This is a genomic window from Pseudomonas sp. GNP014, assembly GCF_054344005.1.
Genome location: NZ_JBTGUS010000001.1, coordinates 2,027,501 through 2,488,873, shown reverse-complemented (window position 1 = coordinate 2,488,873; position 461,373 = coordinate 2,027,501). Strand labels below are relative to the sequence as shown.

380 protein-coding genes, 3 tRNA genes, 2 rRNA genes, 1 other RNA gene and 13 pseudogenes (2 of these 399 only partly in view) are annotated in these 461,373 nt (G+C 59.5%); 171 read left to right on the top strand and 228 right to left on the bottom strand.

All coding sequences use genetic code 11. The annotated features are described in order from the left end of the window. From ACXX9E_RS11050 to ACXX9E_RS10990, 13 genes are all read right to left on the bottom strand, one after another. Positions 1–685 carry the 5' portion of a TetR/AcrR family transcriptional regulator gene (locus ACXX9E_RS11050; RefSeq protein ID WP_123465016.1) on the bottom strand. Its footprint begins 29 nt before the window's first position, so the window shows 685 of its 714 coding nt (coding positions 1–685); it begins with the start codon at positions 683–685; its stop codon lies off the left edge, out of view. Positions 686–790: 105 nt separating this feature from the next. Next, entirely contained in the window at positions 791–2,293 is a 1,503-nt protein-coding gene (lysS, locus tag ACXX9E_RS11045; RefSeq protein WP_003222049.1) for a lysine--tRNA ligase, read from the bottom strand. A gap of 114 nt (positions 2,294–2,407) precedes the next feature. Beyond that, positions 2,408–3,503 (bottom strand): peptide chain release factor 2 gene (prfB, locus tag ACXX9E_RS11040; RefSeq protein ID WP_099758102.1). Its coding sequence is split into 2 segments (ribosomal slippage): positions 2,408–3,430 and positions 3,432–3,503, totalling 1,095 coding nucleotides; the frame shifts between segments, so codons are not numbered across the junction. Between the two features lie 643 nt (positions 3,504–4,146). Beyond that, positions 4,147–5,148, bottom strand: a complete 1,002-nt coding sequence (locus tag ACXX9E_RS11035) for a response regulator (RefSeq protein ID WP_123465014.1) — start codon at positions 5,146–5,148, stop codon at positions 4,147–4,149. A gap of 48 nt (positions 5,149–5,196) precedes the next feature. Then, positions 5,197–6,207, bottom strand: coding sequence for a chemotaxis response regulator protein-glutamate methylesterase (locus ACXX9E_RS11030; RefSeq protein WP_123465012.1), 1,011 nt, complete (start codon positions 6,205–6,207; stop codon positions 5,197–5,199). Next, a complete protein-coding gene (locus ACXX9E_RS11025; RefSeq protein ID WP_458555426.1) occupies positions 6,204–8,480 on the bottom strand; it encodes a hybrid sensor histidine kinase/response regulator in 2,277 nt (758 codons plus the stop codon). Before ACXX9E_RS11025 ends, ACXX9E_RS11030 begins: the two co-directional genes overlap by 4 nt. Beyond that, complete coding sequence (locus ACXX9E_RS11020) at positions 8,477–9,160, bottom strand: chemotaxis protein CheW (RefSeq protein WP_123465008.1); 684 nt, start codon at positions 9,158–9,160, stop codon at positions 8,477–8,479. The genes ACXX9E_RS11025 and ACXX9E_RS11020 overlap by 4 nt, the downstream gene beginning before the upstream one ends. Next, on the bottom strand, positions 9,157–10,428 hold the full coding sequence (locus tag ACXX9E_RS11015; protein WP_429541385.1) for a CheR family methyltransferase: 1,272 nt from the start codon (positions 10,426–10,428) through the stop codon (positions 9,157–9,159). Before ACXX9E_RS11015 ends, ACXX9E_RS11020 begins: the two co-directional genes overlap by 4 nt. After that, a complete protein-coding gene (locus tag ACXX9E_RS11010) occupies positions 10,425–10,943 on the bottom strand; it encodes a chemotaxis protein CheW (protein WP_222833577.1) in 519 nt (172 codons plus the stop codon). The genes ACXX9E_RS11015 and ACXX9E_RS11010 overlap by 4 nt, the downstream gene beginning before the upstream one ends. Then, entirely contained in the window at positions 10,943–12,565 is a 1,623-nt protein-coding gene (locus ACXX9E_RS11005) for a methyl-accepting chemotaxis protein (RefSeq protein WP_128615349.1), read from the bottom strand. The genes ACXX9E_RS11010 and ACXX9E_RS11005 overlap by 1 nt, the downstream gene beginning before the upstream one ends. A 278-nt stretch (positions 12,566–12,843) precedes the next feature. Further along, positions 12,844–13,932, bottom strand: a complete 1,089-nt coding sequence (locus tag ACXX9E_RS11000; protein WP_458555425.1) for an acyltransferase family protein — start codon at positions 13,930–13,932, stop codon at positions 12,844–12,846. Beyond that, the gene (locus ACXX9E_RS10995; RefSeq protein WP_458555424.1) at positions 13,929–15,026 is read right to left on the bottom strand and encodes an acyltransferase family protein; all 1,098 of its coding nucleotides are present in this window, start codon (positions 15,024–15,026) and stop codon (positions 13,929–13,931) included. Before ACXX9E_RS10995 ends, ACXX9E_RS11000 begins: the two co-directional genes overlap by 4 nt. A 272-nt stretch (positions 15,027–15,298) precedes the next feature. Next, a complete protein-coding gene (locus tag ACXX9E_RS10990; protein WP_458555423.1) occupies positions 15,299–16,021 on the bottom strand; it encodes a tellurite resistance TerB family protein in 723 nt (240 codons plus the stop codon). A 219-nt stretch (positions 16,022–16,240) separates the two neighbouring features. Here ACXX9E_RS10990 and ACXX9E_RS10985 point away from each other — a divergent pair, with 219 nt between their 5' ends. The 8 genes from ACXX9E_RS10985 to ACXX9E_RS10950 all read left to right on the top strand — a co-directional run bounded on the left by ACXX9E_RS10985 (position 16,241) and on the right by ACXX9E_RS10950 (position 26,484). Beyond that, on the top strand, positions 16,241–17,155 hold the full coding sequence (locus ACXX9E_RS10985) for a LysR family transcriptional regulator (protein WP_123464995.1): 915 nt from the start codon (positions 16,241–16,243) through the stop codon (positions 17,153–17,155). A gap of 100 nt (positions 17,156–17,255) precedes the next feature. After that, complete coding sequence (locus tag ACXX9E_RS10980; RefSeq protein ID WP_447808720.1) at positions 17,256–18,743, top strand: gamma-aminobutyraldehyde dehydrogenase; 1,488 nt, start codon at positions 17,256–17,258, stop codon at positions 18,741–18,743. A 112-nt stretch (positions 18,744–18,855) separates the two neighbouring features. Further along, positions 18,856–20,007, top strand: a complete 1,152-nt coding sequence (gene ydcS / locus ACXX9E_RS10975) for a putative ABC transporter substrate-binding protein YdcS (RefSeq protein WP_186745068.1) — start codon at positions 18,856–18,858, stop codon at positions 20,005–20,007. A 395-nt stretch (positions 20,008–20,402) separates the two neighbouring features. After that, positions 20,403–21,440 carry an ABC transporter ATP-binding protein gene (locus ACXX9E_RS10970; RefSeq protein WP_123464989.1) on the top strand — a complete coding sequence of 346 codons (1,038 nt, stop codon included), beginning with the start codon at positions 20,403–20,405 and terminating at the stop codon, positions 21,438–21,440. Between the two features lies 1 nt (position 21,441). Continuing rightward, positions 21,442–22,377, top strand: a complete 936-nt coding sequence (locus ACXX9E_RS10965; protein WP_458555422.1) for an ABC transporter permease — start codon at positions 21,442–21,444, stop codon at positions 22,375–22,377. Beyond that, positions 22,367–23,194 (top strand): ABC transporter permease, encoded by an 828-nt coding sequence (locus ACXX9E_RS10960; RefSeq protein ID WP_186745063.1) that lies wholly within the window; start codon positions 22,367–22,369, stop codon positions 23,192–23,194. The genes ACXX9E_RS10965 and ACXX9E_RS10960 overlap by 11 nt, the downstream gene beginning before the upstream one ends. A 166-nt stretch (positions 23,195–23,360) precedes the next feature. After that, positions 23,361–24,785: a gamma-aminobutyraldehyde dehydrogenase gene (locus tag ACXX9E_RS10955; protein ID WP_447808718.1), complete on the top strand. Its 1,425-nt coding sequence runs from the start codon at positions 23,361–23,363 to the stop codon at positions 24,783–24,785. 217 nt (positions 24,786–25,002) lie between these two features. Further along, the gene (locus tag ACXX9E_RS10950; protein WP_458555421.1) at positions 25,003–26,484 is read left to right on the top strand and encodes an APC family permease; all 1,482 of its coding nucleotides are present in this window, start codon (positions 25,003–25,005) and stop codon (positions 26,482–26,484) included. A 44-nt stretch (positions 26,485–26,528) separates the two neighbouring features. Here ACXX9E_RS10950 and ACXX9E_RS10945 read toward each other — a convergent pair whose 3' ends face one another. Together ACXX9E_RS10945 and ACXX9E_RS10940 are read right to left on the bottom strand one after the other, a co-directional pair. Then, positions 26,529–27,161, bottom strand: a complete 633-nt coding sequence (locus ACXX9E_RS10945; protein WP_458555420.1) for an RloB family protein — start codon at positions 27,159–27,161, stop codon at positions 26,529–26,531. Continuing rightward, positions 27,158–28,411: an AAA family ATPase gene (locus tag ACXX9E_RS10940; RefSeq protein ID WP_123465986.1), complete on the bottom strand. Its 1,254-nt coding sequence runs from the start codon at positions 28,409–28,411 to the stop codon at positions 27,158–27,160. Before ACXX9E_RS10940 ends, ACXX9E_RS10945 begins: the two co-directional genes overlap by 4 nt. Before the next feature lie 300 nt (positions 28,412–28,711). Between ACXX9E_RS10940 and ACXX9E_RS10935 the strand changes: the two genes are divergently transcribed. Next, positions 28,712–29,224 (top strand): BRO-N domain-containing protein, encoded by a 513-nt coding sequence (locus ACXX9E_RS10935; RefSeq protein ID WP_458555419.1) that lies wholly within the window; start codon positions 28,712–28,714, stop codon positions 29,222–29,224. Between the two features lie 50 nt (positions 29,225–29,274). Here ACXX9E_RS10935 and ACXX9E_RS10930 read toward each other — a convergent pair whose 3' ends face one another. Further along, a complete protein-coding gene (locus tag ACXX9E_RS10930; RefSeq protein ID WP_123464975.1) occupies positions 29,275–29,460 on the bottom strand; it encodes a hypothetical protein in 186 nt (61 codons plus the stop codon). A gap of 403 nt (positions 29,461–29,863) precedes the next feature. On the opposite strand from ACXX9E_RS10930, the gene ACXX9E_RS10925 reads away from it, so the two are divergent. Further along, a complete protein-coding gene (locus tag ACXX9E_RS10925) occupies positions 29,864–31,492 on the top strand; it encodes a glucan biosynthesis protein D (protein WP_458555418.1) in 1,629 nt (542 codons plus the stop codon). A 202-nt stretch (positions 31,493–31,694) separates the two neighbouring features. Here the strand turns inward: ACXX9E_RS10925 and ACXX9E_RS10920 are convergent, their stop codons facing one another. The 3 genes from ACXX9E_RS10920 to ACXX9E_RS10910 form a co-directional block, all read right to left on the bottom strand. After that, positions 31,695–32,801, bottom strand: a complete 1,107-nt coding sequence (locus tag ACXX9E_RS10920; RefSeq protein ID WP_458555417.1) for an NADH:flavin oxidoreductase/NADH oxidase — start codon at positions 32,799–32,801, stop codon at positions 31,695–31,697. Between the two features lie 267 nt (positions 32,802–33,068). Beyond that, positions 33,069–34,778 carry a single-stranded-DNA-specific exonuclease RecJ gene (gene recJ / locus ACXX9E_RS10915; protein WP_123464969.1) on the bottom strand — a complete coding sequence of 570 codons (1,710 nt, stop codon included), beginning with the start codon at positions 34,776–34,778 and terminating at the stop codon, positions 33,069–33,071. 55 nt (positions 34,779–34,833) lie between these two features. Then, a complete protein-coding gene (locus tag ACXX9E_RS10910; RefSeq protein ID WP_047601370.1) occupies positions 34,834–35,376 on the bottom strand; it encodes a YaeQ family protein in 543 nt (180 codons plus the stop codon). 146 nt (positions 35,377–35,522) lie between these two features. Between ACXX9E_RS10910 and ACXX9E_RS10905 the strand changes: the two genes are divergently transcribed. Both ACXX9E_RS10905 and ACXX9E_RS10900 read left to right on the top strand, forming a co-directional pair. After that, positions 35,523–36,722, top strand: a complete 1,200-nt coding sequence (locus tag ACXX9E_RS10905; RefSeq protein ID WP_128615252.1) for a CaiB/BaiF CoA transferase family protein — start codon at positions 35,523–35,525, stop codon at positions 36,720–36,722. Next, complete coding sequence (locus ACXX9E_RS10900) at positions 36,670–37,629, top strand: TIGR02285 family protein (RefSeq protein WP_458555416.1); 960 nt, start codon at positions 36,670–36,672, stop codon at positions 37,627–37,629. The genes ACXX9E_RS10905 and ACXX9E_RS10900 overlap by 53 nt, the downstream gene beginning before the upstream one ends. A gap of 175 nt (positions 37,630–37,804) precedes the next feature. Here ACXX9E_RS10900 and ACXX9E_RS10895 read toward each other — a convergent pair whose 3' ends face one another. The 7 genes from ACXX9E_RS10895 to xerD all read right to left on the bottom strand — a co-directional run bounded on the left by ACXX9E_RS10895 (position 37,805) and on the right by xerD (position 45,072). Continuing rightward, positions 37,805–38,086 carry a DUF3509 domain-containing protein gene (locus tag ACXX9E_RS10895; RefSeq protein WP_123464963.1) on the bottom strand — a complete coding sequence of 94 codons (282 nt, stop codon included), beginning with the start codon at positions 38,084–38,086 and terminating at the stop codon, positions 37,805–37,807. Between the two features lie 167 nt (positions 38,087–38,253). Beyond that, positions 38,254–38,658: a response regulator gene (locus tag ACXX9E_RS10890; RefSeq protein ID WP_123464961.1), complete on the bottom strand. Its 405-nt coding sequence runs from the start codon at positions 38,656–38,658 to the stop codon at positions 38,254–38,256. A 118-nt stretch (positions 38,659–38,776) separates the two neighbouring features. Beyond that, the gene (locus ACXX9E_RS10885; RefSeq protein ID WP_186745045.1) at positions 38,777–40,150 is read right to left on the bottom strand and encodes a transporter substrate-binding domain-containing protein; all 1,374 of its coding nucleotides are present in this window, start codon (positions 40,148–40,150) and stop codon (positions 38,777–38,779) included. Positions 40,151–40,270: 120 nt separating this feature from the next. Next, positions 40,271–41,680 (bottom strand): threonine synthase, encoded by a 1,410-nt coding sequence (thrC, locus tag ACXX9E_RS10880; RefSeq protein WP_123464957.1) that lies wholly within the window; start codon positions 41,678–41,680, stop codon positions 40,271–40,273. Positions 41,681–41,789: 109 nt separating this feature from the next. After that, positions 41,790–43,094, bottom strand: coding sequence for a homoserine dehydrogenase (locus ACXX9E_RS10875; protein ID WP_123464955.1), 1,305 nt, complete (start codon positions 43,092–43,094; stop codon positions 41,790–41,792). Between the two features lie 131 nt (positions 43,095–43,225). After that, positions 43,226–43,957: a bifunctional protein-disulfide isomerase/oxidoreductase DsbC gene (gene dsbC, locus ACXX9E_RS10870; protein WP_064120585.1), complete on the bottom strand. Its 732-nt coding sequence runs from the start codon at positions 43,955–43,957 to the stop codon at positions 43,226–43,228. A 218-nt stretch (positions 43,958–44,175) separates the two neighbouring features. After that, a complete protein-coding gene (gene xerD, locus ACXX9E_RS10865) occupies positions 44,176–45,072 on the bottom strand; it encodes a site-specific tyrosine recombinase XerD (protein WP_458555415.1) in 897 nt (298 codons plus the stop codon). Positions 45,073–45,180: 108 nt separating this feature from the next. Between xerD and ACXX9E_RS10860 the strand changes: the two genes are divergently transcribed. Beyond that, a complete protein-coding gene (locus ACXX9E_RS10860) occupies positions 45,181–46,989 on the top strand; it encodes a cation:proton antiporter (RefSeq protein WP_458555414.1) in 1,809 nt (602 codons plus the stop codon). A 118-nt stretch (positions 46,990–47,107) separates the two neighbouring features. Here ACXX9E_RS10860 and ACXX9E_RS10855 read toward each other — a convergent pair whose 3' ends face one another. The 6 genes from ACXX9E_RS10855 to ffh all read right to left on the bottom strand — a co-directional run bounded on the left by ACXX9E_RS10855 (position 47,108) and on the right by ffh (position 51,245). Then, positions 47,108–47,521 (bottom strand): acyl-CoA thioesterase, encoded by a 414-nt coding sequence (locus tag ACXX9E_RS10855; protein ID WP_041063151.1) that lies wholly within the window; start codon positions 47,519–47,521, stop codon positions 47,108–47,110. 91 nt (positions 47,522–47,612) lie between these two features. Then, on the bottom strand, positions 47,613–47,963 hold the full coding sequence (rplS, locus tag ACXX9E_RS10850) for a 50S ribosomal protein L19 (RefSeq protein ID WP_003175895.1): 351 nt from the start codon (positions 47,961–47,963) through the stop codon (positions 47,613–47,615). A 45-nt stretch (positions 47,964–48,008) separates the two neighbouring features. Then, the gene (gene trmD, locus ACXX9E_RS10845; RefSeq protein WP_090281920.1) at positions 48,009–48,761 is read right to left on the bottom strand and encodes a tRNA (guanosine(37)-N1)-methyltransferase TrmD; all 753 of its coding nucleotides are present in this window, start codon (positions 48,759–48,761) and stop codon (positions 48,009–48,011) included. Between the two features lie 2 nt (positions 48,762–48,763). Further along, positions 48,764–49,300, bottom strand: a complete 537-nt coding sequence (rimM, locus tag ACXX9E_RS10840) for a ribosome maturation factor RimM (protein ID WP_085688896.1) — start codon at positions 49,298–49,300, stop codon at positions 48,764–48,766. 5 nt (positions 49,301–49,305) lie between these two features. Continuing rightward, positions 49,306–49,557 (bottom strand): 30S ribosomal protein S16, encoded by a 252-nt coding sequence (gene rpsP / locus ACXX9E_RS10835; RefSeq protein ID WP_003198088.1) that lies wholly within the window; start codon positions 49,555–49,557, stop codon positions 49,306–49,308. 311 nt (positions 49,558–49,868) lie between these two features. Next, positions 49,869–51,245, bottom strand: a complete 1,377-nt coding sequence (gene ffh / locus ACXX9E_RS10830) for a signal recognition particle protein (protein ID WP_123464947.1) — start codon at positions 51,243–51,245, stop codon at positions 49,869–49,871. 210 nt (positions 51,246–51,455) lie between these two features. Between ffh and ACXX9E_RS10825 the strand changes: the two genes are divergently transcribed. The 3 genes from ACXX9E_RS10825 (at position 51,456) to ACXX9E_RS10815 (ending at position 55,121) form a co-directional block, all read left to right on the top strand. After that, entirely contained in the window at positions 51,456–52,268 is an 813-nt protein-coding gene (locus tag ACXX9E_RS10825) for a cytochrome C assembly family protein (protein WP_123464945.1), read from the top strand. Positions 52,269–52,280: 12 nt separating this feature from the next. Next, positions 52,281–53,513 carry a transporter associated domain-containing protein gene (locus ACXX9E_RS10820; RefSeq protein ID WP_458555413.1) on the top strand — a complete coding sequence of 411 codons (1,233 nt, stop codon included), beginning with the start codon at positions 52,281–52,283 and terminating at the stop codon, positions 53,511–53,513. 291 nt (positions 53,514–53,804) lie between these two features. Beyond that, on the top strand, positions 53,805–55,121 hold the full coding sequence (locus tag ACXX9E_RS10815; protein ID WP_458555412.1) for an MFS transporter: 1,317 nt from the start codon (positions 53,805–53,807) through the stop codon (positions 55,119–55,121). A 114-nt stretch (positions 55,122–55,235) separates the two neighbouring features. Here ACXX9E_RS10815 and purT read toward each other — a convergent pair whose 3' ends face one another. From purT to ACXX9E_RS10790, 5 genes are all read right to left on the bottom strand, one after another. Beyond that, positions 55,236–56,417, bottom strand: a complete 1,182-nt coding sequence (gene purT, locus ACXX9E_RS10810; protein ID WP_458555411.1) for a formate-dependent phosphoribosylglycinamide formyltransferase — start codon at positions 56,415–56,417, stop codon at positions 55,236–55,238. A 100-nt stretch (positions 56,418–56,517) separates the two neighbouring features. After that, a complete protein-coding gene (locus tag ACXX9E_RS10805; protein WP_128615564.1) occupies positions 56,518–56,985 on the bottom strand; it encodes a VUT family protein in 468 nt (155 codons plus the stop codon). Between the two features lie 225 nt (positions 56,986–57,210). Next, positions 57,211–57,420: a DUF1289 domain-containing protein gene (locus tag ACXX9E_RS10800; protein WP_186745031.1), complete on the bottom strand. Its 210-nt coding sequence runs from the start codon at positions 57,418–57,420 to the stop codon at positions 57,211–57,213. Then, the gene (locus ACXX9E_RS10795) at positions 57,417–57,941 is read right to left on the bottom strand and encodes a gamma carbonic anhydrase family protein (protein ID WP_186745029.1); all 525 of its coding nucleotides are present in this window, start codon (positions 57,939–57,941) and stop codon (positions 57,417–57,419) included. Before ACXX9E_RS10795 ends, ACXX9E_RS10800 begins: the two co-directional genes overlap by 4 nt. Positions 57,942–57,991: 50 nt before the next feature. Beyond that, a complete protein-coding gene (locus ACXX9E_RS10790; protein WP_123464930.1) occupies positions 57,992–58,591 on the bottom strand; it encodes a CoA pyrophosphatase in 600 nt (199 codons plus the stop codon). A gap of 147 nt (positions 58,592–58,738) precedes the next feature. Between ACXX9E_RS10790 and ACXX9E_RS10785 the strand changes: the two genes are divergently transcribed. From ACXX9E_RS10785 to nagE, 7 genes are all read left to right on the top strand, one after another. Then, positions 58,739–59,290 (top strand): NUDIX hydrolase, encoded by a 552-nt coding sequence (locus ACXX9E_RS10785; RefSeq protein WP_123464928.1) that lies wholly within the window; start codon positions 58,739–58,741, stop codon positions 59,288–59,290. A 47-nt stretch (positions 59,291–59,337) separates the two neighbouring features. Next, on the top strand, positions 59,338–59,853 hold the full coding sequence (locus ACXX9E_RS10780; protein ID WP_123464926.1) for a L,D-transpeptidase family protein: 516 nt from the start codon (positions 59,338–59,340) through the stop codon (positions 59,851–59,853). A gap of 283 nt (positions 59,854–60,136) precedes the next feature. Further along, positions 60,137–60,868: a GntR family transcriptional regulator gene (locus ACXX9E_RS10775; RefSeq protein ID WP_128615566.1), complete on the top strand. Its 732-nt coding sequence runs from the start codon at positions 60,137–60,139 to the stop codon at positions 60,866–60,868. Positions 60,869–60,924: 56 nt separating this feature from the next. Continuing rightward, positions 60,925–62,031 (top strand): N-acetylglucosamine-6-phosphate deacetylase, encoded by a 1,107-nt coding sequence (gene nagA / locus ACXX9E_RS10770; RefSeq protein WP_123464922.1) that lies wholly within the window; start codon positions 60,925–60,927, stop codon positions 62,029–62,031. Then, entirely contained in the window at positions 62,024–63,034 is a 1,011-nt protein-coding gene (locus ACXX9E_RS10765; RefSeq protein ID WP_222834430.1) for an SIS domain-containing protein, read from the top strand. The genes nagA and ACXX9E_RS10765 overlap by 8 nt, the downstream gene beginning before the upstream one ends. A 34-nt stretch (positions 63,035–63,068) precedes the next feature. Continuing rightward, a complete protein-coding gene (ptsP, locus tag ACXX9E_RS10760; protein ID WP_458555410.1) occupies positions 63,069–65,582 on the top strand; it encodes a phosphoenolpyruvate--protein phosphotransferase in 2,514 nt (837 codons plus the stop codon). Positions 65,583–65,617: 35 nt separating this feature from the next. Next, on the top strand, positions 65,618–67,333 hold the full coding sequence (gene nagE, locus ACXX9E_RS10755) for an N-acetylglucosamine-specific PTS transporter subunit IIBC (protein ID WP_123464916.1): 1,716 nt from the start codon (positions 65,618–65,620) through the stop codon (positions 67,331–67,333). Positions 67,334–67,411: 78 nt separating this feature from the next. Here the strand turns inward: nagE and ACXX9E_RS10750 are convergent, their stop codons facing one another. From ACXX9E_RS10750 to purL, 6 genes and pseudogenes are all read right to left on the bottom strand, one after another. Further along, on the bottom strand, positions 67,412–67,864 hold the full coding sequence (locus tag ACXX9E_RS10750; RefSeq protein ID WP_267799193.1) for a hypothetical protein: 453 nt from the start codon (positions 67,862–67,864) through the stop codon (positions 67,412–67,414). Further along, entirely contained in the window at positions 67,848–68,486 is a 639-nt protein-coding gene (locus ACXX9E_RS10745) for a DUF6036 family nucleotidyltransferase (RefSeq protein ID WP_177413067.1), read from the bottom strand. The genes ACXX9E_RS10750 and ACXX9E_RS10745 overlap by 17 nt, the downstream gene beginning before the upstream one ends. Before the next feature lie 260 nt (positions 68,487–68,746). Further along, positions 68,747–69,106 (bottom strand): DUF6124 family protein, encoded by a 360-nt coding sequence (locus tag ACXX9E_RS10740; protein WP_322376407.1) that lies wholly within the window; start codon positions 69,104–69,106, stop codon positions 68,747–68,749. A 1,002-nt stretch (positions 69,107–70,108) separates the two neighbouring features. Next, positions 70,109–71,197: pseudogene (locus ACXX9E_RS10735) on the bottom strand (autotransporter outer membrane beta-barrel domain-containing protein); the annotation flags it as partial. A 389-nt stretch (positions 71,198–71,586) separates the two neighbouring features. After that, positions 71,587–71,898, bottom strand: coding sequence for a YqfO family protein (locus ACXX9E_RS10730; protein ID WP_095050948.1), 312 nt, complete (start codon positions 71,896–71,898; stop codon positions 71,587–71,589). 5 nt (positions 71,899–71,903) lie between these two features. Continuing rightward, positions 71,904–75,800 (bottom strand): phosphoribosylformylglycinamidine synthase, encoded by a 3,897-nt coding sequence (gene purL / locus ACXX9E_RS10725; protein WP_458555409.1) that lies wholly within the window; start codon positions 75,798–75,800, stop codon positions 71,904–71,906. 285 nt (positions 75,801–76,085) lie between these two features. Between purL and mltF the strand changes: the two genes are divergently transcribed. Beyond that, positions 76,086–77,546 carry a membrane-bound lytic murein transglycosylase MltF gene (gene mltF, locus ACXX9E_RS10720; RefSeq protein WP_123464908.1) on the top strand — a complete coding sequence of 487 codons (1,461 nt, stop codon included), beginning with the start codon at positions 76,086–76,088 and terminating at the stop codon, positions 77,544–77,546. A gap of 64 nt (positions 77,547–77,610) precedes the next feature. Here the strand turns inward: mltF and pdxJ are convergent, their stop codons facing one another. The 8 genes from pdxJ to lptF all read right to left on the bottom strand — a co-directional run bounded on the left by pdxJ (position 77,611) and on the right by lptF (position 86,036). Further along, the gene (gene pdxJ, locus ACXX9E_RS10715) at positions 77,611–78,354 is read right to left on the bottom strand and encodes a pyridoxine 5'-phosphate synthase (protein WP_128613873.1); all 744 of its coding nucleotides are present in this window, start codon (positions 78,352–78,354) and stop codon (positions 77,611–77,613) included. A 47-nt stretch (positions 78,355–78,401) separates the two neighbouring features. Further along, the gene (gene recO / locus ACXX9E_RS10710) at positions 78,402–79,091 is read right to left on the bottom strand and encodes a DNA repair protein RecO (RefSeq protein WP_123464903.1); all 690 of its coding nucleotides are present in this window, start codon (positions 79,089–79,091) and stop codon (positions 78,402–78,404) included. Between the two features lie 168 nt (positions 79,092–79,259). Beyond that, entirely contained in the window at positions 79,260–80,162 is a 903-nt protein-coding gene (gene era / locus ACXX9E_RS10705) for a GTPase Era (RefSeq protein WP_064586098.1), read from the bottom strand. Then, positions 80,155–80,844 (bottom strand): ribonuclease III, encoded by a 690-nt coding sequence (rnc, locus tag ACXX9E_RS10700; protein WP_123464899.1) that lies wholly within the window; start codon positions 80,842–80,844, stop codon positions 80,155–80,157. The genes era and rnc overlap by 8 nt, the downstream gene beginning before the upstream one ends. Before the next feature lie 183 nt (positions 80,845–81,027). Next, positions 81,028–81,882, bottom strand: a complete 855-nt coding sequence (lepB, locus tag ACXX9E_RS10695) for a signal peptidase I (protein WP_123464897.1) — start codon at positions 81,880–81,882, stop codon at positions 81,028–81,030. 9 nt (positions 81,883–81,891) lie between these two features. Continuing rightward, positions 81,892–83,688: a translation elongation factor 4 gene (lepA, locus tag ACXX9E_RS10690; RefSeq protein ID WP_085608162.1), complete on the bottom strand. Its 1,797-nt coding sequence runs from the start codon at positions 83,686–83,688 to the stop codon at positions 81,892–81,894. Between the two features lie 172 nt (positions 83,689–83,860). Further along, positions 83,861–84,922, bottom strand: coding sequence for an LPS export ABC transporter permease LptG (lptG, locus tag ACXX9E_RS10685; RefSeq protein WP_128613869.1), 1,062 nt, complete (start codon positions 84,920–84,922; stop codon positions 83,861–83,863). After that, a complete protein-coding gene (lptF, locus tag ACXX9E_RS10680; protein WP_186745467.1) occupies positions 84,915–86,036 on the bottom strand; it encodes an LPS export ABC transporter permease LptF in 1,122 nt (373 codons plus the stop codon). The genes lptG and lptF overlap by 8 nt, the downstream gene beginning before the upstream one ends. Positions 86,037–86,344: 308 nt before the next feature. Here lptF and ACXX9E_RS10675 point away from each other — a divergent pair, with 308 nt between their 5' ends. The 5 genes from ACXX9E_RS10675 to rlmF all read left to right on the top strand — a co-directional run bounded on the left by ACXX9E_RS10675 (position 86,345) and on the right by rlmF (position 93,016). Beyond that, positions 86,345–87,835, top strand: coding sequence for a leucyl aminopeptidase (locus tag ACXX9E_RS10675; RefSeq protein WP_123464891.1), 1,491 nt, complete (start codon positions 86,345–86,347; stop codon positions 87,833–87,835). Between the two features lie 60 nt (positions 87,836–87,895). Then, positions 87,896–88,324 (top strand): DNA polymerase III subunit chi, encoded by a 429-nt coding sequence (locus ACXX9E_RS10670; protein ID WP_123464889.1) that lies wholly within the window; start codon positions 87,896–87,898, stop codon positions 88,322–88,324. A gap of 8 nt (positions 88,325–88,332) precedes the next feature. Further along, positions 88,333–88,737 carry a DNA polymerase III subunit chi gene (locus ACXX9E_RS10665; protein ID WP_128614613.1) on the top strand — a complete coding sequence of 135 codons (405 nt, stop codon included), beginning with the start codon at positions 88,333–88,335 and terminating at the stop codon, positions 88,735–88,737. 144 nt (positions 88,738–88,881) lie between these two features. Further along, positions 88,882–91,728: a valine--tRNA ligase gene (locus tag ACXX9E_RS10660; RefSeq protein WP_458555408.1), complete on the top strand. Its 2,847-nt coding sequence runs from the start codon at positions 88,882–88,884 to the stop codon at positions 91,726–91,728. 268 nt (positions 91,729–91,996) lie between these two features. Then, a complete protein-coding gene (rlmF, locus tag ACXX9E_RS10655; protein WP_123464883.1) occupies positions 91,997–93,016 on the top strand; it encodes a 23S rRNA (adenine(1618)-N(6))-methyltransferase RlmF in 1,020 nt (339 codons plus the stop codon). Between the two features lie 211 nt (positions 93,017–93,227). On the opposite strand, the gene ACXX9E_RS10650 is transcribed toward rlmF, so the two are convergent. Continuing rightward, positions 93,228–93,509, bottom strand: coding sequence for an HU family DNA-binding protein (locus ACXX9E_RS10650; protein ID WP_003221909.1), 282 nt, complete (start codon positions 93,507–93,509; stop codon positions 93,228–93,230). 396 nt (positions 93,510–93,905) lie between these two features. On the opposite strand from ACXX9E_RS10650, the gene yejK reads away from it, so the two are divergent. Further along, positions 93,906–94,910, top strand: coding sequence for a nucleoid-associated protein YejK (yejK, locus tag ACXX9E_RS10645; protein WP_123464881.1), 1,005 nt, complete (start codon positions 93,906–93,908; stop codon positions 94,908–94,910). Next, complete coding sequence (locus ACXX9E_RS10640; protein ID WP_222833603.1) at positions 94,910–95,260, top strand: glutaredoxin family protein; 351 nt, start codon at positions 94,910–94,912, stop codon at positions 95,258–95,260. Before yejK ends, ACXX9E_RS10640 begins: the two co-directional genes overlap by 1 nt. Positions 95,261–95,313: 53 nt before the next feature. Here the strand turns inward: ACXX9E_RS10640 and ACXX9E_RS10635 are convergent, their stop codons facing one another. From ACXX9E_RS10635 to ACXX9E_RS10615, 5 genes are all read right to left on the bottom strand, one after another. Next, positions 95,314–96,249 (bottom strand): glutathione S-transferase family protein, encoded by a 936-nt coding sequence (locus ACXX9E_RS10635; RefSeq protein ID WP_458555407.1) that lies wholly within the window; start codon positions 96,247–96,249, stop codon positions 95,314–95,316. Positions 96,250–96,333: 84 nt separating this feature from the next. Beyond that, positions 96,334–96,636 carry a GIY-YIG nuclease family protein gene (locus ACXX9E_RS10630; RefSeq protein ID WP_123464875.1) on the bottom strand — a complete coding sequence of 101 codons (303 nt, stop codon included), beginning with the start codon at positions 96,634–96,636 and terminating at the stop codon, positions 96,334–96,336. A gap of 39 nt (positions 96,637–96,675) precedes the next feature. Further along, complete coding sequence (locus ACXX9E_RS10625; RefSeq protein WP_458555406.1) at positions 96,676–97,146, bottom strand: nuclear transport factor 2 family protein; 471 nt, start codon at positions 97,144–97,146, stop codon at positions 96,676–96,678. A gap of 238 nt (positions 97,147–97,384) precedes the next feature. After that, positions 97,385–98,689: a CynX/NimT family MFS transporter gene (locus ACXX9E_RS10620; protein WP_458555405.1), complete on the bottom strand. Its 1,305-nt coding sequence runs from the start codon at positions 98,687–98,689 to the stop codon at positions 97,385–97,387. Continuing rightward, the gene (locus ACXX9E_RS10615; protein ID WP_458555404.1) at positions 98,679–99,338 is read right to left on the bottom strand and encodes a FadR/GntR family transcriptional regulator; all 660 of its coding nucleotides are present in this window, start codon (positions 99,336–99,338) and stop codon (positions 98,679–98,681) included. The genes ACXX9E_RS10620 and ACXX9E_RS10615 overlap by 11 nt, the downstream gene beginning before the upstream one ends. Before the next feature lie 166 nt (positions 99,339–99,504). On the opposite strand from ACXX9E_RS10615, the gene ACXX9E_RS10610 reads away from it, so the two are divergent. Beyond that, a complete protein-coding gene (locus tag ACXX9E_RS10610; RefSeq protein ID WP_222833605.1) occupies positions 99,505–99,816 on the top strand; it encodes a type II toxin-antitoxin system MqsR family toxin in 312 nt (103 codons plus the stop codon). Continuing rightward, positions 99,813–100,301, top strand: a complete 489-nt coding sequence (locus ACXX9E_RS10605; RefSeq protein ID WP_222833606.1) for a type II toxin-antitoxin system MqsA family antitoxin — start codon at positions 99,813–99,815, stop codon at positions 100,299–100,301. Before ACXX9E_RS10610 ends, ACXX9E_RS10605 begins: the two co-directional genes overlap by 4 nt. Before the next feature lie 61 nt (positions 100,302–100,362). Here the strand turns inward: ACXX9E_RS10605 and ACXX9E_RS10600 are convergent, their stop codons facing one another. The 4 genes from ACXX9E_RS10600 to ACXX9E_RS10585 form a co-directional block, all read right to left on the bottom strand. Next, positions 100,363–101,127 carry an amino acid ABC transporter ATP-binding protein gene (locus ACXX9E_RS10600; protein ID WP_003221897.1) on the bottom strand — a complete coding sequence of 255 codons (765 nt, stop codon included), beginning with the start codon at positions 101,125–101,127 and terminating at the stop codon, positions 100,363–100,365. Between the two features lie 11 nt (positions 101,128–101,138). Then, positions 101,139–102,233, bottom strand: coding sequence for an amino acid ABC transporter permease (locus ACXX9E_RS10595; RefSeq protein ID WP_322376404.1), 1,095 nt, complete (start codon positions 102,231–102,233; stop codon positions 101,139–101,141). A 10-nt stretch (positions 102,234–102,243) separates the two neighbouring features. Further along, entirely contained in the window at positions 102,244–103,425 is a 1,182-nt protein-coding gene (locus ACXX9E_RS10590; RefSeq protein ID WP_123464863.1) for an amino acid ABC transporter permease, read from the bottom strand. A gap of 66 nt (positions 103,426–103,491) precedes the next feature. Further along, positions 103,492–104,523, bottom strand: coding sequence for an amino acid ABC transporter substrate-binding protein (locus tag ACXX9E_RS10585; protein WP_095050968.1), 1,032 nt, complete (start codon positions 104,521–104,523; stop codon positions 103,492–103,494). A gap of 468 nt (positions 104,524–104,991) precedes the next feature. Between ACXX9E_RS10585 and ACXX9E_RS10580 the strand changes: the two genes are divergently transcribed. From ACXX9E_RS10580 to ACXX9E_RS10560, 5 genes are all read left to right on the top strand, one after another. Further along, entirely contained in the window at positions 104,992–105,648 is a 657-nt protein-coding gene (locus ACXX9E_RS10580; protein WP_123464861.1) for an alpha/beta hydrolase, read from the top strand. Between the two features lie 96 nt (positions 105,649–105,744). Next, positions 105,745–107,211 (top strand): ATP-dependent RNA helicase RhlB, encoded by a 1,467-nt coding sequence (rhlB, locus tag ACXX9E_RS10575; protein ID WP_123464859.1) that lies wholly within the window; start codon positions 105,745–105,747, stop codon positions 107,209–107,211. Positions 107,212–107,347: 136 nt separating this feature from the next. Further along, positions 107,348–108,292 carry an ornithine cyclodeaminase family protein gene (locus ACXX9E_RS10570; protein WP_458555403.1) on the top strand — a complete coding sequence of 315 codons (945 nt, stop codon included), beginning with the start codon at positions 107,348–107,350 and terminating at the stop codon, positions 108,290–108,292. A gap of 149 nt (positions 108,293–108,441) precedes the next feature. Next, positions 108,442–109,569 carry an NAD(P)/FAD-dependent oxidoreductase gene (locus tag ACXX9E_RS10565; RefSeq protein WP_458555402.1) on the top strand — a complete coding sequence of 376 codons (1,128 nt, stop codon included), beginning with the start codon at positions 108,442–108,444 and terminating at the stop codon, positions 109,567–109,569. Between the two features lie 92 nt (positions 109,570–109,661). Further along, entirely contained in the window at positions 109,662–110,288 is a 627-nt protein-coding gene (locus tag ACXX9E_RS10560) for a helix-turn-helix transcriptional regulator (RefSeq protein ID WP_123464853.1), read from the top strand. 124 nt (positions 110,289–110,412) lie between these two features. Here the strand turns inward: ACXX9E_RS10560 and aotJ are convergent, their stop codons facing one another. From aotJ to ACXX9E_RS10520, 8 genes and pseudogenes are all read right to left on the bottom strand, one after another. After that, on the bottom strand, positions 110,413–111,189 hold the full coding sequence (aotJ, locus tag ACXX9E_RS10555; protein ID WP_340134897.1) for an L-arginine-binding protein AotJ: 777 nt from the start codon (positions 111,187–111,189) through the stop codon (positions 110,413–110,415). 303 nt (positions 111,190–111,492) lie between these two features. Next, a pseudogene (locus ACXX9E_RS10550) lies at positions 111,493–111,762 on the bottom strand (molybdenum cofactor biosynthesis protein MoaE); the annotation flags it as partial. Positions 111,763–111,774: 12 nt separating this feature from the next. Further along, a pseudogene (locus ACXX9E_RS10545) lies at positions 111,775–112,044 on the bottom strand (molybdenum cofactor biosynthesis protein MoaE); the annotation flags it as partial. A gap of 12 nt (positions 112,045–112,056) precedes the next feature. Beyond that, positions 112,057–112,509 (bottom strand): molybdopterin synthase catalytic subunit MoaE, encoded by a 453-nt coding sequence (moaE, locus tag ACXX9E_RS10540; protein WP_016771590.1) that lies wholly within the window; start codon positions 112,507–112,509, stop codon positions 112,057–112,059. Positions 112,510–112,512: 3 nt separating this feature from the next. Further along, positions 112,513–112,755: a MoaD/ThiS family protein gene (locus ACXX9E_RS10535; protein WP_016985014.1), complete on the bottom strand. Its 243-nt coding sequence runs from the start codon at positions 112,753–112,755 to the stop codon at positions 112,513–112,515. Continuing rightward, complete coding sequence (gene moaC / locus ACXX9E_RS10530; protein ID WP_008080206.1) at positions 112,752–113,225, bottom strand: cyclic pyranopterin monophosphate synthase MoaC; 474 nt, start codon at positions 113,223–113,225, stop codon at positions 112,752–112,754. Before moaC ends, ACXX9E_RS10535 begins: the two co-directional genes overlap by 4 nt. A gap of 169 nt (positions 113,226–113,394) precedes the next feature. After that, positions 113,395–114,789, bottom strand: a complete 1,395-nt coding sequence (locus ACXX9E_RS10525; RefSeq protein WP_128614819.1) for a PhoH family protein — start codon at positions 114,787–114,789, stop codon at positions 113,395–113,397. A gap of 349 nt (positions 114,790–115,138) precedes the next feature. Continuing rightward, positions 115,139–116,263, bottom strand: a complete 1,125-nt coding sequence (locus ACXX9E_RS10520) for a polysaccharide deacetylase family protein (RefSeq protein WP_458555401.1) — start codon at positions 116,261–116,263, stop codon at positions 115,139–115,141. A gap of 327 nt (positions 116,264–116,590) precedes the next feature. Here ACXX9E_RS10520 and yaaA point away from each other — a divergent pair, with 327 nt between their 5' ends. The 13 genes from yaaA to ACXX9E_RS10455 all read left to right on the top strand — a co-directional run bounded on the left by yaaA (position 116,591) and on the right by ACXX9E_RS10455 (position 135,041). After that, a complete protein-coding gene (yaaA, locus tag ACXX9E_RS10515; protein WP_222833612.1) occupies positions 116,591–117,370 on the top strand; it encodes a peroxide stress protein YaaA in 780 nt (259 codons plus the stop codon). A gap of 812 nt (positions 117,371–118,182) precedes the next feature. After that, entirely contained in the window at positions 118,183–119,499 is a 1,317-nt protein-coding gene (locus ACXX9E_RS10510; protein ID WP_123464844.1) for a nucleotide sugar dehydrogenase, read from the top strand. A gap of 98 nt (positions 119,500–119,597) precedes the next feature. Continuing rightward, complete coding sequence (gene alg8 / locus ACXX9E_RS10505) at positions 119,598–121,079, top strand: mannuronan synthase (RefSeq protein WP_177490524.1); 1,482 nt, start codon at positions 119,598–119,600, stop codon at positions 121,077–121,079. A gap of 35 nt (positions 121,080–121,114) precedes the next feature. After that, positions 121,115–122,284 (top strand): alginate biosynthesis protein Alg44, encoded by a 1,170-nt coding sequence (locus tag ACXX9E_RS10500; RefSeq protein ID WP_123464840.1) that lies wholly within the window; start codon positions 121,115–121,117, stop codon positions 122,282–122,284. Positions 122,285–122,293: 9 nt separating this feature from the next. Further along, a complete protein-coding gene (gene algK, locus ACXX9E_RS10495) occupies positions 122,294–123,796 on the top strand; it encodes an alginate biosynthesis TPR repeat lipoprotein AlgK (RefSeq protein WP_458555400.1) in 1,503 nt (500 codons plus the stop codon). Further along, positions 123,793–125,274 carry an alginate export family protein gene (locus ACXX9E_RS10490; protein WP_458555399.1) on the top strand — a complete coding sequence of 494 codons (1,482 nt, stop codon included), beginning with the start codon at positions 123,793–123,795 and terminating at the stop codon, positions 125,272–125,274. Before algK ends, ACXX9E_RS10490 begins: the two co-directional genes overlap by 4 nt. A 26-nt stretch (positions 125,275–125,300) precedes the next feature. Continuing rightward, positions 125,301–126,872: a mannuronan 5-epimerase AlgG gene (gene algG / locus ACXX9E_RS10485; RefSeq protein ID WP_458555398.1), complete on the top strand. Its 1,572-nt coding sequence runs from the start codon at positions 125,301–125,303 to the stop codon at positions 126,870–126,872. A gap of 10 nt (positions 126,873–126,882) precedes the next feature. Continuing rightward, positions 126,883–128,334 carry an alginate O-acetyltransferase gene (locus tag ACXX9E_RS10480; RefSeq protein ID WP_429541401.1) on the top strand — a complete coding sequence of 484 codons (1,452 nt, stop codon included), beginning with the start codon at positions 126,883–126,885 and terminating at the stop codon, positions 128,332–128,334. Between the two features lie 8 nt (positions 128,335–128,342). Next, on the top strand, positions 128,343–129,467 hold the full coding sequence (locus tag ACXX9E_RS10475) for a mannuronate-specific alginate lyase (RefSeq protein ID WP_447808514.1): 1,125 nt from the start codon (positions 128,343–128,345) through the stop codon (positions 129,465–129,467). A gap of 491 nt (positions 129,468–129,958) precedes the next feature. Next, entirely contained in the window at positions 129,959–131,524 is a 1,566-nt protein-coding gene (locus tag ACXX9E_RS10470; RefSeq protein WP_458555397.1) for an MBOAT family O-acyltransferase, read from the top strand. 10 nt (positions 131,525–131,534) lie between these two features. Then, on the top strand, positions 131,535–132,707 hold the full coding sequence (locus ACXX9E_RS10465; RefSeq protein ID WP_458555396.1) for an alginate O-acetyltransferase: 1,173 nt from the start codon (positions 131,535–131,537) through the stop codon (positions 132,705–132,707). Positions 132,708–132,721: 14 nt separating this feature from the next. Continuing rightward, complete coding sequence (locus ACXX9E_RS10460; RefSeq protein ID WP_123464827.1) at positions 132,722–133,378, top strand: alginate O-acetyltransferase AlgF; 657 nt, start codon at positions 132,722–132,724, stop codon at positions 133,376–133,378. Positions 133,379–133,589: 211 nt separating this feature from the next. After that, positions 133,590–135,041, top strand: coding sequence for a mannose-1-phosphate guanylyltransferase/mannose-6-phosphate isomerase (locus tag ACXX9E_RS10455; RefSeq protein ID WP_123464825.1), 1,452 nt, complete (start codon positions 133,590–133,592; stop codon positions 135,039–135,041). A gap of 81 nt (positions 135,042–135,122) precedes the next feature. On the opposite strand, the pseudogene ACXX9E_RS10450 reads toward ACXX9E_RS10455, so the two are convergent. Beyond that, positions 135,123–137,876, bottom strand: a pseudogene (locus ACXX9E_RS10450) (RHS repeat domain-containing protein). A 177-nt stretch (positions 137,877–138,053) separates the two neighbouring features. On the opposite strand from ACXX9E_RS10450, the gene ACXX9E_RS10445 reads away from it, so the two are divergent. After that, entirely contained in the window at positions 138,054–138,518 is a 465-nt protein-coding gene (locus tag ACXX9E_RS10445; RefSeq protein ID WP_123464821.1) for a multidrug transporter, read from the top strand. Between the two features lie 34 nt (positions 138,519–138,552). Beyond that, positions 138,553–139,377, top strand: coding sequence for an SDR family oxidoreductase (locus ACXX9E_RS10440; RefSeq protein ID WP_128613649.1), 825 nt, complete (start codon positions 138,553–138,555; stop codon positions 139,375–139,377). A 47-nt stretch (positions 139,378–139,424) separates the two neighbouring features. On the opposite strand, the gene ACXX9E_RS10435 is transcribed toward ACXX9E_RS10440, so the two are convergent. From ACXX9E_RS10435 to ACXX9E_RS10415, 5 genes are all read right to left on the bottom strand, one after another. Then, on the bottom strand, positions 139,425–140,153 hold the full coding sequence (locus tag ACXX9E_RS10435; protein WP_322376390.1) for a hypothetical protein: 729 nt from the start codon (positions 140,151–140,153) through the stop codon (positions 139,425–139,427). A 248-nt stretch (positions 140,154–140,401) separates the two neighbouring features. Continuing rightward, on the bottom strand, positions 140,402–141,241 hold the full coding sequence (locus ACXX9E_RS10430; protein ID WP_458556576.1) for an efflux RND transporter periplasmic adaptor subunit: 840 nt from the start codon (positions 141,239–141,241) through the stop codon (positions 140,402–140,404). A 44-nt stretch (positions 141,242–141,285) separates the two neighbouring features. Then, positions 141,286–141,486: a DUF1656 domain-containing protein gene (locus ACXX9E_RS10425; protein ID WP_003221811.1), complete on the bottom strand. Its 201-nt coding sequence runs from the start codon at positions 141,484–141,486 to the stop codon at positions 141,286–141,288. Further along, on the bottom strand, positions 141,476–143,668 hold the full coding sequence (locus tag ACXX9E_RS10420; RefSeq protein ID WP_123464813.1) for an FUSC family protein: 2,193 nt from the start codon (positions 143,666–143,668) through the stop codon (positions 141,476–141,478). The genes ACXX9E_RS10425 and ACXX9E_RS10420 overlap by 11 nt, the downstream gene beginning before the upstream one ends. A 137-nt stretch (positions 143,669–143,805) precedes the next feature. Then, positions 143,806–145,305 carry an efflux transporter outer membrane subunit gene (locus ACXX9E_RS10415; RefSeq protein WP_458555395.1) on the bottom strand — a complete coding sequence of 500 codons (1,500 nt, stop codon included), beginning with the start codon at positions 145,303–145,305 and terminating at the stop codon, positions 143,806–143,808. 261 nt (positions 145,306–145,566) lie between these two features. Here ACXX9E_RS10415 and ACXX9E_RS10410 point away from each other — a divergent pair, with 261 nt between their 5' ends. The 4 genes from ACXX9E_RS10410 (at position 145,567) to ACXX9E_RS10395 (ending at position 149,416) form a co-directional block, all read left to right on the top strand. Further along, positions 145,567–146,535, top strand: a complete 969-nt coding sequence (locus tag ACXX9E_RS10410) for a LysR family transcriptional regulator (protein ID WP_458555394.1) — start codon at positions 145,567–145,569, stop codon at positions 146,533–146,535. Positions 146,536–146,936: 401 nt separating this feature from the next. Beyond that, entirely contained in the window at positions 146,937–147,311 is a 375-nt protein-coding gene (locus tag ACXX9E_RS10405) for a DUF6124 family protein (protein WP_128616143.1), read from the top strand. Positions 147,312–147,371: 60 nt separating this feature from the next. Then, entirely contained in the window at positions 147,372–147,788 is a 417-nt protein-coding gene (locus ACXX9E_RS10400; protein ID WP_458555393.1) for a hypothetical protein, read from the top strand. A 653-nt stretch (positions 147,789–148,441) separates the two neighbouring features. After that, positions 148,442–149,416, top strand: a complete 975-nt coding sequence (locus ACXX9E_RS10395) for a 2-hydroxyacid dehydrogenase (RefSeq protein WP_458555392.1) — start codon at positions 148,442–148,444, stop codon at positions 149,414–149,416. A 61-nt stretch (positions 149,417–149,477) separates the two neighbouring features. On the opposite strand, the gene ACXX9E_RS10390 is transcribed toward ACXX9E_RS10395, so the two are convergent. Continuing rightward, entirely contained in the window at positions 149,478–150,380 is a 903-nt protein-coding gene (locus ACXX9E_RS10390; RefSeq protein ID WP_336347083.1) for a DMT family transporter, read from the bottom strand. A 201-nt stretch (positions 150,381–150,581) separates the two neighbouring features. Between ACXX9E_RS10390 and ACXX9E_RS10385 the strand changes: the two genes are divergently transcribed. Then, a complete protein-coding gene (locus tag ACXX9E_RS10385) occupies positions 150,582–151,457 on the top strand; it encodes an AraC family transcriptional regulator (protein WP_123464801.1) in 876 nt (291 codons plus the stop codon). A 327-nt stretch (positions 151,458–151,784) separates the two neighbouring features. Here ACXX9E_RS10385 and ACXX9E_RS10380 read toward each other — a convergent pair whose 3' ends face one another. The 4 genes from ACXX9E_RS10380 to ACXX9E_RS10365 form a co-directional block, all read right to left on the bottom strand. Next, on the bottom strand, positions 151,785–154,214 hold the full coding sequence (locus ACXX9E_RS10380) for a TonB-dependent siderophore receptor (protein ID WP_458555391.1): 2,430 nt from the start codon (positions 154,212–154,214) through the stop codon (positions 151,785–151,787). Positions 154,215–154,369: 155 nt separating this feature from the next. After that, the gene (locus tag ACXX9E_RS10375; RefSeq protein ID WP_458555390.1) at positions 154,370–155,359 is read right to left on the bottom strand and encodes a FecR family protein; all 990 of its coding nucleotides are present in this window, start codon (positions 155,357–155,359) and stop codon (positions 154,370–154,372) included. Then, positions 155,356–155,922: an RNA polymerase sigma factor gene (locus ACXX9E_RS10370; protein WP_128616494.1), complete on the bottom strand. Its 567-nt coding sequence runs from the start codon at positions 155,920–155,922 to the stop codon at positions 155,356–155,358. The genes ACXX9E_RS10375 and ACXX9E_RS10370 overlap by 4 nt, the downstream gene beginning before the upstream one ends. 93 nt (positions 155,923–156,015) lie before the next feature. Further along, positions 156,016–156,321 carry a DUF3649 domain-containing protein gene (locus ACXX9E_RS10365; RefSeq protein ID WP_128616495.1) on the bottom strand — a complete coding sequence of 102 codons (306 nt, stop codon included), beginning with the start codon at positions 156,319–156,321 and terminating at the stop codon, positions 156,016–156,018. 191 nt (positions 156,322–156,512) lie between these two features. On the opposite strand from ACXX9E_RS10365, the gene ACXX9E_RS10360 reads away from it, so the two are divergent. From ACXX9E_RS10360 to fecA, 3 genes are all read left to right on the top strand, one after another. After that, a complete protein-coding gene (locus ACXX9E_RS10360; RefSeq protein ID WP_458555389.1) occupies positions 156,513–157,001 on the top strand; it encodes a sigma-70 family RNA polymerase sigma factor in 489 nt (162 codons plus the stop codon). Next, entirely contained in the window at positions 156,998–157,930 is a 933-nt protein-coding gene (locus ACXX9E_RS10355) for a DUF4880 domain-containing protein (RefSeq protein ID WP_458555388.1), read from the top strand. The genes ACXX9E_RS10360 and ACXX9E_RS10355 overlap by 4 nt, the downstream gene beginning before the upstream one ends. A gap of 118 nt (positions 157,931–158,048) precedes the next feature. Then, a complete protein-coding gene (gene fecA / locus ACXX9E_RS10350; RefSeq protein WP_186745542.1) occupies positions 158,049–160,379 on the top strand; it encodes a TonB-dependent Fe(3+) dicitrate receptor FecA in 2,331 nt (776 codons plus the stop codon). 71 nt (positions 160,380–160,450) lie between these two features. Here the strand turns inward: fecA and ACXX9E_RS10345 are convergent, their stop codons facing one another. Beyond that, positions 160,451–160,858 carry an HPF/RaiA family ribosome-associated protein gene (locus tag ACXX9E_RS10345; protein WP_123464785.1) on the bottom strand — a complete coding sequence of 136 codons (408 nt, stop codon included), beginning with the start codon at positions 160,856–160,858 and terminating at the stop codon, positions 160,451–160,453. 200 nt (positions 160,859–161,058) lie between these two features. Further along, positions 161,059–162,006: a LysR substrate-binding domain-containing protein gene (locus tag ACXX9E_RS10340; RefSeq protein ID WP_007914183.1), complete on the bottom strand. Its 948-nt coding sequence runs from the start codon at positions 162,004–162,006 to the stop codon at positions 161,059–161,061. Between the two features lie 135 nt (positions 162,007–162,141). Here ACXX9E_RS10340 and ACXX9E_RS10335 point away from each other — a divergent pair, with 135 nt between their 5' ends. The 3 genes from ACXX9E_RS10335 to ACXX9E_RS10325 all read left to right on the top strand — a co-directional run bounded on the left by ACXX9E_RS10335 (position 162,142) and on the right by ACXX9E_RS10325 (position 165,518). Continuing rightward, positions 162,142–163,518 (top strand): L-serine ammonia-lyase, encoded by a 1,377-nt coding sequence (locus ACXX9E_RS10335; protein WP_222833633.1) that lies wholly within the window; start codon positions 162,142–162,144, stop codon positions 163,516–163,518. 86 nt (positions 163,519–163,604) lie between these two features. Beyond that, positions 163,605–164,906 carry an HAAAP family serine/threonine permease gene (locus tag ACXX9E_RS10330; protein ID WP_128616498.1) on the top strand — a complete coding sequence of 434 codons (1,302 nt, stop codon included), beginning with the start codon at positions 163,605–163,607 and terminating at the stop codon, positions 164,904–164,906. Between the two features lie 294 nt (positions 164,907–165,200). Then, a complete protein-coding gene (locus tag ACXX9E_RS10325; RefSeq protein ID WP_457236429.1) occupies positions 165,201–165,518 on the top strand; it encodes a DUF3509 domain-containing protein in 318 nt (105 codons plus the stop codon). Here ACXX9E_RS10325 and ACXX9E_RS10320 read toward each other — a convergent pair. After that, complete coding sequence (locus ACXX9E_RS10320) at positions 165,515–166,015, bottom strand: phosphate-starvation-inducible protein PsiE (RefSeq protein WP_003221775.1); 501 nt, start codon at positions 166,013–166,015, stop codon at positions 165,515–165,517. The genes ACXX9E_RS10325 and ACXX9E_RS10320 overlap by 4 nt on opposite strands. Before the next feature lie 339 nt (positions 166,016–166,354). Here ACXX9E_RS10320 and ACXX9E_RS10315 point away from each other — a divergent pair. After that, a pseudogene (locus ACXX9E_RS10315) lies at positions 166,355–166,609 on the top strand (YebG family protein); the annotation flags it as partial. 188 nt (positions 166,610–166,797) lie between these two features. Here ACXX9E_RS10315 and ACXX9E_RS10310 read toward each other — a convergent pair. Continuing rightward, complete coding sequence (locus ACXX9E_RS10310) at positions 166,798–167,817, bottom strand: Glu/Leu/Phe/Val dehydrogenase family protein (protein ID WP_123464767.1); 1,020 nt, start codon at positions 167,815–167,817, stop codon at positions 166,798–166,800. A 185-nt stretch (positions 167,818–168,002) separates the two neighbouring features. Between ACXX9E_RS10310 and ACXX9E_RS10305 the strand changes: the two genes are divergently transcribed. Then, positions 168,003–168,806: a SirB1 family protein gene (locus ACXX9E_RS10305; protein ID WP_123464765.1), complete on the top strand. Its 804-nt coding sequence runs from the start codon at positions 168,003–168,005 to the stop codon at positions 168,804–168,806. A 54-nt stretch (positions 168,807–168,860) separates the two neighbouring features. On the opposite strand, the gene ACXX9E_RS10300 is transcribed toward ACXX9E_RS10305, so the two are convergent. The 4 genes from ACXX9E_RS10300 to hmgA form a co-directional block, all read right to left on the bottom strand. Further along, the gene (locus ACXX9E_RS10300) at positions 168,861–170,231 is read right to left on the bottom strand and encodes an MFS transporter (protein ID WP_123464763.1); all 1,371 of its coding nucleotides are present in this window, start codon (positions 170,229–170,231) and stop codon (positions 168,861–168,863) included. 71 nt (positions 170,232–170,302) lie between these two features. After that, positions 170,303–170,938 carry a maleylacetoacetate isomerase gene (gene maiA / locus ACXX9E_RS10295; RefSeq protein ID WP_128616500.1) on the bottom strand — a complete coding sequence of 212 codons (636 nt, stop codon included), beginning with the start codon at positions 170,936–170,938 and terminating at the stop codon, positions 170,303–170,305. Positions 170,939–170,950: 12 nt separating this feature from the next. After that, a complete protein-coding gene (fahA, locus tag ACXX9E_RS10290; protein ID WP_458555387.1) occupies positions 170,951–172,255 on the bottom strand; it encodes a fumarylacetoacetase in 1,305 nt (434 codons plus the stop codon). Positions 172,256–172,258: 3 nt separating this feature from the next. After that, a complete protein-coding gene (hmgA, locus tag ACXX9E_RS10285) occupies positions 172,259–173,563 on the bottom strand; it encodes a homogentisate 1,2-dioxygenase (RefSeq protein ID WP_123464757.1) in 1,305 nt (434 codons plus the stop codon). 164 nt (positions 173,564–173,727) lie between these two features. On the opposite strand from hmgA, the gene ACXX9E_RS10280 reads away from it, so the two are divergent. Beyond that, entirely contained in the window at positions 173,728–174,516 is a 789-nt protein-coding gene (locus ACXX9E_RS10280; RefSeq protein ID WP_123464755.1) for an IclR family transcriptional regulator, read from the top strand. Between the two features lie 53 nt (positions 174,517–174,569). Here ACXX9E_RS10280 and ACXX9E_RS10275 read toward each other — a convergent pair whose 3' ends face one another. The 4 genes from ACXX9E_RS10275 to ACXX9E_RS10260 all read right to left on the bottom strand — a co-directional run bounded on the left by ACXX9E_RS10275 (position 174,570) and on the right by ACXX9E_RS10260 (position 184,171). Next, positions 174,570–178,082 (bottom strand): dermonecrotic toxin domain-containing protein, encoded by a 3,513-nt coding sequence (locus tag ACXX9E_RS10275; protein WP_458555386.1) that lies wholly within the window; start codon positions 178,080–178,082, stop codon positions 174,570–174,572. A gap of 171 nt (positions 178,083–178,253) precedes the next feature. Beyond that, positions 178,254–180,806 (bottom strand): LuxR C-terminal-related transcriptional regulator, encoded by a 2,553-nt coding sequence (locus ACXX9E_RS10270; protein ID WP_458555385.1) that lies wholly within the window; start codon positions 180,804–180,806, stop codon positions 178,254–178,256. A 180-nt stretch (positions 180,807–180,986) separates the two neighbouring features. Beyond that, entirely contained in the window at positions 180,987–182,354 is a 1,368-nt protein-coding gene (locus tag ACXX9E_RS10265) for a DUF1329 domain-containing protein (protein ID WP_458555384.1), read from the bottom strand. Positions 182,355–182,377: 23 nt separating this feature from the next. Then, a complete protein-coding gene (locus ACXX9E_RS10260; RefSeq protein WP_458555383.1) occupies positions 182,378–184,171 on the bottom strand; it encodes a DUF1302 domain-containing protein in 1,794 nt (597 codons plus the stop codon). Positions 184,172–184,978: 807 nt separating this feature from the next. On the opposite strand from ACXX9E_RS10260, the gene ACXX9E_RS10255 reads away from it, so the two are divergent. Next, a complete protein-coding gene (locus tag ACXX9E_RS10255) occupies positions 184,979–185,236 on the top strand; it encodes an immunity protein (protein WP_186745563.1) in 258 nt (85 codons plus the stop codon). A gap of 44 nt (positions 185,237–185,280) precedes the next feature. Here ACXX9E_RS10255 and ACXX9E_RS10250 read toward each other — a convergent pair whose 3' ends face one another. From ACXX9E_RS10250 to ACXX9E_RS10230, 5 genes are all read right to left on the bottom strand, one after another. Beyond that, positions 185,281–186,192: an SDR family oxidoreductase gene (locus tag ACXX9E_RS10250; protein ID WP_123464741.1), complete on the bottom strand. Its 912-nt coding sequence runs from the start codon at positions 186,190–186,192 to the stop codon at positions 185,281–185,283. 288 nt (positions 186,193–186,480) lie between these two features. Continuing rightward, positions 186,481–187,383 carry an alpha/beta fold hydrolase gene (locus tag ACXX9E_RS10245; protein ID WP_458555382.1) on the bottom strand — a complete coding sequence of 301 codons (903 nt, stop codon included), beginning with the start codon at positions 187,381–187,383 and terminating at the stop codon, positions 186,481–186,483. Continuing rightward, positions 187,383–188,165, bottom strand: coding sequence for a class II aldolase/adducin family protein (locus tag ACXX9E_RS10240; RefSeq protein ID WP_458555381.1), 783 nt, complete (start codon positions 188,163–188,165; stop codon positions 187,383–187,385). The genes ACXX9E_RS10245 and ACXX9E_RS10240 overlap by 1 nt, the downstream gene beginning before the upstream one ends. A gap of 131 nt (positions 188,166–188,296) precedes the next feature. Then, positions 188,297–188,983, bottom strand: coding sequence for an LrgB family protein (locus ACXX9E_RS10235; RefSeq protein ID WP_128615109.1), 687 nt, complete (start codon positions 188,981–188,983; stop codon positions 188,297–188,299). Next, positions 188,973–189,359 (bottom strand): CidA/LrgA family protein, encoded by a 387-nt coding sequence (locus tag ACXX9E_RS10230; RefSeq protein WP_123464733.1) that lies wholly within the window; start codon positions 189,357–189,359, stop codon positions 188,973–188,975. Before ACXX9E_RS10230 ends, ACXX9E_RS10235 begins: the two co-directional genes overlap by 11 nt. A 96-nt stretch (positions 189,360–189,455) precedes the next feature. On the opposite strand from ACXX9E_RS10230, the gene ACXX9E_RS10225 reads away from it, so the two are divergent. Beyond that, positions 189,456–190,343 carry a LysR family transcriptional regulator gene (locus ACXX9E_RS10225; RefSeq protein WP_128615110.1) on the top strand — a complete coding sequence of 296 codons (888 nt, stop codon included), beginning with the start codon at positions 189,456–189,458 and terminating at the stop codon, positions 190,341–190,343. Here the strand turns inward: ACXX9E_RS10225 and ACXX9E_RS10220 are convergent. Then, positions 190,333–190,788, bottom strand: a complete 456-nt coding sequence (locus tag ACXX9E_RS10220; RefSeq protein ID WP_123464729.1) for a flavodoxin — start codon at positions 190,786–190,788, stop codon at positions 190,333–190,335. The genes ACXX9E_RS10225 and ACXX9E_RS10220 overlap by 11 nt on opposite strands. 153 nt (positions 190,789–190,941) lie before the next feature. Between ACXX9E_RS10220 and ACXX9E_RS10215 the strand changes: the two genes are divergently transcribed. Beyond that, complete coding sequence (locus tag ACXX9E_RS10215) at positions 190,942–191,418, top strand: PAS domain-containing protein (protein WP_123464727.1); 477 nt, start codon at positions 190,942–190,944, stop codon at positions 191,416–191,418. Between the two features lie 54 nt (positions 191,419–191,472). Beyond that, positions 191,473–192,078, top strand: a complete 606-nt coding sequence (locus ACXX9E_RS10210; RefSeq protein WP_123464725.1) for a hypothetical protein — start codon at positions 191,473–191,475, stop codon at positions 192,076–192,078. Positions 192,079–192,080: 2 nt separating this feature from the next. On the opposite strand, the gene ACXX9E_RS10205 is transcribed toward ACXX9E_RS10210, so the two are convergent. Further along, on the bottom strand, positions 192,081–193,040 hold the full coding sequence (locus ACXX9E_RS10205; protein WP_123464723.1) for a MerR family transcriptional regulator: 960 nt from the start codon (positions 193,038–193,040) through the stop codon (positions 192,081–192,083). A gap of 210 nt (positions 193,041–193,250) precedes the next feature. On the opposite strand from ACXX9E_RS10205, the gene ACXX9E_RS10200 reads away from it, so the two are divergent. The 6 genes from ACXX9E_RS10200 (at position 193,251) to ACXX9E_RS10175 (ending at position 196,310) form a co-directional block, all read left to right on the top strand. After that, a complete protein-coding gene (locus tag ACXX9E_RS10200) occupies positions 193,251–193,820 on the top strand; it encodes an antibiotic biosynthesis monooxygenase (RefSeq protein ID WP_128615112.1) in 570 nt (189 codons plus the stop codon). 98 nt (positions 193,821–193,918) lie between these two features. After that, positions 193,919–194,629, top strand: a complete 711-nt coding sequence (folM, locus tag ACXX9E_RS10195; RefSeq protein WP_123464719.1) for a dihydromonapterin reductase — start codon at positions 193,919–193,921, stop codon at positions 194,627–194,629. A gap of 21 nt (positions 194,630–194,650) precedes the next feature. After that, positions 194,651–195,211 (top strand): GTP cyclohydrolase I FolE, encoded by a 561-nt coding sequence (gene folE, locus ACXX9E_RS10190; protein WP_458555380.1) that lies wholly within the window; start codon positions 194,651–194,653, stop codon positions 195,209–195,211. Then, positions 195,212–195,583 carry a dihydroneopterin triphosphate 2'-epimerase gene (gene folX / locus ACXX9E_RS10185; protein ID WP_123464716.1) on the top strand — a complete coding sequence of 124 codons (372 nt, stop codon included), beginning with the start codon at positions 195,212–195,214 and terminating at the stop codon, positions 195,581–195,583. It begins immediately after the preceding gene. A 99-nt stretch (positions 195,584–195,682) separates the two neighbouring features. Continuing rightward, positions 195,683–195,979 carry a DUF1244 domain-containing protein gene (locus ACXX9E_RS10180; RefSeq protein WP_123464714.1) on the top strand — a complete coding sequence of 99 codons (297 nt, stop codon included), beginning with the start codon at positions 195,683–195,685 and terminating at the stop codon, positions 195,977–195,979. Beyond that, positions 195,972–196,310 carry a HopJ type III effector protein gene (locus ACXX9E_RS10175; protein ID WP_128615114.1) on the top strand — a complete coding sequence of 113 codons (339 nt, stop codon included), beginning with the start codon at positions 195,972–195,974 and terminating at the stop codon, positions 196,308–196,310. Before ACXX9E_RS10180 ends, ACXX9E_RS10175 begins: the two co-directional genes overlap by 8 nt. A gap of 80 nt (positions 196,311–196,390) precedes the next feature. Here the strand turns inward: ACXX9E_RS10175 and trxB are convergent, their stop codons facing one another. Then, a complete protein-coding gene (gene trxB / locus ACXX9E_RS10170; protein WP_003221727.1) occupies positions 196,391–197,353 on the bottom strand; it encodes a thioredoxin-disulfide reductase in 963 nt (320 codons plus the stop codon). Between the two features lie 311 nt (positions 197,354–197,664). On the opposite strand from trxB, the gene cysZ reads away from it, so the two are divergent. Together cysZ and ACXX9E_RS10160 are read left to right on the top strand one after the other, a co-directional pair. Then, on the top strand, positions 197,665–198,417 hold the full coding sequence (gene cysZ / locus ACXX9E_RS10165) for a sulfate transporter CysZ (protein WP_011332493.1): 753 nt from the start codon (positions 197,665–197,667) through the stop codon (positions 198,415–198,417). Between the two features lie 42 nt (positions 198,418–198,459). Continuing rightward, positions 198,460–199,659 carry a glycosyltransferase family 4 protein gene (locus tag ACXX9E_RS10160; RefSeq protein WP_458555379.1) on the top strand — a complete coding sequence of 400 codons (1,200 nt, stop codon included), beginning with the start codon at positions 198,460–198,462 and terminating at the stop codon, positions 199,657–199,659. Positions 199,660–199,795: 136 nt separating this feature from the next. Here the strand turns inward: ACXX9E_RS10160 and ACXX9E_RS10155 are convergent, their stop codons facing one another. The 3 genes from ACXX9E_RS10155 to ACXX9E_RS10145 all read right to left on the bottom strand — a co-directional run bounded on the left by ACXX9E_RS10155 (position 199,796) and on the right by ACXX9E_RS10145 (position 202,157). After that, on the bottom strand, positions 199,796–200,899 hold the full coding sequence (locus tag ACXX9E_RS10155) for an NADH:flavin oxidoreductase (protein WP_123464704.1): 1,104 nt from the start codon (positions 200,897–200,899) through the stop codon (positions 199,796–199,798). Positions 200,900–201,065: 166 nt separating this feature from the next. After that, the gene (locus ACXX9E_RS10150; RefSeq protein WP_123464702.1) at positions 201,066–201,548 is read right to left on the bottom strand and encodes a glutathione peroxidase; all 483 of its coding nucleotides are present in this window, start codon (positions 201,546–201,548) and stop codon (positions 201,066–201,068) included. A gap of 123 nt (positions 201,549–201,671) precedes the next feature. Continuing rightward, positions 201,672–202,157, bottom strand: coding sequence for an FKBP-type peptidyl-prolyl cis-trans isomerase (locus tag ACXX9E_RS10145; protein ID WP_003221719.1), 486 nt, complete (start codon positions 202,155–202,157; stop codon positions 201,672–201,674). On the opposite strand from ACXX9E_RS10145, the gene ACXX9E_RS10140 reads away from it, so the two are divergent. The 3 genes from ACXX9E_RS10140 to yihG are packed head-to-tail and all read left to right on the top strand — an operon-like array spanning position 202,126 to position 205,518. Further along, positions 202,126–202,452, top strand: a complete 327-nt coding sequence (locus ACXX9E_RS10140) for a DUF3565 domain-containing protein (RefSeq protein WP_123465978.1) — start codon at positions 202,126–202,128, stop codon at positions 202,450–202,452. The two genes, ACXX9E_RS10145 and ACXX9E_RS10140, sit on opposite strands and share 32 nt — an antisense overlap. A gap of 60 nt (positions 202,453–202,512) precedes the next feature. Next, complete coding sequence (pta, locus tag ACXX9E_RS10135) at positions 202,513–204,612, top strand: phosphate acetyltransferase (RefSeq protein WP_458555378.1); 2,100 nt, start codon at positions 202,513–202,515, stop codon at positions 204,610–204,612. Beyond that, on the top strand, positions 204,613–205,518 hold the full coding sequence (gene yihG, locus ACXX9E_RS10130) for a 1-acylglycerol-3-phosphate O-acyltransferase, YihG family (RefSeq protein WP_123464698.1): 906 nt from the start codon (positions 204,613–204,615) through the stop codon (positions 205,516–205,518). It abuts the gene before it with no gap. Between the two features lie 204 nt (positions 205,519–205,722). On the opposite strand, the gene cysN is transcribed toward yihG, so the two are convergent. From cysN to ACXX9E_RS10110, 4 genes are all read right to left on the bottom strand, one after another. Then, positions 205,723–207,621, bottom strand: coding sequence for a sulfate adenylyltransferase subunit CysN (cysN, locus tag ACXX9E_RS10125; RefSeq protein ID WP_222833646.1), 1,899 nt, complete (start codon positions 207,619–207,621; stop codon positions 205,723–205,725). 53 nt (positions 207,622–207,674) lie between these two features. Then, positions 207,675–208,016 carry a four helix bundle protein gene (locus ACXX9E_RS10120; RefSeq protein WP_128615205.1) on the bottom strand — a complete coding sequence of 114 codons (342 nt, stop codon included), beginning with the start codon at positions 208,014–208,016 and terminating at the stop codon, positions 207,675–207,677. 104 nt (positions 208,017–208,120) lie between these two features. Next, on the bottom strand, positions 208,121–209,038 hold the full coding sequence (gene cysD, locus ACXX9E_RS10115) for a sulfate adenylyltransferase subunit CysD (protein ID WP_098967227.1): 918 nt from the start codon (positions 209,036–209,038) through the stop codon (positions 208,121–208,123). 192 nt (positions 209,039–209,230) lie between these two features. After that, a complete protein-coding gene (locus tag ACXX9E_RS10110) occupies positions 209,231–209,989 on the bottom strand; it encodes a Nif3-like dinuclear metal center hexameric protein (protein ID WP_222833647.1) in 759 nt (252 codons plus the stop codon). 103 nt (positions 209,990–210,092) lie between these two features. On the opposite strand from ACXX9E_RS10110, the gene algW reads away from it, so the two are divergent. The 3 genes from algW to ACXX9E_RS10095 all read left to right on the top strand — a co-directional run bounded on the left by algW (position 210,093) and on the right by ACXX9E_RS10095 (position 214,187). Further along, entirely contained in the window at positions 210,093–211,250 is a 1,158-nt protein-coding gene (gene algW, locus ACXX9E_RS10105) for a Do family serine endopeptidase AlgW (protein WP_458555377.1), read from the top strand. Between the two features lie 87 nt (positions 211,251–211,337). Beyond that, positions 211,338–213,455, top strand: coding sequence for a TonB-dependent siderophore receptor (locus ACXX9E_RS10100; RefSeq protein WP_458555376.1), 2,118 nt, complete (start codon positions 211,338–211,340; stop codon positions 213,453–213,455). A 12-nt stretch (positions 213,456–213,467) separates the two neighbouring features. Further along, complete coding sequence (locus tag ACXX9E_RS10095) at positions 213,468–214,187, top strand: DUF4198 domain-containing protein (RefSeq protein ID WP_128615208.1); 720 nt, start codon at positions 213,468–213,470, stop codon at positions 214,185–214,187. Positions 214,188–214,904: 717 nt separating this feature from the next. Here the strand turns inward: ACXX9E_RS10095 and hisC are convergent. The 10 genes from hisC to ACXX9E_RS10045 form a co-directional block, all read right to left on the bottom strand. Then, complete coding sequence (gene hisC / locus ACXX9E_RS10090; RefSeq protein ID WP_123464686.1) at positions 214,905–215,957, bottom strand: histidinol-phosphate transaminase; 1,053 nt, start codon at positions 215,955–215,957, stop codon at positions 214,905–214,907. Positions 215,958–215,959: 2 nt separating this feature from the next. Continuing rightward, a complete protein-coding gene (hisD, locus tag ACXX9E_RS10085; protein WP_123464684.1) occupies positions 215,960–217,297 on the bottom strand; it encodes a histidinol dehydrogenase in 1,338 nt (445 codons plus the stop codon). A 125-nt stretch (positions 217,298–217,422) separates the two neighbouring features. After that, positions 217,423–218,058, bottom strand: coding sequence for an ATP phosphoribosyltransferase (hisG, locus tag ACXX9E_RS10080; protein ID WP_458555375.1), 636 nt, complete (start codon positions 218,056–218,058; stop codon positions 217,423–217,425). Positions 218,059–218,185: 127 nt separating this feature from the next. Continuing rightward, a complete protein-coding gene (gene murA / locus ACXX9E_RS10075) occupies positions 218,186–219,451 on the bottom strand; it encodes a UDP-N-acetylglucosamine 1-carboxyvinyltransferase (RefSeq protein ID WP_042608749.1) in 1,266 nt (421 codons plus the stop codon). 22 nt (positions 219,452–219,473) lie between these two features. Beyond that, positions 219,474–219,713, bottom strand: coding sequence for a BolA family protein (locus ACXX9E_RS10070; RefSeq protein WP_123464679.1), 240 nt, complete (start codon positions 219,711–219,713; stop codon positions 219,474–219,476). 115 nt (positions 219,714–219,828) lie between these two features. Continuing rightward, positions 219,829–220,134 (bottom strand): STAS domain-containing protein, encoded by a 306-nt coding sequence (locus tag ACXX9E_RS10065; RefSeq protein WP_064387999.1) that lies wholly within the window; start codon positions 220,132–220,134, stop codon positions 219,829–219,831. Further along, positions 220,131–220,775, bottom strand: a complete 645-nt coding sequence (locus tag ACXX9E_RS10060; protein ID WP_123464677.1) for an MlaC/ttg2D family ABC transporter substrate-binding protein — start codon at positions 220,773–220,775, stop codon at positions 220,131–220,133. Before ACXX9E_RS10060 ends, ACXX9E_RS10065 begins: the two co-directional genes overlap by 4 nt. Positions 220,776–220,786: 11 nt before the next feature. Then, complete coding sequence (gene mlaD / locus ACXX9E_RS10055; protein ID WP_007967220.1) at positions 220,787–221,254, bottom strand: outer membrane lipid asymmetry maintenance protein MlaD; 468 nt, start codon at positions 221,252–221,254, stop codon at positions 220,787–220,789. Next, on the bottom strand, positions 221,254–222,051 hold the full coding sequence (gene mlaE / locus ACXX9E_RS10050; RefSeq protein WP_064119368.1) for a lipid asymmetry maintenance ABC transporter permease subunit MlaE: 798 nt from the start codon (positions 222,049–222,051) through the stop codon (positions 221,254–221,256). The genes mlaD and mlaE overlap by 1 nt, the downstream gene beginning before the upstream one ends. Then, entirely contained in the window at positions 222,051–222,860 is an 810-nt protein-coding gene (locus ACXX9E_RS10045; RefSeq protein ID WP_123464675.1) for an ATP-binding cassette domain-containing protein, read from the bottom strand. Before ACXX9E_RS10045 ends, mlaE begins: the two co-directional genes overlap by 1 nt. Before the next feature lie 274 nt (positions 222,861–223,134). On the opposite strand from ACXX9E_RS10045, the gene ACXX9E_RS10040 reads away from it, so the two are divergent. The 10 genes from ACXX9E_RS10040 (at position 223,135) to ACXX9E_RS09995 (ending at position 230,159) form a co-directional block, all read left to right on the top strand. Next, positions 223,135–224,109, top strand: a complete 975-nt coding sequence (locus tag ACXX9E_RS10040) for a KpsF/GutQ family sugar-phosphate isomerase (RefSeq protein ID WP_123464673.1) — start codon at positions 223,135–223,137, stop codon at positions 224,107–224,109. After that, positions 224,109–224,633, top strand: coding sequence for a KdsC family phosphatase (locus ACXX9E_RS10035; RefSeq protein ID WP_123464671.1), 525 nt, complete (start codon positions 224,109–224,111; stop codon positions 224,631–224,633). Before ACXX9E_RS10040 ends, ACXX9E_RS10035 begins: the two co-directional genes overlap by 1 nt. Before the next feature lie 8 nt (positions 224,634–224,641). Further along, positions 224,642–225,214: an LPS export ABC transporter periplasmic protein LptC gene (gene lptC, locus ACXX9E_RS10030; RefSeq protein WP_123464669.1), complete on the top strand. Its 573-nt coding sequence runs from the start codon at positions 224,642–224,644 to the stop codon at positions 225,212–225,214. Beyond that, on the top strand, positions 225,201–225,746 hold the full coding sequence (gene lptA, locus ACXX9E_RS10025; RefSeq protein ID WP_123464667.1) for a lipopolysaccharide transport periplasmic protein LptA: 546 nt from the start codon (positions 225,201–225,203) through the stop codon (positions 225,744–225,746). Before lptC ends, lptA begins: the two co-directional genes overlap by 14 nt. Further along, positions 225,746–226,471 carry an LPS export ABC transporter ATP-binding protein gene (lptB, locus tag ACXX9E_RS10020; RefSeq protein WP_024011621.1) on the top strand — a complete coding sequence of 242 codons (726 nt, stop codon included), beginning with the start codon at positions 225,746–225,748 and terminating at the stop codon, positions 226,469–226,471. Before lptA ends, lptB begins: the two co-directional genes overlap by 1 nt. Positions 226,472–226,655: 184 nt before the next feature. Next, a complete protein-coding gene (locus ACXX9E_RS10015; protein ID WP_128615211.1) occupies positions 226,656–228,149 on the top strand; it encodes an RNA polymerase factor sigma-54 in 1,494 nt (497 codons plus the stop codon). A 73-nt stretch (positions 228,150–228,222) separates the two neighbouring features. After that, complete coding sequence (hpf, locus tag ACXX9E_RS10010; protein ID WP_077571130.1) at positions 228,223–228,531, top strand: ribosome hibernation-promoting factor, HPF/YfiA family; 309 nt, start codon at positions 228,223–228,225, stop codon at positions 228,529–228,531. 12 nt (positions 228,532–228,543) lie between these two features. Further along, entirely contained in the window at positions 228,544–229,008 is a 465-nt protein-coding gene (gene ptsN, locus ACXX9E_RS10005; protein ID WP_123464663.1) for a PTS IIA-like nitrogen regulatory protein PtsN, read from the top strand. A gap of 2 nt (positions 229,009–229,010) precedes the next feature. Then, positions 229,011–229,868, top strand: a complete 858-nt coding sequence (rapZ, locus tag ACXX9E_RS10000; RefSeq protein ID WP_123464661.1) for an RNase adapter RapZ — start codon at positions 229,011–229,013, stop codon at positions 229,866–229,868. Positions 229,869–229,883: 15 nt separating this feature from the next. Continuing rightward, the gene (locus ACXX9E_RS09995) at positions 229,884–230,159 is read left to right on the top strand and encodes an HPr family phosphocarrier protein (protein WP_008085079.1); all 276 of its coding nucleotides are present in this window, start codon (positions 229,884–229,886) and stop codon (positions 230,157–230,159) included. Between the two features lie 80 nt (positions 230,160–230,239). Here ACXX9E_RS09995 and ACXX9E_RS09990 read toward each other — a convergent pair whose 3' ends face one another. The 6 genes from ACXX9E_RS09990 to pmbA all read right to left on the bottom strand — a co-directional run bounded on the left by ACXX9E_RS09990 (position 230,240) and on the right by pmbA (position 235,518). Next, positions 230,240–231,133 (bottom strand): ZIP family metal transporter, encoded by an 894-nt coding sequence (locus ACXX9E_RS09990; RefSeq protein ID WP_458555374.1) that lies wholly within the window; start codon positions 231,131–231,133, stop codon positions 230,240–230,242. A 30-nt stretch (positions 231,134–231,163) separates the two neighbouring features. Further along, positions 231,164–231,775: a superoxide dismutase gene (locus ACXX9E_RS09985; protein ID WP_128615213.1), complete on the bottom strand. Its 612-nt coding sequence runs from the start codon at positions 231,773–231,775 to the stop codon at positions 231,164–231,166. Between the two features lies 1 nt (position 231,776). Further along, positions 231,777–232,217, bottom strand: coding sequence for a DUF2753 family protein (locus tag ACXX9E_RS09980; RefSeq protein WP_458555373.1), 441 nt, complete (start codon positions 232,215–232,217; stop codon positions 231,777–231,779). 27 nt (positions 232,218–232,244) lie between these two features. Further along, positions 232,245–233,621 carry a class II fumarate hydratase gene (locus ACXX9E_RS09975; protein ID WP_458555372.1) on the bottom strand — a complete coding sequence of 459 codons (1,377 nt, stop codon included), beginning with the start codon at positions 233,619–233,621 and terminating at the stop codon, positions 232,245–232,247. Then, positions 233,602–234,009 (bottom strand): FagA protein, encoded by a 408-nt coding sequence (locus tag ACXX9E_RS09970; protein ID WP_123464651.1) that lies wholly within the window; start codon positions 234,007–234,009, stop codon positions 233,602–233,604. The genes ACXX9E_RS09975 and ACXX9E_RS09970 overlap by 20 nt, the downstream gene beginning before the upstream one ends. A gap of 162 nt (positions 234,010–234,171) precedes the next feature. Beyond that, positions 234,172–235,518 carry a metalloprotease PmbA gene (gene pmbA / locus ACXX9E_RS09965; RefSeq protein ID WP_123464649.1) on the bottom strand — a complete coding sequence of 449 codons (1,347 nt, stop codon included), beginning with the start codon at positions 235,516–235,518 and terminating at the stop codon, positions 234,172–234,174. Between the two features lie 108 nt (positions 235,519–235,626). Between pmbA and yjgA the strand changes: the two genes are divergently transcribed. Continuing rightward, positions 235,627–236,151 (top strand): ribosome biogenesis factor YjgA, encoded by a 525-nt coding sequence (yjgA, locus tag ACXX9E_RS09960; protein ID WP_025109468.1) that lies wholly within the window; start codon positions 235,627–235,629, stop codon positions 236,149–236,151. Positions 236,152–236,202: 51 nt separating this feature from the next. Here yjgA and tldD read toward each other — a convergent pair whose 3' ends face one another. From tldD to mreB, 8 genes are all read right to left on the bottom strand, one after another. Continuing rightward, a complete protein-coding gene (gene tldD / locus ACXX9E_RS09955) occupies positions 236,203–237,645 on the bottom strand; it encodes a metalloprotease TldD (protein ID WP_458555371.1) in 1,443 nt (480 codons plus the stop codon). A gap of 4 nt (positions 237,646–237,649) precedes the next feature. Then, on the bottom strand, positions 237,650–238,510 hold the full coding sequence (locus tag ACXX9E_RS09950; protein ID WP_123464645.1) for a carbon-nitrogen hydrolase family protein: 861 nt from the start codon (positions 238,508–238,510) through the stop codon (positions 237,650–237,652). Positions 238,511–238,589: 79 nt separating this feature from the next. Then, the gene (locus ACXX9E_RS09945; RefSeq protein WP_458555370.1) at positions 238,590–242,396 is read right to left on the bottom strand and encodes a YhdP family protein; all 3,807 of its coding nucleotides are present in this window, start codon (positions 242,394–242,396) and stop codon (positions 238,590–238,592) included. Between the two features lie 75 nt (positions 242,397–242,471). After that, a complete protein-coding gene (rng, locus tag ACXX9E_RS09940; RefSeq protein ID WP_064119353.1) occupies positions 242,472–243,929 on the bottom strand; it encodes a ribonuclease G in 1,458 nt (485 codons plus the stop codon). Positions 243,930–243,986: 57 nt separating this feature from the next. Next, positions 243,987–244,583, bottom strand: a complete 597-nt coding sequence (locus ACXX9E_RS09935) for a Maf family protein (protein WP_458555369.1) — start codon at positions 244,581–244,583, stop codon at positions 243,987–243,989. 37 nt (positions 244,584–244,620) lie between these two features. Then, positions 244,621–245,112, bottom strand: coding sequence for a rod shape-determining protein MreD (gene mreD / locus ACXX9E_RS09930; RefSeq protein WP_123464639.1), 492 nt, complete (start codon positions 245,110–245,112; stop codon positions 244,621–244,623). Next, positions 245,112–246,257, bottom strand: a complete 1,146-nt coding sequence (gene mreC, locus ACXX9E_RS09925; RefSeq protein ID WP_336347179.1) for a rod shape-determining protein MreC — start codon at positions 246,255–246,257, stop codon at positions 245,112–245,114. The genes mreD and mreC overlap by 1 nt, the downstream gene beginning before the upstream one ends. Positions 246,258–246,398: 141 nt before the next feature. Further along, complete coding sequence (mreB, locus tag ACXX9E_RS09920) at positions 246,399–247,436, bottom strand: rod shape-determining protein MreB (RefSeq protein WP_002555108.1); 1,038 nt, start codon at positions 247,434–247,436, stop codon at positions 246,399–246,401. A 211-nt stretch (positions 247,437–247,647) separates the two neighbouring features. Here mreB and gatC point away from each other — a divergent pair, with 211 nt between their 5' ends. The 6 genes from gatC (at position 247,648) to ACXX9E_RS09890 (ending at position 253,073) form a co-directional block, all read left to right on the top strand. Next, positions 247,648–247,935: an Asp-tRNA(Asn)/Glu-tRNA(Gln) amidotransferase subunit GatC gene (gene gatC, locus ACXX9E_RS09915; protein ID WP_007901429.1), complete on the top strand. Its 288-nt coding sequence runs from the start codon at positions 247,648–247,650 to the stop codon at positions 247,933–247,935. 16 nt (positions 247,936–247,951) lie between these two features. Beyond that, on the top strand, positions 247,952–249,403 hold the full coding sequence (gatA, locus tag ACXX9E_RS09910; RefSeq protein WP_007961566.1) for an Asp-tRNA(Asn)/Glu-tRNA(Gln) amidotransferase subunit GatA: 1,452 nt from the start codon (positions 247,952–247,954) through the stop codon (positions 249,401–249,403). A gap of 146 nt (positions 249,404–249,549) precedes the next feature. Then, complete coding sequence (gene gatB, locus ACXX9E_RS09905; protein WP_123464635.1) at positions 249,550–250,995, top strand: Asp-tRNA(Asn)/Glu-tRNA(Gln) amidotransferase subunit GatB; 1,446 nt, start codon at positions 249,550–249,552, stop codon at positions 250,993–250,995. Positions 250,996–251,213: 218 nt separating this feature from the next. Next, positions 251,214–251,588 (top strand): septal ring lytic transglycosylase RlpA family protein, encoded by a 375-nt coding sequence (locus ACXX9E_RS09900; RefSeq protein WP_123464633.1) that lies wholly within the window; start codon positions 251,214–251,216, stop codon positions 251,586–251,588. A gap of 46 nt (positions 251,589–251,634) precedes the next feature. Then, on the top strand, positions 251,635–252,696 hold the full coding sequence (locus ACXX9E_RS09895; protein ID WP_447808699.1) for a calcium/sodium antiporter: 1,062 nt from the start codon (positions 251,635–251,637) through the stop codon (positions 252,694–252,696). Then, positions 252,693–253,073: a carboxymuconolactone decarboxylase family protein gene (locus ACXX9E_RS09890; RefSeq protein ID WP_011332452.1), complete on the top strand. Its 381-nt coding sequence runs from the start codon at positions 252,693–252,695 to the stop codon at positions 253,071–253,073. Before ACXX9E_RS09895 ends, ACXX9E_RS09890 begins: the two co-directional genes overlap by 4 nt. Before the next feature lie 63 nt (positions 253,074–253,136). On the opposite strand, the gene ACXX9E_RS09885 is transcribed toward ACXX9E_RS09890, so the two are convergent. The 5 genes and pseudogenes from ACXX9E_RS09885 to kdgD all read right to left on the bottom strand — a co-directional run bounded on the left by ACXX9E_RS09885 (position 253,137) and on the right by kdgD (position 259,968). Continuing rightward, positions 253,137–254,078 carry an AEC family transporter gene (locus ACXX9E_RS09885; protein WP_123464628.1) on the bottom strand — a complete coding sequence of 314 codons (942 nt, stop codon included), beginning with the start codon at positions 254,076–254,078 and terminating at the stop codon, positions 253,137–253,139. A 369-nt stretch (positions 254,079–254,447) separates the two neighbouring features. Then, positions 254,448–256,000, bottom strand: a pseudogene (garD, locus tag ACXX9E_RS09880) (galactarate dehydratase). A gap of 11 nt (positions 256,001–256,011) precedes the next feature. Then, positions 256,012–257,394, bottom strand: a pseudogene (locus ACXX9E_RS09875) (MFS transporter); the annotation flags it as partial. A gap of 141 nt (positions 257,395–257,535) precedes the next feature. Next, a complete protein-coding gene (locus tag ACXX9E_RS09870) occupies positions 257,536–258,981 on the bottom strand; it encodes an aldehyde dehydrogenase family protein (RefSeq protein ID WP_457236408.1) in 1,446 nt (481 codons plus the stop codon). Between the two features lie 75 nt (positions 258,982–259,056). Then, complete coding sequence (gene kdgD, locus ACXX9E_RS09865; protein ID WP_007915340.1) at positions 259,057–259,968, bottom strand: 5-dehydro-4-deoxyglucarate dehydratase; 912 nt, start codon at positions 259,966–259,968, stop codon at positions 259,057–259,059. A 236-nt stretch (positions 259,969–260,204) separates the two neighbouring features. On the opposite strand from kdgD, the gene ACXX9E_RS09860 reads away from it, so the two are divergent. The 3 genes from ACXX9E_RS09860 to ACXX9E_RS09850 all read left to right on the top strand — a co-directional run bounded on the left by ACXX9E_RS09860 (position 260,205) and on the right by ACXX9E_RS09850 (position 262,297). Next, a complete protein-coding gene (locus ACXX9E_RS09860; protein WP_458555368.1) occupies positions 260,205–261,509 on the top strand; it encodes a phospholipase in 1,305 nt (434 codons plus the stop codon). Positions 261,510–261,519: 10 nt separating this feature from the next. After that, on the top strand, positions 261,520–261,711 hold the full coding sequence (locus ACXX9E_RS09855) for a hypothetical protein (protein ID WP_458555367.1): 192 nt from the start codon (positions 261,520–261,522) through the stop codon (positions 261,709–261,711). Positions 261,712–261,922: 211 nt separating this feature from the next. Beyond that, complete coding sequence (locus tag ACXX9E_RS09850) at positions 261,923–262,297, top strand: hypothetical protein (RefSeq protein WP_186748602.1); 375 nt, start codon at positions 261,923–261,925, stop codon at positions 262,295–262,297. A 3-nt stretch (positions 262,298–262,300) separates the two neighbouring features. Here ACXX9E_RS09850 and ACXX9E_RS09845 read toward each other — a convergent pair whose 3' ends face one another. From ACXX9E_RS09845 to ACXX9E_RS09830, 4 genes are all read right to left on the bottom strand, one after another. Beyond that, positions 262,301–263,047: a FadR/GntR family transcriptional regulator gene (locus ACXX9E_RS09845; protein ID WP_177490658.1), complete on the bottom strand. Its 747-nt coding sequence runs from the start codon at positions 263,045–263,047 to the stop codon at positions 262,301–262,303. Positions 263,048–263,238: 191 nt separating this feature from the next. Next, positions 263,239–264,966, bottom strand: a complete 1,728-nt coding sequence (locus ACXX9E_RS09840; RefSeq protein ID WP_447808705.1) for an ABC transporter ATP-binding protein/permease — start codon at positions 264,964–264,966, stop codon at positions 263,239–263,241. Between the two features lie 96 nt (positions 264,967–265,062). Next, the gene (locus ACXX9E_RS09835) at positions 265,063–265,623 is read right to left on the bottom strand and encodes a response regulator transcription factor (protein ID WP_003221630.1); all 561 of its coding nucleotides are present in this window, start codon (positions 265,621–265,623) and stop codon (positions 265,063–265,065) included. Further along, positions 265,616–266,878: an ATP-binding protein gene (locus ACXX9E_RS09830; RefSeq protein WP_123464611.1), complete on the bottom strand. Its 1,263-nt coding sequence runs from the start codon at positions 266,876–266,878 to the stop codon at positions 265,616–265,618. The genes ACXX9E_RS09835 and ACXX9E_RS09830 overlap by 8 nt, the downstream gene beginning before the upstream one ends. 234 nt (positions 266,879–267,112) lie before the next feature. Here ACXX9E_RS09830 and ACXX9E_RS09825 point away from each other — a divergent pair, with 234 nt between their 5' ends. Continuing rightward, positions 267,113–267,829 (top strand): SIMPL domain-containing protein, encoded by a 717-nt coding sequence (locus tag ACXX9E_RS09825; RefSeq protein WP_123464609.1) that lies wholly within the window; start codon positions 267,113–267,115, stop codon positions 267,827–267,829. A gap of 172 nt (positions 267,830–268,001) precedes the next feature. Here the strand turns inward: ACXX9E_RS09825 and ACXX9E_RS09820 are convergent, their stop codons facing one another. Continuing rightward, entirely contained in the window at positions 268,002–268,367 is a 366-nt protein-coding gene (locus ACXX9E_RS09820) for a DUF6124 family protein (RefSeq protein WP_128614580.1), read from the bottom strand. Between the two features lie 1,405 nt (positions 268,368–269,772). On the opposite strand from ACXX9E_RS09820, the gene ACXX9E_RS09815 reads away from it, so the two are divergent. From ACXX9E_RS09815 to ACXX9E_RS09775, 9 genes are all read left to right on the top strand, one after another. Beyond that, positions 269,773–271,374 (top strand): ABC transporter substrate-binding protein, encoded by a 1,602-nt coding sequence (locus ACXX9E_RS09815; protein WP_458555366.1) that lies wholly within the window; start codon positions 269,773–269,775, stop codon positions 271,372–271,374. Positions 271,375–271,633: 259 nt separating this feature from the next. Next, the gene (locus tag ACXX9E_RS09810) at positions 271,634–273,259 is read left to right on the top strand and encodes an ABC transporter substrate-binding protein (protein ID WP_458555365.1); all 1,626 of its coding nucleotides are present in this window, start codon (positions 271,634–271,636) and stop codon (positions 273,257–273,259) included. 302 nt (positions 273,260–273,561) lie between these two features. Further along, positions 273,562–275,160, top strand: a complete 1,599-nt coding sequence (locus tag ACXX9E_RS09805) for an ABC transporter substrate-binding protein (protein WP_458555364.1) — start codon at positions 273,562–273,564, stop codon at positions 275,158–275,160. A gap of 176 nt (positions 275,161–275,336) precedes the next feature. Beyond that, the gene (locus ACXX9E_RS09800) at positions 275,337–276,749 is read left to right on the top strand and encodes an OprD family porin (protein ID WP_128616060.1); all 1,413 of its coding nucleotides are present in this window, start codon (positions 275,337–275,339) and stop codon (positions 276,747–276,749) included. A 77-nt stretch (positions 276,750–276,826) separates the two neighbouring features. Next, the gene (locus tag ACXX9E_RS09795; RefSeq protein ID WP_186748606.1) at positions 276,827–278,422 is read left to right on the top strand and encodes an ABC transporter substrate-binding protein; all 1,596 of its coding nucleotides are present in this window, start codon (positions 276,827–276,829) and stop codon (positions 278,420–278,422) included. A 73-nt stretch (positions 278,423–278,495) separates the two neighbouring features. After that, positions 278,496–279,506: an ABC transporter permease subunit gene (locus ACXX9E_RS09790; protein WP_007953665.1), complete on the top strand. Its 1,011-nt coding sequence runs from the start codon at positions 278,496–278,498 to the stop codon at positions 279,504–279,506. A 10-nt stretch (positions 279,507–279,516) separates the two neighbouring features. Continuing rightward, positions 279,517–280,443, top strand: coding sequence for an ABC transporter permease subunit (locus ACXX9E_RS09785; RefSeq protein WP_322376357.1), 927 nt, complete (start codon positions 279,517–279,519; stop codon positions 280,441–280,443). A 10-nt stretch (positions 280,444–280,453) separates the two neighbouring features. Beyond that, entirely contained in the window at positions 280,454–281,422 is a 969-nt protein-coding gene (locus ACXX9E_RS09780; protein ID WP_123464592.1) for an ABC transporter ATP-binding protein, read from the top strand. Beyond that, entirely contained in the window at positions 281,422–282,402 is a 981-nt protein-coding gene (locus tag ACXX9E_RS09775; protein WP_025109499.1) for a peptide ABC transporter ATP-binding protein, read from the top strand. Before ACXX9E_RS09780 ends, ACXX9E_RS09775 begins: the two co-directional genes overlap by 1 nt. Positions 282,403–282,615: 213 nt before the next feature. Here ACXX9E_RS09775 and ACXX9E_RS09770 read toward each other — a convergent pair whose 3' ends face one another. The 3 genes from ACXX9E_RS09770 to ACXX9E_RS09760 all read right to left on the bottom strand — a co-directional run bounded on the left by ACXX9E_RS09770 (position 282,616) and on the right by ACXX9E_RS09760 (position 286,820). After that, positions 282,616–282,879: a hypothetical protein gene (locus ACXX9E_RS09770; protein ID WP_458555363.1), complete on the bottom strand. Its 264-nt coding sequence runs from the start codon at positions 282,877–282,879 to the stop codon at positions 282,616–282,618. A gap of 156 nt (positions 282,880–283,035) precedes the next feature. After that, a complete protein-coding gene (locus ACXX9E_RS09765) occupies positions 283,036–284,229 on the bottom strand; it encodes an MFS transporter (RefSeq protein WP_458555362.1) in 1,194 nt (397 codons plus the stop codon). 1,007 nt (positions 284,230–285,236) lie between these two features. After that, positions 285,237–286,820: a peptide chain release factor 3 gene (locus tag ACXX9E_RS09760; protein ID WP_027610807.1), complete on the bottom strand. Its 1,584-nt coding sequence runs from the start codon at positions 286,818–286,820 to the stop codon at positions 285,237–285,239. 359 nt (positions 286,821–287,179) lie between these two features. Here ACXX9E_RS09760 and ACXX9E_RS09755 point away from each other — a divergent pair, with 359 nt between their 5' ends. From ACXX9E_RS09755 to ACXX9E_RS09735, 5 genes are all read left to right on the top strand, one after another. Continuing rightward, positions 287,180–287,869, top strand: coding sequence for an ABC transporter permease (locus ACXX9E_RS09755; protein WP_177490688.1), 690 nt, complete (start codon positions 287,180–287,182; stop codon positions 287,867–287,869). 20 nt (positions 287,870–287,889) lie between these two features. Continuing rightward, on the top strand, positions 287,890–288,783 hold the full coding sequence (locus ACXX9E_RS09750) for a glycine betaine ABC transporter substrate-binding protein (RefSeq protein ID WP_123464585.1): 894 nt from the start codon (positions 287,890–287,892) through the stop codon (positions 288,781–288,783). Between the two features lie 12 nt (positions 288,784–288,795). After that, the gene (locus ACXX9E_RS09745) at positions 288,796–289,449 is read left to right on the top strand and encodes an ABC transporter permease (protein WP_007965673.1); all 654 of its coding nucleotides are present in this window, start codon (positions 288,796–288,798) and stop codon (positions 289,447–289,449) included. After that, positions 289,446–290,603, top strand: coding sequence for an osmoprotectant ABC transporter ATP-binding protein OsmV (locus tag ACXX9E_RS09740; RefSeq protein WP_047291222.1), 1,158 nt, complete (start codon positions 289,446–289,448; stop codon positions 290,601–290,603). Before ACXX9E_RS09745 ends, ACXX9E_RS09740 begins: the two co-directional genes overlap by 4 nt. A gap of 634 nt (positions 290,604–291,237) precedes the next feature. Next, positions 291,238–292,401 (top strand): type III PLP-dependent enzyme, encoded by a 1,164-nt coding sequence (locus ACXX9E_RS09735; RefSeq protein WP_007915304.1) that lies wholly within the window; start codon positions 291,238–291,240, stop codon positions 292,399–292,401. A 695-nt stretch (positions 292,402–293,096) separates the two neighbouring features. Here the strand turns inward: ACXX9E_RS09735 and ACXX9E_RS09730 are convergent. Next, the gene (locus ACXX9E_RS09730; RefSeq protein WP_458555361.1) at positions 293,097–293,852 is read right to left on the bottom strand and encodes a tetratricopeptide repeat protein; all 756 of its coding nucleotides are present in this window, start codon (positions 293,850–293,852) and stop codon (positions 293,097–293,099) included. Continuing rightward, a complete protein-coding gene (locus tag ACXX9E_RS09725; RefSeq protein WP_123464579.1) occupies positions 293,849–294,529 on the bottom strand; it encodes a Fe2+-dependent dioxygenase in 681 nt (226 codons plus the stop codon). Before ACXX9E_RS09725 ends, ACXX9E_RS09730 begins: the two co-directional genes overlap by 4 nt. Before the next feature lie 207 nt (positions 294,530–294,736). Here ACXX9E_RS09725 and ACXX9E_RS09720 point away from each other — a divergent pair, with 207 nt between their 5' ends. The 3 genes and pseudogenes from ACXX9E_RS09720 to ACXX9E_RS09710 all read left to right on the top strand — a co-directional run. Next, positions 294,737–297,052, top strand: coding sequence for a TonB-dependent receptor (locus ACXX9E_RS09720; RefSeq protein WP_186746262.1), 2,316 nt, complete (start codon positions 294,737–294,739; stop codon positions 297,050–297,052). A gap of 235 nt (positions 297,053–297,287) precedes the next feature. Then, positions 297,288–299,816, top strand: a complete 2,529-nt coding sequence (locus tag ACXX9E_RS09715) for a PepSY domain-containing protein (RefSeq protein ID WP_458555360.1) — start codon at positions 297,288–297,290, stop codon at positions 299,814–299,816. Between the two features lie 238 nt (positions 299,817–300,054). After that, positions 300,055–300,420, top strand: a pseudogene (locus ACXX9E_RS09710) (endonuclease domain-containing protein); the annotation flags it as partial. An 86-nt stretch (positions 300,421–300,506) separates the two neighbouring features. Here the strand turns inward: ACXX9E_RS09710 and ACXX9E_RS09705 are convergent. The 4 genes from ACXX9E_RS09705 to ptsP (ACXX9E_RS09690) form a co-directional block, all read right to left on the bottom strand. Then, entirely contained in the window at positions 300,507–302,048 is a 1,542-nt protein-coding gene (locus ACXX9E_RS09705) for an alkaline phosphatase D family protein (protein ID WP_458555359.1), read from the bottom strand. Between the two features lie 164 nt (positions 302,049–302,212). Beyond that, positions 302,213–303,946: a PTS fructose-like transporter subunit IIB gene (locus ACXX9E_RS09700; RefSeq protein WP_458555358.1), complete on the bottom strand. Its 1,734-nt coding sequence runs from the start codon at positions 303,944–303,946 to the stop codon at positions 302,213–302,215. Positions 303,947–303,957: 11 nt separating this feature from the next. Then, on the bottom strand, positions 303,958–304,899 hold the full coding sequence (gene pfkB / locus ACXX9E_RS09695; RefSeq protein WP_186746270.1) for a 1-phosphofructokinase: 942 nt from the start codon (positions 304,897–304,899) through the stop codon (positions 303,958–303,960). Then, positions 304,899–307,760 carry a phosphoenolpyruvate--protein phosphotransferase gene (ptsP, locus tag ACXX9E_RS09690; RefSeq protein WP_458555357.1) on the bottom strand — a complete coding sequence of 954 codons (2,862 nt, stop codon included), beginning with the start codon at positions 307,758–307,760 and terminating at the stop codon, positions 304,899–304,901. Before ptsP (ACXX9E_RS09690) ends, pfkB begins: the two co-directional genes overlap by 1 nt. Before the next feature lie 305 nt (positions 307,761–308,065). On the opposite strand from ptsP (ACXX9E_RS09690), the gene cra reads away from it, so the two are divergent. Then, on the top strand, positions 308,066–309,061 hold the full coding sequence (gene cra, locus ACXX9E_RS09685) for a catabolite repressor/activator (RefSeq protein ID WP_128615776.1): 996 nt from the start codon (positions 308,066–308,068) through the stop codon (positions 309,059–309,061). 3 nt (positions 309,062–309,064) lie between these two features. After that, positions 309,065–309,841: a TatD family hydrolase gene (locus ACXX9E_RS09680; protein WP_123464559.1), complete on the top strand. Its 777-nt coding sequence runs from the start codon at positions 309,065–309,067 to the stop codon at positions 309,839–309,841. Here ACXX9E_RS09680 and ACXX9E_RS09675 read toward each other — a convergent pair whose 3' ends face one another. The 6 genes and pseudogenes from ACXX9E_RS09675 to ACXX9E_RS09650 form a co-directional block, all read right to left on the bottom strand. Next, the gene (locus tag ACXX9E_RS09675) at positions 309,842–310,231 is read right to left on the bottom strand and encodes a hypothetical protein (RefSeq protein ID WP_123464557.1); all 390 of its coding nucleotides are present in this window, start codon (positions 310,229–310,231) and stop codon (positions 309,842–309,844) included. Positions 310,232–310,422: 191 nt separating this feature from the next. Beyond that, positions 310,423–310,938 (bottom strand): annotated as a pseudogene (locus ACXX9E_RS09670) (methyl-accepting chemotaxis protein); the annotation flags it as partial. A 342-nt stretch (positions 310,939–311,280) separates the two neighbouring features. Next, positions 311,281–311,484, bottom strand: a pseudogene (locus ACXX9E_RS09665) (HAMP domain-containing protein); the annotation flags it as partial. Positions 311,485–312,751: 1,267 nt separating this feature from the next. Next, a complete protein-coding gene (gene ampE, locus ACXX9E_RS09660; RefSeq protein ID WP_128615779.1) occupies positions 312,752–313,591 on the bottom strand; it encodes a regulatory signaling modulator protein AmpE in 840 nt (279 codons plus the stop codon). After that, positions 313,588–314,148 (bottom strand): 1,6-anhydro-N-acetylmuramyl-L-alanine amidase AmpD, encoded by a 561-nt coding sequence (gene ampD, locus ACXX9E_RS09655; RefSeq protein ID WP_458555356.1) that lies wholly within the window; start codon positions 314,146–314,148, stop codon positions 313,588–313,590. The genes ampE and ampD overlap by 4 nt, the downstream gene beginning before the upstream one ends. 63 nt (positions 314,149–314,211) lie before the next feature. Beyond that, entirely contained in the window at positions 314,212–316,398 is a 2,187-nt protein-coding gene (locus ACXX9E_RS09650; protein WP_458555355.1) for a DUF1631 domain-containing protein, read from the bottom strand. Positions 316,399–316,774: 376 nt separating this feature from the next. On the opposite strand from ACXX9E_RS09650, the gene nadC reads away from it, so the two are divergent. Next, the gene (gene nadC / locus ACXX9E_RS09645) at positions 316,775–317,623 is read left to right on the top strand and encodes a carboxylating nicotinate-nucleotide diphosphorylase (RefSeq protein WP_123464548.1); all 849 of its coding nucleotides are present in this window, start codon (positions 316,775–316,777) and stop codon (positions 317,621–317,623) included. A gap of 95 nt (positions 317,624–317,718) precedes the next feature. Here nadC and ACXX9E_RS09640 read toward each other — a convergent pair whose 3' ends face one another. Further along, positions 317,719–318,018, bottom strand: a complete 300-nt coding sequence (locus ACXX9E_RS09640) for a DUF6388 family protein (protein ID WP_458555354.1) — start codon at positions 318,016–318,018, stop codon at positions 317,719–317,721. Positions 318,019–318,294: 276 nt separating this feature from the next. Here ACXX9E_RS09640 and ACXX9E_RS09635 point away from each other — a divergent pair, with 276 nt between their 5' ends. Next, complete coding sequence (locus ACXX9E_RS09635; protein WP_128615781.1) at positions 318,295–318,789, top strand: hypothetical protein; 495 nt, start codon at positions 318,295–318,297, stop codon at positions 318,787–318,789. A gap of 6 nt (positions 318,790–318,795) precedes the next feature. Here ACXX9E_RS09635 and ACXX9E_RS09630 read toward each other — a convergent pair. From ACXX9E_RS09630 to rlmE, 16 genes are all read right to left on the bottom strand, one after another. Beyond that, a tRNA-Thr gene (locus ACXX9E_RS09630) sits at positions 318,796–318,871 on the bottom strand. A 194-nt stretch (positions 318,872–319,065) separates the two neighbouring features. Beyond that, a complete protein-coding gene (pnp, locus tag ACXX9E_RS09625; RefSeq protein ID WP_123464544.1) occupies positions 319,066–321,171 on the bottom strand; it encodes a polyribonucleotide nucleotidyltransferase in 2,106 nt (701 codons plus the stop codon). Between the two features lie 194 nt (positions 321,172–321,365). After that, a complete protein-coding gene (rpsO, locus tag ACXX9E_RS09620; protein ID WP_011332409.1) occupies positions 321,366–321,635 on the bottom strand; it encodes a 30S ribosomal protein S15 in 270 nt (89 codons plus the stop codon). A gap of 143 nt (positions 321,636–321,778) precedes the next feature. After that, the gene (gene truB / locus ACXX9E_RS09615) at positions 321,779–322,696 is read right to left on the bottom strand and encodes a tRNA pseudouridine(55) synthase TruB (protein ID WP_024011571.1); all 918 of its coding nucleotides are present in this window, start codon (positions 322,694–322,696) and stop codon (positions 321,779–321,781) included. A 4-nt stretch (positions 322,697–322,700) separates the two neighbouring features. Beyond that, positions 322,701–323,102 (bottom strand): 30S ribosome-binding factor RbfA, encoded by a 402-nt coding sequence (gene rbfA, locus ACXX9E_RS09610; RefSeq protein ID WP_128615783.1) that lies wholly within the window; start codon positions 323,100–323,102, stop codon positions 322,701–322,703. A 160-nt stretch (positions 323,103–323,262) separates the two neighbouring features. Beyond that, positions 323,263–325,794 carry a translation initiation factor IF-2 gene (infB, locus tag ACXX9E_RS09605; protein ID WP_458555353.1) on the bottom strand — a complete coding sequence of 844 codons (2,532 nt, stop codon included), beginning with the start codon at positions 325,792–325,794 and terminating at the stop codon, positions 323,263–323,265. 27 nt (positions 325,795–325,821) lie between these two features. Next, complete coding sequence (gene nusA, locus ACXX9E_RS09600) at positions 325,822–327,303, bottom strand: transcription termination factor NusA (RefSeq protein ID WP_003221546.1); 1,482 nt, start codon at positions 327,301–327,303, stop codon at positions 325,822–325,824. Positions 327,304–327,350: 47 nt separating this feature from the next. Continuing rightward, positions 327,351–327,809 (bottom strand): ribosome maturation factor RimP, encoded by a 459-nt coding sequence (gene rimP / locus ACXX9E_RS09595; RefSeq protein WP_007973115.1) that lies wholly within the window; start codon positions 327,807–327,809, stop codon positions 327,351–327,353. Positions 327,810–327,948: 139 nt separating this feature from the next. Continuing rightward, positions 327,949–328,025: transfer RNA gene (locus ACXX9E_RS09590), tRNA-Met, on the bottom strand. A gap of 97 nt (positions 328,026–328,122) precedes the next feature. After that, positions 328,123–328,208, bottom strand: a tRNA-Leu gene (locus ACXX9E_RS09585). 22 nt (positions 328,209–328,230) lie between these two features. Further along, positions 328,231–328,617, bottom strand: coding sequence for a preprotein translocase subunit SecG (gene secG / locus ACXX9E_RS09580; protein WP_027610782.1), 387 nt, complete (start codon positions 328,615–328,617; stop codon positions 328,231–328,233). A gap of 4 nt (positions 328,618–328,621) precedes the next feature. Beyond that, on the bottom strand, positions 328,622–329,377 hold the full coding sequence (tpiA, locus tag ACXX9E_RS09575) for a triose-phosphate isomerase (protein ID WP_016986498.1): 756 nt from the start codon (positions 329,375–329,377) through the stop codon (positions 328,622–328,624). Positions 329,378–329,442: 65 nt separating this feature from the next. Then, positions 329,443–330,780 (bottom strand): phosphoglucosamine mutase, encoded by a 1,338-nt coding sequence (gene glmM / locus ACXX9E_RS09570; RefSeq protein ID WP_458555352.1) that lies wholly within the window; start codon positions 330,778–330,780, stop codon positions 329,443–329,445. Between the two features lie 16 nt (positions 330,781–330,796). Further along, complete coding sequence (gene folP, locus ACXX9E_RS09565; RefSeq protein ID WP_336347135.1) at positions 330,797–331,648, bottom strand: dihydropteroate synthase; 852 nt, start codon at positions 331,646–331,648, stop codon at positions 330,797–330,799. A gap of 8 nt (positions 331,649–331,656) precedes the next feature. Beyond that, a complete protein-coding gene (ftsH, locus tag ACXX9E_RS09560; RefSeq protein ID WP_123464536.1) occupies positions 331,657–333,564 on the bottom strand; it encodes an ATP-dependent zinc metalloprotease FtsH in 1,908 nt (635 codons plus the stop codon). Positions 333,565–333,766: 202 nt separating this feature from the next. Continuing rightward, on the bottom strand, positions 333,767–334,396 hold the full coding sequence (gene rlmE / locus ACXX9E_RS09555) for a 23S rRNA (uridine(2552)-2'-O)-methyltransferase RlmE (protein WP_123464534.1): 630 nt from the start codon (positions 334,394–334,396) through the stop codon (positions 333,767–333,769). Positions 334,397–334,497: 101 nt separating this feature from the next. Here rlmE and ACXX9E_RS09550 point away from each other — a divergent pair, with 101 nt between their 5' ends. Next, positions 334,498–334,806, top strand: a complete 309-nt coding sequence (locus ACXX9E_RS09550) for a YhbY family RNA-binding protein (protein ID WP_003221534.1) — start codon at positions 334,498–334,500, stop codon at positions 334,804–334,806. A 9-nt stretch (positions 334,807–334,815) separates the two neighbouring features. On the opposite strand, the gene ACXX9E_RS09545 is transcribed toward ACXX9E_RS09550, so the two are convergent. The 8 genes from ACXX9E_RS09545 to grpE all read right to left on the bottom strand — a co-directional run bounded on the left by ACXX9E_RS09545 (position 334,816) and on the right by grpE (position 345,289). Next, on the bottom strand, positions 334,816–335,220 hold the full coding sequence (locus ACXX9E_RS09545; protein ID WP_128615784.1) for an MFS transporter: 405 nt from the start codon (positions 335,218–335,220) through the stop codon (positions 334,816–334,818). Positions 335,221–335,248: 28 nt separating this feature from the next. Then, entirely contained in the window at positions 335,249–335,725 is a 477-nt protein-coding gene (greA, locus tag ACXX9E_RS09540; protein WP_123465972.1) for a transcription elongation factor GreA, read from the bottom strand. A gap of 2 nt (positions 335,726–335,727) precedes the next feature. Continuing rightward, positions 335,728–338,949, bottom strand: coding sequence for a carbamoyl-phosphate synthase large subunit (gene carB / locus ACXX9E_RS09535; RefSeq protein WP_123464530.1), 3,222 nt, complete (start codon positions 338,947–338,949; stop codon positions 335,728–335,730). A gap of 126 nt (positions 338,950–339,075) precedes the next feature. Further along, on the bottom strand, positions 339,076–340,212 hold the full coding sequence (gene carA / locus ACXX9E_RS09530; protein WP_123464528.1) for a glutamine-hydrolyzing carbamoyl-phosphate synthase small subunit: 1,137 nt from the start codon (positions 340,210–340,212) through the stop codon (positions 339,076–339,078). Between the two features lie 256 nt (positions 340,213–340,468). Next, positions 340,469–341,272 (bottom strand): 4-hydroxy-tetrahydrodipicolinate reductase, encoded by an 804-nt coding sequence (gene dapB / locus ACXX9E_RS09525; RefSeq protein ID WP_016771766.1) that lies wholly within the window; start codon positions 341,270–341,272, stop codon positions 340,469–340,471. 9 nt (positions 341,273–341,281) lie between these two features. Continuing rightward, positions 341,282–342,406 (bottom strand): molecular chaperone DnaJ, encoded by a 1,125-nt coding sequence (gene dnaJ / locus ACXX9E_RS09520; protein WP_003221522.1) that lies wholly within the window; start codon positions 342,404–342,406, stop codon positions 341,282–341,284. A 297-nt stretch (positions 342,407–342,703) separates the two neighbouring features. Beyond that, entirely contained in the window at positions 342,704–344,620 is a 1,917-nt protein-coding gene (gene dnaK, locus ACXX9E_RS09515) for a molecular chaperone DnaK (RefSeq protein ID WP_064585905.1), read from the bottom strand. Positions 344,621–344,722: 102 nt separating this feature from the next. Further along, positions 344,723–345,289, bottom strand: coding sequence for a nucleotide exchange factor GrpE (gene grpE, locus ACXX9E_RS09510; RefSeq protein ID WP_123464526.1), 567 nt, complete (start codon positions 345,287–345,289; stop codon positions 344,723–344,725). 240 nt (positions 345,290–345,529) lie between these two features. Here grpE and recN point away from each other — a divergent pair, with 240 nt between their 5' ends. Next, complete coding sequence (gene recN / locus ACXX9E_RS09505; RefSeq protein ID WP_458555351.1) at positions 345,530–347,203, top strand: DNA repair protein RecN; 1,674 nt, start codon at positions 345,530–345,532, stop codon at positions 347,201–347,203. A gap of 87 nt (positions 347,204–347,290) precedes the next feature. Here recN and fur read toward each other — a convergent pair whose 3' ends face one another. Then, positions 347,291–347,695 (bottom strand): ferric iron uptake transcriptional regulator, encoded by a 405-nt coding sequence (gene fur / locus ACXX9E_RS09500; protein WP_003221515.1) that lies wholly within the window; start codon positions 347,693–347,695, stop codon positions 347,291–347,293. A gap of 97 nt (positions 347,696–347,792) precedes the next feature. On the opposite strand from fur, the gene ACXX9E_RS09495 reads away from it, so the two are divergent. Further along, complete coding sequence (locus ACXX9E_RS09495) at positions 347,793–348,320, top strand: outer membrane protein assembly factor BamE (RefSeq protein WP_123464522.1); 528 nt, start codon at positions 347,793–347,795, stop codon at positions 348,318–348,320. Between the two features lie 61 nt (positions 348,321–348,381). On the opposite strand, the gene ACXX9E_RS09490 is transcribed toward ACXX9E_RS09495, so the two are convergent. The 3 genes from ACXX9E_RS09490 to ACXX9E_RS09480 are packed head-to-tail and all read right to left on the bottom strand — an operon-like array spanning position 348,382 to position 350,534. Next, positions 348,382–348,696 carry an RnfH family protein gene (locus ACXX9E_RS09490; RefSeq protein WP_186746284.1) on the bottom strand — a complete coding sequence of 105 codons (315 nt, stop codon included), beginning with the start codon at positions 348,694–348,696 and terminating at the stop codon, positions 348,382–348,384. Beyond that, positions 348,689–349,123 carry a type II toxin-antitoxin system RatA family toxin gene (locus ACXX9E_RS09485; RefSeq protein ID WP_123464518.1) on the bottom strand — a complete coding sequence of 145 codons (435 nt, stop codon included), beginning with the start codon at positions 349,121–349,123 and terminating at the stop codon, positions 348,689–348,691. The genes ACXX9E_RS09490 and ACXX9E_RS09485 overlap by 8 nt, the downstream gene beginning before the upstream one ends. A 7-nt stretch (positions 349,124–349,130) precedes the next feature. Beyond that, positions 349,131–350,534 (bottom strand): sodium-dependent transporter, encoded by a 1,404-nt coding sequence (locus ACXX9E_RS09480; protein ID WP_128615788.1) that lies wholly within the window; start codon positions 350,532–350,534, stop codon positions 349,131–349,133. Between the two features lie 119 nt (positions 350,535–350,653). On the opposite strand from ACXX9E_RS09480, the gene smpB reads away from it, so the two are divergent. Beyond that, positions 350,654–351,136 carry an SsrA-binding protein SmpB gene (smpB, locus tag ACXX9E_RS09475; protein WP_007915208.1) on the top strand — a complete coding sequence of 161 codons (483 nt, stop codon included), beginning with the start codon at positions 350,654–350,656 and terminating at the stop codon, positions 351,134–351,136. Positions 351,137–351,269: 133 nt separating this feature from the next. Here the strand turns inward: smpB and ACXX9E_RS09470 are convergent, their stop codons facing one another. Next, positions 351,270–352,037 (bottom strand): FCD domain-containing protein, encoded by a 768-nt coding sequence (locus tag ACXX9E_RS09470; RefSeq protein WP_007915207.1) that lies wholly within the window; start codon positions 352,035–352,037, stop codon positions 351,270–351,272. Positions 352,038–352,299: 262 nt separating this feature from the next. Here ACXX9E_RS09470 and ACXX9E_RS09465 point away from each other — a divergent pair, with 262 nt between their 5' ends. From ACXX9E_RS09465 to ACXX9E_RS09370, 20 genes are all read left to right on the top strand, one after another. Continuing rightward, entirely contained in the window at positions 352,300–353,994 is a 1,695-nt protein-coding gene (locus tag ACXX9E_RS09465) for a lactate permease LctP family transporter (protein ID WP_458555350.1), read from the top strand. Between the two features lie 150 nt (positions 353,995–354,144). Continuing rightward, positions 354,145–354,969: a (Fe-S)-binding protein gene (locus ACXX9E_RS09460; RefSeq protein WP_336347140.1), complete on the top strand. Its 825-nt coding sequence runs from the start codon at positions 354,145–354,147 to the stop codon at positions 354,967–354,969. Then, a complete protein-coding gene (locus ACXX9E_RS09455) occupies positions 354,966–356,420 on the top strand; it encodes a LutB/LldF family L-lactate oxidation iron-sulfur protein (RefSeq protein WP_458555349.1) in 1,455 nt (484 codons plus the stop codon). The genes ACXX9E_RS09460 and ACXX9E_RS09455 overlap by 4 nt, the downstream gene beginning before the upstream one ends. Continuing rightward, on the top strand, positions 356,420–357,091 hold the full coding sequence (locus tag ACXX9E_RS09450) for a LutC/YkgG family protein (protein ID WP_458555348.1): 672 nt from the start codon (positions 356,420–356,422) through the stop codon (positions 357,089–357,091). Before ACXX9E_RS09455 ends, ACXX9E_RS09450 begins: the two co-directional genes overlap by 1 nt. Beyond that, positions 357,088–359,898: an FAD-binding and (Fe-S)-binding domain-containing protein gene (locus ACXX9E_RS09445; protein ID WP_458555347.1), complete on the top strand. Its 2,811-nt coding sequence runs from the start codon at positions 357,088–357,090 to the stop codon at positions 359,896–359,898. The genes ACXX9E_RS09450 and ACXX9E_RS09445 overlap by 4 nt, the downstream gene beginning before the upstream one ends. Before the next feature lie 130 nt (positions 359,899–360,028). Then, positions 360,029–360,307 carry a PA2433 domain-containing protein gene (locus ACXX9E_RS09440; protein WP_122598510.1) on the top strand — a complete coding sequence of 93 codons (279 nt, stop codon included), beginning with the start codon at positions 360,029–360,031 and terminating at the stop codon, positions 360,305–360,307. 96 nt (positions 360,308–360,403) lie between these two features. Beyond that, positions 360,404–360,792, top strand: a transfer-messenger RNA (tmRNA) gene (gene ssrA / locus ACXX9E_RS09435). A 183-nt stretch (positions 360,793–360,975) separates the two neighbouring features. Further along, the gene (locus ACXX9E_RS09430; protein WP_458555346.1) at positions 360,976–362,232 is read left to right on the top strand and encodes an integrase domain-containing protein; all 1,257 of its coding nucleotides are present in this window, start codon (positions 360,976–360,978) and stop codon (positions 362,230–362,232) included. Between the two features lie 490 nt (positions 362,233–362,722). Further along, entirely contained in the window at positions 362,723–363,595 is an 873-nt protein-coding gene (locus ACXX9E_RS09425) for an STY4528 family pathogenicity island replication protein (RefSeq protein WP_458555345.1), read from the top strand. 324 nt (positions 363,596–363,919) lie between these two features. Then, on the top strand, positions 363,920–364,165 hold the full coding sequence (locus ACXX9E_RS09420) for a hypothetical protein (RefSeq protein WP_458555344.1): 246 nt from the start codon (positions 363,920–363,922) through the stop codon (positions 364,163–364,165). Positions 364,166–364,659: 494 nt separating this feature from the next. Next, the gene (locus ACXX9E_RS09415; protein ID WP_458555343.1) at positions 364,660–365,325 is read left to right on the top strand and encodes a hypothetical protein; all 666 of its coding nucleotides are present in this window, start codon (positions 364,660–364,662) and stop codon (positions 365,323–365,325) included. 157 nt (positions 365,326–365,482) lie between these two features. Beyond that, a complete protein-coding gene (locus ACXX9E_RS09410; RefSeq protein ID WP_458555342.1) occupies positions 365,483–367,141 on the top strand; it encodes an AAA family ATPase in 1,659 nt (552 codons plus the stop codon). Next, positions 367,138–368,001 (top strand): hypothetical protein, encoded by an 864-nt coding sequence (locus ACXX9E_RS09405; RefSeq protein WP_458555341.1) that lies wholly within the window; start codon positions 367,138–367,140, stop codon positions 367,999–368,001. Before ACXX9E_RS09410 ends, ACXX9E_RS09405 begins: the two co-directional genes overlap by 4 nt. Positions 368,002–369,337: 1,336 nt before the next feature. After that, positions 369,338–370,201: a phage integrase N-terminal domain-containing protein gene (locus ACXX9E_RS09400; RefSeq protein ID WP_458555340.1), complete on the top strand. Its 864-nt coding sequence runs from the start codon at positions 369,338–369,340 to the stop codon at positions 370,199–370,201. 349 nt (positions 370,202–370,550) lie between these two features. Beyond that, complete coding sequence (locus ACXX9E_RS09395) at positions 370,551–370,844, top strand: hypothetical protein (protein WP_024617742.1); 294 nt, start codon at positions 370,551–370,553, stop codon at positions 370,842–370,844. A 400-nt stretch (positions 370,845–371,244) separates the two neighbouring features. Further along, on the top strand, positions 371,245–373,740 hold the full coding sequence (locus ACXX9E_RS09390; protein WP_458555339.1) for a type I restriction-modification system subunit M: 2,496 nt from the start codon (positions 371,245–371,247) through the stop codon (positions 373,738–373,740). Further along, positions 373,733–375,067: a restriction endonuclease subunit S gene (locus tag ACXX9E_RS09385; protein ID WP_458555338.1), complete on the top strand. Its 1,335-nt coding sequence runs from the start codon at positions 373,733–373,735 to the stop codon at positions 375,065–375,067. Before ACXX9E_RS09390 ends, ACXX9E_RS09385 begins: the two co-directional genes overlap by 8 nt. A gap of 1 nt (position 375,068) precedes the next feature. Then, entirely contained in the window at positions 375,069–376,721 is a 1,653-nt protein-coding gene (locus tag ACXX9E_RS09380; protein WP_458555337.1) for an ATP-binding protein, read from the top strand. 78 nt (positions 376,722–376,799) lie between these two features. Next, on the top strand, positions 376,800–380,126 hold the full coding sequence (locus tag ACXX9E_RS09375) for a type I restriction endonuclease subunit R (protein ID WP_458555336.1): 3,327 nt from the start codon (positions 376,800–376,802) through the stop codon (positions 380,124–380,126). Further along, entirely contained in the window at positions 380,123–380,824 is a 702-nt protein-coding gene (locus ACXX9E_RS09370; protein ID WP_458555335.1) for a M48 family metallopeptidase, read from the top strand. The genes ACXX9E_RS09375 and ACXX9E_RS09370 overlap by 4 nt, the downstream gene beginning before the upstream one ends. A 453-nt stretch (positions 380,825–381,277) precedes the next feature. On the opposite strand, the gene ACXX9E_RS09365 is transcribed toward ACXX9E_RS09370, so the two are convergent. The 4 genes from ACXX9E_RS09365 to ACXX9E_RS09350 all read right to left on the bottom strand — a co-directional run bounded on the left by ACXX9E_RS09365 (position 381,278) and on the right by ACXX9E_RS09350 (position 390,444). Then, on the bottom strand, positions 381,278–383,452 hold the full coding sequence (locus tag ACXX9E_RS09365) for a Z1 domain-containing protein (RefSeq protein ID WP_458555334.1): 2,175 nt from the start codon (positions 383,450–383,452) through the stop codon (positions 381,278–381,280). A 289-nt stretch (positions 383,453–383,741) separates the two neighbouring features. Next, a complete protein-coding gene (locus ACXX9E_RS09360) occupies positions 383,742–386,159 on the bottom strand; it encodes a DEAD/DEAH box helicase (protein WP_458556575.1) in 2,418 nt (805 codons plus the stop codon). A gap of 437 nt (positions 386,160–386,596) precedes the next feature. After that, entirely contained in the window at positions 386,597–388,807 is a 2,211-nt protein-coding gene (locus ACXX9E_RS09355; protein ID WP_458555333.1) for a hypothetical protein, read from the bottom strand. A 596-nt stretch (positions 388,808–389,403) separates the two neighbouring features. Then, complete coding sequence (locus ACXX9E_RS09350; protein ID WP_458556574.1) at positions 389,404–390,444, bottom strand: DMT family transporter; 1,041 nt, start codon at positions 390,442–390,444, stop codon at positions 389,404–389,406. Between the two features lie 205 nt (positions 390,445–390,649). On the opposite strand from ACXX9E_RS09350, the gene ACXX9E_RS09345 reads away from it, so the two are divergent. The 5 genes from ACXX9E_RS09345 (at position 390,650) to ACXX9E_RS09325 (ending at position 395,921) form a co-directional block, all read left to right on the top strand. After that, positions 390,650–391,573: a PliI family lysozyme inhibitor of I-type lysozyme gene (locus tag ACXX9E_RS09345; RefSeq protein ID WP_458555332.1), complete on the top strand. Its 924-nt coding sequence runs from the start codon at positions 390,650–390,652 to the stop codon at positions 391,571–391,573. Between the two features lie 85 nt (positions 391,574–391,658). Next, positions 391,659–393,065: a DUF2252 domain-containing protein gene (locus tag ACXX9E_RS09340; protein ID WP_322375126.1), complete on the top strand. Its 1,407-nt coding sequence runs from the start codon at positions 391,659–391,661 to the stop codon at positions 393,063–393,065. A 144-nt stretch (positions 393,066–393,209) separates the two neighbouring features. Then, positions 393,210–393,575, top strand: coding sequence for a DUF6124 family protein (locus ACXX9E_RS09335; protein WP_123464475.1), 366 nt, complete (start codon positions 393,210–393,212; stop codon positions 393,573–393,575). 250 nt (positions 393,576–393,825) lie between these two features. Next, positions 393,826–394,413 carry a ribosomal protein S5-alanine N-acetyltransferase gene (gene rimJ / locus ACXX9E_RS09330; protein ID WP_123464473.1) on the top strand — a complete coding sequence of 196 codons (588 nt, stop codon included), beginning with the start codon at positions 393,826–393,828 and terminating at the stop codon, positions 394,411–394,413. Positions 394,414–394,481: 68 nt separating this feature from the next. After that, on the top strand, positions 394,482–395,921 hold the full coding sequence (locus ACXX9E_RS09325) for an ArnT family glycosyltransferase (protein WP_336347154.1): 1,440 nt from the start codon (positions 394,482–394,484) through the stop codon (positions 395,919–395,921). A 203-nt stretch (positions 395,922–396,124) separates the two neighbouring features. Here ACXX9E_RS09325 and pmrG read toward each other — a convergent pair whose 3' ends face one another. After that, entirely contained in the window at positions 396,125–396,796 is a 672-nt protein-coding gene (gene pmrG / locus ACXX9E_RS09320; RefSeq protein WP_123465970.1) for a lipopolysaccharide core heptose(II)-phosphate phosphatase PmrG, read from the bottom strand. Positions 396,797–397,047: 251 nt separating this feature from the next. On the opposite strand from pmrG, the pseudogene ACXX9E_RS09315 reads away from it, so the two are divergent. Both ACXX9E_RS09315 and ACXX9E_RS09310 read left to right on the top strand, forming a co-directional pair. Next, positions 397,048–398,109, top strand: a pseudogene (locus ACXX9E_RS09315) (methyl-accepting chemotaxis protein); the annotation flags it as partial. Further along, complete coding sequence (locus ACXX9E_RS09310; RefSeq protein WP_371260362.1) at positions 398,104–398,967, top strand: methyl-accepting chemotaxis protein; 864 nt, start codon at positions 398,104–398,106, stop codon at positions 398,965–398,967. The pseudogene ACXX9E_RS09315 and the gene ACXX9E_RS09310, both read left to right, overlap by 6 nt. Before the next feature lie 206 nt (positions 398,968–399,173). On the opposite strand, the gene ACXX9E_RS09305 is transcribed toward ACXX9E_RS09310, so the two are convergent. The 6 genes from ACXX9E_RS09305 to ACXX9E_RS09280 form a co-directional block, all read right to left on the bottom strand. Beyond that, positions 399,174–400,547, bottom strand: coding sequence for a DUF1329 domain-containing protein (locus ACXX9E_RS09305; RefSeq protein ID WP_458555331.1), 1,374 nt, complete (start codon positions 400,545–400,547; stop codon positions 399,174–399,176). 130 nt (positions 400,548–400,677) lie between these two features. Continuing rightward, on the bottom strand, positions 400,678–402,636 hold the full coding sequence (locus tag ACXX9E_RS09300; RefSeq protein WP_458555330.1) for a DUF1302 domain-containing protein: 1,959 nt from the start codon (positions 402,634–402,636) through the stop codon (positions 400,678–400,680). A gap of 47 nt (positions 402,637–402,683) precedes the next feature. Then, the gene (locus ACXX9E_RS09295; protein WP_458555329.1) at positions 402,684–403,973 is read right to left on the bottom strand and encodes a phospholipase C/P1 nuclease family protein; all 1,290 of its coding nucleotides are present in this window, start codon (positions 403,971–403,973) and stop codon (positions 402,684–402,686) included. A gap of 162 nt (positions 403,974–404,135) precedes the next feature. After that, on the bottom strand, positions 404,136–405,704 hold the full coding sequence (locus tag ACXX9E_RS09290) for an FGGY-family carbohydrate kinase (RefSeq protein ID WP_128616159.1): 1,569 nt from the start codon (positions 405,702–405,704) through the stop codon (positions 404,136–404,138). A 20-nt stretch (positions 405,705–405,724) separates the two neighbouring features. After that, positions 405,725–407,317: a glycerol-3-phosphate dehydrogenase/oxidase gene (locus tag ACXX9E_RS09285; RefSeq protein WP_123464459.1), complete on the bottom strand. Its 1,593-nt coding sequence runs from the start codon at positions 407,315–407,317 to the stop codon at positions 405,725–405,727. Positions 407,318–407,322: 5 nt separating this feature from the next. Next, positions 407,323–408,918 (bottom strand): FAD-binding oxidoreductase, encoded by a 1,596-nt coding sequence (locus ACXX9E_RS09280; RefSeq protein WP_458555328.1) that lies wholly within the window; start codon positions 408,916–408,918, stop codon positions 407,323–407,325. Positions 408,919–409,129: 211 nt separating this feature from the next. Between ACXX9E_RS09280 and gliR the strand changes: the two genes are divergently transcribed. After that, on the top strand, positions 409,130–410,146 hold the full coding sequence (gliR, locus tag ACXX9E_RS09275) for an AraC family transcriptional regulator GliR (RefSeq protein WP_340134965.1): 1,017 nt from the start codon (positions 409,130–409,132) through the stop codon (positions 410,144–410,146). Between the two features lie 514 nt (positions 410,147–410,660). Then, a complete protein-coding gene (locus ACXX9E_RS09270; RefSeq protein ID WP_123464451.1) occupies positions 410,661–411,026 on the top strand; it encodes a DUF6124 family protein in 366 nt (121 codons plus the stop codon). 257 nt (positions 411,027–411,283) lie between these two features. Here the strand turns inward: ACXX9E_RS09270 and ACXX9E_RS09265 are convergent, their stop codons facing one another. The 8 genes from ACXX9E_RS09265 to mdaB all read right to left on the bottom strand — a co-directional run bounded on the left by ACXX9E_RS09265 (position 411,284) and on the right by mdaB (position 419,923). Continuing rightward, positions 411,284–411,652: a glyoxalase superfamily protein gene (locus ACXX9E_RS09265; protein WP_123464449.1), complete on the bottom strand. Its 369-nt coding sequence runs from the start codon at positions 411,650–411,652 to the stop codon at positions 411,284–411,286. A gap of 54 nt (positions 411,653–411,706) precedes the next feature. Next, on the bottom strand, positions 411,707–413,119 hold the full coding sequence (locus ACXX9E_RS09260) for a hypothetical protein (protein ID WP_128614478.1): 1,413 nt from the start codon (positions 413,117–413,119) through the stop codon (positions 411,707–411,709). 130 nt (positions 413,120–413,249) lie between these two features. After that, positions 413,250–414,707 (bottom strand): N-acyl-D-amino-acid deacylase family protein, encoded by a 1,458-nt coding sequence (locus ACXX9E_RS09255; RefSeq protein WP_458555327.1) that lies wholly within the window; start codon positions 414,705–414,707, stop codon positions 413,250–413,252. A gap of 1 nt (position 414,708) precedes the next feature. Beyond that, complete coding sequence (locus tag ACXX9E_RS09250; RefSeq protein WP_123464445.1) at positions 414,709–415,569, bottom strand: MurR/RpiR family transcriptional regulator; 861 nt, start codon at positions 415,567–415,569, stop codon at positions 414,709–414,711. A gap of 15 nt (positions 415,570–415,584) precedes the next feature. Continuing rightward, positions 415,585–416,934 carry a GntP family permease gene (locus ACXX9E_RS09245; RefSeq protein WP_458555326.1) on the bottom strand — a complete coding sequence of 450 codons (1,350 nt, stop codon included), beginning with the start codon at positions 416,932–416,934 and terminating at the stop codon, positions 415,585–415,587. A gap of 377 nt (positions 416,935–417,311) precedes the next feature. Beyond that, on the bottom strand, positions 417,312–418,205 hold the full coding sequence (locus ACXX9E_RS09240) for an NAD-dependent epimerase/dehydratase family protein (RefSeq protein ID WP_267804382.1): 894 nt from the start codon (positions 418,203–418,205) through the stop codon (positions 417,312–417,314). 103 nt (positions 418,206–418,308) lie between these two features. Then, positions 418,309–419,220, bottom strand: a complete 912-nt coding sequence (locus ACXX9E_RS09235; RefSeq protein ID WP_123464441.1) for a LysR family transcriptional regulator — start codon at positions 419,218–419,220, stop codon at positions 418,309–418,311. Between the two features lie 112 nt (positions 419,221–419,332). Continuing rightward, entirely contained in the window at positions 419,333–419,923 is a 591-nt protein-coding gene (mdaB, locus tag ACXX9E_RS09230) for an NADPH:quinone oxidoreductase MdaB (protein WP_128615152.1), read from the bottom strand. Between the two features lie 182 nt (positions 419,924–420,105). On the opposite strand from mdaB, the gene ACXX9E_RS09225 reads away from it, so the two are divergent. Then, a complete protein-coding gene (locus tag ACXX9E_RS09225; RefSeq protein WP_123464437.1) occupies positions 420,106–420,420 on the top strand; it encodes a putative quinol monooxygenase in 315 nt (104 codons plus the stop codon). Here the strand turns inward: ACXX9E_RS09225 and ACXX9E_RS09220 are convergent. Next, positions 420,410–421,174 (bottom strand): sulfite exporter TauE/SafE family protein, encoded by a 765-nt coding sequence (locus ACXX9E_RS09220; protein WP_458555325.1) that lies wholly within the window; start codon positions 421,172–421,174, stop codon positions 420,410–420,412. The two genes, ACXX9E_RS09225 and ACXX9E_RS09220, sit on opposite strands and share 11 nt — an antisense overlap. Positions 421,175–421,408: 234 nt before the next feature. On the opposite strand from ACXX9E_RS09220, the gene ACXX9E_RS09215 reads away from it, so the two are divergent. The 3 genes from ACXX9E_RS09215 (at position 421,409) to ACXX9E_RS09205 (ending at position 423,532) form a co-directional block, all read left to right on the top strand. Then, positions 421,409–422,290, top strand: a complete 882-nt coding sequence (locus ACXX9E_RS09215; RefSeq protein ID WP_458555324.1) for a LysR family transcriptional regulator — start codon at positions 421,409–421,411, stop codon at positions 422,288–422,290. A 55-nt stretch (positions 422,291–422,345) separates the two neighbouring features. Continuing rightward, complete coding sequence (locus ACXX9E_RS09210; RefSeq protein WP_123464432.1) at positions 422,346–422,921, top strand: NAD(P)H-dependent oxidoreductase; 576 nt, start codon at positions 422,346–422,348, stop codon at positions 422,919–422,921. Between the two features lie 200 nt (positions 422,922–423,121). After that, positions 423,122–423,532 (top strand): MerR family transcriptional regulator, encoded by a 411-nt coding sequence (locus tag ACXX9E_RS09205; protein WP_123464430.1) that lies wholly within the window; start codon positions 423,122–423,124, stop codon positions 423,530–423,532. A 69-nt stretch (positions 423,533–423,601) separates the two neighbouring features. Here the strand turns inward: ACXX9E_RS09205 and ACXX9E_RS09200 are convergent, their stop codons facing one another. The 11 genes from ACXX9E_RS09200 to ACXX9E_RS09150 all read right to left on the bottom strand — a co-directional run bounded on the left by ACXX9E_RS09200 (position 423,602) and on the right by ACXX9E_RS09150 (position 438,305). Further along, complete coding sequence (locus ACXX9E_RS09200; protein WP_458555323.1) at positions 423,602–426,223, bottom strand: efflux RND transporter permease subunit; 2,622 nt, start codon at positions 426,221–426,223, stop codon at positions 423,602–423,604. Between the two features lie 33 nt (positions 426,224–426,256). Next, positions 426,257–427,093: an outer membrane lipoprotein-sorting protein gene (locus tag ACXX9E_RS09195; protein WP_123464428.1), complete on the bottom strand. Its 837-nt coding sequence runs from the start codon at positions 427,091–427,093 to the stop codon at positions 426,257–426,259. A gap of 68 nt (positions 427,094–427,161) precedes the next feature. Continuing rightward, positions 427,162–428,460 carry a DUF1302 family protein gene (locus ACXX9E_RS09190; protein ID WP_123464426.1) on the bottom strand — a complete coding sequence of 433 codons (1,299 nt, stop codon included), beginning with the start codon at positions 428,458–428,460 and terminating at the stop codon, positions 427,162–427,164. A 2-nt stretch (positions 428,461–428,462) separates the two neighbouring features. After that, a complete protein-coding gene (locus ACXX9E_RS09185; RefSeq protein ID WP_123464424.1) occupies positions 428,463–429,227 on the bottom strand; it encodes an SDR family NAD(P)-dependent oxidoreductase in 765 nt (254 codons plus the stop codon). Continuing rightward, entirely contained in the window at positions 429,224–429,961 is a 738-nt protein-coding gene (locus ACXX9E_RS09180; protein WP_123464422.1) for a 3-oxoacyl-ACP reductase family protein, read from the bottom strand. Before ACXX9E_RS09180 ends, ACXX9E_RS09185 begins: the two co-directional genes overlap by 4 nt. A gap of 9 nt (positions 429,962–429,970) precedes the next feature. Beyond that, positions 429,971–432,841 carry an aminotransferase class III-fold pyridoxal phosphate-dependent enzyme gene (locus ACXX9E_RS09175; protein WP_123464420.1) on the bottom strand — a complete coding sequence of 957 codons (2,871 nt, stop codon included), beginning with the start codon at positions 432,839–432,841 and terminating at the stop codon, positions 429,971–429,973. Between the two features lie 54 nt (positions 432,842–432,895). Continuing rightward, on the bottom strand, positions 432,896–434,104 hold the full coding sequence (locus tag ACXX9E_RS09170; protein WP_123464418.1) for a beta-ketoacyl synthase N-terminal-like domain-containing protein: 1,209 nt from the start codon (positions 434,102–434,104) through the stop codon (positions 432,896–432,898). After that, the gene (locus tag ACXX9E_RS09165) at positions 434,101–435,396 is read right to left on the bottom strand and encodes a beta-ketoacyl-[acyl-carrier-protein] synthase family protein (RefSeq protein ID WP_336347167.1); all 1,296 of its coding nucleotides are present in this window, start codon (positions 435,394–435,396) and stop codon (positions 434,101–434,103) included. Before ACXX9E_RS09165 ends, ACXX9E_RS09170 begins: the two co-directional genes overlap by 4 nt. Next, the gene (locus ACXX9E_RS09160; protein WP_458555322.1) at positions 435,393–436,451 is read right to left on the bottom strand and encodes a beta-ketoacyl synthase; all 1,059 of its coding nucleotides are present in this window, start codon (positions 436,449–436,451) and stop codon (positions 435,393–435,395) included. The genes ACXX9E_RS09165 and ACXX9E_RS09160 overlap by 4 nt, the downstream gene beginning before the upstream one ends. A 1-nt stretch (position 436,452) precedes the next feature. Next, the gene (locus ACXX9E_RS09155; RefSeq protein WP_322375099.1) at positions 436,453–437,727 is read right to left on the bottom strand and encodes a beta-ketoacyl-[acyl-carrier-protein] synthase family protein; all 1,275 of its coding nucleotides are present in this window, start codon (positions 437,725–437,727) and stop codon (positions 436,453–436,455) included. Positions 437,728–437,735: 8 nt separating this feature from the next. After that, positions 437,736–438,305, bottom strand: coding sequence for an acyl carrier protein (locus ACXX9E_RS09150; RefSeq protein WP_123464410.1), 570 nt, complete (start codon positions 438,303–438,305; stop codon positions 437,736–437,738). A 524-nt stretch (positions 438,306–438,829) separates the two neighbouring features. Between ACXX9E_RS09150 and ACXX9E_RS09145 the strand changes: the two genes are divergently transcribed. Then, a complete protein-coding gene (locus tag ACXX9E_RS09145; protein ID WP_003177747.1) occupies positions 438,830–439,174 on the top strand; it encodes a cupin domain-containing protein in 345 nt (114 codons plus the stop codon). Between the two features lie 243 nt (positions 439,175–439,417). On the opposite strand, the gene mmsB is transcribed toward ACXX9E_RS09145, so the two are convergent. Together mmsB and ACXX9E_RS09135 are read right to left on the bottom strand one after the other, a co-directional pair. Further along, a complete protein-coding gene (gene mmsB, locus ACXX9E_RS09140) occupies positions 439,418–440,305 on the bottom strand; it encodes a 3-hydroxyisobutyrate dehydrogenase (RefSeq protein WP_128614874.1) in 888 nt (295 codons plus the stop codon). Between the two features lie 9 nt (positions 440,306–440,314). Further along, complete coding sequence (locus ACXX9E_RS09135; protein ID WP_123464406.1) at positions 440,315–441,841, bottom strand: CoA-acylating methylmalonate-semialdehyde dehydrogenase; 1,527 nt, start codon at positions 441,839–441,841, stop codon at positions 440,315–440,317. A 149-nt stretch (positions 441,842–441,990) separates the two neighbouring features. Here ACXX9E_RS09135 and ACXX9E_RS09130 point away from each other — a divergent pair, with 149 nt between their 5' ends. Further along, a complete protein-coding gene (locus ACXX9E_RS09130) occupies positions 441,991–442,938 on the top strand; it encodes a LysR family transcriptional regulator (protein ID WP_458555321.1) in 948 nt (315 codons plus the stop codon). Positions 442,939–443,440: 502 nt separating this feature from the next. Beyond that, the gene (locus tag ACXX9E_RS09125) at positions 443,441–444,322 is read left to right on the top strand and encodes a hypothetical protein (protein WP_458555320.1); all 882 of its coding nucleotides are present in this window, start codon (positions 443,441–443,443) and stop codon (positions 444,320–444,322) included. A 141-nt stretch (positions 444,323–444,463) separates the two neighbouring features. On the opposite strand, the gene ACXX9E_RS09120 is transcribed toward ACXX9E_RS09125, so the two are convergent. After that, on the bottom strand, positions 444,464–444,871 hold the full coding sequence (locus ACXX9E_RS09120) for a hypothetical protein (RefSeq protein WP_458555319.1): 408 nt from the start codon (positions 444,869–444,871) through the stop codon (positions 444,464–444,466). A 21-nt stretch (positions 444,872–444,892) separates the two neighbouring features. On the opposite strand from ACXX9E_RS09120, the pseudogene ACXX9E_RS09115 reads away from it, so the two are divergent. The 4 genes and pseudogenes from ACXX9E_RS09115 to ACXX9E_RS09100 all read left to right on the top strand — a co-directional run. Next, a pseudogene (locus tag ACXX9E_RS09115) lies at positions 444,893–445,396 on the top strand (S-type pyocin domain-containing protein); the annotation flags it as partial. Positions 445,397–445,406: 10 nt separating this feature from the next. Next, complete coding sequence (locus ACXX9E_RS09110) at positions 445,407–445,763, top strand: DUF6572 domain-containing protein (RefSeq protein ID WP_123464399.1); 357 nt, start codon at positions 445,407–445,409, stop codon at positions 445,761–445,763. A gap of 129 nt (positions 445,764–445,892) precedes the next feature. Then, the gene (locus tag ACXX9E_RS09105) at positions 445,893–446,324 is read left to right on the top strand and encodes a bacteriocin immunity protein (protein WP_458555318.1); all 432 of its coding nucleotides are present in this window, start codon (positions 445,893–445,895) and stop codon (positions 446,322–446,324) included. A gap of 113 nt (positions 446,325–446,437) precedes the next feature. Continuing rightward, positions 446,438–446,575 (top strand): annotated as a pseudogene (locus ACXX9E_RS09100) (LysR family transcriptional regulator); the annotation flags it as partial. Here the strand turns inward: ACXX9E_RS09100 and yfiB are convergent. The 8 genes from yfiB to ACXX9E_RS09060 form a co-directional block, all read right to left on the bottom strand. Continuing rightward, entirely contained in the window at positions 446,572–447,066 is a 495-nt protein-coding gene (gene yfiB, locus ACXX9E_RS09095; protein WP_476243824.1) for an outer membrane lipoprotein YfiB, read from the bottom strand. The pseudogene ACXX9E_RS09100 and the gene yfiB sit on opposite strands and share 4 nt — an antisense overlap. Positions 447,067–447,070: 4 nt before the next feature. Beyond that, positions 447,071–448,339 carry a diguanylate cyclase DgcN/YfiN gene (gene dgcN / locus ACXX9E_RS09090; protein WP_128614354.1) on the bottom strand — a complete coding sequence of 423 codons (1,269 nt, stop codon included), beginning with the start codon at positions 448,337–448,339 and terminating at the stop codon, positions 447,071–447,073. After that, complete coding sequence (yfiR, locus tag ACXX9E_RS09085; RefSeq protein ID WP_128614355.1) at positions 448,336–448,911, bottom strand: regulatory sequestration protein YfiR; 576 nt, start codon at positions 448,909–448,911, stop codon at positions 448,336–448,338. The genes dgcN and yfiR overlap by 4 nt, the downstream gene beginning before the upstream one ends. 118 nt (positions 448,912–449,029) lie before the next feature. Continuing rightward, complete coding sequence (gene recD / locus ACXX9E_RS09080) at positions 449,030–451,138, bottom strand: exodeoxyribonuclease V subunit alpha (RefSeq protein WP_123464392.1); 2,109 nt, start codon at positions 451,136–451,138, stop codon at positions 449,030–449,032. After that, positions 451,135–454,824, bottom strand: a complete 3,690-nt coding sequence (gene recB, locus ACXX9E_RS09075; RefSeq protein WP_458555317.1) for an exodeoxyribonuclease V subunit beta — start codon at positions 454,822–454,824, stop codon at positions 451,135–451,137. The genes recD and recB overlap by 4 nt, the downstream gene beginning before the upstream one ends. After that, positions 454,821–458,273 (bottom strand): exodeoxyribonuclease V subunit gamma, encoded by a 3,453-nt coding sequence (recC, locus tag ACXX9E_RS09070; RefSeq protein WP_458555316.1) that lies wholly within the window; start codon positions 458,271–458,273, stop codon positions 454,821–454,823. Before recC ends, recB begins: the two co-directional genes overlap by 4 nt. 153 nt (positions 458,274–458,426) lie before the next feature. Beyond that, positions 458,427–458,542: ribosomal RNA gene (gene rrf / locus ACXX9E_RS09065) — 5S ribosomal RNA — on the bottom strand. Positions 458,543–458,692: 150 nt separating this feature from the next. Next, a 23S ribosomal RNA gene (locus ACXX9E_RS09060) occupies positions 458,693–461,373 on the bottom strand; it runs 213 nt beyond the window's last position.

Below are 461,373 nucleotides of genomic sequence, written 5' to 3'. Positions count from 1 at the left end.
AGCGCGTCAGAATGCCGAGCATGTCCTGTTCGGCCAAAGGCTCGGCGTCGTTGAGCAGGCCCTGATATTCCATCCGTCCGATAATCGCCGTCAACACCTTGGCATCCTGCTGCGGTTCGCGCGAGCCCAGCACCTGGAACAACTGGCAGGTGCCCTGCAGCAAAATCTGCTGATGCGAACGCACCAGATCCGCCAGACGCGGGTTGAGCAGCGCCTCTTGGCGGAAGGCCTGCTCGGCCATCAGATGCTCGCGACGGTTGAGCAGTTGCCGGTGCACATAATCGGCCATCAGCCGCGCAATATTATCGGCCAGTTGCGAGCGTGACTCGGGGCTGCCGTCGCCGCTGACCACCATCTCGCGCAGCAGGCCTTCATTGTTTATCCACAGCTTGGCCATGTACGCCGCACTGCGCTCGACATACTGGGCGAAGGTATCGGTGAGCAGGTCGTCGATATCCTTGAAGTAATAAGTGGTGGCCGACAGCGGCACACCCGCCTCGGCCGCCACCGCGCGATGGCGCACAGCCCGCACGCCGTCACGCACGACAATGCGCATCGCCGCGTCGAGAATGTCCTGGCGACGCTGCTCGCTGCCCTGTCGGCTGGCCTTACGGCCCTGGTACTGAACACTTTCAGCGACCGCAGTGGCGATACCCGCTGCACCTTCTTGAGCGATTGCAACCATCACGACTGGACTTCCTCTGTTATTTCAAAAGTAACCAATTGATACATTTGTACCAGACAGGCAATAAAAAGCCGCCTGTTTTAGGCGGCTTTTCAACTGAAACGTTTACGCTTGCGGTCGCATGTGCGGGAACAGGATCACATCGCGGATCGACGGCGAGTTGGTCAGCAACATCACCAGACGGTCGATGCCGATGCCTTCACCGGCCGTTGGCGGCATGCCGTACTCCAGCGCACGCACGAAATCGGCGTCGTAGTGCATGGCTTCGTCGTCGCCGGCGTCCTTGTCGGCCACCTGCGCCATGAAGCGCTCGGCCTGGTCTTCCGCGTCGTTCAACTCGGAGTAGGCGTTGGCGATTTCACGGCCGCCGATGAACAGTTCGAAACGGTCGGTGACGTTCGGGTTCTCGTCGTTACGACGGGCCAGCGGCGACACTTCGAACGGGTACTGAGTGATGAAGTGCGGCTGCTCCAGCTTGTGCTCGACCAGCTCTTCGAAAATCATCACCTGCAGCTTGCCCAGACCTTCGAAGCCCAGCACCTTGGCGCCGGCTTTCTTGGCGATGGCGCGCGCCTTGTCGATGTCGTTCAGATCATCGGCGGTCAGCTCAGGGTTGTACTTGAGGATCGAGTCGAACACCGACAGACGGGCGAACGGCTCGCCGAAGTGGAACACCTTGTCGCCGTACGGCACGTCGGTGCTGCCCAGCACCAGCTGCGCCAGTTCACGGAACAGTTCTTCGGTCAGGTCCATGTTGTCTTCGTAGTCGGCGTAAGCCTGGTAGAACTCCAACATGGTGAATTCAGGGTTGTGACGCGTCGAAACGCCTTCGTTACGGAAGTTGCGGTTGATCTCGAACACTTTTTCAAAACCACCGACCACCAGACGCTTGAGGTACAGCTCAGGCGCGATACGCAGGAACATTTCCATGTCCAGCGCGTTGTGGTGGGTTTCGAACGGCTTGGCCGCAGCGCCGCCCGGAATGGTCTGCAGCATCGGCGTTTCGACTTCGAGGAAGTCGCGCTTCATCAGGAAGCTGCGGATGTGCGCGATCACTTGCGAACGCACGCGGAACGTCTGGCGCACGTCTTCGTTGACGATCAGGTCAACGTAACGCTGACGGTAGCGCTGTTCGGTGTCGGTCAGGCCGTGGTGCTTGTCCGGCAGCGGGCGCAGCGACTTGGTCAGCAGGCGCACGTTGGTCATTTCCACGTACAGGTCGCCCTTGCCGGAACGCGCCAGGGTACCTTCAGCGGCAATGATGTCGCCCATGTCCCAGGTTTTCACGGCGGCCAGGGTGTCTTCGGACAGAGTCTTACGGTTGACGTAGACCTGGATGCGACCGGTCATGTCCTGGATCACCATGAACGAGCCACGGTTGAGCATGATGCGACCGGCAACCTTGACCGGAATTGCAGCCTCGGCCAGCTCTTCCTTGGTCTTGTCCGCGTACTTCTTCTGCAGATCTTCGCAGTAGTTTTCGCGGCGGAAGTCGTTCGGGAAGGCATTGCCCTTGGCGCGCTCGGCAGCCAGCTTTTCCTTGCGCAGGGCGATCAGGGAGTTTTCTTCCTGTTGCAGGGCTTGCGGGTCGAGTTGTTGGTCGCTCATGTCTTTAGATATTCCATCAGGTTCGTTGCCCCCGGGCCTGGCGGCCCGGAGATCGCCAGCTGGGCTGGCTCCTACAGGGATCGGGTTGAATCAGCCGATGCTGTATTGCGTCTTTTACAGCCCTGATTTCAGGCTGGCTTCCAGGTATTCGTCGATGTCGCCGTCGAGCACCTTGTCACAGTCGCTGCGTTCGATGTTGGTGCGCAGGTCCTTGATCCGCGACGCGTCAAGCACGTAGGAGCGGATCTGGTGACCCCAGCCGATGTCGGACTTGGTGTCTTCCAGGGCCTGGGATGCGGCGTTGCGCTTCTGCATTTCCTGCTCGTACAACTTGGCCCGCAGCATTTTCATGGCGGTGTCCTTGTTGGCGTGCTGGGAACGTTCGTTCTGGCAGCTGACCACGGTGTTGGTCGGTACGTGGGTGATACGTACGGCCGAGTCGGTGGTGTTTACGTGCTGACCACCGGCACCGGAGGAACGATAGGTGTCGATCCGCAGGTCTGCCGGGTTGATCTCGATTTCCACCTTGTCGTCGATCTCTGGCGAGACGAACACCGCGGAGAACGAGGTGTGGCGACGGTTGCCGGAGTCGAACGGGCTCTTGCGCACCAGACGGTGGACGCCGATCTCGGTACGCAGCCAGCCAAAGGCGTATTCACCCTTGATGTGCACGGTCGCACCTTTGATACCGGCGACTTCACCGGCCGACAGTTCCATGATGGTCGCGTCGAAACCGCGTTTGTCAGCCCAGCGCAGGTACATGCGCAGCAGGATGTTGGCCCAGTCCTGGGCTTCGGTGCCGCCGGAACCGGCCTGGATGTCCAGGTAGGCGTTGTTCGGGTCCATCTCGTGGCTGAACATGCGGCGGAATTCCAGCTTGGCCAGATTTTCCTCCAGACGGGCCAGTTCGGCGACGACATCGCCCACTGCACCTTCGTCGTTTTCTTCGACAGCCATGTCCAGCAGGTCGCGGCAATCGGCCAGACCGCCGTTCAGTTCGTCGAGGGTGTCGACGATCTGCGCCAGCGCGGCGCGCTCGCGGCCCAGTTCCTGGGCGTATTCAGGTTTGTTCCAGACACTCGGATCTTCAAGCTCGCGATTGACCTCGGTCAGACGCTCATGCTTTTGATCGTAGTCAAAGATACCCCCGAATAGTTTCGGAGCGCTCGGACAGGTCCTTGATGGTGTTCAGGATCGGGTTGATTTCCATGACGGGCAGCACTCGTTGGCGAACTTTTGAAAGCCGGCGAGTATAACGTAATCACGCTGTCACGGCAGCCCGTCTGGCGGGTGTGGGGGGTGAATGGCTTGAGGTTTCTGCCTGAGTGGAGATTGCCAACCCTCACCCTAGCCCTCTCCCAGAGGGAGAGGGAACCGATTGGGGGATGTTCAGGAGTTACGCCGACTTGAAATGGCTTTGCCGAATCCGGAATCGCCAAGCTTGAAGATCCATAATCGACTCGGTCGATCAGGTCGATGAACAGCGCCAGACACCTCGGCCTGCCCCTTCTCACTTAGGGAGAGGTGGCCGATTGGGGGATATTGGGGAGGTACGCCGACCTGAAATGGCGTTACCGATTCCGTAATCGCCAAGCTTGAAGATCCACAATCGACTCGGTCGATCAGGTCGATGAACAGCGCCAGACACCTCGGCCTGCCCCTTCTCACTTAGGGAGAGGGGACCGATTGGGGGATATTGGGGAGTTACGCCGACTTGAAATGGCTTTGCCGAATCCGGAATCGCAAAGCTTGAAGATCCATAATCGACTCGGTCGATCAGGTCGATGAACAGCGCCAGACACCTCGGTCGGCCCCCTCTCCCTCCGGGAGAGGGCTGGGGTGAGGGTCAGCCGTTACTCGATACCAACCTGATTACGCCCACTGTTCTTCGCCAGATACAACCCACGATCCGCCGCCGAAATCAGCAACCGGCAATCGCTCCCCGCCTGCGGCACCATCGTCGCCAAACCAATACTGATCGTCAGGCTCGCCCCTTCCGCCGGAGTGTTGTGCGGAATCTTCAGTGCCGCCACGGTCTGGCGCAGTTTCTCCGCCACCAGCCGCGCGCCGCCCGGCGAGGTGTTCGGCAGCACCAGCGCGAACTCCTCACCGCCATAACGCGCCGGCAGGTCCGACGGCCGGGCGCTGGCGTCGCGGATCGCCGTGGCGACCTTGCGCAAGGCCTCGTCACCCTCGACATGGCCGAAGGTGTCGTTGTAGGACTTGAAGTAATCGACATCAATCATCAGCAACGACAGCTGACTCTGATCACGCAGCGAACGGCGCCATTCCAGCTCCAGGTATTCGTCGAAATGCCGGCGGTTGGACAGCCCGGTCAAGCCATCGGAGTTCATCAGCCGCTGTAGCACCAGGTTGGTGTCGAGCAACTGTTGCTGGCTAACCCGCAACGCACGGTAGGCCGCATCCCGTTGCAACAGGGTCATGTAGGAGCGCGAGTGATATCGGATGCGCGCTACCAGTTCGATGGTGTCCGGCAGCTTCACCAGATAATCGTTGGCGCCGGCGGAAAACGCCGCGCTCTTGATCAGCGGGTCTTCCTTGGTCGACAGGACGATGATCGGAATGTCCTTGGTCGCCGGGTGATTGCGGTATTCGCGCACCAGGCTCAGGCCATCGAGGCCGGGCATCACCAGATCCTGCAGGATCACCGTCGGTTTGATCCGCACGGCCTGGGCAATGGCCTGATGCGGGTCGGAACAGAAGTGGAAGTCGATGTTCTCTTCGTTCGACAGCCCACGGCGCACGGCCTCGCCGATCATCGCCTGATCGTCCACCAACAACACCATGGCGGCGTTTTCGTCGGTTTTAATGTCGTCGATCTGTAAGTCACTCATGGGCGGTCACCTGTGTACTGCGGGAGCCAGGATTGCGGATACATCTGTTCATGTGGGGAAAATCTCCAGCAATCGTGGCGCTATCTTTTCCAGTGGACGGATTTCCACAGCGGCATCAATAGCCGCAGCGGCCTTAGGCATGCCGTACACCGCACTGCTCTGCTGGTCCTGCGCAATGGTCAAATAACCCTGCTGGCGCATGAGCTTAAGCCCTTGCGCCCCGTCGCGTCCCATCCCGGTCAATAAAACCCCGACGGCGTCGCCGTTCCAGTAACTGGCGACGCTCTCGAAAAACACGTCGATCGACGGCCGATAAATCTCGTTGACCGGCTCGGCGGTGTAGGCCAGCGTACCGTTTTTCAATAAGCGAATATGGTGATTGGTGCCGGCCAGCAGGACCGCGCCGGCCTGCGGCGGCTCGCCTTCGCGGGCCAGGCGCACGTCGAGGCCGCTGGCGCTGGCCAGCCATTCGGCCATTCCGGCAGCGAACACTTGGTCCACGTGCTGAACCAGCACGATGGCCGCCGAGAAATCGCGCGGCAGGCCCTTGAGCAGCACCTCGAGCGCCGCCGGCCCGCCCGCCGACGAACCGATCGCCACCAGCCGCTGGCGCGAAGCCGAACTGCGCGGCGGCGTCGGCGCCGGACGCGAGCGCGGGGTTTTCTCGCCGATCAGCCAGCCGATATTGAGGATTTTGCGCAACAGCGGCGCGGCGGCTTCCTGGGCATTGCCGGCACCGAGGGCCGGGGTATCGACCACATCCAGCGCGCCGTAGCCCATGGCTTCGAAAACCCGGTGCACATTCTGCTGGCGGTCGACCGTGACAATCACGATGGCGCACGGGGTTTCCGCCATGATCCGCCGAGTGGCTTCGACGCCATCCATGATCGGCATGATCAGGTCCATCAGGATCAGGTCCGGAGTGTTTTGCGCGCACAGTTGCACCGCCTCGGCACCGTTTCTGGCGACCCAGACCACCTGATGTGCCGGCTCGAAGGCCAGCGCCCGGCGCAGCGCTTCCACCGCCATCGGCATGTCGTTGACGATTGCGATCTTCATGCCCGCGCGCCTCCGATCAGCTCGACCACTGCATCGAGCAGAGCGTCGTCATGAAAACTGGCTTTGGCTAAATAATAGTCCGCCCCGGCGTCCAGTCCACGGCGTCGGTCTTCTTCACGATCCTTGTACGACACCACCATCACCGGCAGCGATTGCAGGCGGTTGTCGCGGCGCAACAGGGTGACCAGTTCAATGCCGTCCATGCGCGGCATGTCGATGTCGGTGATCAGCAAATCGAAGTCCTCCGAACGCAGCGCGTTCCAGCCGTCCATACCGTCCACCGCGACGGCCACGTCGTAGCCGCGATTGAGCAGCAGTTTGCGTTGCAGTTCGCGCACGGTCAGCGAGTCGTCCACCACCAGCACCCGCTTGCGCGCAGCTTCCGCCGCCTGATTGCCGTGGCGGGCAATGCGTTCCAGGCGTCCGGTGTTGAGCAGCTTGTCCACCGAGCGCAGCATGTCCTCGACATCGACGATCAACACCACCGAACCGTCGTCGAGCAAGGCCCCGGCGGAGATGTCCTGGACTTTGCCCAGACGCTCGTCGAGGGGCAACACCACCAGGGTGCGTTCGCCAATGAAGCGTTCGACCGCGACGCCGTAAATCGCATCGCGCTCTCGGATCACCACGACTTTAAGGGTTTCGCCGCTGTTCTGGCTGGCCGGGCGGTTAAGCAATTGACTGGCGGCGACCAGCCCGACGTGCCGGCCTTCGTGCCAGAAATGCTGACGCCCTTCGACCTGCACAATGTCGTCCGGCGCCAGATCGCACATGCGTTCAATGTGCGCCAGTGGAAAGGCGTACGCTTCGTCGCCGACTTCCACCACCAGGCTGCGCACCACCGACAGCGTCAGCGGCACTTCCAGATGAAAGCGACTGCCCTCGCCCGCCGTTTGCTCCAGCACCACCGCTCCGCGTAACTGGCGGACCATGTGCTGCACCGCGTCGAGGCCGACGCCCCGCCCGGAGACTTCGGTGACCGTGTCGCGCAGGCTGAAACCGGGCAGGAACAGGAAGGTCAGCAACTCTTCTTCACTCAACTGCGCCGCAGTTTCTGCTGGCGACAACTGCCGTTCGACGATGCTGCGGCGAACCTTTTCCAGATCGACGCCATTGCCGTCATCGCTCAATTCCAGCACCAGCAGACCGGCCTGATGGGAAGCGCGCAGGCGGATCAGGCCTTCTTCGGGTTTACCCTTGAGCAGGCGCTGCTCCGGGGTTTCGATGCCGTGATCGACCGCGTTGCGCAACAAATGGGTCAGCGGCGCTTCGAGTTTTTCCAACACATCGCGGTCGACCTGGGTTTTCTCGCCCTCGATTTCCAGCCGCACCTGTTTGCCGAGGCTGCGCCCCAGGTCGCGGACCATGCGCACCTGACCGGTGAGCACGTCGGCAAACGGCCGCATGCGGCAGGCCAGCGCGGTGTCGTAGAGCACCTGCGCACGCTGACTGGCTTGCCAGGCGAACTCGTCGAGTTCGGCGTTTTTCTCGCTCAGCAGTTGCTGGGATTCGGCGAGCAGGCGCCGCGCATCTTCCAGGGCTTCCAGCGCTTCAAGACTCAGCGCGTGTTCCTTTAAATGCACGTTGAGGTTTTCCAGCGCGCGCAGACCATTGTTCTGCATGCGCTTGAGGCGTTGCATGATCGCCAGATGCGGTTTGAGGCGCTGGGTTTCCACCAGCGATTTGCTCGACAGATCGAGCAGGCTGTTCAGGCGCTCGGCGGTGACCCGCAGTACCCGCTCGCCGCCTTCGGTGGTGCGCTTGCTCTTGCGCGGCGCGGGTTCAGCGGGCTCGAACGGAACCTCGGGAGCGGGCGCAGGCACCGGCGGCGCTTCAAGTTGCAACTCGGCCATCGGCGCAGCGGCAAACGTTGCCGGTGCAGCGGAGGGGTCGGCGAGGCTCGCCATCAGCGCCACGTAGGTTTCGATATCGTTGAGTTGCGGAGCATTGGCCGGGGTGGCAATACGCATCAACAGATCGGTGCCCTGCAACAGCGCGTCGATGTGCTCCGGGCGCAGCAGCAAGCGCCCTTCTTGCGCGCTGACCAGGCAATCTTCCATCACATGCGCGACGCTGACACCGCTGTCGATGCCGACAATCCGCGCCGCCCCTTTCAGCGAGTGCGCCGCACGCATGCACGATTCGAGTTGATCGGCCTGGGTCGGGTTGCGTTCCAGCGCCAGCAGCCCGGCACTGAGGACCTGGGTCTGGGCTTCGGCTTCGAGGCTGAACAGCTCCAGCAAGGAAGCGTCGCGCATTTGCTCGGGGGTCATGTGAGGCTCCGGGTCACGGCGGACAGCAGCTGTTCTTCATCCAGCCAACGCAGGCTGCGACCCCGAAATTGCAGCACGCCACGGGTGTATCTGGCATTGGCTTGCGCAGCGGATTGCGAGGCGGCGTCGAGGATCCGCTCATCAATGGCATGAATGCCGTCGACCTCGTCCACCGGCACCACCACGGGCCCGCCGTGGGCGGCGATGATCAGCATGCGCGGCATGATCCGCGCGCCATTGGCCGGTGCGGCGTTGCCATCCAGATCGAGCAATTCGACCAGCGACAGGCACGCCACCAGCGCGCCGCGCACGTTGGCCACACCCAGCAAGGCCCGCGAACGCTGATGCGGCAACGAGTGAATCGCCTGCAACGGCGCGACCTCCACCAGACTGCGAGTCGCCAGACCCAACCATTCTTCGCCGATACGGAACATCAGCAACGAACGGGTTTTCAGTTCGGCTTCGACGGTGGTCGCCACCGGGTCGCGTTCGTCCTGCTGCAACGCATAACGGTCGAGCAGGCGCGTGGCGGCGGCGGAATACACCGAACAATTGCGGCAGTGAATGTGTTCGGCCAGCAACGGGCAGGACTTGTCGCCGTGGATACCGATGCGGTTCCAGCAATCGTCGATGGCCCGGGCGTCTTCGTGGGTGACGTTCAAGGTGTCGGACGGGATCATCGTTTACGCTCACTGTCGGCGGTGCGGCCGCTGCGCGCGGCGCGCTCCTGCAATCGTCTGGCGCCGGCGCTGTCGCCCTGGGCCTGGAGTAACGCGGCCAGGTGCATCAACGCTTCAGGGTGTTGCGGTTCGAGGTACAAGGCCTTGCGGTAATAACTCTGGGCTTCGAGTGCAGAGCCGGCAACATCGCTGAGCAGGCCGAGCCAATAGAACACCTGCGCCACCGGTTCGTGACTGCGCAGGAACTGCTCGCATGCCGCACGGGCTTCGGCACTCTTGCCTTCGTTGGCCAGCGCAGCGATGTTGGCGAGCAAGGTCGCCGCGTCCGGGTTGGCGCTTTTGCTGCTGACGGGCAACGGTGCAACGCTGGCAAACGGACGCGGGCGCACTGGCGGTGGTGGCGGACTGCGCAAAGGTTGACGCACGGGTAATGGCGTCGGGGTCGGCAATGACAGCGGTTCCGGTGCCGGATCATTGTGTCGACTGAAGGCAAACGACTGCGGGATGCCGATCGAGCGCATGCCCAGGCGCCCGAGCAGACTGCCTTCGGCCGGACCGATGAACAGCACGCCATCGACGTGAGTCAGACGCTTGAGCACGGCGAAAACCTGCTGCTGGGTCGGCTGATCGAAATAGATCAGCAGGTTGCGGCAGAACACAAAGTCGAACGGCGGTTCGCTGGCCAGCAGTGTCGGATCCAGCACATTGCCCGCCTGCAGGCGCACCTGTTCGCGCACGGCTTCGCTGACCCGATGGCCGTCCTGCTCGGCCGTGAAATGACGCTCGCGAAAGTCCAGATCCTGACCACGAAACGAGTTCTTGCCGTACAGCGCGCGCCGCGCCTTGTCCACCGACAGCGGGCTGACATCCATGCCGTCGACCTTGAACTGATGGGGTTTGAGGCCGGCATCGAGCAAGGCCATGGCAATCGAATAGGGCTCCTCGCCGGTCGAGCACGGCAGGCTGAGGATGCGCAGCGCGCGCATGTTGTTCAATTCGTCCAGACGCTTGCGCGCCAGCTTGCCGAGCGTGGCGAAGGATTCCGGATAACGGAAAAACCAGGTTTCGGGGACGATCACCGCCTCGATCAATGCCTGCTGTTCGTCACGCGAACCTTGCAGCAGTTGCCAGTATTCATCGCTGTGCGCCGCTTGCGAGAGCGTGGTGCGCTGGCGCACCGCGCGCTCGATGATCGCCGGCCCGACCGAGGTGACATCCAGACCGATGCGTTCCTTGAGGAAATCGAAAAACCGCTGGTCGCTGCTCATGACTGCGCCTCAAGCGGCGCCGGAAACAGCAGGCTACGCACCGCGTCATCCAGCAAGTCGTTGACCCGCACCCACTGCACCAGCCCCTGGGCATCTTCGCGCACCGGGCCGAGGTAAGGCGCCTGACGATTGTCCAGGCCATACGGCTGAAAATCTTCAGGGTTGCAGCGCAGCGTGTCGGTCGCCTGCTCAAGGATCAGCCCCAGCCAGCGCGGCGGTTGCAGTGCATCCGGGCGGTAATGCACCAGCACCAGCCGCGTACTGGTGCGCGCCTCGGCGGGATGGCCGAAGGTCAGTGCACTGAGGTCGATCGCCGGCACCACTGCACCCCGATAGGCAAACACCCCGGCAACCCAGTTCGGCGCCTGGGCAATCGGCTTCAACGGCAGGCGCGGCAGCACTTCCGCCACCTCGGTGGCGCGCAAGGCGTAGCGTTCGTTGCCGATCCGAAACAGCAGGAACAAAGCCTGTTTCGCCACCGGCGCAGCGCCGCGTTTGGCGGTGATTTCGCTCATCAGACTTTGAATCGCGAAACGCCGCTGCGCAGCCCGACGGCCACCTGGCTCAGTTCGTCGATGGCGAAACTGGCCTGACGCAGCGATTCAACGGTCTGGCTGCTGGCGTCGCCCAATTGCACCAGCGCGTGGTTGATCTGTTCGGCCCCGGTGGCCTGGGCCTGCATGCCCTCGTTGACCATCAATACGCGCGGTGCCAGCGCCTGCACTTGATGGATGATCTGCGAGAGTTGTTCGCCGACCTGCTGCACTTCGGCCATGCCGCGGCGCACTTCCTCGGAGAACTTGTCCATGCCCATCACCCCGGCGGACACCGCCGACTGGATCTCGCGGACCATTTGCTCGATGTCGTAGGTGGCGACAGCGGTCTGATCCGCCAGACGCCGCACTTCGGTGGCGACCACGGCGAAACCGCGACCGTATTCGCCAGCCTTCTCCGCCTCGATCGCCGCGTTGAGCGACAACAGGTTGGTCTGGTCGGCAACTTTGACGATGGTCACCACCACCTGATTGATGTTGCCGGCCTTCTCATTGAGGATCGCCAGTTTGGCGTTGACCAGATCGGCCGCGCCCATCACCGAGTGCATGGTGTCTTCCATGCGCGCCAGGCCTTGCTGGCCGGAACCGGCAAGCACCGAGGCCTGATCGGCAGCGGTCGACACTTCGGTCATGGTGCGCACCAGGTCCCGCGAGGTGGCGGCGATCTCACGGGAGGTCGCGCCGATTTCGGTGGTGGTGGCCGCGGTTTCGGTAGCGGTGGCCTGCTGTTGCTTGGAGGTGGCGGCAATCTCGGTTACCGAGGTGGTCACCTGCACCGATGAACGCTGGGCCTGAGACACCAGCGCGGTCAGCTCGGTCATCATGTCGTTGAAGCCGGTTTCCACTGCGCCGAATTCGTCCTTGCGCTCAAGGTTGAGGCGGCTGCTCAAGTCGCCGGTGCGCATGATGTCCAGGATCTGCACAATGCGGTTCATCGGGGCCATGATCGCGCGCATCAGCAGCAGGCCACAGGCACCGGCTGCCAGGACGGCTACCAGCAGCGAGACAAACATACTGATCTTGGCCGCGGCCACCGCTTCATCAATGTTGGCCATGGCCTGATCAGCGACTTTCTTGTTCTCACCAATGATGTCATTGAGTTTCATGCGGCCGGTGTACCACGCAGGGGTCAGCTTCTCGCTGAACAGCTTGACCGCCTCGACTTCCAGATTGCGTTTGTGCAAATCGAGCACCTGATCCTGGATCTGCATGTAAGCGTCGTGATCTTTTTCGAATGCCGCGAACTCGATACGGTCCTCGTCGGTGGTGATGGTGCTGCGATAGCTGGCCATCTGCTCTTGCAGGCGATTCTCGAACGCCTTGTAGTCGGCCACGTCTTCGCTACTGATGCCCTGCCCTTCCTTGAGGCCCAGCAGTTCCTGAGTCTGCAGGTAACTGTCGACCCACGCACCGCGAATCATCGAGCTGTAATAGACGCCAGGAATCGCATCGTCACGTACGCTGCTTTCACTGGCCTCGATCTTCAGCAAGCGCGAATACGAGACGACGACCATCAGCAGCATGATGGCGATAATCACCGCAAAGCTCGCCAAAATGCGTTGGCGCAACGTCCAGTTCTTCACAGTGATTCCTCGTGCCTAAGTCGAAATGCGGGGAGTATAGCCGAGGGCGGTGTTTCATTTATAAGACGCTTTTCAACCCTCGGGCCCCACCGACAGGGTTTGGCGGGCGGCTCTGGAATGGGACTGTCCGCCAATCCGGGGTTGGCGTGCCAGTGGGGTAATGGCAAAAAGGGGCGACGGATCGGCCATAGCGGGTGTTGCGCGGCCGAAAACGTAATCGCATGTTGAGGCTGTAAACAAAAACCGAGGCCCACTTTTACCCGGAATTGCAGTTTGTCTCAGGCCTGCGCTCTTTGCCTGAAGCTTCCCTGCAATCTCGCATTGATCGCTCTTGCCATGCCGATACTTGGCCTTTCCAGCAAGGCATAACTGAAACTGGCCAGCACCAGCGTCGCTACCAGGTAGCTCAGAAAAACCCCCACATTGAATTGGGCTCGCATGTCTGTCGCGTACGCCGCCCACTCCAGAAAAAATGGGTGTATCAGGTACACCGAATAACTGATCGTGCCCAGAAACGTCAGGCTCTTGAGGGTTCTTCGCAGGTACAAGGTCACGACAAGCGCAGAGGCCATACCGATCAAGTAGCTGATCAGATAAGTGAACGGATTTTCCTTATGCCCATGGTCGGTGGTGTAAGCCAGCAGGCATATAGGCACAAGCAAAACCACAAACAATGCGAGCCAGACAGCGACCAATCGGCGAACGTGTGAGTCCGCCACGCCAAAGCTGACGTCGCGCCACAGACTGCCAAAAAACATGATCGACAGACACAACGGCAGCGCTACGGGGATCTTTTTGGCCAGATAGAATCTGCAGATGGCAAAGATCAGCGCCACGGTCAGCAGGCCGATTGCCGCGCCGAATCGCACCCAGGCTTTGCCCAGAAGTCCCACGCTGAATAACGCCGCGCAGGCCACGTAGAAAAACATCTCGATGATCAGCGTCCAGTAAACGCCGAACAGATCCGGTGTTTTCAGAACAGCCTGGAACATCGTCATGTTGATCAATACAGTCGAGAGCGATACAGGCGTCGATAAAAACCAGTCCAAACTCGCAACCGCCAGTGCAATGGAAAACCAGTACGCCGGGTACAACCTGAAAAACCGGGAAACGGCAAAAGTCGCCAGCGCGTGCCGCCCCTCCTTCAGGCTATAGGGAATGACCATCCCGCTGAGCAAGAAGAAGATCACCACGCCCACTTGCCCCAGGTTCACCCAGGTGAAAAAAAACGTGTCCTTGAGCGGAGTTCTTTCAATGAAGTGTGCGACCACCACCAACATTGCAGCGATGCCCCTTAAGGCATCCAGATGCGTCAGTCGACACCGTGGGCTTCCTGCCCCGTTATCAGCGAAAGTTAATGTATTCAATCAACTTGAACTCCCGCTTCGAGTGCTGATGCCTTCGCTCTGCTGATCGCACTCCTGCGCGTCAACCGTGCATCGAGCTGCGCATTGATCTGCCGCCCCAATCCGATCGAGCGTTTCTCTATCAGAAAATAACAAAGTGATGAGAGGACAAGGGTGCCCAGGCAATAAAGAGCAAAAACGGGAAGATTGAAACCGTTTTGCAAACTAACTTTTGAGTCAAAAAACTCCAGAAAAAACGGATGAGTCAAGTAGACCGAATAACTGATCGCCCCGAGAAAGGCGAGTATCCGGTTTTCCAACTTCAATACCGTGGTAGTTAACATGAAGAACAGCAGCGCAGCCCAATAACTGCCGATAAAATTCCAGGCACTTTCTCGCAGCCCTTGATCAACATCGTAGGCCAACAGTGCAATGATCGGAAAGGCGATAACGAATACAGCAATCCAGATGAAACTGTAGCGTTTTGCCTTGGGATCCCGATCAATCTGAAAGTTACGCCACAATCCCCCAAACAACATCAACGACAGCGATGACAAGATTCCGACGGGGGCCGGGAGCGCATAATAATAGCGGCCTGCTGCCCCCGCCAGCGAGAGCATCAGCAACGCTATCGCCAACCAGAAGCGGACTTTGAGATGTCCCAGCAACCCGACCAGGCTCAGTGCAATACACAGTCCATAAAAGACCAACTCGACAAATAAAGTCCAATACACGCCAAACAAGTTGGAGTATCCGATCATCGTTTGAAGCATGGTGACATTCGCCAGCACTCTCGCCCGATCAAGTTCGCCCGAAACAAAAAAAGCAATGGCAACACAGGCCAACACTATTGAAAGCCAATAGGCAGGGTACAGCCTGAAAAATCTTGAAAGTATGAAACGCCTGGTTTTTCCCGGACCGTCCTTGAAACTGAACGGGATCACGAAACCACTGACCATGAAAAAAACCACCACGCCGAACTGACCGGGACGGAAGTAATCGAAAATCGCCCAATTGAACAGCGGTGTTCTTTCAATATAGTGAGAAATGACCACCGCCAATGCTGCCAGAGCTCTGACAGAATCGAGGTAAGTCAAACGATGGGTGCTGACCATTTTGCTTGAAGATTCCTTCTTCAGTGGATGTTGCTCCGTTGAGCGAGTTTCCCGAACTTGTATTCGGAAGAACCCCAAAAAAGCGACGGACGTTTATCCGAGGACTCACTTCATGGCCTCGGTTTTCTGCTTTCTGGTTTTTAGTGCAAGACGCCAACGGATGCCTGGGGTCAATCCTGCGATGAGGATCACAAAGGCTGAGCCAACAAGCCCCCGTTCGCGAAGGTCAATGACTGGTCGGCATTGACCTCAACGCGATGAAACCTGAAAGGTTACCGGGTCGCTTGTCGCACCTGCTTTTCAAGCTCGGTTTTCAACCCCGGTTCAAGTTTGAGTTGGCGCGCCAATTCATCGAGATAGGATTTCTCCATGAAGTTTTCCTCGTCCACCAGCATCACGCTGGCGATGTACATTTCAGCGGCCATTTCCGGCGTGCTGGCAGCGCGAGCGACATCCGTCGGGTCGAGGGGTTTGTTGAGCTCGGCGTGCAGCCAGTGCTGCAGTTCCTGGTCGTTGTCGAGCTTGGTGAATTCACCTTCGATCAGTTGGCGTTCACGATCGTCGATGTGGCCGTCGGCCTTGGCGGCGGCAACCAAGGCTTTGAGAATTGCCTGACTGTGTTGCTCGGCTTGCACCGCTGGGAGGCGATCGAGGGTCTGCGGCTCACGTTGCGGGGTCAGGCCTTTCTGCGCGTTCCAGTTGCCGTAGGCTTTGTAGGCGAGCACACCCAACGCAGCGAGACCACCGTAAACCGCGACTTTGCCACCGACCTTGCGGGCCTTTTTGCTACCGATCAACAAGCCCATGGCACCCGCCGCCAAGGCACCACCGCCCGCGCCGGAGAGCAAGCCACCGAGGCCGCCGGAGCCTGAAGTACCGCCAAGCAAACCGCCCAGACCGCTGGCAGCCGATTTGTTCTGCGCCGCGCCGGCCTTGTTCTGCAACAGATCCTGGCCAGACTTGAGCAATTGATCGAGTAATCCACGGGTGTTCATGTTCCGCCTCCAAACAGGGGTTATCCGGATCTACAAGGCCCTCAGCCTAGATCGAAAGTGCCTCCGCCCGGCGTTCGAGTGTGCTTCCAGATGTTGCTCAACGCCTCTGTGGCAAGGGAACTTGTTCCCGCCGGGCTGCGAAGCAGCCCCACTCTGCATCTAAAAAACAGATATACACTCAGGCCAATCTATAAAAACCGCCCACTGGGTACCCTTCTCATGATGACCCTGCGTCAGATCCGTCACTTCATCGCCGTGGCCGAAACCGGCTCGATCTCCGCCGCTGCGCAAACCGCGTTCATTTCCCAATCGACCCTGACGTTAGCGATCCAGCAACTGGAGGAGGAAATCGGCGTCAGCCTGTTCAGCCGGCACGCCAAGGGCATGACCCTTACACATCAAGGTCATCAATTCCTGCGCCAGGCGCACCTGATTCTGGCCACCGTGGATAACGCCAAGCGCAGCCTGCAACAGAGCACCGATCAGGTCGCCGGACAGTTGATCGTCGGTGTGACCAGTCTGGTCGCCGGTTATTACCTGGCGGATTTGCTCACCCGTTTCCAACGTGCCTATCCCAACGTGGAGATTCGGGTGATGGAAGATGAACGCCCCTACATCGAGCATTTGCTGGTCAGCGGCGAGATAGATGTCGGCGTGCTGATCCTGTCCAACCTTGAAGACCGCCATGCCTTGCAGACGGAAGTGCTGACTCATTCACCGCATCGTTTGTGGCTACCGGCCCAGCATCCGCTGCTGGAACACGACAGCATCAACCTCGCCGACGTCGCCGGCGAGCCGCTGATTCAGCTCAACGTCGACGAGATGGATCGCAATGCCCAACGTCTATGGCGTGGCGCCGGGCTGCAACCCAAGATCACCCTGAGAACCGCGTCCACAGAGGCCGTGCGGAGTCTGGTCGCCGCCGGTTTGGGTGTGTCGATTCAGCCGGACATGACCTATCGCCCATGGTCACTGGAGGGCGACATCATCGAAGCGCGACCAATCGCCGACCTTAACCAGACCCTTGACGTGGGGCTGGCCTGGCGTCGCGGCACCGCGCGGCCGGCACTGGTAGACCCCTTCCTCACCGTCGCCCGCGAACAACCCCACGGCGGACGCAAGCCATCTATTTAATCGAATGCCACCTTCAGTATTTAGAATTTGTCGACCTCGGAGCCGCGCACTAGTCTTGCTGCATCTATAAGACGGTCGGCTCCCGGGTACGGGAGCAACAATGGCCACACAAGAAAAGAGATCGCGGAAAATGGCTGGCGCGCAAACCCCGATGTGTACCGCGTTGTTGATCGACGGCGAACTGGTCGCCGGGCAGGGTTTTGTCGAACCGATCCTCAACCCGGCCACCGGAGAAATCCTTACCCACATCGCCGAGGCCAGCACTGAGCAGGTCGAAGCCGCCATCCTCGCCGCCCATCGCGCCTTCGCCGAATGGTCGCGCACCACACCGCAGCAACGCTCGAACCTGTTGCTCGATATCGCCAACGCCGTTGAAAAACACGCCGACCACCTCGCCCGTCTCGAATCGTTGAACTGCGGCAAGCCGTTGCACCTGGCGCGTCAGGACGATCTGACCGCCACTGTCGATGTGTTTCGCTTCTTCGCCGGCGCCGTGCGCTGCCAGACCGGTCAGCTCAGCGGCGAATACCTGCCGGGCTACACCAGCATGGTGCGCCGTGATCCGATTGGTGTGGTCGCCTCGATTGCGCCGTGGAACTACCCGATCATGATGGCCGCGTGGAAGATCGCCCCGGCCCTCGCCGCCGGCAACACGCTGGTGTTCAAACCGTCCGAACACACGCCGTTGTCGATCCTCGCGCTGGCGCCAGCACTGGCCGAAATCCTGCCGCGTGGAGTGATCAACATCATCTGCGGCGGTGGCGAAGGCGTCGGCAGCCATTTGGTCGGCCACGCGAAGGTGCGCATGGTCTCGCTGACCGGCGATATCGTCACCGGCCAGAAGATCCTGCAGGCTGCGGCGAAGACCCTGAAACGCACGCATCTGGAACTCGGCGGCAAAGCGCCGGTGATTGTCTGCAATGACGCCGACATCCAGTCCGTGGTCGAAGGCGTGCGCACTTACGGCTACTACAACGCCGGCCAGGACTGCACCGCAGCGTGCCGGATCTACGCGCAGGCCGGGATTCACGACAAACTGGTCGCCGAACTCGGCGCCGCCGTCGGTAGCCTGCGTTTCGCCGGCAAACGCGATGCCGACAACGAGATCGGCCCGCTGATCAGCACCCGCCAACGCGACCGCGTTGCCAGCTTCGTCGAGCGCGCCCTCGGTCAGCCGCACATCGAGCGCGTGACCGGTGCGGCGGTGCATTCCGGTGCCGGCTTCTACTATCAACCGACCTTGCTCGCCGGTTGCAAACAGACTGACGAAATTGTCCAGCGCGAAGTGTTCGGCCCGGTGGTCACCGTGACCCGTTTCGACGAGCTTTCGCAGGCTGTCGACTGGGCCAACGATTCGGAATACGGCCTCGCTTCGTCGGTGTGGACGCAGAATCTGGACAAGGCGATGCAGGTCGCCGCCCGCTTGCAGTATGGCTGCACGTGGATCAACAGCCATTTCATGCTGGTCAGCGAAATGCCCCACGGCGGACTGAAACGTTCGGGTTACGGCAAAGACTTGTCCAGCGACTCGCTGCAGGACTACAGCGTGGTGCGACACATCATGGCCCGGCATAGCCGGGAGCTTTAAGCGGCGAGCTACAAGCCGCAAGTTAAAAGCAAATCCGCTGTGTCTTGCAGCTTGGAGCTTGGAGCTTGCGACTACTCTTAACAAAAACCTAATAAACAAAGAGGTGTGTCCCATGTTCGTGCACAAGACCGCACTGTTCAGTGCAATCACCACGGCTTTGCTGGCCAGCGCCAGCCTGCAAGCCGCCGAGCCGCTGAAGGCCGTCGGCGCCGGCGAAGGTCAGCTGGATATCGTGGCGTGGCCGGGTTACATCGAACGTGGCGAAAGCGACAAGGCCTACGACTGGGTGACCGGTTTCGAGCAGGAAACCGGCTGCAAGGTCAACGTGAAGACCGCCGCCACTTCTGACGAAATGGTCAGCCTGATGGCCAAGGGCGGTTACGACCTGGTGACTGCGTCGGGCGATGCGTCGCTGCGGTTGATCGTCGGCAAGCGCGTGCAACCGATCAACACTGCGTTGATCCCGAACTGGAACACCCTCGACCCGCGCCTGAAAGATGCGCCGTGGTACGTGGTCAACAAGCAGACCTACGGCACCCCGTACCAGTGGGGCCCGAACGTGTTGATGTACAACAGCAACGTGTTCAAGACACCGCCGACCAGTTGGAACGTGCTGTTCGACGCGCAGAATTTCCCCGACGGCAAGCCAAACAAGGGCCGTGTGCAGGCGTATGACGGGCCGATCTACATTGCCGACGCGGCGCTGTACCTGAAGACCGCCAAGCCTGAACTGGGGATCAAGGACCCGTATCAACTCACCGAAGATCAGTACAAAGCCGTGCTTGAACTGTTGCGCCAGCAGCAGCCGCTGATCCACCGCTACTGGCATGACACCACGGTGCAGATGAGCGACTTCAAGAACGAAGGCGTGGTGGCGTCCAGCGCCTGGCCGTATCAGGTCAACGGCCTGATCAACGAGAAGCAGCCGATCGCCTCGACCATTCCGAAAGAAGGCGCCACCGGCTGGGCCGACACCACCATGCTGCACGCCGAAGCCAAGCACCCGAACTGCGCCTACAAGTGGATGGACTGGTCGTTGAAACCGAAAGTCCAAGGTGATGTGGCGGCGTGGTTTGGTTCGTTGCCAGCGGTGCCAGCGGCGTGCAAGGAGAGCGAATTGCTCGGCGCTGAAGGTTGCAAGACCAATGGTTTCGACCAGTTCGACAAGATCGCCTTCTGGAAAACCCCACAGGCTGAGGGTGGCAAGTTTGTGCCTTATAGCCGCTGGACTCAGGACTACATCGCGATCATGGGCGGGCGCTAAGCCCGGGAGCACCTCGGTCGAGCTTCCTTTCCCCCTTGGGGGAGAGGGCTGGGGTGAGGGGGTAGCTTTTGACTTTGCTCTTGATTGAAGGGCAATGGCCAATAAAGCCACCCTCACCCCCCGCCCTCTCCCGGAGGGAGAGGGAGCTAAGAGCGGATCGCATCTCGCTCGCCGAATGAGGGCGCTAAAAGCGGATCGCATTTCGCCCGCCGAATGAGGGAGCTAAGAGCGGATCGTATCTCGCCCGCCGAATGAGGGCGCTAAGAGCGGATCGCATCTCGCTCGCCGAATGAGGGTGCTAAAAGCGGATCGCATTCACCGTTAGATGTTTCAGATTTTTCAGAAGTCCAGGCAGGGCCGCTGCGACGGCCCGCGCCTTTTTGGAGCACCGCACCATGACGCTTGCAGTCCAGTTCACCAACGTTTCTCGGCAGTTCGGCGAAGTGAAGGCCGTTGACCGGGTTTCCATCGACATCCAGGACGGCGAGTTCTTTTCCATGCTCGGCCCATCCGGCTCGGGCAAAACCACGTGCCTGCGCCTGATTGCCGGTTTCGAACAACCGAGCGCCGGCTCGATCCGCATCCACGGCGCCGAGGCGGCTGGCCTGCCGCCGTACCAACGTGACGTCAACACCGTATTCCAGGATTACGCGCTGTTCCCGCACATGAACGTACTGGACAACGTCGCCTACGGTTTGAAGGTCAAAGGCGTGAGCAGAACCGAGCGCCATAAACGCGCTGAAGAGGCGTTGGACATGGTCGCCCTCGGCGGTTACGGGGCACGCAAGCCAGTGCAGTTGTCCGGCGGTCAGCGCCAACGTGTCGCCCTCGCCCGCGCGCTGGTCAATCGTCCACGCGTGCTGTTGCTGGATGAACCCCTTGGTGCTCTCGACCTCAAGCTGCGCGAGCAAATGCAAAGCGAACTGAAGAAACTGCAGCGCCAACTCGGCATCACCTTCATCTTCGTCACTCACGACCAGACCGAAGCGCTGTCGATGTCCGATCGCGTCGCGGTATTCAACAAGGGCCGCATCGAACAGGTCGACACTCCGCGCAATCTGTACATGAAACCGACCACCACGTTCGTCGCCGAATTCGTCGGCACCTCGAACGTGATTCGTGGCGACCTGGCACGCCAGCTCAGCGGTCATCCGCAGCCGTTTTCGATCCGCCCGGAGCATGTGCGTTTCGCCGAAGGCCCGCTGGCCGCCCACGAGATCGAAGTCAGCGGCCTGCTCCACGACATCCAGTATCAGGGCAGTGCCACGCGCTATGAGCTGAAGCTGGAAAACGGCCAGACCCTGAGCATCAGCCATGCCAACAATCAGTGGCTCGACAGCAGCGCGCAGCATCAGACCGGCCAGCGCCTCAGCGCACGCTGGGCGCGAGAAGCGATGGTTGCGCTGCACGACACCGTTGCCGGCGAGGTGTGAGATGAGCACGCTCGCGATGACTCAATCGCCGCCCTTTCGCCGGTTTTCCAACCTGCTCTATCGCAAGCCGAACCTGTATTTGTCGCTGCTGCTGGTGCCGCCGTTGCTGTGGTTCGGCGCGATCTACCTCGGTTCGCTGCTGGTGCTGTTGTGGCAGGGTTTCTACACCTTCGACGACTTCACCATGGCGGTCACCCCTGACCTGACGCTGGCCAATTTTGCCGCGCTGTTTCAGCCGTCGAACTTCGACATCATCCTGCGCACGCTGGGCATGGCCATCGTTGTGTCAATCGCCAGCGCCATCGTCGCGTTCCCGATTGCCTACTACATGGCGCGCTATACCACCGGCAAGACCAAGGCGTTTTTCTACATCGCGGTGATGATGCCGATGTGGGCCAGTTACATCGTCAAGGCTTACGCCTGGACGTTGCTGTTGGCCAAGGGCGGCGTGGCGCAGTGGTTCGTGCAGCACCTGGGGCTGGAGCCGGTGTTGCAGTTCATCCTCGGCATTCCCGGCGTGGGCGGCAGCACCTTGTCGACCTCGCATCTGGGGCGGTTCATGGTGTTCGTCTACATCTGGCTGCCGTTCATGATTTTGCCGATTCAGGCGTCGCTGGAGCGCTTGCCGCCATCGCTGTTGCAGGCTTCCGCCGACCTCGGCGCCAAGCCGCGCCAGACGTTCATGCAGGTGATTTTGCCGCTGTCCATTCCCGGGATTGCGGCAGGTTCGATCTTCACTTTTTCGCTGACCCTGGGCGACTTCATCGTGCCGCAATTGGTCGGGCCGCCCGGCTACTTCGTCGGCAGCATGGTCTACGCGCAGCAAGGTGCGATCGGCAACATGCCAATGGCGGCGGCGTTCACGCTGGTGCCGATTGTGTTGATCGCGGTTTACCTGTCTATCGTCAAACGTCTGGGGGCCTTCGATGCGCTCTAATTCAGAAAAGCAGGGGGACAAAGCCTCTCCAGGCCTGAAAATCGCGGCCTGGGGCGGGTTGGTGTTTCTGCACTTCCCGATCCTGATCATCTTCCTCTACGCCTTCAACACCGAAGAGGCCGCGTTCAGTTTTCCGCCGAAGGGCTTCACGTTGCACTGGTTCAGCGTGGCGTTTTCGCGGCCGGACGTTTTGGAGGCGATCAAGCTTTCATTGCAGATCGCAGCCATTGCCACGTTGATTGCGATGGTGCTCGGCACCTTGGCTTCGGCAGCGCTGTACCGCCGGGATTTCTTCGGCAAGCAGGGCATTTCGCTGATGCTGATCCTGCCGATTGCGCTGCCCGGGATCATCACCGGGATTGCCTTGCTGGCGACGTTCAAGACGCTGGGGATCGAGCCGGGGATGTTCACCATCATCGTCGGCCACGCGACCTTCTGCGTGGTGATCGTCTACAACAACGTCATCGCCCGTCTGCGCCGGACTTCGCACAGTTTGATCGAGGCCTCGATGGACCTCGGCGCCGATGGCTGGCAGACCTTCCGCTACATCATCCTGCCGAACCTCGGCTCGGCGTTACTGGCGGGCGGCATGCTGGCGTTCGCGCTGTCGTTCGACGAAATCATCGTCACCACGTTTACCGCCGGGCATGAACGCACGTTGCCGTTATGGCTGCTCAATCAGCTGAGCCGGCCACGGGATGTGCCGGTGACCAACGTCGTCGCCATGCTGGTGATGATGGTGACCATGTTGCCGATCCTCGGCGCGTATTACCTGACGCGCGGTGGCGAGAGCGTCGCCGGCAGTGGCGGTAAATAAACATCCAACAGACACCCAAAATCCCCCTGTGGGAGCGAGCCTGCTCGCGAAGAGGCCGTCACACCCGACATTGATGTCGACTGATACACCGCTTTCGCGAGCAAGCTCGCTCCCATAGGGCTCTCGATTCGGCCAGAACAATAAAAGTGTTAGTGAGGACAAAATCATGCAAACCAGACTCTTGATCAACGGCCAACTGGTCAACGGCGAAGGCCCGGCGCAGGCGGTGCTCAACCCTTCCCTCGGTGAAGTATTGGTGGAAATCAATGAAGCCTCCGAGGCTCAGGTCGATGCCGCCGTACGCGCCGCCGACAGCGCTTTTACCGACTGGTCGAAAACCACGCCGAAAGATCGTTCGCTGCTGCTGCTCAGACTCGCCGACGCCATCGAAGCCCACGGCGAAGAACTGGCGAAACTCGAATCTGCCAACTGCGGCAAACCCTACAGCGCTGCGCTGAATGACGAGATCCCGGCAATCGCCGACGTGTTCCGCTTCTTCGCCGGCGCCAGCCGTTGCATGAGCGGTTCGGCGGCTGGCGAATACCTGCCCGGCCACACCTCAATGATCCGCCGCGACCCGGTGGGCGTGATCGCCTCCATCGCACCGTGGAACTACCCGCTGATGATGGTCGCCTGGAAAATCGCCCCGGCCCTCGCTGCCGGTAATACTGTGGTGCTCAAGCCGTCGGAACAAACCCCGCTGACCGCGTTGCGTCTGGCCGAACTGGCGTCGGACATCTTCCCGGCCGGTGTGCTCAATCTGGTGTTCGGTCGTGGTCCTACCGTGGGCAGTCCGCTGGTCACGCATCCGAAAGTGCGCATGGTCTCGCTGACCGGTTCGATCGCCACCGGTTCGAACATCATTTCCAGCACCGCCGACAGCGTCAAACGCATGCACATGGAACTGGGCGGCAAGGCGCCAGTGATCATCTTCGATGACGCCGACATCGACGCTGCGGTTGAAGGCATCCGTACCTTTGGTTTCTACAACGCCGGGCAGGATTGCACCGCTGCGTGCCGGATCTACGCACAGCAAGGCATCTACGAACAGTTCGTCGAGAAGCTCGGCGCAGCGGTCAGCAGCATCAAATACGGCTTACAGGATGATCCCTCCACCGAGCTGGGACCGCTGATCACTGCGCAGCATCGCGACCGCGTCGCCGGGTTTGTCGAACGTGCCGTGGCGCAGCCGCACATCCGTTTGATCACCGGTGGCAAGGCTGTTGAGGGCAACGGTTTCTTCTTCGAACCGACGGTGCTGGCCGACGCGCAACAGGATGACGAAATCGTCCGCCGCGAAGTGTTCGGGCCGGTGGTCTCGGTGACCAAATTCACCGATGAAGCTCAGGCGCTGGAATGGGCCAACGATTCGGACTACGGCCTCGCCTCCTCGGTGTGGACGGCGGATGTTGGACGCGCACATCGCTTGTCCGCCCGTTTGCAGTACGGCTGCACCTGGGTCAACACGCACTTCATGCTGGTCAGCGAAATGCCCCATGGCGGTCAGAAATTGTCCGGCTACGGCAAGGACATGTCCATGTATGGGCTAGAGGACTACACCACGGTTCGGCATGTGATGTTCAAGCACTAAAAGCATCGCCAGCAGGCTGGCTCCTACAGGGATCGCATTCCAAATTGTAGGAGTGAGCCTGCTCGCGATGGCGTCACCCCGGCTTCAAGGCAGAAACCGGCTCTGCGCACCACCAGGATTCAACACCTGACAATAACTACCGACCCGGGCGGCGCCCACCAAGCCCCGCCACGGCCTCGGCCATCCGAAATCTGCCGATTTCACGGAGCAAACACACATGAGTGCCTCACCCGATCTCGCCGCCGTTGCCGACAGCGATGCCGAACAACTGCGCCAGCTGGGCTACACCTCGAACTTCAACCGCAGCATGAGCCTGTGGGAAAACTTCGCTTTGGGCTTCACTTATCTGTCACCGGTTGTAGGGGTTTATACCCTGTTCGGCCTGTGCCTCGCCGCCGGCGGCCCACCGATGTTCTGGGCTTACTTGCTGGTCGGTTGCGGCCAGTTGCTGGTGTGCCTGATCTTCGGCGAAGTGGTTTCGCAGTTCCCGATTTCCGGTGGCGTTTACCCTTGGGCGCGCCGTTTAGTGGGCAAGAAATGGGCGTGGATGGTCGGCTGGATCTACTCCATAGCCCTGTGCGTGACAATCGCTGCAGTCGCCGTCGGTGCCGGCCCATACCTGGCGGCAATGATGGGTTTTGAGCCGAGCAACAACACCAACATCATCATCGCCCTGGTGCTGACCCTGTTCGCCACGCTGGTCAACCTGAGCGGCACCAAAGTACTGGCGCGGATCGCCATGTTCGGCTTCCTCTGCGAACTGGTCGGCGCAGTGATCGTCGGCGTTTACCTGCTGATCTTCGAACGTCACCAACCGTTGAGCGTGCTGTTCAACACCTTCGACATCAGCGTCGACGGCTCGTACCTGCCAGCATTTCTCACCGCCTCGCTGGCGGGGATGTTCCTGTACTACGGCTTCGAGGCCTGTGGCGACGTCGCCGAAGAAACCCCGAACCCCAGCGCAAAAATCCCGGTGGCCATGCGCATGACCATCTACATCGGCGGCATCGCGGCGATGTTCGCCTGCCTCGCGCTGATCCTCGCCGTGCCAGACATGCAAGCGGTGATCAACGGCACCGACAAGGACCCGGTCACCACCATCCTCAACAACGCCTTCGGCCCAATCGGTTCGAAAGTGGTGATGGGCGTGGTGATGATTTCCTTCATCTCCTGCGTCATCAGCCTGCAGGCCGCCGCGAGTCGTCTGCTGTACTCCTACGCTCGCGACGAAATGGTCATCGGCAGCCGCCTGCTGAAGAAGATTTCTCCTACGACTCAAGTGCCGGTTGCCGCACTGTTCGTGTCCGGCGTCTTGCCCGCCCTGATCATCGCCCTCGGCTTCTTCCTGCAAGACGCTGTGGCCACCATCGTCAGCTTCGCCGCCATCGGCATCTACCTCGCGTTCCAGATGATCGTCCTGGCCGCGCTGTACGCCCGCAGCAAAGGCTGGAAACCGAGCGGCAAATTCACCCTCGGCGCCTGGGGCTGGCCGGTGAACATCGGCGCGCTGGTGTACGGCGTCGGCGCAATCATCAACATGGCCTGGCCACGTACGCCGGATGCGGCGTGGTACGTGAACTATGCGATGGTGCTGAGCACCGCGATCGTGATTGGCTTGGGCTTGGTTTACATGTGGATTGGCAAGCCGTATGACCATGGGAAGGCGCCGGCTGGGGATGCTTGGAAGGTGGGTCGCTAGAGAGAAATAACCTGCCCGCAGTAATGCGGGCACGGTTTGTGATGCTAGATCAGTTGAGGCTTTGAAAGGGTTTCGAACTCATCGATCAATAAGTGAATTTCAGTGCTTGGGTTGTGTTCGCCACTGAGGGCGACATCCTCAATAACTTTGGGGGCCAGCGCTCTTGCCTGCTGAAATGGCTTTCCGAGTAGTTGAGCGAAGTAGCTGACGTCTTTGCCTTTCTGATAGTCAGCCATGCTGGGTTTTGCTCTGAGGCTCTTGGTCACCAAATCAGCCGGAGAGTTTTTTCCGACTGTGCTGAACGGTTTGCGACTGTAGCCAAAGTGCAGTAGTAGCCAAAACTCGAAGCACGGATAAGATGCGATGACTTGGATTTTTGGATAAGACTTCGCTGCATTCAACGCTCGCTCGAAGCACACGTGGGTGTCTCGATCCAAAACACAGAACACCTTATCGAAGCTTTTTTGCCTTACGACTGCTCGCTCAACAATGCCGCTTGGATGTGTAACACCGCAGTGGACGATCTCAACCTGAGCCTTGGCCCGAAAGTAAAACGCGGCTTCCTCCAGATAACGTTTCCCTGACTTACTGTCTTCACACAACACCAGCACCTTAGGCTGCGGTTTGAAGCGGGGAGCCTTGCGATCAAACGATTTGAACGAACTCACTACCCTCACCCCCGCCTTATCAGCGGCAGCCCGCGATAACGCCCTTCGAAGTAACGTTTCTCGACATCCTCGCTTTCCCGGCCTCCAAAATCGTGTACGGAAAACAGGCTCGTGGCGCCATGCGCATCACGCTCTGTAATCCAGAACTGGTCACGCCGCAGAATCTTTTCATTCATCAGATGGGTATCGTGTGTCGTGAAAATCAGTTGGGTATCCAAGCCACTGTCCAGATGCTTTGCGATCAAGTCAGCGACGATTTCGGGATGAAGACTGCTATTCAGTTCGTCGACACAGAGGATCCCACTGCCACCGGCCTGATTCATCATGAACCAGGGCAACCAGAAACCAATCAGGTTCTTGGTTCCGCAAGACTCCTCCGAGAAGTCGAACTGCGCATCGCCTGAAATGCTGGAGTGCGTGAGGGTCAGTTTGTCCTTTTGAGCCGCCGCGAAGAACTCCTTCAAGGTCAGTTTTCTGTTGCTCAAGTCTGCAGAGGCGTCATCCGGATCGAGCTGTATCGCAGACACAGGAATATCCAGCGCACTGAGAAAATCGCGCAGGTTGCTCGTATGATTTTTGACCATTTGCAGAAAGCGAATCGAGGCTGTGGATAAGCCAAGCATGTTGTTCTGTTCTATGACTAGCAGTCCGGTTTGAAACCAATTAAATGGAGTGCGCAGTTGACTCAACTCTTCGCTGCTATGAGTAACGGCTTGTGCAATAAACAGCATCGTCGGACTGGTCAATCGGCGCCAGGCGCAATGCACTTCCTTGCCGCCCTCAAGGGTTTTACCAAACAGGTAATGCTCACCTTCAGCATCAAACCGGCGGTCATAAAGCAGTGTTTCCTTACCTTTCGGGTAAGCAGTCAGTTGTTCCTGAACAATCCTCTGTGCGGTCAACCCGAGGACAAACCGATAGCGCAGTCCGCCCTGAATAAAGTCGTACTCAAAGACACTGGGCGCATCGCTCAGAGTGCAATCAAATCGAAAAGGTGAAACGGGCAGTGCTTCGTCATTTGAACCATGAGGTGTCGCTAGCAAGCGTCCGACGATGCCCATTGCGCGGATCAGTGAAGACTTTCCGGAGGCGTTCGGACCGTAAATAGCTGCAACCTTCAACAGCTCCGGAAGCTTTTCTGCGCTCGTGGAGGCTTTGAACGTATTGCGCGTTTTGCTCAGACGAGGGCTAGCCGCCATGGACAGGGTTTGCCTGTCCCGAAATGAGCGGTAATTGGATACCGAGAATTCGATCAACATGGAGAAAACCTGCAGTTCATTGCTTGGGTTTTCATGAATAAACGAAAAAACAGGCTTCAGATGCAGACAGACTGCAGCGAGTGCAAAAACAGGCATTTCCTACAGATATAGCCTTCCTGAAAAAAACCCGTTTCCTACAGTTTTTGTCGATAGAGCAGACTTGGCGCGTAGAACACACTGCAGATAGTCTTCTTTCCGGCTGTGAAATCAGCAGCCCGGTGTCGAAGCCGGAACAAAATCAACATGGCGCAACCGCGCTCATTTGAGTGGCGGCTCTATTCTCAATATTGGAGTCGACAAATGCCTAAACACATCAAAAACACCTCTGAAAACTTTCCTTACTTCACCCCCACCATCTTCACCCGCCACAACCGCTTCCTCCACGCCTTCATGCAAAACCACGAAACCTGGTTCTACGTGCAAGATCTCGGTCGCTTGATGAGTTACCCCCTGAACGAACGCCTCACCCTGAAACTCGATCCCGACCAACGTCGCAATGTGCTCCTGCGCAAGGACGGCGAAATCGTCGATTGCGCGATGGTCAGCGAGTCCGGCCTGTTTGCCCTGCTCGTCCATCACTTCGTCCCGGAAAACTGTCACCTGCGCCAATGGCTGAGCCATGAAGTCATCCCGATGCTGCGCGAAACCCAATCAAGCCCTGTGGAAAACCACCCGAGCCTGAGCTCAATGCATTGGGCAGGCGTCACGGTGCCGTTGCTGCACTGGCAACAGCAAGCGTGGGTCAAATCGCGGGATGTGCCGGAGTTGATGCACGGCCAGCGGCCGTATCCAGTACTGGGAACGTGTAGCTGATCCAAATAAAAAAGGGGCGGACCTTTCAGTCCGCCCCTTTTTATTTCCACTCAAAACCGCGAAACACTCCGCATCGCATCCACCAGATAGCGCATCGCAATCCGGTCCCCTTCTGATAGCTCTCGATAACGCTCCACCAGTTTCAGTTCGTCGGAGCTCAACCGACGTCTTTTGCGGCCGCTGCCGAGGCAGGGAAAGATGCCCAACATTTCGGTGATGCCTTGTATTTTTGCCATGGACGATGTCCTTCTCTAATACGTCAAAGAACTGCTAAACCACCACATCGCCCTGCCCCTTACAGCAGTGTCGTGTGCCTCACCGGTTCTTCTGGTCACACCGGTCATGCCCATAGAATAGAAATTAAATCGGCGCTGAAAAGCAGTTTTTAGAGTAATTAGTCGAAAAAAGCAGATATGCCGTGTAAATCAGAACGCCCTGTCAGACTTTTAACCGACATGTCTTGTTTCATTGACACACTGGCGTAGTGAATCAACGAATTTTGCTCGGCGAGCGAACCGTTTAAGCTAGCCGGCATCTGTTTATAGTCCGTTGCGTTTGGCCGAAGGCTTGTCCGAACCGTTATTTCTGATCCAGCACGTGCCAGGAAAGGCGCGGGATTGCACACGACAGGTTGTATTTATGCACCGCAGGAATTTGCTCAAAGCGTCCATGGCCATTGCGGCTTACACCGGTCTTTCGGCCACCGGCCTGCTGGCCACCCGTGCGTGGGCAGCCAATGGCGGCGCCGCCGATGGCGAGGCGCAGGCGTTCGACTTCGAAGCGCTGAAGCGCCAGGCCAAGCAACTGGCCGGCAACGCTTATCAGGACACCAAACAGGTGCTGCCGCCGACACTGGCGACCATGACCCCGCAAAACTTCAACGCGATCCGCTACGACGGCGACCATTCGTTGTGGAAGGAGAACAAGGGTCAACTGGACGTGCAGTTCTTCCACGTCGGCATGGGTTTCCGTCAGCCGGTGCGCATGTACAGCGTCGATCCCAAGACCCGCACCGCCCGCGAGGTGCATTTCCGCCCGGCGCTGTTCAACTATGAAAACACTTCGGTCGACACGCAGCAGTTGAAAGGCGATCTGGGTTTCGCCGGCTTCAAACTGTTCAAGGCACCGGAGCTGGATCGCCATGACGTGGTGTCGTTCCTCGGCGCCAGCTATTTCCGTGCGGTGGATGCGACTGGCCAATATGGCCTCTCCGCTCGCGGCCTGGCGATCGACACTTACGCCAAGAAGCGCGAAGAATTCCCTGACTTCACCAAATTCTGGTTCGAGACGCCGGATCAGAACGCCACGCGTTTTGTCGTCTACGCGCTGCTCGATTCGCCGAGTGCGACCGGCGCCTACCGCTTCGACATCGACTGCCAGGCCGAACGCGTGGTGATGGAAGTCGACGCCCACATCAATGCGCGCACCGCCATCGAACAACTGGGCATTTCACCGATGACCAGCATGTTCAGTTGCGGCACTCACGAACGCCGCATGTGCGACACCATCCACCCGCAAATCCACGACTCCGATCGCCTGGCGATGTGGCGCGGCAACGGCGAGTGGATCTGCCGCCCGCTGAACAACCCGGCGACCCTGCAGTTCAACGCTTTTGCCGACAAGGATCCGAAAGGCTTCGGTCTGGTGCAGACCGACCATGAGTTCGCCAACTATCAGGACACCGTCGACTGGTACAGCAAGCGCCCAAGCCTGTGGGTCGAACCGACCACAGCCTGGGGCGAAGGCTCTATTGATCTGCTGGAAATTCCTACAACCGGCGAAACCCTGGACAACATCGTCGCGTTCTGGACGCCGAAGAAACCGGTGGCGGCCGGCGACTCGCTGAATTACGGCTACAAGCTCTACTGGAGCGCCCTGCCGCCGGTCGGCACGCCATTGGCGCGGGTGCATGCAACCCGTTCCGGCATGGGCGGCTTCACTGAAGGCTGGGCACCGGGCGAGCACTACCCGCCGGTGTGGGCCCGCCGTTTTGCCGTGGACTTCACTGGCGGCGGTCTCGAGCGCTTGCCGCAGGGCACCGGGATCGAACCGGTAGTCACGTGCTCGAACGGCAAGGTGCAGGACTTCAGCGTGCTGGTGCTCGATGACATCAAGGGTTACCGGATCCTGTTCGACTGGTACCCGACCAATGACAGCGTGGAGCCGGTGGAACTGCGTTTGTTCATTCGCACCAATGACCGCACGCTGAGCGAGACCTGGTTGTACCAGTACTTCCCGCCGGCGCCGGACAAGCGCAAGTACCCTTAATGATTTGAGGCGCCTGCACGGGCCTCATCGCTGGCAAGCCAGCTCCCACAGTGATGGGTGTTGATCACAGATTTTGCGTACGCCACCAAATCTGTGGGAGCTGGCTTGCCAGCGATGGCCGCAGCATCGCAGCGAAAGACCAACAGACAAAACAAAGCCCCGGCCATCACTGACCGGGGCTTTTTGCTTTATTGCGACTCACTCAATCGCGCAAGTCTGACTCGTGAATCGGCTGATCACGATGAGTGGCGCGCTGATATTGCGCCGGCCACACCGCTTTACGCCCGCCCAGATCATCGTCGGCGTGCAGCGGCCAGTACGGATCACGCAGCAGCTCACGGGCGAGGAAGATGATGTCGGCCTGACAGGTGCGCAGAATGTGCTCGGCCTGCGCCGGCTCGGTAATCATGCCCACAGTGCCAGTGGCGATGCCTGACTCCTTACGGACACGTTCGGCGAAGCGCGTCTGATAGCCCGGCCCCACTGGAATCTCGGCATTCGCTGCGGTGCCACCCGAAGACACATCAATGAGATCCACGCCAAGCGTGTGCAGCCGTCGCGCCAGTTCCACGGTTTCATCCGGGTTCCAGCCATCCTCCACCCAATCGGTCGCCGAGACACGGACAAACACTGGCAGTTCTTCCGGCCATACGGCCCTCACCGCCTCGGTGACTTGCAGCACAAGCCGAATGCGGTTTTCAAACGAACCGCCGTACTGATCCCTGCGCTGATTACTTAGTGGCGAAAGAAACTGATGCAATAGATAACCGTGCGCGGCATGCACCTCAACCACACTGAAACCCGCCGTCAACGCTCGTTTGGCAGAATCGACAAAGGCCTGAATGACATCAGCGATTTGCCCTTCATCCAGCTGTTTCGGTTGCGTGTGTTGCGGGTCGAAAGCAATCGGCGAAGGCCCGACCGGGGTCCAGCCGCCATCATCGGGTTTGACGCTGCCATGCTTGCCGATCCACGGCCGATGGGTGCTGGCCTTGCGCCCGGCATGGGCCAGTTGGATGCCGGCGACCGCGCCTTGGGACGTAATAAATCGGGTAATGCGTTGCAACGGTGCAATCTGTTCGTCGTTCCACAGACCGAGGTCTTCAGCGGTAATCCGCCCGTCGGCGGTGACCGCCGTGGCTTCGGTGAAGACCAGGCCGGCGCCGCCGACGGCGCGACTGCCGAGGTGCACCAGATGCCAGTCGTTGGCCAGGCCGTCGACGCTGGAATACTGGCACATCGGCGACACGGCGATGCGATTGGGCAGGGTCAGTTGGCGAAGGGTGAAGGGTTCAAGCAGCAGACTCATGGGGCACCTCTCGAATCAGTGGGCAGGCTCCAGGGTTCTGTTTGAATAGTCGACGAGTGACAGGAAAAAGGTACAACACCCGCCCCCGCGGGCAAAACATTCGACAAGACGTCACAAGGCCAATCAAGCAGTGCTTAGAGCCTAGTCGACAACTGAGGAGGAGGCAGGGTTCAGAGTAATTCTGTGTGTGAAAGTCGGCCTTCGCGAGCAAGCCCGCTCACAAGAACAACTCCGTCCAGCTGGGAGCGGGCTTGCTCGCGAATGGCGTCAGCGCGGTTCGATGTGGGCAATCATCAGTTGCACGGTCTCGTTGCCACGAAACTCGTTGACGTCGAGCTTGTAGGCCAGTTCAACCCATTGAATGGTCGGATTCGGCCAGACATCGCGGTCGATACCAAAGGCAATGCCGTCGAGCTTCACCGAACCGCACTCGCTTTTCAGCACCACTTTCAGATGCCGCTCACCCACCACACGCTGCTCGACCAGCTGAAATACGCCGTGGAACAGCGGCTCCGGGAAGTGCTGGCCCCAAGGCCCGGCATGGCGCAAGGCACGGGCCAGTTCGAGGTGGAATTCCTCAACCGCCAGTGTTCCGTCCGACAGCATGCGCCCGGTCAGGTCTTCTTCGCGAAGTTGCCGACGCACTTCAGCATCGAATGCCTCGGCGAACAGCGCAAAATTCTCCTGTGGCAAGGTCAGGCCGGCCGCCATGGCGTGACCACCGTATTTGGCAATCAGGTTCGGATGCTGCGCCGCCACCACGCTCAGGGCGTCGCGAATATGGAAGCCCTGCACAGAACGCCCGGAGCCCTTGAGCAGACCATCACCGGCATCAGCGAAGGCAATGGTCGGACGGAAATAACGCTCTTTCATCCGCGACGCGAGAATACCGATGACGCCCTGGTGCCACTCGGGATCGAACAGGCACAGACCGAACGGCATCGACTCCACCGGCAAGTCCTTGAGTTGGGCCAGCGCCTCGCGCTGCATGCCCTGCTCGATGGATTTGCGATCCTGATTCATGCCGTCCAGTTGCGCGGCCATTTCCCGAGCGCGGTTGGCGTCGGCGGTCAGCAGGCATTCGATACCCAGACTCATGTCGTCCAGGCGCCCCGCCGCGTTCAGGCGCGGGCCGACGATAAAACCGAGGTCGGTGGACGTAATACGTGCGGCGTCGCGCTTGGCCACCTCAAGGATCGCCTTGATCCCCGGCCGTGCGCGCCCGGCGCGAATCCGCTCCAGGCCCTGATGCACTAGAATCCGGTTGTTGGCATCCAGCGGCACCACGTCGGCAACGCTGCCCAGCGCCACCAGATCGAGCAGTTCGCCGATATTCGGTTGTGGTTGGCTCTCGTACCAGCCGAGGCTGCGCAGGCGCGCACGCAAGGCCATCAATACATAGAAAATCACGCCCACGCCGGCCAGCGCCTTGCTCGGAAATTCGCAGCCCGGCTGGTTCGGGTTGACCAGCGCATCGGCCTGCGGCAGTTCATCGCCGGGCAAGTGGTGGTCAGTGATCAAGACCTTGAGCCCGGCCTTTTTCGCAGCGGCCACGCCTTCGACACTGGAGATGCCGTTGTCGACGGTAATCAGCAACTGCGGCTCGCGGGTCAGGGCGACTTCGACGATTTCCGGGGTCAGGCCATAGCCGTATTCGAAGCGGTTCGGCACCAGATAATCGACATGCGCCGCGCCCAACAGGCGCAACCCGAGCATGCCCACGGTACTGGCGGTCGCACCGTCCGCATCGAAGTCGCCAACGATCAGAATGCGCTGGCGCTGCTCCAGTGCCGTCACCAGCAAGTCGACCGCCGCATCAATGCCCTTGAGTTGCTGGAACGGGATCAAGCGCGCCAGGCTCTTGTCCAGTTCGGCCTCGGACTGCACGCCCCGCGCGGCGTACAGGCGGGTCAACAGCGGTGGAATATCACCGAGAAAAGGCAGAGTGGCGGGCAGCTGACGAGGTTCGATACGCATGGGGTGACAGAAACTTCTCTTGAATACGTGGGTTTAATCCGGTGGCGGCGCAGGATCAGCCGCGCTCACCTTGCAGCCATTGCAACTGGACTTCGTGCTGACCACGGTCGTCGGTGACGAAGATCGTCCCTTCGCTGATCATCACGTCCCACTTGATGACGCGGGGCATGTCCTTGGCCAGGGTCTCCAGCACCTCTTGCGGCACGGCGGCGATGTTGACGTTTTTCAGGTTCTTGATCGCCGGGATCACCTTGGTTTCCCAGACGCGCAGGCTGCCGTACGCCAGCAGGCTGGTGCGCTCGGTGCGACGCGAGCACCAGGTCAGACGATCGGCATCCGGCTGGCCGACTTCGATCCAGTGCAGCACACGGTCGTCCAGGCTCTTTTCCCACAGCGCAGGTTCATCCACGTCCGACAGACCACGACCGAACGACAACTGCTCGTTGTACCAGAGGGCGTAGGCCAGCAGCCGCACAGTCATGCGCTCTTCGGTCTCCGAAGGGTGACGGGCGATCGTCTGCTTGACGCTCTCGTAGATGCTGCGGTCGAGGTCGGTGAGGTTCAGTTCAAATTTGTACGTGGTCGAAGGCTGGGCCATGAACGGGCTTCTTGATACGAGGAAAGTCGGCAAGTCTAACCGATGCGGTAGGCAATCATCGAATTGATGGCGATCAAGCTGCGGCGTCTGACAGCCGGCTATGTTAAAACGCTGTATCTGCTCAGCCTTGTCCTACAGGATTCAGTATGCCGTTCGCCAACAAACCGCTCAGCGGTGTGAAAGTCATTGAATTGGGTACGTTGATTGCCGGGCCGTTTGCCTCGCGCATTTGCGGCGAGTTCGGCGCCGACGTGATCAAGATCGAGTCGCCGGACGGCGGTGATCCCTTGCGCAAATGGCGCAAGTTGTACGAAGGCACGTCGCTGTGGTGGTTCGTGCAGGCGCGCAATAAAAAGTCGCTGACGCTGAACCTCAAGCATCCCGACGGCCTGGCCATCCTGAAGAAATTGCTCGGCGAAGCCGACATTCTCATCGAGAATTTCCGCCCCGGCGTTCTGGAGAAACTGGGGCTGGGTTGGGAAACCCTGCACGCGCTGAACCCGAAACTGGTGATGGTGCGCCTCTCGGGTTTCGGTCAGACCGGACCGATGAAGGATCAGCCGGGGTTCGGCGCAGTCGGTGAGTCCATGGGCGGGTTGCGCTACATCACCGGTTTCGAGGACCGGCCACCGGTGCGCACCGGGATTTCCATCGGCGATTCGATTGCCGCGCTGTGGGGTGTGATCGGCGCACTGATGGCGCTGCGTCATCGCGAGGTCAACGGTGGCCTCGGCCAGGTGGTTGATGTGGCGCTATATGAAGCGATCTTCGCCATGATGGAAAGCATGGTCCCGGAGTTCGATGTGTTCGGTTTCATCCGTGAGCGCACCGGCAACATCATGCCGGGCATTACACCGTCGTCGATTCACACCAGTGCCGACGGCAAGCATGTGCAGATCGGCGCCAACGGCGATGCCATTTTCAAGCGCTTCATGATGATCATTGGCCGGGACGATCTGGCCAATGACCCGGCACTGGCGAGCAACGACGGACGCGACAATCGTCGCGACGAGTTGTATGGGGTGATCGATCGCTGGGTCAATTCGTTACCGCTGCAAACGGTGCTCGACCTGCTCAATCAGGCCGAGGTGCCCGCGAGCCGGATCTTCAGTGCCGAAGACATGTTCAACGATCCGCAGTACCTGGCGCGGGAAATGTTCCTGCACGCCAAGCTGCCGGACGGCAAGGACTTCAAGATGCCGGGCATCGTGCCGAAACTCTCTGAGACACCGGGCTCTTCCGAATGGGTCGGGCCACAGCTCGGTGAACACAACGCGCAGGTACTCCACGACCTTGGCTACGACGAGCAACAGATCGCCCGGTTGCGCGAAGACGGAGCCATTTAAGCTGAAACGCCAGCAGACATCTGAGGCCAACCGCGCCCATTACTGGTGGACGTGGCGCCTGTTCGGCCTGCTGTTTCTGCTGGCCGTGTCGACCGCAGCGCAGGCCAAACCGACGCTGATCTGGTTGTTGCGCGACCTGCCGCCCCTGACGATATTAGAAGGCCCGAAAAAGGACCAGGGCGTGATCGATCAATTGATGCCGCTGCTGATCGCCGGCCTGCCGCAATACGAACACACGCTGATGCGGGTCAATCGCGCCCGTGGCCTGCAGATGCTGCACGAAAACCCTTTTGCCTGTGACCCCGCGCTGTTGTGGAACAAGGACCGCGCACAATGGGTCGTGTATTCGATCCCGGCGATACGCGTGGTGAGCAATGGTCTGGTGGTTCGTCAGCAAGACCGTTCGCTGCTCGAACCCTATCTGGTGGGCGGCGAGGTCGACCTGGCGGCGCTGTTGGCCGCCACCGACAGAAAGGTCGGCGTGGTCGCTGAACGCAGCTACGGCGAGTTCATCGACAACATACTCCATCAAGCCCACAGCGGTGCACTGACCCCCCATTACGGTAACGAGGCGCTGAGCAATCTGCTGTCGATGCAGCGTCTGGGCCGATTGCAGGTGGTGCTGGGTTACTGGCCGGAAATCCGCTATCAGGCGAAACAGGCGAAGATCGCCGAGGACGATCTGGCGTTCTACCCCATCCAGGGCACCGGGAAATATCTCTCGGGTTACGTCGCCTGTTCCGACACAACTCAGGGACGTCAGGCGATCAGTGAAATCAACCAACTGTTGCGCACCCTGCCCCACGCGCATCTGAATCAGCTCTACGCGGCGTGGCTCGATCCCGAGCGACAGGCTGATTATCTGGAGCAGGCCCGTGTCTTTTTCGAGCAGCAGGCGACCCATTAGGCAAACGCCGGACAAAAGAAACCCCGAGAAGTGGGGAGACGACTCGGGGTTAAACGTGGTCTACAAAGGACCCGTAGCAGCAAGCGACAAGCACCGGAGCACAATGCTTGATCCTGCTGTTATGGGGTCTGACTGACAGGGATGCAGGAAGGTTCCCACAAAAAATATTTCATCTTCAGAGCGCCGGACGCTTGTCCAGTGCTGCGTTGCGCAATGCCGCGATGACACAGGGTTCCAGGCGCCCTTCGGCGATCAGAACGTCACGGTGCAGACCATCGACCACATCCGTCAGCAGGCGCTTGTCGCTCAACTGCGCCTGATTGAATTCGCGTTCCACCACAATTGCGCCGTTGCTGTTCTTCAAGGTCACCCGGCATTCGCCACGGGCGCCGCTTGCAGACAACGAAACCTGATACGGGCTCAGAGCCTCACCGAGCAATAGACTGATACTTTCCATCTCGATCTCCACTCAATAGTCCGAAAACATTGTGTCTGGGGCATGTCCACAGTAAATGACCACCGGCCCGAGAAGAAAGTTCTGCCTGCCGGTTGCTCCATCCCTGGAAGCGTTACCGGTCTGTCAGAGCATGCACGGTGAAGATGACAGAAAAATAACCGTACGCTTCAGGCCCGCGCCGCCATGGGCGCGAGCAGATAACGGTCCAGCAAACCTCTCATCAGCACCGCCGAGACCGGTGTTTGCAGGCACCCCAGCATTCGCAGGCGATGCTCGCACAGCAAGCGTTCAAGATCGCCCAACACACTCGATGCGACCGCCCCCAGCAGGATCAAAGCCCGAGCTTGATCCTGTTGCGCCAGATGATGGATCAGGGCCAGGCCATCGCCACCCTTGAGCTGCGGATCGCAGATGGCGATATCGACTGCGCCGCGATGCCCCAGGGAACACAAGGCCGATGCCAGCGACGGCGCGGTCAGAACGTCATAGATGCCGATGGCGTTGAGCATTTGATGCAACGCCATCAGTTGAAACGGATTGGGTTCAAGAATCAGGATTTTAAGCGAGCGCATAGGCGACCTCTAAAGCGACAATCGCGGACTCTCACCGCAGTTGTCGTTCACTCTAGGGCAGTCGTCTTAAGCCTCCCATCGGAAAAGTAGTCGCGTCCTATAGGACATTTCCTAATCCTCAGTGCGGACATCGGCATCCGCTTTCCGTCCTACGCTGGGTGATATCGGTCCAGCCGCCCAACAGGCCGCGCAACTGGCCGTCGGCACTGTAGAACGGCACAGTCCACTGATAGACCTCACGCGGGCCATTTTTGAATTGCAATTGCCGTTTGCTGAAACGTGACTTGCGCGTGCGCAATTGCACCATGAACTCGTCATGCAGCATCGAGGCCGTCGCTTCGGGCAACGCATCGACTTCGAACAGCAAGCGGCCCTGCACTTGATCCTGGCGAACCGAAAGCGCTTCTTCATAGCTGCGGTTGCACATGATCAGACGCCCTTGCAGATCGCGGACGAACATCGGGTCAGGCATGGAGTCGATCAGCGCGTGTTGAAACGCCAGTTGATCGCCCAGATCCTTCTCGGCCTCGCGGCGCAACTTGATCACCGCCGTCAGGCGCCGGTTCCACACCAGCGACAACAGACCGAAAATACTCCACCCGCCCATCACCCAGCAGCCCCATTCGATCATCCGCTGCCAGATCGACTGCTCCGGGACAGGTGCAACGCCCTCCAGCCATTTCAGGCGAATGGCCCGTAACTCGGTCGCGGGAAACGCCTCAAGTGCCTTGTTGAGAATACTCAGTAGCTCCGGCATGCCTTTGCGCACCGCCAGATGATCAGCTTCCCACTTGCCTTCCAGCAGCCCGCCCACCCTGAGCAATCCCAAGGGATAGAGCTGCGCCCCGATTTCATTTTCGATGGTGGCATAGGCTTCGCCGCTCTCGACCAGTGCACGGGCTTCGGCGTACGTCTTGACCGAACGCACCGTAATCAGCGGGAAATCGCGCCGAATCAGGTCTTCCAGAGCATGCCGGGCCGGTAGCACGACGACACGTCCGGCCAACTGCTCGAACGATTCCACCCGCGGCGCGCCGATGTGGCCGACGAACACCCAGCCTGCGCCACCGAAGGCATGGCTGAAATCCAGAAACACCTTGCGCTCGTCGCTCATGGCCAACGTCGTGCTGATGTCCGCCGCCCCGCTCTCCAGTCGCTCAAGCAGGTGGTCGGTGGAGAACGACTCCTGATGCACAAACTGCAGCCCGGTCATCGCACTGACGCGTTTGAGCACGTCGTTGTTCAAACCGCTCCATTGCCCGTGTTCATCCTGAAACAGGTACAACGGATATTGCACCGATGCCACCGTTACCCGAGGGTTTTCGTGAATCCATTGGCGCTCGCGGGCATCCAGTTCCACAGGCTGAACATTGAATGCCGCGACCTCTTCGTGCAGCGCCAGCTGCGCCGCCAGACTGCAACGCATCAACCCCAGTAATCCAAACAACAACATCCAGCCCAGTGCCGGTTTCAAACCTCTATAAAACAGCATTGCCACTTCCTTCGTGATCGACTCACCCGTCCTTCGTGGGTGAAAACCCGAGCAGTGTGGCAGCAGAAACAAAAAAGCCCGTCAGGAGACGGGCTTCAAAATGTGACAGCTTTTACTGGCTTAAAGCGGCTTGCCGCGGTTGCCATGCTGGCTGACAAAGGCCTGTACGGCTTTCAGCTCGTTTGGCAGAACGGTGCAGCGTTCATTTCGCTCAAACAAATCAGAAAGATGTGCAGGCAGTTCGAGTGCTTTTCCTACACCGGCTTTCTCTACCGCATCCGGGAACTTCACCGGGTGAGCGGTGCCCAGAATTACCATCGGAATGTCCAGGCTGCGGCGGCATTCGCGGGCGGCCTTGACGCCGATCGCGGTGTGCGGGTCCAGCACTTCGCCGCACTGCTCGTAGACTTCAGCGATGGTTTCGCAGGTCTGCGCGTCATCCACGGCGAGCGAGTCGAACAGCTTGCGGGCTTCAGTCCAGCGCTCTTGCTCGACGCTGAAACCACCACCCTGCTTGAACGAGTCCATCAGCCCGGCGATCGCTGCACCGTTGCGACCGTGCAGGTCGAACAGCAGGCGCTCGAAGTTCGACGAGACCATGATGTCCATCGACGGCGACAGCGTGGCGTGCAGGGTTTCCTTGACGTACTGATTGCCGCTCATGAAGCGGTGCAGGATGTCGTTGCGGTTGGTGGCGACGATCAACTGGTTGATCGGCAGGCCCATGTTGCGCGCCAGGTAACCGGCGAAGATGTCGCCGAAGTTACCGGTCGGCACCGAGAACGCCACCGAACGCGCCGGGCCGCCCAACTGCAGGGCGGCGTGGAAGTAGTAGACGATCTGGGCCATGATCCGCGCCCAGTTGATCGAGTTCACCGCCACCAGACGCGTGCCTTTGAGGAAGCTCTGGTCAGCGAAGCTGTTCTTGACCATTTCCTGGCAGTCATCGAAGTTGCCTTCGATGGCGATGTTGTGGATGTTCTCACCGAAAATCGTCGTCATCTGCCGACGCTGCACTTCGGACACGCGGTTGTGCGGGTGCAGGATGAAGATGTCGACATTTTCGCAGTGCTTGCAGCCTTCGATGGCGGCCGAACCGGTATCACCGGAGGTGGCGCCGACAATCACCACGCGCTCGCCGCGTTTTTCCAGCACGTAGTCGAGCAGGCGGCCGAGCAGTTGCAGGGCGAAGTCCTTGAACGCCAGAGTCGGGCCGTGGAACAGCTCCAGCACCCATTCGTTGCCGTTCAGTTGACGCAGCGGCGCGACGGCGCTGTGCGAGAACACGCCGTAGGTTTCTTCGAGAATCTTTTTGAAATCGGCGTCAGGAATGCTGCCGGTGACAAACGGGCGCATGACGCGGAAAGCCAGCTCGTGATACGGCAGGCCGGCCCAGGAAGCGATTTCTTCCTGGGTGAAACGTGGCAGGTTTTCCGGGACGTACAGACCGCCATCGGTGGCCAGACCGGCCAGCAGGACGTCTTCGAAATTCAGGGCCGGTGCCTGGCCGCGGGTACTGATATAACGCATGTTTTCAAACCTTCGGTTTGAGCTTCAAGCTACAAGCTACAAGCTGCAAGTAAAAGCCAGACCGCTTTTCTCTTGCCACTTGCAGCTCGAAGCTTGCAGCTGCTTCTGTTTAGTTCAGGTGCTCGACGCGGATCCGTACAACCGGACCATTCACGCCGGCCAGCGCCTCGAGGGCGGCGATCGCATCGTTGATACGCTGCTCGACCACGCGGTGGGTCAGCAGGATCATCGGCACCAGACCGTCTTGCTCTTCGACTTCCTTCTGCATGATCGACTCGATGTTGATGCCGCGCTCCGAGAGGATGCTCGCCACCTGAGCCAGTACGCCCGGATGGTCCTTGGCCTGAATGCGCAGGTAATACGCGCTTTCGCAGGCTTCGATCGGCAGGATCGGATGGGCCGACAGCGAGTCCGGCTGGAAGGCCAGATGCGGCACGCGGTTTTCCGGGTCGGAGGTCATGGCGCGAACCACGTCTACCAGGTCGGCGATCACCGACGACGCGGTTGGCTCCATGCCGGCGCCAGCGCCGTAGAACAGGGTCGAGCCGGCGGCGTCACCGTTGACCATCACCGCGTTCATCACACCGTTGACGTTGGCGATCAGACGATCGGCCGGGATCAGCGTCGGGTGTACGCGCAGCTCGATACCGGCCGCAGTGCTGCGAGCCACACCGAGGTGCTTGATGCGGTAGCCCAGCGCTTCGGCGTAGTTCACGTCAGCGGTGGTCAGTTTGGTGATGCCTTCGGTGTAAGCCTTGTCGAATTGCAGCGGAATACCGAACGCGATCGACGCCAGAATCGTCAGCTTGTGCGCGGCGTCGATGCCTTCGACGTCGAAGGTCGGATCGGCTTCGGCATAACCCAGCGCCTGCGCTTCGACCAGCACGTCTTCGAAGGTACGGCCCTTCTCGCGCATTTCGGTGAGGATGAAGTTGCCGGTGCCGTTGATGATCCCGGCAACCCAGTTGATGCGGTTGGCGGACAGGCCTTCGCGGATCGCCTTGATCACCGGAATGCCACCGGCCACCGCCGCTTCGAACGCGACGATCACGCCTTTCTCGCGTGCCTTGGCGAAAATTTCATTACCGTGAACGGCAATCAGAGCCTTGTTCGCGGTGACCACATGCTTGCCATTCTCGATGGCCTTGAGTACCAGCTCGCGGGCAACGGTGTAGCCGCCCATCAGCTCTATGACGATGTCGATCTCAGGGTTCGTGGCCACTTCGAAGACATCGGTGGTAATCGCAATACCGGTCGTCTGGAACTGAGGCTTTGGCGTGCGCATGGCAATTTGTGCCACTTCGATCCCACGCCCGGCACGACGAGCAATTTCCTCGGCGTTGCGCTGAAGTACGTTGAAGGTACCGCCACCGACGGTCCCTAACCCACAGATGCCTACTTTGACCGGATTCACTGTGAACTCCCCATAAAACGGCCGACGCTGGGTCGGCCGGAAAACAACCGCGTGCTCGCGGCCCTCTATTGATGGCCCGGCGATGCTGCTGCCGGACCATGATCGTCAACGGCTGACCGTGACGATGCGAATTACTTCGCGCCCAAGGCCAGTTTGGCGACTTGTGGCGCCGGCTGGTAGCCCGGAATGACTTGTCCGTCGGCCAAAACGATGGCCGGTGTGCCGTTCACGCCGATCGACTGACCGAGGGCGAACTGCTTCGAAACCGGGTTCTCGCACTTGGCGGCCTTGATTTCCTTGCCATCGACCATTTTGTCCATGGCGGCTTTCTTGTCTTTCGAGCACCACACGGCTTGCAACTGCTCGTCACCCGGTGAGCCGAGGCCCTGACGCGGGAAGGCCACATAACGCACTTCGATGCCGCGCTTGTTCAGCTCGGGCACTTCGGCGTGCAGCTTGTGGCAGTACGGGCAGGTGGTGTCGGTGAACACGGTGATGTGCGATTTGGTCTCGCCCACGGCCGGGTACACCACAGTCTCGGCCACCGGGATGGCGTTGACCAGTTTGGAGATGCCCAGGCGTTCGGTCTTCTCGGTCAGGTTGACCGGTTTGCCATCCTTGAGCTGGAACAGATAGCCCTGAACGATGTACTGGCCATCGGCGCTGGCGTACAGCACGCGGCTGCCCTTGAGCTTGACTTCATACATGCCCGGCAACGGGCTGGCGCTGATGCTTTCTACCGGAACCTCGAGTTCGAGTTTTTCCAGGCTTTGACGAATGGCTTTGTCGGCCGCGTCATCGGCGACGGCAAAGGTGCTGACCAACGCAATGGCTGCGGCGGCGAAAATCTGGGTCAGACGCATGAGAACTCCTGAAGGCGGACAAATGAAGCGGTCAGAACGCCCGTGCCGGAACACCGGGTCATAACCGTCCATCGTGCAAACCGGCAAAGCCTAACACATAAGGTCACGGTGGCCGAATGCGCCTGACACAAGACACTCAAGGCCAACTGACACACATTATTGTGGCGAGGGGATTTATCCCCTCACCACAGGTACACACTCCACCATTGGAGATTTCATCAGCCGCGCGGGTGGTGTTTGGCGTGCAGGTCCTGCAGGCGGGCGCGGGCAACGTGAGTGTAGATCTGCGTAGTGGAAAGATCGCTGTGCCCGAGCAACATCTGCACCACGCGCAAATCCGCGCCGTGATTGAGCAGGTGCGTGGCAAATGCGTGACGCAAGGTGTGCGGCGACAGCGACTTGCCAATCCCGGCGACCTTGGCCCAATGCTTGATGCGATGCCAGAAGGTCTGGCGGGTCATCTGTTCGCCGCGCTGGCTGGGGAACAGCACATCGCTGGGCCGGCCACCGAGCAGCTCGCTACGGCCATCGCGCATGTAACGCTCGACCCAGACGATCGCCTCCTCGCCCATCGGCACCAGCCGTTCCTTGCTGCCCTTGCCCATCACCCGCAACACGCCCTGGCGCAGGTGGACCTGCTCCAGCGTCAGGCTCACCAGCTCGGTCACCCGCAGCCCGCAGGCGTAGAGCACTTCAAGCATGGCGCGGTCACGCTGGCCGATGGCTTCGCTCAGATCCGGCGCCTTCAGCAAGGCTTCCACGTCGGCTTCGGACAGGGATTTGGGCAGCGGTCGGCCAAGTTGTGGCATGTCGACGCGCAATGTCGGATCGACACTGATCAGCTTTTCCCGCAGCAAATAGCGATAAAAGCCACGCACACCGGAGAGAAATCTCGCGGTGGAACGTGGTTTGTAGTTCTGCTCCAGACGCCAGGCCAAGTGGTCGAGGATCAATTCACGACCGGCGTTGATCAGCTCGAGGTTTTTCTCCTGCAGCCAGCCATTGAACAGCGCCAGGTCGCTGCGGTAGGCGCCGCGGGTGTTTTCCGACAGGCCCTTCTCCAGCCATAAAGCGTCGAGGAATTGGTCAATCAGCGGATGGTCAATAGCAGGCATGGGCGCTCAAGACACGCAACCTCGGGGATTGCGCGCAAATGTAGAGTGAACTGTAGGAATGGGCGCTAGTCTTTCATAGCCCGCTATTTCAAGGAACAGGGAGCTTCAATGAACGAGCAGCAAATTCTCTTGGCATTCGGCGGGATTGGCGCTGCTGCGCTGGGCTGTCAGTGGCTGGCGTGGCGCTTGAAGCTGCCGGCGATTTTGTTTCTGTTGCTGACCGGGATTCTCGCGGGACCGGTACTCGGCTGGCTCGATCCGCAGGAAATGTTCGGACCGCTGCTGATGCCTCTGGTGTCACTGGCGGTGGCATTGATCCTGTTCGAGGGCAGCCTGACCCTGCATCTGTCTGAATGGCGCGAGATCGGCAGCGTCGTGCATCGTCTGGTGACTATCGGCGCCCTCGCCACCTGGGCAGTGATCGCCGTCGCCACGCATTTTCTACTCGGTTTCGACTGGCTGCTCGCCATCCTTTTCGGCAGCCTGACACTGGTGACCGGCCCGACGGTGATCGTGCCGATGTTGCGGGTGGTGCGCCCCAAAGCGTCGATCGCCAACATTCTGCGCTGGGAAGGTATCGTCATCGACCCGATCGGCGCCCTGCTCGCCGTGGTGGTCTACAGCTTCATCATTGCCAGCGGCGAGGGCCAGGGACTCAAGCAGAGCCTGCTGACTTTCGGCGGCGTGATTCTCTGCGGCAGCGTGTTCGGGATTGTCGGTGGCTGGGTGCTCGGCACCATCATCCGTCGCCAGTGGCTGCCGGAGTATCTGCATAACCTCGCGTCGCTGGCGGCAGTGCTGGGGATTTTCATTGCAGCCAACCAAGTGATGCACGAGTCCGGCCTGCTGGCGGTGACGCTGATGGGCATGTGGCTGGCCAACATGAAGGGCGTGGATGTGCGGCACATTCTGCACTTCAAGGAAAACCTCAGTGTGCTGTTGATTTCCGGGCTGTTCATCTTGTTGGCGGCCCGTCTGGATCTGAATGCACTGATCGGCCTCGGCCCTTTGGTGCTGATCCTGCTGCTGGTGATTCAACTGATCGCGCGCCCGCTGAACGTACTGCTGAGTACCGCTGGCTCCAGCCTGAGCTGGCGCGAGCGCGCCTTGCTGTGCTGGATCGCTCCGCGCGGGATCGTGGCGGCGGCGGTGTCGGCAATTTTCGCGATTCGCCTGGACGAAGCCGGGCACGAGGGTGCGCTGCTGCTGGTACCACTGACGTTTGCGGTGATCATCGGCACCGTGGTTCTGCAGAGCGCCACCGCTCGGCCACTGGCCCGCCTGCTGAAGGTGGCAGAACCGGCGCCGAGTGGTTTCCTGATCGTCGGCGCCAACAGCCCGGCGCGGGCGCTGGGCAAATCACTGCAGCAACTGGGTAGCCGCGTGCTGCTGACCGATTCGAGCTGGGAAAACATTCGTGCGGCGCGCATGGAAGGTCTGCCGACCTACTTCGGCAATCCGGCCTCGCAGCACGCCGACGCACATCTGGATCTGGTCGGGCTGGGGCATTTGCTGGCGCTGTCGCCCTCCGGTGAACTCAACACCCTGGCGGCGATGCGCTTTCGCCACGACTTCGGCCATCAGCGGCTGTTTGGCCTGGCCAGCGGCCATGAAAGCCGTCGCAGCGACAAACACCGAGCGAGTCTGGAACATCGTGGCAATCAACTGGGCAGCGAGGCGTTGACCTACGCGAAACTGGCCAGCCAGATGGGCCAGGGGGCCGAGCTGTACAGCACGACGTTGACCGATGGTTTTGGCTGGGAGGATTACCGCGCGCTGCATGGGAATCGTGCGACTTTGCTGTTTATGCGCGATGACAGCGGGTGGGTGCATGTGGTGACGCCGGAGACTGTTTTGAAACCAGGATCCGGGTGGACGCTGCTGGCGTTGATTCAGCCTGAGGCCAGCGGCGCCTGACCTGACGCCTTCGCGAGCAAGCTCGCTCCCACAGGGTTCGTGTCGAACATAAAAACTGTGAACGACACACTTCCTGTGGGAGCGAGCTTGTTCGCGAACGGCTCGACTCTAATCTGGGTCAGGCAGCAAACCCGGGCAGCACTGGCACCGGCCGCTTGTCATCATCAATGGCGACAAAGCTGAACTGTCCGTGGATTGCCTTCTCGCGGCCATCACAGCTCATGCTCTCGACAAACACTTCCACCTCGACCTTGAGGCTCGTATTGCCGACTTTGATCACCCGTCCTACCAACTCGACGATGGAACCGGCCGGGATCGCGTGGTTGAAGTCGATGCGGTCGGTGGACACGGTCACCAGCGGCAACCGGCAGAAGCGCGTGGCGGTGATGAACGACACCTCATCCATCCAGGCGAGCGCCGTGCCGCCGAACAGGGTGTTGTGGTGGTTGGTGGTCGGCGGGAAGACAGCCTTGGTCACGCGGGTTACCGAGAGTTCGGTGCGGCGCTGGATTTCCTGGTCACGGGTGGTCATGGTTCTGGCCTGAAACAAAAAAGCTGTGGATAAATTACGGGCAACAAAAAAGCAGCCCGTAGGCTGCTTTTTTCTGCATCGGAAGCTGGACTTAAGCCAGTTTTTCCTTGATGCGAGCTGCTTTACCCGACAGGTCGCGCAGGTAGTACAGCTTGGCTTTACGTACGTCACCGCGACGTTTAACAGCCATGCTGTCGATCTGCGGGGAGTAGGTCTGGAAAGTACGTTCTACGCCAACACCGTTGGAGATTTTACGCACGGTGAACGCACTGTTCACGCCGCGGTTACGCTTGGCGATTACAACGCCTTCGAACGCTTGCAGACGGGAACGATCGCCTTCCTTCACTTTCACCTGAACGACAATGGTGTCGCCCGGGGCAAAGGTAGGGATTTCTTTGGTCATCTGCTCTGCTTCGAGTGCAAGGATGATTTTGTTGGTCATGCTGTGCTCCTAAGGTAAATCGTCGGATCTACCATCGATACGTTGTTAACTATCGTCCCGCTCGCGGATGTATTCCTCGAGCAGCTTCTTCTCTTCTCCAGAAAGCGAGCGGCTTTCCAGAAGATCGGCGCGTCGTTCATAGGTCCTACCAAGGGACTGCTGTAAACGCCAACGCCGGATATGCGCGTGATTGCCACTCAGCAACACGTCGGGAACACGCTGATCCGCATACACCTCAGGTCGGGTGTAGTGCGGGCAATCCAGCAGACCATCCGTAAAGGAATCTTCCTCAGCGGAATCCGCATGCCCTAAAGCTCCAGGCAGCAGTCGTGTAACCGCATCGATCAGGACCATGGCCGGCAGCTCGCCGCCAGACAGTACATAGTCGCCAATCGACCACTCTTCATCGACATGAGCCTCAATAAAGCGCTCGTCAATGCCTTCATAGCGGCCGGCAATCAGGATCAGTGCATCCGATTGTGCCAGCTCGCGTACCGCCGACTGAGTCAGTTGACGGCCTTGGGGGGACAGGTAAATCACCTTCGCCGCCTCCCCGGCTGCTGCCTTGGCCTGAACCAGAGCATCTTCCAGGGGCTTGATCTTCATCACCATGCCCGGACCACCGCCAAACGGGCGATCGTCCACAGTGTGATGCCGATCCGTCGTGTAATCTCGCGGATTCCAACAGGTCAGCTGCAAGAGCCCCTGTTTGACCGCACGACTGGTGATGCCGTAGTCGCCAATGGCGGAAAACATCTCGGGAAACAAACTGATCACTTCTACGCGCAAATTAGCCACGTTTAGAAGTCCGCATCCCAATCCACCTTCATCTCGCCCGCTGCGAGGTCGACAGCCAACACGCATTGCTCCGTATAGGGCAACAGGCGTTCACGATCATCCAGGCTGCCAGCGCAAGGCTTGACTACCATTACATCATTGGCGCCGGTTTCCAGAAGATGATCGATTTTCCCCAGCAATTGCCCGAGGGTGTCGATGACCTTCAGACCTTCCAGCTGGTACCAGTAGTACTCGCCTTCGGTCAATTCAGCGAACAGGTTGCGCGGCACGCAGATCTCATAACCGGCCAGAAGACGAGCTTCTTCACGATCATCGAGACCCTTGAGCTTTGCGACCAGGAACTTATCGCTCCCGCGTCCACTGACCAGCTCGACCTGTTTGACATTGCCTTCGCGCTTGAGCGTCCAGGTTTTGTACTGCAACAGGTTTTCAGTCGGATCAGTAAAGGAATAAACCTTCACTTCGCCGCGAACGCCGTGAACAGAATAAATTTTGCCAATAACGATCAAATCATCGGCAACAGCAGGCGTCGCGTTCATATTGCTCAGGCCGCAGCCTTGGCAGATTCCTTCAACAACTGAGCAACGCGCTCAGAAGGTTGTGCACCAACGCTCAGCCAGTAGGCAACGCGCTCTTGGTTCACGGACAGACGGACTTCCTGACCACGGGCAACAGGGTTGAAGAAACCAACCTGTTCTTTGTGGGAGCCGTCACGCGGGTTACGCGAGTCGGTTACGGTCAGGTGGTAAAACGGGCGCTTTTTGGAGCCGCCAAGGGCAAGACGGATTGTTAGCATGTGAACATCGTTCCTGTAGTCGGTGCTGCAAATCTAAATGCACAGCGGGCATGGGTGCCCGAAAGGCCGCATATTCTAAGGAATATCCGGACTTTTGCAAATGACTTTTTCCGGCGCCTATGGCATGCCGTGCAGATTTGCATAGAGAGCCGTCGATGAAAACGGCCAGTCAGCTCCCGCCGAGTGCGGGTTTGCTGTTGATCCTGCGTCCTTGCAGGGTCTGCGCCGGTGCGACGACCGGCGAAGTCTTAGTGTCCTGTCTCACCCATTTCACTCGCCATAAGCGAGCAGAATGGGTGAAACGGGGCACCTTACATTTTTGGCATGCCGCCGCCGGGCAACATACCGCCCATGCCGCGCATCATTTTTGCCATACCGCCTTTGGCGGTGAATTTCTTCATCATCTTCTGCATCTGCTTGTGCTGCTTGATCAAGCGGCCGATGTCCTGCACCTGGGTGCCGGAACCCATGGCGATCCGGCGTTTGCGCGAACCGCTGATCAGCTCAGGGTCACGGCGCTCGGCCGGGGTCATGGAATTGATGATGGCTTCCATCTGTTTGAACTGCTTCTCTGCAGCATTCTGGGCATTGCCCATCTGCGACAGGTTGACGCCGCCGATGCTCGGCAGTTTGTCCATGAGGCCGCCGAGACCGCCCATGTTCTTCATCTGTTGCAGCTGATCGCGGAAGTCTTCGAGGTCGAAGCCCTTGCCCTTCTTCAGCTTCTTGGCCAGCTTGTCGGCCTTGTCCTTGTCGAGCGTCGCTTCAGCCTGCTCGATCAGGCTGAGCACGTCGCCCATGCCGAGAATCCGCGAAGCGATACGCTCGGGGTGGAACGGATCGAGCGCTTCGCTCTTCTCGCCCATACCGATGAACTTGATCGGCTTGCCGGTGATGGCGCGCACCGACAGGGCGGCACCGCCACGGGCGTCGCCGTCGACCTTGGTCAGGATCACGCCGGTCAGCGGCAGCGCATCACCGAAGGCCTTCGCCGTGTTGGCGGCGTCCTGACCGGTCATGGCGTCGACCACGAACAGGGTTTCGACCGGGTTGATCGCGGCATGCAACGCCTTGATCTCGCCCATCATCTCTTCGTCGATGTGCAGGCGACCGGCGGTGTCGACGATGACCACGTCGATGAATTTCAGTTTGGCTTCTTTAATAGCCGCGCTGGCGATGTCGACCGGCTTCTGGCTCAGATCGGACGGGAAGAACGTCACGCCGATGTCGTTGGCCAGGGTTTCCAGCTGTTTAATAGCCGCAGGACGATAAACGTCCGCCGACACGACCATCACCGACTTCTTCTTGCGCTCTTTGAGGAAACGCGCGAGTTTGCCGGCGGTGGTGGTTTTACCGGCACCCTGCAGACCGGCCATCAGAATAACGGCTGGCGGCACGGCGCTCAGGTTCAAGTCTTCGTTGGCCGCGCCCATCAGGCTTTCGAGTTCGGCCTGGACGATTTTCACGAACGCCTGACCCGGCGTCAGGCTGCGCGACACCTCGGTGCCGACAGCGCGCTCCTTGACCGAATTGACGAAGTCCTTGACCACCGGCAGGGCGACGTCGGCTTCGAGCAACGCCATGCGCACTTCGCGCAGGGTGTCTTTGATGTTGTCCTCGGTCAGCTTCGCCTTGCCGGTGACATGGCGCAGCGTCTGCGAGAGACGGTCGGTTAAGTTTTCAAACATTGCGCGATCCTTTCAGGCCCTGTGTAGACCGGGATAATGGCGGCCCAGACCGGATTCAACTTGTGCTCGGCGAGCCTGCGGCGTGGGCAGGTCGCGGATTATAGCGAAGACTGCGGCCGGCGGACACCTCGCTGTCAGCTTCCTGAGTCTTTCGTGCCATGGCGGTTCTATGCCAAACTCAGCGCCTTTCGGGCTTGCCTAACAGGATTTATGCTCCCCTTGTCACCCAGTTTGCTGACCACCCTCGCCGCCGCCCTTCTATATGCCGCTGCGACCCTTTATCAGAGCACCCGTCTGGCCACCGGCGCCAAGGCGAACAAGCGCCTGCTCGTTAGCCTCGGCGTACTCGCCGTGGTCGCCCATAGCGCCAGCCTGCTCACGCACCTGCTGACCCCGATCGGCCTGGGCCTGGATTTCTTCAGTGCCTCCAGCCTGATTGCCGCGGCGGTGATTGCCCTGACCCTGCTCGCCTGCTCGCGCATACCGGTGGAAAACCTGCTGGTGCTGCTGTTCCCGCTGGGCGCGGTCACCGTGCTGCTGGCACAGTTCGCGCCGGCCGGCACCGTGCAGATCATTGATGAAGAGCCGGGCATCCTCGCGCACATTCTGTTGTCGATCCTCGCCTACGGCATGTTCACCATCGCGGTGTTTCAGGCCTTGTTGCTGCTGGTGCAAGATCACCAGCTCAAGCACAAGCACCCGTCCGGGCTGATCAAGAATTTCCCGCCGCTGCAAACCATGGAAAGCCTGCTGTTCGGCTTCCTCTGGGCTGGCTGGACGCTGCTGTCGCTGTCGCTGATTTCCGGCTGGCTGTTCGTCGAGAACCTGTTCGCCCAGCATCTGGTGCACAAGACCCTGCTGGCGTGCCTGGCCTGGGTGGTGTTCAGCGTGCTGTTGTGGGGCCGCAACCGTCTCGGCTGGCGTGGCCACAAGGCGATTCGCTGGACGCTCGCCGGTTTCTGCCTGCTGATGTTGGCGTACTTCGGCAGCAAACTGGTTCGTGAATACATCCTGCACATCTGACGGGCGGCATAAATGGACGGTTTGCCCATAGGGCCGATGCTTGCGGTATTTGTCCTGCTGGTTTTGTGGTCGGGGCTGTTTACCGCCGTCGAAATCGCGCAGCAACACCTGCTCGCGCAACGCGCCGCCTCGCGTGCCAGCGATAAGCCACTGGCGAAGCTGAGCTTCCCGCTCGACAGCTTGATCCTCTGCAACACCCTGTGCCGCGCCCTCGCGATGGTCATCGCCACATTGCTGGCAATTTTTCTCTGTGAAGAAAACGGCCCTTGGGCGGCGTGCCTCGGTGCCGGTGCCATCCTGCTGGTGTTTGCTGATTATTTCCCGCGTACGGTTGCCCAACGCTACCCCGATGCCGTGCTCGCCTTCGGCAATACCCTGCTGGGCGTTCCGCTGAAGATCGTTTATCCGTTCGCCTGGCTGTTCAGCCGCCTCAGCGGCCTGTTGATGACGCCGTTTGTGCGCAAGGCCCAGGTGGTGCAACAGAGTGAAGATGAAGCGCCTGCCGACCGTTATGACGATCCGGAACACCCGGTTCGGGCACACCCGGTTGCGGGTATTCATGCGCTGGACAACATCACGGTCAACGACATTCTGGTGCCACGCAGTGACGTCGACGGCATCAACCTCGACGACTCGATCGAAGAAATCATCGAACAGCTGCGGCATAACAAGCGCACGCGCCTGCCGGTGTTCCACAGCGACATCAATCAGGTCGAAGCGGTGCTCAATACCCGGCAGATCCGCCATTTGCTCAACGATGGCAGCCTGACCCGCGAAGCGCTGCTGGCCGCCAGTTATGAGCCGTACTTCGTGCCGGAAAGCACGCCACTGCAGCTGCAATTATTGAACTTCCACAAACAGCAGCGGCGCCTGGGCATGGTGGTGGACGAATACGGTGAAGTGCTGGGCATCGTCACCCTGGAAGACATTCTCGAAGAGATCGTCGGCGAATTCGAAAGCGAGCACAGCCTCGACAACCCGCACATTCATCCGCAGGCGGATGGGCGGATGGTGATCGACGGCACCGCGTCGATCCGTGAGCTGAACAAATGCCTGGGCTGGCATTTGCCGAGCGATGGACCGAAGACGCTGAATGGTCTGGTGACCGAGGCGTTGGAGACGATTCCCGAGAGCGCGGTTTGCTTGAAGATCGGACGTTATCGCCTGGAGATTCTCGAGACCGAAGAGAACCGGGTGAGCAAGGTGTTGATCTGGCATACGAGCCTGGTGCCGGCCAAGGTTTAAAGCTTTTTTGGCGAGGGCGCTTGCGACCTCGCCACAGAATCACTGGACTGCAGATTGCGGTGATTTTTTATCCCTCTTGTTTGATCGTTAGCCCGCTTCCTATAATCAAGCCGCTTACCCAAGCACCGCCAAACCTCGTGCTTACCCCGCACCCGAAAGGTTTCGGCCATTTCCTCTGCATTCCGGCGACTGTTCCTACCTGAAACAGCGACCGCGCCTCATCCCACATCCCTGGGTGCTCGACCATAATAATTCGCTCCAATGGAGCTCATGACTGTCAGGGATCACCGCATGACAACCAGCACCGCTTACAGCGCCACCACGCCTGCCCAACCGACCAACTCCGCCACCCGCGTGGCCACGGCGAGTTTTATCGGCACGGCCATCGAGTTCTATGACTTCTACGTTTACGCCACCGCTGCCGCACTGGTGATCGGGCCGGTGTTCTTTCCACAGACCTCCGGCACCGCGCAGATGCTCTCGGCGTTTCTCACGTTCGGCATCGCCTTCCTCGCCCGCCCCCTGGGCTCAGCGCTGTTCGGCCATTTCGGTGACCGTATCGGACGCAAATCGACGCTGGTCGCTTCTTTGCTGCTGATGGGTGTCTGTACGACGCTGATCGGCGTGCTGCCGGGTTACGCCAGCATCGGGGCCTGGGCGCCGATTCTGCTGTGCGTGCTGCGTTTCGGTCAGGGCCTGGGCCTGGGCGGCGAATGGGGTGGGGCGGCGCTGCTGGCGACGGAAAACGCACCGAAAGGCAAACGGGCGTGGTTCGGCATGTTCCCGCAGCTCGGCCCGTCGATTGGTTTCCTCGCCGCCAACGGCTTGTTTCTGACACTGGCCATGACCCTCAGCGATGAGCAATTCCGTAGTTGGGGCTGGCGGATTCCGTTTCTGCTCAGTGCGGCGCTGGTGATGGTCGGCCTGTACGTGCGCCTCAAGCTCCACGAAACCCCGGTGTTCGCCAACGCCATTGCCCGTCAGGAACGGGTGAAAGTGCCGCTGGTCGAGCTGTTCAGCCAGTATTGGGCGCCAACCCTGCTCGGTGCGGCGGCCATGGTGGTGTGCTACGCGCTGTTTTACATCTCGACCGTATTTTCCCTGAGCTACGGCGTGTCCACCCTCGGCTACAGCCGTGAGACGTTCCTAGGATTGCTGTGCTTTGCCGTGCTGTTCATGGCCGCAGCAACGCCGCTGTCCGCCTGGGCCAGCGACCGTTACGGGCGCAAACCGGTGCTGATCATTGGTGGCGTGCTGGCAATTCTTTCTGGCTTCCTGATGGAGCCGCTGCTGACTCAGGGCTCGACCTGGGGCGTGGCGCTGTTCCTGTGCATCGAGTTGTTCTTGATGGGCGTGACGTTTGCGCCAATGGGGGCGCTGTTGCCGGAGCTGTTTCCGACTCACGTGCGTTATACCGGCGCATCGGCCGCTTACAACCTGGGCGGAATCGTAGGCGCCTCGGCGGCACCGTTCTTCGCGCAGAAACTGGTGGCGATGGGCGGTTTGAGTTATGTCGGCGGGTATGTATCGGCGGCGGCAGTGCTTAGCCTGATAGCGGTGCTGTGCCTGAAGGAAACGCGTAGCAACGATCTGAATCAGGTTGCCTGACAGATCGCTATCGCGGGCAAGCCCGCTCCCATAGGGTTCTCAGTTGATCGCACATGTTGTGCACAACCAAAAAACCTGTGGGAGCGGGCTTGCCCGCGATAGACGCGCCTCGGTTTACAGCTCTACCACAACAGCCTGAGCAGCGCGGGTCGCCTTGGCTCGCGCAGCCTCGATCGACTCATCCCGCGCCAAGGCCACGCCCATGCGACGCTGACCATTGACCTCTGGCTTGCCGAACAGACGCAGCGCCGTATCCGGCTCGCTCAGCGCGGCACCGAGGTTGGCGAAGGCAGTCTGGGTCGACTGCCCTTCCACCAGAATCACCGCCGAAGCCGAAGGGCCGAACTGACGGATCAGCGGCACCGGCAGGCCGAGAATGGCGCGTGCGTGCAGCGCAAACTGCAACAGGTCCTGGGAAATCAGGGTCACCAGACCGGTGTCATGCGGGCGCGGCGAAACTTCGCTGAACCACACCTGATCGCCCTTGATGAACAACTCGACGCCGAACAGACCACGACCACCCAGTGCTTCGGTGACCGCTTTGGCAACGCGCTCGGACTCGGCCAGGGCAATCGGGCTCATCGCCTGCGGCTGCCAGGACTCCTGATAGTCGCCCTTCTCCTGACGGTGACCGACAGGTGCACAGAACGTGGTGCCCCCGATGTGGCGCACGGTCAGCAGGGTGATTTCGTAGTCGAAATCGATGAAGCCTTCAATGATCACCCGGCCCTTGCCGGCCCGGCCGCCTTCTTGCGCGTAATCCCAGGCTTTCTGCACATCATCGGCACTGCGCAGCAGGCTCTGGCCTTTGCCCGAAGAACTCATCACTGGCTTGACCACGCACGGGAAGCCCAGGTCCTCAACGGCTTTGCTGTAATCCTCGAAGGTGTCGGCAAAGTGGTACGGCGAGGTCGGCAGGTCCAGCTCTTCAGCGGCCAGACGACGGATACCTTCGCGGTTCATGGTCAGTTGCGCAGCGCGCGCGGTCGGGATCACGGTGAAGCCTTCGGCTTCCAGTTCGACCAAGGTGGCGGTGGCGATGGCTTCGATTTCCGGCACGATGAAGTGCGGCTTCTCGGCCTCGATCACGGCACGCAGAGCTGCGCCGTCGAGCATGTTGATCACGTGGCTGCGGTGGGCAACCTGCATGGCCGGCGCGTTGGCGTAACGGTCGACGGCAATCACTTCAACGCCCAGGCGTTGCAGCTCGATCACCACTTCCTTGCCCAACTCACCACAGCCACACAGCAATACGCGGGTCGCGGTCGGCGACAATGGAGTTCCGATACGGGTCATCTCAGGTCCTCAAAGAAGCGGATCATCGAGGAAAGCAACGCCAGACGCGCTTTCCATGGGGAGAAAGCGCGGCATTTTACATGAACCCGAGGGTTTGGCTTCAGCTGGCGACAGCCTGTTTGCGCTCGCGCCAGGCCATGATCAGCCAAACGGCGGTGACACCGGCGAACTTCGAGGCCAGCGCGGTGATGATCACCGGCGGAGTCATCAGGTCGATCATGCCGAAGAAGATGAAAGTATCGAGGGGAATGCTCAACGCCGAGCTGATCCACAAGCGATCGCGCAGCGGGCGTTTGGTGATGCTGAACACCAGCCAGTCGATGATTTCGGACACCGCGAACGCGGTGGCGCTGGCCAGGGCAATGGATGGATCGGACGTCACGTAAGACAGCACCAGCGCCGCCAGCATCGCCACGAGGGCGCCGTGGCCGAAACGGGCCTGCACCATGTCGCGCAACACGAACACCAGGCCACCCCAGGCCGACCAGATGATGTCCAGGTGCGGCGCGGTGGAGAAGGCGAAATTGATCAGCACGACGCTGCTGATGTAGGCGATGAGGAAAATCATGGGGGCGACCTGTCAGATTGGCGCACAGGTTACTTGACCGGCAAATCAAGAGCTACCCCCTCACCCCAGCCCTCTCCCCGAGGGGGCGAGGGGGAAAGGGAGCAGATCGGGGGCTTTTCAAACCTGAGTTCGACTCAATAGCTCAGGTCGGCGTATAGCGAAAGACACCTCGGTCAGTCCCTCTCCCCCTGGGAGAGGGTTAGGGTTAGGGCAACCACAAGCCGATCACGATTTCGAAGGGATCATCCACACCAACCCACTCGCCTTCGCCCGCTCATGACACAACCCCAGCACCACGCGGCGCTCGTCATTGGTCATGCGCCCCCAGCGAGTGATCTCCGCGACCGTACGTTGGCAGCCAGTACAAATGTCGTCCTCATCCAGCGCACAAATATTCACGCATGGCGAAGCGACGGGTCTTTCGGGTGTGTTCATTCTTCTTGCTCAACCAGATCACGCGCGTAACGCTGTGCATTGTGCACATAGTGTGCGGCGCTGGCTTCGAGCATCTTCTTCTGCGGCTCGGTCAGCTCACGCACCACCTTGCCCGGCGAGCCCATCACCAGCGAACCATCAGGGATTTCCTTGCCTTCGCCAATCAGCGAATTGGCGCCGATGATGCAGTTCTTGCCGATCTTTGCGCCGTTGAGAATCACCGCGTTAATGCCGATCAGGCTGTAATCGCCAACGGTGCAGCCATGCAGCATGGCGTTATGACCGATGGTCACGCCGGTGCCGATGGTCAGCGGAAAGCCCATGTCGGTGTGCATCACCGTGCCGTCCTGAACGTTACTGTTCTTGCCGATCAGGATCAGTTCGTTATCACCGCGCAGCACGGCGTTGAACCAGACATTGGCGCCCTCTTCCAGTCTGACCTTGCCCACCAGCACGGCATTGGGCGCGACCCAGCTCTGTGGATGAGTGTCGACACGGGCGTCGCCCAGGCGGTATTTCATCGTGTTTTTCCTCAGGGCCGGGCCATTCGAGCGATGGCTTCAGGGGTGTTTCACGTATTCAAAAATGTTTTGGGCGGTTGATGCAGGCTGATCCTGGCGTCATAGAGCAGGTTGATCAACTCGACGATCATGATCGCCGTCAGCCCCCAGATCTTGTACTCGCCAAACCGATAGCTCGGCACGTACCAGCTGCGCCCCTGGTAGTCGATGCGATGGGTGTGCTCGCGGGGATCTTTGCGGAAGAACTCGAGGGGGACAGTGAAAACGGCAGCAATCTCGGCGTCGTTGGCCAGGTACTCGACATAGTCGGGAATTACGCCGACATAGGGCGTGACCTTGATGCCATGCAAGGAGATCAGCGGGCTCAGGGGACCAATGACTTCGACCAGTCCGGGGGGCAGGCCGATTTCTTCTTCGGCTTCACGCAGGGCGGTAAAGATCAGGTCCGGGTCCTCCGGATCGCGGCGTCCACCGGGGAAGGCGACTTCGCCGCCATGGGTCGACAGCCCGCTGGCCCGCAGGGTCAGGACCAGTTCCGGCTCGTCACTGCGGGTGATCGGCACCAGCACGGCGGCCTCGGGGAAACGTTTATCGGTCTCCAGCGTGCGCGGTGTGTGGTTACTTACCCTATGCAGTAGCTCATCCAGCATGAGTGTTCTCGATCTGTGCCTTACCCTGCATCATGCACCAATCAATGCGCGTGCCCAAGCCCCCGAATCTCGCCATGTCGCGAAACGACAACTTGCCGACCGGCCTCGCTGCACGCCAAGATAGGCGCAGCATTCAGGAACCCGAGTATGAAATTTTGCAGCCAGTGCGGTAACCCGGTCACCCAGCGCATTCCCGAAGGCGATTCGCGGCTGCGATTTGTCTGTGACAGCTGTCAGACCATTCACTACCAGAACCCCAATATCGTCGCCGGGTGCGTACCGACCTGGGGCACGAAAGTGCTGCTCTGCCGCCGCGCCATCGAGCCGCGCCTCGGCTACTGGACGTTGCCGGCGGGTTTCATGGAAAACGGCGAGACCATCGAGCAGGCCGCCATCCGCGAAACCGCCGAGGAAGCCTGCGCCCGGGTACGCAACTTGAGTATCTACACCCTGATCGACGTGCCACACATCAGCCAGGTGCATGTGTTCTTTCGCGCCGAACTGGTGGATATGGACTTCGCCGCCGGCCCCGAGAGCCTCGAAGTGCAACTATTCGACGAAGCCGACATTCCCTGGGACGAGCTGGCTTTCCGCACGGTGGGGCGTACCTTAGAATGCTTCTTCGCTGATCGGCGCGCCGAAACCTACCCGGTTCGTTCCGAATCGATACCGCCGTTGACTCAGCCTGCGATCACCTGAGCTTCTATCAATAAAATATCTGCGTCACTCCCTGGGGAATTGTTTCAATGCGCTGGTTGTTTGCTCTGTTTTGCCTGTCGTTCGTCTCAGTCTCCCAAGCGTCTTTCGTGACCACCGTGACGCCGTCGAATAGCCCGATGATCGAAAAAATCCTGGTGCTCAAATCGGCGCATCAACTGCAGCTGATTGCCGACGGCAAGCCGATCAAGACCTATCGCATTTCCCTGGGCAAGGGCGCGAAGAAGGGGCCGAAGCTGATTGAAGGCGACAAACGCACCCCGGAAGGTTTCTATTGGATCGACTGGCGCAAGGTCAGCGAAAAATTCAACCTGGCGATGCACATCTCCTACCCCAACATCAGCGATTCGGCGCGCGCCCGGCGTGAAGGTGTCGAGCCTGGCGGGATGATCATGATCCACGGCACCCCGGATTCGGAAGAAACCCCCGAAGACCTGTTCCACACCCTGGACTGGACCGACGGCTGCATCGCCATGCGCAACATGGACATGCGCGAAGTCTGGGGCCTGGTGCCGGACGGTACGATGATCGAGATTCGCCCGTAACCAGCGACCGCTGGTCACCCACAAAAAAATAAATCAAAAGATCGCAGCCAGCGGCAGCGCCTACAGGGTTGATACCACTTCCCACTGTAGGCGCTACCGCAGACTGCGATTTTTTGCTTTTTGCACGCCACCTCTAATACCACTTCAAGACAACCCAGCCATAACCCGCCATTTCATTGGGGCACAGGTCAATTCCGTGCGTTGACATGGTATTCAAGTGGTATTAATTTCCGCCCCACAAGCGAGCCACAACAATCCAATACTCGCACCGGAAATGACCTGCATGAATGACCTCCAGGCCCTACGCCCGAATGACTCCCAGCCGACGCCGCTGTACCTGCAGCTGGCGCGCAATCTGGAAGCAGCGATCCATGCCGGGCAGTGGAAGGCCGAACAGGCGATGCCGTCAGAGCGCAACCTCAGCGAGCAGCTCGGTATCTCCCGGGTCACCGCCCGCAAGGCGCTGGAAGTGCTGCTCGATCAAGGTCTGATCCGCCGCCTGCAAGGTTCCGGCACCTTCATCACGCCGCGACTCGAACAGCCGCTGTCGCGCCTTTCGGGCTTCAGCGAAATGCTCCGCCTCAAGGGGTTTGTGCCCAGCTCGCAGTGGCTGGAGCGCGAAATCACCCTGCCGACCCACGAAGAACTGATCCGCCTGAGCCTGTCGCCGAACGACAAGGTGGCGCGCATGAAACGCCTGCGCAAGGCCGACGACACCGTGATGGCCATCGAAATGAGCACCCTGCCCGCCTCGATCATGCCCAAGCCGCAATTGGTCGGCGATTCGCTCTACGAATACCTCGACGGCATTGGCAAACCGATCGTCCGCGCCCTGCAGCACATTCAGGCGATCAACGCCTCGGACGAGTTCGCCGCCTTGGTCGGCATCGCACCCGGCACCGCCATGTTGTTGATGACCCGGGTCGGCTACCTCGAAGACAACACGCCGATCGAAGTCACCGACACCTATTGCCGCAACGACTACTACGACTTTGTTGCAGAGCTTCGTCGATAAAAAGCTTCGTAGATCAAGAGCTGCGCCGCTGAGAGCGGCCCAAAGCGAGAACCGAAATGTCCGAAGACAACATCCTCACCGCTCACGGCTGGGTTCGCGGCCGGCTGATCCACGAACACGGCAAAGTCGTGTCGATCGAAGGCGTGCCCTGCGATCCGGCCGACAATGACCTGCCCTATCTGTTGCCGGGTTTTATCGACCTGCACGTTCACGGCGGTGGCGGCAAAGACATCATGGAAGGTGCCAGTGCCTTCGAAACCATCACCCGCACCCACGTGCGCTTCGGCACCACTTCGCTGCTGGCCACCACCATGACTGCGCCGAGCGCGGAGATCTCCAGCGTCCTCAAGGATGTCGGAACATTCTGCGAACAACGTCCGAAAGGTGCCGCCCGCGTCCTCGGCGTACACCTCGAAGGCCCGTACATCAATCCGGGAAAACTCGGCGCGCAACCGAACTTCGCCCACACCGCATTGATGGCCGAAGTCGAGGAATACCTGGCGCTGGCGCCAATCCGGGTGATCACCATCGCCCCGGAAATCGCCGGCCACGACGGATTGATTCGTGAACTGAGCAGCCGCGGCATCCGCATGCAGATCGGCCACACCCTCGGCAGCTACGAGGAAGGCGTCGCCGCCCTCGATGCCGGCGCGACCAGTTTCACCCATTTGTATAACGCCATGAGCCCGCTGCATCACCGCGAGCCGGGGATCGTCGGCGCCGCATTGGCCCACGCCAAATTCGCCGAGCTGATCCCGGACTTGCTGCACGTTCACCCCGGCGCGATCCGCGTGGCCTTGCGTTCGATCCCGTGCCTGTACTGCGTCACCGATTCGACCGCTGCTGCCGGCATGCCCGACGGCGAATACAAGCTCGGCAGCCACACCGTGACCAAATGCCTGGGCGGCGTGCGCCTGCCCGACGGCACGCTGGCCGGCAGCACCCTGACCATGGATCAAGCGCTGCGCAACCTGGTGAAGATCGGTTTGCCGATCGCCGAGGCCTCGCAGCGCCTGTCGCAATTTCCCGCCGACTATCTCGGCATCACTGAACGCGGGCGCCTCGAACCAGGCGCCTGGGCCGACTGCGTGCGGCTGGATCGCTCACTCACACTGACCGCCGTCATGGTCGAAGGAGAAGACATTGACTTCAAAAATGCTTGAAGAGGCGCTGTCCTCGTTCGAGGCCGTGCAAGCCCAACTGCAACAGCTCGACCCACAGATGATCGAGATCGCCGGGCGCCTGCGTCGTCAGCCGCCGCAAGTGGCGATGACTGTCGCGCGCGGCAGCTCCGACCATGCGGCGAGCTACTTCGCCTACCTCACGATGCAGCAACTGGGTGTGCCGGTGGCGTCGTTGCCGATGTCGGTGGTGACCATGCAGCAGGCGCCACTGAAGGTCAGCGGTCAGGTCGCCTTCGCGTTTTCGCAATCGGGTCAGAGCCCGGATCTGGTCAACAGCCTGCGTCTGTTGCGCAAGCGTGGCGCACTGAGCGTGTCGATGGTCAACGCCGCCGATTCGCCACTGGAAGCGGCCTGTGAATTCAGCCTGCCGTTGCTCGCCGGTATCGAAAGCAGCGTCGCCGCGACCAAGAGTTTCATCGCCACCCTCAGCGCCAGCGCCCGGCTGATCGCGCACTGGAAAGAAGACCGCGAACTGCTCGAAGCCGGCAACGCTCTGCCCGAAGGCCTGCGCGAAGCGGCGCAACAGGACTGGAGCGTGGCCATCGACGCACTGCGCGACTGCGAACGACTGATGGTGATTGGCCGCGGCGCCGGTTTTGCCATCGCCCAGGAAGCCGCGCTGAAATTCAAGGAAACCTCGGCGATTCAGGCCGAAGCGTTCAGCAGCGCCGAAGTCCGTCACGGTCCGATGGCGCTGATCGACGAACACTACCCGCTGCTGGTCTTCGCTCCGCGCGGTGCCGAGCAGGCCGGTCTGATCAGTCTGGCGGCGGAAATGCGCCAGCGCGGCGCCCGTGTATTGCTCGCCGCGCCGGACGACGTCCTCGATCGCGACCTGACCCTGAGCCGCGCCGAACACCCGGCCCTCGATCCGATTCTGGCGATCCAGAGTTTCTACGTGATGGCCGCCGGCCTCGCCGTGGCCCGCGGCATGGACCCGGATCAGCCGCGCCATCTGAGCAAAGTGACCCGCACGCACTAAGTCCGAATGACTGCACACCTGATGAGACCGAGCCATGCACAACAACAATAAAGAGCTGACCCTCAGCGCCCCGCTCAGCGGCCCGGTGCTCACGCTCGCCAAAGTCCCGGACACGGTATTCGCCAGTGGCGCGATGGGTGACGGCATCGCCATCGACCCGTTGAACGACACTCTGTATTCGCCGTGCGCCGGGCTGATCATCCACGTCGCGCGCACCGGTCACGCGTTGACAGTACGCGCCGACAACGGCGCGGAAATCCTTCTGCACCTGGGCCTCGACACCGTTGAACTGAACGGCGAAGGCTTCTCGATGCTGGTCAAGGACGGCACCCGTGTCAGCAAGGGCCAACCGTTGTTGCGCTACGACCTGGACAAGGTCGGCCAGCAATGCAAAAGCCTGGTCAGCCTGTTGATCCTGACCAACAGTCAAGACTTCGAGGTTCGCCCGATCACCCTCAAAGCGGTGAAGGTCGGCGACCCGTTGCTGCACATCATTGCCCGCAACAGTGCGGCAGCGAATGTTGAAGAACCTGGCGGGACTGAGGTGCATGGGCAGGTGTCGGTGGCGCATCGTGGCGGTTTGCATGCACGCCCGGCCGCGCTGATTCGGCAGACTGCGCAAGGTTTCAAAAGCCACTCGCAGTTGCACTTCGCCGGCAAATCGGCGCCGTGCAACAGCCTGATCGGTTTGATGGGCCTGGCGGTTGGCGAACAGGACGAAGTGCACGTCAGTTGTCAGGGGCCGGATGCCGAAGCGGCGTTGCAAGCGTTGCTCAGCGCCTTGGCCACGGCGCTGCCGGATGATCATCACGCGGCGGCGCCGGTCAGTGTTGCCACTCTTAAGCGCCCGCCCGAGGCTGGCGTGTTGCACGGTGTATGTGCTGCGCCGGGACTGGTTGGCGGGCCGCTGTTTCGCCTGAACACGATCAGTTTGCCGGCGGATGCGGGCAATCATGATCCGCTGCAGCAACAGCAGGTGCTCGACGCGGCGCTGAATCAGGTGCGCAGCGAAATCGACGGCACCCTCGCGCAAGCGAAAAAACACAAGAATGTCGACGAAGAGGCGATCTTCGCCGCGCATCTGGCGCTGCTCGAAGACCCGGCCCTGCTCGACGCTGCGCAGCATTCCATCGTTCAAGGCGCAGCGGCGACTCACGCCTGGAGCCAGTCAATCGATGCCCAGTGCGAGGTGCTGCAACGCACCGGCAGCGCGCTGCTGGCCGAACGGGCCAATGACCTGCGCGACCTCAAGCAACGCGTGCTGCGCGCGCTGCTCGGCGAAGCCTGGCATTACGAGGTACCGGCCGGCGCCATCGTCGCTGCGCATGAACTGACGCCGTCGGATCTGCTGCAACTCAGCGCCCAGGGTGTTGCCGGTTTGTGCATGGCCGCAGGCGGTGCGACGTCGCACGTGGCGATTCTGGCTCGCGGCAAAGGTTTGCCGTGCATGGTGGCTCTGGGTTCGGCACTGCTTGATCAGCCGCAAGGTCAACCGGTCGTGCTTGATGCCGACGGTGGTCGCCTGGAACTGTCCCCCAACGCTGAACGCTTGGCTGCAGTTCAGCAGGCGCAGATCGACCGCCAACAACGTCGCGACGCGCAACAAGCCAAGGCTAACCTGCCTGCCGAAACCCGCAATGGCGTGCACATCGAAGTCGTCGCCAATGTCGCCTCCAGTGGTGAAGCGGCAGATGCCTTTGCTAACGGAGCCGATGGCGTCGGCCTGCTGCGGACTGAGTTTTTGTTCGTCGATCGTCAGACCGCGCCGGATGTCGAAGAACAGCGTGCGGCCTATCAAGGCGTATTGGATGCGATGGGCGAACACTCGGTGATCATCCGCACCATCGACGTCGGCGGCGACAAGCAACTCGACTACCTGCCGTTGCCAATTGAAGCCAACCCGGTGCTCGGCCTGCGTGGCATTCGTCTGGCTCAGGCGCGCCCGGAAATCCTCGATCAGCAATTGCGCGCACTGCTACAAGTCAGCCCGCTGCGCCGCTGCCGGATCCTATTGCCGATGGTCACCGAAGTCGACGAACTGCTGCACATTCGTCAACGCGTCGATGCGTTGTGCCTGGAACTGAACATCAGCCAGCGCCCGGAAATCGGCGTGATGATCGAAGTCCCCGCCGCCGCGCTGCAAGCCGAACAACTCGCCGAACATGCCGACTTCCTCTCGATCGGCACCAACGATCTGTCGCAATACACCCTGGCCATGGACCGCGACCATGCCGGCCTCGCCGCCCGGGTCGATGCCTTGCACCCGGCGCTGCTGCGCCTGATCGCCATGACCTGCGCAGGCGCGGCCGTGCACAAGCGCTGGGTCGGCGTGTGCGGCGCCCTCGCCTCCGACCCGCTCGCGACGCCGGTGCTGATCGGCCTGGGCGTGACGGAACTGTCGGTCAGCCCGGTGCAGATCGGTGAAATCAAGGACCGCGTGCGCCAGTTGCACGAGGCCGAATGCCAACGCCTCAGCCATGACCTGCTCAAACTGAACAGCGCCGCTGCGGTGCGTCACGCCTGCCACCAGCATTGGCCTCTGCACTAACAACAAGCTCTCTATAAAGAGCAGGGAGAAGCACCATGTATCAACTCTTCATCGAAGGCCTGCAGCGCCTCGGCCGCGCGCTGATGCTGCCGATCGCGATCCTGCCGATTGCCGGCCTGCTGCTGCGTCTGGGTGACACCGACCTGCTGAACATCGCGATCATCCACGACGCCGGTCAGGTGATCTTCGCCAACCTGGCGATGATCTTCGCCATCGGCATCGCCGTCGGTTTCGCCAAGGACAACAACGGCACCGCCGGTCTGGCCGGGGTGATCGGTTATCTGGTGATGATCTCCACGCTCAAGGTGCTCGACGCGAGTATCAACATGGGCATGCTCGCCGGGATTGTCAGCGGCCTGATGGCCGGCGCGCTGTACAACCGCTTCAAGGACATCAAGCTGCCGGAATACCTGGCGTTCTTCGGTGGCCGGCGGTTTGTGCCGATTGTCACTGGCTTCGCCGCCGTCGGTTTGGGTGTGGTGTTCGGCTACATCTGGCCGCCGATCCAGCACGGCATCAACGCTTTTGGTGCGCTGATGATGGAAAGCGGCAGCATCGGCGCGTTCGTGTTTGGCGTGTTCAACCGCCTGCTGATCGTTACTGGCCTGCACCACATCCTCAACAACATGGCGTGGTTCGTGTTCGGCAACTTCACCGATCCAACGACCGGTGCTCTGGTGACAGGTGATCTGTCGCGCTACTTCGCCGGCGACCCGAAGGGCGGCCAGTTCATGACCGGCATGTTCCCGATGATGATCTTCGGCCTGCCCGCCGCGTGTCTGGCGATGTACCGCAACGCCCTGCCGGAGCGGCGCAAGGTCATGGGCGGGATCTTCCTGTCGATGGCGCTGACATCATTCCTGACCGGGGTGACCGAGCCGATCGAATTCGCCTTCATGTTTTTGGCGCCGCTGCTGTATCTGCTGCATGCGCTGCTGACCGGGTTGTCGATGGCGATCACCAATGCGCTGAACATCCATTTGGGTTTTACCTTCTCTGGCGGCTTCATCGACATGGTGCTGGGTTGGGGGCGCTCGACCAATGGCTGGTTGGTGATTCCGGTCGGGCTGGCTTACGCCGTGGTGTATTACGCGGTGTTTGATTTCTGCATTCGTCGCTTCAACTTGAAGACGCCGGGGCGTGAGGATGTGGCGACGGCTGAAAAAGCGGTTTTCGCGGAAAACGAACGCGCCGGGGCTTACATCAAGGCACTCGGTGGTGCAGACAACCTTGTGACTGTCGGCGCCTGCACTACGCGGTTGCGACTGGAAATGGTGGATCGCAACAAGGCGTCCGATGCAGACCTGAAAGCATTGGGTGCGATGGCCGTTGTGCGTCCGGGCAAGGGTGGCAGTTTGCAGGTGGTGGTCGGTCCGCTGGCCGACAGCATTGCTGATGAGATTCGCCTGGCGATGCCGGCGTTGGGGCGTGCGGTTCTTGCTGAACCTGTTGCGGTTGTCGAAGAGCCGAAAGCGGTTGTGGTCGCAGGCACCGAAGCTCAGCAATGGCTGAATGCGCTGGGTGGTGGCGACAACGTGCTGCAACTGGATTGCATTGCCATGAGCCGGATTCGCTTGCTGTTGGCGGATGGCAAGGCGTTGTCCGAGGCGCAGCTGAAAGAGCTGGGTTGTCAGGGTGTCAGCCAGTTGGAGGGTGGGGTTTGGCATTTGCTGGTGGGGGATAAGGCGGCGAGTTTGAGTGGGGCGCTGGAGGCGTTGGTCAATCGCAGCGAGGTCAGTGCCAAGGTCTGAGCCTTTACATCAGGCTCTACTCGAAACAACTGATACAAAAAACCCGGCGTTGGCCGGGTTTTTTCATGCTGCTCAAGTTCAGGACATTCTTGCGCGCTGTTCCGCCTCGTAATGCCGAGTCTGGTACGGCATGAGCGCCTGAATCTTCAAACCCAGACTTTCCGTCAACCCCCAAGCAACCGCCAACTCGTCGCGGCGATTGCGTAATAAAACAGCTGGTTGAGAAACGACGTGTTGCTTGGGTGTTTTGGCGTTGAAAAGCTCGAGTGCATGGAGCGTTTCCAACACGCGGCTATCCGATACACATGCGAAACGCGTAAATCGCTCCAGCAGATAAGCCGCTCGCCGCAGCTCGACTTCATCGCTGTGAAACTTGAGAAATGTTGATATCTCACTCTCAAGATCGGATTTTGAATACCAGACCTCTTTGGCTGCATCGACCAGCGCCGTCCCATCCGCTTGATCCAGCGGTCTTCTGACCAACGTATCCAATGCCGAAGAAAGGACATGATCATCAAGAGAGTTCGACATCTGGTTCCTCCAGGTAGTCCTGCAAGATATTGAAGAGCACTGAGGCAGGTTGCTCTTTGTTGCCAACATATACATCAATTGCTTGCAATGCCAGACGCCGGAAATCACTCGTCAGAATGAAACCGGCTCTAAGAAGCGCCTTGATGTCCGCAACGTCGTGATCGGTAGCCCTGCCAAGTTTTGTAATTGCAATATCCACCGGAGCAGCGATGTGAATCTGGAGCGGGGACGTCTCCGGAAACTCAGTCATGGGAATACTTCGCACCCAGTAGTCTTCATGGATCGGGCCAAAACTAGTGTTGTATTGAAGGTCGTAGTTCAGCTCCATCACTCGAGCAGAGCGTTCGTCGATAAAAGGCTCCGGAACTTGAGCAAGAAGCGCTTGAAGGTCGAACCCTGGCGGAAGGCAAGCTTCATAAATCTCCGCATCGACATCCATGGAAATACGATGATTTGTGTAGAGATGTACGGCGCAACCACCAAAGACGATGATTTTGACTGCCCCCGGATCGGCATTTTCCTGCGTCAATTCTGCTTCGACTGATTTGAACATCGAAACCAATGCCTTCCCCAATGCAGTATTCGTGTTGATACGGGGAGTGACTACGGGCAGCAATTCCATTTTTGAACCTCAGAGTCATGTCGATGGCTAAAGCGACGCAACTTGTTGCCCTGCTCGCTGTTTGCCAGAGACAGATCAAGGTATGGATGCGACTTCCGAGGGACAACCTGAAAGAGTGGTAGGAAAATTCCCCGGTTTGATTGCGCTCTGAAACTCGTCTGACGCCTGTTAATGCCTAATCGCTGGCAAGCCAGCTCCCCCAAGGGAATGCATTTCAACTGTGGGAGCCAGCCTGCTGGCGATGAACGATGACGTGGTCGTCAGGTTTGTGGGTCGACTCGATCCAGCGCTCGATTTACCGCCAGTTCGGCGAGCATGACGATTTGCTGGATGCCTAATACCGTGCTGCGCTGCGAACCGCTTAGCTCATTGGCGAAGTTGCTGGCGGCGGTGCTTGCCGAGGCTAACGATTCGCAGGCGTGGGCGAGCAGGCTTTCGGTGTCGACCTCTGGGCGGACCATGAACATGGTGCTCGGTCGGCGGGGCTTTGCGGGTTCGGGGCACAGGTAGAAGTCGAGGGCGCGTTTGATGGCTTCGCGGTTTCGGGCCTGGTCTTCGGCGCGGAGGGCTTCTTCGAGTGGGGTTTTGGTTTCGGGTGGATCGGGTACGGGCTTAGTCATTGCAATGATCTCTAATCAATGATTGAGCCATCACTGGTCGTTTCTCACGCGACGAAGAGGTGGCAGCTATGTGCGGAGTGAGAAACCGGTAAGAGATCAACCCGGCCGAACCGAAGTCCGCCCGCACACAGCCGCCATAGAACATCACCGGCAGCAAATCAGCTGGCGGCGATTATGGTGCTACTGACGTTTGATTAAAACCTCTTACCGGGTTCTCACACCCGTTCACCGATTTGCGGTGACAACCAAAGACTAGAGACCCGACGTCCGACGAACAACCTGAAAACCTTGTGGGAAGGTTCTGGTTATTCGACACATCATTAAACAGACAAAAACAAACCCTCACCCTAGCCCTCTCCCAGAGGTAGAGGGGACTGACCGAGGTGTTTGGTGGATGTACGCCGACGTGAAATACCGAGTCGAATTCAGATCCTGAAAAGCCCAAAAATCGACTCCCTCTCCCTCGAGAGAGGGCTGGGCGGGCGGCGTTCCGATGAGGGGCGAATCCACCACAAAACCAACGCCGAACACCCGCTCCTCACCACTCAATAGGCCGAGTGTCAGCTCGCCTGCTCTTGATCTTGATCCACCGGCCCCGTCGGCAGGCTGAGTGGAGGGATTTATCCGGGGGTGGGAGCGCAGCGACCGTTCGACGAAGTCGAACACATCGAGAGGAGGTGCAGCGAAGCAAACCGGAGGCGATGCGCCCGGATCAATCCCGGAGCGAAGGAACCCCGAGCCTCAGCGAGCGGGCCGAACGTTGGGGCAAGCGTTTTTTGCTTACTTTTTTAGGCGTTTGTAAAAAAGTGAGTCGCCGTAAGGGCGAAACCGCCAGCCGCAGCAACCAAAAGAATGGATATTCACCCAGTCAACAAGAGCATGGTCGCCTATAAGGGCGCCATCGCCGGCAAGCCAACTTCCACAGTTAAATGAGTTAACCCCTCAAATCGTGGCCAACAAAAAACCCGCAGAATTTGCTTTCCGCGGGTTTACATTTTGCCTCTAGAAACTCATCTGCCACTGCCCGGTCAACGCTTGATTACGACTATTGCTACCCACCTCGGCGTTGTAACCAATACTCAGGGTTTGGCGTGCAGAGATCCCGACGTCCACACCTGCCCCGACTATCAGGCTGTCGCGATCCAAAGCACTGCCCTGGACATTGAACCCGGAGCCACCCAAAACAAAGGCCTGACGGGTTTCACTTTCTACGTCGCCGTAAGTGTGGCGCCAGCCAAGGCTACCCCTCGGCGTTACGCTGATACCGTTCTGCAACTGATTAAGCTGCGCCAGTCGCACGCCGAACGTGCTGCTGAAGTTATCCTGGGTCTGGGAGTCCACGGCCAACGCGGCCAAGCCGCCTTTTTCAGTGAACCCTTCGCGGTGATAACGCTGGTACCCCAGATTGGCGAATGGCTCGACGTTGAGCCGGCCACTGCCCAACAAATAGCCCAGTTCCGCAAAGGCTTGTTGGCTGTCGGCATCGTAGTTGCCTTTTGGCCGGTCGCTGAAGCCTTCGAATTCAACCGTACGCTTATTATCTCCGTCATGGCCGCTGTAAGCCGCCCCCAGGCGTAACGCCAGAGGCCCATCCTGGCGCATGGCGTACGCGCCGACATGCCAACTGTGCAGCGTGCCCTCGAAGTTATGGCTGTCGAGGTCAGTCTTCGAATAACCACCGAGTACGCCCATGCGCCATTCGGGCGAAAGCGACCAATCCACGCCCAGCACAGTGCCAGCCGTTCGTTGCTCAAAACTGGAATTGCCCTGTTCGCCGTCGAGCTTGCCGTAGCTGCCAATGCCTTGCAGCCATACGCGGCCCGGTGCGCTTGGATCGTTCAGATTGCGAACAGTGTTCGCAACGTCAGTGGCCGCCAGAACTGGGGTCTGCGATGAATCAAGCCCCACCCGCAAGCCGCTATCGCTGCCCATTTGCTGCATCGCTGTACGCATGCTGGTCATTACCGACGAACTGGCGGCCAGTGTGGCGCTGCTCAAATTGGCATTGCTGCCAGCAGCGAGACTTTCGATGGATGCACTAATGCCTGCAGCACCTTGAGAGATCGTCATGACAGCGTTGTAAAGGACGTTGGACTTATCCCCATTGACCGGAAATCCAGACCCTGGAGGCCCGAAGATCGGGTCGAAATCGAGTGCAGGGCTTATCGTTTGGATACTTTCAGCGGCATGGATACCGTTCGCAGTTCGAGCATAACGACTAAGGTCCAGCTTATGAGGAACGTCCACCCGATTGAAGGCATCGCTGATCGTCTCTGCCGCTCTGACTTGATTGAAAAAACCTCCGGCAACAACCGAGGCCATACATACGGTGAAACGATGACGGGTAAGAAACATGCGAGAAATCCTTTTGTCGTTATGACTCGATCATCCTATATAGCGCTTTGGCATTACCAGCAAAAAGCAGGCAAAAAAAACCGCTGAAATCACTTTCAGCGGTTCTTTTATCAGCGGCCAAAGACTCAGAAATCTTCCAGCCGCCACACCTCATAAGCCGGCGTCTCGTACGGATGACTGAGCTTCAACGCCGCCACAACAGCCACGATCAACTCATCCGCCACCACAAGCTCAACCTTCCATTCCTCAACCCGCTCAACCTGCCCCGCCTCGCCAATGAACGGCTGACTACCGTCCAACGGTCGAAACTGGCCAGACCCAAGCACCTGCCACGCACAGTGGTCATAGTCACCGATCCGCCCACCACCGGCAGCGAACACAGCCCCTTTGACCACCTCGACATGACTGTCAGGAACAAAAAACGCCAGCTTGTACACAGGCCTTAGTTCACCCAGACGCGCGCGTTACGGAACATGCGCATCCAAGGAGCGTCCTCGGTCCAGTCTTCCGAACGCCACGAGTTCTGCACCGCGCGGAACACACGCTCCGGGTGCGGCATCATGATCGTCACGCGACCGTCGCGGCTGGTGAGGCCGGTGATCCCGCGCGGCGAACCGTTCGGGTTGGCCGGGTAGGCTTCGGTGACCTTGCCGTGGTTGTCAACGAAACGCATCGCCACGCAACCGGACAGATCGGCTTCCAGCAGTGCTTCTTCGCTGGAGAACTCGGCATGCCCTTCACCGTGAGCGATGGCGATCGGCATACGCGAGCCGGCCATGCCCTGCAGGAAGATCGAGTTCGATTCCTGGATCTGCACCATCGCCACGCGGGCTTCGAACTGCTCGGAGCGGTTGCGCACAAAGTGCGGCCAGAACTCGCTGCCCGGAATCAGCTCGTGCAGGTTGGACATCATCTGGCAACCGTTGCACACGCCGAGGGTGAAGCTGTCGTTGCGCTCGAAGAAGCCCTGGAACGCATCGCGGGCGCGGCTGTTGAACAGTGCCGATTTGGCCCAGCCTTCGCCCGCGCCGAGCACGTCGCCGTAGGAGAAACCACCGCAGGCCACCAGACCTTTGAACTCGTTCAGGTCGACACGGCCAGCAAGAATGTCGCTCATGTGCACGTCGATCGCGTTGAAACCGGCGCGGTCGAACGCGGCGGCCATTTCCACCTGACCGTTGACGCCCTGCTCACGCAGCACGGCCACCTGTGGGCGGATGCCTTTCTTGATGTAAGGCGCGGCGATGTCCTGGTTGACGTCGTAGCTCAGCTTGACGCTCAGGCCCGGGTTGTCTTCTTCCAGCAGCACGTCGAATTCTTGCTCGGCGCAGTCGGCGTTGTCACGCAGACGCTGGATCTGGTAGCTGGTCTCGGCCCACTGACGTTGCAGCAGACGACGCTGGCCTTCGAACACGGTGTCACCGTTGAAGGTGATATTGATCTGGCCATTGTTCATCGGCTGACCGATCACCGACACGCAGTCGCCCAGACCGGCCGCGCTGAATTGCGCGAGGATGTCTGGCGTTGCGTCCTGACGAACCTGGATCACGGCGCCCAGTTCTTCGTTGAACAGGATCGCGGCGATTTCTGCCGAGGACTCGGCAACGCTGTCGAGGTTCAGGCTCAGACCGCAGTGGCCGGCAAAGGCCATTTCCACCACGGAAGTCAGCAGACCACCGTCGGAACGGTCGTGGTAAGCCAGCAAGTGACCGTCGGCGTTGAGGCCCTGGATCACCGCGAAGAAGGCTTTCAGGTCTTCGGCGTCATCGACGTCCGGCGCGTGTTTGCCAAGCTTGCCGTGAACCTGTGCAAGGATCGAGGCGCCCATACGGTTCTGGCCGCGACCGAGGTCGATCAGGATCAGGTCGGTGGTGCCCTTGTCCATGCGCAGTTCCGGGGTCAGGGTCTGACGGATGTCAGCCACTGGCGCGAAACCGGTCACGATCAGCGACATCGGCGAGGTCACGGTTTTTTCTTCGCCGTTGTCGTTCCAGCGAGTGGCCATGGACATCGAGTCCTTGCCCACCGGGATGGTGATGCCCAGCTCAGGGCACAGTTCCATGCCGACCGCTTTCACGGTGTCGTACAGACGTGCGTCTTCGCCCGGGTGACCGGCAGCGGACATCCAGTTCGCCGACAGTTTGATGTCGGAGATCTTGTTGATGCGCGAAGCGGCAATGTTGGTCAGGGTTTCGCCGATGGCCATGCGGCCCGACGCCGGAGCGTCCAGCAGAGCCAGCGGAGTACGCTCGCCCATCGCCATCGCTTCACCGGTGTAGACGTCGAAGCTGGTGGCGGTGACCGCAACGTCGGCCACCGGAACCTGCCATGGGCCAACCATCTGGTCACGGGCCACGAGGCCGGTGATCGTGCGGTCACCGATGGTGATCAGGAAGCTCTTGCTCGCCACGGCCGGGTGATGCAGAACGCGTTCGATGGACTCGGTGATGTCGAGGTTCGACGGATCGAAGTCATCGCCCAGTTCTGCTTCACGAACCACCGAACGGTGCATGCGCGGGGCTTTGCCCAGCAACACTTCCAGTGGCATGTCCACCGGGTTGTTGCCGAAGTGGCTGTCGGTCACGGTCAGTTGTGGTTCAGCGGTGGCTTCACCGACTACTGCAAACGGGCAGCGCTCGCGTTCGCAGATCGCCTGGAAGCGCTCGAAGTCTTCAGGGCCGACCGCCAGAACGTAACGCTCCTGGGATTCGTTGGACCAGATTTCGTGCGGGGCCATGCCCGGCTCGTCGTTTGGAATGTTGCGCAGTTCGAAACGGCCACCACGGTCGCCGTCGTTGACCAGTTCCGGGAAGGCGTTGGACAGACCGCCCGCACCCACGTCGTGGATGAAGCTGATCGGGTTCTTGTCGCCCAGCTGCCAGCAACGGTCGATGACTTCCTGGCAGCGACGCTCCATTTCAGGGTTTTCACGCTGTACGGAAGCGAAGTCCAGATCTGCCGAGCTGGTGCCAGTGGCCATGGAAGAAGCGGCGCCGCCACCCAGACCGATGAGCATCGCCGGGCCGCCGAGCACGATCAGCTTGGAGCCGACCACGATCTCGCCTTTCTTGACGTGTTCTTCGCGGATGTTGCCCATGCCGCCGGCCAACATGATCGGCTTGTGGTAACCGCGAACCTCGTCACCGTGCGGGGTGGTGATCGACTGTTCGAAGGTACGGAAGTAGCCGGTCAGAGCCGGACGGCCGAATTCGTTGTTGAACGCGGCGCCGCCGAGCGGGCCCTCGATCATGATGTCCAGTGCGGTAACGATGCGCTCCGGCTTGCCGTACGGCACTTCCCACGGCTGTTCGAAGCCCGGGATTTGCAAGTTCGATACGGTGAAACCGGTCAGGCCGGCCTTTGGCTTGGCGCCGCGACCGGTTGCACCTTCGTCGCGGATCTCGCCACCGGAACCGGTGGATGCGCCCGGGAACGGGGCAATCGCAGTCGGGTGGTTGTGGGTTTCAACCTTCATCAGGATGTGCACCGGCTCCTGCACCGCGCCGTACTGGCGGGTTTCCGGATCCGGGAAGAAGCGGCCGGCGACGTTGCCGACGATCACCGAAGCGTTGTCCTTATAAGCAGACAACACGCCTTCGTTGTGCATCTGATAGGTGTTCTTGATCATGCCGAACAGGCTTTTTTCCTGGCTCTCGCCGTCAATATCCCAACTGGCGTTGAAGATCTTGTGGCGGCAGTGCTCGGAGTTGGCCTGAGCGAACATCATCAGTTCGATGTCGTGCGGGTTGCGCTTGAGACCGTTGAAGGCGTTGACCAGATAGTCGATCTCGTCTTCGGCCAGGGCCAGGCCCAGCTCGGTGTTAGCCTTTTCCAGCGCGGCGCGGCCGCCACCAAGGATGTCGATCGCGGTCAGCGGCTTCGGTTCGGCGTGGCTGAACAGACCGGCGGCCTGTTCCAGATTGCCCAGGACAATCTGGGTCATGCGGTCATGCAGCACGTCGGCAATCTGCTGCGCTTCGGTGTCGCTGAACTGGCCGGCCACGTAGAACGCGATGCCGCGCTCCAGGCGCTGGATCTTGCTCAGGCCGCAGTTGCGGGCGATGTCGCTGGCCTTGCTCGACCATGGCGAGATGGTGCCGAAACGCGGCAACACCAGAAACAGACGGCCGGTCGGCTCTTGTACCGGAACGCTTGGACCGTACTTCAGAAGGCGCGCAAGCACCTGCTGTTCGTCGCCGGTCAGGACGCCGGTGACTTCGGCGAAGTGAGCGAATTCAGCATACAGGCCACTGACAGCTGGAACCTTCTGGCTCAGTTGCTCAAGGAGTTTGCTGTGGCGAAAGGCAGAAAGGGCAGGAGCGCCGCGCAGGATCAACATCTTCGGGACAGCCTCGGGAAGGGGTGTGCTTTGAGGCCGTGCATTCTAGCCTAAACCGCCCTCAACATCACCCGAAACGCTACGCACGGTTGCACTCGGGTATCAATCTGTGTTTCTGCCTTTGAAGTCAGATTTATCGGCTGGGCAACGCCGGCTTATTTTTACTGTAACAAAATGCCCTTGAGCCCCATTTCTGCGGGGTTTCGTCCGGTTTTGTGATCTCTAGCAGACAAGCCCTTCACTGTCGAGATATGGCGCCCGCAGCCGTTTGCGTATACTGCGCAGATGTTTTTCCCAACGGCTTTGCGTCCGCGGTACGCCAAATGGCTGATCGCAACCGGACTCTTCCTGATGCTCGGTGGTTGTGTTGATAAACCCAACACACTCGAGCGCGTAAAGGAGGATGGTGTGCTGCGGGTGATTACCCGTAACAGCCCCGCCACCTACTTTCAGGATCGCAGCGGTGAAACCGGCTTCGAATACGAGCTGGTGAAGCGCTTCGCCGACGATTTGGGGGTCGAGCTGAAGATCGAGACCGCCGACAACCTCGACGACTTGTTCGACCAGATCGGTAAACCGAACGGCCCGGTACTGGCAGCGGCCGGCCTGGTCAGCAGTGAAGATCGCAAGAAGCAGGTGCGGTTCTCCCACGCCTACCTCGAAGTCACCCCGCAGATCATTTATCGCAACGGCCAGTCGCGGCCGACCGATCCTGGGGATCTGGTCGGCAAGAAGATCATGGTGCTCAAGGGCAGCACCCACGCCGAACAACTGGCCGAGCTGAAAAAGAAATTTCCCGGCATCGAGTACGAAGAGTCCGACGCGGTGGAAGTGGTCGATCTGTTGCGCATGGTCGATGAAGGTCAGATCGACCTGACCCTGGTCGATTCCAATGAAGTGGCGATGAACCAGGTGTACTTCACCAACATCCGCGTGGCCTTCGACCTCGGCGACGCGCGCAGCCAGAGCTGGGCGGTGGCCGCCGGCGAAGACAACAGCCTGCTCAACGAGATCAACGCCTACCTCGACAAGGTGCAGAAGAACGGCACCTTGCAGCGCCTGAAAGACCGCTATTACGGCCACGTCGATGTCCTCGGCTACATGGGCGCCACCACGTTCGCCCAGCACTTGCAGCAGCGCCTGCCCAAGTACGAGCAACACTTCAAGAACTACGCGAAAAAAGAGAAAGTCGACTGGCGCCTGCTGGCGGCCATTGGTTATCAGGAATCGCTGTGGCAACCGGCCGTCACGTCCAAGACCGGTGTGCGCGGGTTGATGATGCTGACCCAGAACACGGCGCAGGCGATGGGCGTGTCCAACCGCCTCGATCCGAAGCAGAGCATCATGGGCGGCGCCAAGTACCTGGCGTATATGAAGGATCAGCTCGACGATTCGATCAAGGAACCGGACCGCACCTGGTTTGCACTGGCGGCGTACAACGTCGGCAGCGGTCACCTCGATGACGCACGCAAACTGACGGCCAAGGAAGGGTTGAACCCGGACAAATGGCTGGATGTGAAGAAGATCCTGCCGCGCCTGTCGCAGAAGCAGTGGTACAGCAAGACCCGCTACGGTTACGCCCGCGGTGGCGAGCCAGTGCATTTCGTGGCGAACATCCGTCGCTACTACGACATCCTCACCTGGGTGACCCAGCCGCAGCTTGAAGGCGATCAGGTGGCCGAGGGCAATCTGCACGTGCCGGGGATCGACAAATCCAAACCGGCTCAAGAGCCTGCCCCGCTTTAACCAACACCCCAAATCAATTGTAGGCGTGAGCCTGCTCGCGCCTACAGGGGTTTTGTGTGGTTGCTTAGTGCTTGGCGGCAGCCAGAATCAGCGCTTTCATCTCGGACACAGCGGACTTGAAGCCGACGAACAACGCATGTGCCACCAGCGCATGGCCGATGTTCAGTTCGTTGATACCCTTGATCGCTGCCACGGCTTCAACGTTGTGATAGTGCAGGCCATGCCCGGCGTTGACGATCAGGCCCTGCGCCAGACCAAACGCCACACCGTCCGCCACCCGCTTCAATTCTTCAGCGACCTCGGTCGGTGTTTCGGCATCGGCATAACGCCCGGTGTGCAGTTCGATTGCCGGTGCGCCAACGCGCTTCGACGCGGCAATCTGACGCTCGTCGGCATCAATGAACAGCGACACTTCGCTACCCATCTTCGACAGACGCTCAACCGCTGCCTTGATGCGTTCCTCCTGCCCCGCTACATCCAGACCGCCTTCGGTGGTCAGCTCCTGACGGGTTTCCGGCACCAGGCAAATATGCGCCGGGCGGATGCGCTCAGCGAACGCCATCATTTCTTCGGTGACACCCATTTCGAAGTTCATGCGGGTCTGCAGCACGTCCTTGAGCAGCAAGACATCGCGCTCCTGAATGTGCCGGCGGTCTTCGCGCAGGTGCACGGTGATGCCGTCGGCGCCCGCCTCTTCCGCGTCCAGTGCCGCCTTGACCGGGTCCGGGTAGCGCGTGCCACGGGCCTGACGCAGGGTGGCGACGTGGTCGATGTTCACGCCAAGAAGAATGCGATTGCTGGTGGTCACGGGTGCGCTCCTGAAATGAGAGATTCGGCGCACAGCATACGGGGTGATCAGGGCTTGCGAAACAGTTCGCGACTCACGAGCGGACGGCCGCCCAGATGCACCGCCAGTGCCTGACGCATCAAGCGCTTGGCGGCAGACAGTGCGCCGGGGGCGGACCAATCGGCTTCGGCCATGGCCAGCAGCTCGGTGCCGTTGAACAGGCCTGGCTGCAACAGAAAGACTCGCTCAAGACCAGCATCGACTTGCAGACGATAGAGACCGTCTGGCGCGACAGACTCGCCATGGATGTCGGTGTTCAGGGCAAAGCCGTAACCGAGATCGTCGAGCAACCGCCACTCGAAGGAGCGCAGCAACGGCTCCAGCGGTCGGCCCTCGGCCAGAGCCAGCAAGGTCGCCGCGTAATGATCGAACACGCCAGGGTGCGGATCTTCAGCCGGCAGCAGACGGATCAGCAATTCGTTGAGATAGAGGCCGCTGAACAGCGCCTCGCCGACCATCCAGGTCGCATTGCCGGCACTTTCCATGCGCCCGACATTCTTCAGTTCACCCTTGCCACGAAACTCCACTTCCAGCGGCACGAACGGCCGCGCCAACGTCCCGGCCTTGCCCCGTGCACTGCGCAACACCGCCCGCAGCCGCCCTTGCGGCGTGAGGAAATCCACCAAGGCGCTGGTTTCGCGGTAGGCGCGAGAATGCAAGACGTAGGCGGGTTGGGCGGGAGGTGGTGTTGAGGACATGGAGTTCTCATTGATAAAAACGCGGCTTTATATTCACCCCAAAAACCAATGTGGGAGCGAGCTTGCTCGCGAATTCGGTGTGACAGTCAACATCAATGCTGAATGTTACATCCTCTTCGCGAGCAAGCTCGCTCCCACAGTGGGTATCGGTGTTCTCTGGATCGGTGATTACAGGTCGCCGTAACCCAGCGAACGCAGTGCACGCTCGTCGTCGGACCAGCCGCCCTTCACCTTGACCCACAGGTTGAGCATGATCTTGGAGTCGAACAGCAGCTCCATGTCCTTGCGCGCTTCGGTGCCGATGCGTTTGATGCGCTCGCCCTTGTCGCCAATGATGATCTTCTTCTGCCCGTCACGCTCAACGAGGATCAGCGCGTGAATGTGCAGGGTTTTGCCCTGCTGCTTGAACTCTTCGATCTCGACGGTGATCTGGTACGGCAGCTCGGCACCCATCTGGCGCATGATTTTCTCGCGCACCAGTTCGGCGGCAAGGAAACGGCTGCTGCGGTCGGTGATCTGGTCTTCCGGGAAGAAGTGATCGTTCTCCGGCAGATGATCGGCAATGACCTTTTCCAGCGCTTCGAGGTTATGCCCGTGCTGCGCGGAAATCGGGATGATCTGCGCGTTCGGCAGCTGTTCCTGCAACCACGACAGGTGCGGCATCAGCTCGGCCTTGTCTTCGATGCGGTCGGTCTTGTTCAGCGCAACGATCAGCGGGCCGGTCACGTACTGCACGCGCTCCAGGACCATCTGGTCTTCTTCGGTCCACTTGGTGCGGTCGACCACGAAGATCACCACGTCGACGTCTTTCAACGCCGCCGAAGCGGTCTTGTTCATGTAGCGGTTCAGGGCCTTTTCGCCACCCTTGTGCATGCCGGGGGTGTCGACGTAGATCGCCTGCACGTCACCCTCGGTCTTGATTCCGAGCATGTTGTGACGGGTGGTCTGCGGCTTGCGCGAGGTGATCGCCAGCTTCTGGCCAAGGATGTGGTTCAGCAGCGTCGACTTGCCGACGTTGGGACGGCCGACGATGGCAACGTAGCCACAGCGAGTTGCGTTTGTATCAGTCATTGCCATTCTCCACGCCCAGGGCAATCAGTGCTGCGGCGGCCGCTACCTGTTCGGCAATGCGACGGCTTACACCCTGACCCCGGCTTTTTTCATTCAGTAAGACCACTTCGCATTCGACGAAGAAGGTTCGGCAGTGCGGTTCACCCTGGATATCCACCACTTCGTAGCGTGGCAGTTCGCAACCACGCGATTGCAGATGTTCCTGCAGGCGGGTCTTGGGATCCTTGTTGGTGTCGACCAGCGTCAGGCCTTCGAACTCGCCAGCCAGCCAGGCCAGAACGCGTTCGCGCGCCATTTCCATGCCGGCGTCGAGATAGATCGCACCGATCAAGGCTTCGAGGGCATCGGCCAGAATCGACTCGCGACGGAAGCCGCCGCTTTTCAACTCACCGGACCCCAGTCGCAAGTAATCGCCAAGGTCAAAACCGCGCGCCAGTACGGCCAGCGTCTCACCTTTCACCAGGCGTGCGCGCAAACGCGACAACTGGCCTTCGCGGGCCAGCGGGAAGCGATCGAACAGCGCCTCGCCGGCGACGAAATTAAGGATGGCATCGCCGAGGAATTCCAGGCGTTCGTTGTTACGCCCGGCAAAGCTGCGGTGCGTGAGGGCCAGGAGCATCAGCTCCTGATCCTTGAAGGTGTAACCGAGCTGGCGCTCGAGACGGCTTAGAGAAACGCTCACGGTTTACCCACGCTGAGTTCGTGGCTGGATTCCACCGCCATCGCCGGGGTACGGCGCAGGCCTGGGACAATTAACGCTGTGTTCAAAAATGACGTCCTGAATATCGTGGCTTCATGCCCTGGCGCCGATTTGTGTCGACTCCAGAAATGCATTCGGCGCTGTGGTCAACAGCGCCGTGATTGATTACTTGATCAGGCCAACCCGCGAGAAATTCGGCAGGTGGCTGAGTTTCGGTTCCGGCCAGCTCATCCAGACAGCGAAGGCTTTGCCGACGATATTCTGGTCGGGAACCATGCCCAGCAGATCCTTGGGAATGTTCGGATCATCCCAGTAACGACTGTCGTTCGAGTTGTCGCGGTTGTCGCCCATCATGAAGTAGTGCCCGGCCGGCACTGTCCACGAACGGTCCGGGGTCGCGCGGTAGCGGCTCATTTCCTTGCGGATCAAGTGCTCGGCGGCACCGAGTTTTTCCTTGTAGAGCTCTGCGCTGCCCAGCGTGCCCGGCTCGGAGCCGACCAGTTGCTCGGCAATCGACTCGCCGTTGACGAGCAGACGCTTGTCAGCGGTGTAACGTACCGTGTCGCCCGGCAGGCCGACTACACGCTTGATGTAGTTGACGTTCGGGTCGCTTGGATAGCGGAACACCATGACATCGCCACGCTGTGGATCACCGACTTCGATGATTTTCTTGTCGATCACCGGCAGGCGGATCCCGTAAGAAAACTTGTTCACCAGAATGAAGTCGCCAACGTCCAGGGTAGGTTTCATCGAACCGGACGGGATCTGGAACGGTTCCACCAGGAACGAACGCAGCACCAGCACGATGAACAACACCGGGAAGAACGACTTGCCGTATTCAACCAGCAGCGGCTCTTTGTTCAGCTTTTCGACCACCACGGGTTCGGGCTGGCTGACACTGCCTTGATAAGAGGCAATGGCAGCACGCCGACGCGGCGCCAGGAACAGCAGATCGAGCAACGCCAACAGGCCGCAGACGAACACGGCGATGACCAGCAACAGCGGGAAATTTAGTGACATAGGACCTGACTATTCCAACCTGAGCACGGCAAGGAAGGCTTCTTGTGGAATTTCCACGTTGCCGACCTGCTTCATGCGTTTCTTACCGGCCTTTTGCTTCTCAAGCAGTTTCTTCTTACGGCTTACGTCACCGCCGTAGCATTTGGCCAATACGTTCTTTCTGAGCGCCTTGACGGTTGTCCGGGCGACGATCTGACCACCGATAGCGGCCTGGATCGCTACGTCGAACATCTGACGAGGAATCAGTTCTTTCATCTTCTCGGTCAACTGGCGACCTTTGAAGTGCGAGTTGTCACGGTGCACGATCAACGCCAGGGCATCGACCTTGTCACCGTTGATCAGCACGTCCAGTTTCACCAGATTAGCCGATTGGTAACGATCGAAATGGTAATCCAGCGAAGCATAGCCGCGGCTGGTGGATTTGAGACGGTCGAAGAAGTCCAGGACCACTTCGTTCATCGGCAGGTCGTAAGTGACCTGTACCTGATTGCCGAGGAACAGCATGTCGACTTGAACGCCGCGCTTCTCGATGCACAGGGTGATGACGTTGCCCAGGTGCTCCTGCGGCACGAGGATGTTGGCGCGCACGATCGGCTCGCGCATGTCCTCGATCGCCGAGACGTCTGGCAGCTTCGACGGGTTGTCGACGTAAATCGTTTCACCGGTTTTCAGCACCAGCTCGAAAATTACCGTCGGTGCCGTGGTGATCAGATCCAGGTCGTATTCGCGCTCGAGGCGCTCCTGGATGATCTCCATGTGCAGCATGCCGAGGAAGCCGCAACGGAAACCGAAGCCCAGGGCGTCGGAGCTTTCCGGGGTGTATTGCAGCGACGAGTCGTTGAGGGTCAGCTTCTGCAGGGCTTCGCGGAAGTCCTCGAAGTCGTCGGAGCTGACCGGGAACAGACCGGCGTAAACCTGTGGCTGGATGCGTTTGAAGCCGGGCAGTACCGGGACATCCGGGGTCGAACTCAGGGTCAGGGTGTCACCGACCGGTGCACCGTGAATGTCCTTGATGCTGGCGATGATGAAGCCCACTTCGCCGGCCTTCAGGTCAGCGGTGGCGGTGTGTTTCGGGTTGAACACACCGACGCTGTCGACCAGGTGCACCTTACCGGTGGACTTGACGAGGATTTTGTCGCCCTTCTTCACGCGGCCATGCCGCACACGCACCAGGGAGACAACGCCCAGGTAGTTGTCAAACCAGGAGTCGATGATCAGCGCTTGCAGCGGATCTTCGATATTGCCGGTCGGCGCAGGAATGGTGGCGACCAGACGCTCGAGCACTTCGTCGACACCCAGGCCCGTCTTGGCGCTGCAGGTGACGGCGTCGGTGGCGTCAATGCCGATGATCTTTTCGATCTCGTCTTTGACGCGATCAGGCTCGGCCTGTGGCAGGTCGATCTTGTTCAGCACCGGCATGACCTCGAGGCCCTGCTCGATGGCGGTGTAGCAGTTGGCCACGGACTGGGCTTCAACGCCCTGACCCGCGTCGACCACCAGCAAGGCACCTTCACACGCCGCCAGGGAACGGCTGACTTCGTAGGTGAAGTCGACGTGGCCCGGGGTGTCAATGAAGTTCAGCTGGTAGGTAACGCCGTCTTTGGCTTTGTAATAGAGGGTAACGCTGTGGGCCTTGATGGTGATCCCGCGTTCGCGCTCCAGATCCATGGAATCCAGTACCTGGGCTTCCATTTCACGCTCGGCCAGGCCACCGCACATCTGGATGAAACGGTCAGCCAGCGTCGACTTGCCATGGTCAATGTGGGCGATGATGGAGAAATTGCGGATATGACTCAAATCACTCACGGATCAACACTCAAAAAGGCTGCAGGCTTGGCCCGCCGAAAAATAGCCGGGAATTGTACCTGATACACGACGCAAGCGTCACGTTCGCCTGTCACCCGGATTGCATACGAAAACGCCCCGATCTGTCGACCGAGGCGTTTTCAAAGTCAAGGCACTGACAACAACAGGGCCATCAACCGGCCCGTCGCAGCAGCCAGACACCCGCCAGCCCACACACGCCGGCCGGCACCAGCACCGCGAACAGCGGCGAGAAACCGAATACCAGGCTTGAAGGCCCCAGCAGATCCTGAACGATGCGGAAGGTAAACCCGACCAGCACGCCGGTGAAGACCCGCTGGCCCAGGGTCACGGAACGCAACGGGCCAAAGATGAAGGAAATCGCCATCAGCACCAGGGCGGCGGTGACCAGCGGTTGCAACACCTTGACCCAAAATGCCAGCCAGTAACGACCGTTGCTCAGGCCCTGCTCGGCCAGATAGTGGATGTACCCCCACAGACCGCTGATTGACAGCGATTCAGGCGCCATCACTACGGTGCTGAGCAATTGCGGGCTCAGGGCAACATTCCAGCGTTCGGTCGGCGCATTCAGGACTTCAGTGCTGCGCTCATGAAACACAGTGGTCGCGACATCGGAGAGCTCCCAGTAAGTGCCGTCGAACTCGGCCTTTTTGGCAAAACTCGAACTCAGCAGATGACGTTCCTTGTCGAATTGATAACGGGTCACGCCATACAGCAGGCCGTTGGGTTGCACGGCGTTGATGTGGATGAACTCGTCACCCTGACGGTGCCACATACCGTGCTTGGCGCTCTGCGCGTCGCCACTGCCCTGGGCCAGCGAGCGGTTGGCCTGGGCCATGCTCTCGGTGGCCGGCGCAACGTATTCGCCGATCAGCACGCCCGCCAGCATCAGGACGAACATCGGTTTCATCACCGCCCAGACGATGCGCCCGATGGACACACCGGCCGCACGCATGACCGTCAGTTCGCTGCTGCTGGCCAGACTGCCGAGGCCGATCAGACAGCCGATCAACGCCGCCATCGGCAGCATTTCGTAGAGACGGCGTGGCGCGGTCAGCAATACAAAGCTCAGGACATCGACCAGCGTGTAGGTTTCGCTGACATCGCCCATCTCGTCGATGAAGGCGAACAGCGTCGCCAGGCCCAGAATGATAGCCAGCACGGCGATGATCGCCACGAACACACTGCTGCCGATGTAGCGGTCGAGTTTAACCACGAGCCACCTCCAGCGCAGCGGAACGACGGCTGGCCAGCTTCAGGCGCAGAGGTTCCCAGTACAACAGGCCGAGGCCAATGACCAGGAAGATCGCGTGCACCCACCACAAGCCCAAGGCCGGCGGGAACTTGCCCTTTTCAAGGGCGCCGCGAGCGGCAATCAGGATGGTCAGGTAAGCCATATAAAGAAGAATCGCCGGCAGCAGCTTGAGGAAACGCCCTTGACGCGGGTTGACGCGCGACAGCGGCACCGCCATCAGGGTCACGATAAAGACCAGCAGTGGCAGGGACAGGCGCCATTGCAGCTCGGCCCTCGAACGAATGTCATCGCTGCCCAGCAGAGTCGACGTCGCCATCGCATCGCGGTCTGTCACCTCTTCGCTGACTTCCGGTTTGGGCAACTGTACGCCGTAGGTTTCGTAGTGGATCGCCCGATAATCAGCCTGACCCGGGCTGCCGTCATAGCGGTAGCCATTGTCGAGGATCAGGTAACGGGTGCCATCCGGACGTGCTTCCTGACGACCCTTCTCGGCCACCAGCACGGAAATGCCGCGATCCTTCTGATCGGCACCGAGGTTTTTCTGCGAGATGAACACACTGCCGAGGTTGACGCGATCGTCGCTCAGGGTTTCGGTGTAGGTCACCCGGGTACCATCGCGCAAGGCCTGGAAGCGGCCCGGCTCGAGGGTATCGAATTCGGTCAGGGCGTCCTGCTTGTTCAGCAGCAACTGGAACTGGTTGGCGCCTTGCGGGGCCAGGCCCAGGCTCAGCCAGGCCACCACCAGCGCGACCAGCGTGGCCGGGAACAGGGTCATGCGAAACAGCTTCTGCTGGCTCATGCCGGTGGCCGAGAGCACGGTCATTTCGCTTTCCAGGTACAACCGACCGTAAGCCAGCAGGATCCCGAGGAACAGGCCCAGCGGCAGGATCAGCTGCAGGAAGCCCGGCAGGCGATAACCCATGATCAGGAACAGCGAGCCCGGATCGAGCTGGCCGGCAGCGGCCTGGGACAGGTATTTGATGAAGCGACCGCTCATGATGATGACCAGCAGCACGGCACTCACGGCGCTGAGGGTCAACAGGACTTCGCGGGACAGATAACGGAAGACGATCAAACCAGACACTCCAGGGTTGTCAGGCTAAGGCGGCCAAACAAGCAAACACTTCGACCGGCCCGCAACGCAGAGCCGTCGAAAAAAGATGCGGCATTATCCTGTGATTGAGGGCGCCTGTCACTGCGCACACTCATCCGCACGCGTAATACGTTGAAGATCGTACAACCGAGGGTTGTCAGGCGCGGGGAGCGAGGTTCAAACTGCGGCCCTTGTCGCAGGCTTTGGCCTGCGCCTCTTCTATCTATAAGCAGGCGGCTGCGGACACCGTCGAACGCCTGCGTGTTGACCATTCATTCAGGGATCCGGACATGGAACTGGTTGTAAAAAGCGTTAGCCCAGAAACGTTGAAAACCGCCACCCTGGTGGTTGCCGTCGGCGAAGGCCGCAAACTCGGCACCGCCGCCAGACAGGTCGACGAGTTGAGCGGTGGCGCGATCAGCGCCGTACTCAAGCGTGGCGATCTGGCCGGCAAGGTCGGCCAGAGCCTGCTGCTGCACAGCCTGCCGAACCTGAAAGCCGAGCGCGTGCTGCTGGTCGGCGTGGGCAAGGATGAAGAACTCGGCGACCGTCCGTTCCGCAAAATCGTAGCCGGCATCCTCAACACCCTCAAAGGCCTGGGCGGCAGCGATGCCGTGCTGGCGCTGGATGAAGTCATCGTGAAAAACCGCGACAGCTACGGCAAGACCCGTCTGCTGGCGGAAACCCTGGTGGACGGCAAATACACCTTCGACCAGTTCAAGAGCCAGAAAGCCGAACCGCGCGCCCTGAAGAAAATCACCCTGCTGACCATCAAGGCTGCTCAAGCCGAAGTGCAACGCGCCGTGAATCACGCCACCGCGATCGCCAACGGCATGGCCTTCACCCGTGATCTGGGTAACCTGCCGCCGAACATCTGCCACCCGACCTTCCTCGGTGAACAAGCCAAGAACCTCGGCAAGGAATTCAAGGATCTGAAAGTCGAAGTCCTCGACGAGAAGAAGATCAAATCCCTGGGCATGGGCTCGTTCTACGCCGTCGGCCAGGGCAGCGCCCAGCCGCCACGCCTGATCGTCATGCAGTACAACGGTGGCAAGAAGTCCGAGAAGCCATACGCACTGGTCGGTAAAGGCATCACTTTCGACACCGGCGGCATCAGCCTGAAGCCGGGGGCCGGCATGGACGAGATGAAATACGACATGGGCGGCGCCGCCAGCGTGTTCGGCACCCTGCGTGCCGTGCTTGAGCTGAAACTGCCGATCAACCTGGTGTGCATCCTCGCCTGCGCCGAAAACATGCCGAGCGGCAACGCTTCGCGTCCGGGCGACATCGTCACCACCATGAGCGGCCAGACCGTGGAAATCCTCAACACCGACGCCGAAGGCCGTCTGGTGCTGTGCGACGCGCTGACCTATTCCGAGCGCTTCAAGCCGCAAGCGGTGATCGACATTGCGACCCTGACCGGCGCCTGCGTCGTGGCACTGGGTGCACACACTTCCGGCCTGCTGGGCAACAACGACGAACTGATCGAGCAACTGCTCAGCGCCGGTAAAACCGCTGACGACCGCGCCTGGCAACTGCCGCTGTTCGACGAGTACCAAGAGCAACTGGACAGCCCGTTCGCCGACATCGCCAACATCGGCGGGCCGAAGGCCGGCACCATCACCGCCGCGTGCTTCCTGTCGCGCTTCACCAAGAACCTGAACTGGGCGCACCTGGACATCGCCGGCACCGCCTGGACCAGCGGCGGCAAGGACAAGGGCGCCACCGGCCGTCCGGTTCCACTGCTGACCCAGTACCTGCTGGACCGCGCCAAAGCCTGAAACCGATGACGTGCGGCGGCGTCACTGAACGGTGGCGCCGCCCGCACATCAGGAACCGTAATGACCAAAGTCGACTTTTATATCCTGCCCAGCGCCGATCCGTCCGCGCGCCTGGATTTTGCCTGCAAGCTCACCGAGAAAGCCTGGCGCATGGGCCACCGCATCTATCTGCATTGCAGCGATGTTGCCCAGCGTGATGATCTCGATGCGCGCCTGTGGGCGTTCAAGGGCGAAAGCTTCGTGCCGCACGGTCCCGCCGACAGCGAACCGGACGGCTTGATCGTATTGGGCCTGGGTGACGACTGCGGTCAACATCAGGACCTGCTGGTCAATCTCGACCTGAAAGTCCCGGCCTTCGCCAGCAAATTCGCCCGCGTGGCGGAGGTGGTGGTGGAAGATCCGACGATTCGCGCGGCGGCACGGGAGAGTTTCCGTTTCTACCGCGAACAGGGCTATCCTCTGCAAGACCACCGTTTACAGCGACTCTGAGTACGCCGATGGACACTCCAAAACCGCTGCAAAAGTCTGCGCACCTGCTGGACGATCTCGAATCGATCCGCCAGTTGCTCGGCGATGACAACCTGCAACCGCCGCTGCTGACCGATACGGTCGATGAAGGCGAACAGGAACAGATTCCGATGTTGTTCGACCCGGTCGTCAGCGAACCGCCAGCCGTCGAACCACCTCCCGCCCCCGTTGCACCCGCTGCACAACCTGCCGCGCCCGCTGCCAAAGGCCCGGACGCCCTGCTCCACCTGGACAGCGAACTGCGCGCCGCCGCGCAATTGATCATGCAAGACGTGATTGACGACTTCGCGCCGCACATCGAAACCGAAATCAAACGCCGCCTCGACGCGCGGATGGAGCGGCTGCTCGCCGCAGCTACGAGCGGCAAGCTTTAAGCTGCAAGCCAAAGCTAAAGCCCAAACGTACCTGCCACCCTCCTCTTGCAGCTTGCAGCTTGCGGTGGCTTGTAGCTTGCAGCTGTCCCCGCGGCTATACTTCCCGGCTTTTCCTGAATAAATGCCAATAGGGTCCCGCCGCGCATGGATAAGACCTACCAGCCGCACGCCATTGAAACTTCCTGGTACAACACCTGGGAGTCCGAGAACTATTTCGCACCGCAAGGCGCGGGCGATTCCTACACCATCATGATCCCGCCGCCGAACGTCACCGGCAGCCTGCACATGGGTCACGGTTTCAACAACGCGATCATGGACGCCCTGATCCGTTTCCGCCGCATGCAGGGTCGCAACACCCTGTGGCAGCCGGGCACCGACCACGCCGGTATCGCCACGCAGATGCTGGTGGAGCGTCAACTGGAAGCCACCGGCCAGAACCGTCATGACCTGGGCCGCGAAAAATTCCTCGAGAAAGTCTGGGAGTGGAAGGATCAGTCCGGTGGCAACATCAGCCGTCAGATCCGCCGCCTCGGTTCGTCCGTGGACTGGAGCCGCGAGCGCTTCACCATGGACGACGGTCTCTCGGAAGCGGTCAAAGAAGCCTTCGTGCGCCTGCACGAGGACGGCCTGATCTACCGCGGCAAGCGTCTGGTCAACTGGGACACCAAGCTGCACACGGCGATTTCCGACCTCGAAGTGGAAAACCACGACGAGAAAGGTTTCCTGTGGAACCTCAAGTACCCACTGGCCGACGGCGCGAAAACCGCTGAAGGCAACGATTTCCTGATCGTCGCGACCACCCGCCCGGAAACCATGCTCGGCGACTCCGCCGTCGCGGTTAACCCGAACGATGAGCGCTACAAAGCCCTGATCGGCAAGTTTGTCGAGCTGCCACTGCTTGGCCGCCGCATCCCGATCATCGCCGACGATTACTGCGACCCTGAATTCGGCACCGGCTGCGTGAAAATCACCCCGGCTCACGATTTCAACGACTACGAAGTCGGCAAGCGCCACAACCTGCCGTTGCTGAACATCTTCGACAAGAACGCCAACGTGCTGCCAGCGGCCCAGGTGTTCAACCTCGACGGCACGCTGAACGACAGCATCGACGGCAAGATCCCGGCTGAATTCGCCGGTCTCGAGCGTTTCGAAGCACGCAAGCAGATCGTGGCTGCGTTCGACGCCGCCGGCCTGCTGGTCAGCGTCAACGATCACGCGCTGAAAGTGCCGAAAGGCGATCGCTCCGGCACCATCATCGAGCCGTGGCTGACCGACCAGTGGTATGTGTCGACCAAACCGCTGGCCGAGCCAGCGATTGCTGCCGTTGAAGACGGTCGCATCCAGTTCGTGCCGAAACAGTACGAAAACATGTACTTCTCGTGGATGCGCGACATCCAGGACTGGTGCATCAGCCGTCAGCTGTGGTGGGGCCACCGGATTCCGGCCTGGTACGACGAGTCGGGCAAGGTCTACGTCGGTCGCGACGAAGCCGAAGTGCGTGCCAAGCACAACCTCGGCCCGGACGTTACGCTGCAACAGGACAACGACGTACTCGACACCTGGTTCAGTTCGGGCCTGTGGACCTTCTCGACGCTGGGCTGGCCGGAAAAGACCGAGTTCCTGAAGAAATTCCACTCCACCGACGTGCTGGTGACCGGTTTCGACATCATTTTCTTCTGGGTTGCCCGGATGATCATGCTGACCATGCACCTGATCAAGAACGAGGATGGCACCCCGCAGGTGCCGTTCAAGACCGTCTATGTACACGGTCTGGTGCGTGATGGTCAGGGCCAGAAGATGTCCAAGTCCAAGGGTAACGTCCTCGACCCGCTGGACATCATCGACGGTATTGAGCTTGAAGCGCTGGTGCAGAAACGCACCTCGGGCATGATGCAGCCGAAACTGGCGAAGAAGATCGAGAAGCAGACCCGCGACGAGTTCGCCGACGGCATCGCCAGCTACGGCACCGACGCCCTGCGCTTCACTTTCTGCTCGCTGGCTTCCACCGGTCGCGACATCAAGTTCGACATGGGCCGCGTCGAAGGCTATCGCAACTTCTGCAACAAGATCTGGAACGCCGCGCGTTATGTTCTGGACAAGGGCGAAGACTGCGGCCAGAACGGCGAAGCCTACGAGCTGTCGCTGGCGGATCGCTGGATCATCTCGCAACTGCAACGCACCGAAGCCGAAGTGACCCGTCAACTGGATCAGTTCCGTTTCGACCTCGCCGCGCAAGCGCTGTACGAATTCATCTGGAACCAATACTGCGACTGGTACCTGGAACTGTCCAAGCCAGTGCTGTGGGACGAGAACGCGCCGGTTGAACGTCAGCGCGGCACCCGCCGCACGCTGGTGCGCGTCCTGGAAGTAGCGCTGCGTCTGGCGCACCCGTTCATGCCGTTCATCACTGAAGAAATCTGGCAGCGCATCGCGCCGCTGGCCGGCATTCAGGGCAAGACGATCATGCTGCAAGCGTGGCCAATGGCCAACGAAGAGCGCATCGATCCGGCCGCCGAAGACGACATCGAATGGCTGAAAGGCCTGATGCTCGGCACGCGTAACATCCGTGGCGAAATGAACATCGGCCCGGGCAAGCCGCTGCCGATCTACCTGAAGAACGTCAGCGCTGAAGACCAGCGCCGTCTGACCGAGAACGAAGCGCTGCTGAAGAAGCTGGCGCGTCTGGAATCGATCACCGTTCTGAAGGCTGGCGAAGAAGCGCCGCTGTCCGCGACCGCACTGGTTGGCGAGATGGAAGTGCTGGTGCCAATGGCCGGCCTGATCGACAAGGGCGCCGAACTGGCGCGTCTGGACAAGGAAATCCTGCGTCTGCAGGGCGAAGTCCAGCGCGTTGGCGGCAAGCTGTCGAACGCCGGTTTCGTTGACAAGGCCCCAGCCGAAGTCATCGAGAAAGAACGCGCCAAACTGGCCGAGGCTGAACAGGCTTTGGGCAAACTGGCCGAGCAACACGCTCGGATTGCCAGCCTCTAACTGGTAAATCGCATTAAAAAGGCGCGCCACCCGATCGGGTGACGCGCCTTTTTTATTGTCTACTTTCCTTCATCCACTGCCAATCCCTGTGGAAGCGAGCTTGCTCGCGAAGAGGCCGTGTCAGGCGAAAGTGATGTTGACTGAGAGGACGCTTTCGCGAGCAAGCTCGCTCCCACAGAGATCGGTGGTGTTGCTGATATTGAGTTCGCAGCGGCTGGATGTGGGACAATACCCGCCACTTTCAGCCATACCCGAATCGACCACGCCCATGAACGCCCCCCGCACACCCAAACCTGCGCGCAAGAAGCCTGATTCCGCGACCCCGGCCAAGACCGTTGAGCCGCGTGAAAAGGCCAGCCTGCACCCGCGCAATCGCCATCAGGGTCGCTATGACTTCCCGGCGCTGATCAAAACCACGCCGGAACTGGCGAAGTTCGTGATCACCAACCCGTACGGCAAGGAAAGCATCGACTTCGCCAGTCCCGATGCGGTGCGCGTGTTCAACCGGGCGCTGCTCAAGGCGTTCTATGGCATCCAGCATTGGGACATTCCAGCGGACTACCTCTGCCCACCGGTGCCGGGCCGTGCCGATTATGTGCACTTTCTCGCAGATCTGCTGGCGAGCATGAACGACGGCAAGGTACCGCGCGGTGCCATCGTCAATGTGCTGGACATCGGCATGGGCGCCAACTGCGTGTACCCACTGATCGGCAACAGCGAATATCGCTGGCACTTCCTCGGCTCGGAAATCGACCCGACCGCCGTGGCAGCCGCCAGAGCCATCGTTCAGTCCAACGATCTGAGCAAAGTGATCCAGCTGCGCCAACAGGAAAACCGCAAGCACATCCTGATCGGCTTGCTGGAGCCGGGTGAGCGCTTTGACCTGACCATGTGCAATCCGCCGTTCCACGCTTCGATGGAAGAAGCGACCAAGGGCAGCGAGCGCAAGTGGCGCGCACTGGGCAAGGCTGATCCGAAACGCAAGCTGCCGGTGCTGAACTTCGGCGGTCAATCGGCCGAGCTGTGGTGTGAAGGCGGCGAAGCACGGTTCGTGACGCAATTGATCGCCGAGAGCGCGAACTTCCAGCACAAGGTGCTGTGGTTCAGCACGCTGGTGTCGAAAGCCTCGAACCTGCCTGCCATCGAGACCGCGCTGAAAAAGGCCGGCGTGCTGGAAAGCCAGGTGGTGGAAATGTCGCAGGGCCAGAAGCAGAGCCGCTTCGTGGCTTGGACCTTCCAGACCAAGTCCGAACAGCAGATCTGGCGCCGCGAGCGCTGGGTTCGCTAAACACCGCATCGCCGGACACAAATCAATTGTGGGAGCGAGCTTGCTCGCGAATGCGGCGCATCAGTCAATTCAACTCTGACTGACACACTGCCTTCGCGAGCAAGCTCGCTCCCACAATGGCTTATGGTGCTCAGGAGTCGGCCATCAAATCACAGGCACAAAAAAACCGTGCCCGGATCGCTCCGGTGCACGGTTTTTTTATCGCTGCGTCTTACTTGTTCACAGCGTCGGTCAGGCCTTTGGCCACAACCAGCTTGATCACTTTCTTGGCAGGGATTTCGATGGCAGCGCCAGTCGAAGGGTTACGGCCAGTGCGGGCAGGACGCTCGGTCACTTTCAGCTTGCCGATACCTGGCAAGGTGATTTCGCCGCCGTTTTCCAGCTGATCGGCAACGATTTGGCCCAGTTGGTCCAGAGCGTTACGCGCGGTGGTTTTCGGCGCGTCGATAGCTTCAGCGATGTCGGCGATCAGTTGGTCTTTAGTAAGAGCCATGTAGTGTTCCTTCCCTATCAAATTCATATGGATTGCAGAGTGCAGTGTCAGCCATCGAGCCCGATCTTCTGGATCTGGCACCCTCGGCGATAACCACGACGAGTCGGGGTTATAGATGCCGAAATCAGGGTTTGGTTCGACCTGACAAATGCTGAATGCACGCTTAACGCAGTGACTTCGCGTAAGACCGGGCAAAACTAGCACAGAGACGGGGAAATATCCGCCTCTAGCTACCCATTTGGTCAGGTTTATTGCGCTAAATCGGTAAAAAACTGCATAAGGGCCGCCGCCCGCCCCGGATTTGCCCTTCACCCCGCGCCAAAACCAGTGGTTGCGGTACACTGGGCGCTTTTTCGGGGGAGCCTGCCCTCCTCCCTTCCAACAGCCGAGAAGCCCATGCCGATCCGTCATTGCATCGTCCACCTGATCGACAAAAAACCCGACGGCACGCCCGCAGTTCTGCACGCCCGTGACACTGAACTGGCCGAATCCGCAGCCATCGAGAACATGCTCGCCGACCTCAACGAGAGCTATAACGCCAAACAGGGCAAAGCCTGGGGTTTGTTCCATCCGGAATCCGGCGCGTTCCCGTTCAGCGGCTGGCTGAAGGAATACATGGACGGCGGCAAGGACTTCACCGCCTTCAGCAAAGTCGCGGTCGAACACCTGCAAAAGCTGATGGAAGAATCGAACCTGTCGGTCGGTGGCCATGTGCTGTTCGCCCACTATCAGCAAGGCATGACCGATTACCTGGCCATCGCCCTGCTGCACCACAGTGAAGGCGTGGCAGTGACCGACGAGCTGGACGTGACCCCGTCGCGCCACCTCGACCTCGGCCAGTTGCACCTGGCGGCGCGAATCAACGTCTCCGAGTGGCAGAACAACAAGCAGTCCAAGCAGTACATCTCGTTCATCAAGGGCAAGAACGGCAAGAAGGTCTCGGAATACTTCCGCGACTTCATCGGCTGCCAGGAAGGCGTCGACGGCCCAGGCGAGACCCGCACCCTGCTCAAGGCCTTCAGTGACTTCGTCGAAAGCGAAGATCTGCCGGAAGACGCCGCCCGCGAGAAAACCAAAACCCTGGTGGACTACGCCAGCAGCCAGGCCAAACTCGGCGAGCCGATGGGCCTGGAAGAGCTCTCGGAGTTGATCGACGAAGAACGCCCGAAAGCCTTCTACGACCACATCCGCAACAAGGACTACGGCCTGTCGCCGGAGATTCCGGCAGACAAACGCACTCTCAACCAGTTCCGCCGCTTCACCGGTCGCGCCGAAGGCCTGTCGATCAGCTTTGAAGCACACCTGCTGGGCTCGAAGATCGAGTACGACGAAGAGGCTGGCACCCTGGTAATCAAGGGCCTGCCGACGTCGCTCACCGATCAACTGAAGCGCCGCAACTGATGCTCGGCAATGTGCTGAAGAAGGTTGCGCTGGTTCTGCTGGTGGTTGTGATCTATCAGAACTGGGGCAAGATCGAGCGGGTATTCAATCCGTCGCAAATGGTTTCGGAGCAGACCCGGGCGCAGGCCAATGTTGTGCTCTACGCCACCGACTGGTGTGGCTACTGCAAGCAGACCAAACGCTTTCTCGACAGCAAGGGGATTCCATTCAAGGAGTTCGATATCGAGAAGGATGCCGAGGCGCGCAAGGCGTACGAGGCATTGGGTGGACGCGGGATTCCGTTGATCGACGTGAATGGCACATTGATTCGCGGATTCGACCCGGATGAAATTCTGGCGGCTTTGAAGTAACGCACACCCCTGTGGCGAGGGAGCTTGCTCGCTCGCCACAGGGTCGGTCGCTGTTACTTGGCTTCGATGCGGAACCCGAAGCGCGGGAAGTGCACATGCACCACACCGCCACGCGGGTCTTCACGGCGCAGGATCAGCTCTTCACGCCCGGCAAACAGCAACTCGCCCACCACCGGATCCACCCCGTAGTCGATGGCGGCAATCGCCACTTGCTGCCCGGCCTTGAACCCGTTCGGGTCTGCAAACTGCTCATCCGGCAGCGCCGCCGGCGTCGAGCTACGCGCCACTTCCAGCGCCTCCTCGGCAGTCATCGCGCTTGCCGCACCATGACCGAAGCCCAGCACACGCCCGAGCCATGCCGCGACAGCCGGATAGTCATCGACCAACGGTGCGGTGACGTGCGTCGCCTTGAGGAACCACAGAGGATGCGCCAGGGCGAAGTCGGCAATCGACGGCTCGCCGAACAGGAAGTCACCCTGCTCGCGCTGCAACTGCTGCTCCAGGCGCGCCATGATCGTTGGCCACTGGTGCTTGGCCTGCTCGGCCGACAACCGGGTGGCGCTGCCGCCACTGAACAACCCGGCCCGATCAGCGATGAACGCCTTGATCGCTTCCGGCGGCAACTTGCCGAAACGCACCGCCACCGACTCCGGCTGGAACACCAGGCTGACGGCATGCTGGAAGACCACCGAATCAGCCCACGCTGCAAAACTGGCGCTGGTCATTTCCTGACCTTCCGGGAAAAATGCCGGCAGGGCTTTTTCCTGCTCCAGGCGACGCGCGATCAGCGAAGTGTCGCAGTAAATGTCGGCACCGATCTGCAGCACCGGGGTCTTGCGATAGCCACCGGTCAGGGCGGTCAGATCTGGCTTGGGCATTACCGGCGAGATGTGCACCGAACGCCAGGACAAGCCTTTGAACCCCAGCAGAAGGCGGGCCTTCTCGGCAAATGGAGAGGTCGGGTAATGATGGAGAATCAACTCGGACATGCTCGGCTCCGCCGCTCAGATAGTGAGTCGGCAGCTTAGCGCGCATTTGCTTAGCAGCCTACAGATCTGCCTGATGGGAACTGATCAGTCTGATTGATAAGACGCGACCAGGCATTCCTTGGCGCTCTTGCGCAGCTTTTTGATCAGCCGTTCCTGACGCAAGGCGTCACTCTTGTCGCGGCAACGCTCGGTGTAGACCAGTGCCATCGCCGGGCTGGAGAGGAAAAATCGTGCGCCTTTGCCGCTCTGATGTTTGGCAAAACGGCGCACCGGGTCGTCACTGATCCCGCAATACAACGAACCGTTGGCTGCGCGAACGAGATAGACGAACCAGGATTTGCTCACCGGTTCGGCAGTATCGACAGAATTTTCGCCAGGGCTGGTCACTTCGGGATCAAGACGTGTAGGAAACAGGCCGCGATCTTATCAGCGACGGGTCTGAAATGCCTTCAGCCCTTTCAACGCCTGCGCACGCACGGCGTTGCGTACCAAAGGCGTCCAGCCCAGCAGCAGGCCTTTGAAACCCAGGGCCTGGCGCGACCAGCGCCACAGGTCGAAATGATCATGATGCTCGCAGATCTTGCCGTCACGGAAGACGAAACGTGCCTGGATATCGTTGATCACCACGTTGCCGGTCTGACTGAACAGATACGTCGCCACCCAGTGCGCACCACCGCTGCGCTCATCGGCGCGGACATTGTCGAAGGTCAGCGAGAAGTCTTTGGCGCGGGTGGTGAGCATGCGCCACATGTCGCCGGCCTCGCGCCCGCGCAACTCGCCGAACGCCGGGTCGCTGAACACCACGTCATCGGTGTAACAGGCGGCCATGGCTTCGGCGTCGAGGCGCTGGAAGGCCTGGTAGAAACGGGTGATCAGGGCGGCGTGGGCTTCGCTCATGGGCAAACTCCAAAATAGGTACAGAGTGCCAGCACCATAATCTGCAATGCGCAGAAACACTATCGGCATTCGTAAACCGAATACCACGCACGATCTTCAAGGCGCCCCAAAAACTGTGGGAGCGAGCTTGCTCGCGAAGAGGTCGGCACATTCAACATGATCTTTGCCTGAACCACCGTCTTCGCGAGCAAGCTCGCTCCCACATTGGATATCATTGGCCCCAAAAAAGGGTTACGCGTCAGATTTTTTCGCTTTGCACTTGCACGTACAGCGCCCGCCCGGCGCCGAGGCCGGCGATGATCGCGCCTGTACCAATGATGCCAAAGATCCACCCCACCGCGTTCCAGCCACCGGTCCAGTCATGCACCACGCCGACCGCGAACGGGCCCATCGAGGCCAGGGTGTAGCCGAAGCCCTGGGACATGCTCGACAGGTTCGCCGCAACATGGGAATCGCGCGAGCGCAGCACGATCAACGTCAGGGCCAGGCTGAACGTACCGCCCTGCCCCAGTCCCAGCAGAATCGCCCAGCCCCACAGGCCGTCGATCGGCGCATACAGACAACCGAACAAACCACCGAGGGTCAGCGCCATCACGGTCACGATCGCCAGACGCTGATCCTTGCCGCGAGTCGCCAGCCACGGTGCCGCGAGGGAGCTGGCCAGTTGAATGATCACCGAACCGGACAACACCAGACCGGCCTGGGTCGGCGTCAGGCCACGACCGATCAGGATCGACGGCAACCAGCCAAACACGATGTAGGCCAGCGACGATTGCAGGCCCATGTACAAGGTCACCTGCCATGCCAGCGGATCACGCAGCAGACCGCGCACACGATAGGCAACATTGTGCGCACCGTGTTTCTGCCCGACTTGCGGCAACCAGAACACTGCCGCAACCAGCGCCGGAATCATCCAGAAACCCAGGCCCATCGCCCAACTGTGATCGAAATGCTCACTCAACGGCACGCTGGAACCCGCCGCCATCGCCGCGCCCAGACACAGCGCCATGGTGTAGACACCAGTCATGGTCCCGGCGTGCCTGGCAAAGTCGCGTTTGACGATGCCTGGCAGCAATACCCCGACAATACCAATGCTCGCGCCGCCCAATACACTGCCAGCAAACAGGCCGATCTCACCAAAGTTGCTGCGCAAAATGATGCCGCCGGCCAGCGTCAGCAGAATCCCCAACACCACCCGCTCGGCACCGAAGCGGCGCGCCAGAATCGGCGCGAGCGGTGCAAACAAACCGAGGCAGAGCACCGGCAACGTGGTCAGCAAACCGGCCTGAGCTGCCGACAAACCAAGGCTTTTCGACACGTCGCTGAGCAGCGGCGCCATGCTCGACAGCGCCGGACGCAGGTTCAGCGCCACCAGAATCAAGCCCAGCAGCAACAGCCATGGCCGGCGCACCAGCGGGTGGTTCTGCTGCACTTGTTCATCATCGGCCTCGGCGTCGATCAGCAGCTCTTCGAGTTCTGCCGTGCGCTTCGGGGTTGTGGATATCTCACTGCGTGACATGGACTTCTCGGTTTCAAGGTTCATTGATCAACTGCCTCGACAAGGCTTTGGCCCGTTCCGGATCGCGTTGCTCGACCGCATCGAGCAGCTCGATGTGCAAGTCGAACACTTCCTGACGGCGCGGGACGATGTTCAGGGTCTGGCGCAATTGCGCGCCGACGATGCTGGAGAAATAGCGATACAGCTCGCTGAGGGTCGGGTTGTGCGCGGCGTCGACCAGACGGCGGTGGAACACCAGATCGCAAGCGATGTAGGTGTCGAGATCGCCGTGGTAGTGGCTGCCGCTGGTGCCAAGCGCCTCACGTAATGCGACGAGGTCCTCGTCGGTACGGCGCAACGCCGCCAGGCCGATGGCCTCGACTTCGAGGATATGTCGGGTTTCCCGTGCCTGATCGAGCGAGCAGCGCGACAAGGCTTTGAGCGTGTCGAGCGGATCAACCACGACGCGCAAGTAACTGCCATCGCCCTGACGAATCTCGATCAATCCGGAAAACGCCAGCACGCGCATGGCTTCGCGCACGGTGTTGCGGCTGATGCCCAGCTCGGCACACAGCTCCGGCTCGGTCGGCAGACGCTCGCCGACCTTCCAGGCACCGCTGTTGATGCGCTGGCGGAGTTGATCCAGGGCCTGATCGACCAAGGATCGTTTGATAAGTGGAGAAATGTCTGACATAGGATTCGCCCTTTCATCCAATCATAGGATGAATTTTCTGACATGTTAGTCAGACCCGTGTAGGACGGCAACCACCTAGGGTCAATCGGAGACACATGGAGCGGCATTTTCGATTGGTCAAAATTACCCTTTAAGGGTAATTTCAGGGACAGGGTTTTGGTTTCTTATGGAAAAGAACACACCCCATTACGACTTGGCGGTAGTGAAGCAAGAGGTCATCAGACGGGGCGCTAAAGCCTTTACAGGAAGCGCGATGAGCTCGGGCAAGGGAATGGGGTTAAACCTCAAACATATGCAGCAAGCCATCTGCTCGCTGGATCGTCGAATGTTCTACAAGTCCATGACTAGCTACACCAACCACCGACACTGGCAGGACGTTTACCATATTGGATATCACGACTTGGAGTTGTATATCAAAATCACCTACTGCCCCAACGGCGGTCCTCCCGTGATCTCTTTCAAGGAGAAGAATTTATGAATACACGGCAATGCATGAGCTGTGGTACTCAAGAGGCGATGCAACATTTCGAACGTCGCAGTTTGACTGTCAACTACAAGAACGTTTCACGTTGGGTGCACGACATTGCAGGGTGGGAATGCGCAGCCTGCGGCGAGATCATTTTTGATAACGATACTGACAGCGCCGAACGTTATTCCGACGCCGGCGATAAATTGCTCGAAGAGTGCTTCCACGTAATGGGCGCCGAGATGAAACGCATCCGCCGCAAATTGCATCTCACCCAAAAAGAAGCAGTTAAATTGCTATCCGGTGGAGGTCACAACGCTTTTTCCCGCTACGAACGCGGCGAGCTTCCGCCGCCTCAACCGTTGTTCAGCCTTATGCGCGTGCTGGATCGTCACCCTCATCTGCTCGCCGAAATACACGCGATGAACGAAGGCAGTGACTTGCGGCGATTGCTCGCCGCGCGCTTCCCGGAACAGGAGACGGCACCGGTGCCCTGACAAAATCCGGTAAAAATAAACCCGGAGCTCGGTCCGGGTTTATTTCAGAACGTAGGTCAGATCAATGCAAAATCTGACTCAAAAACAACTTCGTCCGATCATTCTGCGGATTATCGAAGAAGTCATTCGGCGCCGCCTGTTCAACGATTTCGCCCTTGTCCATGAAGATCACGCGGTTGGCCACGGTGCGGGCGAAGCCCATTTCGTGGGTCACGCAGAGCATGGTCATGCCGTCTTCAGCCAGACCGATCATGGTGTCGAGCACTTCTTTCACCATTTCCGGGTCGAGCGCCGAGGTCGGTTCGTCGAACAGCATGATTTTCGGCTTCATGCACAGCGCACGGGCAATCGCCACACGCTGTTGCTGACCACCGGACAGTTGCCCCGGAAACTTGTGCGCCTGCTCTGGAATGCGTACGCGCTCCAGGTAATGCATGGCGATTTCCTCGGCCTTGCGCTTGGGCATCTTGCGCACCCACATTGGCGCCAGAGTGCAGTTCTGCAAAATGGTCAGGTGCGGGAACAGGTTGAAGTGCTGGAACACCATGCCGACTTCGCGGCGGATCGCTTCGATCTGCTTGAGGTCGTTGGTCAGTTCCACGCCGTCGACGACGATGCGGCCCTGCTGGTGTTCTTCCAGACGATTGAGGCAGCGGATGGTGGTCGACTTGCCGGAACCCGATGGGCCGCACAGGACGATACGCTCGCCCTGTTTGACGTTGAGGTTGATGTCTTTCAGCACGTGGAACTGGCCGTACCACTTGTTGACGCCCTGCATCTGAATAATGCCTTCAGGACCTACAGGCTTTTTGATTGCTTCACTCATTTACAGAACTCCTAACGCTTGTGGCCAGTGTCGAGCTTGCGTTCCAGATGCATGGAATAGCGCGACATACCAAAACAGAAAATCCAGAACACCAGGGCGGCGAACACGTAGCCTTCGGTGGCCATGCCCAGCCATTTCGGATCGGCAGCGGCTTGCTTGACGCTGTTGAGCAGGTCAAACAGGCCGATGATGATCACCAGACTGGTGTCCTTGAACAGCGCAATGAAGGTGTTGACGATGCCGGGAATCACCAGCTTCAGGGCTTGCGGCAGAATCACCAGGCCCATCGCACGCCAGTAGCCGAGGCCCATCGCCGCAGCCGCTTCGTACTGACCTTTCGGGATCGCTTGCAGACCGCCGCGCACCACCTCGGCCACATAGGCCGACTGGAACAGAATCACGCCGATCAGCGCCCGCAGCAGTTTGTCGAAGTTCATGCCTTCGGGCAGGAACAGCGGCAGCATCACCGAGGACATGAACAGCACCGTGATCAACGGCACGCCGCGCCAGAATTCGATGAAGGTCACGCAGACCACACGAATCGCCGGCATGTTCGAACGACGCCCCAGCGCCAGCACAATCCCCAGTGGCAAGGCCCCGGCGATACCGACCGTGGCGATCACCAGGGTCAGCATCAAACCGCCCCACTGGCTGGTCGCCACATTGCTCAGACCGAAACCGCCGTGCAGCAGGATGTAGGCAATGATCGGGTACAGCACCAGGAAGCTCAGCCCGTACACCGCTTTACGCGGGAAGCGCGAGATGAACAGTGGCGCCACGCCGATCACCGCCAGCCACACGGTCAGGTCCACGCGCCAGCGCAGTTCCGTCGGGTAGTAGCCGTACATGAACTGACCAAAACGCTGCTGAATGAAAACCCAGCAGGCGCCGTCCTTGGTGCAATCGGCGCGAGTGGTGCCGACCCAGTTGGCATCGAGAATCGCCCAACTGAGAATCGGAGGAACCACCAGATAGATCAGGTAGAACGCGAACAGCGTCAGCAGGGTGTTGAGCCAGCTGGAGAACATGTTCGCGCGCATCCATGCCACCACACCAATGCTGCTGCTCGGTGGGGGCATGTCGGGTTTGAAAGTATGAGTACTCATGCGCTTTTCCTTACCGCTCGATCAGCGCAATGCGCTTGTTGTACCAGTTCATCAGCAGGGAAATGCTGATACTGATCGCCAGGTAAACGCTCATGGTGATGGCAATCACCTCGATCGCCTGACCGGTCTGGTTGAGCACGGTGCCGGCGAACAGCGAAACCATTTCCGGGTAACCGATACCGGCCGCCAGGGACGAGTTTTTCGCCAGGTTCAGGTATTGGCTGGTCAGTGGCGGAATGATCACGCGCAGGGCTTGCGGGATGATCACCTTGCGCAGGGTCGGACCGTTGCGCAGGCCGAGGGAGCGTGCCGCTTCGGTCTGGCCGTGGCTGACCGACTTGATCCCGGAACGCACGATCTCGGCGATGAACGCCGCGGTGTACACAGTCAGGGCCAGCGTCAGGGCGAGCAGTTCCGGGATCAACACCCAGCCACCGACGAAGTTGAAGCCTTGCAGCTTCGGCATCTCCCAGTGCAGCGGGGCGCCGAAGATCAGCGCGCACAAGGCCGGGATCACCAGCATGATCGCCAGCCCCGTCCAGAACTTGTGGAACGGCACGCCGGTTTCTTCGAAGCGTTTGTTGGCCCAGCGGCACATCAGGACCGTGGCGATGATGGCCACGACGATGCTGATCACGAACGCCCAGAAACCGTCGGCTGCCAGTGCGGCCGGCATGTTCAGGCCACGGCTGCTGACGAAGAAGGTGTCGCCGAAGTTGTGACTGTTGCGCGGCCCCGGCATGGTCAGGAACACCGCGAAATACCAGAACAGGATTTGCAGCAGCGGCGGAATGTTGCGGAACACTTCCACATACACGGTCGCCAGTTTGCTGATGATCCAGTTCTGCGACAGCCGCGCCACACCGATGATGAACCCGAGGATCGTCGCCAGGATCACGCCGATCACGGTCACCAGCAACGTGTTGAGCAGACCGATGACAAACACCCGGGCATAACTGTCCGCTTCGGTGTAGTCGATCAGGTGTTGAGCGATGCCGAACCCGGCACTGCGCTCCAGAAAGCCGAAACCGGAGGTAATGCCCCGGTGCTGAAGGTTGGTTTGCGTGTTGTCGAACAGGTACCAGCCCAGCGAGACCACCGCCACAACGGTGATGATCTGGAAGAGCCACGCACGCACTCGTGGATCGCTGAGGCTGAGCCTCTGCTTTGGTGCGCCGATTGAATTTTGCATGAAGTGCCCCGGAAGAAATGGAACAAGAACATCACCCGGCGGTTGGCCCGCCGGGCGATAGAACCATTAGCGCACTGGTGGTGCGTACTGAATGCCGCCGTTGTTCCACAGGGCGTTCAGGCCACGGTCGATTTCCAGCGGCGTGCTCTTGCCGAGGTTTTTCTCGAAGATTTCACCGTAGTTGCCGACTTGCTTGACGATCTGCACAACCCAGTCTTTCGGCAGTTTCAGATCTTTACCGTATTCACCGTCAGCGCCGAGCATCCGCGCGACGTCCGGGTTCTTGGTCGACTTGGCTTCGGCTTCGACGTTCTTCGAAGTGATGCCGGCTTCTTCAGCGTTGAGCAGCGCGTAGCCAACCCAGCGCACGATGGCCAGCCACTCGTCGTCGCCGTTACGCACGACCGGGCCCAGCGGTTCTTTGGAAATGGTTTCCGGCAGAACCACGTAGTCCTTCGGCGAGGCCAGCTTGGAGCGCTGGGCGAAGAGTTGGGATTTGTCCGAGGTCAGCACGTCGCAACGACCGGATTCCAGCGACTTGGCGCTTTCATCGGAGGTGTCGAAGGTGATCGGGGTGTATTTCAGACCGTTGCCACGGAAGTAGTCGGAAACGTTCAGTTCGGTGGTGGTACCGGCCTGGATGCAGATGGTTGCACCGTCCAGTTCCTTGGCACTCTTCACGCCCAGCTTGTTGTTTACCAGGAAGCCGATGCCATCGTAGTAGGTGATGAAGCCCGGGAATTTCAGGCCCATGCCTGCGTCACGCGAGCTGGTCATGGTGGTGTTGCGCGACAGGATGTCGATCTCGCCCGATTGCAGCGCGGTGAAGCGCTCCTTGGCGTTCAACTGACTGAACTTGACCTTGGTCGCGTCGCCGAATACCGCAGCGGCCACGGCACGGCAGACGTCAGCGTCGATGCCGAGGATCTTGCCGGTTGCGTCCGGAACCGAGAAGCCCGGCAGACCGTCGCTCACGCCACACTGCACGAAACCCTTCTTCTGCACGGCATCCAGGGTTGCACCCGCCTGAGCGAACCCGCTGACGCCGAGCACTGTTGCTGCAGTCACGATCGCCAGAGTGGATTTCAACATCTTCATTCAAACCTCCAGTTTTGCTCTTGTTGTGTCGGAGCTTGAGTCCAGTCGCACCCTTTTGAGGCGTTGTTGACCCGTGTTGGCTTTTTTTGGGGTCAACCGACGTAAGACCTTCGCTATGAGTCTAGTAGGAGAAAATCCACATCATGGACAACTCACTTCTCACCAATCGGCCGAACGGGCTGTAGCCCTTTCACGTTCGCTAAGCCCGTAGTGGCCATTGGCGAACATCCATCACCGGATTCGTTGCAATCCCGTCGCAAGTCGTACACTGATAGTGTTACCGCCGCGCGCAGGATGCTTCGTACAGAGTCCTCCAAAGCAAAGCCCGTACCACACCGCTTGCTTAAGCGATTGCGCGACAGGTCAATAGCAAAACTTGTAGCCTTGCGACATCTTCTTAACGGATCGACCGGACGCGCACGCAAATCACGCACTCAATGAGCGCGCCCGCACACTATTGGAGCAGCCATGACCGAGCCCCTTATTCTTGAACCCGTCAAGCCCGCAGACGCCTGCGTTATCTGGCTGCACGGCCTCGGCGCTGATCGTTACGACTTCCTGCCAGTGGCCGAAGCCCTGCAGGAAACCTTGCTGAGCACTCGCTTCGTTCTGCCGCAGGCGCCAACCCTGCCCGTCACCATCAATGGCGGTTATGCAATGCCGAGCTGGTACGACATAAAGGCCATGAGCCCGGCGCGGGCGATTGACCGCGAGCAACTGGAAGAATCGTCAGATCGCATCGTCAAACTGATCGACGTGCAGCGAGCTAGCGGAATAGACGCCTCGCGGATTTTCCTTGCCGGTTTTTCCCAGGGTGGCGCCGTAGTGCTGCACACCGCTTTCAGGAAATGGGAAGGCCCGCTGGGTGGCGTCCTTGCCCTCTCCACGTATGCCCCGACCTTTACCGACGAGATGGAGTTTTCAGCCAGTCAGCAGCGCATTCCCGCTCTGTGCCTGCACGGCCAGTTCGATAACGTGGTGCAGAACTCGATGGGGCGCAGTGCCTATGAGCATTTGGTGAAGCATGGTGTCACCGTGACATGGCAGGAATACCCAATGGAGCACGAAGTGTTACCCGAAGAAATTCGCGATATCGGCATCTGGCTGAGCGAGCACCTGCGCTGATTCGGCCGCTTGGCGGACCGCTTTGATCATCCCACTACGCCGCGCCCGTTTCTTGCATTACACTGGCCGGCGTACATTCCTTAATCAATTGATGAGATGACCGTGCTCGAAGCACTCAAGAAAATGTTCGGTAAAAGCGAGGCTGAGCAGCTCGCGCCAGTTCCCAGTGCGCCGTCGCACGCCCCCGGCCCCCGCAGCGATGCGCCCAAGGCTGAACGTCCGGCTCCGGTAGCGACACCCGAGTCCGAGCCGCAACCTGCTATCGCCGCCGCACCTGTGCGCACCGAAGCACCGAAACCGGCCAGGCCGCGCCGCGAACCGAAGCCCAAGGCACCGGTCATTCCCTGGAAACTCGAAGATTTCGCCGTCGAACCCCAGGAAGGCAAAACCCGCTTTCACGACTTCAAACTCGCTCCAGAACTGATGCACGCCATCCAGGACCTGGGGTTTCCGTATTGCACGCCGATCCAGGCGCAGGTGCTGGGTTTCACCCTCGCCGGCAAAGACGCCATCGGTCGGGCGCAGACCGGTACCGGCAAGACCGCCGCGTTCCTGATCTCGATCATCACTCAGTTGTTGCAGACACCGCCGCCGAAAGAACGCTACATGGGCGAACCCCGTGCGCTGATCATCGCGCCGACCCGTGAGCTGGTGGTGCAGATCGCCAAGGACGCCGCCGACCTGACCAAGTACACCGGCCTCAACGTGATGACGTTCGTGGGCGGTATGGATTTCGACAAGCAGCTCAAACACCTCGAAGCGCGGCACTGCGACATCCTCGTCGCTACCCCGGGCCGTCTGCTCGACTTCAACCAGCGTGGCGACGTGCACCTGGACATGGTCGAAGTGATGGTGCTGGACGAAGCCGACCGCATGCTCGACATGGGCTTCATCCCGCAAGTGCGGCAGATCATTCGCCAGACCCCACCGAAAAGCGAACGCCAGACCCTGCTGTTCTCCGCGACCTTCACCGAAGACGTGATGAACCTGGCCAAGCAATGGACCACCGATCCTGCGATCGTCGAAATCGAAGTCACCAACGTGGCCAACGAAAACGTCGAGCAGCACATTTACGCGGTAGCCGGTGCCGACAAATACAAACTGCTCTACAACCTGGTCAACGACAACGGCTGGGAGCGGGTGATCGTGTTTGCCAACCGCAAGGACGAAGTGCGCCGTATCGAAGAACGCCTGGTGCGTGACGGCATCAACGCCGCGCAACTGTCCGGCGACGTGCCGCAACACAAGCGCATCAAGACCCTGGAAGGCTTCCGCGAAGGCAAGATCCGCGTACTGGTGGCCACCGATGTCGCCGGTCGCGGCATCCACATCGACGGCATCAGCCACGTGATCAACTTCACCCTGCCGGAAGTGCCGGACGACTACGTGCACCGCATCGGCCGTACCGGTCGCGCAGGTGCCGACGGGGTGTCGATCAGCTTCGCCGGTGAAGACGACTCCTACCAGTTGCCGTCCATCGAAGAGAAGCTGGGCCGCAAGATCAGCTGTGAAACGCCACCGACGCATCTGCTGCGTGCGGTTGAGCGCAAGCGTCCGCAGTAAGCGACGCCATTAAAAGAAGCGCAGCCGGCAACGGACTGCGCTTTTTTTTCGCCCGGCAGTTCATCAGGCGCTTGCGAGACAAAACTAAAAGTCCATAATAGACAAATTAGTTTACATCTAGACTGCGGAGCCTGACATGTCCAGTAAGCCCTACGTGATTGACCAAGCCGAGGCTCGTGCGCTGCTGGCGCGTATTGATGTGCCGCAGATCCTGCGCAAGCTGTTCCGCGATCTTGCCGCCGGCCATGCCGTGCAACCGGCGCAGCAACTGGTGGAATTCCCGCAGGGTGCCGGCGACTTCATCAATTATCTGGGCGTGCTGGCGGAGGACGGTGTGTACGGCGTGAAAACCTCGCCGTATATCGTTCGCGAGCAAGGTGCACTGGTGACAGCGTGGACACTGTTGATGTCGATGCACACCGGTCAGCCACTGCTGCTGTGCGATGCCGGTGAACTGACCACCGCACGTACCGCCGCGACCACGGCAGTGGCCGTCGATGCCCTCGCCCCGCTGAATGCGTCGCGACTGGCGATCATCGGCAGCGGCAAGGTCGCTCAGGCACATCTTCATTATGTGAAAGGCTTGCGTGACTGGCAGAGCATCAGCGTGTATTCGCCGAGCCTGTCGGAAGATGCGCAAACCCGGGCGCAGCTGAAAGCGATCTTCCCGGGCGTGAAAATTGCCGACAGCCGCGACACCGCCCTCGACGATGCTGACGTGATCATGCTCTGCACCTCGTCCGCCGGGCCGGTCATCGACCCGGCCACCTTGAGCAAACCGGCGCTGATCACCTCGATCAGCACCAACGCGCCACGCGCCCATGAAGTGCCGCCGCAGAACCTGGGCGACATGCAGGTATTCTGTGACTATCGTCTGACCACGCCGGGTTCGGCAGGTGAGATGCTGATCGCGACCGAACAGCATGGCTGGAGCAAGGATTTGATCGTCGGTGACCTCGCCGACCTGCTCAGCGAGAAAGTGCCGCGCCCCGGTTACAACCGTCACGTATTTTTCCGCTCAATTGGTCTGGGCCTGGAAGACATCGCCCTGGCCAATGCGCTTTATCACTTGACCAACTAACACCACAAATCCCCTGTAGGAGTGAGCCTGCTCGCGATAGCGGTATATCAGTCAACGATAATGTTGAATGCAAAAGCGCTATCGCGAGCAGGCTCACTCCTACAGGAGATCGCGAACTTCTTGATATCGCGTCCACCCCGGAGACATTCATGAGCCAGGCAGACTTCATCATCATTGGCGGCGGGATTGCCGGCGCTTCCACCGGTTTCTGGCTGTCGCCGCACGCCAAAGTGATCGTGCTGGAACGTGAGTCGCACCCGGCTTACCACTCCACCGGACGCTCGGCGGCGCTCTACACCGCCGCGTACGGAACGCCGCAGGTGCGCGCGCTGACCCTCGCCAGCCGTGAGTTTTTCGATCAGCCGCCGAGTGGCTTCTGCGAGCATCCATTGCTGACCCCGCGCGGCGAAATGACTGTCGATTTCACCGGCGACGCCGCTGAACTGAACAACCAGTACCTCAGCGCCAAAGCCACGGTGCCGGAGATGCAATTACTCAGCGCCGACGAAGCCTGCGCCCGTCTGCCGATCCTGCGTCGGGAGAAAGTCCATGGCGCGATCTACGACCCGACCGCCAGCGACATCGACACCGACGCCCTGCATCAGGGTTACCTGCGCGGCATCCGCCGCAACAACGGCGAAGTACACACCGATTGCGAGGTGCTGAGCCTGAGTCGCGACGCTGACGGCCAGTGGCAAGTGCAAACCAATAGCCAGACGTTCAGCGCCCCGATCATCATCAACGCCGCCGGCGCCTGGGCCGACAAGATCGGCGCATTGGCCGGCGCCCGCCCGCTGGGCCTGCAACCGAAACGCCGCGCCGCGTTTATCTTCGCCGGGCCCGAAGGCGTCGACATTCATCACTGGCCGATGCTGGTCAGCCTCGACGAATCGTTCTACATGAAGCCCGACGCCGGAATGTTCCTCGGCTCGCCAGCGAATGCCGATCCGGTCGAACCTCACGACGTGCAGCCGGAGGAGCTGGACATCGCCATGGGCATCTACCAGATCGAAGAAGCCACGACGCTGACCATCCGCCGCCCGACCCGGACCTGGGCCGGTTTGCGCAGCTTCGTCGCCGACGGTGACCTGCTCAGTGGTTTCGATCAGCAGGTGCCGGGGCTGTTCTGGGTCGCGGCGCAGGGCGGTTACGGTATCCAGACTTCTCCGGCGATGGGCCAGGCCAGTGCGGCACTGGTGCGCGGTCAGTCGTTGCCGGAGCATCTGCAGCAGTTCGGCCTCAGCAGCGCCATGCTCTCCCCTTCACGGCTGCGCTGATGGCCCCTGCGGATGACGCGCCCAACGGATTGCGGCACACTCGCAGCGCCCCCGTGCACGGGGGCGCTGACGCCGCCTGGAGCTCCACAGTCATGACTGCCCCCGAATTCGATCCGGCACTGGATAACTTCCGTGCCATCGCCGACGCCATCGCCACGCTGTTCTTTCCCCACGCCGAAGTGGTGCTGCACGACCTGCGCACGCAAAAAGTCGACTACATCGCCAACAATCTGTCCAAGCGAGTGATCGGTGATGAGTCGTCGCTGGAAGACATGCTTAGCGAAGATGTCAGCGACCGCAACATCGGCCCGTACGAAAAGCTCAACTGGGACGGTCAGAAAATCCGCAGCCTGAGCACCGTATTGCGCGACAGCGAAGGTCTGCCGCTGGCGGTGCTGTGCATCAACCTGAATATTTCGCTGTTCGAAAATGCGAAGGCGGCGCTGGACCTGTTTCTGTCGCCGAGCAAACTGATCCCGCAACCGGACTCTCTGTTTCGCGATGACTGGCAGGAGCGCATCAACACCTTCCTCCACGCCTGGCTGCGCGAGCGGCAGCTGAGCCTGAATCTGCTGACCCGCGATCACAAACGCGAGCTGGTGCTGGCCCTGCACGCCGAGGGCGCGTTCAAGGGCAAGAGCGCGTCGAACTATGTGGCCAATGTGCTGAACATGGGGCGGGCGACGGTGTACAAGCACCTGAAGGAATTGAAGGGCTAGAGATCTGAATTGACAGTTGCGGCCCCATCGCTGGCAAGCCAGCTCCCACAGTTATTGAATCGAACACAGCGTTTGTGTCCACCCAAAAACCTGTGGGAGCCGGCTTGCCAGCGATAGCGGACGATCAGTCGCCGTAGATGTCGGACTTGAAATACTTCTCGGAAATCTTCTGATACTCGCCACTCGCACGAATCCCGTCGATGGCCGTGTTCAACTGACTGACCAACTCGGCATTGCCCTTGCGCACCGCAATCCCGGCGCCCTCGCCCACGTACTTCGGATCCTTCAGCTCCGGCCCGACAAACGCATAGCCCTTGCCGCGCGGCATCGACAGAAAGTCGTTCAACGGAATGGTGTCGGCAAAAATGGCATCGAGGCGTCCGGCCGCCAGGTCCATGTAGATTTCTTCGTTGTTGCTGTAGCGCTTGACGTTGATGCCCTTGGGTTCGAACACCTCGGTGGCATAACGGTCGGTGGTGGTGGCGCGCTGCACGCCGACGTTCTTGCCCTTGAGGCTGGCGTACTGATCATCGACGGTGGCGCCGTCCTTCATCACCAGCCGCGACGAAGTGAAATAGTACTTGTGGGTGAAATCCACCGACTTCTTGCGATCTTCGTTGATGGTCATGGACGACAGGGCCATGTCGATTTTCTTCACCTTGAGCGAAGGAATCAGACCGTCGAACTCACCCTCGACCCACACACACTTGACCTTCATCTGCGCGCATAGGGCATTGCCGATGTCGTAGTCGAACCCGACGATTTCGCCCTTGTCGGTTTTCGAGGCGAACGGCGGGTAAGCCGCTTCAATACCGATGCGCAGGGGTTGCTCGGCGGCGAACGCGCTGGTGCACGCCAACAGGCTCAGGGCCAGACCGGTGATGAGGGGGAATTTCTTCATGTTCGTTCTCTCGCGGGTTGTTGTTGGTTTGGCAAGATGAAGAAGAGCAGCTAGAAGCGGGGAGCTAAGAGCGGCCAGACTGAAGCTGTTTTTTTGTACTTGGAAATCCATATTGGACTCATAGGTACAAGCCGTCAATCAGCGAGAAGAGAGTGTCTGCGAGGTTTTTTGGTGTTGCAGATGGCCTCATCGCTGGCAAGCCAGCTCCCACAGTTTCAGTGGTGCACAAAAAATATGTGCACGACGCAAAACCCTGTGGGAGCTGGCTTGCCAGCGATGGCGGATTGGAAGGCGCTAGAGAACTTATTTCTTCCAGCGATCGGCGGCGGCGTGATCGCTGTCACGCCCTTCGACCCAACGCGGGCCGTCGCTGGTGGTTTCTTTCTTCCAGAACGGCGCACGGGTTTTGAGGTAGTCCATGACAAAGGCGCAGGCATCGAATGCAGCCTGGCGATGAGCGCTGGCGGCGCCGACAAACACGATCGGCTCCCACAGTTTCAGTGGTGCACAAAAAATATGTGCACGACGCAAAACCCTGTGGGAGCTGGCTTGCCAGCGATGGCGGATTGGAAGGCGCTAGAGAACTTATTTCTTCCAGCGATCGGCGGCGGCGTGATCGCTGTCACGCCCTTCGACCCAACGCGGGCCGTCGCTGGTGTTTTCTTTCTTCCAGAACGGCGCACGGGTTTTGAGGTAGTCCATGACAAAGGCGCAGGCATCGAATGCGGCCTGGCGATGAGCGCTGGCGGCGCCGACAAACACGATCGGCTCCCACAGTTTCAGTGGTGCACAAAAAATATGTGCACGACGCAAAACCCTGTGGGAGCTGGCTTGCCAGCGATGGCGGATTGGAAGGCGCTAGAGAACTTATTTCTTCCAGCGATCGGCGGCGGCGTGATCGCTGTCACGCCCTTCGACCCAACGCGGGCCGTCGCTGGTGTTTTCTTTCTTCCAGAACGGCGCACGGGTTTTCAGGTAGTCCATGACAAAGGCGCAGGCATCGAATGCGGCCTGGCGATGGGCGCTGGCGGCGCCGACAAAGACGATCGGCTCGCCGGGCTCCAGCGCGCCGATGCGGTGCAGCACTTCCAGTTTCAGCAACGGCCAGCGCTGCTCGGCTTCTACAGCGATCTTGCCCAGGGCTTTTTCGGTCATACCGGGATAATGCTCAAGGAACATTCCTGCCACATCCAACCCATCGTTGAAGTCGCGCACATAACCGACAAAACTCACCACCGCCCCGACGCCGACATTGGCCGCATGCATCGCATTGACTTCAGCGCCCGGATCGAACGGCGTGGCCTGCACACGAATCGCCATGCCTCAGCCTCCGGTCACGGTGGGGAAAAACGCCACTTCGTCGCCATCGACCACTGGCTCGTCGAGCTGGCAGAGATCCTCGTTGCGCGCACACATCAGGTTCTGCTCGCTCAATACCTCGGCACCGTCACGTTGCGCGAGCAATGCGCGCACGTCATCGACGGTGGCGAAATCACCTTCGACCTTTACCGAATCAACCCCCAGCGCCTCACGGTAACGGGCGAAAAACTTCACGGTCAGGTTCATGGCTGCTCCGCCTGAAAGTGCCCGCTCTTGCCGCCGACTTTCTCCAGCAGACGTACGCTTTCGATGGTCATGCCGCGATCCACGGCTTTGCACATGTCATAGATGGTCAGCGCGGCGACGCTGGCAGCGGTCAGGGCTTCCATCTCGACGCCGGTCTGCCCGGAGAGCTTGCAACGGGCGACGATGCGCACGCTGTCTTCGCCTTCAGCGCTGAGTTCGACTTTGACGCCGGTCAGCATCAACGGATGGCACAGCGGGATCAGATCGCTGGTCTTCTTCGCGGCCTGAATGCCGGCAATGCGCGCCACGGCGAACACGTCGCCCTTGGGATGGCCGCCGCTGACGATCATCTGCAGGGTTTCGGGGAGCATGCGCACCAGCGCTTGAGCCGTCGCTTCACGGAACGTCACGGCTTTTTCGGTGACGTCGACCATGTTGGCGCGACCTTGGGAATCGAGATGAGTCAGCACGGGGGCCTCCTTGAGGCAGCTGCAAGCGGCAAGCTACAAGCGGCAAGTTAAAAGCGCGGTAGGCAGGCGTCAGGAAAGCTCGCATTTAAACAGCCGAAAGCCGCAAGCTTCAAGCGGCAAGTGAAGTTCACTTGGACCACTTGCAGCTTGCGGCTTGGAGCTGCTCCTCTCAGAGGTGAGATTCGGCGTATTCGGCCAGGATCGAGCGAGGCACCCCTTGCAGGGTGATGTGCACACCGTTGGGGAAGTCCTTGAAGCGTTCGGTCAGGTAGGTCAGTCCGGAGCTGGTCGCGGACAGGTAAGGGGTGTCGATCTGTGCCAGGTTGCCCAGGCACACCACTTTGGAACCGGCGCCGGCCCGGGTGATGATGGTTTTCATCTGGTGCGGCGTGAGGTTCTGGCATTCGTCGATCAGGATCAGGCTCTGCTGGAAGCTGCGACCGCGAATGTAGTTGAGCGATTTGAACTGCAACGGCACTTTGCTGAGGATGTAGTCGACGCTGCCATGGGTGTTTTCGTCATCCATGTGCAAGGCTTCGAGGTTGTCGGTGATGGCGCCCAGCCAAGGCTCCATTTTTTCCGCTTCGGTGCCGGGCAGGAAGCCGATTTCCTGGTCCAGACCCTGCACGCTACGGGTGGCAATGATGCGCCGATAACGCTTGCTGACCATGGTCTGCTCGATGGCTGCGGCCAGCGCCAGAATGGTTTTACCGGAGCCTGCGGCACCCGACAGGTTAACCAGGTGAATGTCCGGATCGAGCAACGCGTACAGCGCCAGACTCTGATAGATGTCGCGTGGCTTGAGCCCCCAGGCTTCCTGGTGCAGCAGCGGTTCCTGATGCAGATCGAGGATCAGCAGCTTGGCCTCGTCGATCTCCTTGATCCAGCCCACGAAGCCCTGTTCATCAATGATGAACTCGTTGATGTGCACCGCCGGCAGGTTGTCGATCAGTTGCACCTGGTGCCAGGTGCGACCGTGGTCCTGACGGGTTTCGACCTTACTGACGCGGTCCCAGAAGGAGCCGGTCATGTTGTGGTAGCCGTTGGGCAGCAAGGACACGTCATCGACCAGTTGGTCGGTGCTGTAATCCTCGGCATCAATCCCGCAGGCGCGCGCCTTGAGGCGCATGTTGATGTCTTTGGTAACCAGCACTACCGGTTTTTTCGGATCGCGAGTGTGCAGGTCGATCAGTTGGTTGATGATTTTGTTGTCGTTCAGGTGCTCGGGCAGAATCAGACTCGATTCGGCCTGCTTGCTCATCAGAATTGACAGCAAGCCCTTCGGACCGCCCTTGCCACGCTGGATCGGTACACCCAGTTCAACGTCTTCCGGGGAAGCATCGCCCAGGGTCTTGTCGATCAGCCGGATGGCCTGGCGGCACTCGGCCGCGACGCTGTGATGCCCGCTCTTGAGCTTGTCCAGCTCTTCGAGCACGGTCATCGGGATCGCGACGTGGTGTTCTTCGAAATTCAGCAGGGCGTTTGGATCGTGAATCAATACGTTGGTATCGAGTACATAAAGGATTGGCTGGTTGGAAGAAGGGCTACGTCCGTGATCATCCATACTCGGTCACCTTTGTGGGAGCCATTCGACGCAATACCTCGGCGGTGCTGCGCCTCGAAGTGACTGCCGAATTCACCTGCGAAGCTCTTGTTCGAGGAGCAGATGAACTGCACACAAAATGGGTCTTGGGAGACGCCACCTGTGTTGCAGGTTTCGGCGGTCTGTCTTCGTAATACTCCAAAACCCATGACATAAAAAAGCACTTTGACGGTTTTTTTAAGTTTATTTTGCAAAGTGACGAAAAGCCCTTGGCGGACTCCCCCGACACCGTTAGAGTCGGAAGTCCGCCCGCATCGTTTTCTTCAAGAAAATCGCCCCAAGCCCAATGTTTCCGGGCTTTTTCCGCTTATCAGCGAAACGCGTCCTGACAATCTTCCCAGCCGATACCGCTTTGTGCGGTCTGCGTGATCAGCCACGGCAACGACGTCTTCACCGCATCCTGTTTCATGTTGAAATTGATCACCCCGTGCCGCCACAACAGCATCAGAGTCAGCACCCGCTGCGCACTCGCACTGCCCTTGAGTTTGCCGGCGCCGTCCTGTGCATCTATGTCCCACAGGGCCACTTGCAGGCCCTGGGTATTGAAGAAACCTTGTGCATCACTGCGGCGCTGCCCCTCCGGCGGCCGGAACAGCGGCACGTAGTTTTCCGGCAACTTGCTCTTCACCAGATCAGCACTGCGACGTACCGAGTCCTGCCAGTCCTGCCAATAGCTGTGGGAGCGGAACTCCCAGCCCTGCACGCCGACACACTGTTTCGAGAACTCTGCTTGCAGGTTGTTCACCGAGCGATCGGCCAGACGTGCCTGAATATCCTTGCCCAAGACAAAGAATGTCCCGCTCAGATTCGCCTTGCGCAGGTAGTCCGCGAGCCAGTCAGTGTTGTCCGGCTGGAGGTTGGCGGCGCTGTCGAAAGTCAGCAGAAACAGCCGGTCATGCATCTGGTCGCCATTGCGCTCGTAGTCTCCGAAACGATCGACTTCGCTGCTGGTCTGCGGCGACAGCGCGGCTTTGCGCATCAGTTCGTCGAGGTACTGCACATGGAAGATCCGGCTCGGTTCGGCCCATTTGGTGTAATAGCTGTCGTCACTGACCACAAACTTGGCAGCCTGCTCGCGCAGGGTCGGCAGGTCTTCGACGAGGAAACAGAACGACGCATCCTGATCGCAGCTTTGCTGGGCATAGTTGTAGTTGCTCAGCAGGCGTTGCCACACGCGTTGGCGCAGGCCGTTGATCGCGTCGATATTGACCGTGCGCAGGCCCAGACGCTGGGCCAGTGCGGTTTCGTCCAGCGACTCGGTGCCGAGCAGGACTCGGGCGAACATCAGGATTTCCGCCCGTGACGCCACGTCGAACAAGGTCGGATTGCCGAGCTGTTCCGGCCAGGTACTGCGATCCAGCGTCGCCACATCGCCCGGTGCCGCTACGGCACCGAAGCTCAACAGCCACGCGGTGAAGAAAAGAACAATGCGCAAAGGGATGTCTCCATAACAAAACCCGCGCGGCACTATAGCTGATGTACAAGGTTGAAGGACGCCGCCCTCACCCCAGCCCTCTCCCGGAGGGAGAGGGGGCCGATCTGTGTGGATTTCAAATTCAGCATTCAACTCAATAGCTCAGTTCGGCGTAAATCGACAGTCCTACGCGTTCAGCTCCCTCGCCCTCCGGGAGAGGGCTGGGGTGAGGGAAAAATCCACCAGCCGTCGCAAATGCCGACCTTGGCACATACCTATAACCCCCATAGCTGGAGTCAACTCGGACAACCCCCTAGAATCGCCCTCACGATTAAAGGAGACGACTTCATGCTGATGGTGATTTCCCCCGCCAAGACCCTCGATTACGAAACACCGCCGGCGACCCAGCGCTTCACCCAGCCGCAATACCTCGATCACTCCCAGGAACTGATCCAGCAACTGCGCGACCTGACCCCGGCGCAGATCAGCGAATTGATGCACGTGTCGGACAAGATCGGCGGGCTCAACGCTGCGCGCTTCGGCAGCTGGACGCCGGCGTTCACCCCCGAGAACGCCAAGCAGGCGCTGCTCGCGTTCAAAGGCGACGTCTATACCGGTCTCGACGCGCAATCCTTCAGCGAAGCCGATTTCGACTATGCCCAAAGACACCTGCGCATGCTCTCCGGCCTCTATGGTCTGCTGCGTCCCCTGGACCTGATGCAAGCGTATCGCCTGGAAATGGGCACCAGACTGGCCAACGCCCGCGGCAAGGATCTGTATGCCTTCTGGGGCACACGCATCAGCGAATGGCTCAACGAAGCACTGGCCGAACAAGGTGATGACGTGCTGCTGAACCTGGCCTCCAACGAGTACTTCTCGGCGGTCAAGCGCAGTGCCCTGAACGCACGGATCATCAACACCGAGTTCAAGGACCTGAAGAATGGCCAGTACAAAATCATCAGCTTCTACGCCAAGAAAGCCCGTGGCCTGATGAGCCGCTTTGTGATTCAGGAACGCATCAACGATCCAGCCGCCCTCAAACAGTTCGATGTACAGGGCTATCGCTACAGTGCCGAGCAATCGAAAGCGGACAATCTGGTGTTTTTGCGCGACCACGCTCCGGAATAAAGCATGCCGGTTGCACGACGCTTTCTATAAAGAGTCGTGCAGCTCGCACGATGTCAAAAATCCCCCGCCGTATTTCGCCACTTTATTGGCGCCATAAAATCGTCCCCTCAAATTCTAATTTTAGTTTCACTCGACAGCCCCGCTTTTTTTCAGTAGTGGCACGTAAATTTTTTTACGGTAGTGGCACAAAACTATCTAGCGCGATTACACACCGATTAATAAAGGCCCAAGTCGAAAGTGCTATCAATTTGCGACCAGTGCCATCTTTATCAATATTTCAAAAAATTTCAGTTTTCGCGATGAGCGGGTAGGAACTATGTCCAAATGCATAGCTCATACCACCGGTAACGATTATCGCCGAGTTTGTACGAGATAACTTACGCAGTGCAGAAAACCATGTAACCAAGTTGTCACGGCAACTTGCCTAGATGGTTCACTCAACTGGACAACAAACGAAGGACAGGAGATACGCACCATTAATATCCCCTACAAGGCCATGGCCGCCCCCCTATAGCCGTGCTCGCCAGAGCACCCAACCGCTTGATTTACGGGATTTTTCTCCTGTCATCAAGCGTGTAAGACGATTGCACGAGACTCTTCTGAAGAGAAGAGCGGCTGCATAACAGGGCAAGTCATAACAACAAGGCCTGTTTACGCACATCTTGAGTGCACTTATTTAGACACTCGAAACTTAGTCTGCCTGCACACGGCATTGTGGCGCCTGTATGCCGCACTTTCGAGTGCACTAGTGTCCGCTGCACACCATTAACTCCGGCCATCTAATGGCTTGATAAAACACAGAGGTAATTGCGATGCGCATCAGCATATTTGGTTTGGGTTACGTTGGCGCTGTCTGTGCCGGTTGCCTGTCTGCACGGGGCCATGACGTGGTTGGCGTCGATGTTGCCAAAGACAAGATCGACATGATCAACGCCGGCAAGTCGCCGATTGTCGAACCTGGCCTGGGCGAACTTCTGGAGCAAGGTATCCAGACCGGTCGTCTGCGCGGTACGACCAACTTCGCCGAAGCGATTCGTGACACCGACCTGTCGATGATCTGCGTCGGTACACCAAGCAAGAAGAACGGCGACCTGGAACTGAACTACATCGAAGCGGTGTGCCGCGAGATCGGTTTCGTGCTGCGTGAAAAATCCACCCGCCACACCATCGTGGTTCGCAGCACCGTGCTACCGGGCACCGTCGCCAACGTGGTGATCCCGATCCTCGAAGACTGCTCGGGCAAGAAGGCGGGCGTCGACTTCGGCGTCGCGGTCAACCCGGAGTTCCTGCGCGAATCCACCGCCATTGCCGACTACGACCTGCCACCGATGACCGTTATCGGCGAATTCGACAAGGCTTCGGGCGACGTTCTGCAATCGCTGTACGAAGAACTCGACGCACCGATCATCCGCAAGGACATCGCCGTTGCCGAGATGATCAAGTACACCTGCAACGTCTGGCACGCGACCAAAGTGACCTTCGCCAACGAGATCGGCAACATCGCCAAAGCCGTCGGCGTCGATGGCCGTGAAGTGATGGAAGTGGTCTGCCAGGACAAGACCCTCAACCTGTCCCAGTACTACATGCGCCCAGGCTTCGCCTTCGGCGGTTCGTGCCTGCCGAAAGACGTGCGTGCCCTGACCTACCGCGCCGGTTCGCTGGACGTCGAAGCGCCGCTGCTCAACTCGCTGATGCGCAGCAACGAATCGCAAGTGCAGAACGCCTTCGACATCGTTGAAAGCCACGACAAACGCAAAGTCGCCCTGCTCGGCCTGAGTTTCAAGGCCGGCACCGATGACCTGCGCGAAAGTCCGCTGGTGGAACTGGCCGAAATGCTGATCGGCAAGGGCTACGACCTGAGCATCTACGACAGCAACGTCGAGTACGCCCGTGTGCACGGCGCGAACAAGGACTACATCGAGTCGAAAATCCCGCACGTGTCGTCCCTGCTCAACTCGGACTTCGATTCGGTGATCGATAACTCCGACGTGATCATCCTCGGCAACCGCGACGAGAAATTCCGCTCGCTGGCCCAGGAAGCGCCGCATGGCAAGCAGGTCATCGACCTGGTGGGCTTCATGTCCAAAGCCACCAGCGCCGGTACACGCACCGAAGGTATCTGCTGGTAAAGCAGCGCCAAGCGACAAGCCTCGGGCTGCAAGCCAAAGCGTTTCACTTGCAGCTTGAGGCTTGCAGCTCGAAGCCTCTCTTACCTTGGATGACGTCGATGACCAAGCTCAAACATTTCTTTCTGCAATCCGCCGGCTGGCTGTTGTTTTTAAGCCTGCTGATGGGCCTGGCCTTGATGCTGCCCGCGTCCACATTCGACTCCGAGTCGAAGGACTTTATTTTCCTGATTGGCGCCGTGGGTATCTGGCGCTACTCGATGGGTGCAACGCACTTTGTGCGCGGCATGATTTTTCTCTACCTCGTTTACCCGCACCTGCGCCGCAAAGTGCGCAAGCTGGGTAAGGCGGCGGACCCGTCGCATGTGTTTCTGATGGTCACCAGTTTCCGTATCGACGCGCTCACCACGGCGCAGGTCTACAGCTCGGTAATCCGCGAAGCCATCGACTGCGAACTGCCGACCACCGTGGTCTGCTCGATCGTGGAAATGTCCGATGAGCTGCTGGTGAAAGCGCTCTGGGCGCGGATGAATCCGCCAGACCGCGTGAAGCTCGACTTCGTGCGCATTCCCGGCACCGGCAAGCGCGATGGCCTGGCCTATGGTTTCCGCGCGATCTCCCGTCACCTGCCGGACGACCGCGCCGTGGTAGCCGTGATCGACGGCGACACCGTGCTCGGCGAAGGCACTGTGCGCAAGACCGTGCCGTGGTTCCAGCTGTTCGGCAACGTCGGCGGCCTGACCACCAACGAGTTCTGCGAAGTGCGCGGCGGCTACATCATGAGCGAATGGCACAAGCTGCGTTTCGCCCAGCGCCACATCAACATGTGTTCGATGGCCCTGTCCAAGCGCGTGCTGACCATGACCGGGCGTATGTCGGTGTTCCGCGCCACCGTGGTGACCAACCCGGAATTCATCGCCGACGTCGAAAGCGACTCGCTGCAACACTGGCGCCTGGGCCGTTTCAAGTTTCTCACCGGCGACGACAAGTCGAGCTGGTTCAGCCTGATGCGCCTGGGTTACGACACCTTTTACGTACCGGATGCGGCGATCAACACCGTTGAACACCCGCCGGAAAAGAGCTTCATCAAGGCCAGCCGCAAACTGATGTTTCGCTGGTACGGCAACAACCTGCGCCAGAACTCGCGAGCGCTGGGCCTGGGGGTCAAACGCCTCGGCGCCTTCACCTCGGTGGTGCTGTTCGACCAGCGCGTGTCGATGTGGACCTCGCTGCTGGGCCTGACCGTGGCAATCATCGCCAGCTTCAAGTACGGCGGCGCGTTCATCCTCGCCTACCTGCTGTGGATCGGGATCACCCGCCTGATTCTGACCCTGCTGCTGTCGTGCTCGGGTCACCGGATCGGCCCGGCCTATCCCGTGATTCTGTATTACAACCAGATCGTCGGTGCGCTGGTGAAGATCTACGTGTTCTTCCGCCTCGACCAGCAATCCTGGACGCGCCAACCCACTTCCCTGACCCGTGATCTCGCCAGCTTTCAACGTTGGTTCAACACCTGGTCGTCTCGGACCATGACCTTCTCCGCCGGCAGCATTTTCGTCGCCGTGCTGCTGATGATGGTCTGACCTGCCCCTATTGAATTAACAAGGAAATCGCCCCCATGAATACCGCCGTCAACGCCAATGTAGTGCATGAATCCGAAGCCCAGCGCCAGCACGCCCGCGTGAAAATCCCGGCCAAGCTGCGGTTCTTCGGCCCCGACCGGACCCCGCTCGAAGCACGGGTCCTCGACCTGTCCGCCGGTGGTCTGGCGTTCAACGCCGGGCAAATGCCCCTGACCATTGGCCAGGTGTACAAGGCACGCCTGCAATTCGTCATCGACAACCTCGGCATCGGCATGGACGTTGAACTGCAAGTGCGCTCCTTCGACCGCCAGACCGGCCGCGCCGGTTGCCAGTTCCAGAACCTCGAGCCGCAGGATATTTCCACCCTGCGCCACCTGATCACTTCGCACCTGGCTGGCGACATCGTCAGCATCGGCGAAGTGCTGGCGACCCTGCAGCGCGACAACTTCACCAAGGCGCGCAAGGTCAAGGACGGCGGCAGCGGCATGACCCCGTTCGGGCGTCTGAAAGCGGTGACCTTCAGCGCCGGCATTTTCGCCATCGGCCTGGTGGCGTTCGGTTTCGTATTCAAGTCGGTGTACGGCATGTACTTCGTCAGCCACGCGCAGGCCGGTCTGGTCAGCGTGCCGGGGATGAACATCACCATGCCGCGTGACGGCACCGTGCAGAGCCTGGTCAAGTCCGACGGCGTAGCGGCCAAAGGCGCACCGCTGGCGACCTTCAGCACCAGCATGCTCGACGTGCTCAAGGGTCATCTGGACGAAGATCAGCTGCAACCGGCCAAGGTTGAAGAGCTGTTCGGCAAGCAAATGACCGGCACCCTGACCTCCCCTTGCGATTGCACCGTGGCCCAGCAACTGGTGGCTGACGGTCAGTACGCGAGCAAGGGCGACGTGATTTTCACCCTGGTTCCGCGCAACACCCAGGCCACCGTCGATGCGCGCTTCTCCTATCGCCAGTTCGGCGACGTGCGTCCGGGTACTTCGGTGAGCTTCCAGATCGCCGGCGAAGACCAGACCCGCACCGGCAAGATCGTCAGCAGCACCAGCCTGAAAAGCGCCGACCTGTCTTCCGACATCCGCGTGCAGATCCAGCCCGACCAGCCGCTGGACAGCAGCTTCGCCGGCCGCCCGGTGGAAGTGAACAGCGACCGTGGCCCGAACCTGAACTGGCTGATCGACAAAGCCATGGCTGCCGGTCTTTAAGTCGAGGACATGCCTGTGACCTTTTTTCTGAGAACACCACAATCCCTGTGGGAGCTGGCTTGCCAGCGATGGGATCAATGCGGTCTAGCTGAAAAACCGAGTCGCCTGAATCGCTGGCAAGCCAGCTCCCACATGGGTTCAGTGTGCGCATTGGCATTGGCAGTCAGTCTGGCCGGTTGCGCCGGTCTGCCCGATCAGCGCCTGGCCAACGAAGCGCTCAAGCGGGGCGACACCGCCACCGCCGCGCAGAACTACCGCGCCCTGGCAGATCTGGGTTACAGCGAGGCGCAAGTCGGCCTCGCTGACATCCAGGTCGACAGCCGCGACCCTGCGCAAATGAAACAGGCCGAAGCGACTTACCGCGCCGCCGCCAGTGTTTCGCCGCGTGCTCAGGCGCGTCTCGGCCGCTTGCTGGTGGCCAAGCCGGGTTCCACTGAAGCCGAGCACCACGAAGCCGAAAGCCTGTTGAAAAAAGCCGCCGCCCATGGCGAAGGCAATACGTTGATCCCGCTGGCGATGCTGTACCTGCAATACCCGCACAGCTTCCCCAACATCAACGCCCAGCAACAGATCGACCAGTGGCGCAAATCCGGTTACCCGGAAGCGGGTCTGGCGCAAGTGCTGCTGTATCGCACCCAGGGCACCTACGACCAGCACCTGGATGACGTGGAAAAGATCTGCAAAGCTGCGCTCAATACCACCGACATCTGCTACGTCGAACTGGCCACGGTCTATCAGAAACGTGCCCAGCCGGAGCAACAGGCCGAGCTGATCAAGCAAATGCAGGCCGGTTACAGCCGTGGCACCGTCACTGCGCAGCGTGTCGATTCGGTGGCCCGTGTACTGGCCGATTCGACCCAGGGCAAAACCGACGAGAAGACCGCGCAATCGCTGCTCGAACCGATCGCCCCGGGCTACCCGGCGTCGTGGGTGACCCTCGCGCAACTGCTCTACGACTTCCCGGAACTGGGCGACGTCGATCAGATGATGCAGTACCTGGACAACGGCCGCGCCGCCGATCAGCCACGCGCCGAGCTGTTGCTGGGCAAGCTCTACTACGAAGGCAAACTGGTGCCGGCCGACGCGAAAGTCGCCGAGGAACATTTCCAGAAAGCCGTTGGCCGCGAGGTTGCCGCCGACTATTACCTCGGCCAGATCTATCGCCGGGGTTACCTGGGCAAGGTCTATCCGCAGAAGGCCCTCGACCATCTGCTGACCGCTGCGCGCAACGGCCAGAACAGCGCCGATTTCGCCATCGCCCAACTGTTTTCCCAAGGCAAGGGCACCCAGCCCGACCCGGTCAACGCCTACGTCTTCAGCCAATTGGCCAAGGCGCAGAACACCCCGCAAGCCGATGAACTGGCGACCACCCTCGCAGCGCAATTGCCGCCCGAGCGTCTGGCCGAAGCCCAGCGCCTGCTGCAACAGGAACAGGCCAGCCGTGGCGCCCTGAATCAGAACACGCTGCAACTGCACGCCCTGCAAGAAGAAGACGGCGAGGAATCCCTATGAAGTTGAATCCCTTTGTGAAGGCCGGCATTGGCCTCACGTTCGCGCTGATCTGGTCTTGCCCGACACTGGCCGCGATCACTGAATCGAAGAACTTCGGCCTGGAAGTGAAAATCACCGGCCAGTCCGAAGACGACCGCGACCTCGGCACCGCCAGTGGCGGCGACGTCAACGGCTTGGGCCTCGACCTGCGTCCGTGGGTCTACGGCGAAAGCGGTGCGTGGAGCGCCTACGCCATGGGCCAGGCCGTGACCTCGACCGACATCATCGAAACCGACACCCTGCAACAATCCGACGGTGAACAAGCCACCGACAACAGTGATCGCAAAACCAGGAAAAACTACCTGGCGATGCGCGAGTTCTGGGTCGGCTACAGCGGTCTCACGCCATACCCGGGCGAGATGCTCAAGTTCGGTCGCCAGCGCCTGCGCAATGACGACGGCCAATGGCGCGACACCAATATCGAAGCGCTGAACTGGACCTTCGACACCACCCTGCTGCGTGCCAACGTCGGCGTCGCCGAGCGTTTCAGCGAATACCGCACCGACCTCAAAGAGCTGGCGCCGAAAGACAAGGATCGCCTGCACGCCTACGCCGACGCCGCTTACCAGTGGACGCCGGGGCAATGGGTCGGCATTCGCGGTCATCACACTCACGATGACGGCAAACTCGATTACGCCGAGCCGGGCGTCCCGCGCGACTCGCTGGATAAAACCCAGAACGGTGACATCAGCTGGCTCGGCCTGACCGCCGACAGCGACGCCTACAACTGGCGCAACACCAACACCGTCAACTATTGGGGCAGCATCACCGGCATGAGCGGCGACCGTGACACGGTCAACGCCCTCAACGCCGATGGCTCGCGCCCGGCGCAAGCCAAGCGCAGCGAAGACGTCAACGGCTGGGCCACCGACATCGGTGTGCGTCTGCGCCTTGATCCGCAATGGCAAGTCGGCGGTGCCTATGCCCGCGCCAGCGCCGATTACGAACAGAACGGTCTGGAGAGCAACCGCTCCAACTACACCGGTACCCGCTCGCGCGTGCACCGTTTCGGCGAAGCCTTCCGTGGCGAAATGAACAACATGCAGACCGCCACCCTGTTCGGTTCCTGGATGGTCAATGACGAATACGACGCCAGCCTGATCTACCACAAGTTCTGGCGTGTCGACGGCAACAAGCCGGTCGGCAGCAACGGCATCAATGCGGTGGAAAACAACACCGACGACGCCACCGGCGCGATTCTTTCCAGCACCTCGCTGCCGCTTGAAGACGGCAACAAGGACCTCGGTCAGGAGATGGACCTGGTCGTCACCAAGTACTTCAAGCAAGGCTTGTTGCCGGCTGCCCTGAGCCAGTCGATCGACGAGCCCTCGGCCCTCGTGCGTTTCCGTGGCGGTGTGTTCAAACCGGGCGATGCCTACGGCAAGCAGGTTGATTCGTACATGCACCGCGCGTTCATCGACGTGATCTGGCGCTTCTGATGCAAACCGCCAAGGGAGTGCCCGACATGATCAGCACCAGGACAGGCTCACTCAGCCTGCTGGCCGGCGCGATGCTGCTGGCCAGCGCCAGCGCCTTCGCGACTGTGGAACCGCTTAAGCCGGTGACCACCGCGAAAGAGCTGCAACAAGCCAAGACCTACACCGTCAGCAGCGCACCGACCGAAGCGCTGAACCTGGCCGCGCCGAAACTGCCGGACATTTCCGGCTACACCGCCGAAGCCGCCGCCGCGAAAATCGTCCGCAGCAAAACAGGCAAAGTCAGCGTGCGCCGGATGATGCAGGAAGACGCGCTGAAGGACTTCATCGGCGGCGACAACAAGATGGCCGAATGGGTGGTGCGTCAGCACGGCATCCCGCAGGCGATCTTCGTCGACGACGGTTACCTGAACCTCAAGGATCTGGCGCAGAAACTGCCCAAGCAGTATTTCAGCGAGACCTCGCCGGGTGTGTATCTGGCAAAGCTGCCGATCGTGGTCGGCCGCAAAGGCATCCTTGAAATCGACGGTCAGACCCAGGAACTGCGCCTGTCGCAAGAGGCCGGTGCATTCATGGTCAACGACGGCCAACTGTTTGTGCGTGACACCAAAGTCACCGGCTGGCGCGAAAAGGACAACGGCCCGGCAACGTTCCGTTCGCCGAAGGAATTCCGTCCGTTCCTGCTCGCCTGGGGCGGCACCGAGACCTACATCGTCAACAGCAAGATGGCCAGCTTCGGCTACGCCAACAGTAAGTCGTACGGGGTGAGTATTTCCCAGTACACGCCGAACATGGCCAAGGTCCTCAAGCGTCCCGAGCCGACTGGCTGGATCGTCGGTTCCGAGTTCTCCGACATGTGGTACGGCTTCTACTGCTACGAGACCCGCGACTTCGTGGTCAAGGGCAACACCTACAAAGACAACATCGTCTACGGCATCGACCCGCACGACCGTTCCCACGGTCTGATCATTGCCGAGAACACCGTCCACGGTACGAAGAAGAAGCACGGGATCATTATTTCCCGTGAGGTCAACGACAGCTTCATCTTCAACAACAAAAGCTTCGACAACCACCTCTCGGGCCTGGTGATCGACCGTAACAGCGTCAACAACATCATTGCCTACAACGAAATCTACAAGAACCACACCGACGGCATCACGCTCTACGAGTCCGCCGACAACCTGCTGTGGGGCAACAAGGTCATCAGCAATAAGCGCCACGGCATCCGCATTCGTAACAGCGTGAACATCCGCCTCTACGAAAACGTCGCCATGGCCAACGGCCTGACCGGCGTCTACGGCCACATCAAGGACCTCACCGACACCGACCGTGACATCAAGCTCGACCCGTTCGATGCCCAGGTGTCGCTGATTGTGGTTGGCGGTGAACTGGCGGCCAACGGCAGCGGCCCGCTGTCGATCGACTCGCCCTTGAGCGTCGAGCTGTATCGCGTGTCGATGCTGGCGCCGACCAAATCCAGTGGCATCAGCTTCAACGGCATCCTCGGCGAGCGCCAGGATGAAATTCTCGACCTGCTGGTGCGCCAGCAGAAAGCCGTGCTGATCGACCCTGTCGAACGCCAGACCGAAATGCAGGACTGAGGATAATTTTATGCACCCACACTTGATCAGATTACTCAGCCTGTCGGCCCTGACCGTGGGCATTCTGGCGGCCAGCAACAGCGCCCGTGCGGACGAAGTGAAAGCGCCCGAGTTCACCGCCGAACCGTGCTGCAACCTGTGCCCGGCCGCGCATGACGCGAAGAACTACACCACGCGTTATCAGCAGAACTTCACCACCCTGGTGCAGGCGCAGGGCGACTGGCTGTTCCGCACGCAAGAAGACTTGCGCACCGAGTTCAACACCACCCCGGCCGGTTACAAACGCCTGCAACAGCTGCACGATGCGTTCAAAGCCAAAGGCGTCGAACTGGTGATCGTTTACCAGCCAACCCGTGGTCTGGTGAACCGCAACAAGCTCAACCCGCAGGAAAAAGCCGCGTTCGATTACGAGAAAGCGCTGGGCAACTACAAGACCATGCTCGGGCGTTTCGCGCAGATGGGATACGTGGTGCCGGATCTGTCGCCGCTGACCAACGAATCGCTGCCGGACACCCTGCCCGCCCACGATTTCTACTTCCGCGGCGACCAGCACTGGACCCCATATGGCGCCCAGCGCACGGCGAAAATCGTCGCCGAGAAGGTCAAGCAGATTCCGGCCTTCGCCGACATTCCCAAGCGTGAATTCGAGACCAAGCGCTCCGGGCGCATGGGCAAGACCGGCACCCTGCACAACATGGCCGGGCAACTGTGCGGCACCAGTTACGCGATCCAGTACATGGATCAGTTCACCACCGAGCCGAAAGGCGAAGCCGGTGACGGCGACCTGTTCGGTGATTCCGGCAACCCGCAAATCACCCTCGTGGGCACCTCGCACAGCGGCAAGAACTACAACTTCGCCGGCTTCCTCGAAGAGGCGATCGGCGCCGACATTCTCAACGTCGCCTTCCCCGGCGGTGGCCTGGAAGGTTCGATGCTGCAGTACCTCGGTAGCGATGAATTCCAGAAGACCCCGCCGAAAATTCTCATCTGGGAATTCTCGCCGCTGTACCGCCTCGACCAGGAAACCATCTATCGCCAGATGATGTCCCTGCTCGACAACGGCTGCGAAGGCAAAGACGCGCAAATGTCCGCCAGCACCACGCTCAAGCCGGGCAGCAAACAGGAACTGCTGGTCAACAGCAAAAACCTGAACCTGCAGAACAGCAGCCATCAGGTCGACATCCGCTTCGCCGACCCTTCGGTGAAAACCCTGCAAGCCACCCTCTGGTACATGAACGGTCGCCACGAGGACATCAAGATCGAGAAACCGGAAACTTCCGACACCGACGGTCGTTTCGCCTTTGAGCTGCGCACGGACGAAGACTGGGCCTCGCAAAACCTGCTGGCAGTCGAAGTCCAGGGCCCGGAAGCGGGCACCGCGCCGCAGAAAGTCGAAGCGAAAATCTGCAAACGCAACGTATTCCCGGGCGCTGGGCAACAAACCGCTCAGGTCGGGCAATGAGGTCTGCTATGCGAAATCGAACGATCAAACACTTGCTTGCACCATCCCTGCTGACCCTGGCGATGTTCGCCGGGGCCACTCAGGCCGCCGCGCCACTGCGTCCGCCGCAGGGCTACTTCGCCCCTGTGGATAAATTCAAGACCGGCGACAAGAGCGAAGGCTGTGACGCGATGCCCGCGCCGTACACCGGACCGCTGCAATTTCGCAGCAAATACGAAGGTTCGGACAAGGCCCGCGCGACACTGAACGTGCAGTCGGAAAAAGCCTTTCGCGACACCACTAAAGACATCACCACGCTGGAACGCGGCACCGCCAAACGGGTGATGCAGTTCATGCGCGACGGTCGCCCGGAGCAGCTCGATTGCACGCTGAACTGGCTGACCGCGTGGGCCAAGGCCGATGCGTTGATGTCGAAAGACTTCAACCACACCGGCAAGTCGATGCGCAAATGGGCGCTGGGCAGCATGGCCTCTTCGTACATTCGCCTGAAGTTCTCTGACTCGCATCCGCTGGCGCAGCATCAGCAGGAAGCGCAGTTGATCGAGGCATGGTTCAGCAAGATGGCCGATCAGGTGGTCAGCGACTGGGACAACCTGCCGCTGGAAAAAACCAACAACCACTCGTACTGGGCCGCGTGGTCGGTGATGGCCACCGCCGTCGCCACCAACCGTCGCGACCTGTTCGACTGGGCGGTGAAGGAATACAAGGTCGGGGTCAATCAAGTCGACGCCGACGGCTTCCTGCCGAACGAACTCAAGCGCCAGCAACGCGCCCTCGCCTATCACAACTACGCCCTGCCGCCGCTGGCAATGATCGCCAGTTTTGCCCAGGTCAACGGTGTCGATCTGCGTCAGGAAAACAACAGCGCGCTGAAACGTCTGGGTGACCGGGTGCTGGCCGGGGTGAAAGACCCGGACGAATTCGAGAAGAAGAACGGCAAAGAGCAGGACATGACCGACCTCAAAGAGGATATGAAATTCGCCTGGCTCGAACCGTTCTGCACGCTCTACACCTGCCCGCCGGATGTGATCGAGAAGAAGCACGGCATGCAACCGTTCAAGACCTTCCGCCTGGGTGGCGACCTGACCAAGGTCTACGACCCGTCGCATGAAAAGGGCAACAAGGGTTCATGAAAGGCGAACAGCAAAAGCCCCTCACCCTAACCCTCTCCCGGAGGGAGAGGGGACTGACCGAGGTGCTTTTGAGAAATCCGCCGACCTGAAATATCGAGTCGATCTCAGGTGTTGAAAAACAATCGAGATCAGGCTGCAAGGAAATACCGAGTCGATCTCAGGCTTTGAAAAAAACCAGATCAGGCTGCACAGAAATACCGAGTCGATCTCAGGTGTTGAAAAACAATCGAGATCAGGCTGCAAGGAAATACCGAGTCGATCTCAGGCTTTGAAAAAAACCAGATCAGGCTGCACAGAAATACCGGGTCGATCTCCATTTTTGAAAACCATGGAGATCAGGCTCCCTCTCCCCCCGGGAGAGGGCGGGGGGTGAGGGAGCTTTCAAGGCCCTGCACAACCCTGACAGCAACACCGTTTCACCCCTCCACTACCACGGGGGGTTTGGGGGGGCTTTGGCCCTTGACTGTTGGTTCAAACATGGAGAGATCGGGATGGTATTTTCATCCAACGTGTTCCTGTTTCTGTTCTTGCCGATCTTTCTCGGCTTGTACTACTTGAGCGGGCAACGCTATCGCAACCTGTTGCTGCTGATTGCCAGCTACGTGTTCTACGCGTGGTGGCGGGTGGACTTCCTGGCGCTGTTCGCCGGCGTCACCCTGTGGAACTACTGGATCGGCCTGAAAGTCGGTGCCGCCGGCGTGCGCACCAAACCGGCACAACGCTGGCTGCTGCTCGGCGTCGCGGTCGACCTGTGCATCCTCGGCTACTTCAAGTACGCCAACTTCGGCGTCGACAGCATCAACGCGATGATGACGTCGGTCGGTCTCGAACCGTTCATCCTCACCCACGTGCTGCTGCCGATCGGGATCTCGTTCTACATCTTCGAGTCGATCAGCTACATCATCGACGTGTATCGCGGCGACACCCCGGCCACGCGCAACCTGATCGACTTCGCCGCATTCGTAGCGATCTTCCCGCACCTGATTGCCGGCCCGGTTCTGCGTTTTCGCGACCTCGCCGATCAGTTCAACAACCGCACGCACACCCTCGACAAGTTCTCCGAGGGCTGCACGCGGTTCATGCAGGGTTTCATCAAAAAGGTCTTTATCGCTGACACCCTCGCGGTGGTCGCCGACCACTGCTTCGCCCTGCAAAACCCGACCACCGGTGATGCCTGGCTCGGCGCGCTGGCCTACACCGCGCAGTTGTATTTCGACTTCTCCGGTTACAGCGACATGGCCATCGGTCTGGGCTTGATGATGGGTTTCCGTTTCATGGAAAACTTCAAACAGCCGTACATCAGCCAGTCGATCACCGAGTTCTGGCGCCGCTGGCACATCAGCCTGTCGACCTGGCTGCGTGACTACCTGTACATCACCCTCGGCGGTAACCGTAAAGGCACGCTGATGACCTATCGCAATCTGTTCCTGACCATGCTCCTCGGCGGTCTGTGGCACGGTGCGAACATCACTTACATCGTCTGGGGCGCCTGGCACGGCATGTGGCTGGCGATTGAAAAAGCGCTGGGCATCAATACCTCGCCGCGCAGCCTCAACCCGATCCGCTGGGCGCTGACCTTCCTGCTCGTGGTCATGGGCTGGGTGATCTTCCGTGCCGAAAACCTGCACGTTGCCGGGCGCATGTACGGCGCGATGTTCAGCTTCAGCGACTGGTCGCTGTCGGAACTCAACCGCGCCAGCCTCACCGGTCTGCAAGTGGCAACCCTGGTCGTCGCTTACGCAACCCTGGCGTTTTTCGGCCTGCGTGACCTGTACACCAACCAGCCGCCGGCCAAGAGCAAACCTGAAGTCAACGTCGAGGCCAACGGCCCTGCCACCGCAACGCCAGGGATGATCAAAGCCGCGCCTGGCGAAAACCCGGCGAGCATCCATGAGCCTGGCTACACCGTCGGCGTCGAAGCCCAGGTGCAACCGGCTTACTGGACAGCGGACTGGTCGCGCTACGTGATGCGCGGGCTGATCCTGCTGCTGTTCATCGCTTCGATTCTCAAACTTTCGGCGCAAAGCTTCTCGCCGTTCCTTTACTTCCAGTTCTGAGGGATCTGACATGACCCGCTCATTACGCATCTTCTACATCGCCCTGTTCCTGGTGACCTTGTTGGTCCTCGGTCTGTGGTCGGTTCGCAGCTTCTTCGGTTTCAGCACCAACGCCGACGCGACGGTGCTCAACGGCCGCTGGACCAAGGCTGTGGAAACCCACTACGACGACCAGTTCCCGATCAAGCGTCTGGGCACCAACCTCTGGGCCGCGCTGGATTTCAAACTGTTCAACGAGGGTCGTCCGGGCGTGGTGCTCGGTCGCGATCAGTGGTTGTACAGCGACGAGGAATTCAACCCGATCGTCAACGAAGAGCTGAACCTGCAAGGCAACTACGCGCTGGTTGAAGGCGTGCGCCAGACCCTGAAAGAGAAAGGCGTGAAACTGGTGATGGCGATCGTGCCGGCCAAGGTTCGTCTGTACCCGGAGCATCTGGGCGAAGTGAAACCGGCGAGCATTCACGAAAACCTTTATGAGGATTTCCACCACCGTGTCGCGGCGGACAAGATCCTCGCCCCTGACCTGCTCAAGCCATTGCAACAGGCCAAGCAGAACGGTCAGCAAGTGTTCCTGCGCACCGACACCCACTGGACCCCGGAAGGTGCCGAGATTGCCGCCAACACTCTGGCGAAAACCATCGCCGACAAGTTCCCGCTCAGCGGCGAGCCACAGCGCTTCGTTACCACGCCGGCGGAGAAGGTCACGCACAAGGGCGATCTGCGTCTGTTCCTGCCGCTCGATCCGCTGTTCGAAAACCTGATGCCGGCGCAAGAGCCGCTGCAAAAGCGCAACACCGTGGCCGCCGAGCAACCTGCCGGTGACGACGCGCTGTTCGCCAGCAATGAGGTGCCGGTGGCACTGGTCGGCACCAGTTACAGCGCCAACCCCAACTGGAACTTCGTCGGTGCGCTGAAACAAGCGCTGCACAGCGACGTGGTGAGCTACGCCGAAGACGGCCACGGCCCGATCCTGCCGATGCTCAGCTACCTGAAAAGCGATGACTTCAAGAACAGCCCGCCACAGGTGCTGATCTGGGAGTTTCCTGAACGTTATCTGCCTGTGAACAACGAAATCGGCGACGCCGACCCGCAGTGGGTCGCAGAGCTCAAACAAGCCGGTGCTCGCCAACAAAACGTAGCTATCAACACTAAATCCGAGACGCCCGATCGGGCGCAAAACTGAAAGAGAGGTACACCATGACTTTCACTACTACTCCTCGTCGTCTCGCTAAAAGCTTCGCACTGGTTGCTGGCCTCAGCGTGCTTTCCGTCCCTGCCTTTGCCGGTGGCGACGCCGCGCTGTACGGCCCGACCGCACCGAAAGGCTCGACCTTCGTGCGGGTCTACAACGCCAGCAACGCTGAAGTCAGCGCCACCGTCGGCAGCACTAATCTGAGCGACGTTGCGCCACTGGCCAGCAGCGATTTCAGCTTCATGCCGGGCGGTGACTACAGCGCCAAAATCGGCAGCCAGACCCTGCCGGTGAAACTCGCCGGTGACCACTACTACACCCTGGTCAACAACGCGTCCGGCGCGCCGCAACTGATCGAAGAACCGCCGTTCAAGAACAAGCAGAAATCCCTGGTGCGCGTGCAGAACCTCAGCGACAAGCCGCTGACCCTGAAGACCGCCGACGGCAAGACCGATGTGGTGCCGAACGTAGCGGCCAAGGGCCGTGGCGAACGTGAAATCAACCCGGTGAAAGTCAGCCTGGCGCTGTATGAAGGCGACAAGAAAGTCGGCGACGTAAAACCGGTCGCGCTGGAACGCGGTGAGGCAGCAGTGCTGTACGTCACAGGTTCCGGTAGCAGCCTGTCGCCAGTCTGGGTGAAACGCCCGGTGTCGACGCGCTAACAAATTTCCCGAACTGACCCGGTTCCCTGTGGGAGCTGGCTTGCCAGCGATGCAGACGCCTCGGTTCTGCAGATACACCGAGGTGATGCCATCGCTGGCAAGCCAGGCTCCCACAGGAACCGGGGTGAGAGTTCGGATACGAGACAAAAACAAGAGTGAAACGACACATCGTTCGTGCCTCTAACCCAATTGATTTTTATGGAGTAACAACATGATTCCGGTGATCTTGTCAGGTGGTAGCGGTTCGCGTCTGTGGCCGCTTTCGCGCAAACAATTCCCTAAACAATTCCTCGCCCTGACCGGCGAACACACGCTGTTCCAGCAAACCCTCGAACGCCTGGTGTTCGAAGGCATGGATACGCCGATCGTGGTCTGCAACAAGGATCACCGCTTTATCGTCAACGAGCAGCTGGCCGCTCGCAATCTGGAAACCCAGCGCATCCTGATGGAGCCATTCGGCCGCAACACCGCGCCAGCGGTGGCGCTGACCGCGATGATGCTGGTCAATGAAGGTCGCGACGAACTGATGCTGGTGCTGCCGGCCGACCACGTTCTCGATGATCAGAAAGCCCTGCAACGCGCCCTGGCGCTGGCCACCGTCGCCGCCGAAAACGGCGAAATGGTGCTGTTCGGCGTGCCGGCGACCAAACCGGAAACCGGTTACGGCTACATCAAGTCCACTGCCGATTCGCTGCTGCCCGAAGGCGTCAGCCGCGTCTCGCACTTCGTCGAAAAACCCGACGTCAAACGCGCCACCGAGTACGTCGAATCCGGTGGCTACTACTGGAACAGCGGCATGTTCCTGTTCCGTGCCAGCCGCTTCCTCGAAGAGCTGAAAAAGCACGATCCGGACATCTACGACACCTGCCTGCTGACCCTGGAGCGCAGCGTTCAGGATCCGGACACCATCACCTTCGACGAAGCCACCTTCGCCTGCTGCCCGGACAACTCCATCGACTACTCGGTGATGGAAAAAACCCAGCGTGCCTGCGTGGTGCCGCTGACCGCCGGCTGGAGCGATGTCGGTTGCTGGTCGTCGCTGTGGGAAGTCAACGAAAAAGACGCCAACGGCAACGTCAGCAAGGGCGACGTGGTGATTCAGGACAGCAAGAACTGCATGATCCACGGCAACGGCAAACTGGTGTCGGTGATCGGCCTGGAAAACATCGTCGTGGTCGAAACCAAGGACGCGATGATGATCGCCCACAAGGACAAGGTTCAGGGCGTCAAACAGATGGTCGCGACCCTCAACGAACAGGGTCGCAGCGAAACCCAGAACCACTGCGAAGTCTATCGTCCGTGGGGCTCGTATGACTCGGTGGACATGGGCGGACGCTTCCAGGTCAAGCACATCTCGGTGAAGCCGGGCGCGTGCCTGTCGCTGCAGATGCACCACCACCGCGCCGAACACTGGATCGTGGTCAGCGGCACCGCCGAAGTGACCTGCGATGACAACGTGTTCCTGCTCTGCGAAAACCAGTCGACCTACATCCCGATCGCCTCGGTGCACCGCCTGCGCAACCCGGGCAAGATCCCGCTGGAGATCATCGAAGTGCAATCGGGCAGCTATCTGGGCGAAGACGATATCGAGCGGTTCGAAGATATCTACGGTCGCTCCACCCCGGTTGAACGCGGCGTGTCGGTGAAAACCATCGCGCAGTAAAACGTCCGGCAACACAAAAAGCCCCCGCCCGCCCCATTGCGTCCCCTATCCGCAACGGGTCGGGCGGGGGCTTTTGTTCACCTAGCCGTAGGTCGACCCTCGACGAGGGCGCCTGGTTTCTCCGTCTCTGCTGTCCAGATAATCGACCGCCTGCACAACGTCCGGTGCAGACGACACAAAGGCTGCATTAAACGCTTGCTGGACGAACGAACTCAGCCCTGCCGTTTGATCCCGGGACCGGTGCTCGCTGCGGTGCAGCAAATGTTTGCTGGAGCGTCTGAAAAGACGCTCGCGGCACATCCACGGTGGCAGACATCAGCACATTGGCAGGCGCACTCATCTGCTTGTACTGAACGCGCGTCTGCGCCTCTGAGGCCACCATGATGTTACTCATCGCGACAGAGGCCGCGCCGACAATTTGCAGCGCAGGATTTGCCGTGTGCATGAGCATTTTTCCGCTGAATTTAATGGTCGTGGCCACAGCCCCCCGCCTGGCGGCAAGTACTTGTGGGTCTTCGACAGGACTGTTGAAAATATCCGACATCGGGCCCATGACCTGACTTGCAGTTTTTTCACCGAACACCGTACTGATGCCGGCCGAAAGCACCTCGCCGCCGTGATACATCACGGGCCCCGACGGCGGTGAAGTCTGGGTTTTCACGGCGGCCCTTACGTGAGCCTGATGGGTGTTGAGCAGCGAATCGCTGGAGGCTCCAAGCCTGGCCAGTTCCACGGGAATTTCCCGTCGGTAATCCTGCACCCTGGGGTCTGGATTGTCGGCAAAATAATTGCGCACCGGTTGCATGCCGGCAGCCTGCACCGGGTTTACCAGTTTCTGCTTGCCCATATCGTGATAGGTCCGATCGTGAGGTTTCTTCTCTAGCGTGTTCGGATTACGCCCGTCACTGTCGCCGTAGACCAGCGGGTTGTTGCGCATCGCTCGATAACGGTTATGCCCATCAATAGCGCCCGCCGGATCCGGATTCAACCAGCGCTGCAACCAGGACAGGTAATAACGGTATCCGTAGTAATAAAGGCCTGTGGCATCGCGTTCCTTGGCGCAATAACGAACCGTTCGATAACTGACCTGCACCTCTTCACTCCACGCTGTCGCGCCGAACGGATAAAAATGCTCGCGGCTGACCACCGCTGCACTGGCGTCCAGTTCCAGCCCCATCGACCCCAAGTGATCGCTGAAACTGTAGCGGCAGTGGTCGTTGACACCCGAAGGTGGCGCCGTGTCCCAGTGCAGGATCCGTACGTGATTAAGACCGGTCTGAACCGTGATGACCTGCAACACCTCACCGGTGCCACTGTCCGTGCGCAACTCCAGTGCTGGCAGATAACGCACCTGCGCAACGACACGGCGGGCATTGGTCTGCAGCCAACGTATCTTGCGCCCCCGCTGTGCGTTGCCGTCATACAGATAGACCTCGCGATCGTCCGCAGCGCTTTCGCGTTGCACTATCGCCACCGAATCCAGCTGATTGCGCCCATTCCAGTGCACCAGACGCCCTTGATCCAGCATGCGTAAATTGCCCCGGGCGTCGAACGCCGCCGCGATCTGCGCCTCGGTCGGGCGGCACGCCATCGCGCCACCGGCAGGCAGCGGTTGCTGTAGCGCGCCGCCTGCAGTTGATGGCCATGATTTTGTGCGCCCACGTGGGTCAATTCGAGCAGGTTGCCGCCGGCGTCATACCGGTAGTTTTGGGTGTAATTGGCGATTGCCGTCGGTCCGGCACAGGCAGCGCCTGCTTCCCACCCGGTGGCCGCACAGATCTGGTAGAGGCTGTCATAGTAAAAGCGACTGACCGGGTCGATGCGCTGATTGGCGAAGTAGCGCACAGGCAGCGCCTTGTCCTCGATGCTCAGCACGTTGCCCGTCAGGTCATAGGTGTAGACCCAATGTTGCACGACTTCACCCGTGGCTCTGCTGGCCTTTCGTTGCTGCAGACGACCGTCCTCGGGCCGATAGCTCAGGGTGGTCAGCACCCCGTTGCCCGCGACTTCCTGCACAACCAGCCCGTCAGCGTTGTAGCGGATATCACTGACCAGCGTTGTCAAACCCGCGTGCGCCTGCAACTGCACGTGAATGGCCCGCAGGCGCCCAGCGATGGTCAACTCGAAACCCTGCCGATTGCCACACGCATCAACCTGTTCGAGGACATGGCCAAGCGCCCCGAAACGCCAGCCAGTCGTCGCGCCTTCGCCGGGTTCCAGCAGTTGCTCGCGTTGATTGATCGGCTCCGGCCAATCCGGGTTCACCGGCTGCAGCGTGAAATGTCGGGTGTTCTGCAGACATTGGCCACCCAACGCATAAGCGTCGAATAGCAGGCTACCCAGCGGATCGTCGTGGCGAATCAACTGACCGCACTGGTTATGCAGCTCACCGACACCAGGCTCGCCGTAGATAAAACGCTCGGCGCAGCGTCGCGGTTCTCCCGCACCGGCTTCGAAAACGGCAACCGGGCGTAACAATAAGTCATGTTCAACTTCGCGCAGGGTGCCGCGACTGTCCCAACTCAACAGCACTTCATCGCCCAGCCCCTGCAAGACGACCTGCGTACCGGCATCGACGCTGTCCGAATGCAATACCTGACCACTCAATGTGTAAACCATCGTCAGGTTGGCAGGCGCCAGCGGATCGCTCATCTGCAGCAACCACAACCGCGGATCCCATTGCTCGACTGCATGCCCGGCCGCATTAAAGCCAGTGCGGTTGATGCGGGTTTGCGCAGACGTGCCCTCCACCTCACGCCAATAATCGACCGCACGCACAGACAGCCCTCGCGGGTCGTTGACCGAAAGTCGCGGTGTTTTGCTGTGCATGCTCATAAGTCCGCTCCGCACGACGACAGCGTCCTGTCAGCGGTCATCTGAACAGCCGAACACATGGGAGGCTACTGTCAGAAATTACAGTGCCGACCAACGGTAGGAAGGTTTGCTCGACGAATGTCTATTCCCGCCCCCCTTAGGTAGGATGGTGCTCACGAATTCAAGGAGTATTCCGACATGTTCATCGGCGTCCTGCTGATCATCACCTGGCTGGTCCTGTTGCTGCGGTACCCGGCCAAGGCTGTGCCGGTGTCCGTGGCCGCTGCTGTCGGTCTGGGCCTGGTGGCGGTGTGGGTGGTGTGGCTGGACAACCGCGAGATCAAGCAACTGGCGCGGCTGGAGATGCGCATCACCTACGCGCCTGAACAATGCCCGGCGGATCGTCCACTGCAACTGAAAATGAACAACGGCAACGATGTCCCGCTGACCGAATTGCGCTGGCGCATCGCTGCCTACGCACCGGGCGACACGGTCAATCTGGCCGACAACCAATACACCGCCCCGCGCTATCGCGGCCCTGGCGAATTGCAGGCGGGCGGCAGTTGGGAAGATTGCCTGCCGATGCCACCGCTGCGCCCCGGATATCGCCCGCAAACCCTGGAGTTTCGCGCCGAGCGATTGCAGGGTAGTTTCTCCGACTGATCCCCTCCTCCACTGTTAGCACAAGGAATGCGCCATGCCCGTTGCGTTGATTACCGGTTGTTCTAGCGGCATCGGCCGCGCACTCGCCGACGCCTTCAAAGCCGCCGGTTTCGAAGTCTGGGCCAGTGCGCGCCGGGCCGAAGACGTAGCGACTCTGGCCTCGGCCGGCTTCACCGCCGTGCAACTCGACGTCAATGACGCGGTGGCACTGGAGCAATTGAGTGAGCGCATCAACCAGCAACACGGCGGCCTCGACGTGCTGATCAACAATGCCGGTTACGGCGCGATGGGGCCGTTGCTCGACGGCGGTGTGCCGGCCATGCAGCGCCAGTTCGAAACCAACGTGTTCTCGATTGTCGGTGTCACCCGCGCACTGTTTCCCGTGTTGCGCCGGGCCAAAGGCCTGGTGGTGAATATTGGCAGCGTGTCGGGGGTGCTGGTCACACCGTTTGCCGGTGCGTACTGCGCTTCAAAAGCGGCGGTGCATGCGTTGAGCGATGCCTTGCGCATGGAACTCGCGCCGTTCGGTATTCGCGTGATGGAAGTGCAGCCAGGGGCGATCCAGTCGAGCTTCGCCAAGAATGCCGGGCATGAGGCGGAGCAGTTGATCAACGAGCAATCGCCGTGGTTTCCCGTGCGCGAAGGTATTCGCGCACGGGCCAAGGCTTCACAGGACAAGCCGACGCCGGCCCGTGAGTTTGCTGCCGAGTTGTTGAAGGCTGTGCAACAGAGCAAACCGCCTCGGTTGGCGCGAATCGGCAATGGCAGCCGGGCGTTGCCGTTACTGGCGACGCTGCTGCCAAAGGGCTTGCTGGAATCAACGCTGATGAAGCGCTTCGGCCTGCACGGCAAGCTCTGATCCCGGGGATAGCCCGTTCACCGCTGCATGGCAATGAAGCGTCCGGGTCAGCGTGGCGCGGCCATGAGGTTGGGCAGGGATTCGAACTCAGGCGCTTGTCCCGCCGCTGCCGGGTAGAGCAGCTGGACCGAAATCGGCAGTTCCTTGCCCGGCTCCAGCAGATACTGGTCACCCGGTGGCGTCACCAATTCGATGATGCCCTCGGTTGCATCATGCACAACATCGAGCCAGGGTTGGGTGTAGATTTTCGTGCCCGCCGGTAACCCTGCACTGGAAAATTTCCACTGACTGAATGGCTGGCTGTTGGACGTGACCTTAACGTCGTAACTGTAAATCCAGCCGCCCGAGGCATCCTGCCACTTTGCGGCGAATGCCTGTCGCGTTGAAATAGCCTGCTCTGCACCCGTCTGAACGAACACCGGCCAATAGCCATCTTCATACTCTGGCTGGTAATAAACCATGCCGATTACTTCGGTAACTTTCGACAGTTCGACATCGCGATCCGTTGTGAAGGTAAGTGTTCGTCTTGGGTTCCAGCCGGTAACTTGCGGCTCAGTAATAGTCAGGTTGCTGTAACCGGATGAGTGGCTCAAGGTTGCGCCCGACTGGGGCATTGACGCATGCAAAAAAGTGGCGCCATGGTAAGTCCTGAATTGCAGGCGCGAGCCCACGGGTGGGGGTGTACCATCGGTTTCAAGGGTAAAGCCGAGCGTCACCGGTTCGCCGGCAACAATACGGCTGACAGAATTATCCATCCTGATTTCAATCACTTCCATTATCTGAAACTTCCATTTTAATAATAATAAACAACACTACATCCGCAAGACATTGAACAATGCCAGACCGAGTGAAAAGTTGACTAATTAACGCCATCGACAGATGACAGGAAGAACACTAACACATCAAAAACGCAGTAAACACAAATTCAACAGATACTTACAATCGACCAAATCAAACAACTATCGTTAGTTACTTAAAACAATAAGCATTACTCGCGAAGACTCCCTTCCTCGCGAGTAACTTCTTATTCCAACGGACTGACCACCACTGTGCACGTAATCCCTGCCGCCAACAAAACGCCCTCCGGCACTTGATCAATGTGAATCCGCACCGGCACTCGCTGCGCCAGACGCACCCAGTTGAACGTCGGGTTCACATCGGCGATCAATTCACGGCTCTCCGGGTTGTCGCGGTCGTAGATGCCGCGCGAGATGCTTTCCACATGGCCCTTCAAGACTTCGCCGCTCATCAGTTGCATGTCGGCCTTGTCACCCACACGCACATGCGGCAGTTTGGTCTCTTCGAAGAAGCCGTAAACCCAGAACGAATTCATGTCGACCACGGCCATCTTCGCCTCGCCGATACGCGCATAGTCACCGCGATGCACATTGAGGTTGGTCACGTAGCCGTCCACCGCCGCGCGCACTTCGGTGCGTTTGAGATTGAGTTCGGCCGCCTCGAGCTGCGCCTGCGCGTGTTGATAGTCAGCCAGTGCCGAATCGGCGATGTTGCTGGCGTCGTCGCGGTTTTCCTTGGAGATCACCAGATTGTCGAGGTCGGCGCGGCGATGGGCGTTGACCTTACGCATTTCCCAGGTGGCCTTGCGCGAGGCGACCAGCGACTGCGCCTGCTTCACCGCGATGCGGTAGTGCTCGGGATCAATCTGCATCAGCAAATCGCCCTTCTTCACCAACTGGTTGTCACGCACCGGCACGTCGATCACTTCACCGGTGACGTCGGCAGCGACGTTGATGATGTCCGCACGCACCCGACCATCGCGGGTCCACGGGGTGTTCATGTAGTGCTCCCACAACGAGCGACCGATCCACAGCGCCAGGGCCAGCACCAACAGGGTCGCGAGCAGGCTGGAAAAACTTTTTCATCAGGGCCTTCTTCAGAGATAGAGAGTCAACGGTAAACAGTCAGCGCCATCGCGCCGAACAAACAGGTAAACAGGCTCAGGCGCAGCAGCGCCGGGTGCCAGAAGAAGCGGTACAGGTCGAACCCCGAGAGGAACCGGTCCAGCGCCCAGGCCAGCGCCGCAGCGACGAAAAACATCAGGGTCATGGTCGGCATGTACACGCCGTGGAAGGCGATTTCACGAGGCATGGGCAAGTCCTTCGGGCTTGGCGACGGCATAGGCCGCGAGTGGGGATTGCGGGTCGAGCAACGAGGTGCGGATAAAGTGCAGGTAGCTCTTCACCCGACGCAGGGCCGAGGTGTCGAAGTGCGGCGCGAACGGCTCGTCGGTGGCGGCAACCCGGCTGATCGCGTGATCGACCGCCACCAGTGCGCGCTCCAGATTGCTCTGGTTCGGTTGCAGGAACAGTCGCACCAGCGCCCGGCCCATCACGCGGATCGCCTGGCGCCACGGCTGCGATTCGGCATAGGCCGGGTGCACCGGCAGAATCGCCTGCTCCTTGCGTAACTCGATGATCGCGTGGCCGACTTCGAGCACCACGAACATCCAGCGCAGCAGGTTCTTTTGCACGGTCGGCTGCCCGGCGGCGAGCCCATACGCCTGATGCAGCAAATCGCGGGTGCGGCTCTCGAAACTCGACGCCAGGCCCTTGAGCTTGCCGCTGATCGCATACACCACCTGACCGCGCAGATCCTGCTCCAGCCGCCGCCATAACCAGCGACTGTTCGGCGGCAGAATAATTGCGCCCGCTGCCGCGCAGACCAGCATGCCCATGACCATCGCGATGTAGTCGTTGATAAAGGTGTAGGGGTTGTAGACGGTCAGGTTGTCCGGCACCGAACCGGTGCTGAAGAAGATCAGCAGACCGAGGCCGACCCCGGCGTATTGCGGCCGCGAAGTGAGGAACGAACCGAGTACGATCACCGGTGCGAGCATCACGCACAGCAGCGCAAAACCGTCGATCCACGGGAAGATGAAAAACATCTCGACGAAGCCGATCAACGCACCAAGGAAGGTGCCGCACGCCATCTGGAACGCCATGCGTTTCGGGTTGGGTGTGGCAGCAGACAAGCCTACGGTGGCGGCGGCAATCAACGTCATGGTCGCGCCGCTCGGCCACGCGGTGGCAACCCAGTAACTACCCAGCACGATCAGGATGAACGAGGCGCGAATCCCCGAAGCCGCAGCGGCCCACCAGTTGGTTTGCGGGGTGAACGGCTCGTCCCAACGCTCGCGTTCGTGGTGGTGATCGGCCAGCGACGCGTGGGTCTGGGCGTAACTGTGCAAGTCGTCGACAAAGCGATAGAGCAGTTCGTACGCGGTGTGGAAATCCAGTTGCTCGGCGTCGCTCGGTTCGCGCTCCTGAAAGATGGCGCGCAAGGTTCGCACCCGCGTCGGCAGGCCTTCCTTGTAGGTCGCCAGCGCCATCGCCAGGCGTGCGGCGTCGGGGCTGGTCAGGGCGCGGCCGCTGAAACCGTCGAGCACTTCGGCCAGGTCCTGCAGGCCCGGTCTGATCGCAGCCACCACGTGCTCTTCGCCGTTGCCGCGCAGGCGTTCGAGCAACTGATGCAGGGCATTGAAGCGTGTGGTGATGCCCATGAACTCGCTGTTCAAACGACTGAGGCGACCGTTGCGCCGACGCATGTGCGGGTCTTCGAACACCGTCACGCTGCGCAACCCTTCCAGGCCCACCGCTTCGGCGATGAAGCGCACGTTGCTGGCTTCGAAGGCCTCGGCCTTGCTGCGCCCGCGCAAGCCATCGGTGACGAACAGGGCAAACACGCCGAAGCGCTGATACAAGGCGTTGCGCATCGCCGCACTGGCGGTTTGCGGCAGAATTGCGGCGCTGATCACGGTCGAGCAGAGAATCCCCAGCGAGATCTCCAGCACGCGCCACACGGCGGCCATAAACGCGCCGTCCGGGTGCGCCAGCGCGGGCAACCCGACCATCGCGGCGGTGTAGCCGGCGAGGACAAAACCGTAGGCGCGGAAGTTACGGCAGCGCGCGGCGCCGGCCGAGCAGATCCCGACCCAGATCGCCAGCGCCCCCAGGAACAGTTCGGTGTTCTGCGCGAACAGCGCGATCAGCGTGACCATCATGGCCGACCCGGCCAGGGTGCCGAGGAAGCGATAGAAACTCTTGGCAAACACCTGCCCGCTCTGCGGCTGCATGACGATGAACACCGTAATCATCGCGGTGCGCGGCTGTGGCAGTTCCAGACGCATCGCCAGCCACAGCGTGAGGAACGCGGCGAGCAATACCTTGAAGATGTAGACCCAGGTCACGCCATCGCTGCGTGCCCAGTCGAAAAAACCACGGCGCCATTCCAGGGCGTAGAGCCAGCGCAAAGGTGCGGGCAAGGGAGTCATGAATTCTGCTCAGAAAAGTCGGGTCGGACCGGGATCCTGTGGGAGCGAGCTTGCTCGCGAATGCGGTGAGTCAGGCAACCAATGTGCTGGCTGACACTCCCTCTTCGCGAGCAAGCTCGCTCCCACAGGTTGTGTGTTCAACGCAGGAGAACCGGGGTTTTCGGGGCCTGGGTTTGCTCGGCAGTCGGTACATCGTTGCCAGCCCCGAGACCGCCACCCAGCGCCGTCACCAGCTCGGCATGCGCCGTTAACCGCGCCGCCTGCACCTGCTGCTGCACTTGTTGCTGCTTGAACAGCAACGTCTGCGCATTGAGCACGTTGAGGTAATCGGTGAGGCCACGCTGATAGGCAATCATCGCGATGTCGTAGGTCTTCTGCGCCGTGGCCACGGACTCAGCGGCAAAGCCTTGCTGCTTGTCCATCGACTCGCGGCGGATCAACTGGTCGGAAATGTTCTTCAGCGCATTCACCAGCGTCTGGTTGTAATGCGCCACGGCGATGTCATACCCGGCAGATGCCTCACCCAGTTCGGCACGCAGCCGCCCACCGTCGAAAATCGGCAAGGAGATCGCCGGGCCGACGTTGTAGTTGAGTTTCTTGCCGGTCAAAAACTCCAGTGCCCCGCCGCCGGTGGCCATGTAGCCGAGGCTGCCGACCAGATCGACGTTGGGATAAAACCCGGCATGCGCGACGTCGATCCCGCGCGCCTGCGCTGCCACCTGCCAGCGACTGGCAACCACGTCCGGGCGCTGCCCCAGCAACTCGGCGGGCAATGCCGACGGCAATTTCAACGCAGCCCCCAGCGACAGCGACGGCCGCTGCAACTGCGCGCCCTCGCCCGGGCCTTTACCCGCCAACGCAGCGATCTGGTTGCGGCTCAGGGCGATTGCTTCGTCCAGTGCATCGAGTTGCCGATGGGTTTCCGGCAACGGCGTTTGCGCCTGGCTGACTTCGAAGTGCGTACCGATGCCGCCATCCAGACGTTTCTGCGCGAGGTCGAGAATCTGTTGCTGCTGCTTGAGCGTCGCGGCGACGATGTCGCGCTGGGCGTAATGCAGCGACAACTCGATGTAGGCGCGCACGATGTTGTTCTGCAATTCCAGTTGCGCCAGCCGCGCTTCGGCCGCGCTCATGTGCGCCAGGTCGACAGCCCGCTCGCTGCTGTTGCTTTCACGGCCCCACAGATCGAGGGCGTAGCTGAAACCCAGCGCCGCGTTGTTGTCCCACGTCGTGGTATTGGCCAGCTCACCCGGCCCATAGAACTGATCGGTTGGCCAGTTGTGCCGTTTGAGGGTCGACTCACCTTTGATCTGTAGCGACTCGGCGGCTTCGGCGACACCGGCCATGGCTTTGGCCTGACGCACCCGCGCGGCGGCCATGGCCATGCTCGGGCTGCCTTGAACGGCAAGGTCGATCCAGCGGTTCAGTTGCGGGTCGCCGTAGGCTTGCCACCATTGTGCGGTGGGCCAGTGGGCGTCACGGGCGGCGTGGGCGATGGCGTCATCGGTGACCAGCGCATTGGCCTCCAGCGCCTTGTCCTGAGGGGCAATTCCTTCGGTTGAAATGCAGCCGCTGAGACCCAGGGAAAAAGCCAGAACACTGAGCGGTAAAAACGCTCTGTTGATGCGACGCGGCACAGCTGCGAATTCCTGAAAGAGGGGGAAAAACCAAAACCTGTGGGAGCGAGCTGGCTCGCAAAAGCGGCACCTCGATTGAACTGACCAACCGGCGTATCCGTCCCGATTCCCACAACGGCGCAATTCTAGGGGGGCGTCCCAACGGCGATAAGCTGGGAATCCTGTGAATCTTTGTTACCGTTAACGAGATAATCCCTTGGTCGGGGGTCTCAGCCCCTGAAACTTCGTGTCACAATTTGCCATCTCCCTTGAGAGCACCCCATGGACACTTTGCAAAACATGCGCGCCTTCAGTTGCGTGGCCGAAGCGGGCAGCTTCACCGCTGCCGCCGTGCAACTCGACACCACCACCGCCAACGTCTCGCGCGCGGTCTCCAACCTGGAAGCCCATCTGCAAACCCGCCTGCTCAACCGCACGACCCGGCGCATCGCCCTGACCGAAGCCGGCAAACGCTACCTGCTGCGCTGCGAACAGATCCTGGCCTATGTCGAAGAAGCCGAAGCGGAAGCCAGCGAAGCCCACGCGCGGCCGGCCGGGCAATTGAAAGTGCACACCATGACCGGTATCGGTCAGCACTTCGTCATCGACGCCATCGCCCGCTACCGCAAGACCCACCCGGACGTGACCTTCGACCTGACCATGGCCAACCGCGTGCCGGACCTGCTCGATGAAGGCTATGACGTGTCCATCGTGCTGGCCCGCGAACTGCCAGACTCAGGCTTCGTCTCGCAACGCCTGGGCATCACCTACAGCATCGTCTGCGCCTCGCCGGCCTACGTGAAAGCCAACGGCTGCGCGCAAAAGCCCAGCGACCTGCTCAACCACGCCTGCCTGCGCCTGGTCAGCCCGGTGATCCCCCTGGAAAAATGGGCCTTCGACGGCCCGGAAGGCCAGGAAATGGTCACCATCAACAGCTCGCCGTTTCTGGTGAACTCGGCCGACGCGATGAAAACCGCGATCACCAGCGGCATGGGCGTTGGCGTGCTGCCGGTGTACGCGGCGATCGAAGGTTTGCGTAACGGCACATTGGTGCGGGTCATGCCGAACTACCGCTCGCAAGAGCTGAACCTGTATGCGATCTACCCGTCACGGCAATATCTGGATGCGAAGATCAAGACGTGGGTTGAATACCTGCGCGGGTCGTTGCCGGAGATTCTGACGGCGCATCAGGCTGAACTGGCGGCCTACGAATTAAGCGGCAGCCTCGCCGGCGCGCGTGTCGCCAACTGATTTTCAACACACCGCTTTCACTGCAGGCGCTGCCGCAGGCTGCGATTTTTTGTCCTTGATGTTTAATCGCAGCCTACGGCAGAGCCTACAGAAACGGCGATTTCGCGGATGTTTCCGACAGGTTTTGCAGGTTGTCCGTCGGAAGTGCGGTGGCTAGGATTTGGGTGTCGCTGACGCATCAGCGACCGGGTCTGGAAAACCCGATTTCAACTACCAAAGCTCATGGCATACTGCGGCGCTTTTTAGCTCGCAATGTTATGGCGGCTGTGCGCGGGAGGCCCTAGGGCCTGCCGGTTTTGGCTAAGTTGACCGGTTTTTCCAGTCCGCGCACAGTTGCCACCCTTTCGCCTGGAAAACGAAAAGTGGCAGCTTCAACTCAACTTGCCACGAGTATGTTTCCTATGTTCAAACCAACGCCTAATCCACCTGAAACCGACGACACCACCCCCTACGAATTCCCCGGCTCAAAGAAATTCCACGAAGCCGCCGAACGCGCCCTCGACCACTACCTCAAACCCAACGCCCTCACCCTGCGCTTCCACAAACCCAGCACCATGTTCCAGGTCGCCCCCGATCAGGACAACGAAAGCCTGCTGGTCCACGCCTGCGAATCACTGGCCCAAGCCAGCCTGATGACCAGCGACATCGCCGCCTACATTGAGCTGCCGCAACGGCGGACGATTCTGGCGATCCAGCAAATCATCATGCTCGCCGAACTGGCCGTGAATCGGGTGCTGGATAACCACGAAATCCCCCAACCTCCGCCACACAGCTAAAAGCCCCTCACCCTAACCCTCTCCCGGAGGGAGAGGGGACTGACCGAGGTGTTTGGGAGAATGACGCCGACGTGCGATACCGAATCGAATTCAGATCTTGAAAAGCCCACAAATCGGCCCCCTCTCCTAGGGGAGAGGGGACTGACCGAGGTGTTTGGGAGAATGACGCCGACGTGCGATACCGAGTCGAATTCAGATCTTGAAAAGCCCACAAATCGGCCCCCTCTCCTCGGGGAGAGGGGACTGACCGAGGTGTTTGGGAGAATGACGCCGACGTGCGATACCGAATCGAATTCAGATCTTGAAAAGCCCACAAATCGGCCCCCTATCCTAGGGGAGAGGGGACTGACCGAGGTGTTTGGGAGAATGACGCCGACGTGCGATACCGAGTCGAATTCAAGTCTTGAAAAGCCCACAAATCGGCCCCCTCTCCTAGGGGAGAGGGCTGGGGTGAGGGGTAGATTCACCGCAAAATAAAAGCCCTCACCCTGTGCTCTCACAAGCCCAGCACGATGTTCCCATCGCCAGCAGGCTGGCTCCTACAGTGGGATCGCATGCAGCCTGCGAAACAATGGTCGGCTGTCAGGCCGCCACCGCTGGCAAGCCAGCCCCAACAGTTGGATTGCGCACATTCAATTAGAAAATGATCGGCTGTCAGGCTGGCTCCTACAGTTTTGATTTGTGTAAAACCCATGCGGCGCAGCCGCCCCACTCAACAGGATGAGCGCAAGCTCGGCTGCAGCTCTTGATCTTGATCCACGGGCGACATCGGAAGGCTGAGTGGAGGGATTCGTCCGGGGGTGGGAGCGCAGCGACCGTTTGGCGCAGCCAAACACATCGAGAGGAGGTGCAGCGAAGCAAACCGGAGGCGATGCGCCCGGATGGATCCCGGAGCGAAGGAACCCCGAGCCCCAGCGAGCGGGCCGCACGTAGGAGCAAGCGTTTTTGGTTACTTTTTAGGCGTTTGTAAAAAGTGACCCGCCGTAAGGGCGGAACCCTAATCAGCAACACCCGCAGCAACGGATCCCCCCCAAAACCCCAAGAACATGGTCGGCCCAGAGGCCGCCAAGACAACCCAAAACAGAAATGTTAGCTTGCTTGGCATCAAGCCCGAACAAGAGCCAAAAACGATGAAAAAGACTGTCCTGGCCTTCAGCCGCATCACCCAGCCCATGATCGAACACCTCCAGCAAGAGTTCGACGTCATCGTCCCCAACCCAAAGAACGGCGACATCAACGCCCAGTTCAACGAAGCCCTCCCCCACGCCCACGGCCTGATCGGCGTCGGCCGCAAACTCGGCAAAGCCCAGCTCGAAAACGCGACAAAACTGGAAGTGGTCTCAAGTGTGTCGGTGGGCTACGACAACTACGACCTCGACTACTTCAACGAACGCGGGATCATGCTCACCAACACCCCGGACGTGCTCACTGAAAGTACCGCCGACCTCGCCTTCACCCTGATCATGAGCAGCGCCCGCCGCGTCGCTGAACTCGATGCCTGGACCAAGGCCGGCCAATGGCAAGCCAGCGTCGGCGCGCCATTGTTCGGCTGCGACGTCCACGGCAAAACCCTCGGTATCGTCGGCATGGGCAACATCGGCGCGGCCGTCGCCCGCCGTGGCCGCTTCGGTTTCAACATGCCGATTCTCTACAGCGGCAACAGCCGCAAGACCGAACTGGAACAAGAACTCGGCGCGCAATTTCGTAGCCTCGACCAGTTACTGGCCGAAGCCGACTTCGTCTGCCTGGTGGTGCCGCTCAGCGACAAGACCCGTCACCTGATCAGCCACCGCGAACTGGCGTTGATGAAGCCGGGCGCGATCCTGGTCAACATCTCTCGCGGCCCGGTGGTCGATGAACCGGCCTTGATCGAAGCCCTGCAAAACAACCGCATCCGTGGCGCCGGCCTCGACGTCTACGAAAAAGAACCGCTGGCCGAATCGCCGCTGTTCCAGCTGAAAAATGCCGTGACCCTGCCGCACATCGGCTCAGCCACCCATGACACCCGCGAAGCCATGGCCAACCGCGCCCTCGCCAACCTGCGCAGCGCCTTGCTCGGCGAACGCCCGCAGGATCTGGTCAACCCGCAAGTCTGGCGCGGCTAAGCGCTGAAACCACAACGGGCAGGCGCTGCGAAACATCTGCCCGTTGTTCCCTTCCGTTGCCTCAGGCCAGTTTGCCAGCAGCGGATACCGGCGCCACCCGGGGTTTGCGAAACACCAACACGTTGCCCAGCATCACCAGCACCAGCCCGACCAGCGCCGGCGCGGTCCACTGGTAACCTTCTGCGAACGCCGAAACGTTCAGTGCCACCACCGGGAACAGCACCGTGCAGTACGCCGCACGCTCCGGGCCCATGCGCCCGACCAGCGTCAGATAGGCCGTGAAGCCGATCACCGACCCCGGAATCACCAGATACAGCAATGCGCCGACGTAGCGTGGCGACCAGTCCATGTCGAACGGAATGCCTTTGACCAGGCACCACACCGAGAGCATCGCCGCGCCATAGGCCATGCCCCAGGCGTTGGTGGTCAGCGGCTTGAGGCCGGCCTTCTGCTGCAGGCTCGAGAGCATGTTGCCCGCCGAGAAACACAAGGTGCCGCACAGCGCCAGACCGAGGCCGAGCAAGGTTTGCGGGCTGGCTTGATGGCCGGCCAGCTCCGGCCAGAACAACATGCCCAGACCGAACAGCCCCAACGCCCCCCCCATCAGCACGTTACGTGCAATGCGCTGGCCGAAGAACACCCGCGCATTCAGGGCGTTCCACAACGTTGCGGTGGAAAACACCACGGCCACCAGACCGCTGGGAATCCACTGACTGGCGGTCAGGAAGCACATGAAGTTGACGCAGAACAGGCACAGCCCCTGCGCCACGCAGATCAGATGCCCACGACGGTTCATCGGTTGCAGACGACGGCTGAGCAGCAACAATACAAACAGCACCAATGCGGCGAGGCCGAAGCGATAAACGATCGACACCGGAATCGCGACCACGCCCAGTTGCCATTTCAGGGCAATCCAGGTGGTCCCCCAGATCAGCACGGTCAGCAGATACAACGACAGATTCATGGCAAATACTCCCTGATGCGGCACAGCAAAACGCTTTTGCGTGGCGAGCGAGCTTGCTCGCCACAGGGTTTGCGCTTAATTGAGCGTCAGGGTGCTGCAACACGGGTCAAGGCACTTGCATAATCTTGCGCTTTTGTCTGACGGCAGGCTGGCAGCGCGAAGGCTACGGAGTAGGATACAAGGCGTTGAAGAGAACCGATCATGGCAGCCATTGATACCCTGCAAGTCTTTCAAGCACTAAACAGTTCGCCGAACGCACGCCTCGTGCACAGCGCCGAGCTCGGTGACGGCTTGTCTGCCGCTTTGTGGACCAACCACCACGATGCGCAGGATTATGAAGCGCCGAGCCACCACACGTTGTCCTGCTACATCGCCGGAGGCACCGGCACCTTTCGTCGTGATCAACCTGGTCAAAAAGGCGGGCCGGACAAATTGTGCATCCTGCCGGCCGACCATGAATCGGGCTGGGTGATCAATGGCGATATCCGCCTCGCGCATCTGTATTTCAGCGCCGAACAATTTGCCCTCGGTTGCGTGACTCTGCTTGATCGCGAGCCTCGGGAAATGCAACTGCGCGAGCAAACCTTTCTCGAAGACCCGCAACAGGCTCAACGCTTCCGGCAGTTGCTGACGCTGAACTGGGACGAGCCCGGCGAACGCTTATTGACCAGCAGCCTGGCCCATGAATTGATCAGCCATACCTTGCTCAGCCAGGTGGGGGCGCGTCAGGGCCTGCGTTTGAAGGGCGGGCTGGCAGCGCATCAGCGTCGGCAACTGGTGGAGCTGATCGACAGTCAGTTGGCCGAGCCGATCAGCCTGGGGCAACTGGCCGGGTTATGTGCGCTGTCGGAATACCACTTTGCGCGGATGTTCCGCACCAGTTTCGGCCTGCCGCCGCATCAGTATGTGTTGGCGCGACGTTTGAGTCGGGCACGGGAATTGTTGCGCGCGACGGCGTTGCCGTTGGGCGAGATTGCGCTGGCGTGCGGGTTTGCTAGCGCGAGTCATTTCACCAATCGGTTCAGGCAGGTTCTGGGCGGGACGCCGGGTGAGTATCGGCAAGCGTTTTTGCGTTGAACCCTCCTCCCCTCACCCCAGCCCTCTCCCGGAGGGAGAGGGGGCCGATTGGGGGACGCTCAAGCATTACGCCGACCTGAAAGTGCTGCTCTGAATCCAGAATCGATTCGATGTTTCAGGTCGACGTATCACGCAACACACCTCGGTCAGTCCCCTCTGAGGGAGAGGGGGCCGATTGGGAGAGGCTCAAGCATTACGCCGACCTGAAAGTGCTTTTCTGAATACAGAATCGATTCGATGTTTCAGGTCGACGTATTGCGCAACACACCTCGGTCAGTCCCCTCTCCCTCCGGGAGAGGGTTAGGGTGAGGGGCTTTTGATCTTGCCTTAAAACTCCAGGGTGCTGGACAGCGAAACCTGCCGCGCATCACCCATCGACACAAAGAACCGGCTCGCCGCCGAGGTGTAATAGGTGCGATCAAACAGGTTCTTCACGTTGAGCTGGAACTTGACCTTCTGCCCTTCGACCTTGGTGTCGTAAGTGGCGAACGCGTCAGCCACGGTATAGCTCGGCAGGTCGAAATCATTCACCGCGTTGCCCGCGCGCTCGCCGACATACCGCGCCCCGGCGCCGACACGCAATTGATCGCCGCCGATCACGCTGCCGAAGTCATACACCGCCGACAACGAGCCGGAATTCTTCGCCACATTTTGCAGGCGCTTGCCTTTGTAGTCCGGGTCTTCGGTGACTTCGGCATCGGTATAGGCATAACTGCCGATCATGCTCCAGCGGTCGCTGAGCTGTCCGGTCAGGTCCAGCTCCAGACCACGGGAACGCACTTCGCCGGCCGCGCTGTAGATCGTGGTCGGGCCTTCCGAGTTGGCCACCAGCACATTGCGTTTTTTGATGTCGAACAGGGCGATGTTGCCGGTCAGGCGCCCCGGTATATCCAGCCGCGCCCCCAGCTCCCACGACTTGGCTTCTTCTGGCGCAATGCTGCCGTCGAGCACGGTGCTGCTGCCGCTCAACGGGGCGATGGTCGAGTTGGGTTTAAACGACTCGGTATAGCTGCCGTAGAACGACAACTCGTCGGTGTAGCGATACACCAGACCGGCGCGCGGTACGAACTTCTGTCCATTGCTGTCAGTGTTGGCCTTGAACGGCACGCCTTTGCCGGCGTACTGGTCGTACTCCTGGAAGCGCCCGCCGGCGACCAGAATCCACTGATCATTAAGATGAATCGAGTCCTGCATGAACACCGAATCACTGCGCAGCAAATCAGTCTGGGCGCTGTCCGCCGGGCTGACCGTGGTGCCTTCCACTTCGCGGCCATACACCGGGTTGGTGTAGCTGAAGGTGCTCAGGCTTTTCTGACGGATCAGGTCAGCACGATAGATCTTGCGGTACTCGTCATCGACACCGAACACCAGATCATGCTGCATGCCCAGCACATTGACCTTGCCTTCGAGGCTGGCGGTGGTGAAGCGGTCGGTGCTGATCGCGCCATGCGTGCCGTCCATGCTGCGGGTCAGCGTGCCTTTCTTGGTGTCGATCGCGGTCACGCGCACCTGACTGGCGTCGTAAGTTTCGCGGTTCCAGCTGTAGCCGAAGTGAGCTTTCCAGTCGTCGGTGAGTTCATGGTCGGCTTCGAAATGATAAAGGTCCGAACGGCCTTCCATGTCGTTGAACGGCTCGTCGAGGCGCTGCTTGCGCGAGATGTCCAGCGGGTGGTTGGTGCGCGGATCGATCAACGTGCCACGGTCGAACGGGGTGAGAAATTCGCGATGCTCGTAGCCGAACGACAGTTGGGTGCGCTCGCCGAACCAGGCCAGCGACGGCGCGATCAGCGTCTCGCGGTGGGTGCCGTAATTGCGCCAGTAATCTTCGTCTTCGTGATCGAGCACCAGCCGGTAGGCCAGGCCGGATTCACCCAGCGCACCGGTGCTGTCGAAGGTGCCGCCACTGCCATTCTTGCCGTCGCCGTAGGTCGAGCCGCGCAGGGTCAGGGCATTGTATTGAGTCAGTTCGGGTTTCTTGCTGACCAGATTGACCACGCCGCCCGGGTCCTGAATCCCATACAACAACGAGGCCGGGCCCTTGAGCACTTCGACCCGATCGACCGTGGCGTTCATGCCCCGCCCCTGAACGATCGGCATGCCGTCGCGCATGATCGAGCCATTGCGGTTATCGCCAAAGCCGCGAGTCATCACCGAATCCTGGGTGCTGCCCAGCGTGTTGCCTTGGGTGATGCCGCTGACATTCGCCAGGGCGTCGTCGAGATTGCGCGGGGTCTGATCGCGGATGACCTGCGCCGGGATGACGTTGACGGTCTGCGGGATTTCCTGCAGCGAGGCCGAGGAACGCATCACCGAACTGGTTTCCGGTGGCTGGTAGCTCAGCGGATCGTCGCGCATCGAGGTAATGGTAGTGGCGCCAAGGTTCAGCGCGCCGGCGGTGGGTGGTGGTTCCAGCGCCAGGGTGTGGCTGTCGGTACGACGGAAGTTCAGCCCGGAACCGGCGAGCAGCCGTTGCAGCGCTTGTTCGGCACTCATTTGGCCATTCACCGCCGGCGCATTGAAGCCATACGGTGCTTCGTCGGTGTACACCACGCTTTGCCCGGTGACACGGGTAAAGTCGCTCAAGGCTTGCGGCAGCGGTTTGGCAGCCAAGGCGAAAGTAAACGGCTGTTGCGCCGGGCTGCTGACGGCTTCAGCCGCCAGCGCCACGCTCATCGGCAGCAACGCCAATGCGGAAAAACTCAACGCCGAAACGCCTAACCACTGTTTGACCGAACCCGATTTTGCCCTGGACTTCATTGCTCAATGACCTGTGTAGAACCGCAACGGATGCGAATGACTCGCAGTTTCAGTCACTACACGGATGGGCCTGTGGTTTACCTCACCCCCATTCTGAAAATATTTTCAAAATTTGTGTTGGCGGATCTGGCTTGCGCGCGACCAGACCGAAAGCCTCAGCGCAAAATAATCAGATGTCCCAGCACCTGATGCTGCTCAAACCCCAACACCCCTTGCAGCGAACTCAACACCGCCTGCGGGTCCTTGCTCGGAAAACTGCCGCTGATCTTGCGTGCCGCCAGCTCATCGTCGAGCAGCACAATCCGCCCCGGGTAATAGCGCCGCATATCCTGCACCACATCGGCCAGCGTGGTTTTGTAATACGTCAGCCAGCCCTGACGCCAGGCCAGTTGCGCTTCGCTGTCCACCGCATGCCATTTTTGCGCAGCGCCCTGGCCATAGGCGACTTGCTGGCCGGCGGTGAGAATCTGTTGCTCGCCCTCACGCTGCGCCGTCACCCCGACTCGCCCGGACAACACCGTGACCTGCGCGCCGTGAGGTTGCAGACGCACTTCGAATTGCGTGCCAAGCACCCGCGCCTCGCCCTGCTCGGCCTCGACCACAAACGGAGCGCCCGTATGGGTAACGCTGAAAAAACCGGCACCACGGCGCAACTGCACATGCCGCTCGCCCTGGCTGAAATCCACGGCGATGGCGCTGTCGGCGTCCAGAGTCACTTGCGACTGATCGGCGAGGGTCACGGTGCGGATTTCGCCGGGCGCCGAGACATAGTCAGCGCCCAGATCAGCAACCCAGCGTTGCGGTTGCCAGCCGGTTCCTAGGCTGACCATCAACAACAGGCTCGCCGCCAGCGCCAGCACGCCGGCCCCGCGAACGAGCGACTTGCGGCGCGGGCGATCCATCGCGTTGAGGTAACCCTGCAGTGCGAAAGCCTCTTCATCGGCCAGAGTGCGTGCCGGGCCTTCACTCAGTTCCCAGATCACCTGAGCCTGAGCATACGCCCGGGCGTGGGCCGGATCGGCGCGCAGCCATTGGCTGAACGTGAGTTGATCGCCAGCGCTCGGCCGGTCGTGCAACAGGCTCAGCCAGGCCAGCGCAGCCTGCTCCTGCGCGGGCGTCGGGGGAACAGAATCGGATCGGTTCACGGTGCTTTCCCTGGCAGGCGTGGCGCGGGTTCGCGCAGGCTGGCCTTGCAGGCCTCAAGGGCGCGCATCATATGTTTTTCAACAGCGCTTTGGGACAGGCCCATGGCTTTGGCGATGTCCGCGTACTTGCGGCCGTGGATGCGATTGAGCAAAAAAATCTGCCGGGTGCGCTCGGGCAAGGCGCGCAACGCCGCTTCAACGTGGCGCAGATCGTTGCCGGCTTCGAGTGCGGCTTGCGGTTCGCTGCCGTGGCTGTGCGGTTCCTCCGGTTGCCAGCCTTCGTTGACCCGCACCCGCGTGCCTTCGCTGCGCAAATGGTCGATGGCGATGTTGCCGGCGCAGCGCAACAGATAGGTGCTGAGTTCTTCGACCTGCACCAGCGGGCGCCGCCAGAAACGCAGAAACAGATCCTGCACCAGGTCCGCCGCCGTCGCCCGGCACCCGACACGGCGGTTCACCAGCGCTTCCATTTGCGAACGCTGGGACAGAAACACCTGAAGGAAATGCGCACGGGCACCCTGCGGCTCGTCGTCGCGCGATTCCGGTGGATGACTGATCAGCATGTCAGACCAACGCCCATGCGGCGGCCGGGCTGGCCAACAGGCTCAGCCAGATCCTGCTGGGCAGCCAGGCCATCAACGGGTGCAAGCCCTCTTTCATGCGTAACCCAAGCCGCGCGCCGCGCCGGAGATGGTCGCGAGCATCACGCTCGGCACCAGCAAGCCGACCCACGCCGACCACGCCGTGCGGCAGGCAAAGCACCAGAGCACGGCAACCAGATAGACCAGGAAGGAAATGGTCATGCCGGTCACCACCGCTTCGGCACGGCTCAACGGCAGCCAGAGGGTCAGCGTGACACTGGCCAGTGCCGCGACCAGATAGCCGCCAAACACCGCGGCCAACACCCGCGAGGTGATAGCCAGACGATAGGACAATGGGAGTGCGGCGAGTTTGCCTTTCATGTTTCGACCCTGAAACGAAAAACGTCCGACCGATCGACCGAACCTACAGGCGAGCAATATTAATGATAAATATTCTCATACGCAAAAGCATCTGATTGCCGGCCGGCAGCTTGAACCCCTACAATGCGAACAGTTCTTGTTCTCTAACGCATGCTCTTTACCGCGTCCCCCAGGCGCCCGGAGTCATACCGTTGTCGTCCGCCCATCCTGTCGAATCGCTTTATCAGGCCCACCACCCCTGGCTGACCGGCTGGCTGCGGCGCAAACTCGGCTGCCCGGACAGCGCGGCGGACCTGGCACAAGATACTTTCATCAAGCTGCTCAGCGCCCGCGAACCGCCGTTGATCATCGAGCCACGGGCCTTTCTCACCACGCTGGCCAAGCGAGTCCTGTTCAATCATTACCGTCGTCAGGACCTCGAGCGTGCCTACCTCGACACGCTGGCGCAGATGCCGCAAATGCTCGCGCCGTCGGAAGAAGACAAAGCGATCATCCTGCAAACCCTGATGGAGCTGGATCAGTTGCTCGACGGTTTGCCGCGCTCGGTCAAACGCGCCTTCCTGCTGGCGCAGGTCGATGGCCTGACGTATCCACAGATCGCTGGCGAATTGGGGATTTCCGTGGCCACGGTCAAACGCCATCTGAACAAAGCGGCAATGCGCTGCTATTTCGCCCTGTGAATCGCGTCCCGGATTTCTCTTCGCAGGTGGCCGAGCAGGCCGTGCACTGGCTGCTGGAAATGCAGCAAGGCACCTTTACCCCGCGCCAGCAGCAGGCGCTGCAACAATGGCTGGACGCACACAGCGAACACCGCCGCGCATGGGAACACATCCAGCGGGTCAACCAGCGCTTGCGCGGGGTGTCTTCGCCGCTGGCCCACGCGGCATTGAATGCGCCGCCATCCGCCGGCCGTCGTCAGGCGCTGAAACTGCTGGTGCTGCTCGGCGCCGGATCGGCACTCACCTGGGGGATGCGCGAGCACACGCCGCTGCCGGCGCTGCTCGCCGACTACCGCAGCCCGGTGGGGCAGCGGCGCAAGATTTCCCTGGGCACGGCGGATCAACTGCAACTCAACACCGCCAGTGCTGCCAATGTCGACGGTTCACAGCGATTGATCCGTCTGCTCGAAGGGGAAATGCTGCTGAACGCCGTGCAGGCATTCGAAGTGCGTACCGCGCAGGGCGTCCTGAAGACCCAGGGCGCTCGACTCAACGTGCGCCAGTTTGCCGATCGCACCCAGGTGGCATTGTTTGAAGGCCGGGTCGAACTGACCACCAACGATCGTGCGCCAATGTTGTTGCCGGTGGCCCGGCAACTGAGTTTCAGCGCGACTGCGGTCAGCGAGGCCACACCACTGGACGCCAACAGCGGCGCCTGGACCGACGGTATGTTGGTCGCGGCGCATATGCGCCTGGGCGACTTCCTCGATGAACTGAGCCGCTACCGTCGCGGGCAGCTGAACTGCGCGGCGACAGTTGCCGACCTGCTGATTTCCGGGACTTATCCCCTGGATGACAGCGAACGGATTCTGGATATGCTGGAAATCAGTTTGCCGGTGAAAGTCAGGCGCTTTACCCGGTATTGGGTAACCGTAGAAGCCAAAGCCTGAAAAGCTCCCTCGCCACAAAAACAGTCGAAAAAATGTTTGTAAACCATGAGCCGTTTTTCAGATCTGACGTGACAGAGAAGGAAAGCCCCTTGATTCAACCTTCTCAGGATCATCCGTCATGCACCCCACCCGCCTCACACCCCTGGCCCGCAGCCTGCGCAACCTTGTCCTCGGCGCCAGCCTGAGCTTCAGCGCCCTGCCCGCCCTGGCAGCCGAAACCAGGGTTTACCACATCGCCCCGGCGTCGCTGGAAAACGCCCTTAACCAGTTTGGCCGTGAAGCCGGCGTGCTGATTTCTTTCGGTTCGCAAGTCACCAGCGGTGTGCCAAGCCGTGGCCTGGAAGGCAGTTACACCGCCGCGCAAGGTCTTGATGCCCTGCTCGAAGGCACCGGCCTGCAAGCCCGCGCCGAGGGCAACAATGCCTTCAGCCTGCAACCAGTGACCACCGGTGCTATTGAGCTGGACACGTCGAAAGTCGTCGGTGACTGGCTGGGCGATGCGGCGCAGGTCAACGTCTTCGAGCATCCGGGCGCCCGCGACGTGATCCGCCGCGAAGACTTCGAACGCCAGGGCGCGACGCAGGCGCGGGACGTGCTCAACCGCATTCCCGGGGTCAACGCCCCGGAAAACAACGGCACCGGCAGCCACGACATGGCGCTGAACTTCGGCATTCGCGGCTTGAACCCACGACTGGCCGCGCGCTCGACCGTGTTGATGGACGGCATTCCCGTGCCCTTCGCACCGTATGGTCAACCGCAGTTGTCCTTCGCGCCGATCAGCATGGGCAACATGGATGCGGTGGACGTGGTACGGGGTGGTGGCGCGGTGCGTTACGGCCCACAGAACGTCGGCGGCGTGGTCAACTTCGTGACTCGCGCCATTCCTGATGAGCCGACGGTCAAGGGCGGTTTCCAGACCGAAACCAGCCCGTCGTCGAGCCATGACGGCTTCAAGACCAGCGCCAATCTGCTGGCCGGCGGCACCAACGCCAATGGTCTGGGTGGCGCTTTGCTGTACTCCGGCACCCGTGGCGGCGACTGGCGTGAACACAGCGACACCGAGATCGACGACCTGATTCTCAAGGGCAAATACCAGCTCGATGAGGCCAACAGTTTCAACGCCATGGCCCAGTATTACGAAGGCAAGGCGGACATGCCGGGTGGTTTGAGCGTCGCCGATTACGACGCCGATCCGTATCAGTCGACGCGGCTGAAAGACCAGTTCTGGGGCCGGCGGACGATGTTCAACTTCGGCTATCGCTATCAGGAAGATCGACGCGAATTCACCGCCAACACCTTCTTCACCAAGACCCTGCGCAGCGGTTATCTCGATCAGGGCAGCTTCCTCTCGCTGTCGCCACGTGAGTATTGGGTGCGCGGTTTCGAAACCCGTTTCGCCCAGGGCTTCGACCTCGGCCCGACCAGCCATGAAGTCGGCGTTGGCTACCGCTACATCAACGAGGCCGGCCATGAGTTGCGCTATCGCACGCCGATCAGCAGCAACCAGTACCCGACCAGCAACAGCCGCAACGACCGCGACACTCGGGGCGGTACCGAGGCCAATGCGTTCTTCGTCGACGACCGCATCGACATCGGCAAATGGACCATCACCCCGGGCGTGCGCTACGAGATGATCGAGTCGCAGCAGACCAACAACCTGACCAACGCCAAATACCAGGGCGATTACAACACCGCGCTGCCGGCGCTGAACGTGCTGTATCACCTGACCGACAGCTGGAACCTGTACGCCAACACCGAAGGTTCGTTCGGCAGCGTGCAGTACAGCCAGATGCCCAACCGCGTGAGCAGCGGCGAAGTGAAGCCGGAAAAGGCCCGCACCTGGGAACTCGGCACCCGTTACGACAACGGCGCATTGCGTGCGGAAATCGGCGCGTTTTTGATCAACTTCGACAACCAGTATGAAAGCAACCAGACCAACGATTCGGTGATTGCCCGTGGCGAGACCCGCCATCAAGGCATCGAGACCAGCGTCAATTACGCGCTGGATGACGTGAGCCCGGCACTGGCCGGTTTCGATGTGTACGCCACTTACGCCTACGTCGACGCGACCATTCGCGAAGACGGGCCGAACAAGGGCAATCGCGTGCCGTTCTCCTCGAAACACAAAGGCACGATCGGCGTCGGTTACACCGAGGGACCGTGGAAACTCAACTTCGATAGCAGCTTCCAGAGCGACCAGTTCGCCGACAATGCCAACACCTCAAAAGAAAGCGCCGATGGCAGCACCGGCAAGATCCCGGGCTACATGCTGTTCAGCAGCCGTGCGGGTTATGACTTCGGCCCGCAACTGTCGGACCTGAATGTGGCGGTGGGAGTGAAGAACATCTTCAACACCCAGTACTTCACGCGTTCGTTCGATGACAACAACAAGGGCAAGTACGTGGGTGAGCCGCGCACGGTGTATGTGCAGACTTCTGTAGCGTTCTGACAGCGATACAAACAAAAACGGGCCTGCATTCGCAGGCCCGTTCTCATTCGGTGGCTTATGAAATCAGCGCATCAACTGTTGATCGCTGCCTGTTCGTTCTCGTCAAACTCTTCTGCCAACAGCTTGTCGTTGGCCTTGGCGGTGAAGGGCACGATGGCGGCGCGGGGTTTGCCTCGCAGTTTGCCAAACAGGTGCTCCAGCGCGTGTTCCAGTTTTTCGGCTGCACCGTCGATCGCCTGTTCCAGCGAATCGGCTTTATGAGTGACGGAGATCGGTTGATGGCCTTTTGGCCGCGCTTCCAGCTGGCAGCGCATGTCATGGGGACCTGGTTTGTCACCGTTCTCGTCGGCCAGATGGACTTCGACGCGGGTCAGGTCTTCTTCATAACGTTCGAGCGTGCTCTCAATGGTTGTACGTACCCACTCCTCCAGTCGTTGACTACTTTGAATATGGTTATCGCTGTTGACTTGGATTTGCATAGTTCATCCCTTATTTCAGCTAGCTCGCAAGAGGCCTTGAACAGGATTTCGTGACCTCTTGATTACAACAATCGGCCCGACTGACGAACATTTCAACCCCTGGAAAAAGATAAATATTCATTCGCAAAAAAAGCCGGACAACCGAGCAAGTCACTGGTAAGGTCGGGAGTTGGGTCGCCTCGCAACCCTGCAAAATCTGCTCACAATTGCCCGTCGTTCAACGGGTGCAAACTGCGGAAAATCCCCGCCTCCTCCACCAGCCAGTCATGCACCGCACGCACGCCCGGATGGCTCAGCGCCCCCGGCGCGTAGAGCAACACGTAGCGTTTGTGATTGGGCACCGACAGCCCGAACGGCACGATCAAGGTGCCGCGTTCCAGCTCATCATTGAGCAGCGTGCGCCGGGCAATCGCCACGCCCATGCCGGCGATCGCGGCTTCGATCGTCAAGTGATTGCGATTGAAGGTATGGCCGCGCCGGACATCGGCGCCCTCGAAGCCGATCGCGTTCAGATAAAACTCCCATTCCGCATATTCGTAACTGCCGCGCCAGGCCGTGATGTCGTGCAGCAGCGGGAAATGCACCAGATCCGCCGGCCCATGCAGCGGCGGGCGTCCACGCAGCAGACTCGGCGCACACACGGGGAAAATCTGCTCATCGAGCAAGGCTGTGGATAACAGCCCGGGATAGCTGCCGTCGTTCAGGTCAATCGCCAGATCAAAATCGCCCTCGTGCAACGGCACGCTGCTGTCCTCGGCCACCAGGCGTAATTGGATGTCGGGATAGCGCTGCTGCAGGCGCGGCAGACGCGGGGTCAGCCATTTGCTGAGGAACGATGGAATCGAACGTACCCGCAGAATCCCGCTGATCATTCCGGCATCCAGTCGGCGCAGTTCGGCATCGATGCTGCCGTAGGCCTCATTGACCGTAATCGCCAGCCGCTGCCCTTCCGCGCTCAGCTCCACACCTCGCGCCCGACGATGGAACAGGCGAAAACCGAGGCGCTCCTCCAGTTGCCGGATCTGCTGGCTGACCGCACCCGGGGTGATGTGCAGCTCTTCTGCACAGCGGGTGAACGACAGGTGCCGCGCGGCACAGGAAAACACCTGCAGCCAGACGTAGGTCTGGGCATGCAATTGACGGCTCATCGTTTAGTCCTGCTAAAGGCTTTCTTAGGAAGTTTCGTTGGTCACGTAGTACCGAGGTAGGCAGTATCGCCGACATTGCGCTTGGCCTACAAAAAATGGCAGCGATTCCTACTCCATTGCTTGTAAGGCTTTAGCATGGCTATCAGTGTTTTCGATCTATTCAAAGTCGGCATCGGCCCGTCCAGCTCCCACACCGTCGGCCCGATGCGCGCCGCTGCGACCTTCGCCGAGGCGCTGATTGATCAGCGTGTGTTGAACGATGTCCGTCGTGTGGAAATCCGTTTGTACGGTTCGTTGTCGGCCACCGGCGTCGGTCACGCCACCGACCGCGCCACGGTCATGGGCCTGATGGGCGAATGGCCGGACCGTATCGATCCGTCGACCATCGACCCACGTATCCAGCAACTGCGCGAAACAGGCCGCCTGTCACTCGCCGGGCAAAGAGAAATTGCCTTCAACTGGCAGACCGATCTCCTGCTGCTCGACGAGAGCCTGCCCTACCACCCCAACGCCATGTCGCTGACAGCCTTCGGCGAAACCGCCGAGCTGTTCGCACAAACCTACTACTCGGTCGGCGGCGGTTTCATCATCGAGGCCGCAGAGGCGGAATCCGGTGTGGCGCCGGCTGGCGATGTGGTGTTGCCGTACGATTTTTCCAGCGCCGCCGAACTGCTGAGCCTGTGCAGGCAGCACAACCTGCGGGTGTCCGAGCTGATGATGGCCAACGAACGCGCCTGGCGTAGCGACGACGAAATCCGCCAGGGCCTGTTGCACATCTGGTCGGTGATGCGCGAGTGCGTCGAACAAGGCCTGCGCCACGAAGGGATTCTGCCTGGTGGCCTGAACGTGCCGCGCCGGGCGGCGAAACTGCACCGCAGCCTACTGGAAATCGGCAAGCCGAATGTGATCAGTTCGACGCTGTCGGCAATGGAATGGGTCAACCTGTTCGCCCTCGCCGTCAACGAAGAAAACGCTGCCGGCGGGCGTATGGTCACCGCGCCGACCAACGGTGCAGCCGGGATCATTCCGGCAGTTCTGCACTACTACATGAAATTCAACCCGGACGCGTCTGACGATGATGTGGTCGCGTTCTTTCTCGGTGCCGCCGCCGTCGGCATTCTGTGTAAGAAAAATGCCTCGATCTCCGGCGCCGAAGTCGGTTGCCAGGGCGAAGTCGGTTCGGCCTGCGCCATGGCCGCAGCGGGCCTGGCCGATGTGCTCGGCGCCACCCCGGAGCAACTGGAAAACGCCGCCGAAATCGGCCTGGAACACAACCTCGGCCTGACCTGCGACCCGGTCGGCGGCCTGGTGCAAGTGCCGTGCATCGAGCGCAACGCCATCGCGGCGGTGAAGGCGATCAACGCCACGCAAATGGCCCTGCGCGGCGACGGTAAACACTTCATCTCCCTCGACCGGGTGATCCGCACCATGCGCGATACCGGCGCCGACATGCATGACAAATACAAAGAGACTTCACGGGGCGGCCTGGCCGTGAGCTGGGTGGAGTGCTGACGCGCATTCCCTGACCGCCCCGGCAGACCGCGCACAACGGTCTGCCAAACGTGAGCCCGAGCAAAAATAATAACGAGGCAAAAACGATGACCGATGTACGCACACCTGCTGCCGAAAATCCCGCTGTAGATCGCACACACAACACCGAAACGGCCCACAAGGACTGGAGCAAATCCGACACCACCTGGATGCTCGGCCTGTACGGCACCGCGATTGGTGCCGGCACCTTGTTCCTGCCGATCAACGCCGGTGTCGGTGGTTTCTGGCCGCTGCTGATTCTGGCCGTGCTGGCCTTCCCGATGACGTTTTTCGCCCACCGTGGTTTGACCCGTTTCGTGTTGTCCGGACGCTCAGGGGACATCACCGAAGTGGTTGAAGAACACTTCGGTATCGGTGCCGGCAAGCTGATCACACTGCTGTATTTCTTCGCGATCTTCCCGATACTGCTGGTGTACAGCGTCGCGCTGACCAACACCCTGAGCAGTTTTCTCGAACACCAGTTGCACATCGCTCCACCACCCCGGGCCATTCTGTCGCTGGTGCTGATCCTCGGCCTGATGGCGATCGTGCGTTGCGGACAGAACGTGATCGTCAAAGCCATGAGCGTGCTGGTCTATCCGTTCGTTGCCGCCCTGTTGCTGCTCGGCCTGAGCCTGATCCCCAACTGGAACGGCGCGTTCTTCGCCAGCGCTCAAGAGGCGATGCCGCTGTCGGTGTTCCTCAAGACCTTGTGGCTGGCGATCCCGGTGATGGTGTTCTCGTTCAACCATTCGCCGATCATCTCGGCGTTCGCGGTCGACCAGAAACAGCGCTACGGCGCACAGGCCGAGCGCAAGAGCAGCGGCATCCTCGCCATGGCCCACGGCATGATGGTGGTGACGGTAATGTTCTTCTGCTTCAGCTGCGTGCTGGCGCTGTCGCCGACAGATCTGGCAGCGGCGAAGGCGCAGAACATTTCGATCCTGTCGTACCTGGCCAACCACTTCCAGACTCCGGTCATCGCTTACGCCGCGCCGCTGATTGCGCTGGTGGCGATCACCAAATCCTTCCTCGGCCACTACATCGGCGCCAGCGAAGGCTTTCAGGGCATGATCGTCAAAAGCCTGCGCAGCCGTGGCAAGGTAATGTCGGCGAGCTGGCTGAACCGGGCGACCGCGCTGTTCATGATCCTCAGCTGCTGGGCCGTCGCCACGTTCAACCCGAGCATTCTGGGGATGATCGAAACCCTCGGCGGCCCGGTGATTGCCTGTCTGCTGTTCCTGATGCCGATGTACGCCATCCGCCGTGTGCCAGCCTTGCGCCAGTATTCGGGACAGGTTTCGAACGTGTTTGTGGTGCTGATCGGCCTGATTGCACTGTCGGCGATCATCTACTCGGTTATGCCCTGAAACGGGCCATAAATGACAAAGGCGAGCCAGGTGCTCGCCTTTTTTATCCCGTATCCATTGTCCAACAATTTTCCCGGCACAGCCCTTGCTACATCCCTGTGGGAGCTGCCGCAGGCTGCGATCTTTTGATCTTCATGACCGACATCAAGACACCGCAGATCAAAAGATCGCAGCCTGCGGCAGCTCCTGCACAAAGCAACACACAGGCCACGGAATGGCCGATGGTCCGGTATGGCGAACCAACCCGATCACGGCCGGTCAACAACTGCACGTTCAATCAGGCGGTGACGCATCATGGACAATCCTTTTCAGATCATTACCGATGCCTTCGCGCCGGACTATCAGATCAACCTGAGCATTCAGGGCCTGGACGGCAGCATCATGCTGACCCTGTCGAACAGCGGCCGCATCGTGGCCAAACGCATGATCAGCAGCGAACAACGCAACGATCCACAACGCTTGCGGCGGCTGGTGCAAAGTATTCAATTCGGCATCGCCATCGAACAGGGTCACAGCGCCATGGCGATCCTCGAAGCGATGACCAGCGGTGACGGGCTGCCGCCGCCACCGCTGCAAATCGACAGCCAGTCTCGACCGTCGGCGGGCCTTTAGAGTTCGCCTTTCTCGATCTCCGGGTGTTCACCGGAACCGGCGCCCAGCTTGCGCTGCGGTTTCTCGATCTTCACCGAAGGAAATTGTGACGAGGCGTAACGCACCACCAGAATCGAGAACGCCAGCAGCAGAATGCCGCCGCACAGGTAGATGATGCCCATGTCCGGCGGATTGTGGTGCGAGACGTTGGAGATCAGCAAACGGGTCAGCGCAGTGATCGCCACGTAGATCAGGAAGCGCACAGGCATGTGGTTGGTCTTGAAATAAATCCCGACCATCGCCCCCAGTTCGAGATAGATGAACAGCAAAAGAATGTCATCAATCTTGATGTGGCCTTCCTCGAGCATCCCGAGAAACTCCATCACTGCCGCCCACGCCGTCACCGCACCGATGGCGAACAGCGCCAGGTAGTGGAAGGTTTCGACGAACAGGTTGCCCAGGGACTCGGCCAGTTGATGCACGTTTTGCCGCAGTTTCTCGGCCCAGTTGATTTTCACGATGATGTTCCTTAGCCCGACTCGGGCGGATGATGCGTGTTGGACGTGACGGTTTTTCTGCACGCGCTCTGTTTCATGCAGAAACGAGGCCACGCCATCATGGCGAGCCCCCGCAAAAGCCGCGCCGTGGCGTTTGGTCGCACATGCCAGCCTGCACCGAAGCCTGTGGGAGCGAGCTTGCTCGCGAATGGCCACCACGCGGTCATCCCCTGACAAACCCCGAATCCGGTCTACATTAAAAAGCCACTACCCAAAGCGCAGGGATTCGCTTATCCTTTCGCTGTATATAAATACAGTAGTCGCTAAGACAACTAAATGTGAAGGCATGTGAGGTGGTGAATGGCCGTCGAAGTGGTATACCGCAGCAGCCGAGATCTGGAGCGCTTGTTCATGGATAAAGCCGAAGCTGACCGTCATGACAAAATGCTCGAACTGGCTGAGATGCTGTCCGAAGTGTTGCAGAAAGCCGTGCCGTCGCTGAACGAGCAACAGGTTGAAGAAGTCGGGATCTACATGGCGAAGAACCGCGATGTGTTCGCCAAAGCCTTCAAGAGCCAGCCTGATGCGTTGTCGGAACTCATCAATGCACCGGCTGAGCCAGTGGCTGAAGTGGCTGAAGTGGCTGATACGGCAGAGTCTGCTGAAGCACCGGCCAAACCGGCAAAAGCGGCGAAAGCTGCCAAGTAATCATCGCCTGATCAAAAGATCGCAGCCTTCGGCAGCGCCTGCAGGGAATACGTATTCCAATGCAGGCGCTGCCGAAGGCTGCGATCTTTTGCGTTTCAGCGATACAGAACCTTCTCCGCCAACTCATCGGCCACCCGCGCCGGCGAGCGCTTCTCGGCCTGGGCATGGGCGAACACTTCGGTCAGTCGCGAGGAAATCTTCGACAGGTGCGCGGTGATCGTCCCCAGCTCTTCGCCGCGATGTTTGAGCGAGACGTAGATCAGGCCACCGGCGTTGATCACATAATCCGGCGCATACAGAATCCCGCGCCGCTCCAGCTGATCGGCGACATCCAGATGCGTCAGTTGATTGTTCGCGGAGCCCGCGACCGCCGAGCAACGCAATTGCGTCACCGTGTGACTGTTGAGCACCCCGCCGAGACCGCACGGCGCAAGAATGTCGCACGGCGTGCTGAGCAATGCATCGTTGGCAATCGGATGCGCATTGAGTTGCTCCATCGCCAGTTGCACCTTGCCATGGTCGATGTCGCTGACCAGCAATTCTGCTCCGGCCGCGTGCAGTTGTTCGGCCAGTGCATAACCGACATTACCCAGGCCCTGAATGGCGATGCGCAGACCTTCGAGGTTGTCGCTGCCCAAGCGCGCCATCGCCGTTGCCCGAATCCCGGTAAACACGCCCATCGCCGCATGCGGCGCCGGGTCACCGGCCGACGTGGTGCTGGTGACATGCTGAGTCTGCTGGGCGATGCAATCCATGTCGGCGACCGAAGTGCCGCTGTCGATCGCCGTGATGTAGCGGCCATCAAGCTGTTCGATGCAACGCCCAAAGGCTTCGAACAGTGCGCCACGGTTTTCCACATGGGCCGGGCGCACGATGACCGCCACCCCGCCACCCTGCGCCAGCCCCGCCAGCGCAGCCTTGTAGCTCATGCCCTGAGCCAGGCGAATGGCATCTTCGACCGCGGATTCATCATTGGGATAGGCAAGATAACGGCATCCACCCAAGGCTGGCCCGAGGCGACTGTTATGGATGGCAATGACCGCCTTCAACCCGGTAACCGGGTCAACGCTAAGGTGCAGCGATTCCAGGCGAGTGCTTTGCATGAGCGCAAACATCGTTGGGCTCCCGAATCACTTCTTGTAGAACGCCAGTATAGGCTCGCGCCCAAAAATTGCTGAAGCGCACCGGAATAAGCACCCGCGCAGACCGCGGCTTTGCGGCATAACCCGAGACTGGCGTGGCCCGGCACTGGACGAATGCCACGGACGGGGCTAAAACGAGGCATGCCCCGGAGATTTCGATGAGTCCGCGCCAACGCTTTTTCGACTGCCTGCACCGTTCACCGCCCGCGCTGTTCGAAGCCGCGCTGTGGATCGCGGCCGAACACGAAAAAGAGCTCGACCCCGAGGCGCTGCTGCAGGATTTCAAGGAGCTGCAACAACGGGTCAGCTACGGGCTACCGATGCTGCCGGTCAATGAACTGGCCCAGCCCCTGTTGCGGCGAATGATTGAACTGGGGTTTGCCCAGGACGATTTCCTGCCGTTGCGCCCCCAGGCGGCGCTGCTGCACAAAGTGCTGCACACCCGACGCGGGCAGCCGCTGACACTGGCGCTGATTGCGCTGGAACTGGCACGCGGGCTGGAGATTCCCTTGGTCGGCGTCAACTTTCCCGGGCATTTCCTGCTGCGCGTGCCCGGCGCCGATCATTTGCTCGATCCCTGCGGTGGTCGACGTCTGTATCCGAATGACTGTCGCGAGCTGCTACAGCGTCAGTACGGGCCGAACATGCAACTCAACGGCGAGCATTTGCTGACGGCGACACCGGTGCAAATGCTCCAGCGCCTGTCACGCAACCTGCGTCAGTTACACCTGGCCCACGATGACTTCATCGCCGCGCTGGTCGATGCCGAGCGCGTACTCGAACTGGGGAATGCGGCAGCCGCCGATTATCTGGCCCGGGCCAGTCTGTATCAGCGACTCGACTGCCCGAATGCCGAGCGTTTCGATCTGGAGCACGCGCTGCTGCTGAGCGACGACCCGATCCAGCGCCTGCGTCTGACGGAGCGGCTCGGACACCTGCCGCCAAATTCCGTGGTGCACTGAACGCCTTTGCGGAGCGCGCGCCTGCTCGCAAAGCAGGCACTTCCGTTTGTCCTGTCAGATCGCGTTATCGTTCTTTGCGAGCAGGCTCGCTCCCACAGGGGGCAGTGCGGCCTCTGCGGGTGATCGCACCTGAATGATCAACAACGCCGCCAGCACCGCCGGTATCGCGCAGAAGAAGAAAATCTGCGCCACTGGAATGTGCATCGCCAACAACAGACTGCCGAACAGCGGCCCGAGAATCGAACCGAAACGCCCCACGCCCAACGCCCAGCCGGTGCCCGTGGCGCGCACCTGTGCCGGGTAGAAATTACTGGCGAAGGCGTTCAGCGTCAGTTGCCCGCCGATGATGCAGAACCCGGCGGCAAACACGCAGGCCACCAGATAGCGCGGATTGTCGTGATTCAAGCCCAGCAGAATGGTGCACAGCGCCGCGCCGGCCAGCACGCCGGACAACAACCGCACCTTGCGTTTCAGGCGGTCGGCGAACCAGGCCATGCAGATGGCGCCCAGCGTACCGGCGAAGAGGAACATCGACGTCACCAGGTTGGCCTCGTTGAGTTTCAGGCCACTTTCGAGCAGCAGCGACGGCAACCAGCTGATCATGAAATACAGCAGAATCAGGCTGACGAAAAACGTCGCCCAGATCAGTAAGGTCGGCCGTGCATAACCGTTGCGGAACAACTCGACCATGGTCAGTTTGCTGCCCTGCTCGCGCTCGTTCTGCGCGGCAGATGCAGGCGGTGGCTGCCAGTCCGGCAGCATCCGTGCGGTGACGTTGCGCAAGCGCGTATAGGGCGGCGCGTCGCGCAACAGCCGTGGCAGGGATTCCGGCAGCATCCACCAGAGAAACGGAAACAGCAGCAATGGCGTGACGCCACCGGCGAGGAACACCGCTTGCCAGCCAAACTGGTCAATGAAACCCGCCGCGACGAAACCACCCGCCGCACCACCGAACGAGAACCCGCACGCGGCCAGCGTCACCATCAACGTACGCAGGCGTGGTGGCGAGTATTCCGACATCAGCGCCATCGCACTCGGCATCGCCCCGCCCATGCCGACACCGCAAATGAAGCGCGCGATCATCAGCGTATTGAGGGAATCGGCGAACACCATCAGCACTGTCAGGCTGGCGTAGATCAGCACGCAGGCGAGCAGAATCCGCCGCACACCGAAACGGTCCGCCAGGGGGGTAACGGCAAGCGAACCGATAGTCAGGCCCAGCAGGTTGGCGCTGAAAACAGGCCCGAACGCGGCTTTCTCCAGGCCCCAGTCCTGAGCCAGTGCGGGCACGACGTAACCGAGCACCTGGGCGTCGTAGCCGTCGGTGACCAGCAACAAGGCGAGCAAGATCAAGAGCAACCACTGATAACGGGACACCGGACGGGCGTCGAGCGCCGCCCGGAAGCTGGCAATCTGGTTGTGCATCGCAAAGTACCTGTGTTGTTTTTATGATTTTCAGGCGTCGCCGAATCCCCACATTGGCATTGCGTGAAGCTTTACGGGGTATCTGGCTGGTTGGCCGGATGCGCCTTGATGAACGCCGGATGTTCAGCAGCCAGTGCGGCAACACGGCGGATTTTTGGATAGTCGTCCAGGCTGACGTTGAACCGCTCGGCCGCATACAACTGCGGAATCAGGTACACATCCGCCACGCACGGCCACTCGCCGAAACAGAAACCGCTGTCGCCAATCAACTGTTCCACTGTCGCCAGCCCCTGGCTGATCCAGTGACTGATCCACTCCACCACTTGTGGTTCGTCGTACCCCGATTGGCGCAGACGGTTGAGCACGCTGACATTGTGCAGTGGATGCACATCGCAACCGATCACCGCCGCAACGCCACGCACATGCGCGCGAGCGGCGAGGTCGGCCGGCAACAGCGGCGGTTGTGGATAACGTTCTTCCAGATACTCGATGATCGCCGGCGACTGGATCAGCAACTCCCCCTCGTCGGTACGCAAGGCCGGCACCCGGCCCTGTGGGTTGATCGCCAGATACGCCGCTTGCCGATGCTCGCCACCCGACGGCGCGATCAGGTTGACCGGCAATGCCTGATAGTCGAGGCCCTTCAGTGCCAGCGCGATGCGCACCCGGTACGACGAGGTCGAACGGTAATAGGTATAGAGATCCATCAATCGCTCCTGTCAGCGCGCCGCCAGCACGGTGCCGCGGCATTCGCCGAAACCGATGGAGGCGAAACCGTCACGGGCGCAACGGGCGCGCAGGATGATTTCGTCGCCGTCCTCAAGGAATTTGCGCACTTCGCCGGAGGCCAGTTCGATCGGCTTTTTGCCGCCCTCGGTGATTTCCAGCAGGCTGCCGAACTGACCGTTTTCAGGACCGGACAAGGTGCCCGAACCGAACAGGTCACCGGCCTGCAACTGGCAACCGTTGACGCTGTGGTGCGCGACCATTTGCGCCACGGTCCAGTACATGTAGCGGGTGTTGCTCAGGGTCAGGCGATGGGCCGGCAGATTCTGTTCGCGCATTTTTTCGGTGAGCAACAGCACTTCCAGTTCGATGTCGAACGCACCGCCGGCCTGATCGCGGTTGTCGAGCAAGTACGGCAGAGGTTGCGGGTCACCTTCCGGACGCGCCGGTTGTGGCGTGCGGAACGGCGCCAGCGCTTCGGCGGTGACGACCCACGGCGAGACGCTGGTGATGAAACTCTTCGACAGGAACGGACCCAGCGGCTGGTATTCCCAGGCCTGGATGTCACGGGCGGACCAATCGTTCAGCAGGCAGAACCCGGCGATGTGCTCGGCCGCGTCGCCAATGGCGATCGGCTCGCCCATCTCGTTGCCCTGGCCGATCCAGATGCCCAGTTCCAGCTCGTAGTCCAGACGCGCACACGGGCCAAAGATCGGCTCGCTGGCGCCGGCGGGCAAGGTCTGGCCTTTCGGACGACGCACGTCGGTACCGGACGCCCGCACAGTGGAGGCGCGACCGTGGTAACCGATCGGCACGTGCTTGTAGTTCGGCAGCAGCGGATTGTCGGGACGGAACAGTTTGCCGACGTTCTGTGCATGCTCGATTCCCACATAGAAGTCGGTGTAATCGCTGATACGGGCCGGCAGATGCAGCTGGCAATCGGCGGCCAGTGGCAGCAGTTTTGCGCCCTGGGCTTCGATGGCACCGCGATGGCTGCTGCCCTCGCTGAACAACTCCAGCAAGCGTTCGCGCAAGGCTACGCGAGCTTCGCGACCGAGTTCGAAGAACGCATTCAACAGCCCGCCATGCATGGCTTCGACGGCACTGCGTGCGACGCCGTCGAACAGACCGGCCTCCAGCGCCACTTGCAGGTCGAAGATGTGCTCGCCGATCGCCACGCCCGCGCGCGGTGCCGAACCGTTGATGCTGAACACCCCCAACGGCAGGTTCTGCAACGGGAAATCAGCGTGGCCATTGGCCGAAGCGACCCAACTGCGATTAATCGAATTCTGAGTCATGGGTTATCTCCGGGTCGGGTCGAACGTGGCGGGCAGCGTGGCCCAGCAGGCGTCGTAATTGGATTGCAGTTGCGGGCAGTCGAGGGCGAAGCGGCTTGGGCGCAGCACCTGACTGGTCTCGAACATGAAGGCCATGGTGTTGTCGATCTTCGCAGGTGCAAGCTCGGCGTTGATCGCTTTGGTGCAGGTCTCACCGTCCGGGCCGTGGGCGCTCATGCAGCTGTGCAGCGACGCACCGCCGGGCACGAAACCTTCGGCCTTGGCGTCGTACTCGCCCTGGATCAGGCCCATGAATTCGTTCATCAGGTTGCGGTGGAACCACGGCGGGCGGAAGGTGTTCTCAGCCACCATCCAGCGTGGCGGGAAAATCACAAAGTCGAGGTTGGCCAGACCGTGGACGCTGGTCGGCGAAGTCAGCACGGTGAAGATCGACGGATCCGGGTGATCGAAACTGACCGTGCCGATGGTATTGAAACGGCGCAAGTCGTATTTGTACGGCACGTTGTTGCCGTGCCAGGCGACCACATTCAGCGGCGAGTGATTAAGCTCGGTGGCCCACAGCTGACCGAGGAATTTCTGCACCAGTGTCGTCGGTTGCTGCAGGTTTTCGTAAGCGGCGACCGGGGTCAGAAAATCGCGTGGATTGGCCAGGCCGTTGCTGCCGATCGGCCCCAGATCCGGCAGGCGCAGCGGCGCGCCGTGGTTCTCGGCGATGTAACCGCGGGCTTGCGCGTCGAGCAGCTCGACACGGAATTTCAGGCCGCGTGGCAACACGGCGATTTCCAGCGGCGCGACTTCCAGCATGCCCAGCTCGGTAGCGATGCGCAGACGGCCGAGTTGCGGCACCAGCAGCCATTCACCATCGGCATTGAAGAACACGCGTTCCATCGAACGGTTGGCGGCGTAGCTGTAGATGCTGATGCCGGCGGGTTTATCCGCACCGGCATTGGCCGCCATGCTCACCAGACCGTCAATGAAATCAGTGGGCTCGGCCGGGATCTCCAGCGGGTTCCAGCGCAGCCGGTTGGGCGTCACTTCACCCAGCGGGCCGCCGGCCAGTTGCCGTTCCAGTTTGACGAAAGCCGGGTGATTGGCCGAAGGCTGAATCCGGTACATCCAGGTCCGCCGCGCTTCACTGCGGGTCATGGTGAATGCGGTGCCGGAAAACAATTCGGTGTAGAGACCGTAGGGGGCTTTTTGCGGAGAGTTCTGGCCGACAGGCAGCGCGCCGGGCAACGCTTCAGTACTGAATTCGTTGCCGAAACCGGACTGGTAAACCAGCGTCGACGCGGTTGAATCGAGGTTCATGGAGCCTCCTGAACAGGGAGTCGGCAGTGGCCCATCGCTCTGGCTCAGAGGTTTCGGCACGCCGGGGTTGTTATTATCGTAATTCGATTACGCATAACGTAATTTGCTCGCTATCCAGCGTCAAGCTATAAAGACGCCCATTCGTATCGGAACCCGACCGCACCATGGAAAAAACCAGCGACAGCAACGGCAAACAGAAAGTCCGCTCCGCCGAAGTCGGCACCGACATCCTCAAGGCCCTCGCCGAGTTGTCGCCGTCCACGTCGCTGTCGCGCCTGGCCGAACATGTGCAGATGCCGGCCAGCAAGGTGCATCGCTATCTGCAAGCCTTGATCGCATCGGGATTTGCCGAGCAGAACACCGCCACCAACCATTACGGCCTGGGTCGTGAAGCACTGCGTGTGGGCCTGGCCGCCCTCAACAGTATGGACGTGCTGAAAGTCGCCGCCCTGCCGCTGGCCGAGTTGCGCGACGAGTTGAACGAAACCTGCTTCCTCGCGGTGTGGGGCAATCAGGGTGCGACCGTGGTGCATATCGAACCGGCGGTGCGCGCGGTGACAGTGGTGACACAATTGGGCTCGGTCTTGCCATTGCTCAGTTCATCGACCGGACTGGTCTTCAGCGCTTATCTGCCACACCGGGAAACCGATGAGCTGCGTGAGCAGGAAACCACCGTTGCCGATCACCCATTGGCGGATGAAAAGGCCTATGCGACGTTGTGTGAACAGATCCGCGAACGCGGTCTGCATCATGTGCATGGTTTATTGATGCCGGGTGTGGATGCCTTGTCTGCCCCGGTGTTCAACGCCGTCGGGCAGATCGCCGCCGTATTGACCATCGTCGGCCCGACCTCGCTGTTCCACGCCGACGAAAACGGCCCGGCGGCGCAGCGCTTGTTGGCTGCGACGCGGGCCGTGAGTTGGCGGATGGGCTATGAGTCCGAACATGTCTGAACCGTGCCAACAGCACGAATGACCGACAGCGGTGATTCGTGCTGTTTATCGCCTCAGTTGAGCAAGCGGGTCGTGCTATTCACCACCATGGGCGGCGCGGCCACAGCCGTGACATAGCTGATACTGACCTCAACGCCGGTCACTGCGCTCACCACGTCGGCAAAGTCTCTGACATTCGACAGTAAGGCAAGCGGATTCACGGGAGAACCAATGGCGCCGACCTTACCCACATACAGCATGATCGCGCCTCTCCAGGCCGATGCAAAATAAGCATTGGCCGCATCGTCGAGACCTTGGCTGGAGGCCACAATGCCTTGTACAACCGATGTCGTGATGCGCAACACCGACGCTGCAAGACCAAGGGGCGGGATAAACATTGAAGCCACGTCCAGTGCGAATTCAGCAAGAATCCTCGCATCTTTCCAGAATGCTTCTGATGGGCTGGTCGTCTGGAAGTCCGTATCGGCAATAAGATGGCTGATCTTTGCCCGGTACTGTTGTCGGAAACTAAGTATCGGATAGCTATTTGTCAGATCAGGCGTCGATGTGACCAAGGGCTTCGCGTCCCAATAGTTATCAATCAGACTTTTGACAATCTGCTGGTGCTCCAGACGCACCAGCCCCATGACAACCTTCCTGAAGGCAGAACCAGTCAATCGAGCAGCCAGCTGTTCAAGCGGGAAGAAGTCTTTGCCATCCGGAGTATTGGGCACGTAGACCATAAACTCGTCTCGGTTGTTGACTCTGCGCCCGAACACATAGGCGCCAGTCAGGGCCCGACCTTGGAGCGTGAACTCATAAACACCGATTCCCGGCTTGCCTCCCACAGCGATGACGTTTTCGCGAGGCAAATCATGATCAAAACCATCAATCAACCGCTGCAGCCAGTTGAACTGCTCTTGCGACAGCTCGCCCTTGATTTTCTGAATCAACGCGGCCCTGAGCATTTCATTCTGTTTTGTCTTTCGAAACAGCTTCACCTTCAAGTCGACATCAGATGGCTCAAGGAAGTTTTCTCTCAGATACTGAAGGTATTTTTCACCTGGCGTCAGACCGATCAGATCGTTGATGACTTTGGCATTCAACTGCTCGACAGGTTGGCCAGTAAACGTCCAGAAGCTTGCGGTTCTCAACTGTTCTGCGAGCGCTGTCAGATAGTTACCTGCGGGAGAAACCCAGGAAAAGAACTTCTGGAAGACACTTACATCACTGCGCCACAGCTGCCACTGAACGAACAGTTCAGTAAGGCTGATTTTCGAATCCGCATGAAATTTTACCCAGACTTCATCTGGATTAATTTCAGCAACAGTCCCCGAACGACCTAAGTATCGGTTGAGCTCCTGGCTGACCAACTTCCTCGAAAACTCTTTGAAAGGCACGATTTCGAGCTTTTCTTTAGCATGGTGGTAAACAGCCTTGAAATCATAGTTCAAACGATTAAGCAGGCGCTGATCCGCGACTTTGGCTTTTACATACCATTGCGGTGTAGCAACTTCAGCCTGATCGGCATCCCAACTGATCTGATTCTGAACCGCGCCCTTCAACGGACCGTCTTCGGAAAAGCTTTTCACCTCGATAGCCGACCACCACCATTCTTGAAGCATCTCATGAAGGCTATCGTGCAGGTAGTACCGCTCTATATTCGCGCTATCGCTTGCGTATGCCTGATCTTTCAAATAGGCCCAGCCTTCCTTGCTTACTACCCAGCGTGCAATCTGATGCTGTAAAGATTTCAGATCAGGAAACTGATACCACTCCTTCCCTGTGGTGAGTCCAGGCATATGAAGGACATGAAGGTTTCGTTCGGCATCGACACCTTTCCTGCGATACACCAGCAAATTCTTAAAGGGTTTAATCCAGCCCCGGAGTGACACGCCCATGGTTTCGATAGAGTCGTCACCAAAGTTATAACGCATTGCCAGATCTTGAGCGATCGAAGTCACATGTTTTTGCAATACAGCGGCAAACAATGTGAGTGCGGTCTTTCGCCCGAAAACTTCCCGCATGGATTCGACAACATCGGATTGCGAGTAAAGCAGGCGGCGCGCCGTGTTATAGGCCACACGGATGTTCAGCGTCTGAATCGCACGCATCAGATTCGTGGGTGTCATTTTTGGATTGTCAGTGAATACTCGCGGGATAATTTTATAACTCCCCGCATCATCATTGGCGCCGTGCATGAAAACCTGCGTCAGCGTTTTACGCTCAGTGAGCTCAATCTTCTGCCCGTTCACCAACGGTACGGTATGAATGATGTCTACGGGTACATTGTCCGGATTAACGCGCTCATCATCACCCGGGGATAAAAAATCCTCCACGGCCACACGAGAATAGTCCTTGAGCGACGTTATGCCATGGGTGGTCTGATGATGTTTTACTTCGGCTTCGAGAAGTCGCTGTTGCAGTGCAACGTACACTTCCTGATTGGTATCCGAAGTAGTTTTCAACCAGTCTGGCCATGCATTCCGCTCCACAACCTTCAGAAGACCGGCCTGCCTTTTTTTGGCGTGATGAGTAATTTCCGGCAAGGACTGCGTCGACTCCACGGTCGCCATGCACCCATCCAGATCCGAACTGCCCCTGTTGAGCCGATCCAGGTGGTATTCGACGTCTCTGTAGGCCTTGTGCAACGTCTGCTCTGCGTAACGTTCGAACAGATTCCCATGGACTTTCAAAAAGCGAACATCGTAACCATAGGCAAACCCTTCTCGCTCATCGAGCGGCAGCGCCTGCAGAAACTCCTCCCGCGTGTCCGTCCACTTCAATCGCGAGACCAGGGCTTGCTGAAGTATCAGCGAGGAGGCGAACTTCTCGATCCCTCGATCTGGCGAATAGAGAACAACGGCACCCTCGCTTGCTGGAATCAGTTGTTCGTGAACCGGATTAGTCAGTGGCACCACAAACATTGAGTTTTGCTCAACATAACTGCCATTCCGGCCTTCGATATGGACGCTGTAACCCATGCCTGTCAAACCCGCTTGAACAGTACTACTGATGCGCGCCCTTTCCTCCTGAGTAATTTCACCGTGCGCCGTCCATGAATCGAGCTCCCGCTCAAACAAGACCGATTGAAGAACAGCCAACGCAGACTTGCGCGAAAGTTTTGGATACGCGTAGCCACTTTGGGAAACCTCGTTAATTTCCCAGTATCTTTTTAACGCGGAAACGTAACGGGTCGCAATATTCCCCAACAAATCAGACAGTATATTTTCGACTGCCGTAACATCCAGGCCCTTGATGATATCCCGTGAATCGGTAGAACCAGGATAATCGTAAATCGCATAGATAGCCGGAGAGTAAACAGGTACTTCGCCGCGCTGCAAACACTCCAGAAAAACCTCAAGTAAACGTCCCATTGGCGCGTTTGCTTTTTGGCTGCCCCCCTCAAGAACATTGATATGAATTTTGCTAACCAATACTCCTGGCGCAATCTTCGCAACAGCTTCCCGCAAACAATCCTGCACGATCACTTTGAAAGCAGGTACCAGTTCCAACTCTTTCACAATATTGGACAATGCTTCGCCCTGGCGAGCAAGAGCCGTATTTTCAACTTTTTCAAAGTTCATCAATAAAAATTCCGATCAGTTTGATAATTGCAACGACTGCCTGTCGACTGCATTCGCAAATCAAACTAATACCGGCACACATACAAAAGATAGCTCGAAAACTTTTCCAAGCGTGTTTAACCCGACACGCCAATATACATCTGAATACAAAGCCACTCTGCCGTGTTTTATTTACAACTTAAAGCCAAGCAATCTCGCCTTGGCTACTGCGTGAGTCCGGCGTTCCACCGCCAACTTTGTATATATTCTTCGCACATGAGTTTTTACAGTGTGCAACGAAAGGAAAAGTTTCTCCGCGATTTGCCGATTGGAATCACCCAACGCAACAAGCTCCAACACCTGCTGCTCTCGCCGACTGAGCACGCTGGCACACTCAAAACTTTCGGAACTGGCTAAAAAAACCTCTTTTTCTTCAGGAAAAAAATTCGAAGGAAGTAAAGAGAACTGATGCCGCACGCCATCCAGGTTCGCTCGTTGCACAATCCTGCAACCATGCTCCCGGTGTTCGATCAGTCGGAATGGCTGTTGCTGCAGCGATGCCACTTCGGCCAACGCAAAATGCAATTCCGCTTCCAGTGTCAAAGCTCCGCCGCTCTGCGCTTGTTTCAGTAGCGGCTCGAGCTGGCCCAATAGATCTTCTTCACAATGCATATAAGCCTTGGCCAGTATCAACAAGTATTGAATGCGCGGGATTAACTCCACAGTGGCGGGAGGCGCCTGTAACGCCTCGGGTGGTTGATAGTGCCGCAATACCCGGCTCAACGCTTCTTGCGCCAACTGCGGCCGCCCCTGCTGCAACCAGAACTGGCTGCTGAGTTGCAAAAGCGCTCCGCGGTAGACCGTGTCCGGTATCTGCCGTTGCTGCATCACCCTCTCGGCCTCACGCAGACGTTCGAACGCCTGGGCATAGTCCATTCGATTGGCCGCCAGTTGTGCCTGGCCCAAATAGCCATACAACACGCGTTTGTCGTGACTGCGCAGGCAGTCTTCTACTCCCTTGCGAAAAAAATCTGCTGCCTGTTGCTCGCGCCCCATGTACAAGGCCAGCCGACCTCGACGCAATGCGATGCGGCCCAGCAATGGCGTGGGGCGTTCGGCTCTGTGAGAAAGCAATTGCTCGATGCTCAGTAACAGATTTTCGGCCCTTGCCGGCGCGCCACGCTGCTCGAGCACCTGAGCATGGTCGAGTTCAAGCAGACCTTCGAACAGCAGCGAGCCTTGAGCACGGGCTAGGCATAGGGCCTCCCGATTGATGCCATGGGCCAGTTCGAGGTCACCACACAACAACGCCTGTTGCGTCTGCCCCGACAGGCACAGCAACCTTGCCGGCCAGGCATCAACAGCCAGTTCGTCCAACGCTTGTCGAAAATATTCCCGCGCCGGAACCATTTGTCCCTGCAAATGCATCAACCACCCTTGCAGCATCTGCCAACGCGCGATCAGTTGTTTCTCTTGTTGAGCCGAGGGTTGCGGCATGAACCGCGACAGCTGCCCGATACAATGTGCCGCCTGTTCAAAACGACCGGCAAAGAGCAATGCGGCAGTGATCAATCCGATCAACTGGGGGGTGCTCAGGGTCAGCTCTTCGCTGTGGCATTCATGCAGGCGCAGCAACAGCACCACCGTTTGTTCTTCGAACAGGTGCTCGAAGTTGAAATGCTGCAAAAGGCTGACCGCCGTCTCGTGCTCCTCGGCCAGGAGCGCTTGCTCGAAGGCCGAGCGCCAGTCCTGCTCGGCACTGAACCACTGGCAGGCCCGACGGTGCCAGGAGCGGGCCGAGGGCCATTGTTCCTCGCGCATGACCCGGGCCAGCGGCGCAAAGATCTGTAACCAGTGCGGCGAGTCATTCCACGGTTCGATAAAACAGCCAAGCGCATGCAGCGTGCGCAAGTGTTGCGCGCCCTCCCCGGCACCCAACAAGTGCTCACACAGTTCGGCATTGAAGCGCGGCAGATGCGCCAATACCCGCCACGCCTCGGTCAACTCCGGGGTGAGGCTGCTGAAGAGTTCGTGTTGCAGATAATCGAGCAAGGTGTCGACGCGCTGTTGCGGCTGAATGCTTTGCGACCAGTCGCACTTCTGCAGCAGTGCCATGCGCACACCGGCGCACCAGCCACCGGTGCGCTGGACGATGCGCGTGGCGACATGGCCAGCCTGTTCCGGCGCCAGATGCCGCAAGGCACCGGCGATCTCGTGTTGCGTCAGCGCCAGTGTCGTGCTTTCACACTCGTACAATTCATCGCCAAGCAGCAGTCGCGGCCAATTGCATTGTGGACGTCGGCGCGTACCGATCCACCAGATCAGCGCCGGACTGCTGACAGCCAACAGGCGATCGAGCAAAGCGTCCAGCGCCGGATCCGGCAGTCGAGCGAAGTCATCAATAAACAGCCATGTGGGTGTCGACCAATGCGCCAGGGTCGTGATCAAACCCGACTCATCAACGCACTCCGCCAGCCCCAGCGCCTGGGTCAGACGCTGGCAGAATTCGCCGACACTCAGCGTGGCGCCCGCCATTGGCAACCAACGCACCTCGCACGCCACAGGTGCCTGGAGCAAGCACTCGGTCAGCAGCGCGCTTTTGCCACTGCCAGCAGGGGCGCAAATCAGCCTGACCCGCGCCACCGAGGCCAGCAATGGCTCACTCAAGCGCGGGCGCGATTGATGATGGGAGGAGAGTCTGGGTAAAAATCCGGGGCGATCCAGACACAGCGTCATGGCGGTCATCGGGTGAGCCTTTTTATAGTTGTGGGTTCACCCTAGCCCTCTCCAGACCGCTTGTTGACGAGTATTCAGCACGCTGATTGGCGGCCATAAAAACGCGACCACCTGGTCTTATTCTGATCATCTGAACCGAACCGCTGTGGCGAGGGAGCTCGCCACAGGTTCACGGCGGTATTCGACGAATTACCGTACACCCTCAGCGCGCAGGGCCGATGGCGTGTAGTCGGCCGCCTTGGCTTCGAAGCCGAATTCGAAGCTGTGCTTCTCTTCGTTCTTCATCCCCAGTGCAATGTAACGGCCGGCAATGATGTCGTAGAGCGCCTCGAGGGTGTAGGCCTGGGCCTGGTGATCGTAGTAGTACTGAGCATGCCCCTCGGCGACGCGCCACAGTTGCCCGCGACCGTCATAGTGGTCGGCAAGAGCCACCTGCCAGCTGTCTTCGTCGATGTACATGTGGCGCTTGGCGTAGATGTGCCGCTCGCTCGGTTTGACCGTGCCGATCACTTCCCACACGCGGTGCAGTTCATAACGCGTCAGATCCTGATTGATATGCCCAGCCTTGACGATGTCGTCGTACTTGAGCTTCGGCGAATCGAGCTTGTAGCTGTTGTACGGAATGTACATTTCCTTCTTGCCGACCAGTTTCCAGTCGTAGCGATCCGGGGCGCCGGAGAACATGTCGAAGTTGTCCGACGTGCGCAGGCCATCAGCCGCAGTGCCCGGGCCGTCATAGGCCACTTGCGGTGCGCGGCGCACCCGGCGCTGACCGGCGTTGTAGATCCATGCCAGACGCGGCTCCTTCACCTGATCGAGGGTCTCGTGCACCAGCAGTACGTTACCGGCCAGACGTGCCGGCGCGGTCACCGACTGCTTGAAGAAGGTCAGGACATTGGCGGCTTTTTCCGGATCGAGATCCTTCATCAGTTGCGGCACGGCGATCTCCTCTTCGAAGCGGATCGGCGTGTAGCTGCCATTGGTCTGTGGCGTCACCTGAGTGATGATCCGCCGCAGGTTGCCGCCGTGATAGCGGGTGATGTGGTTCCACAACACCTCAACACCATTCTTCGGAATCGGAAACGCGTAGTAACGGTTGCCGGTGAAATTGGCCAGGCCGTTGCCCTCATTGATGCTGGTCACGTTGAGTGCGCTGCGCTTGGCCGACTCATAGATTTCCGGCGGCACCGCGACCGTGCGGTGGGTCGGGTAGACCGGGATCCTGTAGGTTTCCGGGTAACGTTTGAACATCGCCACCTGGCCGTCGGAGAGCTTGTTTTTGTACTGATCGACGTTCGCCGCGGTAATGATGAACAACGGTTTTTCATTGGCAAACGGATCAGCGAGGAAGCCTTTGCTGTCTACCGCCCCGGCATTTTTCGGAATGCCGCCGGTCCAGGCCGGAATCGAGCCGTCAGCGTTGCCGGCCTTCTCGGCACCCAGCGGAGTGAGGCTGGTACCCAGCTTGTTGGCCTCATCCGGCGACACCGCCGCCATCACGTTGGCCGCCAGCAGACTGAGGGCGAGGACACCACATTGCAGAATCATTTTGCGCATTGCATTCATCCTTCTCGGGCAGATCAGAAGTTCACGCCGAAGCTCAGGGCCACGAAGTCACGGTCTTCGAGGACGTTGTAGTCACCGCCGAAAAAGTCGGTGTAACTCAGGCTTGCGGTGTAGGTGTTGCGGTAGTCGGCATCGACGCCGACGCTGATCGCTTTCGCGCCTTCGTTGAACAGGCCGTTGGGGCCGTAACCGGCAACGTCATGCGACCAGGACAGGTTGGGTTTGAGGTTGATCCCGCCGATCACGTTGGCGTAATCGAGGATCGCCCGCGCGCGATAGCCCCACGAGGTCGAGGTGACGAAACCGTCGGTATCGCCGCCGAAACCGTACTGCCCATACACCGAGTCACGGCCATAACGCAGCTTGTTGCGCGACTCCAGGCCGCCGACCCGCACCACCGCGGCTTCACCCACCAGGGTCAGACGTTGAGCGCCCCAGACCTGATCGAAGAAGTGCGTGAGCGTGCTCTGGACTTGCGTGACTTCTTTACGGCGATAGCCCTTGTTGTCAGAACCCGGTGTGGTGGCGATCGGTGACGCGGCACCGCCGGCAATCGGGTTTAGCAGCGCCAGTGTCAGGTCGTTGGTGTTGACCTGCACCGGAGCGTTGGGCCGGTAGCTGATCTCGCCGGTCCACGCGGTGCCGGTCGGCAACGTGGTCGAAAAACTCGCACCGTACAGACGAATGTCTTCAGGGTATTCGAGGTAGTACTGGCCACGTCCGAGCATCACACTTTGCGCCAGTCCCGAACCGCTGCCGGGGGCCAGACGGTTGGCGATGCCGACCATACCCGGCAATGCCGCCAGGGTCGAAAGCCCCGCGGTGGTGGTCCCCACCGTGGGTGTGCGGCTGTGGTAATTCATGAAGTAGAGGCCGTACTCGGTGTCGTCACCGAGCCAGCGCAATGCCGTGCCCCACTGGCCGGAATCCCGTGCATCGCGGTCACCGCCACGGGGTACCACCACGCCTTCGCGAGTTACCTGAATGCCTTGACCAAAGGCTTGGGTCAACGGCACAAACGGTGCAATCGCAGGGCTGCCGACGGTGTAGTTGTTGTTGCACCCGTCCGACGCCACATCGACACCGAAGAACGTGCCGCAGTTGTCGAGAACCGTCTGATCCCACTCCAGTTGATAGAAACCTTCCACCGAGAGTTTGTCGGTGAGGCTTTGCGAGCCGAACAGCATGTTCACCGGAATCAGGCCTTCCTTGATCTCGGCACCGGGGCGCCGAAACGCCGAAACGTCGATCGGGTTGATGCTGTTGATCGAGTTGCCGATGAAGGTACTTTCACCCCAACTGACCACTTGCTTGCCGGCGCGCACAGTGCCCGGCAAGTCCGCGATGGAATAGTTGTGATAAACGAACGCATCGAGAATCTGCGCCCCGGAGGACTTCGCGCCTTCCTTGCGGCCGCTGTCGCTGATCGGCTTGAACTCGCGGTCTTCGTCCTTGAGTTCGAAGTCGTACCAATACTTGCCACGCACGAACACACCGGTGTCGCCGTACTTCAATTCGAGGTCGTGGATGCCTTTGAAGATTTTCGAAAAGGTCTCACCCTTCTTGAAGTTCAAGCGTCCGTCATCACCGGTCGAGGATTGTCCGGTCCCACCGTTGACTGTGCCGACCAGCGACTTATCGGCATCGCGCATGCCCCAACTCGCACCGATCGACAGCGACGAGTCGAACGTCCCCTCGATTTCCCCGATATTGAACGAAACCGCCTGCGCCTGAGCACAGCAACCCAAAGCCACCGCGGCTGCCAGCGCCTGCGGTGTGAAGATGGCGCGCATTGTTTTTGTTGTCATGCGTCTTCCCCGGTGAGTGACAGAAGGCCCCACCCTACTGCCGGGTGACCGGGTCGATAAGCGCACCAAGGAGGTATTCGTGTTGTCGCTCGAAAGGATGAATGCCCTTGCGGAACGGGCCTTTGCGCGAGCCATGGATTGGCTGGATGGAGGATCATCAGTACCGCGCATGAAGCCGGTGGGGCGAGATGACTGTTACATGCCCCGTAACAGTGCATGTCAGAGATCGGTATTTTTCCTACAGGCTCAACACCTTATTCTGAGCGCGCTTTCAGGCAATACGCCGAAAAGCACGAAGCCAGCTACGCTGAGTCATGGAAGCGACTGGCAACAGATTTCAGATGAATCGAGATGTCGGTTCATCGCCCCGGTGTTCACTGACGTTGATTTGTAGCTCCTTGATCCAACGTCTTACCTTGGCCGCTGCGTTTGCAGCGGCCTTTTTTATGGCTGTTGAAAAACCATTCCCTAAGACTTGCAAACACTTTCCGAGAACAACGTCGGACCTTTCCTGCTGCGTAAGCGAATTCTCCCCGCTTTGTGATTAGTCGGCGAAAATCCTCTCAAAACAACACCCTGTTACTTACGGGCTTCTCAGATTTTGTAACAGCGACTCTGATGTAACTTGAAACACCTCAATCACTCGCTGGTGACACGGACGTCACTATCGGCCGCGCTGACTTGCCAGCAAGTTATCACGCACATTCAAAAGGACATGAATATGCAAAGACCTCCACCCCTGATGCTTGATGAAATCCGCAAGCAAGATGAAGTGTTTTTCAAGAATCTGTTGAAAGGAGGTCAGCAATGAGCATCGTCGAGCAAATAGTAAAAAATGAATCTGTAGAAGATGTACTAACCGTGTTCGCACTCGGCTCCGCTATACCATCCCTAGACAGAATGTTCGGACGCTACAGGTCCGAAGTTATTGCAAGCGGCGAATTGCTTGAAACCTATGCACGACTCTTCGAGCGAGGCATTTTAGCCAATGGCAGCGGACCAGTCGCCGTCAAAGGGCCTAACTGGCGAGCGCCCAGATTCATGACTGACAACACGTATTCTTAAGTAGCAACGCAGGCCACCAAGCCCAAACCTGGTGGCCTCCCCTCTTAAAGCGAATACTTCTGCAAATTCGCCATCATTTCCTTCAGCGCCTCAATATTGTCCTTCGGATGCGCCGCCCCCTCGAAATCGCAAATCTGCTGCCAGTGCGCCGCGACATCTTCCGGCGAGAAACCCACCCGCGGATCAAACCCGGCCCCGAGGCTGCGCTCCCAGCGCACCTTGCCCATCCAGCCGCCACCGACCTCGAACAGCCCGGAGGTTTCCTGGCATTGCTCGCTGGCCAGATACACCACCAGCGGGCTGACCAGTTCTGGCTTCAATTGCTCGAACACTTGCGGCGGGATCAGCCCCTCGGTCATGCGCGTGCCGCCGGTAGGCGCGATGGCGTTGACCAGGATGTTGTTCTTGCGACCCTCGATGGCCAGCGTGCGCGTCAGGCCGTAGAGGCCGAGCTTGGCCATGCCGTAGTTGGACTGGCCAAAGTTGCCGTAGATGCCCGAGGTCGAGGCGGTGAAGATCACCCGGCCGTAGTTTTGCTCGCGCAGGTGCGGCCATGCGGCGCGGGTGACTTTGTAAGCGCCTTCGACATGGACGCGATAGACCAGATCCCAGTCGGCATCGTCCATCTTGTGAAAGGTCTTGTCGCGCAGGATCCCGGCGTTGTTGACCACCACATCGACCCGACCGAAGGCATCGAGGGCGTTCTGCACCAGTTTGTCGCCGTCGGTGACGGAGTCGTGGTTGGCTTCGGCAATGCCGCCGGCCTCGCGGATTTCCGCCACCACGCGATCAGCGGCGGAAGCGTTGGCGCCTTCGCCCTGAGTCGAGCCGCCAAGGTCGTTGACCAGCACTTTGGCGCCTTGTCTGGCGAACAGCAGCGCGTGAGCCCGTCCGAGGCCACCACCGGCTCCGGTGACGATCACGACTTTATCTTCGAAACGCACAGACTCATTCATCGGAGCAACTCCAGCAGGCCAATGGGACATTGATCCCGAGTGTCAGGCACGGGGCTTCGGGTCACAATGAACACGGCTGAGGCTGAATGGTGCGCGATAAGGTTGGGGGATAGTGAAAAGGATGAGACACCCTGTGGCGAAGGCGCTTGCTTCCGCCGGGGCGCGGAGCAGCCCCCGATCCTGAGCTCGCAATTGAAAAGGGCCAGAAGATTACGACGGCGGCGCAGCCAAGCGGGACGGTGCGGCAAGCTCCCTCGCCACAACCGTTCGCTCAAGCGTACGGAGATTTCATGAACACGCCACCTTGCGCGGCGGCAACACCAGGCGATCACGGAACGCCAGATAGTGCTTGAGCACCTGCACCGGCGCTTCGGTCTGCGGATAGTGGCCGATGCCTGGCAGCAACACCATGTCGGCGTCCGGAATCAGCTCGCGGTAACGCTCGACCATGTGCGCACCGGAGATCGGATCGAACTCGCCATCAATCACCCGCATCGGCACTTCACCACGTTGCATCGCAGCGACCCAGCGATCACGTTGCACGCGACGTTCGGGAATGTAGCCGATCAGCTTGTGCATGATCCATGGCCCGTGATTGCTGTCGATCAGACTCCAGAAATCGTCCAGCTCACTTTCACTCGGAGCGGTCTGCGGACCGAAGATCTGGCGGAAGCTTTTCACCAGTGCGTCGCGGGTGAACGCGCGCCCGATCATCCAGCCCAGCGGGCTGAGCAGTAGCTTCTGCATCAGCACCGGGCGATGGGTTTCCGGAAACAGGCCGCCGTTGAGAAATACACAACTGGCCATCTCGAACGTGCCTTCGCCATGGCGGGCGAGCAGTTCCTGAGCGACGCTGTCGCCGTAATCGTGTGCCAGCACATGCACCGGTTGCTCGACCTGCAAATGCACGAGCAAGGCCTGCTGCAGATCGGCCTGCTCCAACAGGCTGTAGGTGTGATTCAGGGGTTTGGCCGAGTCGCCGAAACCGAGCATGTCACAGGCAATTACCCGATATCGCTGAGCCAATGGCTGCCACAGGTAATGCCAATCCCAACTGGCGGTCGGAAAACCGTGGATCAACAGCAGCGGTTCACCCTGCCCCGCCACCCAGTAGCGGATCGAATGCCCACGAAAGACAAACGTCTGGCTGCGTTTACGCCAGACACACAGAGGAATCTCGGCAAGAGGCATTAGAGTTTATATCCGGGGTCTTGTTTATCGAGTTTGCGTAGCAGCGCCGGCCAGGCCAGCGCGCCACCCATGCCTTGAGCGCTTTTGGTGACGCCGGCGATCATCGCTTTGGCGCCCGCCAGAATCTGCGGTTCGATGGCGATCAGTTGCGCCCCGCCGGTCCGCGCCATGACCTGAATGTCGCAGGCGCGCTGGAAAGTGAACATCATCAGAAAGGTATCGGCGATGGTGCCACCGCAGGTCAGCAGACCGTGGTTATGCAACATCAGGAAATTGCTTTCGCCGAGGTCGGCCTGCAACCGCGCCTTCTCTTCGTGATTCAGCGCGACCCCTTCATAAGCGTGATACGCCAGGCTCGAGAGAACAAACAGCGACTGCTGACTGATCGGCAACACGCCCTGCTTTTGCGCCGACACCGCAACACCGGAGGCGGTGTGCGTATGCAGCACGCAAACCACATCGTGCCGCACTTCGTGCACGGCGCTGTGAATCGTGTAGCCGGCCGGGTTGATTTCGTAGGGACTGTCCATGAGTTTGTTGCCGGCCTGGTCGACTTTCACCAGGCTTGAGGCAGTGATCTCGTGAAACATCAGGCCGAACGGATTGATCAGGAAATCTTCGGTGCCCGGGATCTTGGCGGAAATATGGGTGAAGATCAGATCGTCCCAGCCATGCAGCGCGACCAGACGATAACAGGCGGCGAGATCGACACGGGTCTGCCACTCGGCAGCACTGACCTGGTCTTTGACATTAAGGGACGATTGGACGGGGGCTACGCTCACTGTATGCACCTCTGCGTTCTTATTGTTCTGCACGTGTCAGCAGTCTAGTCAGGCGCAAAGGATCGTGTAGTTGCATTGCCAGCCAGCTTGATGACTGAGCGGGTCAGCCATGCAAACACCTTGGATCCATGTCAAAGCAACGACGCCAGCAAAGGCGCGGCAAACAGATTCAACAGCCCGGTAAGCACCATCACCAGCCCGGCGACAGAACCTTCTTCACCGCCGACTTCGTGCGCCCGGCTGACCCCGGCACCGTGGGCGCCGACACCGAACAAGGCGCCGCGTGCGAGCGCACTGCGCAACGGCAACCACTTCAACAGAACGCCGCCGAGCATTGCGCCGAACACGCCCGTAAACATCACGAACACCGCCGTCAGTTCCGGCACGCCACCGAGATCCTGCGCCAGTGGCATGGCGAATGGCGTGGTGATCGAACGAGGCACCAGCGACAGGGTCACCGAACTGTCCAGCGCCAGTGCCCTGGCCAGACCGAACGAGGTGGCGATCGACGCCGCACTGCCGGCGACCATGCCGAGCAGCAACGCCGACCAATGCCGCATCAACAATCGCCGTTGCTGCCAGATCGGCACGGCGAAGGCCACAGTCACCGGCCCCAGTACAAGCATCAGCCAATGGGTGTTGCTCGCATATTCGGCATACGCGGTGTGCAGCGGCACCGCGAGCGCCAGCAACAACCCCGGCACCAGAATCAGCGGCGACAGCACGTAGCGTCCGGTGCGTCGATAAATCCAGCGGCTGAACAGGTACGCCAACAGAGTGAAGACGAGCCAGAACATCGGCATCCATTCAAGCTTCATGGGAACGCCTCATGCGCACGGCCAGTTCCACGGTGAACGCGGTGACCAGCATCACCATCAAGGTACTGGCGGCGATCACCAACAGGATGCGCCAGCCGTCATGGCGCAGCAGCGCGCCGTAATCGAGCAGGCTCATCAACGCCGGAATAAAGAACAACAGCATTTCCGCCATCAGCAATCCGGCGCCCAATTGCAGCGCCGCCGGTTTCACCCAGCCGCAGGCGAACGCCAGCAGCAACAGGGCCATGCCGATGACGCCACCGGGAATCGGCCACGCCAGCCACGCGGCCAACTGGCAACCGAGCAGATAAAGACTCAGCAACACGGCGAGTTCGGCGAGCAGACGGAAAAGGTGTTTGAGGGCGACGGTATTCATGCTTTTGCTCCTGACAGGCCGTTATTTTACGAACCGGCCTGGCATCCCAAAAGCGAATTGTTAGACTTGCAGCCATTCCACTTTGGAATCACAGCTATGGAATTCAAACAACTGCGCAGCTTCGTCGAAGTCATGCACCAGGGCGGTTTTACCCAAGCCGCAAAAACCTTGCACATCAGCCAGTCAGCGGTGAGCAAGCAGGTGGCCCAACTGGAACAGAGCCTTGGCACTCCGCTGCTCGAACGGCTCGGTTCGCACCTGCGCCTGACAGCCGCCGGCAGCGTGGTGCTGCAACGGGCCGAAGGCATGTTGCGTTTGCGCAATGAACTGCTGAACGAACTGGATGATCTCAGCCATCTGGCGCGCGGCGAGTTGCGCCTGGGCTTGCCGCTATTGGGCAGCGATGCGCTGTTTGCCGGGGTGTTTGCCGAATACCGGCGGCGTTATCCGAACATCAGCATTCAGTTGCTTGAAGGCGGTAGCCGCCATATCGAGCAAGCGGTGTTGAACGGTGAACTGGAACTGGGCGGCAGTCTGTTGCCCAAGGACCCACAGTTCGACTGTCAGCCTTTTTGCGATGAGCGACTGGACGCCTTGCTGCCCGCTGATCACCCATTGGCTGCGCGCGGCGAGATTGGCCTGGAAGAATTGGCCGATACGCCCTTCCTGCTGTACCAGCGCAGCTTCGTGCTCAACGACCGTTTACTGCAGGCCTGCCAGCAAATGGGCTTTACCCCGAAAGAAGGAGGCCGCAGCGGTCAGGCGGATTTTCTCGCCGCACTGGTGGCCGCCGGACAAGGCGTGGTGCTGTTGCCCAGCGTGGTGGCGCGCGGTCTGGTGCGGCCAGGGGTGGTGCGCCTGACCTTGCGGGCGCCGGATTATCTGCGCTGGGATATCGCGTTCATCTGGCGCCAGGGGGCTTATCTGTCAAAAGCGGCTCAGGCATGGCTGGCGCTGTTGCGCGAGCGCGGGATCAACCCTTGAGTGCAACGATCAACTCCGCCAGCCAAGGCTCTGAGTCGGTTTCCGGGGTGACGCTTTCGCTGGCGTCGATGCGCAGCATGTCTTGCACTTCACGCACGCCCAACTCGGCAAACAACTCACGTATTTGCTCACCGCCGCCGCAGAACGTGTCGCCATAACTGGCGTCGCCCAAGGCGATCACCGCGCCAGGCAAACCACGCCACGCGGCGGGCAATTGATCGCGAATCGTCGAGTACAGCGGTTGCAGGTTGTCTGGCAACTCGCCCATGCCGGTGGTCGAGGTCACGGCAAGAAACGCTTGCGGGCCGAACGCCTGGATATCGGCCAGACTGGCGCGGGCGTTGTAGAAGGTTTCAAAACCGGCTTCTTTCAGCAAGTTCTGCACGTGGCGGGCGACTTCTTCGGCGGTGCCGTAGACCGAACCGGAGAGGATGGCGACTTTCATCAATCTGATCCTGAAACTGAAAAAAAGAGCGGCGATAGTAACAGTCTGGACGCCGAAGTTACGATTGGCTCTCAATAGGGACTGATGGCCTATAGACAGCCTCTACCGATCTTCTAGAATGCCTGCCACTGATAACTCTGAAAGGATTCAAGGATGATCAACGCCAGTTTGCTGCAAATGGTGATCAACGCATCGAATGACGGGATCGTGGTCGCCGAAAAGGAAGGTGAGCAGGACAACATCCTGATTTATGTGAACCCCGCTTTTGAGCGCCTGACCGGCTACACCAGCGAGGAAATTCTCTATCAGGACTGCCGCTTCCTGCAGTCTGGAGACCGTGACCAGGAAAACCTGGCGCTGATTCGCGACGCCCTGCGCAACGGTGGCGCGTGCCGCGAGATCCTGCGCAACTATCGCAAGGACGGCACGCCATTCTGGAATGAACTGTCACTGTCGACGGTGAAAAACGCCGATGACGGGCAGACCTATTTCGTCGGCGTGCAAAAAGATGTGACGGTGCAGGTCAAGGCGCAACAGCGTGTTGCACAATTGGAGGCCCAAGTCGCCGCTCTGCAAACCGAACTGGCAGCGGTGAAAGCGACGAACGGTGCAAACAAAACTGCGAACTAATGGTCATTAACTACAATCACCAATGACTTTGTAACTATTCCCTTCGAGCTAACCATGCAGCGCGACGCCCTCCTGACCCAGGATGAGCTGGATTTCATCCAGACCATGCAGCACAACCCGCAACTCAATGTGCGGGATGCAACGTCGAGCCTGCTGGTCAATGGTGGTTCGCAGATTCGTGATTTGCTCACGCGCCTGGCCGCTCATGAGCAAGTCACCATTCAGGCCAACTTCGAAAACCAACAGATGACCTTCCCGTTGCATCTGGTCGAAGACGAGTTTCACGCGCTGCATCTGCGTCTGGGTGTGCCGAGCATTTACGAAGACGGACCGATGGTGCGCCCGTGGCGCCTGACGCTGGAAGAACCGGTGGCTCTGGAAAACGCCAAAGGCCAGCCGGGAACGATGTGGGTGCACGAGGTTTCGCACAAAGGCGTGCTGCTGGAGATGCGCAACAAGACCAAACCGCCCAAGCATTTCGCCCTGTGGTTCAGCCCTTCGGGGTATGAGCGGATTTCATTGCGTGGCAACTTCGAGCGTGAAACCGAGCACGGTTTCTACGCCTACGAACTGAGTCAGACCGATGCCGATGAAACCGAGCGTCTGCGCCAGTTCATCCTGCAACAACATCGTTTGACCCACCCCGCCCTGCACACCTGATTTCAGGTATCGAGTGTCCCCGAGAGAAACTGGTTCAGACGCTGACGCATGGTTGCCCCTTCGTTGCCAATACAGCCGATCGAGCTGCCCGCCAGACTGTCCTGCGCCAGATCCGACGCATCCCCCGCCAGCAGCAACTGACAATCGAGACTCAATGCCAGGCGGTTCAAACGCCTTGGCAATTCGGCACCCGGCGCGTGATTGGAAAACAGCACCAGAACCTGCGGTTTGATTTTCTCGCAGACCAGGGTCAATTCGTCGAACGGCTGGCCGGTGGTCAATACCCGCACACCGGATTCACTGCTGCTGAGAAACAGCGCGGCCACCAGCAACTCGAGTTCACGACACTGACCGGCCAAGGCACTGACGATGATCTTGCGCGGTTGTGAGCCACGCAACACGATGATTCGCTGCAACACCCGTGAGCGCAGATAGCCATCCAGAAACAGCCACTCGCTGGTTTGCCCGAACGCTTCCTGACGCTGCAACAGTTGCCGCCACAGCGGCATCAGAATGTCCTGGAACACCACCGGCAACGCGTACGAGGAAAAGATCTGCCCATAGACCCGATCCAGCTCGATGTCGTCGAACGCACTCACGGCACTCTGCAACTGGTGCTGCCATTGCTGGTAGTCGGCCTGGACCAGATCATCGGGAATAATGTGCGCCAGCGCTTTCAAGGGCTCGGTCTTGGCGAGGATCTTGCCGATTTTGCTGACGGCCACCCCGCGGTCGATCCATTCGACAATGTTGCGAACACGCTCGATATCGGTCATCGAATACAGCCGATGCCCACTTTCGGTGCGCGTGGGCTGAATCAGACCATAGCGCCGTTCCCAGGCACGCAGGGTCACCGGGTTGACGCCCGTCAGGCGCGAGACCTCACGTATGGGAAACAGGTCTTCGCGCTCAAGCGCAACAGATGCCTGGGAAACAGGGCTAAGGTCCGTCATGACAGGCATTCTGCATCTACGTCCATACTATTAAATTGGATCCTATTCTAACCCCGCACACCTGATTGCGTTCAAGTGTCGATCTGCGACGAAAGTCGCTGGTTAAATCGCTAAATTCAGGAATAATCCTTGCTTGTTGCAAAACGCAGGCCTCTACCCCGGCCTGCGTCAGGCGAAATTCCTACCCGGAGTGACGCATTCGAAATACGGAGATACATAATGTCTACTTCCCCCGTTACGCTGATGGTCGCGCGTCGCGTTGCTGATGGTCGCTATCAGGACCTGATCGCCTGGCTTCGTGAAGGCGAACAACTGGCGACCGACTTTCCCGGTTACCTCGGCTCCGGTGTATTGGCGCCTCCACCCGGCGACAACGAATTCCAGATCATTTTCCGCTTTGTCGACGAGCAGACCCTGCATGCATGGGAGCACTCGGCGTCGCGCACCGCCTGGCTGGAACGCGGCAGCGATCTGTTTGCCCACCCGAAAGAACACCGGGTCAGCGGCATCGAAGGCTGGTTCGGCGCCGCCGGCCAGCGTCCGCCGCGCTGGAAGCAGGCTGTCGCCATCTGGCTGGCATTCTTTCCCGTGTCATTGCTGTTCAATTTCGTGCTGGGCCCTGCGCTCGCGCCAATGGGCCTGCTGCCGCGCGTATTGATCAGCACGGCGTGCCTGACGCCATTGATGGTTTACTTCTTCATTCCGCTGTCGACGCGGTTGCTGGCCGGCTGGCTGAATAGCATTCCGGCACGCCGACTGCCGGTGGAACCGGTATCTGAAAACCGTTGACTCCCCGCTCTCACTCAAGCCACAAAGCTCGTCCTGCAATAGGAGTACAAGGCACGTCGCTGTTATAGTTTTTGCTCTGACTGCGACGTGAGCCGTTCATGACCTCAACCTCCGCCCCGATTCTCATCACCGGTGCCGGCCAGCGTGTCGGTTTGCACTGCGCGCAACGTTTGCTTGAAGACGGCCACCGCGTCATCTTCACCTATCGCACTGAACGTCCGGGGGTGCAGGCATTGCGGGATCTGGGCGCCGTCGCAGTGTTTGCGGACTTTTCCAGCGAAGCCAGCATTCTCGCCTTCATCCAGGCACTGAAAACCCACACCGACCGTCTGCGCGCCATTGTCCATAACGCCTCCGAATGGCGGGCGGAAACCCCGGACCACGAAGCCGAAGCCTTCGTGCGGATGATTAACGTGCACATGCTTGCGCCGTATCTGATCAATCTGCACTGCGCCGACCTGCTCAAGCAATCGACGCCAGCGGACATCATCCACATCAGTGACGACGTCACCCGCAAGGGCAGCAGCAAGCACATCGGCTATTGCGCGAGCAAAGCCGGGCTCGACAGCCTGACGCTGTCGTTCGCCGCGCGTTATGCGCCGGCGATCAAGGTCAACGGTATCGCTCCGGCCCTGCTATTGTTCAATCCCGACGACGATGCGGCGTACCGTGCCAAGGCACTGGCGAAATCCGCGCTGGGCATCGAGCCCGGCAGCGAAGTGATCTACCAGAGCCTGCGCTATCTGCTCGACAACCCTTATGTCACCGGCACAACCCTGACCGTCAACGGCGGAAGGCACGTCAAGTAAGCCTTGCTGCGAGGATGATCCATGACCCGCTCCCTGCCCGAGCACTACCGCGACATCCTGATTGGCCTCGGTGAAGATCCCGACCGCGAAGGATTGCTCGACACACCGGTGCGTGCGGCCAAGGCCATGCAATACCTGTGTCACGGCTATGTGCAGAGCGTCGACGAGATCGTCAACGGCGCACTGTTTGCCTCGGACACCGACGAGATGATCATCGTCGCTGACATCGAGTTGTACTCATTGTGCGAACATCACCTGCTGCCCTTCATCGGCAAGGCCCATGTGGCTTATATTCCGACAGGCAAGGTGCTGGGGCTGTCAAAGATTGCGCGACTGGTGGACATGTTCGCCCGACGCCTGCAGATTCAGGAAAACCTCACCCGGCAAATTGCCGATGCGGTGCAACAGGTCACCGACGCCGCCGGTGTCGCCGTGGTCATCGAGGCCAGACACATGTGCATGATGATGCGCGGTGTCGAAAAACAGAATTCAACCATGAACACCTCGGTCATGCTCGGCGCCTTTCGCGACTCGAGCAACACCCGCCAGGAGTTCCTGCAATTGATTGGACGGAGCAAGTAAATGCCACAACTTCAACCAGGAATGGCGCGCATCCGGGTCAAGGATCTGCGCTTGCGCACCTTTATCGGGATCAATGAGGACGAGATCCTCAACAAGCAGGATGTGCTGATCAACCTGACCATCCTGTACGCCGCGCAGGAAGCGGTACGCGACAACGATATTGATCACGCGCTGAACTACCGCACGATCACCAAGGCGATCATCGCCCACGTCGAAGGCAACCGCTTTGCGTTGCTGGAGCGCCTGACCCAGGAATTGCTCGATCTGGTGATGAGCAACACGTCGGTGCTGTACGCCGAAGTCGAAGTCGACAAGCCGCACGCGCTGCGCTTTGCCGAATCGGTGTCGATCACCCTCGCGGCAAGCCGCTGAGCTTCAAGCTTCGAGCTGCAAGCGTTAAGCTAACGGCCGACCCCGATCCAATCTTGCAGCTTGAAGCTTGCCGCTCAAAGCTGTCTCGCAGAGATTCCCATGACTGAGCAACAACGCCTCGAACTCGAAGCCGCCGCCTTCCGCCGGCTGGTCGCCCACCTGGACAGCCGCAAGGACGTGCAGAACATCGACCTGATGAACCTCGCCGGGTTCTGCCGCAACTGCCTGTCCAAGTGGTACAAGGCTGAAGCCGACGAGCGCCAGATCGAGGTCAGCCTCGACGACGCCCGTGAAGTGGTTTACGGCATGCCGTACGCCGAGTGGAAAGCCCAATACCAGCAAGAAGCCAACGCCGAACAACAGGCGGCGTTCGCCAAAGGAAAAACCCATGAGTGATTTGAATACCCTGCGCGCCAGCCTCAAGAGCGGCGAACACGTTTTCGCCGACACCCTGGCCTTTATCGCCGCCGGTTACGACTACCAGCCGCAAGCATTCAACAACGGCGGCGTGGAAAACGCCGCCGGGCAGAACGAAGGCTCGTGCAAGACCCTGGGTCTGGCGCTGCTGGAAGGTCTGAGTGACGAAGAAGCGCTGCTGGCGTTCGGCGAGCATTACCGCTCGGTGCTGGCGACGCCTGAGGGCAGTGATCACGGCAATATCAGGGCGTTGATCCAGCACGGGCTGGCCGGCGTCAAATTCACCGCTCAACCCCTGACCCGCCGCTGATTCCTACAATGTAACTGCGTTGCGCCATAAATAACGGGCATAAAAAAACCGGCCGAAGCCGGTTTTTTTGTGTCTGCGATTTAGAACGAAGCGTTCTGCAGACCGTCCAGGTAACGCTCGGTGTCCAGTGCCGCCATGCAGCCGGCGCCGGCCGAGGTGATGGCCTGGCGGTAAACGTGGTCAGCCACGTCACCGGCGGCGAAGATGCCTTCAACGCTGGTGGCAGTGGCGTTGCCATCGCGGCCGCCCTGCACCACCAGGTAACCGTCTTTCAGGGTCAACTGGCCTTCGAACAGCGAAGTGTTCGGGGTGTGGCCGATGGCGATGAACACGCCGTCGACCTTGATTTCGTCGAAGCTACCGTCGTTGTTCTTCAGGCGCGCACCGGTCACGCCCATGTTGTCGCCCAGCACTTCGTCGAGGTTGGCGTTCAACTTGAGGATGATCTTGCCTTCGGCCACACGGGCGTTGAGCTTGTCGATCAGGATCTTCTCGGCGCGGAAGGTTTCGCGACGGTGGATCAGGGTCACGGTGCTGGCGATGTTGGCCAGGTACAGTGCTTCTTCAACAGCGGTGTTGCCGCCGCCGACCACTGCAACAGGCTTGTTGCGGTAGAAGAAGCCGTCGCAGGTCGCGCAAGCCGAAACGCCTTTGCCCATGAACGCCTCTTCCGACGGCAGACCCAGGTAGCGAGCGCTGGCACCGGTGGCGATGATCAGGGCGTCGCAGGTGTAGGTCGCGCTGTCGCCGGTCAGGGTGTACGGCTTGGCGGCAAAGTCTACGGCGTTGATGTGATCGAAAACGATCTCGGTTTCGAAACGCTCGGCGTGCTCGCGCATCCGCTCCATCAGCGCCGGGCCGGTCAGGCCGTGAACGTCACCCGGCCAGTTGTCGACTTCGGTCGTGGTGGTCAGTTGACCGCCGGCCTGCATGCCGGTGATCAGCAGTGGCTTGAGGTTGGCACGGGCGGCATAAACCGCAGCGCTATAACCGGCAGGGCCGGAACCGAGAATAATCACTCGCGAATGACGGACTTCAGACATGACCTGCTCCTGTTGACCGGGCCGAAACACTGGCGCGGAACGCCGGACTGCCGGCGGGAATAAAAAAGGACTGTGGATAACCTTGGGGAAGGCATGAGCTCGACAGTCCTGTAAAAAGTTGGGTGCAGCGTATCGAGGGGGGCAAGATTAAGGAAATACGGTTTAACAATCCAGCTCATAGGTGGTCTCTATGCGCAGACACTGACGAGATGGACGTCTTTGTTACAGTGAATGTCGATCGCTCTGCCGCGCTTTCCCGCTTGGTGCAAAGTCGGTAAGGTCGGCGCGTTTTCCCTTGCTCGGAGCACCTTATGCCCGCACCCGTTCTGTCCGGCCCGCAATACCTGCGCGAAGGCCTCAAACTGGTTCTCAGCCCGGGCCTGCGCCTGTTCGTGTTGTTGCCACTGGCGATCAACCTGGTGCTGTTCGTCGGATTGATCTATCTGGCCGGCCATCAGTTCAGCCTGTGGGTCGATACGCTGATGCCATCGCTACCCGAGTGGCTGAGTTTCCTCAGCTACATTCTTTGGCCGTTGTTTGTGGTGCTGGTCGCACTGATGGTGTTTTTCACTTTCACCATGCTGGCCAACGTCATCGCCGCGCCGTTCAACGGTTTTCTCGCGGAAAAAGTTGAAGTGGTGGTGCGAGGTACTGATGATTTCCCGGCGTTCAGCTGGGGCGAACTGATCGCGATGATCCCGCGCACCCTCGCCCGGGAAATGCGCAAGCTCGGCTACTTCCTGCCCCGGGCGATCGGCCTGTTCATCCTCTCGTTCATCCCGGTGGTGAACATCGTCGCCGCGCCGCTATGGCTGCTGTTCGGCGTGTGGATGATGGCGATCCAGTACATCGACTACCCGGCGGATAACCACAAACTGGGCTGGAACGAAATGCTTGCCTGGTTGCGCCAGAAGCGCTGGCAGAGCATGAGTTTTGGCGGGATTGTCTATCTGGTGCTGCTGATTCCGGTGGTCAACATCCTGATGATGCCGGCGGCTGTCGCTGGCGCAACGCTGTTCTGGGTGCGTGAGCGTGGTGCCGAGAATCTGGTGACTCAGCGCTGACACCGCGTCACAAATCCATCATCCGAACGTCACAAGCACGACATGGCCTCAGTCGACACTGAGGTCATGACGACAGCTCTACATATCACTCTGATCAGCGAAACCTTCCCACCGGAAATCAACGGGGTGGCCAATACCCTTGGCCGCTTGTGCGATGGCTTGCGCGCGCGCGGCCACCAGGTTGAACTGGTGCGCCCGCGTCAGGCCGGTGATCCGCAGCGCAGTCAAGATGACGCGCTGCTGCTCTGCCGCGGCTGGCCGTTGCCGGGGTATCCGGGGCTGCAATGGGGCCAGTCGTCGATGCACAAACTGCTGCGACGCTGGAAACGTCAGCGCCCCGATGTGCTGTATATCGCCACGGAAGGCCCGCTGGGGTTGTCGGCGCTGCGGGCGGCGCGGCGCCTGGGAATCTCGGTGGTCAGCGGTTTCCACACCAACTTCCAGCAATACACCAGCCAGTATGGCCTCGGCCTGCTGACGCGGATGCTCACGCATTATCTGCGCTGGTTTCACAATCGCTCGGCCATGACGTTGGTGCCGAGCGTCAGCCAGCGCCTGGAACTGGAGCGGCGGCATTTCGAGCGGTTGGCGCTGTTGTCGCGCGGTGTCGACAGTCAGTTGTTTCATCCGAGCAAGCGCCTGAACGCCCTGCGTGAGCAATGGGGACTGAGCGAGCACGACGTTGCCGTCATTCACGTAGGACGACTGGCGCCGGAGAAGAACCTGGGTCTGCTCAAACGCAGCTTTGAACAACTGCGCAGCACCTATCCACAGCGCAATCTGAAAATGATCGTGGTCGGCGACGGCCCGCAGCGCACGGCCCTGGAAAAGGAGCTGCCCGAGGCGATTTTCTGCGGTTCGCAGCGCGGCGAAGCGTTGGCCGCGCACTATGCATCCGGTGACATGTTTCTGTTTCCGAGCCTGACCGAAACCTTTGGCAATGTCGTGCTGGAAGCCTTGGCTTCAGGCCTTGGCGTGGTGGCTTACGATCAGGCGGCCGCCGCCCAGCATATTCGCCACGGTTACAACGGCGTGCTGGCCATGCCCGGCGATGAGCAGGCCTTTTGCGAAGCAGCGGCGTGGTTACTGGAGGAAGAAGAGACGTTGCGTTGTGTGCGCCTGAATGCGCGGCAGCACGCGAGTCGCCAGCGCTGGCCGGCGGTTGTCGAGCAGTTTGAAAAGCATTTGCGCGGGGCTTGTGTGGGGGAGCAAGTGGTGCCGAATGCGCAGACATTGCCCTGATTCTTTGCTGACGTTAGAACTGCCTTCGCGAGCAAGCTCGCTCCCACAGGGGATCTCCAGTGAACACAAATTTTGTGAACAGCAGAGAAACCTGTGGGAGCGAGCTTGCTCGCGAAGGGGTCAGTGAGAGCGCCGCTTAAACCAGCGTCATCAACGCCTCACGGCTGAACGGCAGAATGTCCTGTTCACGCCCCTCGCGGACTTTCTGTGCCCAGTCCGGATCCACCAGCAGCGCACGCCCCACCGCGACCAGATCGAACTCTTCCTTATTCAAACGCTCCAGCAAGTTCTCGAGACTGGCCGGCTGCGCGACCTTGTCGGTGTTGACCATGAACTGCAGGAACTCGCCATCCAGGCCGACGCTGCCAACGGTGATGGTCGGCTTGCCGGTCAGCTTGCGGGTCCAGCCGGCCAGGTTCAGTTCGGAACCGTCGAATTCCGGCTCCCAGAAGCGGCGCGTCGAGCAGTGGAAAATATCCACGCCGGCGTCAGACAGCGGCTTGAGGAACTCACCCAGCGCTTCCGGGGTTTGCACCAGACGCGCCGTGTAGTCCTGCTGTTTCCATTGCGAGAAACGGAAGATGATCGGGAAGCCTTCACCGACCGCTGCACGTACTGCCTGAATCAGCTCGATGGCGAAACGCGAACGGTTGGCCAGGCTGCCGCCGTATTCATCGGTGCGCTGGTTGCTGCCTTCCCAGAAGAATTGGTCGATCAGATAACCGTGGGCGCCGTGGATCTCCACGCCGTCCATGCCGATGCTTTTGGCGTCTTTGGCCGCTTGGGCGAAGGCTGCGATCACATCCTGAATGTCTTGTTTAGTCATGCCGTGCACCACGACCTGACCGTCCTTGAGTTTTTCCGACGGACCGTAACCCGGCACGCTGGCATCCGGCTCGGTACCGATGCGACGTACGCTGCCGACATGCCACAGTTGCGGAACGATCTTGCCGCCTTCGGCGTGAACCGCATCGACGACCTTCTTCCAGCCGGCCAATGGCGCGTCGCCAAAGAATTGCGGCACGTTCGGATAGCCGTTAGAGGCAATGTGGCCGACGGTGGTGCCTTCGGTGATGATCAGGCCGACGCCGGCCGCGGCACGACGACGGTAGTACTCGATGACTTTGGAGTTCGGTACGCCGCCCGGGGAAAACGAGCGGGTCATCGGCGCCATGACCACACGGGTCGGCAGTTCGAGGGCACCGAGGTGGAACGGTTTGAACAAGGCTTGGACCGGCATTGGAAACTCCGCAGGGAATGGCTTTATGACGGCGATAATATGGAGTGTTACAAGCCTTGAACAGCATTATTGATTTGGGTGATCAAGGATCAGAAACGAAAAGATCGCAGCACCGGCAGGCCCCAGCAGGCGCCGCCGAAGGCTGCGATCTTTTGATCTTGCTGTGTCAGCTCAGCGCTTTTTCAATCGCATGAACAATGGTCGGATCATCCGGCGCCGTGCGCGGCGAGAACCGGGCCAGCACGCGGCCGTCCTTGCCGAGCAGAAACTTTTCGAAATTCCAGGTGATGTCACCGGGAAACTCCGCACCCTCGCCCGCCAGCAAGCGGTAGAGCTGATGACGATCGTGACCGTTGACTTCGAGCTTGCTCGACAAAGGAAACGTCACGCCGTAGTTGAGGCTGCAGAACTCTTTGATTTCCTGCTCGGTGCCCGGCTCCTGGCCGGCGAACTGGTTGCACGGCAGGCCCAGCACACTGAAGCCCTTGCCCTTGAATTGCTGATAGAGGTTTTCCAGCGCCGCGTACTGAGGGGTCAAGCCGCATTTGGAGGCGACGTTGACCACCAGCACGACTTGGCCCTTGAAAGGCGCCAGCGGTAGCTCCTGACCATCCAGGGCTGTCAACTTAAGGTCGTGAAAAGCACTCATGACGTACTCCAGGATTCCCGTGTTCTACTCGAAACAGCCACTTGGCGAGACCACCAAGGACAGCCGCGGACTAAAAAGGCGCCCACAGGCGCCTCTCCAGTACTCGAAGCTTAGCGCAGAAAATCAGTGGTGATGGCCACCTTCGCCATGGACGTGGCCATGAGCGACTTCTTCCTGGCTGGCGTCACGCACAGCAACGACCTTCACCTTGAAGTTCAGGCGCTGACCGGCCAGTGGGTGGTTGCCATCAACCGTCACGTCATCGCCGTCCAGATCACGGATGGTCACGATCTGCATCTGGCCGTCCGGCGCCGAAGCGTGGAACTGCATGCCGACTTCCAGCTCGTCGACGCCTTCGAACATGCTGCGGCTCAGGGTGCTGACCAGTTCGGCAGCGTATTCGCCGTAAGCGTCTTCCGGCTCGACGGAGACTTCCAGCTCGTCACCGACAGCTTTGCCTTCCAGGGCTTTTTCCAGGCCCGGGATGATGTTGCCTGCGCCTTGCAGGTAGACCAGCGGAGCGCCGCCGGCGGAGCTGTCGATGACCTCACCAGCGTCGTTGGTCAGGGTATAGTCGATGGAGACAGCCTTATTGGCGGCGATCAGCATGGGGCGAGACCTTTTGCATAAGAATATAGAAAGGCCAAGTTTAGCGAAGCAATCGCGCGAAAGCGAACACAACCCGGACAAACGGGATTCGACGATTGCCGGCTTCCATCAGGATGAGGACGGCCATTGGGTCGTTGAGCTTTCCTGCGGCCACACGCAACACCTGCGTCACCAGCCGCCGTGGCAATCACGGGCGTGGGTGCTCGACCCGGCGCAACGTATTGAAAAAATAGGCCAACCCTTTGCCTGCGGTTGGTGCGCACAAGGCGTGGTTAGCGATAACCTTGGCAACTGAATTTCGGCAGATTGTCAGAGATAGATGATCGCCATTGCCATGCACCCTTAGAGAATCCGCATGCAAACTTTTTTTATCGCGCCCACCGATTTTGGTGTGGGTCTGACCTCCATCAGCCTCGGGCTGGTACGTACGCTTGAGCGCGCCGGGCTGAAGGTCGGCTTCTTCAAACCGATTGCCCAGCCGCACCCGGGCGACACCGGCCCCGAGCGCTCCACTGAACTGGTGGCGCGCACCCACGGCCTGAAACCGCCGCAACCCTTGGGCCTGGCCCACGTCGAGCGCATGCTGGGCGATGGGCAGCTCGATGAACTGCTCGAAGAAATCATCACCCTCTATCAGCAAGCCGCCGTCGGCAAGGACGTGCTGGTCGTCGAAGGCATGGTGCCGACGCGCAGCGCCAGTTACGCCGCGCGGGTCAACCTGCACCTGGCCAAGAGCCTGGATGCCGAGGTGATTCTGGTCTCGGCGCCGGAAAACGAAGTGCTCGCCGAACTGTCCGGCCGCGTCGAGTTGCAGGCGCAATTGTTCGGTGGCCCGAAGGATCCGAAAGTCCTTGGCGTGATCCTCAACAAGGTCAAGACCGAGGAGAGCATGGACGCCTTCGCCGCACGTCTGAAGGAACATTCGCCGTTGCTGCGCAGCGGTGATTTCCGCCTGCTCGGCTGCATTCCGTTTCAGCCGGAACTCAACGCGCCGCGCACCCGCGACGTCGCCGATCTGATGGGCGCACAAGTGCTCAACGCCGGCGACTGCGAAACCCGGCGCATGACCAAAATCATTATTTGCGCACGGACCATGCGCAACACCGTCGAGCTGCTCAAGCCCGGCGTGCTGGTGGTGACCCCGGGCGATCGCGACGACATCATCCTCGCCGTCAGCCTCGCGGCGATCAACGGCGTGCCGCTGGCCGGCCTGCTGCTGACCAGCGACACCCTGCCCGATCCGCGCATCATGGACTTGTGCCGTGGCGCGTTGCAGGCCGGTCTGCCGGTGTTGTCGGTGAGCACCGGCTCGTACGACACCGCCAATCTGCTCAACGGCCTGAACAAGGAAATCCCGATTGATGACCGCGAGCGCGCGGAGATCATCACCGATTTCGTCGCAAGCCATCTCGATGCCAAGTGGCTGCACCAGCGTTGCGGCACCCCACGGGAAATGCGCCTGTCGCCGGCGGTGTTCCGCTATCAGTTGATCCAGCATGCGCAAGCGGCGAACAAACGCATCGTCCTGCCCGAAGGCAGCGAACCGCTCACCGTGCAGGCAGCGGCGATCTGCCAGGAACGCGGGATCGCCCGTTGCGTGTTGCTGGCAAAACCTGCAGACGTCGAAGCTGTGGCGCGCGCGCAGGGCATCGTGTTGCCGCCGGGGCTGGAAATCCTCGATCCGGATCTGATTCGCGAGCGTTACGTCGAACCGATGGTTGCCTTGCGCAAGAGCAAAAGCCTCAACGCACCGATGGCCGAACAGCAACTGGAAGACACCGTGGTGATCGGCACCATGATGCTCGCCCTCGATGAAGTCGACGGACTGGTGTCCGGGGTGATCAACACCACCGCCAACACCATCCGCCCGGCCCTGCAGCTGATTAAAACAGCACCGGGCTGCACGCTGGTGTCGTCGGTGTTCTTCATGCTCTTTCCTGAAGAAGTGCTGGTCTACGGCGACTGTGTGATGAACCCGCACCCAAGCGCTGCGGAACTGGCCGAGATCGCCCTGCAAAGCGCCGACTCGGCAGCGGCCTTCGGCATCACCCCGCGCGTGGCGATGATCAGCTATTCCAGCGGCGAATCGGCCAGCGGTGAAGAAGTCGAGAAAGTCCGTGAGGCCACCCTGCTCGCCCACGAACAACAGCACTCGTTGCTGATCGACGGCCCACTGCAATACGACGCCGCCGCCAACGCCGATGTTGCCCGGCAACTGGCGCCGAACAGTCAAGTGGCCGGTCGCGCCACGGTGTTCGTGTTCCCTGACCTGAACACCGGCAACACCACGCACAAAGCCGTGCAGCGCAGCGCCGATTGCGTCAGCCTCGGCCCGATGCTGCAAGGCCTGCGCAAACCGGTGAACGATCTGCCGCGCGGCGCGCAGGTCGATGACATCGTCTACACCATCGCCCTGACCGCGATTCAAGCCGCCAACCGACCTATGGATGTGTAAATGCTGGACTTTCTCCCTGCACCGTTGCGCGGTGTGATCGCCTCGCTGCTGTTGGCACTCAATACAATTCTGCTGTGCTCGTTTCTGTTCTGCGTGGCGCTGATCAAAGTGCTGCCGTTCGACCTCGCACGACGCGCCTCGTTGTGGCTGATGAGCCACACCCACGAAGCCTGGATCAGTAACAACAAGGCCTGGATGAACCTGGTACGGCGCACGCGCTGGCATATCAGCGGCCTGCAAGGCCTGGACTACCAGCACTCGTATCTGATCACCAGCAACCACCAGAGCTGGGTCGACATTCTGGTGCTGCAATACGTGCTCAACCGCAAGATCCAACCGCTGAAGTTCTTCCTCAAGCAGGAGTTGATCTGGGTTCCGGTGATCGGTCTGGCGTGGTGGGCGCTGGGCTTTCCGTTCATGAAGCGCTACTCCAAGGCCTACCTGGAAAAGCACCCGGAAAAGAAAGGCAAAGACCTGGAAACCACACGCAAGACCTGCGCGAAGTTTCGCGACAATCCGGTGGGGATTTTCAACTTCGTCGAGGGCACACGCTTCACTGAAGGCAAGCATGCGCAGCAGCAGTCGCCGTTCAAATATTTGCTCAAGCCCAAGGCTGGCGGGATCGCCTTTGTGCTGGATGCGATGGGTGAACAACTGGAGTCGATCGTCAACGTGACCATCCACTACCCGGCCGGCCGTCCGGGGTTCTGGGATTTGCTCTGCGGCAATGTGCGCGATGTGGTGGTGCACTTTGAAGAGCTGCAGATTCCGCAGCAATTCATTGGCAAGAACTACGACCAGGACGGCGAATATCGCCTGCAGTTTCAGGGCTGGATCAATCAGCTTTGGCTGGACAAGGACGCGTTGCTCGAACAGATGCACCGCGAATACCCAGCGAGGTCTTGAGGCGCCTTTTCCGGCCTCATCGCTGGCAAGCCAGCTCCCACAGGTTTCTCTGCCTTACACAATATTTGAGTGCGCTGAAAATCCCTGTGGGAGCTGGCTCGCCAGCGATAGCAATCTCAAGGCAATAAAAAACCCGCCGATGATCACTCATCGGCGGGCTTTTTCTTGCAGCTTGAAACTAGAAGCTTGTCGCTGCTTTATTGCTTAGATCGCGCCACGCTTGCGCAGCAGATCCAGCACTTGCTTGACGCTTTCTTCCAGCGACAGCGACTGGGTGTCGATCACCAGGTCGGCGTTCAGCGGCACGTCGTACGGGAAGGATTCGCCCGGGATGTTGTCGCCACCGGCGGCATACAGACCCTGCGGATCACGTTCGGCACACACGGCCGGCGAGGCCTGCACGTAGACCGTCAGCAGACGATCCTTGCCGATCAGTTCCTTGGCCTGCTCGCGACCTTCAGCACTTGGCGCGACGAACGCTGCCAGGGTCAGCAGACCGGCTTCGTTGAACTGACGCGCGACATGCGCGGCACGGCGCCAGTTCTCGGTGCGACCGGCGCGATCCTGCGGCAGACCTTTGTTGAGGTCATGACGCAGATTCTGACCATCCAGAACAAACACCGCCCGGCCCATGTCGAACAACTTACGCTCGACCGCATAGGCCAGCGTGCTTTTGCCCGCGCCCGACAAACCGCTGAACAACACGGTGGCCGGCTGCTGACCGAAACGCTGAGCGCGTTCTTCGGTGGCAACATGGGCGAGTTTGCCGTGATGCGTGGCAGTGCCATGCGTCACTGGCTGAGCAACGATCATGCCCGCGCCAACGGTGCCATTGGTCAAACGGTCGATGACGATGAAGGCGCCAGTGGTGCGGTTGCTCTCGTAACCGTCGAGGGCGATCGGCGCGTCGAGCGCGATCTTCACCTTGCCGATTTCGTTGAGCTGCAACGCGCTCGCCGGGCCTTCTTCCAAGGTGTTGACGTCGACCTTGTTGACGATGCTGGCGATCGAGCCCGGCACGTAACTGGTAGCGCGCTTGATGTCGTATTTCTTGCCCGGCAGCATCGGCTCTTCAGCCATCCACACCAGCATCGCTTCGAAGCTGTCGGTGACCGGCGGCACGTTGTCGGCATGCACCAGCAGGTCGCCACGGGAGATGTCGATTTCGTCTTCCATGGTCAGCGTCACCGCTTGACCCGGGCCGGCGTGCTCCAGTTCACCTTCGAAGGTGACGATGGATTTCACGCGGCTGCTCTTGCCCGACGGCAGCACCACCACTTCATCGCCCTTCTTGACGATGCCGCTGGCGAGGGTGCCGGCGAAACCGCGGAAGTTCAGGTTCGGACGGTTGACGTACTGCACCGGGAAACGCAGATCGGTGAAGTTGCGGTCGCCCGCCACTTCCACGGTCTCGAGGATTTCCATCAGCGACTGGCCGGTGTACCACGGCGAGCGCTCGGACTTGTTCACCACGTTGTCGCCCTTCAGCGCCGACATCGGCACGAAGTGCATGCTGGTCGGCTTCATCTTCAAGCCTTCGGCGAACTTCAGGTAATCGGCCTTGATCGACTCGAACACGCCTTCATCGAAGTCCTTGAGGTCCATCTTGTTGATGGCGACAACGATGTGTTTGATGCCCAGCAGGGACGCGATGAAGCTGTGGCGACGGGTCTGGGTCTGCACGCCGTAACGCGCATCGACGAGGATGATCGCCAGGTCACAGGTGGACGCACCGGTGGCCATGTTGCGGGTGTACTGCTCATGGCCGGGGGTGTCGGCGATGATGAATTTGCGTTTGGCGGTGGAGAAATAGCGGTAGGCGACATCAATGGTGATGCCCTGCTCACGCTCGGCCTGCAGACCGTCGACCAGCAACGCCAGGTCGATGTCGTCACCGGTGGTGCCGACTTTCTTCGAATCACGGGTGATGGCTTCCAGGTGATCTTCGTAGATCATCTTGGAGTCGTGCAGCAGGCGCCCGATCAGGGTGCTCTTGCCGTCATCGACGTTACCGCAGGTCAAAAAGCGCAGCAGCTCTTTACGCTCGTGCTGGCCCAGGTAGGCGAGGATGTCCTCGCTGATCAAATCAGATGCGTGGCTCATTGCATTCAAGCTCCGAGCTGTAAGCTTCAAGCGGCAAGCTTGTCGGCGTACAGCTAGTCAGAAATTTTGTTGATCAACCCGACCAGCATTCTAGAAAGCTCTCGGGTTTCCATAATCCAATTTTCAGCCAGCGGTTCTGCGATGTAAGCGATATCTCGGCCTATCAGGATCTGGGTTCGCAACTCTCCACAAGACGCCTTAGCGATCCAAAGAAAGTGGATCTTTTCTTTGCAACTCCGGCGCTCCATGCCTTCAGCAATATTGGAAGGCACTGACAGTGCAGAGCGGGTGATCTGATCCTTGAATCCAAAATCCCCGCATCGCGAAAACTCTCTAAAAATCCTCACCGCCAGACATTTGCTTCGCTGCCAAACAACCAGTTTCTCGAAATCCATTACGAGTCATCCGATTCCGGCTCGCAGCAACCGGCCGCAAGCGCCAAACCGCGAAGTTACGCATACTGCCTTTAACTTGCAGCTTGCCGCTTGTAACTTGAAGCTTAAAAGTATCCCTGACGTTTTTTATCTTCCATCGAGCCTGCGCCATCGTGGTCGATGACCCGGCCCTGGCGCTCGGAAGTTCGCGTCAGGAGCATTTCCTGAATGATGTCCGTCAGGCTTTCGGCCTCGGACTCTACCGCGCCCGTCAACGGGTAGCAGCCAAGGGTGCGGAAACGCACTTTCTTTTTGACGATGCGTGCCTTGTCCTCATCGGACAGGTGTTCGAGGATACGGTCGTCGTCGATCATGATCAGCGTACCGTTCTTCTCGATCACTTCGCGTTCGGCGGCGAAGTACAGCGGCACGATCGGGATGCCTTCGAGGTAGATGTACTGCCAGATGTCCAGTTCGGTCCAGTTCGACAACGGGAACACACGAATGGATTCGCCCTTGTTGACCTTGCCGTTGTAGACGTTCCACAGCTCCGGACGCTGGTTTTTCGGGTCCCAGCGGTGCTTGCTGTCGCGGAACGAGTACACGCGCTCTTTGGCGCGGGATTTCTCTTCATCGCGACGGGCACCGCCGAAGGCTGCGTCGAAACCATGCTTGTCGAGTGCCTGTTTCAGGCCCTCGGTCTTCATGATGTCGGTGTGCTTGGCGCTGCCGTGGGTGAACGGATTGATGTTCTGTGCCACGCCATCGGGGTTGATGTGGGTGATCAGGTCCAGGCCCAGTTCTTCGACCATCTTGTCGCGGAACTTGTACATCTCCTGGAATTTCCAGCGGGTGTCGACGTGCATCACCGGAAACGGCAGTTTGCCCGGGAAGAACGCCTTGCGTGCCAGGTGCAGCATCACGGCGGAGTCTTTACCGATGGAGTACAGCATCACCGGGTTATCGAACTCGGCGGCCACCTCGCGGATGATGTGGATGCTTTCCGCCTCCAGCTGTTTCAGATGCGTCAGTTTGTCGACCATGGCTACTCACGAAAGCTTTCTTATGAACGGCCAGCGGGCCGTGTTCGAGCGGGGAATCCTAGCACAGCGTCCTTCTTCTAATCAGGGCGCAAGCTAGAACGAAAGGGCATATGAATATGCCCACTCGTTTGGGCGCGCGCCCCCCCTGTATGAGCGAGCAGGCTCACTCCTACAGGAGAAATGCGGAGTTCATCAGATCGGGTTGGGGCAGTCGATGAAGATGTGTTCGACGGCGAAGCGTTTCGCCAGATAGTCGCCCAGGGCCTGTACGCCGTAGCGTTCGGTGGCGTGATGACCGGCAGCGATGAAGCTGATGTCGTTCTCGCGGGCGCTGTGGAAGGTCTGCTCGGACGCTTCACCGCTCAGATACAGATCGACACCTGCCGCGACCGCCTGATCGATATAGCCCTGCCCGCCGCCGGTGCACCAGCCGACCCGACGAATCATCGGGCTGCCTTCGATCAGCAGCGGTTCACGGCCCATGACGTCTTTTACCTTGCGGGCGAAATCACGCGGGGTCATGGGTTCGTTCAACGACCCGACCAGACCGACAATCTTCAGGTTGTCCGGGTCCAGCGGCCCTTCGACGGTGATGTCCAGTTGCCGCGCCAGTTGCACGTTGTTGCCGACCTCCGGGTGCAGGTCCAGCGGCAAGTGGTAGGCGAGCAGACTGATGTCGTGCTTGAGCAAGGTCTTCAAGCGACGCTGCTTCATGCCGGTGATGCAGGGGTTCTCGCCCTTCCAGAAGTAACCGTGGTGCACCAGTATCAGATCGGCCTCGGCTTCGACGGCGGCATCGAGCAATGCCTGACTGGCGGTGACGCCGCTGACAATGCGCATCACCTGTGGCCGGCCTTCGACCTGCAGGCCGTTGGGGCAATAATCGGCAATTTTCGCACTGCCAAGGTAACGGTCGGCTTCTTCGACGAGGGTGCTGAGGGCAACGGCCATGAAAGACTCCTAAATATCCCGTTCAGAGGCGCGCGCGGCCTCGTATAATGCGCGACATTATGGGCGGTCTGACCCCGCCTGCAACTTTTCCAGGACGTGCTTAATGCTCAAGGCGCTGCGTTTTTTCGGCTGGCCGCTGTTGGCCGGTGTGCTTATCGCTCTGTTGATTATTCAACGTTACCCGCAGTGGGTCGGGCTCCCGAGCCTCGACGTCAACCTGCAACAGGCCCCGCAAACCACCAGCGTGCAGCAAGGGCCGGTGTCCTACGCCGATGCGGTGACCATCGCCGCGCCGTCGGTGGTCAACCTTTACACCACCAAAGTCATCAACAAACCCGCGCATCCGCTGTTTGAAGACCCACAGTTCCGGCGTTTCTTCGGTGACAACTCGCCCAAGCAGAAGCGCATGGAGTCGAGCCTCGGTTCCGGCGTGATCATGAGCCCGGAAGGCTACATTCTGACCAACAACCACGTCACCAGCGGCGCGGATCAGATTGTCGTGGCGCTCAAGGATGGTCGCGAGACATTGGCCCGGGTGATCGGCAGCGATCCGGAAACCGACCTCGCCGTGCTCAAGATCGATCTGAAAAACCTGCCGGCGATCACTATCGGTCGCTCCGACAACATTCGCATCGGTGACGTCGCGCTGGCCATCGGCAACCCGTTCGGCGTCGGCCAGACGGTGACGATGGGCATCATCAGCGCCACCGGGCGCAATCAGCTGGGCCTGAACAACTACGAAGACTTCATCCAGACCGACGCCGCGATCAACCCGGGCAACTCGGGCGGTGCGCTGGTGGATGCCAACGGCAACCTGACCGGCATCAACACGGCGATCTTCTCCAAGTCCGGCGGCTCGCAGGGCATCGGTTTTGCCATTCCGGTGAAACTGGCGATGGAAGTGATGAAGTCGATCATCGAGCACGGCCAGGTGATTCGTGGCTGGCTGGGGATTGAAGTGCAGCCGCTGACTCAGGAACTGGCCGAATCGTTTGGCTTGTCGGGACGCCCGGGGATTGTGGTCGCGGGGATTTTCCGCGATGGCCCGGCGCAAAAAGCTGGCCTGCAGTTGGGTGACGTGATTCTGAGCATTGATGGCGAACCGGCCGGAGATGGTCGCAAGTCAATGAACCAGGTCGCGCGGATCAAGCCGACCGACAAGGTGACCATCCAGGTCATGCGCAACGGCAAAGAGCTGAAGCTCACCGCTGAAATCGGCCTGCGCCCACCACCGGCACCGGTGCAGGAAAAAGAAGGGTAAGAGATTGTTCGCGCCAACGGCGCGAATAGCAGACATTCTCAACGGGCATGTTATATTGTTTCAATTGAACAATTGGAACAACATAACATGTCGTCTCGAAAAAGGGCCTCCCTGCTCCGTCTGACCCTGGGTCTACCCCTTGGCTTGCTGGGCGATCCGGTCTTCGCCGAAGAACCGCAACCGCTCGAACTCGACGCCATCAGCGTCACCTCCGACTACGAATCAGCCACCGACCCGGTCAAGGGCTATCGTGCCACGCGGTCGTCGAGCGCGACGAAAACCGACACCGCGATCCGCGACATTCCGCAAGCGATCAGCGTGATACCGGCCAGCGTGCTCAAGGATCTGGGCAGCAGCAGCGTCGAACGCGCACTGGATTTTGCCGGCGGCGTCTCGAAGCAAAACAACTTCGGCGGTCTGACGCTTTACGAATACAGCGTGCGCGGTTTCACCACTTCGGAGTTCTACAAGGACGGTTTCAGCGCCAACCGCGGTTATCCGAGCACGCCGGACGCCGCCAACATCGAGCGCATTGAAGTGCTCAAAGGCCCGGCTGCCAGCCTGTACGGCCGTGGCGATCCGGGTGGCACGGTGAACATCGTCACCAAGAAACCGCAGCCGCAAGCCTTCACGACGCTGCAAACCAGCGCTGGCAGTTGGGACCGTTATCGCAGCGCACTGGACGTCAACACCCCGCTCGATGAACAGGGTGACGTGCTGTCGCGGGTCAACCTCGCCGTCGAGGACAACCACAGCTTTCGCGATCACGTCGACAGCCAGCGCGTGTTCGTCGCCCCCTCGATCAGTTGGCAACTGAATCCCGACACGTCACTGCTGGTGGAAAGCGAAATCGTCCGTCACAGCTCCACCTTTGATCGCGGCATCGTGGCGCCGAACAACAAATGGAGCGGCGTCTCGCGCTCGACCTTCCTCGGCGAACCGAACGACGGCAACATCGCCAACCACAACAACCTGCTGCAGGCGACACTCGAGCATCACCTCGACGACCGCTGGAAACTGCGTCTGGCCAGCCATTACAAGGAAGGCAAGCTCTGGGGCGACGCGTCCGAAAGCCGACCGCTGAACACCGATGGCCATACCGTCAACCGCCGTTATCGCGAACGCGACACCAACTGGCACGACAGCATCACCCAACTGGAACTGCGCGGACTGTTCGACCTCGGCCCCTGGCAGCACGAACTGCTGATCGGTACCGAGTATGAAAACTTCCGCAAGAACGAGCGCGTCACCACCATCGCCGGCGGTCCGTACGCCATCGACATCTATAAACCGATCTACGGCCAGGCGAAACCCGACGGCGCGCGCTCGGGCAGCGACTTTTTCGAGCACGTCGAGAGTCAGGCGCTGAACCTGCAGGATCAAATTGTTTTCACCGACAAGCTGCGCGGGATGATCGGCGCGCGTTTTGAACATTTCGATCAACACATCAATGATCGCAGCCGCAATGCCACCAGCCACCAACGTCACGACACCCTCACCCAACGCGCCGGCCTGCTCTATCAAGTGACGCCGGATACCGGCCTGTTCGCCAACGCATCGACCTCGTTCAAACCAAACAATGGGCTCGACGCGTCCGGCAAATCATTCGATCCGGAAGAAGGCGTCGGTTATGAAATCGGCATCAAGAACGAGCTGTTCGACGAGCGCCTGAGCAGCACCCTCGCCTTCTTCCACATCGACAAGGAAAACGTCCTCGCCCTCGACCCGGCTACCGACAGCAGCCGCGCGATGGGCAAGGCGCGCAGTCGCGGGTTCGATTGGCAGGTCACCGGGCAAGTGACCGACGCCGTGCGGGTAATTGGCGCCTTCGCCTACATTGATGCCGAAGTCACTCAGGGTGACGCGGTGATTCCCACCGGCAGCCGCATTCTCGGCGTGGCTAAACGCAGCGGCAGTCTGCTGGGTGTGTACGAGTTTCAGGACGGCCACCTGCGCGGCTCGGACGTCGGCGCGGCGTTCACCTACGTCGGCGACCGTTCCGGTGAAGCCGGCAGCGACTTCGAATTGCCGGCCTACCACACCGTCGACCTGCTGGCCCATTACAAGGCCAGCGACACCGTCACCGTCGGCCTGAACCTGAACAACCTCTTTGACGAAAAGTACTACGAGCGCGCCTACAGCAACTACTGGGTCAACCCCGGCGAACCGCGTAATTTCACTGTCAGCCTGACTCTCAACCTGTAAAAGGAAGTCCCCATGCAATACGGCAAAACCCTTGTGCTCATCGCCGCGCTGTTCGCCGGCCAAGTCTCGGCCCACGGCCTGTGGACGGAACAACGCCGCGGCAATATCGAAGTGATCTACGGCCATGGCGCCGAAGACAACGCGTTCAAGGCGCAGAAAATCAGCGGCGCCTGGGCCTATGATGCGGGCGGCAAGATGATCCCGGTCAGCGTCGAGCGCCTGGCGGACCATGCACGCTTGAAACCCTTGAAGTCGCCGGCGGTGATGGCCGTGGCGCTGAACAACGGGATGTGGTCGCAGACGGCTGACAAGAAGTGGATCAACGAAGGGCGCAGTAAAGTGCCAGGGGCGGTCGAGGCGACCGAGACGTTCAAATACAGCCTGGCGATTTACCAGCCGGGGGCAAAGTTGCCCAAGCTCGATCAAATCAGGTTGCTGATTTTGCCGGAGGTCGATCCGCTGACCGTTGGCCCGGGCAAATCATTGCCGGTGCGGGTATTGCTCGATGGCAAACCGGCAGCGGGCGTGAAGTTGATCGGCGATTATCGCAGTGCGCCGAACACGCTGAGCACCGAGACCGACAAAGACGGACGTGCGCAGGTGTTGGTGAGGAATGAAGGGTTGAATGTGATTGCGGCGCAGGTGGAAGTGCCGGTCAAGGACAGCGCTGATGTGGACAGTCGTGGCCTGTTCAGTTCGCTGACGTTCCTTGGCGAACCGCATCACGAATAAAAGCCGACCCTCACCCCAACCCTCTCCCGGAGGGAGAGGGGGCCGACCGGGTTGTCTTGCGGGATACATCGACCTGAAAGATCAAGTCGATTAGGGATTCGGCACAGCACTTTCACGTCGGCGAAACTCTGCAATATCCCGCAATCAGTCCCCTCTCCCTTTGGGAGAGGAGGCAGACCGAGTTGTCTTGCGGGATACATCGACCTAAAAGATCAAGTCGATTAGAGATTCGGTACAGCACTTTCACGTCGGCGAAACTCTGCAATATCCCGCAATCAGCCCCCTCTCCCTTTGGGAGAGGGGGCCGACCGGGTTATCTTGCGGGGATACATCGACCTGAAAGATCAAGTCGATTAGAGATTCGGTACAGCACTTTCACGTCGGCGAAACTCTGCAATATCCCGCAATCAGTCCCCTCTCCCTTTGGGAGAGGCCGCCGACCGGGTTGTCTTGCGGGATACATCGACCTGAAAGATCAAGTCGATTAGGGATTCGGCACAGCACTTTCATGTCGGCGAAACTCTGCAATATCCCGCAATCAGGTCCCCTCTCTCTTTGGGAGAGGGGGCCGACCGGGTTGTCTTGCGGGATACATCGCCCTGAAAGATCAAGTCGATTAGGGATTCGGTACAGCACTTTCACGTCGGCGAAACTCTGCAATATCCCGCAATCTGTCCCCTCTCCCTTTGGGAGAGGGTCAGGGTGAGGGCTTTGCTTTTAGAGCTCGCCAAGCCCAACGATCAGCGCCTGGTTCTGCTCCGGCGTACCGATCGAAATCCGCAGGAACTGCGCAATCCGCTCCTGCTTGAAGTGCCGCACAATCACGCCCTGCTCACGCAACTTCGCTGCCAGACCCGCCGCATCATGCTGCGGGTGCCGCGCAAAAATGAAGTTGGCCGCCGACGGCAACACTTCAAAACCCTTGGCCTGCAACTGCGCGATCACCCACTCGCGGCTCTCGATCACCAGACGGCAGGTCTTGTCGAAATACTCGCGATCTTCGAACGCTGCTGCCGCACCGACAATCGCCAGGCGATCCAGCGGATAAGAGTTGAAGCTGTTCTTGATCCGCTCCAGCGCTTCGATCAGATCCGGATGCCCCACCGCCAGACCCACGCGCAGCCCGGCCAGCGAGCGCGACTTGGACAGCGTCTGCGTTACCAGCAGGTTCGGATAACGGTCAACCAGACTGATCGCCGTCTCGCCGCCGAAGTCGATGTACGCCTCATCCACGACCACCACCGAATCCGGGCTGGCCTTCAGAATCTGCTCGACCGCCTCCAGTGCCAGCAGGCAACCGGTCGGTGCGTTCGGGTTCGGGAAAATGATCCCGCCGTTCGGCTTGGCGTAGTCCGCCGGGTTGATCTGGAACTGCGCGTCCAGCGGCACGGCATCGAACTGGATGCCGTACAGACCGCAATACACCGGATAGAAGCTGTAGCTGATATCCGGGAACAGCAGTGGCTGCTCGTGTTGCAGCAGACCGTGGAAGATGTGCGCCAGCACTTCGTCCGAACCGTTGCCGAGGAACACCTGATTGCTCTGCACGCCGTAGTAGTTGGCGACGGCGGTTTTCAGCAGATCGCTGTTCGGGTCCGGGTACAGACGCAGGTTGTCGTTGAGTTCGGTCTGCATCGCCGCAAGGGCTTTTGGCGACGGGCCGTAGGGGTTTTCGTTGGTGTTGAGCTTGACCAGTCTGGTCAGCTTCGGCTGCTCGCCTGGCACGTAAGGCACCAGATCCTTGACGAACGGGCTCCAGAATTTACTCATGTTCATTCCCCTTGCCCTTGAAGAAAGTCTTGGTCTTTGATGCGGTATTCAGCGCTGCGTGCGTGCGCGCTCAGGGATTCGCCACGGGCCAGCACCGATGCGGTCTTGCCCAGCTCGGAAGCACCGGCTTCGGAGCAGAAGATGATCGACGAACGTTTCTGGAAGTCGTACACACCCAGCGGCGAGGAGAAACGCGCGGTGCCGGAGGTCGGCAGCACGTGGTTCGGGCCGGCGCAGTAGTCGCCCAGCGCCTCGGAGGTGTGACGGCCCATGAAGATCGCGCCGGCGTGACGGATCTGCGGCAGCCAGGCCTGCGGGTCGGCCACCGACAGCTCCAGGTGCTCCGGGGCGATGCGGTTGGCGACTTCGATGGCTTGCGCCATGTCACGCACGTGAATCAGCGCGCCGCGACCGTTGATCGAGGTTTCGATGATGGTCGCGCGGTCCATGGTCGGCAGCAGCTTGTCGATGCTCGCGGCCACCTTGTCGAGGAACCCGGCGTCGGGGCTGACCAGAATCGCCTGGGCGTCTTCGTCGTGTTCGGCCTGGGAGAACAGGTCCATGGCGATCCAGTCCGGATCGGTCTGGCCGTCGCACACTACGAGAATCTCGGACGGGCCGGCGATCATGTCGATACCAACCTGACCGAACACGTGGCGCTTGGCGGTGGCGACATAAATGTTGCCCGGGCCGACGACCTTGTCCACTTGCGGCACGCTTTCGGTGCCGTAAGCCAGCGCGGCAACCGCCTGCGCACCGCCGATGGTGAATACCCGGTCGACGCCGGCGATGCACGCCGCCGCCAGCACCAGCTCATTGATTTCACCGCGCGGGGTGGGCACGACCATGACCACTTCGGTCACGCCGGCGACCTTGGCCGGAATCGCGTTCATCAACACCGACGACGGGTACGACGCCTTGCCGCCTGGCACGTAGAGGCCGGCGCGATCCAGTGGCGTGACCTTCTGGCCCAGCACCGTACCGTCGGCTTCGGTGTAGCTCCAGGAGTCCTGTTTCTGTTTTTCGTGGTAGCTGCGCACGCGCGCTGCGGCTTTTTCCAGCGCTTCGCGTTGCGCCACGGTGATGCGGGTCAGGGCCAGCTCCAGGCGCTCGCGCGGCAGGATCAGGTCAGCCATCGAGGCGACTTCAAGGCCGTCGAATTTCTGGGTGAACTCGACCAGCGCCGCATCACCGCGCTCGCGCACAGCCTTGATGATGTCCAGCACGCGCTGATTGACCGAGTCGTCAGACACACTTTCCCAGCTCAGCAGATGATCCAGATGATGCGCGAAATCCGGGTCAGCAGCGTTGAGTCGGCGAATTGCAGTCGGTGCGGTCATAGCGAGAGCCTCATAGGAATGGCAAAAACTCAGGCGCCCTAACTTAGCAGTCGTTTCCGCTTGGGCACCTGAGATTCTGGCTATGAGGCGGATAGACGGGCGCGACTCAAGGTCGCGCAGGTACATCAGCCGCGGTGTCGCGATTCCACTGCCTTGCGCAGGGTATCGATCAACGCCTGGATCCGGGCGTGTTGCATCTTCATCGAAGCCTTGTTGACCACCAGGCGCGAGCTGATCGTGGCGATCAGTTCCTGAGGTTCCAGGCCGTTGGCGCGCAGGGTGTTGCCGGTGTCGACCACGTCGATGATCTTGTCGGCCAGACCAATCAGCGGTGCCAGCTCCATCGAGCCGTAGAGCTTGATGATGTCGACCTGACGGCCCTGTTCGGCGTAGTAACGCTTGGCAACGTTGACGAACTTGGTCGCCACGCGCAGACGGCCTTTAGGCTCGGCTGCACCAATCTTGCCGGCGGTCATCAGCTTGCACTGGGCAATCTGCAAGTCCAGTGGCTCGTAAAGGCCCTGGCCGCTGTATTCCATCAGCACGTCCTTGCCGGCCACGCCGAGGTCGGCCGCGCCATGCTCGACATAGGTCGGCACGTCAGTGGCGCGCACGATCAGCAGACGAACGTCGTCCTGGGTCGTGGAGATGATCAGCTTGCGGCTCTTGTCCGGATTCTCGGTCGGCACGATGCCCGCTTCGGCGAGAAGCGGCAGGGTGTCGTCAAGGATTCGGCCCTTGGACAGTGCGATGGTCAACATGGGAAACGTCAGTCCTTATCAAGGTACTCATGTCCGGTCGCAATCGGCGCCGGACACACATCGAGCCGGAAACCGGCTCGACTCAAAACGAACTCAGCGGACACGTCCCTGTGTCCCGATGCAGCAATCAGCCCGGAACGCGACGGATCTTGGCGCCCAGCATCTGCAGTTTTTCTTCGATGCACTCGTAACCACGGTCGATGTGGTAGATGCGATCGATCAGGGTATCGCCTTCGGCCATCAGTGCCGAGATCACCAGACTGGCCGACGCCCGCAGGTCGGTCGCCATCACTGGCGCACCCTTGAGGATTTCGGTACCGGTGACGATGGCAGTGTTGCCTTCGACCTGGATCTTGGCGCCCATGCGGTGCAATTCGTACACGTGCATGAAACGGTTTTCGAAGATCGTCTCGATCACGGCACCGGTGCCTTCGGCAATGGCGTTGAGCGAGATGAACTGCGCCTGCATGTCGGTCGGGAACGCCGGGTACGGCGCGGTGCGCACGTTGACCGCTTTCGGGCGTTTGCCGTGCATGTTCAGCTCGATCCAGTCTTCACCGCAGGTGATTTCTGCACCGGCTTCACGGAGTTTTTCCAGAACGGCTTCGAGAATGGTCGGATCAGTGTCCTTGACCTTGACGCGGCCACCGGTGACCGCAGCGGCCACCAGGTAGGTGCCGGTTTCGATACGGTCAGGCATGACCTTGTAGAACGCCGAACCCAGGCGCTCGACGCCATCAATGGTGATGGTGTCGGTACCGGCGCCGGAAACCTTGGCGCCCATGGCGTTGAGAAAGTTCGCCAGGTCAACCACTTCAGGCTCGCGAGCGGCGTTCTGCAGCACGCTGCGGCCCTTGGCCAGAGCAGCGGCCATCATGATGTTTTCGGTACCGGTCACACTGACGGTATCGAAGAAGAAGTGTGCACCGCGCAGGCCGCCTTCCGGCGCCTTGGCCTTGATGTAGCCGCCTTCGACGTCGATGACCGCGCCCATGGCTTCGAGACCACGGATGTGCAGGTCGACCGGACGCGAACCGATGGCGCAACCGCCAGGCAGGGCGACTTCGGCTTCACCGAAACGGGCAACCATCGGGCCCAGCACGAGGATCGACGCACGCATGGTTTTCACCAGTTCGTACGGGGCGATCAGGGTCTTGATGGTGCGCGGGTCGATTTCGACGCTGAGTTTCTCGTCGATCACCGGCTCGATGCCCATGCGACCGAACAACTCGATCATGGTGGTGATGTCATGCAGGTGCGGCAGGTTGCCAACGGTCACCGGGCCATCGCACAGCAGGGTGGCGGCCAGGATCGGCAGGGCAGAGTTCTTTGCCCCGGAAATGCGGATCTCGCCATCAAGACGAGCGCCACCGGTAATAATCAATTTATCCATAAGAATCTCGACGCCCTAGGGCTCAGGTGCGCTCGGCCCAGGCCGCGCGGCTGAAAAATTTCATAGTGACCGCGTGGATGCTGCCATCGGCGATCCATGGGTTCAAATGGGCATAGATGCTTTGCTGACGCTTGACCGGGCTCAACGCCGCCAGTTCATCGCTAATCACGTTCAGCTGAAAGTTGCACCCTTCGCCTTCAACTTCTACCAGCGTTCCTGGCAGCTTCCCTTCAAGGAAGCTCTTCACTTCTACGGCCTGCATGCTCAACCTCAATCGGCGCCCTGTGCGCACGGGTCGGACATCATACAAAAAAGCCCCGCGCCTGCGAACCCCGCATGGCAGGACTCTGACGGGGGGCTATTTGACTGATGCGGGTTCAGGGGTGCGCCAACAACTCGGTCAGTTCACTGACCTGAGCGATTTCACGCATGTCTTCGGGCATCGCGCGAATGCTGACGGCCTTGCCGGCCGCCTGGGCATCACGCATGAAGCACAGCAGCAACGACAAACCGACGCTGCTGGACTTCTTTACCGCCGAGCAGTCGATCACCAGCGACGACGCCTTGCTGGATTTGATCAGCGCCTGGCCTTCCTTTCGCAAGTCCGGCCCGGTGCGATAATCCAGCACTCCGCTGAGCAATAGCTCGTCGACATCACTCATACGAACTGCCGCCTCACTCATTGCGCTGGTTTCTTTTCGGTGGCTTCCTTGGCCTTGGCCACTTCACCGGCCCAACCATTGATGGTCTTGTCCAGATCGTTGCCATTGCGCTGCATCGCATCCGCGAACTGGTCACGGAACAGCTTGCCGATGTTGATGCCATTGATGATCACGTTACGCAGCTTCCACTCGCCGCTGATCTTCTCGAGCGTGTACTGCACAGGATAGATCGCGCCATTGCTGCCCTTGACGGTCATGCCGACGCTGGTGCGATCGCCCGACTCATCCTTGGCAGGATCAACCGTGATGCCCTGATTGTTGTACTCGAGCAAAGCGTTGCCGTAGAACTGGAACAGGCCTCTCTTGAAGTTTTCCTGGAAGGTCTTCATCTGCGCGGGCGTGGCCTTGCGCGAATACTTGACCGTCATGATGCTTTTGGAAATGCCTTCGGCATCCACCACCGGACCGACGATGGTATTCAACGCCGTGTAGAAATCCTGCGGATCCTGCTTGTACTTCTCTTTGTTCGCTGCCAGGTCGGCAAGCATCCGGTTAGTAGTGTCCTGAACCAGATCGTGCGCGGATTGCCCGGGCGCAGCGTTAGCCATCAGAGGCAAGGCCGCGAGCAACACCAACAGGCCACGTCGCAAGGTAGAGATCATTCAAAAGCTCCTCATTTGGCGTCTTTGCTAACGGTATTGAGCAGGAATTTACCGATCAGGTCTTCCAGTACCAGTGACGACTGCGTGTCGTGGATGGTTCCACCATCCTTCAGACGGGTGTCCTCCCCGCCTACGCTGATACCGATGTACTTCTCGCCCAGCAGACCAGCGGTCAGGATAGACGCTGTGGAGTCAGTCGGCAGGTTGTCGACCTTTTTATCCACTTGCAGGGTGACCCGACCGGTGAAGCTGTCACGATCCAGATCGATCGCCGTGACCTTGCCGATGGTTACGCCGGCCATGGTCACTTTGGCTCTGACCGTCAAACCGGCGATATTGTCGAAATAGGCATAAAGTTTATACGTGTCGGTGGTCGAAGTCGGAGACAGGCCACTGACCCGCAAAGCAAGCAGCAACAAAGCCAGGATCCCTGCCAGCAGGAACAGGCCGACACCGATTTCCAGGGTGCGGTTTTGCATCAGAAATCTCCAAACATCAAAGCGGTCAGAATAAAGTCCAGGCCGAGCACTGCCAGCGAGGCAAATACCACGGTCTTGGTGGTGGCGCGACTGATGCCCTCGGAAGTGGGCTCACAGTCATAGCCTTGGAATACGGCAATCCAGGTCACGACGAAGGCGAACACGATACTTTTGATGACGCCGTTGAGCACATCGCTGGTGAAGTTCACGCTGTTCTGCATGTTCGCCCAATAAGAGCCTTCATACACACCCAGCCAGTCGACAGCTACCCACGAACCACCCCAGATACCCACCACGCTGAAAATCATGGCCAGCACTGGCAGGGAAATGAAACCGGCCCACAGCCGCGGGGCAATGATGTACTTGAGCGGGTCGACACCGATCATTTCCAGGCTGGAAAGCTGTTCGGTGGATTTCATGTTGCCGATTTCGGCGGTCAGCGCCGAGCCGGCACGCCCGGCGAACAACAGCGCGGTCACCACCGGCCCCAGTTCACGCAGCAGGGTCAACGCAACCATCTGCCCCACGGCCTGCTCCGAACCGTAGCTCGACAGAATGCTGAAGCCTTGCAGCGCCAGGACCATGCCGATGAAAATCCCGGAGACCACGATGATCACCAGCGACATGACGCCAACCGAATGCAGCTGCTTGACCAGCAGGCCGAAACCGCCGCTGATGCCGCCACGGCCGAGCAAGGCGTGAAACAGGAACAGCGTGGCACGCCCGAACACCGCAACGGCGTCGATTGCCGACTCGCCGAACCGGCGTACGCGCTCTATTAATGAAATTCTGCGCATCAGCGCTTCCCCAGAAGATCTGCGCGGAAATCCGTCGCTGGAAAATGGTACGGCACCGGGCCATCGGGATTACCGGTCATGAACTGGCGGATACGCGGTTCATCCGAGTTCATCAATTCATCCGGCGTGCCCTGCCCCAGCACCTGACCATCACCCACTACATAGATGTAATCGGCGATGCTGGCGGTTTCGGCCAGGTCGTGGGAAACCACGATACTGGTGATCCCCAGGGCATCGTTGAGCAGACGGATCAGACGCACCAGCACGCCCATGGCGATCGGGTCCTGACCGACGAACGGTTCGTCATACATGAGGATCTGCGGGTCGAGGGCAATGGCCCGGGCCAGCGCCACACGACGCTTCATGCCTCCGGACAACTCGTCGGGCATCAGATCGATGGCGCCGCGCAGACCCACCGCCTGCAACTTGAGCAGAACGATGTCGCGGATCATTTCATCCGGCAGATCGGTATGAACGCGCAGGGGAAACGCGACGTTCTCGAAGACATCGAGATCGGTAAACAGCGCGCCGCTCTGAAACAGCACGCCCATGTGCTTGCGCGCATCGAACAGATCGCTGCGCGACAGCGCCGGCAGGTTCTGACCGTTGACCCAGACTTCGCCGCTGCCGGGACGCAACTGTGCGCCCATCAACCGCAGCAGCGTGGTCTTGCCACACCCGGAAGGCCCCATGATGCCGGTGACCTTGCCGCGCGGGATGCGAATATCGACGTTATTGAAAATGCTGCGCGCACCGCGCTTGAAGGAGACTCCCTTCAGCTCGACCGCGTAAGCGTTATCGGCACTCATCTAAACTCCTTGCGATGCAGCCTCTCACTCGGACGCCTGGCTTTCCTGGGAAAGCACATACCTCGAGGGCAGGCCGAACTGGCGGCGAACTATATCACTGCAAAGCCCAAGCGCCCAAGGCCTCTACCGGGCTGTGTTCAGCGACATGACAGGCTTTGAGGGGCTTTTTCCGGGTTTTGGTTACGAGGAATGACAAAGCACGACGAACTTGCGTGAGGCTTTGCCACATAACCGCTATAATCGCCGCCTTTTCATCGGGCTATACGATTCTGACATGAGCCAAACCAGCGACCTGATTCAATCGGCACAACGCACCATTCGCCTCGAAGTGGAAGCCATACAAGGCTTGTTGCCCCATATCGACGCCGATTTCGTACGCGCTTGCGAGATGATTCTGGCCAGCAAGGGCCGTGTCGTCGTGGTCGGCATGGGCAAGTCCGGGCACATCGGCAACAAGATTGCCGCCACCCTGGCCAGCACCGGCACCCCGGCATTTTTCGTCCACCCGGCCGAAGCCAGCCATGGCGACATGGGCATGATCACCCGCGAAGACGTGATTCTGGCCCTGTCGAACTCCGGTTCGACCAACGAAATCGTCACCCTGCTGCCACTGATCAAGCGACTGGGCATCCAGTTGATCAGCGTGACCGGCAACCCGGCCTCCCCTCTGGCGAAAGCCGCCGAAGTGAACCTCAATGTTCACGTCGAACACGAAGCTTGCCCGCTGAACCTGGCGCCGACGTCCTCGACCACCGCCGCCCTGGTCATGGGCGATGCCCTCGCCGTGGCATTGCTGGAGGCGCGTGGCTTCACCGCTGAAGACTTCGCTTTCTCGCACCCGGGAGGCGCCCTTGGCCGCCGCCTGTTGCTGAAAGTGGAAAACGTCATGCACGCCGGTCAGGAGCTGCCGCAAGTGCAACGCGGCACTCTGCTCAAGGACGCGCTGATGGAAATGACCCGCAAGGGTCTGGGCATGACCGTCATTCTTGAAACCGACGGCAAACTCGCCGGGATCTTCACGGACGGTGACCTGCGTCGCACCCTGGATCGCAGCATCGACATCCGCAGCGCCACCATCGACCAGGTCATGACCGCGCACGGCAAGACGGCCCGCCCCGAGATGCTGGCTGCCGAAGCCCTGAAAATCATGGAAGACCACCGAATCAACGCACTGGTCGTTGTTGATGAAGAGGATCGCCCGGTGGGCGCCTTCAACCTCTCCGATCTGCTGCGCGCAGGAGTGATGTAATGAGTAACGATCTGCTGCAACGCGGCAAAGCGATCAAACTGGCGGTTTTCGACGTCGACGGCGTACTCACCGACGGTCGCCTGTACTTCCTTGAAGACGGCAGCGAATTCAAGACCTTCAACACCCTCGACGGCCAAGGCATCAAAATGCTGATGAACGCCGGCGTGCAGACCGCTATCATCAGCGGTCGCAAGACCCCGGTGGTCGAGCGTCGGGCGAAAAACCTGGGGATTCCCCACCTGTTTCAGGGCCGCGAAGACAAACTGGTCGTTCTCGACGGCCTGCTTGAAGAACTGGGCCTAAGCTATGAGCAGGTGGCCTACCTCGGTGACGACCTGCCTGACCTGCCGGTGATTCGCCGCGTCGGCCTCGGCATGGCCGTGGCGAATGCCGCCGACTTCGTGCGTGAACACGCTCATGGCGTGACCCGGGCACGTGGTGGCGAAGGTGCCGCCCGCGAATTCTGCGAATTGATCCTGCGCGCCCAGGGCCGCCTCGATGCGGCCAACGCCGCGTACCTGTGAGCCAAACCATGTTTAGCAAAAAATTTCGCAATTTCCTGCTGTTCGGCTGCATAGCGGCGCTATTTGCAGCGGTCGGTTACTGGAACATCAGCCCGGGGCGCTTCCTCGACAAGCCTGCGGTCACGTCCATCGAGAACCCGATCGACTGGTATGCGACCAACACGCATACCCTGCAGTACCTGCCGGACGGCAAGGTGCAGTACGAAATGACTTCCGACAAGGCCGAGCACGTCAAGGCCACCGACATCACCCTGGTCACCAAGCCCGACCTGAACATGTACCGCGGCACGGAATTTCCGTGGCACGTGACCAGCGAGCGCGGCGAAGTGAATTCGGGCGGTACTCAGGTCGAATTGATCGATTCTGTGCGCATCAAGCGCACCGATGAGAAGAACCGCGATCTGCTGGTCACCTCCACGCGCATGACAGTGTTCCCACAGGACCAATATGCGCAGACCGAGCAACCCGTTAGAATCGACGGCGCTGGCGGTGTATCGACTGGCGTAGGCATGAAAGCGTATCTGAAGGAAAGCAGGATACACCTGCTATCGAACGTAAGAGGACAGTATGAGGCTCGTTAAAACCCTCCCTATTTTGCTCAGTCTGGGCGCAGCACTGGGAAGCGTGAGCGCCTGGGCTCTGCCGAACGATCAGCAGCAACCAATCCGCATCCAGGCCGACGACGCCCAACTGGACGACAAGAACGGCATCGCCACCTATAAAGGTGACGTGATCATCACCCAGGGTTCGATGAAGGTGACCGGCAACACCGTGACCATCACTCGCACCCCGAGCGGTGATATCGACGTGGTGACCTCGGTGGGCAACCTCGCCTACTTCGAACAACTGCAGACCGCTGGCGACACCAAGCCGGTTCAGGGCTGGGGTGTGACGATCCAGTACCATGCCGCGCAGAATCGCGTCGTACTGATCGACAAGGCCAAGGTTGTCGACAAGGACAACAACACCACCCAGGGCGAGAAAATCGTCTACGACACCGTGAAGAAACTCGCCAGCGCCGGTCGCGCGACCGGCAGCAAGGTCACCGAATCGCGTCCGCGTATCGACATGGTGATCCAGCCGAAGAAGAAAACCGACGAGAAAACCCAGTAATGGCAACTCTGAAAGCTCAGCACCTGGCCAAGGCCTATAAAAGCCGCCAGGTCGTGCGTGACGTCAGCCTGTCGATCGACAGCGGCCAGATCGTCGGCCTGCTCGGCCCTAACGGCGCCGGCAAGACGACGTGCTTCTACATGATCGTCGGCCTGGTGCAGGCCGATCAGGGCCGCGTACTGATCGACGATCTGGACGTCAGCCACCAGCCGATGCACGGTCGTGCCAAGGCCGGTATCGGCTATCTGCCGCAAGAAGCGTCGATCTTCCGCAAACTGTCGGTGGCCGACAACATCATGGCCATCCTCGAGACCCGCCCGGAACTCGACAAGGCAGGCCGTCGCAAGGAGCTGGAAAGCCTGCTGCAGGAATTCCACATCAGCCACATCCGCGACAACCTCGGCATGAGCCTGTCCGGTGGTGAACGCCGCCGGGTGGAAATCGCCCGCGCCCTGGCGACTGCACCGAAGTTCATCCTGCTCGACGAACCGTTCGCCGGTGTCGACCCGATCTCGGTCGGCGACATCAAGCAGATCATCCACCATCTCAAGGCCAAGGGCATCGGCGTACTGATCACCGACCACAACGTCCGCGAGACGCTGGACATCTGCGAAACCGCTTACATCGTCAACGACGGCCAGTTGATTGCCGAAGGCGACGCAGAAACCATTCTGGCCAACGATCTGGTCAAAGAAGTGTATCTGGGTCACGAGTTCCGCCTGTAAGCGCGACGTCCCGGTGGTTCGCGAGGGCGCTGTATCGTTGAAGCAGTTTTTTATACGTTTTAATTGTTACAGCGCTCTAGGCAAACACTTCAGTTTCAGGCATATAATTTGCTTAAGTTTGGCGCTTCGGCGCCCTGTAGTGGATGGCGCATAGCGCCGGCGAATAAGGTGTTAAGCCCCTGCCATGAAACCATCGCTAGTCTTGAGAATGGGCCAGCAGCTGACGATGACACCGCAGCTGCAACAGGCCATCCGCCTGCTCCAATTGTCGACCCTGGATCTGCAACAGGAAATCCAGGAGGCCCTGGAATCCAATCCGATGCTCGAACGCCAGGAAGAAGGCGACGACTTCGACAACTCCGACCCGCTGGCCGACAACGCCGAACACAAGCCCAATACCGAAATCCAGGAACCTTCCTACCAGGAATCCGCCCCGACGGTGGACAACCTCGAGGAGGGCGAATGGAACGAGCGCATCCCCAACGAGCTGCCGGTCGACACCGCGTGGGAAGACGTCTACCAGACCAGCGCCAGCAGCCTGCCCAGCAGCGATGATGACGAGTGGGATTTCACCACCCGCACTTCTGCCGGCGAGAGCCTGCAAAGCCACCTGTTGTGGCAACTCAATCTTGCCCCGATGTCCGACACCGATCGCCTGATCGCCGTGACGCTGATCGACTGCATCAACAACCAGGGCTACCTGGACGAGACCCTTGAAGAGATTCTCGAGGCATTCGACCCGGAACTGGATATCGAACTGGACGAAATCGAAGCCGTCCTGCACCGCATCCAGCAATTCGAGCCGGCCGGTATCGGTGCGCGCAACCTCGGTGAATGCCTGCTGCTGCAACTGCGCCAGTTGCCCGCCAAGACGCCGTGGCTCGCGGAAGCCAAACGCCTGGTCACCGATTACATCGACCTGCTCGGCAGCCGGGATTACAGCCAGTTGATGCGCCGCATGAAGCTCAAGGAAGACGAGCTGCGCCAGGTCATCGAACTGGTGCAAAGCCTCAATCCGCGTCCCGGTTCACAGATCGAATCGACCGAAGCCGAATACGTGGTACCGGACGTCATCGTGCGCAAGGACAACGAGCGCTGGCTGGTCGAACTGAACCAGGAATCAGTGCCACGCCTGCGGGTCAACGCGCAGTACGCCGGTTTCGTCCGTCGCGCCGACACCAGTGCCGACAACACCTTCATGCGCAATCAGTTGCAGGAAGCCCGCTGGTTCATCAAGAGCCTGCAGAGCCGCAACGAGACCCTGATGAAAGTTGCCACGCAGATCGTCGAGCATCAGCGCGGCTTTCTGGAGTACGGCGACGAGGCCATGAAACCGCTGGTCCTGCATGACATCGCTGAAGCGGTAGGCATGCACGAATCGACGATTTCCCGGGTGACCACGCAGAAATTCATGCATACCCCGCGCGGTATTTATGAACTGAAATACTTTTTCTCCAGCCACGTCAGCACCTCCGAAGGCGGCGAATGCTCGTCCACGGCGATCCGCGCGATCATCAAAAAACTGGTTGCCGCGGAAAATCAGAAAAAGCCGTTGAGTGACAGCAAGATCGCTGGTTTACTGGAGGCACAAGGCATTCAGGTGGCTCGCCGCACCGTCGCCAAGTACCGCGAATCCCTCGGGATCGCGCCTTCGAGCGAACGCAAGCGGTTGATGTAAGCCACGTTACAGCGTTCCAGTGGCAGGCTATCCAGCCTGCCGCTTTATGCACTGGCAACGAAGGAGAAGCTGTATGCAAGTCAACATCAGTGGACACCAACTGGAAGTGACCGAACCTCTGCGCGATTACATCAATGAGAAACTTCAACGATTAGAGCGCCATTTCGACAAGATCACCAACGTGCAAGTCACGATGTGCGTCGAAAAGCTGAAGCAGAAAATCGAAGCCACCTTGCATATTCCCGGCAGCGAAGTGGTCGCCAACGCAGAAGATACTGATATGTATGCTGCGATCGACTCACTCACCGACAAGCTGGATCGCCAACTCAAAAAGCATAAGGAAAAGACCCAGAGCCTGCTCCAGGGCGCTACCGGTCGATAACCCCCCTACTCCATGATCCGACTTGAAAGTATCCTGACCCCCGGCCGTTCCCTCGTGAACGTGCCGGGCGGCAGTAAAAAGAAAGCCCTCGAACAGATTGCCAACCTGATCGCCCGTGAAGTGCCTGATCTGGAGATGCAAGATGTCTTCGAGGCGTTGATTGCCCGTGAAAAACTCGGTTCCACCGGTTTTGGTAACGGCATCGCCATTCCTCATTGCCGCCTCAAGGGTTGCGAAGCGCCAATCAGCGCATTGATGCACCTTGATGCACCCATCGATTTCGATGCCATCGACGGCGCTCCGGTTGACCTGCTGTTCGTCCTGCTGGTGCCGGAAGCTGCCACCGATGCTCACCTGGAATTACTGCGCCAGATCGCCAGCATGCTCGATCGCAAGGAAGTTCGTGAAAAACTGCGCAGCGCATCGAGTAACGAAGCCTTGTATCAGGTCGTCCTGAGCGAGCAGAACGGTCACTAATCATGCGCTTGATCATTGTCAGCGGCCGCTCCGGCTCGGGTAAAAGCACCGCCCTGGATGTCCTTGAGGACAACGGCTATTACTGCATCGATAACCTGCCGGCCGGCCTGCTGCCGGAACTGGCCGAACGCGCGCTGATTCATACCGAGCTGGCGCAACCGCTGGTGGCCGTGTCGATTGATGCGCGCAACCTGCCCAGCCATCTGTCGCGCTTTCCGGAGCTGCTTGAAGAAGTCCGCAGCCGCCACATCCAGTGCGATGTGTTGTACCTGGATGCCGACGAAGAAACCCTGCTCAAGCGTTTTTCGGAAACCCGTCGCCGCCACCCTTTGAGCACGGCCAATCGTTCGTTGGCCGAAGCGATCAGTGATGAAACCGCTCTCCTCGGCCCGATTGCCGATCTGGCCGACCTGAAAATCAACACCACCAACCTCAACCTCTACCAGTTGCGCGACACCATCAAGTTGCGCCTGCTGAACCAGCCGGAGCCGGGAACGGCCTTTCTGGTCGAGTCATTTGGCTTCAAGCGCGGGATGCCGGTGGATGCGGACCTGGTGTTCGACGTCCGCTGCCTGCCCAATCCTTACTGGAAACCGGAGCTGCGCGCGCAGTCCGGGCTGGACGCACCCGTGGCCGAGTACCTGGCGGCGCAACCGGAAGTCGAGGAGATGTTTCAGGACATTTTCAGCTATCTGCACAAGTGGCTGCCGCGCTTCGCCGCGAGTAACCGCGCCTACGTCACCATTGCCATTGGCTGCACCGGCGGGCATCACCGCTCCGTCTACCTGACCGAACGCCTGGGTCAGGCCCTGCAGAAAACCCTGAAGAACGTCCAGGTTCGCCACCGCGACCTCACTTAAAGGATTCACACCGCGATGCCTGCTCTGGAAATCGAAATCATCAATAAACTGGGCTTGCATGCCCGCGCGTCCGCCAAGTTCGTTGGCGTGGCCGGCCAATATCCCGATTGCACGATCAGAGTGGGTCGCACACCGGAGACCACGGTCGATGGCAAAAGCATCATGGCGATGATGATGCTGGCTGCCGGCAAGGGCACCAAAATCTATCTGAGTACCGAAGGCCATCAGGAACAGGAAGCGCTGGATGCGCTGGTGGCGTTGATCAATAACTACTTCGACGAAGGTGGTTGAAAGCCACAAACAGGCTATCGCAGCCCTCAGCGCACAAATCCCCCTGTAGGTGCTGCCGAGGCTGCGATCTTTTGATCTCTTCAACCCAACGCCGTATCCATCACCATCATCAAACAGAAGCCGATCAACAAGCCAAGACTGGCCAGCTTGTCATGGCCATTGCGTCGCGACTCCGGGATTACTTCGTGAGTCACCACCAGCAACATCGCCCCCGCCGCCAGTGCCAGCCCCAATGGCAATAACAACTCCGCCAGGCTGACCAGCCACGCACAGAGCAGTGCAAACACCGGCTCGACCAGACCTGACGCCGCGCCGATCAAAAACGCTTTGCCCCGTGACATTCCTGCCCCCGCCAGTACCAGCGCAATCACCAGACCTTCCGGCACATCCTGCAGGGCAATGCCCATCGCCAGGCTGTCGGCATCGGGCATGCCGCCGCCGGCGGAAACGCCGACCGCCATGCCTTCCGGGATGTTATGGGCAATGATGGCGAACACGAACAGCCAGATCCGTGGCGCAATCACTGGATGCTCGACAGTGCCAACGAGCATTTCCGGTGAAGCTCCCGAGACCTTGCGATCGACCAGAAACAGGCCGAACGCCCCGAGCATGATGCCGAAGCAGATCAGCCCGCTCGCAGCCCACGGGGTCAAGCCAAGACCTTCTGCAGCGGCGATACCTGGCACGATCAGCGAAAACGCCGTCGCCGCCAGCATCACCCCGGCACCGAAGCCGAGCAAGGTATCGCCAAGCGCCTGCGGCATGTTGCGAATCACCAGCACCGGCACCGCGCCGAGCGCGGTGCCCAAGGCGCAGAGTGCTCCCCCCTGCAAGGCCCGCGACAGTCTCGGTTCAAGGTCCAGCCATTGCAGTCCGTGGGCGACCAGCAAGGTCATGCCCGCCAGCAGCAATAGCGATCCCACCGCGTAACGAAACATACGCCCACTGCCGATCGCCAGTGTTTCAGTGCCCATAGTCAACCCTGGATGGTTTTTGTAGAAGGCTTACACCAGTGCGGCCCGATAGCGCGCAGCGACTTCAGGCCAATTGATCACGTTGTAGAACGCGCTGATGTACTCCGGGCGACGGTTTTGGTAGCGCAGGTAATAGGCGTGCTCCCAGACGTCCAGACCGAGAATCGGTGTGTTGCCGTTCATCAACGGGCTGTCCTGGTTGCCGCTGCTCTCCACCAGCAGTTTTTTCTCCGGCGTGACGCTGAGCCAGGCCCAGCCACTGCCAAAGCGGGTCAGCGCAGCCTTGGTGAACGCTTCTTTGAAACTGTCGAGGCCGCCCAGTTGCTCATTGATGGCTTCGGCCAGCGCACCTTCCGGCTTGCCGCCGCCGTTGGGCGCCATGACTTCCCAGAACAGCGAATGGTTGGCGTGTCCGCCGCCCTGATTGATGACCGCCGCACGGAGTTTTTCCGGCAGTTGTTGAACGCTGGCGACCAGTTTCTCGACCGGCCACTCGGCAAACTCGGTACCTTCAATCGCTGCGTTGAGGTTGTTGATGTAGGTCTGGTGATGCTTGGTGTAGTGAATCTCCATGGTCTGCGCGTCGATGTGCGGCTCCAGCGCATCGTAGGCGTAAGGCAAGGCAGGCAAGGTAAAAGCCATTTCAATGAACTCCATGGTGATGGGTGGCAGGCGCACGGCGTGCATTGCCGGTGTCGGGATGCAGCAGACGCTGGGTACGCGGGTACTCGCCGTGTTCGCTGATGAAATTCAGCAGTTCGACATAGCTCTTGCTGCTCTGGCGCAGTGCCGCTTCCCGCAGGGCCATGCGCAGGCGCTCGTCCTGCATGGTCTGCAACAGCCGTTGGTGGATCGCGCAGAGATATTCGGCGCTTTCCTCCGGCTGATTCAGGCACAGGTGCAGATCCGCCAGGTTGTGGTGGGAGATGACGCAGGCCGCCACCGCTTCATCGGCATCCGGCCAGCGCTCGAACAACACTTGCGCCAGGGCCAGCGCTTGCAGATAAGCCTCACGGGCATCTATCAGTTCGCCCAGCATGAAGCAGCGATTGGCCCGTTCGATCGTGCGTTTCCAGTGCTCCATGGTGAACCTCCAAAGCGGTTACGGGATTTACACGCCGCCGGCGGTGAGTTTCTCGGGATTGAGCAACTCTTCCAGCTGGCTGCGCGACAGGTTGGTATGTTCCAGCGCGACGTCGATCACCGGACGACCCTGCTTGTAGGCCTGCTTGGCGATTTCCGCAGCTTTCTGGTAACCGATGATCGGGTTGAGTGCGGTGACCAGAATCGGGTTGCGCGCCAGCGCTTCCTTGAGCCGCGACTCGTTGACCTTGAAGCTGGCGATGGCCTTGTCACCGAGCAGACGGCTGGAATTGGCCAGCAGTTCGATGCTGCTCAGCAGGTTCTGGGCAATGATCGGCAGCATCACATTCAGCTCGAAATTGCCCGACTGCCCGGCGATGGTGATCACCGAGTCGTTGCCGATCACTTGCGCGGCGACCATGGCGGTGGCTTCCGGAATCACCGGATTGACCTTGCCCGGCATGATCGACGAGCCGGGTTGCAGGCCTTCAAGCTCGATTTCGCCAAGGCCGGCGAGCGGGCCGGAGTTCATCCAGCGCAGGTCGTTGGCGATTTTCATCAGTGACACGGCGGTGGCCTTGAGCTGGCCGGAGACGGCGACGGCGGTGTCTTGCGAGCCGATCAGCGCGAACAGGTCCTTACCCGGCGTGAACTGCACATGGGTCAATTGGCTGAGTTGACGGCTGAAACAGGCGGCAAACTCGGGATGCGCGTTGATCCCGGTGCCCACCGCCGTGCCGCCCTGCGCCAGACACTGCAGGCTCGGCAGCAAATCCTGCAGATGGCTGATGTTGGCCTTGAGCTGCTGCGCCCAACCGTTCAACACCTGGCTCATGCGCACGGGCATCGCGTCCATCAAATGCGTGCGCCCGGTTTTGACGTGGTGATGCACTCGTGCGGCTTTCTTTTCGATCACCTGCACCAGGTGCAGCAGCGCCGGCAGCAGTTGTTCGTGCAACGCCAGGGCGGCACTGACGTGAATGGTGGTCGGGATGATGTCATTGCTGCTCTGGCCGCAGTTGACGTGATCATTGGGATTGACCGGCTCGTCGAGCAGACGGCTGGCGAGGGTCGCGAGCACTTCGTTGGCGTTCATGTTGGAACTGGTGCCAGAACCGGTCTGGAAGATATCCACCGGAAAATGCTGCATGAAATCGCCTTCGAGCAAACCTTGGGCGGCGTCACTGATGGCCTTGCCCTGGGCGGCGCTGAGCTGGTTGAGTTCAACGTTGGCGCGGGCGGCCGCAGCTTTCGCCAGAATCAGCGCGCGGATGAATTGTCTCGGCATCGGCTTGCCGCTGATCGGGAAGTTATCCACGGCGCGCTGGGTCTGTGCGCCGTAGAGAGCGTCCACCGGCACCTGCAGTTCGCCCATGCTGTCACGCTCAATACGTGTCTTGGTCATCTGAAAATCCTTGTACCCGGTCAATGAGAGAAATCGAGGGAAGCAACTCACAGGTCGCGAGCTGCCAGGTGTAGCGTTGCCAGCGCTGGAGCCGGCAGACGCACAGCGACAGGCGCTCCATGTCCCGCAATGGGCGCCAGGCTTGATCGAGACACAGGCTGCGCCAATGCCACGGCAAGGCGATGTCGGTGGCCGTGTCGAGCAGCAGACGGAAGGAAGTTTCAGCGATGGTCCACGGAGAAGTTGCCGTACAACAGGCCAGGTACCGGCCTTCGGCGAGGTAGTGTTCGATCAGGCGCGGCTCGTCGGAATCCATCGCGCAACGGATCTGGCGACTCATCCAGCGCCAGCTTTCGAGGTACGGCTGCTCGTGCAGGGCAGAACTCATGATCCGGGACTCATTCTAAGATGAGATTTATTATTAAATGATAATGAGAACCAAAACAAGCATGAGCTGTGCATCAAATGGTGGGAGCGGGATTTGTGCGCTACAAAAAAAGGCGCGCCACCCAGAGGGATGGCGCGCCTTTTTTTGTGTGACGGGCCGAGCTTAGCTGCCTGCCACCGTCATGCGCTCGATCAACACCGAACCGGTGCGGATATTGCTGCGCAGCTCCAGATCATTACCGACCGCGACAATCTGCTTGAACATGTCGCGCATGTTGCCGGCGATGGTCACTTCCTGCACCGCGAACTGGATTTCGCCGTTCTCGACCCAGAAACCCGCTGCCCCGCGCGAATAGTCGCCGGTGACCATATTCAAGCCGTGGCCCATCAATTCGGTGACCAACAGCCCACGGCCCATGCGCCGCAGCAGCGCCGCCTGGTCTTCCTCACCATGGGTGACGAACAGGTTGTGCACACCGCCGGCGTTGGCGGTGCTCGGCATGCCCAGCTTGCGCCCGGAGTACGTGCCAAGGATGTACGAGACCAACTCACCCTTTTCGACGAACGGTTTGGCATACGTTGCCAGACCATCACCGTCGTACGAGGCGCTGCCCATCGCACGCATCAAGTGCGGACGCTCGTCGATGGTCAGCCATTCCGGGAACAGCTTCTGCCCCAGCGTGCCTTCAAGAAACGACGATTTGCGGTACAGACTGCCGCCGGACACCGCCGACAGGAAACTGCCGAACAAACCACCCGCCAGTTCTGCAGAAAACAGCACTGGCACCTCGCAGGTCGGCACCGGACGCGCGCCCAGGCGGCTCGCCGCCCGTTGCGCGGCACGCTGGCCGATACTCACCGGATCCGCCAGCAAACTGCCCTGACGGTTCACGTCGTACCAATAATCGCGCTGCATCTGGCCATCGGCCTCGGCGATCATGACGCAACTCAGGCTATGCCGCGTCGAGGCGTAGCCACCGATGAAACCGTGGCTGTTGCCGTAAACCCGGCAGCCCTGATGGGTGCTGAGGGTGGTGCCGTCAGCGTTCTTGATCCGCGCATCGGCATCGAACGCCGCGGCTTCACAGAGCAGGGCCTTCTCGATCGCCTGCTCCGGGGTGATGTCCCATTCGTGGAACAGGTCGAAATCCTGCAGATCCTTGGCCATCAGTGCCGCATCGGCCAAGCCCGAGGCTTCGTCTTCCGAGGTGTGTCTGGCAATCGCCAATGCGGCGGCGACGGTTTCGCGAATCGCGTCCGGTCCGGTCGCCGACGTACTGGCCGAGCCTTTGCGCTGGCCGACGTACAGGGTGATGCCAAAGCCCTGATCGCGGTTGAATTCGACCGTTTCGACTTCACGCTGACGCACCGACGTCGACAGGCCTTGCTCCAGCGACACCGCGACTTCACAGGCGCTGGCGCCCTGACGCTTGGCCTCGGCGATGATCTGCTCGACCTGTTCCTGCAGTGCCGGCAATGCCTGCGGGCCGACGCTTTCAACTGCACTCATGCTCATCTCCACTCAAATTCTGCTTTCGGCTGGGGTCATCGAGCGACCGGGCCGGACAAGCGGCCCCCGACTGGTTATCATGGCGGCGTTTCTTTGCGGACTGCCACCATGGTTGATTCTTACGACGACTCCCTCGATACGGGAGAAAAAAGCAAATCTCAGGTCAAACGCGAGCTGCATGCTCTGGTTGACCTGGGCGAGCGCCTTACAACACTCAAGCCCGACTTGCAGGCAAAACTGCCGTTGACCGACGCCTTGCGTCGAGCACTGGCCGATGCGCCCAAGCACACCGCGAATATCGCGCGTAAACGGCACCTGCAGTTCATCGGCAAACTGATGCGCGATCAGGACACTGACGCCATTCTGACCCTGCTCGATCAACTCGATGCCTCTACCCGTCAGTACAACGAGCGTTTCCACAATCTCGAACGCTGGCGTGACCGCCTGATCGCCGGTGACGATGCCGTGCTGGAGAAATTCGTCGTCGAGTACCCTGACGCCGATCGCCAGCAATTGCGCTCCCTGATCCGTCAGGCCCAGCACGAGGTTGCGCAAAACAAACCGCCTGCTTCCAGCCGTAAAATCTTCAAGTACATCCGCGAGCTGGACGATACGCAACGCGGCCTGCGTTGATATTCGTCATCGGGTGGCCGCCCTGCGTGCCACCCGAAGCTCCGCCTCGTCTTATGCGCCCGTGCCACCCACGGTAATCGCATCGATCTTCAGCGTCGGCTGACCGACACCCACCGGCACCGACTGTCCGTCCTTGCCACACGTCCCCACACCGCTGTCCAGCGCCAGATCGTTACCGACCATCGACACCCGGCTCATCGCCTCGGGGCCGTTGCCGATCAACGTCGCGCCTTTGACCGGCGCGGTGATCTTGCCGTCTTCGATCAGGTACGCCTCGCTGGTAGAGAACACGAACTTGCCGCTGGTGATATCGACTTGACCGCCGCCAAGGTTGGCGCAGTAGATGCCTCTCTTCACCGAAGCGATGATTTCCGCCGGATCGCTTTCCCCGCCAAGCATGTAGGTGTTGGTCATCCGTGGCATCGGCAGATGCGCATAGGATTCGCGACGACCGTTGCCAGTACGGGCCACCCCCATCAGCCGCGCGTTGAGCTTGTCCTGCATGTAGCCTTTGAGCACACCGTTTTCGATCAGCGTGGTGCACTCGGTCGGCGTACCTTCGTCGTCGACGCTCAGCGAACCGCGACGACCGGCCAACGTGCCATCATCAACGATGGTGCAGAGTTTGGAAGCAACCATTTCGCCCATGCGCCCGCTGTAGGCAGAGCTGCCCTTGCGGTTGAAGTCGCCTTCCAGACCGTGACCGACTGCTTCGTGCAGCAGCACACCGGACCAGCCCGAACCTAATACCACCGGCAAAGTGCCGGCCGGTGCCGGAATCGCTTCCAGGTTCACCAGGGCCTGACGCAACGCCTCACGGGCATAGCCCATGGCGCGGTCTTCGGCGAGGAAATACCGGTAATCGGTACGCCCGCCACCGCCGTGCCCGCCGCGCTCGCGACGGCCATTCTGTTCAACGATCACACTGACATTGAAACGCACCAGCGGCCGCACATCGGCCGCCAGACCGCCATCGGTGGACGCCACCAGAATCCGTTCCCAGACCCCGGCCATGCTCACACTGACCTGCTGAATCCGTGGATCGAGGGCGCGGGTGGCGATGTCGATGCGCTTGAGCAGTTCGACCTTCTCCGCACGGCTCAGCACTTCCAGCGGGTTATCCGGCGCGTACAACTGGGCAACGTCCTGCGTGGTAAACGCCTGCACTTTGCCGTTCTGCCCGGCACGGGAAATCGAACGCGCGGCACGGGCCGCAGCACCAAGGGCTTCGAGGGTAATTGCGTTGCTGTAGGCAAAACCGGTCTTTTCGCCGGATTGCGCACGCACACCGACACCCTGGTCGAGGTTGAAGCTGCCTTCCTTGACGATGCCGTCTTCCAGCGCCCAGGACTCGGAGATCTGCCCCTGGAAATACAGGTCGGCCGCATCGATGCCCGGACCGGCCAGATCGCCGAGCACGCCTTGCAGGCTCTCGAGGGTCACACCGCCCGGGGCCAACAAGTGATCACTGACTGAGGACAACAACTCGCTCATAGGTTTACGCCTTAAATTCGTGTTCTGAAGCAGGTCGCTGTGCGCCCTGCGAGAAAAACCGCCGGTGGCTCGCCACTGGCATGCGCGCCCGGATGGACGCTTGTTCGTCGATATCGCGTTCGGCCAACAACACCGCTTCGCCTTGATCCTGATGCGCCAGCACACGACCCCACGGGTCGATGATCGCCGCATGCCCGAAAGTTTCTCGCGGTCCCGGATGGGTCCCGCCCTGTGCTGCCGCCAATATGTAGCACTGAGTCTCGATGGCCCGTGCGCGAATCAGCACGTCCCAATGCGCCGCGCCGGTCACCGCAGTGAAGGCCGACGGCGCCGTAATCAATTCGGCACCGGCAGCACGCAACTCGCTGTACAGCTCAGGAAAGCGCAGGTCGTAACACACCGTCAGGCCGACTCGGCCGACCGGGGTGTCCGCGACCACCACGCCGCTGCCATAAGCATAGTCATCGGATTCGCGGTAACGGCCCCGATTATCCGCCACATCGACATCGAACAAGTGCAACTTGTCATAGCGGGCCACGGTGTCGCCCTGATCGTTGATCAGCAGCGAACAGGCATTGGCCTTGGCCGTCGGTTGATCCAGCGGCGGCAACGGCAACGTGCCAGCCACTATCCATAACTTGAGGTCGCGGGCGGTCTGTTTCAACCACGGCAGGATCGGGCCTTCGCCCAGTGCTTCGGCGCGGCCAATGTCAGCGATGTCGCGACGGCCCATGGCAGCGAAGTTTTCCGGCAACACCGCCAGCTTCGCACCGCCGGCCGCAGCCTGCTCGAGCAGGCGTCGGGCCTGGGCCAGATTGGCCAGCACATCGCTCTGGCTGACCATTTGAATCACCGCTAAAGACATGGCCGTTCCTTATCCGCAAATCAACACAAACCCTGCAGAAGCTGGCGCAGGGGGCTTCGGCCATGCTACTAGCGGCGGTTCAAAAAGGCTTGTCGAATGTGATTTTCGGCTCTTTCCACGGGCCCTTGACGGTGTATTTCACACTGGCAAAGCGCGCCACACGGTCGCCGATCAGTTTGTCGATCAGGAATAAGGCACCACCAACAGCCGGTGCGCCCACGATCAGCGCGGCAATCGGCAGGTTGTTGGTCACCGGCAAGGTCACCAGCAACTTGGCATCGACCTGTTCGCCGACCAGATCCAGCGTCCCGTCCAGTTCGATGTTGCTCGACGGCCCGGTCAGGCGGATCGGCTCGCGGGTCACGTAAACGCCGTTGTTCGCCACCAACAGGCCTTTGACCCGGTCATAGCTCAGGCCTTTGCCGAACAGGTCGGAGAAGTCCAGACGCAAGCGGCGGCCGATGGAGTTGAAGTTAAGCAGGCCAAACACCCGCAATGCCTGGGCCCCGCCCTCCACTTCGACAAACTGGCCCTTGCTCAACGATGCATCGAGGGTGCCCGAGAAACGTTTGGTCGCCAGCCACGCCGGCGAGCCCGGCCAGCGGCCGTCGACGTCCATGCGGAATTCCTCGCTGGTCACACTCGGGGCAAAGCCCCAGCCTTTGAGGACATCGGCCAGGTTCTTGCCAGCGATCCGCCCCTTGAACCAACTGTTGGTCGCCCCCGGCGCACCTTCCCAGCCACCGTTCCCCTGCAACAGGATGCCTTTGAGGCCCATATCGAGGCTGTTCAGGGCGATGCCTTTGGCGGTCGGTCGCACCTTGAGCGACCAGCCGCCAACCAGATCCTGGCCGAGAAACAATTGATTGATGGTGATATCCAGCGCGGGGATTTTCGTCGGGTCGACCGAAACCAATGGATCGGGCGAGTTCTCATCGGCCTGGACCGACGGGTCTGGTGCCGGCAAGCGGACGTATTGCAGATTCACCGTAATCGGCGTGCTCTTGGCATCCGGCAAGCTCGCCCAGCCTTTGGCCTGCTGGCTGTCCAGTGCCAGGTTCCACGTACTCGGCTTGCGGTTCACCTGGACCGAGGCCTGGTCAAGTGTGGTGCCGAACGCCGTGAGCTTGCCGATCTTGAAATCGGCACTGTTCAACAGTTGCTTGGCACTGCCACCCGGGTCCTGACCGGCGTATTTGTTGACCAGATCCTGCCACGGCGCCACGTCCAGCTCCGACAGCACACCGCGAATGCGCAAGCCTTTGGCGCCCGGCAGCACGGCTTCGCCGGCACCGAGGAACAGTTCGCCACGTCCGTCGGCAAAACTGCCTGGTGGTGCCGCGAAGGTAAAATTGGCCAGTTGATCGTAGTTGACCCAATAACGTCGCTCCTGCCCTTGCAGGGTCATACGGAACACCGTGCTGCGTCCAACATCCGCCGCCATGCCGAACGGTGCCGGCAGATCCACCGCCACGCCCTTCATGCTGGAGCTGACCAACAACTGACTGTCGGCACCGTCCAGATTCAATTGCAATTGGTACGGGATCGTCCCGGACACCGGCAGCGGTTGCGTCACGCCCAGCCAGTCGGTGAGTTTCTTGACTTCGACCTGCCCCGACGCGGCCACCCGGGTCTTGAGTTTTTTGGCGCTGCCGTCGGCAAAAATCTGCGCCGTGACAGGCTTGTCGAACGCGCGCGCCGCGATGTTCTGCCCGCTGAGGCCTTTGCCGCTGTCGAAACGGAAGTCACCTTTGAGCTGCGTCAGTTCCAGCTTCGGCTCTGCCAGCTGCAACCGTGCATTGGCGGTCTTGAAGTCGACCAGAATCTTCGGCTGATCGCCGCCCTTGTCCAGCGGCACGTCCAGCTTGAGCTTGCCCTGCAGATCGCCGGCGCCTTCCCAGCCGGCGAAGGTTTCGCCCGTACCGATCGGCGCCTCTTGAAGAATCTTCAAGCCATCGCCCAGGCCACCGGCAAAAGCCCCGTCGAGAAACAGATGGGTATGTTGGCCGGCAGGCACATGGGGAATATTGACGAACACATCACTGACCTGAGTATCGAGCAACTGGCCCTTGTCGGCCCAGATGCGCACACCGCTGTCTTCGATGAACACGTCGCCACTGACGTTGTTGACGTGAGGCCAGCCCGGCTGGAAGGCCAGTTCGGCGTCATGCACCTTGAAGAACAGGCTGATACTGCGATCCGCATCGCCCGCGTCCTTGTTCAGCGAGCCTTGATACTGGAAGAAGCCCTGATCCACTGCGCCTTTGAGAATGGCGGTGCGCAGCCATTCATCCAGCGCCGGGCTCAAGACCTTGGGCAGATACTTGGCAGTGTAGCGACCATCGCCCTCGACCAGCCCGACCCGCAGGTCCATGTAGTCTTCCTGGCTATGGTCGAAGTGCAGGCGAATCAGGAAGTCGCCGGCAATCTTGCCCTCTTCGCCGAGCACCTTCAGGTACGGTGCGATCAGGGTGAAGCCGTCTTTATCGAGTTTCCAGGTCAGCCGCGCATTGGCCTGCAGATACTGCCAGGGCTTGGCGAAGATCGGATCAAGGTGCAGGACGAAATCCTTACTGTCCATGCGCAACTCGCCACCGTCGAGGTTACCGCTGAGACTGCCACTGACATTACGGGCGGCCGGCGCACCGTGATAGGCATCGAAACCGACGCTATCGAGATTGGCCGCGAAGCTGAACTTGCTGCCATCGGTGGCGTTGGGTCGGAAATCCAGCAACACATTACGCAGGCCGCCAGTGACGTTGAGGTGATCGACCACGGTGGCGAAACCTTGCGGCAATGGCCCCAGGGCGTTGAGCAACGGGGTGATCGGGGTCAGATCGAGGCGATCGGCCTGCAGATGCCAAAGCTCTTCAACCTTGTCACTCGCACGGGTCTGCTGCAGCTGCACGCGCGATTCCCAGCGGGTTTCGCCAATGCTCATCGCCAGTGAATCGAAGGTGACCGTCGCACCCTCGGCGCTATTACGGTAGTAAGCGTTGAGCGCCAGATTGTGTATCTGAATCGGTTTGCGCTCGGCATAGGCACCGGTCAGTTGCGGCGCGTTCAGGCGCAGCGAGGCACTTTGCAGGGCGCCCTCGGCCCAGTTGAACCAGAGCTCGCCACCGGCCTTGAGCTCGGCGAAATGCCATTGCCGGGTCAAGCGCTCGGGCAACCACTTCGCCCAGTCGCTTTGCGGCAGGCTGGCATAGCCGTCCACCACACTGTCCTGCCATTGATCAGGGCGAATCCGCGTACGCAGGCTCAGCGCAACGGGCTGGCCATCCGGCAGGGTCAAACGCGCATCGAGGCGTTGCCGACTGGCGCCGGTTTTCAGGTTGAGGCCGACATAGGTCAGCGTCATTGGCGCGTGATCCTGCGGCTGCAAGGTCACCTGACTGTCGAGCACCGACAGTTGCTGGATCATTTGCGAGCGGTTGAACAGTTGCTGCGGATCGAGCGGCTGATCGTTCTGCACCGGCAGACCTTCCAGCGCCCAACGGCCGTCCGCCGCTTCCTTGAGGCTGATCTTCAGACCGTTGAGTTCCAGATGAGCGATGCGCACTTCGCGGGTCAACAGGCTGGCCCACAGATCCGGTACGGCACGCACCCGATCCAGGCGCAGAGCATTGGCGCCGTCGCCCACCATGACGTCGTGGGCGAGCAGGATCGGCGCAAACCCGCTCCAGCTGCCTTCCAGCTCACCGATCTGCAGCGGCATGCCCAAAGCCGCACTGGCCTTGTCTTCGATGTCGGCGCGATACTCGGCCACCAGCGGGGCCAGCTCACGGCCAAGACTGACGTACAACGCCATCAACACCAGAACCAACGCGCACAGGCCCAATCCCCAACGGGTGAGCGCGGCCAGAATGCGTGTCAGACGCTCCATGTCAGTTGGCTCCCATGGCGAAAATACTGCGAAAAGCTGAGGCCAGCCGCGGTGGATTGAATGTGACGCAGGTGATCAGAGCAGCACCACGTCGTATTGTTCCTGGGAATACATGGTTTCCACCTGAAAGCGTATGGTGCGCCCGATGAACCCTTCAAGCTCGGCGACGTTACCGGATTCTTCGTCGAGCAGGCGATCGACCACTTTCTGGTTCGCCAGCACTCGATAACCCTCGGCCTGATAGGCGCGGGCCTCGCGAAGAATCTCGCGGAAGATCTCATAACAGATGGTTTCCGCCGTCTTCAGTTTGCCGCGCCCCTGACAACTGCTGCACGGTTCGCACAATACCTGCTCAAGACTTTCACGCGTACGCTTGCGAGTCATCTGCACCAGGCCCAGCTCGGTGATGCCGATGATGTTGGTCTTGGCGTGATCGCGCTCCAGCTGTTTTTCCAGGGTGCGCAGCACCTGGCGCTGATGCTCTTCGTCTTCCATGTCGATGAAGTCGATGATGATGATCCCGCCGAGATTGCGCAGGCGCATCTGCCGGGCAATCGCCGTGGCCGCTTCGAGATTGGTCTTGAAGATGGTTTCTTCCAGATTGCGATGGCCGACGAACGCCCCGGTGTTCACATCAATGGTGGTCATGGCTTCCGCCGGATCGACCACCAGATAACCACCGGACTTCAACGGCACCTTGCGCTCAAGGGCTTTCTGGATTTCGTCTTCGACGCCATATAGATCGAAAATCGGTCGCTCGCCCGGGTAGTGTTCCAGACGATCGGCGATTTCCGGCATCAGTTCGGCGACGAACTGCGTGGTTTTCTGGAAGGTTTCCCGCGAATCAATGCGGATCTTCTCGATCTTCGGATTGACCAGATCACGCAGGGTGCGCAACGCCAGGCCAAGGTCTTCGTAGATCACGCTCGGTGCAGCGATGGTTTTGATCTGCTCGTTGATCTGATCCCACAGACGGCGCAGGTAACGGATGTCCATGAGGATCTCGTCGGCACCGGCACCTTCGGCGGCCGTGCGCAGAATAAACCCGCCCGCCTCCTTGATCCCTTCCTTGGCCACACAATCGCTGACCACCTGCTTGAGGCGCTCGCGCTCGGCTTCGTCTTCGATTTTCAGGGAAATGCCAACGTGGGCGGTGCGCGGCATGTAGACCAGATAGCGCGAAGGAATCGACAACTGTGTGGTCAGGCGCGCGCCCTTGGAACCGATCGGGTCCTTGGTGACTTGCACCACCAGACTCTGGCCTTCGTGCACCAGCGAACTGATGCTCTCCACTGCAGGCCCTTCACGCAGGGAGATTTCCGCCGCGTGAATGAACGCGGCACGGTCCAGTCCAATGTCGACGAACGCTGCCTGCATGCCCGGGAGTACGCGGACAATCTTGCCTTTATAGATGTTGCCGACGATCCCGCGTTTTTGCGTGCGCTCGACATGCACTTCTTGCAGCACACCGTTTTCGACCACCGCCACGCGCGACTCCATCGGCGTGATGTTGATCAGAATCTCTTCACTCATGGCAGGATCTCGTTCAGGCATGTTCACGATAATGGCTGCATCTTTTGTGTACGACGCTTATTGCGCATTCAGGTTTTGCCAACAGGGTATGCCGAAATGGTCCAACAGTTCTGCGGTTTCGCAAACGGGCAGGCCGACCACCGCCGAATAGCTCCCGTTGAGGCCGGCGACAAACACCGCGCCAAGCCCCTGAATGCCATAGCCACCGGCCTTGTCCCGAGGCTCGCCGCTGGCCCAATAGGCGGCGGCTTCGTCGCGACCGATCGGCCGAAACCGCACCAGACTGCGCACCACCCGCGACTCGCAGCGCTCGCCTTCGCGCACGGCGATCGCAGTCAGCACTTCATGCTCCTTGCCAGACAACATCATCAGCATGGCGCATGCATCGGCTTCGTCCACCGGTTTGCCAAGAATTTTGCCGTCGAGCACCACTGCGGTGTCGGCGCCCAGGACGCAGAACGCTGCGTCGGAAACGACCGTGCACCGCCCGGCCTCGGCCTTGCCGCGCGCCAGGCGCTCGACATAAGCCGAAGGCGATTCTTCGGGTAGCGGGGTTTCGTCGATGTCCGCGCTGATGGCGGAGAATGGAACGCCGATCTGCGTGAGCAATTCTCGGCGACGCGGCGATCCGGAGGCGAGGTAAAGCGGCTTCATCAAAACATCTCCCTGTTCAGTGCCCTGCTTCACCGGATCAATTGATTTTGTAGCGGCGGCGCAATCCACGCAGAGCAAAGCTGACCCACGGCCAGAGCAAGGCACTGACCAGTGCCGGAAGGACCAGCGCAAGGGTCGGCTGACGGTTGCCGGTCAAGGCACTGAGCCACAGCTGGACCAGTTGCGCGAGGCCGAAAATCACCAGGATCACCAGGCACTGCTGCCACATCGGGAACATCCGCAGGCGTTGTTGCAATGACAGCACCAGAAAGGTGATCAGGGAAAGGATCAAGGCGTTCTGACCGAGCAGGTCGCCCTGCAGCACGTCTTCGGCCAGTCCCAGGCAGAACGCCGTGACCATGCCCACCGTATGCGGCAGGTACAAGGCCCAGAACGTCAGAAGCAAGGCCAGCCACAGCGGGCGCAGGATCTCCATGAAGATCGGCAATGGCGACACGCTGAGCAATATGCCGACGACAAACGTCAGCCAGACGATCCAGCCGTTACGCGATGCGGTAGCCCCGACCATTATTCTTGCCTCCCGGTGGTTGCCGGCGCGGTGACAGGCGGTTTGGCCGCCGGTCGAGCAGCAGGCTGATTCGCCGGTGGTTTACTGGCGGCCGGTGTGGCGGCCGGTGGTTTTGCAGGCACTGGCGGCTTGCTTGCTGCGGGTTTGGCCGGCGCAGCGCTGGCGGCCGGGGCAGCCGCTGCAGCCGGCGACGTCGCAGGCGTTGTTGCGGCAGCCGGCGGGGTCACGGTTTTCGGCACTGTCGTTGGGATCACCGGGCCACCGCCCTGGGCATCAAGATTTTCCTGCGCCTGCGCTGCGTCGTTGGCGCGCTCTTCGGCGGTGCGGTTGTCGCTGAACACCAGCAACATGTAGCGGCTGCGGTTCAGTGCGGCCGTCGGCACGGCGCGGACAATGGCAAACGGCTGGCCGGAATCGTGAATCACTTCTTTCACGGTGGCGACCGGATAGCCCGCCGGGAAGCGCTGGCCAAGGCCGGAGCTGACCAGCAGATCGCCTTCCTTGATGTCTGCCGTATCGGCGACGTGACGCAATTCCAGTCGTTCAGGGTTACCGGTACCGCTGGCAATCGCCCGCAGACCGTTGCGGTTCACCTGCACGGGAATGCTGTGGGTACTGTCAGTGAGCAGCAGGACACGGGAGGTGTAAGGCATCAACTCGACCACCTGCCCCATCAAGCCGCGGGCATCGAGCACCGGCTGACCGAGCACCACGCCGTCGCGCTCACCTTTATTGATGATGATGCGATGAGTGAAGGGGTTGGGGTCCATGCCGATCAACTCGGCCACTTCGACCTTTTCGTTGACCAGTGCGGAGGAATTGAGCAACTCGCGCAGCCGCACGTTCTGCTCGGTGAGGGCGGCAAGCTTTTGCATGCGGCCCTGCAACAGCAGGTTCTCGGTCTTGAGTTTTTCGTTTTCGGCAACAAGCTCAGTGCGGCTGCCGAACTGGCTGGCGACACCTTCCCACAGGCGACCGGGCAGGTCAGTGATCCAGTAGGCATCCATCAGCACCAGCGACGCTTGTTTGCGCGCAGGCTTGAGCAGATCGAAACGGGCATCGACCACCATCAGCGCGACCGACAGCACGGCCAGCACCAACAGGCGCACACCCAACGAAGGGCCCTTGGCGAAAAGCGGTTTAATAAGCCGCTCCTCCCAGGCAAATGTTCTGTTTATTCATACGGCATCAAACCGGCCTGGATGAAGACTGACAGAAGATAAACGCCAACAGGCAGCACTGCAAAGTGCTGCCTGCGCGCTCACCCACGTATTGCACTCGGCGACTTATTCGCTCGAGAGCAGGTCCATGGTGTGTTTATCCATCATTTCCAATGCACGGCCACCGCCGCGAGCAACGCAGGTCAGCGGGTCTTCGGCAACGATCACCGGCAGACCGGTTTCCTGGGCCAGCAACTTGTCGAGGTCACGCAGCAGCGCGCCACCACCGGTCAGCACCAGGCCACGCTCGGCGATGTCGGAAGCCAGCTCCGGCGGCGATTGTTCCAGGGCGCTTTTCACAGCCTGAACGATAGTGGCCAGGGACTCTTGCAGAGCTTCCAGCACTTCGTTGGAGTTCAGGGTGAATGCGCGTGGAACGCCTTCGGCCAGGTTGCGACCGCGAACGTCGACTTCGCGAACTTCGCCGCCCGGGTAGGCCGTACCGATTTCCTGCTTGATACGCTCGGCCGTCGATTCACCGATCAGGCTGCCGTAGTTGCGGCGCACGTAGGTGATGATCGCTTCGTCGAAGCGGTCGCCGCCCACGCGGACGGATTCGGCATAGACCACACCGTTCAGGGAGATCAGCGCGATTTCAGTGGTACCACCACCAATATCGACAACCATCGAACCGCGTGCTTCTTCAACCGGCAGGCCGGCACCGATCGCAGCAGCCATTGGCTCTTCGATCAGGAATACTTCACGGGCACCGGCACCAAGGGCCGATTCACGGATGGCACGACGCTCCACCTGGGTGGATTTGCATGGAACGCAGATCAGCACACGAGGGCTAGGCTGCAGAAAACTGTTTTCGTGAACCTTGTTGATAAAGTATTGCAGCATCTTTTCGCAGACGCTGAAGTCGGCGATTACGCCGTCTTTCATCGGACGAATGGCAGCAATGTTGCCCGGCGTACGGCCGAGCATGCGCTTGGCTTCGGTGCCGACAGCAACGACACTTTTCTGGTTACCGTGTGTCCGAATGGCCACAACCGATGGCTCATTCAGGACGATACCGCGCTCGCGCACGTAAATAAGGGTGTTGGCAGTGCCCAGGTCAATGGAAAGATCGCTGGAAAACATGCCACGCAGTTTCTTGAACATGGGAAAGGGACCCTAGGCAACGCGTGGGTAAAAAAGTGCGGCAAACTCTAACAACGACAGGGATTTTGGGCAAGGCGCCAATATGTTAAATTGGCCGCTTTTCTGTGCACCAAGCCCCACAATCGCGGCCTTATGACCGTAGAAGTGCGGTAGTGTTCCGACAATCTAACACACGGACGCCGTCCGTTCTGTTTTCCACTGGAGAATCCCGATGGCGCTAGAACGCTCCGACGTGGAAAAAATCGCTCATCTGGCCTGCCTTGGCCTCAATGATGCCGATCTTCCGCACATTACTTCCGCCCTCAACAGCATTCTCGGGCTGGTCGACGAAATGCAGGCCGTCAATACCGACGGTATCGAGCCTTTGGCCCACCCGCTGGAAGCCAGTCAGCGCCTGCGCGCCGACGTTGTGACCGAGACCAATCACCGCGAGGCCTACCAGTCCATCGCACCAGCGGTCGAAAACGGCCTGTATCTGGTTCCGAAAGTCATCGACTAAAGGGAAAGAGCCTGCAATGCATCAAATGACTCTGGCCGAGATCGCCCGCGGTCTCGCCGATAAAAAGTTTTCCTCCGAAGAGCTGACCAAAGTCCTGCTGGCGCGTATCACCCAGCTCGATCCGCAGCTCAACAGTTTCATCAGCCTCACCGAAGAGCTGGCGCTCGAGCAGGCGAAAGCCGCCGACGCACGCCGGGCCAACGGTGAGAGCGGCGCCCTGCTCGGCGCGCCGATCGCTCACAAAGACCTGTTCTGCACCCAGGGCATTCGCACCAGCTGCGGCTCGAAGATGCTCGACAACTTCAAGGCCCCGTACGACGCCACCGTGGTCGCGAAACTGGCCGCTGCCGGTGCCGTGACTCTGGGCAAGACCAACATGGACGAATTCGCCATGGGTTCGGCCAACGAGTCGAGCTGGTACGGCGCGGTGAAAAACCCGTGGAACCTGGAACACGTACCGGGCGGCTCGTCCGGTGGTTCGGCGGCGGCGGTTGCCGCTCGTCTGTTGCCTGCGGCCACGGCCACCGACACCGGCGGCTCGATCCGTCAGCCGGCGGCGTTCACCAACCTCACCGGCCTGAAGCCGACCTACGGTCGCGTGTCGCGCTGGGGCATGATCGCTTATGCCTCCAGCCTCGATCAGGGCGGCCCGTTGGCACGCACCGCCGAAGACTGCGCGATTTTGTTGCAAGGTATGGCCGGGTTCGACCAGAACGACTCCACCAGCATTGATGAGCCGGTTCCGGATTACTCCGCCAGCCTCGGCGATTCGCTGCAAGGCCTGCGCATCGGCGTGCCGAAGGAATACTTCAGCGCCGGTCTCGACCCGCGCATTGCCGAGCTGATCCAGAACAGCATCAAAGAGCTGCAGAAGCTCGGTGCGGTGATCAAGGAAATCAGCCTGCCGAACATGCAGCACGCGATTCCTGCGTACTACGTGATTGCGCCGGCAGAAGCCTCCTCGAACCTGTCGCGCTTCGACGGCGTGCGTTTCGGCCATCGCTGCGAGAACCCGGAAAACCTGATCGACCTGTACAAGCGCTCCCGTGGCGAAGGCTTCGGCCCTGAAGTGCAGCGCCGGATCATGGTCGGTGCCTACGCGCTGTCCGCCGGTTACTACGATGCCTACTACCTGAAAGCGCAGAAGATTCGTCGTCTGGTGAAGAACGACTTCATGGCGGCCTTTAATGAAGTCGACATCATCCTCGGCCCGACCACGCCGAACCCGGCCTGGAAGCTCGGCGCCAAGAACAGCGACCCGGTCGCTGCCTATCTGGAAGACGTCTACACCATCACCGCCAACCTCGCGGGCCTGCCGGGCCTGTCGATGCCGGCCGGTTTTGTCGACGGTCTGCCGGTTGGCGTGCAGTTGCTCGCGCCGTACTTCCAGGAAGGTCGCCTGTTGAACGTTGCCCACCAGTATCAGTTACACACTGACTGGCACACCCGCACCCCGCAGGGGTTTTGAAACTGCTGCGCTCGGTAATGCTGCGTTGAAAACTGGCTCGTAATGCTCATTGACTAACGTCAACTCCGCTTACTCGCCAGTTTTCGCCTTGCCTTACCTTCGCTCGCAACGTTTCAAAATCCCCAGCAAAAGGCTAGGAGACACACATGCAATGGGAAGTCGTGATCGGGCTGGAGATTCACACTCAGCTCACCACCCGGTCGAAAATCTTTTCCGGTAGTTCCACCCAGTTCGGCTCCGAGCCGAACACCCAGGCCAGCCTGATCGACCTGGGCATGCCCGGCGTGTTGCCGGTGCTGAACCAGGAAGCGGTGCGCATGGCGGTGATGTTCGGTCTGGCGATTGACGCCGAGATCGGTCAGCACAACGTGTTCGCCCGCAAGAACTACTTCTACCCGGACCTGCCGAAGGGCTACCAGATCAGCCAGATGGAATTGCCGATCGTCGGCAAGGGCCACCTGGACATCGCCCTGGAAGACGGCACGGTCAAACGTGTCGGCATCACCCGTGCGCACCTGGAAGAAGACGCCGGCAAGAGCCTGCACGAAGAATTCAACGGTGCCACCGGCATCGACCTGAACCGTGCCGGCACGCCGCTGCTGGAAATCGTGTCCGAGCCGGACATGCGCAGCGCCAAGGAAGCCGTGGCTTACGTCAAGGCGATCCACGCGCTGGTGCGTTACCTGGGGATCTGCGACGGCAACATGGCCGAAGGCTCGCTGCGTTGCGACTGCAACGTCTCGGTACGTCCGAAAGGCCAGGTCGAGTTCGGCACCCGCTGCGAGATCAAGAACGTCAACTCGTTCCGCTTCATCGAGAAGGCGATCAACTCCGAGATCCAGCGTCAGATCGAGCTGATCGAAGACGGCGGCAAAGTGATCCAGCAGACCCGTCTGTACGATCCGAACAAGGACGAGACCCGTCCAATGCGTTCGAAAGAGGAAGCCAACGACTACCGTTACTTCCCCGATCCGGACCTGCTGCCGGTGGTCATCGAAGAGTCGTTCCTGGGCGAGGTGCGCGCCACCCTGCCAGAACTGCCACCGCAAAAACGCGAGCGCTTCCAGAGCCAGTTCGGTCTGTCGGCCTACGACGCCAACGTGCTGGCCACCAGCCGTGAGCAAGCGGATTACTTCGAGAAAGTCGCGGCCATCGGCGGTGACGCCAAACTGGCAGCGAACTGGGTGATGGTCGAGTTGGGCAGCCTGCTCAACAAGCAAGGCCTGGACATCGAGGATTCGCCAGTCTCCGCCGAGCTGTTGGGCGGCATGCTGCAGCGCATCAAGGACAACACCATCTCCGGCAAGATCGCCAAAGTGGTGTTCGAAGCGATGGCCAATGGCGAAGGCACTGCGGACGAGATCATCGAAAAGCGCGGCCTGAAGCAAGTGACCGACAGCGGCGCGATCTCGGCGGTGCTGGACGAAATGCTCGCGGCCAACGCCGAGCAGGTCGAGCAATACCGTGCTGCAGACGAAGCCAAGCGCGGCAAGATGTTCGGTTTCTTCGTCGGTCAGGCCATGAAAGCCTCCAAAGGCAAGGCCAACCCGCAGCAAGTGAACGAACTGCTGAAAAGCAAGCTCGAAGGCTGATGAAAATGGAGCCAGACAAACAGCCTGGCTCCATCCCCTGTAGGAGTGACCTGTGGCGTGGGGATTTATCCCCGTTGGGCCGCGAAGCGGCCCCAATGGCTGAGCTTGATTTGCACCAGATAAACCGAGTTCTCAGATTTTGGGACTGCTGCGCAGTCCAACGGGGATAAATCCCCTCGCCACAGGTCACTCCCACATTTGATTCGGGAAACCTTTGAATGAAGCGTTTGTTCATCAGCTGCGCCCTGCTCTCTCTACTGGCCGGTTGCGCCAGCAACGACATCATCGACCCGCACGGTTACGACCAGACCGGCGTTGCCTCTTATTACGGCGCCAAACACCACGGTAAACGCACCGCCAGCGGCGAAGCGTTCAACCAGCATTCCCTGACCGCCGCCCACCGCCAGTTGCCTTTCGGCACCCGGGTGATGGTCACCAACCTGAAAAACGCCAAGTCCTGCGTGGTCCGCATCAATGATCGCGGGCCGCATACCCGTGGTCGCCTGATCGATGTTTCACGCGAAGCGGCCGAACGACTCGGTATGCTCGGCAGTGGCACCGCCCGGGTGCGCATCCAGGCCCTCGACGACTGATGGAGCACCGACCATTTTCGGACTGACCGATTTACCGCTGATCAGCGTGATCGAATTGCTCGCCGGCCTCGGCCTGCTGATCTTCGGCGCCGAACTGATGGTGCGCGCGGCGGTGCGGCTGGCGGCCCGTCTGCACGTACGGCCGCTGATCATCGGTCTGACCATCGTCGCCCTCGGCAGCAGTGCGCCGCAAATGGCCGTCAGCCTGCAAGCTGCGCTGACGCATAACTCCGACATTGCCGTCGGCAGTGTGGTCGGCAGCAGCATCTTCAACATCCTTGTCACCCTCGGCCTGTCGGCGTTGATCATTCCGCTGCGTGTGTCGCGGCAACTGGTGCGCCTCGATATTCCGCTGATGATCGGCGCCAGCCTGCTGGTGTTCGTCCTGGCATGGAACGAGGAGATCGGGCGGTTCGACGGCATCGTGCTACTGGCCGCCCTGGCGTTGTACCTCGGTTTGCTGTTTCGGCAGTCGCGCCACTCGACGCGACCGCATTCCGATCCCCCGCAAGCGCTGCAGGCGTCATGGATCACCAGCGTGCTGATGATCATCGTCGGCCTGGCGATGCTGGTGTTCGCCGGGCACCTGTTGCTCAACGCTGCGGTTGTGGTGGCGACTGATCTCGGCTTCTCGGAACGCGTCATCGGCCTGACCGTGGTCGCCGTCGGCACGTCGCTGCCGGAACTCGCGACGTCGTTGATCGCGGCCTTGCGCGGACAACGCGACATCGCTGTCGGCAACGTGATCGGCGCCAACCTGTTCAACCTGCTGGGGGTGCTCGGCCTGACCGCACTGATCGCACCAACGCCGCTGTCGGTGTCGCCGAACGCGCTGGATTTCGACCTGCCGGTGATGCTCGGCGTCGCCGCGCTGTGCCTGCCGGTGTTCTATTCCGGCTACCGCGTGACACGTGCCGAAGGTTTGCTGTTGCTCGGTTTGTACCTGGCGTACGGGTTGCACGTGGTGTCGTTCACCACCGGCATGCCGTTGGCCGGCAAGCTCGAGCGGTTGATGCTGTTTTATGTCTTGCCGACGCTGTTGACGTTTCTGCTGTTCACGTCGATCCGCGCCTGGCGCCGCCAACACCACAAGAGGGATATGCCATGACCGAGTCGAAGAAGTCCGGGGTTGAAGTCCGCCGTCAGGTAATGGGCGATGCATTTGTTGATCGCGCCTTGGGCAACGCCACCGAGTTCACCCAGCCGCTGCAGGATTTCGTCAATGAACACGCCTGGGGCGGCGTATGGAATCGTGAAGGTCTGCCGCTGAAAACCCGCAGCCTGATCACCCTCGCCGCACTGACCGCGCTGAAGTGCCCACAGGAGTTGAAGGGCCATGTGCGCGGCGCGCTGAACAATGGCTGCACGGTGGATGAGATTCGTGAGGCGCTGCTGCATTGCGCAGTGTATGCCGGCGTGCCGGCGGCGATTGATGCGTTTCGCGCAGCGCAGGAAGTGATCGATAGCTACCAGAAACCTGAGTGACCTTCCGGCCTCATCGCGGGCAAGCCCGCGATGAGGCCGGAAAAATCACCGAAAATCTTTCGGTCAGATCCATCCACCCCACTGCAAAACAAAGATCCCGACATTGGTGGTCACCGCAGCCATCAGCGTGGTCAACACAATGATCGCCGCCGCCAATTCATGATTGCCCTGCGCCGCCCGGGCCATGACGAAACTCGCCGCCGCCGTCGGGCTGCCGAAGTACAGAAACAGAATCCCCAGCTCCGCGCCGCGAAATCCCCACAACCAAGCCCCCAAAGTCGCCAGCACTGGCAAACCGATCATCTTCACCAGACTCGAACTGAGTGCCATGTTGCCGCTCTTGCGCAACGCCGCCAGTGACAGGGTTCCGCCGATGCAGATCAGCGCCAGTGGCAACGTGGTCTGCGCCAGATACTGCCCGGATGTCTCCAGCCAGCCCGGCAAACCGATTTTGAAATAGGCAAACGGCGCCGCAGCAATCACGCTGATGATCAGCGGGTTGCTGAACACGCTTTTGCAGATGCTCCACGGATCGGACTTGATCACCGGGCTGTACACCGCCAGGACAATGGTCGACAGGGTGTTGTAAAACAGGATCACCAGCGCCGCGAGAATCGCCCCGAGGGAAATTCCGTAATCACCGTACATGCTCGCCGCCAGTGCCAGACCGATCACCCCGTTGTTGCCGCGAAACGCGCCTTGGGTGTAGATGCCGCGATCTTCGCGGGGGCAACGCAGAATCGCCCAGCCCCAGGCCAGGGCAAAACTCGCCAGCGTGGCGACGGCGAAATAGATCAGCAGTGCCGGTTGCAACGCGGCGTGCAGATCCGCATGCAGAATGCCGAGAAACAGCAGCGCCGGCATGCTGACGTTGAACACCAGCGACGAGGCGGTGTGGATGAAGTTGTCGTTGATCCAGTCGATGCGTTTGAGCAACACACCGAGAAACAGCATGGCAAACACCGGCGCGGTGATGTTCAGGGTTTCGAGGAAGATTGCCAGCATGCCGGGGGAGCCTTGGGTGAGCGTCGTTAGGTGGCAATGATAAAGCAAAAGCCCCTCACCCTAGCCCTCTCCCAAAGGGAGAGGGGACCGATCGCGGGATATTGGAGAAATCCATCGACCTGAAATGACATCGCTGAATCCAGCAATGCCTATAGCAGGCCATAATCAACTCGATCGCCCCCTCCCTAGCCCTCTCCCAAAGGGAGAGGGGACCGATCGCGGGATATTGGAGAAATCCATCGACCTGAAATGACATCGCCAAATCCATAATCGACTCCGTCTTTCAGGTCGATGTAATGCGCAAGACACCTCGGTCGGCCCCCTCTCCCTCCGGGAGAGGGCTGGGGTGAGGGCCAAGCCGATCACGCATCAAGTAATCGGCGCTGGGTTAAACAGCGTGATGTCGTTATGCAGCTTGTGCTTCTCCGCCCACGTCTGCTGCTTGCCGCTCGCCACATCCAGATAGTAGTGGAACAACTCCCAACCCAACTCCTCGATGGTTGCGCGCCCGGTGGCAATCCGTCCGGCGTCGATGTCGATCAGGTCCGGCCAACGCTGCGCCAGCTCGGTCCGGGTCGAGACTTTTACGACCGGTGCCATCGCCAGCCCGTAGGGTGTGCCGCGACCGGTGGTGAACACATGCAGGTTCATCCCCGCCGCCAATTGCAACGTGCCGCAGACAAAATCGCTGGCCGGGGTCGCGCAGAAGATCAAACCTTTCCGCTTGAAGCGCTCGCCCGGGCCGAGCACGCCGTTGATCGCGCTGCTGCCGGACTTGACGATTGAGCCCAGCGACTTCTCGACAATGTTCGACAACCCGCCCTTCTTGTTGCCCGGCGTGGTATTGGCGCTGCGATCCGCTTCGCCCTTGGCCAGATAACGGTCGTACCAGTCCATTTCGCGCACCAGTTCCTCGGCGACAGTTTTGCTCTGCGCACGTGAAGTCAGCAGGTAGATCGCATCGCGCACCTCAGTGACTTCGGAAAACATCACCGTCGCCCCCGCACGCAGCAGCAAGTCCGAGGCGTAGCCCAGTGCCGGGTTGGCGGTGATTCCGGAAAACGCATCGCTGCCGCCGCACTGCATGCCGAGGATCAACTCGGACGCCGGCACGGTTTCGCGGCGGCGCTGGTCGAGCTTCTTCAGGCGGACTTCGGCCAGCGCCATGATCTGCTCGATCATCTCGGTGAAACCGTGACTGGAATCCTGCAGGCGATACAGCCACGGCTCGCTCAGATCAACCGAAGCGTCGTCCTCGTGCATCACCTGCCCGGCCTGCAATTTCTCGCAACCGAGACTGATCACCAGCGCCTCTCCCCCAGGTTCGGGTTGCGCGCCAGATTGCGCACGGTGCGAATCGGGATGTAGGCGTCGGTGGCGGTGATCGCCACGCCGCAGCCGTAACTGTGGGTCAGCGCCACCACGTCATCGACGTGCGGGTATTTGGGCAGCAACTCGTCCTTGATGCGCCTCACCGCATGATCGAGCACACCGGTGACACACTGCACCGTGGTAGTAATCCCGAGAATGTTGCGCGTGCCGACAGTGCCGTCGGCATTGCGATAACCCTCGAAGGTGAAGCCTTCCAGCGGTGCCTGGGCGGGCGGCACTTCGGTGGATAGCGGCAGGCTGTCCAGCGGCGGCGCGGTCGGCATGCGCAGTTGATCTTCCTTGACCCAACTGCCGCGCGGAATGGGCTGCAACGCGTAGCCGATGGTCTGGCCGTAGCGAATTACCTGGCCGCCCTCGGGAATGTCTGCGAGGGTGACCTTGTGGCTCTGCGGTACAAAATCCACGGTCACCAGACCGTCGGGAAATTCGGTGCCGGCCGGCACGCCCTGGTCGTTGACCACAATCACTACGTTGTCCCGCTCGTGCAGGCGGATGTAGCGCGGCGAGTCGGAATGTTCAATCAACTGCATGACGCCGCTCCTCAGGAATGCGCTTGAGACAATTTGCCGGTGGCTTCAGTACCGCCATGGGTTGGCGGCTCTTTGAGTACCACGCGTTTGATCGGGCCGACGATCACCAGGTAGCTGAACACCGCAACCAGTGCGTTGGCACCAACGAACACCAGCGCCCATTTGAACGATCCGGTGGAGCTGATGATGTAGCCGATCACGATCGGCGTGGTAATCGAAGCGATGTTGCCGAAGGTGTTGAACAGGCCACCGCTCAGACCGGCGATCTGTTTTGGCGAGGTATCGGAGACCACCGCCCAGCCCAGCGCGCCCACGCCTTTGCCGAAGAACGCCAACGCCATGAAACCCACGACCATCCATTCAACGTCGACATAGTTGCAGGCCACGATGCTGCTGGACACCAGCAACCCGGCGATGATCGGTGCCTTGCGGGCGAAGGTCAGCGAATGCCCTTTGCGCAGCAGGTAATCGGAAATCACCCCGCCGAGCACACCACCGATGAAGCCGCAGATCGCCGGCAACGAGGCGATGAAACCGGCCTTGAGAATGGTCATGCCACGCTCTTGCACCAGGTACACCGGGAACCACGTCAGGAAGAAGTAAGTGATGCCGTTGATGCAGTACTGGCCCAGGTACACGCCGAGCATCATACGGTTGGTCAGCAACTGACGAATGTAATCCCACTTCGGCCCGTCAGCCTTTTTGCCTTTGTTCTGGTCCATGTCGACCATGCCGCCGTTGTCGGCGATGAACTGCACTTCCGCTGCGTTGGCCATCGGATGCTGACGCGGGCTGTGGATAACCTTGAGCCAGATCCCCGAGAAGACGATGCCGAACACGCCCATGACAATGAACACGTGCTCCCAGCCAAAGCTATAGACGATCCAGCCCATCAGCGGCGCGAACAGCACGGTGGCGAAGTATTGCGCCGAGTTGAAGATCGCCGAAGCGGTGCCGCGTTCAGCGGTCGGAAACCACGCGGCGACGATGCGCGCGTTGCCCGGGAAGGATGGCGCTTCCGCCAGACCGACGAGGAAGCGCAGCATGAACAGCGCAACAATCGCCGTGGACATGCCGAACTCACCGACAAAGCCTTGCAGCACGGTGAACAGCGACCAGGTGAAAATGCTCAGGGCATAGACTTTTTTCGAGCCGAAGCGATCGAGCAACCAGCCGCCGGGAATTTGCCCGGCCACGTAGGCCCAACCGAAGGCAGAGAAGATATAGCCGAGGGTGACCGCGTCGATGCCCAGATCTTTTTGCAGGCTGGAGCCGGCGATGGCGATCGTGGCGCGGTCGGCGTAGTTGATCGTGGTCACCAGAAACAGCATGAGCAGGATCAAATAGCGGACGTGAGTCGGCTTGGACGATTGCATGTAGATGTACTCCCACTGATTATTTTTATGCGCGGGTGAATCTTCTTTGGTCTGTCTTTTGTGGGAGCTGGCCTGCCGGCGATAGCATCACTGCGGTTGTTCAGTTACACCGCGGTGATGCTATCGCTTGCAGGCCTGCCCCCACAGGTATTGCGTGTATCAGGAGCCTATGTAGGCGGTTTTCACCACGGTGTAGAACTCTTGCGCATAGCGGCCTTGCTCACGTGAGCCATAGGATGAACCCTTACGGCCCCCGAACGGAACGTGGTAATCGACGCCAGCGGTCGGCAAATTGACCATCACCATCCCGGCCTGCGAGTGACGCTTGAAGTGGTTGGCGTACTTCAGCGAGGTGGTGGCGATACCCGCCGACAGACCGAACTCGGTGTCATTGGCCATTGCCAGCGCCGCGTCGTAATCCGCCACGCGAACAATGTTGGCCACCGGGCCGAAGATTTCTTCGCGGCTGATACGCATCGACGCTTCACTGTCGGCAAACAGCGTTGGCGCGAGGAAATAACCTTCGGTGTCGCAGGTCACCAGACCGCCGCCGCTGACCAGACGCGCACCTTCGGACTGGCCGATGTCGATGTACTTCAGGTCCTGTTCAAGCTGCGCCTGGGACACCACTGGACCGATGTCAGTGCCGGATTTCAGGGCGTGGCCGACCTTGATCGACTTCATGCGCTCGGCCATCGCCTCGACGAACTTATCGTGGATCCCGGCAGTGACGATCAAGCGGCTGGAAGCGGTGCAACGCTGGCCGGTGGAGTAGAACGCACTCTGCACCGACAGCTCGACCGCTTGTTTGAGGTCGGCGTCGTCGAGAATGATCTGCGGGTTCTTGCCGCCCATTTCCAGTTGCACTTTGGCTTGGCGCGCCACGCAGTTGACCGCGATCTGCCGACCCACGCCCACCGACCCGGTGAAGCTGATGCCGTCGACTTTCGGGCTCTGCACCAGAGCATCGCCAACCACACGACCGCTGCCCATCACCAGGTTGAACACGCCGGCCGGAAAGCCTGCCCGGGAGATGATTTCGGCCAGTGCCCAGGCGCAACCCGGCACCAGATCGGCCGGTTTCAATACCACGCAGTTGCCGTAGGCCAAGGCTGGCGCGATTTTCCACGCCGGAATTGCAATCGGGAAGTTCCACGGGGTGATCAGACCGACCACGCCGAGTGCTTCGCGGGTGACTTCAACATTGACGCCCGGACGCACCGACGGCACGTAATCGCCGGACAGACGCAGGCACTCACCGGCGAAGAATTTGAAGATGTTGCCGGCGCGGGTCACTTCGCCGATGGCTTCGGGCAAGGTCTTGCCCTCTTCGCGGGCCAGCAAGGTGCCGAGTTCTTCGCGACGAGCCAGAATCTCGGTGCCGACTTTATCCAGCGAATCGTGACGGGCCTGAATGCCCGAAGTCGACCACGCCGGGAAGGCCGCGCGGGCGGCGTCGATGGCGGCGTGAACCTGAGTCAGGTCGGCCTTGGCGTAATCGCCGATGTTGTCGCTCAGTTCCGACGGGTTGATGTTGGCCGAGTAGTCGGCACCAGCAACCCATTCGCCGTTGATGTAGTTGTCGTAGCGTTTTGCAGTTGTCACAGGGGCAGCCCTCAGATCTCAAAGCCTTCACGCAAAAAGCCGCTGATTGCTCAGCGGCCTCGCTTTTATCGGGTGTTACTGCGCACCTTGCTTGTCGATCAGCGCGGCGAGCATTTCGTACTCTTCGCCGGTCAGGTCGGTCAGCGGGGCCCGCACCGGGCCTGCGTCATAGCCGGCGATTTTCGCGCCTGCCTTGACGATGCTCACGGCATAACCAGCCTTGCGGTTGCGAATGTCGAGGTACGGCAGGAAGAAGTCGTCGATGATCTTGCCGACGGTGGCGTGATCTTCACGAGCGATCGCGTGGTAGAAGTCCATCGCGGTTTTCGGGATGAAGTTGAACACCGCCGACGAGTAAACCGGCACGCCCAGCGCCTTATAGGCAGCGGCGTAGACTTCAGCGGTCGGCAGGCCGCCGAGGTAGCTGAAGCGATCACCGAGGCGGCGGCGGATCGACACCATCAACTCGATATCGCCCAGGCCGTCCTTGTAACCGATCAGGTTCGGGCAGCGCTCGGCCAGACGTTCCAGCAGCGGCGCGTTGAGGCGGCAAACGTTGCGGTTGTAGACGACTACGCCGATGTTCACCGATTTACACACGGCTTCAACGTGGGCGGCAACCCCGTCCTGGCTGGCTTCGGTCAGGTAGTGCGGCAGCAGCAACAGACCTTTGGCACCCAGACGCTCGGCTTCTTGAGCGTATTCGATGGCCTGACGAGTCGAACCACCGACACCGGCGAGGATCGGCACACTCGTTGCGCAAGTGTCGACGGCCGTCTTGATGATTTCCGAGTATTCGCTGGCAGCCAGGGAGAAGAACTCACCGGTGCCACCGGCGGCGAACAATGCTGAAGCGCCATACGGGGCCAGCCATTCCAGACGTTTGATATAGCCCGCGCGGTTGAAATCACCCTGCGCGTTGAAATCGGTGACCGGGAAGGACAGCAGGCCGGCGGAGAGGATGGACTTCAGTTCTTGTGGATTCATTTTTCGAACACCCTGGGTAGCAACGTTTTTTGTGAGTTTTATGATTCAGCCAGCGCTGAAGTTGTAGGTCATCGTACAACTTAAAAGATAACCGTCAACTGCATTTCATCGCTGACCAGCATTTTTTGTCGGACAGGATTCTTTCTTGACGTAGGAAAATTCTCATCTAGGCTCGATTTAACTGTATATACATACAGTTAAATTAAACCCGCCGATGACATATCAAGGAGAAAGAAATGTCCGGACTACAGCCCAAACCACAGGAAAGACCCAAGCCGCTCATCGCCCGTTTCGATGATCTGTTCACCAAGACCGGCATCCGCTTCAGCACCGACAACCCGCATCTGGTGCTGCACATTGCCGACGCCCACAGCGATGTCGAACAGGTCACCGGCCTCCCCGGCAAACCGCTCAAAGGCAAAGCGCAATTGCGCTTCGAAGGCGCTGAACACACGGCCATCGGCGACAACACCCTACTGCGCTTCAGCGAAAACGCCGAACCGATCCGTGCGCAAAACGTGCCGTTACACCTGCCCAACGGCCTCGCCCTGACCTACGGCCAGACCCTGGCACTGGGCGGCGATTTCTACGGTGTGGTCGACCGGCCGATCAACGAAGGGGCGACCCCGGCCGATCGCCTGAACCGCTTCAACGCTGCCTTCGATTCCCTTGCCGTGCTGCCGGCGTCCCGTGCCGAGGCGCCGCAGATCCTCGCGGTCATGCAGAAAGAGATCGACGCGGTTAAACAGGCGATCAAGGACGGTAAACAACCGCATGAAGCCTACGATGCGCTAGGAGATACGTTGTCGGAAGAGTGGAACAAGCTCACCGGCGGCGGCAGCTTTGTCTCGGCGCTGTTCCCGCTTGGGCGTTATCTGAAACTGGCGGCGAACAACGCCGATCACTTCGGCGAATGGGCCAGACTGGCCTACATCGCCGGCCACACCGCCGCCCTGCAGACCGCCGTCGCGGCCCGGGCCAGTCACGATGAGCAACAGCTGGAAAGGGCCTACGCGATGAACGCGTTCGCCGACCATTTCCTCACCGACCTGTTCTCCTCCGGGCACCTGCGCGTGCCGCGCAAAGAGATGGCGGCGGTGGTGACGCCGAGCGATCTTGGCTCGCTGGTAACTCGCTTCATGCATGACGAAGACAGCAAATTCGGCCTCAAGGTGCGCAACGCCCATGGCGCTCAATGGCGTGCCTTCGGCGACAAGCGCTATTTCGAGGCCAGCGACGCGGACAACCGTACCCAGGTCAATCTGGCTGTGCAGGCCTCGGCGGATGAAGTCTTCGCCACCTACCTCAGCGGCAATGCGCCCGCTCCGTCGGCGTTCGCCGCGCTGCAACGGCTGCCGGATCTGACGGCGGTACTGAATCTTTCCAGCAACTTCTCGCCGCTGTTCCGGGTCGAGGGCGGCAAAGTACTGCGGCGCAAGGACGTCAACAACCTCAACGACACCGCGACCATCGACGACTGGTGGGGCTGGAGCACCTATCTCTTGCTCAAGAACTACCAGCCCACCGGCAACGTCAATTGAGGAGAACACCATGACGATCACATTGAAACTGGAACTGGCCTCAGGCCAATCGCTCGAGGGTGCGCCGCTGGAACTGTTGGCCAAAGGCCTGCCAATTGCCCGGGCGACCGTGGATGATCAGGGATACGCGACGTTTAACGCCAAACCCGTCACCGGGCCGCTGGCCGTGAGAGTGGATCGCTCGATTCTGCCCACCCTCTAACCCCTTCCCTGCAGGAGCTACCGCAGGCTGCGATCCTTTGACGTTGATTTTTAATGATCAAGATCTAAAGGTCGCCGCCTGCGACAGCGCTTGCAAAAGGAAATTGAAATAGCTGGCAACGAACGGTTTAAAGCGCCTCTGCGCAAAGGCCCGTACCGTGCACAAACCGCCGTGAACGGATCACGGCTCACCTCGCACGGAGAGCGAACCCATGACTTTTGCCCCACCAGTCCTTTCCCAAGCCCCCGGTCACCCACCGGAAAAAGCCACTGTCAGCCTGTCGACACTCGGCGACGAATTGATCCTTCAGGTGCCTGACGCGACCGACATTCCGGCGAACTGGGAGGTCTACCCGATTCTCGGCGCCGATCCCGAAGACCCCGACTGGCAAGGGCAGACCCAGCCCACAGGGATCTGGGACGATGCCAGCGAAGAGGCATTGAAACTCAACGGTATCGAGTTGCGCATCCCCAGGGAGGCGCTCGAAACCTATCTGAACGAAGAGGTTGAGCTGCGCTACAAGTTCGCCGATGAGTCCAGTCTGGAGCCGTGTTCCGAGCCGCTGATGCTCTGCATCGAAACCTGAGGCTCAGCGCTGCGCCTGTGCCTCTTCATGGGCCTGGCGCAATCGTTCGCGGCTGTTGGTCAGGTGCAGACGCATGGCGGCACGGGCCGCATCGGAATCCTGACGGGCGATCGCTTCGTAGATTTCTTCGTGCTCGCGGCTCAGACGGCTCATGTAGTGCTGCTGATCGTCATGCGCCAGGCGCGCGGAATTCAGCCGCGTACGCGGAATGATGCTGGTACCCAGGTGGGTCATGATGTCGGTGAAATAACGATTGCCGGTGGACAGCGCGATTTCCAGGTGAAAGGCGAAGTCCGACGCAACCGCGTCACTGGCGTGTGCAGCGCTTTCGTTGAGCGCATCGAGAGCGGCACGCATGGTTGCCAGTTGCTCCGGGCTGCGGCGTTGCGCCGCGAGCCCGGCCGACTCGACTTCCAGGCTGATGCGCAATTCGAGAATGGCCAGCACATCCCGCAGGGTAACGACGGTGGCCGGGTCAATCCGGAAACCGCTCGGGCTCGGGGTATCGAGCACAAAAGTGCCGATGCCGTGGCGGGTTTCCACCTGACCGGCGGCCTGCAAACGGGAAATCGCCTCGCGCACCACTGTGCGGCTGACCCCATGAGCTTCCATGATCGCCGACTCGGTGGGCAGCTTGTCGCCACGCTTGAGCAGGCCATCGCGGATCTGCTCGCTCAGCACCGTCACCAGTTCCTGGGCCAGGCTGCGGCGCTTGCGTGGGAGGCGCGGGGTGTCGATCAGGTTTTCCATGGTGTGCATCGGGTCTCGAAAATTCGGCTTGTGGGCATGATAGCTCAAGCGGGTTGTACGATCACTTTCCATTTCCATACAAAACCTGTGGGAGCTGGCTTGCCAGCGATGAGGCCATACCTGTCGATGAAGATGTCGACTGAACCGACGCCATCGCTGGCAAGCCAGCTCCCACATGGGATGTGTGTTGATCAGGCAGTCACGGTCTGTTCAACCAAATGGCCGCTGTCGATCCGCACATGCCGTGGGTGGAAGCGTTTCAAACTGCTGCGATGGCCGACGCTGACAATGCTCAGACCCGGCAACTGATCGATCAGCGCTTGGTATAGCGTTGCCTCATCCTCTTCATCCATCGCTGAGGTAGCTTCATCCATGTACAGCCACTGCGGTGCGTAAAGCAATGCACGAGCGAAGGCCAAACGTTGCTGCTCGCCCGGCGACAGCATGCGCTGCCAGTGATTGGCCTCGTCCAGCCGCGCGACCAGATGCGGCAAGCGGCAGGTTTCCAGCACTTGTGCATAACGTTCCGGCGCGTAGGTGTCGCCCGGTTGTGGATAACTGAGCGCCTCGCGCAGGGTGCCGATCGGCAGATACGGTTTCTGCGGCAGGAACAGATACCGCGCCGCCGGCAGCCGAATGTTGCCGTGCCCCGCCGGCCACAAATGCCCCATTGCCCGCAGCAACGTGGACTTGCCGCTGCCGGAGCGGCCGCTGAGCATCACCCGCTCGCCCGGCTCGACAGTCATATCGGCATTGGTCAGCAGATGACGACCGTCGGCCAGATCCAGACCGAGGTTGTGCACCTTCAATTCGCTCCCCTGATTCTGCACATCAATGGCGGGAGTGCGGTCTTCGTTGTCGGTCATGGCCTGGCGGAAACTCAGCAGTCGATCACAGGTGGCGCGCCAGGAAGCGAGGCTCTGGTAAGCATTGATGAACCAACTGAAGCTTTCCTGAACGTTGCCGAATGCCGAGCTGATCTGCATCAGCTCACCGAGCTCAATCTTGCCGGACAGGTAACGCGGCGAAGCCACGATAAACGGAAAGATGATGGCCGCCTGACTGTAACCGGCGGTAAAGAATGTCAGGCGTTTGGACACTTTCATGATGTCCCAGAAGTTGTGCCAGACATTACCGAAGCGGGCGCTCAATCGGCGATTCTCGTTCGGTTCGCCGTTGTACAACGCGATGCTTTCGGCATTCTCGCGAATTCGCACCATGGAAAAACGCAGGTCGGCTTCGAAACGTTGTTGCTGGTTATTCAGACCGATCAAGCGACGACCGATCAAATGCGTCAGCCAACTGCCCACCACCGCGTAAACCAGCACACACCAGAACATGTAGCCGGGAATAGTGACGCCGTACACTTCGATACTGCCCGACACGCCCCACAAAATGATCGAGAACGACACCAGGCTGACAATATTGCGCAGCAGCCCGATGCCCAGTTCAAGCGTGTTGGAGGTGAAGTTGTTGAGGTCTTCGGAAATCCGCTGATCCGGGTTATCGGTGTAACCACCCTGCTCCAGGTGGTAGTAATTCTTGTCGGCAAGCCATCGGGAAAAATGCTTTTCAGTGAGCCAGGCCCGCCAGCGAATCGTCAGCATCTGAGTCAGATAAAGCCGGTAAACGGCACCGATAATCGCCACAGCCGCAATCACACAGAAATACAGGATCAGTTGCCAGAACGCCGCTTCATCCTTCTTTTGCAGCGCATTGTAAAAGTCCTTGTACCAAGTGTTGAACCACACCGAGATACCCACGCTCAGTAGCGAGAGCGCGATCACTGCGATCAACAGCGTCCAGGCCTTGCCCTTCTCTTCACTGCGCCAATAAGGCGTGATGATTCCCCAAACCTTGCGAAAAAACTGCCCGCGCACAGCATCGTTGACCGCGGAATATTCAGCGTTCTGATTCATGGATAAGGCTCAATATAGAAAAGAACAGACACGCACCGATCATAGTAGATCGGTGCGTTTTATCGCGAGGGCTGAAGATAGCCGTTCAGCGCAGGTTCAGCGACGAACCGGGCGCTTCTGCAGTTTGCGCTGCAGGGTGCGGCGGTGCATGCCCAGGGCGCGGGCAGTGGCGGAGATGTTGCCTTCGTGCTCGGTCAGCACCCGCTGGATGTGCTCCCACTGCAGGCGATCGACCGACATCGGGTTTTCCGGCACCAGGCTGTCGAGGTCGGCGTGCTCGGAGAGCAGCGCGGCCAGCACGTCGTCGGCGTCGGCCGGCTTGCACAGGTAGTTGCAGGCACCGCGCTTGATCGCTTCGACAGCGGTGGCAATGCTCGAGTAACCGGTGAGGATCACTACGCGCATTTCCGGGTCCAGTTCCAGCAACTTCGGCAGCAGCACGAGGCCGGAGTCGCCGTCCATTTTCAGGTCCAGCGCGGCGTAGTCCGGCAGGTCAGCCTGGGCGATGGTCAGGCCCTCTTCAGCGGAACCTGCGGTACTCACGCGAAAGCCGCGGCGGGCCATGGCGCGAGCCATGACTCGGGTAAAGGTCGCGTCGTCGTCGACCAGCAGCAGATGCGGCAGCTCTTCGCCTTCGACTTGGATTTCGTCACTCATGTTGGTCTCCTCGGGCGCCGTGGGGCAGGCGCAGCTCGGTGAGCGTGCCGCCTTCCTCATGACTGTAGAGTTTCACTGAGCCGCCGGCGCGTGTCACGCTGGCCTTGCTCAAAAACAGGCCCAGGCCGAAACCTTTGCCCTTGGTGGTAAAAAAAGGTTTGCCGATCTGCTCGGCGATGGCCAGCGGCACGCCGGCACCGTGGTCACGAATGCTGATGGTCACGTTCTCGACGTCCCAGTCCAGGGTGACCTGGAGATTTTCCGGGCAAGCGTCGGCGGCGTTGTTGAGCAGGTTCAACAGCGCCTGAGTCAGATCCGGCGGCGGCGCCATGCGCGGCACACTGCCCTGACCGAGACGCTGGAAGCGGTAACTGGCTTCCGGACGCATCAGGTGCCAGCGGTTCAGCGCTTCGTCGAGCCACTGGGTGACGTCCTGCATCTCCACGGCCATCCGCCGGTTGGCCTCGGCAGCACGCACCAATTGTTGCAGGGTCTCTTTGCACAGTTTGACCTGATCCTGCAGCACTTTCAGATCGTCTTGCAGCATCGGGTCGGGATGATCCTGCTGCATTTCCTTGAGCAATACACTCATGGTTGCCAGCGGCGTGCCCAGTTCATGTGCCGCGCCGGCAGCCTGGGTGGCGACCGCGAGCAACTGCTGATCGCGCAGGCCTTCTTCACGGCGGATCGCCCGCAGCTCTTCCTGGCGGCGCAGCTCCTCGGCCATGCGTGCAGCAAAGAACGTGATGACCGCCGCCGCGAGGGCAAAGCTCAGCCACATGCCATAGATCTGCAGGTTCTCGCGGGCCACCGGCAGGGTTTCCAGCGGGTAGAAACGCGTCAGCATCAAGGTGTACAGCGCCAGCGCAATACCCGACAGAATCACCGAATAACGCCACGGCAGCGTCACGGCGGCGATGGTCAGCGGCACCAGGTAATAGGAAACGAACGGGTTGGTCGAACCGCCGGAGAAATACAGCAGCGCACTGTGGATCACCAGATCGCACGCCAGCTGCAACGCGTATTCGAGCTCGGTCACCGGCCACGATGTGCGCAGGCGCACGGCGGTGAACACGCACAGCAGCGTCGAGCAGCCAAGGGTCATCGCCAACTGCACCCACGGCAACGGCAGCAGTTGCAGCCAGTAGGCCAGGCCGACGGAGCCCGCCTGCGCAGCGAGCACCAGGGTGCGGATGAAGGTCAGCCGCCAGAGGTTCTGGCGAGTGGCGGAAGTCAGTTGTACGGGGGCGAGCATGAGCTCTCCTGATGAGCGCTCCAGGCGGATCGCACGGAGTATAACCAAGCCGCGGCCTTGAGAGGCGAAAGTGCGGCAAACGACCACACCGCAAAAGCTGCAAGTTTCGAGCTGCAAGCTACAAGTGAAAGCGTTTGGCTTGTAGCTTGAGGCTTGCAACTTGAAGCTGCTTTCTGGAGTCTGATGGTTCACGCAGGCCCGAACCAACACCTGCGCCCTTATCAAGGAGCCTTCATGCACACATTTCGCCGCAGCGCCGCCCTTCTCGCCCTGACCGTCGGCAGCGCCGCTAGCCTTCCAGCCCTGGCCGCCGATGAGCTGCACTACAACCAGATTGCCCTGCGCGCCGAAGTCAGCCAGGAAGTGGCCCGCGACCTGATGATCGTGACCCTCTACACCGAAGAACAAAACACCGACCCGGCCAAACTCGCCGCCGACGTCAGCACCACCATGAACAAGGCTCTGGCCCAGGCCAAGCAAGTCAAAGACATCACCCTGCGCCAGGGCAGCCGCAACAGCTACCCGATCTACGACACCAAGGGCCAGAAAATCACCGGCTGGCGCGAACGCGCCGAACTGCGCCTGGAAAGCGCCGACTTCGCCGCCCTGTCCAAACTCACCGGCGAACTGCTGACCGACCTGAAAATGGGCGGCATGGACTTCGCTATCGCCGACCCGACCCGCAAGGCCAGCGAAGACCAATTGCTCAAGGAAGCCGTCACCGCCTTCAAGGCCCGCGCCCAACTGGCCACCGACGCCCTGGGCGGCAAGGGCTACAAAATCGTCAACCTGAACCTCAACAGCAACGGTTATCCACAACCGTACATGCGCGCCCCGATGATGATGAAAGCGGCGGCCATGGATTCGGCGCCAGTGACGCCGGAAGTTGAAGCCGGTACCAGCCAGGTCAGCATGACGGCTGATGGCTCGATTGAAGTGTTGATGCAGTGATTTGATGTGGGCTGAATGAAAAACCGCCGATCGGTGAATGATCGGCGGTTTTTTTATGCCCGGGATTTTTGTGTTGAATGTTCCGTCGCCATCGCGAGCAGGCTCACTCCTGCAATTTGGAATGTGTTCCCCTGTAGGAATCAGCCTGCTCGCGAAGAACGATAACGCGGTCTCAGGTCTGCGGATCAACCCGATCCAGCGCCCGGTTCACCGCCAGCTCGGCCAGCATGATGATCTGCTGAATCGCCAACGCCGTATTACGCTCGGGCCGGCCCAACTGATCGGCAAAATTACCTGCCAGCGTATTCGCCGACGCCAGTGACTCACAGGCATGCGCCAACAGGCTTTCAGTGTCGATGTTTGGCTGGATCAGGAACATCGTACTGGGTTGCCGGGGTTTGACCGGGTCGGGGCTGAGGTAAAAATCCAGGGCGCGTTTGATGGCTTCGCGGTTTTTGGCGAGGTCGTCGGCGCGGATGGCTTCGGCGAGTGGGGTTGTGGGTTCGAGGGGTGGATCGGGGACAATTTTATCTTTCATGAAAATCTGCTCGTCATTCGAGCCAGCCCTTAGCCATTTCTCACGTGGTAAAGGGTGGCAGCTATGTGCGGAGTGAGAAACCGGTGAGCAGAAAACCGGCCAGACCGAAGTCTGCCCGCACACAGCCGCCATAAGGCATCGCGACAGCTTATAAGTCGGCCGCAATTATGGTCTTACTGGTGCTAGTTTCAAGCTCGACGGGTTCTCACACCCGATCGCTGAACATTCAGCGACAACCAGAGCCTAGAGAGCCCACGTCCGACGGACAACCTGAAAACCTTGTGGGAAGGTTCTGATTATTTGACACAAATTTAAACAACCAAAAGCCAACCCTCACCCTAGCCCTCTCCCGGAGGGAGAGGGGACTGATCGAGTCGTTTGGCAGAACTACGCCGACCTGAAATACCGAGTCGAACTCAGGTTCTAAAACAGATCAAAAGCCCCTCACCCTGGCCCTCTCCCGGAGGGAGAGGGGATTGACCGCGGTGTTTGGCAGAACTACGTCGACCTGAAATACCGAGTCGAACTCAGATTCGGAAACAGATCAAAAGCCCCTCACCCTGGCCCTCTCCCGGAGGGAGAGGGGATTGACCGCGGTGTTTGGCAGAACTACGTCGACCTGAAATACCGAGTCGAACTCAGATTCTGAAACAGATCAAAAGCCCCTCACCCTGGCCCTCTCCCGGAGGGAGAGGGGACTGACCGAGTCGTTTGGGAAAACTGACGCCGACCTGAAATACCGAGTCGAACTCAGATTCTAAAACAGATCAAAAGCCCCTCACTGGCCCTCTCCCGGAGGGAGAGGGGACTGACCGAGGTGTTTGGGGGAGCTACGCCGACGTGCGATACCGAGTCGAACTCAGATTTTGAAAAGCCCACAAATCGGCTCCCTCTCCCTAGGGAGAGGGCTGGGGTGAGGGGCGAATCCAACACAAAACCAAAGCCGAACACATCGTGCTCCTCACCACTCAATAGGCCGAGTGTCAGCTCGCCTGCTTTTGATCTTGATCCACGGGCGACATCGGAAGGCTGAGTGGAGGGATTGATCCGGGGGTGGGAGCGCAGCGACCGTTTGGCGCAGCCAAACACAGCGAGAGGAGGTGCAGCGAAGCAAACCGTAGGCGCTGCGCCCGGATCGGTCCCGCAGCGAAGGAACCCCGAGCCCCAGCGAGCGGGCCGCACGTAGGAGCAAGCGTTTTTTTGCTTACTTTTTTTAGGCGTTTGTAAAAAAAGTGAGTCGCCGTAAGGGCGAAACCGTAATCAGCAACACCCGCAGCAACGGATATACACCCAAAGCGCTAGATATACCGAGATAGACACTCCCCCAAGAAAAACGATATTTCCGAAGCCCCCCAAATCCCCGCTACCCTAAAAACACAACCACCTCCAACTCCCCGGGGACTCCATGGAAAGATTCACCCTCAAGCCACTATTAATCACCCTCGCACTAACCGCCATAGCCCCGATCGCCAACGCCGCCACCACCCTGGTCTACTGCTCCGAAGCCAGCCCCGCCGGCTTCGACCCCAGCCAATACACCAGCGGCACCGACTTCGACGCCTCCGCCGAAACCGTCTTCAACCGCCTCACCCAATTCAAACGCGGCGGCACCGACATCGAACCCGGCCTGGCGACAAAATGGGACGTCTCCAGCGACGGCCTGCAATACACCTTCCACCTACGGCAAGGCGTGAAATTCCACACAACGGAATATTTCACCCCGACCCGCGACTTCAACGCCGACGACGTCCTCTTCACCTTCCAGCGCCTGCTCGACCCGGACAACGCCTTCCGCAAGGCCTACCCCGCCGAGTCCCCGTACTTCACCGACATGGGCCTGAACACCACGATCAAATCCGTGGAAAAGATTGACGACCAGACCGTGCGCTTCAACCTGAACAACGTCGACGCCGCCTTCGTGCAAAACCTCGCCATGAGCTTCGCCTCGGTGCAATCGGCCGAATACGCCGCGCAACTGTTGAAGGAAGGCAAAGCCGCCGACCTCAACCAGAAACCGGTGGGCACCGGCCCGTTCGTGTTCAAGCGCTACCAGAAGGACTTGCAAATCCGCTACGCCGCCAACACAGCGTACTGGAAACCCGAAGACGTCAAGATCGACAACCTGATTTTCTCGATCACCCCGGACGCCGCCGTACGCCTGCAAAAACTCAAGGCAGGCGAATGCCAGGTCAGTGGCTACCCACGCCCGGCCGACATCGAAGTGATGGAAAAAGACCCGAACCTGCGCGTGCTCAAACAAGCCGGTTTCAACCTCGGCTTCCTCGCCTACAACACCACTCACCCGCCACTCGACCAGCTCAAAGTGCGGCAGGCACTGGACATGGCCATCGACAAACCGGCGATCATCAAAGCCGTTTACCAAAGCGCCGGCCAACTGGCCCAAAACGCCTTGCCGCCGGCGCAATGGTCGTATGACCCGAACATCAAGGATGCTCCGTACGACCCGGTCAAAGCGCGGGCGCTACTGAAAGAAGCCGGGGTTGCACCGGGTACAACCATCAATCTCTGGGCGATGACGGTGCAGCGCGCATCGAACCCTAATGCGCGAATGTCGGCACAAATGATCCAGCAGGACTGGGACAAGATCGGCATCAAGGCCAACATCGTCAGTTACGAATGGGGCGAGTACATCAAGCGCGCCAAGAATGGCGAACACGACGCGATGATCTATGGTTGGACAGGTGACAACGGCGACCCGGACAACTGGCTCGGCGTGCTCTACAGCTGCGCGGCAGTGAAAGGCAGCAACTACGCCAAATGGTGCGACCCGGCATACGACAAACTGGTGCAGCAGGCCAAGGTCTCCACCGACAAGGCGCAACGGGTAAAACTGTATCAACAGGCGCAACTGATCCTTAAACAGCAGGTGCCGATCACGCCGATTGCCAACTCCACGGTGTTCCAGCCGCTGCGCAAGGAAGTCACTGACTTCCGCATCAGTCCGTTCGGGCTGACCCCGTTCTATGGCGTGGGTATAAATAAGTAACACCAAGCCCCAAGGCGGCGCGCACAACGTGACCCGCGCACCAATTTGGGGCCTCGTTTGCACCGTAAAAACCACCCGCAAACGGTCAAATGCGTCAGAAGTTACACAGATGCGACATTAAGGTACGTTCGTGCCACGCTTTGAGGCCGGCAGTCGCTCTGGATCTTGCAATGGGTATGGTCGCTGCATAAGTATCCGCAGGCACGACTCACGAGGTCGTACCTCAAATCAAAAAATGACAACAAATCATGAGGCCAACATGCTTAAACACGCGGTCATTCCGTTTTTAGTCGGCGCAGGCTTGTTAGCCTCCGCACCTTTCGCATCCGCTGCGACTAACCTGGTGTTCTGCTCCGAAGGGAGCCCGGCTGGATTCGACCCAGGCCAATACACCACCGGAACCGACTTCGACGCCTCAGCCGAAACCATGTTCAACCGCCTGACCCAGTTCGAGCGCGGCGGCACCGCCGTGATTCCTGGTCTGGCGACCAAGTGGGACATTTCCGAAGATGGCCTGACTTACACCTTCCACCTGCGTGAAGGCGTCAAGTTCCACACCACCCCGTATTTCAAGCCGACTCGTGAGTTCAACGCCGACGACGTGCTGTTCACCTTCAATCGCATGATTAACAAGGATGACCCGTTCCGTAAGGCGTACCCGACCGAATTCCCGTACTTCACCGACATGGGGATGGACACCAACATCACCAAGATCGATAAAGTCGACGACCACACCGTCAAGTTCACGTTGAAAGAAGTCGATGCCGCGTTCATCCAGAACATGGCCATGAGCTTCGCCTCGGTTCAGTCCGCTGAATACGCAGCGCAGCTGTTGAAAGAAGGCAAGGCAGCCGACATCAACCAGAAACCGATCGGCACCGGCCCGTTCGTGTTCAAGAGCTACCAGAAAGACTCCAACATCCGCTACACCGGCAACAAGGACTACTGGAAGCCTGACGACGTGAAGATCGACAACCTGATCTTCGCCATCACCACCGACCCGTCGGTACGTATCCAGAAGCTGAAAAAGAACGAGTGCCAGGTCACCCTGTTCCCGCGTCCAGCGGATCTCGCGGCCCTCAAGGCCGACAAGACCCTGAAGATGCCTGACCAGGCCGGTTTCAACCTGGGCTACATCGCCTACAACGTGATGGACAAGGTCAAAGGCAGCAACGAACCGAACCCGCTGGCTGACCTGCGCGTGCGCCAGGCGCTGGACATGGCCGTGAACAAGCCACAGATCATCGACTCGGTTTACCAGGGCGCCGGCCAGTTGGCCGTCAACGCCATGCCGCCGACCCAGTGGTCTTACGACACCACCATCAAGGACGCCAAGTACGACCCTGAGAAAGCCAAACAGCTGCTCAAGGAAGCCGGCGTCAAGGAAGGTACCGAGATCGTGCTGTGGGCGATGCCGGTGCAGCGCCCGTACAACCCGAACGCCAAGCTGATGGCTGAAATGCTTCAGTCCGACTGGAAGAAGATCGGCCTGAACGTGAAGATCACCAGCTACGAGTGGGGCGAGTACATCAAGCGCTCCAAAGGTGGCGAGAACCAGGCCATGATCATTGGCTGGAGCGGTGACAACGGTGACCCGGACAACTGGCTGAACGTGCTGTTCGGCTGCGATTCGCTCAGCGGCAACAACTTCTCCAAGTGGTGCGACAAGAAGTTCGACGGCCTCGTCAAGGAAGCCAAGCGCACGACCGACCAGGCCAAGCGCACCGAACTGTACAAAGAGGCGCAACACGTCCTCAAAGATGCAGTCCCTATGACACCTATCGCTCACTCGACGGTGTACCAACCCATGCGCGCCAACGTGCAGGATTTCAAAATCAGCCCATTCGGCCTGAATTCCTTCTACGGCGTCAGCGTCAGCAATTAAGGCACGGCGACGGCGACGTTTTTAACGTCGCCGTTGTTTTTCCTGTCGGGAAGTTAGGAATTTGCCTACATCCAAATCCGCTGCGGATGACTGCATCGGTATAGGACGTGTCGCCTTTTCCTACGAGTATTCAGGCAATTACGCATTTACTGCCAGACCCACGGCCCCTACCGTCGGGATCCGACCAGTTTCTGCGTGGGCCACCGGCTTGCCGTACGCACTGGATTGAGCTCAATGCGACCACACCGTCTCCGGATGAGACTGCGGCGCATTGCACAACACTAAAAAAGAGGGAGCGTCATATGCGCCATACCTTGGTTTTTTCCGCATTGCTGGGCGCCGGCCTGTTGGCCGCCACGTCCGCCAGTTACGCCGCCAGCAACAGCCTGGTGTTCTGTTCCGAAGGCAGCCCCGCTGGTTTTGATACCGCGCAATACACGACGGCGACGGACAACGACGCCGCCGAGCCGCTGTATAACCGTCTGGTGGAGTTCGAAAAAGGCGCAACCAATGTCGTCCCAGGCCTGGCAACCAAGTGGGATATTTCCGAGGATGGTCTCAAGTACACCTTTCACCTACGTGAAGGTGTGAAATTTCATACTACGCCTTATTTCAAACCGACCCGCGATTTCAACGCCGACGACGTGCTTTTCACGTTTAACCGCATGCTCGATCCGCAACAGCCCTTCCGTAAGGCTTATCCGACCGAGTTTCCGTATTTCAACGGGATGAGCCTGAACAAGAACATCGCCAAGGTCGAAAAGACCGGGCCACTGACCGTGGAGTTCACGCTCAACAGCGTCGACGCCGCGTTCATCCAGAACATCGCCATGAGCTTCGCCGCCATCCTGTCCGCCGAATACGCCGACAAACTGCTGGCAGAAGGCAAGCCGAGCGACATCAATCAGAAGCCGGTCGGCACCGGGCCGTTCGTGTTCAAGAGTTATCAGAAAGACTCGAACATTCGTTACACCGGTAATAAACATTACTGGGACCCGAGCCGGGTCAAACTCGACAACCTGATCTTCGCGATCAACACCGATGCTTCGGTCCGTGTGCAGAAACTCAAGGCCAACGAGTGCCAGATCACCCTGCATCCGCGTCCGGCCGATGTCGACGCGCTGAAGAACGATCCGAAACTGCAACTGATCTCCAAGCCGGGTTTCAACCTCGGCTACATCGCCTACAACGTGCGCCACAAGCCTTTCGACCAGCTCGAAGTGCGTCAGGCGCTGGACATGGCGGTGAATAAACAAGGGATTCTCAACGCCGTTTACCAAGGCGCCGGCCAACTGGCCGTCAACGCCATGCCGCCGACCCAGTGGTCCTACGACGATACGATCAAGGACGCCGCCTACAACCCGGAAAAAGCCAAAGAGCGGCTCAAGGCTGCCGGCGTGAAAGAAGGCACCGAGATCACCCTGTGGGCGATGCCGGTGCAGCGTCCGTACAACCCCAACGCCAAATTGATGGCCGAAATGCTCCAGGCGGACTGGGCGAAAATCGGTCTGAAGGTGAAGATCGTCAGCTACGAATGGGGCGAATACATCAAGCGCACCAAGAACGGCGAGCACGACATCAGCCTGATCGGCTGGACCGGTGACAATGGTGACCCGGACAACTGGCTCGGCACGCTGTACAGCTGCGACGCCATTGGCGGCAACAACTACTCCATGTGGTGCGATCCGGCGTACGACAAGCTGATCAAACAGGCCAAAGTCGTCACCGACCGCGACCAGCGCACCACGCTCTACAAACAGGCACAGCAATTGCTCAAGCAGCAAGTGCCGATCACGCCTGTCGCCCACTCGACGGTTAACCAACCGTTAAGCGCCAAAGTTGAAGGGTTCAAAGTCAGCCCCTTCGGCCGCAACGTGTTCTCGGGTGTCGGTATCGATTAAACCAGCCGAATAGCCGCAACGCTGAGGGGGGCCGTCTACCCCCTTCACGCAAGCGCTTTGCCGAAATTCGCCAATCTGGCCTTTTGCAAACGTTTGCGATGTGTGAACGAGTTCTAAACCAAAAACCGGCATACCAAAAAAAGCCGGCATAAAAAGAAAGTAAAGGAGCTTCACCCATGAAACTGAGCAGCACCGCGATACTGGCTCTGGCCATTAGCAGCATCACCGCCACGGCGTATGCCGAGGAACAGAGCCAGGCGTTCACTCCGGTAACCGTTAACGAGAAGAGCGCCCAGGCTGACGCCACCGGCTTCCTCGAGGGTTCCACGATCAGCGGCACCACCCGTAACTGGTACGCCAACGAACAACTCAAGCGTGGCGGCAAATTCACTTACCGCAAGGACGGCGTTGCCACCCCGACTGATCGTCGTATCAACTGGGTACAGGGCACCATCGTTAACTACACCTCCGGCTTCACGCAGGGCACCGTTGGTGTCAGCACTGAAGTGGCCGCTTACAACGCGGTGGCCCTGGAGCGTGATCGCAAGGACCTGGCCTCCAACAACGGCGGTGCACCGGGCTCGCGTCCAGGCGCAGGCAACAACCGTACGCTGACCAAAGAAGGCGGTGACGCTGAAGGCCAGTGGAGCAAACTGGGTCTGGCCAACGTCAAGTTCCGCGTGTCGAACACCACCCTGACCGCCGGTCGTCAGAACTTCAGCACCCCGATCGTCGACACCATCGGCAACCGCGCGCTGCCTTCAAGCTTTGAAGGCGTCAGCCTGCATAGCGAAGAGCTGAACAACCTGTCGTTCGATGCCGGCAGCTTCGACCGCGTATCGCCGCGTACCGAAGAGAGCCTGTCCAAATTCCGCTCCGAGTACACCAACAACAAAGCTGAAACCGATCGCGTCAGCATCGTGGGCCTGAACTATCAGCCGCTGAAAAGCCTGAAGACCAGCCTGTACGCTTCCAAGGTTGAAGACTTCTGGAACCAGTACTACTTCGGCGCCACCCACGAACTGGGTGACAGCAATATCGTCAGCCTGACCACCGGCCTGAACTACTACAAGACCGTCGACACCGGCAAAAAAGAGATGGGTGAAATCGACAACGACACCTACTCCCTGTCGTTCGGCCTGACTCACCAGGCCCACAGTCTGACCTTCTCGTACCAGGAAATTAACGGTAACGAGTACTTCGACTACCTGCACGAAACCAACGGCATCTACCTGGCCAACTCCCTGCTGTCCGACTTCAACGGTCCGAACGAGAAGTCGTTCCAGGTGGCCTATGGCCTGAACATGGCCGAATACGGCGTGCCGGGGCTGAAGTTCAACATCTACCAGGCTCGCGGCTGGGGCATCGACGGTACTCACTACACCGGCACTGCGTACGACGTACGCAATATGGACGGTGAGCACCACTATGAATACGGCATCGGTGCGACCTACGCGGTGCAGAGCGGCCCACTCAAGGCGACCACCATCCGTGGTACCTACACCGCTCACCGCGCCAGCGAAAACCAGTCCGATGGCAGCATCAACGAGTTCCGTCTCGTGACCACCATTCCGTTCAACATCCTGTAAAAACCGCCAACCGACGGCTGACTCATGATGAGTCGGCCGTTCGGTTTTTGTCTTCAACCGATTGCAGAGGGTTATCGATGAAAATGCTTCCCCTACGTGCGGCCGTCGCTGCCGCGTTGTTGAGCGCCGCCATCGGCGTCTCGGCCAAACCCTTGGTGGTCTGCACCGAAGCCAGTCCGGAAGGCTTCGACATGGTCCAGTACACAACTGCAGTCACTGCCGATGCGGTGGCCGAAACCATCTTCAACCGTCTGGCGGACTTCAAGCCCGGCACCACCGAGGTGATTCCGGCGCTCGCCGAATCCTGGGACATCAGTGAAGACGGCCTGACCTACACGTTCCACCTGCGCAAAGGCGTCAAGTTTCACACCACCGAATACTTCAAGCCGACCCGCGACATGAACGCCGACGACGTGGTCTGGAGCTTCCAGCGTCAGCTGGACCCGAATCACCCATGGCACAAACTGTCGAGCGTGGGCTTCCCGTACTTTGAAAGCATGGGCTTCAAAGAACTGCTCAAAAGCGTAGAAAAAGTCGACGACAACACGGTCAAGTTCACCCTGACCCGCCGCGAAGCGCCGTTCCTGGCCGACATCGCCATGGCGTTCTCCTCGATCTACCCGGCCGAATACGCCGACCAGTTGCTCAAGGCCAACAAGACCGGCGACCTCAACAACAAGCCTGTCGGCACCGGCCCGTTCATCTTCCAGCGTTATGCCAAGGATGCGCAGGTGCGCTTCAAGGCCAACCCGGACTACTTCCGTGGCAAGCCACCGGCCGACGCGTTGATTCTGGCGATCGCCACCGACAACAACGTGCGCCTGCAGAAGCTCAAGGCCAACGAGTGCCAGATCGCCCTGTATCCGAAACCGGATGACATTCCGAGCATCAAGAAAGACAGCAACCTGAAAGTCGACGAGCTGGACGCGATGACCGTCTCGTACATCGCCATGAACACCCAGCACAAATACATGAGCGACGTGCGCGTGCGTAAGGCCATCGACATCGCCTTCGACAAGGAAGCCTACGTCAACGCCCTGTTCGGCAAAGGCAACGCCTCGGTTGCGGTCAACCCGTACCCGCCGACCCTGCTGGGTTATAACCACGACCTGAAGAACCCGCCTCGCGATCTGGACAAGGCCCGCGCCCTGCTCAAGGAAGCCGGGGTTCCGGAAGGTACTGTGTTTACCCTGTTTACCCGTAACGGCGGCGGTCCGACCAACCCCAACCCGATGCTCGGCGCACAGATGATGCAGGCTGACCTGGCGAAAGTCGGGATCAAGATCGACATCCGCGTGATGGAATGGGGCGAAATGCTCAAGCGTGCCAAGGCCGGCGAACACGATATGGTGTCGGCCGGATGGGCGGGCGACAACGGCGACCCGGACAACTTCCTGACGCCTATGCTCAGTTGTGAAGCGGCCAAGAACGGCGAGAACTACGCGCGCTGGTGCAACGAGAAATTCCAGGCGCTGCTGGACGAAGCACGGGCTAAAGTAGATCCGGCCGAACGTGCGAAACTCTACGAGCAAGCCCAGGTCCTGTTTAATCAGGACCAGCCATGGATCAGCATGGCCCACACCCGGATGTTTACCGCAATGCGCAACAACGTAGAGGGTTATCACATCAGCCCTCTCACCACTAATAACTTCGCCACTACCCAGGTGAAGTAGATAAGAAACTCCCGGCCTCCCTGACCCCAGGGAAGCCGGGCACGCCTAACCGGCTGATGAGGTACCACACACGATGTTTAGTTTTATTGCCCGCCGACTGGGGTTGTTGATCCCCACGTTTTTCGGCATCACCTTGCTGACTTTCGCGTTGATTCGCATGATTCCGGGCGACCCCGTGGAAGTGATGATGGGCGAACGTCGGGTCGACCCCGAAATGCACGCTCAGGCAATGGAACGCCTAGGTCTGAACAAGCCACTGTATGCCCAGTACCTGGACTACATCGGCAAACTGGCCCACGGCGATCTCGGCGAATCCCTGCGCACCCGTGAGAGCGTATGGACCGAGTTCACCTCCCTTTTCCCGGCGACCCTGGAACTGTCCATGGCCGCCCTGCTGTTCGCCGGCATCCTGGGCCTGTTGGCCGGGGTGATTGCGGCCCTCAAGCGAGGATCCCTGTTCGACCATGGGGTGATGGGTATCTCCTTGGCGGGGTACTCGATGCCGATCTTCTGGTGGGGCCTGATCCTGATCATGTTCTTCTCGGTGAGCCTGGGCTGGACCCCGGTGTCCGGGCGGATCGACCTGCTCTATGACATCGAGCCGCGCACCGGTTTCATGCTGATCGACACGCTGCTGGCCGATGACATGGGGGCGTTCCTCGATGCCCTGCATCACCTGATCCTGCCGGCCATCGTGCTCGGCACCATTCCGCTGGCCGTGATCGCGCGGATGACCCGTTCGTCGATGCTCGAAGTGCTGCGTGAGGACTACATCCGCACCGCCAAGGCCAAAGGCCTGTCGCCGTCGCGCGTGGTGTTCGTGCACGGTCTGCGTAACGCGCTGATTCCGGTACTCACCGTGGTCGGTCTGCAAGTCGGCACCCTGCTGGCCGGTGCGGTCCTGACCGAAACCATCTTCTCCTGGCCCGGTATCGGTAAATGGCTGATCGAAGCCATTGGCGCCCGGGACTACCCGGTTGTGCAAAACGGCATCCTGTTAATCGCCTGCCTGGTGATTCTGGTCAACTTCGTAGTGGACATCCTCTACGGCTTTGCCAACCCACGCATCCGTCATCAGCGCTGAGGTCCATACCATGAGCACTCCAACATCCTCAGTAGCCACCGCCGCTTCCACCGCGGATCAAAGCCTGCTGTACCCGTCTCCGTACAAAGAATTCTGGCAAGCCTTCTCCAAGAACAAGGGCGCGGTGGCCGGCCTGCTGTTCATGCTGCTGATCATCTTCTGCGCGATCTTCGCGCCATGGGTCGCGCCGCATAACCCGAGCGAGCAATACCGTGACTTCCTGCTGACGCCGCCGGCATGGCTGGAAGGCGGGCAGTTGCAGTTCCTGCTCGGCACCGATGAACTGGGGCGTGACTTGCTGTCGCGCCTGATCCAGGGTTCGCGCCTGTCGCTGCTGATCGGCCTGTCGTCGGTGGTGATGTCGCTGATCCCGGGGATCCTCCTCGGTCTGTTCGCCGGTTTCTTCCCGAAGATGATCGGCCCGACCATCATGCGTCTGATGGACATCATGCTGGCCCTGCCGTCGCTGCTGCTGGCGGTGGCAATCGTCGCCATCCTCGGCCCTGGCCTGATCAACACCGTGATCGCCATTGCTGTGGTATCGCTGCCGTCCTACGTGCGTCTGACCCGTGCTGCGGTGATGGGCGAACTGAACCGCGACTACGTGACCGCTGCGCGCCTGGCCGGTGCCGGCCTGCCACGCCTGATGTTCATCACCGTGCTGCCGAACTGCATGGCACCGCTGATCGTTCAAGCGACCCTGAGCTTCTCTTCGGCGATTCTCGACGCGGCGGCGCTGGGCTTCCTCGGCCTTGGCGTACAACCGCCAACCCCTGAGTGGGGCACCATGCTGGCCTCGGCCCGCGACTACATCGAACGCGCCTGGTGGGTGGTGAGCCTGCCTGGTTTGACCATTTTGCTCAGCGTGCTGGCAATCAACTTGATGGGCGACGGCCTGCGCGATGCGCTGGACCCGAAACTCAAGAACGCCGCCTGAGGAGATTCCCATGTCACTGCTAGAAATCAAGAATCTCAACGTTCGCTTCGGCGACAAGACCGCGACGCCCGTTGTCGACGGCCTCGACCTGAAAGTCGACAAGGGCGAAGTACTGGCCATCGTTGGCGAATCGGGCTCGGGTAAATCCGTGACCATGATGGCGCTGATGGGCCTGATCGAGCATCCCGGCATCGTCACCGCCGACGCGCTCAGCTTTGACGGCAAGGACATGCTCAAGCTGAGCAATCGTCAGCGTCGGCAAATCGTCGGCAAAGACCTGTCGATGGTGTTCCAGGACCCGATGACCGCGCTCAACCCGAGCTACACCGTCGGTTTCCAGATCGAAGAAGTGCTGCGCCTGCACCTGAAGATGTCCGGCAAGCAAGCGCGCAAACGCGCCATCGAGCTGCTGGAAAAAGTTGAAATCCCGGGCGCCGCCAGCCGCATGGACGCCTACCCGCACCAACTGTCCGGCGGCATGAGCCAGCGTGTGGCGATTGCCATGGCGATTGCCGGCGAGCCGAAACTGCTGATCGCCGACGAACCGACCACCGCGCTCGACGTAACGATTCAGGCGCAGATCATGGACCTGCTGCTGGCGTTGCAGAAAGAACAGAACATGGGCCTGGTGCTGATCACCCACGACCTCGCGGTCGTGGCCGAAACCGCCCAGCGCGTGTGCGTGATGTACGCAGGGCAAGCCGTTGAAGTCGGTCAGGTGCCGCAACTGTTCGACATCCCGGCGCACCCCTACAGCGAAGCGCTGCTCAAGGCGATTCCCGAGCACAGCCTCGGCGCCTCGCGCCTGTCGACCCTGCCGGGCATCGTTCCGGGCCGTTACGACCGTCCGCAGGGTTGCCTGCTGTCGCCGCGCTGCCCGTACGTGCAAGACAGCTGCCGTGCGCAGCGTCCGAGCCTTGACCCGAAAGCCAACAGCCTCGCCCGCTGCTTCTACCCGCTGAACCAGGAGGTGGCGTAATGGCCGTCGTACTTACCGCCCGCGACCTGACCCGTCATTACGAAGTCTCCCGTGGCCTGTTCAAGGGCCATGCGACCGTGCGCGCACTCAACGGCGTGTCGTTCGAGCTGGAGGCCGGCAAGACCCTCGCCGTGGTCGGCGAGTCGGGCTGCGGCAAATCCACCCTCGCCCGCGCCCTGACGCTGATTGAAGAGCCGTCGTCCGGTTCCTTGAAAATCGCCGGCCAGGAAGTCGCCGGTGCCGACAAGGCCCAGCGCAAACAGCTGCGCAAAGACGTGCAGATGGTGTTCCAGAGCCCGTACGCATCGTTGAACCCACGGCAGAAAATCGGTGATCAGCTGGCTGAACCTTTGTTGATCAACACCAACCTGTCGGCGACCGAACGTCGCGAAAAAGTCCAGGCGATGATGAAACAGGTGGGCTTGCGTCCCGAGCACTATCAGCGCTATCCGCACATGTTCTCCGGCGGTCAGCGCCAGCGCATTGCGCTGGCCCGGGCGATGATGCTGCAACCGAAAGTGCTGGTGGCGGACGAGCCGACCTCGGCGCTGGACGTGTCGATTCAGGCGCAGGTGCTCAACCTGTTCATGGATCTGCAGCAGGAGTTCAACACGGCTTACGTGTTCATTTCGCACAACCTGGCGGTGGTGCAACACGTGGCCGATGACGTGATGGTGATGTACCTCGGTCGCCCGGTGGAACTGGGCCCGAAAAACGACATCTACGAGCGCCCGCTGCACCCTTACACCCAGGCACTGCTGTCGGCGACCCCGACCATTCACCCGGACCCGAACAAGCCGAAAATCAAGATCGTCGGCGAACTGCCCAACCCGCTGAACCCGCCCGCTGGCTGCGCTTTCCACAAGCGCTGCCCGTATGCGACCGAGCGCTGCAGCACGGAAGAGCCGGCGTTGCGCCAACTCGATAGCCGGCAGGTGGCTTGCCACTACGCCGAGCAGTTCCTCGACGGCGCGGCATAAGCAAATCCGGAAAGCGATACAAAGCACTGTGGGAGCGAGCTTGCTCGCGAAGGCGTTGGATCATTCAACATAGATGTCGCCTGATACACCGCTTTCGCGAGCAAGCTCGCTCCCACAGGGATCGCATTTCAAACAAAGTGACGTGTTAACCAAACCCCTTCCGTCTCGATTGCGCATCAGTCGAGGCAGAAGGGGTTTTCTTTTGCCTGAGGTTTACGTCTGGCTGTCGCCTTCGTCGTCCGGACCATTAGATTCCGGATCATCGGTAGTCGAGTCGTCGTCATCGGCGCTGCCACCCTGCCCCTGATCGCCCGGCTCGGATTCAGACTTGGCGAGCATCAAGCCGCTGTGCCCGACCTGGCCGTTAAAGGCCTGGGAATCGTGATCCTCGCACTCGGCCCAGGCCGTCGCGGTGCCGAGGGACAGCATGACCATCACTTTCAACAGCAATAAAACCCGTAGCAATCTGCTTTTCATAGCCGACTCCATCCTTTTTCAGGTGAGACATGCGTGCCTGACTGGCGCTGTGTGAAATCTAGTTCCGATCCATCGGGTTCACCAGATAGGACGCTAACGAGCGGGCAGAAATGCCCTGCGCAGACAGACAGGTTTCGAATAACGTCTATCGCGGGATCAGCTAAGCGGACGGGTCGCTTGCCACGTCAAGGGAATCGACATCAGTACCAACACGGTGCTGCTCAGCCAGACACTGTGGCCGCCGAACTGACCGTACAACTGAGCGCTGAGCACCGGCGACAACAACGCGCTGGCACTCCAGCTCATAAAGAACAGGCCAAAGTACTGACCGCTTTTGCCACTCTGGGCAAACTGCATCACCAGCACATTCAGCGGCGGCATGAACAACGCTTCACCCAAAGTCCAGATCAGCGTCGACAGACAGACGAACGCCAGTCCGGAACCGAACGGCAACATGCCCAAGCCGCCGGCCAGCAACAAACTCCCTGCGAGCATTTGCCACCGCGTCCCCCAACGCTCGCCGCAGTGCGACAGGGGAATCTGCAGCGCGATCACCAGCAACGCATTGAGCCCGAACTGCCAGCCGATCGCCTCGGTGCTCAACTGGTAGTAATCGCGCAGATAGTTACCCAGCGTGCTGTAGACCGTGTCGAAGGCGATGCCGAGCACGGCCGTCGCTGCCAGCAACCACAGGAACGGTTTGTCACGAAACGGCCCACCCGACCCACCTGTACCGCTCGTGGATGGCTCGTCATTGATCAGCACCGGCCGCTGCCACGTGGTGCGAACAAACCACAGTAACGCCAGCAACGTCATCGCCGCACTGCCAAAAAATACCCAGCGAAAATCCGTCTGCGCCAACACCCCTCCCGCCACGCCCGCGGCGGCCATGCCGAGGTTGCGCGCAACGCGACTCAAAGCCTGCGCACGCGAACGCTGCGCCACTTTGCAATATTCCATGATCAGGCGCTGATGCAGCGTGCGAATGGCGCCATCAATGGCTCCGCTGAGCAACAGCAATGCCGCGAGCAACGGCACTTGCGTCACCAGCCCCAGCAGAATCAACACCCACACCGAAACAAAGAACAACGTCGCGGTCAGCCGCGCCGTACGCACATGATCACTGAGCCAGCCACCGAGCATCGAACCGACCAGCAACCCCGCACCATACGCCGACAGCAACCAGCCCACGGTCTCAATCGCCAGCCCCAACTCCTGACGCAGGTACAACGCCATGAACAGCTTGACCATGCTACTCAGGCGATTGATGAACAGCAGCGCACCGAGCACCCAGGCCATCACACCGAAATAACTGCCGAGGCGCAGCAGGTGAGTCAGTCGACTCGTCATTCCATTGACCTCTCAAAGCGACGTGCGTGGAGCTGGAACACTAACGATCAGCTCGCCGTTTGTCGCGTTCGGAACATCGTGATCACAAAATCGGAGCCGAAGATCAAAAGCCCCTCACCCTAACCCTCTCCCGGAGGGAGAGGGGACTGACCGCGGTGTTTGGGCGAACTACGCCGACGTGCGATACCGCGTTGAACTCAGGTTCTGAAAAGCAAACAAATCGGCCTCTCACCCTCCCAGAGAGAGGGGCTGATCGCGGTGTTTGGGCGAACTACGCCGACGTGCGATACCGCGTTGAACTCAGGTTCTGAAAAGCAAACGAATCGGCCTCTCACCTTCCCAGAAAGAGGGGCTGATCGCGGTGTTTGAGAGAGCTACGCCGACGTGCGATACCGAGTCGAACTCAGGTTCTGAAAAGCAAACAAATCGGCCTCTCATCCTCCCAGAGAGAGGGACTGATCGCGGTGTTTGAGAGAGCTACGCCGACGTGCGATACCGAGTCGAACTCAGATTCTGAAAAGCCCACAAATCGGCTCCCTCTCCCTCGGGAGAGGGCTGGGGTGAGGGGCAAGAGCACCACAAATCCAAAGCCAAACACCCGCTCCTCACCACTCAATAGGCCGAGTGTCAGCTCGCCTGCTTTTGATCTTGATCCACGGGCGACGTCGGAAGGCTGAGTGGAGGGATTGATCCGGGCGTGGGAGCGCAGCGACCGTTTGGCGCAGCCAAACACAGCGAGAGGAGGTGCAGCGAAGCAAACCGTAGGCGCTGCGCCCGGATCGATCCCGCAGCGAAGGAACCCCGAGCCCCAGCGAGCGGGCCGCACGTAGGAGCAAGCGTTTTTTTGCTTACTTTTTTTAGGCGTTTGTAAAAAAAGTGAGTCGCCGTAAGGGCGAAACCGTAATCAGCAACACCCGCAGAAACGGACACACCCCCAAACCCACCAAGTAAAAAAAAGCCCCCTAGGCACACACCGAGGGGGCTTTTCGAACAAACCAGCTCAACGCTTAATGATGCTCACGCGTCGCCCGGAACTTCACATCCGGCCAGCGCTCTTCCATCAACGCCAGGTTAACCCGCGTCGGCGCAAGGTAGGTCAGATGCCCACCGCCATCCAACGCCAGGTTTTCCACAGCCTTGTTGGAAAACTCCTCAAGCTTCTTCTTGTCGCTGCATTCAATCCAGCGCGCAGAGTAAACAGTGATCGGCTCATAAGAGCACTCAACCTTGTATTCCTCCTTCAAACGACTGGCGACCACATCGAACTGCAGCACACCCACGGCGCCAAGAATGATGTCGTTGCTGCGTTCCGGGAAGAACACCTGCGTTGCGCCTTCTTCAGCCAGCTGTTGCAGACCCTGACGCAGTTGCTTGGACTTCAGTGGATCACGCAGACGCACACGACGGAACAGTTCCGGGGCGAAGTGCGGGATACCGGTGAAACCGAGGACTTCACCTTCGCTGAAGGTGTCGCCGATCTGGATCGTGCCGTGGTTGTGCAGACCGATGATGTCGCCGGCGTACGCCTCTTCCAGCTGTTCACGCTCGGAGGAGAAGAACGTCAGGGCATCGCCGATGCGCACGTCCTTGCCGGTACGCACGTGGCGCATCTTCATGCCTTTTTCGTACTTGCCCGAGCAGATGCGCATGAAGGCGATGCGGTCGCGGTGTTTCGGGTCCATGTTCGCCTGGATCTTGAAGATGAAGCCCGAGAACTTCTCTTCCACCGGCTCCACGGTGCGCTCGTTGGCGACACGGGCCAGCGGACGCGGTGCCCAGTCAACGACGGCGTCGAGCACGTGGTCGACACCAAAGTTGCCCAGTGCAGTACCGAAGAACACCGGGGTCAGTTGACCGTCGAGGAACTCCTGCTGGTTGAACTCGTGGCAGGCGCCCTGCACCAGTTCCAGTTGTTCGAGGAAACGGTCGTACTCATCGCCCAGGTGCGCACGCGCTTCATCGGAGTCGAGTTTCTCGATGATCTTGGTTTCGGTGCGTTCGTGACCATGACCGGCGGTGTAGACAATGATGTAGTCGTCGGCCAGGTGGTACACGCCCTTGAAATCGCGGTAGCAACCGATCGGCCAGGTGATCGGCGCTGCCTTGATCTTCAGCACGGCTTCGATTTCGTCGAGCAGTTCGATCGGGTCGCGGATGTCGCGGTCGAGTTTGTTGATGAAGCTGACGATCGGCGTGTCACGCAGACGGCAGACGTCCATCAGGGCGATGGTCCGTGGCTCTACACCTTTACCGCCGTCGAGAACCATCAATGCCGAGTCGACCGCCGTCAGGGTGCGGTAGGTGTCTTCGGAGAAGTCTTCGTGGCCCGGGGTGTCGAGCAGGTTGATCATGTGTTCGCGATACGGGAACTGCATGACCGACGTGGTAATGGAAATACCCCGTTGTTTCTCCATCTCCATCCAGTCGGATGTCGCATGGCGATCGGATTTACGGGATTTCACCGTACCGGCCACCGCAATCGCCTTGCCCATCAACAGGAGCTTTTCGGTGATCGTGGTTTTACCGGCATCGGGGTGGGAAATAATGGCGAAAGTGCGGCGTTTCGCGACTTCGGCGGCCTGGTTGGTCATGGGAAATCGCCTGGCGGTGATTCAAAAAAGGGCCGCGATTATAGCCCAACTCGATGCAATAACCGAACCGTTGAGCACATTAAGGGTGGCCAAATGCTGTCTCAGATGGGAACCTTTTAAAGCACGGAGACGTCCATCCCCTGTTACGACATTTCGTCAGGGGCTGAAAAATCAGCAAGTTAGCCTGACGAGGCTGCGCTCATGGCTCGCTTTCAGACCGCTTTTTGCCGGTGCTGAGGGAGCTGCTTCTCGCGAACGTTTATTCCCGGCAGCCAAGGCTTGGCATGCCACTCGGGAGAGCGTTCGCCGACTACAAAAAAAGGAGTCCGCCTGTGGCTATCCGCTATGGCAAAGGGCTGATGGGAGGTGCGGTGGTGATCGCGCTCCTGGCCCTGCTGATCCACTGGATCGGCATCAACACGATCGAACACTACCGCGACGATTTGTTGTTTTACCTGCAAGCTCATCTGATTCTCGTCCTCGCTTCAATGCTGGCCGCCCTGGTCGTGGGCATCCCCGCCGGCATCTTCCTCAGTCGCCCGACCATGGTCGGCCGCGCTGAACGCTTCATGCAGATCTTCAATATCGGTAACACCGTGCCACCGCTGGCCGTACTGGCGATTGCCCTGGGGATTCTCGGCATCGGCAGTGGTCCGGCGATCTTCGCTTTGTTCCTCGCCTCCCTGTTGCCGATCGTGCGCAACACCTACGAAGGCCTGAAAAATGTGCAGGGCTCGCTGAAAGAAGCCGCCGTCGGCATCGGCATGACCCCGCGCCAGGTGCTGTGGAAAGTCGAATTGCCCAACGCCGTGCCGATCATCGTCGGTGGTGTGCGTGTCGCGCTGGCAATCAACGTCGGCACCGCGCCATTGGCGTTCCTGATCGGTGCGAACAGCCTTGGCAGCCTGATCTTCCCCGGCATCGCCCTGAACAATCAGCCGCAACTGCTGCTCGGCGCCGCGTGCACCGCGCTGCTGGCCCTGCTGCTCGATGGCGTCGTCACCCTCGCCAGCCGACTCTGGCTGGAACGCGGTTTGCGCCCGTCTTAAGGCTTTGTGAAGGAATACCTATGAAACGATTGAGCTTGATTCTGGGCTGTATCCTGCTGTTCGCAGGCGTCGCCCAAGCCGCTGAAAAACCGGTTATCCGCCTCGGCGCACGAGTCTTCACCGAGCAGACCCTGCTCGCGGAAATCACCGCGCAATACCTGCGCAGCAAAGGTTACGACGCGCAGATCACCGGCGGCCTGGGCAGCAACCTGGCCCGCAGCGCCCACGAAAGCGGGCAACTGGACATGCTCTGGGAATACACCGGCGTGTCGCTGGTGGCCTACAACCATGTCACCGAAAAACTCGACAGCGAACAGTCCTACGCCCGGGTGAAAGAACTCGACGCAAAAAAAGGCCTGGTCTGGCTGACCCCGTCGAAATTCAGCAACACCTACGCCCTCGCCCTGCCGAAAAAAGTCGCCGAGGAGTACCCGCAGATCAACAACATCAGCCAGTTGAACGAGGTGTTGCAGGCTGAAGCCAAGACCAACCATCTGGTGGCACTGGACACCGAGTTCGCCAACCGCTCTGACGGTCTGGACGGCATGGTCAAGCTCTACGGCATGAACCTGACCCGCAAGAACATCCGCCAGATGGACGCGGGGCTGGTCTACACCGCATTGCGTAACGGGCAAGTGTTTGCCGGTCTGGTCTACACCACTGACGGTCGCCTCAACGCGTTCGGCCTGAAACTGCTGGAAGACGACAAGCACTATTTCCCCGACTACACCGCCGCGCCGGTGGTGCGTCAGGCGTATCTCGACGCGCACCCGCAACTGGCCGAGCAACTCAAGCCGCTGGCGGAGCTGTTCGACGACGAAACCATGCGCCAGCTCAACGCGCGGGTCGATGTCGATCACGAGAGCCCGTCGAAAGTCGCCGCGGATTTCCTGCGCCAGCATCCACTCAACTAAGGAGGAAAAGTCATGGAATTTCTGAACGCCTTTTCCCACCTCGACTGGCAGCAGGTGATGCACCTGACCTGGCAGCACATCACTCTGGTCGGCATCGCGGTGACGCTGGCGATCCTCATCGGCGTGCCGCTGGGGATCCTGATGACGCGTTTCCCGAGCCTCGCCGGTCCCTTGCAGGCCAGCGCCACGGTGCTGTTGACCGTGCCGTCGATTGCCCTGTTCGGCCTGCTGCTGCCGTTCTACTCCAAGTTCGGCCAGGGTCTGGGGCCGATGCCGGCCATCACTGCGGTGTTCCTCTATTCGCTGCTGCCGATCATGCGCAACACCTACCTCGCCCTGACCGGCGTCGAACCGGGCATCCGTGAAGCCGCACGCGGTATCGGCATGACTTTCGGCCAGCGCCTGCGCATGGTCGAGCTGCCGATTGCGGTACCGGTGATCCTCGCCGGCGTGCGCACCGCCGTAGTGATGAACATTGGCGTGATGACCATCGCCGCGACCATCGGCGCCGGTGGCCTCGGCGTGTTGATCCTCGCCTCTATCAGCCGCAGCGACATGTCGATGCTCATCGTCGGCGCGCTGCTGGTCAGTCTTCTGGCGATCTTCGCCGACCTTCTCCTGCAGTGGCTGCAACGTACGCTGACTCCAAAAGGACTCCTCAAATGATCGAACTTCAAAACCTCAGCAAGACCTTCCAAAGCAACGGCAAAGATGTCAAAGCCGTGGATTCGGTAAGCCTGACCGTCAATGAAGGCGAAATCTGTGTGTTCCTCGGGCCATCGGGTTGCGGCAAAAGCACCACGCTGAAGATGATCAACCGCCTGATCAAACCGACCTCGGGCAAGATCCTGATCAACGGCGAAGACACCACCGACCTCGACGAAGTAACTCTGCGTCGCAACATCGGTTACGTGATCCAGCAGATCGGCCTGTTCCCGAACATGACCATCGAAGAGAACATCGTCGTCGTGCCGAAGCTGCTCGGCTGGGACAAACAGAAATGCCACGACCGCGCCCGCGAGTTGATGAGCATGATCAAGCTCGAACCCAAGCAGTATCTGCATCGCTACCCGCGTGAACTGTCCGGCGGCCAGCAACAACGGATCGGCGTGATCCGCGCATTGGCGGCGGATGCGCCGCTGTTGCTGATGGACGAGCCGTTCGGTGCGGTCGACCCGATCAACCGCGAAATGATCCAGAACGAGTTCTTCGAGATGCAACGGGCGCTGAACAAGACCGTGATCATGGTCAGCCACGACATCGACGAAGCGATCAAGCTGGGCGACAAGATCGCGATTTTCCGCGCCGGCAAACTGCTGCAGATTGATCACCCGGACACCCTGCTCGCGCATCCGGCGGACGATTTCGTCAGCAACTTCGTCGGCCAGGACAGCACGCTCAAGCGTCTGTTGTTGGTGAAGGCAGAAGATGCGGCGGACAACGCGCCGTCGGTGAGCCCGGAAACCCCGGTGGCCGATGCCCTGGAATTGATGGACGAGCATGACCGCCGCTATGTGGTCGTCACCTGTGCCGAGAACAAGGCGCTGGGCTATGTGCGTCGTCGCGACCTGCACCGCCAGACCGGCACCTGTGCGCAATTCCTGCGCGAGTTCAACGCCACGGCGGCGTACGACGAGCATTTGCGCATCCTGTTGTCGCGGATGTACGAGTTCAACCGTTCGTGGCTGCCGGTGATGGATGCCGAGCGGGTGTTCCTTGGCGAGGTGACGCAGGAGTCGATTGCGGCTTATCTGAGCTCGGGGCGCTCGCGCGGGATGAAGACAAATATCGTCTCGCCTGCTGAAGCGGTAGTCGCCTAAAAAATACACAACCTGTGGGAGCGAGCTTGCTCGCGAAAGCGGAATATCAGTCAACAACGATGTCGACTGTGAAAATGCCTTCGCGAGCAAGCTCGCTCCCACAGGATCCGGGTGATTTTTTCTTCACTCATCAGGCGGAAAAGAATCTCAACACCGAATAAGCCCACAGCCTGTCTAAAGCGACCTGCGAAACAGCCAAAATCCCTCTCACACCCCTCTCTCGCGGCCAACGTCGCCGATGTTGTCGCCATCACACTTACCCACGATTTAGCCGACAAAAGCCGCGAACGTGCAGGTATTTTTAACACTTGAAAATTCTCGGGGAACATCTGTCCGTCATCTCGGTCGGCTACAAAGAGTGATGAACGCGACGCACGTCAGAAGCGTGCAAAAACGCGACATTTTTAGTTGATCTCACGCCCCTCACGCCCTAAAGTTCGCGCCGAACGTCCATGCTGGAAACGATCCATCCGGCTCAAGTACTGACGACGAGACAGCAAGGCCAAGGGCAACGCCCCATGGCCTTTTTGCTTTCGGCGACATGCCTTGGGAAGTAGGCGAACCAAAGTGGGGATACGGAGGACGTTCATTTGCACCCATTGTTTAACTTAGTTTGCCAGTAGGAGTTCCCAGCATGTCGATCCAGGTCGAAGACTATTTCGCGCGCGCTACATTCGACAAAATGAAGGCGTTCGCCGACAAACAGGAAACCCCGTTCGTGGTGATCGACACCGCGATGATCGCCCAGGCCTACGATGACCTGCGTGCCGGTTTCGAATTCGCCAAGGTCTACTACGCGGTCAAGGCCAACCCGGCCGTCGAGATCATCGACCTGCTCAAAGAAAAAGGTTCGAGCTTCGACATCGCCTCGATCTATGAGCTGGACAAGGTGATGGATCGTGGCGTCAGCCCGGACCGTATCAGCTACGGCAACACCATCAAGAAATCCAAGGACATCCGCTACTTCTACGAGAAGGGCGTGCGTCTGTTCTCCACCGACTCCGAAGCCGACCTGCGCAACATAGCCAAGGCTGCACCGGGTTCGAAAGTCTATGTGCGCATCCTTACCGAAGGCTCGACCACGGCTGACTGGCCGCTGTCGCGCAAATTCGGCTGCCAGACCGACATGGCCATGGACCTGCTGATCCTCGCCCGCGACCTCGGCCTGGTGCCTTACGGCATCTCGTTCCACGTCGGTTCGCAGCAACGCGACATCAGCGTCTGGGACGCAGCGATCGCCAAGGTCAAAGTGATCTTCGAGCGTCTGAAAGAAGAAGACGGCATCCACCTGAAGCTGATCAACATGGGCGGCGGCTTCCCGGCCAACTACATCACCCGCACCAACAGCCTGGAAACCTACGCCGAAGAAATCATCCGCTTCCTGAAGGAAGACTTCGGTGATGACCTGCCGGAAATCATTCTCGAGCCGGGCCGTTCGCTGATCGCCAACGCCGGCATCCTGGTCAGCGAAGTGGTATTGGTTGCACGCAAGTCGCGCACTGCCGTCGAGCGCTGGGTCTACACCGATGTGGGCAAGTTCTCCGGCCTGATCGAAACCATGGACGAAGCGATCAAGTTCCCGATCTGGACCGAGAAAAAAGGCGAGATGGAAGAAGTGGTGATCGCCGGCCCGACCTGCGACAGCGCCGACATCATGTACGAAAACTACAAATACGGCCTGCCGCTGAACCTGGCGATCGGTGATCGTCTGTACTGGCTGTCGACCGGTGCGTACACCACCAGTTACAGCGCGGTTGAGTTCAATGGCTTTCCGCCGTTGAAGTCGTTCTACGTGTAAGAGCAGCTGCGCGCTTCAAGCTGCTAGCGGCAAGTGAAAAGCCCATGACGTGTCATGGGCTTTTTTGTGTCTGTGCGTTCGGCTTGAAGTTTTACGGGGTACTTGAGACCGAGGCCCCTCACCCCAGCCCTCTCCCAAGGGAGAGGGAGCCGACCGCGGTGTAAAGCGTCATTCACCGACCGCAAATACCGCGTCGATTATGGATTCGGCAAAGCACAATCAGGTCGGCGCACCTCTCAAGCATCCCCCAATCGGTTCCCCTCTCCCTCCGGGAGAAGGAGCCGACCGAGGTGTAGCACGTCATGCACCGACCGCAAAGACCGCGTCGATTATGGATTAGGCAAAGCACTTTCAGGTCGGCGTACCTCTCCAACATCCCCCAATCAGTCCCCTCTCCCTCCGGGAGAAGGAGCCGACCGAGGTGTAGCACGTCATGCACCGACCGCAAAGACCGCGTCGATTATGGATTCGGCAAAGCACTTTCAGGTCGGCGCATCTCTCAAGCATCCCCCAATCGGTTCCCCTCTCCCTCCGGGAGAAGGAGCCGACCGAGGCGTAGCACTTCATTCACCGACCGCAAAGACCGCGTCGATTATGGATTCGGCAAAGCACTTTCAGGTCGGCGCACCTCTCAAGCATCCCCCAATCGGTTCCCCTCTCCCTCCGGGAGAGGGTTAGGGTGAGGGCTTGCGAATTCAGACGCGCTGCAACTCTGCATATCGAATCGCGAACTGCGCAGCCATCCCTTGGATTCTGGGATCGGGCGCACTCGACAGTGTTTGACTCGCCACCCGCAGAAAATTCAGATTGCCGCCGGCCAAGGCTTTCTCAAGCCAATCGAGCGCCTCATCAATCCGCCCTTCCCCCGCCAACACCGCCGCGAAACTGAACTGCCCGCGAAAATCCCCGCCTTCAGCCGAACGTCGATACCACTCACGTGCCGCAGCAGGATCCGCCGGGCACACCTGCCCTTCTTCCAGATACCGCCCCAGCAGATTCATTGATTTCGCATGACCCCATTCAGCCGCGCACCGATACAGCGCCAGCGCCTGTTGATGATCCACCGCCACCCCGCGCCCGGTCGCCAACAGATTGGCCAGGTTGTACATCGCCCAATCCAGCCCGGCATTCGCTGCGATCCGATAATGCTGCGCCGCAATTGCCGCATCCGCCGCACAGCCCCAACCATGCTCATGACAACGCCCGAGCATGTTGCGCGCCATCAGGTGACCTTGCCCGGCCGCGATGCCGAACCAGCGCAGTGCCAGCGGTTGATCCTGGGCGATGCCCTGACCGTCGAGCAGGATTTGTCCGAGCAATGCCTGCGCTTCCACTTCGCCCTCACCCGCCGCCAGCAAAATCGCCTGCGCGGCACGGGCCGGGCTTTCTTCGAGCATGGCACTGAGTTGCGCAGCGTCGAGGACTTCCTCGCGGCGGAGTTGAAAACTCATACCTCGACCCAGCGCCGCAACAGGTTGTGATACGTGCCGGTAAGGCGGATCAACGCAGGGTGATCAGGCATGTCCCGGGTCAGTTGCTGGATCGCCCCGTCCATCTCGAACAGCAACGCACGCTGACTGTCTTCGCGCACCAGGCTTTGCGTCCAGAAGAACGACGCATAGCGTGCGCCACGGGTGACGGCATTGACCTTGTGCAGGCTGGTGCCGGGGTACAACACCATGTCGCCGGCCGGCAACTTCACCCGTTGCGTGCCGAAAGTGTCCTGAATCTCCAGCTCGCCGCCGTCGTAATCCTCAGGCTCGCTGAAGAACAGCGTGGCCGACAGATCGGTGCGCACCCGTTCGATGCTGCCCTTGGGCTGGCGCACGGCGTTGTCGATGTGGAAATCGAAACTGCCGCCGGCCGTGTAACAGTTCACTAACGGCGGGAACACTTTGTGCGGCAACGCGGCGGACATGAACAGTGGGTTTTTCCACAACCGCTCCAGCATCGCCGCGCCGATTTCCTTGGCCAGCGGATGACCTTCGGGCAGTTGCAGATTGTGCTTCGCCTTGGCCGACTGGAAGCCGGCGGTAATCTTGCCATCAGCCCAATCGGCCTGCTCCAGCGCCTCGCGGATACGCTGCACTTCGTCTTTCGCGAACAGTCCGGGGATGTGCAGCAGCATGGCAATGTCACCTGATGGCAAAGAGGCGGCAATGGTATTGATTCTTATTGACTGTGTAAAACCCGAGAGACGAATGAACTGGCAAAAACCGTAAGGTTAAATTGTAAAGAATGTAAATTCAGTGCGAATAACAATGTTTCGCAATTGATACGAATACCTGTTTACCCTATATTTCGCCGCCTCAAATCCTTGGGGAGGGGAATAAAAATGGCACGTCAACACGCACAATTACCGGTCAGTTCACCACGTCTGCTCGCCTCTGCAATCGGTGTGGCAATCACCGCCGGCTCCGCTGGTCACATGGTGTTCGCCGCAGAAAAAACCGACAGCAAAGCCACCGGCAATGCCATCGCCCTGGACGCCACCTCGATCACGGGCGAAGCCCAGGATTCGACGTCCTATCAGGTCGAAAAAGCCTCCTCACCCAAGTACACCGCGCCGCTGGTCGACACGCCGCGCTCGGTCACCGTTATTCCGCAACAAGTCCTGAAAGACACCGGCGCGCTGAACATGCAGGACGCCCTGCGCACCGTGCCGGGCATCACCTTCGGCGCCGGTGAAGGCGGCAACCCGCAGGGCGATCGCCCGTTCATTCGCGGCTTTGACGCCCAAGGCGACACCTACCTCGACGGCGTGCGCGACACCGGTTCGCAGAGCCGCGAGATCTTCGCCGTGGAAAACATCGAAGTCAGCAAAGGCCCGAACTCTGCCATTGGCGGTCGCGGCGCGGCGGGCGGCAGCATCAACCTGGTGAGCAAGAAAGCGCACCTGGGCAATTCGTTCGACGGCGGCTTCACCTGGGGCTCCGACCAGACCCAGCGCTACACCCTCGACGGCAACTACCAGTTCAGCGACACCGCTGCTGGCCGGCTGAACCTGATGAGCCACGAAAGCAACGTCGCCGGTCGCGACAAGGTCGACTACGACCGCTGGGGCATCGCCCCGTCGCTGGCATTCGGCCTGGGCACCGACACCCGCGTCAACCTCGATTACTACCACCTCGAAAGCAATGACACCCCGGATTCGGGCATCCCGTACACCATCCCGGCTGGCGGTTCGGCTGCACGCACCAAGTCCAACCCGGACAAGCCATACGCCGGTGGCGATCACAGCAACTTCTACGGTCTGGATCGCGACTTCCGCAAGGGCCGCACCGACACCGCGACCTTCGCCATCGAGCATGACCTGAGCGATTCGCTGACTATCAAGAACACCCTGCGCCACGGCACCAGCATGCAGGATTACATCCTCACCCAGCCGGACGACAGCAAGGGCAACGTCAACAATGGCAGCCTCTGGCGTCGGGCGAATACGCGGGTGAGCAACACCGAGACCACCACTAACCAGACTGACCTGTTCGGTAACTTCTACGTCGCCGGCTTCAAGAACAGCTTCTCCACCGGCGTCGAATACACCCGCGAGGAAAGCCAGAAGTCTTCATACAACGTCAACACTGACACTACCCCGCGCACCAGCGCCGCGACCAGCAACTGCACCCCGTCGATGATCGGCGCGTCCAGCGGCTACAACTGCACCTCGCTGTCGAACCCGAACCCGAACGATCCGTGGAACGGCGCGATCTCGCGCAACTACGCCGGCACCGACACCCAGGCCAACACTTACGCACTGTATGTGTTCGATACCCTGGAGTTGAACGAGCAGTGGCTGGTGAACATGGGCCTGCGTTACGACCACTTCGACACCGACTACAAAACCTACAACGCTGCCGGCACCACCACGTCCAAGGGCGATGACACCAGCGAGTTCGTCACCGGTCAGTTCGGCGTCGTCTACAAGCCTGCGGAAAACGGCAGCATCTACGCCTCCTATGCCACCTCCGCCACGCCACCGGGCAACACCCTGGGCGAAGGCCAGGAAGGCAACCCGCTGGGCGGCACCACGGATCGCAGCGGCAACCTGCTGAGCAGCGACATGGAGCCGGAAACCACCAAGAACTATGAAATCGGCACCAAGTGGGATCTGCTCAATGATCGCCTGTCGCTGACGGCCGACATCTTCCGCACCGAGAAAGAGAACGCTCGCGTACAAGTCGACACCAGCTCCTACGAAAACGCCGGCAAGACCCGCGTGCAAGGTATCGAGCTGTCGGCCAGCGGCAAGATCACTGACAAGTGGCAAGTGTTCGCCGGCTACGCGTTCATGGACAGCGAACAAGTCGACGGCGGCCCGATGGGCAAGGCCAACGACGGCAACGAACTGCCGAACACGCCGAAAAACAGCGCCAGCCTGTGGACCACTTATCAGGTCACGCCGAAGCTGACCCTCGGGGGCGGCGCGTTCTACGTCGACGACGTGTACGGCAGCGTGGCCAACACCACGATGGTCGATTCGTATGTTCGCTACGACGCGATGGCCGCCTACAAGCTGACCAAGAACGTCGACCTGCAACTCAACGTGCAGAACCTGACCAACGAAACCTATTACGACAAAGCCTTCTCGACTCACTTCGCCAACCAGGCGGCGGGGCGTACGGCGCTGTTGAGCACCAACTTCCACTTCTAAGCAAGGTGGAACCTGTGGGAGCGAGCTTGCTCGCGAAAGCGCTGGGTCAGTCAGCCTTCATGTCACTGACAGATTGCATTCGCGAGCAAGCTCGCTCCCACAGGTGATGTGATCAAAAGGCTTGGCCCCGTTCATTCCATTGAACGGGGCTTTTGTGCGTAATAAAGAACGCTTCTCGATAACCCACGGCATAATGCGCGCCGTGAAAACAACTTTCGAACGGACGACGAGTGACGTGTTGAAGAAAACCCTGTTCCAGTTGCACTGGTTTTTTGGCATCACCGCAGGCCTGGTACTGGCGCTGATGGGTATCACCGGCGCGGCCTATTCGTTTCAGGACGAAATCCTGCGGGCGCTGAACCCTTCCGTGCTGCAGGTGGAAAAACACGTTGCCGGCGTCCTGCCGCCCGTTGAACTGGTCGAGCGCATCGAAGCCACGTCCGGCAAGAAAGTCTCGATGCTCTGGGTCGAAACCGACAGCGGCAACGCAGCCAAGGTGTTCTTCACCCCGCCCAAAGGCGAGCGGCGTGGCGAGATGCGCTACTTCGATCCGTACACCGGCGAGTTCATGGGCAATGCGGTCGGCCAGGATTTCTTTGGCCTGATGCTGCAACTGCACCGTTTCCTCGCCATGGGCGACACCGGGCGTAACATCACCGGCGCCTGCACCCTGATCCTGTTGTTCTTCTGCCTCTCCGGCCTGTACCTGCGCTGGCCGCGCCAGTGGAACAGCTGGCGCGTGTGGCTGACCCTCGACTGGCAGAAAAAGGGCCGCGCCTTCAACTGGGATCTGCATTCGGTGGCCGGCACCTGGTGCTTGCTGGTGTACCTGCTGCTGGCGCTGACCGGGTTGTCGTGGTCGTACGAGTGGTACAACAAAGGCCTGACCCGACTGCTTTCCGACGCCCCGCAAAACGAGCGCGTGCGCGGTGGTCGCGGCCCGGCACCGGACGGCCCGGCACCGACCGCCGATTACGCGGCGATGTGGAGCAGCATCTACAGCGCCGCCGGTCCGGGCCTGGCCGCCTACAACATCCGCATGCCGGCCGTCGCGGGCCAGACAGCGACCGTGTTCTATCTGCTCGACAGCTCGCCGCACGATCGCGCGCTGAACCAGATCACCCTCGACCCGGCCACCGGCGTGGTCAAACGCGTCGACCGCTACGCCGACAAGAGCTTCAAGGCACAACTGCTGACCAGCATTTACGCGCTGCACGTCGGTAGCTATTTCGGCCTCGTCGGGCGAATCATCATCACCCTCGCTGCCGTGTGCATGCCGCTGTTTTTCATCACAGGCTGGCTGCTGTATCTGGATCGCCGCCGCAAGAAAAAACAGATCCAGGACGCGCGCCAAGGCCTCGCCCAACCGACCGGCGATGGCTCGCCGTGGCTGATCGGCTTCGCCAGCCAGAGCGGTTTCGCCGAACAACTGGCGTGGCAGACCGCCGGTCAACTGCAGGCGGCGGGATTGCCGGCGAAGGTGCTGCCGCTGGCGAATGTCAGCCAGCAGGATCTGCGCGAATCGCCCCATGCGCTGTTCGTCGTCAGCACCTTTGGCGATGGCGAAGCACCGGACAGCGCCCGTGGGTTTGAACGCAAGGTTCTGCGCAACGCCGCGAATCTTGATGGGCTGAACTACGCCGTACTGGGTCTGGGTGACCGCCAGTACGCGCACTTCTGCGGCTTCGCCCGACGCCTGCATCAATGGCTGAGCGAGCACGGCGGCAAGACTTTGTTCGCCCCGGTCGAAGTCGACAGCGGCGACCCCTACGCCCTGCGTCACTGGCAGACTCAGCTCGGCCTGATAACCGGACAAGCGCCGGTCGACACCTGGCAGGCGCCGAGCTACGAAAACTGGACGCTGGTGCGCCGCGACCTGATGAACCCCGACAGCAGCGGCTCACCGGTCTACCTGCTGGGCCTGAGCGCACCGAGCACCAGCAGCTGGCTGGCCGGCGATCTGGTGGAAGTGTTGCCGCGCAATTGTGCATGGGCGGTCGAGCATTTCCTCGACGGTCTCGGCATTCGTGGCGAAACCCGAGTGAAGATCAATGGCCTCGAAGAGCCGCTGGACGTCGCCCTCGCCTCGCGCCAGTTGCCTGAACATCGCGCACATCTGGTCGGCCTGCACGCCCAGGCGCTGGTCGATGCCATGGTGCCGCTGGCCATGCGTGAATACTCGATTGCCTCGATTGCCGCCGACGGTGTGCTGGAGCTGATCGTGCGCCAGGAACAGCATGCCGATGGCCGCCTTGGCATCGGTTCCGGCTGGCTGACCGAGCATGCCCCGGTGGGCGGCAGCATCAGTTTGCGCGTACGTCGCAACAGCGGTTTCCATCTGCCGAACGCGCCGGTGCCGATGATTCTGCTCGGCAACGGCACCGGACTCGCCGGGCTGCGCAGCTTGCTCAAGGCGCGGATTGCCGACGGTCAACAGCGCCAGTGGCTGCTGTTTGGCGAGCGCAATCGCGAACACGATTTCCTCTGCCGGGCAGAGCTGGAAGAGTGGTTGATCAATGGCGATCTGGCGCGACTGGACCTGGCGTTTTCCCGGGATCAGGCGCAGAAGATCTATGTGCAGGATCGCCTGCGCGAATCCGCTGACGAACTGAAAAAATGGCTGGCTGAGGGTGCGGTGATCTACATCTGCGGCAGCCTGCAGGGCATGGCCTCCGGCGTCGATCAAGTGCTCAACGACGTATTGGGTGCAGCCGAAGTCGAGCGTCTGATCGAACAAGGCCGCTACCGCCGCGACGTGTACTGACACAACCAAAGACCCCCTCACCCTAACCCTCTCCCGGAGGGAGAGGGGACTGATTGGAGGATGCCTGATAAATACGCCGACCCGAAGGTGCTTCACCGAATCCATAATCGACCCGGTCGTTCAGGTCGATGAACAACTCGACACAACTCCGTAGGCTCCCTCTCCCTCCGGGAGAGGGCTGGGGTGAGGGGCCTCGGCTACAGTGAGATTTCCAGCCACTTCACAAGGATCGTGAAGCATGCAAAATCGCCTCACTCTCGCTCAGTTTGCCCGCCAGTTACGCGCCAACCAAACCAACTGCGAACAATTGATTTGGCAAAAGCTTCGGTCACGGCAGATCGCCAATCTGAAATTTCGCAGGCAGTTTCCGTGTCCGCCCTACGTCCTGGATTTTTACTGCGTAGAGCTGAAGCTGGCGATTGAGCTGGATGGGGGGCAACACTATGAAACGGCGGGCCTGATCCACGATCAACGTCGGACGCTTTTTCTAGAACGTCAGGGCATTGAAGTTATGCGGTTCAGTAATCTTGAAGTGATGCAGCAGATGGCAGATGTACTGGAGCAAATCACGAGAATGGCGACGAATAAAAAAAGCCCTACCCCTAACCCTCCCGAAACGTCGGTCGGCCCCCTCACCCTCCGGGCGGTCCGATGGTTCGGGAGAGCTGGGGTGAGGGTAGTTTTTGATCTTCAAACCGGCTGCAATTTCTGCTCGAACACCGCGACCCCATTCAAATCCCGCAATACCACGCTCATCTCCCCGCTCTGCCCCTCAATGTTCACCTCGCCAAAAAACTGAAATCCGGCGAACGGTGACATGTTCTGCGCCGTAGGTGCTTTCTGGAACACCACTTCAGGACCAAAGGTTTTATCCAGCGGATTGGGCCCGAAACTCCCGGCATTCAGCGGTCCGGCGACAAACTCCCAGAACGGCTCGAAATCCTGAAATGCCGCGCGATCCGGGTGGTAATGATGCGCCGCGCAGTAATGCACGTCGGCGGTGAGGAAAACGAAATTGCGCACTTGCTGCGCCCGCAGAAAACCGAGTAACTCGGCGACTTCCAGTTCACGCCCCTGAGCCGGGCCGGGGTCACCGTTGGCCACCGCCTCCCAGCGCGACACGCCCGGGCTGACTTCACCGTCCGGCACACCGAGGCCGATCGGCATGTCGGCGGCGATCACCTTCCACTGCGCCTTGGAGCGCTGCAGCCCACGCTTGAGCCAGTCCAGTTGCTCACGCCCCAGAAACGGCTTGGCCGCGCCGAGATTGTCGTCGTTGGCGCCGCGATAGCTGCGCATGTCGAGCACGAACACATCGAGCATCGGCCCGTAGCTGAGCTTGCGATAAATCCGCCCGCCGCCGTCGGCCGCCTGCAGACGCATCGGCGAATACTCCAGCCAGGCCTTGCGCGCACGGCCGACCAGGGTGTGGATATCTTTCTCTTGATAACGCTCGTCGAGCTGCTTGCCCGGCGACCAGTTGTTGACCACTTCGTGGTCGTCCCACTGCCAGATCTGCGGTACTTCGGCGTTGAAGCGACGGACGTTTTCGTCCATCAGGTTGTAGCGGTAATTGCCACGATAGTCGTCCAGCGTCTGCGCGACTTTGCTCTTGGCTTCGGTGGTGAGGTTGCGCCAGATGCGCCCACCCTCGGTGGTCAGTTGCGCCGGCACCGGGCCGTCGGCGTAGATGGTGTCGCCGCTGTGGATAAAAAAGTCCGGCAGGCGCAGGCGCATGGATTCGTAGATGCGCATGCCGCCGATGTCCGGGTTGATGCCGAAGCCCTGGCCGACGGTGTCACCGCTCCACACGAAACGGATGTTGCGCCGCGCCGTCGGTGCGCTGCGCAAGTGGCCGAGCCACGGTTCGCTGGCGACGCCGGTTTGCGCGTCCTTGAAATACACCCGATAGAAAATCGCCTGATCGGCGGGCAACCCGGTCAGTTCGACCCGGGCGGTGAAATCTGTGCGCGCATCGGCCAGCGGCGAGATTACCCGGCGCGGGTGGCGAAACTGGCTACGGGTGTCCCACTCGACCACCATTCGCGCCGGACGGTCGCTGCGGCTCCAGATCATCGCGCGGTCGCCCTGCAGGTCGCCGGACTGCACGCCGTCCGTCAGTTGCGGCCGATCCTTGACCGACGCGATCACCGCTGGCGCCAGCCCCGGCATCAGCAGACCGGCACCGACCACTTGCATGACCCGCCGACGACCGAGATTGAAATCGCTCATGGAGTTCTCCCTGAAAAAAGGAAAACTTAAGCACGGCTGTATGACTCCGCCATGACACCTGCTCTTGTAGGAGTGAGCCTGCTCGCGATGGCGGTGTGTCGGTCAACATTGATGTCTTGGACAGAGTGCTATCGCGAGCAGGCTCACGCTTACTGAGATCGGTGTCAGGCTTTGGCGGGCTCCATCGCCAGCTCGGCCGCTTCCGGGCGCTTGACCGTCGCATAGACCACAGCGGTCAGCAGGCTCCCCGCCACAATCGCCAGCAGATACAGCAACGCATGGTTGATCGCATTCGGGATCGCCAACACAAACAGACCACCGTGCGGCGCCATCAGTTTGCAGCCGAAGTACATCGACAGTGCGCCAGTCAACGCACCGCCGGCGATGCTCGCTGGAATCACCCGCAGCGGGTCCTTGGCGGCAAACGGAATCGCCCCTTCGGAGATAAAGCACAGCCCCAGCACCAGCGCCGCTTTACCCGCCTCGCGCTCGGTCTGGGCGAACTTGCGGCGGGCGATGAAGGTGGCGATGCCGAGGCCAATCGGCGGCACCATCCCGGCGGCCATGGTCGCGGCCATCGGCGCGTAACTCTGCGACGCCAGCAACCCCACCGAGAACGCATACGCCGCCTTGTTGATCGGCCCGCCGAGATCAACGCACATCATGCCGCCGAGCAGCACGCCAAGCAGAATCGCGTTGGTGGTGCCCATGCTGTCGAGGAAATGCGTCAGCGCCGCGAGCATGCCGGCGACCGGTTTGCCGACCACGTAGATCATCACCAGCCCGGTAAACAGGCTGGCGAACAGCGGGATGATCAGAATCGGTTTCAGCGCTTCAAGGCTCTGCGGCAAGGCGACGTAACGACTGATGGCCTTGGCCGCATAACCGGCGATGAACCCGGCGACGATGCCGCCGATGAACCCTGCCCCCAACGTACTGGCGAGCAAGCCACCGATCATCCCCGGTGCCAGGCCCGGACGGTCGGCAATCGAGTAGGCGATGTAGCCGGCAAGCAGCGGCACCATCAGCTTGAACGCGGTCTCGCCGCCGATCTGCATCAGTGCCGCCGCCAGCGTGCCTTCTTCCTTGAACGCGGTGATGCCGAAGACGAACGACAAGGCGATCATCAAACCACCGGCCACCACCATCGGCAGCATGAACGACACCCCGGTCAGCAGGTGTTTGTAGACCCCGGTTTTCTCTTGCTTGGCCGGGGCCTTGCCGTCACTCGCGGTGCTTTCCACCTGACCTTCGGCCAAGGCTTTTTTCAGCGTGGCTTCGGACTGCTTCAAGGCAATCCCGGTGCCGCAACGGTAGATTTTCTTGCCGGCGAAACGCTCGGTGGCGACTTCGATGTCCGCTGCCAGCAGCACCACGTCGGCCTCGGCAATCGCCGTGGCGCTGAGCGGGGTTTTCGCGCCGACAGAGCCTTGGGTTTCGACGTGCAGTTCATAGCCCAGACGCTTGGCGGTTTGCTGCAACGCCTCGGCGGCCATGAAGGTGTGGGCGACGCCGGTCGGGCAGGCAGTGATCGCGACGATGCGTGGTGCACGCGGCGCAGCGACAGCCGGCGCCGCCTCTGCAGCGACATACACTTCAGCCTCTTCAGCGCCACGACGCAGCACCGCTTCGACATCCTGCAGCGCTTGCGCCGGGGCAATGCGGAACACGCGCCTGCCGACGAAACGTGTCATGTCGATGTCGCCGGTGGCCACCAGCAACACCCATTCTGCCGCTTCGATGGTCGCCGCCGACAATTCACGCTCCGGGTGCGCCGCATCGACCACTTCAACACTGGTGCTCCAGCCTTGGCGCTGCGCGGCGGCATCGAGCAAACGCGCACACAGCACACTGGTGACCATGCCGTTCGGGCAAGCCGTAACAATGGCTAATTTCATGACAAACCCTCTTATTGTTCTGTCAGGGGACGCACGCGCACGCCCTGTTCGAGCGGCGTCAATTGCGCCACATCGTCGATGCCGAAGCCGATCTGCGTCACCGCCAGTGCGGCAATCGCCGTGGCTGTACGCAGGGTTTGCTCGGGTGTGTGGGCGTTGAGCAACCCGTGGAGCATGCCGGCCAACAGCGAATCGCCGGCGCCGACGGTGCTGGCGACCGTGACCTTCGGTGGCGTCGCGTGCAAAGCCGAGCCGACGCTGAACCAGTTCACACCGTCAGCACCGTGGGAAATCACCACATGCTCGATGCCTTGGGCGTGTAAACCTGCAGCCGCCAGCGCCTCTGCTTCGTGGGACACCACCTCGCAACCGAGCGCATCGGCGAGTTCTTCCGTGTTCGGCTTGATCAGCCACGGACTGGCCTGCAACGCCGTGCGCAACGCTTCGCCGCTGGTGTCGAGGGCGACTTTCAGGCCGAGCTGATTCAGCCGTTCGATCAACTCACGCAACCATTGCGCGCTCACGCCACGAGGCAGACTGCCGGCGACCACCACCGCGTCATGACCCGGCGCGATCTGCACCAGACGTTCGAGCAACGCCTGCTGCGCCGCCGCGTCCACCACCGGTCCCGGACCGTTGATGTCGGTGATGCGGCCGTCGTGCTCGGCGACTTTGATATTGCTGCGGGTTTCACCTGGCACGCGGATGAACGCGTCGACAAAGCCGCGTCTGGCGAACAGGGTTTCAAACGCTTGCAGATTGTCTTCGCCGAGAAAACCGCTGACCGTCAATTGATGACCCAGGTCAGCCAGCACCTGGGCAACGTTCACACCTTTGCCGGCGGCATGGGTGTGCATCTCGTCGCTGCGGTTGACCTGACCGGCCTCCAGGCGTGACAACTCGACCGTAAGGTCCAGCGCCGGGTTGAGGGTCAGGGTGAGAATCTTGGCCATTACAGGGCCTCCACTAATGCACGCACTTCATTCGCGCTGCCCACGGTGAGGGCGTGTTGAGCAAGGGTTTGCGCCTGGGTCAGGCTGAGTTCGCGGATGCACGCCTTCACCTCGGCGATGCTGCGCCCGGACACGCTCAGCTCATCGACGCCGAGGCCGACCAGTACCGGCACCGCCAGCGGGTCCGCCGCCAATTCGCCGCAGACGCCGACCCATTTGCCGTGGGCATGGGCCGCACGCACGGTGATGTCGATCAATTGCAGCACCGCCGGATGCAAGCCATCGGCCTGGGCCGAGAGCGTCGGGTGACCACGGTCGATGGCCAGGGTGTATTGCGTCAGGTCGTTGGTGCCGACGCTGAAGAAGTCCACTTCTTTCGCCAGCACCGGCGCCAGCAAGGCAGCGGACGGCACTTCGATCATGATCCCCAATTGCAGGTCGGCAACCGGGATTTCCAGGCGCAGACGCTCGGTCATGTCGCGGGCCTGACGCCATTCTTCGACGCTGCCCACCATCGGGAACATGATGCGCAACGGCCGGTTGTCCGCCGAACGCAACAAGGCGCGCAGTTGCGCCTCCATGACCTGCGGACGCTGCAACGTGAGGCGAATGCCGCGCACACCGAGGAACGGGTTTTCTTCCTTGGCGATCGGCCAATACGGCAGCGGTTTGTCGCCGCCGACATCCAGCGTACGCACCACCAGCGGTCGCCCGGCGAGGCCGTCGAGGACGCGGCGGTACTCGGCTTCCTGAGTCGCTTCGTCCGGCGCCTGCGGGTGGGCCATGAAAATCAGTTCGGTGCGCAGCAGGCCGATGCCTTCGGCGCCCTGCTCCACCGCCGCGGTGACCCCGGCGCTTTCGCCGATATTGGCGAACACTTCCACGGGGTGACCGTCGATGGTGTGCGCCGGTTGATGACGTTGTTCGGCCGCGATCTTCAGGCGTTGCTCGCGGGTGTCGCGTTCTTCGGCAGCGCGTTGCAGGGTCGCGGCATCGGCGTCGACGTGCAGGCGACCGCGCTGGCCGTCGAGCAGCAACGGCGTGCCCGGTTTGAGCAACAACACCGCAGCGCCGGCACCCACCAATGCCGGGATGCCCAAGGCACGGGCGACGATGGCGCTGTGTGCGGTGGCACCGCCGCGAGCGGTGAGAATCCCCGCCACACGCGCCGGATCGAGTCGCGCCACATCCGACGGGCCGACTTCGTCCATCACCAGAATGTACGGTTGCTCCGGCTCGCTCGCCGTTTGCACGCCACACAGTTGCGCCAGTACCCGGCGACCGATGTCGCGCAGATCCGCCGCCCGCTCGGCGAGCAGCGCATCCTGCAGCGATTCCTGTTGTCTGGCCGCCGCTTCGATCACCGCCATCCACGCCGCTTCGGCGCTTTCGCCTTGCTTGAGGCGAGTGTCCACTTCGTCGGTCAGTTCCGGGTCGTCGAGCATCTCCTGATGAGTGATGAAAATCTCGCGAATGGCCTTGGCCTTGCTGCGTTCGATCAGGCCCTGGATGTCAGTTCTTACGTCACTCAGGGCTTGCTTGAGACGCTCGCGCTCGACGGCGGCGGACTCACCGCGCAACGGGTAATCAATGGCTTGCTGCACCTGAATGTGCGCCGGGCCGATGGCGATGCCCGGTGCCGCCGGGATCGCTTGCAATTGAGCGCCGGACGCCGGCGCGATCAGCACTTCAGCGATATCGGCAATGACTTCGCGTTGCTGGCTCACCGCTGGCAACGGTTCGACTTCTTCACCCAGACCTTCTTCGATCGCGGCCAACAGGGCCGGCAAGGCATCGGCGGCGATGCTCGGCTCGGCGATCAACTCCAGCACCTGACCGCGCCGGGCACCGAGGCTGAGCAACTTGCTCAGGCTCTTCACCGACACGGCACTGTCCTGGCTGTCGACGATGCGCACGCGAATCTCGCCATCGAAACTCTTCGCCAGTTGCGCGAGGATCTTCGCCGGGCGCGCATGCAAACCGTGGGCGTTGGCCAGCGCGATACGGGCGCTCGGCCAGTCGGCCGGCAGTTCGCCGCCGAGCACTTCGAGGACCTTGCGGCTGCTGGTGGCGCGGCCCAGTTCATGGCCGCGACCTTCAATCAACAACGCGCACAGACGCTCGAGCAGCGCCTGATGGGCTTCACCGAGACTGGCCAGGCAGAACAGCCCGCTGAGCGGCTGACCGAGGTAACGCATCGGTTTGTCCGGAGTGACGAACGCCAAGCCAGGACGCTTCACGGTTTGCTCGCTGTGCAGCCACCACAAGCCATCGCCCAGCGGCAGCGCTTCGACTTGCTGCAATACGCCGGCGAAGCCATTGCTCACGCAATCGGCCTGACGCAACAGACGTGCGCCACGCCAGACCAGTTCTTCGAAATCGTCTGCCGACACACCGAGGCCGATCATCTGTGCATCGAGCGCCAGTTCCTGCGGCGCGCCTTGCAGCAGTTTCAGCAGCGCTTCGGGCGAGCTGGCGCGCCGCAGCGCCTGGCCCAGGTCGGTCTCGCCGAGCGCACGGGTCAGCAGTTGCAGCAGGCGCAGGTGTTCGTCGGATTTGGCGGCGATGCCGATCGCCAGATAAACGATTTGCCCATCGCCCCAATCCACACCCTCGGGAAACTGCATCAGGCGCACGCCGGTGGCGAAAACCTGATCACGGGTTTGCGGGGTGCCGTGGGGGATGGCAATACCTTGACCGAGAAAGGTCGAGCCCTGGGCTTCCCGTGCCTGCAGCCCGGCGAGGTAGCCGTCGGCGACCAGACCATCGGCGACCAGGTGATTGGCGAGCAATTGCAGGGCGGCGGGTTTATCCACAGCCGATTGGCCCATGGATATCTGCTCTATAGTGAGCTCGAGCATGCGATCTCCTTTTTGGCGCCTGATGACGCCAGGTATTGTTTTGAATGGTTGCAGCTTAGGCGCTTGTCAGCTTCCCTTTCAGGGGCAGTTTTGGCGGTTTCACGGCAGAACCGGCCAAAGGCGTCTAAAACGTAGAAAATACGCCTGCTGAAACGTTTAATCTAGATTGATCGGCACGTTACTCGATAATGTCTCATCCTTGAAGTCCAACTTGTCGGATGCGCTGCGACAATAGTCGCCTGCCCTAATCGGGTAGGATTGGCGAAAATCTCGGCGCACGCTCGAAAAAACAAGGAAATCCCGGGTTGAAACTCAGTGATATCGCGCGGTTGGCCGGAGTGTCCGTGACCACCGCCAGCTACGTCATCAACGGCAAGGCCGAACAGCAACGCATCAGTCACGCGACCGTCGAGCGGGTGCGGGCGGTGGTCGACCTGCATGGTTTTACACCAAACCCACAAGCGGCCGGGCTGCGCAGCCGGCATACGCGCACGTTGGGGTTTATTCTGCCGGATCTGGAAAACCCCAGTTACGCGCGGATTGCCAAACTGCTGGAACAAGGTGCGCGGGCCCGCGGCTATCAGTTGTTGATCGCCAGCTCCGACGATGCGCCGGACAGCGAGCGCCAGTTGTTGCAACTGTTCCGTGCCCGCCGTTGCGATGCGTTGATCGTCGCCAGTTGTCTGCCGGCCGGTGACGACAGCTACCGCCAGTTGCAGGCCAAGGGCCTGCCGATCATCGCCATCGACCGGGTCATGGAACCGGAGCATTTCTGCTCGGTGATCAGCGACGACCGCGAAGCCAGCCTGCACCTGACCCAGAGCCTGCTCGATCCGCAACCGAAGCAGATCGTCCTGCTCGGCGCCCGCCCCGAGCTGAGCATCAGCCAGGAACGTGCCGCCGGGTTCAAACAGGCCCTGGTCGATTTCAAAGGTGAAGTGCTCGTCGAGCATGCCGAATCCTTCAGCCGCGAATGCGGCAAACAACTGATGGAAGAACTCCTGCAACGTCTGGGGCATTTACCGGACGCGCTGGTGACCACTTCCTACGTGCTGTTGCAAGGTGTGTTCGACGCGCTGCATGACTTCCCGCTGAAATCACGTCCGCTGCGCCTCGGCACCTTCGGCGATACGCAGTTGCTGGACTTCCTGCCACTGCCGGTCAACGCCATGGCCCAGCAGCACCAGTTGATCGCCGACAAGGCGCTGGAACTGGCACTGGCCGCCGTCGAGCAAGCCGAATACGAGCCCGGTGTGCAGGCCATTCCCCGTACCTTCAAGCAGCGCATTTTGCGGGACTGAGCCGTGGAGCTGATCGACAGCCACACCCACCTCGACTTCCCCGACTTCGACGCCGATCGCCCGGCGTTGTTGGCGCAAAGCCGCGCCCTCGGCGTGCGGCGCATGGTGGTGCTGGGGGTCTATGAGGGTAATTGGCAACGGGTGTGGGATCTGGTGCAGAGCGATCCTGATTTATACGCGGCGTTCGGTCTGCACCCGGTGTACCTCGATCAGCATCGCCCCGAGGATTTGCAGACGCTGGGCGACTGGCTGGCGCGGTGGCGCGGCCACCGCCAGTTGTGCGCAGTGGGCGAGATCGGTCTGGATTACTTCATCGAAACCCTCGACCGCGAGCGGCAACAGGCGTTGTTCGAGGCGCAGTTGCAACTGGCGGTGGATTTCGCGTTGCCGGCGCTGATCCATGTGCGCCGCAGTCATGCCGCGACGATTGCCACACTCAAACGCTTCAAGCTCAAACGCGCCGGGATCATCCACGCCTTCGCCGGCAGCCGTGAAGAGGCGCGCGAATACATCAAACTCGGTTTCAAACTGGGCCTGGGCGGCGCCCCCACCTGGCCGCAAGCGCTGCGCATGCATCGGGTGCTGGCCGAGCTGCCGCTGGAGTCGATCGTGCTGGAAACCGATTCACCGGACATGGCGCCCGTCATGTTCCCCGGCCAGCGCAACAGCCCGGCGCATCTGCCGGCGATCTGCGCGGCGCTCGCCGAACTGATGAACATCAGCCCGCAACAACTGGCCAGCGTCAGCACCGCCAACAGCTGCGAAGTGTTCGGCTGGTAATCAGTCGGCGTGGGCCTTGGCCGCGTCGAGAATCAGCGTCAGATCCTGTCGCTGACGCGCATGACGCACGAACACGAAGTACACAAAAATCGTAATCAACGAAGCATTCAGTTGCTCGCTGACACTGAGCAGGCCAATCCACTCCATCACCAACGCCACCAGCAACGCGGTGCACACCGTGAGCGAGGCGCTGAAGCGCAACAGCGCCAGCGAATCGAGGGACTTGAAGCGCTTCATCTGTTGCGGGCAGCGCAGCTCGAGGGTTTTCTGGCAATGCTCGCAGGTGAAGGCTTCATTGATTGCGATCGCGTTGAGTTGCCAGGGCTTGAGCACAAGCGTGGTATGGCAATGGGCACAACGGCCCTGGATTCCCAGGGTTGCGACGGACATGAGCGGGGCCTCCGGTTGGCGATCAACTGAGCAAGGATAGTGGCTGATGAATGACAAAAAGCCAGCAGCTGGAGGCAAACAGGAATTGGCTTACGACCGTCAGTAAAAAAGGACTACAAAAAATTCAGACAAAACACTGCCCCCTGTGTAGGAGCGAGCAGGCTCACTCCTACAAGAGATTAGCGTTCTACCTACACACGAAAGGCGCTGATCAGCTGTTTCAGCTCCACCACCTGGGCCGAGAGCGCACGGCTGGCGTCTTCGGTCTGGTGGGCGCCTTGCGCCGTGCGCTCGCCGGCACGGTTGATCTCGACGATGTTCTGGTCGATGTCATGGGCCACCGCAGTCTGTTGTTCTACCGCGGCGGCAATCTGCTGGTTCTGATCGACGATCATGCCCACCGCACCGAGGATGTTTTCCAGCGCCTGCTGGACCTTTTCCGACTGCCCCACGGTGCCGTTGGCCATTTGATGGCTGACCCCCATGGCCTTGACCGCCGCCCCGACACCGCCGTGCAGCTTGGCGATCATCTGTTCGATTTCTTCGGTCGATTGCTGGGTGCGTTTGGCCAGGGTGCGCACTTCATCGGCGACCACGGCAAAACCACGGCCCTGCTCGCCTGCGCGCGCCGCTTCGATCGCGGCGTTAAGCGCCAGCAGATTGGTCTGTTCGGCGATGCTCTTGATCACCTCCAGCACGCGACTGATCGACTGGCTGTCGCTGGCCAGCTGGTTGATCACCAGCACCGACTGATCAATCTCGCTGGCCAGCGCGGCAATGCTGCCCTGCTGTGACTCGACCAGGCCGCGACCGCTGAGGGTCTCGTCGTTGACGCTGTGCGCACTGCTCACCGCCGCAGCGGCACTGCGTGCCACTTCCATGGACGTGGCCGACATCTGGTTCATCGCCGTCGCCACCTGCTCGATCTGCGTGCGCTGCCCGGCCACTGCGAGATTGCTTTGCGCCGAGACGTTTTCAACCTGCCCGGCCTGGCGCTCGACCTCAGCAACGGTCTGGCCGACGCGCTCGATCAAGTCGTGAATCTTCCTCACCGTGCCATTGAACACTTCGCCCAGCTCACCCAGTTCATCGCGGCTGTTGGCTTTGAAATTGACCGTCATGTCGCCCGCTGCGACCTTGTCCATCATCGCGCCGAGACGTTTGAGCGTGGTGCGGGTCGAGGCGTAGAAGCCGCCGTAAAGGTAGAAAATCAGCACAAACACCAGCGATAGCGCGACAGCCTGCAAGACCATGTGCGTGCGGTTCTGCGTCAGACGCTGCTGCAATTGGGTGTCGAGGTAGTTCAATGTGGCTTCGTTGAGCTGGTAGGTGTTGTCCATCAACGCCGTGACCTGATCATAAAAGGCCTGCCAGGGTGCATCGAGGGTGTCAGCCATCACCACCTGTTCTTCGAACAATTCGCTGGCCTGCTTCAACGTCGCCTTGCTGGTATCGGCCTGCGCACTGAGCGCGGCGCTGGCGGCTTTGCTGGAGCCGAGGGCGTCCTGCAACTTCAGGCCGTACTCGGCCTGGAGCTTCTCGATCTGCACCAGCAATTCATCAAACCGGGTGCTCGAAGAACTGTTGAGAAAGCCCTGCCCCAACGAATACGAGCCCATGGCCCGGCCTTCGCCAAGGGTTTGCGTCACTGTCGGCGTAATCAGGGTGACCAGTTCGCTGAGCTGGCGGATATCGCTTTGGTTATCGCGGCTCAGACCAGCCTGACTGGTGATGATCTGACTGAAAATCTGCGCACTCGCCAGCAGTTTGCCGATCAGCGCACTTTTGCTTTGCAGTGAGTTTTCCGCTTGCTGAGCCTTGAACGCGGCAATCATTTCATCGCGTTTGCCGTCGAACACCTTGATCTGCTCGGGATCGTCGGTCATTGCCGTCAGCCCTTGCAGGCGCGCCAGCACCGCTTGTTCCAGCGTGGTGATCTGCGCTTCGACATTACCGGCCTTGCCGGACTGGCCAAGGGTGACGTTGATCTGCACCAGATTGTTGAGGGTCTCCAGATCCCGGCGCAGAGTCAGGCTGCTACCCAGCAGGTCGAGGCTTTGCAGCTCGACGCGGGTACCCTGGAACTCACGATAGGAATCGCGCACCAGATAGAAATTGGTCACCAGCATCGGCACCAGGAACAGCACGCTGATCAGGCTGAACTTCATGCCGAAGCTCAGACGGTTCATCAGCGAGACAGCGGGATAGAGCAAGCTCTTCACTGGAAGTCTCCCTTGGTTTTTCTTGTTTTTATTGGCAGGCGCGGGGCGACAGCAGATAGCCACTATCGAGCGCCATCTCTGTATAGCTCAAATCGAAGGGAGGTTTTGTAACTTAAGGTTAACGGCTACAGCGGCCGAGCACCGACCGGTGGCGAGGGGATTTATCCCCTCTCGGCTGCGCAGCAGTCTTAAAACCAAACACCGCAGACTTTCTGACACACCGCGTGTGCTTGATTTGCGGCCGCTGCGCAGCCGAACGGGGATAAATCCCCGCGCCACACGTGCTTTCACCAAAGGATCAGTGAACCAGCACGGTCCACAAGGCAAACCCGGCATACCACAACACCGCCGCCCGCAGCAGCAGTTCCCACAGGCAATCGAGGGTGTTGATGCCTTCCGGTCCGACCACCGGTGGCGGAATTTCTCCAGCCGCCAGACCGACCTTGTCGATCAGTTGCGCAGCGCTGATGTTCCAGTTCAGCAGTTCGTGCAGCATTACCCGGCTGACGGCGACAAAGTTGCCGACCAGCGCCAGACTCGCGGCCAGCAGACGCACCGGCACCCAGTCGAAGGCATGGCGCAATTGCCCGGCGCGCTCGACCAATGCCGGGTTCTGACCATGCGCTTCGGCCAGCGCCAACAAGCGATAGGCCAGCGCCGCCACCGGGCCGAGCAGGAAATACCAGAAGATCACCGCGAAGAAGCTCTGATAGGCCTGCCACAGCAAGTGCCGTTGCACGCTTTCGAGCAATTGCTCGCCGCTGTCGGCGCAGATATTCAGGTCACGTTTGGCGACGTGGGCCGCCGCTTGCAGATCCTCACGGCGCCAGGCGTCGCGAAACGGTCCGAGGCCGCCCAACAGATCACCGCGTCCGAGGGCATAGATGACCACCAGCAGATGCACCGGCAATGCCAGCAAGCCATACGCCACAGGCTCCAGCACCCACAGCAGCAGACCCAGCAGCGCCACCGGCAACAGCACCAGAATGGTCAGTATCAGCCACGGTTTGTCGGCCAGCCGAGCGCCGGTTTCGAGTTTGTTCAGCTCGCGGATCCATCCGCCATCGCGTTGAATCCGATGACGCAGGGCCGAGAATTTCTCGATCCAGACCGCCAGCAGTAACACCAGAAAACTCATTGTCCTTCCTCTTGTGCCAGGGCCGCGCGGTAACGCGCCCAGTCGAATTCCGGGCCAGGATCGGTCTTGCGCCCGGGTGCAATGTCGCTGTGCCCGCAGATGCGAGCGCCGGTGATCGCCGGAAATGCTGTTTGCAGCTGACGCGTCAGCGTGATCAACGCCTGATACTGCGCCTCGGTAAAGGGCAGATCATCGGTGCCTTCGAGTTCGATGCCCACGGAAAAATCATTACAGGTTTCGCGGCCTTCGAACATCGACACACCCGCATGCCACGCCCGTTCAAGACAGGAGACAAACTGGGTCACCGTGCCGTCACGTTCGATCAGAAAATGCGCGGAGACGCGCAGGTCGGCGATGCCTGCAAAATAGGGATGTTCGGTGACATCCAGACGATTCTGGAAAAATTCCTGCACCTTGCCGGTGGCGAATTGCGCCGGTGGCAGGCTGATGTTGTGGATCACCAGCAGGGAAATTTCGCCCGCGGGGCGTTCATTGAAGTTGGGCGATGGGCAGACCTGCACCCCGTGACACCACCCGCTAGCGGGATCCAACTGCATACCGATTCCTTCAACGCCGACTGTGTTGCGCCCAGTATGCCGTGATCGGCACCCGACGCGCGATCACTTGGCGCGATTGAGGCGCCGCAGATTGCCCAGCACCGACTCGAGCGCCCGGTCAAACAGCAAGGTGTCGTCCAGTGCCCGTGCCGCCCCCCGGCGGAACTCAAGGGCCAGCCCGGTGCGGCTGTGTTCGAGGACTTTCATGCCGGTGCGGTCGACAAACACATACTTGCCGGTGGCTTCGATGATTGCGGCAAGCTTGCAGCGCAGGGTGTGCTCTTCATCTTCCTGAAACACGACCCAACTGCCCGGCCGCAGTTGATCGACCTGGCGCACACTGGCGTCGTCGTGGCCCAGACGTACCGGGCTCAGCGCCATCGCGCCCTCCTCCGCGCCGGGCAGGACGATCTGCTGCGAGACTTCGATCAGCTCCGGCCCTTCGGCCTGAGCGGACTCGCTGGACGGTTCGAGCACTCGCACATGCAGTGCCTCGAGCTCGCTGAAAAATTCGCTGGTGGCAAACGGGTCGAATGCCGAACTGGTCAAACCGTCACGCAACGACTTGAGCAGACCCGGGACCAGCGCCAGCAAGCGCAGACCGGCTGCCGCATCATCATGACGCTGCACACTCCAGATCAGTTGCCCCAGGGTTTGCACATCGGCCTGCCATTCGGCGGAGCGATCGCCATGCTTGAGGCAGGTCAGCATCAACACTTTGCTCCAGGCGTTCTGCGCAAACATGACCACGGTGGGCGGCAGCACCTTGCCCAACAGTGCCTGGTTCAACGCCTGCTCGACTCGCCGCCTGGCGAGCTCGGTCTTCGCCCGGCCCTCTTCGGCATCGCGCAAACGCTGTTCAAGCAATTCGCTGCGCCGGCGTTCATCGCTGGTGAAGGCGAGGAAGTCGGCGAGCAGCTCGGAGAAAATCGCCGGGTCATCGACAAAATCACTCAACAGCCGCTGCACCACTTGTTCGATGCGCAGGTACAGGCTATCGCGCGCCTCGCCATTGCAATCGCCCCAGCCCATGGCGGCCTCGGCGATTTCATTAAGCAGGCGCCGTGCCGGGTGGCTGCTGCGGCTGAAGAAACTCTTGTCGAGTACCGCAACCTTCAGCATCGGGATCTGTAACCGGGCAATCAATGCCTTCAGCGAGTCCGGCAGGTTGCGATCCTCGAGCATGCAGTCGAAGACCATGGCAATCAGGTTGATCACGTCTTCATCGGCGCCGTCCACGACCCGCGACTTGCCGCTTCTGACGCTGACCCGGGTCAGCAGTTGTTCGAGCTGATTGCGCAGATCGAAGTCGTCCTGCGCCGCCAGCGCCGGCACGTACTGTTGCAAGTGTGAGAGCAGCCGCAGCAGGTCGCGGGTGGTAATTGGCTGGGCGGCAGCGCTGGGCTCCAGGGTCGGCGCGACACTGCCGCGCACCTGCACCAACAAGGCCTGCAAGGCGCTGAAGACTTCCTGCACGCCTTCGTCCGCCGGCTGCCGATCATCAATTTCTTCGTCGTGCACACTGGCCACCGCGCGGTCGATTACCCGGCGCGCCGGTGCCGGTTTCAACTGCGGCAAGACGCCGGTGGCGAGCAGCAGCTGATTGGCTTCGGCATACAATTGTTCGGTGTCGGCCAGCACATAGCGTTCGAACAGCTTGAGCAGGATCAGCTTGACCTTGATCTCCACGCCCAGATTACGTCCGGCCTGCAGAAAGTACTCGCAGAGCATTGCCGGGCCGAGCGGGTTGTGTTGATCGTCAAGGGTATTGTCGAGCAGCGCATTGAGGCGCAGGGTCAATTGGTCGAGGGCAAAGCCATCACGCTTGAGCACCCGGCCAACCATGGTTTCGACGGCGACATTGCGTTCCATGTCATCGGTACGGGGCGCCGAATCTTCGTAGATCAGCGAACCCGACAGCGCGTTGTGCGTGGCGTCGTGTCGGGTCAGGGCGACGAATGCTTCGAAGAATTGTTCGAGAAAACCACGCTCGATGTTTTTGCGCTTGAGGCGCAGGTCGCGCATGGCTTCGAAGAAAATGTTCTGCTCGACGTCGTTGCGCGCCCGATCGGCCATTTCAAACAGCGTGTCGTCAGCGTTATCGAACAGTTCCTGCAAACCGTGGCGCAGTTGCTGGGCAGCCTTGTCGCGAACCTGAAGCAGAATCACAGGCAGGCGGGCGAGCGGCGAGTGATTCGCCTGATCGGTAGTGGCCTTGTACAAAGGCACTACTTTCCCGTCGTTGTGCATCCAAGCCTCCTGAAACGGTGATTCGTTCGATCAAGCAAACGCTGCCCCTGTGGGAGCGAACCTGCTCGCGAGAGCGGTGTGTCAACCGCATCAATGTCATTGAAAGAATGCATTCGCGAGCAGGCCCGCTACCACAAGTTCCAATCAGGACGTCAAAGCTATGACGTCAAATGCAAGGCGGATTATCTTGCAAAAGTCGTCCCCGGCGCTATAGCCGTCAGGGTTTCCCCTATGCCTCGCCCCCTCTCAATGACCACGACTGAACCGGCTTTACTCACAAGAAATCGACCAGATGCAGTCAGGCACGCGAGTTCTCGCCTTGGGTTGGCTCGCGCCATGCCCCTATAATCGAACCACTTTGTTTGTGGAGCCCGTTATGCCGAATCTACGTCTCGCCGATTTGACCGCCGAAATCGAAGCCAACGTGCGCCGTGCGTTGCTCGAAGACATCGGCAGCGGCGACATCACCGCGCAACTGATCCCGGCCGAACGCCTGGCCAAAGCCACCATTATCACGCGCGACGCAGCCGTTATTTGCGGCACGGCGTGGGTCGATGCGGTATTTCGTCAGCTCGATCCGCGCGTCGCGGTGCATTGGCAAGTGGTCGATGGCGAACGGGTCAAACCCAATCAGCCGTTGTTTCATCTGGAAGGCCCGGCGCGCTCGCTGCTGACCGGTGAGCGCAGCGCATTGAATTTCCTGCAGCTGCTGTCTGGCGTGGCAACACGTGCGCAATACCTGGCAGACTTCGTCGGCGCCACTCAGGTCAAACTGCTCGACACCCGCAAAACCCTGCCAGGCCTGCGTCTGGCGCAGAAATACGCGGTAACCTGCGGCGGTTGCCACAACCACCGCATTGGCCTGTACGACGCGTTCCTGATCAAGGAAAACCACATCGCCGCCAGCGGTGGCATCCCGCAGGCCATTAGCGCGGCCCACAAGATTGCCCCGGGCAAGCCGGTGGAAATCGAAGTGGAAAGCCTGGATGAATTGAAGGAAGCGCTGGCCGCCGGCGCCGACATCATCATGCTGGATGAGCTGAGCCTGGACGACATGCGCGAAGCCGTACGCCTGAACGGCGGCAAGGCGAAACTCGAAGCCAGCGGCGGCATCAACGAAAGCACGTTGCTGCCGATCGCCGAAACCGGGGTGGATTACATCTCGATCGGCGCGATGACCAAGGATGTCAAAGCGGTGGATCTGTCGATGCGCTTGAGCCTTTGACAGCAGCGGCAAGTTTCAAGCTACAAGCTGCAAGCTGCAAGCTGCAAGCCACAGCGATTTTGCTTTGACTTGCCGCTTGAAACTCGTAGCTGCTTTTATACGACGAGATTGTTCATCTCGCAGTACTCGTCCCACTCGACACCCAGCACTTCGGCCGCCTCTTTGTGCAGCACGAGGCGCTGTGCCTCGAATTCTTCAGGGGTGCTGGTGTATTTCAGTGTCAGCTCCCACGGCTGCAACCCCTGGGCTTCGGCTTCGTCTTCGAATGCCCACTGGATCTGGTCCTTCTGATCATCGGGACTCAGGTCCTTGATCTCTTCTTTCAGGTCCGGGACGTCCAGAATGTATTTTTCCAGCGCTATTTCGTGACGTTGCTCTTGAGTTAATTCGGTCATGGCGTTCTCGCTGATCGTAAGAATGGAGGATGGATCTGGATCATCAAGGATCTCTCTGACGCGGATTGTCCGGCCTTCGGAACCATTCGGGATCATCTGAAAACTGCTGGGCGATGCTCATGCAGGCACCGAATATAGGACGTTTGCATGACGAATTACACGGCTCTTTACATCTCAGGCGCAAAAAGTTGACTTGCGGAACATAAATCCGCTTTCCAAGTCATAGCGTTGTGCCACTTCGGCACCCACTCTCGCTGTTCACAAGGAAAACCAGTGATGCGCAGCTTTTCGAAGATTTGCTCCATTGTGTCTGCCAGTACCTTGCTCGCCGCCATGATGCTGCCGGCAAGCGCCATGGCGCTGGAACTGAGCACCAGCAGTTCCTCCTACGGCGACAAAGTTTCATTGATTCACAACGATTACGGCAAAGAGGTTGTCATCAAAAGCGATATCAGCATTGATGAACTGCAAAAGATCCGCGATACCGTCCGTGACCAGTCACGCCAGATTGAAGAACTCAAACGCAGCAGCGGTTCCAGCTCGAGCGCCGGCAGTAAAGAAGTCGACGACCTGAAGAACAAGCTCAAGGAGCAGGATCGCCAACTGGAGACCCTCGGTCGCCAGGTCGAAGACCTCAAGCGCAACAGCGGTTCCAGCTCCAACTCGAACAACAGCGAGATTTCGAGTCTGAAACAGAAGATCAACGATCAGGATCGTGCAATGGATCAGCTCAAACGTACCGTCGAGGACCTGAGCCGCAAAGTGAAATAAGGGAAGTGGTGCCCGAGACAGGAATCGAACCTGCGACCTTCGCGTTACGAGTGCGCTGCTCTACCGGCTGAGCTACACGGGCGGTGGGCTAAACCTAGCACCGGTTTTCACAAAAGCAAAGATCGCAGCCTGCTTCGGCTCCTGCGGAATCGGGTGATCACCGCGTTTTTACCGGCGCTGCCGCAGGCTGCGAGCTTTTGATCTTTATGGCAGACAAAAAAATGCCCCGCCGTTTTCACGGCGGGGCATTTTCATTGCGCTAAAGCGAGGGGGTGATTACACGCCCGATGCCTTGGCCGCTGCCACGTCTTTGATGGACAGCTTGATACGGCCGCGGTTGTCCACGTCCAGTACCAGCACTTCCACTTCCTGGCCTTCTTTCAGGATGTCGGTCACTTTCTCTACGCGAGCGTCGCTCAGCATGGAGATGTGCACCAGACCGTCCTTGCCTGGCAGGATGTTGACGAATGCGCCGAAGTCGACGATGCGCTCAACTTTACCCACGTAGATCTTGCCGATCTCGGCTTCAGCGGTGATGCCCAGAACGCGCTGACGAGCAGCTTCAGCGGCTTCCTTGGTTTCGCCGAAGATCTTGATCGAACCGTCGTCTTCGATGTCGATCGAAGCCTTGGTTTCTTCGCAGATCGCACGGATGGTCGCGCCACCTTTACCGATAACGTCACGGATCTTGTCGGTGTCGATTTTCATCGCGATCATGGTCGGAGCGTTGGCCGACAGTTCGGTACGCGACTGGCCAATGATCTGGTTCATCTGGCCGAGGATGTTCAGGCGCGCTTCCAGGGCTTGGCCCAGAGCGATTTCCATGATCTCTTCGGTGATGCCCTTGATCTTGATGTCCATCTGCAGCGCGGTGACGCCTTTGGCGGTACCGGCTACCTTGAAGTCCATGTCGCCCAGGTGGTCTTCGTCACCGAGGATGTCGGTCAGGACGGCGAACTTCTCGCCCTCTTTAACCAGACCCATGGCGATACCGGCAACCGGCGCCTTCATCGGCACACCAGCGTCCATCAGGGCCAGGGAAGCGCCGCAAACGGAAGCCATCGAGCTCGAACCGTTGGATTCGGTGATTTCCGACACTACACGAATGGTGTACGGGAACACGTCAGCGGCTGGCAGCATGGCCGAAACCGAACGACGGGCCAGACGGCCGTGACCGATTTCACGACGACCAGCGCCACCCATGCGACCACACTCGCCCACCGAGAACGGAGGGAAGTTGTAGTGCAGCATGAACGGGTCTTTTTTCTCGCCTTCCAGGGTGTCCAGCAGCTGTGCGTCACGGGCGGTGCCCAGGGTCGCGACTACCAGAGCCTGGGTTTCACCACGGGTGAACAGCGCCGAACCGTGAGTCTTCGGCAGAACGCCGACTTCGATGTTCAGCGGACGTACGGTCTTGGTGTCGCGACCGTCGATACGTGGCTTGCCGTTAACGATGTTTTCGCGAACGGTGCGGTATTCGATTTCGCCGAAAGCGGCTTTGACGTCGGCAGCCGAAGGCTGGCCTTCTTCACCGGACAGCTTGGCAACAACCTGATCCTTCAGCTCGCCCAGACGTGCGTAGCGGTCAGCCTTGACGGTGATGGTGTAAGCCTGGGAGATCGCATCGCCGAACTCGGCACGGATAGCGCCCAGCAGTTCGGTGGCTTCTGGCGCCGGAGCCCAGGTCCAGGTTGGCTTGGCAGCTTCAGCGGCCAGTTCCTTGACGGCGTTGATCACCACCTGGAACTCGTCGTGAGCGAACAGTACCGCGCCCAGCATCTGGTCTTCGGTCAGCTCTTTGGCTTCCGATTCAACCATCAGTACGGCGTCGGAGGTACCGGCAACGACCATGTCCAGGCTCGAAGCGGCTTGTTGTTCGTAAGTCGGGTTCAGCAGGTAGCCGGTGCTTTCGTGGAAAGCGACGCGAGCGGCGCCGATCGGGCCGTCAAACGGGATGCCCGAAATAGCCAGGGCAGCCGAAGTACCGATCATCGCAGCGATGTCCGGATCGGTCTTTTTGCTGGTGGAAACGACGGTGCAGACAACCTGCACTTCGTTCATGAAACCTTCCGGGAACAGCGGACGGATCGGACGGTCGATCAGTCGGGAAGTCAGGGTTTCTTTCTCGGAAGGACGGCCTTCACGCTTGAAGAAACCGCCAGGGATCTTACCGGCAGCGTAAGTCTTTTCCTGGTAGTGAACGGACAGAGGGAAGAAGCCCTTGCCCGGATCGGCTTGCTTGGCACCAACGACGGTCACCAATACGCTGACGTCGTCGTCAACGGTGACCAATACTGCGCCGGAGGCCTGACGGGCGATACGGCCAGTCTCGAGGGTAACGGTCGACTGACCGAACTGGAATTTTTTGATTACCGGGTTCACGGTGTCCTACCTTCTTTGTGGCTCTTGGGGGAACTGGTTTCTTGCGAAATTCTTGGGCAATGTCGGGAATCGGCCCAACGCTTGTCCGGGGTAAAACGTGTATCCAGATAAAACTTGAGGCTGGGAGCCTGCAAGGCGCCAGCGGTAAACCGCCGACGTCCCACAGACCACCAACCTCATAGCGCAATCGCTGATTAGCGACGCAGACCCAGGCGAGCGATCAGAGCGCTGTAACGGCTCACGTCCTTGCCTTTCAGGTAGTCCAGCAGCTTGCGACGCTGGTTTACCATGCGGATCAGACCACGACGGGAGTGGTGATCTTTACCGTTGGCCTTGAAGTGACCTTGCAGTTTGTTGATGTTGGCGGTCAGCAGTGCAACTTGCACTTCTGGCGAACCAGTGTCACCAACAGCTTGCTGGTAGTCAGCAACGATTTGAGCTTTTTCTTGAACGTCGAGAGCCATGAGGCAATCCTTTTATCAGGAAACTGTTTCAGAGAAACAGCTTCAACAGGCCAGGGACAAATCCCTGTATCTATAAATGAGTAGTGACCGTGCCTGTTAACAGCCACACTCGCCGGCACGCTGTAATACGCACCGGTTTCCGGTCATTCTGACCGAATTAAACGACGTGGCGCGATGCGCCCGTCTTCGCTCACTTCACCGATACCGATGAAGCGACCATTGTGATCCTGTACCCGCACCATGCCGAACTTCGGAGCATCCGGGGCGCGTACCGGCTGGCCGTTGAGCCAGTAGAACGCGCTCGCTTCCGAAAAGTGCAGCAACGGCCAATCCTGCAGGCCGCTGTCCGATGGCATCAGGAAGCGATCGACCGCTTCGTTGCCGCCTTCGGCATGTACCGCTTCGAGCTCTTCGAGGGTAACGGTTTGCGCCAAAGTGAAAGGCCCGGCCTGGGTACGGCGCAATTCTGCGACGTACGCACCACAACCGAGTTGCTCACCGATATCCTCCACCAGGGTACGAATATAGGTGCCTTTGCTGCAATCCACTGCAAGACGCGCAGTATCGCCTTCGAAGGCCAGTAATTCCAAGCGCGCAATAGTAACAGAACGCGGTTCGCGCTCCACTACTTCGCCTGCACGGGCCAGCTTGTACAGCGGCTGGCCATCACGCTTGAGTGCCGAGTACATCGGCGGTATCTGACTGATTTGACCGCGAAATTTCGGCAGGACCGCTTCGACGTCGGCGCGACCAACGGTCACCGGACGCTCCTGCAAAACCTCACCCTCGGCGTCTGCCGTGGTGGTGGTCTTGCCCAGTTGCGCCAGGGTTTCATAACCCTTGTCGGAATCGAGCAGGTACTGCGAGAACTTGGTGGCCTCACCGAAACACAGCGGCAACACGCCAGTGGCCAGCGGGTCGAGGCTGCCGGTGTGACCGGCCTTCTCGGCGTTGAGCAGCCAGCGAACCTTCTGCAACGCGGCGTTGGAGGTGAACCCCAACGGCTTGTCGAGCAGGATGATACCGCTGACGTTACGACGGATACGTTTGACCTGAGCCACCGAATTACTCCTTGGCGTCTTCAGGTGCAGGCGCGGTGACGTGCTGATTGTCTTCAGCCACGGCGCGCTCGATCAGGGCCGACAGGTGCGCACCACGGACAACGGATTCGTCGTAGTGGAAGTGCAATTGCGGCACACTGCGCAGCTTCATCTCACGGGCCAGTTGCATGCGCAGGAAACCTGCGGCGGCATTGAGCACCTTGATGCTTTGCGCGATATCTTCGGCGTTGTCCTGACCCATCACGGTGATGAAAATCTTCGCGTGACCGACGTCACGGCTGACTTCCACAGCGGTAATGGTGACCAGGCCGACGCGCGGATCTTTGACTTCGCGACGGATCAGTTGGGCCAGCTCGCGCTGCATCTGATCGCCGATACGTTGGGTACGGCTGTATTCTTTTGCCATGATTTTGTTACCTGTTACTGCCCCACGGTGAAACCCGCAAGGTCTGAAAGCGGCAAACGCCCGGCCTGACAAATGCCAGACCGGGCGTTGCGTTTAGAGTCCTGACGCCGTGGCGCGCATCTGCATGCGGCGGCTCGGCGTGGCCCTTGAAGTGCGCGAGTTAGAGGCTGCGAGCAACCTGAACCTTCTCGAAGACTTCGATCTTGTCGCCGACTTTGACGTCGTTGTAGCTCTTCACGCCGATACCGCATTCCATGCCGGCACGTACTTCGGAAGCGTCATCCTTGAAGCGGCGCAGGGATTCCAGCTCGCCTTCGAAGATAACGATGTCTTCACGCAGTACACGGATCGGACGGTTACGGTGCACAACACCTTCGATCACCATGCAGCCGGCGATCGCGCCAAACTTCGGCGAACGGAACACGTCGCGCACTTCGGCCACGCCCAGGATGTTCTCGCGAACATCGCTGCCGAGCATGCCGGTCAGGGCTTTCTTGACGTCTTCGATGATGTCGTAGATCACGTTGTAGTAACGCATGTCCAGACCTTCCTGCTCGACGATCTTCCGTGCGCCAGCATCGGCACGCACGTTGAAGCCGAACAGTACAGCATTGGAAGCCAGTGCCAGGTTAGCGTCGGACTCGGTGATACCACCGACACCGCCACCCACTACGCGCACTTGTACTTCGTCGTTGCCCAGGCCATTCAAGGCACCGTTCAACGCTTCCAGCGAACCACGGACGTCGGATTTGAGGACGATGTTGAGCGTCTTCTTCTCGGCCTGACCCATGTTTTCGAAGATGTTTTCCAGCTTGCCGGCGTGAGCGCGAGCCAGTTTGACTTCGCGGAACTTGCCTTGACGGAACAGAGCCACTTCACGGGCTTTCTTCTCGTCAGCCACCACGCTCATCTCGTCGCCAGCGTCCGGGGTACCGTCCAGGCCGAGAATCTCGACAGGGATGGAAGGACCGGCTTCCTTGATTGGCTTGCCGTTCTCGTCGAGCATGGCACGCACGCGGCCATAGTTCGAACCGACCAGGACCATGTCGCCTTGGCGCAGGGTACCGTCTTGAACCAGAACGGTTGCAACCGGACCACGACCTTTGTCGAGACGCGATTCAACCACAACACCACGGCCAGGAGCCGATGGAGTCGCTTTCAGTTCGAGCACTTCAGCTTGCAGCAGGACGGCTTCAAGCAGCTCGTCCACACCAGTACCCATCTTCGCGGAAACCGGAACGAAAGGCGTGTCGCCACCCCAGTCTTCGGAAGTCACGCCGTGAACCGACAGTTCGCTGCGAATGCGATCGAGATCGGCGCCCGGCTTGTCGATCTTGTTCACTGCAACCACCAGAGGCACGCCGGCAGCCTGAGCATGCTGGACTGCTTCGATGGTTTGCGGCATCACGCCGTCGTCCGCCGCAACCACCAGGATCACGATGTCGGTCGCCTTGGCACCACGGGCACGCATAGCGGTAAACGCCGCGTGACCCGGAGTGTCGAGGAAAGTGACCATGCCACGATCAGTCTCAACGTGGTACGCACCGATGTGCTGAGTAATACCACCGGCTTCGCCAGCAGCTACCTTGGCACGACGGATGTAATCGAGCAGGGAAGTTTTACCGTGGTCAACGTGGCCCATTACGGTCACGACTGGAGCACGGGAGAACGACTCGCCTTCAAACTTCAGGGACTCGGCCAGGGAGTCTTCCAGGGCGGTGTCGCTGACCAGGGTCACTTTGTGGCCCAGTTCTTCGGCTACCAGTTGAGCAGTTTCCTGATCAAGCACCTGGTTGATGGTCGCTGGAGTACCTAGTTTGAACATGAACTTGATGATTTCAGCAGCCTTGACCGACATCTGATTGGCGAGATCGCCAACAGTGATGGTCTCGCCGATCTGCACATCACGCACGACAGGGCCGGTTGGGCTCTGGAAACCGTGGGCGTTGCGCTTCTTCAGCTTGGCCTTGCCGCGACCACCGCGACGGAAGCCATCGCTTTCTTCGTCGGTAGTGCGTGGCGCCACACGTGGAGCCGGCGCTTTTTCTTTGACCGATGCGCGATGCGGAGCGTTTTTGCGCTCGCCATCACCACCGCCGCTGCGACGATTGTTGTCGTCGGCACGTGGCTTGTCAGGACGGCGCTGTTCGTTCTGCTTGTTGCGAACTTCAGCAGACGGAGCTGGAGCAGCGGCAACCACCGGTGCGCTTTCGCGCACAGGTTCGGCAACTGCAGCGGGCGCCACAACGGCGTCGCTGGTAGCGGTCTGCGCAGCAGCAGGCTGGCGGCGCGCTTCTTCTTCGGCGCGCTGCTTGGCTTCTTCTTCAGCCTTTTGACGGGCAGCATTTTCTACTGCGCGACGCTCATCCAGTTCACGCTTGCGCTCGGCTTCGATTTCTTCCGGGCTACGCTGTACGAAAACTTTCTTCTTGCGAACTTCTACGCTGATGCTTTTGCTACCAGCCACACGCAGGGTGCTGGTGGTTTTACGCTGCAGCGTGATCTTGCGTGGTTCTTCCACTTTCGCCTTGTGGCTGCTTTTCAAGTGAGTCAGCAGGGACTGCTTCTCACTGTCAGTCACATTTTCTTCGGCGGCGGTGTGCGGCAGACCTGCCTCACGCATCTGCTGCAACAGGCGCTCTACCGGTGTTTTGACCTCATCGGCCAGTTGTTTCACCGTGACTTGCGTCATGCACTTCTCTCCTCAGGCCGCGCCTAATTACTCGAACCAGTGGGCTCGGGCGGCCATGATCAACTTGCCGGCACGATCATCGTCAATGCCGTCGATGTCGAGCAGGTCGTCAATAGACTGCTCGGCCAGGTCTTCGCGGGTAATTACGCCGCGCACCGCCAGTTCCATCGCCAAATCCTTGTCCATACCCTCAAGCGAGAGCAGGTCTTCGGCCGGATGGGCGTCTGCCAGCTTTTCCTCAGTAGCGATGGCTTTGGTCAACAAACGATCCTTGGCACGAGCGCGAAGCTCGTTGACGATATCTTCGTCAAAGCCGTCGATGTTGAGCATTTCTTCCAACGGTACGTAGGCAATCTCTTCCAGGCTGGTGAAGCCTTCATCTACCAGCACCTGAGCCAGTTCTTCGTCGACTTCCAGCTCGTCGATGAAGTTGCGCAGGATATCGCCGGTTTCTGCTTGCTGCTTAGCCTGGATGTCCGATTCGGTCATCACGTTCAGGGTCCAGCCAGTCAACTGGCTCGCCAGACGCACGTTCTGACCACCACGACCGATGGCCTGAGCCAGATTGTCTGCGCCAACGGCGATGTCCATGGCGTGGGCATCTTCGTCAACGATAATTGCCGCAACCTCGGCCGGGGACATGGCGTTGATCACGAACTGAGCCGGGTTGTCATCCCACAGGACGATATCAACACGCTCACCGCCCAACTCACCTGACACTGCCTGGACGCGCGAACCGCGCATACCGATGCAAGCGCCCTGCGGGTCGATGCGTTTGTCCTTCGAGCGAACGGCGATCTTGGCCCGCGAACCCGGATCACGGGACGCAGCCATGACTTCGATCAGGCCTTCAGCGATTTCCGGCACTTCGATGCGGAACAGCTCGATCAGCATTTCCGGCGCGGTACGCGACAGGATCAGCTGCGGGCCGCGGTTCTCGGTGCGGATTTCCTTGAGCAGCGCACGCAGGCGCACGCCGACACGGAAAGTTTCGCGCGAAATGATGTCTTCACGGGCCAGCAACGCTTCTGCGTTGTTACCCAGATCGACGATCACGTTGTCGCGGGTGACTTTTTTCACGGTGCCGGAGATGATTTCTCCCAGGCGCTCGCGATAGGCGTCAACCACTTGAGCGCGCTCGGCTTCGCGAACTTTCTGCACGATGACTTGCTTGGCAGTCTGTGCAGCAATGCGGCCGAACTCGATGGATTCGATCTTTTCTTCAACGACGTCGCCAACCTTGGCGCCAGGATGCGTTTCGGCAACCTTGCTTGGCCAGGTTTCGATGGCCGGATCGTCGAGATCATTCTCTTCAACGACCGTCCAGCGACGGAAAGTTTCGTAAGAACCGGTGTGGCGGTTAATTTCCACACGCAGGTCAACTTCGTCTTCAAAACGCTTTTTGGTAGCAGTGGCCAGAGCCAGCTCCAGCGCTTCAAAAATTACGCTTGCCGGTACGCCCTTTTCATTGGATACCGACTCAACAACCAGCAGTACTTCTTTGCTCATCGTACGCCTCGCCTTTCGCAAGCCATTGGATCCGCGGGATCCGCGTCTCAGTCAAAACTGGGAATAATGTTGGCCTTGTCGATCATATCGATCGGCAACAGGAACTCATGGTCTTCTACCTGCACCACGACGTCCTGTTCTTCTACACCGCGCAGAAGGCCCTGAAAGTTGCGTCGACCTTCAAAAGGCGAGCGCAGCTTGATCTTCACTTGTTCACCGGCAAATTTTGCAAACTGCTCAAGAGTGAACAGCGGGCGCTCCATGCCAGGCGAGGAAACTTCGAGGGTGTATTCAACGGAGATTGGATCTTCAACATCCAGTACACCGCTGATCTGACGGCTGACAATGGCGCAATCGTCCACCAGCACGCCGCCCTCTTTATCGATATAAACGCGCAACATCGAGTGACGACCCTGAGCCGAAAACTCGATCCCCCAGCATTCATAGCCCAGGGCCACGACCACCGGGGCCAGCAAGGCCTGCAACTCTTCTAGCTTGCTCGACACCTGAACCCCCTAGTGCATGATATGTGCATGCTTTGCAAAATAAAAAAATGGGCTTAACGCCCATCCTTGAAACGCCGTCGAATAGCGGCGTTGAAAGTGTCCAGCTAACAAAAAGCCCCTTAAAAGGGGCTCCTTAAACTGGTTGCGGGGGCCGGATTTGAACCGACGACCTTCGGGTTATGAGCCCGACGAGCTACCAGACTGCTCCACCCCGCGACAAAGCTGGGGCAGAAGTATACGACCGATCCCTTATAGGGTCAATGTAACCTTCCACCTGCAAGAAAGCCCGCAACAGCGGGCTCTCCTGACTAATTGGTACCGAGAAGGGGACTCGAACCCCTACACCCTATGGGCACAACCACCTCAAGGTTGCGTGTCTACCAATTCCACCACCTCGGCAAAACTACGTTTGAAACCCTTCTTACTTCTGCTCTTGAGCTGGAGGTACGTCAGTCGCTGGAGTAGCCGACTTTTGCTCTTGAAGCACCGGGACATCATCAGAAGCCGGTTGTTGTTGCTTAGGTACTTCCAACACTGCTGGATCCGGGAGACCTGCTTGAGTCAGCTGATGAGCTTTCTCTTTAGCAAAGTAACCTAACCCCAAGCTGGTTATGAAGAAACCGGCGGCAAGTATAGCAGTAAACTTACTAAGAAAGGTAGAGGAACCTTGGCTTCCGAACACAGTATTTGAAGCACCTGCTCCGAAAGACGCGCCAGCATCCGCACCTTTACCCTGCTGCAGCAAAACCAGAGCAACTACGCCCAATGCACCCAGCAGATGAAAAACGACTACGACTGTTTCCAGCATTTTTTCAGTTTCCCGCGGCGCGACAGATCGCACCGAACTCATCTGCATTCAGGGAAGCTCCACCAATGAGCCCCCCATCGATATCCGGCATGCCGAACAGTTCGACCGCATTGGCCGCCTTCACGCTGCCGCCGTATAGAAGCCGCACACCTCGTGCGACCTCAGAATTCTCTGCCGCCAACTGCTCGCGAATGGCTTTATGCACATCCTGCGCCTGTTGCGGCGTTGCAGTCAGTCCGGTACCAATAGCCCAGACCGGCTCGTAAGCAATGACTGCCTTGGCAAAGGCACCTACACCCAGCTCCTCGATGATACTGCCCAGCTGACGCCCGACAACCTCAAGAGTTTTACCGGCTTCGCGCTGCTCAAGGGTTTCCCCTATACACAACACCGGAATCAAGCCACATGCCTGTGCCGCTGCGAACTTGCGATTCAGCATCCCGTCTCGCTCGCCCATTATCTGGCGGCGTTCGGAGTGCCCGACAAGCACCAGGGAACAACCTGCATCCACCAACTGACTGGGAGCAATCTCACCCGTCAATGCACCTTGCATGGATTCCACCGCAGAGTTCTGCGCACCGACCGAAATCGACTTGCCTTTCAAGCCATCAATCACTTGATTGATATACAAGCAAGGCGGGAATACCGCGACATCAACACCGCTTGGCAAGGCCAGATGACGAAGGCCGTTGATCAGCTCAGCGACGCTGGCGCGGGTACCGTGCATCTTCCAGTTACCAGCTACCATAGGGCGACGCATGCTGTACCTCGTCGGTCAAAGTGGGCGCAGATGTTACCCAACACAATCATGGCTGGCAAGCCGAATCAGGCAGAAACTTCACTTACCAGTTTTGCCAGTTCTTCCGCATAGCCTCGAACCTGGGTTTCGTCCTCGCCTTCGACCATCACGCGCACCAGAGGCTCTGTCCCGGACTTGCGCAAAAGCACACGGCCGCGACCCGCCATCGCCTGGGTAACACGCGCACTGGCCTCCTTGACAGCCGGATGCTCGAGCGGGCTTTCACCGCCACCAAAACGCACATTGATCAGCACCTGAGGACACTTGCGCAAAGCTTGCCGGGTTTGCGCCAGCCCTTCGTTTCGAGTCTTGAGCGCCATCAACACCTGCAATGCAGCGATGATCGCGTCGCCAGTCGTGGTGTGATTGAAGCAAACGATATGCCCCGAGTTTTCACCGCCGACCAACCAGTTACGCTCCAGCAACTCGGCGATCACATAGCGATCACCGACGTTGGCACGAATGAACGGAATCGAAAGATCCGCCAGCGCCAGCTCGAGCCCCAGGTTACTCATCAGAGTGCCGACTACGCCGCCCTGCAATTTGTCACGCTCATGCAGGTCACGCGCGATGATGAACAACAACTCGTCACCATCGACAATGGCGCCCGTGTGATCAACCATCAGCACCCGGTCACCATCGCCATCGAAGGCAATCCCCAGATCGGCGTGCTCAGCCATCACTGCCGCCTGCAACTGCCCCATATGGGTCGAGCCGCAGTTTTCATTGATGTTCAGGCCGTTCGGCTGCGCTGACAAGACGACAACTTCTGCGCCCAGCTCGCGAAAGACGCTCGGCGCCACCTTATAGGTCGCACCATGGGCACAGTCGATGACAATCCTGAGGCCGGCAAAACTGGTGCCGGTCGGCACACTGCTTTTACAGAATTCGATGTAGCGACCAGAGGCGTCATTGATGCGCGACACCTTGCCGATCTTGCTCGACTCGACCACGGTCATCGGCGTATCGAGCAACTCTTCGATCATCAGCTCCAGCTCATCGGGCAATTTGGTGCCTTTGCCGGAGAAGAACTTGATGCCGTTATCGTCATGCGGGTTGTGCGAAGCACTGATCACGATGCCGGCCTCAGCCTGGAACGTGCGCGACAGGTAGGCAATCGCCGGCGTCGGCATCGGTCCGAGCAGCATCACATCGGCACCCGCCGATGTCAGACCGGCCTCGAGCGCCGATTCGAACATATAACCGGAAATCCGCGTGTCCTTGCCGACCAGCACCCTGCAGGCGCCCATCTTGCGGAACGCCATGCCGGCAGCCCAGCCGAGCTTGAGCATGAAGTCAGGAGTAATCGGGTATTCACCGACGCGACCACGAATGCCGTCGGTACCAAAATATTTCTTGCTCATAAGTGCTCCATCATTCTTATTCGGCTGATTCCACGGCTTCGATCATCCGCACCACATCTACCGTTTCCGCCACATCATGGACCCGCAATATACGCGCACCTTTGACCGACGCCAGTGCCGCCAGCGCCAGACCGCCATGCAGACGCTCGCCCACGGGACGATTCAATGCATGTCCGATCATGCTCTTGCGCGAAACACCAACCAACAACGGCCGCCCCAGCGCATGCAGGGCTTCCATATGCTTGAACAAGCTTAGATTGTGCTGCAGGGTTTTGGCGAAACCGAAACCGGGGTCGAGAATGATCCGATTGGCCGGGATACCCGCCAATGCACATTGAGCCATGCGCTCTGCGAGAAACTCGCCGACTTCCCGGGTGACATCCTGATACTGCGGATTGTCCTGCATGTCGCCAGGCTCACCCAGCATATGCATCAGGCACACCGGCAGGCCAGTGGCGGCGGCTGCGTCCAGCGCACCATCGCGCCGCAGGGAGCGCACATCGTTGATCAACCCGGCACCCAGTCGCGCAGTTTCACGCATGACCGCCGGCGTTGAAGTGTCAACCGAGATAACCACATCCAGTTCGCGATTGATCAGTTCAACGACGGGCGCCACGCGCTCCAGCTCCTCCAGAGGAGAAACCGCTCGCGCACCTGGCCGGGTCGATTCGCCGCCGACATCAATCAGCGTCGCGCCAGCCAGCACCATGGCTTCGGCATGGCGCAAGGCTGCGTCGTGCTGGCTGTAACGGCCACCATCAGAGAAAGAATCGGGAGTGACATTGAGAATGCCCATGACGTGTGTCCGGGCCAAATCAAGAACCCGGTTGCCGCAAGGCAACCGGGTCAGGGACTGTACAGAAGTCATTTCAAACCTTAAACGTCAGCAGCCGGACCGCCGATCGGTGTTTCCGGACGCTCGTCCTGAACCACTGGAGGTGGAGGTGTACCCGTGCCGCCGGACCAGTCGCGAGGCTCGCGAGGAGTACGACCCGCCATGATGTCGTCGATTTGTTCAGCGTCGATCGTTTCGTACTTCATCAACGCATCAGCCATGGCGTCGAGCTTGTCACGGTTGTCCGTGAGGATCTGCTTGGCCGTGCCGTAGCACTGGTCGATGATGCTGCGCACCTCGGAGTCGATCAGCTTGGCTGTCTCGCCGGAGAAGCTGGCACTCTGACCGCCACCGCCGCGACCGAGGAACACCTCGCCTTCTTCTTCGGCATACATCAGCGGGCCGAGCTTTTCCGACAGACCCCACTTGGTCACCATGTTCCGTGCAATCTGGCTGGCACGCATGATGTCGTTGGACGCGCCGGTGGTGACACCGTCAAAGCCCAGGGTCATCTCTTCAGCGATACGGCCGCCGTACAGCGAGCAGATCTGGCTGATCAATGCACGTTTGGACAGGCTGTAGCGATCCTCTTCCGGCAGGAACATGGTTACACCCAGCGCGCGACCACGCGGAATGATCGACACCTTGTACACCGGATCATGCTCTGGCACTACACGACCGACGATAGCGTGGCCGGCTTCATGATAAGCAGTGTTCTGCTTTTCCTTCTCGGACATGACCATCGACTTGCGCTCGGCACCCATCATGATCTTGTCTTTGGCCAGTTCGAACTCTTTCATTTCAACGATGCGTTTGCCGCTACGCGCAGCGAACAGCGACGCTTCGTTGACCAGGTTAGCCAGGTCAGCACCAGAGAAGCCCGGAGTACCACGCGCGATAACGGCCGGAGCAACGTCGTCACCCATTGGCACTTTGCGCATGTGAACCTTGAGGATCTGCTCGCGACCACGGATGTCCGGCAAGCCAACCACCACCTGACGGTCGAAACGGCCCGGACGCAGCAGCGCCGGGTCAAGCACGTCAGGACGGTTGGTGGCAGCGATTACAATGATGCCGTCGTTCATCTCGAAGCCGTCCATCTCTACCAGCAACTGGTTGAGAGTCTGCTCGCGCTCGTCATGACCGCCGCCCATGCCGGCGCCACGATGGCGACCGACGGCGTCGATTTCGTCGATGAAGATGATGCAAGGCGCGTGTTTCTTCGCCTGCTCGAACATGTCACGTACGCGGCTGGCACCGACACCGACGAACATCTCGACGAAGTCAGAACCGGAAATGGTGAAGAACGGCACCTTGGCTTCGCCGGCAATCGCTTTGGCCAGCAGGGTTTTACCGGTACCCGGAGGGCCGACCATCAGCACACCGCGAGGAATGCGACCGCCCAGACGCTGGAACTTGCCCGGATCACGGAGGAACTCAACCAGTTCACCCACTTCTTCCTTGGCTTCGTCGCAACCGGCAACGTCAGCCAATGTGGTTTTCACCTGATCTTCAGACAACAGACGCGCCTTGCTCTTGCCAAAGCTCATCGGCCCGCCCTTGCCGCCGGCTCCACCCTGCATCTGGCGCATGAAGAACATGAACACCGCGATGATCACCAGGATCGGGAAGCTGGCCACCAGAAGCTGGGTCCAGATGCTTTGCTGCTCAGGCTGCTTGCCTTCGACCACGACGTGATTGTCGACCAGGTCGCCGATCAGGCCATTGTCCTGGATCGCCGGACGAATGGTCTTGAAGCTATCGCCATCGTTGCGCTTACCGGTAATCACATAGCCATCAACGGCTACGCGCTCGACCTTGCCATCCTTGACCTGCTGGATGAAGTCGGAATAGTTGAGGGTCTGCGGCTCGTTAGGGCTGGAGAAGTTGTTCATCACCGTCACGAGGACTGCCGCGATGATCAACCACAGGATCAGATTCTTTGCCATATCGTTCAATTAACTACCCTCTGAAGCAAGCTCCGCTACTGGCGCGCGCTTCGCATGATATTCACCGGCCTAACTTACTACATTACCTACAACTCTGGCAGGCGCCGTCTGTAACCCTTTGTGAAACACTTTCTACACAATATTCGCTTATGCACACGGGGCAAAATACGAAAAACCTATCACCCCGGCAAAAAACCTCGTGTTACTCACTACGCCCGCGGTAACCCCAGGCCAGCATGTACTGCTCGCGGGAACTGCCGCGGGAGGAGTCTGGCTTGATCATCTGGATCTTGTCGAATTTCCGACGAGCATCCTTCAGGTAAACATCAAAACCTTCGCCCTGAAAAATCTTGATCACGAAATTGCCACCCGGCTTGAGTATCCGTTCCGCCAGATCAAGCGCCAGTTCACAAAGGAACATGGCTTTTGGCATGTCCACTTCAGGCGTACCACTCATATTGGGGGCCATATCGGAAATCACAAGGTCTACCTGCGAATTACCCACGGCCTCAAGGATCCGCGCGAGCACTTCGTCCTCGGTGAAGTCCCCCTGAATGAAATTCACGTCCGGAATACTGTCCATTTCCAGAATGTCCGAGGCGATCAGGCGCCCCTGACCACCGATCAACCGGCTCGTGACCTGCGACCAGCCACCGGGCGCCGCGCCAAGGTCGACAACGCTCATGCCGGAACGGATCAGCTTGTATTTCTCCTGGATCTCCAGAAGCTTGTAACTCGCACGCGAGCGGTAGCCATCCTTCTGCGCTTGCTTCACATAGGGATCGTTGACATGTCTTTTCAGCCAACCAAGGCTTGTCTTGGAACGCGCCATTGGGCACCTCGATGATAAGGGTCGTGATTAATTGGGCGGATCCACGAACCCTCGGGTAAAATGGCCGCCATTTTACAGAATCCAGACGAAAGGGTCAGATTATGCCGCTCACTCCAGAGCAGAAGAAACAGTACAAATCCATTGGCCACCATCTGAAACCAGTTTTGACTGTGGCTGACAACGGTTTGACTGAAGGTGTGCTAGCCGAACTTGAACGCGCCCTGGCGGATCACGAGCTGATCAAGATCAAGCTCAATATCCTCGATCGCGAGTCGCGCCTGGCGCACATTGCAGAGCTGTGCAAGGTCGGCAAAGCGGACCTGGTACAGGTCATCGGCAAGATGGCACTGGTTTACCGCAAGAACTTCAGCGTCAACAAGCAGCTGTCGAACGTTCATCGCTTCAAGTGATGACAAGGGTCAAGGGTGTGCTTCGCGCACCCTGCCACCCCATCCCGGCACCGGTTGCAGCACCAGCACCAGCCCGGAAAACCCCAGAATCAGAAAGCTGAACACCTGCCAGCGCTGCGCATCCGGCCAGCCGACACGTATTGCGACAAACATCGCGCACGCATACAACGCCATCAGCAGCACCTGACCGCGAAAATCCCGCCATAGACTGGCAAGGCCTTCGGCCTGTACCAGCACCAAAGCCTGAAAAATCACGCATGCGGCGGCGAATCCCACCACCAGCACTTCAAATGCACTGGCCACTTCATCGACCAACAGCGGTGCCAGGCCGATTTTGCCCAACACCGGCTGCAAGCCAAGATGAATCAGCCATAGACCGCCGACCCAAAGCATCTGGGTCAGCTGCCAAAGCATGGCGCCCGCACGCAGCGGGCGCCCGTTTTCAGATGTGACGGACTTCGACAATCTCGTACTCGATAACGCCACTTGGCGTTTTCACGGCAACCACATCGCCCTCTTCCTTGCCGATCAGGGCGCGGGCCAGCGGCGAGCCGACCGAAATCTTGCCGAGTTTGAAGTCAGCCTCATCCTCACCCACGATGTGGTAAGTGACGCTTTCATCCGTCTCGACGTTAGCGATTTCGACGGTGGTCCCGAAGATCACTTTGCCAGTGTGCGCAATGGTCGTGACGTCGATGATGACCTGATTCTGAATCCGGCCTTCGATGTCACGAATCCGCGCCTCGACCATGCCTTGCTGTTCGCGGGCGGCATGGTATTCAGCGTTTTCTTTCAAGTCACCCAACTCGCGGGCCGTACCGATATCCTGGCTGAGCTTCGGACGGACGACCTTGGTCAGGTGAGCATGCTCTTCTTCCAGGGCGCGAGCGCCCTGAACAGTCATTGGGTACTTGGTTATGCTCATGCCTTCAATCCTGCGTGTAGATCCTGCAAGCGGCGTACGGTCTTCTCGGGACCGAACTTCAGCGCTTCACAGATAGCTTCGCCCGCAGCAATGGTCGTGGTGCAGTAAATCTTGTGCTGCAGGGCATTACGACGAATGGAGTACGAATCAGCGATCGACTGACGACCTTCAGTGGTGTTGATGATCAGCGTGACTTCGTCATTCTTGATCATGTCGACCACGTGCGGACGACCCTCGGTCACCTTGTTCACACGGCGCACTTTCAGGCCTGCGGCTTCGATCAGCTTGGCAGTCCCGGCAGTGGCAACCACTTCGAAGCCCAAGTTGATCAGATCACGGGCCACGCCTGCAACCAGTGGCTTGTCATCGTCACGCACGCTGATGAACGCGGTACCGCCAGTCGGCAGCACTTCGCTGGCGCCCATCTGGGCCTTGGCGAAAGCTTCACCGAAAGTGTCGCCGACGCCCATCACTTCACCGGTGGACTTCATCTCTGGGCCGAGGATCGGGTCCACACCAGGGAATTTGGCGAACGGGAACACCGCCTCTTTCACGCTGTAGAAGTTCGGGATGATTTCTTTGGTGAAGCCGATTTCCTGCAGGGTCTTACCGGCCATCACGCGCGCAGCGATCATGGCCAGGGAGACACCGATGCACTTGGAAACGAACGGCACGGTACGGGAAGCGCGCGGGTTGACTTCGATGACGTAGATGTCTTCGCCCTGCAGCGCCAGCTGCACGTTCATCAGGCCGACAACGCCCAGTTCCAGGGCCATTTTCTTGACCTGTTCGCGCATCTCGTCCTGGATGTGCGCCGGCAGCGAGTAAGGCGGCAGCGAGCACGCGGAGTCACCGGAGTGAACACCCGCCTGTTCGATGTGCTGCATGATCGCGCCGATCACCACATCTTTGCCGTCGCAGACCGCATCCACGTCCATCTCGATGGCGCAGTTGAGGAAGTGGTCGAGCAGCACCGGGCTGTCGTTGGACACTTGCACTGCGTCACGCAGGTAGCGCTTGAGTTCGTCTTCCTTGTAAACGATTTCCATCGCACGACCGCCCAATACGTAGGACGGGCGCACCACCAGCGGGTAACCGATCTTGGCGGCAGCACGAACGGCTTCGTCTTCGCTACGCACGGTGGCGTTTGGCGGCTGACGCAGGTTCAGGCGCTCAACCATTTGCTGGAAGCGCTCACGGTCTTCGGCACGGTCAATGGCGTCAGGGCTGGTGCCGATGATCGGCACGCCAGCAGCTTCCAGGGCTCGCGCCAGTTTCAGCGGAGTCTGGCCGCCGTACTGGACGATCACGCCTTTCGGCTTCTCGACGCGGCAGATTTCCAGCACGTCTTCCAGAGTTACCGGCTCAAAGTACAGGCGGTCGGAAGTGTCGTAGTCAGTGGAAACGGTTTCCGGGTTGCAGTTGACCATGATGGTTTCGTAGCCGTCTTCGCGCAGTGCGAGGGCAGCATGTACGCAGCAGTAGTCGAACTCGATGCCTTGGCCGATACGGTTCGGACCGCCGCCCAGGATCATGATCTTGTCACGACCCGACGGTGCAGCTTCGCACTCTTCCTCGTACGTCGAGTAGAGGTACGCGGTGTCGGTGGCGAACTCGGCGGCGCAGGTGTCAACGCGCTTGTAGACCGGGAATACTTCCAGCTTCTGGCGGTGAGTACGCAGGTTTTTCTCGGTCACACCCAGCAGCTTGGCCAGGCGCTGATCGGAGAAGCCTTTGCGCTTGAGCTTGAACATCAGATCGCGGTCGATCGCGGACAGACCGAGGGTCTTGACCTTCTCTTCGTCCTTGATGAGATCTTCGATCTGCACCAGGAACCAAGGGTCGATCATGTTCATGGCGAAGATATCTTCGACAGTCATGCCGGCACGGAAAGCGTCTGCCACGTACCAGATGCGCTCAGCACCCGGCACGGTCAGTTCGCGCTTGAGCACGCTCATGCTTTCCGGATTGCTCAGGTCGAGCTTCTCGTCCAGACCGCAAACGCCCACTTCCAGGCCGCGCAGGGCTTTCTGCAGGGATTCCTGGAAGGTCCGGCCGATGGCCATGACTTCACCGACCGACTTCATCTGAGTGGTCAGGCGTGCGTCAGCCTTGGCGAATTTTTCGAAGGCGAAGCGAGGCAGCTTGGTCACGACGTAGTCGATCGACGGCTCGAAGGACGCCGGGGTCTTGCCGCCGGTGATGTCGTTCGACAGTTCGTCGAGGGTGTAACCCACAGCCAGCTTGGCTGCGACTTTGGCGATCGGGAAACCGGTGGCTTTCGAAGCCAGCGCCGAGGAGCGCGATACACGCGGGTTCATTTCGATCACGACCATACGGCCAGTGTTCGGGCAGATACCGAATTGCACGTTGGAACCGCCAGTCTCGACGCCGATCTCGCGCAGTACCGCCAGGGAGGCGTTACGCAGGATCTGGTATTCCTTGTCGGTCAGGGTCTGTGCCGGAGCAACAGTGATCGAGTCACCGGTGTGCACGCCCATCGGGTCGAAGTTCTCGATCGAGCAGACGATGATGCAGTTGTCCTTTTTGTCGCGGACAACTTCCATTTCATATTCTTTCCAGCCGATCAGCGATTCGTCGATCAGCAGTTCCTTGGTCGGCGACAGGTCCAGACCACGGGCGCAGATTTCTTCGAACTCTTCACGGTTGTATGCGATACCGCCACCGGTGCCGCCCATGGTGAAGGACGGACGGATGATGCACGGGAAGCCCAGGGTTTCGAGAACCGCGTTGGCTTCTTCCATGCTGTGGGCGATACCGGAACGCGGGCACGCCAGGCCGATGGACTTCATCGCCTTGTCGAAACGCGAACGGTCTTCAGCCTTGTCGATGGTGTCAGCGTTGGCGCCGATCATTTCCACGCCGAACTTCTCCAGAACGCCTTCGCGCTCCAGATCCAGGGCGCAGTTCAGAGCCGTCTGGCCGCCCATGGTTGGCAGCACGGCGTCCGGGCGTTCTTTTTCGATGATCTTGGCAACGGTCTGCCACTTGATCGGCTCGATGTAGGTAGCGTCCGCCATGTCCGGGTCGGTCATGATGGTGGCCGGGTTGGAGTTCACCAGGATGACGCGGTAACCCTCTTCGCGCAGGGCTTTACAAGCCTGGGCGCCGGAGTAGTCGAATTCGCAGGCCTGGCCGATAACGATCGGGCCAGCGCCGAGAATCAGGATGCTTTTAATGTCTGTACGTTTTGGCATGGGTTTGTCACTCAAATCCGCAGGTCAGTCGGCAAGCCGTCTTGATCGATTTCTGAAGCCTCGAAGGGGCCGCCGGGGTCGGGGCCGCCCTCGAGGGGCTTCTCTCTACAGTCTCAAGGCGAACGCTTAGCGTCGCTTGGCCATCTCGTTGATGAAGCGGTCAAACAGTGGCGCCACGTCGTTCGGGCCCGGGCTCGCTTCAGGGTGACCCTGGAAGCTGAACGCGCTCTTGTCGGTGCGCTCGATGCCTTGCAGGGTACCGTCGAACAGCGATTTGTGGATCGCACGCACGTTGGCCGGCAAGGTTTCTTCGTCTACCGCGAAGCCGTGGTTCTGGCTGGTGATCATCACGACGCCAGTGTCGAGATCCTGTACCGGGTGGTTGGCACCGTGGTGGCCGTGGCCCATTTTCAGGGTCTTGGCGCCGGAGGCCAGAGCCAGCAGCTGGTGACCGAGGCAGATGCCGAATACCGGGATTTCGGTTTCCAGCACTTCCTTGATCGCCTTGATCGCGTAGTCGCAAGGCTCCGGATCACCAGGGCCGTTGGACAGAAACACGCCGTCCGGCTTCAGTGCCAGTACGTCGGCAGCCGGAGTTTGTGCCGGCACCACGGTGACGCGGCAGCCGCGCTCGACCAGCATGCGCAGGATGTTCAGCTTGACGCCGTAGTCGTAGGCAACCACGTGGTAAGGCAGCTCGGAAGCGTCGATGGTCGCGTGACTGTCGGTCTTCAGATCCCAGACAGTCGAGCGCCATTCGTATTGAGTCTTGGTGCTGACGACTTTCGCCAGATCCATGCCCTTGAGGCCCGGGAAGCCTTGCGCGGCGGCGATTGCAGCTTCTTCGGAGATGTTGTCGCCGGCCATGATGCAGCCGTTCTGTGCGCCTTTTTCACGCAGGATGCGGGTCAGGCGACGGGTGTCGATACCGGCGATCGCCACAACATTGTTGGCTTTCAGGTAATCGGACAGGGACATCGTGTTACGCCAGTTGCTCGCTACCAGCGGCAAGTCACGAATGACCAGGCCAGCGGACCAGACGCGGTCGGACTCGGCGTCTTCCGGCGTGGTGCCGGTGTTGCCGATGTGCGGGTAAGTCAGGGTCACGATCTGTTGGGCGTAGGAAGGATCGGTAAGGATTTCCTGATAGCCGGTCATTGCGGTGTTGAACACCACCTCACCAACGGTTTGACCGTCGGCTCCAATGGCTTCGCCGCGAAAAATGCTGCCATCAGCAAGGGCGAGTATGGCTGGCTTAGTCAAGAAGACCTCCCGTAAATAACGCATGAAAGGGCAATCGCAGGTTGTAAAAAAGCGGAGTGACGTATGGACACGTCACCCCGCTTGTTCACTGAATTATTCTGCGCGCTTTTAGTGGACACACTAAAGCTGTAGCTTACAGAAAAAGGCTTTTTTGGTCCACCGCTAAAGAGCCTAAAAGGCCGGAGAATGCGACAGGTCGTCGCTCAGCGGGAAAAACCGGCGCAAACTGGGCGTTTGCACCGGGTTCAACAGGGGTTTAACGCAGGTCGAGCACGTCTTGCATGTCGTACAGACCCGGCTCGCGACCGTCCAGCCACAGCGCCGCACGTACCGCGCCTTTGGCGAACGTCATGCGGCTCGATGCCTTGTGCGTGATCTCGACACGCTCGCCATCAGCGGCGAACAGCACGGTGTGATCACCCACGATGTCGCCCGCACGCACGGTAGCGAAACCAATGGTTTCACGCTCACGCGCACCGGTCTGACCTTCGCGCCCGTAGACCGCAACCTTTTTCAGGTCACGCCCCAACGCATCGGCAATCACTTCACCCATGCGCACAGCGGTGCCCGACGGCGCATCGACCTTGTGGCGATGGTGAGCTTCCATGATTTCGATATCGACATCATCACCCAGCACCCGCGCAGCCGTGTCGAGCAGCTTCAGGCACAGGTTGACACCCACACTGAAGTTGGCGGCGAAGACAATTGGAATGTCCTTGCCCGCTTCGGCCAGCAATTGCTTTTCTTCGACACTGAAACCGGTCGTGCCGATGATCATCGCCTTGCCGTGCTTGCGGCAGAACGCGAGATTCTTCAGGGTCACGGTCGGGTGAGTGAAGTCGATCAGCACGTCGAACTCTTCGACCACGCGATCCAGATCACCGGACAACGGCACACCGATACGGCCCAGCGCTGCCAGCTCACCGGCATCCGCACCGACCAGCGTGCTGTCGGGACGATCCACCGCCGCCGTCAGACCGGCACCCGGCGTTTGCTGCACCGCTTCAATCAGGGTTTTGCCCATGCGCCCGGCGGCGCCCATCACTGCAATACGTCGCATGCCGACTCCTTACAAATCGCCGAAGAAGCGCTTTACACCGTCGAACCAACCGGTGGTTTTCGGCGAGTGGCTGTTGTCGTCGGCCAGGGAGCTGCGGAACTCTTCCAGCAGTTCGCGCTGACGACGGTTCAGGTTGACCGGGGTTTCGACGGCCACGCGGCACATCAGATCGCCCGCACCGCCGCCACGCACTGGCGCCACGCCTTTGCCACGCACGCGGAACTGCTTGCCGGTCTGGGTGCCTTCGGGGATTTTCAGTTTGACGCGACCGTCGAGGGTCGGAATTTCCAGCTCGCCGCCCAATGCCGCATCGACGAAGCTGATCGGCACTTCGCAGAACAGATGCTTGCCATCACGCTGGAAGATGTCGTGCTCGCGCACATTGATGACGACATACAGATCGCCTGTCGGACCACCCTGCGTACCCGCCTCGCCTTCGCCGGACAAACGAATGCGGTCACCGGTATCGACGCCGGCCGGCACCTTGACCGACAGGGTCTTGTACTCTTCGACACGACCGTCGCCGTGGCAAGAGTCGCACGGATCGGAAATGATCTTGCCCTGGCCATGGCAACGCGGGCAGGTCTGTTGTACCGAGAAGAAGCCCTGCTGCATGCGCACCTGGCCGATGCCGCCGCAGGTCGGGCACGTCGACGGCGACGAGCCTTTCTTCGCGCCGGAACCATCGCACGGCTTGCAGTTGACCAGTGTCGGAACGCGGATGTTCACGGTGGTGCCGCGTACCGCTTCTTCCAGATTCAGCTCCAGGGTGTAGCGCAAATCGCTGCCACGCTGGGCGCCACCACGGGAACCGCCGCGACCGCCACCGAAGAAGTCACTGAAGACATCGCCAAAGATGTCAGAGAAGTTCTGCCCGCCGAAACCGGCGCCACCGCCACCCATGCTCGGGTCGACGCCGGCATGACCGTATTGGTCGTAGGCCGCGCGCTTGCTGGAATCGGACAATACTTCGTAGGCCTCATTGGCCTCTTTGAACAGTTCTTCCGACGCTTTGTCATCGGGATTACGGTCCGGGTGATGCTTCATCGCCAGGCGGCGATAGGCCTTCTTCAAGTCCGCGTCGCTGGATCCACGCTCAACACCCAACACTTCGTAATAGTCACGCTTTGCCATAAGTTCTTTGCACTCTTGAGGACGTCCGGCAAACCCCTCCTGAGGATGGCCAAACTCGTTGAGCCCCAATACAGGCCCGGACCCAACTCACGTCAATTCAACGATCCTGGTCTTTGTTTCTTGTGGTACTTGCGGCGCGGAAAGCAGGAGCATTCCCGGCCATACCAGCAACACGCGAGGCTTGTCGCATGCTGTAAAAATTCACGTATTCCAGATACGCCAACGCGGGAGCAAGCTCCCGCGCGGCGACATCCTACCAGTCACCGCCGCAAGGCAGTCAACCGGCCGACCAACAACTTACTTGTGGTCTTTGACTTCTTCAAACTCGGCATCGACAACATCGTCGGCCTTTTCAGCTTTCTCGTCGTGCGGCGCCGCGCCTTCAGCAGGCTGAGCCTGTTCGGCGTACATCTTCTGGGCAACCGGAGCCGAGACTTTCGACAGCTCTTCAACCTTGGCTTCGATGGCAGCCTTGTCGTCGCCTTTTACAGCGGCTTCCAGTGCAACCACGGCAGCTTCGATCGCGGTCTTCTCTTCAGCGGTGACTTTGTCGCCCGCGTCAGCAACCATCTTGCGCGTCGAGTGAACCAGAGCATCACCCTGGTTACGGGCAGCGGCCAGCTCTTCGAACTTGCGGTCTTCCTCGGCATTCGCCTCGGCGTCACGCACCATGCGCTCGATCTCTTCGTCGGACAGACCGGAGTTGGCCTTGATCACGATCGACTGAGTCTTGCCGGTTGCCTTGTCTTTCGCGCCGACGTGCAGAATGCCGTTGGCGTCGATGTCGAAGGTCACTTCGATCTGCGGCACGCCACGTGGAGCAGGTGGAATGTCGGCCAGGTCGAACTTGCCCAGAGACTTGTTCTGCGCCGCTTGCTTACGCTCACCTTGCAGGACGTGAATGGTCACAGCGCCCTGGTTGTCGTCGGCAGTCGAGAACACTTGCGATTTCTTGGTAGGAATCGTGGTGTTTTTCTCGATCAGCGCGGTCATCACACCACCCATGGTTTCGATACCCAGGGTCAGCGGGCTGACGTCGAGCAGCAGAACGTCTTTCACGTCACCGGCCAGAACCGCGCCCTGGATCGCAGCACCCATGGCAACTGCTTCATCCGGGTTAACGTCTTTACGAGCTTCTTTACCGAAGAAATCGGTCACCAGCTTCTGTACCAGCGGCATACGGGTCTGACCGCCGACCAGAATCACGTCGTTGATCGCGCCAACGTCGATACCGGCGTCTTTCATGGCGATGCGGCAAGGCTCGATGGTGCGCTGAACCAGGTCTTCAACCAGTGCTTCGAGCTTGGCACGCGAGATCTTCACGTTCAGGTGCTTAGGACCGGTCGCGTCTGCAGTGATGTACGGCAGGTTGACGTCGGTCGACTGAGCGGACGACAGCTCGATCTTGGCTTTCTCAGCGGCTTCTTTCAGGCGCTGCATGGCCAGCGGGTCACCTTTGAGGTTCATGCCGCTTTCTTTCTTGAATTCGTCAACGAGGTAGTCGATCAGACGAATGTCGAAGTCTTCACCGCCGAGGAAGGTGTCACCGTTGGTGGCCAACACTTCGAACTGGTGCTCGCCGTCAACTTCAGCGATCTCGATCACGGAAACGTCGAAAGTACCGCCACCCAGGTCGTAAACGATCACGGTGTGATCGCCCTTGGCCTTGTCCATACCGTAAGCCAGAGCAGCTGCGGTTGGTTCGTTGATGATACGTTTAACGTCCAGACCGGCGATGCGGCCGGCGTCTTTGGTCGCCTGACGCTGGCTGTCGTTGAAGTAGGCCGGAACGGTGATTACCGCTTCGGTCACTGGCTCGCCGAGGTAGTCTTCGGCGGTCTTCTTCATCTTCTTCAGGATTTCAGCCGAGATTTGTGGCGGTGCCATTTTCTGGCCGTTCACTTCTACCCAGGCGTCGTTGTTGTCAGCCTTGACGATCTTGTAAGGGACCATCTGGATGTCTTTTTGCACAACTTCTTCGTCGAAACGACGACCGATAAGACGTTTTACTGCGTACAGGGTGTTGTGCGGGTTGGTCACTGCCTGACGCTTGGCCGACTGACCTACCAGGATTTCGCCATCGTTGGCGTAAGCGATGATCGACGGCGTGGTGCGCGCGCCTTCAGCGTTTTCAATAACCTTGGCCTTGCCGTTTTCCAGCACGGAGACGCAGGAGTTGGTAGTCCCCAGGTCGATACCGATAATTTTGCCCATGTTCACTCTCCCGAAACTTTGGATTTTGTTGCCGCAGCAGTGGTGGCTAACTGCGGTAATACTTAAACGCTTGACTTCTAAATGGGGGCCTTGCGGCTAATTTCAAGCCTTCTCGTCAATCGAAGGCGAAATTGGCGCTGGCGCCTTGCTGACCACAACCATGGCCGGACGCAACAGGCGGCCGTTGAGCTGATAACCCTTCTGGAACACCTTCAGAACGCTGTTCGGCTCTACGTCGGCACTTTCTTGCATGGCCATCGCCTGATGATGAACGGCGTTGAACGGTTCGCCATGCGGGTCGATCGCTTCAAGCTGATAACGCTTGAGGGTGTCGTGGAACATTTTCAGGGTCAGCTCGATGCCTTCACGCATCGGACGGATGCTTTCGTCGTCCGGGCTCGACAGCTCGAGGCCGCGCTCCAGGCTGTCGACGATCGGCAGCAGGTCGCCGGCGAATTTTTCCAGCGCAAACTTGTGCGCCTTCTCGACATCCTGTTCGGCACGGCGACGGACGTTCTGCAGATCGGCAGCTACACGCAGAGACTGATCCTGCGCGGCGGCCAATTGCTCTTCGAGCACTTGTACACGGGTCGCCAGGTCGTCACCCGAACCTTCGGGCGCCTGATTGGCTTCTGGGTTTTGCGTATCTACTGTCTGTTCGTCAGCCATAGAATTCTCCTTTCAATTTCGTCCGCGAGCCTGACTCGCGCTTCTGCCCCGATATATGGGGCCGCAAAATCAGGCTTCAAGGGCTGCCAATGATTAACCCTACAAAAAAGTGCCGCATTCTCATTACCGGATGCGCTAAGCAGTTTTTGAGTTCAAGCAAATCGAGCTAAGGAAGGGCATTGTCAGCCCGAAACAAAACACTGTATAAATAACCAGACCTTAAGCTTGGGAGCGGCCTTCATGCTGGTGCACCTGTCCGTACATAACTACGCCATCGTTGAACATCTCGATCTCGAACTTGATCGCGGGATGAGCGTGATCACAGGGGAAACCGGCGCCGGCAAGTCGATCATGCTCGACGCTCTGGGCCTGACCCTCGGCGATCGCGCCGACAGCGGCGTGGTTCGCCCCGGCGCCGACAAGGCTGACATTCTCGCCACCTTCGACCTGGTGGACATCCCTGAAGCCCATGCCTGGCTGGCCGAGCGCGACCTGGACATCGACGGCCCGTGCATCCTGCGCCGGGTCATCACCTCCGAAGGTCGTTCCCGCGGCTATATCAATGGCACGCCCTGCCCGCTCGGCGATCTGAAGTCGCTCGGCGAGTTGTTGATCGACATCCACAGCCAGCATGAACACCAGTCGCTGCTGAAGACCGATACTCATCGCCGTTTGCTCGACGAATATGCAGGCGCCACCGACCTGGCCCGTCAGGTTCAACTGGCCGCCCAGCGCTGGCGCCAGACGCGTCAGGAGCTTGAGCGACTGTCCAACTCCGGCGACGAGCAACGCGCTCGCCACCAACTGCTCAGCTATCAGCTGGAAGAACTGGAGAATCTCGGCCTCGGCGAAAACGAACTCGAGCAACTGGAGCAGGAACACAAGAACCTGACAAACGCCGAGACCCTGCTGGGCATTTGCCGACAAGTGGTCGAGCAATGCAGCGAGAGCGATTCCGGCAATGTGCTGAACGCGCTCACCGCCAGCCTCAATCGCCTGTCGAGCGTGAACAACTCGGTCGGCGCACTGGGCGAAGCCAGCAGCCTGCTCACCAGCGCGCAGATTCAAGTGGAAGAAGCCGTCGGCGAGCTCAATCGCTTCCTCGATAACTTCGATGCCGACCCGGCCCGCCTGCAATATCTGGAGGAGCGCCTCGACGCGATCTATACCCTGGCTCGCAAGCACCGGATCCAGCCGACCGAAGTCGGAGAAATGCAGCAAAAGCTGCTGGATGAAATCGAAACCCTCAACGCCAACGATGAATCCATCGAGCGCCTGGGCGAAGAACTGGCTTCCTATGCCCGCCACTATCAGGAAAAAGCCCAAGAGCTGAGCGATCTGCGCCATCAGGCCGCCGGCAGTCTCGCCAGCGCGGTTGAGCAGGAAATTCAGCGCCTGGGCATGCCTGGTGGTCGATTCACCATCGAACTGCGGGCCAATAGCAGTGACGAACTATTGCCTAACGGCCTCGAACAGGTCGAACTGCTGGTCAGCGCCAACCCCGGCCAGCCGCTCAAGGCACTGGCGAAAGTGGCCTCCGGTGGTGAGCTGTCGCGGATCAGCCTGGCGATTCAGGTGATCACCGCGCAAACCTCTCGCGTACCGACCTTGGTATTCGACGAAGTGGATGTGGGGATTGGCGGGCCAACCGCTGAAATCGTCGGCCAGTTGTTGCGTCGGCTCGGCGAACGCGGGCAGGTCCTGACCGTGACGCACTTGCCGCAAGTGGCGGCGCAAGGGCATCAACATCTGTTCGTGCACAAGGTGCGCGGCGAACAGGCGACGCATACCGCCGTTTCCAAATTGAGCAAAAACGACCGTATAGAAGAAGTTGCACGGATGCTGGGCGGGATCGACCTGACCAAGGAGTCGCTGGCACACGCCAAGAAGATGGTCGTTACCGCGAAAGCCTGAGCGCCGAAACAGGTACGACAGAAAGCACGAAGGCGACCCTTGGGTCGCCTTCGTTCGTTTCGCGAACCTGAAATTCGCGCGACATGCTTACTTTTTCTTGCGTACGTACAGCACCAGATTGTGATCTACCAGATCAACACCGTGCTCCTCGGCAATTGCCTTCTGGAGCTTTTCGATTTCCGGGCTGACGAATTCGACAACCTCACCGGTTTCCACGTTGACCATATGATCGTGGTGGCCGCCGTCGGCCAATTCAAATACCGCGTGGCCACCGTCGAAGTTGTGACGGACCACGAGGCCAGCGGCTTCGAACTGGGTCAGAACACGGTAAACCGTGGCCAGACCGACGTCCTCGCCCGCTTCCATCAACGCCTTGTAGACGTCCTCGGCACTCATGTGACGCTGCTCGGTAGAGTCGAGCATTTGCAGGATCTTGACCCGTGGCAGGGTCACTTTGAGGCCGGCTTTGCGTAGTTCGCTATTTTCAACCATGGTCAGCTTTCTCGCGATGCTGCTTCGCAGCTTCTCTTAATGCGGGTATGATCGGCGTTTACGTTGTCCCAGCCAAGATAGTGGAAGTCGCCCACCGATGCAAAACACCAAGCTCTTGCTAACCAGTTTCACCTTTGTGGGACTGCTCGCACTCGCCGGTTGTTCATTCCCCGGGGTTTACAAAATCGACATCCAGCAGGGCAATGTCGTCACGCAGGACATGATAGACCAGTTACGCCCGGGAATGACCCGGCCGCAAGTACGGTTTATCATGGGCAACCCTCTGCTTGTCGACACGTTCCATGCCGATCGCTGGGATTATCTGTACAGCCTGCAACCGGGTGGCGGTGAACGCCAACAGGAACGCGTCAGCGTTATTTTCAACTCAAACGACCAGCTTGTCAGCCTGTCCGGTGACTTTATGCCGGGCGTCAGCCGTGACGAAGCCATTCTCGGCAAGGACAGTGGCACCAAGGTGACCGCTCCTGCTGAAAACGCCGAGAAGCCAAAACCGGAAAAACCGGTCAAGCCAGGTTCCTTGCTGGATCAAATCCAGAAGGACGTCGATGGTGTAGAAACCGTTCCGGTTCCGACACCAGAGCCCCTGGACACCTCGCCGCAATAATTTGCGACGCAATAAAAAACCCGGAAACTCCGGGTTTTTTATTGTCTGCCGTTTGGCATTCTCACTGATTTCGAGCTTTCGCCTCGGCAGCCTTGGCTGCGCGCAAGCGCCGTACCTCTTTCGGGTCAGCGAGCAACGGGCGATAAATCTCAATACGATCCCCCGCCTGAACCAGGCGAACCTGAGGATCGGCAACCACTTTGCCAAAGATCCCCAAAGGGCAATCCGCCAGATTCAGCTCGGGAAACGCCTCACCGATGCCCGAGGCGAGCACCGCAGCCCGTATTGTCGAACCTTCAGCCACACTGACGGTACGCAAAACCTGACGTTCAACGGCCGCATACACGACCTCTATCTCGATCACCGGCTCAACCATGCATCTGCTTGGCGCGCTGGCAGAACGCGTCCACCAGAGTATTCGCAGCCTGATTGAACAGCGGCCCCAAGGTCGCACGCACCAAAGGCCCGGCGTAGTCGAAGGAAAGATCCAGGCTGATCTTGCAAGCCTTCTCATTCAACGCCTTGAACACCCAGACACCGTGCAGCTGATTAAACGGACCTTCTTCAAGGTTCATCTCGATCGTTTGCCCCGGCACCAGCGTATTACGCGTCACAAAGTGCTGACTGAGTCCACCCTTGGCCACGCCGACGCTGGCGCGCATGTGTTCCGGCGAGCTTTCCAGCACTTCGGCAGACGAGCACCACGGCAGAAACTCCGGATAACGCGCCACGTCGTTGACCAGGTCGTAGAGAAATTGCGCCGGGTACGGCAGCAGCGCTGATCGTTGAATATGTGTCGTCATGTAAGCGTTACTTCCAGAGCTGAGCGGCAAATACTACAAGAATGCCGATAGGCGCCACGTAGCGCATCAAGAACAAAGACAGGGCAAACAGCGCCGGATTGCGAATCGACAACTCGTCACGCACCGCCTCACGCCCCATCACCCAACCGGCAAACAGCACAAAACACAGGCCACCGAGCGGAAGCATGATCCGCGAGGTGAAGAAATCGATCACGCCGAAGAAGTCCAGACCGCCCGCCGCCCCCCATTGGTAGAGATGGAACATTCCGCCTTCGTTCACGAAAAATTTGGCCTCCTTCCAGATATTGAAGGAGAACACCGTGCCCAGACCAACGAACCAGCAAATGAATGCCAGCCAGAAAGTAACCCAGGCGCGGCTGATTTTCGTGCGCTCAACCAGATAGGCCACCATCGGCTCCAGCAGGGAAATCGCCGAACTCCACGCCGCAATCGCCACCAGCACAAAGAACACCACGCCCATCAACTGACCGAATGCCACGTTACCAAAAGCAAATGGCAGGCTGACGAACATCAGGCCTGGGCCTTCGCTAGGGTTCAGTCCGCCGGCAAACACAATCGGGAACAGCGCCAGACCGGCCACCAGCGACACAAAGGTATCGAGCAGTGCGACGCCGACCACCGTACCGGACAACGACGCATCCTTAGGCATGTAGGCGCCGTAGATCATGATCGAGCCGACACCGACGCTCAGCGAGAAGAACGCGTGGCCCATGGCCGGCAACAAGCCGTCGAGGACTTTTTCCGGGTGGAAGTCGAACATGAAATGCACGCCTTCCATGAAATGCCCGGTGGTCATGCTGTAACCCAGCAGCACCAGCACCATCACGAACAGCAGCGGCATCATGATGCGCAGGCTGCGCTCAAGCCCGGCGACCACCCCTTTGGCGATCACCACCGCCGACAGCAGCATGAAAATCGTGTGCCAAAGTGTCAGGCGCCACGGATCGGCAATGACCTTGCCGAAATAAGCGCCGACCTGGTCGGCCGTGGCGCCCTGAAAGTCCCCGCGCCCCATGTCGACGATGTAATCCAGCGACCAGCCGCCGACCACACTATAGAAAGACAGGATCAGCAGCGCCGTGATCATCCCGGCAAAGGCGCCCCACGACCACTTGGCCGAATGCCCGGCATCTAGCGCCAGGACCTTCAGGGCGTTCGCCGGACTTTGCCGGGCGCGACGACCGATCAGGGTTTCAGCGAGCATGACCGGAACACCGATCAGCGCGATGCACGCCAGAAACATCAGCACAAAGGCACCGCCGCCGTAGACCCCGACCATGTAGGGGAATTTCCAGATACTACCCAGTCCCACGGCCGAACCGGTCGCGGCGAGTATGAATACCCAGCGGCTAGCCCAACTGCCGTGGACAGAAACCTTGTCTGTCGACATCGTTTATCACGCCCAAGCGTTAGAAAAAGAGGCCGCATTGTCCGGGATTCACTCAACCTGCTCAAGCACGCAGCATCACCGTAGCCGACAGCGGAACAACTCCATATAATGCCGCCCCTATGGCTAAACAGAAGAAACACCCAACAGGGACCATCGCGCAGAACAAAAAGGCGCGACACGATTACTTCATCGAGCATAAGTTCGAGGCTGGTCTGGTCCTGGCCGGCTGGGAAGTAAAAAGTCTGCGGGCAAGCAAGCTACAGCTGGTCGACAGCTATGTCCTGCTCAAGGATGGCGAAGCGTGGCTGCTCGGCAGTCACATCACGCCTCTGATGACCGCAAGCACCCACGTCATCGCAGACCCGGTGCGCACACGCAAATTGCTGCTCAACCGCCGCGAGCTGGAAAAGCTCGCCGCCGCCGTGCAGCAAAAGGGTTACGCCTGCGTATGCCTGTCCTGGTACTGGAGCAAGCACATGGTCAAGTGCGAAATCGCTCTGGGCAAGGGCAAGAAGGAATACGACAAGCGCGACACCGAGCGCGAGCGCGATGCCGGTCGCGAGTTGCAGCGCGCCGTGCGCAACAAGGGCAAGGAAGACTGATTTCCTCTGCCTTTAGAGCACATTCGCGAGCAGGTCGCACCGTCGCTCCCACTTTGGAATGCATTTCAAATGTGGGAACGACGGTGTGACCTGCTCGCGAAAGCTATTGCAGCATCAACACCGAAATAACTGATCACATCCCCTTGCGCCGCTCCGCCCGGGCCATGCGCTGAACCTCCTGCCGCACCTCTTCCAGCACTTCCTGCACATACAGAATGTGCCGACTCGACACTTCCCGCGCCTGCTCCGCGCGACCTTCGATGATCGCCAGATACAATTCCCGGTGCTGAGTGATCAGCATGTCGCGGGTTTCCGTGCGCTGTTTGTACATGCCGCCGATGTTGGTCACGACATTACGCTTGAGCAGATCGAACAGCCCGCGAATGGTGTGCAGCAACACCGCGTTATGACTGGCCTCGGCAATCGCCAGATGGAATTTTGCGTCCGCCGCGCCCTCTTCTGCCCGACTGACTTCGTCGTGACGTGAATAACAATCCTGCAACTCCTCGAACGCTGCGGTCAGCCGCTCACGATCGACATCGGTGGCACGCAATGCAGCGTAATAGGCGCACGATGCCTCCAGAGTGTGCCGAAATTCCAGTAGATCGCGCTGCGCCTCGGGATTGCTTTCGAGCAGTTGCAGCAGTGGATCACTGAAGGTCGAACCGAGGCTTTCCACCACATAGTTGCCACCGCCCTGACGACTGACCAGCAAGCCTTTGGCCGCCAGTTTCTGGATCGCCTCGCGCAGCGACGGCCGTGATACGCCAAATTGTTCGGCCAGCGTGCGTTCCGCCGGAAGCCGCTCCCCCGACTTCAGCGTGCCCTCGAGAATCATCCCCTCGAGTCGCTCGACAATATCGTCAGACAAACGGCGCTGCCGAATCTGATCAAACCCCATAGCTCATTTCTCCACGACCCCGACCGCTCGCCGGGCTCTCTATTCTGGCCTATCGGCGCCTTGCCGACACCTACCAAACACCACCTGCCCGAACCGGATCAGTTGCCATCTGCACCGGTTGTTCGACAAAAGTTTCAGGGCGACAAATTGACACACCGCCATCAAGGCTTTTACCCTAGCCAACAGCGATTGTAAATTGGTATTACCAATTAACCAAGAACGCTGACAGTGCCTGACCAACAACAATTAGGGGCCACCCCATATGCAAACCTGGCAACAGCTCTACAGCCCGCTCGGCAGTCTCGGCGTGTCCGCTCTCGCGGCCGTCATTCCCATCGTTTTCTTTTTCCTCGCGCTGGCGGTGTTCCGCCTCAAAGGTCATGTGGCCGGCAGCATCACGCTTGCCTTGTCGATTGCTGTGGCGATTTTCGCTTTCCACATGCCGGTCGATATGGCCTTCGCTGCGGCGGGATACGGCTTTGCCTATGGTCTGTGGCCGATTGCCTGGATCATTGTGGCGGCGGTGTTCCTCTACAAACTGACGGTCAAGAGTGGTCAGTTCGAGGTCATTCGCAGTTCGGTGCTGTCGATCACCGACGACCAGCGCCTGCAGGTGCTGCTGATCGGCTTCTGCTTCGGTGCATTTCTGGAAGGTGCCGCCGGTTTCGGCGCGCCCGTGGCGATTACCGCCGCGCTGCTGGTCGGCCTGGGTTTTAACCCGCTATATGCCGCCGGCCTGTGCCTGATCGCCAACACTGCACCGGTTGCCTTCGGCGCCTTGGGGATTCCAATCATTGTTGCCGGGCAAGTGACCGGCATTGATGCGTTCAAGATCGGCGCCATGACCGGTCGCCAACTGCCGCTGCTGTCGCTGTTCGTGCCGTTCTGGCTGGTGTTCATGATGGACGGCCTGCGTGGCGTGCGTGAAACCTGGCCGGCAGCGCTGGTGGCAGGCCTGAGCTTCGCCATCACCCAATACTTCACCTCGAACTTCATTGGGCCAGAATTGCCGGACATCACCTCGGCGCTGGCCAGCCTGATATCGCTGACCCTGTTCCTGAAGATCTGGCAGCCAAAACGCACCGCAGGCGCGCAAATCGCCGGCGCCACGTCGAGCGCAGCGATCACCGCCAGCGTCGGCGGTTTCGGCCAGAAACGCACCACTGTGGCTTCGCCTTACAGCCTCGGGGAAATTTTCAAAGCCTGGTCGCCATTCCTGATTCTGACCGTGCTGGTGACGATCTGGACGCTGAAGCCTTTCAAAGCGATGTTCGCCGCTGGCGGCTCGATGTACAGCTGGGTGTTCAACTTCGCGATTCCGCACCTTGATCAAATGGTGATCAAAACCGCACCGATCGTGGCCACCCCGACTGCCATTCCAGCGGTGTTCAAACTCGACCCGATTTCCGCGACCGGCACGGCGATTTTCTTCTCCGCGCTGATCTCGATGCTGGTGCTGAAGATCAATTTCAAAACTGGTCTGACCACTTTGAAAGAGACCTTCTACGAACTGCGCTGGCCGATCCTGTCGATCGGCATGGTGCTGGCCTTCGCTTTCGTCACCAACTACTCCGGCATGTCTTCGACCATGGCCCTGGTGCTGGCCGGTACGGGCGCAGCATTCCCGTTCTTCTCGCCATTCCTCGGCTGGCTCGGCGTGTTCCTCACCGGTTCGGATACCTCGTCCAACGCCCTGTTCAGTTCGCTGCAAGCGACTACCGCACACCAGATCGGCGTCAATGACACCCTGCTGGTGGCGGCCAATACCAGCGGCGGCGTGACCGGCAAGATGATCTCGCCACAGTCGATTGCCGTGGCCTGCGCGGCGACCGGCCTGGTGGGCAAGGAATCGGATCTGTTCCGCTTCACCCTCAAGCACAGCCTATTCTTTGCAACGATTGTCGGTCTGATCACGCTGGCCCAGGCTTACTGGTTCACCGGCATGCTGGTGCACTAAACCTACAACAAACACAGAAAAAACCGACGCCGGTTCGTGATACCGGCGTCAGCAATTCACACCCCGGTCTGTAAGGCTGCTGAAAGCAACGCTCTTTATATTCAGCAGCCGCCACAGACGGATAACCGGGACCACCCGGAGACACGCCTGATGAGCGAGCTTTTTTACAACGCTGTGCCCAACGCCACCCGCGTGGCACCGCCACTGCCCGAACCTCGGCAATACCCCAGCGAGAAACCGTCGCGGGTCTACCTGTTCGGCACGTGTGTGGTTGACCTGTTCTACCCCGAAGCCGGGATGGACGCGATCCACTTGCTGGAGCGCGAAGGGATCAAGGTCGAGTACCCGCAAGGGCAAAGCTGCTGCGGACAACCGGCCTACACCTCGGGTTACACCGAGCAGGCACGAACCGTCGCGCGCTCGCAACTGGCGCTGTTTGCCGGGGATTATCCGGTGGTGGTGCCGTCGGGTTCATGCGCGGGCATGCTGCGCGAGCATTACGCCGACTTGTTCAAGGACGAGCCGGAGACGTTGAAACAGGTGCAGGCCCTCGCCGCCCGCACTTATGAACTGGCTGAGTTTCTGCTGTTTGTCTGCAAGGTGCAGCTCAAGGACAGCGGCGAGCCGGTCAAAGTCGCGCTGCACACTTCGTGTTCGGCACGGCGCGAGATGAACACCCACCTGCACGGCCGCGAGTTGTTGGCGCAGCTGAGCAACGTGGAACGGGTCAACCACGATCACGAAAGCGAATGCTGTGGCTTCGGTGGGACATTCAGCGTCCGTATGCCAGACATTTCCGGCGCGATGGTGGCTGACAAGACCAAAGCGTTGAAGGAATCCGGCGCGCACAAGGTCTTGAGTGCCGACTGCGGCTGTTTGATGAACATCAACGGCGCATTGGAGAAACAAAAAGAAGCGTTGCGCGGGCAACATCTCGCCAGCTTTCTGTGGCAACGAACCGGAGGTGCGCAATGAGCACTTCCGCGATTATTCCTACGGTCGCCGTAGAAGAAGATTTCCACACCCGGGCGCACAACGCTTTGGGTGATCAGCAGTTGCGGAACAACTTCCGCACGGCCATGGACTCACTGATGGTCAAGCGGGCAGCCGCTTTCAGTGATGCCCACGAAAGAGAACATTTGCGCGCCCTGGGCAACTCGATCAGGGCGCGTGCGCTCTCCAAGTTGCCCGACCTGCTCGAGCAACTGGAAAAGAACCTGACCCGCAACGGTGTGACAGTGCACTGGGCGGAAACGGTAGACGAGGCCAATGGCATCGTCTTGTCGATCATCCGCGCTCACGAGGCGCGGCAAGTGATCAAGGGCAAATCGATGGTCAGCGAAGAGATGGAGATGAACCATTTCCTCGAGGCTCAAGGTGTTGAATGCCTGGAGTCCGACATGGGGGAATACATCGTCCAGCTCGACCACGAGAAGCCTTCACACATCATTATGCCGGCGATCCACAAGAATGCCGGTCAGGTCGCGTCCTTGTTCCACGACAAACTTGGCGTGGAATACACCAAGGACGTTGACCAACTCATTCAGATCGGTCGCAGAGTCCTGCGGCAGAAATTCTTCGAAGCGGACATCGGCGTCTCCGGAGTGAACTTCGCCGTCGCCGAAACCGGCACCCTGCTGCTGGTGGAAAACGAAGGCAACGGGCGCATGACCACCACCGTGCCACCGGTGCACATCGCCGTTACCGGCATCGAAAAGGTGGTGGAAAACCTGCGCGACGTGGTGCCGCTGCTGTCGCTGCTGACCCGTTCGGCGCTGGGTATTCCGATCACCACCTACGTCAACATGATCTCCGGCCCGCGCAAGAAACATGAACTCGACGGCCCGCAGGAAGTGCATCTGGTGCTGCTCGACAACGGTCGCAGCCAGGCCTTTGCCGACAGCGAATTGCGCCAGACCCTGAATTGCATCCGCTGCGGCGCCTGTATGAATCATTGCCCGGTCTACACCCGCGTCGGCGGCCACACCTACGGCGAGGTGTACCCTGGACCGATCGGCAAAATCATCACCCCGCACATGGTCGGCCTGGCGAAAGTCCCGGATCACCCGAGCGCTTCGTCGCTGTGCGGCGCCTGCGGTGAAGTGTGTCCGGTAAAAATTCCGATCCCGGCAATCCTGCGTCGTTTGCGCGAAGAAAACGTCAAGGCCCCGGACTCGCCGCATCAAGTGATGCGCGGTCAGGGCAGCAAGTATTCGCGCAAGGAACGTTTCATCTGGCACGCCTGGGCGAAACTCAACAGCTCGCCGACGCTGTATCGACTGTTCGGTTTCTTCGCCACACGCCTGCGCGCGCTGACGCCAAGCAACGTCGGCCCGTGGACGCAAAACCACAGCGCACCAAAACCCGCCGCCCGCTCACTGCACGACATGGCCCGCGAGCATCTGGCCAAACAGGGAGACCGCTGATGAGCGCCAAGCAAAATATCCTCGCCAAGCTGCGGAAAAGCCTGACCGGCGCCACACCGATTGCCGACAACTTTGATGTCGATCTGGTGACGCAGCCTTACACCTACAGCGCCGATCAACGCATCCCGCAACTGCGCAAACTGATGGAAGCGGTGCACACCGAAATTCATCTGACCTCTGACGCAGACTGGCCGGCGCTGCTCGCGCAGTTGCTGCGTGACCGTCAGTTGCCAAGCCTGTTGATCGCGCCGACTACAACGCACGGGCAACGCATCACACAACACTGGGAGAATCATCCTGATCTGCCCGCGCTGAAATCCTACGACCGGCCGATGGAAGCGTGGAAAGCCGAGTTGTTCGACGACACCCCGGCCAGCCTCACCGGCACCCTCGGCGCAATTGCCGCCACCGGTAGCCTGATTATCTGGCCGACCCGCGAAGAACCGCGGTTGATGAGCCTGGTGCCGCCGGTGCATTTCGCCCTGCTCAAGGCCAGCGAAATTCGTGACAACTTCTATCAGGTGCAGCAGGAATTCGAGTGGGCCCAAGGCATGCCGACCAACGCATTATTGGTGTCCGGCCCGTCGAAAACCGCTGACATCGAGCAAGTCCTGGCTTACGGCGCCCACGGCCCGAAAGACCTCGTAGTGCTGATCCTGGAGGACCAATGACGCTTCCGGTGAATTTCCTGCGTGATGCGCAACAACTGATTCCGGCCGAGCGCCGTTTTGATGATCCGCTATCGACGCTGGCCTTTGGCACTGACGCCAGTTTTTATCGACTGATCCCGAAACTGGTCATCCGCGTCGAGTCCGAAGATGAAGTCGTGAGCCTGTTGAAACTGGCCCAGCGCGACCACGTTCCGGTGACCTTCCGCGCTGCGGGCACCAGCCTTTCCGGGCAAGCCATCAGCGATTCGGTGCTGATCGTGCTGGGGGATAACTGGAACGCCCGCGAGATTCGCGGCCAAGGCACGCAAATCCGCCTGCAGCCGGGCGTCATCGGTGCGCAGGCCAACGCATGGCTGGCACCGTTCGGCCGCAAGATCGGCCCGGACCCGGCGTCGATCAACGCCTGCAAGATCGGCGGCATCGTCGCCAACAACGCCAGTGGCATGTGCTGCGGCACGGCGCAAAACACCTATCACACGCTGGCCGGGATTCGCCTGGTGCTGGCCGATGGCACGCGTCTCGACACCGAAGACGCTGCCAGTGTCGCAGCATTTCGCAACAGTCATGGCGATCTGCTGGAGCGCCTGGCGACATTGGGCCGCGAGACCCGCGCCAATGCCGAGTTGGCCGCGAGAATTCGCCACAAATACCGTCTGAAAAATACCACCGGCCTGTCACTCAACGCCTTGGTGGATTTCGACGAGCCTGTGGATATCTTGAGCCACCTGTTGGTTGGCTCCGAAGGCACCCTCGGTTTTATCAGTGCGGTGACCTACGACACAGTGATCGATCACCCGCACAAGGCGTCGGCGCTGATCGTGTTCCCGGATGTGGAAACCTGCTGCAACGCGGTCACCGTGCTGAAAAGCCAACCGGTGTCGGCGGTGGAACTGCTCGATCGACGCAGCCTGCGCTCGGTGCAGGACAAACCCGGCATGCCCGCTTTCGTACAACAGCTGTCGAACAATGCCTGCGCCCTGCTGATCGAATCCCGCGCCGCCTCTTCCTCTTTGCTGCAGGAACAACTGGCGCAGATCATGGCGTCACTCAGCGGTTTCCCTGTGGAAAAGCAAGTCGACTTCACCGAAGACCCGGTCGAGAACGCCCGCCTCTGGGCGATTCGCAAGGACACCTTCCCCGCCGTCGGTGCCGTACGCAAAACCGGCACCACGGTGATCATCGAAGACGTGACTTTTCCGGTCGAACAACTGGCGATCGGCGTCAATCGCCTGATCGAGCTATTCGACAAGCATGCCTACGACGAAGCGATCCTTTTCGGACACGCACTGGAAGGCAATCTGCACTTCGTCTTCACCCAAGGCTTCAACAGCGCGGAAGAAGTCGCACGCTATCAGGCGTTCATGGACGACGTCGCGCAACTGGTGGCGGTGGAATTCGGTGGCTCGCTGAAGGCCGAGCACGGCACCGGGCGCAACATGGCGCCGTTCGTGGAACTGGAATGGGGCAGCGATGCCTATCAACTGATGTGGCAGCTCAAACGTCTGCTCGACCCCAACGGCATCCTCAACCCGGACGTGGTGCTCAGCGAAGATCCGCAGATTCACCTCAAGCACCTGAAGCCGCTGCCGGCGGCCGACGAGATTGTGGATAAATGCATCGAGTGCGGCTTCTGCGAACCGGTCTGCCCGTCGAAAGGCCTGACCCTGAGTCCGCGCCAGCGCATCGTGATCTGGCGTGACATTCAGGCAAAAAAACGCGCTGGCATCGACACCCGCGAACTGGAAGAAGCCTACGCGTACCAAGGCATCGACACCTGCGCCGCCACCGGCTTGTGTGCGCAACGCTGCCCTGTAGGCATCAACACCGGCGAACTGGTGAAAAAGCTCCGCGCCCGTAACGCCACGCATCAGAAAACCGCTGACTGGATCGAAGGAAATTTCGCCAAGACCCTGCAAGGCGCACGTTTTACTCTGCACGTGGCCAACGGTGCGCGGATGCTGCTCGGTGCGCCGCGCCTGGCGAAGCTTTCAGCAACCCTGACGCGCTTGTCCAAAGGCCAGGTGCCGCTGTGGACGAATGCGATGCCGCAGCCGGAAAAAGCCATTCGCTTCAGTCCCAGCGTCTCCGATGAGCGTCCGCGCGTGGTCTATCTGGCCGCCTGCGTATCGCGGGTCATGGGCCCGGCAGCCGGAGACAAAGAGCAGATGTCGCTGTACGACAAAACCCGGGGCCTGCTGGAAAAGGCCGGTTACCAGGTGGTGTTCCCGGACAATCAGGACAACCTCTGCTGCGGTCAGCCGTTCGCTTCCAAAGGCTATGCGGAACAGGCCGAGCACAAGCGCCAGGAGCTGATCAGCGCCCTGCTTCACGCCAGTCGCGGCGGACTCGATCCGATCTATTGCGACACCAGCCCGTGCACCCTGCGCCTGGTGCAGGATGTCGGCGATGTTCGCCTGGACCTGTACGACCCGGTGCGTTTCATTCGTACGCACCTTCTCGACCGACTCGAGTTCACCCCGCAGGATGCACCGATTGCTGTGCATGTGACGTGCAGCACCCAGCATCTGGGCGAGAGCCAGGCGCTGATCGATCTGGCACGCAAATGCAGCACCAACGTGGTCATCCCCGAAGGCATCCACTGTTGCGGGTTTGCCGGTGACAAGGGCTTCACCACGCCGGAGCTGAACAGCCACTCGCTGCGCACGCTCAAGGAGGCGGTGCAGCATTGCAGCGAAGGGATTTCCACCAGCCGGACTTGCGAGATCGGTCTGACGCAACATGGCGGAATTGACTACCACGGACTGGTCTATCTGGTGGATCGAGTGACCCGGGCGAAGGCCTGCTGAAGAAAAATAGAACCCTTGAGTTCGACTGTAGTCCACAGAATAACCCCGACTGATCGGGGTTTTTCTTCCATACGGTTGCCCGTCCTGACGGCCAGCGAAGTCTGGACCCACTCGGTTCAAGGAGATACACATGAAACGTTCTGTACTGTTAGGTCTGTTCGTTACTGCATCGATGATGGCTTCCACTTCGTTCGCCGCGGACAAGCCTGCCGACCTGTGCGATGCCAATATTCAGACCATCAACAATGCCAAGGGACAGCTGTCAGCGAACCCGGAACTGAGCCAGCGCGCTAACGCCAGTGTGAGCAAGGCCGAGGCGCTCAAGGCTCAAGGCAAAATCGACGATTGCATTGCGGAAACCTCGCAAACCATCGTGGAACTGCGCAAATCCACCGGCACCAACAACTGATCAGCTGCCCGGCCAACCTTCGGGTTGGCCTCGCGGGCCGTTTGGCGTACACTGCGCAGGCTTGTTGCTCAAACAGTTGTACTGAGCAATGAGTTCGGGGCCGTTTAGGATTCGACGCCGGTTGCGAAACTTTAGGTGCATGCCGACTTGGTAACAGAAGTCGTAAATCCACTGTTGCAACTACTTATAGTTGCCAATGACGACCAATACGGTGTTGCTCTCGCTGCTTAATTGCAGCTGACAATGCTCCTGGTACCTTCGGGTCCAGCAATCATCAGGGGATGTCTGTAAACCCGAAATGATTGTCATATAGAACAGAATCGCCGTGCAGTACGTTGTGGACGAAGCGGCTAAAACTTACACAACTCGCCCAAAGCACCCTGCCCTTCGGGTCGCTGAGGGTTAACTTAATAGAAACGGCTACGCATGTAGTACCGACAGCGGAGTACTGGCGGACGGGGGTTCAAATCCCCCCGGCTCCACCACTTCATCATCTAAAGACGTCCACGGACGTCTTTTTTTGTGCCTAAAATCCAGTAAATACGGGGGTTTCAGGGCTATTGAGCTCCACAGCGCTTCAGGCAGATCCATTTTGAAATGTATTCCAAGGCGTATTCCAAGCCCGTGACTGGTAAATTTTGGAATACACAAACAGCGTTGGAGTACCCATGGGAGCCCGAGCCACACGCCTTTCAGACCTAAAAATCAAAGCTGCCAAACCCAAGGACAAGGACTACACATTGACCGACGGCGACGGCCTTCAGTTACGAGTCCGAACCAACGGTTCGAGGCTCTGGAATTTCAACTACATCCATCCCGTGACCAAGAAACGAATCAACATGGGACTGGGAACATTCCCGGAGCTCAGCCTGGCTCATGCGCGTAAACGCACGGTTGAAGCCAGGGAGCTGGTTGCTCAGGGACTGGACCCGAAAGAGCAACGCGATGCAGATCGCCAAGCAAAAAAAGCTGCGACAGAGCACACCTTTCAAAACGTCGCGACAGCCTGGTTTGAACTGAAGAAAGACTCCGTGACCACCGCCTACGCTGAAGACATTTGGCGCTCGCTCACGTTGCACATCTTCCCGGATCTACAAGCGACCCCGATTTCTGAAATCAGCGCGCCTCAGGTCATTAAGTTGCTTAGGCCGCTTGAAACCAAAGGCAGCCTAGAAACGGTCAAGCGCCTGACCCAACGCCTCAACGAAATCATGACTTACGGGGTGAACTACGGACTCATTCATGCCAACCCCCTGAGCGGAATTCGATCAGTCTTCAAAAAACCAAAGAAGAAAAACATGGCGGCATTACCCCCCGATGAACTCAATGAACTCATGGTGGCAATTGCCAACGCCAGCATAAAAAGAACCACCCGATGCCTCATCGAATGGCAGCTCCACACGATGACTCGGCCCGCAGAAGCTGCGACCACCCGATGGGCTGATATCGACCTCAATAAGAAGATCTGGACGATCCCAGCGGAGCGCATGAAGAAACGTCGCTCCCACATCATTCCGCTCACGGAGCACGCTTTGGCGCTTCTGGAAGCGATCAAGCCCTACAGCGGACACAGGGAATACGTATTTCCCGCCGACCGCAATCCTCGCACTCATTGCAACAGCCAGACCGCCAACATGGCGCTGAAGCGGATGGGGTTTGAGGGGCGACTTGTAAGCCACGGAATGCGTTCCATGGCGAGCACCATCTTGAATGAACACGGGTGGGATGCGGAGCTGATCGAGGTCGCGCTTGCGCATGTGGACAAAGACGAAGTCCGTAGCGCCTACAACCGGGCGGACTACATAGAGCGAAGACGCCCGATGATGGCTTGGTGGAGTGAACACATCCAGCAAGAGGCAACGGGGAGCTTGTCGGTTTCAGCCGTTCAGAGCGCCAGGGGACTTAACGTAGTCTTGGTGAGATAGACGCAATAACGCTCGTCTCGTATTCACTACTGACGCATTCGCCTGCCGAATCACCCGAGATCTTTAACACAGCGTTCTAGATCACTCCCCAGGTATCAATCATCACAAAAGCCAAACAATGTGTCCGTAGCAGAGATCGCATTGTTGGCTGACATACGGAACAGTCCTAGATGAGATGTCGGGTAACAGGCCAACGTGGCCCAGACCTCGGAGACACCTCATGACCAACCGACCCCCCTCCCATACCTCGCAGGCTCAAGACGCTCCGAGCTCTGCGGTCCTATCGCTCATGGTCGATAACCGCCTGACACCTCTGGATCGCAATTGCTGGCACGTGATGCACTCGCTACGGTCGGCTGGAGGTCTGTACACCTTGGCAGGAATGGGTCAATTGCGCTCATACCTCGCGTGCGCCCCGCTGGCAAAACGAGCTTCTTACGAAACCGCCTCGCGAGCGCTAACGGTTCTGCGCCTAACTGGTTGGATAAGCTTGGTCGGCCAGAATAGCGACCTCATTACGGGCAACGTTCTGAACGAGCTCTATCAGACCAACGAGAGTGCCCTGAGCTTCCGCGAAGCCTGCGCTTTAGACACCACCCTTCCAGCACTTCTCGAGAACTGCATCGGCCATAAGCACACCCATCTCGATTGCATCGCGAGGCACATCGAAGCTACGCGGGAGCAAACGTCCAAAGACAATGCCGCACTCACGCCGGCACAACGTGACGAGGACGATGAGCCGCCACCCTCAGGAAAACGCCCGCTCTCCACCAGAAAACCTGTACCGAGTCATCCCGCAACAAGAACCTCCGTCACGCAGCAGACCGACCAGAAACACCTCAGCACCGGCGACAATACGTATAAAAACAAATATAAAAAAATACGTACGTACCGCACACGCGCACGTGAGGAACGCCATTTGACACAAGGGTCAGTGACACTGCCGCAATGCCTGGCAAACGCCAAAGCGGATCAGCAACAAGACGTGCTGGCAGCCCTGACTCGACTGCCATCCCAACATCGCCAACAAGTGCTGGACGAACTCCAGGCGCGCAGTCAACGTGGGTCGGTGCGTAACGTCGTCGCCTATTTCTTCGGGTTGATAAATCGAGCATTAGCCGGCGAGTTTCGACCGTGGGCAGGCCGTAAAAAAGAGCAGAAAACTGTCGCCCCCCTTACGCCCCCTGCAGTGGCCTCGGCTGCCGCGGAGGTCAAACAAAAGCCCGCCACAAGATCGAAGACAATTCAGCAGGGCCTGCCGCACTTTGCCGAGATGCGCAAGATAATGAAGGGGCCAAGGATTGCAGACGATCTGGCTGCACAGGTCATGAAAAGCTTGGCCTGCCAGCCGCTTCCTGCCTAAAGCATGCGTCAGTAATCCCTGCGCAACTGGTTATCAAACAGTCGGGGGAACATTAGGAAATCCCGAATAACCGTTTTCGGATTTACAGCGAACACCGCAGGGAGCAACTTCACATCTCGTCTCGCTGATGTGATCAGCACCCAAAAGCCGCCAGGATCTGCAAGACGGCGCTGCGGTTTCCCGCAGGATCCTCCCGAATGACCGCATCGCTTCCGGCAGCGCGGACAGTCGACATCAATGTCGATGGAAGCATGTTACTCACCCCCACCCACGACGGGCCTTTCCCGTCCGGGTAAGGCCTTTCTTGTTTATTCGAAGGCCTTAATGAACATTCGACTAGCACTGTATCAAGCACTGAAAGCGATCGACGTGCCTGAGCCAAAAATCGATGCTGTAATCCTGGCTATGGAGACTGCGTTGCAGTCACCTCCTACCGTTAAATCCGATCCAGACGTAGAACACTTTCGGACAGAGCTATCTCGCTTCGCATCTGATCTCACCCTCAACATTGGCACGATGATGTTCCCGTTGGTGGCAGCGGTCTTCGTCTTGATGGCGATGACTGATTAACGATCTACTTTTTCGGCAGTACCGAGAACCACCTACCCTATGGCAGGTGGTTTTTTCTTGTGAACCAGAAAGCTAAGCGTGTAGTGCGCTTAAGCGAGCGACAGCACTCGCCTTTGCCTTTAACCAAAGGCAGAGGGACACCCGGTTAAAATCGGGTACATCTACATTAGTCGTTCATGACATCTGCGGTTATTTGATGGGCTTGCTGACTGGTGGCCACTCGAAGGGATTGGGCTATGTCCATGAGAGGGACTTGCGCTGCCCCCCTCTAATCGTGGTGTTCACGACATAGCTCACCATTATCAGCGTCCTATACCCGATGCTGAGAATGGTTGGTTTCTACGGGTTACGACGGGCAGAAATCGGCCAAAAGCGACCATTCGAGGCAATTCAGCTGCCCGGGCCTTTTAGAAAAGGAGACTTCGACCTTATCATGGCCAAAGGCCGCTAGTTTCGAACAGTGGCGAGAGGCAAGCTGACAGGGAGAGTCATTCATGTGGTGGGAAAAAACAGTTGAATATGCGTTTGTACAACGCTTCATGCCTCTTAGCTCTACAAAGGAATACTTTTTAGCGCCGCTTGATGGAGATCATGAAAAAGCCGGGGACGCGATTTTCGGTCAGCAGTCGACGTTTGTGTTGATCGAATTTAAAAGAGCACACAATGACCTGAAGTCGGAAATTGACAAATTTTTTGACTACGATAGTGCCAAAAGAGAATCGCTCGAAAAGGATAGCCACCATTTGCTGGTGTACGGAGTCGCGGGAAAGAAAAAAACCAATCTAGATCTGCAAGCGCAGACCTATTTTAGTGCCGTCGAGGTCGATCTCAAAAAGTTTGCCGGCCAAGGCATAACCCTCAGTGCTTTCAAGAACTATCTTAGGCTGTTCCTTTACCATAAAAATAAAGACGGTAATGGTGGGTTAGCAGCCAGATTGAAAGATCTTCCTACGGACCCTGGCGGCCTTGATTATATGATTGTTACTGGAATTGTCAGTGGTCGACCGCGCGTTGTAATGAGCCTTAAGGACTTTCTTTCCTTTTTCAAGAGGCCCGACGGGAGAATTGGTGGTTACCAGCCCATAAAGCCGCAACCATCCCAAAATACTACACTAAAGCAAGAAACTCAGGAACTGGCTGTGGAGATAACTCACGAATAGTACTCTCACTTTCCTCAGCTACGCTCGAAAAATTACTGGCAATGGCATCGTGATCTATTAGATTTTAGCCATCTTCATGCAAGGTAGAGCTCGATCAGAAATAAAAGACTAAGGCAAACATAAATGCAATCATTTCATTTAATTGAGCTCGACCAAGATGACAAAAAAAATATTTGACGGTTTTGACCATGGCATTAAAGTTGCCTTTTGTAAAACACCCTCTCAAGCAGAGTTAATAAGGGATAGCGCTATTTACATATCCCCCAACCCGGACAAATGGAATGACTTTGGCTTCAGAACAAAGATTGATATCCATGTTCACTTAGAAGGTCAGGGTGATTTTTACACTGAAGGTTTCATTGGTTTTCTTACAAACTCGCCAGATGAGTCAAATGGTGTCTACAAGCTCAACCAACTATTAGAGGGTGTCGACATATATGCACTACCAGCCTTAGGAGGGACAAAATTCTTTACTATGTTGCCAAACATGGACTCCTACCGAAAGCTTTCAAGGGCTTTTGGGGTTGAAATCGCGGTAACAGTGCTAAAATCAATCAATGATTTAGTTGCTCTCGGAGAATTCAAAACCAATATAAACTGGCTGGATTTGGCATGTAATTCTGAAGTATTTTTAAAGTCATTCATGAGGACGACTGAGTCTTTTTTTGCATTCAAAAATGCTGGCTCAATTTTGCGCGGCTTAGATTCAGAAGAGTTTCGAAAGCTGTCTCATAGCCTAGCCATTAGCTTTCAGCTACCAGGAAAATTAAACCCACATGAAATGCTGTTCCGCTTTGATCATTACGCGGAACTTCCTAAGCGTATCGCTGTAATAATCGGAGAGAATGGAGTAGGCAAAAGCCAAACACTTGGAAGAATAGTAAAGTCAGCAATAACGGGAAGCAATTCTCTGATTGATGCTGACACCCAAGAAAGACCTATGCTTAACCGGATATTAGCATTTGCACCTACAAACGAGGCTGAATCAGTTTTTCCAAGTGATCGCCGAAAACGCTCCAAAATATGGTACAGAAGATTTTCACTAAATAGGCTAGGAGCGCCAAAAAGCAAAAAGGGAAATATTTCCGACTTAATCATTCAGATTTTAAGATCCAATGAGTATCTAGGAGGGGTATCAAGATGGGAATTGTTTTTGGAATCTCTCGAAACCATCAATAACTCGAGTGAAATTTCCCTCAGCCTTGTAGATAGTGAAAACAGCCATTTAAACCTAGGAGATTTGCATTTTTTTAGCGAAGAAAAAGCGTTAGCCACTTACTCCTCTATCAACATACAAAAAGACCCAGTTAGAGTAATTTCTGGGATTGGCTATCCGCTAAGTAGCGGTGAGATATCTTTTTTAAGGTTTGCCGCGCAAGCAAGTTTGTACGTGGAGAATGGTTCTCTTTTGCTACTTGATGAGCCAGAAACACATCTACATCCGAGCTTTATCAGCAACTTCATTGCGCTACTCGATCGACTACTTGAACTATCTGGATCGGCAGCCATAATCGCAACGCACTCGGCCTACGTTGTTAGAGAGGTTTTCCCCGAACAGGTCATCGTTTTGCGCGCAAATAAAAATGGTTTTATTGAAACACCAAAAACTGCACTACAGACATTTGGAGCAGATATAGGAGCCATATCATTTTTCGTATTTAACGAAGATTCTCCTTCGAAATTGGCACTAGAGGTTAAAAAACGTCTTCTTGAGATATACGATAACTGGGATGACTTATACAAAGAATACAAAGACAAACTTTCTCTTGAAATTTTAAGCTCACTACGGCAGTCACTGGAGGTAGAGAAAAATTGAATAAAATCCCTCGTCCATCACTTGATGATGCCGCTGCAATCCTGAAACTTTCGAATAACACTCGCGTGAATAGTTACCCAGATCTAAAGCTGTCAGAACGACATATACAGGCAAACTACAAGCAGTATGTCTCAGCAGACGGCAACGCATTTATCATCTACCCTATAAAGATACCAAGCACTACTGGGGAGCATCTTAAAAAACACTATGCATCACCACCCAAGGACTTGATCTACATAAGCGATATGCGCGAAAACAGCAAATATCTTGGATGCCCTATGTGTGGCTCAATGCAAAGCGGGACTTTGGACCATATTTTGCCAAAAAACACTTACCCTGAGTTTTCAGTATTTTCTCAAAACCTTGTTCACGCTTGTTTATGCAACACCATTAGAAGCGAAACGCTAACAGGTGCTGCCAACGAGCGGATCCTTCATCCATATTTTGATGAGTGTTTAGCTGAGCGCCTTATTGAAGCCCACTTCGAGAACCTTGGATCAGTACCGAAAATTACTCTGCACTTATCAGTTAGCACTAATCACCAAAACTATGCAGCAATTGCTTTCCATGTGCGAGAGGTTGTTTTGAAATCAAGCATCATAGGATATCTAGGTAAGCAATGGGCGAATTTAATTCGCAAACCAAGCTTAGTAATTAGATCTCTTGAGGCAACCCCAAAAACCTTGGTAGACCTTGAGAAAGAATTAATTAAGGAGCGGGCAAAAATTGATGAAGCCCGTGAAGGAAAAAACACATGGGATTCCGTATTTATAAGCGGATTGCTGCACCCTTCAGTATGTCAATGGATTTACCTATCAATGCATAAACCAGGCAGGCCAGAAGATGGGCCTTTGGCATAAGTAAAATCACCTCTGGCTTTCATAGATGTAAACAAGCTGCGATGTTCGGTCGTTTTGGCCTGCTCATGAAGGGAGCGCTTCTGGATGAATCTAGCAACCACAAACTACCGAAAATGTATTTTTGGATTCTAGGCCAATTGCAAATTTTTCTATCACGCCGAGCCCGTAGTGCGATAGTCACTGGAGTTAGTGATCCTTACCCAGATCTACGAAAGATTGCGGGATTTCACCCATGCATTCCGCCTTTGGAGAGTTTTCGGCACCATCACAATAGGTGCCCGTAGCACGACAAATGCCCGCAAACTCCAACCAGCCATACCTAAAGTGTCAGAGATGATGAACACGCCATTGTTTTATACACAAGGAGCGCCAGCAGTTTGACTCTGTACTGATTTCCTAGACACATCCGAATGACTGCTTCTGGCCGTTTTCTGCCCGTCGCAAAACGGTAGAAAAAGCCCCCCAACTACCCCGTTGTAACTGCTAGTTATCATACGTCCCAGACCTTCGGCAGAAAGCTCTCGGTCAACCTGGATATCCATGTTGTCGACTTGCACGCTCATGCGATTCACGGTATCGATCGGCAGCTCCGTGCTCCGCCATTCCCAAAGCTCCCTGCGCAGGCGTGGCTTGGGAACCATGCCGTACCTGCGCAGGGAGCCGACAAGGCCGAAGGCCGCGTCAGCACCACAGGCAATCGATGCATATGCACCTATCACAGCGGCTGCCCCTGCCCAATGAAACGCAACTCATGAGATGGGCCGTCACTGCAAACCGCAGTGACGGCCCCGCCGACGCCTCAACATCACGGGCAAATCCTGAATCTTAAAACGTGCGGCATACATGATGATGCCCCCATACATTGGTCCAGCAAAACCTAAGACGACAGGTTCGAGAGTCGTCGTCCCAACAGCGCAAGACTCCTGCAAGCGCTGATCCAGCAGGATGGAGTTAGCCCAGGTATGCAAGGTTCCAGAAGCATACCGACCCATACCCATGGGACGGAGCCGCCTTTTTCTGTAGACCTATTCCCTGATATGCCGCTACTACGCTGTCTTAAATAGCGGACCTTTGCGCAATGCCGCCTGCTTCAACTTAACAATCCCACCCATTTCCTTGGGGTACTCATCAACATTAAAAACTAACTCATCCCGCTCCATCTCCGTCCGACCTTCCAGCAGGAAGGAAGACGGACGTCTCAGCCGAGACACCGGTGTTTCCTGAACACCTTGCCCCTGCCCTTCGGGGATCTCGCCTAGCGAGTTGGCACCAACACTTACCAATGATTTTCAGGAAAGGACAACAGCACAAAACAAAGCCAGTGAGTGGATGGGATATGGACGATTTGACCTACACCCTGCGGCAACTTTGCCGACGCAATCGCGATGGCAGTCACAACACTCAGGCCGACCGTATCCGCTCATTGGGGCTGATCGCCCGCCAGCTGCGGGAAACTGGTTTTCGGCAGATGAAAGCCCCCTCGCTCAAGGGCAAACACGTACTGGCACTGCTAGATCGCTGGCAAGGCGAAGGCCTGTCAGTTGGCACCATCAAAAATCGGCTTGCGCACCTTCGATGGTGGGCTGAAAAAATCGGCAAGGCTGGCATTCTCCCCGCGGACAACACGCAACTGGGTGTGGCCGAACGGCGGTTCGTCACTAACGTCAGCAAAGCTCAGGGACTGGGAACAGACCTTGGCAAGATCACTGACGTCCATGTGCGCATGAGCCTCCAGCTTCAGTCGGCGTTTGGACTACGCCGTGAGGAAGCGATCAAATTTCAGCCCAAGTATGCGGATCGAGGAGATCACATTCTCCTCAAGGGCTCATGGACGAAGGGCGGGCGTGATCGCTCTGTTCCGATCACTACTTCGCAACAGCGCGAGGTGCTGAACGCGGCACACCAGTTAGCAGGAGCCAGCTCATTAATCCCGGCTCACAAAACGTATATTCAGCAGAGAAACACCTACGATGGTCAGTGCAAGGCAGCAGGCATGAGCCACATGCATGGGCTACGTCATCATTACGCACAAAGCCGCTACGTAGCTTTGACAGGATGGAAGGCACCGGCGGCAGGGGGAATCACGTCCAAGGAATTGACCCCTATGCAGCGCTCTCAAGACCATACCGCGCGACAAATTATCAGCCGTGAACTCGGGCATGAGAGAACACAAATTACCGCGACCTACCTCGGCCGATAATTCGGGACGTTCGACGTCGATCCTCAACAACCCGAGTCTGAAGGTGGTGGTGAGCGCAGGCAGGAGGGAGCCTCATACAACATTAGGAAACAGTCGAAAACCGATTACCGGATTGACAGCCGAAGTCCTCAGGGGCACTTTTGCTATGCATCTAGCTGATTAGTTCAGCACCCAAGCCGCCAGGATCTTCAAGACGGCGCTGCGGTTCTCCGCAGGATCCACCAAATGACCGCATAGCTTCCGGCAGCGCGGACAGTCGACTTGAATGTCGATGGAAGCATGACTTTCCCACCCACGACGGGCCTTTCCCGTCGTGGGGAAGGCCTTTTTTTTGTTTTAGGAGGCCTTAATGAAAATGGAACTGGCGATGTATCAGGCACTGCGCGCAATCGACGTACCTGAGCTCAAAGCCGAAGCTGTTATCCAAGCATTGGAATCTGACATGCTCACACTACTCGCGACGAAAAGTGATCTCGCAAGTCTCGCTGCTGAAATCGGCAAGGCGACTGCTGAAATCGCTAATACTAATCATCGGCTGACTGCTGAGATCGCCAAATCTGATCTCAAGTTGTCCATTCGCATGGCTTCCATGCTCGCCGTGACGATCGGCATCTTGATCGGGGCGATGAAAGTCTTCTTATAGTTTTCTTAACGATTACTGAAAACCAAGAAATCACCTGTCCTTCGACAGGTGATTTTTTTTGCGACTCTTGGTATCGGACAAATACATTGAGTTTGACTCTCCCCAGACTCAGGCACGCTCTGATTGAACATAAGGGCTCGGTGAAATTTCACTGCTCCAAGGCTCAATCCAGGCCGACTCGAATACGGCGCATGCTACATGGAGATTGGCTAGGCAACTGCCAAGGTCCAAGGACTAACGTGCCCCTTGCTGAACAACAGACAACTCCCTACCCATGGCGGTCTGTGAGCTCCTGCGACCGAGACTGCTCAGTGCAGAGCTTGGATTGGGATACAATCCCCGGCATTTAATACCACGGGGACCGGCATCCGCTCCCTGAGTGCCCACAAGAGATTTCGCAATGCCCCTCACGCTGCAACAACTGGAACGCCATCTGTTCAAGGCTGCCGATATTCTGCGCGGCAAGATGGATGCCTCGGAGTTTAAGGAATACATTTTCGGCATGCTGTTCCTCAAGCGCTGCTCCGACGTTTTCGAGGAGCGCTATGAGCAGGTCGTTGCCGATGAAATAAACGCCGGCAAGAGCAAGGCTGAGGCCTTTGTCACGGCGGAAAATCCGCGCTGGTACAAGCGCGATGGTAATTTCTGGGTGCCCAGCCATTCACGCTTCCACTATTTGCTCAACGAAGCGCACATCAATGTTGGCAACTTGCTTAACAAGGCGCTGGGCGGCATTGAGGAAAATAACGTATCCCTGGAAGGAGTGCTGGAGCACATTGACTTCACTCGCAAGGTCGGCCAGAGCAAGATTCCCGATCAGAAGCTGCGCCAACTCATTACCCACTTCGGTGAGGTGCGTCTGCGCAATAGTGACTTCGAATTCCCCGACCTGCTTGGGGCAGCCTACGAATACCTGATCGCCGAGTTCGCCGACTCGGCCGGCAAGAAAGGCGGTGAGTTCTATACACCGCGCTCTGTTGTGCGCCTGATGGTTCATCTGCTCAAGCCGACTCTGGCTCACGATGTCTACGACCCCTGCTGCGGCTCGGGCGGCATGTTGATTGCTGCCAAGGAATATATCGACGAGCACGGTGAGGACGGCCGCAAGGCCAACTTATTCGGCCAGGAATTCAACGGTACCGTTTGGTCCATTGCGCAGATGAATATGCTGCTGCACGGCATCAGCAACGCTTGGCTGGAGAACGAAGACACCCTAGCCGACCCTCGGCATATCGAGGGCGGCGAACTGCGCCGCTTCGACCGAATCCTCACCAATCCGCCTTTCTCCATCAACTGGGGCCATACCGAGAAAAGCGCGGATGGCAGCCTGGCTTGGAACCCGGCATTCCGCGAGCAACGCTTCTGCTTCGGCGAGGTGCCGCTGGGATCGAAAAAGGCCGACCTGATGTTCCTGCAGCACATGCTCGCCGTGACCCGCGACGAGGGCATGATCGCCACCGTATTACCCCATGGCGTGCTGTTCCGGGGCGGTGAGGAGCGCGGCATCCGCGCTGGCATTATCGAGAACGACCTGCTCGAAGCAGTGATCGGCTTGCCGGCCAACCTGTTCTATGGCACCGGCATTCCCGCCTGCATCCTTATCCTGCGTCAACAAATGCAGGAAGGTGCCAACCGAGTCAGCGCCAAGCCTGCCGAGCGTCAGGGCAAGGTGCTGTTTATCAACGCCGACCGCGAGTACTTCGAGGGCCGTGCGCAGAACCACCTACTGCCCGAGCACATCGAGAAGATCACTACCGCCTTCGACGAATTTCGCCGAATCGACGGTCTCAGCGACGTGGTGAATATCACCACCCTGCGCGACAACGACTACAACCTGAACATTCGCCGCTATGTGGATAACGCACCGCCACCCGAACCGCATGATGTGCGTGCTCACCTGCTGGGCGGTGTGCCCAAGGCTGAAATCGAGGCAAAAGCCGCTTTGTTCGCCTCGCACGGCCTCGACCCACACAACTTATTCGTGGCGCGCGATGCGCAGTATTTAGATTTTCGCAACAAGCTGACACGCCGCGCCGACTTCAAGCCCGCCATCGAAGGCGATGCTGGCCTGCAAGCCAAGGAGACTGCCCTCCGCACCTCCTTCGAGCGCTGGTGGCACGAACACAGCCCGCGTATCACCGCCCTAGCTGGGAAGCGGGATAACAGTGCCGCGCTGGTCGCGTTGCGAGCTGAACTTCTGGCAAGCTTTAGCCAGACGCTGGAAGGCATCAGCCTGCTTGACCCCTTTCAGGTCCGGGGCATCGTCGCAGGCTTCTGGTACCAGTCTAAATACGACTTTCTCGGCCTGATGGCCCGCGGCAGCTTGGGCGTTATTGATGCCTGGCGCACCAGCATCATCACCGTACTAGAAGATAAGACCAGCAAGCACAGCCCGCTGGAGCACAAGCTAGTGAAATTCCTGCTCGGCGATTTCGTCGCCAGTTTGTCGGAGCTGGAGGCGAAAAAAGCCGAACTAGACAACCAGCTCAAAGCCGCCGTCTCAACCAAGGGGGAAGACTCCAACGAGGCCGACGGCGAAGCGGATGCCGACAACGACGAAAACCCCATCGATGAAGCCCGGCTCAAGGCTTGGAAGTCCGAGCTGGCCAAGGTGAAGAAGCAGCTCAAGATCCAGCAGGAAAACTTCGCCAGCCACCTGAATCAGGCCGTCGATAAATTGGACGAGCCACAAGCCGCCGAGCTGCTGCTGACCATCCTGCACAACGATATGCAGGCCATCGTCGAGAGCTATATCACCGCGCAACGCAAGCAGATAGTCGCCACCTATGAGAGTTGGTGGGATAAATACCATGTGACGCTAAATGACATTGAGCACAAACGCGATGCGGCGACAGTGGCGTTGCAGGGTTTCCTGGAGGGGTTGGGATATGTCTGAGCAGACAACGCCAAGCCAGTTCCTTTCCGCTCCTCTACATAAGCTAGCCAGCCGCATAACCGACGGCTCTCATTTCAGCCCTACCCCACAGGAGCATGGTTATCTCATAGCCAACGTTAAGGACATGAAATCGGGATACATCGATTTCAGTTCCTGCACTCGAATATCCACTGCGGCTTACCGCGAGCTCAACGCTACTGGATGCACTATCCGCAATGGAAACGTGTTGCTTTCAAAGGATGGTACCGTCGGGCGTGTCGTGGTCTATAAGCAGAATGAGGAGATTGGGGCGCTCTCGTCTATCTGTCTCATTGTGCCGACCGGGGAAGTCGACTCAGCTTACCTTGGCCACGCATTGCAAAGCCAGATTTGTGTCCGTCAGTTTGAAAACTTCATGTCAGGTAGCGCTATCAGGCGCCTAGTTTTGCGTGACATTCGGGCGATAGAGATCCCAGTCCCAAGCGTTCAGCAGCAGGCGGCCATCGCCCAAATCCTCGACACCCTCGACACCGCCATCCGCGAAACCGAGTCTCTGATCGACAAGCTCAAATCCATCAAGCAGGGCCTGCTACATGACCTGCTGACCCGCGGCATTGATGCCAACGGCCAACTGCGCCCCCCACAGAGCGAAGCGCCGCAACTTTATAAGGAGTCAAAGTTGGGGTGGATTCCGAGGAAATGGGAGGTGATCCCGCTGGGCTGTTGTGCAGATATCACAAGCGGTGTAACCCTTGGCCGCATCCTAAACAGTCCTGTCGCGATTGAGCTGCCATATTTGCGAGTGGCTAATGTCCAAGATGGCTACCTTGCACTGGGCGAAATAAAGACTGTCTCGATCCTGCCGTCAGAGCTGAACCGCTTTGCTCTGAAAGTAGGTGATGTGCTGATGAACGAGGGTGGAGACTTCGACAAGCTGGGGCGGGGAGCCGTCTGGGAGGGGCAGATAGAACCCTGCCTGCATCAAAATCATGTTTTCCGCGTACGCTGTGATGACTCAAAGCTGTTGCCTGCGTTTCTGGCAGCCTACTCCAGCTCTGTCCGTGGAAAGGCCTACTTTGTCCAAGCATCGAAGCAGACAACCAATCTGGCCTCAATCAATTCGACGCAGCTAAAAGCATTTGGTATTTCTTGCCCATCAGTTGCTGAACAGCTGCTTATTAGCCAACGTCTGTCGACCTTCGATAAGAAAATGGCAGTCGAGCAGGAGGCACTGGAAAAGTTGCGCCAGCAAAAGATCGGACTAATGGACGACCTTCTAACCGGTCGCGTCCGCGTCACCCCGCTGCTGGAATCTATACAAAAAGCTGCAGCACAAACGGAATCCTGATATGCCACAGCGCCCGCCACCTCGCGAATCCCTCACCGTCGAGTTCAAAAGCGATCGCAGCAAGCTCCCCGACCGCGAGCTAATTGAGGCACTGGTCTGCCTGGCCAATGCAGAGGGCGGCGAGCTATGGCTAGGCATCGAAGACGACGGCACACCCACCGGCCTGCATGCCGAGCACCACCAACTGGCAGGCTTGGCCGGCATGGTCGCAGCGCGCACCTCGCCGTCGCTGAACGTACAGGCCGAGGCGCTCGATCTAGATGGCGTGACCGTGGCACGAATCCATGTACCCAAAGCCCAAGGCGAAGTGGCCACCACCAGCGGCGTCTATCTACGCCGCCGCTTGAAACACGACGGCACGCCCGAATGCGTAGCCATGCTGCCCCATGAGCGCAACAGCCGCGCAAGCAACTTCGGCCTTCTAGATGTCTCCGCCCAGCCGGTGGCCGGTGCCACCCTCGCCGATCTCGACCCGCTGGAGCGCGAACGCCTACGCCAGGCGGTGCAGCAATACGGCGGCGATCGCGTGCTGCTGGAACTGGACGACGAAGCCCTGGACGGCGCACTGCTGCTCACTGCGCGCCAGCCGGACGGTACGCGCGTGCCGACCCTTACCGGCCTGCTGCTGATCGGCCGGGAAACCTCCCTGCGCCAACTTGTGCCCACCCATGAGTTCGCTTTCCAGGTGCTGGCCCAGCAGGCAGTGCGCTTCAATGAATTTCGCCGCTTCCCATTACTCAAGGCACTGGATTGGCTGGAAACCAACTTCCGTCCCTACAACCCAGAGGAAGAACTACAGGTCGGCCTGTTCCGCGTGCCAGTGCCAAAGGTAGACCTAGGCGCCTTCCGTGAAGCCGTAGCCAATGCCTTGGTGCATCGCGATTACCACGGCCGAGGCGCGGTGCACGTGCGCCTGGAGGATGATGCTCTTGTGGTCAGCAACCCCGGCGGTCTGGTCGATGGCGTGACCCTGACCAACCTGCTGGTGACCGAGCCGCGCCCGCGCAACCCGGCCTTGGCAGACGCAATGAAGCGCGTCGGCGTGGTCGAACGCTCCGGCCGAGGCGTGGACAAGATCTTCCGCGGCATGCTCAAGTTTGGCCGGCCGGCCCCAGACTACAGTTACACCAGCGCCCATAACGTGGTGCTGCGTCTTCCGACCGCAGAGGCCGACCTGGACTTCCGTCGACTGGTAGTCGAACACGAACGCGCCACTCACGCCGAGCTGCCCATCGATAGCCTGATCGCCCTGGCCGCCCTGCGAGAAACTAAGCGCGTCACGGCCGACGAACTGGCCGTACAGATTCAACGCGACTCCGCCAGTGCCAAACGCACTCTGGAAGCCCTGACCGAAGCTGGTTTGGTAGAGGCTCACGGTTCTACCCGAGGGCGCAGCTACACTCTGTCAGCCAGTCTGTACCAGGCCGTGGGCGACAAGGCCGGTTATACCCGCCAGGCAGGTTTCACACCCATTCAACATGAGCAAATGGTGTTGAACTATGTGCAGCAACATCGGCAGATTCAGCGTGCTGAAGTAATGGATCTTTGCCGGCTCTCGCCTGATCAGGCGGCAAAACTGCTCAAGCGCATGAAAGACAAGGGCGCACTGATACAGCAGGGTGAACGACGCTGGTCGATCTATAAGCTCGGTTAAAAACTCTATGAGCCGCTATGAGCCGCTATAAGCTTGTATGAGCCCATACACGCCTGAACTGGATTAAAGGAGTAACCCGTGGGCTGGGAACTGGAAGACGTCGAAAAACCCTTTGTGGCTCAGTTAAAGGGGCTGAACTGGAAGCATATCGAGGGCAGCCTCGACAACCCGGCCATCACTGGTCGAAGCAGTTTCAGTGAAGTGATTCAGCGGGCCGCACTGGCCGAGCGCTTGCGTGCCATCAACCTGCGCGACGGCCAGCCTTGGCTGGATGAGCCTCGCATTGCCGAAACACTTGCGGCCATTACCCGCTTGGGTGCCGCCAAGCTGATGGAAGCCAATCAGAAAGTTACTGAACTGCTGCTCAAAGGTATTACTGTCGACGGTCTCCCAGGCTGGGAAGGCGGGCGCGGCCAGACTATCCAGTACATCGACTGGGCCACCCCGGCCAATAACCATTTCAGCGTGATCAACCAGTTCCGAGTGGATTGCCCGCCAGGCTATAACAGCGGCAAGAAATTCATTGTCCCGGATCTGGTGTTGCTGGTGAACGGTATCCCACTGGTGGTGGTGGAATGCAAGAGTCCCTCCATTCCAGAACCGCTGGCCGAGGCTGTCGATCAATTACGCCGCTACAGCAACCAGCGCAAGGCGGCCTTCGAGGTCGAGGACAACGAGGGCAACGAGACTCTGTTCGCCAGCGTGCAGCTATTGGTCGCCAGTAGCTACGACGAAGCACGAGTGGGCTGTATTGGTGCTGGCTTTGGGCATTTCTCCCAATGGAAAACCGTGGTTGGCCCGGATGGCAACGGCAGCGAACAGTCCGTAGCCGAACAGTTGGGTAAAGCCAAATTGTCCGACCAGGAGCGCCTGGTGGCAGGCATGCTCACGCCAGCCCACTTGCTCGATCTGATCCGACATTTCATGCTCTTTATGCAGGTTGGCGGGCAGACCATCAAGACGGTCTGCCGCTACCAGCAATACCGCGCAGTGAACCGCACAGTCACCCGCATGAAACGCGGGCAGACACGTCTTGAGCATGGCGAGAGTGACCAACGCGGCGGCATCGTTTGGCACACTCAAGGCTCTGGCAAAAGCCTGACCATGGTATTTCTGGTGCGCAAGATGCGCACGGATATACAGCTGCGCCGCTTCAAGATCATCGTGGTCACCGACCGTAAAGACCTGCAAAACCAGCTTGCCGCCACCGCCACACTGAGCGGTGAACTGCCGGAGGTGGCCTCCAATATCGAAGGTGTTAAAGCCTTGGCACGCCGCCAGGGCCCCGGCCTGATATTCGCCACCATCCAGAAGTATCGCAATCCCGAGCAGGAGGAAAACGGGGATTCCCCCATCGCCGTGGGCACTGCGCCTTTCCTCAAAGCCGCAGAAAAGCGAGCGCCCTATCTGGTAAACAAACCATTCGAGGTGCTCAACCACGACGAGAGCATTCTGGTATTGATCGATGAGGCCCACCGCACCCAAGCCGGCGATCTGCAGGCGAACCTGCTGGCGGGCTTGCCCAACTGCGTGCGCATCGGCTTTACCGGTACACCGATCATCATGGGCGATAAGAAACGCACCCACGAAATTTTCGGCGCGTTCATCGACAAATACACCATCAAGGAAGCCGAGGCAGATGGCGCGACAGTGCCGGTGCTATACGAAGGACGCACTGCCAAGGGGGCATTGAAAGATGGGGCAAGTCTGGATGAGCTGTTCGAGGATTTGTTCCGCGAGCACAGTCAGGACGAACTGGAGCTGATCAAGAAAAAGTACGCCACCAAAGGCCATATCTTTGATGCGCCCGCGCTGATCGCTGATAAGGCGCGCGATATCCTCAGACATTACGTCACCAATATTCTGCCCAATGGCTACAAAGCGCAGGTGGTAGCCTATAGCCGGATTGCGGTAATCCGCTATTTCCACGCGCTGCAGGCCGCACGTGATGAGTTGCTGACCGAAGCCGAAGTGCTGCCAGCAGCCGACAAGAACCTCGACGATGAAGCATTGTGCCAGCGGCCACCCAAGCTGCAGGCGCGAGTGCAGGCGTGGCGCTATCGCGACAGGCTACGCAGCCTGGAATTCGCACCAATTATCTCCGGCTCAAATAACGATCCGGCCGAGTGGAAAAACTGGACGGATGGCAACAAGCACGAGCAATTGATCCAGCGCTTCAAGAAGCCTCTTAATCATGAGCAGTCGGGCAAGACTGATCCGCTTGCCTTCCTAATTGTTAAGTCTATGTTGCTCACCGGCTTTGACGCTCCCATTGAAGGGGTTATGTACCTTGACCGGCCAATCAAGGAAGCCGAGCTGTTGCAAGCCATTGCGCGGGTTAACCGAACTGGTTTTGGCAAGCGCTGCGGCATCGTGGTCGACTACTACGGAGTCGCCAACCATCTGCGCGAAGCCCTGGCAGCCTATGCCGACGAGGATATCGAAGGTGCGCTGAGCAGTATCAAGGACGAGCTGCCTGTACTGCGCGATCGTCATCTGCGTGTAGTGGATGTGCTACGTCGCCAGGGCATTGAGTCTCTGGAAGATGCCGAGGCCTGCATTGCTGCACTGGGTTCAGAAAAGGTGCGCGCCGAATTTGCGGTAAAGCTCAAAGCGTTCCTCGATTCATTGGACACCGTACTGCCACGACCTGAGGGCCTGCCGTTTATCAAGGATGCCAAGCGCCTGGCCTATATCCATGCACGTGCGCGCGGGCGTTACAAGGACCTGCCGCAACTGGGTAAGGATGTCGGCGCCAAGGTGCGCAAGCTGATCGACGATCACGTTATTTCTCTGGGCATCGACCCGAAGATTCCGCCGATCCAGCTCACCGATGCCGACTTCGAGAAGCAGCTGTCGCGCAGCGTCAACGACCGCGCCAAGGCCTCAGAGATGGAGCACGCCATTCGCTCACATGTGCGCAAGCATGCTGATGAAGATCCCGTGCTTTATCGCAAGCTGTCCGAACGCCTGAACGATCTACTGAAGTCGCTAGGCGAGCAGTGGGATCAATTGGTTGACCAAATGCAGAAGATCATCAACGAGCTGCGCAGCGGTCAAATGAGCGCTGACTCCAACCCTCTGGATTTGCCCGAACACTATGCCCCCTTCCTTCGCACCCTCTTGGATGTGCTGTGTGCCGACGCCACTCCACAGCCCGCCGATCTGCTGCGTTTGAAGGATGTCACAGTGGAACTGGTCGATCTGTTCGTGGGCGAACTCCAGAGCCACCGCGATATCTGGAGCCCGCGCAAGCGCGCGGCACAGGAGGAGCTGGCCGGTCAGCTATTTGATTACTTGATGAGAATGCGTCCACCCTTGATGGATAGTGCTACGGCGGGGGTCCTGTCTGACCGTTTGATGGATCAGGCCAGAGCCAGCCATGAACGGTTGATGCAGCTGTGAGCAACGAAACGCTCACCATCAATGACCTACAATTCACACTGCGCCGCAGCGCGCGGCGTAAGACTCTACAAATCACTGTCGAGCGTGACGGCGCCCTTATTCTGTCAGCTCCGCCAAAGGTTAAGGAGCAAGCGCTGCGTGAATTCGTAGCGGAAAAAAGCTTCTGGATTTATTCGCGTCTTGCCGAAAAGGAGCGACTACAGCGCTCAATCCCCACCAAGCAATACGTCGACGGAGAGGGATTTCTGTACTTGGGGCGAAGTTATCGCCTCAAACTGGTCGATGAGCAGGATGGGCCACTAAAACTTTCTGCTGGTCGCTTCCGCCTGCTACGTAGCGAACTGCCAAGAGCCCGCGAACATTTCATCCGTTGGTATAGCGAACATGCCCGCAGTTGGCTGGCCTTACGAGTCGAGAGTCACCAAGCGCGAATGGACCTGACCCCCAGCGGTGTGCGAGTGCAGGATCTGGGCTATCGCTGGGGCTCCTGTGGCAAGGGCGCACAACTCTATTTTCATTGGAAAACAATTCTGCTGCCCAAGCCCATTGCGGAGTATGTGGTTGTGCATGAGATGGTGCACCTGCAAGAGCCACATCACACCCCAGAATTTTGGCTCCGCCTGGAACGTGTCATGCCTGACTACGCACAGCGTAAGATATGGTTGGCAGAACATGGGATCGAAGTTGAAGGAATCTAAAGCGCTTCCCCTGACATTCGCTGGGTCGCTCGAAGTGGTAATCACTCGACTGCGACATGAGATTGATCCAGTAGACTTGGAACGACGGGCGTGCCCGTGAGCCTATCTCAAGGTTGTACTAACACGTCTGCCGACGGAGCGAGCAAGTGAATATGCGGCGCTGTTACCGCACAAGTAACGTCCGGCTTAGTCATTCAAGACTAGATAGCCGGACGCTTAGCCGCTGTTACGCCCCCTCAGATTCCCGACCTAGTTGCTCCGCCGTTGAGGGTGATGACTAACCGATCAGTCATGTTGTCGTAGTTATTCGGCCGGTAGCCGTCACGCTCGGCAATTGTTTCCACTAGTGCATTTACCTTAGTTTCATCAAGTACCTGCCACATGTCCTCACCGGCACAAGGATCAAGTCGAACAATTGAGAAGCGTACTGGCTCACTGGGCTTTTCGTGTTTTTCAATCGTTGTTCAAAATTTCATGGGCGAAAATGGCTGTCGGTGTGTTCTGCTGGGCAGAGATCACCGGCCAATAGAAGGGAGCCCCCGTCCAACCCTTTTCCTCCCGGCCATTCTGCCGGATCAAAATCAGCATGGGATTATCGATGGCGTACTTCTTACGAATCTGCCCTTCGGTCTTGGTGCTATCCGGTGCGTCGGCATAAAGGGCGTGCGAGCCCGCACTGACAATGCGCTGGATTTCCCGGTCAACACGCACCATGCACCAAACCTTGCCTTGCGCGCTGGAGTCCTTCGGCAGGCTGGCTAGGTACTGTAACGCAGAGCGTGCTGCCTCCCAATCGAAGCTGTAGCCTTCGTCCTCCTCCATCTTGAAAGTGGGCTCCAAGGCGTTCAACAGCTCAATCGCCATCGCTACCGGGATTAGGGATGGCTCATCAAAGCTGCCTTTACCGGCAAGCTTATCAAGCTGCTGGTCTAACTTCTCAGTGATCGGGCGTAAATAGGATTTGGGCAACACCTGAAAGCCGACCGGAAGGATGCGCTTAAACGGCTTGAGCGTGGTGGTGCGTGATAAGGCGATCTTGTTCGGACTACAGGGCTGTACGGCATTGCCAGGCGCCTTTTGGATGAAGACGACCGGCTGTTCAGGGTTCTTGGCCAAGGACTCGCGCAGAGCCACATCGCTCTCGTGCATGCGTTGCATGGCGGTGTAGATGGTCGGCTCAGTGTAGAACCGAGTGATAGCGAGATCCTGCCGCGGGCGGAAGCCAAACATCCGCGAGTGCTGCAGCACGGTATCCTGTTGGTACACATTGGGTTTGCGACCGTAGTAAAAGCCGATCAGGTTAGCAATAGTGACCCCACGGTCGAGAATCTGCCCACCGATGAAGATGTTCAGCGGAGTGCGTAGTTTCAGCTGTCCATCATCATCGAGCAGCTCCTCGACCTGTTTCTCGGAGTTGACCTTGGTGATCATCAGCCAGTCCTGCTTGAGTGCTATCTTCACCTCCTGGGCGACCTCCTCAAGTAGGGGCAGATAATCTCCCTGTAGCTCCACCGATGGTTGCAGCTCTAGGTAGGCACGCTGGATCAGGCTGCTCAACATCTGCGGCTCCTCGCTAACTGCTGCACTGAGTTTTTCCTTGATCTTCTCGACCAACTCCTCCTGCCAGGCATGTGCGGTAGTATTGGCCTCGGTATGCACAAGGAAGCTGAACTTTTTCGCAGTTTTCCCTGCCTTCTTGTCCTGCAAGCGACGGATACAGCCACCGATGATGAAGTTACAAATTGCATCACGCAGGGTCGGGATCGCCTTACTGGTCAGCACGTCCTCCAATTTCAGGCGACGACCATCCTTTTTGCGCAGAACCTGCAACTCGTCCAGATCTACCGGCTGATAGAGAAACTTGGCCAAGTGGCCTTCATCCTGACTATCTTCAAAGTAGTATTCGCTACCCACGTAGGCGGCGTTGACGGGAACCAGCTCAGTAAAGGCCGGGCGGATCGGCCTGAAGCTGTCGCCTTTAATCTGCACATCGGCAGGCTGCAGGTAAAGCGAGTAGGGGGTCGCAGTAACCTGCAGAAAGGCTGCACGCTCGACGATAACGCGCAGATGCTCAAGCTGGCGAGCGGTGACGTTGATGTCCAATTCGCCCTTGTCGCGCTTGAAGCCGACGCTAGCGTAATCCGCCTCGTCATCGATGATCAGCACGCGCTTAGCTTTGAGCTGTGGGTATTTGCTTTTGAACAGATCTATGAGGCGATTGAGGTTGTCAGTCTGCTTCTTCACCACAAGCACCAACTTCTGGTTAAGCTCGAAACCGGTGAGGTGGCCAGGCATGGTCATGATGTCGAAGACCTTGAGCAGGTCGTTCTCGTCGTGCACACGGAACTCGCTCTTGATACGCTCGTAGGTCTGTTTAGCTAGAGCCTTAGTGCCCTTCGTCAGTACCACCGCCACATCGAAATCGTTGTCGAAGGCCAACGCCATTACTGCCAGGAAGGTTTTCGTCTTACCCGACTGGATCTTACCAAGCAGCATACCGGGATGGTCTTCACTGGTCTGGCTCAGCATCAGACGTTCGACGACTGACTCGATGCATTTGCAGTCTTCCTTGGAGTAACGTACATCGTCTTTGATAAAAGACGGGTAGAAATCACCCTGTTTGTTCATGCTTGTTCCTCAAATCGTCTAGTAAGTGCTAGTCCATTGCAGATTTTAAGCGCTCAGGCAGCGGCTGCTTGCGCATGTGAGGCATTAGTTGACGACCTCTCCTCACAAACAAGCAGGGACCTGGCTGCATAGGTGTTGGATCAGTTGAGCAGATTATGCCGGCCGAGGCGGCCACTAGCCATCATCCCCATTGTGATGGACCAAGTGAAGCACTAACGGACACACTTTGCGCAGCTTTGGCAGGTTTTTATCTGTAATTGAGCGGTATATAGCCCCAGAACTTACAAATTCAGTACTGCCGCGTCCAGCCTGCGGCGGCCCAGTCCAAATTCTCTGGCATCAGATAACGATTACTAGCGTCGGCCAGCCGATGGTTAGCCACTTCCTCTGCGGTTTTGAACAGCAACTTAGAGGTCTCTGCATGGGGGCTTTGGGTGCTGTGCTCGGCTGGAGTTAATAGCCATCGGCTAGCCGTCGCGGGATTCAATCTGGCTTGGCCATCGTGAACCTGAACTACCACAAACTCCTGGCGCATGCGTTTACCCTGGGAACCTTGCCAGCGGAGCATAGCTCCTAGCAATGCGCCTTCCTCAAGTTCTGGTGCTTGGAGCATCGCCGCCAAACCGCCAAAGTCGTACTCGCAGGCTTTGGCCAGAAGGTACTGCATCAGCTTGGAATTGAGATCAAGGATGTGGGTATCCGGGCGATGGGCCGCTAGCGTGCGATCTAAAGTCGTATCCATGCGAGGTGAGGCATTCGGAGATAACCCAATATCGCGCATTACTTGCTCAGACAATCGGATGCGCAGCAGCCGTTCTTTATGGCTGCGATCGATAACCTCGATACCGAGTTGATTAAACATTCCCAAAACGAAGCTGTAGAGATGACCGACTGTAATTTCGAGTTCATCGCGTATCTCATTTGGATCACTGGTGGCGGCGTGTGCAAATAATTCACGCTGCTTAGCTGCAGCAGTTCGTGCCTGCTTTAACGCTTCGTCGATACGTTCACGGGTACGATCTATGCCGAGTTTTGTAGCCTGCTGCAAAATGTCATCTACATCAATCAACTCGGCAAGCTCACCCAGAATTTCGTCCTTGAGGCCTTCGTTGAACTCATGCCGCTGAACCTCAGCCAAGTTAGTCACCACATTGTCTATTCGCTCATACATCAGGTCGACAATGTTTTGATCCAAGCTGTCGGTTTGCTGGATATTGAATACGACAACTTTCTTATGCTGCCCATAGCGATACAAGCGACCAATACGCTGTACGAGGCGCATCGGGTTCCAAGGCAAATCATAGTTGACCATGACGTGGCATTTGCTCTGCAGATTGATGCCTTCCCCGCCTGCCTCAGTCGATATCAGAAAGCGACCTAGCTCCTCGAAACGCTTGATAGCCTCACGTCGTTCAGCATGTTGCATAGAACCATTGATGAGCTCGACTTGGTCGCTGCCATAATGGTCGGTCAAAGCTTCGCGAAGGTAATTTTGAGTGGTGCGGTATTCGGTAAAGATGAGCACCTTCTCGTCAGGATTGGCAGCGTGGATTTTGCCGATGATGTCCTCGATGAACAGCTTCAGTTTGAGGTCGTTGGCTTTTAGCAGGGCAGCCTCTTCGATCAGATCTTTCAGCAGCCTGACTTCACCAGCAAAGAACTCACGGGCATCGCTGTTGAACTGCTCTTCCCACTCGCCCAAGTAACGTTCGTCTCTAGGTTCTTCTTCTGAGAGATCATTGATCTGGTCGTCGAGCAGGCGCTGGAGGCGGTTGCAGAGAGCCCTGTGAATCGCTGCTGCGCTTGAGGCTGCAAGCTTGCGATAGACAGTCATCACAAATCCAATGGCGTTACCGGTACGGCCTAGTGCTTCTCCCGCGTCATAGCCTTTGCGCAGATAGTCCTGAAGTGTTTTATCGAAATCAATGGATTCAACGCTGCTAGGCACTTGTAACGCGCTGGTTATCTTGCCCTGGAAGATGAAATTTCCTTCCGCATCCGTGACGTCCGCTTTGTGGTTGCGAAATACCATGTCATGCAAAATCTCGGGCTTGACGCTGAGTGCCATTAGCTCGTTACGGCGCTCAGGACGAAGAAGCTCTAGCAGCGCCACGAACTTGTCTTGCATGCCCTGATGTGGGGTCGCGCTCAGCAATAGCATATGCTTTGTCTGACTGCGTAAGCTTTTCGCCAAGTCATAGCGTTCCGAACTGTCCAGCTTTTGCCCGTACTGGCGGCGGCTGAGTCGATGGCCTTCGTCGAAAATCACCAGATCCCAGGGATCTGCTTGAAGTAGGCTTTCCAGATGGCCCTCTTGCTTGAGTCGATCCATCGAGCCTATGACGAATTTATACATACCCCATTCGCGAGGCTCATCGATAAAGAAATCCTCTCCATAGATTCTGAATTCATCTAGCTGGAATTTATCGAAGAGTTCTTCTTTCCATTGCTTGGTGAGCCCAGCTGGAGTGATCAGCAAGATTCGCTTAACTTGGTCACGTTGCCGAAGGGCATGCAGTAGCATGCCGGTTTCAATGGTCTTGCCTAGGCCTACATCGTCTGCAATCAGCCAGCTGAGATTGCCGGAGGCTAGGATGTGGTGCACCAAATTAACTTGGTGGGGCAAAGGATCAATTCCCAGGTGAGAAAGGGCACCTGTATTTTCATTCCACACCTTAATTGCGTAGGCAAGCATGCGTAAGCGCATACGTTCGGCATCGTTTGGCTCACTCTTGCTGGCGGTGACAAACCGATGTTTAACCCCCTTTACCTGGCGTAAATACTGATAGGGCAACCAATGGCGCTCTCCCCGATCGGGAAAGTCGACCAACACTTGCTCACTGCCTGCCAAGGTGCGTTGCTGCATGATCACACCCTGCCCTAGGGAGCGAACGCCGCTGTCTGGGGTGGCATCGACCACATCCATGCCATTTTGAAAGCCCGAGCGAACCGCAGATGCATCAACGTAGGCCAGCTTCTTCTCCGGACTGAACCAGTGAACCTGAAGCTGATCCTCGACCTCTTTAGAAATGATCATTTTGACGATGCCACGGCGTTCCCCTTGGCCGCTGGGCAGTGTTTGGCTGACCCAGCAACCAGGAACATGCGTGAGCTTGAGAGGCTTCATGGAATAATCCTTTATCCTTACGACTCGATGCTTGGCGAGGGTTGATTGGCAGGCAGTGTGTTTAAGTCAGATGCGAGCTGCGCCGCTGACCATTGAGGCGTTTTCTCATCAACAACATCTTCGACTCTGCTCGTGCCATCCTCACTCTTTAACTCTGTTTCTGTGACATCAGGCCCAGTTTCTCCACACTTTCTTTTTCCAGCGACGTCAAGGCTCAGCTCTTCCTCCATAATAAGAGGCTTGTCACTGAAGTAGCAGCTGGGCTCCTGAGGATGCTTGTTTTGATAAACACCAAATACCCTTAGGCGCTCAGTCTTCTCGATATCTAGAGTGTCGCAAAGTCCAAGATCACTGTACTCCTCCTCCGGTAACTCCCTGGGATCACAAAAATCAAAGTGCTGATTGGCGGGCAAGCAGCCCTCAAGATTGGCGAACCTGAACCATACATACCGAATAAAGGCTTTGAACACCCGACGCAACGTGTAGTTTTCGTACCAGGAAGTAAATAAATTCTCGAGGAAAAATTCAATTTCTTCCACTTGGGGAAGCGATTCAAAGGAGCGCACAACCAGGAGTGCCGTCGGCCAGGATAAGACGTGGTAGGACAGGCGACTACTGCCGGTTTTATCGAACGCGATCCAGTAGATATCGTTTTCCGCCCACATCACTTTGATGTGCGCTGCCAAGATCAGTTCGTCAGGAGTAAGCCCTTTTTCGATCTCTCTCTCCAACGCTAGCCGGGTTGTCCCCCACCCGCTAATTACAAAAATTTGTTGAACCAAACGTAATGTGCTTAGCGGCCAGTTAGCGTTTACAATCAACTCTGCTGCTTTCTGAAGTGCGCGGTCTTCGCGGGAAAGCGTGTCTGCCATCCAGTCACTGCATTCGACATCTACCGCTTCCTGACTGTCGAAGACTTCATCCGGATCAAAGGCATAGGCCGCATAGTCATCATCTAGATCGCGGAAATCATCTAGGACAATGCTGGTATCCCCTTCGTGTTCTTTCCCAAGATCAATGAAGGTCAGATCATGCAAGTCATGGTCGAAATCGATTCCATCTTCCGGATCCTCAATTACCAGCCCATAAGGCGCGCCTAATTCAGGGTAAGCGTGGGGAAGATCGTCATCATGTTCGTCAAGAATATCATCGTGAACTCGAAGACTGGCGACATACGGCTCAGACAGCGAAGACATGTCTGAGTGAGCAGGGACGGCATCAGTGTTAGCTTCTAGTGAGTTCAAAGACGAAGCATGAATGACGCCTAATGATCGCCCTGACTTCTTGAACACATGGAAGCTAGCTTGCGTTTCGCCGGAGGAAGTAATTTTTCGCGGCACTGCAAGCTTGAGAATGGACTTTTGGGGGATTTGTGAAGTGGCCTCATCCTCACTGGAAAGCTCATCAGAGTCGTCATCTCTAGAGGCTGAAGATGTCTCAAGCTCGGCCGCTGCATACGTCTCATCGGCTAGAGTCGATGAGACTTCGGTTGCCAGTTCAACATTGTTTTCCCACCTGCCTTGATGGATCAAAGAGGGAAAATAAGCGGTTGCCTGCTGACTGAAATCAAGTGAGTTTTCGGCTTTCACCGAAGAAGCCTGACCAGTTGTTACAAATGATGACCCAAGTGTAGCTAGCGATCTGGCGGAGTCGTTGAGATAGGCCATGTCGCTAGCTCTTGGCAGATCGTCATCCTCTGACTCTACTGGGGCTGCTTCAACAAAGGCACACATTTGTCGCCTGAGCAGTAGCTCCCCCTTAATCGCCATGGCCGCATCAAGTGGGCGTTGTTGAAGCGTATATATACGGCCAAGCAAGCTTAGGTAGTCCGGTTCCTCAATGGGCTCATTGGCCTCGAGGAGGATCGTCTCTGCTGCTCGTAGATTGCCCGAGGCAACAAGGTCATTGACGTCTTTTAGCAGGATTTCTTTGGTACGTTGCTTACTCTTGAGCGAAAGCGTTTGACGAGTGAGATTTTTTTTGAAATGCAGAATCAATTCAAGACGTCGCTTTATCTCGTCCGCCGCTTTGTGGTTCCTAAAGTATTCGCTGAGAAGCGTTCGGGCGGTTGCATTCTGCTTTTGGGTAATCAAAAGTGAAATGGCTTGAAGCAATCCCTCTGAGGAATAGCCGTTCAGGCACGCACGAATCTTCGCCTCAAACTCAGATGGAGTTGATGAGACATGTTCCCACAGTTCGTCCAGCAACGACGCCCAATCCATTTCCATATCGACTCCGTGACGACACAGCTTAGATTTTTGTGGTCTTGGAGCGATAACAGCGAGACCGCCCCATCGCTTCTGAGTCCTGTGCCGTATGTCACATTATCCAGACCGACTGTGCGGGTAAAGGCAAAAAGCCAGCGAAGCGCTAATTATTTATCCGGTCAGCATTCTCCAACACGTGGAATCAAAGCCCCTCGTACGCCGCTCAAATTTGGTTTTATGGGATCTGAGCGTAGATTCCAGCTTGGCGTTATCGTGTTCAGCCTAATGCACACCTGAGTAGCGTACTGAGATGGGTTTTATACCCACGCTAAAGGCGGCCTATCAGCCTGCACGCTTTCGAATGAACAGACTTTTCGGCCATACCTGCAAGAGGGTTATGAAGTATTTCGCTCCATCTAGCTCTCGTGGTATTCCAATCGGTATCCAAGAGAAATTCATGAGATAACATTAATCAATTAGATCAAACACCTAAGAAACCAATTCAACTTTCCCCGGCTTCCACCAACACTCAACGACAAAGCCCGCCCAGTGCGGGCTTTGTCGCATCTGGCCATCCCATCCAGCCCCTTCCGCCAAAAGCCCCCCGCCCACACACCTCAATGCTCATGCCGATGATGCACATCCGGAAAGTGCGCATGGCTATGCCGCATCGGCGTATGCACATGCGGATGGCTGTGCGGCTCCGCTCCATCCCACTCAAACCCGTGGGTATGCTGGTGATGCTCGTCGTGTGTATGGCGATGATCGTGCTCGAGCCGTTCGTGCTGATGCTCGTGGGCATGGTTTTCCATCAGGTGAATCCATACCCCTACGGCCATTAACGCGGCAGCGAGCAGGAACATCAGCGATATTGACTCGCCCAGTAGCAGAATCGAGATAGCTGCGCCCAGAAACGGCGCGGTGGAAAAGTACGCGCCGGTGCGCGCACTGCCCAGCCCGCGCAGGGCGAGGACGAACATCACCAGGCTGACGCCGTAGCCGAGAAACCCGACCAGCAGGATCGGCACCAGCGAGTCGGCGTCGGGCAATTGTTTGCCGATGAATAAGGCCAGGCCGCAGTTGACCACACCGGCGACCAGGCCTTTGCTTCCGGCGATGAACAGTGCGTCCGAGGCAGAGACTTTCCGCGTGAGGTTATTGTCGATGGCCCAGCAAAAGCAGGCGAAGGCGACGGCCAGTGGCCCGATCCAGTCTTGCGCCGATATGGCCCCCTGCGGCCAGGACAACACGACACCGCCGGCCACGATGGCGAGCATGCCGATCACGATTCGCCGATCGGCATTTTCCTTGAACACCACCCAGGCCAGCAGCGCCGTGAGCACCGATTCCAGGTTGAGCATCAGTGACGCGCTGGCGCCGGATGTTCTGGTCAAACCGAACATCAACGCCACCGGCGCCAGCACACCGCCGAAGCCGATGGCGCCGACCAGCCACGGCCATTCACCGGTGCCGAGTCCGGAACGCTGCCAGCCTCGATCGCGGGCAAAGCGCAGGAGGGTCAAGCCCAGACCACTGCCCAGATAGAGCAGCCCGGCCAACAGAATCGGCGAAATCTGTGCCCCCAGCAGCTTGGCAAGTGGCGTACTCGCGCCAAACAGCGCGGCCGCAACCAAAGCGTAGAGAACGCTGACATTCATGACGGGATCACTCGCTTCGGCCGATGGGGTACCGGCAATGATCATGGCAAAACTCAGGTGAGAATTATGTGAACAGCTGATTGGTGTCAGGGAACATCACCCCAAGCACGTGCTCAAATCCAGCAACATTTAATCCGCGTAATCACTGGGCGACTGCTCGACGCTGCCTCTATGCTGCAAACATCGAGATGCAATGGAGTTGAAGATGAAAACCTGGATCGCCGCCGCGCTGGCCGTACTGATTTCCCTGCCTGCCCACGCAGCAGATGCTGGCGCTGTGCGCGTCGAACCGATCGTTTTCACAACCAGCGCCGACAGCGTCCAGCGCAAACAGTCGATCAAGGGTGACCAGACCGCGGAGTACAGATTCAATGCCAGGGCCGGCCAGTTGCTCACCGTCGACTTCAAACCATCCAACACCTCCGCCTATTTCAACATCACCGCCAAGGGCGCGGATTACGCGCTGTTCAACGGTTCGATCATGGGCAATCACTTCCTCGGAACGTTGCCGGCCGATGGCGAGTACACGGTTCAGGTCTATCTCATGCGCAATGCCGCACGGCGCAACGAGGTGGCCAACTACGAGTTGTCTCTGAGACTGGTCAATGGCGATGCCAGCCGCGGCAAACAGCCATTCGAGCAGACGCTGGAATGGCAGGGCATTACCTTTCACGTCAGCACCGAACAGGTTGACGGCAAACCGACGCTGCGCATCACCCCCAAAGGTCTGGAGATCGATAACGCGATCATCAGCCGGGCGCTCACCGGTGAGGTCGTGCGTGCCGAAGTCGCTGACCTCAATAACGACGGCTCCCCCGAACTCTACGTGTTTACCCGCTCGCCCGGGCGCGGCATGCCGGGCGATCTGATCGCCTACTCAGCCAATAACAAAAAATCCCTGAGCGAAATCTACTTGCCCCCGGTCAGCGACAACCCGAAAACCGCCGAGGGCTATCAGGGCGAGGATTCGTTTGCAGTGGTGGAAAACCGGCTGGTGCAGCGCTTCCCGGTGTATGACAGCGCTGACGCAGGCGCAGGCCGCACGGGGAAGATGCGTCAGGTTCAATACACGTTAGTGGCGGGCGAGGCCGGGTGGGTTTTGCGCGAGGACAAGGTGACGGAGTATTGAGTTAGCTTCACCCGGCTCACGCCAGCGGATAAACCCCGAAAGCGCTTCTACACTCACGGCGCCCCTTCCGCCGAACCGAGCCCCCATGACTTCACTCAAAGACCGCATGCAACAAGGCAAGGACGCCCGCAAGCAGTGCTCGCGCAGTGCTCAGGCGTCCACCGGCAAGATGAACCGTGATCCGATTCCGTTGATCAAGGCCTCCAGCCAGGGCCGTGTCGAGTCGCTGGTCGAACTGCGTTACGGGCGCATGCTGGTGTCGCCGTTCACCTTCTTTCGCGGTAACGCGTTGCTGCAGGCGCACGATCTGTCGGGCACGGCGAACATGGGCCTGAACGTGCCCATCTGCGGTGACTGCCATCTGATGAACTTCGGGGGCTTTGCCACGCCTGAGCGCAATCTGCTGTTCAGCGTCAACGATTTCGACGAGGCGCATCCCGGTCCGTGGGAGTGGGATCTGAAGCGACTCGCAGCGAGTTTCGTGGTGGCCGCCCGCGACTTGCGCCACGGCGAATCGGTCGAGGAGCAGGTGTGCCGTGAAATGGTCGGCGCCTATCAGACCACACTGCTGGAATGCGCCGAACAGAGCACGCTGGAAAACTGGTACGAGTCCATCAGCTACAACGACCTGCTGGCGCAGGCACGCAAAAGTACCCTTGAACATGTGCAGCGCGCCATCGAGAAGGCCGAGCGGCGCACGCACGCCGAGTTGCTGCCGAAAATCAGCGAACGCGATGCCCACGGGCGCCTGATCATTCGCGATGACCTGCCGGAAATTTTCCACCTGCACAAAAACACTACGCTGCTGGATGCCGAGGATGACTGGCTGCGACTCGCGGACTGGCGTCCGCTCTTCGACACCTTCATGCGCGAGTATCGCAGCACGTTGCAACCCGACCGCCGCGAGTTGTTGTCACGGTTTCACGTGCAGGATCTGGCATTCAAAGTGGTGGGCGTCGGCAGTGTCGGCACGCGTTGTCTGGTGGCGCTGCTGACCGACGATCAGGAGTTCCCGCTGTTCCTGCAACTCAAGGAAGCCCGGCGCTCGGTGCTCGCCGACTACGTCAAAAGCAAATCGCGGGTGCGCCATGAAGGTCAGCGCGTGGTCGAGGGGCAACGCCTGATGCAAGCGGCCAGCGACATGTTTCTGGGCTGGACCACCGGCCCCGGCGGTCGGCAATTCTACGTGCGGCAATTGCGCGACATGAAGATCTCCGCCGAACTGGAAAACTTCGACGCAGAGACGTTCGCCGCCTACGGGCGAGTTTGCGGCCGCGCCCTCGCCCGAGCCCATGCCAAAGCCTCCGGCCTCGCTGCGCAGATCAGTGGTTACATCGGCAAAGGCGATGCGCTGGCGGATGCGCTGTTGAAGTACGCGCAACATTACACCGCGCAGAACGAACGTGATTTCGAACGCTTCCAGACCGCCTGTCGCAAGGGGCGGTTGCGGGCCCGCTCAGAGGCTGATTTTGCCGCTGACCATTTGCCTTGAGCCGGGGGCGCTGCCAGCACGGCAGCGTCCTACGCCAGGCGTCCTAGGAAAATTCCCGCAACACGTGTCGACTTTCATGAACTGGTGCAGCGATTTTCGGGGCGTTACCCTCCTCGCCTGCTGTTCATTCCACGGAGCTGCGTCATGAAAAAAATCACCCGACTTTCGCTCGTTGGACCGGTATTACCCGATGCGCAAACGGCCCGCACGAAAACCCGATCGAACGCCACCGCCGCCACAGGCGGTTCGAAACGACGGCCTGGCCTTCCCCTCAACCAGATGCTCAGGGTGCGTGACGACGTCGACACCATCACCCTGCTCGAGCATGCCAGCGAACTGCTTGGGTCTCTCGCCGCCATCAGTGAAAATTTTGCCGAAGAATTCGATGGCTCCCGGCGTCATGTGGCGGTGGCGATCAAACAGCTGAGTGCATTGGCCGAAATCGTCGTCTGCCGGGCTCGGGACAATCTTGCCTCGCCGGGATCGCCGACCCCGGACGTTCGCCACTGACGGGCGAAACCCTTAAGGCGCGAGCGGTCTTGCCTGTCAGGATCGAGCCACGGTGTAGCAGTTGATCGAGATGAATTTTTCTTCACTGCCGTTGCCCGGCCGAACCTGTACATTCCGTTTGCTCATTCAAGAAACTACGGTTCGCCCGCGCTCTCCCGCGGGCTTTTTTTTGCCTGAAATCAGCCACAGCTTGCTGTGCCCCGGCTAATTGCGCGACGCTGCCAGCAGATCCCTCGCCAAGGAACGCCCGATGCCGCTGTTGACCCTGCCCTGCCAACGCCTGACGCTGGCGATACTCGCCCCGGATCAGGCAGAGCTCGAAAGTGATTTCTATCGACGCAATCTGCGCCACCTCGCCCCGTGGTCGCCGATCCGCACCACCGAATACTTTTCCACCGAGCAAATTCGCCGACGCCTTGAAGTCCAGGCCAGCGCATTCGAGGCCGGACTGGCCATGCACTTCGCCCTGTTGACGCCGGATGGTGAGCAAATGATCGGTGCGTGCAACTTCAGCGGTCTCATTCGCGGCGCGTTCCAGGCGTGTTATCTGGGTTATCACCTCGATGAAGCCCGTCAGGGTCAGGGGCTGATGCAGGAAGCGCTGGAAGCTGGCATCGGCTATATGTTCGAAACCCAGAACCTGCACCGGATCATGGCCAACTACATTCCCGGTAACGAACGCAGTGCGCGGTTGCTTGAACGGCTGGGTTTCGAGCGCGAAGGCTACGCCAAGGCGTACCTGAATATTGCCGGGCGCTGGCAGGATCATGTGCTGACGGCGCTGGTCAATCCAGTGTTCGAAACACCGGAAAAGCGTTGGTCGCGGCATCTCGCGTGAGTTTCACAATTTGTTAAGCATTGGCGAAGTATGCTCAGGCCTTCGCCCCTTCCGGTTGCTTGAAACCCATGTCGCGTTCCGCCACTTCGCTGTTTCTCCTCGCCGCCCTGCTGTTTTTCTTCGCGCTGGGCAACCATCAATTGCAAGGTTCTACCGAAGCCCGCGTCGCCGGCATCGCCATGGAGATGCACCTGGACGATGACTGGGTCACGCCGCGGCTGTTCGGCGAGCCGTTTCTGGAAAAACCACCGCTGAGTCTGTGGCTGGATGCGGGCGCGATGCGCGTGTTTGGCGTTTCGCCGTGGGCGGTACGATTGGCCTCGGCGGTGGCCGGGCTGCTCAGTGTGATGGTGTTGTACGGCATGTTGCGCCGGTTTGGCCGACCGAAAACGGTCGCATGGACCGCCGGCATCCTGCTGGCCACCATGGCCAGCTACTGGAGCAACGTGCGCGGGGTCGGCGAGGATGCGCTGCTGGCCCTCGGCGTGACCACCGCGTTGCTGGGGTTTTTCCAGGCGCAAAAAGCGTCGACCCCGGGCAGTTCGTTGCTGTTCGTGGTCGGGATCGCCATCGCCACCTTGAGCAAAGGGGTGTTGGGCCTGGCCATGCCGGGGGTGGTGATTTTCGCTTATCTGCTGGCCGACAACCTGTTGGACAAACGCCTGAAACTCGGCGACTGGCTGCGACCGGGCCTGCTGACCGTGGTCGGTTTGATTCCGTTGATGATCTGGCTGGCGGTGCTCTATCAGCACGGCGGCGCGCAAGCGCTTAAAGAAGTGTTGCTGACCAACAGTGTCGGGCGCTTCAGCGGGTCGTTCGTCGAGGCGGGGCACTACGAACCGTTTTATTACTACCTCGCCAAACTGCCGGAAGCTTTTCTGCCGTGGAACATCCTGGTGTATCTGGGGCTCTGGCATTTCCGCAAAGAATTGAAGACCCACCGTTACCTGCTGTTCTTCAGCCTGTGGATCGTCGCGCAGTTCGTCATGCTGACGCTGGCGTCGAGTAAACGCACGGTGTACCTGATGTCGATGACACCGGCAGCAGCGGTGATCGCTGCGGAATATGTGGGTGTGCTGTTCGAAAAACTCAAAGCGTACGAATCTTCCAGCCGCTTTGCAGGCCGCATCGCCCGTCATCGTCAGGCATTGGGCGCTACTGTCCTGACGGTGATCATCGCCAGTTACCTTGGCGCCGCACAATGGGCGCTGCCCAACGCGGATAAAAAACTCTCGTTCCTGCCGCTGACCGAACAAATTCAGACGCTGCAGGCGCAAGGGCATCAGGTCGCACTGTTTCAGGCCAACGAACGGTTGGGCGGTGCCAGCGTGTTCTACACCCAACAGGTGCTCAAGGGCCTGGACACGGATGCGCAACTGCGCGAGTACCTGAGTGCATCGCCATCACACGTCGCGGTGATGGCGGGCGATAGCGAGCCCGCTGCGCCGCTGAAAGTGCTCAAGACATTGATCGTCGGGCGGCAGGCGTACTACTTCGTCGGCTACTGAATCTTTTGCCGCGTGGCGGCAAGCCATGGTAGCGAGGGGATTTATCCCCGTTGGCGCGCGCAGCGGCCCTTCTCTTGATTTAAAAGAGGGCCTGCTGCGCAGTCCAACGGGGATAAATCCCCTCGCCACCAATCAACAGCAGGCGTACTGAGGTTTCCGATTCAGCTGCAACACCCCGAAGTTGTAAACGCAGAAACGAGACGTCATCGGGCGGTTACCGTGCGCCAGTCGGAAGCTTCAATAAAACCGAGCATTTTGGGGCCCGCCGGACTCGCGGTGGAAACGAACAGCGAGGAGCCGTAACCCGGGTTCGAGGCCGAGACGTCCAGGTCTTTTTCAAGCTGCCCCATGCATTCGCTGTGGGTGACCAGAATCAGGTTGCGCCCCGGAATTTTATGCGCGAGCGCGTCCTGCAACATGCGCCCCTTGCAGTCGATCAGCCACTCTTCGCCACTGGCGGCGCGGTTAAACATATAACCGGCGGTCTGCACCGTGCGCATCGACGGGCTGTTGTAGATCTCGGCATTGTTCAGGCCCAGGTGCTCGAACTGTGCGCCCACGGCCACCGCGACACTGCGCGAGCGGTCGGTGATGCCGTCATTGCCGCTCAGGCAGGGCGCTTTCGAGTGATCGCAGCGCTCGACATGGCGCACCAGCACGATCACATCGCCCCTGGCCCAATCCGCCGCCAGTGCCTTGGCCCCGGCGACATTGCCGTGGGCCAGGTCCGGCACCGTCGCCGGGGCCAGCAGCCACAACGTCAACGGAATCACCAGCACCGAGGCCGCCAGCACCACCCAGGTATTGCGAAAACGCGCCAGAGCGCTCAGGTTGATCGAGCGCTTGACGCCAAACAGACTCAGTCTCAATTCCACAAAAACCGCCTCGCCAGCCAGCATCACTTGTCATTCAATGCGGCACGGTACCGATGGCCACGTGGGCAGGCAGTGAAACTCATGTGAAAAAAGTCTTGGGATCCGTTGTTACAAATCCACCGGGACAAAATCCTTTCAGCTCTCGGATTTACGGCCGATACAGTCCTGCTACACCCTTGCGGGCTCAAAAAAACAACAATCTTCCAGCCTGACCGACGATCGAGAAGCACAACGTTCCTGGAGGAATTGTGATGAATAGCTGGTTCGGCAACATCAGCGTGAACATGAAATTGGGCCTGGGCTTCGGCCTGGTCCTGGCCCTGACCTGCGTACTGGCCCTGACTGGATGGACCAGCCTCGGCGGCCTTATTGACCGCAGCAACTGGATGAGCGACATCACCCAGCTCAATGCCGGTCTGACCAAACTGCGCGTGGTGCGCCTGCAATACATGCTGACCAACGGCGACGAAACCGCCGCGCAGAATGTGCAGACCACCCTTGAAAGCTTTGCCGCCCAGCAGCAAGCACTGATCAACAAGTTCAAGAGCCCGGAAAACGTCAAGCTGCTCAAGCAGCAGGCGGCGACCATCGCCGAATACCAGACGTCGCTGAACAAGATGCGCAACGCCTACCGCACCGGCAACAGCGCGCGCGACGTGATGAGCACCAATGCCGAGACCGCTTACAACATGATCGAAACGATCAGCAAGCGCGTGCAGCAGATGGACATGAGCGAGCAGCGTTTCGATCAGTTCCAGGCAATCACCACCGCCAAGGAAGCGTTCATCCTCGCCCGTTACGAAGTGCGCGGCTACACCGCCACCACCAACGCCGAAACCGAACAGAAAGCCGTCGGCCAACTCGACGTCGCGATCGCCAGCCTCAAGCAGTTGAACGCGCATTTCGCCGACAGCCAGCAAGACGCCCTGCGTCAGCTGGAAACCGCACTGCTCAACTACCGCAGCGCGTTGCAGGCGTACAAAAACGCCAACAGCGAAGCGGTGCAGGCGCGCAAGGAAATGACCGACCAGGGCGCCGCGATCGTCAACACCAGCGAGCAGCTGTATCAGATTCAACTCGATCGTCGTGACATCGAAAGCGCTCAGGCCCGTACCTTCCAACTGATCAGCACCCTGCTGGCGCTGTTGGTCGGCGTGATTGCCGCCGTGATCATCACTCGTCAGATCACCCGTCCGCTGCAAGAAACCCTGGCCGTGGTCGAGCGCATTGCCAGCGGCGACCTGACCCAGAACGTCACAGTCACCCGCCGCGACGAGCTCGGCGTACTGCAGCAAGGCATTGCGCGCATGGGTGTGACCCTGCGTGACTTGATCAGCGGCATCCGCGACGGCGTCACCCAGATCGCCAGCGCCGCCGAAGAGCTGTCGGCCGTGACCGAACAGACCAGCGCCGGTGTGAACAGCCAGAAGGTCGAGACCGATCAGGTCGCCACCGCCATGCACGAGATGACCGCCACCGTGCAGGAAGTCGCGCGCAATGCCGAAGAAGCCTCGCAAGCCGCAGCCGCCGCTGATGGTGAAGCCCGTGAAGGCGACAAAGTGGTGAATGAAGCCATCGCCCAGATCGAACGTCTGGCGAGCGAAGTGGTGCGTTCCACCGAAGCCATGAGTGTGCTGCAACAGGAAAGCGACAAGATCGGCAGCGTCATGGACGTGATCAAGGCTGTGGCCGAACAGACCAACCTGCTGGCGCTCAACGCTGCGATTGAAGCGGCCCGCGCCGGTGAAGCCGGCCGTGGGTTTGCCGTGGTCGCCGACGAAGTCCGTGGCCTGGCTCAGCGCACGCAGAAATCCACCGAAGAAATCGAAGGCCTGGTCGCCGGTCTGCAGAACGGCACCCAGCAAGTCGCTGCCGTGATGAACAACAGCCGCGCCCTGACCGACAGCAGCGTGGCCCTGACCCGCAAGGCTGGCGACTCACTGGAAAACATCACCCGCACGGTGTCGAACATCCAGTCGATGAACCAGCAGATCGCGGCGGCTGCCGAGCAGCAAAGCGCGGTGGCCGAAGAGATCAGCCGCAGCATCATCAACGTGCGCGACGTGTCGGAACAAACCGCCGCCGCCAGCGATGAGACCGCAGCGTCCAGTGTTGAGCTGGCACGCCTGGGTGGCCAGTTGCAGCAGATGGTCAGCCACTTCCGCGTCTGACCTTCAATCAGCGCCAAAGCGTAAATCCAATCGCGGGCAAGCCCGCTCCCACAGGTAACGAGTCGAACACACAATTGTGAACGACTCAAAAAACTGTGGGAGCGGGCTTGCCCGCGATTGCGTCAGCCCCGTCCCCCAATGTCACAGACAACCCGCCTTGTGCAGGAGCTGCAGCAGGGATTGCATTCGATCACCAGTCCAGTCCGTTAGCGAGTGCCGCGCTGACGCAACGCCGACGGCATGAAATACGCGTCTTCCGGCACCGGTTGCGAGAAGTCCACGGTGGAGGCTTCTTCGTTGTCGAGGTTCTGCACGTAGTAACGACGGGCTTGTAAGTCGTGAAACACGTCCAGTGCGCTCCAGGTGGTCGGCAGGTCGTAGAAGTTTTTCAGGTAGGCCATCGACACCCGCCACAACTCCCCTCGCCCATCGTATTGATCGACCAGCGCCGCACCCCAGCTGTCCTCGTCAAGAAACAGCACGCGCCTGGAATAGATATGCCGCGCCCCCGGTTTCAGGTTGCCTTCGACCACCCATACGCGGTGCAGCTCATAGCGGGTGAATTGCGGGTTGAGGTGGCCCGGGGTGAGCAGTTGTGCGTACTTCACGTCCGGGCTACCGACCTTGTAGTTGTTGTAGGGGATGTAGATTTCCTGCTTGCCCTTGAGCTGCCAGTCGTAGCGGTCCGGCGAGCCGTTGAACAGGTCGGTGTCGTCGGCGGTGCGCAGGCCATCGGATGAGGCGATCGGCGTGTCGTACGCGAGGTTCGGCGCACGGCGCACGCGGCGTTGGCCGGCGTCGTAGACCCAGGCCTGACGCGGGTCCTTGAGCTGGTCGAGCATCTCATGCACCAGCGCTGCACCGCCGGCCAGCCGTGCCGGGCTTTTCACGAAGGCGAGGTAGTAGAACAGGATGTTTTTCAGGTCGGCGTACTGCCCGCCCGGACGGTAGAAGTTGAACAGCGCTTCCTGCTGCGAAGTGACCAACGCAAAGCTGCCGTTGCGCTGCACCGGAGCCTCGGATGCGCGGCGCACCACGTAGATCCCGCGATAACGGGTGATGTGATTCCACAGCACTTCGATACCGTCCTTGGGCACCGGGAACGGCACGCCGCCGTAGGCATCGGCGAATCCACTGCCGCCCTCCAGCAGCTTGGCCGAGGTCCCGTTCTTCAAGGTGTTGTCATACAGCCACTGCGGCGCGGAACCCGAACGACGCGACGGATAGACCGGCATCTGGAACGTGTCGGGGTAGCTGTTGAACAGCGCGATCTGCCCGGGACTCAGGTGCGCCTTGTACTGGTCGAGATTGGCCTTGGTGATGGTGAACAGCGGTTTGTCGGCGGCGTATGGGTCCGGGTGATGCTGCCCCGGTTTGTAGCCGGCCGGCGCCTGGGTGATGCCACCGGTCCAGGCCGGGATGGTGCCGGCGGCGTTGCCCGCACGCTCGGCGCCCATGGGCGTGAGGGTGGTTTTCAGTTGTTCGGCTTGTTGCGGGGTGATGGCGGCAAGTGCGTTGCCGGCGCTCAGGCCCAGAACAAGCACCAATGAGATCCGGGACATCCTTGAAGTGTGAAACATGATCTTCTCCAAAGTACAAAACCTGTGGGAGCGAGCTTGCTCGCGAAAACGGTGAGTCAGGCAACACCTGTGTTGAATCTGCTGGCCTCTTCGCGAGCAAGCTCGCTGCCACAGGGGCATGAGTTGGAATTCACAAGAAATACTTGAGGTTGAACCCGACGTTGTCGCGGTCGCGAATCCCGTTGTTCTGCCCGCCGCCCCAGAAGTTGGTGTATTGCACCTCGGCTTCGAGCTTGTTCTGGTAGTTGGCCTTGATCCCCAGGGTGTAGGCCTTGCGCCCGTCGATGGTGTTGCCGGCCTGATAGCTGTTGCCTTTGAAATCGTCCTTGTAGACGACGTAAGGCGAGACGTTGACCCCGGCGTACACGTCGTTCCAGGTGCCGTTGAGCATGGCCGTGTAGCTGTAGGAATCGCGATTGACCTGATCGTCACGATCGCCGCCCGACACATAGGAATAGTTACCGGTGCCGGCGTAGTAACGACGACTGCCGTCATAAGCGGTGTATTGCAGGCTGCTGCCGCGCAGGTGCTCGGAGGCCAGTTCGAAGATGCCGAAGAGTGAGTCGAACGACGCCGTCGGGCCGAAGTTATAGATAGTGCCCAGCGAAGTATTGAACGCTTCCACGCGTTCGGCGTTGTTGATCTGGCTGTCGAGGGTGACCATCTGCCCACCGACGTTGATCGCTTTGCCGGTCACTGCCGCAGCCGCACCGTTGGCCAAGTCGCCAATCAGATCGTTGGTCGCGGCGACGCCGATAGGCAGGTTGGGCCGATAGGCCAACTCGCCGAACACCGAGGCCTCACCCAACGTAGTGTTGAAGCTGAACCCGTACATACGGATGTCTTCGGCATAGCGCCGATGCGCCTGGATGTTGCCCATCACATCCGCGGTGGCCAAACCGTTGGCCAGTGCGCCGGCCTGACTGCCCGCGACACCCGCCAGCAGATTGGTCAGGGCATTCATGTCGATGCCCTTGTAACCGCCAAGATCCGCAGCGATGGTCGGTTCCTTGGCGTGGTAATTGACCAGGTACAAACCGAACTCGGTGCTATTGAGTTGCTCGGCAATGTAGCGAAAGGCGAAACCGAACTGACCGTCGTTGCGCGCGTTGTAGTCCTTGCCGATGGACGCGACCTTGAGCGTATTGCCGTAGGCCGGCGTCACGCCGTTGGCGTACAGGCCGGTGGTTTGCAGGGCCTGGCTCAGCAACGGGTTGTTGCCCAAGGCACTGTAAAGCCCGATGACGTTGCCAAACCCCGGCACCGGCGTGTCGAGCGCGGTACCGCTGAAGTTGTTGTAGCCGGTGTTGCCACCATCGGCGAACAGGTCGGTCTGCGAATAGAAGGTGCCGACCGGGTCGATGCGGGTTTCCTTCCAGTTGGTCTGGTAGAAACTCTCCAGGGTCAGGCTGTCGGTCAGACCGATGTTGAAGCTCAGCGCCTCCACCGGTACCAGCACTTCCTTCACTTCGGCGCCGGGCAAGCGGTACTTGGCAGCGTCCACCGGGTTGGTGGTGTTGATCCCGCCGCGATAGAAAATCCCCTCGCCCCAGTTGAACACCTGACGGCCGATCCGCGCGGTCACCGGCATCTGCGCGACGTCCCAACTGCCGTGGACATAGGCGTCGAGCATCTCGATCCGGCTGCCGGCGATGTCGCGGGTCTGACTGGTGAAACGGTCGTCCTGCGGGTAGCTCTGGCTCGGTTGCGACGGGTTGTTGTTGCGGTAGTAATCGTTGCGCTTGTCCATCAACTGGGTGTCGTAGAACGCCGTGCCGCGCACGAACAAACCGTAGTTCTGATAGTTGGCCTCAAGCTCGGAGGTGATCTTGTACACCTCGGAAACCAGCCCGGTATCGAAGTTGCGATTACCGTCGTTGGTGTTGACGTCATCGTTGTTCTTGTCGCGCCCTTGCACCCGCCACAAACGACCATAGGACAGGGTCGTGTCGATCGAGCCGGTGACTTGATTGTCCAGCACGCTGAACTCGGCAGCCTGCACAGCATCCACCGCACAGAGTTGCAGCAGTCCTGCCAGGCCGACACCGGGAAGTGCCACGCCGGTCAGGCGCAATCGAGTGTTGATCATGGTTTTCTCCCTCCTTGTTCTTATTGTTTTTTGCGTGGCCGCGATGGCTACGGTGCCAGGCCCGCACGGACATAAATCCGGCTGTGCGCGCCAAAATGGCCGAGCAGTTTGAACAGCTGCTGATTGAGTGCCGGATGCTCGAAACGCTCGCGCTGCAACTGATTGCCGCTGCTGAAATCGCTGGTCAACGGGGCCGTCTCCAGCCACTGGCCGATGGCTTCATCGAACGTTGCCGAGTCCTTGACCGACTCGGCGCTGACCACTTCGCGCAAGTAATCCACCGAGTACGGCGGATACTGTTTGTCTTGGGCCACATCAGCGTAGGCAGCGAGCATCGGATGCTGCTGACCGGCGCGCAGCAGGCGCCGCAGCCAGGTCGACTGGTACTTCTCGACTTCCATGTGGCGGGTGGCGACGCGCTCGATCGAGGCTTTTTTATCATCGGCAAAACCGGCCAACGCCTTGCCCTCCAGCAGCAACAGACTGGGCAGTTCGACCCCGGGCAATGGCTTGGCGTGATACGGCTGGGTCAAGTCCTGCACGTGGTGCACGCCCCAACCAAGGAACCGATAGCCCCAGTAAGGATGGCCACTGGCGAACGCCAGTCGCGCCAGCCCCAGGTACTGATAGGCGCGCCAGTCCGGCCAGCTGCGCTGAAGAAATCCGGCCGCGGCATACACCACCGCGCTTTCATGGAAGAAGCCCATGTGGAACGGCGCCTGCGAGCTGTACTGGAAACGCGCATCGCCAAACGGCTGCGGGCCGAAGCCGTACAGCGCGGCAACTGCGCCGGGGTTGTCGCTGAACAGGTTGATGTCGTGACCGTAATCCGGCTCATCGGCGGCGCTCGCCAGTACCGCCAGCGCCGCGACTTTTTCGCCGTCCGCCACGCGAATGAAACGTTGGCGATTCCATGGCGAACGCGTCTGCTCGACCATCACCTGATCGGCACTGAGATGTTCGCGCTCGGGTATGTCTTGACCCGGCAATGGCTGAATGACCATCGCCAGATGAATGCGCGGATTGAGCCGCAACGCAGTGAGAAAGTCGTGGCGCAGATTGTCACCCGGCACGGCGGGCAGCTTCAGATTGTCGGGGCGCGGCGGGTACTGGGTGAAGTGTTCACGGGCGAAGCTTTCCTGTTGCTCCAGCAGCGCAACCACGGCCGGATATTGCTCGGCGAGAAAGCGTTCCAGCGGCTCGACCTCCACCGGTGGCGCATCACGCAGCGCCGGCAATTCCTGCAACGCCAGATAGCTGCCCACCGTGTGGTTCGACCAGCCCCACGCCGTCGGGGCCATTGCACAAAGCAGCAACAGGAGAAATGTCAGCTTCATTGCTTTTAATTCTTATTGGAGGTGCTGTGGGGGTTGAGCCTAACAACCGCCCCCGGCGCTGACACTGTCCAATCTCACCAGAAAAAGTCTCCGATAGCGCCACATGAGAATCGCCATGCCTCCCTGCAGGAGTGAGCCTGCAAGGGAATTGGCGGTGTTTCTTCAGGCGGGGTAACCGGTGATTGTGCGGATGCTCTGATACAACGGTTTGAGCTGGCGATACATGCGCAGGTACACCTCTTTGTACAAACGCTCATAGACCTGCTGCGCCTCGGGTTGCGGCGTGAATACCGCGCCAACCCGCGTCATCGCCGCGATCGCACTCGGAAAGTCCGCATACAACCCCAACCCCACCGCACAACAGATCGCCGCGCCCAGACCGGACGCTTCGTACACATGCGGACGCTCCGCCGGCAGGCCGAAAATATTTGCCGTCAGCTGCATCGCCGCATCGCTCTGCGAGCCGCCACCGGCTACCCGCAAGCGCTTGATCGAGACCTTCGAACGCTGCTCGATTTTTTCCATGCCCTGGCGCAACGCATACGCCAGCCCTTCCAGAATCGCCCGGTAAATGTGCGCACGGGTATGCACATCGCCGAAGCCGATCATCGCGCCTTTCGCCTCCACGCCGGGCTCGCGAATACCCGGTGACCAGTAGGGTTGCAGCATCAGCCCCATCGACCCCGGCGGCACCGCGTTGACCAGTGCATCGAACAACTGCTCCGGCTCGATGCCCTGCGCTTGCGCCTGCTGCATCTCGCGCAGGCCGAACTCATTCTTGAACCAGCTGACCATCCAGTAACCGCGATAAATCATCACCTCGCAGTTGTACTGATCCGGCACCGCCGAGGGGTACGGCGGAATCAACGGAACGATTTCCCGGTAGCGCGCGCGGGTGCTGGTGATCGTCGCCGTGGTGCCGTAGGACAGGCACACCGTATCGGCATCGACCACGCCGGAACCGACCACTTCACAGGCCTTGTCGGCACCGGCGGCAATCAGCGGCAAGCCCTCGGGAATCCCGGTGTGGCGGCTGGCTTCAGCGCTGATGTGGCCGAGGATTTCCCCAGGTTTGTGCAAGGTCGGCAACTGCTCGGGACGCACCGCCAGCGCCTGCCATTTCCAGTCGCTGGGCGCGGCCCATTTCAGGCGTTTGAAATCGAACGGCAGGTAGCCGACGCAACAGCCGACAGAGTCAACGAAGCGCCCACACAGACGATGGGTGAGAAACCCCGAGAGCAGCAAAAACTTGTCGGTCGCCGCCCAGATTTCCGGTTGATGCCTGGCGATCCAGTTGGCCTCGGCCTGGGCGCGAAAATAATCGACCGTAGCCTGCGCGCCGACCAGTTTGAACAGCCAGCCCCACGGGCCCTTGATCCCGCCCTCGACTTCGCTCTGGCGCTGATCGAGCCACAGAATCGCCGGGCGCAGCGGTTTGCCCGCGGCATCGACGTTGATCACCGTGCCGCGTTGAGTGGTTAGCGAAACACCGGCGATCTGCGAACGATCAATCCCGGTTTGCGCCCACACCTGCTGGCACGCCTCGCCGAGTTTCGCCCAGTAATATTCCGGGTCCTGCTCGGCCCAACCCGGTTGCGTCGAGTAATACGCCTGCAATTGGACCTTGCCTTTGCCGAGCAGATTGCCCTGCAGATCGAAGAGCAATGCGCGCACGCTCTGGGTGCCGTTGTCGATCGCCAACAGGTAACGCTTGTTCGAGTGGTTATCCATGGCGCTCTCTTCAAGGGGCATCAAGGCGTGGCCTCCGGCAAACCGTGATGGCGTTGCCACAACACCCGGTAACGCTGCTGCTCTTGCTGCCAGTGTGCATCGTCCCAGCCCAGACGTGGCTGGCAGAGCTGGCGAATGGCAGGGAAATACGCTTCGCCACCGCGCGCCAGCAACAAGCCCAGTCGGGTGCGGCGCAGCAATAGATCATCGAGGTGCAGAACCATTTCCGCCTCGCAGGCGAAGGCCAGCTCTGCCCACAAGGTGTCGGTGTTGCCGACCGTTTCGGGGCCCGACTCGGCGATCAGCTGCGCCAGCCTCGGCAGGTCACGGCCGTGGCGTCCGGCCAGGCGTCGCCACTGTTGAGGGCTGAGTCCGGGAATGCTCAGGGCTGGTACGGCGGCGAACACCGCAGCGGCATCATCTTCAAAATGACGACCGAGCATGTCTGCGCAAGCCTTGAGCACTTCAATGGCTTGCGGGCGAAACGTCGTCAGTTTGCCACCGGCCAGGGTCACGCAACCGGGCTCCTGCCACAGCACATGTTCGCGGGTTTCATTCGACGGCTTGCCTTGATGCGCACTTGCGCTGCCTACCACCGGGCGCACGCCCGACCAGGTTGACAGCACATCGGTGGCCGAGACTTCGGCAGCGGGAAACTGTTGCGTGCAGGCCGCCAGCAGATAGTCGAGTTCTTCGGCGCTGATGCTCGCGCTCTGGTCCAGATCCTCGCGATGATCAAGATCGGTGGTGCCGACCACCGTCGCGCCCTCCCAAGGGAAAACAAAGACTGGCCGACGGTCTCGCTCATGCAGAAAGGTGAACGCCTGCGCCACCGGCAAACGCCAGCCCGGCAGCAGCAGATGACTGCCACGCAGTGGTCGCAGTTGTCGCGGTGACTCGGGCAAACGCAAGCGCTCCGCCCACGCCCCCGTAGCCACCGCCAACACGCCGCAGCGCAATTGCAGCGGCCCACCTGCCTCGCAATCTTCGACCTGAACTCCGTACACCCGCCCGTCTTCGCGCAGCAACTGTTCGACGCGCACACCGTTGAGCACCACCGCACCATCGGCCCGCGCCTCGCTCAATACGCGCATCACCAGCCGCGCATCATCGGTCAGCGCATCGACAAAACAGGTGCCGCCAATCAGCTTGCTCTCCTTCACCCCCGGCGCCAGAAAACGCAATTGCTGCGCGTCATGAAAACGATGGCTGCGCCGTCCGGCCAACGCGTCGTAAACCGACAGCAAGCCACCGAGCACACGCGGCCCGGGAAAGCCGCCGCGATAGTGCGGCATCATGAAACTCATCGGCTCCACCAGCCCCGGCGCTTCGTCGAGCAGACGCTGGCGCTCGCGCACCGAATCGCGGGTCAGGCGCCACTGGCCCTTGGCGATGTAACGCAAACCACCGTGGACCATTTTCGATGATCGGCTAGACGTGCCCCAGGCGAAATCCCGTTGTTCCAGCAGCAGGCAACGCCAGCCACGCCGCGCCGCTTCGCGCAGGATTCCGGCACCGCTGATGCCGCCGCCTATGACAATCAGATCCCAGGTTTCGGCTGCCAGCGTCGGCAGAATCTGCTGGCGCCACGCGGCGTTCCAGTCCTGATTCATGGTCGTCACTCCGGCAACAACGTGCCGGGATTGAGGCGCCCGGCCGGATCGAAGTGCTTGCTCAGCGCCTGCAAGGTGTCCAGCGCCAGCGCGCCTTTTTCGCGCAGCAGGTACGGTGCATGATCCTTGCCGACACCATGCTGGTGACTGATGGTGCCGTGGTTGTCGACGATGGTCTGGCTGGCCGCGTGTTTGAGTGCCTGCCAGCGCGCCAGCGTCGCCGGGTAATCCGCCGCCGGGCGAAACACATAGGTGGTGTAGATGCTCGAACCTTCGCCGTAGACGTGGGACAAGTGGGTGAACACATGCACCCGCTCGCCCTCCGCTGCCAGGGCATCGCGCAGGCTGTTTTCGATCAGGTTGAGCAAGTGGTCGACGTTGCTCCAGTCGGTGGCCGTTTCCAGGGTGTCGACCACGTAACCGGCGTTCCACAGGTTCTCGCGCAGGTAGGGAAAACGGAAACGGTTCTGCGCCCACTTCTTGCCGAGCAGGGTGCCGGTGAACACCCCGCCAAAGGCTTTCAGATGCTGCCGGGCCTGGGTCAATGACAGCGCGTTCTGCCGACGATTGCCGGTCACGCCGAAGGTCAGCAGGCACTTGCCCTCACCGGCGCCGCGCAGGTTCAGGTACTTCTCCAGCCAGGCGATTTGCTGTGGATGCCCGGCCAGCGCCAGTTGGGTTTCGGTTTCCACGGCGTTGGACAGACGCAGCATCGACAGCGGCACCCGCGCCTGGGCCAATTGGCGGATCGCTTGCAGCGCCTTGCTCCAACTGGGCAGAAAAACGCCATAAAAGCGCTCATCGGCGGGCAACGGACTGACCCGCACTTTGACCTCGGAAATGATCCCGAAACGGCCCTCGCTGCCGAGCACCACTTCGCGCAGATCTGGCCCTGCGGCGGAGGCCGGGAAGGTCGGAATGTCCAGAGGTCCGGCAAAGGTTTCCAGGGTGCCGCCAGCGAACAATTGCTCGATGCGCCCGTAGCGCAACGACTGCTGGCCGCTGGAGCGACTGGCGACCCAACCGCCCAGCGTCGACAACTCCCACGACTGCGGAAAATGCCCCAACGTGTAGCCGCGAGCGCGTAGCTGACTTTCCACCTGCGGGCCGCTGGCGCCGGGGCCGAACGTCGCCAGTTGGCTGGCCTCGTCGAGGTCGCTCAGGCGATTCATCCGCACCAGCGACACCGTCACCACCGGCCGCGTCGAATCCGGCGGATTGATGTGCCCGGCCACCGAAGTGCCGCCGCCGTAGGGAATCAGGCACAGGTCCTGTTCATGGGCGAGCGCCAGCAATTGGCGGATCTGCCCGGCGGTTTCGGGAAACGCCACGGCGTCGGGATAGTTGCCCAGCGCGCCTTCGCGCAGCGCCAGCCAGTCCGGCAGGCTCTGGCCGCGGGCATGCAGCAGGCGGTCATGGGCATCGACGCTGTACAACGCGTGCTGCGCCAGCCGCGAGGCCGGCACCCGCGCCAATGCCGACTCCAGTGAGGCATCCGGCAGCGCGCGCCCGGCCCCCAGCCGTTCGTTGAGAAAACTCGCGCCCTGGGCTGGCAGTTCGACCACCGTGCCTGCCTCTCCCCAGCCGTTCCAGCGTCGCATGCGTGTGTCCTTCTTTGCCGTCGGATCATGGATGTTTCAGGCCTCCATACTAGCCAGCGGCCGCCCGGTGTCACGGTCGTATCCGGCCAGTTCATGTAGCCAATTGAGTCAAACGTCGCGCAAGCGTCAGGCATTTACTTTAGTCGCGGTTTGCACTTACCTTTCAGGCTATTCGTCTGCCCATGCCGCCGTTGATCAAAGGATCGGGATCATGCAATCGCTCGGCTTCACCTCAGTGCCGCCCCTGCTCAAATACCTGCGCCACGCCGAACAACTGGGCATGGCCATCGAGCCGGCATTGACCGCGGCCGGGTTGCAGGCGCAGCAACTGAGCGACAACACCCTGCGCTTGCCGGGTGAGGCTCATGAAAAACTGCTCGATTATTTCTGCGAACACTCGGGCGACCCGCTGTTCGGACTTAACGCAGCGAATTTTGTCCTGCCCAATTCCTGGAGCGTGCTCGGTTACATCACCATGAACTGCGCGACGCTGGGCGATGCCATGAGCCGGATCATGCCGTTCGAAAAACTGGTGGGCGACATGGGCGTCAGCCGCGCCGAGGTACAGGACGGCCATGTGCACCTGATCTGGACCTGCCGCTATCAGCGCCCACGCATTCGCCGGCATCTGGTGGAAAACGTGCTCGGCTCGTGGCTGCACTATGCACGCTGGATTGCCGATACGCAGATGTCGCCGGCCGCTGTGTGGCTGGAGCATGCGCGCCCGGACGAGGTGACGCTGGCGCAATATGAGCAGTTCTTCGATTGTCCGGTGTTGTTCGATCAGCCCTATTCGGCGCTGGTCGTGCCGTTAGCGTACTTGCAGTTGCCGTTGCGTCAGGCCGATGCGCAGTTGCTGCGAACGCTGGAAGAACACGCGCTGGGCTTGATGGCGACGCTGGAGGATGCGTCGCTTGAGCAGCAGGTGAAAAGCATCCTGCGGCAGTTGCTCAAGGAAGGCTTGCCGCGCAAGGAGCAAGTGGCCGAACAACTGGCGGTGTCGGTGCGTACGCTGCAGCGGCAGTTGCACCAGGCGGGAACGTCGTATCAGCAGATTCTCGATGATTTGCGCCAGGAGCTGGCCGAGCATTATCTGTTGAACAGCACGTTGCCGATTCAGGACATTGCGCAATATCTGGGGTTTACCGAGCCGAGGTCGTTTCATCGCACGTTCAAGAGTCGGCGGGGGATGCCGCCCGGCGAGTTTCGGCAGATGCATCGGGGGTGATTGCGCGGGCCTCATCGCTGGCAAGCCAGCTCCCACAGGTTTTTCGGTGAACCCAAATCTTGCTTACGACTCAATCACTGTGGGAGCTGGCTTGCCAGCGATGACGTCAGTCGCCGCACCGGAAGTCCGACAGGCAAATCCTCAATACTTGCAGTGCGATAAACCCCTTACAGCAAACCTGTTTAAAGACACTCAGCGTTACGCGAAACAGCCCACAAATCCTTGCGCCACTGCCTACGCCTGCGCCAGAATCCGCCGGCTTGTGCGCCCTGAGCATGCTGCGTAACTTGATTGCGTCACTGATTCCCAGTGATCGAGCTTAGCGGCTCGGCAACATTCGCTCCCCGCTGCACGAGTATCATCCAGTCAGGTATTTGCCTGCGCTTAATGGTGGCTGTGCGCATGGCACCTTCGGGTGCGCCGGGGTGGGATGCGACCGGTCCGCTAACTTGCGCACAGCTGCCTCCCTTTTGCTTAGCGGCGAAATGGATGCGGCTTTAAAAGGTACGCTCCCATGTTCAAAGTAACGCCAAACCCGCCGGTCACTGACCCGGCCTCCCCCTACGAATCCCCCGACTCAAAGAAACTCCACGAAGCCGCCGAGCGCGCCCTCGACCACTACCTCGGCCCACCAACCGCCGAGATCATGGCCGCGCCTTACAAACCCAACAAGCTGTACATGACCGACCCCGAAGCCGATACCGAGTCGCTGCTGGTGGATGCCAGTGAAACCCTCGGCTCGGCCACCGTCATGCTGCATAACCACGCAGCGCTGGTTGAGGGCACGCACCGCAAAACCCTGCAAGGCATCGCTCAAGTGGTGATGCTGGCGGAGCTGGCGGTTAATCGCGTGCTGGATAAGTTAGTGCCGACCGAGTGACGAAAAAGCCCGCTGTCAGACCTTGGTGGTTTGGCAGCGGGCTTTTTTGTCTGGCTTGCGATTTTTGCCCTCACCCCAGCCCTCTCCCCGAGGGAGAGGGGGCCGACCGAGAGATGCTGACGATTTACGCCGACCTGCAAATACCGCCGGGAATCCAAAATCGCTGCAAATCTTTCAGGTCGATGTAACTCGAAAGCATTTCCCAATCAGTCCCCTCTCCCTCCGGGAGAGGGTTAGGGTGAGGGGCTCTTCTCAGCTCAAACACTGATCGCGTTGGTAAACACCAACCGATTACCAAACGGATCAGCAATCGTCATGTCCTGACTCCCCCACGGCATCGCCTGAATCTGTGGGTGCGAGAACTTGTAGTCCTTGGCCACCAATTGCTGCTGGAACGCCTCCAGCTCATCGGTCTCGATGCGCAGCGCCGAACCCGGTGTTGCATCGCCGTGATGCTCGGTCAGGTGCAGCACGCATTCGCCACGGGACACCTGCAGATACAACGGAAAATTCGCCTCAAAGCGATGCTGCCAGTCGATCTTGAAGCCGAGGAAGTCGACGTAAAACTCGACAGCCTTGGCTTCATCGAAGATCCGCAGGATCGGGGTGGTTTTGCCGAAGCTCATGGAAGTGCTCTCACCTATGGAAAAGGCCCGTACTCGACGAGCCAAATGGCCGAATCAACGCAGCGTCTTGAGTACCAGATCGCTGTAGAAAAAACGGTTCTTGTCGGTGCGTGCAAAGAAGAAATAAGCATAATCCGACAAGTAGTAGTAGGTGTTGACCCGATTGTACTCATCGCCTTCTTTACTGCACTTCAACTCTTTAGCCGAGCCGCTCAAGGTTGCATTGAGTTGGCTCGCCGACAGTTCGCGAACAACGGTGCAGTTGGTGTTTTCCTGGCGCTCGTCGACTTTGCCGAGCAGCGAGTTAGTGCTGCTGAACGTCGCTTTGTAGGCCAAGCGTCCGTTGACCGGCATATGCTGCCAGTCGCCGCTGAAGCTTAGGTTGATGACACTGGACGTGTCTTTCATCGAGGGCCCCTTTGAGACGCTGAAACGGCTCAATTTCGCCAGATCCAGCAGCCCGCGAAAGGTAACGGCATCGCTCTCATAATTGGCGCCTGATAAATGCAGAGTCAGTTGCTGCGAGGCGCTATCGATTTCGAAGTGGCGCACTTCGCGCATGTCTATAGTCTTGCCCTGGTAATTCGACTGGCCCGTGATTTCCACATAGTTGAGCGGTTTAACGGCGTCCGGCATGTTCAGTTGTTTGATGGCTGATGTCACTGCCGGGGTAAGCGTTGGCAGAATCACTGGAACGCTTTTCTTTGCGCGGGCAACGAACTTGGGCAGTTGCGCTGCTGATTCGGGTTTTTCACAGACCAGTTTGAACAGCCGCTCGTAGTCGTCGTTGCTGCCGCTGATTGCACTGGAGGTCAATGCAATCGCGTCCTGTCCATCCGTGACAGTGTTGTCGGCATCCAGATCGTAACCCGCCACCACACGGTAGGTCTGCTTGCCACAATCGACTGCGTAACGCTCGCGCTTCTGTGCATAGGGAGCGTCGTAGGGCACATCGAATCCAATCAAGGGGTTGTCGTAGGCCGCCCAGAATCTCAGTTCGGAACCGTCCTTCTTGAGACTGTTGCGATCAAACAATACCCATTGTTCCTCGCCGCGGCCTTTGACCACTCGCCAATCCGAAGCCGGCGTGCTGGCACACGCCTTGATGAAGTCAGGGTTGTTTTTCAACATCCCGAGCACGTTGGCCGGCATCGCTCGACCGATCGAGTACTGCTGACCATTGAGCCCCGGATACATCCGAGCGCCGCCGCCCAGATACAGCAAGCTGGCACGGTCGGCCGCGCAGGAGGCTTCCATCTGAAAAACCACACCTGCCGCCGCTTGCGCATTGCCGGACTGACTGATCTGGAACGTCAGGATATCGCCTTCGCGCATAACCGAATCGCTGACCAATGGACGTGCGAGGATATCCTTGAACAAGGCCTCGGCTTCCGTCACCTGGCGTGATTGTGGACTGACACAACCGGCCAGTAATGTGACGGCTACGAGCAAACAAACGCGGTACATGAAACTCCCTGGGGCGACAGACGCCAAATCCACTGAATGTCAGCGATTCGGCTTGGTCGAGGGAATCTTTAATTCCAATGTGCCATCACTGCACAAAAATCCAGACCACGTCGCAAACCTGCGACTGCGGTTATACAAAACCTTTGCGCAGGTCATCTTCACGGGCGAGGAACCGTCCTGCGTGGCGTCCTGAAGACTGCCCCTCCTGGTAGCTCAACACGCCGTTGACCCACACCCCGTCAATCCCTTGCGCGGCGCGTTGCGGGTCATTGAAATCCGCCACATCGCGCACGGTCACCGGATCGAACAACACCAGATCCGCCCAGTGTCCTTCGCGAATCTCGCCGCGTTCCTTCAAGCCAAAGCGCGCCGCCGATAATCCGGTCATCTTGTGCACGGCGGTGTGCAGCGGAAACAGCCCGACGTCGCGACTGAAATGCCCGAGTACCCGTGGGAAAGCGCCCCACAGGCGCGGATGCGGGAACGGGTCTTCCGGCAGTCCGTCAGAGCCGACCATCGACAACGGATGGGCGAGGATTCTTCGTACATCGGCCTCGTCCATTCCGTAGTACACCGCGCCCGCCGGTTGTAGGCGTTTTGCCGCGTCGAGCAGTGGCACGCTCCATTCGGCGGCGATGTCGATCAGATCGCGACCGCTGACTTGCGGATGCGGTGTCGACCAGGTGATGGTGATGCGATGCGCGTCGGTGACTTGCTTCAGATCCAGCGTCGAAGAACTTGCCGCATACGGGTAGCAGTCGCAACCGACGTGCTGGGTTTTCGCGGCTTCCTCCAACGCCGCGAGCAGCTGCGGACTGCGTCCCCAGTTACCGACTCCGGCGCACTTGAGGTGGGAAATGATCACTGGCGAGCGCGAATGACGGCCGATGCTGAACGCTTCATCCATAGCCTCCAGCACCGGTTCGAATTCACTGCGCAGGTGCGTGGTGTACACCGCGCCGAATGCCGTCAGTTCTTCGGTCAGTTGCTTCACTTCATCGGTAGAGGCGTTGAACGCACTGGCGTAGGCCAGACCTGTGGATAAGCCGAGCGCACCGGCTTCAAGGCTTTCACGCAATTGCTCGCGCATCGCAGCGATTTCGCCTGGCGTGGCGGTGCGGAACAAGTCATCGAGGTGATTACTGCGCAGTGCCGTGTGGCCGACCAGTGCAGCGACGTTCAGCGTGGTGTTGGCCGCTTCGACCGCCGCACGGTAATCGCTGAAGCGTGGATAAACGAAGGCTGCCGCTGTGCCGAGCAGGTTCATCGGGTCCGGCGGATTGCCTTTCAGCGTCACGGGCGAGGCGCTGATCCCGCAGTTGCCGACAATCACCGTGGTCACGCCTTGGCTGAGTTTGGGCAGCATCTCGGGTTGGCGGATGACTACGGTGTCGTCATGGGTGTGGACGTCGATAAAACCCGGCGCCAGCACGCGGCCGGCGGCGTCGATTTCTTCGGCAGCGCTGGCGTCTTGCAAGTCACCAATGCGCTCGATGCGACCAGCACGAATCGCCACATCGGCGTGGTAGCCGGGCGTGTTGCTGCCATCAATGACCAGGGCGTTGCGAATCAGCGTGTCGTACAGCATGTCAGTCTCCCAGCGGCAGGTGATCGTCGCCGCCACGGTATTCGTCGAGGGCGAGCTTGATCCGCCGCAGACGTTCTTGATTGTCTTCAGGATTGGCCAGTGCCAGCTCGGTGGCGAGTACGTCGATGGCCAGCAGCATGCCGTAGCGCGCCGCCGTCGGTTTGTAGATGAACGAGGTTTCTGCGCCTTGCAGCGGCAGGACGATGTCGGCCAATTGCGCCAGCGGCGAGCCGGCGCGGGTGATGGCGAGGATGCGCGCGCCGTAGTTGCGCGCCAGCTCGACCGTTTCCAGCAGCTCTGGAGTGATGCCGGTCAGCGAGCAGACGATCACCACTTGTTCGGCATTCAGGCTGGCGGCAGTGACGCGCATCATCACCGCGTCGTGACACACCGCAATCGGGTAGCCGAGGCGCACCAGCCGCACCTGCAATTCGTCGCTGCACAGGGTCGAGCAACCGCCCATGCCGAACGCATGAATCATCCGTGCCTGGCCGAGCATTTTCACCGCATCGGCAAAGCGCGATTCGTCAAACCCGGCCAGATGCTGGCGCAGGGTGGTTTCGATATCGCCGACAATCTGCCCGTAGAACGCCGACTGCTCGGGGGTGCCTGCCGGATCGAGAAAACGGCTGCCAACGCCGCTGGCCTGAGCCAGTTGCAGGCGCAGATCACGCAGGTCGCGACAGCCCACGGTGCGGGCGAAACGCGACAGCGTGGCGGTGCTGACTTCGGCGCGGCGCGCGAGGTCTTCGAGACTGGCGCTCGCAGCAAAGCCAACGTCGTCGAGCATCAGCCGGGCGATGCGGCCCTCGCCGGCGCTGAAGGAATCCTGACGGGCGCGGATCTGATAAAGGATGTCCATGGCGGCGGGCTCCGGTTACAGCAGGTAGGAAAGGCCAACGGTCAGGCCGAAAGCGACCAGCGAGATCAACGTCTCGAGCACAGTCCAGGTCTTGAACGTCTGCGCGACCGTCATGTTGAAGTATTCCTTGATCAACCAGAAGCCGCCGTCGTTGACGTGGGAAAAGATAACCGAGCCGGCACCGGTCGCCAGCACCAACAGCTCAGGGTGTGGATAACCCAGACCAATGGCCACCGGCGCAACCACGCCGGACGCTGTGGTCATGGCCACGGTCGCCGAACCGGTGGCCACCCGCATCAACGCGGCGAACAACCAGCCCATGATCAGCGGCGACAGGTGAAATTCGTGGGCGAGGCCGACGATCTGATCGGTGACGCCCGCGTCGACCAGAATCCGGTTCAAGCCGCCGCCGGCGCCCACCAGTAACGTGATACTCGCGGTCGGCGCCAGGCATTCGTTGGTGAACTTGAGGATCGACTCGCGATTGAAGCCCTGGGCGATGCCCAGCGTCCAGAAGCTCAGCAAGGTCGCCAGCAACAGCGCAATCACCGAGTTGCCGATGAACAACAGGAACTGATTGAAACCGCTGCCTGGCGTGGAGATCAGGTTGGCCCAGCCACCGATCAGCATCAGCACCACCGGCAACAGGATGGTCGCCATGGTGATGCCGAAACCCGGCAGTTTGTCGCGCGGTTCGCGGTCGAGGAATTGTTTTTCCAGCGGGTTATCCGCCGGCAAGTGAATGCGCGGCACGATGAATTTGGCGTACAGCGGCCCCGCGATAATCGCCGTCGGAATGCCGATGGCAATCGCATACAGCAAGGTCTGCCCGACCGACGCCTGATACGCCTGCACCGCGAGCATCGCCGCCGGGTGCGGCGGCACCAAAGCATGCACCACCGACAGGCCGGCCACCATTGGCAGGCCGACCATCAGAATCGACACGCCGACGCGGCGCGCCACGGTAAAGGCAATCGGCACCAGCAAGACAAAACCGACTTCGAAAAACAACGGCAGGCCGACCAGAAACGCAATGCAGACCATCGCCCAGTGCGCGTTCTTCTCGCCGAATTTCGCGATAAGCGTGCGCGCCATCTGCTCGGCGCCACCGGATTCGGCCATCATCTTGCCGAGCATCGTCCCCAGCGCGACCACCAGCGCAATATGCCCCAGCGTCTTGCCCACCCCGGCCTCATACGCCCCCACCACACCCGACGGCGGCATCCCCGCCACCAGCGCCAGACCGATGGAAATCAGAGTGATGACAATGAACGGATTGAGCCGGTAACGCGCGATCAACACGATCAGCGCGATGATGGCGACGGCGGCATAGACCAGCAGCCAATAGCCGAAGGAAGGCGTCATGCGGTACTCCTCGAAAGGGTCACGTTCGAATGGGTTGTGAAACTCATAAATCATTTCGAGATCGAGTTTTCAAACCACATGAAAGTTATTTTCGTGGAGAGGTAAGGCGTGTCGCGAACGGATATGTCTTGTCGCGATAAATGAAAATCACGGGGCGGGATTTACATGACATTCCGACAGATGAGAAACCCGTGTGGGAGCGAGCCTGCTCGCTTCCACATTGATCGCAATCCTTTAACCGAAATGCAAAAACCTGTGGGAGCTGGCTTGCCAGCGATGATGGCCGCACATTCAACACAGATGCTGACTGGTCGACCGCTATCGCTGGCAAGCCAGCGCCCACAGGTTCAGTGGTGTTTACAGAGGGGGTGTACAACTCACACCATTTCGTTACGAATCCATTCCACCACCGACGTACGCTTCGGCGCCCAGCCCAGCAGTTCGCGGGCGTGTTTGCCGCGTACGCGGCTGTTGGAGCCGAGGCCGTAGTTGGCCATTTCGTAGCCCCATTCGGCTTCGGCGTCTTGCAGCGGCCAGTCTTGTGGCTGGCCGAGGTTCAGGGCCTGGGCCATGGCGGTGGTCATGTCGATGAATGACGCTTCACCGCTCTCGACGAAGTAGAAGGTACCCGGCACGTTCCTGGTCAGCGCCAGCAGGTACAGGGCGACGACGTCTTCGATGTGCACGTTGGACCAGATGTTCTGGCCGCTGCCGACGTGCCGCACCACGCCGCTTTTGCGGGCCTGTTTGAGCAGGCGCGGCAACTGCACGCTGTCGCGATTGACGCCCAGGCTGTGGCCATAGATCAGGGTGTTGCAGATCACCGCCGAATTCACTCCGTCTTTCGCCGCCGCGAGGATCAGGTTGTCGATGGCCACGCGGGCCGCCTTGTCGACGGTCGGTGGCGGCAGGTTGTCTTCGACGTAGATAACGTCGCTGGACTTACCACCCGAGGCATCGCCGACGATGCTCGAACCGCTGGTGTGCAGGAACGCTTTGTTCGAGCCGCGCAACGCGTCGAGCAAGGCTTCGACCGCACCGCGATGGTCGCTGCTGGCGGCGTTGATCACCGCGTCAGCCGCGCGGGCCTGTGCGGCCAGCAGCGTGCTGTCTTCGAGGGTGCCGATCACCGGGGTGATGCCCAATGCCTTCAGCTCATCAGCCTGCTCGGCGCTGCGCACCAGGCCCGTGACATTGTGCCCGGCCTGGACCAGACCGGTGGCGATGGAGCCGCCGATAAAACCGGCGGCGCCGGTGATGAATACCTTCATGGAGAAACTCCCTGCGTGAATAAGTGATGGGGCGAGTATCGGCCGCCGAGCGTGCGGGAAACACCCGCCCTCGCCCAATTCACTCTTGCGCAGAGGTCACGAATCAGCCCTTGAAGTCGGCGTTGGCGTAAGCGACGAGTTTGCTCTGGATGAAGTCGAGGAAGCACTGAATGCGCAGTGCCAGTTGCGAGTTACGGTAGTACACGGCGTTAATCGGCTGACGATAACCGCTGTTGAATTCCGCCAGCAGCACCTTGAGGCGCCCGGCACGGATGTCGTCGATGGTCATGAAGTGCGACAGGCAGGCGATGCCCTGACCTTCCAGCGCCAGATGACGCACGGTCTCGCCACTGGAGGCGCTGATCGCCGGGGTGATCGGCCAGCGGTCGCCGTGCACGTAGCGCAGCGGCCATTGGTTGAGGCCTTCGTTCTGGGTGAAGCCGAGCAAGGTGTGTTCGCTCAGATCGGCGACTTGCTGCGGCGCGCCGTGTTTCTCCAGATACGCGGGGCTGGCGACGATCAGCAACGGACTGCAGCCGAGGGAGCGCGCGTGCAGCGTCGAATCGGCGAGGGTGCCGATGCGGATGGCGATGTCGGTGCTTTGTTCCAGCAGGTCAATGATCAGGTCATTGCTGTTGAGTTCGAGCTGGATGTCCGGATAGAGCCGGCGGAATTCGTCGATGTAGGGGACGACGGCATGCAGCATGAACGGCGATGCGGCGTTGATCCGCAGGCGTCCGGACGGGGTTTGCTGGCGCGAGGACAGACGCTCTTCGAGGGCGTCCATCTGATCGAGAATCAGCTTGGCCTGCTCGAAGAAGTACTTACCCTCCTCGGTCAGGTCCATGCGCCGTGTGGTGCGGTTGATCAGCGTGGTGTCGAGCTTGGCTTCCAGCCGTGACAAGGTGCGACTGACCGCCGACGGCGTCTGCCCGACCTGCTCGGCTGCGGCAGAAATCGAACCGCACTCGATCACGCAGACGAAAATCTGCAATTCATCGGATCTGGCTTTCACAGGTATCCCTTGGGCTGATCATCACCCTTGTATTGTGGGGAAGGTATCCAATTGTGGCGAGGGGATAAATCCCCCTCGCCACAGATCACTCGCCTGGCCCAAGGAAATCACTTCACGCCTGGAGGCCAAACACCTCTGTCAGATGCCGCTCATAGCGCGCCACATCGTTCTCGATGTTCGGCCGCTTCATTACGTCGACACAGAGGAACGTCGGCAACCCGGTCATGCCGAGAAACTCATTGGCCTTGTGAAACGGGAAGTACACCGCGTCCACGCCTTTGGCTTCGAAGAAGTCGGTCGGGTCATCGAAGGCCTGCTGCGGTGCGTTCCAGGTCAGCGACAACATGTATTGCTTGCCCTGGATCAGGCCGCCACTGCCGTACTTCTGCGACGCGTCGGAACGGGTACGACCGTCGCTGGCATAGAGGCTGCCGTGGCCTTCGGTGAACACTTCGTCGATGTACTTTTTCACCGTCCACGGCGCGCCCATCCACCAGCCCGGCATTTGATAAATGATCACGTCGGCCCAGAGGAATTTGGCCACTTCTTCTGCAACGTCGTAGCCCTCGTCGATGAACGTGGTCTTGACGTCGACACCGCCGCGATCCAGGACACTCAGCGCGGCTTCGTGCAGGGTGGTGTTGTAGCGACCATCGGAGTGGGCGAATTTTTTACCGCCATTGAGCAACAATACTTTTTTCATGAAAGCGCCTCGCACAGCCATTGGGCTGGAGAAAGATGGGCAAAGGAATGGCGGCAGGTTACCCACCCATCACGCGCGGAATAAGCCGCGTGGGCGCAAAATACATTTGATCAAAATGCACGAATCTCATGCCGATTGTTGCAATAGCATTTCCGGCTATCAGTATTTGAGGAGTTGTTTTGATGAATGAACACCACGGTTTTATCCTGCACGCCAAGACTCGCCCGGAGAAAGCCGATGCCTTCGAAGCGCTGTTTCGCGCTTACGTCGAACCGAGTCGCGCCGAGCCCGGCTGCATCGAGTACCACATGCTGCGCGACAAGGAAGACCCGACGCTGTTCATCTTCTACGAGATCTGGGAAAGCCAGGCGCATCTGGACGTGCATTCGAATCTGCCGCACATGCGCGAGTTTTTCGAGAACCGCATGGCGTACCTGGAGCGCGATTTCGATATCCGTCGGATCGACATGCTCAGCGCGTCGTCGGCTAGCCGCTGATCAGCAAATGGGCGCCGAGCGCGCCCAGCCCGATGAAGAACACCCGCTTGAACAGTTCCGCGCTGATCCGCTGACGCAGCCATTGGCCGAGCAACATGCCAAGCACTGCCGGGATCAGCGCCAACAGCGAGGCACTCAATTCGCCGCCACCCAGCGCGCCGCGCCAGAGCAAACCACCGGCCAGCGCCAGCGTTGAAACGGTGAAGGACAGACCCAGCGCCTGCACCAGTTCATCACGACTCAAGCCCAGCGCCTGCATGTACGGCACCGCCGGAATCACGAAGACGCCCGTGGCCGAGGTGATGACGCCCGTCAGCAAACCGCACAGCGGACCGAGCCAGGTTTCGTGGCGCGGTTTGACGTGCATCGCTGGCAGGAACAACCCGCTCAACGCATACAGCAACAACGCCGCGCCCAGCCCTTGTACCACCCAATGTCCACCGGCCATGCCGATCCACAAAGTGCCGACGCCGGTGCCGAAGAAAATCATCAGCAGCATCGGCCACAGACGCTTGAGCAATCCTTTCAGATGCCCGCCAAAGGCCAGTTGCCAGACGTTGGTCAGCGTAGCCGGAATGATCAGCATGGCGGCTGCCTGTGACGGTGCCATAGCCAGACCGAGCAGGCCCATCGCAACGGTGGGCAGGCCGAGGCCGATCACGCCTTTGATCAGGCCGGCGAGGACAAAGGTCGCGATGACCAGCAAAGACAGGGCCAGCCCCAGGTTTTGGTAGAAATCTGCGAGTGTGTTCATGGCGCTACTGTGCGCCAGTCGGGGTTGGCTGAAAATCCGCCATATACTGAGGGTGCCTCTCACTGAGCAAGAGGCTGATATTTTCTTTGGCGCTTCTGGCCCCATCGCTGGCAAGCCAGCTCCCACAGTATTTTTGTTGTTCAAACATTTTCAGATCAACACTGAAAACTGTGGGAGCTGGCTTGCCAGCGATGAGGCCCGCCCCGACACCACCAAAATCAGATGCTGCCAACCATGCACTTCGACCTCACCGACCTGCGCCTCTACCTGCACATCCTCGACACCGGCAACATCACCGCCGGCGCCGCCCGCAGCCATTTATCCCTGGCCGCCGCCAGCGCCAGAATCCGCGCCATGGAAGCCTCGCTTGGCGTCGATTTTCTTGAGCGCGGCCGCCGTGGCGTCACCCCGACTGCCGCCGGCAAAGCGCTGGCGCAACACGCACGGATCCTTCTGCAGCAGGCCGAACGCATGCAGCAGGACCTGGCCGAATACGCCCAAGGCGTGAAAGGCCAGGTGCGCTTGCTGTGCAACACCACGGCGATCACCGAATACCTGCCGGAGGCGCTGGCGGACTTTCTGCGCAGTCATCCCAATCTCGACATTGATCTGCAAGAGCTGCCAAGCGCACGCATCACCCATGCCCTGCGCCAGGGCGCAGCGGACATCGGGATTGTCTCCGATGCGGTGGACACCCACGGTCTACAGACCCGCGCCTTTCGCGATGATCCGCTGGTGCTGATCCTGCCGCCGGCGCATCCGCTGGCCGAGCAGCCTTCCCTGACCTTTGCGCAAACCCTGGCGCATGATTTCGTCGCGCTCGGCGCCCATAGCGCGCTGGCCATTCACCTGGAGGAACAGGCGCTGCACATCGGCCAGCGCATGGCGATCCGCATCCGCACCGATGGCTTTGACGGAGTCATGCGCATGGTGGCGCGCGGGGCGGGGCTGGCGATCGTGCCTAAGGTCGCCGTCGAGCGCTGGGCCTCGGTGCATTCGCTGGTGTGCCGACCGCTCGACGAGATCTGGGCGAACCGCGCCCTGCAACTCTGCGCGCGGGATTTCGCGCAGTTGCCCGGTTACGCACGGGCCTTGCTCGACGCATTGACGCCTTGACTCTACCGCTAGGGGCAGACTCTATCCTGTGCGCTTCATTTCAGGAGTACACACAATGAGCAAACGAATGCTCGTGATTCTGGGGCACCCCTCCACCGACAGTTTTTGCGGGGCATTGAGCGAGACCTACGTGCAGGCGGCCAAAGACGCCGGGCATGACGTCCGCCTGCTACGCCTGGATGCGCTGGATTTCGACCCCGTGCTGCACGAGGGCTACAACAAGGTGCAGCCACTGGAGCCGGATCTGCTGCAAGCCCAGGCCGATATCACCTGGGCCGAGCACCTGACGTTTGTCTATCCGATCTGGTGGGGCGGGATTCCGGCGTTGCTGAAGGGCTTCCTCGACCGGATTTTTCTGCCCGGATTCGCCTTCAAGTACCGTGAGGGCAAAGCCTTTCCGGACAAGCTGCTCAAGGGACGCACTGCACACCTGCTGGTGACCATGGACACGCCGCCCTGGTATTACAAGTGGATCTATCGCATGCCGGGCCTGCACCAGATGCGCAAGACCACCCTGGAATTCTGCGGGATCAAACCCCTGAAAACCCTGACGTTCGGACCGATCCTGGGCTCCAAACCCGGCCAGCGCGATATCTGGCTCGAACAGGCCCGGGCAACCGCCGCCAGCTGACGTTGCCTGTCTGAACCACTGACGGCGCAGTCGCCGCCGTCAGTCCGCCACCGGGCTGCCGTCGCAGGCCCGTCCGTCGCCTGTGCGCGTCATTTACGCACAGTTGCAATACCTCGATGATATTCGACATATAATCGCCCCCCGATCTGGCATGACGCCTGATCGCGCTACGCCCTGTTTGATCATCGAGACGGACCTTTATGTACATTGGCAAAGCCGCCCAGCTGTCGGGCACCACAGTCAAAAGCATTCGCCATTACGAAGAAATCGGCCTGTTGCCCGAGCCCAAGCGTGAAGGCAAATACCGCATCTACAGCCAGCAAAGCGTTGAAGTGTTGACGTTCATCAAGTGCGCCCAGCAACTGGGCTTCAAGCTCAAAGAGCTGCAGGTGATCCTCAACAACTACCGCGGCGACGAGTTTCCCTGGGACATGGCGCAACGTGCGATTGCCGAAAAAAAAGCCGAACTGGTGTCCCAGATCGGCGATTTGCAGCAATTGCACGACGGCCTTGAAGCGTTTGAGAACAACCTCAACGATGCCCGCCAGGAATGTCAGTTCGAGCGCATCGCCCGCTATGGCGAAAAAAACCCGGGCAATACACTGAACTGAAAACCCTGCTGCACCGTATGACCGGGCTCGCCTGCCGCCTCAGGGCCTGCGCACCCGGTCGGTGGCGAATCAGCCCGGCACCGCCTCTGTCTCTGCCTCAGTGCGGGGGGCCTGAACCGGCGCATGCACTGGCGCAATCGCCGCAAAGAACCACGGCGATACCAGCGTCACCAGCACAATGGTCATGACCCCACTGGAAAACAGCGCCATCGCCACCAGTGCACCGAGGTCGACGATCGGTTTGAAGTCGGAAAACAGCAGCGCCATGAAGCCCACGGAGAAGATCACCACGTTGATCACCGTCGAGCGTCCAACGCTGTGCATCGCCTGCAGAATCGCCGCATCAATTTCGATGCCCTGCTGCACCAGCAGCTTGATGCGCGACAGCAGGTGCACCGCGTAATCGACCACGCCCACCACCAGGAACGTCACCAGCGTCGTGCCGATGTTCAGTTCGATGTTGAACAGGAACATGAAGCCGTAGACCGTCACCGAAGTGGTCAGCAAGGTCAGCATGCCGAGGATCCCGAGGCGCACCGACTTGAGCCAGTACATCATCATCAACGTGACGACCAGCAGCGCCAGGGAAAAGCTCAATACCTGGCCCTGAGTGATTTCCTGCAACACACCGGTCCAGATCAATGGCGTGCCGGCGTGGGTCACTTCGAGGTTGGCGGGTTTGTTGATCAGCAACCAGGCATCGAGGCGATCGAGCATGCCCTGATAGTCGCTGGCGACCGACGAGGTCATGGTGTACAGGGTCAAGGCCTTGGAAAAGTCCGCATTGAGTACGTTGTTCAAGTCGGAGCCGCCACCGTTTTCGAACAGCATCACGTGCTGCTCGATCAGCGAATTGCCCGGCACTTCAAACTGCTCGACCTGCCCGTCATCATTGACCGACGTGACCTTCTCCAAGGCATTCGGCACCCGCAGATAATCCGGATTCATGTCGTTGAGCACGAGGTTCATGCGCTTGACGTAAGTGGCCAGCGAGTAGCCGTAGCTGACGTTCGGCTGCTGCTTGATGAAGTGGTCGAGCTTGTCGATGAACTGCACCACGTCGGTGGTCAGCACCCCGCGCGGCTCCTTGCTGTCGATGGCGATCCAGCCCGGCGCCGTGCCCGCGACCTTCGCGTGGTTGATGAATTGATCGGACACGCGAATGTGGCTCTCAGGCTTGAAGTAGGCAATGCCGGAGTCTTCGATATCGACGCGGAAGGTGAACACCGTGGCCAGCGCCAGCAGCGGCAGCACGACCAACAGGATCGGCTTGCGAAAGCGGATCATCCAGGCGCAGAACGCGACCAGGTAACGCGAGATGATCGATTCCTTGTGCACTTCAGCCTTGGCTTGCGCCGGCTGATCCTTGCCCCACAGCGAGATCCACGCCGGAATCAGCAACAGCGAAATGATCAATGCCGCCGTCAGGCCGATGGACATGAACACGCCGAAATTGCGAATGCTGACAATGTTGTTGGTGGTGGAAATCATGAACGTGGCGATGGTCGTCACCGTCGTCAACACCACCGGCACCACCATCAGGCGCTGGGTTTCACGGTTGGCTTCGCGGTTGCTCTTGCCGGCGTTTTTCTGCTCGTAATATTCGGCCATCACATGGATCGCGTCCGAGCAGCAAATGGTGAACAGGAACACCGGCAGCACACTGGTCAGCAGGTCGAACGGCACCCGCAACAGCGCCATCAGCCCGAGGGTCCAGATGGTGCAGAACAGAATATTGAACAGCGGCAACAGCACGCCCAGCGGTTTGCGGAAGAAGAAAGTCAGCAACAGGGTGATCAGCAAAAACACGATCGGGAACAGCACGGCCAGGTCGTGGTCGATGATTTCCTGCTGCGCGGCGATGAAGATCGGCATGCCGGCAATGAAAATTTCGTCCTTGTACTCCGGATGCTCGGCCTGGTACTGCGCAACGATGCCGCGCACGATCTGATAGGCGCGCAGTTGCGCCTGGGCATCGTCCTGCTTGGTGCCGAGTTCGGCCACCAGCATCGCGACTTTCTTGTCCTTGGACACCACCCCGTCGACCATCAATTCGTTGCCCATGATCTGCGACTCGACCACGGCCGGGTCCATATCATAGGCATTGAGGGTCTTGTGAATCAACAGCTCGCCGTCGTCGGTCAGGACGATGTTTTCCAGGTCGCCCATCGAGGCCATTTCGCGGATCGGGTTGATCCGCTCAGCGAGAAAGGTCAGGAACAGCTGATCGTGCGAGTCCCAGTTCTGGCTCTGCGCATGGTCACGCAAAGCCTTGGCCTGGGCATAGTCGTTCTGGGAAAAGCCGCCCTCCAGGATGTCCCGGGTCAACAACTGCGCGCGGCTGTCATTCGGGTACTTGCCGACGATTTGCGCCAGTTGCTCCTTGTCGGCATCGTTGGCCAGAATCATCTTGCGCACTGACTGCGACATCGAAAACAGCGCGTTGAGCGTCTGCTTGTTGAACACCGTCTGCGGGTTGTTCAGCGCCACCATCACCGAGTCGAAGGTGCCGGTGAACTCACCCTGCAAGTCGATGATGGTCTTGCGCGCCGGGTGGCTTTCCTTGAGCAGATAAGGGTTGGTGTCGGAGACCAGCGCGCCCAGCGTATAGGTGAAATACGCGGTAATCGCCACCAGCAGGAAAACAATCGCCCGCGCATAACGCTCGACGAAATTCAGATATCTTTCCATGATCATGCGGTTCCAGGTCGTCGGGGTCGGCGCTTAGCGGGCAGACACGGCAAATTCCGGCAAGTCACCGGATTTCAGGCCGCGCTTGATCGCGGTCTGGGTAAACAGGCGGTCTTCCAGCGGGACGTTGTACTGCAACTGGTTGAAGCGCATTTCCGAGCGCGTGCCGTCGATGAAGTGTTCGGTTTCACTGAGCACGATGCTGTCGATCGAGTCGATGGTCGCGACTTTCTGCGTGCGCATCTGCTTGATCAACACGCCTTTGACGTCGAAAAAGTCCTGGCGCATGACCAGGAAGTTCTGCTTGTCGATCCACACTTTCAGCTTGTTGTAGCCGGTCTTGGCCAGCACTTCAGGGGATGCCGGTTCGCGCTCGATCACGTAGCAGTCGCGGCCCTTGATCTGCTCTTCGCCGACGAGTTTCTGCGAGTAATCCTTGACGCGGATCTTGTCCAGGTCGGCATACGAATACTCACTGCCCATGAACGAGCCGCGCTTGTCGGTGGTGGAGATGCGGCGGGTCTGGCGGCTGACCGGCAGGTACATCCACTGGCTGTCTTCCAGGCCCAGGGTTTCGTGGGGGTTCTCGATGTGGAAGGCAACGTCACGCACGTCGGTCGGCGCGGAAAAGTACATGCTGAATTTGTCGCTGTCCGGGTAGTCCTTTTGCAGGTAAGTGAACTCGCGAACCCGGGTATTGCCCTTCTTGTCATGCAGGATCAACGAGACCTGGGACATGAAGCTGTTACCGTCGTTGCGATCACGCACCTGACGGATGATGTCATCGGCATTGCCGGCTTCGGCGGCACTGGCGCAGGCGCTGCCCAGGATCAATGCGGCGGTGGTCAGACTTTTCAAAAACGGCAACATAAGAACTTCCCTTTTCATCGGATGAATGCGTGGGCGCCTGCACCAGCGTGGCGACAGGCGCAATGGGGTTAAAACAGATAGCCGGCCGACAGGCGCAGTTGGTCGTGCTTGCGGTACTCGCCGAAAGACCGGTCAGGTCTGCCGAAGAACACGTCCACTTCCAGGCCGAGCTTGATGTAGTCCACCGGTTTGTAGGTGAAGATGCCTTGCAGCAATGCGTTGTCCTGAAACGGTGGCGAGGCGGCGGCCACCAGACGACTCTTGAGACGGTCCTGCCAATGGGTGCCTTCGGCCGACAGGGTGAACAGCGGTTCGCGCTTGTCCTGCAACATCCCGTCCTGCCAGTCGAGCAGCACTTGTTCCTGCCACTGCGCGGAAATCAGCCAGTCGCGCAACAGGTAATCGACCCCCAGCAATGACTTGACCATCGGCGTGCTGTCGGCACCGTAGGCACGCGTCGGATTGGTCACGCGCCAGTTGTCGAAATACGCCACCTCGCTGCGCACCACGATGCTGTGCCCGGCGTCGATCGCCAGCCCGGCACCGCCCATGGTGTAACGGGGAAACTGCCGTTCCAGCCGAGTGCGACCGTCGTCGGCGAGGCCTTCGACCGCGTACACCGGGTCCTGCTGACGCGCGCTCAAGGCGACAAAACTGGTGTCTACCGCGCCGATCCGGCCGTTGGCGCTCAGGCCATAGGAATAACCCTTGTCACCGTCATAGCCAGGTTTGGAATCGAGCAGGAAATATTGCGGGTCCGGCGCGGCAAACAGGGGCGCGGCAAACTCACTGCCGGCCACCGGCGGCTGGTTTTTCACAAAATCGGTGATCCACAGCGCTTCCAGTTCCCACTCGCCCACCGGTTGCGCAAACCGCACCATCGGCACGGCGATGCGGCTGTCTTCGAGCAGCGGGGTCAGGCCGTCGCGGTAGTCCAGCGGGTTGATCTGATCGAGTACGCGCAACTCATCGGCACGCCCCCAGACCACTTGCTGCCAGCCGACCGTCACCTCGCCATCGCCCAGCGCATGGCCCACATACAAGTGCCGCCAATCGGCATCGAAACGGTATTTATCCCGCGCCCGCTCGCTGTACGGTTGGTTGCCGTCGTAGCGCGCGTCATACCGCACGCGGCCCTTGGCCTTGTAGTAACCGCCGTCCCAGTTGTCTTCCAGGTTGGCCTTGAAGTACACGGCTTTCTGCGTGACCTGATCGTCACCGTGCAGGCGCACGGCCGTGGCCACGCCGACTTCACCGTCGGCGTAATCCGGCTTGAGATCATCGACGGTGAATTCGGCCATCGCGGCGGGCGCGGCCAGGCACGTCCACACGGCACAGGCGAGGTGGCTGATGTGAAATCGAGGCATCGTTACATTCCCAACCCGACACCGCCATCAATCACCAGGCTCTGGGCAGTCACCCCACCAGCCTCGGGACTGGCCAGGTAACGCACCATCGCCGCCACTTCTTCGCTCTGGATGAAACGGCGCATCGGCAGTTTCTTCTTCGCGTTGCGCACGATCTGTTCCTGGGTCAAACCGGCAATCGCCGCTTGCGTCGCCAGTTCACCCTGCAACATCGGCGTATCGATCCAGGCCGGCAGGATCGCGTTGACGGTGATCTGCCGCGACGCCAGGTCCAGCGCCAGCGCCTTGGTCATGCCGACGATGCCGTGCTTGGACGCGCAGTACGCGGTGTTGCGCACCTTGCCGGCCCGGCCGAGGATCGACGACATGTTGATGATCCGCCCACGGTCCGGCATCAGCGCCAGGCACAATGAGGTCACATAGAACGTGCCGTTAAGGTTGACCGAAATCACCTTGTGCCAGTTGTGCAGATCCTCCGGCTCGTTCTCGTTGCAGATACCGGCGCTGTTGACCAGCACATCAACGTATTCGACTTGCGAACCGAGGGTCTTGAAGAACGCCTCCATCGCCGGCAGGTCGGCAATGTTCGCCGCGTGGGTTTCGACCCGTGCCTTGATCTGCGCGTGTTGTTCGTCGACCCAGCGCTGCAGTTCCGGCAGATCGAGATCCAGCAGGATCAGACGATTGTCGGCCTCGGTGGCGAAATTCTCCGCCACCGCGCGGCCGATGCCCTTGGCGGCACCGGTAATCAGAATGGTCCGGCTCATGGCATTTTCAGCCCGCCGTTGACCGGCAGGACCTCCCCGGTCAGGTACAAACCGCGATCAGCGAGGTACAGCACCGCTTCGGCAATTTCTTCAGGTTCGGCGTAGCGTTTGATCAGCAGGCGCGACTGGATTTCTTCCTCCTGACTGCCGATCAGCGCCGTGCTCATCTCGGTCTTGACGATGCCCGGCGCTACCGCATTGACGCGAATGTTGCGCGGCGCCAATTCCACAGCCAGGGCGCGAGTCAGCGACTCGACCCCGCCCTTGGCCGCGGCATAATTGCTTTGGCCCTTGCCGGGTTTTTGCGCCGCCACCGAACTGATATTGACGATGCAGCCACTGCGCTGGCGCATCATCCCCGGAACCACCTGCTGACAGCACAGCAGGGTGCCGATCAGGTTGGTCTGGATCACCTCGACGATGTCGCGGGCCGACATCGTCGCGAGCAAGCCGTCACGGGTAATGCCGGCGTTGTTGACCAACAGATCGACACGCTGGAAATGCTGGTCGACCCGTTCGAAAAACGCCTTGATGCTCTCGCCGTTACCGACGTCGCATTGTAGCGCCAGGCAGTCGATGCCCGACGCCTGCACTTCATCGCGCAAGGCCATCGCCGCCACTTCATCGCGCACGTAACTGAACGCGATCTGATAACCCGCACGGGCGAGGGTCAGGACAATCGCCCGACCGATGCCGCGACTGCCACCGGTCACCACTGCTACTTTATTCGGCATGACCGTTCCTTAAAGCGAGTTGTCGGTTTTGAACTGGGCGAGGCTGAAGCCGTGGGTCGCGGCCAGTGCACGAATCTGCTGCACTTGCTCGCGGCTGATGTCGCCGTAGGAGTAGTGCTGTTTCATACCCGACAGGCCCATCAGCACCGACTCGGCCATGCACGCATACAGCTGACCTTGCTTGAGGTAGGCGCGGACGTTTTTCACCAGGCCATCGCCCAGTGGCGTCTGCACGATGCCGCCATGCATGTAGAGCACGTCGGCGCGCTGGCTGGCGAGGTTCTGGTCAACGTTCAGCGGCACGGCGATGTCGCAGATCACGCTGTTTTCAGCAAAGTGCTCGGCAAAGAGAAACGGCTGCGGTGCGTTCGCCGCGCAGAGCACGATGCGCGCTTGCTTCAACACCTCAAGATCGTTGCTGACCGTGATAAAGGCGTTGGCGCCCAGGCGTTCTTCCACCAGCTTCGCCACGCGTTGACCGAGGTCGGCACTGTTGCCGTGGGCCTGCAGCAGCGCTTCGATACCGTCGATTTGCTGCAAGCGCCGGGCGAGACGATCGTGTTCGGCGACCCCCTTGAGAATCGCCCGGGCGGCTTCGGCGTAAATCTGTTGAGCGGTTTTCTCCAGGCGGCGCAGCGAACCGTCGCGACCGCTGCCGATGAGGATCAGGTGCTCGACACTGGTCGACAACAACGAGGCATAGGTCGAAGCGATGTTGCCGGCGGCGCCGACTACCGCTGCAGTCTGCTCGCCCAGCTCAAGGCCTTGTTGCTTGCAGCCCTGTTCGATGGCTTCCAGGCCCATGCCGATGGTCAGTGCATTGCCGGAAGTCAGCGCCATGTCGGGAATCTGCAGCGCCTGGCAGTTGTTGGTCACGATCGAGGTGTACATGCCCAGACCGGCGACGCTGTAGCCATCGGCGCGGGCATCCTTGATGCGATTGCCAACCTCTTCACGGATGGTTTGCAGATCACCGCTGGCGATATACGCAGCCATCGCATCGGAGTCCATGCACAGCGGGTACAAGGTGAACTCCACCGCCGTGCCGAGTTTCGAGCGAATCTGCACCGGGCCGATCGGCGCGGCACGGCGCTCGGGGGCCATGCGTTTGATGAACTCGCGCTTCTGCTCAGCGCTCAGGGTCGACAGCGAAGGATCGACATCGCTGAGCATGTCCGAATCAATCAAATGGTTGATGAACGCCACGCGAGCCACCACGCGCACGTTCTCGTCAGACTTTGGGCGGGTTTCGGTCTCCTTGAAGCTGACCTCGCGTGCTGGCACGTCAGCGATGCTGTCGGCACACACACCGGCGGCCAGCGGGAAGGCATCGCGGCGGCGCAGCATGTCGCAGACTTTTTGCAGGGAAGCGATCAACCCGTCAATTTCCGCAAAGGTGATGCACACCGGCGGTTCCAGACGGATCACATTGGCGTTGCTGCCCGACGGCGCCACGCGCAGGGATTCGAATTGCAGCAGGTAGCCGGCGATGATGTAGCCCAGCGCGTCGTTGTACTGCGCCGATGCCTGAACCAGTGAGCTGGTGCCGGTCAGGTCGTGCAGTTCGAAACCCAGCAGCAAGCCGCGGCCGCGCACGTCGGCGATGACGTCCGGATAGGCCGCCTTGAGTTCCAGCAACGAAGATTTGAGGTATTCGCCCTTTTTGTTCACGTCCTTGAGCATCGCGCTGTCGTTCTCAAACAAACGGCGCAGGGCCGACAGGGCGATATGGCAGGACGCATCGTCTTCGGCGAAGGTCGAGCTGTGGATGTAGCTGAAATCGTTTTCGTAGTGGCTGGCGCGGATCACCGTCGCGGCGATTTTCATCAGGCCACCGCCCAGGGCTTTCGACAGGCAGTAGTAATCGCCCTGCAAGTTGAAATGGCTGGCGCCGAGCAAGGTGCCGGTGCGGCCGAAACCCGATTGCACTTCGTCGATGATCAACGGGCACTGCTGCTCGTTGCACAGGCGGCGCAGGCCCAGGTAGAACTCGCCGGCGAACTCGTTGATGCCGCCTTCGCCCTGGATCGGTTCGAGCAGGACTGCGGTGATCGCGCTGAACGCCTCGCGCCGTACCTGCAGGGTTTCACCGCTCCATTCCAGGCTCAGCCAGTGACGGATATGCCGGGCCGGCAGTTCTTGCAATTGTTGCGGCTGCTGCGGGTCGATGAACTCGACGTTGAGACCGAAACGGGCGAACGGCTTGCGGTACTGCTTGCCATAGGTCAACTGAACGGTGTTCACCAGTTTGCCGTGGAAGCTGCCGCGCACAGCCAGGAACACCGGCTCGACATGCAACTGCGCCAGGTTGTGCTGACGCACCGCTTCGGCCACTTGGCGCACGGTGACGCAGGACAGATTCTGCGGCAGCAGGCCCGCTGGCAAATCGAGATCGTCGATGTCCAGTTCGACATAAGCCTTGTCGCTGGCAACCAGATTGGCGAGGGCGAAATCGCGCTCGTCGAATTGCTTCTGCAGGTTTTTCTGACGACGGTATTCGGCGTGCTTGACGGCGATTTCCACCGACTCGGCGCCGCTGTTGGAGAAGGTCGAAATGTAGCGTTCGTTGTTGTTCAGCTCACGGTTGAACGCCTCACTGAGTTCGCGCCCCAACTGGCCGGCGGCACCGCGCACCGACATCTGCGCGTTGAACGGCACATCGGCACGCAACAGGCTGCAGAGCTGATCGACGAATTGCGGATCGTTGTGGCCATACAGCGCGGCCCCGTAACCGCCGAGGAAGTCGGTGACGGTCACCTCTGCGCCCTGCTTGTCGCGGTAAAACAGTTTGCTGCCGAGCGCACGATGGAACTGGCACTCCAGGCCCAGGGCCTGCATCAGTTCAACGAATTTCGGCCGTACGTAATCGCGATAATCCATGACAGTTATATCCCTTGAGTGAAAAATCAGATGCGCTGCGTTGCGTCCGGACAGTCAGTCGGCCGCGTGAAATTCCAGTTGAAAACAGGCGCTGAAGCCGTTGTCGTCGCGGTTGATGACCAGGCAATCGTGCAGCACGGCATCACGCGGCTGCGCCATGACAAACGGCAGATGCGGGTCCACCGGTTGCTCAAGACCGATGATCGGAGCGACGCTTTGCGCCTGCAGGGTTTGCCGGGCGAGAATCAGATCCACCAGGCTCGGCGCACCACTGAGAATGCCGGTCAGCGGCGTGCTGCTGGTGATGTGCGCGGCACCGGTTCGCGCCAGTGTGCGGGCCAGGTCGGCGTCCTTTTGCGGGTCACCGGTGGCGCTGCTGATCAACAAATCAACCTGTTTATCCGGCAGGTTCAGCGAGTCCAGGCGTGGGTGCGCAAAGAGCCCTGTCAGACAGGTCTGCGGCCCGGCCGGCAGGTCATCGGCACGTCGCAGCACCACGGCCGCAGCGCCTTCGCCGACAATGCCGCCGTGTCCCTGGCGATCGAATGCGCGCAGGTGCTGCGAACCGTCGGTGCTGATCACACCGGCCTCGGCCAGGGCAGCCAGCGCCAGCGGATCGAGCTCACTGCCGGCACCCACCACAATCGCCGCATCGATGCGGCCACTGTGCAGCGCCGCGCAGGCTTCACGCAGCGCCGCCAGATTACCGGCCACGCCTTGCATGTAGGCGTTGCACTCGCACTCCAGTTTCAGCGCCAGACTGACCACGCCGAGCAAACCGTTGCTCAGGCTTTTGAGCACCAGAAACGGATCGAGCGCACGCTCCTGCAACACCCGTTGGGCGAGGCGTCGCATGTCGGCACCGTTCTCGGTCTGACATTCTTGCAGCAGTTCGCCGTAGGACGTCAGCGATGGATGGGTGTAGCCGCCCTGACAGCAATAGAGACCGAAACGCACGTCGCTGGCACCCGGCTCGAGTCCGGCTTGCGCCAACGCCTGACGCACCGCGCTGACACCCCAGATCACCGCCGGCGGGCAGTAACGCTGCAGGTTTTGCGCGACGTCCTGGCGACTGCGTTGGTGCGCTGCATCGCTGACGTGGCCGAATGCGACGACCCGCTCACTGTGCAACAGCGACGATTGCAGGGGCGAGATCGCGCTGCGACCTTCAAGGGCCGCCGACCACAATCGGTCGACGCCCCAACCGCTGGGCAACACACAGCCGCTACCGGCAATGGCGATACGCGCGGTGGCATGAGTCATTGTCCGTGCTCCCGATATTTGCCAAGGGCCAGCGAGGTGTTGAGGCCACCGAATCCGAAGGAATTGCTCAGCGCGTAATCAACCCGACGGCTGACAGCCTGACCGGGGCAATAATCCAGATCGCACTGTTCATCGGCGGTATGCCGGTTCACCGTTGGCGTGATCTGGTCATTCAGGCAGGCCAGCGCAGTGACGATGCATTCCGGCGCACCGGCGGCCGCAATCAGATGGCCGAATTGCGATTTGTTGGCGCTGACCGCCAACGCCCGATAATGCTGCTGTTCGGCGAACACGCTCTTGATCGCCAGGGTTTCGGCAACATCGTTGAGCGGGGTCGAGGTACCGTGGGCATTGATCAGGTCGATCTGCTGTGCGCGCAGGCCGGCGTCGTCCAGCGCGGCCTGCATCGCCAGTGCGGCGCCGCGTCCTTGCGGTTGTGGCGCGGTGACCTTGTAGGCATCCAGGCTGCTGCCGAAACCCAGCACTTCGGCATAGGGCGTCGCGCCACGGGCCAGGGCATGCTCGAGGCTTTCGAGGACGACAAAACCACCGCCCTCACCGGCAATCAAGCCGCTGCGGTCGCGGTCGAACGGCCGGCACAGATCGGCGCCCCAGCGTTGTTCGCCCGAGGCGGCGCCGAGCAGGTACAGCGCGGCCATGGTGTCCAGGTTGAGCACCGAATCGGCACCGCCGGCCAGCGCCACGCTGACTTCGCCACGTCGAATCATCTGAAAGGCATTGCCGATGGCCTGAGAAGCACCGGCGCAGGCACTGCTGATGTTGATCACCGGTCCTTCACACCGCAGATCGTCGGCGATCACACGCGCCAGCCGGTCATTGCTCTGACGCAGCGAACCTTCGGCACTGACCTGGGCCGATCGCGACATCAAATGCTGCCAGCCCGGCACACCGCCCTGCGGCGACTCGGTCAACAGCATGTCGGCGAGCATGTGCTGCGGTGCACCCGAAGCACACAACACCGCCGCGCCGCGCAACTGCTCTGGCTGCAGGCCGCTGTCGCTGACCGCCTGGGTGGCAGCCACCCAGCCAAAGCGGCTGCGCTTTTCCAGGGGCAACGTCCAGGCCGGGTGGTCTTGCAGTTTTTCCGGCATCAGGCGCATGTCGACAGGCGCGGCATAGCGCACGGCAAATGTCCCGTCGTCCACGTCATCGGGTTGCCACGGCCGCACACAATGTTCGGCGCCGAGCATTTTTTCCCAGAGGGTCTGCCATTCGAAACCGAAGCCGGTGACGGCGCCCATTCCGGTGATCACAATCCGTGTCGCACTCATGCGTGCTTCTCCATGGTTTCACTGGCCAACAGCAACGCGCCCCAGTGACCGGCGCGGGTGTGGCTGACAAGCAACGTGTAGCCCGGCGTCGCGGCCGCTTCACGGCTGAGGTGCAACGTCAGGGCAACATCGGTCAACAGGCCGCTGGCGCCCAACTCACCGGTGAAGTCCCGCGTGTGGCGCATGTCGTGCCGGGAGGCTTGGAGCACGCTCATCAATTGAGCGTCATCGCCGTTGCCGACGAGGTGCTCGACGTCGCCCAGACGCAGCTTCTCGCGACTCAGGGCCTGTTCGATCACACGTTGACCGACCGCAGCAGCGCGCTGCGGATCGGCGCTGTAGCCGCGGGCAAAACCGGCCACGCGCAGCATCTGTGTCGCGCCCGCAGGCGGGGTCGCGGCCAGCAGCAAAGCCGCTGCGCCTTCACCGAAAACCGGTTCGCCTGCCGGATCGGAGTCCCGTAGGTACAGCGCCGGCGTCAGGTTCGGGCTGCTGCTGACCACCAGCGCCGCATCGGCACGGCGTTCGCCGATCTGCTGGCAGGCTTCGATCAGCGCATCAAGCCCGGCGTTGTCCTGAGAACAGAAACCGCCCATCGGCCCATGGCAATTCAGCGCTTCGGCGACATAAGCCATGACGCTGCTGTTGAGCAGGGTCAGCGCGTGCAGCGGCGGCGTATTGGCCAGCAGTTGCACAAGCTGTTTTTGCGGCTGTTCGATGATCGCTTGCACCGCGTCCCAGCAAGGGCTCGGGGCGTCGACCTCCGGAATGGCCGCCGTCAGGGCGATGCGCGACGCGGGCAATTGCAGTGCCGCCAGCGCTGGCGCCAGCCGCGCGGTGCAATGCAGCAGCCGCAACCCCTGCGGCTCGACGCTGCGCTGGATTTTGCGGTCGAACAGGTCACTGGCCAGACGCGGCGTCGGCAAGGCAAATGCCTGGCGCCGAGGGTCAAAGGCCAGTGGCTGGGCTGCCGGCGGGGTGCCAAGCAAGTCGGCGCATTCGCTGCCGGCCGCGTTCAGCACGGCAGCGGCATTGATATAGATGGCTCGGTTCATGTCATGCCCTCCCCAGAACCAGCGAGCTGTTGATGCCGCCGAAGCCGAACGAATTGGACATCACCACGCTGATCGGCTGCCGCGCCGGTTCGCTCAGGAATTTCAGCGACGGGTATTCGCTACGCTCATGCTGATAGTTCAGGGTTGGCAGCAGCACCCCCTCGCGCAGACTGATCAGCGACAGCACCGCTTCGATCGCACCGCTGCCGGCCAGAGAGTGGCCGATGGCGGACTTGTTCGCGGTGAAGGTCATGAAGTCCTGGCATCCACCGAACAACCGTTGCAGCGCCAGCGCTTCACAACTGTCGTTGGCCTGAGTGGAGGTGCCGTGGGTGTTGACGTGTTGCACGGCACTGCGCAGCAGCCCGGCATCTTCGATTGCAGCTTCCATGCATTCCTCGTATTTGCTGCCGTCGCGGCTACTGGACGTCATCTTCTGGGCCTCGCAGACATTTGCGTAACCCAGCACCCGCCCCAGTGGCGCGGCCTTGCGCCGCTGGGCGTGCGCGGCGGATTCAAGCACGACCATCGCCGAACCTTCGCTGAGTACAAAACCACTGCGGTCCGGCATGAACGGGCGACTTTGCTCACTCGCAGGCAGATCGGCCTGACACAGCGCCCCAAGGCTGTTGAACATGTAATAAGGCAATTCGTTGGCCATCAGTTCGACGGCGCCGCAAAGAGCCACGTCGATCTCGCCGCGCTCGATGGCCCGGTAAGCACTGCCGATGGCCATGGTGCCGGCGGCGCAGGCATCGGAGTGAGTGGAGATGTGATCGCGGATACCGAGCCGGTCGGCCAGATGCTGGGTCTGTTGGTCGACCCGCCGCACGAACCTCGCGCTCGACGGGGCCGGGTTGTCCAGCAGCTGATCGAGGTCAACGCGGCCGGCCGGGTCCATGCAACGGCTGACCCGCTGCAAGTCATGGCTGTCGGCACAGTACTTGTTGGCCCCCAGAAACAGGCCGCTGCGACTGTGGGCAAAATCCGCCGGCGTCAGACCGGCATGTTCCAGTGCCTGACGGGCCACGTACTCGGCCAGCACGCTTTGCCGTGGGTGCAGCGCCACGTTGCCGCCGAAACCCGCGCCGATCTGCTGCCACTGCGCGTCGTCGATAAACCCCGCTGCGCTGTTGGCAAAACCCAGCGCCTTGAACCGGGGATGTTCGCGGACACAGGATTGCTTCCGGCAAATCCGCTCGAACAACGTGGCAGCGTCCAGCGCCATGGGCGCAACCAGACCGAACCCGCTCACATAGACTTCTCGTGCCCGCATGAGAACTCCTACACCGTCTCTTTGACGTGAGTGGCGACAAACTGCTCGACCAGTTGACGGGACACTTCGTCACCATCCGCCGGCACCAGACGTGCACTGCACGCACCACAGACCACTTGCTGACGCTCGTTGAGCACGGCCTGGTGAGCGCCGCAATCCGGGCAGGAGGCCGGCAGGTAGTTGAAGAGGTTGCGGCACTGGTTGGCCCAGTTGCGCACGGTGGTCGCGGCGAAGACCTGAGCTGGCTGCATGCCAGCCTTCAGTTGATCCGGGGTGTAAGCACTCAGGCTTTGCTCGAGCAGGGCCTTGCCGCTTTCGGTGATACGGCCGCTGGCGAGAAATTCGCTGGCGTCGCCGCACACCGCCACGGCGTGGTCCAGTACGCTGGTTTTTGGCAGCGTGCAGCCGTACTGGCGGCCCAGCTGGAAACTCAGGTCGACGATGTCGAGCGAGTCGGCACCGAGGTCTTCGACGATACTGCTGTGTTCATCAATTTCATCGGCGCCCATCACCAACAGCTGAGCGAGGATTTCGCGAGTGCTGGCAATGACATGTTCCAAGTCCAATGGATTGTTCATTTCTATCTCCCTATATGTCGTGACTACTTCATGATTTCGGCTTATGAGAAGTAACTTTTCCCACAGCAACTTCTTACGCGGCGGCAATCTAAACTCTACCCTTAAGGGGAGAGTCAACGAACTATTCAAGGTTTTTTTACAACTTGGGAAAAGCGTACGAAGTCCCGCAACCACCGCGCCCCATTGGTGCAGAGCAGCATGACGAGCGACATATTTACTTAACAAAGACGGGGTATGGTGAAGCGCCCGCGCCCTCATGCGAAAGAAGTCTCGAGAACAACTTAACGAGGTGGCACTGACGTAAGAAAAGAAAAATACCGGAGAAGTAAATTAGTTATAACTTCATAACCTTTGTCCTGGATCAATACTGCTGTTAATTGAGTTCACAGGAAGGTTTATTCAGGTTGTGAGTAAAACCTGAGGCAGCGTTTATGGATAACTGAATGTCGAGCACAGACATCTGACGTAGAGCGTGGCGCTATACGGTGCTGCTTCCGTTTCATCGCCTTGTCTGGAGCCGACACATGACCGCCCCCATCACCGTTCTGCGCGACACCCACCCGCTGCCGGTACTCGATGCCTGCAAATGGGAAAAACTCGAAGGCGACCCACACACCGTCAACCTCAACGCCTACACCAGCGAAGACGGCAGCAAGATCATGGGCACCTGGATTTGCACACCGGGCAAGTGGCGCGTCGATTACGTGAAGTGGGAGTACTGCCATTTCCAGGAAGGCTACTGCGTGATCACCCCGGATGGCATGGCGCCGATCCACTTGCGTGCTGGCGACATCTTTGTGGTAGAGCCGGGGATGAAAGGCACGTGGGAAGTGGTCGAGACCGTGCGCAAGTATTTCGTGTTCGCCTGATGCAAAAAAGCCGGGAGATCACCCGACGTGATTTCCCGGCAACACCTGCTGCATTCTGACTGACGCCATGGTTGTGGCGCCTGTGAAATTTTGTGGCGAGGGGATTTATCCCCGCTCGGCTGCGCAGCAGTCGCCAAACCTGAATAGCCGATTTGACTGACAGTACGCAGGGGATCGCCTTGCGACCCAGCGGGGATAAATCCCCTCGCCACAAAGCGCCCTCACCACAAAAGCCGCGGCAAACTATTGCGGTTTACGATAGCTGTTAATGATCGCCGAGAAGTCCTTGCCGCCCTCGCCGCGCTGACTCATCGCCTGATACAACTGCTGCGCCACCGCGCCGAGCATGACCGGTTGGTGCGCCTGACGCGCCGCTTCGGTCGCCAGCCCCAGATCCTTGAGCATCAGTTCGGCACCAAACCCACCGGTATACCCGCGCGAGGCCGGTGCCGTTTCGACGATGCCCGGCCAAGGGTTGTACATTTCCGAACTCCAGCAACGCCCGGTCGAGCTGTTGATGATCCCGGCCAGCACCGAGGTGTCGATCCCCAGTGCATCGCCCAGCGCCATCGCTTCACTGACGCCGACCATCGAGATGGCCAGCAGCAGGTTGTTGCAGATCTTGGCGATCTGCCCGGTGCCGACTTCACCGCAATGCACAATGTTGCGACCCATCTGCGCCAGCACCGGTTGCAGGGTGGCGAACAGCTCCGGCGTGGCGCCGACCATAAAGGTCAGCGTGCCAGCCGTCGCACCACCGGTGCCGCCGGAGACCGGCGCGTCAGCCATTGCCACGCCTTGTTTGGCTGCGGCAGCGGCGACATCGCGGGCGGTCTGCGGATCAATGGTGCTGCAATCCACCGCCGGTACGCCTTTGCCGATACCGGCAAGCACACCATCCTCACCGAGCCAGACGCTGCGTACATGCACAGCGGCCGGCAGCATGGTGATCACCAGTTCGGCATCCTCGGCGGCTTCCCGCGCCGAAGCGCGAATGCTGCCGCCCAGTTGTTCGAGTTCCGCCAGCACGGTCTTGTTCAGGTCGACCAGGTTCAGCGAGTGGCCGGCCTTGATCAGGTTGCGCGCCATCGGCGCGCCCATGTTGCCCAGCCCGATAAATGCGATTTTCATGGCCAGTCCTCAGCGCAGGTTGATGGTGGTGTTGACGCCGTCGTTGACGCTGTCGTCATCGAACCAGCGCGCCGTGACCGTTTTGGTCTGGGTGTAGAACTGCACCACTTGCTTGCCGTACGGTCCGAGGTCGCCAAGTTTCGAACCGCGCGAACCGGTGAAACTGAAGAATGGCACCGGCACTGGAATCGGGATGTTGATGCCGACCTGGCCGACGTCGATTTCACTCTGGAATTTGCGCGCCGCTGCACCGCTCTGGGTGAACAGACCCGTGCCGTTGCCGAACGGGTTGGCGTTGACCAGCGCAATGGCCTGATCGAGGGTGTCGACTTCCAGCACCACCAGTACCGGGCCGAAGATTTCCTGGGTGTAGATCTGCATGTCAGTCTTCACCCCCGAGAACAGGGTCGGGCCGACGAAATTGCCTTGCTCGTAGCCCGGCACCTTGATGTCGCGACCGTCCAGTTCCAGCTTGGCGCCTTCCTTGATGCCGCTTTCGATCAGCTCGAGAATCCGCGCCTTGGCTTTCTTCGAGATCACCGGGCCGACATCGGTGCCCGGCTCACTGCCGGCGTTGACCTTGAGTTTCTGCGCCAGCGCTTTCAGGTCCGGCAGCCATTGTTTCGCCGCACCGACCAGCACCACCACCGAGGTGGCCATGCAACGTTGCCCGGCCGCACCGAAACCGGCGCCGACCAGCGCATTCAGCGCTTGTTCGCGATTGGCATCCGGCAGTACCACGGCGTGGTTCTTCGCGCCCATCATCGACTGCACGCGTTTGCCGTGCTTGCCGGCCAGGTCATAGACGTGGGTACCGACCGCGGTCGAACCGACGAACGATACCGCTTTGATGTCCTTGTGGGTGCACAAGGCATCGACCACATCCTTGCCGCCGTGCACCACATTGAGCACGCCGGCCGGAACGCCGGCCTCGATCGCCAGCTCGACCAGCAGCATGGTCGACAGCGGATCCTGTTCCGAAGGTTTCAAGACGAAGGTGTTACCGCAGGCGATAGCCATCGGGAACATCCACAGCGGAATCATCGCCGGGAAGTTGAACGGGGTGATGCCGGCGCACACGCCGATTGGCTGACGCAAGGTGTAGGTATCGACGCCGCCGGCAACGTTTTCGGCGAACTCGCCCATTTGCAGAGTGCCGATGGAGCACGCGTGCTCGACCACTTCCAGGCCACGGAAAATATCACCCTCGGCATCGGCAATGGTCTTGCCCTGCTCGGCACTCAGGACGACGGCGATGCGTTTGGAATGCTCACGAATCAGCGCCTGCAGTTTGAGCATGATGCGCATGCGTGCACCGATCGGCGTCAGTTTCCAGGTCTGGAACGCGCGGTGTGCGGCACTGATGGCGGCATCGACTTCAGCCGCGGTGGCGAACGGCACTTTGGCCAGCACTTGCTGGGTCGCCGGGTTGACGATGTCGTGCCACTCGGTGGTCTGCGATTCGACCCACTCGCCGTCGATCAGCAGCTTGACCTTCTGGACCGTGGTTTCATTGGGCGTAAGCGATGCGTTCATGCTGGTCTCCGAAACTTGTTTTTATCGTAGGAGCCAAGGCGAAAGGTTCGCCTTGAGATGAGGCGTGTGTCACGAATTGGTTGTCGGACTGTTTTTGGAGTATAGATGTGCAAACTTCTAATAAGAACGCACATATAAGCCCGTCCATCATGCAAAAAAACATCACCTCACTCGGTTCCCTGAATTGGGACGACCTCAAGTTTTTCCTCGAAGTCGCCCGCACCCGCAAGGCCAGCACTGCGGCCAAGCGCCTGGCGGTCGACTACACCACGGTGTCGCGGCGCATCAGTTCGCTGGAAGCCGCATTGGGTACGCTGCTGTTCGAAAAATCGCGCACCAGCGGTTTTGTGCTGACCGCCGAAGGCCAGCGGCTGCTGGGGTATGCCGAGTCGATTGAAAGCACGCTGCACATGGCTTGCGAGCAGGTGTCCGGTTCCGGCGTGGCGCTGTCGGGGCACGTACGCATGGGCTGCACCGAAGGTTTCGGCAGCTTTTTCATCACCCCGCAGCTGAGCCACTTCGTCGACGCCTACCCGGCGATCTCGGTGGACATCCTGCCGCTGCCGCACTTCATCAGCCTGTCCAAACGCGAAGCCGACATCGTCATCGCCCTGGAGCGCCCGGAGCACGGGCCGTACGTGTGCTGCAAACTCTGCGACTACCGCTTGCAGCTCTATGCGACCCAGGACTACCTCGACAAACACCCACCGATCCGCCGCCCGGCAGACTTGGGCAAGCATCAATTCATCAGTTATGTGGATGACCTGGCGTTCAGCTCGGAGCTGCTGTACCTGGCAAATGTGCTGCCCGGCGCCAGCGCCCATCTGCGCAGCACCAGCGTGATCGCGCAATTCGTCGCGGCGCAGCAAGGGCGTTCACTGGCGATTCTGCCGTGCTTCCTCGCCGCGCAGGATCCACGCCTGTTGCCGGTGCTGCCCGAAGAGATCGACATCACCCGGCAGTTCTGGATGTACTGCCGGGAGGATCTGCGCAAGTTGAAGCGGATTACCTTGTTGTGGGACTACATCCGTGAGGTGACGGAGCTGAATGGCCCGTTGTTGCTGGGCGAAACGCGAGATCTTCGGTTTGCAGATTGAGAATCTACAAGGAGTAAGAGAGACCCACCCTAACGACCTCATCAGGCTCTTGGCAACGACTTGTGACAGGGGTTGTGACACCACTTGTGACAGTCGAGATAGTTCTTACAGTGGCGCACATGGGCGCGATACTCATGCGCGAGGGCCCACGGGGGAACCTGTCCGGGAATGAATCAATGAGGTGATGTCTTAGAAATTTCTGTCAAAATCCCTTAAAGGCCCCTCATGAAAATATGCAGAAAATCCACTGAATGCACAGGGGGGCACTGAGTTAAGCACTCATTTTCATTGCCATTGACCAACCAATTCCACTGAGTCTGATCACCTTGCGCTATCGGGTTGGACATTACTTGAACAATGGGCAGCCGTTGGAGCGGAGAAAATTAAGTTTAAAACCTTTGTTAAAACTGAAAACACTGGTGATCAGTTGACGACTCAACGCAAAACCTCAAAGTTATGTCATTATGCCTCTACTTTTGATAATGGAATATGGAGAGGAAAAATGCGCAAAGCTTTCAATACGTTAGGCCTGCTGCTAATGCTCTGGGGCGGGACTGCTGTTGGGGCATCACCTGCGGTTCCTGTTGGCAAAAGCGCTGGGGGCGAAAACGAAAGCCAATTAGTGATTGAGTTGAAGACAGAGACCTTACAGCTAAAAGAACAAAACAAGCTATTACGTGAATATCAAGGTTCAATGCTCTCGACGGTTTACTGGTCTCTTGGTGTTATAGCGACTATCGTTGCATTGCTCATGGGCTACAGCATATTTACAAACTTCAAATTTTACGACCAAGACAAACAACGACTTAAAACGGAAATCCAATCATTCATCGACAAGTCTCAGGCTGAGTTGATCACACGGGTCCAGCAGGAGCGATTAGAGTCCGAGAGGGTTGTCGAGCTGAAGAACGAGAACACTTTAAGCACCTTTTTGAGTCAGAACTCCGAACTTCAAGCCAGACTCGATACAGCCCGAACAGAACTATCCAACGAAATAAAGTCACTTACAAACCAAGTCATAAAACTTCCAGTCGAACTTGAAAACATTAAAAATTACGCACTTCGATCAGAAGTAGAAATTCGCACTATCGAAGGAATGGTTTGGGAATTGCGAGGCGTGCACTCGAATACACTATTAGCTCAAATTGAGGGAATTAAAGCAGCCTGCGCATCCAGTTCATCCGTCAAACTAAAGTACGCGCTTGAGCGAATGTCTGACACTTTAGACACCCACTTCATTACACCAGGAAAAACACTTACAGAAAACGTTTTCACCTGGGGCACTGAGGCTCTTGACATGGCAACAGTCTTTTATCCGAGTGAAGTAACAGAGGTTAGAAATAAATTAAACAGGGTAAAGCCGACAACCGAGAACATTGCATAACCCGGAAGACGCCCCCGTCAAAGTTAATCATCGAAACCACCTCTCGGTTGTAACCGTAAACCCATTGACTGCGGATGATGATTAACTTCAGGGGCTGAGCTTGGGCCGCGTATTGGCTTTTGATTGGGCCGAGGAAGCTGATCAGTAAACGCCTCGGTCTTTATCACTACGCTGGGCAACACGAGTCCATCGCTGTCGTTCTTTTTGAGCAGGACTCAGAGAACGTCGCGTCCCCTTCTTGAGCAACCTCAGGGCAGCTTGACGGTTGTCTTTTTCTCGTTCTACCAGATGGACCAATGTGTCCTGCACAGGCACACGTTCAAAACCAGATCCTTCAAGGTTCATCCAGCGTTTGACGATCAAGTTTGAAAGTTTGAATGAGTACCGAGACAGCAACGTAAACGTTAGTTCCTTGTCGAGGACGCTCAGTGGACGCGGCTCTCCCTTGGCATCCCGGTACCGCGTTTGAACGAATTTAACCGATTCAGATCCGAGCGCATTGACGTCCTCAGATTTGAGTGCGTCGATTAGATCTAATTCCACGAGCATCTTGGCGATGTCCCGAAGGATATTCCTGCACTTGAAGGTGCCCCACAGTTGCCATCTGCCTGGGTGTATCCGCCGACAGCACGGTCTGACACGGTGTTGGCAAACCCTGCACATCCTCCTGAGTTCCAGGATGCGATTATCTGGTTCCCTGACTCGGGCATTGAGCCACTCTACATTGTGTTCAGTACACAGTTGGAGAAGAACAAGGAGAAAGGCAAGGCCTTCGAAGACCAAAAGGAACGCGAGCTACGGGCAAACACACCGGAGGTGGGCAGAGAAGTGACAGCCAAGACCAAAAGCGGAGTGCGCACCAGGTTCGATATGCTAGGACGTGATGCTGACGGCAATATCTCCTGTATCGAATGCAAATCGTCAGAAACAGCGCCACTGACCCGCAACCAAAAACTAGCGTATCCAGAGATTGAAGAAAGCGGCGCTGTTGTCGTCGGCAAAGGGAAACCGGGCTTTCCCAGTGGAACAGTAATTCCACCAACCAGAGTCGAAATCGTTCGACCCAAGCCCTGAAGGAGCAGACATGTCCATCACGAATTCGCAGGTAATCGATATCTGGGCAATCCCTACTTGGGAGCCTGACAACGTAGTGTTGTATGTCTCTGACCACCTTGAATGGGGTGAAAAAGCTGAGCAAGGCGAGCACCTGCAATTGCTTCAAGACAAGCTCAACACCTACGTTGCATTCATCGAGAGCGGCGAGATCTACACCGAAATACCTAATGCACTCGGGAAGCACCCCATCATCCGCATCAACGGATTGTATGAGCTGCCAGAGCAAGGCGAGCTCTTTATTGATCGCGCTGCTGAGGTGCTGAAAGAGGTGGGTATCGGGCTAGAGTTTGTGCTTGATGAGAATGAGGCGATACGGGGCATGTAGGCATGACCCGAATGCTCGAAGAATGGCGTGCCGCTCTAGGCTTGCCGGGATTCAAAGAATAATCAATGGACTGTGAGAGAACATATAGGACTTCGCCCTGATTTAATGCCCCCGTCGCTGGATGAGTCTTTGGTCGCTCGGCTGACAGAACTGTCTGAACAAATTGATTGCGGACATCGAGAACAAACTCGGGAGCAATTGGCCGCTTTCAATCGGCAAGCCATGACCGAGCTTGAGTTCATCGACTTTCAAGGCATTTATGGAGGCCAGGACCATGACACATGGGTTCGCAAGGTCTTAGCAACACCGTTTGAACGGCGCGTGGCAGATGTAACGAAGCGTGAGCTTATAGAACTCACCCGAAGGGTGATGGAGTGCGATGGCGCCGAACATGAGATTGATTTTTGGTTGAGCATGCTGGCAATCAACATTCCCAATGAGCGCGTATCCGATTTGATTTTCTGGCCGAACGAATACTTCAACGATATAAATTATTCGCAGAGACTATCGCCAGAGCAAGTGATCGAAATCGCGTTGAATGATAGAGATGCTGTGCTGTAGCGACAGCCGGCACATAAAAAAGGATTGTCGACCGTGGTTTAACAAAAGGTCGAACTTCAAGAATACCGACGGCGGTTCCCCCCCGTAATCATTGAATGAACCTGAGCTCCTTGAAGTTCTGGATGCACCACCGGGCGGATCTCAGGAAGTTGAAGCGGATTACCCTGTTGTGGGATGACTTCCGCGAGGTGCCCCAGCGCAAAAAGGGTCTGCTGATGGGGCAAACTCGGGAGATGCGGTTCGCCGACTAGTCGGCGCTGACCACAATCGAGACCCGGCGGTTTTCCGTGCGACCGGCCACCGTATCGTTGGACGCCACAGGCTCTTTGCTGCCCAGGCCCTGCAGCTGGATGTTTTCTTGCTTCATGCCGACTGTGAGCAAGACGTTGGCGACACTTTTCGCACGACGCAGCGACAGTTGCTGGTTGTAGGCTTCCTTACCCGACGCATCGGTGTGGCCATCGACCCGCACCCGCTCGATGCCGACGCCCAGCAAGGCCTTGCCGATGCGCTCGACGATTTCCGTGCTCTGGCTGTTCAGGCTTTCGACGTCGCTGCCAAACAGCACCTTGCCGGACAGGCCAAACTCCCAGCCCTCATCGGTCAGCTCAAAGCCCTGTTGTTTGAGTACCGCGACTTGTGCCGGGGTCAGGCCTTTTTGCGGGGCGGTCTGGCAGCCGGTCAGGGCCAGTAGGGCCATCAGCAATACGGCGGAAAACAATCGAACGGGAAGTTTGAACACGGGATTAGCTCCTGGTTTGAATGGGATCGGCCGGGTGCTCCGACCCGGCCGTGAATTGGGCGCCACGTGACAGGCGCTTGGCCTGATACATCGCCGCGTCAGCGGCATTTAGCAGCGCACCGGGTGTAGCGCCATGGTCGGGATAAACCGCGATGCCGATACTGAGCGAAGTCACGACACTGGTTTCGCCCGGCAGCGCAATCGGCATGTCCATGCTGGCGAGGATCTTGTCGCCAATGCGCTCGGCGTCTTCGATCCTGTGCAGCGGAGTGAGCAACACGGCGAACTCGTCACCGCCCAGACGCGCGACCAGATCCTCTTCACGCAGTTGCGCGCGGACCCGGTTGGCGATCGCCACCAACACCGCGTCGCCGGCAGCATGACCGAAGTTGTCATTGATGCCTTTGAAGCGATCACTGTCGAGAAACAGCACGGCCACCCGCTCGTTGAGCTTGCCGGCATTGCGCAAGGCCCGAATCAGACGACCCTCGAAAAAGGCACGGTTCGGCAGGCCAGTGAGGCTGTCGTGGCTGGCCTGGTGGGCAAGGGTTTCATTTTCGCTTTGCAGGTGGCTTTGCCAGGATTCGAGTTCGCCGAGCAAAGCGTTGAAGTCATTGCCGAGGTTGTCCAGTTCGGCGATCTGCGCCGGCGGTACGCGGCGATCCAGTGCCCGTTCGCTGCGAGCGGCGTGAGCTACATCGGCGAGGCGGCGCAACGGGCCGGTGATCGCACGCAACTGTCGACGCGCCAGGTACAGCGCCACCCAGGCACTGATCGCGGTACACAGAAAAATCCCGGCCAGACCGCTCAACAGAAACCGCATCAGGCTGCCGCCGTGACCGGTGAGCAGAATATGACCGATCTCCCGATCCTGATGCATGATCGGCAGGTTGATCGGCCGCTCCAGTACGGCGCGGGCAATTTGCATTTCCAAACCGGAAAACAGACCGTTTTCCGGACGCTGCCAATGGGCGAGTAACTGGCCTTTCGCGTCCAGCACCTGAGCATCTGCCACCTCTTCGGTGGAGGCGATCAAGGCCAGCGCTTCGGTTGCGGCAGACTTGTCGTTGAAGACGACGGCCGCCTCGACGGTGTAACTGATCGAGCGGGCGATCAGGTGCAGGTTGTGGTCGGCGTAGACCCGCAACGCCAGCACGCCGAGAAAGGTCAGCGACACACTGGCCATCGCCACACCGACCAGCGCGACAATCAAATGCCCTCGGCCAATCACCGAACCCAGGGTTGGGCGGCTGCCAGGTTTGAACAACTTCATGGGGCCGCCGGTTTGCGGCGCGACAACTGGAGCACGCTGGGATGAATGCGCACGCCGCTGCGGGCAACGGAGTCGAGGTTGACCTCGAACGACACTTGCTCATCGCCCACCCGCAGGCAGAACAGGCTGCCGACCGTGCATTGGTCGCCGCCTTCGCTGATGCTCAGCACCGGATGGCCGATCAGCGAAGTGAACAGTCGGCTGCGTTCATCCGTGGTGAGTTTGCCGATGTACACCGCGTCGCATTCGCTGACGATGGCCGGGTTGTCTGCGAGCAGTCGCCTGACGACAACGGGACGGCCCGTGGCCTGGGTGGTGCCTTTGACCAGATCATCGGTGTATTCGGTGGGGCCGACGATGCACAGGCGCAACTGCGCAGGTTCCACCGGCCAGCGTGCGTAGCTGAGGATGCCAAGAACGACCTGAGTGACGGATTTTGCCCGTTGTTCAGCCATGCCCGTCGGCGCTTGCGTTTGCGCAACGGCAACGCCCGTCAACAACCAGAGCAGACCGACAAGCAACGCGTGCTTGCAGCCCGTTGCGCGCTCTGCCGCCCAGACAGACACCTTCATGCAGGGATTCTCTTGGACCGTACCGAAATGATGCCGCAACGATAGCACAGCAGGGAAACACCAGCGAGGCATCGACCCCTGACCGCTTGGTCAGTAATTCCAGCTAATCACCGCTACTTCATCGCCTAGCCTTACTGCCCTCCTCCAGCTCCAGCATCAATCCGCTCAGGCGTTTGACCTTGCGCTGCACCGCCTCTTCAAAGACCCCGGCACGCGGTTCGATCAGGGTGAACCAGTGCTTGGCACGCGTAATCCCGGTGTAGATCAGCTCCTTGGTCAGTACCGGATTCAGGGCATCCGGCAGGATCAACGCGGTATGGGCAAACTCCGAGCCCTGGGACTTGTGCACAGTCATGGCATACACGGTTTCAACATCGTTGAGCCGGCTTGGCAGCACGAAACGCACGCCGCCCTGGCCATCGTTGCGCGGGAACGCCACGCGCAGCACCGGTTTACCGGCATCCGGCCCCTCACGTTCGGGCAGCTTCAGGGCGATGCCGATGTCACCATTCATCAAGCCCAGTCCGTAATCGTTGCGGGTCATCAGGACGGGACGACCTTCGTACCATTGCTGGTCACTCTCGATCAGGCGCGCCTTGAGCAACGCCGCCGTGATGCGCTGGTTCAACCCTTCGATACCCCAGGGACCTTTACGCACCGCGCACAACAACTGGAAGGCATCGAACGCCTGCAAGACTTCACGGGCCCAGACGGTCCAGTCCGGATGCTCCAGTGGCCTGCCCGACGGCGGACGCTGATGGCGCAGCACACTCAGGTAATGTCGATAACCTTGTGGGCCATCGCCGTGACCTTCGAGCAGCAGGCGCTCCAGCTTGTGATCGTTTTCGCCGGCCAGGCGCAACGAAAACACATCGTCATAGTGCTTCGTTTGCAGCAACTCACGGGCCTCGTCCGGCAGTTGCTGATTGACCCGGCGGGCGAGCTGGCCAATGCCGCTGCCCTCGCCGAAACGCCGTGAGTGGCGCAACATCACCACTTGCTGTGCCAGCGGATGCGAGCCATCGACGTCTTCATGCAAACCGCTGCCCTGCAAGGACTCACCGCTGACCGCCTCCAGCCACTGCCGGGTCTGCGGGCTGTACCACCCGCCCTCGGCGTCGCGACACAGATCGCCGAGCACTGCACCGGCCTCCACCGAGGCCAGTTGATCCTTGTCACCCAACAACACCAGGCGCGCATGGGCGGGCAAGGCATCGAGCAGATTGGCCATCATTTCCAGGTCGATCATCGACGCTTCATCGACCACCAGCACATCCAGCGGCAAGCGGTTGCCGGCATGATGACGAAAGTGTCGGGTGCCGGGACGGCTGCCGAGCAAGCGGTGCACCGTGGTCACATCGCAGGGGATTTTCTCTCGCACCGCTTCGGCGACTTTCAGCGATTGCACCTGCTGACTGATCGACTCGGTCAAGCGTGCCGCTGCCTTGCCCGTCGGAGCGGCCAGTCGGATCCGCAGCGGGTGCCCGGCCTCCACTGCCGGCGCCTGAAGCAACGCGAGCAAGCGCACCACCGTAGTGGTCTTGCCGGTGCCCGGTCCGCCCGTGACGATGCTGAAAGCGCCGCGCGTTGCCAGGGCACAGGCGAGTTTCTGCCAGTCGATCATGTCGCCGGTTCCGGCGGATCCGAACAGCTCATCGAGTCGTTGCGGCAGATCAACCGGTGTCGCCTCAGCCTGGGCAAGACGCTGACGCAACGCCAGATCAATACGGCGCTCGTACGCCCAATAGCGCCGCAAGTACAAGCGTTTCGAAGACAGCACCAACGGCCGTTGCTGCGCTGATTCACCGCTGTCGGCAGCCAGTGCTACCAAGGGGCTGCCCGCCAGAACCTTGCACCAATGCGCGCCGTCGAGCGCTTCAAGCAATTGCGAGGGCAGCAACAGCACGCCACCTTGCACATCGCCTTCGGGCGGTAGCGACAGCGCAAAATCCGGCGCCTTGAGGGTTTCGAACAGATCCAGACAAACGTGACCATGACCAAGCTGATGACTGGTAAGTGCCGCCGCGAGCAGCACCAGTGGATCGGTATCTGGCTCCAGTTCATGCAGAAAGGCCACGAAGGCCTTATCCAGTGAGCGCAGCCAGCCGCGCTCGACCCAACGGGTGATCAGCAACAACAAATCATCGGCGCTGGTCAGCGGCGAGAGTGCGGACAGACTGTCGGCTGCCAGTGGCGTCGGCAAAAGATCGGCAAAGGTGCGGCTCATAGCAGGACTCCCTGTTCCCATGCGGGTTCGGCCTTGGGTTCGGGCTTGCCCTGGAACATTCGGTCAAGACGCTCGATCAGCTCCCGGGGTGGCCGCGCAAAATACACGCCGCGACTGGCAGCACGGGTACCGCGCAGGAACAGGTACACCGCGCCTCCCACATGCCGGTCGTAATCATAGTGGGGTAGCCGCGCCTTGAGCTGGCGATGCAAGGCCAGCAGGTACAAGACGTATTGCAGGTCGTAGCGATTGTCGAGAATCGACTGCTCCATGGCTTGCTCGGTGTAGGCGAGATCATCCACGCCCAGCCAGTTGGATTTGTAATCGGCCACGTAATAACGGCCTTCGTGTTCGAAGGTCAGGTCGATGAAGCCTTTGAACATGCCATTGAGCTGCACCGCTTCGGCGCCTACCCGGGCCACGCCCTTGTGGGTGTACTGGCGCACCAGCTCGTCGAGCTTGAGCACATCGACCTTGTGGCTGGCGAACCAGAATTCCATCTCGACCCGGTATTGTTGCAACTGCTCGAGAATGACCGGTGGCTGTTCACCGCCAATCGGTAGCGGGGATTTGAGCAGATGCTGCAACCAGTCGCTCAGGGTGGTGATCCAGCCCTCCCAGCCACGCAGGTTGCAGCGCCGCGCAATCGCGTCTTCCAGCGCCTCGCGGGCAACCGTAAATCCCTCATCCCCCGCCCATTCGAGCAAACCGTGGAGAAACGTCCCGGGATTGGGGCCACGCGGGAAGCGGTGAATGTCGGCACCACCGGCAATGATTTCTCGCGGGGCGTCAGGGTCGAGGCGTTCGTCATCGAACAGCTTTTGCGCTTGCGGACTGTCCGGCGCCTCGTCGCTACCGACACTCAGCACATCACTGATACGCAAGGCGCTGTAGGACGCAATCCACCAGTTTTCACTGGCCTTGCGTCTGGGCAACAGCGTGGCACTGAGGATGGCCTCATTACGCGGCGGCAGATAATGTTCGGCGGTGGCGTCGGGCATTTCACCGATGCTGATTGCCGGGCAGTCCTGTTGCAGGTCATGCAGCCAGCGGTTCAGTTGCGTCGATTCCCCCAGTAAAGCGCCGCCACCCAGCAAATAACCCAGCGCCGAAAGATGCAGCACGGAACTGTTGTTATTGCCGCGTTTGAGATCCGTCACGCCCAGCCAGCAGGCATGTTGTGCCCGGGTCAGGGCGACATAGAGCAGGCGCAAGTCTTCAGCCAGACGTTCCTCATCCGCTTGGGTAATTAGTTCGGCAGTGGGTTTGAGACTGACCTGGGCCTTGCCCGAGGCGTCGTGGTAATGCAGCGGCAACCGACTGCCATCCACCGGCTTCGCCGAGCAGATAAACGGCAGAAAGACCAACGGGTATTCAAGACCTTTCGACTTGTGAATGGTCACGACCTTGACCAGTTGCTCGTCACTTTCCAGACGCAGAATCTGCTCTTCACCGGCCTGACCGGACAATGCCAACAGCTCGGCCAGATGACGGATCAGCGCTTGCTCGCCATCCAGTTCGGCTGCGGCCTGCTGCATCAACTCCGACAAGTGCAAAAGGTTGGTCAGCACGCGCTCGCCATCACTGCGCGTCATCAGGATCTGCGGCAAATGGAAGTCGTGCAGCAGGCGCCGCAACATTGGCAGCACGCCTTGCTTGCGCCAGAGCTCGCGATAGCCACGGAACTGCATGACGCGGTTTTCCCAAACCAGTTCGTCCTGATTCAGACGCTCCAGTTCGGCCAACGGCAGATTTAACGTGATGCAGGCCAGCGCGGCTTTCAGCGAACGCTCGACATCAGGTTCGGCGCAGGCCTTGAGCCAGGACAACAGGTCGTGCGCCTCTTGCGCAGCGAATACCGAGTCCTTGTCGGACAGATAAACGCTACGCACACCACGAGCGGCGAGCTCGGCACGCACGGCCTGTGCCTCTTTGCCGTCACGAACGAGGATCGCAATGTCGGAAGGCCGTAAGCCCCTGAAGTCTTTGCCCTCCTGCACGAACCCGGCCTGAGCGGTTTGCCCGCCATTGAGCAGCGCGGTGATTTCACTGGCGCAGGCCGTCGCCAATTGCTGACGATACACCGCGCCCGACAGTGGCTGGTCGGTGGACAGGTGCCAGATATTCAACGCCGCGACACTCGCTCCGGCGATCTGTAGATGCTCTTTACGTCCCTGAGATTCGACCGGTTGAAACGGAACCGGATTTTCACCACTTTTCTCCCGGAACAGAAACGCACCACGCCCCAGCACCCGGGTTTCCGCACGCTCGAAGACATGGTTGACCGCCTGCACCATGCCATGACTGGAACGGAAGTTGGTACCCAGCGTATGCAGACGCCCCGTAGTGGCCTGCCGGGCGCGCAGATAGGTGTAGATGTCTGCACCGCGAAAAGCGTAAATCGCCTGCTTGGGATCGCCGATCAGAAACAGACCGGTGTCAGGGCTGTTCTCTTCAATGCGATAGATGCTCTCGAAGATTCGGTACTGCACCGGATCGGTGTCCTGGAACTCATCAATCAGTGCGACCGGAAACTGTTCGCGGATCAGCGTCGCCAGACGCTCGCCGCCCTCGGCCTGGAGCGCCGCATCAAGGCGCAGCAACATGTCGTCAAAGCCCATTTCGGCGCGGCGCCGCTTCTCTTCTTCGAAGCGCGCGCCGACCCATCGGGCTGCATGCTGCAGCACTGCGGCGTCGGGGGTCGGCAAGGCATCGAGACTCGATTTGAGATCCGACATCGCGTCCAGTCCCGGATGGCTCGGCGCCTGGCCTTTCCAGGCTTCGGCCATGCCGTCGGGGGTCAGCCGCGTGAAGCCGGTGCCGATGTCCAGCTGTTCCACGGACTCATCTTCGGCCCAGGCCTTGAGCTTCTCGAACCACGGTTCAAAATAACGTGCCTGCATCTTGCGGCCGTCGACGGTCTTGCTCGCGACGCCTTCATGACAGATGGCCAACAGCTCGTCCGCCCACTCACGCCAGGGCATTTTCAATTCAAGCAACGCAACCCGGCGTTCCTGCAAGCACTCGTCGATCAGCTCCGCCGGAGCCTTGCCTTCGTCGCTGTCGCGTGCACTGGCGAACAAGCCTCGTACACGAGGCAACAACGCCGCCGGCCCACCCCAATGACTGCGAACCCAGTTCAGCGCGTCGCCCTGCATCGGGTAGCAGAACAACCGCCAGTAATCGCGCAACACCTCTCCCAGCAATTCGCTGTGATCGGTTTCCAGCGATTGCGTAAACAGGCTGCCACTGTCGAACGCATGTTCCCGCAGCATGCGCTGACACCAGCTGTGGATGGTGGACACCGCGGCTTCGTCCATCCATTGCGCCGCGATATCGAGGCGGTTGGCGCATCCTGGCCATTGCTGCGGATCAAACTGATCGCGCAATTCGGCGATCAGTCCATCGGGCGCAGGTGTCTCGTCGCGGAAGAAGCGCGCGGCCTCGGCCAGACGCGTGCGAATCCGCTCGCGCAACTCTTTGGTTGCCGCGTCGGTGAAAGTCACCACAAGAATCTGCGGCGGCAACAGCTCGCGACTGAACCCGTTCGCCTCACCGCCGTGCCCCAGAATAAGCCGCAGATAGAGCGCAGAAATGGTGAAGGTTTTACCAGTGCCGGCGCTGGCTTCGATCAGTTGGCTACCGCGCAGCGGGAAGGCCAGTGCAAGAGGAGTCTTCGAACTCATGGGCGCGCCCCTTCACTGGCCAATGAACGCCAAGGCGCTTCAAACAGAGGTCGATACAAGACATCACACCAACCAGAGAAAGTCTCGTCGGTCAGCAATGCAACGAAGTCAGTGAATTGGCGAGACAGCGCAGGGCTTTCGCCGCGTTCGCCCTTGTTGTCCAGCCCATCGCCTTCGTAAGCTTTACGGGCAGCCGCCTCGGCTTTCAGCGGATCGGACTGGGATAACCAGGCGAACGCGGTCTTTACGGCGATCGGCAGAGGTTGTCGCATGCCCGCCTGCCAGGCCAGGAGCAGATCGGCGAGCAAGCGAGTGGCTCTGTCCTGATCCAGCGGCTCCAGCAGCAGCGTGTCGTCACTCGCCACCAATGCAGTGGTCAATGGAATTGCGCTGGCACAGGCCACGACGTGATTGACCCACGGTTTGGTCAACCGATGCCATTTGCGGCTTTTGATCGAGCCAATGCTGTTGGGAATGGTGGTGACCGACAAGACGCCACCATCGGCACGTTGATGCAATCCCGCAAGCCAGCCTTCCAGACGCACCCCCTGTAACTCCAGATTGACCGGTATTGCGCTGGTGAGCGGCGTAGGCCAGAGCGTCAGCAGTTGTTGATAGCGCTGCAGCAAGTCCGGAAGTGGCTCGATCAATTCGCGTTGCAGACACTCGCCAAAACCCGCCATTGGCAACAGTCCGCTGTTTTGCAGGCGCCGGGCCTGGGCTTCGAGCGCTTGATCGATATTGTCCGGCTGGCTAATCGCAGCTTCGAGCAGACTGTCGCTGAGCGTGTAGCGCTGCAGGGCGTCCAGTACGAAGGGTTCTTCGTCCGCCAGCGGTGCTTCAGCTGCTTCGAAATACACTTTGAGTCGCTGAGTGAAAAAGTGCCGAACCGGATTGCGCAGGAAATCCTGCAACAGCGCCAGACTCAACGGCTCCTCTTGGGTGTAGGGGGCGAGCAACTCGGTATCCTTTTGCAGCTCATGCTGCTGGTGCAACACCTGCCATTCGCTGGCATAGCTGAACAACGGGTCGCCTTCATGAAAGTAGCGCGCGCTGAATGGCTGCAAGGGATGCTCTTCAGTCATGGCGCCAAGTAGATCCTGGTTCTCGTCGGGCAATCGCCAACCGCTTGCGAGATGGTCGCGCAACTGGCCGATCAGGACTGAAGCGGGACGTTCACTGTTGTCGCGAATACTGCGACCAACCCAACTGATGTAGAGCTGATTGCGCGCAGACAAAAGCGCTTCCAGCAGAAGATAGCGATCATCCTCACGTCGGGAGCGATCACCCGGCCGGTAGTCACTGCCCATGAGATCGAAATCCAGTGGTGGTTGTGCGCGGGGGTAGTCCCCATCGTTCATCCCCAACAGGCAGACCAGTTTGAAAGGAATGGCCCGCATGGGCATCAACGTACAAAAATTCACTGCACCGGCCAGGAAACGTTGAGACAGGCGCCCCTGATCAAGCCCCGCCAGCCAGGCTTCACGAACGACGGTCAGCGGCAGGTCATCTGTCAGGCCTACGGCTCCACACGTCTCCAGCCAGGTTTCACGAAGCTCTTCCAGTTGGGTCAACAAGTAATCGTCGTGTTCGTTGCTGGCTTTGAAAAACACCTGCATCAACGCTTGCAGGCGCTGCCCCCAAGCCTTGGGTTGAGCGGGTTGCATAAGCGCCTGGTGAGCGAGCTCCAGCGCATCGAGCAAGGCTACCAAGGGCCCGATCAATGCCGCATCCAGGCCACCGATCTCGTCGTAGGGCTCGATACCGGCGCAGGCTTTGGCACTGCCGACGGCGTATCCCAGCAACATTCGGCGCAGACCGAAATGCCAGCTGTTCTGTTCCAGTTCCTGCGGTAACCCCAGGCCCGCGCGCTGCTCGGCGTTCATGCCCCAACGCACTCCGGCACCTTCGATCCAGCGATGCAATGTTGGCAGGTCACGCTCCTCCACACCGAAGCGGGCGCGCAGTGCAGGAACGTCAAGCAGGTCCAGGATCTCACTGACGGGGAAACGGCTGTCTGGCAGTTTGAGCAGATGTTCGACAGCGATCAGCAAAGGATCGCGTCCACGTTGCCCCTGATCCGCCAAGGTGAATGGTATGAACCGCGGATCGTGCCGATCCAGTTGACCAAACACCGCGCGAATGTGCGGCGCGTAGCTGTCGATATCCGGCACCATCACAATCACGTCTCGAGGGCGCAGATCCGGATTGGCACTGAAACGCGCCAATAGCTGATCGTGAAGAATCTCCACCTCACGTTGAGCACTGTGAGCAATGTGAAAACGGATCGACTTGTCTTGCGTCAGATCGACGGCGGGCCAAAGCTCGCGGGTTTCATTGAGCGGCCGTAATTCCAGGATATCGTCCTGAAGCTGGTTGAGCAGGTTATGTGGCCGGGTTTCGCTGAACAGGTCGATACGCCCGTCGCGAAAGGCCGCGCGATAGCTGTTGGGATCGTCATAGCTATCGAGCAGATTGATGTAGTCACGACCTTGCTTGCCCCACGCTGCCAGAAGCGGGTGAGCATGTTGATGCAGGGTTTCGGGATCCAGTACGACGGGCATACCGCTCTTGCGGGATTGTCGCTTGTATTGATGACGCAGCAAGTCTTTGTCCGCGACGATATCGGCCCAGTGGTGGCGGCAGGGATTATGCACACACAGCAGGACCTGACTGAAACGCGCGAGTCCGGCCAGTGCTTCAAGCACCTGGGCCGGCAGCGAAGAAATCCCGAAAACGATCACTCGCGGGGGTAAGCCGGCAGGCGCTTTCTCGAGCCTGTTTATACACTCGATGAATCGTTGATGTACGCCGGCCCGGCTTTGAGACATGCCCTGTTCACCAACATCATCCAATAACGCACGCCACAGTTCGGCCTGCCAGCAACTGGACGGCGGCAGCGGCTTCACCTCGCCTCTGACGTTACGCAACTGGTGCCGCCCTTCAGCCCAATCCTCAAGCCAGTCGGCACGATACACCTGATACTGGTCAAAGAGATCCGCGAGACGTTCGGACAGCTGATAGCGCTTGCGCAGGTCGGTGTCGTGGGTGAGGAAACGTTGTAGCGGTTCGAAATGCGGTCGATTGATGACCTGCGGCAACAGACGCATGAGCCGCCATGTCAGCGGGGCCTTGTCGAGCAGGGATTTGGCAGGAATTTCTTCCCGTCCCAACACCATGCGGTAGAGCTGCCACATGAAGCTGCCCGGCAATTGCACATCAATGGCAGCAGCAATCCCGCAGCCGCCGAGATCATCCTCCTCGGGATCTTCGGCCAAGGCCAGCTTCAGCCACTGAGCGATACCGTTGCTCTGCACCAGAGCAATTTCATTCTCCAAGGGTGCCAGCGGATAGCGCCGCATGATGCTGACCACAAGGCTGCGTAGCTCGTCCAGGCTGTTGCTCTGAACCACCATGAATGCAGCGTTGAGGGACTGGGCGTCCGGCATAGGGTTTCCTTGGAAAAGTACGAAAGCCAGGGCAGAACCTTAGCATTGTCGGCAGGTTGTGACAGCCGGACGGAGTCGGTGAATGCTGTACGAACTTTCCTGCAGGCAAAACAAAACCCCAACTGCTTTCGCAATTGGGGTTTCGGAATTTAATCTTGACGATGACCTACTCTCACATGGGGAAACCCCACACTACCATCGGCGATGCATCGTTTCACTTCTGAGTTCGGGATGGGATCAGGTGGTTCCAACGCTCTATGGTCGTCAAGAAATTCGGGTACTGACTCGCGACCATCTGGCCTCGCTTCAGCAAATCGGGTATGTGATACAGGTGTCTTGTGAGTTGCGCGAACTTTCGGTTCATTTCGTCTTCACACACCGCAATCTGGTCTCTTCGACGCAAATTGCTTGGGTGTTATATGGTCAAGCCTCACGGGCAATTAGTATTGGTTAGCTCAACGCCTCACAGCGCTTACACACCCAACCTATCAACGTCGTAGTCTTCGACGGCCCTTCAGGGAACTCAAGGTTCCAGTGAGATCTCATCTTGAGGCAAGTTTCCCGCTTAGATGCTTTCAGCGGTTATCTTTCCCGAACATAGCTACCCGGCAATGCCACTGGCGTGACAACCGGAACACCAGAGGTTCGTCCACTCCGGTCCTCTCGTACTAGGAGCAGCCCCTCTCAAATCTCAAACGTCCACGGCAGATAGGGACCGAACTGTCTCACGACGTTCTAAACCCAGCTCGCGTACCACTTTAAATGGCGAACAGCCATACCCTTGGGACCGGCTTCAGCCCCAGGATGTGATGAGCCGACATCGAGGTGCCAAACACCGCCGTCGATATGAACTCTTGGGCGGTATCAGCCTGTTATCCCCGGAGTACCTTTTATCCGTTGAGCGATGGCCCTTCCATACAGAACCACCGGATCACTAAGACCTACTTTCGTACCTGCTCGACGTGTCTGTCTCGCAGTCAAGCGCGCTTTTGCCTTTATACTCTACGACCGATTTCCGACCGGTCTGAGCGCACCTTCGTACTCCTCCGTTACTCTTTAGGAGGAGACCGCCCCAGTCAAACTACCCACCATACACTGTCCTCGATCCGGATAACGGACCTGAGTTAGAACCTCAAAGTTGCCAGGGTGGTATTTCAAGGATGGCTCCACGCGAACTGGCGTCCACGCTTCAAAGCCTCCCACCTATCCTACACAAGCAAATTCAAAGTCCAGTGCAAAGCTATAGTAAAGGTTCACGGGGTCTTTCCGTCTAGCCGCGGATACACTGCATCTTCACAGCGATTTCAATTTCACTGAGTCTCGGGTGGAGACAGCGCCGCCATCGTTACGCCATTCGTGCAGGTCGGAACTTACCCGACAAGGAATTTCGCTACCTTAGGACCGTTATAGTTACGGCCGCCGTTTACCGGGGCTTCGATCAAGAGCTTCGCGTTAGCTAACCCCATCAATTAACCTTCCGGCACCGGGCAGGCGTCACACCCTATACGTCCACTTTCGTGTTTGCAGAGTGCTGTGTTTTTAATAAACAGTCGCAGCGGCCTGGTATCTTCGACCGGCATGAGCTTACGGAGCAAGTCCTTCACCCTCACCGGCGCACCTTCTCCCGAAGTTACGGTGCCATTTTGCCTAGTTCCTTCACCCGAGTTCTCTCAAGCGCCTTGGTATTCTCTACCCAACCACCTGTGTCGGTTTGGGGTACGGTTCCTGATTATCTGAAGCTTAGAAGCTTTTCTTGGAAGCATGGCATCAACCACTTCGTCACCTGAAAGGTAACTCGTCATCAGCTCTCGGCCTTAGAATCCCGGATTTACCTAAGATTCCAGCCTACCACCTTAAACTTGGACAACCAACGCCAAGCTGGCCTAGCCTTCTCCGTCCCTCCATCGCAATAACCAGAAGTACAGGAATATTAACCTGTTTTCCATCGACTACGCTTTTCAGCCTCGCCTTAGGGACCGACTAACCCTGCGTCGATTAACGTTGCGCAGGAAACCTTGGTCTTTCGGCGTGGGTGTTTTTCACACCCATTGTCGTTACTCATGTCAGCATTCGCACTTCTGATACCTCCAGCAAGCTTCTCAACTCACCTTCACAGGCTTACAGAACGCTCCTCTACCGCATCATCCGAAGATGATACCCGTAGCTTCGGTGTATGGTTTGAGCCCCGTTACATCTTCCGCGCAGGCCGACTCGACTAGTGAGCTATTACGCTTTCTTTAAAGGGTGGCTGCTTCTAAGCCAACCTCCTAGCTGTCTAAGCCTTCCCACATCGTTTCCCACTTAACCATAACTTTGGGACCTTAGCTGACGGTCTGGGTTGTTTCCCTTTTCACGACGGACGTTAGCACCCGCCGTGTGTCTCCCATGCTCGGCACTTGTAGGTATTCGGAGTTTGCATCGGTTTGGTAAGTCGGGATGACCCCCTAGCCGAAACAGTGCTCTACCCCCTACAGTGATACATGAGGCGCTACCTAAATAGCTTTCGAGGAGAACCAGCTATCTCCGAGCTTGATTAGCCTTTCACTCCGATCCACAGGTCATCCGCTAACTTTTCAACGGTAGTCGGTTCGGTCCTCCAGTCAGTGTTACCTAACCTTCAACCTGCCCATGGATAGATCGCCCGGTTTCGGGTCTATTCCCAGCGACTAGACGCCCTATTAAGACTCGCTTTCGCTACGCCTCCCCTATTCGGTTAAGCTCGCCACTGAAAATAAGTCGCTGACCCATTATACAAAAGGTACGCAGTCACAGAACAAAGTCTGCTCCCACTGCTTGTACGCATACGGTTTCAGGATCTATTTCACTCCCCTCTCCGGGGTTCTTTTCGCCTTTCCCTCACGGTACTAGTTCACTATCGGTCAGTCAGTAGTATTTAGCCTTGGAGGATGGTCCCCCCATATTCAGACAAAGTTTCTCGTGCTCCGTCCTACTCGATTTCATGACTAAGAGATTTTCGCGTACAGGGCTATCACCCACTATGGCCGCACTTTCCAGAGCGTTCCGCTAATCTCAAAGCCACTTAAGGGCTAGTCCCCGTTCGCTCGCCACTACTAAGGGAATCTCGGTTGATTTCTTTTCC

Excerpts from the sequence above, each read along its gene's own strand:
- lysS (WP_003222049.1), bottom strand. The coding sequence starts at position 2,293 with ATGAGCGACCAACAACTCGACCCGCAAGCCCTGCAACAGGAAGAAAAC.
- ACXX9E_RS11035 (WP_123465014.1), bottom strand. The coding sequence starts at position 5,148 with ATGAGTGACTTACAGATCGACGACATTAAAACCGACGAAAACGCCGCC.
- ACXX9E_RS11030 (WP_123465012.1), bottom strand. The coding sequence starts at position 6,207 with ATGAAGATCGCAATCGTCAACGACATGCCGATGGCGGTGGAAGCGCTG.
- ACXX9E_RS11025 (WP_458555426.1), bottom strand. The coding sequence starts at position 8,480 with ATGACCCCCGAGCAAATGCGCGACGCTTCCTTGCTGGAGCTGTTCAGC.
- ACXX9E_RS11020 (WP_123465008.1), bottom strand. The coding sequence starts at position 9,160 with ATGATCCCGTCCGACACCTTGAACGTCACCCACGAAGACGCCCGGGCC.
- ACXX9E_RS11015 (WP_429541385.1), bottom strand. The coding sequence starts at position 10,428 with ATGAGCAGCGACCAGCGGTTTTTCGATTTCCTCAAGGAACGCATCGGT.
- ACXX9E_RS11010 (WP_222833577.1), bottom strand. The coding sequence starts at position 10,943 with ATGAGCGAAATCACCGCCAAACGCGGCGCTGCGCCGGTGGCGAAACAG.
- ACXX9E_RS10995 (WP_458555424.1), bottom strand. The coding sequence starts at position 15,026 with ATGGTCAGCACCCATCGTTTGACTTACCTCGATTCTGTCAGAGCTCTG.
- ACXX9E_RS10990 (WP_458555423.1), bottom strand. The coding sequence starts at position 16,021 with ATGAACACCCGTGGATTACTCGATCAATTGCTCAAGTCTGGCCAGGAT.
- ACXX9E_RS10985 (WP_123464995.1), top strand. The coding sequence starts at position 16,241 with ATGATGACCCTGCGTCAGATCCGTCACTTCATCGCCGTGGCCGAAACC.
- ACXX9E_RS10980 (WP_447808720.1), top strand. The coding sequence starts at position 17,256 with ATGGCCACACAAGAAAAGAGATCGCGGAAAATGGCTGGCGCGCAAACC.
- ydcS (WP_186745068.1), top strand. The coding sequence starts at position 18,856 with ATGTTCGTGCACAAGACCGCACTGTTCAGTGCAATCACCACGGCTTTG.
- ACXX9E_RS10970 (WP_123464989.1), top strand. The coding sequence starts at position 20,403 with ATGACGCTTGCAGTCCAGTTCACCAACGTTTCTCGGCAGTTCGGCGAA.
- ACXX9E_RS10965 (WP_458555422.1), top strand. The coding sequence starts at position 21,442 with ATGAGCACGCTCGCGATGACTCAATCGCCGCCCTTTCGCCGGTTTTCC.
- ACXX9E_RS10960 (WP_186745063.1), top strand. The coding sequence starts at position 22,367 with ATGCGCTCTAATTCAGAAAAGCAGGGGGACAAAGCCTCTCCAGGCCTG.
- ACXX9E_RS10955 (WP_447808718.1), top strand. The coding sequence starts at position 23,361 with ATGCAAACCAGACTCTTGATCAACGGCCAACTGGTCAACGGCGAAGGC.
- ACXX9E_RS10950 (WP_458555421.1), top strand. The coding sequence starts at position 25,003 with ATGAGTGCCTCACCCGATCTCGCCGCCGTTGCCGACAGCGATGCCGAA.
- ACXX9E_RS10940 (WP_123465986.1), bottom strand. The coding sequence starts at position 28,411 with ATGTTGATCGAATTCTCGGTATCCAATTACCGCTCATTTCGGGACAGG.
- ACXX9E_RS10935 (WP_458555419.1), top strand. The coding sequence starts at position 28,712 with ATGCCTAAACACATCAAAAACACCTCTGAAAACTTTCCTTACTTCACC.
- ACXX9E_RS10930 (WP_123464975.1), bottom strand. The coding sequence starts at position 29,460 with ATGGCAAAAATACAAGGCATCACCGAAATGTTGGGCATCTTTCCCTGC.
- ACXX9E_RS10925 (WP_458555418.1), top strand. The coding sequence starts at position 29,864 with ATGCACCGCAGGAATTTGCTCAAAGCGTCCATGGCCATTGCGGCTTAC.
- ACXX9E_RS10920 (WP_458555417.1), bottom strand. The coding sequence starts at position 32,801 with ATGAGTCTGCTGCTTGAACCCTTCACCCTTCGCCAACTGACCCTGCCC.
- recJ (WP_123464969.1), bottom strand. The coding sequence starts at position 34,778 with ATGCGTATCGAACCTCGTCAGCTGCCCGCCACTCTGCCTTTTCTCGGT.
- ACXX9E_RS10910 (WP_047601370.1), bottom strand. The coding sequence starts at position 35,376 with ATGGCCCAGCCTTCGACCACGTACAAATTTGAACTGAACCTCACCGAC.
- ACXX9E_RS10905 (WP_128615252.1), top strand. The coding sequence starts at position 35,523 with ATGCCGTTCGCCAACAAACCGCTCAGCGGTGTGAAAGTCATTGAATTG.
- ACXX9E_RS10895 (WP_123464963.1), bottom strand. The coding sequence starts at position 38,086 with ATGGAAAGTATCAGTCTATTGCTCGGTGAGGCTCTGAGCCCGTATCAG.
- ACXX9E_RS10890 (WP_123464961.1), bottom strand. The coding sequence starts at position 38,658 with ATGCGCTCGCTTAAAATCCTGATTCTTGAACCCAATCCGTTTCAACTG.
- ACXX9E_RS10885 (WP_186745045.1), bottom strand. The coding sequence starts at position 40,150 with ATGCTGTTTTATAGAGGTTTGAAACCGGCACTGGGCTGGATGTTGTTG.
- thrC (WP_123464957.1), bottom strand. The coding sequence starts at position 41,680 with ATGCGTTATATCAGTACCCGCGGCCAGGCACCGGCCCTGAATTTCGAA.
- dsbC (WP_064120585.1), bottom strand. The coding sequence starts at position 43,957 with ATGCGTCTGACCCAGATTTTCGCCGCCGCAGCCATTGCGTTGGTCAGC.
- xerD (WP_458555415.1), bottom strand. The coding sequence starts at position 45,072 with ATGCCTGCTATTGACCATCCGCTGATTGACCAATTCCTCGACGCTTTA.
- ACXX9E_RS10860 (WP_458555414.1), top strand. The coding sequence starts at position 45,181 with ATGAACGAGCAGCAAATTCTCTTGGCATTCGGCGGGATTGGCGCTGCT.
- ACXX9E_RS10855 (WP_041063151.1), bottom strand. The coding sequence starts at position 47,521 with ATGACCACCCGTGACCAGGAAATCCAGCGCCGCACCGAACTCTCGGTA.
- rplS (WP_003175895.1), bottom strand. The coding sequence starts at position 47,963 with ATGACCAACAAAATCATCCTTGCACTCGAAGCAGAGCAGATGACCAAA.
- rimM (WP_085688896.1), bottom strand. The coding sequence starts at position 49,300 with ATGAACGCGACGCCTGCTGTTGCCGATGATTTGATCGTTATTGGCAAA.
- rpsP (WP_003198088.1), bottom strand. The coding sequence starts at position 49,557 with ATGCTAACAATCCGTCTTGCCCTTGGCGGCTCCAAAAAGCGCCCGTTT.
- ffh (WP_123464947.1), bottom strand. The coding sequence starts at position 51,245 with ATGTTTGAAAACTTAACCGACCGTCTCTCGCAGACGCTGCGCCATGTC.
- ACXX9E_RS10825 (WP_123464945.1), top strand. The coding sequence starts at position 51,456 with ATGCTCCCCTTGTCACCCAGTTTGCTGACCACCCTCGCCGCCGCCCTT.
- ACXX9E_RS10820 (WP_458555413.1), top strand. The coding sequence starts at position 52,281 with ATGGACGGTTTGCCCATAGGGCCGATGCTTGCGGTATTTGTCCTGCTG.
- ACXX9E_RS10815 (WP_458555412.1), top strand. The coding sequence starts at position 53,805 with ATGACAACCAGCACCGCTTACAGCGCCACCACGCCTGCCCAACCGACC.
- purT (WP_458555411.1), bottom strand. The coding sequence starts at position 56,417 with ATGACCCGTATCGGAACTCCATTGTCGCCGACCGCGACCCGCGTATTG.
- ACXX9E_RS10805 (WP_128615564.1), bottom strand. The coding sequence starts at position 56,985 with ATGATTTTCCTCATCGCCTACATCAGCAGCGTCGTGCTGATCAATTTC.
- ACXX9E_RS10800 (WP_186745031.1), bottom strand. The coding sequence starts at position 57,420 with ATGAACACACCCGAAAGACCCGTCGCTTCGCCATGCGTGAATATTTGT.
- ACXX9E_RS10795 (WP_186745029.1), bottom strand. The coding sequence starts at position 57,941 with ATGAAATACCGCCTGGGCGACGCCCGTGTCGACACTCATCCACAGAGC.
- ACXX9E_RS10790 (WP_123464930.1), bottom strand. The coding sequence starts at position 58,591 with ATGCTGGATGAGCTACTGCATAGGGTAAGTAACCACACACCGCGCACG.
- ACXX9E_RS10785 (WP_123464928.1), top strand. The coding sequence starts at position 58,739 with ATGAAATTTTGCAGCCAGTGCGGTAACCCGGTCACCCAGCGCATTCCC.
- ACXX9E_RS10780 (WP_123464926.1), top strand. The coding sequence starts at position 59,338 with ATGCGCTGGTTGTTTGCTCTGTTTTGCCTGTCGTTCGTCTCAGTCTCC.
- ACXX9E_RS10775 (WP_128615566.1), top strand. The coding sequence starts at position 60,137 with ATGAATGACCTCCAGGCCCTACGCCCGAATGACTCCCAGCCGACGCCG.
- nagA (WP_123464922.1), top strand. The coding sequence starts at position 60,925 with ATGTCCGAAGACAACATCCTCACCGCTCACGGCTGGGTTCGCGGCCGG.
- ACXX9E_RS10765 (WP_222834430.1), top strand. The coding sequence starts at position 62,024 with ATGCTTGAAGAGGCGCTGTCCTCGTTCGAGGCCGTGCAAGCCCAACTG.
- ptsP (WP_458555410.1), top strand. The coding sequence starts at position 63,069 with ATGCACAACAACAATAAAGAGCTGACCCTCAGCGCCCCGCTCAGCGGC.
- nagE (WP_123464916.1), top strand. The coding sequence starts at position 65,618 with ATGTATCAACTCTTCATCGAAGGCCTGCAGCGCCTCGGCCGCGCGCTG.
- ACXX9E_RS10750 (WP_267799193.1), bottom strand. The coding sequence starts at position 67,864 with ATGTCGAACTCTCTTGATGATCATGTCCTTTCTTCGGCATTGGATACG.
- ACXX9E_RS10745 (WP_177413067.1), bottom strand. The coding sequence starts at position 68,486 with ATGGAATTGCTGCCCGTAGTCACTCCCCGTATCAACACGAATACTGCA.
- ACXX9E_RS10740 (WP_322376407.1), bottom strand. The coding sequence starts at position 69,106 with ATGACTAAGCCCGTACCCGATCCACCCGAAACCAAAACCCCACTCGAA.
- purL (WP_458555409.1), bottom strand. The coding sequence starts at position 75,800 with ATGTTGATCCTGCGCGGCGCTCCTGCCCTTTCTGCCTTTCGCCACAGC.
- mltF (WP_123464908.1), top strand. The coding sequence starts at position 76,086 with ATGTTTTTCCCAACGGCTTTGCGTCCGCGGTACGCCAAATGGCTGATC.
- recO (WP_123464903.1), bottom strand. The coding sequence starts at position 79,091 with ATGTCCTCAACACCACCTCCCGCCCAACCCGCCTACGTCTTGCATTCT.
- era (WP_064586098.1), bottom strand. The coding sequence starts at position 80,162 with ATGACTGATACAAACGCAACTCGCTGTGGCTACGTTGCCATCGTCGGC.
- lepB (WP_123464897.1), bottom strand. The coding sequence starts at position 81,882 with ATGTCACTAAATTTCCCGCTGTTGCTGGTCATCGCCGTGTTCGTCTGC.
- ACXX9E_RS10675 (WP_123464891.1), top strand. The coding sequence starts at position 86,345 with ATGGAACTGGTTGTAAAAAGCGTTAGCCCAGAAACGTTGAAAACCGCC.
- ACXX9E_RS10670 (WP_123464889.1), top strand. The coding sequence starts at position 87,896 with ATGACCAAAGTCGACTTTTATATCCTGCCCAGCGCCGATCCGTCCGCG.
- ACXX9E_RS10665 (WP_128614613.1), top strand. The coding sequence starts at position 88,333 with ATGGACACTCCAAAACCGCTGCAAAAGTCTGCGCACCTGCTGGACGAT.
- ACXX9E_RS10660 (WP_458555408.1), top strand. The coding sequence starts at position 88,882 with ATGGATAAGACCTACCAGCCGCACGCCATTGAAACTTCCTGGTACAAC.
- rlmF (WP_123464883.1), top strand. The coding sequence starts at position 91,997 with ATGAACGCCCCCCGCACACCCAAACCTGCGCGCAAGAAGCCTGATTCC.
- ACXX9E_RS10650 (WP_003221909.1), bottom strand. The coding sequence starts at position 93,509 with ATGGCTCTTACTAAAGACCAACTGATCGCCGACATCGCTGAAGCTATC.
- yejK (WP_123464881.1), top strand. The coding sequence starts at position 93,906 with ATGCCGATCCGTCATTGCATCGTCCACCTGATCGACAAAAAACCCGAC.
- ACXX9E_RS10640 (WP_222833603.1), top strand. The coding sequence starts at position 94,910 with ATGCTCGGCAATGTGCTGAAGAAGGTTGCGCTGGTTCTGCTGGTGGTT.
- ACXX9E_RS10635 (WP_458555407.1), bottom strand. The coding sequence starts at position 96,249 with ATGTCCGAGTTGATTCTCCATCATTACCCGACCTCTCCATTTGCCGAG.
- ACXX9E_RS10625 (WP_458555406.1), bottom strand. The coding sequence starts at position 97,146 with ATGAGCGAAGCCCACGCCGCCCTGATCACCCGTTTCTACCAGGCCTTC.
- ACXX9E_RS10620 (WP_458555405.1), bottom strand. The coding sequence starts at position 98,689 with ATGAACCTTGAAACCGAGAAGTCCATGTCACGCAGTGAGATATCCACA.
- ACXX9E_RS10615 (WP_458555404.1), bottom strand. The coding sequence starts at position 99,338 with ATGTCAGACATTTCTCCACTTATCAAACGATCCTTGGTCGATCAGGCC.
- ACXX9E_RS10610 (WP_222833605.1), top strand. The coding sequence starts at position 99,505 with ATGGAAAAGAACACACCCCATTACGACTTGGCGGTAGTGAAGCAAGAG.
- ACXX9E_RS10605 (WP_222833606.1), top strand. The coding sequence starts at position 99,813 with ATGAATACACGGCAATGCATGAGCTGTGGTACTCAAGAGGCGATGCAA.
- ACXX9E_RS10600 (WP_003221897.1), bottom strand. The coding sequence starts at position 101,127 with ATGAGTGAAGCAATCAAAAAGCCTGTAGGTCCTGAAGGCATTATTCAG.
- ACXX9E_RS10595 (WP_322376404.1), bottom strand. The coding sequence starts at position 102,233 with ATGAGTACTCATACTTTCAAACCCGACATGCCCCCACCGAGCAGCAGC.
- ACXX9E_RS10590 (WP_123464863.1), bottom strand. The coding sequence starts at position 103,425 with ATGCAAAATTCAATCGGCGCACCAAAGCAGAGGCTCAGCCTCAGCGAT.
- ACXX9E_RS10585 (WP_095050968.1), bottom strand. The coding sequence starts at position 104,523 with ATGAAGATGTTGAAATCCACTCTGGCGATCGTGACTGCAGCAACAGTG.
- ACXX9E_RS10580 (WP_123464861.1), top strand. The coding sequence starts at position 104,992 with ATGACCGAGCCCCTTATTCTTGAACCCGTCAAGCCCGCAGACGCCTGC.
- rhlB (WP_123464859.1), top strand. The coding sequence starts at position 105,745 with ATGACCGTGCTCGAAGCACTCAAGAAAATGTTCGGTAAAAGCGAGGCT.
- ACXX9E_RS10570 (WP_458555403.1), top strand. The coding sequence starts at position 107,348 with ATGTCCAGTAAGCCCTACGTGATTGACCAAGCCGAGGCTCGTGCGCTG.
- ACXX9E_RS10565 (WP_458555402.1), top strand. The coding sequence starts at position 108,442 with ATGAGCCAGGCAGACTTCATCATCATTGGCGGCGGGATTGCCGGCGCT.
- ACXX9E_RS10560 (WP_123464853.1), top strand. The coding sequence starts at position 109,662 with ATGACTGCCCCCGAATTCGATCCGGCACTGGATAACTTCCGTGCCATC.
- aotJ (WP_340134897.1), bottom strand. The coding sequence starts at position 111,189 with ATGAAGAAATTCCCCCTCATCACCGGTCTGGCCCTGAGCCTGTTGGCG.
- moaE (WP_016771590.1), bottom strand. The coding sequence starts at position 112,509 with ATGGCGATTCGTGTGCAGGCCACGCCGTTCGATCCGGGCGCTGAAGTC.
- ACXX9E_RS10535 (WP_016985014.1), bottom strand. The coding sequence starts at position 112,755 with ATGAACCTGACCGTGAAGTTTTTCGCCCGTTACCGTGAGGCGCTGGGG.
- ACXX9E_RS10525 (WP_128614819.1), bottom strand. The coding sequence starts at position 114,789 with ATGGATGATCACGGACGTAGCCCTTCTTCCAACCAGCCAATCCTTTAT.
- yaaA (WP_222833612.1), top strand. The coding sequence starts at position 116,591 with ATGCTGATGGTGATTTCCCCCGCCAAGACCCTCGATTACGAAACACCG.
- ACXX9E_RS10510 (WP_123464844.1), top strand. The coding sequence starts at position 118,183 with ATGCGCATCAGCATATTTGGTTTGGGTTACGTTGGCGCTGTCTGTGCC.
- alg8 (WP_177490524.1), top strand. The coding sequence starts at position 119,598 with ATGACCAAGCTCAAACATTTCTTTCTGCAATCCGCCGGCTGGCTGTTG.
- ACXX9E_RS10500 (WP_123464840.1), top strand. The coding sequence starts at position 121,115 with ATGAATACCGCCGTCAACGCCAATGTAGTGCATGAATCCGAAGCCCAG.
- algK (WP_458555400.1), top strand. The coding sequence starts at position 122,294 with ATGCCTGTGACCTTTTTTCTGAGAACACCACAATCCCTGTGGGAGCTG.
- ACXX9E_RS10490 (WP_458555399.1), top strand. The coding sequence starts at position 123,793 with ATGAAGTTGAATCCCTTTGTGAAGGCCGGCATTGGCCTCACGTTCGCG.
- algG (WP_458555398.1), top strand. The coding sequence starts at position 125,301 with ATGATCAGCACCAGGACAGGCTCACTCAGCCTGCTGGCCGGCGCGATG.
- ACXX9E_RS10480 (WP_429541401.1), top strand. The coding sequence starts at position 126,883 with ATGCACCCACACTTGATCAGATTACTCAGCCTGTCGGCCCTGACCGTG.
- ACXX9E_RS10475 (WP_447808514.1), top strand. The coding sequence starts at position 128,343 with ATGCGAAATCGAACGATCAAACACTTGCTTGCACCATCCCTGCTGACC.
- ACXX9E_RS10470 (WP_458555397.1), top strand. The coding sequence starts at position 129,959 with ATGGTATTTTCATCCAACGTGTTCCTGTTTCTGTTCTTGCCGATCTTT.
- ACXX9E_RS10465 (WP_458555396.1), top strand. The coding sequence starts at position 131,535 with ATGACCCGCTCATTACGCATCTTCTACATCGCCCTGTTCCTGGTGACC.
- ACXX9E_RS10460 (WP_123464827.1), top strand. The coding sequence starts at position 132,722 with ATGACTTTCACTACTACTCCTCGTCGTCTCGCTAAAAGCTTCGCACTG.
- ACXX9E_RS10455 (WP_123464825.1), top strand. The coding sequence starts at position 133,590 with ATGATTCCGGTGATCTTGTCAGGTGGTAGCGGTTCGCGTCTGTGGCCG.
- ACXX9E_RS10445 (WP_123464821.1), top strand. The coding sequence starts at position 138,054 with ATGTTCATCGGCGTCCTGCTGATCATCACCTGGCTGGTCCTGTTGCTG.
- ACXX9E_RS10440 (WP_128613649.1), top strand. The coding sequence starts at position 138,553 with ATGCCCGTTGCGTTGATTACCGGTTGTTCTAGCGGCATCGGCCGCGCA.
- ACXX9E_RS10435 (WP_322376390.1), bottom strand. The coding sequence starts at position 140,153 with ATGGAAGTGATTGAAATCAGGATGGATAATTCTGTCAGCCGTATTGTT.
- ACXX9E_RS10425 (WP_003221811.1), bottom strand. The coding sequence starts at position 141,486 with ATGCCTCGTGAAATCGCCTTCCACGGCGTGTACATGCCGACCATGACC.
- ACXX9E_RS10420 (WP_123464813.1), bottom strand. The coding sequence starts at position 143,668 with ATGACTCCCTTGCCCGCACCTTTGCGCTGGCTCTACGCCCTGGAATGG.
- ACXX9E_RS10410 (WP_458555394.1), top strand. The coding sequence starts at position 145,567 with ATGGACACTTTGCAAAACATGCGCGCCTTCAGTTGCGTGGCCGAAGCG.
- ACXX9E_RS10405 (WP_128616143.1), top strand. The coding sequence starts at position 146,937 with ATGTTCAAACCAACGCCTAATCCACCTGAAACCGACGACACCACCCCC.
- ACXX9E_RS10400 (WP_458555393.1), top strand. The coding sequence starts at position 147,372 with ATGACGCCGACGTGCGATACCGAATCGAATTCAGATCTTGAAAAGCCC.
- ACXX9E_RS10395 (WP_458555392.1), top strand. The coding sequence starts at position 148,442 with ATGAAAAAGACTGTCCTGGCCTTCAGCCGCATCACCCAGCCCATGATC.
- ACXX9E_RS10390 (WP_336347083.1), bottom strand. The coding sequence starts at position 150,380 with ATGAATCTGTCGTTGTATCTGCTGACCGTGCTGATCTGGGGGACCACC.
- ACXX9E_RS10385 (WP_123464801.1), top strand. The coding sequence starts at position 150,582 with ATGGCAGCCATTGATACCCTGCAAGTCTTTCAAGCACTAAACAGTTCG.
- ACXX9E_RS10380 (WP_458555391.1), bottom strand. The coding sequence starts at position 154,214 with ATGAAGTCCAGGGCAAAATCGGGTTCGGTCAAACAGTGGTTAGGCGTT.
- ACXX9E_RS10370 (WP_128616494.1), bottom strand. The coding sequence starts at position 155,922 with ATGCTGATCAGTCATCCACCGGAATCGCGCGACGACGAGCCGCAGGGT.
- ACXX9E_RS10365 (WP_128616495.1), bottom strand. The coding sequence starts at position 156,321 with ATGAAAGGCAAACTCGCCGCACTCCCATTGTCCTATCGTCTGGCTATC.
- fecA (WP_186745542.1), top strand. The coding sequence starts at position 158,049 with ATGCACCCCACCCGCCTCACACCCCTGGCCCGCAGCCTGCGCAACCTT.
- ACXX9E_RS10345 (WP_123464785.1), bottom strand. The coding sequence starts at position 160,858 with ATGCAAATCCAAGTCAACAGCGATAACCATATTCAAAGTAGTCAACGA.
- ACXX9E_RS10340 (WP_007914183.1), bottom strand. The coding sequence starts at position 162,006 with ATGAGCCGTCAATTGCATGCCCAGACCTACGTCTGGCTGCAGGTGTTT.
- ACXX9E_RS10335 (WP_222833633.1), top strand. The coding sequence starts at position 162,142 with ATGGCTATCAGTGTTTTCGATCTATTCAAAGTCGGCATCGGCCCGTCC.
- ACXX9E_RS10330 (WP_128616498.1), top strand. The coding sequence starts at position 163,605 with ATGACCGATGTACGCACACCTGCTGCCGAAAATCCCGCTGTAGATCGC.
- ACXX9E_RS10325 (WP_457236429.1), top strand. The coding sequence starts at position 165,201 with ATGGACAATCCTTTTCAGATCATTACCGATGCCTTCGCGCCGGACTAT.
- ACXX9E_RS10310 (WP_123464767.1), bottom strand. The coding sequence starts at position 167,817 with ATGTTTGCGCTCATGCAAAGCACTCGCCTGGAATCGCTGCACCTTAGC.
- ACXX9E_RS10305 (WP_123464765.1), top strand. The coding sequence starts at position 168,003 with ATGAGTCCGCGCCAACGCTTTTTCGACTGCCTGCACCGTTCACCGCCC.
- ACXX9E_RS10300 (WP_123464763.1), bottom strand. The coding sequence starts at position 170,231 with ATGCACAACCAGATTGCCAGCTTCCGGGCGGCGCTCGACGCCCGTCCG.
- maiA (WP_128616500.1), bottom strand. The coding sequence starts at position 170,938 with ATGGATCTCTATACCTATTACCGTTCGACCTCGTCGTACCGGGTGCGC.
- fahA (WP_458555387.1), bottom strand. The coding sequence starts at position 172,255 with ATGACTCAGAATTCGATTAATCGCAGTTGGGTCGCTTCGGCCAATGGC.
- hmgA (WP_123464757.1), bottom strand. The coding sequence starts at position 173,563 with ATGAACCTCGATTCAACCGCGTCGACGCTGGTTTACCAGTCCGGTTTC.
- ACXX9E_RS10280 (WP_123464755.1), top strand. The coding sequence starts at position 173,728 with ATGGAAAAAACCAGCGACAGCAACGGCAAACAGAAAGTCCGCTCCGCC.
- ACXX9E_RS10275 (WP_458555386.1), bottom strand. The coding sequence starts at position 178,082 with ATGAACTTTGAAAAAGTTGAAAATACGGCTCTTGCTCGCCAGGGCGAA.
- ACXX9E_RS10270 (WP_458555385.1), bottom strand. The coding sequence starts at position 180,806 with ATGACCGCCATGACGCTGTGTCTGGATCGCCCCGGATTTTTACCCAGA.
- ACXX9E_RS10265 (WP_458555384.1), bottom strand. The coding sequence starts at position 182,354 with ATGCGCAAAATGATTCTGCAATGTGGTGTCCTCGCCCTCAGTCTGCTG.
- ACXX9E_RS10260 (WP_458555383.1), bottom strand. The coding sequence starts at position 184,171 with ATGACAACAAAAACAATGCGCGCCATCTTCACACCGCAGGCGCTGGCA.
- ACXX9E_RS10255 (WP_186745563.1), top strand. The coding sequence starts at position 184,979 with ATGAGCATCGTCGAGCAAATAGTAAAAAATGAATCTGTAGAAGATGTA.
- ACXX9E_RS10250 (WP_123464741.1), bottom strand. The coding sequence starts at position 186,192 with ATGAATGAGTCTGTGCGTTTCGAAGATAAAGTCGTGATCGTCACCGGA.
- ACXX9E_RS10245 (WP_458555382.1), bottom strand. The coding sequence starts at position 187,383 with ATGCCTCTTGCCGAGATTCCTCTGTGTGTCTGGCGTAAACGCAGCCAG.
- ACXX9E_RS10235 (WP_128615109.1), bottom strand. The coding sequence starts at position 188,983 with ATGAAGCTTGAATGGATGCCGATGTTCTGGCTCGTCTTCACTCTGTTG.
- ACXX9E_RS10230 (WP_123464733.1), bottom strand. The coding sequence starts at position 189,359 with ATGAATACCGTCGCCCTCAAACACCTTTTCCGTCTGCTCGCCGAACTC.
- ACXX9E_RS10225 (WP_128615110.1), top strand. The coding sequence starts at position 189,456 with ATGGAATTCAAACAACTGCGCAGCTTCGTCGAAGTCATGCACCAGGGC.
- ACXX9E_RS10220 (WP_123464729.1), bottom strand. The coding sequence starts at position 190,788 with ATGAAAGTCGCCATCCTCTCCGGTTCGGTCTACGGCACCGCCGAAGAA.
- ACXX9E_RS10215 (WP_123464727.1), top strand. The coding sequence starts at position 190,942 with ATGATCAACGCCAGTTTGCTGCAAATGGTGATCAACGCATCGAATGAC.
- ACXX9E_RS10210 (WP_123464725.1), top strand. The coding sequence starts at position 191,473 with ATGCAGCGCGACGCCCTCCTGACCCAGGATGAGCTGGATTTCATCCAG.
- ACXX9E_RS10205 (WP_123464723.1), bottom strand. The coding sequence starts at position 193,040 with ATGCCTGTCATGACGGACCTTAGCCCTGTTTCCCAGGCATCTGTTGCG.
- ACXX9E_RS10200 (WP_128615112.1), top strand. The coding sequence starts at position 193,251 with ATGTCTACTTCCCCCGTTACGCTGATGGTCGCGCGTCGCGTTGCTGAT.
- folM (WP_123464719.1), top strand. The coding sequence starts at position 193,919 with ATGACCTCAACCTCCGCCCCGATTCTCATCACCGGTGCCGGCCAGCGT.
- folE (WP_458555380.1), top strand. The coding sequence starts at position 194,651 with ATGACCCGCTCCCTGCCCGAGCACTACCGCGACATCCTGATTGGCCTC.
- folX (WP_123464716.1), top strand. The coding sequence starts at position 195,212 with ATGCCACAACTTCAACCAGGAATGGCGCGCATCCGGGTCAAGGATCTG.
- ACXX9E_RS10180 (WP_123464714.1), top strand. The coding sequence starts at position 195,683 with ATGACTGAGCAACAACGCCTCGAACTCGAAGCCGCCGCCTTCCGCCGG.
- ACXX9E_RS10175 (WP_128615114.1), top strand. The coding sequence starts at position 195,972 with ATGAGTGATTTGAATACCCTGCGCGCCAGCCTCAAGAGCGGCGAACAC.
- trxB (WP_003221727.1), bottom strand. The coding sequence starts at position 197,353 with ATGTCTGAAGTCCGTCATTCGCGAGTGATTATTCTCGGTTCCGGCCCT.
- cysZ (WP_011332493.1), top strand. The coding sequence starts at position 197,665 with ATGCCCGCACCCGTTCTGTCCGGCCCGCAATACCTGCGCGAAGGCCTC.
- ACXX9E_RS10160 (WP_458555379.1), top strand. The coding sequence starts at position 198,460 with ATGGCCTCAGTCGACACTGAGGTCATGACGACAGCTCTACATATCACT.
- ACXX9E_RS10155 (WP_123464704.1), bottom strand. The coding sequence starts at position 200,899 with ATGCCGGTCCAAGCCTTGTTCAAACCGTTCCACCTCGGTGCCCTCGAA.
- ACXX9E_RS10150 (WP_123464702.1), bottom strand. The coding sequence starts at position 201,548 with ATGAGTGCTTTTCACGACCTTAAGTTGACAGCCCTGGATGGTCAGGAG.
- ACXX9E_RS10140 (WP_123465978.1), top strand. The coding sequence starts at position 202,126 with ATGGAGACAGCCTTATTGGCGGCGATCAGCATGGGGCGAGACCTTTTG.
- ACXX9E_RS10145 (WP_003221719.1), bottom strand. The coding sequence starts at position 202,157 with ATGCTGATCGCCGCCAATAAGGCTGTCTCCATCGACTATACCCTGACC.
- pta (WP_458555378.1), top strand. The coding sequence starts at position 202,513 with ATGCAAACTTTTTTTATCGCGCCCACCGATTTTGGTGTGGGTCTGACC.
- yihG (WP_123464698.1), top strand. The coding sequence starts at position 204,613 with ATGCTGGACTTTCTCCCTGCACCGTTGCGCGGTGTGATCGCCTCGCTG.
- cysN (WP_222833646.1), bottom strand. The coding sequence starts at position 207,621 with ATGAGCCACGCATCTGATTTGATCAGCGAGGACATCCTCGCCTACCTG.
- ACXX9E_RS10120 (WP_128615205.1), bottom strand. The coding sequence starts at position 208,016 with ATGGATTTCGAGAAACTGGTTGTTTGGCAGCGAAGCAAATGTCTGGCG.
- cysD (WP_098967227.1), bottom strand. The coding sequence starts at position 209,038 with ATGGTCGACAAACTGACGCATCTGAAACAGCTGGAGGCGGAAAGCATC.
- ACXX9E_RS10110 (WP_222833647.1), bottom strand. The coding sequence starts at position 209,989 with ATGGCCGTTGCCCTCAGCACCCTCGTCGAAGAAGCCGACCGTTACCTT.
- algW (WP_458555377.1), top strand. The coding sequence starts at position 210,093 with ATGCTCAAGGCGCTGCGTTTTTTCGGCTGGCCGCTGTTGGCCGGTGTG.
- ACXX9E_RS10100 (WP_458555376.1), top strand. The coding sequence starts at position 211,338 with ATGTCGTCTCGAAAAAGGGCCTCCCTGCTCCGTCTGACCCTGGGTCTA.
- ACXX9E_RS10095 (WP_128615208.1), top strand. The coding sequence starts at position 213,468 with ATGCAATACGGCAAAACCCTTGTGCTCATCGCCGCGCTGTTCGCCGGC.
- hisC (WP_123464686.1), bottom strand. The coding sequence starts at position 215,957 with ATGAGTAAATTCTGGAGCCCGTTCGTCAAGGATCTGGTGCCTTACGTG.
- hisD (WP_123464684.1), bottom strand. The coding sequence starts at position 217,297 with ATGACCGCACCGACTGCAATTCGCCGACTCAACGCTGCTGACCCGGAT.
- hisG (WP_458555375.1), bottom strand. The coding sequence starts at position 218,058 with ATGTTGACCATCGCACTGTCCAAGGGCCGAATCCTTGACGACACCCTG.
- murA (WP_042608749.1), bottom strand. The coding sequence starts at position 219,451 with ATGGATAAATTGATTATTACCGGTGGCGCTCGTCTTGATGGCGAGATC.
- ACXX9E_RS10070 (WP_123464679.1), bottom strand. The coding sequence starts at position 219,713 with ATGCAGGCCGTAGAAGTGAAGAGCTTCCTTGAAGGGAAGCTGCCAGGA.
- ACXX9E_RS10065 (WP_064387999.1), bottom strand. The coding sequence starts at position 220,134 with ATGAGTGAGGCGGCAGTTCGTATGAGTGATGTCGACGAGCTATTGCTC.
- ACXX9E_RS10060 (WP_123464677.1), bottom strand. The coding sequence starts at position 220,775 with ATGATCTCTACCTTGCGACGTGGCCTGTTGGTGTTGCTCGCGGCCTTG.
- mlaD (WP_007967220.1), bottom strand. The coding sequence starts at position 221,254 with ATGCAAAACCGCACCCTGGAAATCGGTGTCGGCCTGTTCCTGCTGGCA.
- mlaE (WP_064119368.1), bottom strand. The coding sequence starts at position 222,051 with ATGCGCAGAATTTCATTAATAGAGCGCGTACGCCGGTTCGGCGAGTCG.
- ACXX9E_RS10045 (WP_123464675.1), bottom strand. The coding sequence starts at position 222,860 with ATGAGTGCCGATAACGCTTACGCGGTCGAGCTGAAGGGAGTCTCCTTC.
- ACXX9E_RS10040 (WP_123464673.1), top strand. The coding sequence starts at position 223,135 with ATGAGCCAAACCAGCGACCTGATTCAATCGGCACAACGCACCATTCGC.
- ACXX9E_RS10035 (WP_123464671.1), top strand. The coding sequence starts at position 224,109 with ATGAGTAACGATCTGCTGCAACGCGGCAAAGCGATCAAACTGGCGGTT.
- lptC (WP_123464669.1), top strand. The coding sequence starts at position 224,642 with ATGTTTAGCAAAAAATTTCGCAATTTCCTGCTGTTCGGCTGCATAGCG.
- lptA (WP_123464667.1), top strand. The coding sequence starts at position 225,201 with ATGAGGCTCGTTAAAACCCTCCCTATTTTGCTCAGTCTGGGCGCAGCA.
- lptB (WP_024011621.1), top strand. The coding sequence starts at position 225,746 with ATGGCAACTCTGAAAGCTCAGCACCTGGCCAAGGCCTATAAAAGCCGC.
- ACXX9E_RS10015 (WP_128615211.1), top strand. The coding sequence starts at position 226,656 with ATGAAACCATCGCTAGTCTTGAGAATGGGCCAGCAGCTGACGATGACA.
- hpf (WP_077571130.1), top strand. The coding sequence starts at position 228,223 with ATGCAAGTCAACATCAGTGGACACCAACTGGAAGTGACCGAACCTCTG.
- ptsN (WP_123464663.1), top strand. The coding sequence starts at position 228,544 with ATGATCCGACTTGAAAGTATCCTGACCCCCGGCCGTTCCCTCGTGAAC.
- rapZ (WP_123464661.1), top strand. The coding sequence starts at position 229,011 with ATGCGCTTGATCATTGTCAGCGGCCGCTCCGGCTCGGGTAAAAGCACC.
- ACXX9E_RS09995 (WP_008085079.1), top strand. The coding sequence starts at position 229,884 with ATGCCTGCTCTGGAAATCGAAATCATCAATAAACTGGGCTTGCATGCC.
- ACXX9E_RS09990 (WP_458555374.1), bottom strand. The coding sequence starts at position 231,133 with ATGGGCACTGAAACACTGGCGATCGGCAGTGGGCGTATGTTTCGTTAC.
- ACXX9E_RS09985 (WP_128615213.1), bottom strand. The coding sequence starts at position 231,775 with ATGGCTTTTACCTTGCCTGCCTTGCCTTACGCCTACGATGCGCTGGAG.
- ACXX9E_RS09980 (WP_458555373.1), bottom strand. The coding sequence starts at position 232,217 with ATGGAGCACTGGAAACGCACGATCGAACGGGCCAATCGCTGCTTCATG.
- ACXX9E_RS09975 (WP_458555372.1), bottom strand. The coding sequence starts at position 233,621 with ATGACCAAGACACGTATTGAGCGTGACAGCATGGGCGAACTGCAGGTG.
- ACXX9E_RS09970 (WP_123464651.1), bottom strand. The coding sequence starts at position 234,009 with ATGAGTTCTGCCCTGCACGAGCAGCCGTACCTCGAAAGCTGGCGCTGG.
- pmbA (WP_123464649.1), bottom strand. The coding sequence starts at position 235,518 with ATGAGTGCAGTTGAAAGCGTCGGCCCGCAGGCATTGCCGGCACTGCAG.
- yjgA (WP_025109468.1), top strand. The coding sequence starts at position 235,627 with ATGGTTGATTCTTACGACGACTCCCTCGATACGGGAGAAAAAAGCAAA.
- tldD (WP_458555371.1), bottom strand. The coding sequence starts at position 237,645 with ATGAGCGAGTTGTTGTCCTCAGTCAGTGATCACTTGTTGGCCCCGGGC.
- ACXX9E_RS09950 (WP_123464645.1), bottom strand. The coding sequence starts at position 238,510 with ATGTCTTTAGCGGTGATTCAAATGGTCAGCCAGAGCGATGTGCTGGCC.
- ACXX9E_RS09945 (WP_458555370.1), bottom strand. The coding sequence starts at position 242,396 with ATGGAGCGTCTGACACGCATTCTGGCCGCGCTCACCCGTTGGGGATTG.
- rng (WP_064119353.1), bottom strand. The coding sequence starts at position 243,929 with ATGAGTGAAGAGATTCTGATCAACATCACGCCGATGGAGTCGCGCGTG.
- ACXX9E_RS09935 (WP_458555369.1), bottom strand. The coding sequence starts at position 244,583 with ATGAAGCCGCTTTACCTCGCCTCCGGATCGCCGCGTCGCCGAGAATTG.
- mreD (WP_123464639.1), bottom strand. The coding sequence starts at position 245,112 with ATGGTCGGGGCTACCGCATCGCGTAACGGCTGGATCGTCTGGCTGACG.
- mreB (WP_002555108.1), bottom strand. The coding sequence starts at position 247,436 with ATGTTCAAGAAACTGCGTGGCATGTTTTCCAGCGATCTTTCCATTGAC.
- gatC (WP_007901429.1), top strand. The coding sequence starts at position 247,648 with ATGGCGCTAGAACGCTCCGACGTGGAAAAAATCGCTCATCTGGCCTGC.
- gatA (WP_007961566.1), top strand. The coding sequence starts at position 247,952 with ATGCATCAAATGACTCTGGCCGAGATCGCCCGCGGTCTCGCCGATAAA.
- gatB (WP_123464635.1), top strand. The coding sequence starts at position 249,550 with ATGCAATGGGAAGTCGTGATCGGGCTGGAGATTCACACTCAGCTCACC.
- ACXX9E_RS09900 (WP_123464633.1), top strand. The coding sequence starts at position 251,214 with ATGAAGCGTTTGTTCATCAGCTGCGCCCTGCTCTCTCTACTGGCCGGT.
- ACXX9E_RS09890 (WP_011332452.1), top strand. The coding sequence starts at position 252,693 with ATGACCGAGTCGAAGAAGTCCGGGGTTGAAGTCCGCCGTCAGGTAATG.
- ACXX9E_RS09885 (WP_123464628.1), bottom strand. The coding sequence starts at position 254,078 with ATGCTGGCAATCTTCCTCGAAACCCTGAACATCACCGCGCCGGTGTTT.
- kdgD (WP_007915340.1), bottom strand. The coding sequence starts at position 259,968 with ATGAATCCACAAGAACTGAAGTCCATCCTCTCCGCCGGCCTGCTGTCC.
- ACXX9E_RS09860 (WP_458555368.1), top strand. The coding sequence starts at position 260,205 with ATGTCCGGACTACAGCCCAAACCACAGGAAAGACCCAAGCCGCTCATC.
- ACXX9E_RS09855 (WP_458555367.1), top strand. The coding sequence starts at position 261,520 with ATGACGATCACATTGAAACTGGAACTGGCCTCAGGCCAATCGCTCGAG.
- ACXX9E_RS09850 (WP_186748602.1), top strand. The coding sequence starts at position 261,923 with ATGACTTTTGCCCCACCAGTCCTTTCCCAAGCCCCCGGTCACCCACCG.
- ACXX9E_RS09845 (WP_177490658.1), bottom strand. The coding sequence starts at position 263,047 with ATGGAAAACCTGATCGACACCCCGCGCCTCCCACGCAAGCGCCGCAGC.
- ACXX9E_RS09840 (WP_447808705.1), bottom strand. The coding sequence starts at position 264,966 with ATGAATCAGAACGCTGAATATTCCGCGGTCAACGATGCTGTGCGCGGG.
- ACXX9E_RS09835 (WP_003221630.1), bottom strand. The coding sequence starts at position 265,623 with ATGAGTGACGAAATCCAAGTCGAAGGCGAAGAGCTGCCGCATCTGCTG.
- ACXX9E_RS09830 (WP_123464611.1), bottom strand. The coding sequence starts at position 266,878 with ATGCTCGCCCCCGTACAACTGACTTCCGCCACTCGCCAGAACCTCTGG.
- ACXX9E_RS09825 (WP_123464609.1), top strand. The coding sequence starts at position 267,113 with ATGCACACATTTCGCCGCAGCGCCGCCCTTCTCGCCCTGACCGTCGGC.
- ACXX9E_RS09820 (WP_128614580.1), bottom strand. The coding sequence starts at position 268,367 with ATGAAAGATAAAATTGTCCCCGATCCACCCCTCGAACCCACAACCCCA.
- ACXX9E_RS09815 (WP_458555366.1), top strand. The coding sequence starts at position 269,773 with ATGGAAAGATTCACCCTCAAGCCACTATTAATCACCCTCGCACTAACC.
- ACXX9E_RS09810 (WP_458555365.1), top strand. The coding sequence starts at position 271,634 with ATGCTTAAACACGCGGTCATTCCGTTTTTAGTCGGCGCAGGCTTGTTA.
- ACXX9E_RS09805 (WP_458555364.1), top strand. The coding sequence starts at position 273,562 with ATGCGCCATACCTTGGTTTTTTCCGCATTGCTGGGCGCCGGCCTGTTG.
- ACXX9E_RS09800 (WP_128616060.1), top strand. The coding sequence starts at position 275,337 with ATGAAACTGAGCAGCACCGCGATACTGGCTCTGGCCATTAGCAGCATC.
- ACXX9E_RS09795 (WP_186748606.1), top strand. The coding sequence starts at position 276,827 with ATGAAAATGCTTCCCCTACGTGCGGCCGTCGCTGCCGCGTTGTTGAGC.
- ACXX9E_RS09790 (WP_007953665.1), top strand. The coding sequence starts at position 278,496 with ATGTTTAGTTTTATTGCCCGCCGACTGGGGTTGTTGATCCCCACGTTT.
- ACXX9E_RS09785 (WP_322376357.1), top strand. The coding sequence starts at position 279,517 with ATGAGCACTCCAACATCCTCAGTAGCCACCGCCGCTTCCACCGCGGAT.
- ACXX9E_RS09780 (WP_123464592.1), top strand. The coding sequence starts at position 280,454 with ATGTCACTGCTAGAAATCAAGAATCTCAACGTTCGCTTCGGCGACAAG.
- ACXX9E_RS09775 (WP_025109499.1), top strand. The coding sequence starts at position 281,422 with ATGGCCGTCGTACTTACCGCCCGCGACCTGACCCGTCATTACGAAGTC.
- ACXX9E_RS09770 (WP_458555363.1), bottom strand. The coding sequence starts at position 282,879 with ATGAAAAGCAGATTGCTACGGGTTTTATTGCTGTTGAAAGTGATGGTC.
- ACXX9E_RS09765 (WP_458555362.1), bottom strand. The coding sequence starts at position 284,229 with ATGACGAGTCGACTGACTCACCTGCTGCGCCTCGGCAGTTATTTCGGT.
- ACXX9E_RS09760 (WP_027610807.1), bottom strand. The coding sequence starts at position 286,820 with ATGACCAACCAGGCCGCCGAAGTCGCGAAACGCCGCACTTTCGCCATT.
- ACXX9E_RS09755 (WP_177490688.1), top strand. The coding sequence starts at position 287,180 with ATGGGAGGTGCGGTGGTGATCGCGCTCCTGGCCCTGCTGATCCACTGG.
- ACXX9E_RS09750 (WP_123464585.1), top strand. The coding sequence starts at position 287,890 with ATGAAACGATTGAGCTTGATTCTGGGCTGTATCCTGCTGTTCGCAGGC.
- ACXX9E_RS09745 (WP_007965673.1), top strand. The coding sequence starts at position 288,796 with ATGGAATTTCTGAACGCCTTTTCCCACCTCGACTGGCAGCAGGTGATG.
- ACXX9E_RS09740 (WP_047291222.1), top strand. The coding sequence starts at position 289,446 with ATGATCGAACTTCAAAACCTCAGCAAGACCTTCCAAAGCAACGGCAAA.
- ACXX9E_RS09735 (WP_007915304.1), top strand. The coding sequence starts at position 291,238 with ATGTCGATCCAGGTCGAAGACTATTTCGCGCGCGCTACATTCGACAAA.
- ACXX9E_RS09730 (WP_458555361.1), bottom strand. The coding sequence starts at position 293,852 with ATGAGTTTTCAACTCCGCCGCGAGGAAGTCCTCGACGCTGCGCAACTC.
- ACXX9E_RS09725 (WP_123464579.1), bottom strand. The coding sequence starts at position 294,529 with ATGCTGCTGCACATCCCCGGACTGTTCGCGAAAGACGAAGTGCAGCGT.
- ACXX9E_RS09720 (WP_186746262.1), top strand. The coding sequence starts at position 294,737 with ATGGCACGTCAACACGCACAATTACCGGTCAGTTCACCACGTCTGCTC.
- ACXX9E_RS09705 (WP_458555359.1), bottom strand. The coding sequence starts at position 302,048 with ATGAGCGATTTCAATCTCGGTCGTCGGCGGGTCATGCAAGTGGTCGGT.
- ACXX9E_RS09700 (WP_458555358.1), bottom strand. The coding sequence starts at position 303,946 with ATGAAATTAGCCATTGTTACGGCTTGCCCGAACGGCATGGTCACCAGT.
- pfkB (WP_186746270.1), bottom strand. The coding sequence starts at position 304,899 with ATGGCCAAGATTCTCACCCTGACCCTCAACCCGGCGCTGGACCTTACG.
- ptsP (WP_458555357.1), bottom strand. The coding sequence starts at position 307,760 with ATGCTCGAGCTCACTATAGAGCAGATATCCATGGGCCAATCGGCTGTG.
- ACXX9E_RS09675 (WP_123464557.1), bottom strand. The coding sequence starts at position 310,231 with ATGTCCGTCGCAACCCTGGGAATCCAGGGCCGTTGTGCCCATTGCCAT.
- ampE (WP_128615779.1), bottom strand. The coding sequence starts at position 313,591 with ATGAGTTTTCTGGTGTTACTGCTGGCGGTCTGGATCGAGAAATTCTCG.
- ampD (WP_458555356.1), bottom strand. The coding sequence starts at position 314,148 with ATGCAGTTGGATCCCGCTAGCGGGTGGTGTCACGGGGTGCAGGTCTGC.
- ACXX9E_RS09650 (WP_458555355.1), bottom strand. The coding sequence starts at position 316,398 with ATGCACAACGACGGGAAAGTAGTGCCTTTGTACAAGGCCACTACCGAT.
- nadC (WP_123464548.1), top strand. The coding sequence starts at position 316,775 with ATGCCGAATCTACGTCTCGCCGATTTGACCGCCGAAATCGAAGCCAAC.
- ACXX9E_RS09640 (WP_458555354.1), bottom strand. The coding sequence starts at position 318,018 with ATGACCGAATTAACTCAAGAGCAACGTCACGAAATAGCGCTGGAAAAA.
- ACXX9E_RS09635 (WP_128615781.1), top strand. The coding sequence starts at position 318,295 with ATGCGCAGCTTTTCGAAGATTTGCTCCATTGTGTCTGCCAGTACCTTG.
- rpsO (WP_011332409.1), bottom strand. The coding sequence starts at position 321,635 with ATGGCTCTCGACGTTCAAGAAAAAGCTCAAATCGTTGCTGACTACCAG.
- rbfA (WP_128615783.1), bottom strand. The coding sequence starts at position 323,102 with ATGGCAAAAGAATACAGCCGTACCCAACGTATCGGCGATCAGATGCAG.
- infB (WP_458555353.1), bottom strand. The coding sequence starts at position 325,794 with ATGACGCAAGTCACGGTGAAACAACTGGCCGATGAGGTCAAAACACCG.
- nusA (WP_003221546.1), bottom strand. The coding sequence starts at position 327,303 with ATGAGCAAAGAAGTACTGCTGGTTGTTGAGTCGGTATCCAATGAAAAG.
- secG (WP_027610782.1), bottom strand. The coding sequence starts at position 328,617 with ATGCTGGAAACAGTCGTAGTCGTTTTTCATCTGCTGGGTGCATTGGGC.
- tpiA (WP_016986498.1), bottom strand. The coding sequence starts at position 329,377 with ATGCGTCGCCCTATGGTAGCTGGTAACTGGAAGATGCACGGTACCCGC.
- glmM (WP_458555352.1), bottom strand. The coding sequence starts at position 330,780 with ATGAGCAAGAAATATTTTGGTACCGACGGCATTCGTGGTCGCGTCGGT.
- folP (WP_336347135.1), bottom strand. The coding sequence starts at position 331,648 with ATGACTTCTGTACAGTCCCTGACCCGGTTGCCTTGCGGCAACCGGGTT.
- ftsH (WP_123464536.1), bottom strand. The coding sequence starts at position 333,564 with ATGGCAAAGAATCTGATCCTGTGGTTGATCATCGCGGCAGTCCTCGTG.
- rlmE (WP_123464534.1), bottom strand. The coding sequence starts at position 334,396 with ATGGCGCGTTCCAAGACAAGCCTTGGTTGGCTGAAAAGACATGTCAAC.
- ACXX9E_RS09550 (WP_003221534.1), top strand. The coding sequence starts at position 334,498 with ATGCCGCTCACTCCAGAGCAGAAGAAACAGTACAAATCCATTGGCCAC.
- ACXX9E_RS09545 (WP_128615784.1), bottom strand. The coding sequence starts at position 335,220 with ATGCTTTGGCAGCTGACCCAGATGCTTTGGGTCGGCGGTCTATGGCTG.
- carB (WP_123464530.1), bottom strand. The coding sequence starts at position 338,949 with ATGCCAAAACGTACAGACATTAAAAGCATCCTGATTCTCGGCGCTGGC.
- dapB (WP_016771766.1), bottom strand. The coding sequence starts at position 341,272 with ATGCGACGTATTGCAGTGATGGGCGCCGCCGGGCGCATGGGCAAAACC.
- dnaJ (WP_003221522.1), bottom strand. The coding sequence starts at position 342,406 with ATGGCAAAGCGTGACTATTACGAAGTGTTGGGTGTTGAGCGTGGATCC.
- dnaK (WP_064585905.1), bottom strand. The coding sequence starts at position 344,620 with ATGGGCAAAATTATCGGTATCGACCTGGGGACTACCAACTCCTGCGTC.
- grpE (WP_123464526.1), bottom strand. The coding sequence starts at position 345,289 with ATGGCTGACGAACAGACAGTAGATACGCAAAACCCAGAAGCCAATCAG.
- recN (WP_458555351.1), top strand. The coding sequence starts at position 345,530 with ATGCTGGTGCACCTGTCCGTACATAACTACGCCATCGTTGAACATCTC.
- fur (WP_003221515.1), bottom strand. The coding sequence starts at position 347,695 with ATGGTTGAAAATAGCGAACTACGCAAAGCCGGCCTCAAAGTGACCCTG.
- ACXX9E_RS09495 (WP_123464522.1), top strand. The coding sequence starts at position 347,793 with ATGCAAAACACCAAGCTCTTGCTAACCAGTTTCACCTTTGTGGGACTG.
- ACXX9E_RS09490 (WP_186746284.1), bottom strand. The coding sequence starts at position 348,696 with ATGGTTGAGCCGGTGATCGAGATAGAGGTCGTGTATGCGGCCGTTGAA.
- ACXX9E_RS09485 (WP_123464518.1), bottom strand. The coding sequence starts at position 349,123 with ATGACGACACATATTCAACGATCAGCGCTGCTGCCGTACCCGGCGCAA.
- ACXX9E_RS09480 (WP_128615788.1), bottom strand. The coding sequence starts at position 350,534 with ATGTCGACAGACAAGGTTTCTGTCCACGGCAGTTGGGCTAGCCGCTGG.
- smpB (WP_007915208.1), top strand. The coding sequence starts at position 350,654 with ATGGCTAAACAGAAGAAACACCCAACAGGGACCATCGCGCAGAACAAA.
- ACXX9E_RS09470 (WP_007915207.1), bottom strand. The coding sequence starts at position 352,037 with ATGGGGTTTGATCAGATTCGGCAGCGCCGTTTGTCTGACGATATTGTC.
- ACXX9E_RS09465 (WP_458555350.1), top strand. The coding sequence starts at position 352,300 with ATGCAAACCTGGCAACAGCTCTACAGCCCGCTCGGCAGTCTCGGCGTG.
- ACXX9E_RS09460 (WP_336347140.1), top strand. The coding sequence starts at position 354,145 with ATGAGCGAGCTTTTTTACAACGCTGTGCCCAACGCCACCCGCGTGGCA.
- ACXX9E_RS09455 (WP_458555349.1), top strand. The coding sequence starts at position 354,966 with ATGAGCACTTCCGCGATTATTCCTACGGTCGCCGTAGAAGAAGATTTC.
- ACXX9E_RS09450 (WP_458555348.1), top strand. The coding sequence starts at position 356,420 with ATGAGCGCCAAGCAAAATATCCTCGCCAAGCTGCGGAAAAGCCTGACC.
- ACXX9E_RS09445 (WP_458555347.1), top strand. The coding sequence starts at position 357,088 with ATGACGCTTCCGGTGAATTTCCTGCGTGATGCGCAACAACTGATTCCG.
- ACXX9E_RS09440 (WP_122598510.1), top strand. The coding sequence starts at position 360,029 with ATGAAACGTTCTGTACTGTTAGGTCTGTTCGTTACTGCATCGATGATG.
- ACXX9E_RS09430 (WP_458555346.1), top strand. The coding sequence starts at position 360,976 with ATGGGAGCCCGAGCCACACGCCTTTCAGACCTAAAAATCAAAGCTGCC.
- ACXX9E_RS09420 (WP_458555344.1), top strand. The coding sequence starts at position 363,920 with ATGAACATTCGACTAGCACTGTATCAAGCACTGAAAGCGATCGACGTG.
- ACXX9E_RS09415 (WP_458555343.1), top strand. The coding sequence starts at position 364,660 with ATGTGGTGGGAAAAAACAGTTGAATATGCGTTTGTACAACGCTTCATG.
- ACXX9E_RS09410 (WP_458555342.1), top strand. The coding sequence starts at position 365,483 with ATGACAAAAAAAATATTTGACGGTTTTGACCATGGCATTAAAGTTGCC.
- ACXX9E_RS09400 (WP_458555340.1), top strand. The coding sequence starts at position 369,338 with ATGGACGATTTGACCTACACCCTGCGGCAACTTTGCCGACGCAATCGC.
- ACXX9E_RS09395 (WP_024617742.1), top strand. The coding sequence starts at position 370,551 with ATGAAAATGGAACTGGCGATGTATCAGGCACTGCGCGCAATCGACGTA.
- ACXX9E_RS09390 (WP_458555339.1), top strand. The coding sequence starts at position 371,245 with ATGCCCCTCACGCTGCAACAACTGGAACGCCATCTGTTCAAGGCTGCC.
- ACXX9E_RS09385 (WP_458555338.1), top strand. The coding sequence starts at position 373,733 with ATGTCTGAGCAGACAACGCCAAGCCAGTTCCTTTCCGCTCCTCTACAT.
- ACXX9E_RS09380 (WP_458555337.1), top strand. The coding sequence starts at position 375,069 with ATGCCACAGCGCCCGCCACCTCGCGAATCCCTCACCGTCGAGTTCAAA.
- ACXX9E_RS09365 (WP_458555334.1), bottom strand. The coding sequence starts at position 383,452 with ATGAACAAACAGGGTGATTTCTACCCGTCTTTTATCAAAGACGATGTA.
- ACXX9E_RS09360 (WP_458556575.1), bottom strand. The coding sequence starts at position 386,159 with ATGCGCTTACGCATGCTTGCCTACGCAATTAAGGTGTGGAATGAAAAT.
- ACXX9E_RS09355 (WP_458555333.1), bottom strand. The coding sequence starts at position 388,807 with ATGGAAATGGATTGGGCGTCGTTGCTGGACGAACTGTGGGAACATGTC.
- ACXX9E_RS09350 (WP_458556574.1), bottom strand. The coding sequence starts at position 390,444 with ATGAATGTCAGCGTTCTCTACGCTTTGGTTGCGGCCGCGCTGTTTGGC.
- ACXX9E_RS09345 (WP_458555332.1), top strand. The coding sequence starts at position 390,650 with ATGAAAACCTGGATCGCCGCCGCGCTGGCCGTACTGATTTCCCTGCCT.
- ACXX9E_RS09340 (WP_322375126.1), top strand. The coding sequence starts at position 391,659 with ATGACTTCACTCAAAGACCGCATGCAACAAGGCAAGGACGCCCGCAAG.
- ACXX9E_RS09335 (WP_123464475.1), top strand. The coding sequence starts at position 393,210 with ATGAAAAAAATCACCCGACTTTCGCTCGTTGGACCGGTATTACCCGAT.
- rimJ (WP_123464473.1), top strand. The coding sequence starts at position 393,826 with ATGCCGCTGTTGACCCTGCCCTGCCAACGCCTGACGCTGGCGATACTC.
- ACXX9E_RS09325 (WP_336347154.1), top strand. The coding sequence starts at position 394,482 with ATGTCGCGTTCCGCCACTTCGCTGTTTCTCCTCGCCGCCCTGCTGTTT.
- ACXX9E_RS09310 (WP_371260362.1), top strand. The coding sequence starts at position 398,104 with ATGGGTGTGACCCTGCGTGACTTGATCAGCGGCATCCGCGACGGCGTC.
- ACXX9E_RS09305 (WP_458555331.1), bottom strand. The coding sequence starts at position 400,547 with ATGTTTCACACTTCAAGGATGTCCCGGATCTCATTGGTGCTTGTTCTG.
- ACXX9E_RS09300 (WP_458555330.1), bottom strand. The coding sequence starts at position 402,636 with ATGATCAACACTCGATTGCGCCTGACCGGCGTGGCACTTCCCGGTGTC.
- ACXX9E_RS09295 (WP_458555329.1), bottom strand. The coding sequence starts at position 403,973 with ATGAAGCTGACATTTCTCCTGTTGCTGCTTTGTGCAATGGCCCCGACG.
- ACXX9E_RS09290 (WP_128616159.1), bottom strand. The coding sequence starts at position 405,704 with ATGGATAACCACTCGAACAAGCGTTACCTGTTGGCGATCGACAACGGC.
- ACXX9E_RS09285 (WP_123464459.1), bottom strand. The coding sequence starts at position 407,317 with ATGAATCAGGACTGGAACGCCGCGTGGCGCCAGCAGATTCTGCCGACG.
- ACXX9E_RS09280 (WP_458555328.1), bottom strand. The coding sequence starts at position 408,918 with ATGCGACGCTGGAACGGCTGGGGAGAGGCAGGCACGGTGGTCGAACTG.
- gliR (WP_340134965.1), top strand. The coding sequence starts at position 409,130 with ATGCAATCGCTCGGCTTCACCTCAGTGCCGCCCCTGCTCAAATACCTG.
- ACXX9E_RS09270 (WP_123464451.1), top strand. The coding sequence starts at position 410,661 with ATGTTCAAAGTAACGCCAAACCCGCCGGTCACTGACCCGGCCTCCCCC.
- ACXX9E_RS09265 (WP_123464449.1), bottom strand. The coding sequence starts at position 411,652 with ATGAGCTTCGGCAAAACCACCCCGATCCTGCGGATCTTCGATGAAGCC.
- ACXX9E_RS09260 (WP_128614478.1), bottom strand. The coding sequence starts at position 413,119 with ATGTACCGCGTTTGTTTGCTCGTAGCCGTCACATTACTGGCCGGTTGT.
- ACXX9E_RS09255 (WP_458555327.1), bottom strand. The coding sequence starts at position 414,707 with ATGCTGTACGACACGCTGATTCGCAACGCCCTGGTCATTGATGGCAGC.
- ACXX9E_RS09250 (WP_123464445.1), bottom strand. The coding sequence starts at position 415,569 with ATGGACATCCTTTATCAGATCCGCGCCCGTCAGGATTCCTTCAGCGCC.
- ACXX9E_RS09245 (WP_458555326.1), bottom strand. The coding sequence starts at position 416,934 with ATGACGCCTTCCTTCGGCTATTGGCTGCTGGTCTATGCCGCCGTCGCC.
- ACXX9E_RS09240 (WP_267804382.1), bottom strand. The coding sequence starts at position 418,205 with ATGAAGGTATTCATCACCGGCGCCGCCGGTTTTATCGGCGGCTCCATC.
- mdaB (WP_128615152.1), bottom strand. The coding sequence starts at position 419,923 with ATGAAAAAAGTATTGTTGCTCAATGGCGGTAAAAAATTCGCCCACTCC.
- ACXX9E_RS09225 (WP_123464437.1), top strand. The coding sequence starts at position 420,106 with ATGAATGAACACCACGGTTTTATCCTGCACGCCAAGACTCGCCCGGAG.
- ACXX9E_RS09220 (WP_458555325.1), bottom strand. The coding sequence starts at position 421,174 with ATGAACACACTCGCAGATTTCTACCAAAACCTGGGGCTGGCCCTGTCT.
- ACXX9E_RS09215 (WP_458555324.1), top strand. The coding sequence starts at position 421,409 with ATGCACTTCGACCTCACCGACCTGCGCCTCTACCTGCACATCCTCGAC.
- ACXX9E_RS09210 (WP_123464432.1), top strand. The coding sequence starts at position 422,346 with ATGAGCAAACGAATGCTCGTGATTCTGGGGCACCCCTCCACCGACAGT.
- ACXX9E_RS09205 (WP_123464430.1), top strand. The coding sequence starts at position 423,122 with ATGTACATTGGCAAAGCCGCCCAGCTGTCGGGCACCACAGTCAAAAGC.
- ACXX9E_RS09200 (WP_458555323.1), bottom strand. The coding sequence starts at position 426,223 with ATGGAAAGATATCTGAATTTCGTCGAGCGTTATGCGCGGGCGATTGTT.
- ACXX9E_RS09195 (WP_123464428.1), bottom strand. The coding sequence starts at position 427,093 with ATGTTGCCGTTTTTGAAAAGTCTGACCACCGCCGCATTGATCCTGGGC.
- ACXX9E_RS09190 (WP_123464426.1), bottom strand. The coding sequence starts at position 428,460 with ATGCCTCGATTTCACATCAGCCACCTCGCCTGTGCCGTGTGGACGTGC.
- ACXX9E_RS09185 (WP_123464424.1), bottom strand. The coding sequence starts at position 429,227 with ATGAGCCGGACCATTCTGATTACCGGTGCCGCCAAGGGCATCGGCCGC.
- ACXX9E_RS09180 (WP_123464422.1), bottom strand. The coding sequence starts at position 429,961 with ATGCCGAATAAAGTAGCAGTGGTGACCGGTGGCAGTCGCGGCATCGGT.
- ACXX9E_RS09175 (WP_123464420.1), bottom strand. The coding sequence starts at position 432,841 with ATGGATTATCGCGATTACGTACGGCCGAAATTCGTTGAACTGATGCAG.
- ACXX9E_RS09170 (WP_123464418.1), bottom strand. The coding sequence starts at position 434,104 with ATGACTCATGCCACCGCGCGTATCGCCATTGCCGGTAGCGGCTGTGTG.
- ACXX9E_RS09165 (WP_336347167.1), bottom strand. The coding sequence starts at position 435,396 with ATGAGTGCGACACGGATTGTGATCACCGGAATGGGCGCCGTCACCGGC.
- ACXX9E_RS09160 (WP_458555322.1), bottom strand. The coding sequence starts at position 436,451 with ATGAACCGAGCCATCTATATCAATGCCGCTGCCGTGCTGAACGCGGCC.
- ACXX9E_RS09155 (WP_322375099.1), bottom strand. The coding sequence starts at position 437,727 with ATGCGGGCACGAGAAGTCTATGTGAGCGGGTTCGGTCTGGTTGCGCCC.
- ACXX9E_RS09150 (WP_123464410.1), bottom strand. The coding sequence starts at position 438,305 with ATGAACAATCCATTGGACTTGGAACATGTCATTGCCAGCACTCGCGAA.
- ACXX9E_RS09145 (WP_003177747.1), top strand. The coding sequence starts at position 438,830 with ATGACCGCCCCCATCACCGTTCTGCGCGACACCCACCCGCTGCCGGTA.
- mmsB (WP_128614874.1), bottom strand. The coding sequence starts at position 440,305 with ATGAAAATCGCATTTATCGGGCTGGGCAACATGGGCGCGCCGATGGCG.
- ACXX9E_RS09135 (WP_123464406.1), bottom strand. The coding sequence starts at position 441,841 with ATGAACGCATCGCTTACGCCCAATGAAACCACGGTCCAGAAGGTCAAG.
- ACXX9E_RS09130 (WP_458555321.1), top strand. The coding sequence starts at position 441,991 with ATGCAAAAAAACATCACCTCACTCGGTTCCCTGAATTGGGACGACCTC.
- ACXX9E_RS09125 (WP_458555320.1), top strand. The coding sequence starts at position 443,441 with ATGCGCAAAGCTTTCAATACGTTAGGCCTGCTGCTAATGCTCTGGGGC.
- ACXX9E_RS09120 (WP_458555319.1), bottom strand. The coding sequence starts at position 444,871 with ATGCTCGTGGAATTAGATCTAATCGACGCACTCAAATCTGAGGACGTC.
- ACXX9E_RS09110 (WP_123464399.1), top strand. The coding sequence starts at position 445,407 with ATGTCCATCACGAATTCGCAGGTAATCGATATCTGGGCAATCCCTACT.
- dgcN (WP_128614354.1), bottom strand. The coding sequence starts at position 448,339 with ATGAAGTTGTTCAAACCTGGCAGCCGCCCAACCCTGGGTTCGGTGATT.
- yfiR (WP_128614355.1), bottom strand. The coding sequence starts at position 448,911 with ATGAAGGTGTCTGTCTGGGCGGCAGAGCGCGCAACGGGCTGCAAGCAC.
- recD (WP_123464392.1), bottom strand. The coding sequence starts at position 451,138 with ATGAGCCGCACCTTTGCCGATCTTTTGCCGACGCCACTGGCAGCCGAC.
- recB (WP_458555317.1), bottom strand. The coding sequence starts at position 454,824 with ATGAGTTCGAAGACTCCTCTTGCACTGGCCTTCCCGCTGCGCGGTAGC.
- recC (WP_458555316.1), bottom strand. The coding sequence starts at position 458,273 with ATGCCGGACGCCCAGTCCCTCAACGCTGCATTCATGGTGGTTCAGAGC.